The sequence below is a fragment of the Mycobacterium rhizamassiliense genome, assembly GCF_900157375.1.
GTDB classification, from domain to species: Bacteria; Actinomycetota; Actinomycetes; order Mycobacteriales; family Mycobacteriaceae; genus Mycobacterium; species Mycobacterium rhizamassiliense.
This window is the reverse complement of sequence record NZ_LT721901.1, coordinates 2,799,353-3,260,725: the sequence shown is the minus strand read 5'-3', so window position 1 is coordinate 3,260,725 and position 461,373 is coordinate 2,799,353. Positions and strand designations below refer to the sequence as shown.

The following is a 461,373-nucleotide window of genomic DNA, read 5'->3' as shown; positions in this document are numbered from 1 at the left end:
TCGCGGTACACGTACAGCTCCAGAATGCTGGCATTGCGCCCGCCGAACTCCGGCGGGTTGCCGGGCAGCAGCCAGCCGTGGTCGAACAGCAGGCGCTGCCAGTCCCGCGCCCATTGCGGTAGGTGTGACGTCGACCGCGACCGGTGCGCGGCGGTCGCCTCGTCCGGCAGATGTTCATCGAGGAAAGCGATGAAATCCGCTCGGAATGCCTCGACTTCGGCGCCGAAAGTAAGCTCCATCGCCCATCATTTAACGGCCCACGGCGATGAGTATCAAGCACTTGACATTCAGGCGTCGAGCAAGAGAACCTACTTGGGCACCCCGCCTTGCAAAGGAGCAAAGCCCTGCGCGGACAAAAGATCCTGATCACCGGGGCGAGTGGGAAGATCGCCTTTCCCATCGCCCGGAAGCTCGCGGCCGACAACGAAGTGTGGGGCGCCGCGCGCTTGCGCGACCCCGCCGACCGCGACAAGCTGACCGCCGCCGGCATCACTCCGATCGCGTTCGACGTGAGCACGGACGACTTTTCGCGGCTGCCCGACGACTTCACCTACGTCTTTCACGCGGCCGTCGACCCCGGCGCGCGGGATTGGGCCCACTGCCTGCACACTAACGCCCAGCGTTCGGGCGATCTGCTGTACCACTGCCGCGCGGCCAAGGGATTCGTGTTCTGCTCGACGGGTTCGATCTACGCCTACCAGGGTCAGCGCCCGCTGACCGAGGACGACCCGCCCGGGGTTCCGTTGCGGCCCAACTATTCCTTCTCCAAGGTGGCCGCCGAGGCGGTGTGCACCTGGGTCGCCAAGGCGCACCGGATTCCGTTGACCATCATCAGGATCTGCTCCACGTACGGCCCCGAGGGTGGCGCCCCGGCCGACCGCCTGGACATGATGTTGGCGCACAAGCCGATTCGGCTGCACCCCGATACACCAAACAACTACAACCCGATCTACGAGGACGACTACGTCGAATTGGGCATCCGGGCAATGGAAGTCGCGGACACCCCGCCGGTCGTGGTCAACTGGGCAGGCAGCGAGACCGTCAGCGTCGAGGACTACTGCGCATACCTGGGCGAGCTGGCCGGCGTGACGCCGATCTTCGAATACTCACCCGACGCGCACACCCCGCTGTGGCCCGACGTCACTCACATGCACGAAATACTCGGACGCACAAAGGTTTCCTGGCGCGAGGGGTTCCAACGAATGGTCGCCAGCCGTCACCCCGAGATCACGCTGCCGTCGACGACTCCGGCGGTGAGGTGACGATGGAGTTTCCCGGAACACCGTCCGACCGGGTCCCCGAGGTGCTGGCCGCCGGGCGCGGCGACATCACCACCGCGTTCGTCTCGATGGCGACCCGGCATCCGCACGGCACCGACGCGGAGTATCTACGTTGGCACACCCTGGACCATCGGCCCGAGCAGCACCGGCTGTCGTCGGTTCGCGCCTCGCTGCGCCTGGTGTCCACGCCGCAGTGCCGCGCCGCCCGGGCCGTCACCGGAAACCGTTTCGACGCAGTCGATCACGTGATGACATACTTCTTCGCCGACCTCGGCGGCCTCGACGCGTTCAACGAGCTGTCCACTGCGCTGGGCGACGCAGGACGCAAGCTGGCGCTGCTGCCACACGTCGAGCGTGGCGTCTACGGGCTGCAGACCAAGGCCGCCGCGGCGCGGGTCAAGGTCGGCGCCGACGTCCTGCCGTGGCGGCCAATCCTGGGCGCCTACTTGATGATTGAGCAGGGCACCGCCGCGCCGGCGGACCTGTCGGCGGTCGACGGCGTGGCCGGGGTCTGGTCGTTCGAGTCGCTGCGCGTCGACGAGCGGCTGGCCGCCGCCCCGCCGGGCCAGCTGTTCACGTACTGCTTCCTCGACGACGACCCGGTGGCCGTGGCCACGCGCCTGCGCGCCGCCCTCGAGCGGCGGTGGCAAAGTGTCGATGTCACACCGCTTTTCGCCGCGCCCTTTCATCCGGTGATCCCCTACGAGTGGGACCGCTATGTGCCGTAAGACGGGACCGCTGTGCGGGTAGGGCTGATGGTCGGCACCGACAGGGATTGCCCGCCGGCTGAACGTTTGGGTCGCCTGCTGTCCACAGCCCAGTCAGCCGAAGACCACGGCTTCGCGTCGTTCTGGTTTCCGCAGGTTCCCGGATACCTCGACGCCATGTCGGTGCTCGCCCTGATCGGCCAGCGCACCAAGCACATTGAGCTGGGGACGGCGATCGTGCCGATCCAGACGCGTCACCCCATCGCGATGGCGCAGCAGGCGCTGACCACCGGCGCCGCCTGCGCGGGCCGGTTTACGCTCGGCCTCGGCCCGTCGCATCACTGGATCATCGAAGACCAGCTCGGCCTGTCCTACGACCGTCCGGCCCACCAGGTGCGCGACTATCTGCAGGTGTTGGGCCCGGCGCTGCGCGCGCCGGGCCCGGTCGAGGTGGAAAACGACACGTACCGGGTGCGCAGCCCACTGGACGTCACCGACACCGGGCCGCCGCAGGTGCTGCTGGCCGCCCTGGGGCCGGCGATGCTGCGGCTGGCCGGCGAGCACACGCAAGGGACCATCCTGTGGATGGCCGACGAACGCGCCGTCGCCGAACACGTCGTTCCGCGGATCACCGCGGCCGCGCAGGCGGCGGGGCGGGGGTCCCCGCGCGTGGTCGCCGGCGTTCCCGTCGCCCTGTGCGCCGCCGGCGAGGTCGACCGGGCGCGCGCCCACGCCAATCAGGTGCTGGGCCACGCCGAGCTGTCACCGAACTACCTGAAGCTCCTCGAACGCGGCGACGCCACCGACGTCGGCGACACCATGGCCGCCGGGGACGAGGCCGCGATCCTGGCCAGGCTGGGCCGTTACCGCGACGCCGGCGTCACCGACCTCGCCGCGCGCGTCATCGCGCTCGGCGACAGCGCGGCCGCGCGCAGCGAATCACGCTGCCGCACCGAGGAATTCCTCGCGACGGTGGGTTTCGGCGCGGCCGGTTAGGCGATCGGCAGGACCACCGTGGTCATGATCTTGTCGGCCAGGGTCTGCCGCTTGGCGTCCCACAGCGGGAACAGGAAGCCGATATAGCAGATGAGCGCGTCGACGATGTGGGCGAGTTGGCGCACGATCGACAGCCCGAAACCGATGGGCTGCCCGGTGTTCTCGCTGACCACCTTGATCTTCATCACCGACTTGCCCAGGCTCGATCCGGTCGTGCCCTGGCGGAAACCGAAGTTCCAGATCCCGTAGACGAGTATCGCCAGCCACGCCAACCCCTGCGCGAACAGGCCGATGACGGAGTCCTGCGAGTAGCAGTACTGGCTGACGTCGTACTGGCTGATGTTGGCCACGCACGACGACTGCTGGGTGACCAGCGCGATCACCCACGCGATGGTGTAGACGATCGCGAGCGGGACGTTGTCGATCAGGGCAGCCAGCACCCGGGTGAGCCACGGCGTGTAGGACTCCGTCGGCAGCGCGCGGACGGCCGGTCCGGGCGGCGGTGGCGCGTACCCGCCCGACGGCGGGGGCGGCGGCGGATAACCTCCGCCCGGCGGCGGGGGCGGTGGCGGCTCGTAACCGCCGGAGGGCGGCTCCTGCCCGCCGGAAAATCCGGGGTCAGATGGCGGGTAAGACCCACCAGGCGGCGGTTGATCGGTCATGGGACAACCTTCCACGGCGAGTTAGCTGGGGTAGCCGCATAACAGTACCTGAGGGCCCCGGCCACCCGGCATGGGTCCTTGCCGAACTTTCAGCGCCGCCGCGGCGGGTCGGAGAGGAATCCCAGCAGGTCATACCGGGTAATGACGCCGACGGGTTTACCCTGCTCGACGACCATCAGCGCGTCCCAATCCCGCAGTTCCTTCCCGGCAGCGCTGACCAATTCGCCGGCGCCGATCATTCGCAGCGGCGGACTCATGTGCTCGGAGACGGCGTCGGCCAGCTTGGCCCGGCCCTCGAACACCGCCGAGAGCAGTTCGCGTTCGGAGACACTGCCTGCGACCTCGCCGGCCATCACCGGCGGCTCGGCGCCGACGACCGGCATCTGGGACACCCCGTATTCGCGCAGGATGCCGATCGCGTCGCGCACAGTCTCGGACGGGTGCGTGTGCACCAGATCGGGTAGCGCGCCGGACTTTCCGCGCAACACGTCGCCGACGGTCTGTTGTTCCGTCGAGCCGTCGAGGCGACTGCGGAAGAAGCCGTAGGACGACATCCACGCGTCGTTGAAGATCTTCGACAGGTAGCCGCGGCCGCCGTCCGGCAGCAGCACCACGACCAGCGCGTCGGGGCCGGCCTCCTCAGCCACCTTCGACGCGGCGACCACCGCCATGCCGCACGAGCCGCCGACCAGCATCGCCTCTTCCCGGGCCAGCCGCCTGGTCATGTCGAACGAGTCGGAGTCGGACACCGCGATGATCTGGTCGGGCACCGAAGGGTCGTAGGCGGCCGGCCAGAAGTCCTCGCCGACGCCCTCGACCAGGTAGGGCCGCCCGGTGCCGCCCGAATACACCGAGCCCTCGGGGTCGGCGCCGATGACGCGCACCGCGCCGCCGGACACCTCCTTGAGGTAGCGGCCCGCCCCGGTGATCGTCCCGCCGGTGCCGATACCTGCGACGAAGTGGGTGATCTTTCCGTCGGTGTCGGCCCAGATCTCCGGGCCGGTGGTCTCGTAGTGGCTGGCCGGGCCCTGCGGGTTCGCGTACTGGTCTGGCTTCCAGGCGCCGTCGATCTCGGTGACCAACCGGTCCGAGACGGTGTAGTAGCTGTTCGGGTGCTCGGGCGGGACGGCCGTCGGGCACACCACCACCTCGGCGCCGTAGGCGAGCAGCACGTTGCGCTTGTCCTCGCCGACCTTGTCGGGGCAGACGAAGACGCACTTGTAGCCGCGCTGCTGGGCGACCAGGGCCAGCCCGACGCCGGTGTTGCCCGAGGTGGGTTCGACGATGGTGCCGCCCGGCTTCAGCAACCCCTTGGCTTCGGCGTCGTCGATCATGTTCACCGCGATGCGGTCCTTGGAGCTGCCGCCCGGGTTGAGGTATTCGACCTTTGCCGCCACCGTGCCGGCGCCGGCGGGAATGACGGAGTTCAACCGGACCAGCGGCGTGCCGCCGATCAGCTCGCTGATGTGCTGCGCGATTCGCATGCGTTCATCGTCTCAGGCGATATCGCGCCGCGCACATCCACTCCGCGGGTGGGGCCGTCAGCCGGTGGCTTCGCGGATGTAATCGCCGATCTGGCGCAGCGAGCGTTGCGCCTCCGGCACCAGCGGCGCCGCCAGCTGGAAGTCGTGCATCTGGCCGGGCCAGACGCGCACCTCGGCCGGAACCCCAACGGCCGCAAGCCTGCTGGCCGCCAATTGCGCGTCGTGCAGCAGCACTTCGGACCCGGACACATGAATCAGGGTGCGCGGGAGTCCGGGCGTGATGTGGTCCAGGGGCTCGTATATTTCTTCCGGTTTGCCGTCCACGATGTTCTTCTCGGCGGCGCTGGCGACCAGCTTGACGAGCGCGTCGAACGCATTGGCCGGGAACATCGCGTCGGTCTTGATGTTGGGGTGGGCCTGCTTGTGTTCCTTGGCGAGCTGCAGCAGCGGCGAGATAGCCACCAGCGCCGCCGGCTCCTCACCCTCGCGCTGCAGCCGCTGCGCGAGGGCCAGCGCCAGGTAGCCGCCCGCGGAGTCGCCGCCCAGCACGATCTGGTCGGCCGGGAAGCCGCGGTGCCGCGCCCACTGGTAGGCGTCGTAACAGTCGTCGAGCGCCATGCCGACCGAATGTTTGGGCAGCAGACGGTAATTCACCACCAGCACCGGCGAATCGGCGAAGTTCGAGATGGCCTCGACGATGCGGCCATGCGAGTTCGCCCCGCAGGTGAGGAACGCTCCGCCGTGGAAGTAGACGACGATCCGCCGGGTGCCGTCGGCCGGCAGCACGCCGGGCGCGCGCACCAGCTGCGCCGAAGCATGGGGCAGTTCGACGGTGTCGCGAACGGTGGCCGAGACCGGAAGCAGCGCCTTAGCCGCGAAATCGAGGACGCCCCAAGGCCACGGGAGCGTGGGGGCGTTGCTGCCGACGGCCAGAATCGGCCGGATGGTCACCCGCGCCGCCAGGCTGGCGACCCGGGCGGCGACACTGGGCCCGGATTCGAGTACCTCGACCGGGGCGCCGTCGCTGCTGGCGTACTTGCGGGTTTGTGCCTTGCGTGCCTTGAGGACATCGCGCGGCCGAATGGCCTCTCTGGGTGAGCCGGAAACCCTACTTGGTGCGCTCATGCTCGCCACTTTCTACGTCGTTGTAGTGCGATACAGCATGTGGAGTCAGCTGAGCGTCAGTCGATTCCCCTCGCCGAGTGGTTCAGCCCCTCCCGTAAACTTAGCTTCGCAGCCATTTCTGTGTGCAACGTTTGAAGAGTCTGATTTGATACCACATTTGATTCACAACGTGACCACATTGTTTGCCGGCAACCCGCACAAATGCGGCCGCGGTTCTAGACTGGGCGCGTGACCATGCGGTTGCCGCGTCGTTCGACCATCGCCCTGGCCACAGCGGGTGCACTCGCCTCTACGGGTACGGCCTATTTGGGGGCGCGCAATCTGCTTGTCGGCCAGGCTACTCACGCGCGCACTGTCATCCCCAAGGCGTGGGATGTCCCGCCCCGCGCCGACGGCGTCTACACGCCCGGCGGCGGACCCGTGGAGCGATGGCAGCGCGGCATGTCGGCGGACCTGCACCTGATGATCTTCGGGGACTCGACCGCAACCGGTTACGGCTGCATGAGCGCCGAAGAGGTGCCGGGTGTACTGGTCGCCCGTGGGCTCGCCGCTCAGACGGGCAAACGAATTCGATTGAGCACCAAGGCGATTGTGGGCGCTACCTCGAAAGGTGTTTCGGGCCAAGTCGATGCGATGTTCGTGGCCGGAGCGCCGCCGGACCTCGCCGTGATGATGATCGGCGCCAACGACATCACCGCGCTGAACGGGATCACTCCGTCGGCGCGGCGGCTGGGCAGGACGGTGACGAAGTTGCGCAACCGCGGCGCGGTGGTGGTCGTCGGCACCTGCCCGGATCTGGGCGTCATCTCCGCGATCCCGCAGCCGCTGCGCTCGCTGGCGCACGCCCGGACCGCGCGGCTGGCCCGCGCGCAGGCCGCCGCAGTGCGTTCGGCCGGCGGTACCCCGGTGCCGCTGGCGAACCTGCTGGCGCCCCAGTTCCGGGCGACGCCGGAGCTGATGTTCTCCGCCGACGGCTTCCACCCCTCGCCGACCGCCTACGCGCTGGCCGCGGCGCAGCTGCTGGTGGCGTTGTGCGACGCGTTGGGCCAGGAGGTACACAGCCCGGTGCTCAACGTGGCCGCGCGGTCGGGTGAGCCCGAGTTCGGTCCCGCCAACACGCGATTGAGCGCCATGGCCCGGCTGTGGCGGCGCCCCGCCTCCAGTTCGGCCGCCCCGTCGTCGTACCAGGAAACGGGCAGCGACTAGATTCATCTCTGCTGGTTTGCCACCCGTTCGTGGGCGAGCCGGTATCCGTTGGAAGGGATCGAAGGGAACCGTCATGCCCGAAGCCGTCATCGTCTCCGCCGCGCGCTCACCGATCGGACGCGCCATGAAGGGATCGCTGGTCAGCATGCGCCCCGACGATCTGACCGTCCAGATCGTGCGCGCCGCGCTCGACAAAGTGCCCGCCCTGAACCCGCACCAGATCGACGACCTGATCCTGGGCTGCGGCCAGCCTGCCGGTGAGTCCGGATACAACCTGGCCCGCGTCGTCGCCGTCGAGCTCGGCTACGACTTCCTGCCCGGTACCACCGTCAACCGGTACTGCTCGTCGTCGTTGCAGACCAGCCGGATGGCGTTCCACGCGATCAAGGCGGGCGAGGGCGACGCGTTCATCTCCGCGGGTGTGGAGACCGTGTCCCGGTTCGTCAAGGGCAGCGCAGACTCGTGGCCGGAGACCAAGAACGAAGTGTTCGGCGACGCGCAGGAGCGCTCGGCCGCGGCGGCCGAGGGCGCCGACGAATGGCACGACCCGCGCGCCGACGGCAACATCCCCGACATCTACATCGCCATGGGCCAGACCGCGGAGAACGTCGCGCTGCTGACCGGCGTCAGCCGCGAGGACCAGGACCACTGGGGCGTGCGCAGCCAGAACCGCGCCGAGGAAGCGATCAAGAGCGGCTTCTTCGAGCGCGAGATCATCCCGGTCACCCTGCCCGACGGGACGACGGTCAGCACCGACGACGGGCCGCGGCCGGGCACCACCTACGAGAAGATCAGCCAGCTCAAGCCGGTATTCCGGCCCAACGGCACCGTGACCGCCGGCAACGCCTGCCCGCTGAACGACGGCGCCGCCGCGCTGGTGATCACCAGCGACACCAAGGCCAAGGAGCTGGGCCTGACCCCGCTGGCCCGCATCGTGTCCACCGGCGTGAGCGGCCTGTCGCCCGAGATCATGGGCCTTGGCCCCATCGAGGCGACCAAGAAGGCGCTGCAGCGAGCCGGCCTGTCGGTCAGCGACATCGACCTGTTCGAGATCAACGAGGCCTTCGCCGTGCAGGTGCTGGGCTCGGCCCGCGAGCTCGGGATCGACGAGGACAAGCTGAACGTGTCCGGCGGCGCGATCGCGCTGGGCCACCCGTTCGGCATGACGGGCGCGCGCATTGCCACCACGCTGCTCAACAACCTGCAGACCCACGACAAGACGTTCGGTCTGGAGACCATGTGTGTTGGCGGCGGCCAGGGCATGGCGATGGTGATCGAGCGGCTCAGCTAGGCCTTAGCTAGGCCTTCGCGGTCCGGCGTGCGCCCAGGGCGGCGACACGCCGGTCGGGCCCGCCGCCCCCGCACACCCAAACACCCTCAGCGCACAAAGAAGCCGGCACGCCTCATCGACGTGCCGGCTTCTCCCGTAGAGCAGCTAATCGTTCTGCAGATAACTGAGCAGACGCAGGATTTCGAGGTACAGCCAGACCAGCGTGACGGTCAGGCCGAGTGCGATGCCCCACGCCGCCTTCTCGGGCGCGCCCGCGCGGATCATCTGGTCGGCCGCGTCGAAGTCGATCAGGAAGCTGAACGCCGCGATGCCAATCATCACCAGCGAGAACAGGATCGCGATCGGGCCGCCGCTGCGCAGGCCCAGACCGGCGCCGCCGCCCACACCGAACATCGCCAGCAGGAAGTTGCCAAGCAACAGGGCCAGGGCGCCGAACATCGCGCCGACCACCCAGCGGGTGAACTTTGGCGTAACTCTGATCGCGCCGGTCTTGTAGACCACGAGCATGCCGAAGAAGACGCCGAGGGTACCCAGGACCGCCTGCAAGATCAGCATGCCGGCACTGACGTGCGACACCGTGAAGTTGGCGAAGACGAACGAGACGGCGCCGAGGAACAGGCCCTCGAGCACCGCGTAGCTGAGCACGATCGCCGGGCTGTCCTGCTTGCGCCCGAAGGTGGCCACCAGGACCAGCCCGAGGCCGCCCAGCGCGCCGATCAGGGTCAGCGGCATCGCCAGCGCCAGGTTGGCCGACACCAGGAAGTAAGAAACGACCGCCGTGGCCGTCAGCACGGCCAGCGTGATGCCGGTCTTCGTGACGACGTCGTCGATGGTCAGCGGCCTCGAGGCCCTGGCCTCCTGGTACGGCGCCGCGTAGGGGTCGGCCTGGTAGTAACCCTGCTGACCGGCACCCATGCCAGTGCCGAATTGCGCGTATCCGCCGCTCTGCTTGGGCAGCGAACGAAATACCGGGTTGCTTGTTTCCCGCACCGTCGGATCCTCTCCTAAGACTGTGGTTCGAGCTGTGCGAACACCTGCTCAACGAGCGGTCGTCGTCCCGGGTTCCCAGTGGAGCTGGGTTTTATTAGGTGTTTCCGGGCTCCGATGCTGTCGTCGGCTTAAAGATAATCCTTACCCGCCAAAAACGCTGCTGTTGGCACGCTCTAGATTGCTGGTCAAGGCCCGGGCGGCCGTTATTGCCACGCCTCGGGCACCAATTCCGGCGATGGGAGGCTCGGGCGTGACCGACGGTGTGGCTGAGGAAACCGACGAGGTCTTGTCCCGGGTCGACAACGGTGTCGGCTTGATCACGCTCAACCGCCCCAAGGCGATCAACTCGCTGAACCAGACCATGGTGGACGCGCTGGCGCCGCTGCTCGACCGCTGGGCGACCGACGATTCCGTGCGCGCGGTGGTGCTGACCGGTGCCGGCGAGCGCGGGTTGTGCGCCGGCGGCGACGTGGTTTCGATCTATCACAGCGCGCGCAAGGACGGCATCGAGGCGCGACGCTTCTGGCGCGACGAGTATCTGCTCAACGCCCAGATCGCCGAATTCGCCAAGCCGTATGTGGCGTTGATGGACGGCATCGTGATGGGTGGCGGCGTCGGTGTCAGCGCGCACGCGAACACCCGCGTGGTGACCGACCGCTCCAAGATCGCGATGCCCGAGGTCGGCATCGGCTTCATCCCCGATGTCGGCGGGATGTTTCTGCTGTCCAGGGCGCCGGGCGGCCTGGGTCTGCACGCCGCGCTGACCGGCGCACCGTTCTCCGGAACCGACGCCATCGCCATGGGGTTCGCCGACCACTATGTGCCACACGGCGATCTCGAGGCGTTCACCCGGACCGTCGTCGCCGACGGCGTCCAGGACGCGCTCGCCAAGCACGCCATCGAGCCACCACCCAGTGCCCTTGCCGCACAACGTGATTGGATCGACGAATGCTACGCGGGTGAAACCGTCGAGGACATCGTCGCACGGTTGCGCGCGCACGACGCGGGCCCGGCGAACGACGCCGCCGACCTGATCGCCACCCGATCCCCGATCTCGCTTTCGGTGACCTTGGCGGCGGTGCGCCGCGCCGGCAAATTGGAAACAGTGAAAGACGTTCTGGTTCAAGACTATCGGGTGTCTTCGGCGTCGCTTCGGTCACACGACCTGGTGGAGGGCATCCGGGCGCAGCTGATCGACAAGGATCGCAATCCGAAGTGGTCACCGGCAACGCTTGCCGAGGTGACGGCGGCTGACATCGAGGCGTACTTCGCGCCGGTCGACGACGACTTGAGTTTCTAGAAAGGCGATGTGCAATGACGGAAACAAGCTACGAAACCATCCTGGTCGAACGCGACGAGCGGGTAGCCATCATCACCCTGAACCGGCCGCAGGCGCTCAACGCGCTCAACAGCCAGGTGATGCACGAAGTAACCACCGCCGCAACCGAATTCGACAATGACCCGGGTGTGGGCGCCATCATCATCACCGGTTCGGCCAAGGCGTTCGCCGCGGGCGCCGACATCAAGGAGATGGCCGACCTGAGTTTCGCCGACGCGTTCAGCGCCGACTTCTTCGCCCCGTGGGCCAAGCTGGCCGCCGTCCGGACGCCGACGATCGCCGCGGTGGCCGGGCATGCACTGGGCGGCGGGTGTGAGCTCGCGATGATGTGCGACCTGCTGATCGCCGCCGACACCGCCAAATTCGGCCAGCCGGAGATCAAGCTCGGCGTGCTGCCCGGCATGGGCGGTTCGCAGCGCCTGACCCGCGCCATCGGCAAGGCCAAGGCGATGGACCTGATCCTGACCGGTCGCACCATCGGCGCCGAGGAAGCCGAACGCAGCGGCCTGGTTTCGCGGGTGGTGCCGGCCGACGACCTGCTGACCGAGGCCAAGGCCGTCGCGACCACCATTTCGCAGATGTCGCTGTCGGCCGCCCGGATGGCCAAAGAAGCCGTCAACCGCGCCTTCGAGTCCACCCTGACCGAGGGGCTGCTCTACGAACGCCGGCTGTTCCATTCGACTTTCGCGACCGACGACCAGTCCGAGGGAATGACGGCCTTCATCGAAAAACGCGCTCCCAACTTCACCCATCGGTAAGCTGCTGCGATGAGCGAAACGGGCTCTGCGACAACCACCGATGCCCAGCCCGACGCCAGCGCCCAAGGTACCGCAGTAGCTCCGGGGGCTGTCCGAAAGCCTTGGTGGGTAAGGCATTATACGTTCACCGGCACCTCGGTCGGCCTGATCTTCATCTGGTTTTCCCTAACGCCGTCGCTGCTGCCCCGCGGCCCGCTGTTCCAGGGGCTGGTCAGCGGGTTCTCCGGCGCCATCGGCTATGGGCTGGGCGTCTTTTCGGTCTGGCTGGTGCGCTACATGCGTGAATCGAAGTCCAGCCCGCCGGCGCCGCGCTGGGCGTGGAAGGTGCTGATCCCAGTCGCCGTGGTCGGCCAGGTGCTGATGGCGATCTGGTTTCACGTGTGGCAGGACGATGTGCGCGACCTGATGGGCGTGGCGCACCTGCAGTGGTATGACTACCCGCTGTCCGCAGTCCTGTCGCTCGTGGCGCTGTTCACCGTCGTCGAAATCGGCCAGTTCATTCGCTGGCTGGTCAAATTCCTGGTGGGCGAACTCGATCGGATCGCTACCTTCCGCCTCTCGGTGACCATCGTGGTGGTCGCGCTGGTGGCGCTGACGATCACCCTGCTCAACGGTGTGGTGATCAAGTACACGATGCGGACCCTGAACAACACGTTCGCCTCGGCCAACAACGAGATGAGCCCGGACACCGCAGCGCCAAAAAGCGCACTGCGATCGGGCGGCCCCGAATCGCTGGTGTCGTGGGAGTCGCTGGGCCACCAGGGCCGCATCTTCGTCAGCGGCGGCCCCCACCTCGACCAGCTGAGCGCTTTCAACGGCGCCCCGGCCGTCGAACCGATCCGCGCCTACGCCGGGCTGGATTCCGCCGACGGCATCACCGCGACCGCCGAGCTGGCGGCGCGCGAACTGCAACGCGAAGGCGGCCTGCAGCGCCAGGTCGTCGCGGTCGCAACGACCACCGGGACCGGCTGGATCAACGAGGCCGAAGCCTCGGCGCTGGAGTACATGTACAACGGCAACACCGCGATCGTGAGCATGCAGTACTCGTTCTTGCCGAGCTGGTTGTCCTTCCTGGTGGACAAGGAGAATGCGCGGCACGCCGGGCAGGCCCTGTTCGAGGCGGTGGATCGACTGATCCGGCAGCTGCCCGAGGAGCAACGGCCCAAGCTCGTCGTGTTCGGTGAGAGCCTCGGATCCTTCGGGGGCGAGGCGCCGTTCATGAGCCTCAACAACGTGCTGGCCCGCACCGACGGCGCGTTGTTCAGCGGACCGACGTTCAACAACACCATCTGGACGGACCTGACGGCGACACGCGACTCCGGTTCGCCGCAGTGGCTACCGATCTACCACGACGGCCGCAACGTCCGATTCGTCGCTCGCCCAAGCAATTTGGATCGCCCCAAGGACCCGTGGGGACATCCGCGGGTGGTGTATTTGCAGCACGCGTCCGACCCGATCGCGTGGTGGACGCCGGATCTGCTGTTCAGCAAGCCGGATTGGCTGCGCGAAAGGCGGGGCTACGACGTGCTGCCGCAAACCCGTTGGATTCCGGTCGTGACGTTCCTGCAGGTCTCGGCCGACATGGCGGTCGCGGTGGACGTGCCAGACGGGCACGGCCACCGCTATGTCGCCGACGTCGCCGACGGCTGGGCCGCGGTGCTGTCACCGCCGGGGTGGACGCCGGAGAAGACCGAGAAGCTGCGGCCGATGCTGCATTCCAACGAGTGACTAGAGCCAGCGTCGTACGGCGCCGCCGGCGTTGGCCAGCGCCGCTGGGGCGGGCGGCTCACCGCGCAGCTCGTCGAGCACGCCCGCGCCGGCCAGCGCGTGGTAGCCGCCGATGACGTCGGTGGCGCGGTGCAGGCCGATGTCGAGCAGGGCCGCCGCCGCCAGGCTGGACGTGTAGCCCTCCGAACACAGGATCACCCAATGGACGTCGTCGCCGACGGCCTCGGGCAGCCGGGCGTCGCTGGTGGGGTCGCAACGCCATTCCAGGACGTTGCGTTCGATGATCAGGGCGCCCGGCACCTCGCCTTCGCGAAACCGCTGGGCCTGCGGCCGGATGTCGACCAGCACCGCGCCGCGGCGCAGCGCGTCGGGCACCTGGGCGGCAGGCAGGCGCCGTAACCGGCGCCGAGCCGATCTCAAAACCACGTCGATGCGGCTGCTCATCACGTCCCCTCCGGTTGATCGGTCAGCTCGGTGCGCTGGCGGCGCAGCGTGTTGCGCTCGGTGATGTCGTAGTACGACATGGCCGACAGCGGCGGCGAGTAGGCGTGCACGCTCAGGGTCGGCGTCACCGGCCCGTTGAGGGAGATCACCGGCCCCGGCGACGGGCGCGGCGCCCACACCACGTCGTGCACCCAGCCCAGCGGAAACCCGGCCTGATCGCCGGCATCCAGCCGGCGCCGGCGCAATCCCCGGCCGTCCCAGCGGAATTCGTTGAGCGACCCGGACAACACGGTCAGCGCGCCCAGCGATCCCCCGTGGTCGTGCAGCTCGGTCGCGTGGCCCCGGACCCAGCTGATCAGCCAGATATCCAGCTCGTCGTCGCCGTGGACGCGGGTGAACCAGCGCTGCGACCGCGGGACGCCGTCCTCGGGCAGCAGGTGGTCGCAGCGTCCGGACAGGACGTCGTCAGCGGCCTGATCGGTGGCATGCAGCAGGTCGGAAACCCGCAGGCGCGTGGGACCGGCGGCTGGCGAAGCCAGGCCTCGTGGACGCGGCGCAACGGAACTAACGGCAGGCAAAGACATTGGTGAGAGCTCCAGGGAAAACGGGATGGGCAAGCGGCGGCGTTAAGGCCGACAACACTCACAAAATCCGAAGCGCTCGATCACGGCCGCCAGTGTATGCATAAATTGACTCTGTGCGTCGCTGCTGTCGTACGTCCCCGCGGTGGGCCGCGGTCGTCGTGGCGGCCGGGTTGGCCGGTCCGCTCGGGCTCGTCGCGTGCGCGCACGGCGCCCCCAGCGCCACGGCCCCCTCGTCGTCGGCGCGCCCGTCGGCCAGTGCGCGCATCCCGAGCGCGGCGCCCCCCGGCGCGGTCGGGATCTCCCCCGCCGGCGTCACGACCAGGGTCGACGTCCCGGCGGAGTCGACCGAAGAGCAGTACTACCAGGCCTGTCACGCCGCAAAGGTGTGGATGGAAGCCCAGCCCAAAGCCGGTGGTCAGTCGCTGCTGGAGCCCTATCTGGCGATGGTTCAGGCCGCGCCGTCCGGCACCCCGGGCAGCTGGAATGCCCGGTGGGCGGAGCTGACGCCGGCCCGGCAGGCGGCCGTGATCACCGCCGCGGTCGCCGCCGCCGGCGACGAATGCGGCTAGCCGATTCGACCCCATGCGCAATTACGATCACGCGTGAAAAAACCCCCTCCCGGCCCGGCGCCGGCGCGCTGCGCAACGCAAAATGGACGGGTGCCCGGGGAAGTCACACGTCCATCAGCACCGCCGCGGGTGGCGGTGGCGCTGGGCAGCGGCGGCGCCCGGGGCTACGCCCACATCGGGGTGATCGAGGCGCTGACCGCGCGCGGCTACGAGATCGTGGGGGTCACCGGCTCTTCGATGGGTGCGATCGTCGGCGGGCTGCATGCGGCCGGGCACCTCGACGAGTTCGCCGACTGGGCGAAGTCGCTGACCCAGCGCACCATCCTGCGGCTGCTCGACCCGTCGATCAGCGCGGCCGGCGTGCTGCGGGCCGGCAAGATCCTGGACGCCGTGCGCGACATCCTGGGCCCGGTCGCCATCGAAGACCTGCCGATCCCCTACACCGCGGTCGCCACCGACCTGCTGGCCGGAAAGTCGGTGTGGTTTCAGCGCGGCCCCCTCGACGAGGCGATTCGGGCCTCCATCGCGATCCCCGGCGTCATCGCCCCGTACGAGGTCGACGGCCGGCTGCTTGCCGACGGCGGCATCCTGGATCCGCTGCCGATGGCCCCGCTCGCGGCGGTCAATGCCGACCTGACGATCGCCGTGGCCGTCAGCGGCAGCGAGGTGATCGACAAGCGCGAGCCGGAGCCGGGCGCGACGGCCGAGTGGCTGAACCGCATGGTGCGCAGCACTTCCGCGCTGCTCGACACCAGCGCTGTCCGCTCGCTGCTCGACCGGCCGACCGCGCGGGCCGTGTTGAGCCGACTCGGGACGGCGGACGAATCGGACGAGGAACTGCCCGGCAGCGAGGAGCACGAACTCGATGCGGCGCTTGAAGTTCCGAAGCTGGGCAGCTTCGAGGTGGTCTACCGCGCGTTCGACATCGCCCAGTCCGCGCTGACCCGCCACACGCTGTCGGCGTATCCGGCCGACCTGCTGATCGAGGTGCCGCGCTCGACGTGCCGAAGCCTGGATTTCCACCGCGCGGCAGAGATGATCGAGGTCGGCCGCGCGCTGGCCGAGCAGGCGCTGGATTCCCACGAACGGGCGACGGAGCAACCCGAACCACCCGCGGCCCAGGGCTAGCCTCCCGCCACGAGACACCTTGTGGCAAAAGGGAACTCGCGGTCTGATCAGACGCCCAGGAACCGCGCGATCGCCGGCGCTTCGCGGCGGCCCTGTTCGCGCCCGGCCAGCGCCGAGGGGATGCGGCAGCGCGGATCCAGCAGGTTGGGCCCGAACGCCTCCAACGAGTCGGCGTCGGCGAACACGGCGAGCGTCGCTCCGGGGAACGCCGCGAGCTCCGCGACCGGCCCGTCGCCGAACGGCCAGGGCGCGTCGGGCGCCGAGGGCACCAGGACCACGGCCGCATCGCAATCGCGCGCGACCCCCACGTTGACCGGGCTCGCGATCCCGCCGTCCATGTAGCGCCTGCCGTCGATCGTCACCGGCGGCCACGCGCCGGGCACCGCGCAGCTGGCCGCCACCGCGTCGACGAGCTCGACGCCCGAATCCCGGTCGAACACCACCAATTCGCCGGTGGCGGTGTCGATTGCGGTGATGCGCAGGGTGCGCCGCGGCCAATCGTGCGCCGGCAAGCGCTGCGCGATGACCCCGCGGCGCACCGGCTCGGCGACGGTCGCGGTGGTCAGCGCCACGGCGCCGATGCGCTGCATCTGCTGACGCGTCTTGTCCAGCGACGGCTCGTAGGGCCCGCCCAGCGCCGTCAGGAAGAGTTCGGTGATGGTCTCGAAGTCGACGCCGGAATCGATCTCCCCCGATGCCTCGCCGACCTGCCGGTCGAATAGTGCCTCTAGCGTGTCGCCGCTGCCGATCTGCGCCGAGACCGCCGAGCCGGCCGACGTGCCGACCAGGACGTCGGATTCCAGCAGCAGCCGCGCCGCCGCCGGTGACTCGTCGGCGATACCCCGCAGAACGCCGGTCTCCCAAGCGATCCCGGCTATCCCCCCGCCGGCCAGCACCAGCGCGCGTTTGGTCGTCATGTCACAACTTTCGGGTGTTCGGCAGCGCGTGCTGCGCGTCTTCGACCGGCACGCTGAGGTCTTCCCGGCGCAGCAGATGCCGCGGTGGGTCCGGCAGAATCAGCGTCCGGGTGATCTGCAGGCCGGCGTCGACATGCACCAGCTCGCCCGGGTGCAACAGCCGCCAGCGCGGGTCGTCGTCCATCGGTTCGGTGGCCAGCACCACCGACGGTCGCGCGCACAGCGAGTCGGACTGCGCGTGAATTCGCTTGGTACGCAAGTCGAACTCCGGCTCAGTTGCCGCCGTCTCGTCGGACCGGTCCAGCAGGCAAAGCTGATGGGTTTCCGGGTAGCGCAGCGCCCAGATGTCGGTGGCCGTGCTCAGCAACACGTTGACCGCATAGATCGGGATGTTGTCCGCCAGCCATCTCATGGCGTCGGCCAGGCCGGCCGGGATGTCTCCGCCGTGTGCGCGAATGGACGCGGTGATCAAGGCGAACATCCGCTCGGAGTCGGTGTCGCCCTGCACCAGGTGGTCGGTGCCTACCTCGCGCAGCCGTTCGTCCAGGACATCGAGGCCCTCGAGCACGCCGTTGTGCGCGAAGATCCTGCCATCCTGCTGGAACGGGTGGGTGTTGCGGACGTCCAGCGAGCCGGTGGTCGCGTAGCGGACATGGGCGATGAACGTCGTGCCGGTCAGCTGGTGCGACTCGGTGGCGAACGTCGCGTCCTGCCATGCGGCGATCGGCTCCTTGTACAGGTGCGGTTCGCCGTCCGCGCCGAAGACGCCCAAGCCGGTGCCGTCGGGGTTCTTTCTGCTCTGTTCGGACAGGCTGTCGGGGGCGTCCAACAGCCAAAACGTTGCGACGCACGCGTGCTTGCCCGCGTGCAGCCCGAAGAGTCGACACATGGTCAGACGGTACCGAAGCCCGCGCGGCGCCTCTCAGTCGCGCGCCTCGACGACCTCGTAGCCGTCCTCGGCGTAACGCGACCGGATGGTCTTCTTGTCGTACTTGCCCACGCTGGTGCGCGGAATTTCGTCGGCGAACGCCCACCGTTCGGGCAACCACCATCGAACGACCTTGTCCGCGAGGAACTTTCGCAGCTCGGCGGCGCTGGCCGATGCGCCATCGTTGAGCACCACGACGGCCAGCGGCCGTTCCTGCCAGCGCTCGTCGGGAACCGCGACGACCGCGGCCTCGAGCACGTCGGGGTGACCGATCAGGCAGGTCTCCAGTTCGACCGACGAGATCCACTCCCCGCCGGACTTGATCACGTCCTTGGCGCGGTCGGTGAGGGTGACGAAACCCTCCTCGTCGACGCGGCCGACGTCGCCGGTGCGCAGCCAGCCGGAGTCAAACTTGGATTCGTCGTGCCCGCGGTAATAGGAGGCGGTGATCCACGGCCCGCGGACCTCCACCTCGCCCACGGCCTGCCCGTCGTTGGGCAGCACCGCGCCGTCGTCGGCGACGATGCGCATCTCCACGCCGCAGATCGGTCGGCCCTGCGTCCCGCGGATGGCCCAGTGCCGATCTTCCGAGGTGCCGACCGACGGCCAGGCCAGGGTGGCCAGCGGCGACGTCTCGGTCATGCCCCACAGCTGCCGGATCTGGACGCCGTACTTGTCCTCGAAGGTGCGCATCATCGACACCGGGACGGCCGAGCCGCCGCAGCCGACCAGGCGCAGCGACGAGATGTCGTGGTCGGGGTCCTTTTCGAGGAGATGCATCACGTCGTTCCAGATGGTCGGCACCGCGCCGGCCACCGTGGGCCGCTGCGTCTCGATCATGTCGACGATGGCCGGGGGGTTCATGTTGCAATCGGGCAGCACCAGGTCGGCTCCCGCCATCACCGCCGCGTACGGCAGGCCCCAGGCGTTGGCGTGAAACATCGGCACGATCGCAAACACCCGGTCGCTGGATCCCACCCCGATGCCGTTGGTGCTGCACGTGGCCATGGTGTGTAGGTAGCTCGAACGATGGCTGTAGACAACACCTTTGGGGTTCCCGGTGGTGCCGCTGGTGTAGCACATCGCGGCCGCCGACCTCTCGTCGATGTCCGGCCAGTCGAATTCGGTGGACTCGCCATCGATCAACTCCGCGTAGCGCAGCACCGTCTTGCCCGACTCCTCCAGCGCGGCGGTGTCGCCCTCGCCGACCGCGATCACGGTGTGCACCGTTTCGAGGTGCGGCAGTACCGGCGCAAGGAGCTTGGCCAGTGACATGTCCACCAGCACCACCCGGTCCTCGGCCTCGTTGGCGACGAAGGCGATCTGCTCGGGGAACAGCCGGATGTTGAGGGTGTGCAGGACCGCGCCCATCGAGGGCGCCGCCAGGTAGACCGCCAGGTGTTCGGCGTTGTTCCACATGAACGTCGCGACGCGCTCGTCGCCGGTAATACCGAGGCGGCGCAACGCGTTTGCGAGCTGCGCAGCCTGCTGACCCAATTCCCGGTAGGTGGTGTGCCGGTAGCCGTCGCTGGTGGCGGTCGTGACCGTGCGGGCGCCGTGGACGCCGCAGCCATGCCGCAGGATCGCGGTGATGGTCAATGGGAAGTCCGACATCGTGCTGTCCATCGATCTACCGCCCTGGTCTCTGCGCCGCTGCCGCCTGATGCCGGTCGGCGAAATGCTATCGCCGTGGGCGCTCCTGGGGAACGGGTTCCCCGGACAGCGCGCGTCGTATTCCGAGGTTAGTCGGCGAGACTAGGTGAGCGCGGGCTCGTAAGCCATGAGCTCGGGCATCACCCACGCCGCGGGTACGTCGTCGCAGGGCAGGGCGTCCTCGACGGACAGCTGCCCGGCCCACGAGACCGGCGCCACGGTGACGGCGCCGGAGTAGTCGGCGACGTAGAGGCGCTTGCCATCCGGGCTTTCGACAACGCACGACGGCTGGGCGGGAGCCCGCAGGGTGCCGACGATGTCGTGGGTCAGTGTGCACAGCACGGTGACGCGGTCGTCGCTGACCAGGTACGCCCGGTCGCCGTCGGCGCTCAGCGTCAGTCCGGTCAGGATGCCGCTGAGTTCGCCGAGCTTGCGGGTGCTGCTGATCTTGTGCCTGCGGGTGTCGACGACGTCGACCACCACGCCCACGTCGGGATCGCAGCTGGCCACGTAGGCCAGCGCGCCGTCGGGGCTGAGCGCGATGCCGCGCACGGGCAGGCCGATGTCCACCGAACCGACGACGCGCGAGGACGTCTGCGCGCGGTCGCGCGGCCGGGTGGCCGGCTGCTGGCGCCACCGGGGGCGCGCCGGTTCGTCGGGCGGCGCGTCGGTGCCGATGACGACGAGCCGGCCGCCGGCCGATCCGTTGACGCCGACGTAGACGCTGTCGCCGCCGGGGCCGACGCAGACGCAGTCGGCCGTGGTTCCCGGCTCCCGCACGCCGAGCTCGATCGTCTCGATTTCGCCGGTCTCGGTGTCCAGGACGGCCACGTCGGCGACGTTGGCCCCGTTGCGGCTGGCGTAGACGCGCCGGCCGCGCGCGGCGACCGCCAGGTCGCTGACGGACAAGGCGAGCGAATGCGTCGCGACCACGCTGTGGGTGGCCGTGTCGAGCACCGCGATGGAGTCGTAGGCGGGCGACACGGTGCTGACGTAGGCCCGGTCGGTTCCCGGGCCTGCGCCGGCGAGGGCGAACGGCTCGTCGAGCCCGTCGATGGTTTCGATCACGCGGCAACGGTCGGTGTCGATGACGGACACGCTGTTGCCGCCGTAGTTGGACACGATCAGCCGGCTGCCGTCGCCGTTGGTGGCGAGGCCGCTGATCGGGCCGTTGCCGACGGGGATCTCGACGGAGAGGGGCTCGATCGCCGCAGCGTCGAGCTCTAATGCTTCGGTGGCGGCCTCCCGGCCCTTGATGTCGCTCATGGTGGCACCGCCTTTGCTGTTGTGGTCCGGCTGTCCGGGTCCAGGTCAAACGTCGCTGCGCGACCAGTGGTCCTCGGCTACGCGGATTCCAGCACGTAATGCTGTCCTGTCGGTCAATTCTATCCATCGGGTTTTCCGCCGCCGCCGCTAAATAAACCCCTGTTATCCATGTCACGCAATCGGCCTAAACGGGCCGCGCATTCCATTTATCGGATTATTAGTATTCGCGCTCTCAGGCAAACTAGATATATGGCGTTAGCAGTATGTTATATAGCTGCAGCTAACCCATGTGCGCCACATATATATTGGCTTTCGATAAGAAATTCTCAGCATATTAGAGCAAAAGGAGGTAAACGTCACATTTCGCAGGTCACCGTGTCGCCGGAGGAATTTTCTTCGCAGTGAAGTCCCGCAAACGGGTTAGCTGAAGTGCGTATCCGGCCGCGGCAGGGCGACGCCGTCGACGGCGATGTCCAGCTTCTCGTTGTAGAACGCCACCAGGCCGGCGATCTGACCGACGGCCGGCACCGGGAAGTGGTAGGTCCACGCCAGGTCGGGATGTACCGAGTCGCCGGCCCGCACCGACCAGTAGCCCGTCGTCGTGCCCTTGTAGGGGCACGACGTCTGCGTGGCGCTGGGTTCCAGGTGCTCGAAGACGATATCGGCCGGATCGATGTAATACCTTGTGGGCAAACCGGTTTCGAACAACAGGACCGGGGATGCGGTGTCGGCCAGCACGACGCCGTCCAGCTCGACGCGGACGTGGCGATGCGAGCGCAGCGCGTCGACTCGCGTGTACGGGCTGCGCGGGTGGACGTAGATCGGTTCGTCCTCCTCGAACCACCGCAACGCAGCCCACTCGAATCGCACCATGCCGGCGACCGGGCTGTCGGTGCCGGCGTCGAACACCCGCGCCGCGGACGGGTGCGTCTGGCCGCCGCCGACCAGTGAGTGCAACTGCGACGCGCCGAATTGCACCTTCTGCGGGTGGTCTTCGTCGCGCAGAAACTCCGCCCGGACATCGGCCAATGGCACGTAATAGGCTGGGTAATAAGGCATTTCCCACACATAGCGGGCCGCGGTGGTGTCGAACACCAGCTCGGAGCCGAGGTAGCCGCGGACGCGCCGGGGTGCGGGCTCCACCCGGCCGCGCTCGGTGGCGGTCTGCGGGTAATCAGGTTCGGCGGACATCGCGGACCTACTGATCCCGTGAGGCCAGGCCGGCCGGGGCGTGCGAAATCGCTTTGTGGATGGCGTCGGCCAGCGCCAGCGCGCTTTCCTCGGTGAGTTCCAGCGCCACCCGCGCCGATGGCCCCAGCTCCGGATTGATCACGTCGATGTTCACCGTGTGGGTGTACGGCGCGTGCACCGCGTGGTCGATGTACACCGTCGCGCGGTTGGCGCCGAACCACCCCGTCGGCCCCTTGCCGCTGCCGTCTATCTCGACGTGTTCGGTCAGATATGTGCACATGCGGCCGCGCCTAGCCTTTCAGGTACGTGGCGAAGAACTCGTCGATGTGGCGCCATCCGTCGACGGCGGCCTCCGGCCGGTACGCCGGCCGGTCGACGGAGAAGAACGCGTGGCCCGCGCCCTCGTAGGAGTGGAACTCGTGGTGCTTGCCCAGCTTGTCCAGCTCGGCGTCCAGCGTCGCCACCGCGGGCGGCGCGGGGAACTTGTCGTCGGCTCCGAACAGGCCCAGCAGCGGGCAGCTCAGGTTCGACGCGAGGCCCAGGATCGGCTTCATCGCCTTGGGCATGCCCTCGGGCGGGTCCTCGACGATAAAGGCGCCGTAGCAGTCCACCGCGGCGTCGAACGGCAGCGAGCACGCCGCCAGGTATGCGTGCCGCCCGCCCGAACAGTGCCCGATGACGCCGAACTTGCCGTTGGCCCCCGGCAGATTGCCCAGGTGCGCCACCACGCCGGCCACGTCGCCGACCAACCGCTCGTCCGGCACCCCGCCCGCCGCGCGCGCCGCCGCAGCGGCGTCGTCGGGCGCAGCACCCGGCGCCTCGCGCGAGTAGAGATTCGGGGCGATGACGTGATAGCCGCTGACCGCGAGCCGCCGCACGAATTCCTTGGTCTCCCGGTCGTAGCCCGGCATGTGATGGATCCAGACGATGCTGCCGCGCGATCCGTCGGCGAGCGGCGTCGCGAGGTAGGCCTCGATCTCGTCGCCGCCGTGGCCGATGACGCTGATCGTCTCTGCGCGAATGGCATCTGGGCTGAACGCGTTCATCGCGATGCTCCTTGGTTGGTGGGTGCGCCCGACGCCACCAACGTATCCAACTCAGGAATCGCCGAGGTGAACGCTAGCCCCGGCGGTCGCGCACCTTGTAGGTCGAGGGCCACGATTTCCGGGACTCGTCTCCGGTCAACGGGGTCCCCATCCCGCCGACCTTGACGTTGTAGGCCTCCTTGCCCGGGCCCACCTCGCGGTTGGCATGCTCTTGGGCGAGGTAGTACAGCTCGTCGATGGTCGCCTCGTCGTAGGCCACGAACGACGTCTCCCTGGCGACGTCGTCGATGCCGACCAGCATCCGATCCGGCAACCAGCGGGACGCCAGCGCCGCCAGACCCAACAGCGAGAACGGGATCACCCAGTAACAGACGAACGACAGCGGGGTCTTGGTGTCCAGGATGGTGGCATCCCCCTGCACGATCGGCGGGATCGCCGACGACACCGTCATGCCGGCGAATGCCGCGACCCATACCCAGGTCAAAACCGTGGTGATGCGTGCGAACAACTCGGTCTTGACGATGTCGGGAGGCTGCTCGGCCGCGGCGAACTCCCGCACGAACGGCTTACCGATCAGCAGGCCGATCAACGCCACCAGGAAGATGCCCGCGTTGCTCAGCGGCTGGATCCACCGCTGCATGAACGAGTCGCTGAGCGTGAACGTCAGGACCGCCAGCACCACGAACGTTGCGACAGCTCCGATTTCCAGCGTGCGTCCCGGCTTCCCCAACACCCTGCTGACCACGAATGCGGCGATCGCGATCACGAGCGCGACCAGAACGGCGGCGGCGAACGGGACGTTTCCGACCAGGACCCAGTAGACGATCCACGGCGCGAAGCCAAACAGCATGCCCATGCTGCGTCATCCTATGAGTGACGGTTCACGCCGCGGCGGCCGGGCAAAGCCATTAGATTGCGTCTGTAGTGAACGACGATCCGCGCAATGACGTTGTCTCCCGGCAATACGATCGCTGGCAATACCCGCCGCCGATCGCCGATCTGGAGGCCTACTCCAAGAACAACTGGGAGTGGTTCGACCCGTTTCGCGCGCACCGGGTGCTGTGGCCGGACCTGGACTACCGGCCAAATCTCGACATCCTGATCGCGGGTTGCGGCGCCAACCAGGCGGCGGTCTTCGCCTTCACCAATCGCGACGCCAAGGTCGTCGCCGTCGACGTCAGCCAATCGGCACTGGATCATCAGCGGTACCTGAAGGGCAGGCACAGCCTGGACAACCTGGAGCTGCACCAGCTGCCCATCGAGGAATTGTCCACGCTGCAAAGAGATTTCGACCTGATCGTGTCCACCGGCGTGCTGCACCACATGGCCGATCCCCAAACCGGCATGCGCGCGCTCGCGGGCTGCCTGCGACCCGACGGCGCCATCGGGGTCATGCTGTACGCCAAGTACGGCCGGACCGGCGTCGAGCTGCTCGAGTCGGTCTTTCGCGACCTCGGCCTGGGCCAGGACGATGCGTCGGTGCAGCTGGTCAAGGACACCATCGCGGTGCTGCCCGCCGATCATCCCGTGCACAGCTACCTGAAGGTGGCCCGCGATCTGCAGACCGACGGCGCGCTGGTCGACACGTTTCTGCACGGACGCGCGCGCACCTACACGGTGCCGGGGTGCCTCGACCTGGTCGCCGCCGCGGGGCTCGCGTTCCAGGGCTGGTTCAACAAGGCGCCCTACTACCCGCACGACTTCCGGGAACCGGCCAGCGGATTGCAGGCCGAGCTGGCGGCTCTGCCGGACGGCGTCGAGCTGTGGTCGGTGATGGAGCGCCTGCAGACGCTCAACGCGACACATTTCTTCATGGCCTGCCACCCCGAACGCCCGAAAGAGCGCTACACGATCGACTTCTCGTCGACGCGGTCCCTCGACTACGTCCCACTGGCGCGCACCGCGTGTGCGCTGTCTGGCGCCGAGCTCGTCGGACCCGCCGCCCGGATCACGCTGCCGCCGGAGCAGCTGGCGTTCGCGCAACTCGTCGACGGCCACCGCAGCATCCGCGAAATCGCCGCCCTGACCGCCCAGCGCGACGACGGGCAGCCCGCCGACACCGCCGCGGCAGAGGGCTTCGCCCGCAAGCTGTTTCAGCGCCTGTGGCGGCTGGACTTCCTGTCGATGGCCATCGACGGCGGCAGAATGCCTGCGTAAGTGATTGCGGCGCAAGCTGTTTCGTGTTGTCATCGCGGTACCGCGACGCCCCCGTGCGGGCCGGGCTTGCATCTGGCGAATTTTGCCGTCGCGACATAACGTCGAGACGTCGTTAGGATTCGAAGCTTGCACGACGGTAATTCACAACAAGGAGTCAGCCAATGAAGAACGCGACACGGTTGGCCGGTCCGATCGCTGCCGTGGTGGCCGGCTTCGTTGTCGTCGCCACCGCTGCACCGGCCGGTGCCGATCCCGCGGACGACCAGTACTTGCAAACGCTGCAGCAGCGGGGGCTGAGCTGGGCACCCGGCCAGGACGGAACGATGATCAACGTCGGGCATGCGGTGTGCGCCGACTTCGACGCCGGCGACACGATGGCGCAAACCGTCGGTGATGTGAAGAAATCGCTCGGGGTGAGCAATAACGGCGCCGGCAGCATCGTGGGCGCGGCGATTGCCGCCTACTGCCCGCAAAACCGGTCCAAGATGTCGGGCTGAGGCCCGCCGGCTCACGTAACCCCCGGTCAAATTCCGGTGCCCCCAGTCGGACTCGAACCGACACTGGGCGGATTTTAAGTCCGCTGCCTCTGCCAATTGGGCTATGGGGGCCTCGGCGGCGAATCTAGCGCGCCTAGCTCGGGCCTGCGACACCGCATCCGCCCGAAATCGGGCAAATTCCGAAGGTGCGGACCACCTACGGTTCACGTAGGATGCCGCGCTCCGCGCGTGTCCTCCCCGAATCGTCGCAAGCGGCAGGTGACACTGCTATGACCTGCGACGGGACCTTGTTAAGACTGCCAGCGCCAGCGTTAAGAAGCCGTAAACGGCTGTCACCTTGGCCATTTGCATCGGGAATGTGGCTGTGGGGGCAATTAGCGTTACGCGCACACAGGGGCTCGTACGCCAACACACAGGGTCGACCCAGCAAAGGATCGGCAAGTTCCGAACAGCACGAGGAGCAATCAATGGCACCATCATTCACCCTAGGGGCCGGAGTACTGCAGGCCGCCGTCACGGCGCTCAGCAACGCTGACGCTGAGTTGTCCACGGTGATCGCCGGGGTCGCCGGACCGACCACCACGGTCGTCGCGCCCGGAGCCGACACGGTGTCGATACCGCAAGCCGCGGCGGTCACGGCCTGGGCCACCACGCTTCAGACGGCCCTCACCAACGGTCAGTCCTATGCGACCCAGTTCATCACCAACCTGAGCACCGCGAGCGACACCTACAACTTCGCGGAGGCCACCAACGCGGCCAGCGCCGTGGCGAACGCGGCCAACGCCCCGGCGGCCAGCGCGGGCGACGGCAGCATCCTCACCTCCATCGCCCAGCTCTTCGGCGGCCCCTCCGGCAGCCTCAACGGCGAACCGTTCAGCCTGTCGGGCAACCTCGCCAACTACATGAACATCGGTGGCGGCAACTGGGCGTCGGCCATGTCCGACCTGCTCGGCATGGCCGGCGGCGGTCTGCTCCCGGCCGGTTCGGACACCATCGGCGACGCCGGCGTCGCGGCAGCACTGGCCAGCGACACCACGCCCGTCGGGGCGGGCATGGGCGGCTTCGGTGGGATGCCGATGGGAGCCATGGGCGGCGGCACCCTGGTCGGCAACCTCTCCGCGCCGCCGAGCTGGGGCGGGGCGGTCACGCCGGTGACCGGCACCGTCACCTCACCGCTTCGGACGGTGGGCTGGACCGCACCCGCGCCGGCCGCGTCGGGGTCGTTCATACCCGGCATGCCCGGAATGGTCACGGGCGGCGCCGGGCGCAGTGCCGCCGGATTCGGCGCACCGCGCTACGGCGTGAAGCCGATCGTCATGCCCAAGCCGGCGACCGTCTAGCCGAGCACCTGTAACGAACCAGCCGAATTCGATCATCTAGAAGGAATGGGACACAGATGAGTTTCACAGCCGTAATCCCCGAGGTCATCGCGGCGCAGATTGTGGCAGGCGACCAAGGAGCGACACTGGCTGCCGCCTCGACCGCGTTGACCACCCTGGCCGCCCAACTGGGCGACACCGCGGCCATTTGGACATCCACATTCGCGGGCCTGGTCAATGACACCGGCTGGCAGGGCGCTGGCGCGGCAGCGGCCCTGGCCGCGGCCAACCAGTACATCAACTGGCTGACCACCACCCAAACGGAGGTCGAGGCGGCGCAGGCCGCGGTCGCGGCGTCGCTGATGGCCTACGAGGCGGCGAGGTCAGGAGTGGTGGACCTCGCGACGGTCACGGCGAATCGCACCGCCTACTACGCCGCGCTCGGGGGATTGCCTTTCACCGCCGCCACCGTGGCGACGCTGGAGACCGCGTATGCGGGGTTCGAGACCACAGACATCGCGGTGATGAACGCCTACCAAGGGGCGGACGCGGCGGCCCTCCCCGGACTCACCGCGCCGCCCATGGACGTGACGGGGGCCATCCTCCCCATCTCGACGGCCGCCGACACCGGCGCCGCCGCGAACGCCGTGAACGCCGCGGCAGCTCCGGCGCTCAACGCTGGGGACATCATCACCGCGGCCGACGGCTTGATCGGAACGCCGTTCTTCTTCAACGGCATCAACGGTGGCGTCAACACCGCGGCTTGGTTCGTCGGTAACACCATCCCGACTGCCGTTTCACTCGGGCACACGCTCGCCGGTGCCACGGTGCCGGCGGCCGCGGTGGGCGACGTGACCTCCGCCGACGGGGCAGGCGTGGTCGAGGGAACGGTGGTGAACTCGGTACGGCCGATGGCCGGCGTGGGCAGCTGGGCCGGCATGGGGGCGTCGGCCGGCGTCGGTCAGGCCACCACGGTCGGCAAGCTATCGGTGCCGGCCACCTGGGCGGGAGCCGCCCAGACCGAAGCGTCGTTGGCGTCGTCCGTCGCGCCGCTGGAGGGCTCGGGCTGGACCGCCGCCGTCGACGAGGCCGCACCGGGCGTCGGCGCACCCGGCATGCCGGGGATGGTGGGCGCCGGCGCGAAGGGCGCCGGGGCCTACGCCGGGCCGCGCTACGGCTTCAAGCCCATCGTCATGCCCAAGCAGGTGGTGATCTGATCGGAGAAGGGGGCACATGTCACTCGGATGAGGTTTGCCGTTAACCGCTGAGCCGCAATCTGTTCCGCGAGCGGCAACCGCCACGCTGATACCAACTGAAAGACTTCGGAACTACTGAAGCTTGGAACACAAGGAGAAAACAAATGGCAACACGTTTTATGACCGACCCGCACGCGATGCGGTCGATGGCAGGTCGCTTCGAGATGCACGCGCAGACGGTGTCGGACGAGGCCCGCAAGATGTGGTCATCGTCGATGAACATCGCCGGTGCCGGCTGGAGCGGCCAGGCCCAGGCGACGTCCTACGACACCATGGGTCAGATGAATCAGGCCTTCACCAACATCGTCAACATGCTCCACGGAGTGCGCGACGGTCTGATCCGCGACGCGAACAACTACGAGACGCAAGAGCAGGCCTCGCAGCAGGCCCTCAGCCACTAGTCCCGAGAGACCCCACTACTTCTTCTATAGGAGGACCTAGACCATGAGCATCAATTACCAGTTCGGAGACGTCGACGCCCACGGCGCTTTGATCCGCGCCCAGGCCGCCTCGCTGGAGGCCGAGCACCAGGCCATCGTTCGTGATGTGCTTGCTGCCGGCGACTTCTGGGGCGGCGCCGGTTCGGTGGCTTGCCAGGAGTTCATCACCCAGTTGGGTCGCAACTTCCAGGTGATCTACGAGCAGGCCAACTCCCACGGCCAGAAGGTGCAAAGCGCCGGCAACAACATGGCGAGCACCGACAGTGCCGTCGGGTCCAGCTGGGCCTGACGCAACGCTCTCCTCCGGGGCCGCACACCGATGGGTGTGCGGCCCCGTTGTTTGCGGCGGCAAGCCCGTCGGCGCCCGTGCATCCGCACCGCGGCGGGTAAACCGTTCCGTGACAGGTGCTTTGAATGCGCCGCGCGCATTTCGCCGAGCACACACATTTGAGAACCCTATGAACTCAGTGACAGCTGTATGTGCCCTCTGCGAGGATGTAGGAAAATGACAGCAATGGGATACGCAGGCAGCGAGCGGCCGCGCCAGGCAATTCTGGGGCAGCTGCCCCGCATTAACCGCGCCGACGGCTCGCCCATTCGGGTTTTGCTGGTCGACGACGAGCCGGCGCTGACCAACCTGGTGAAGATGGCGCTGCACTACGAGGGCTGGGTCGTCGAGGTCGCCCACAACGGGCGCGAGGCGATCGCCAAGTTCGACAGGGCCGCACCGGACGTGCTGGTACTCGACATCATGCTGCCCGACGTCGACGGGCTGCGCATTCTGCACCGCGTCCGCGAATCCGAGACGTATACGCCCACGCTGTTCCTCACCGCCCGCGATTCGGTCATGGACCGCGTCACCGGGCTGACCGCGGGCGCCGACGACTACATGACGAAACCGTTCAGCCTGGAAGAACTGGTCGCCAGGCTGCGGGGATTGTTGCGCCGCTCCAGCCAGCTGACCCCGCCCGCGGCCGAGGCGCTCAAGGTCGGCGATCTGCGGGTCGACACGGCCAGCCGCGAGGTCAGCCGCGACGGTGAGCAGATATCGCTGTCCGCGACGGAGTTCGAACTGCTTCGCTTCCTGATGCGCAATCCCCGTCGCGCGCTGAGCCGCACCGAGATCCTGGACCGCGTGTGGAACTACGACTTCGCCGGGCGCACCAGCATCGTCGATCTGTACATCTCGTACCTGAGGAAGAAGATCGACTCGGGCCGGGAGCCGATGATCCACACCGTCCGCGGTATTGGGTACATGCTGCGGCCACCGGAATGACCGGCGAGCGCAACACCCCGCGGGGCTTCCCCCGGTCGTTGCGCGGTCAGCTGCTCTTGGGTGTATTGGCCGTTGTCACAGTGGTTTTGGTGACGGTCGGCATCGTCTCGGTGTTCAGCCTGCGCGGCTACGTCAACACGATGAACGACGCCGAGGTCGCCAAATCGATGCACGCGTTCAGCAACGCCTACGCCAGATACCGCAGCGCCGAAAACAATTCGGGGCATCCGGGCAATCCGCCGGTGTCGCAGGCGTTGCTGGGCTTCACCGAACAAACGCCGGGCAACATCATCGCCGTCCTGCACGACGGTGTCGTCATCGGCTCGGCCGTCTTCTCTGAGGACGAACCGCGGGCCGCGCCGCCCGACGTCGTTCGCGCCATCCAGGCGCAAACCTGGAACGACGGCCCGGCGCACAGCGAAAGGCTGGGCAGCCTCGGCTCTTACCGCGTCGACTGCCTCATCGACGGCCGCGAGACCCTGGTCGTCGGGGTGCCACTGAACCTCGCCGACCGCATCATCGCGCGCAAGAACCTCACCACCACAGCGCTTGTCGCGGCCGCTCTGGTGGTGACGGCGGGCCTCACCGTTTGGGTGGTCGGGTACGCCCTTCGTCCGCTGCGCCGCGTGGCCGCCACCGCCGCGGCGGTCGCGGCGATGCCACTCGCCGGTGACGAGCACCGGATCGGGGTGCGGGTGCGGCCGCCGGACACCGATCAGAACAACGAGGTCGGCATCGTCGGTCACACGCTGAATCGGTTGCTGGACAACGTCGATAGCGCGCTGGCCCATCGCGTCGACTCCGACCTGCGCATGCGGCAATTCCTCACCGATGCCAGCCACGAGCTGCGGACCCCGCTGGCGGCGATCCAGGGATACGCCGAACTCACCCGGCAGGACAGTTCGGCGCTGCCCCCGACCACCGAGTACGCGCTGGCGCGCATCGAGTCCGAAGCCCGGCGGATGGCCCTGCTCGTCGACGAGCTGTTGTTGCTGTCGCGCCTGGGCGAAGGAGAAGACCTGCAGAACGACGACGTCGACCTGGGCAACCTGGTGATCAACGCGGTGAACGACGCCGCGGTCGCCGCGCCGACCCACCAATGGCTCAAAGACCTTCCCGATGAACCTGTTTGGGTCCGCGGTGATCATGACCGGCTGCATCAGCTGGTCAGCAATCTGCTCAGCAACGCACGGCTGCACACGCCGCCCGGCATCACGGTGACCACGACGATCACCTGCCACACCAGCGGACCGAACGCGCCCTATGCGGAATTGACCGTCGCCGACGACGGGCCCGGCATCGACGAAGACCTGCTCCCCCGCCTCTTCGAGCGGTTCGTCCGCGCGGATGCCTCGCGCATGAACAGTTCGGGAATCGGGCTTGGCCTGGCCATCGTGAGTTCGATCGTCAAGGCCCATCACGGGTCGGTCAGCGCCGAATCCGCCCCCGGCCGAACGGTCTTCCGGGTGCGGCTGCCACTCCTCGACGCATAGCGCCCACCGGGGTCCGTGAGACGTACGGGGCGCACGGTGCCGGCAAACCTCAGGAATGCCGCAAAACTGGCGCTCAACCCGTAAAGGAAATGTTAAGAGCGAAGGCACCCCGTTGCGACCGAGCCTAGGCTCATCGATGGCCTCTTTGCCGAGGTCAAAGTTCGTGTTGCCGAGAACAAGCAGGCAGCAAAGGGCCATCGAACGAAAGACGACTATGTCCGTGCTGATTTACCTCGTGCTGACCGCGGCGGTGTTCGCGGCGCTCGGCCTGACGTTGAAGGCGGGATCGTGAGCATCGCTAACATCGTCGGTCTCGTGCTGTCCGTCCTCATCGCATTCCTGCTCGGGGCTGCCCTGATGTTTCCGGAGCGGTTCTAGTGAGCGGGACCGCGGCGGGCTTGGTCTTCCTGGCGCTGCTTGTTGTCGCCATCGCGGCCGTGCACGTGCCGCTGGGCGACTACATGTATCGCGTGTACACCGACCGAAAGCATTCGCGCACAGAGAAATTGATTTACCGCCTGATCGGAGCGAACCCGGACTCGGAGCAGACGTGGAAAACGTATGCCCGTAGCGTGCTGGCCTTTTCGGGGGTCAGCGTCGTGTTCCTGTTCGTCCTGCAGCTCGTCCAGGACAAACTGCCGCTGCACCTGAACGATCCGGGCACCAAGATGACGCCCGCGCTGGCGTGGAACACCGCGATCAGCTTCGTTACAAACACCAACTGGCAGGCCTACTCCGGCGAATCGACGATGGGTCATCTGGTGCAGATGGCCGGCCTGGCCGTGCAGAACTTCGTCTCCGCCGCAGTGGGCATGGCCGTCGCGGTCGCGCTTGTCCGGGGGTTCGCCCGCTACCGCACCAACGAGCTGGGCAACTTCTGGGTGGACCTGACGCGCGGCACGCTGCGCATCCTGCTGCCGATCTCGGTGCTGGGCGCCATCGCCCTCGTCGCGGGCGGGGTGATCCAGAACTTCCACCTCGACGACCAGGTGGTGACCACGCTGGCCGGCGGCCAGCAGACGCTCCCCGGCGGCCCGGTCGCCAGCCAAGAGGCGATCAAGTTGTTGGGCACCAACGGCGGTGGGTTCTACAACGCCAACTCGGCACACCCGTTCGAGAACGCGACGGCGTGGACCAACTGGATCGAGGTCTTCCTGATCCTCGTTATCGGCTTCTCGCTGCCGCGCACGTTCGGCCGCATGGTGAACAGCAAAAAGCAGGGCTACGCGATCGCTGCGGTCGTCAGCGTGCTGGCCGTCCTGTCCGTCGGCTTCATGATGCTGTTCCAGTTGCAGCACCACGGCACCGTCCCCACCGCGGTGGGCGCCTCGTACGAGGGCGTCGAGCAACGCTTCGGGGTCGCCGACTCCGCGGTCTTTGCCGACGCGACCACGCTAACCTCAACCGGCGCAGTCGATTCCACGCACGACTCCTACACCAGCCTGGGCGGCATGATGACGATGTTCAACATGCAGCTCGGCGAGGTCGCGCCCGGCGGCACCGGTTCTGGCCTCTACGGCATCCTGATCCTCGCCGTCATCACCGTGTTCGTCGCCGGCCTGATGGTCGGCCGGACGCCGGAATACCTTGGCAAGAAGATCAATCCGCGCGAGATGAAGCTGGCGTCGGCCTACTTCCTGGTCACCCCGCTGATCGTGTTGCTGGGCACCGCGATCGCCATGGCACTGCCCGGTGAGCGGGCCGGCATGGCCAACACCGGGGCGCACGGGCTCTCCGAGGTGCTCTACGCGTTCACCTCGGCGGCCAACAACAACGGATCGGCATTCGCGGGCCTGTCGGCCAACACGGTCTGGTGGAATACCGCCCTGGGCCTGGCCATGGTCTTCGGCCGGTTCCTGCCGATGATCCTGGTTCTCGCGCTGGCCGGCTCGCTGGCACGTCAGGGCATGACGCCCGAATCGAGTGGCACGCTGCCCACCCACAAGCCTCAGTTCGTGGGCTTGGTAGTGGGAGTGACGGTCATCCTCGTTGCCCTCACCTTCCTGCCCGCGCTGGCGCTCGGGCCGCTCGCCGAAGGGATCCACTGAAACTGTGACCACCGCACTAGATTCCGGCACACGCCGGCGTAACGCCCAGTCACCCGGGCAGAAGATGCAAGGCGGCTTGCTCGATCCCGCCCTGTTGCTGAAGTCGCTGCCCGACGCGCTGCGCAAGCTCGACCCGCGCACCCTGTGGCGAAACCCCGTGATGTTCATCGTCGAGATCGGCGCCGTCTGGTCAACGATCCTGGCTTTCGGCGACGAGAGCTGGTTCAGCTGGCTCACCGTGTTCTGGCTATGGCTGACAGTGCTTTTCGCCAACCTCGCCGAGGCCGTCGCCGAAGGGCGGGGCAAGGCGCAGGCCGACACCCTGCGTAAGTCCAAGGCCGACACCATCGCCCACCGGCTGAAGGATTGGTCGCCCGGCCGCACGGGCGACATCCCCGAAGACATCGCGGCGCCGCTGTTGCAGCAGGGCGACATCGTGGTGGTCACCGCGGGGCAGGTCATCCCGGGCGACGGCGACGTCGTGGAAGGCATTGCCTCGGTTGACGAATCAGCCATCACCGGGGAATCGGCACCGGTGATCCGGGAGTCCGGTGGCGACCGCTCGGCGGTCACGGGTGGGACGACCGTCCTGTCCGATCGCATCGTGGTCAAGATCACCCAGAAGCCCGGTGAAAGCTTCGTGGACCGGATGATCGCGCTCGTCGAGGGCGCGAACCGGCAGAAGACACCGAACGAGATCGCGCTCAATATCCTGCTGGCCGCGCTGACCATCATCTTCGTTTTCGCGGTGGCCACGCTGCAGCCGCTCGCCATCTACTCCAAGGTCAACAACCCCGGCGTGCCCGATACCGCGGCGCTGAACAGTAACGGCATCAGCGGCATCGTGCTGGTGGCATTGCTGGTGTGCTTGATCCCCACCACAATTGGCGCGCTGCTGTCGGCCATCGGCATCGCGGGCATGGACCGGCTGGTGCAGCGAAACGTGCTGGCCATGTCCGGCCGCGCGGTCGAGGCGGCCGGCGACGTCAACACGCTGCTGCTGGACAAGACCGGAACGATCACCCTGGGCAATCGCCAGGCGTCGGAATTCATTCCGGTGTCCGGGGTGACCAACGCGGACCTGGCCGACGCCGCGCAGCTGTCCAGCCTCGCCGACGAGACACCCGAGGGCCGTTCCATCGTCGTGTACGCCAAGGACGCCTACGGGCTGCGCGCCCGTACCCCCGGCGAGCTGGCCAGCGCCACCTGGGTGGAATTCACCGCGACAACGCGCATGTCGGGCGTCGACGTCGACGGGCGGCAACTGCGCAAGGGCGCGGCCAACTCGGTGGCGGAGTGGATCCGTAGCCACGGCGGCAGCGTTCCCGTCGAACTCGGCGAGATCGTCGACGGCATCTCGGCGGCCGGCGGAACCCCGCTGGTGGTCGGCCAGGTCATCGGAGGCAAAGCCGAAGTGCTCGGCGTCATCCACCTCAAGGACGTGGTGAAGCAGGGCATGCGCGAACGCTTCGACGCGATGCGCGCGATGGGCATCCGGACCGTGATGATCACCGGCGATAACCCGTTGACCGCCAAGGCGATCGCGGACGAGGCCGGGGTCGACGACTTCCTGGCCGAGGCCACGCCCGAAGACAAGATGATGCTCATCAAGAAGGAGCAGCAGGGCGGCCGGCTGGTGGCGATGACCGGTGACGGCACCAACGACGCCCCCGCGCTGGCACAGGCCGACGTCGGGGTGGCGATGAACACCGGCACCTCGGCGGCCAAAGAGGCCGGCAACATGGTCGACCTGGACTCCGACCCCACCAAGCTCATCGAGATCGTGGAGATCGGCAAGCAGCTGTTGATCACCCGAGGCGCGTTGACCACGTTCTCCATCGCCAACGACATCGCCAAGTATTTCGCGATCATCCCGGCGATGTTCGTGGCCATCTTCCCGGGCCTGGACCTGATCAACGTGATGCGGCTGCACAGCCCGCAATCGGCGATCCTGTCGGCGGTCATCTTCAACGCGATCGTCATCGTCGCGCTGATTCCGTTGGCGCTGAGGGGTGTTCGCTATACGCCCAGCCGCGCGTCCAAGCTGCTGAGCCGCAACCTCTACATCTATGGCCTGGGCGGTATCGTCGCCCCGTTCATCGGGATCAAGCTCATCGACCTGCTCGTTCAACTGCTCCCCGGGATGGCCTGAGATGAACTTCACCAACACGCTCCGTCAGCATTGGGCCGCGCTGCGCGCGCTCCTCGTCTTCACCGTGATCCTGGGTTTCGGCTATCCACTGCTCATTTGGCTGCTGGCGCAGCTGCCCGGGCTGCACGACAGGGCCGAGGGCTCGATCCTCACCGCCGGTGGCAAGCCGATCGGCAGCCGGATCATCGGCCAGTCGTTCACCGACGACAAGGGCAACCCGCTGCCGAAGTATTTCCAGAGCCGCCCGTCGGCGGCGGGCAGCAACGGGTATGACCCGACGTCCAGCGGCGGCAGCAACCTCGGGCCGGAGAGCACCGTCGACACGCCCGGCGATCCGGCGCAACTGGCGGCCGGCAAGTCCGCTTCGGACGCCGGCTTCAAGCCCAGCCTGCTCACCCAGGTCTGCTCGCGCAGTGTGGCCACCGGCCAACTCGAGGGTGTCGATGGATCACGCCCGTACTGCACCGGCGGCGGCGTCGGCGCGGTGCTGTCGGTGATCGGCCCGCGGGACGCCCGCGGCTACGTCGTGCGCCCTGCCCAGGTGGTCAGCGTCAACGAGCCGTGCGCGACCACGAAGCAACCGTTCCTGGACTTCTACGAGGGCGTGCGCGTCGAATGCGCGAAGTTCAACGAGGACTACTCCACCGGCCAGATCGTGCCCGTCCGCGGCGCCGCGCCGGGCAACCCGCAGGTTCCCGCCGACGCGGTCACCGCCAGCGGCAGCGGGTTGGACCCGGACATCTCACCGGCGTATGCCGACATCCAGGTCGCGCGGGTGGCCAAGGCCCGGCACGTCAGCCCGGACCAAATTCGTGCCGTGCTCGCGAATTACCGCAGCGGCCGGGATCTCGGGTTCTTCGGCGAGCCGACCGTCAACGTCTTGCAACTCAATTTGGACCTCGACCGTCGATACCCGGTCACGGGCTAGTGCCGCAGGGGGATGATGGTTGACGTGAGCGACGTCAGCCTTGGCGACCACCATCCCAAGCGCGGAGAGCTACGCATCTATCTCGGTGCGGCGCCGGGCGTCGGTAAGACGTACGCGATGCTCGGCGAGGCGCACCGGCGCCTGGAACGCGGCACCGACATCGTCGCCGCGGTGGTGGAGACACATGGCCGCCTGAAGACCGCGGAGATGATCGAGGGCGTCGAGGTCATCGGACCCCGTTACATCGACTACCGCGGCAGCACCTTTCCCGAACTCGACGTGCCCGCCGTGCTGGCACGCCACCCGCAGGTGGTCCTGGTCGACGAACTCGCCCACACCAATACGCCGGGAAGCAAGAACGAAAAGCGCTGGCAAGACGTCGAGGAGCTGCTCGACGCGGGGATCACGGTGATCTCCACGGTCAACATCCAGCACCTGGAAAGCCTCAACGACGTCGTCGCGCAGATTACCGGCATCGAACAGAAGGAGACGATTCCGGATTCGATCGTGCGCGAAGCCGCCCAGGTCGAGCTCATCGATATCACGCCGGAAGCGTTGCGTCGCAGGTTATCCCATGGCAATGTCTATGCGTCGGAGAAGATCGACGCTGCGCTGTCCAACTACTTCCGTCGCGGAAACCTCACCGCACTAAGGGAATTGGCGCTGCTGTGGCTGGCCGACCAGGTGGACACCGCGCTCGCCAAATACCGCGCGGAAAACAAGATCACCGACATGTGGGAGGCGCGCGAACGCGTCGTGGTGGCGATCACCGGCGGCCCCGAGTCGGAGACGTTGGTGCGGCGGGCCTCCCGGATCGCCTCGAAGTCCAGCGCCGAGCTGATGGTGGTGCACGTGATTCGCGGTGACGGGCTGGCCGGTCTGTCGGAGGCCCGGATGGTCAAGATCCGCGAACTGGCCGGCAGCCTGGACGCTTCCGTGCACACCGTGGTCGGTGATGAGGTACCCACGGCGCTATTGGATTTCGCCCGCGAGATGAATGCCACCCAGCTGGTCATCGGCACCTCCCGCCGGTCGCGCTGGGCGCGGATCTTCTCCGAGGGCATCGGCACCAACATCGTGCAGCGCTCCGGGAAGATCGACGTGCACATCGTCACTCATGAGGAATCCAAACGTAGCATCCAACTCGCGTCGCTCGCGCCGCGCGACCGGCGCATCGCGTCCTGGCTGGCGGCCTTCATCGTGCCGTCGGTCATTTGCGCCATCACGGTCATGTCGCTGGATCCCTATCTGGACACCGGTGGTGAGAGCGCCCTGTTCTTCGTCGGGGTGCTGTTGGTAGGCCTACTGGGTGGCGTTGCGCCGGCAGCACTTTCGGCCGTGCTGTCCGGGCTGCTGCTGAACTACTTCTTGATCGCCCCGCGGCACAGCTTCACCATCGCCGAACCCAACAGCGCCATCACCGAATTGGTGCTGCTGCTGATCGCGGTCGCGGTCGCGGTGCTGGTGGACTTCGCGGCCAACCGCACCCGCGAAGCCCGGCTGGCCTCCCAGGAGGCCGAGCTGCTGACACTGTTCGCGGGCTCGGTGCTAGGCGGCGCGGACCTCGAGACGCTGCTCGAACGGGTGCGCGAGACCTACGCGCAGCGGGCGGTGAGCATGCTGCGCGAGCCCGCCGGCGACGAGCGGGGAAACGCCAAGAAAGCCTACATCGTTGCCTGCGTGGGCAAAGATCCTTGTGTGGCTGTTGATTCCGCCGACACCGCCATCGAGGTCGGTGACGACGAGTTCTGGATGCTGCTGGCCGGCAAGAAGCTCTCCGCGCGCGATCGCCGCGTACTGACCGCCGTGGCCAAACAGGCGGCCGGCCTGATCCGGCAGAGCGAGCTGGCCGCGGAGGCCAGCAAGGCCGAGGCGATCGTGCAGGCCGACGAGCTGCGCCGCTCCCTGCTCTCGGCGGTCAGCCACGACCTGCGCACCCCGCTGGCCGCCGCCAAGGTCGCGGTGTCCAGCCTGCGCGCCGAGGACGTCGCCTTTTCGCCCCAAGACACCGCCGAGTTGCTGGCCACCATCGAGGAGTCCATCGACCAGCTCACCGCGCTGGTCGGAAACCTGCTCGACTCTTCGCGTTTGGCGGCGGGCGCGGTGCGGCCGGACCTGCGCCGGGTGTACCTCGAGGAGACCGTGCAGCGCGCGCTGGTGAGCATCGGCAAGGGTGCCACCGGTTTCTACCGATCGGCGATCGACCGCGTCAAGGTCGATGTCGGCGACGCCGTGGCGATGGCCGACGCGGGGCTCCTCGAACGGGTGCTCGCCAACCTGATCGACAACGCGCTGCGGTACGCGCCCAATTGCGTGGTGCGGGTCAACGCGGGACGGGTGGGCGATCGCGTACTGATCAACGTGATCGACGAGGGCCCCGGGATTCCGCACGGTGCCGAGGACGAGATCTTCGAGGCCTTCCAGCGGCTGGGCGATCACGACAACACCACCGGGGTCGGCCTGGGGATGTCGGTGGCACGCGGCTTCGTCGAGGCGATGGGCGGCACGATCGCCGCCGGCGACACCCCGGGCGGTGGGTTGACGGTGGTGGTGGATCTGGTTGCGCCACAACAGGTTGGTGCGCAATGACCCGCGCCGGCGACGATGCAGAGCGCAGCGATGAGGAGGAGCGGCGCCAATGACCCGGGTGCTGGTGATCGACGACGAGCCGCACATCCTGCGGGCGCTGCGAATCAACCTGTCGGTGCGCGGCTACGAGGTCGTCACGGCGTCGACTGGGGCCGGCGCGCTGCGGGCCGCGGCCGAGCACAAGCCCGACGTGGTGGTCCTCGACCTCGGCCTGCCGGACATCTCCGGCATTGAGGTCCTGGGCGGGTTGCGCGGCTGGCTCTCGGCCCCGGTGATCGTGCTGTCGGCGCGCTCGGACTCGGCGGACAAGGTCGAGGCGCTGGACGCCGGTGCCGACGACTATGTGACGAAACCCTTTGGTATGGACGAGTTCCTGGCCCGGCTGCGCGCCGCGGTGCGCCGCAATGCGGCCGCTTCGGAAACCGATCAGCCGGTGATCGAGACCGACGCGTTCACCGTCGACCTGGCCGCCAAGAAGGTGACCAAGGACGGCGCCGAGGTGCACCTGACGCCGACCGAGTGGGGCATGCTGGAGGTGCTGGTTCGCAATCGCGGCAAGCTGGTCGGCCGCGAGGAACTGCTCAAAGAGGTGTGGGGCCCCGCGTATGCCACCGAAACGCATTACCTGCGTGTGTATTTGGCGCAGCTGCGGCGCAAACTCGAGGATGACCCGTCGCATCCCAAACACCTGCTGACCGAATCGGGCATGGGCTACCGCTTCGAGGCCTAACGTTTTGCCGCCGAACGTCGAGTTGTTGGGCTAGACGAGGCCTTAACAGCACAACAAGTCGACGCTCGCCGGCTCAGCCGGCGATGGAGAACACGATGCCATCCAGGATGTCGTGCTCGCTGACCGTCAGCTCGTCGATACCAGCGCGAGTTCGCAGCTCGCGCGCCAACTCCTCGACCACGATCGCGCCGCCGCCGATCACGTCGACGCGGCCCTCGTGCATCGGCGGCAGCGCGGCGCGCTCGGCGCGCGTCATGCCGATCAGCCCCTCGCAGACCGCCAACAGATCGCCGCCCGATACCCGCGAAAGATGAATGGCCGCAGCGTCATACGCGGTCATTTTGTGTGCCAGCGCGGACAGCGTGGTCATCGTCCCGGCCAACCCGACCCACGTCCGGGCCTTTTCCACCGGCACTACGGCCAGCGCGGCGTCGAGTCGCTCGCGCACCACCTCCCGGGCCGCCGCCACCTCCGCCGCGGTCGGCGGATCCGAATGCAGGCAGCGCTCGGTCAGCCGCACACAGCCGATGTCAGCCGAGTAACTCGCCTCTACGCTCTGACCGCCGAGCACGATCTCGGTCGACCCACCGCCGAGGTCCACGACGACGAAAGGACCGCTCTCGCTATCCAATTCGCCGACCGCCCCATCGAAGGACAGCGCGGCCTCCTCGGCGCCGGTGATCACCTCGGCGACCGCGCCCGGCACCACGGCGCCCAGCACGTCGGCCGTCATCGCGAAGAAGTCATCGCGATTGGCGACGTCACGGGCGGCCGACGTCGCCACCATCCGCACCCGCTCGACGTCGTGCTCCTTCAGCAGGACGGCGTAGTCGGACAGCGCGGCCCGCGTCCGGGCGATCGCCTCGGGCGCGAACTCACCCGTCGCGTCGACGCCCTGACCCAGCCGCACGATCCGCATCTCGCGGTGCACATCGCGCAGCCGCCCGCCCTGCGCATCGGCGATCAGCAATCGAATCGAGTTGGTACCGCAGTCAATTGCGGCCAGCCGGCTCACCAGCGCCCCGCTTCCACGAACGGGGCCATCGCAGGCTCGGCGGCCAGCAGCGCCAGCGCCTCGTCGCCGAACGGATTCACCCCCGGGCCCTTGGCCAGCGAATGCGCGATCAGCACGTGCAGGCACTTGACCCGGTCCGGCATGCCGCCGCCGGAGAACGTCGTCCCCAACGGTTCGATCGCGTCCCGCTCGGCCAGGTACGACTCGTGCGCCCGCCTATAGGCGGCCGCCAATTCGGCGTCATGCCGCAGCCGTTCGGTCATCTCGCGCATCAATCCCGTCGTCTCCAGCCTGCTCGCGGCGGCGGTCAAAGTCGGATGTGTGAGGTAGTACAACGTCGGAAACGGTGTGCCGTCAGGCAGTTTCGGCGCCGTCTTCACCACACCGGGTTCCCCGTTGGGACACCGGTACGCGATCTCGAGCACGCCGCGCGGCTCCCGACCCAGCTGGCGTGCCACCGCTTCGGCGTCGGCACTATCAACCACCGGGAGACGTGGGGTTCGGCGCGGGCGGCGGTGCCTGGTCGGCGGCGGCGGGTTCCGGGGGCGCCGGCGGCAGGTGCGGCGCGTCGGCGATGGTGTGCCACAGCGAGGTGTACCACGGGTTGTTGTTGGTCGGCTTCGCCGTCTCACCGCCGGGCTGCGGCGACCCGGGCGCACCGGGCGGAAGCTGAACCTGGAACGGGATGTCGCCGGGCTTGACGAAACCGAGCCGCTCGCGGGCCTGCGCCGCGATATACGCCGGGTCGCCGAGCTTGACCTTCTTCTGCTCGAGGTCGGCGATCTGGCGGCGCAACGCGGCTTCGGAGGCGTTCAGTTGCGACATCTCGGTGCGCTGCGCGAAGTAGGTACGCACCGGGCCGGCGATGGTCAGCGTCAGCACACAGATCACCGCGGCCAGCACCGCCGCGCGCCGCGCGGTGAAGCCCAGCCGCTGGTCGGCCCGCTGCTCGACGGACTCGGCGATCTGCCGCTTGATGGGCTCGACGACATGTTCGGCCACCGACCGCGTCGTGCTGCGGCCGCCATTCGCCGCGGTCTGCACGGGTCGCGAGCTTTTCGCGGGGCGGCCACGCCGACCGGAATCGCCGCCCTTCCCCGGACGCGATGCCGGGGAGCGGCGCTTCGGGTCCGGCTTGTTGGGCAAGCTATTTGGCCTCCGGCGCATAACGCGGGAACGCGAGGTCACCCGCGTAGCGCGCGGCGTCGCCGAGCGCCTCTTCGATCCGCAACAGCTGGTTGTACTTCGCGACGCGCTCGCTGCGGGCGGGGGCGCCGGTCTTGATCTGCCCACTGCCGACCGCGACCGCCAGGTCGGCGATCGTGGTGTCCTCGGTCTCGCCGCTGCGGTGGCTCATCATCGTGCGGTATCCGCTGTGGTGGGCCAGCGCGACGGCGTCGAGTGTCTCGGTGAGCGTGCCGATTTGGTTCACCTTGACCAGCAGGGCGTTGCCCGCGCCGCGCTCGATGCCGTCTTCCAGGCGCTCCGGGTTGGTGACGAAGAGGTCGTCGCCGACGATCTGGACGCGGTCACCGATGGCCGTCGTCAGTGCCACCCAGCCGTCCCAGTCGTCCTCGGAAAGCGGATCCTCGATGGAAACCAGCGGGTAGCTGTCGAGCAGGCCCGCGTAGAAAGCGGACATCTGCTCGGCGCTACGGGTCTCCTTTTCGAAGCTGTAACCCTTTCCGTCGGTGAAGAATTCGGTCGCGGCCACGTCGAGCGCCAGGGCCACATCGGTACCCGTCTTGAGGCCGGTCGCGTCGATCGCCGACAGGATGAGGTCGAGCGCCGCCTTGGTGCCCGCGACATCGGGAGCGAAACCGCCCTCGTCGCCCAGGCCGGTCGACAGGCCCTGCTTCTTCAGCACCGACTTCAGCGAGTGGTAGACCTCGGTACCCCAGCGCAGCGCTTCCTTGAAGCTCGGCGCGCCGATCGGAGCCACCATGAACTCCTGGACGTCCACCCCGGTGTCGGCGTGGGCGCCGCCGTTGAGGATGTTCATCATCGGCACCGGCAGGATGTGCGCGTTGGGGCCGCCGAGATAGCGGAACAGCGGCAGCTCGGCGGAATCGGCGGCGGCCTTGGCGACCGCCAGTGACACGCCCAGGATCGCGTTGGCGCCGAGCCGGGACTTGTCCGGCGTGCCGTCCAGATCCACCAGCGCCTGGTCGACCAGCCGCTGGTCGTCGGCGTTGAGTCCGATCACGGCGGGGCCGATCTCGTCGAGCACCGCCTCCACGGCCTTCTGCACGCCCTTGCCGCCGTAGCGCTCGCCGCCGTCGCGAAGCTCGACGGCCTCATGCTCCCCGGTCGACGCGCCGGACGGCACGGCCGCGCGGGCAAACGTCCCGTCACTGAGGGCGATCTCGACCTCGACGGTCGGGTTGCCGCGGGAATCGAGTATCTCGCGGGCCCCGACCTGCTCGATAATCGGCACTAGGTTCTCTCCTTGACTCGTAGCGGATGCCAATTCATCCTGCTACAGCGGACGCCCAGCCGCATAGGCGGTCGCCCAGTCGCGGACCGCCCGCGCATAGACACCGGAGTTGTTGTAGGCGCGCAGCGCGGTGATCCACCCGCGGGGCGTCCCGAGATCCTTTCCGCGCCAGCACAAGTAACCCGCCGCCGCGAGCGCGGCGTCGTCGATGTTGTCGGGGCTGACGTGGCCGTCGTTGTGGGCGTCGACCCCGTACAGCCGCCAGGTCTCGGGAATGAACTGCATCGGTCCCATCGCACGCGTGACGACGGGGTCACCGTCCGGGTCGTCCTGGGCGGTGTCGACGATGCGCAGGTTGCCGCTGGTGCCGTCCAGGCGAACGCCGCGGATGGGCGGGCTCACATCCCCATTGGGCGCCAGGGTCGCGCCGCGGTAGGTGCCGTGGTGGCTCTCGACCTGGCCGATGCCCGCCAGCGTGGTCCACGCGATATGGCACTTCGGGTTCTCGACCTCGGCGACCCGGGCGGCGTAGGCGTAGGCCTCGAGCGCGATGACCGGGATCTCCAAGACCGCGGAGCGCTGCAGCGCCCAGTCCCGCAACTGATCCGCGGGCCGCCCGCTGGCGTGGGTGTTGACCGCAGGCACCGGATCTCCCGCGGGTGGCGGAACCCCATCGGGGATGAACAGGCTGAGTTGCCAGGTGCAGCTGGAGGCCATGAGCATCGCGGTCGCGCCGATCACGGCGGCCGCGCGCAACCAGCGCCTCGGCGACACCACGCTTCCCTTCAGATCCCCAATACCGACTGTCACCATGTCCATCGTCCCATGACTGTCTGGAGTCCTCGGCCCCTTCCGAGCGCGAGCGAACGTTTCGCGGCACAGATTGAATTCATCGTCGATTAGCTAACCGCGACCATGGCTAGCAAAGCCAGAACCACGCCGAAACTCCGATTCACAATCTTCACCGCCCCACATCGCCGCCCGTGGGCGACGGCACGAGCAAATATCAACGCGATCGCTACCCGGCGGCCTCGGGCTCGTCGTCAGCGTCCCGGGCGGCCCCTTCCGCATCCCCGTCAACGTCTCCGTCGGCGTCCTCGTCCGCGTCGTCCTCGGACTCGTCGCCAATGTCCTCGGACTCGTCGTCGGCCAGTTCCAGCGGCGGCTGCTCGGACGGCCAGTGCTCGCGCCACTCGTCCTCGGTAATTACGCCCAGCGGAACCACATCGAATTCCTCCGGCACGCCGTACCCGCGGCGGCCGGCGGCGATCGACTTCTCGACACCGCGGACCGCGTCGACGAACTCGAGGGCCGCGGTGCGCAACGCGCTTTCGGCGTCGACATCAGGCGACATCGAGATCGAGGTGATGTCGGCCGGGATCAGGTCCGCGGGCAGACCGGCCTTGGCGACGCGCTCAACCACCTTCTGCGCCAAGGCCAACGCCGGTTGTCCGGTGTGCACGTCGTCCATCACCGAGTTCCGCGACTTCTCCGCGGCCTTGCGTTCTTCCCACTGCGCCAACTGGTCCTCGAGCGAAATCGATTGCCCGGCAAGCACTCCCGGCACCCGATTGCCGAGCTTGCGCATCAGCGTGTTCGCGACGTCGTCGATGCCGAACGCGGATTGCGGCGCGTCTTCGGCGATGCGGGCGTGAAACAGCACCTGCAGCAACACATCACCGAGCTCTTCGCACAGCGCCTCGGCGTTGCCGCTGCGCACCGCGTCCAGCAGTTCGTAGGTCTCCTCGAGCAGGAACCTGCGCAGCGAGTCGTGGGTCTGTTCGCTCTCCCACGGCCCGGCGGTACGCAGCTTGTCCATCATCGCGACGGCGTCGACCAGCCGTTCGCCGCGCGGTGTCTCCGGCGCCGAGATCAGCCGGGCCCCGGCGGCCAACCGCGCGGTGACCGCGGGATGGTCGGGGTCCGACGACAGCAGCACCGGGGCCGCGGGGGACTCGGGGTCGCCGGTGTCCACCGGGCGGGCCAGCGGCAACGACCAGGGCACCGCGACGGGCATTTCCTCGGTGTACTGGACTTCGCCGACGAGGTGTTCGATGGCCTGCAGTGGCACCAGCGACGGGCGGCGGGGGTCGAACAATATGACGATCATCGCGCCCGTTGCTCCTCCCTCATCGCTGCAGGTGACGAACTCGTTATACCAATTTCTTGCTGTGGTTTCCTCAGGAGTGCCGTCACCAGGTTGGCCACCATCTGCAGCAGCTCGACGTCGCGCAGCCGCGGCGCCCCCACACCACCGGCCCGGGGAATGGGAACCTGCACCGTAGACGTGGTGGCGCGGTAGTTCGCTGCCGGGTACATCCGCTTGAGCCGCACCTGGGCGGAGTCCAGCAACGCGATCGGCGAGAGCCGCACCGTCGCCGCCGACGGGGCCGAGACCTCGGTGATCCCGGCGCCGCGGCACAGCAGTCGCAACCGCGCGACCGCCACCAGCCGCAGAGCGGGTTCGGGCAGCGCGCCGTAGCGGTCGTTGAGCTCCTCGATGACGGCATCGACGGCGGCGTCGTCGGCCGCGGCCGCCAGCCTCCGGTAGGCCTCGAGCCGGAGCCGGTCGCTGGCGATGTAATCCGGCGGCAGGTGCGCGTCCACCGGCAGGTCGATGCGCACGTCCTTGGGCTCTTCGGGGGTAGTGACCGTCTGGCCGTCGGCGGCGGCGCGGTAGGCCTCGACGGCCTCGCCCACCAACCGGACGTAGAGGTCGAAGCCGACGCCGGCGACGTGTCCGGACTGCTCGACGCCCAGCACGTTGCCGGCCCCGCGAATCTCGAGGTCCTTCATCGCCACGGCCATGCCCGCACCCAGCTCGTTGTTCTGGGCGATGGTCGCCAGCCGGTCGTACGCCGTCTCGGTCAGCGGCAACTCCGGTGGATAGAGGAAGTAGGCGTAGCCCCGCTCGCGGCTGCGGCCGACCCGGCCCCGCAGCTGGTGCAGCTGGGAGAGCCCGAAGGTGTCGGCGCGCTCCACGACGAGCGTGTTCGCGTTGGAGATGTCCAGCCCGGTCTCGATGATGGTCGTGCACACCAGGATGTCGTGCTCCCGGTTCCAGAACCCCTCCACGGTGCGTTCCAGCAGCTCCTCGGGCATCTGCCCGTGCGCGACGACCACCCGCGCCTCGGGCACCAGCTCGCGCAGCCGGGCGGCGGCCCGGTCGATGGAGCTGACCCGGTTGTGCACGTAGAAGGCCTGCCCGTCGCGCAGCAGCTCGCGGCGCAGCGCGGCGGCGATCTGCTTTTCCTCTTGGGGTCCGACATACGTCAGCACCGGATAGCGCTCTTCGGGCGGCGTCAGGATCGTCGACATCTCGCGGATCCCGGCCAGGCTCATCTCCAGCGTGCGCGGGATGGGCGTCGCGCTCATGGTCAGCACGTCGACGTGGGTGCGCAGCGACTTGATGTGCTCCTTGTGCTCGACGCCGAACCGCTGCTCCTCGTCGACGACGACCAGGCCCAGGTCCTTCCAGCGCACCCCGGTCTGCAGCAGCCGGTGCGTGCCGATCACGACGTCGACCGACCCGTCGGCCAGGCCCTCGACCACGGCGCGCGACTCGGTGGGATCGGTGAACCTGGACAGGCCTTTGACGGTCACCGGGAAGCCGGTCATCCGGTCGGCGAAGGTCTGCAGGTGCTGGTCGGCCAACAGCGTGGTGGGCACCAGCACCGCGACCTGCTTGCCATCCTGGACCGCCTTGAACGCCGCCCGCACCGCGATCTCGGTCTTGCCGTAGCCGACGTCGCCGCAGATCACCCGGTCCATCGGGATCGGCTTTTCCATGTCCGACTTGACCTCGGTGATGGCGGTCAGCTGATCGACGGTCTCGGTGTAGCCGAACGCGTCCTCCATCTCGGCCTGCCACGGGGTGTCGGGCGCGAAGGCGTGGCCGGGGCTGGCCTGCCGCTTGGCGTACAGCGAGACCAGCTCGCCGGCGATCTCGCGGACCGCGCGGCGGGCCTTGGTCTTGGTGTTGGTCCAGTCGCTGCCGCCCAGCTTGCTCAGCGCCGGGGCCTGCCCGCCTACATACCTGGACAGCTGATCCAGGGAATCCATTGGGACATAAAGCTTGTCGGCCCCGCCGCCGCGCTTGCTCGACGAATACTCCAGCACCAGATACTCACGCCGGGCGCCGCCGACGGTCCGTTCCGTCATCTCCACGAAGCGCCCGATGCCGTGCTGATCGTGCACCACCAGGTCGCCGGCGGTCAGCGCCAGCGGGTCGACGGTGTTGCGCCGCTTGGCCGCCAGCCGCTTGCCCTCCGGGGACGTCGCCCGGTTGCCAGTCAGGTCGGTCTCGGTGATGACGACCAGGTTGGCGGGGTCGCCCGGCACGATCAGGCCGTCGTGCAGCGGGCCCTTGAGCACCCCGACCACACCGGCCTTGGGGGCCTCGCCGGATTCCAGCATCGCGGCCGGGGTGTCGGATTCGGCCAGGCGCTCCACCACGCGGTGCGCGGTCCCGGTCCCGGGTGTGACGACCGCGGCGTGCCCGCCGGTGGAGACGTGGGCGCGCAGCATCGCGAAGATGCCGTCGATGTCGTGCTGGTGCCCGCGGGCCGACGGCGCCACGCGCACGTCCAGCTCGACGGCCGACTCGTCGGACAGCTGGCTCAGCGTCCACCACGGGTGGCCGGACTGGGCGGCCGCGGCCTGCACGTCGTCCAGCTCGGCGAAGCCCGACCCGCTCAGCTGCTCGACGTCGACCGGCGCGTCGGCGCCCATCGCGGCGACCGACCACGACGCCTCCAGGAATTCGCGCCCGGTCTTGATCAGGTCGGCGGCCCGGGTGCGGACCTTCTCCGGGTCGCACAGCAGCACCGGCGTGCCGTCGGCCAACTGATCGGTCAGCAGCGCGTGGTCGTCGGGCCGCAGCACCGGGAGCAGCGCCTCCATCCCGTCGACGGGGATACCCTCGGCCAGCTTGGCCAGCATGTCGGAGATGGTGCCGGTGATCGCGGCCTCGCCGGCGGGATGCCGCGCGGCCAACTCGGCGGCGCGCGCCCGCACGTCCTCGGTGAGCAGCAGCTCGCGGCAGGCCACCGCGATCAGCGCGTCGACCTCGATCTCGGGGATGGAACGTTGGTCGGCGACGGAGAACATCCGCATCTCGCTGACCTCGTCGCCCCAGAACTCGACGCGCACCGGGTGCTCGGCGGTCGGGGCAAAGACGTCGAGAATGCCGCCGCGCACGGCGAATTCGCCGCGGCGGCCGACCATGTCGACGCGGGTGTAGGCCAGCTCGACCAGCCGGGTGATCACGCCCTCGAATTCGACCTCGGCGCCGACGGTCAGCGTCACCGGTTCCAGCCGGCCCAGCTCGGGCATCATCGGCTGCAGCAGCGAGCGCGCGGCGGTGACCACCACCCCCAGCGGCGGGCCGAGCCGGGCGTCGTCGGGATGGGCCAGCCGGCGCAACACCATCAAACGGGTGCCGACGGTGTCGACGCCCGGCGAGAGCCGTTCGTGGGGCAGCGTCTCCCAGGACGGGAAGACCGCCACCGCGTCGCCGAACACCCCGCGCAGCTCGGCGCCGAGGTCGTCAGCCTCCCGGCCGGTGGCGGTGACGACGAGCAGCGGGCCCTGCCGCGCCAGCGTGCTGGCGACGAACAACCGCGAGCTGGCCGGGCCGACCAGGTGCAGGTCGGCCGGCCGTGCGGCCGCGGTGTCGGCGAGTCGTTGGAAGGTCGGCGCCGTCAGCGCCAAGTCGACGAGCCCCGCGATCGGGGTATCTGCAAGAGCTGGCCCCGGTGCGGTCATGATGCGTCCATTCTAGGTGCGCCGAACGCCGTCAATATTGTCCCGGGGCCCGTCAAAGTGTCGTAAGGATCACGTCCTCCGGCCCAGGCCGGGCGCACGGTGAAGTCATGACATTGCTTGACATGCTCCCCTCCATGGGTCGGGTGGCGCCCGGCCGGCTGGATCCCGCGATCTGGCCTGTCACTGCACATTCCGACGAGGAGGGGCGGCTGTGCGTGGGCGGCGTGCCCCTGACGGACATCGCCGACGAGTTCCATACGCCGACCTATGTGATCGACGAGACCGACTTCCGGCAGCGCGTCCGGCGCTACCGCAGGGCGCTGCGCGGGGTCGAAGTGGTCTACGCCGGCAAGTCACTGCTGACGACGGCGGTCGCGCGCTGGGCCGCCGAGGAAGGGCTGGGCATCGACGTCTGCTCGTCCGGTGAGCTGGCCGTCGCGATGGCCGGCGGCGTGCGGCCGTCGCGCATCGTCATGCACGGCAACGCGAAGTCGCCCGAGGAGTTGCGCGAGGCCGTGCGGGTCGGCGTGGGCCGCATCGTGCTGGACTCGTGCATCGAGATCGCCTACCTGGCCGGCGTGGCCCGACAACGTCAGCCGGTGCTGATCCGGGTGACGCCCGACATCGACATCCACGGACACCGCGCGATCACCACCGGCATCAGCGACCAGAAGTTCGGCCTCACGCTGCATGGCGACCGGGCCGACGTCGCGGCCCAGCGGGTGCTGGCGCATCCGATCCTGGACCTGGTCGGGCTGCACTGCCACATCGGCTCGCAGGTCACCGACCCCGCCCTGTACGGCGAGGCCATCCACCGGATGATCGCCGCCATGGCCGACATCCGCGCCCGGCACGGCGTCATCCTCACCGAGCTGAACATCGGCGGCGGCCACGCGATCCCCTACATTCCCGGGGGCCGCGAGCTGGACCTCGACGAACTGGCCCGCGTCATCGAGGATGCGCTCGACGAGGCCTGCGCGGCCGAACACTTCCCCCGGCCGACCCTCGTCGTCGAGCCGGGCCGCGCCATCAGCGGCCGGGCCGGTGTGACGCTGTACCGCGTCTGCTCGATCAAGACGCAGCCGGGCGGCCGCACCTTCGTCGCGGTCGACGGCGGCATGAGCGACAACCCGCGGGTGTCGCTGTACGGCGCGCAGTACACCGTCGCGCTGGCGAACCGACACCCGATGGGCCTCAAGCAGCGCGTCACGATCGCCGGCCGGCATTGCGAGGCGGGCGACGAGATCGCCCGCGACGTCGAGCTTCCCGCCGACCTGCACCCGGGCGACCTACTGGCCGTCGCGACCACCGGCGCCTACCACCACAGCATGGCGTCGAACTACAACATGGTCTGCCGCCCGCCGGTGGTGGCGGTCAAGGGTGGCCGGGCCCGCGAGCTGGTCCGCCGCGAAACGATCGCCGACCTGCTGGCGCGCGACCGGGGCTGAATTGCGGCGAGTTACCCGTCCTGCAGCCGCGGGTCGGCTTCCAGATGGGTCAGGCCGTTCCACATCAGGTTGACCAGGTGCGCGGCGACTACTTCTTTCTTCGGCTCCCGGGTGTCCAGCCACCACTGCGCGGTCATCGACACCGAGCCGACCAGCGCCTGCGCGTACAGCGGCGCCAGGTCCGGATCCAAGCCGCGGCGGGCGAAGTCGCCGGCCAGGATCGAGGCCACCTGGTTGACGGCGTCGTTGAGCAGGCTGGAATAGGTGCCCGAGCTGATCGAGGCGGGCGAGTCGCGGATCATGATCCGGAAGCCGTCGGTGCGCTCCTCGACGTAGGTGAGCAGCGCCAGGGCGACGCGCTCGACCCGCACCCGGGACCGGTTGTTGGTCAGCGACGAGGTGATGCCGTCCAGCAGGGCCGACATCTCGCGGTCGACGACCACGGCGTACAGGCCTTCCTTGCCGCCGAAGTGCTCGTAGACGACGGGCTTGGAGACGTTGGCGCGCTGCGCGATCTCCTCGATGGAGGTGCCGTCGTAGCCGCGCTCGGCGAACAGCGAGCGCGCGATGCCGATCAGTTGGTGTCGACGCTCGCTGCCGGTCATCCGCGCGCGGGGCGCGGCGACCTCTTTCTTCGGGGCTGCCACGTCCCTCAGCGTATCGGTTTGAGCAGGTGAAGGTGCCCGACATTCCCGCCGACCGCCGACGGCGCTGGGTACCGTCTAAAGTCTTGTTGGCGCGGTCGGTGGTCAGCCCGCAACCCGCCGCGGTAGGCAGTCCGTCGTGGTGTAATCGGCAGCACTTCTGATTTTGGTTCAGACAGTTCAGGTTCGAGTCCTGGCGACGGAGCTTCGAGTTTTTGCCACCACCACACGTGAAATGACACTCTTGACGGGCGTATCGGGCCTGCTGCCTCCGGCCTAGCGTGGGACAAAGCAAGAGGAGAGTTGATGGCGTCTCGTGGTGACACGGTGGTCCTGGTCTTAGCGGCCGGGCCCGGCACCCGGATGCGGTCCGACACCCCGAAGGTCCTGCACAGCATCGCCGGCCGCAGCATGCTGGCCCACTCGCTGCATGCCGTCAACAAGGTCGCCCCGCAGCAGCTGATCGTCGTGCTCGGCCACGCCCACGAGCGGATCACGCCGGTCGTCGCCGAACTCGCCGATGCGCTGGGCCGCCCGATCGAGGTGGCGCTGCAGGACCAACCGCGCGGCACCGGCCACGCGACGCTGTGCGGCCTGGGCGCGCTGCCGCGGGACTACGCCGGGGTCGTCGTCGTCACCTCGGGTGACACCCCGCTGCTGGACTCCGACATCCTGGCCGAACTGATCGCCACCCACACCGCCGCATCTGCGGCCGCGACGGTGCTGACCACCACACTCGACGATCCGTCCGGCTACGGCCGCATCCTGCGGTCGGCGGACGACGACGTGCTGGCGATCGTCGAGCACGCCGACGCGACACCGGATGAGCGCGACATCCGCGAGGTCAACGCGGGCGTGTACGCGTTCGACGTCGCCGCGCTGCGCTCGGCGCTGGGACGGCTGGGTTCCGACAACGCCCAGCAGGAGCTCTACCTCACCGACGTTGTCGGCATCCTGCGCGGCGACGGCCAGGCCGTGCACGCCCGCCACGTCGACGACAGCGCGCTGGTGGCCGGGGTGAACAACCGCGTGCAGCTGGCCCAGGTGGGCACCGAGCTCAACCGGCGCATTGTGGCCGCCCACCAGATGGCCGGGGTCACGGTCATCGATCCAGCCAGCACCTGGATCGACGTCGAGGTGACGATCGGCCGCGACACCGTCATCCACCCGGGCACTCAGCTGCTGGGCCGCACCCAGATCGGCGGCAACTGTGTCGTCGGCCCGGACAGCACGCTGAGCGACGTCGTCGTCGGCGACGGCGCATCGGTGGTCCGCACGCACGGCGAGGGTTCCTCCATCGGCGCCGGCGCCACGGTCGGCCCGTACACGTTCCTGCGGCCCGGAACCGAGCTGGGCGCCGACGGCAAAATCGGCACGTTCGTGGAAGTGAAGAACTCCACGATCGGCGCCGGCACCAAGGTGCCGCACCTCACCTACGTCGGCGACGCCGACATCGGCGAGCACAGCAACATCGGGGCGTCCAGCGTGTTCGTCAACTACGACGGAGTCACCAAGCGCCGCACCACGATCGGCTCGCACGTCCGCACCGGGTCGGACACCATGTTCGTGGCGCCGGTGACGGTCGGCGACGGGGCCTACACGGGCGCCGGCACGGTGCTGCGCGACGACGTCCCGCCCGGGGCGCTGGCCGTTTCCGCGGGACCGCAACGCAACATCGAGGACTGGGTGCAGCGCAAGCGGCCGGGCACCGCGGCGGCCCAAGCTGCCGAGAAGGCCGCCGCCCGGGCCGCTGACGAGGCTTCCCAGCAGGCCCCGACGACGCAATCCGAATAGACACCGTGGGTTCGCTCGCTGGAAACCCGGCGATATTTCCGTACCATTCGCTACGTACGATGGGGCTTCCATTTTGATCCTGAACGGCGAGGGCAGCACGTTGAGCCACGACTGGTCCGATAATCGAAAAAACTTGATGCTGTTCTCTGGGCGGGCGCATCCCGAACTAGCCGAACAGGTAGCCAAAGAGCTCGATGTGCACGTCACCGCGCAGACGGCGCGGGAATTCGCCAACGGCGAGATCTTCGTCCGGTTCCACGAATCGGTGCGCGGCTGCGACGCCTTCGTCCTGCAGTCGGCCCCGTGGCCGGTAAACCGCTGGCTGATGGAACAGCTGATCATGATCGACGCGCTCAAGCGAGGCAGCGCCAAGCGGATCACCGCCGTCATGCCCTTCTATCCGTACGCCCGCCAGGACAAGAAGCACCGCGGTCGCGAGCCCATCTCGGCCCGCCTGGTTGCCGACCTGCTGAAGACCGCGGGGGCCGACCGGATCGTGACGGTCGACCTGCACACCGACCAGATCCAGGGCTTCTTCGACGGCCCGGTGGACCACATGCGCGGCCAGACCCTGCTGACCACCTACATCAAGGACAACTACCCGGACGGCAACATGGTCGTGGTCTCCCCCGACTCCGGGCGCGTGCGCATCGCCGAGAAGTGGGCCGACTCGTTGGGCGGCGTACCGCTGGCCTTCATCCACAAGACCCGTGACCCGAAGGTGCCCAACCAGGTGGTGTCCAACCGCGTCGTCGGCGAGGTCGAGGGCCGCACCTGTGTGCTGATCGACGACATGATCGACACCGGTGGCACCATCGCCGGTGCGGTGAACCTGCTGCGCCAAGACGGTGCCCGGGAGGTGATCGTCGCGGCGACCCACGGCGTGTTGTCCGACCCGGCCGCCGAGCGGCTGGCCGCGTGCGGCGCCAGCGAGGTCATCGTCACCAACACGCTGCCCATCGGCGAGGAGAAACGATTCCCCCAGCTGACGGTGTTGTCGATCGCGCCGCTGCTGGCCAGCACCATTCGCGCCGTGTTCGAAAATGGCTCCGTCACCGGGCTATTCGACGGAGACGCCTAGATGGCTGACGAGAATGTCATCTACCACAACCCCAAGTGCAGTACCTCTCGCAAGACGCTGGACTTGTTGCGGGAGAACGGCTTAGAGCCCACCGTCGTTCAGTACCTGAAGACCCCGCCGTCGCGCGACGAGCTGGTCAACATGATCCGCGACGCGGGCATCGACGTCGCTACCGCGGTGCGCAAGCGCGAACCGCTGTACGCCGAACTGGGGCTTGCGGATGCGACGGATGGGCAGCTGCTGGACGCCATGGCCGAGCATCCGATCCTGATCGAGCGCCCGTTCGTCATCACACCGAAGGGCACCCGGCTGGCCCGGCCGATCGACGCGGTCCGCGAGATTCTGTGAAACCCGTCGCGACCGCCGTCGCGACGGCCGCGCTGCTGGCGTCGGTGGTCGCCTGCGGTCCCAAAGGTCCTGACTACACGTCGGTTTGGACGACGAGCTCGACGGCCACCCCGACCACCACGGTCGAGAAACCCGTCCCCCTGTCGCAGTATCTGAACAGCATCGGCGTGACCGGCAAGCAGGTGGCGCCGGACTCCCTGCCGGATTTGACGGTGTCGATACCGACCCCGCCGGGCTGGGAGCGGTTCACCGATCCGCACATCGCGCCGCAGACTGTGTTGCTGGCCAAGAACAAGAAGTATCCGACCGCGCGGCTCGTGGTGTTCGCGCTGAACGGAGATTTCGACCCGGCGCAGGTCATCAAGCACGGCAACGACGATGCGCAATTGTTCGACAATTTCAAGCAATTGGACGCATCGATGGCGCCCTACAACGGGTTTCCCTCGTCGATGATCCAGGGCAGCTACAACAACGAGGACGGCACGCGGTTACACAGCTTGAACCGGATCGTGCTGCCGACCGGGTCGCCGCCGGGCAAGCAGCGCTACTTCGTTCAGCTCACGATCACCAGCCTGGCCGACCAGGCCGCCGCGCAGGCCGGCGGCATCGACATGATCATCCACGGATTCGTCGTCGCCGCAAAGTAATTCGGCGAGCGCGGCGAGCGCCAAATAGCGGGTGAATTGCGCAAGTCCAGCCGGTGGTCTTGACTGTTGGGGCCGACTGCAACGCTGAAAGCGGGGGTGGAATGTGGCGGGCGTATTTCGCATGCAGCTCGAAGCGACCGCAAACACGGCGCAATTCCTATCCGGGCAGGCGGACGACCTGGCCAAGGAGCTGGCCGACATCGCGCGTTCCTGGGGCGACTTGTCCTCGAAATGGACCGGTAAAGCCCGCTCCGCCTACGAGCCTGCCTGGGAGTAGTGGCACAGCGATGCCCAGACTGTGGTGGCGATCCTCGAGGAGCATTCCGCTCTGCTCGTCAAGTCGGTGAGTCTGCTCGCCGAGAACGAGACCCATGCGGCGACGGTACTCCGATCCCTCGATCAGGCGGATCACCTGTGACAAGCCGCTATTCCATCGATATCGACGAGTTGATCGCGTTCGCGGACCGGTTGAAGCAGTTCAATCATCGCGCCGAGGAATTGACGGCGGCCGTCGACTCGGAGATTTCCCGACTCCACACCACCTGGGCAGGGGAGGCTACCCAAAATCTGTGGCAGCGACAGCGCCCGAACCCGCGCCGCGTCGAGCTCAATCGCCAACGGTATGCCGTCGAGACGCTCGCAGATCTCGCGCACTAGCTCGGTGTTGTCTTCGCCCACAACGAAATTCGGTCGAGCGCGCCGGGCGCGGTCGGCGAACAACTCGATCGCCTGATCCGCGAGCGGCAATGACGGCACCCGCCAGCTCAGCTCGCCCGGCACACCCAGGGGCTCTCGGCTGGTCGCCAGAATCGTCAAATGCGGGCAGGCGGCGAGCAACTCGACGACAAGCGATCCGCACACATCGAGCAGATGCTCGCAGTTGTCCAGCACCAGCAACATCGTCTTCTCGCCGAAGAACCGCACCAGCAGTTCCATCGTGGAACGGCCCGGCTGATCCGGCAGACCGAGCGTGCGCGCCACCGTCACCGGCATGACATCCGGGATGGTGATCGGAGCCAAGTCGACATACCAAACGCCATCACCGAACTCACCGAGGACTTGGGCGGTGAGTTCGACGGCCAACCGCGTCTTGCCCGCGCCGCCGGCCCCGGTCAACGTCACCAACCGGTTGTCCGCCACCAGACTTTGCAACTCGGCCATTTCGGCTTGGCGCCCAACGAAACTCGTCAGCTGCGCGGGAAGGTTGTGCGACACAACGACGGTGCGGACCCGAAGGGGCGGAAACTCGTTGCACACGTCGGGATGGCACAACTGCACCACCCGCTCCGGGCGCGGCAGGTCACGCAGCGGGTAGCTGCCCAGGTCGGCCAGCCACGCCCCGTCCGGCAGCCGATCGGCAACCAGCGATTCGGTGACTCCCGACAGCAGCGTCTGCCCGCCGTGGCCGAGGTCGCGCAGCCGCGCCGTCCGGTTGATCGTCGGGCCCGCGTAGTTGGCGTCGTCACGCAACTGGACCTCACCGGTGTGCAGCCCGAGGCGCAGCTTGATCGGCGCCAGTGGCGCCCGCTGCAGCGCCAGCGCGCACGCCACCGCGTCGGACGCGCGGGCGAAGGCGGCCACGAAGCTGTCGCCCTCGCCCTGCTCGACCGGGCGCACCCCGCCGAAGGCCGGAACCGCCTGGTCCACGGCGCGGTTCAACTCCGCGAGTGCGATCGTCATCTTCTCGGGCTGGGTCTCCCACAGCCGCGTCGAGCCCTCGACATCGGCCAGCAGCAATGTCACTGTTCCGGTCGGCAGCAAATCGCCCACACCCAAATCGCTCCAGGTTAACGGTGGAATCTCCGCGTGTTGGCTCATGTTAGTCAGCATCGCGGCGCGCGTGAAGCAAAACATCGGCGATATGGCGCAGATCCGCGTTGGCGGGCGCGCGAGGTTGCCGCAGCCAACGCGCAGACCCGCAGGTTCATTAGTGTTGTCAGCCATGACTGACTGGACCGCCGCAGACCTGCCGTCGTTCGCCGGGCGCACCGTGATCATCACCGGCGCGAACAGCGGGCTGGGCGCGATCACGGCCCGCGAGCTGGCGAGCAACGGCGCCACGATCATCATGGCCGTCCGCAACACGCAGAAGGGCCACGCCGCCGCCCGGGACATGCGCGGCCAGGTCGAGGTGCGCGAGCTCGACCTGCAGAACCTGTCGTCGGTCCGGGAATTCGCCGACGGCGTCGATAAGGCAGACGTCCTGATCAACAACGCCGGCGTGATGGCCGTGCCGTACGCGGAGACGATCGACGGCTTCGAGAGCCAGATCGGCACCAACCACCTCGGCCATTTCGCGCTGACCAACCTGCTGCTGCCCAAGCTCACCGACCGCGTCGTGGCGGTTTCGTCGATGGCGCACCTGCCCGGGCGCATCAGCCTCGACGACCTCAACTGGAAGAAGCGGCGCTACCGGCCGTGGCTCGCCTACGCCCAGTCCAAGCTGGCCAACCTGCTGTTCACCAGCGAGTTGCAACGCCGCCTCGCCGCGGCCGGCTCGCCGCTGCGCGCGGTCGCGGCCCACCCCGGCTACTCGCACACCAACCTGCAGGGCGCGACCGGGCGCCAGCTCAGCGACACCCTGATGTCAGCGGCCACCAGCGTGTTCGCCACCAACGCCGACTTTGGCGCCCGCCAGACGCTGTACGCGGCGTCCCAGGACATCCCGGGCAACACCTTCATCGGGCCGCGGTTCGGCAGCCTCGGCCGCACGCAGGCGGTGGGCCGCAGCCCGGCGGCCAAGGACGCGCCGACCGGCGCCGCGCTCTGGCAGCTGTCCGAGCAGCTCACCAAGACCCAATTCCCGTTCTGAGCTGCGCGAACGTGAAGCTGGTTTCACATTCGGCATCGAACGTGAACCTGGCTTCACGCTCGACGCAGGCCCGCGCGAATTTCCACTCCAAGGCGCCGATGCGCTAACCTGACCGGGCGTCACGGCGAGGGTGGCAGGCGAATCAGCCAGCACCGTTATCGACGGAGACCGACATACTGTCGCGATCCTGGCCGTGCCAAGAACTAGGTACCGAGCACACAGGAGCGATACAGATGGCCAAGTCGGCAGTCAATCAACTCAAGGCCGGGGTGCGAACCGAGACCGGTAAAGGCGCGTCCCGTCGTGCCCGCCGCGACGGCAAGGTTCCCGCCGTCCTCTACGGCCACGGCGCCGACCCCCAGCACCTGGAATTGCCGGCCCACGACTACGCGGCCGTGCTGCGGAACTCCGGCACCAACGCCGTGCTGACCCTGGACATCGACGGCAAGGAGCAGCTGGCACTGACCAAGGCGCTCGACATCCACCCGATCCGCCGCAGCATCCAGCACGCCGACCTGGTGATCGTGCGCCGCGGCGAGAAGGTCGTCGTCGAGGTCAACGTCATCGTCGACGGCCAGGCCGGCCCCGACACCCTGGTCACCCAGGACACCAACACGATCGAGATCGAGGCCGAGGCCATGTCGATCCCCGAGCACCTCACCGTGTCGGTCGAGGGCGCCGAGCCGGGCACCCAGTTCACCGCCGGACAGATCGAGCTGCCCAAGGGCGTCAACCTGATCTCCGACCCCGAGTTGCTGGTGGTCAACGTCGTCAACGCCCCGACCGCCGAGGACCTCGAGGAAGAGGGCGCCGGCGAAGAGGGCGAGACGGCCGAAGGGGAAGCGACCGACGAAGAGGGCGGCGAGGCCGAAGGCGAAGCCGCTGCCGACGAGTCCGAGTAGGCGGCTCGCGACGTGGCCGAACCGCTACTGGTGGTCGGCCTGGGCAACCCCGGAGACAACTACGCCCGCACCCGGCACAACGTCGGGTTCATGGTGGCCGATCTGCTTGCCGGCAGGCTGGGTTCAAAGTTCAAGGCGCACAAGCGTTCCGGCGCCGAGATCGCCAGCGGCCGGCTGGCCGGGCGTTCGGTGGTGTTGGCCAAGCCGCGCTGCTACATGAACGAGTCCGGCCGCCAGGTCGGGCCGCTGGCCAAGTTCTACTCCGTCGCCCCCGCCGACGTCATCGTCATCCATGACGATCTGGATCTCGAGTTCGGCCGCGTCCGGCTCAAGATCGGCGGCGGCGAGGGCGGGCACAACGGGCTGCGCTCGGTGGCATCCGCGTTGAGCACCAAGGACTTTCAGCGGGTGCGCATCGGGATCGGGCGCCCGCCCGGCCGCAAGGACCCCGCCGCGTTCGTGCTGGAGAACTTCACCGCCGCCGAGCGCGCCGAGATCCCCACCGTCTGCGAGCAGGCCGCCGACGCCACCGAGCTGATGATAGAACTGGGCCTAGAACCCGCCCAGAACGTCGTCCACACCTGGTAGGCGCTTGCGGTACGCCGACGGGGTTTCGCCGCAGAACTGGGTGAACGCGCGAGTGAACGCGCTCAGGCTGTCGAAGCCGACCGCCGTGGCGGCCTGGTGTACCGCTTGCCCCGGGGCGGCCAGCAGGGCCATCGCGCGCAGCATGCGTGCATGCAAAAGGTAAGTGCGCCAAGACATCCCAATCGCCTCGTCGAACTGGCGCCGCAGCGTGCGCTCCGAGACCGCAACGGCGCGACTGACGTCCGCGGCGGTCGCCGTCGCCAGGTTCGCCTTGGTGTAGGCCATCGCGGCGGCGACGATCGGATTGGTCGACGTCGGCAGGCTCAGCGGCGCCTCGTGATCCAGCGCCTCGAAAACCAGGTGCCCGAGCGTCTGGAAGAAGCCGTCGGAGACCGGGTCGCTTTCGGCCCGGCCGATCGGCCAGCGCAGCGCATAGATCATCATCTGGCGAATCAACGGCGACACGGCCAGGATGCGCGCTCGGCTGTCGACCTCGGGCAGCAGCGCGGGATCGAACATCACCGCGACGCTGCGGACGTCGGGTGTCATCGTCGCCTGGTGTTCCAGCCCGACCGGCATCCAGGCCGCCTGTTGTGGCGGCAGCAGGTAGTGGGCGGCGGCGGTCTCGACCTCGACCACCCCGCCGATCGCGTACTGAATCTGGTGCAGATCGTGCGAATGCCAGCCGGTGACCAGCCGATCCCCCTCGTAGAGGTAGCTGCCGGCCAGGGCGCGCCCGCCGCGGCGCAGCTCGACCTGGCTGACGTTCGCCGGGTTGGCCGATCGAGATAAAACTTTGGCCGAAGATGCGGAGACGGTCACGAGTGTCCAGGGTACAAGTTGAGGCATGGACATCGACGACCTGATCCTGGTGAGCATCGACGACCACGTCGTGGAGCCGCCGGACATGTTCCTGCGCCACGTGCCCGCCAAGTACAAGGAGGAGGCACCCATCGTCGTCACCGACGACAAGGGCGTGGACCAGTGGATGTACCAGGGCCGGCCGCAGGGCGTCAGCGGACTCAACGCGGTGGTGTCGTGGCCGGCCGAGGAGTGGGGCCGCGACCCCGCCGGCTTCGCGGAGATGCGGCCCGGCGTCTACGACATCCACGAGCGCGTCCGCGACATGAACCGCAACGGCATCCTCGCGTCGATGTGCTTCCCGACGTTCACCGGCTTTTCGGCCCGTCACCTCAACATGACGCGCGAGGACGTCACCCTGGTGATGGTGTCGGCCTACAACGACTGGCACATCGACGAGTGGGCCGGCACCTACCCGGACCGCTTCATCCCGATCGCGATCCTGCCGACCTGGACCCCCGAGGGGATGTGCGCCGAGATCCGCCGCGTGGCCGCCAAGGGCTGCCGGGCGGTCACCATGCCGGAACTGCCGCACCTGGAAGGGCTGCCGAGCTACCACGACGAGGACTACTGGGGCCCGGTGTTCCGCACGCTGTCCGAGGAGAACGTGGTGATGTGCCTGCACATCGGCACCGGCTTCGGGGCGATCAGCATGGCGCCCAACGCGCCGATCGACAACATGATCATCCTGGCCACCCAGATCTCGGCGATGTGTGCGCAGGACCTGCTGTGGGGCCCGGCGATGCGCAACTACCCCGACCTGAAGTTCGCCTTCTCCGAGGGCGGCATCGGCTGGATCCCGTTCTACCTCGATCGCAGCGACCGGCACTACACCAACCAGAAGTGGCTGCGGCGGGACTTTGGCTCTCAACTGCCGTCCGACGTGTTCCGCGAGCACTCGCTGGCCTGCTACGTCACCGACAAGACCTCGCTGAAGCTGCGCCACGAGATCGGCATCGACATCATCGCCTGGGAATGCGACTACCCGCACTCGGACTGCTTCTGGCCCGACGCCCCCGAGCAGGTGCTGGCCGAGCTGAACGCCGCCGGCGCCGACGACACCGACATCAACAAGATCACCTGGGCCAACGCCTGCAACTTCTTCACCTGGGACCCGTTCGCCCGCACGCCGCGCGAGCAGGCCAACGTTAAAGCGTTGCGCGCCAAGGGCAGCGACGTCGACGTGTCGATCCGCCCCCGCAAGGAATGGGCGCGGCTCTACGAGCAGAAGCAGCTCGCCGGGGCCTGAACGGCTACGTAACCAGGGTGACGGAGTTCGCCCGGCGCAGCTTGCCCGACGGCGTCTTCGGGATGGTCCCGGGGCCGAGCACCACGACGTTGCGCGGCCGCACGTCGACCTCGCTGACGACCTCGTGCGCCACCTGGTGCTCGATGCGGCGCACCTCGGCGGGGTCTTCGAAGGCGTTCGACTCGACGGCCACGGCGAAGGTCTCCCGCGAGTGCCCGGCGTCGAGCCGGACGGCGACGGCGCAGCCCGGGCGCACGCCCTTGACGCGGCCGGCGGCCCGCTCGATGTCGGTCGGGTAGATGTTGCGGCCGGCCATGATGATGACGTCTTTGACCCGGCCGCAGACCACGATGTGGCCCTCCTCGGTGAGGTAGCCGAGGTCTCCGGTGTCGTACCAGCCGTGCTCGTCCTGGGCCGGCAGGAAGCCGCCCATCGTGAGGTAGCCGGGGGTCAGCGATTCGCCGCGCAGCTCGATGACACCGACGGCGCGCGGCGGCAGCACGCTGCCGTCGTCGTCGATGATGCGGGCCTCGAGGTCCTTGAGCAGCGGGCCCAGCGTGGCCAGCCGGCGGGTGTTGCCCTTGGCGGCCGGCACGGCGCGGCGCAGCGCGGCCAGCAGGTCGGCGTCCACCTCGTCGACGACCAGACCGGCGTTGCACTCCGAAAACGACACGGCCAGTGTGGTTTCCGCCATGCCGTAGGCCGGCAGGATCGCCGAGGACTGCAGGCCGAACGGCTTGCCCGCGTCGAGCAGGTCCTCGACGTCGGCGGGCTCGACGGGCTCGGCGCCCGACAGCGCGAAGCGCAGCGTCGACAGGTCGAAGTCGCCCGGCTTGGCCTGGCGGCGCAGCCGCTTGGCCAGCAACGCGTAGGCGAAGTTGGGCGCCGCGGTCATGGTGCCCTTGTACTTGTCGATCAGCTTGGCCCACAGCAGGGTGTCGCGCAGGAAGTCCATCGGCGTGACCTTGACCAGCTCGGCGCCGAAGTACATCGGGATGGTCAGGAAGCCGACCATGCCCATGTCGTGGAAGCAGGGCAGCCAGCTGACCATGACGTCTTTGTTGATGTCGTACTCGGCGCCGATGAACATCGCCTCGGCGTTGGAGTGGATGTTGCGGTGGGTGATCTGCACGGCCTTGGGCGACCCGGTCGAGCCGGACGTCAGCTGCATCAGCGCCAGGTCGTCCTCGCCGACCTCGATGGGGTCGATCGGATCCGCGGCCAGCAGGTCGGCGACGGTGAGGACCTTGATGTTCTTTTCCTCGAGCACCGGGATGGCCACCAGGAAGGGCTCGGACACGATGACGGCCTTGGCCTCGATCATGCCGATGACGGTCATGGTGTCCTCGGCCCACACGGCCAGGTCGGTACGCGGCGTGGGCTGGTGCAGCATGGTCAGGCTGGCGCCGCGCATCCACAGGCCCTGCGCCGTCGGGGCGATCTCGACGGGGAAGCCGGCCAGCACGCCGACCGCGTCGCCAAGGCCGATGCCGGCGGCGGCCAGGCCGCCCGCAATGCGGCGCGCGCGCTCGTGGACCTCGCCCCAGGTGTGGCGGACGGGTTCGTGGGGTTCACCTGTCACCATGCCCGTCGTCGCGGTGCGGGCGTTATGGAACATCTTGTCGGTAAACCTGCTCACCAAACCCTCCTCGGTTCCGGTGGTTGCCCCAAGGCTAGAAATCTCATGTTCCGCCTGCCGGGCGACAGTGTGTAGCAGGCGCGCGAGCACAGTTGGGCAGCGATTAGGTCTCGAAAGGAAGATTGCTGGGCGACGCGGCCCCCAGGGACTAGCCGTCCGCCGGGGCGCCTGGCGGACGACGTATCCACGTGCTGCTGCTCAACACCGATAGTCACCGCGAAGTATCTTAAGCTCCTCTTAAGTAACCACCAAACTCCCGCGCGTGTTGAGTCCGACGTCACACCCCGTTCAAGCCCTGATCATCGGGAGTCATGGGGGTCGGCACCACGCGGGCTCCGGGCACCGGCCCGCTGGCGACCCGCACCGTGCGACAGACCCCCGCCTCGGACAGTCGGGTGCCCACATCGGCCGCCGACACCGCCGACGTGCACAGAAACGCGCACGTCGGGCCCGAGCCCGACACGATGCCCGCCAGGGCGCCCGCCTCCACGCCGGCGCCCAGGGTGCGCCGCAGCGCGGGATCCAGGCTCAGCGCGGCCGCCTCCAATTCGTTGCCCAGCAGCGGCGCCAGCTGCTGCGGATCGCCCGCGGCCAGGGCGGCCAGCACGGGCCCGGGTTCCTCCAGCCGGGGCGGGTCCGCGTCCTCCCGGAGCCGGTCCAGCTCGGCAAACACGGCCGGAGTCAGCAGCCCGCTGTCGGCGAACGCCAATACCCAATGAAAGGTGTTGCGGGACAAGACGGTTGCCAGCTCCTCGCCGCGGCCGGTGCCCAGCGCGGTGCCGCCGTGCAAGGCGAACGGCACGTCGCTGCCCAACTGCTCGGCCAGCGCGCGCACATCGCGGCGGGGCAGGCTGAGTTCCCACAGCGAGTTCATCGCCACCAACACCGCGGCCGCATCGGCGCTGCCGCCCGCCATTCCGCCGGCCACCGGGATCGACTTGTCGATCAGGATCGACACGTCCGGCGCCCGGCCCACGTGCTCGGCCAGCAGCTCGGCGGCCTTCCAGGCGAGGTTGCGCTCGTCGGTGGGCAGCGTCTCGGCGCCCTCGCCTACCAGCTCGAGCGACAGCACGTCGGCGTTGCGCACGGTCACCTCGTCGAGCAGCGAAACGGCGTGGAACACCGTCGTCAGCTCGTGATAGCCGTCCTCGCGCCGGTCACCGACTTCTAGGTGAAGGTTGACTTTCCCGGGCACCCGAACGGTGACTGCCCCGGTGGGCACCCACTGCGTAGCGGTGCTGCCGTCAGACATCAGCCAACCACCGCCACCGCAGCAGACTATCGCTGCGGCGCGCCCAAGACACGCACCGCCGCCGAGCTCAGGTCGCCGGGGCCGCGGCGGCGCTGGGCCCCGGGTCGGCCGGCGCGGCGCCGCCGACCTGCTCCTGGGACCGCTGCAACAGGCGCACGAAATCGTCGATCGACAACGTCTCACCGCGGCGGGCCGGATCGATGCTGGCGGCCAGCAGCCGGCTCGCCGACTCGTTGCCCGAACCCGCCCACTGCAGGAAGGCATTGCGAGAAGTCTTGCGGCGCTGGGCAAATGCGATGTCGATGAGCGCGAACACCTGCCGCCGGAAATCCGCGTCGGCGGGCCAGGGCGACGTCGCGTACCGGTCGATGCGGACCAGGCCGGAGTAGACGCGCGGAATCGGCCAGAACACCGTCGGGGACACCGTGCCGCAGCGGCGCACCCGCCCGAAGAAACGCACCTTGACGCTGGGCACGCCGTACTCCTTGCCGCCGGGCTCGGCGGCCAGTCGCTCGGCGACCTCGGCCTGCACCATCACCGTCACGGTCTGGATGGACGGAAATTCCGCGAGCAGGTGCAGCAGCGCCGGGACGGCGACGTTGTAGGGCAGGTTGGCCACCACCGCCGTGGGCGCTTGGGCAGGTTCAGAGGCCACCTCGTCGCGGCGCAGCGTCAAGACGTCGTGCTGGCACACCGTGAGCCGCTGGACGGCGCTGTGGGAATGCTCGGTGACGGTCTGCGGCAGGCGGGCGGCCAGCACCGGGTCGATTTCGACGGCGGTGACGGTGGCGCCGCGGTCGAGCAGCGCCAGCGTCAACGACCCCAGACCGGGACCAACCTCAAGGACGTGATCGCCGCGGCCGACTCCGGAGGCGGCAACCACCCGTCGCACCGTGTTCGCGTCGTGAACGAAATTCTGGCCGAGCGATTTCCGGGGCCGTAAATCAAGTTCTTTGGCCAGCCGCCTGATCTCGGTGCGCCCGAGCAGCTGGATGGTCAGCGCGCCCCAGCTCTTCCGCTGCACACCGGCCACGCTCCCCAACCCTGACGCTCCCGCGTCACCTCCGCAACGGTGATCTGCTCCTCACGGCTGGCGAGGTCGGCACGCGAGGCGAACCGCAGGCCGCCGTTGCGCTCCCAGGTGCCCTGGTCGAACTGCACGCCGCCGTAGTAGCCGTTGCCGGTGTTGATCGCCCAGTTGCCGCCGGCCTCACAGCCCGCGATGGAGTCCCAGATGGAACCGTCGCTCACGGCAGGCACCTCGGTGCCGGGCTTGGTGCCCACCCGGACCAAGGATTCGCGGGCCGGCGCGATCACGACGTTGGCGACGGGCAGGCGGCCCGTCTCGACACCGTTGACCAGGGCGACCGCGTAGGTCACGTCCTGGGTGCCCGGGCTACCCGCGTCCTCGACGACCTGGCGGCTCATGTTCATGTCCGGGTCCTCGACCCGGCGGGAGTTCGGCGGCAGCGGCACCCGCTGGGTGACCCGCTCGATGCGGTTGCGCGTCACCTGGACCTGCATGCCGTCGGTGATCGGCGTGGTCGCGGCGGGCTGCACGGTGTCGCTTTCCTGCAGCGGCACGCCCGCGGCGCTCAGCAGCCCCGCGACGTTGGGAGCAGGCAGGTGCACCATCCGGATGGTGCCACCGTCATTGATCTGGACGGTCTTGGCGCTGACGACCGGCAAGGCCATGCCCGCCAGCGGGACGCGGCTGCCGCGCGAGGCGGCGGCGGGGGCGGTGTCGGTCATCGCGAGCTGGGCCAGCGCCTCGTCCACGGTCGACGCGGTCGTCCACACCTGCTTGGTGTCCTGGCCGTCGAGCGAGATCTGCAGCGGCCGGCTGCGGCGCAGCACGATCTTGTCGGTGTCGCGGACCTGCACGTCGCCCGCGGGGTACAGGTCGTCACGGCCGTCGACGACGTAGCCGTTCTCCTGGACGATGTCGATCACGCGGGATTTCATCGTGGTCACGCGCATCGCGATGCCGTCGACGGTCAGCGTGACGGTCTTGGATACCGAGACGGCGAAGCCGCCGGCAAAAGCGAGAACCAAAAGCAGCCCACAAGCTACGAGCCGCAACATAGGTGACGGGGTCTGATGAAGCCTATTCAGTACAGTCAACGCGCGCATATCCCGAGCTCAGCAACCACTTAACGACCTACCCAGCAAGTTTCGACAACAGTTCAATAAACCAACGATTCGATCACAAGACGGTAACGAACCGGTCAAGCGTGGGCAACTCTGCCACGAAGGTGTCGTGCAAATCACCCGTCCGTGGCGGCCAGTCCGTAGACCCGCTGGGCGTTCTGCGTAGTGATCCGCGCCAGCTCCGCTGCCGGGCGATCGACCAGTTCAGCGATCGCCCGCACAGTATATGGAAGGCAATATGGCTCGTTAGGCGCGCCACGATAAGGATGCGGTGTCAAAAAGGGCGCGTCGGTCTCCACCAGCAGCTGCTCGGCCGGGATCAGCGACACGGCCTCGCGCAGCTCGCGGGCGTTCCGGAAGCTCACCGTCCCGGACAGACTGATGATCCAGCCGGCGTCGACGCACGCGCGGGCCATGGCGCTATCCGACGAGAAGCAGTGGAAGATCACGGTGTCCGGGGCTCCCTCGGCGCGCAGGACGTCGAGCACCTCGGCGTCGGCCTCCCGGTTGTGGATCATCAGCGGCTTGCCGATCCGCTTGGCCAGGTCGATGTGCCACGCGAAGGCCTCCCGCTGCACATCGGGCGCGGCGCAGCCGTCCAGCTTGCCGGGCCAGTACATGTCCATCCCGGTCTCGCCGACGGCCACGACGCGGGGATGGGCGGCCAGCCGCTCGATCTCGGCCCGGGCCGCGTCGTCGAGGGCGTCCGTGCGGGTCGGGTGCAGCGCCACCGCGGCGTACACGCGCGGGTCCCAGTCGGCGGCTTGAGTCACCCAGCGCGCCGAGTCCAGATCGTCGGCGATGGTGACGACCGCGCCCACCCCGACGGCCGCGGCGCGGTCCACGATGGCCGTCACTCCGTCGGCGTCGTGGGCACCGCACGCGTCGAGGTGGGTGTGCGCGTCGATCAGGGGCGCCAAGGATTCCGGAGCGGGCGGGGCTTCTCGTTTACCAGGTCGGCTGGAGCTCACGCGCACACAATAGGGTGAATCCCGATGAGGCCCTATTACGTCACCACTGCGATCGCGTATCCAAACGGTGCGCCGCACGTGGGTCACGCCTACGAATACGTCGCCACCGACGCGATCGCCCGCTTCAAGCGGCTCGACGGCTTCGACGTGCGCTTCCTGACCGGAACCGACGAGCACGGCCAGAAGGTCGCCGAGACCGCGGCCGCCGCCGGGGTGCCGACCGCCGAGCTGGCCCGGCGCAATTCCGATGTGTTCCAACGCATGCAGGAAGCCCTCAACATCTCGTTCGACCGTTTCATCCGCACCACCGACCCCGACCACCACGAGGCGTCCAAGGAGATCTGGCGGCGCATGGAGGCGGCCGGGGACATCTATCTGGCGACCTATTCCGGGTGGTACTCGGTGCGCGACGAGCGGTACTTCACCGACTCGGAGACCGAGGTGGTCGACGGCACCCGCATCGCCACCGAAACGGGCGCGCCGGTGACCTGGAGCGAGAAGGAGCAGACCTACTTCTTCCGGCTCTCGGCGTACGCCGACAAGCTGCTGGCCCACTACGAGGCCAATCCCGGCTTCATCGGACCCGACGTGCGCCGCAACGAGGTGGTCAGCTTCGTCTCCGGCGGGCTCACCGATTTCTCGATCTCGCGCACCACGTTCGACTGGGGCGTGCAGGTGCCCGGGCATCCCGACCACGTCATGTACGTCTGGGTCGACGCGCTGACGAACTACCTCACCGGCGCCGGGTTCCCCGACACCGACTCGGACTTGTTCCGCCGTTACTGGCCCGCCGATCTGCACATGATCGGCAAGGACATCATCCGGTTCCACGCGGTGTACTGGCCGGCGTTTCTGATGTCGGCCGGAATCGAGCTTCCGCGAAGGGTTTTCGCGCACGGGTTCCTGCACAACCGCGGCGAGAAGATGAGCAAGTCGGTGGGCAACACCATCGACCCGGTGGCGCTGGCCGACTCGTTCGGCGTGGACCAGCTGCGCTACTTCCTGCTGCGCGAGGTGCCGTTCGGCCAGGACGGCAGCTACAGCGAAGAGGCCATCATCAACCGGATCAACACCGATCTGGCCAACGAGTTGGGGAACCTGGCGCAGCGGTCGCTGTCGATGATCGCCAAGAACCTCGACGGGGTGGTGCCCGAACCCGGCGAGTTCACGGCCGACGATGCCGGGCTACTCAAGACCGCCGACGGGTTGTTGGAGCGGGTGCGCGCGAGCTTCGACGAGCAGGCGATGCACCTGGCGCTGGAAGCGATCTGGCTGATGCTGGGCGAGGCCAACCGGTATTTCTCGGCGCAGCAGCCGTGGGTGTTGCGCAAGAGCGAATCCGAGGCGGACCAGGTGCGGTTCCGCACCGTCCTCTACGTCACCTGCGAGGCCGTCCGCATTGCGGCCCTGCTGGTTACGCCCGTAATGCCCGATTCGGCAGGCAAGCTGCTCGACCTGCTCGGCCAGACCGACGAGCAGCGGGATTTCGGCGCCATCGGCGCCCGGCTGTCCCCCGGGACGCCGCTGCCGCCGCCGGCCGGGGTGTTCCCGCGCTACCAGCCGACCACCGAATCCGAGTGAGGGGAAGCGAAGTGACCGATGGTCACTCATCGCCACCGAGAATATGTGTCCGGCATAGCCTCTGGCATAGGACATAATCGGCTCGTGGAACGACGACGCACTCGGCAACAGACCCAGTCGCCCATGACGACCTTGAAACAGCTCCCGGCACTGGTGGTGCTGGAGCGCATTCCGGTTCCCGTGTTGGCAATCGGGCATGACGGCAGCGTCCTGTTCACCAACACCGCGTTCGCCGAAATGGTGGGCTACGAGCAGGACGAGGTCCTGGCGCTGCGATTCGAAGAGCTTTTCCATCATCAGACGGAGGTCTCGGATTCGCTGCTCTCGGTCGTCCAGGCCCTGGCGAACGAGGTCGTCGAGCTAGCGCACAAGGATGGTTCGGTGGTGCGCGCGCTGATGAGCAAGTCGGCCGGCATGCGCGCCGACGACCGGTTCGCGCTCGCGGCCTTCCAGGATCTGACCGAAGACCTCTGGGAAGAAGAGCGGTAGCCCGCCCGGCCCCAGGGGCCGCGGCGCGACGCTAGCTCTTGCGCCGTATCCGCAACAGGCGCCGGCTGCGGAACAGGATCACTCCCCCGCCGAGCACGGCCACGCCGAGCCAGGCGGCACCGAACCACCAGAGCCAGCCGTTGTCCGAGTGGGTCCCCGCCGCCGCGGCCTGGGCGGCACCGATTACCGGCGCGTGCTCGACGGTCACCGGGTCTTGTCCCGGCGCGGCCACCACGGCGACGCCCTTGAGCCGCTGCCAGTGCTTATTGTCGCTGTTGAGCCACCGCAGCAGCTCGTCGAGCTGAATGGACGCCCCGTTGGATGTCGCGACGAGCAGTGAGCGGTTGCGCGTGAAAACCGTTTGGAGAGAGGCGAAATGCATCGCCGGATCCAGGGTGATCCTGGTGGGCTTACCGCCGGACGAGAAGGCGTTGACCGTGATGGGCCCGCTGGACCCGGCGGACACCGGGAGCACGACCTCGCCGTGGTTCCAGCCATCCGGCGAGATCACGACCGCCGGGTTCGACGAGTCGATCGCCTGCTGCACGGTCGTGACCGTCGTCTCGATCGGTATCGGGCTGATCCGCTGCAGGCCCACCATGATCTGGGCGGCGCGCCACGTGTCACCGAAGGAATGTGGCTCGATGCCGACCTGAACGCGGGGCATCAGCGCTTGCGGCATCGATTGCATGCCGTCGGGCACCGGCGGCGCGGCGGGACCGCTCTGAATCGTGGTGTCGCCGTTGATCTTCAGGGTCAGCATCTGGTTGCCGTTGCCCGCGGTGTAGAAGTCGCCGCAGTGTCCGATGTTGGCCGCGACGTCGAGCAACACGTCCACATTGGTGTAGCGCTGCAGCAGCCGATCGGGGACGTCCACCCAGCGATCGATGGTGCCCCCGCCGTCGGTCGGCCAGTGATCGATGGTCTCCTCGCCGACCAAAACCTCAACCTGCCCACCGACGTTGGGTGGTGTCGGGGTGTAGGACCCCTGCAGATGCACCCGCACCGAGTGGATGGATCGACCAAACCTGGTCTGGTCCAAGCCGATCGAGACCCGCGGCTGCAACGACGTGGCGTTGGCGAACGGCTGCCCTAGGTCACGTATCGTGGTGGAGTTGCCGGGAAAGTGCACGATCGGCTTCAGCGCCTCCGCCGAAGCCTTGGGCGCCAGCGCCAACTGCGACAGGTCGCTGAACAACACGGCGATGTCGGTTTCGTCGGCGCGGTTGAGCGGCCCCGAGATCAACAGCCACGGCGCGTTGGGAGAGCCCTGCAGGATGAGCCCGCTGTCCGGCCCCTCCTTGACGACGATCTGCCGTTCCAGCGGTCCCGGCCCCGTCGGCGGCCCCGACTGCCCCTCGGGCAGCGGGTTCACCGTGATCTCGGGAACCTGCCTGCCGTAGTGCTCGGCCGCGGAGGTGGCCAGTTGGATCGCCGTATCGGACTCGGCCGTCGACGGCGAGGGCGGCACGAAGATGGTCAGCTTGTGCAGGACCGGCGGCAGGAAGTGGGCCACCGTGGTCGGCGCCTGTTCCGCCCCGGTGTAGGTGATCGTCCCGTTGAGTAGGCGCAACGGGCTCCACGGGTACAAGCACTGGTTCTCTTGCGGCGCCAGATAGGTACGCAGCGTCACGGTCAGCCAGTTGTCGTGCACCTCGGCCCCGGCTAGCGGGATCACGATCGGCGTCTGATCGGTGGCGGGCAGGTTCAGCCGCGCCAGCGAGCGCTGGTCCTGCGTCACCGTCATCGTTCCGGACCGCAGGTTGATCGGCAGCTCGACCGTCGCGTTGAACGTGCTCGGCACCAATCCGTGCAGGACCGGCACCGTCAGCTGCTGCGAGCTCGTCACGCCCCAGAACTCCAGCATGGGCGCGGACCCGACGTCGGCCAGCGACAGCGTCGTCGAGTCGGCCGAGGTACCGGAGTCGGACGGCGCGCCCCACGACGGCGGCGCGCTCAGGGTCAGAAACCCGATCACGCCCGCCAGCGCTATAACCCTGCTCACATACCTCCGGTACATCACGGGAACAGTATGCATTCTTTCGGTACGCGATCGGAAATGACGTCCGGACGCGCCTGACACGGCGGCCTACTCGCCGTCGGGCGCGGCATCGGTCCCGGTGCGCGCGGCGTCGGGACGGGCATGGCGGAGCACTTCGCGGGCAAGGAATTGCCGCAGATAGGACAGCGATCCCTCCGACGCGATGCCGGGCAGCAGCAACTCCCAGAGCTGACTCAGGCGCGTGGTGAGGTCGATGGGCGGATCCTGGTTCACGTCGCGCCTGGATATCGCGTTGGCCAGCAATCGCGCCCCGAACATGGTGCCGACGACCGACCTGCTGACCGCCTCGGGGTCGAGATCCTCGCGGAGGTCCCCTTCGGCGATCGCCCGTTGGGCCTCGGCGGTCATCTCCACCACCCAGTTCGTGTAGAAGAGCGAGGACGAATCGTTGAAGCCGCCCAGGGCGGCGGCGAGCTGCTCGGCCGCGGCGGCCACCCTGTCCGTGCTGAGGACGTTGAGCACCGCAAACGTGCCGTGGATCATGTTCTCGAAGCCGGGCGATCCCGGCCCGCACGCGTGGCGGAACGCCACCAGCAGGGTCTCCGCACCCTCGTCGATAATCGCCGAGGCCAGCGGCTCCTTCGCGTCGAAGTGGTGGTACAGGGCGCCCTTCGTCATGCCCGTGCGCTCGACGATGGCGTTCCAGCCGGCGGCCGCGTAGCCGACCTCGCCGAAGACGTCGATCGCGGCGTCGAGGATCTTTCGCCGGGTTACCTCGGATCGAACCTGGCGAGCCATCGTCCTTGCACCTCCCCGGTTGATGTCGGTCCGCTCAGATTTCCGGCCTTCGACGTCATCAATACTTACTGGTCAGGACGTCGAGCCTAACAATAGGCGCGCCGGAGTCCCGTGCATTTCCGCTTCAATCTTCCCTGCCGGGTCAATCGGGCGCCGGGGTCGCCGACGCCGCGCTGATCGCCCGCGCGGTGCGCCGGGTGATGAATTGCTTGAAGTAATCGGCCCGGTCCGGCTGCAGAATTCCGGTCAGCAGCAAAACCCAGCTCTTCTCCAGATCGCGCAGGAACCGCTCCGGGCTGTTGAGATCGCTGGTCTGCCGCAGACCCATGTACACCGACACGACGAGGCGCCCGACATCCTGCGGGGAGCAGTCTTCGGCCAGGTCACCCTCGGCAATCGCATCCTCGACGGCGGAGGCCAGGACATCGATCCAGCTGCCCAACAGCTTCTCGTGCAGGGCCTCGACACGCCCGACCGCTTCGACCAGGTGCATTCCCGCTCGGGTCAGGTCCTCCTCGAGGTCCATGACGGCGACCACGAACGCCGAATCGATCAGGGTTTCCAGGCCGGAGAGCTTTCGCGCTATCAGCTCGTCGAACGCGGCGTTACTCATCAATATGTGTTCGTCGATGATCGCCATCGCGAGCGCGTGCTTGGAACGGAAGTGGAAATACATCGCGCCCTTGGTGAGCTCGGCCTGGGCGAGGATGTCGTCGAGACCGACATCGTGGTAGGCGCGCTGAGCAAACTGCTGGGCCGCAGCGAGCAGGATTTGCCTGCGCGTGGTATCCGCTCGTCCGCCGGTCGGAGGATTTTTCATCGGGTTTGAAAGGCTCTTTTGCCTAGCGTCGGGTAATCGCGACGCAGCGTCGCAATCTCTGAGTTCACCGTGGTCACAGCCAGCGGGAGGTGCCCACGGGCGCAAGACCTCGGCTGACAGGTCGGGCGCAACAGTGCATCTACTGAGACTACTGCGTCATCGGGCCTCAGGCGTGTAACAGGTGTCAATCGAATTCATCTCCCCAGGTAGACCCCGGTTATCGGGGCAGCTGGCGGGCCCCGCGTCCGCCGGAAATAGAAATATACTTTCTGTAAGGCGTATCACTTCACTCCATACGAAAAGTATGTATGATAGCCGAATGCAAGAACAGGGGTATCGTGCGACTGACGCCAGCGCACGGGCGGGGGTCTGACACTCATGGACTTCGGTGCGCTGTGTCCGGAAATCAACTCCACCAGGATGTATGCGGGCCCCGGCCCGGGATCGTTGATGGGCGCCGCGGTGGCCTGGGGCAACCTCGCCGCCGAACTGCAGAGCGTCGCCGCCTCGTACCGCTCCGTGATCTCCGGCCTGGTGGCCGGACGGTGGATGGGCCCCACGTCGCTGACGATGGCCACCGCCTTCGGTCCCTATGCGGCGTGGATGACCGGGCTCGCCGGGCGGGCCGCGGAGACCGCAGGCCAGGCCCAGCTCGCCGTTGAGATCTATGAAGCCGCCTACATCGCGACCGTGCCGCCGCCGGCGGTTTTCGCCAACCGGACGCTGCTCGCGAACCTGATCGCCACCAACTTCCTCGGCCAGAACTCCGTCGCGATCGCGGCTTGCGAGGCCGCATACGCCGAGATGTGGGCGCAGGACGCCGCGGCGATGTACGCCTACGCCGCGGGGTCGGCCGAGGCCACGCAGATGACCGGCTACACCGACGCGCCGCAGGTCGCCAACCCGAACGGGGCGGCGCAGCAGGCAGACGTGGTCGGGCGCTCCACCGGCATCTCGGGGATCCAGAAGGCGGCGCTGCAGAACGTGACGCAGCAGGTTCCCGGCACTCTGCAAAACATGGCGACCGGCGGCACCAACGCCGGTGCGAACACCGCGGCCACCACGACCGACTCGGCCACGTCGAGCCTGATGAGCAGCTTGGCGTCCAGCGTGCCCAGCTCCATTCCTAGCTACCTGATGGCGGCCGGGACCCCGTTGTACGGGATGTCCTCCATCCTCGGCATGGCCCAGACGGGCCAGGGCTTGATGAGCGCGGCGGCCAACGCGGCCAACGGGGCCGCCTCGGCAGCGGGATCCGCCGCGTCGGGTGCGGCGGCCGGCGCCGGCTCGCTCGGACGGATCGGGGCCGGCATCTTCGGCAGCCTCGGCAGCGCGGCCTCGCTGGGCCCGATCTCGGTTCCGGCAGGCTGGACCAGCATCATCCCGGCCGCGAGCACGGCCGCCAGTGCATTGCCGCACGCCGCCACGCTCGCCAGCGCGACGATGCCGCCGAGCATGATGGGCGGCCTGCCGATGACCGGCTCGACGACGCGCCCCCTGTCCACACCCCGCTACGGGATCGTCCCCACCATCATGTCCCGCCCGCTCGCCGCCGGATACGTGTAGGCCAGCGCATGACCGGAACACGGCGGGCTCCCCGAATCCAGCTGCCCCACGTTTCTCACCTGCTACACACGGCGCAGTCGGTGGGCGGCCTCCTCCTGATCTCCGCTGCCGGCATGTGGCCCAGCCCGGCCGGCACCTGCGCCGCGGTTGACAGCCCCCGTTCTGGAAGGAGCGGCAAGTGAGGTACACGGCCACCAAGATCGCGGGGGTAACGATCATCGAGCTCGAGCCGGAACGCGATCACCGCGGCTTCGTCTCGCGCTCGTTCTCCGCCCGCGACTTCGCGGACCATGGGCTGATTTTCGATGTCACGCAGACGAACAACATCTTCAGCTACACCCGCGGCACGGTTCGCGGTCTGCACCGTCAGATCCCCCCGTACGCCGAGGCCAGGCTGGTGCGCTGCACCCGCGGCGCCATCGCCTCCGTCACGGTGGACGTCCGCCCCGAATCGCAGACGTTCGGCGAACACCTGATGATCGAGTTGAATCCCGACAACAACCGGACGCTGTTCCTTCCGCCGTACGTCGCACACGGATTCCAAACCCTGGCCGACGAAACCGAAGTCAGCTACCAGATCAGCGGTGAGCATATGCCGGCTTTCGAGCAGGGATACCGCTGGAACGACCCAGAATTCGGGATCGTGTGGCCGCTGCCGGTGACCGTCATGTCCGAGGAGGACGCCGGCCTGCCTTCGCAGCCACACGAGCTGAAGGCGATCGAGAGCGCCGCGTCATGGTGACCGGCGTCGCGACATTGCGGATCGAGCGAGTCAATGGCCGGCCATGACTCAACAGATGCAGCACCGCGTCGCGACGCGGATAGTCCTCGGCCGCAACATGATCAGCTTGGCTACGGGTTACTACGCGAGGGGATCGGCCAATGAGCGCACCGACATGTACCGCGCCGCCCGGAATACCCTCGCGGACTAACCGGCGACCGAACCAGCAGAAGCAGGCCAACGTGATCCTGTTCCCGCACGAAGAAGGCAACGGTTCGCCGGTAGCGGTACCGGTGCCCACGCCCGCCGGCGCGGTGCGGCGCTGGCAGTACCAGTACTCGCAGCAGCTGCGCCTCAGCGACTCGCTGATCGTCGTCGCGTCGGTGCTGCTGGCCCAGTACGTTCGATTCGGCGAAATCGCGAACACGTCCGGCTACTCGGACGCGGTGATGACGCTGTTCTCCTGCCTCTTCGCCGCGCTGTGGCTGTCGTCGTTGGCCGTATTCCAAACGCGCTCAACGCGAATCATCGGATCGGGCATCGACGAGTACCGCCGCATCGGCAGCGCGACGTTCTGGACCTTCGGGATCATCGCGATGGGAACGTTGCTCGCCAAGATCGACCTGGCCCGCGGTTACCTGGCGATCGCCCTTCCCGCCGGCACACTGGGATTGATCGTGAGCCGCCACCTGTGGCGTCAGCACATCGCCCGCAAGCGGGTCCACGGTGGTTGCCAGACAAGGGTTTTGGCGATCGGGGACCGCGAGTCGGTCTCTCACCTCGCGCACGAGATGGCCCGCGCCCCGATGGCCGGCTGCGTCGTGGTCGGTGTCTGCATCCCCGGCTACGGACCGCCCCGCGGCAACGTCATCACGATCGGCGGACGCGAGGTACCGGTTCTCGGTGACGAGACATATGTGGCCGCCGGGCTCGGGAGCTGCGGTGCGGACACCGTGGCCGTGGCGCAGACGGATCACTTTGGGATGCACGGACTTCGAGAGCTGATGTGGCAGCTCGAGAAGACCGACGTCGACCTGGTGGTGTCGCCCGGCGTGATGGACATGACGCAGGCGCGACTGGCGCTGCGGCTGACCGCCGGACTGCCCCTGCTGCACGTCGAGAAGCCGCAATACGAAGGGACGAAGCGCTTCCAGAAGCAGATCTTCGATTTCTGCTTCTCGCTGGCGGCCCTGATCGCGACGTCGCCGCTGCTGATTTCGTCCGCCCTGGCCATCAAGCTGACCAGCCGGGGCCCGGTCTTCTACCCGTCCGAGCGCATCGGCATCGATGGCAAGCCCTTCAAGATGTTCAAGTTCCGGACAATGACCAACGGCGCGGACACCCAGGTCGAAAACCTGTTGACGTTGAACGAGTCCGTCGGCGGCATGCTGTTCAAGATGCGCGACGACCCCCGCATCACGCGCGTCGGCAAGATCCTGCGCCGCTTCAGCATCGACGAACTGCCGCAATTCCTCAACGTGGTCAAGGGCGATATGAGCGTCGTCGGACCGCGGCCGCCGTTGCAGCGCGAGGTCGACAACTACGAAGTGGACGTCAGGCGGCGGCTATTGGTGAAGCCCGGTGTCAGCGGCCTGTGGCAGGTAAGCGGTCGCTCGGACCTGTCCTGGGACGAGTCGGTCCGGTTGGACCTGTCCTACGTCGACAACTGGTCGATGTCGGGTGATCTCGTGATCGTCGCCAAGACGGTGAAGGCGGTTTTGACGAGCCACGGCGCATACTAGGTCCGTGACTGAGCCGACGGCACCTGGTGCGGTCGTCCCATCGGTGCCGCTGTCGCGGCTGGCGCACGCGTTCTCGATCCAGTTGATCTGCCGGGCCGTCGGCATGCTTGCCTCGGTCGTTTCGGTCGCGATGAGCGCCCGCTATCTGGGCCCGGGACCCTACGGCCAGCTCACCATGGCGGTCGCATTCGTGGGGATGTGGAACAGCTTCGCCGATCTCGGGGTCGCCACCGTGATCGTGCGGCGCGTGACCTCCGGCCACGGCGACCTGGAGCGCTTGGTGCGGGTCAACAGCGGTATGGCCCTGATCTACTGCGTCCCGCTCGCGGCGCTGGCCGCCGGGTCCGGGTTGCTCGTCTATCGCGACTTCGACGTGCGAGTGATGCTCGTGGTGCTGTCCGGGGGCCTGCTCTTGCAGACCATGACGACACGCTTTGAGCCGGTGTTTCTGGCCACCGTCCGCTTCTCCGCGGTGGCGATCTCCGACGTCACCGCCCGGGCGGCCACCCTGGGCATGGTCGCCTACCTGGTCTCCGCGCACGCGAACGTCATCTGGTTCGCGGTGGCACAGCTCATCCCGCCGGCCGTGCAGTTGCTGATCCAGGGCGCCGCGGCGATGCGGCACATCTCGGTGCGGCCGGTCTTCGCCCTGCGCGAGGCCGCGGACCTGTTGCGGGAAACCTTGCCGCTCATCGGTTTTCTGGTCGTCGGGATCCTCTACACCCGTGCCGACGGCGTGATCCTGTCCTTGCTCAGCACGCACTCCGAGGTCGGCGTGTACGGCCTGGCGCTGACGATCGCGTTCAACACCATCGTGGTGTCGCTGGTGTTCCTCAAGTCGACGCTGTCGACGGGCACCGAACTCTACGCGCGTGACGTCGCCGCCTTCGCCAACTTCCTGCGCCGCAGTGTGGAACTCATGTATTTCGTGGCCGTCCCGGTCGCGGTCGTCGGGGTACTGCTGGCCGGCCCGCTGATCGCGCTCTTCGGGGACCAGGCGTTCGTCGCACGCGGGACGCCGACCCTGGCGCTGCTGTTCGTTGCGGCGGCGCTGCGTTTCGTCGGCGGCACGCTGGGCCAGGGCCTGGTTGCCAGCCATCACCAAAACGTCTTGCTCTGGTTGACGTTCGCCACCCTCGTGGTCAACGTCGCGCTCAACGTGGGCCTGGACGGCCGACTGGGCGCCGTCGGCCCCGGCATTGCGTTGGTATGCACGGAATTTTTCAACATGCTGTTCAGTAGCTGGTGGCTGCAGCGCAGGTGCGGTTACCGTACGCCGGTGGTGTTCTTACTGCGGGTGCTGATACCGACGGCCGCGAGTGTCGCGGTGACACTGCTGCTCTCGGGCCAGCACGTGGTCTTGACTCTGCTGGCCGCCGTCGCCGCTTACCTGGCCACCAGCGCGGCGTTCGGCCCGCTCACCTGGTCCTCGCTGGCGTCGTTGCGCGGGAAGCAGCTGGCGTGATCGGCAACGCCGCATGAATTCTCCTCGGGTGCTTTGGCTTTCGCCCTGGACGCGGCCGGCGGTGCGGGTGCAGTCCGAAGCGCTGATCCGGCACGGGGCGGACGTGCTGCTGATCACCTCCGACCGGCACCCGGAGTCGGACGCCGCCCGCGACTACGAATTGGTGCTCGAGCCAAGGTTTCTCACCGCCGCGACCTGGCCCCCGACGCTCAAGGGCTGGGGCCGCGTCCGCAAGTTCCGGCCCGACGTCGTGATCGCCGAACAGGTCCGCGATCCGCGCTGGATCGCGCTCGCCGGGCGGACGCCACGCATCCAGGTGATCCACGACGACCGCCCGCACGACCCCGGCGAGGCGCTGCCGTCCTACGAGCTTGCGGTGCTCGACCGGTGGGGCGCACGCTCGGCGGCCACGATCGCCTATTGCGACTATGTCGCCAACGCGGTCGCGACACGGCGCGACGTGGCAGGCACGCCAACGTATGTCGTCCCGCTGGCCAGCGACCTGGACCTGAATCGCGTCCCCCCGTTCGTGGGCGCCGCAGGGCGCCACGACTTCGTCATGTTCGGCCGGCTCAACCCCTACAAGAACGTCGACGTGGTGCTGGCGGCCTGGCGGCAACACGTCGACGGCGGCGGCTGGCGCGGCGACAAGCTCATCCTGATCGGCGACGGCGCGCTCGACGCCGACAGCCTCCCGGCGCACACGCAGTGGCGCCGGGGCGGCTACCGCTACTCCGACGTCGTCAGCACCCTGGCGGCCGCCAAGGGCTCGATCGCCCACTACCGGCGTGCGACGCAAAGCGGCGTGCAGGTGCTGTCCATGCATCTGGGCGTCATGCCGATCGTGTCGACAGAAGGCGGCCCGCCCGAGTACCAACCGCCGGAGTGCCCACCGATCGGCGTCGACGACGTCGCCGGGCTGGCCGCCGCCTTCGACGTGCTGGCCGACCCGGCCACCGCCGAACGGCACGGAGCCAGCGCGGCGCGCCATTACCAACTCCATTGCGCCGTCGACATTGTCGCGGAGCGCTTCCTGGACGTGATCACCGACGTGCTGGCGGTGCGGCGTTGACGGCCACGCTTGACGGAAAAGGATTGGGATAGAGGCATGGGCAGGTACCTGGTCACCGGTGGTTGCGGTTTCATCGGCTCAGCGGTCGTCAACTCGCTGCTGGAGCGCGGTGAGGACGTCGTCATTTTCGACGATCTTTCCCTCGGCAAAGACCGGTGGCAGAACGCGACCCGCAGGCCGATACTGTTGCAGCGCAGCATCCTGGACACCGATGCCTGCGATCAGACCTTCCGGGAAGTCAAGCCGCAGACCGTTATTCACCTGGCGGCCCAGCACTTCGTCCCGTGGTGCCAGGAGCACATCTACGAGGCGTACGACCTGAACGTCAACGGCACGCTCAACATGCTGGAGTGTTCGCGCCGGTACGGGGTACAGGACTTCTTCTTGGCATCCACCGGTGACGTCTATCCCCCGAACTTCGTGCCCCACAAGGAAGTCGACCCGACCGGGCCCGTGTACGTCTACGGCCACACCAAGTTCCTGGCCGAGCAGATGTGCATGCGCTACTACGAATCCCAGGAATGCTTTCGCACCTTGCTGATCGGGCGGTTGTTCAACGCCGCGGGGCCGCGCGAAACCAATCCACACCTGCTCGCGGAGGTCACCCGCCAGATCACGCAGGAGGGCAAGCGCGAAGTGGAGGTCGGAAACCTTTGGCCGCTGCGCGATTACGTGGACGTCGACTCGATGGGCTCCGTCATCCTCGACGCCGTCTCGAAGGTGGAAGGGCTGGAGATACTCAATATCGGATCCGGCAAGGCTGTCGAGGTTCGCGAAGCCCTGGACATCCTCACCTCGGTGCTGCCGTTCGAGGTTGAATTCAGGTCGGTGCCCGAACGCCAACGCCCCAACGACCGGCCGTTCCTGTGCCCGGACACCCAACGGCTGCGCCGCACGGTCGGCCGCGCGGCCGACACGTTCAACCAGGACACTGCCCGCAAGATCTTCGCCGAGTACCCCGACATCAAGCTCTGAGACTGTGGTGCAACCGGATTCGGCGCGGCCGCTGCGAGTCGCCCTGGTGAGCGACTACCCCGTCGACGAGGACACGGGCCCCGAGAACGGGGTGCAGTCGGTGACCCACAGCCTGGCGCACGCGTTGGCGGCCCGCCCCGACATCGAGTGTCACGTCGTCGCCGCGATGAACCACGCGACGACGACCTATCGCCAGGTCGGCGCCCTGCACGTGCACTACGTCAAGCGGCTCAACCTGCCGCGCCTTCTCACCCTGCGCCTCAACGACGTGCCGAGGCTGGTCTCGGTGATTCGTTCGATCAACCCCGACATCGTGCATGGACAGGGCCAGGATCGCCACGCCCTCGGCGCGCTGGGCAGTGGGTTTCCAACGGTCATCACCCCGCACGGTGTGATCTTCATCGAAGGCCTTCTGCTGCAGAAGAATCGATGGGACATGATCGGGGCGGTGAAGAAGCGCGGTGTCATCAACATGGAGCGAGAGGTGTTTCGGCGCTCGCGGGACATGATCATCATCTCGCGCTACCTGCCGCAGACCTACGGGCCGATGCTGACCGCGCGCACCCACTTCATCGAAAACCCGATCAATGACGAGTACTTCAGCATTCCGCGCGCACCCGAGCCCGGCCGTATCCTCTTCGTCGGGACCATCGTGCCGCGCAAGAGCGTGCACGAGCTGGTCCGTGCGATCGCCCACGTCGTCGACGAGCGCACCGGCGGCACCTCGGCGGCGTGGCGGACGAACCTCAGGTTCAGGATCGCCGGCCCCATCCTGGACCACGGCAGCGAGCTCGAAATCCGCAGGGCGGTAGACGAATGCGGCCTTCAGGGACGGGTCGAGATCCTCGGGCCCGTCAGCCACGAGCAGTTGCTGGACGAGTACGCGCGCGCCCAGGTCCTGCTCATGGGTTCGCGCGAAGAGACCACACCCCAGGTGATCGCGCAGGCCATGGCGTGCGGGCTCCCGGTCATCGCCTCACGTGTCGGCGGAATTCCGGACATGGTCTCCGACGGCCGCACGGCGCTGCTGTTCGAATACGGCGATGTGGCCGCGTGCGCCGCGCACATCCGCCGGATGCTGGACGATGATGCGTTCCGGTCCGGAATCGAGCACGCCGTGCGCAGTGAGGCGCAACAGCGGTTCGAGCCGAAATCAGTTGCCGAGCAGACGCTCTCGGTGTACCACGAGGCTATCGGGCGACAGACCTGAAATGCTCGATCGTCTGCGCGACGCCGTGTTCGAAGGACACCAACGGGCGCCAGTCGAGGCTTGACTCGGCGAGGGCGATATTCGGCTTGCGCTTCCTCGGGTCGTCCTCCGGCAGCTCCTTGAAGACGATGGGAGACGGCGAGCCGGTCATCTCCTTGATGACGCGCGCGGTCTCCAGCACGCTCAATTCGGTGCAGCCGCCCAGGTTGACCGGCCCGGTGAACGAGGGATCGCTCTTCGCCATCCGCACCAGTCCATCGATCAAATCATCGACGTAGCAGTAGGTTCGGGTTTGGCTGCCATCCCCGAAGACCGTGATCGGCTCGCCCCGCAGCGCCTGAACGATGAACTGGGAGATGATGCGCCCGTCTTCGGGATCCATCCGGGGCCCGTACGTGTTGAAGATGCGAACGACCTTGATTCGCGCCCCGAAGCTGCGCGCGTATTCGAGCATCAGCGTCTCGGCGACCCGTTTGCCCTCGTCGTAGCAGGCCCGCGGGCCAAAGCAGTTGACGTTGCCCCAATAGCTTTCGTCCTGGGGATGGATATCGGGATCGCCGTAGATTTCGCTGGTGGACGCCTGCAGGATGACGGCGTCCTTCTGCAGCGCCAGCTCGAGGAGATGCCGCGTGCCCAGGTAGTTGGTGTCGAGGGTGAACACCGGATCGCGTTGGAAGGCGAAAGGCGAACCGGGACAGGCCATGTTGAAGATGACGTCTATCGGGCCGGGAACCGCGGCCGCGTCGACCGGCAGCGTGACGTCGTGGTCAAAGAAGCCGAAGCCCGGATCACCGACGAGGTGGGTCAGGTTTTCGCGCCGGCCGGTGTAGAAGTTGTCGAGCCCGATCACCTTGACGTGATCGCGACGAAGACGATCGCACAGGTGGGACCCGAGAAAGCCGGCGGCACCGGCGACGAGGGCTCTCAATTATGTATTCTCCTCATTATCGGCCCATGCCGAAATACTGAAAACCCTCAGCCTTCAGGCGCTTTGGATCATAGATGTTGCGGCCGTCGAAGACGGCGTGGCCGCGCATGACCGACTTGACGCGCTGCCACGACGGCCGGTGAAACTGCTTCCATTCCGTGACGAGAACGAGCGCGTCGGCGCCCTCGACGGCCTCGTACATACTGCCGGCGTAGTCGATCGAATCCCCCAGCGCCTCTTTGGCTCGCACGCTCGCTTCGGGATCGTAGGCCTGCACCGTCGCCCCGAGCTCGATCAGCCTGCGCACGATCACCAGGGAGGCGGCCTCGCGCATATCGTCGGTCTGCGGCTTGAAGCTCAGACCCCACAGGCCGATCCGCAGGCCGGTCAGTTCGGTCGCGGGCTGCCCATCCCCGAAATAGTTGAGGATCTTGGCCACCAGCGTGGCCTTCTGCTCGGTGTTGACGTGGTCGACGGCGCGCAGCAGGCGCATGTCGGAACCCAGGTTGGCGGCGGTATGTATCAGGGCCTGAACGTCTTTCGGCAGGCACGAGCCGCCGTATCCCACGCCGGGGAATAGAAATTCGTAGCCGATGCGCCGGTCCGCCCCGATGGCTTCCCGCACGGCCCGGATATCCGCCCCGGCCTTCTCGCACAGGTTGGAGATCTCGTTGATGAACGAAATCTTGGTCGCCAGGAAGCAATTGGCGGCGTACTTGGCCATCTCGGCGCTGCGGATGTCCATCACGATCAGGGGGTGGAAGGTGCGCAGGTACGGCTCGTAGAGTTCACGCATGATCTCGATGGCCCGCTTGGAATCGCTGCCGAGTATCACGCGGTCGGGCTTCATGAAGTCGGTGACCGCCGTGCCCTCCTTGAGGAATTCGGGGTTGGACACGACGTCGAACTCGTGCTCGGTCTTGTCGTGGATGATCGCGCGCACCTCGTCGGCGGTGCCGACGGGGACGGTCGACTTGTCGACGACGACCTTGTAGCGGTCCAGATGCGTCCCGATGTCGCCGGCCGCCGCACGGACGTAGGACAGGTCGGCCTCGCCGCTATCGCTCATGGGTGTGGCGACGGCGATGAAGATCACGTCGCCATGCTCGATCGCGCGCCGCCGGTCGGTGGTGAAGTCGATGGACCCGGTCTCCCGATTTCTGGCGATCAGCTCCGCCAGCCCCGGCTCGTAGATCGGCACCCCGCCGGCAAGCAGCTCGTCCACCTTCGCCTGGTCGATGTCGACGCAGACGACGTCGTTGCCGCTGTCCGCCAGGCAGGCGCCCGTGACGAGGCCGACGTAGCCGCATCCGATCACCGAAATCTTCACGACGAGCCCTTCGCTTTGCAACGGTCGCCCCATAGTCCCGCAAGCGGCGCGTCCGTAGCCACTATTTGTTGCCGGTTCGTCGTCGATGCCGGGGAGTTTCTGGCGCTGTACATGTCTATGCCCTCACGCGCTCGGCGAATTGGGCGGTTTGCCGGCGGCGCGGGCCTGCGCAAGGTGCTCGGCAAGCCGCACGCCCAGCGCGATCCCGAGCAGCGTCGGGTTGGCCTGACTCGACGTGGGCAGCACCGAGGTGCTCGCGACGTACAGCCCGCGCACCCCGTGCACCTGGAGATTCGGGTCCACCACGCCGTCGTCCGGCGTCACGGACATCCGGGTGGTGCCGGCCTGATGGAAGCCGGCATAGCCGTTCATGAACGTGTGCACCAGGGCCTCGACGTCGTCGGACAGCCACTCCACGTATCCGACGCCGTGGCGGCGCAGGTGTTCGTCGATCAGAACGGTGCCCTTGCGCACGGATTCGTAGTCGGCATCGGAGAAGTGCATGTGGGTGCGGATCTTTCGCATGCCGAGGGCGTCTCGCTCGTCGGTCAGCTCGACGCGGCTGTCCCAGTGGGGCAGGTGCTCGCCGTGGTAGTGCAGCACATACCGATTGCCCGTCCCCTTCACGAAAAAGCCCGGCGCCTTGCGGCCCCTGCGCAGGAACCGGGCGTAGGAGAACCGGACCGCGAATGCGATGGAGGGCAATAAATCTCGGACGATGTTGCGCAGATGCGCGAGGACGCGCGGCGGGCCCGCGGTCTTGGTGTGCGCCTCGCGGATCGCGGCCGCGAGCAGGAATCGCCCCAGCGGCGAGATCAACGTCAGGTACACGCCCGACAGGATTCCGCTGCCATGTGCGGGATCGCTGATCGGCGGATTCACCATCCACACAGCCGCATTCGGCAGCCCGAGTTCGCGCTGCAGCTGCGGGCTGAACGTGAAGCGGCGGCGGATGTAGACGCCTTCGCGATCCCGCTCGTGTTCGTAGATGACGTCGTCGGCGGTGAAGTGCACCCGCGCGACCCGGCCCTCGACGTGGGACATGTACCAGCGCCCGAGGTGGCCGCCCGCGTTTCCCAGCCCGGCCGGATGATGGCGATCCGACGCGAGCAGCAGCCGGGTCGCCTCCAAACCGCCGGTCGCCACAACGTAATCCGCCGCGACGACTCGCCCCTGTCTGCCGTCGAGCGTCTTCACCACGAGATGGTCGACGGCATCACCGGTTTCGGTGGTCACCACCTCGGTGCAGGTGAGGCCGGTCCACACCGTCAGGCGGGGGGTGTTGCGCAACGCGCTGCGGTACTCGCGCCCGAAACGCGTTGGCAGGGACCAGCGTTCCAGATCGGTGGTGCGCACGTCTTCGTCGGGCAGGCCGGTGACCATGTCTTTGGCCGCGACTTCCGGGATGTCGCGCGCGTTGAATGCCGCCTGGCCGCACCCCGCCCAGTCGCAGGCCCGCTGTAGGTAGGGCTCGACGTCGTCGAACCCGATCGGCCAAGTCGACTCGGCAGTGATGGGCCGGTCCTCGAAATCGATGGCATCGAATTTCACGCACCGTCCGCCCCACAGCGCCGAGGTTCCCCCCACCTGCCGGCGGACCATCAGCTCACTGCGCGAGTGGAAGTAGTCGTCCTGCCGCGAGTCGAACGTCGCCAGCTCCTGCGCCCCGCGATCCGTTCGCTCCAAACCACTTTCGATCAGGGCCACCTCGACGCCCGCGTCCGCGAGCTCGAGCGCAGTCGCGATGCCGATCGGGCCGGCGCCGACGACCACGACATCGGTCCGGATCGCCAGGTCGGGGGCGAACTGCGCGGGACCACGAATCACGCGGCCGAACCCCGGCGATACTGCTCGACGAGAACGAGGAACCGCGCCAGCACCTCGGCGTCCGGCGGCGACGAGCAAGCGCTTGCCGCGTCGGCCACCCGCCGCGGATCGGTGCTGCTGTAAAGGATTCCGCGGCAACCCGTCGCGGCGGCGGACGACGCGAGGATCAGCCGCGACAGCACGCCGGCGGAAAGCGGTTCGGCCCCAAGCGTTTCGCGCCAGTGCCCGGCCAGCCGCGCGTCGGCGCGCAGCGCGGCGGACAGCGTCGTGTACGACCGGTTGAAAACCCCGAACACGAGATCGGCGGGGCGCAGCGGGGGGTCGAGCAGATCGCCGCGGACCTGACTGACGCCCCGCGGCGCGAATGCGGCGGCGAAATCCGTCTCGAGCCCCTCGTCCTGGGAAACACCCCAGGCGCGGATCTTGCCCTGCTGGCGCGCCCGCTCGAAGAACTCGCCGAGTTCCTCGCCCGCGATGGTGTCCAAAGGCCTTGGCCCGTGGACGAACAGGATGTCGACATAGTCGACGCCCAGCGCGGCGAGGCTCTGGTCCAGGCTGCGTGCCGCTGCGGCGGCGTCGTACACCCGGGGGGTCTGGTCCGGCTCCTGCTGCCGCTTGACGGCACGCCGAAGGGCCGGCGCCTTGCGCAGCACCGCGCGCGCCGGGGCCTGGAAACGGCCGAGCCGCCGAGCCGCGCCGCCGACGTCGATGCCGAACTTGGTGCCCACGGTCACCGAGTCGCGATTCACCGTGCGCAGAAACGCCCCGAGCTCGGCCTCCGCCATCCCCAGGCCGTACATCCGCGCGGTGTCGAAATGCGTGATGCCGTTATCGACCGCGCTGCCGAGCAGGGCCATCCGCTCCTTGCGGAACGGCGACTGCATCAAACCACCGCATCCGAAACCGACCGCGCTGATCTTCAGCGCCGGTCCCTGGAGCTCAATCCGCTCCAACACCGAGGCTCTCGTAGATCCGGCGCAGCTGCGCGCCGATGACTTCCGGGCTCCGGGTCGCCGCGATGTGCTCCTGCCCCTTGCGGCCGTCCCGTTCGGCCAGCTCCGGGTCGCGCAGATAACGTCCGATCGCGGCCGCCAATGCGGGCGCATCGCCAACGGGGACAAGCATTTTCGGGTCGGGCACGATGCCAGGGGTGCCGGAGACCGGTGTCGAGACGGCCGGCCGCGCGCCGGCGAGCGCCTCGGTCACGATCAGCGGCATCGCCTCGGCGCGGGAGGGCAGCACGACCACCCGGGCCGTGCGGATCAATTCGGGAATCGCCTCCGGGTGCACCGCGGGCTCCACCGAGAAGCGCTCCAGCTGCGGCGGGGTGTAGTCGTCGATGGGGCCGACGACGCGGCACTCCCCTTCGATGCCCTCGTCGAGCAGCAGCTGCCAGGCCTCGACGAGCGTGTCGACTCCCTTGCGCAGTCCGATGGTTCCGGCGAACAGCGCCACGGGCGGCGTCGTGCTGGCGCCGGGAGCATCCCAGTCGATCGGCGACGGGTTCACCGAGAGAGTGGTTTTCACCCGCGGCGCCACCGCCGCCACGGCCGCCTGCGCGTCCTCCGAGAAGACGATGGCGTGGTCGGCGCAGCGCAACGTGGCGCCGATGTAGTTGCGGTGCCGCGCGACGTCGCCGACGAAGTCGGAGCCCTGCAAGGTGAGGACGATGCGGAAGCCCCGGGCCCTCGCCAAGCGGATCAACGCCCCCTCCCGCAGCCACGCCCCGCCGTCGGCGACGTGGAAGTGCACGATGGTCCCTCGTGGTGCCCGCGCCAGCTCGGCACCCGCCCGCGCGGTCAGCACGAAGTTCTTGGCGTGGTGGCGGCCTTCCCAGGTGGACAGGACGCGGATGTCGTCGGCGCCCATCTTGTGGTCGCGGATGACGCGAATCACGGTCTGCGTACCACCGAAGCTGTACATGCCGGGACCGACGTGGATGACAGAGATCATCGGTGGCTCTCCCCTTGCGAATTTGCCACGGCGTCAACGTACACCGGTCGGCTTCTGGAACGTTGCATTATCAATGTGAACCGGACATGCCCGCCAGCGCCGGCTCGGGGTCGGCCTCCGTCTGGACCGCCTCCGGGGCCTTGTCGCGCAGGCCAGCGAAGCCCATCGCCGCTCCCAGGGCCAGCCCGAGGGCCAGCGCGTCGGATGGCATTTCCGGCAGCGGCCACACCGCGGAGATCGCGAGCAGGCCGCCGCTGACGGCCGCGCTGATCTTTGCCGGCGCCGAGCCGCGGCGCAGCGCGCGGATCACCGGCACGATCGCGAACGCGACGAAGGCCGCCATGCCCACCGACCCGCCCTTGGCCACCCACCACAGATAGAAGTTGTGGGAGTAGGCGGGGTAGAACGTCACGGCGAACTCGTCGGTGCCGTTCGGCTCTTGATACTTGAAACCAAGGCCGTGGCCGAACACCGGCGCCTGCGCGATCGCGTTGTTCAACAGCGCGTCTTCTCGCAGCCTTTCCAGCGTCGACTCGTCCACGGCGAGGGCGCTGGACGAAACCCCGCCGAGCACCCGCTGGTTGAACGCGCTGAATTGGTCGCCCAGCCACGCCCCGGCCTCGGAGTTCTTCAGCAGGAACAGCGAACCGGGAATGGTCACCGCGAGGAACACCCCGCTGATGATGCCGACGACGGCGGTCCGGCGCAGCGTCTTCCAACTCATGCTGGCCAGCAACGCGATGCCGCCGGCCACGGCCATGGAAATCAGCGTGTTACGGGAGAAGGACAGCATCGAGATGATCAGCGCCGGCGGGCCCAGCGCGAAAAACATTGTGGGGTTGTACAACCCGATGACCGCGGCGGCGACCAGCGCGCTCAGCACGGCGGTGGCCGGTGTCTGGGTGAGCAGGATGATGCGCAGGGCCTGGCCGGCGCCGGTGACCCCGGTCAGGCTTTCCGCGCGGCCGGCCAGCCGGATGGCGTGCAGCGAGCTCACGATCGCCATCCCCGCCGAGAACCACAGGATCACGATCGTCACGCGGATCGTCCATTGGAGGTGATTGCCGTAGACGAGCACCAAGCCGAGGATGAACCCGACGGCCATCTCGAGCAGCGTGATCGATTCGCGCAGGATCACCAAAGCTTCGCTGCCGGTTTCGAATCCGGCGACGGTGGAGATCGCCACCACGAAGGCGAACATGGTGGGCAACAGATAGTCGACGAACCGGAGGCGGACTTTCGGCAGCAGGAAAAAGATCGCCAGGATCGCCGCCACGAAATACGCGTAGATGACCGCCGGACCGATGACCTTGCCGACGTGCAAGCCCTGCGGCAGCGCCGCGAACGCGCCGATCAGCGCGACCGCCACGATGCCCTCGGGTTTGACCCAGTAGACGACAATGCAGAACATCGCCGCGATCAGCAGGGTTCCCTCGGTGGTCAGACGCACCGAGAGCACGCCGTACGCGAAGCAGACGAGCATGAACGCCAGTAGCAGAGCCCCATTCACCGCCAAGCGATAGCGACCCGGCAGGTAGGGGATCACGCCGGCCCGCTCACCTTTGCCCGGTAGGCCTTCGCCGCTGCCCGGTTGTGAATGGCGGGGCGGGCCTCGGTCAGGATCGTTCCGACGATCTCGGCGCCGGCCGCGCGCAGCGTGGTCAACGCGTCGCTGAGCTCGTCGACAGTCGTACGCCCGGCCCGCACCACCAACAACGTGGCCTGCACGGCGCCGGCCAACAGGGCGGCGTCCGCGGTGGCCAGCACCGGTGGGCCGTCGATGATGATGCGGGCGAACCGGGACGACAGGCCCACCAGGACGTTGTCGATGACTTCCGGCGGGAACACGCTGACGGACGATGTCTCGCGGCGGGCGGACCGGGACGCGAGGATGAACAACCGAGAGATCGGTGACGGCTTGACGACCTCGGCGGCGCGCTGGGGGTAGGCCAGCGCGCTGGCCAGTCCCTCGCCCGATTCGACGTTGAGCAGGCCGGCGATGGAGGGCCGGCGGGTGTCGCCCTCGATGACGAGGACGTCTTCGCCAAGTTCGGCGAATGCGCGCCCCAGGTTCAGCACGGTCGTCGTGGTTCCCTCGCCGCCGAACGGCGCCACCAGCAGCACCCGGCGGCCGTCGGGTCCCATCGCCCTGCGCAGCCGGGCGCGCAGGTCGCGGACCGCGTCGTCGAAGATGACGTCGGTGCCGAACCGCGCGACGCTGCCGCGCTTTCCGGGCAATTCACCCAGGGTCGGCAGGCCCGAAAGCCTTTCCAGCTTCTCGCGGTTTCGCACCGTGCGGTCGGTGGTCTCGCGGACCAGCGCCACCGTGACGGCAAGCAGCAGACCGGAGACCAGTCCCATCGCCATGTTGCGCACCGGCGCCGGACTGTATGCATGCTCGGGCACCCGCGGCGGCTCGATCACCCGGGCCCGGGCGGTCGGCACCGGCTTGCCGTTGAACTGTTGTATGCCAGGCACTTCCGCGGGTTGGCCCGGCGTCGGCGGGGGTGCCGTCTCGGTCTCCGTCGGTGGCGCGCCGGGCGTCGTCGTCGTGGGCGGTGCGCCCGGTCGCGTGTTCATCGCAAGGGTTGGGACGATCGCGGCGAACTGATCGGCCATCGCGCCTGCCAGCGCCGCGGCGCGTCGCGGATCGGTGTCTTTGACCGTGATGGTGAACAGCATCGACTTCGCGGTGTACTTCACCTGGGTGTTGGCCACCAGGTCGTCGACCTTGATCGGGACCTGGAGCTGGCTGATCGCCTTCTCCGCCACGGTGCGCCCGCCGGCGATCTGGGCGTAGGACGACAGCCGCTCCTCGGCGGTCAGCGTGCCGTTGTACAACTCGGTCAGGTCGGTAGCGCCGGAAAACGAGATCAGGACGGTGGTTGACGCCTGGTAGTGCTTGGTCTGGATCGCGGTAATCGCCGCAGCACCGATCGTGCACATCAGCAGCGCGGTCATCGCCAGCTTCCAGTTCGCGAGCAGAATCCGGACAAAGGTACGGAAATCCATCGCCTTACCAACCCTCCTGAAGCCTACGGCCGCAAATAGCATTCATATAGTCTCATATAAGCCCGCTGCGCAAACTCCATGCACATTATGCAGCATCCCCAAGCAGCGTCATGCACGCTTGCATGCACGTCAATAGTGCCGCTCACCGGCGTAATCGGGGCTCTGCCACGCCCCGCGGGTCGCGCTCAGGGCGTAGGAGACAGCAGCACATCGCGCGAGACGTCGAGCGTCGCGATCGGATAACCCCCGGAGCCGTCGCGGCCGTCGCGCGCCAGGTGCATGGGTGGGTAGTCCACCACGTGCGATGCACCCGCCTTGTGCTGCTGCCACTCGACCGCGGCCTGCAGCGTGTAGTGGCCCGGGGCCAGCCCGGTCATGTCGACGGAGACCGATTCGCTGGCCGACACCGGCACCGCCTGGTCCCGCGACGAGCTGGGGTCGTTGTGAACCAGGGCCTTGAGATTGATCGTGGCCGGCATCGTCTTGACGGTCGCCCCGGAGAAGTCCACCAACTTATAGATGGGAACCCATTTCTCGGTCGCCGCCGCCGAGCCGTAGTTGGTCCAGACCGCGGTGATGGTGGCCGCCTTGTCCTTCACCGATTGCGAGCCCTGCCGCGCCTCGACCGAATACCGGTAGCCCGCAGCGACATTGGACTGTGCCCAGATCTGGTAGAGCGCCGGGTCCATCGGGCTGGGCGAATTCGTGTCCTCGAAGTCGCAGTTCGACGTCATCGACACGTGGTATTTGACGACGTCGTGCAGGCCCTTTTCGTAGTAGGCCTTCCGGTCGGCCCCCTTGGGCAGCATGCACCATTCGGTGAGCACCGGCGCGGTGGCCAGCCGGTCCTTCAGCTGCCCGACAACCGGATCCTTCGAAAGCAGGTAGTGCGAGCCATCCAGCTCGGCCCAGCCCGGCATCGGCGCGATCACGCCGATGCAGTCCGAGCGGATGCCCACCGGCGCGGCCGTCTTCTTGGTCGTCTCGTCGGACAGCATCTGGCGCACGATCTCCGGGTTCAGCGTCGTCGTGATCAGCTGCGTGCGGGGGAAGGCGCCCACGTTCGCCGCGACCAGCTGGCGGATGGAATCGATGGTGATGCTCTGGTCGCGAAACTGGCTGTAGTAGCCCAGTTTCGCCATGCTTTCGTCGGGCGACGGCCCCGGCGCGTTCAGCGTGTCACGCAAATACGCGATGTGGTTTTCGCTGAAGTCTCCGTAGCCGGAGAACTCGAAGATGCTGAGCCGCTCGTCGCCGTCGTAGCGGCGGCCCAGCGCGGCGAGCAACTGCCCGAAGGTGTTGAGGTAATTCGGGTCGTTCCAGTTCGGCACGACCTGGGTCACCCCGGGCGTCCACCAATAGCGTTCCGGCCCGGTCAAACTGGTGGTCATCGGCCGCACCCAGTCGGGCACCCCGATGTTCGTGTTGTTCGGAAAGACGGTGTCACAACAGGAGCTGTAGGTGGTGACGCGCAGGGTCATCCGCATGTGCCGCGCCGACAGCTTGGCCAGCGCGTCGTCGATCATGCTGAAGTCGAACTTGTGGTCGTCGGGCGTATCGGGCGGCAGCGTGCTGGGGTCGACGGGTTGCAGCTGCCGCCACGAGAGACGCAGGCTGGCGTCATACGACCCGGGCCACGGCGGATACCGATTCTGCGCGGGATTGACTTGCGGGAACAGCGGAAGCAACAGGTCCTCGTACTGGCCGCGCAAGGGGTTGGGCACCTCCTGCAGCGTCAGCGGGATGGCCGGGCTGACGATCGCGATCAGGGGTTCGGCGTTGGGGTGCGCAACGCAGCCCGTGACGAAGAACGTCGTGCACGCGACGACGGCCAGTATTTTCTTCTTAATTTTTTTTCATCCTGATTTCTCGTTAGACCGCACCCGCCGACAATGTCGGGCGGTCGGCAAGGAACGGCAACGGCATCCAGCGCGCGGCCAGCAGCGCCTCCATCGCATTGCCCGGTACGGGCTTGGACAACAAGAAGCCCTGCGCACGGTGGCACCCGTGCTGCATCAAAGTCTGTGCGGCAGCCGGGGTTTCGACGCCCTCGGCGACCAGCTGCAAACCGAACGCCTCGGCCAGGCCGATGATCGCCCGCACGATCGCCAGATCCCCGGCGTTGGTGCCGAGGTCGCGAACGAACCCCGCGTCGATCTTCAGGATGTCCACCGGAAGCGACTTCAGGTGCGACAACACCGCATAGCCACTACCGAAGTCGTCGATGGCGATTTGCACACCGACCTCTTTGAGCTCGTGCAAAGTATTTCGGGTGGTTTCGATGTCGTGCACCACGGCCCGCTCGGTGATCTCCAGGCATATCGACGCGCCGTCGAGGCCGAACTCCTCGATGGTGTCGGCGACGCTGCGCACAAAGCCGCGAGTGATCAGCTGGACCGGCGAGACGTTGATCCGCAGCACGGCGCTCTGCCCGACGCCGTTGGCCCGCCACCGGCTGAACTCCGCGCAGGCGCTGCGCATCACCCACTGACCCAGCTCGCCGGCCAGGTTGGTCGATTCGGCGATCCCGATGAACGAATCGGGCAGCAGCAGCCCCCATATCGGGTGGCGCCAGCGCACCAGCGCCTCGGCGGCGACGATGGCGCCCGTCCACAGATCGACCTCGGGCAGGTAATGCAGCAACAGCGCTTCGCTGTCGATGTCGCCCTGCAGGTGCAATTCGATGTCATTGCGGAACGCGCTCTTGAGCGACATGTCGTCGGTGGACACCGCGACCTGGTTGCCGCCCCCGCGCTTGGCCGTCAGGACCGCCTCGTCGGCCCGCCGCAACAGGTCGGTGCTGTTGTCGCGGCCCGGGGTGCCGGTGGCCAGGCCGATGCTGACGCTTCGGGTGATCATGTGCCCGCCGATGGCCAGCCGCTCGCGCAGCATCGCCCCGAGTCGGCGGGCGAACGCCTCGGCGGTGGCCGCCGACATGGATTGGTCCGGGACGACGACGAACTCGTCACCGCCGAGGCGCGCGATCATGCTCTGGCCGGCGCACGCCCGGATGCGCTGCGCGAAGACCCGGATGAACCAGTCGCCGGCGGTGTGGCCGAGGTAGTCGTTGATCGGCTTGAGCCGGTCCAGGTCGAGATACAGCACCGCCACCGGCCCCGGGCTGGACGGGGCGAGCCGTTCGGACAGGTGCGCGATCAGCGCCCTGCGGTTGTACAGGCCGGTCAGGTCGTCGTGCTCGGCCAGGTAGCGCAGCTTCTCTTCGGCCGCGATCCGCGCCTGCAGCTGCGCGAACAGCGCGGCGACGGCCTCGAGTGTGTTGATCTCTTCCTGCTTCCAGCGGCGCGCGCCGAACTTGACGAAGCCCAGGACGCCGATGGTGGCGCCCCGCGAGACCAGCGGTGCGGCGGCCACCGACGACGCGCCGTCCTGCCTACCCGCGCTCATTCGGCGCCACAGCGAGCGGCTGGGCAGCTCCGCCCCGACCACCACCGGCTTCCTACTCTGCTCGCATTGGGTAAGCACCGGGTCGGCACTGGTGAAGTGGATGACGGCTTGCGGGTCCGGATCGGGCACGTTGGTGCGGCGCGGCCACTCGGCGACCAGCACCCAGGCCCGGATGTCGTTGTCATGGTGCCGCAGGAAGCTGGCGTCCACATCGAACTGCTCGACGAGCTGCGCCAGGACCGCTTCGCTCACCTGGGTCGCGGTGGCGGCGGTGGCCTCCATCAGCTGGGTCGCGACGGAGGTGACCACCAAGTCCAGGCTGCGTCGCATGGCATCCTCCGGTGTGGGCACGTGTCCATCTGGGCGATCAGCGCTGGCCCGCGGGGACGGTTTCACAGCGACGCCTTTCGAGCACGCGCCGATGCGCACCGAAAAGCCCCGTTGTTTACGTGTTATTCGAAGAGTGTATTCGGACCCGGGCAGGTCAGGGGTCACTTCTCGGGATAAAGCCTCGGTAGGATCGCGCGGTTTACGTCACTGGCTGTTCGCCTAGGCCGTGCTGTCGCGCGGGATGTCAAGCGTGGCAATCGGGTACAGGCCCGACGTGTCGCGGCCGTCGCGGGCCAGCGCCATCGGCAGGTAGGTCACGACGTGCGAGGCATTCGGCTTGTGTTGCTGCCAGTCCACGAAAGCGCGCAGCGTGTAGTGCCCGGGCGCCAATCCGGACAGATCGACGTGCGCCGTCTCGGTGCACGACGCGGCGACCGGCTCGTCGCGCGACGAGCTGGAGTCGTCGTGGCTCAGCGTGTTGAGCTTGCACGTCGCCGGGAAGGTACGGATCGCCGTCCCGGCGTAGTCCACCAGCTTGTAGCCGGGGACCCAGTTCTCGGTCGCGGCGGCCGAGCCGTAGTTGGTCCACACCACCGAGATGGACGCCACCTTGCCCTGGATCGACTGCGACCCCGGCTGCGCGTCGACCGAATACCGGTAACCCGCGGTCGCGTTGACTTGGGCCCACCGGGCATACGCGCCACGGTCCATCGCCGAGGTGGAATCCCGACCCGGGAAGTTCGCGCTCGACGTCATCGCGACGTGGTACCGGATGACGTCGTGCAGGCCCCTGTCGTAGTAGGAGCGTGCGTCGGTTCCGTCGGGGGCGTTGCACCATTCGCTGATTACCAGCGCCGAGGTGAACCGCTGCTTGAGCGCGTTGACGACCGCATCGTTGGTGCGCACGTATTGGGAGTCGTTGGACTCGGCCCACGACGGCAAGGGCGACTGGGCGCCAAGACAATCCGTGCGGATGCCGACGGGCGCGGACAGTTTCTTCGTGACGTCGTCGGCGAGCAACTCGCGCACGATCTCCGGATTCTGCGGCGTCACCACCAACTGCGTGTGGGGAAACGCAGTCACGTTCGCCGCCACCAGCTGCCGGACGGCGGCCGGGCCCGGCACGCCCACCTTGTCACGCAGAGACGCGACCGGGTTCTTGCTGAAGTCCCCGTAGCCGGAGAATTCGAAGACGCTCAGTCGCTCGTCGCCGTCATAGCGACGGCCCAGCGCGGCCAGCAGCTGCCCGAACGCGTCCAGATATTTGGGGTCGTTCCAATTCGGCACCACCTGCGTGACGCCGTTGCCGTTCGACGGCCCGGGGTAGGCGGTGGACGCGGGGCGCGCCCAATCGGGAATGGCGATGTTCGTGTTGTTCGAGTAGCTGGTGTCGCAGCAGGAGTTGTAGGAGTACACCCGGAGCATGAGCCGCATATTCCGGCTGGATAGCTTCGTCAGCGCGTCGTCGATCGCGCTGAAGTCGAACTTGCGGTCGTCGGGGGCGTCGCCGGGCAGCGTGCCCGGATCGACGGGCTGCAGCTGCCGCCACGAAACAGCGAAACTCGCGTCGTAGGAAGCGGGCCAGGCCGGATACGACTGCTGCGCGGGATTGCCTTGCGGGAAAAGCGGAATCAACAGACCTTCATACTGGCCGCGCAGCGGGTTGGATATCTCCTGAGCGGTCACCGGCAGCGCCGGGCTGACCATGGCGCTCAGCGGACCTGGGTCATTGTGCTTTGCGCAGGCGCTGAGGGACAGCGCCGTGCATGCGGCGGTCACCAGCGCGAACTGCTTGCATGTTCCGACCATCGAGACCAACCTAGATCCCGGCCGGCAAGAACGTTTTGCGGGCTGGCCGCACACCACGAATTCCGCCGCGCATCGATTACGCTGATGGCTCCACAAATCACGCAGAGGACCACCAAATGCCTGTCGCGGGATCGGTCAAACGCTGGCTCGCGCCTGCGGTGAAGATCGTTGCGCCCCGCCGGTTCTGGCAGCGTAAATATCGCATCCTCGAAGAGCTCGGACGATCGCGACCGGACCTGCAGCTGGCGGTGTCGATGTGCGATCCGGACCGGGTTTCGGTGGACATCGGGGCCGACGTCGGCCAGTTCACGATCGCGATGCTGGCGGCGTCGCGTTCGGTGATCGCGTTCGAACCGCGGCCTGCCCAGGCCCGCGAGTTGGCGGAGATGTTCGGCGCGGTCGGTGCCGCGGTGCGGCTCGAGGCGGTGGCGCTGTCGGACAAGCCGGGCGTGACGACCATGCGGGTGGTGGAGTCCGAGCCGGGCCGCAGCACCATCGACACCGACAACGCCCTGAGCGACGTCGGTGGCGGCGGGGTGCAGAGCATCGACGTGCCGGTCAAGCGTCTCGACGATCTGCATCTGGACGACATCGGCCTGATCAAGATCGACGTGGAGGGCCACGAGGTGGCGGTGCTGCGCGGTGCGGTGGACACCATCACCCGCAACCAACCAGCGATCCTGGTGGAAGCCGAGGAACGCCATCACGCCAACGCCGTCGGCGAGGTCACCGCGCTGCTGACCGAGCTCGGCTACTCGGGCTACTTCGACCTCGACGACGCCCGCCTGCCGATCGAGGAATTCGACCCGGCCCAGCACCAGGATCCGGAGAACGCGGGCCGGCCCGAGGACGACTGGGTGGCCCGCGGCGTCTACGTCAACAACTTCGCCTTTTTACCCAAGGGCGGTTGAGCCGCACGGCGGTGCACAGTGAACCAGCTCACATTTCGGTGCCGCCTGTCACGCTTCGGCGGCCTGCGGTGTCTCCAGGGCACGAGTCCCGTGAGAAGAGGAGACAGCAATGAACGCCCAACCCGCCCAGAGAACACACGTCGTCGTCATCGGCGGCGGCTACGCCGGAACCCTGGCTGCCAATCGCCTGCGCCAGCGGCCGGACGTCGACATCACTTTGGTGAATTCACGTCCGGTGTTCGTCGAGCGAATCCGCTTGCACCAGTTGGTCGCCGAAAGCGGTGCCGCGACGGCCGATTACGACACGCTGCTGGGCGACGGAATCCAGTTGGTCGTCGACACCGTCGCAAGCATCGAGACCGCCGACCGTCGGGTGCTGTTGGCCTCGGGCGCGGCTCTCGACTACGACTACCTGATCTACGCCGTGGGCAGCGCGGGCGCGGTGCCCTCGGCGCCGGGTGCCGCCGAATTCGCGCATTCGATCTCCGACCTGGAAAGCGCGCAGAAGCTGCGCTACGCGCTCGCCGACCTGCCGCTGGCCGCACCGGTCACGGTGGTCGGCGCCGGGTTGACGGGCATCGAGACGGCTTCCGAACTCGCCGAACAGGGCCGCCCGGTGACCCTGCTGTGCGGCGGCACGCTGGGGACCTCGCTGAGCAAAAGGGGCCGGCGTTCCGTGGCCAAGCAGCTGCGCCAGCTCGGCGTCAACATCCTCGAGTCCGCAGCGGCGAGCGAGGTCCGCTGGGACAGCGTGGTGCTCGGCGACGGCGCGGTGTTGCCCAGCGCCGCGACGGTGTGGACGGCCGGGTTCACCGTGCCGGATCTGGCCGCCCGCAGCGGGTTGCGCACCGACGAGCTGGGCCGGTTGCTCACCGACGAGACGCTGACGAGCATCGACGACGACCGCATCGTCGCCGCCGGTGACGCCGCCGCGCCGTCCGGCCAGCCGCTGCGGATGAGCTGCCAGGCCGCCGAGCCGTTGGGCGCCCAGGCCGCCGAGACCGTGCTGGCCCGCATCGCCGGCGGCGCCCCCGCGGCGCTCAACCAGGCGTTCGTCGGGCAATGCATCAGCCTCGGCCGCACCCACGGCACCGTGCAGTTCGCGCGCACCGATGACACCCCGGTGAACCTGGCCCTCGGCGGCCGCACCACCGCCGCCATCAAGGAAGCGATCTGCAAGGGCACGCTGTCGGTCATCCGGCGCGAGGCCGCCAAGCCGGGTTCGTACTTCTGGCTCAAGGGCGGCAACCGTCCGGCGAAGCTGGCGGCCGACCGGCAGGCCGCACTGCGATGAAAGGCGAGCACGCCGAGAGGTTCACGCTGCTGCGGCCCTTGCTGTTCACGATCGCCTACGAAATTCTCGGCTCGGCAACCGAAGCCGACGACGTGTTGCAGGACAGCTATCTGCGATGGGCCGGCGTGGACCTCTCGGCGGTGCGCGACACCAAGTCCTATCTGGCCCAGCTGGTCACCCGCCAGTCGCTCAACGCGCTGCGGGCCGGCGCCCGGCGCCGCGAGGAGTACGTGGGTCCGTGGCTGCCCGAGCCGCTGCTGCTCGACGATCAGGATCCGTCAACGGATGTCGTTCTGGCGGAATCGGTTTCGATGGCCATGCTGGTGTTGCTGGAGACCCTGAGCCCCGACGAGCGCGCGGTGTTCGTGCTGCGCGAGGTGTTCGGTTTCGACTACGCCGAGATCGCCGAGGCGGTGGGCAAACCGGCGCCGACGGTGCGCCAGGTGGCACACCGGGCCCGCGAACACGTGCGGGCGCGGCGCAAGCGGTTCGACACGGTCGACCCGCAGCGCAACGCGGAGATCACCGCGCAGTTCCTGGCGACCGCGGCCAGCGGTGACGTGGACGCGCTGATGGCGATGCTCGCACCCGACGCCGCCTGGATGGCCGACGGCGGCGGCAAGGTCTCCGCGGCGCGGCGGCCGGTCGTCGGCGCCGAGAAGGTGGCCAGGGCCATCACCGGGCTGCTGCGCAAGGCCGGAACCGAGATGCGCGTCGAGATGGTGAACTGCAACAGCGCGCCGGCGGTGTTGCTCTACCTCGAGGCGGAGCTCGCGATGGTGGTCACGCTCGAGATCGCCGGCGACAAGATCACCAACTTCTACGTGATGCGCAACCCGGACAAGCTGGCGGCGCTGGCGACCGCCCGCGACATCAGCCGCGGCTAGTTCTGTCAAGCTAGGGCGGTGCGAATCGAGCCGCTCGGCCACCTTGGCGAGGCACCCCGCGTGCTGCGCGCCGTGGGTGATGCCGCAGGCCGGCTCGACCTGCCGCCGCCGGCCGCGCTGACCGGCGAGTGGTTCGACGCCCTCGCGGTGATCGCCCCGAGCGTGGCGGCCGAGCCGGTGGCGGTGACCGACGCGTTCGCGGTCGAGCTGGGCGCGCCAGGCAGCGAGTGCGGCGCGGTGGGCGGCGGCTGGGTCGGCTACCTGTCCTACCCGGACGCCGGCGCCGACGGGCGGGGCCACCGCATCCCCGAGGCCGCGGGTGGCTGGACCGACTGCGTGCTGCGCCGCGACCGCGAGGGGCAGTGGTGGTACGAGAGCCTGACCGGCGCGCCGATGCCCGAGTGGTTGTCCGCCGCGCTGGCTGCGGCGCCGGCGCCGACGCGCGGCTGCCGGGTCGACTGGGACGCCGCCGACCGGGACGCACACCGCGACGGCGTGCTGGCCTGCCTGGACGCGATCGGCGCCGGTGAGGTCTACCAGGCCTGCGTGTGCACGCAGTTCGCCGGGACGGTCGCCGGGGATCCGCTGGACTTCTTCATCGACGGCGTCGCGCGGACCTCTCCGGCCCGGGCGGCCTACGTCGCCGGTGCGTGGGGTGCGGTGGCGTCGCTGTCGCCGGAACTGTTCCTACGGCGTCGCGGCGAGGTCGTGACGTCGAGCCCGATCAAGGGCACCCTGCCGCTGGACGCCTGGCCGTCGGCGCTGCGCGCCTCGCCAAAAGAGGTGGCCGAGAACATCATGATCGTCGACCTGGTCCGCAACGACCTGGGCCGGGTGGCGGTGACCGGCACGGTCACCGTGCCCGAGCTGTTGGTGGTGCGCCGCGCCCCGGGGGTGTGGCATCTGGTGTCGACGGTCTCGGCGCAGGTGCCCGTCGAGCTGCCGACGTCGGCGCTGCTGGACGCGGCCTTCCCGCCGGCATCGGTCACAGGCACACCCAAACACCGTGCCCGCCAACTGATTTCGCAGTGGGAGCAGAAACGTCGCGGAATCTACTGCGGCACAGTCGGTTTCGCGTCACCGGTGGCCGGATGCGAGCTGAATGTCGCGATCCGCACGGTGGAGTTCGACGCGCTGGGCCGCGCCGTGCTGGGCGTCGGCGGCGGGATCACCGCCGACTCCAACCCCGACGCGGAATGGGCGGAATGCCTGCACAAGGCCGCCCCGGTGGTCGGGCTGCCCTACCCCACCAGCGCGGCGTCGGTCGGTTAAAGCCGGCTAGCCGTCGCGCCGCGACTGCAGCACCGCGTCGTAGAGCTGGCGCGACCGCACGCCCGGATGCGCTGCGGCGACCTCGCCGCAGGCGTCCTTGACGCGACTCCCCTCGGCGACCAGGCCCTCGACCAGCGCGACCAGCGACGGCAGGTCGGTGCGCGGAGTCGCGCCGCCCAGCACGACGGTGATCTCGCCGAGCACGCCGTCTTCCGCCCAGGCCGCCAGCTCGCCGAGCGATCCGCGCAGCACCTCCTCGTGCACCTTGGTCAGCTCCCGGCAGACGACCGCGGGGCGCTCGCCGCCGAGCTCATCCACGGCGTCGCGCAGGCACGCCGCCAACCGGCGCGGCGACTCGAAGAAGACGCAGGTGCGTCGCTCGTCGGCCAGCGTCGCCAGCCAGGTCCGGCGGGCCGCGCCCTTGCGCGGCGCGAACCCCTCGAAGCAGAACTTCTCCGACGGCAGCCCCGAGACGGCCAGCGCGGTCGTCACCGCCGACGGCCCGGGCAGGCACGTCACCGGGACGCCGGCCGCCACGCACGCCGCGACCATCCGGTAGCCGGGGTCGCTGATCAGCGGCATCCCGGCGTCGCTGACCACCAGCACCGTCGCCCCCGCCTTGATCTCGTCGACCAGCGCGGGCACCCGGGCGGCCTCGACCTGGTCGAACATGCTGACCACGCGGCCCGAGATCACGACGTCCAGCGCGGCGGCGAGCGTGCGGACCCGCCGGGTGTCCTCGGCCGCCACCACGTCGGCGTCGCGCAGCGCGTTGATCAGCCGCGGCGAGGCGTCCGACGGCTGGCCCAACGGGGTCGCACCGAGCAACAGGCGGCCATCGGTCATCTGCGCCGCTCCTCTCCCCCGCAAGCGGGAGGTACCCCCACATCGCAAGCCCGCTCTGCATCGTCGCCGACGCGGGTCATGGCGGACAGCCTACGATCGACACCGATGTCTGCCCCGCCCAGCGAAGCCTCCGTCGCCCTGGACAACGGCGCCGAGCGTGTCGTGCCCGTCGTCAGCCCCGGTCCGCTGCTGCCGATCGCGGACTTCGGGCCCACCGATCAGCTGCGCGGCTGGGTGGTCACCGGCATCATCACGCTGCTCGCGACGATCACCCGGTTCCTCAACGTGGGCTCGCCGACCGACGCCGGCACCCCCATCTTCGACGAGAAGCATTACGCGCCGCAGGCCTGGCAGGTGCTGAACAACCATGGCGTGGAAGACAACCCCGGGTTCGGTTTGGTGGTGCACCCGCCGGTCGGCAAGCAGCTGATCGCGCTCGGCGAGGCGCTCCTCGGTTACAACGGCGTGGGTTGGCGGTTCACCGGCGCGCTGCTCGGCGTGGTCATGGTGGTGCTGGTGATGCGGATCGTGCGCCGCATCAGCCGCTCGACGTTGGTCGGTGCCATCGCCGGGGTGCTGCTCATCTGCGACGGCGTCAGCTTTGTCGCCGCGCGCACCGCACTGCTCGACGGGTTGCTGACGTTCTTCGTGGTCGCGGCGTTCGGCGCGCTGATCGTCGACCGCGACCAGGTCCGCGAGCGAATGCACATCGCGCTGTTGCAGGGCCGCAGCGCCGAGACGGTGTGGGGTCCGCGGCTGGGTGTGCGCTGGTGGCGGTTCGGGGCGGGCGTGCTGCTCGGATTGGCTTGTGGGACAAAGTGGTCCGGCCTTTACTTCGTGGTGTTCTTCGGCCTGATGTCGCTGGCGTTCGACGTGGCAGCGCGCCGCCAGTACCAGGTGCCGCGGCCCTGGGTCGGCACCTGGCGGCGCGACCTGATCCCCACCGGTTACGCGCTGGGCATCATCCCCATCGCGGTGTACCTGGCCAGCTACGCGCCGTGGTTCGCCTCCGAGACCGCGATCGACCGCCACGAGGTCGGCCTGACAATCGGCCCGCAGAGCGACTTCCCGTTCCCTGACGCCCTGCGGTCGCTGTGGCACTACAGCGCCAAGGCGCTGCAATTCCACGCGGGCCTGACGAATGCGGCCGGCAACTATCACCCGTGGGAATCCAAGCCGTGGAGCTGGCCGATGTCGTTGCGGCCGGTGCTCTACGCCATCGATCAGCAGAACGTCGGTGGGTGCGGCGCGCAATCGTGCGTGAAGGCCGAGATGCTCGTCGGGACGCCGGCGATGTGGTGGCTGGCGGTGCCGGTTCTGGTCTACGCGCTTTGGCGATCGGTCGTCCGGCGGGACTGGCGCTACGCCGTCGCGCTCGTCGGCTACTGCGCGGGGTGGCTGCCCTGGTTCGCCGACATCGACCGGCAGATGTACTTCTTCTACGCGGCGACGATGGCGCCGTTCCTGGTGATGGCCATCGCGCTGATCTGTGGCGACATCTTGTATCGCCCGGGCCAGAGCCGGGAGCGCCGCACGCTCGGGCTCATCCTGGTTAGTTCCTATGTGGCGTTAGTGGTGACCAACTTCGCCTGGCTGTTCCCGGTGCTCACCGGTCTGCCGATTTCGCAGCAGACCTGGAACATGGAGATCTGGCTACCCAGCTGGCGGTAGTTTGCCGCTTTCCCAGAACTAAAGCGCGTCGCGGGCCACGGGACACGACATGCACCGCGGGCCGCCGCGACCGGTCCCCAACTCCGAGCCCGCGATGGTCAGCACCTCGATGCCCGCTTCCTGCAGGCGGGTGTTGGTCTGCACGTTGCGCTCGTAGGCGACGACGACCCCGGGCGCCAACGCCAGCGTGTTGTTGCCGTCGTCCCACTGCTCGCGCTCGGCGACGACGGGATCTAACCCCGTATCGATGTGGCGCAGCTTGTCGATGTCCATCGCCTTGGCGGCGGCTTCCAAAAACGGGGCCTCGTCGCCGATCGACACGCCGTCGTGCGCGCGCTGAATGGTGAAGGCCGTGAGCTTTTCGACGATGTTGGCGTACATCACCACCGTGTCGACGTCGACCATCGTGCACACCGTGTCCAGGTGCATCTGCGCGCGGCGCTGGGCGATCGGCACGGCTAGCACCGTGTGCGCGAGCTCGTCGTCAAAAAGGCTGCGCGCCAAGGCTTCCGCGCCGGCCGGGGTGGTCCGCTCGCCCACGCCGACGGCGACCACGCCCGGCGCGAGCAGCAGCACGTCGCCGCCCTCGACGGGGGCGGTGCGCGATTCGTAGGCGCGCCGCACCCCGGTGAACCGCGGGTGGTGCGCGTAGATCAGGTCGGTCAGCGACGCCTCGCGGATCCGGGCCCGCAACGCCAGCGACGGGATCACCACCCGCGGCCCGATCCAGATCGACGAGTCGCGGGTGAACACCAGGTTCGGCAGCGGGTCGATGACGAAGTCCGCGCCGTGGTGCATCCGAATCACCAGCGACACGTCGGTCCGGGTGTCGGGCGGCAGCTCGTTGAACGTCATGCCGGCCATCAGGATGTGCGCCAGCTTCGCCGGGTCCAGACCCCGTAGATAGGTCGAGAGCTCCTGCGCCAGCGGCACGCCGAGCCGGCGCGCGTCGACGGCGGCGGCGACGCCCTGCATGCGAGCGGCCCCGCTGTGGTTGAGCGCCTCGGTCAGCAGGTCCGACAGCAGCAGCACTTCCACCCCGCGCGAACGGAGCAACTCGGCGAACTGGTCGTGCTCTTCCTGCGCACGGGCGACCCAGGGCAGCCCGTCGAACAACAGCTGGTCGTTGTTGCGCGGATTGAGACGCCGCAGTTCGGCACCCGGCCGGTGCAGGATCGCGACCCGAAGCGCGCCTACCTCGGAATTCGTGCCCAATTCGATAACACCCACCGTTAAACCGTAACCGCGTCGATCCGGACCGTCGCGCCGTGGCGGACCCGCGCTGGTGGCCCGGCGAGTCCCGATTCCTCGAACAGATGTGCGATAGACTGCGCGCCGTGGGGACCTCGGTACAGGGCTCGCTGTTCGAACACACCGAGCGCAGACAGCTCAGCAACGGCGCGTTCATCGAGATCCGCGCCGGCTGGCTGGCCGGCGACCCCACGATCGAGGAGGACCTGCTCGACGCGCTGCTGACGACAGTGCCGTGGCGCAACGAGCGCCGCCAGATGTACGACCGGGTGGTCGACGTGCCGCGGCTGGTGAGCTTCCACGACCTCTCGGTGCAAGAGCCACCCCACCCCGCGCTGGGCCGGCTGCGGCGGCGGCTCAACGACATCTACGCCGGCGAGCTCGGAGAGCCCTTCACCACCGTGGGGTTGTGCTGTTACCGCGACGGCTCCGACAGCGTCGCCTGGCACGGCGACACCATCGGCCGCAGCAGCTCGGAGGACACCATGGTGGCGATCGTCAGCCTGGGCGCCACCCGCACGTTCGCGATGCGCCCGCGCGACCCGAATCTCAGGGGCCCGTCGTTGCGGCTACCGCAGTCGCACGGCGATCTGCTGGTGATGGGCGGCTCGTGTCAGCGCACCTGGGAACACGCGGTCCCGAAGACGGCGTACCGCAAGGGCCCGCGCGTCAGCATCCAGTTCCGGCCGCGCGACGTGCGCTAGGCATCGGCTCAACCGCGGATCGCGGCGACCGCCTTGACCAGGAGGTCGCGGGCGCGATCGGTGTCGACCTTGGCGGGCGGTTGATTAGGAACGACAAGCGGATTGGCGATGACGATCACCTGATAGTCGCCGAATTGGGCCGAGTAGTCGTAGAGCTGGCCGGTGAGGGGGCCGCCGGCCGCCGCGGCCTGCAACACGCGGTGCACGCCCAGCGTCTGGGCGCCGTCGATGTGCGGGACCTCGACCACCTCGAAGGCACCCCGTATCCCGCCCCCAGAGAACCCCACCTTCGTGCAGCCCTTCCCCGGGTCGTTTACCGGCAGCGGTTGGGAGGTCTCCATCGCGATGACGACGTAGCGAACGCCGTTGCCCTCCGCGGACACCGCGGTCATATTGCCCTTCAGATTCGGTGGGTTGTCCGGCCCCGCCGCCACTTTCGCGCAGTTGGGCGGATCGAAGCTGAGCCCGTCGGGCAGCTTGCGGGAGGCCAGCAGCTTGGGATCGATCGCGCGTTCACCGATGTCGGCGACCTTGTAGTCGGGGCCGAAGCTCGATTTCACTCCGACGAGCTTGGTGATGTCGGCGTTCGTCGAGGGCGCTTGGGTGCCCGAGGAACAACCGGCGAGCACGCACACCGATGCGATCGCAAACGCCAGCCTTGACACCGGGGCTAATCTACCCAACCCGGGCGCTCATCCGCGCAACGTGGACACCGTTTTGACGAGTAGATCCGCGGCGAATTGCGGCGGCAACGCCGGCAGCGCCGACCCCGGGTCGGTGGTCAGCGTCGTGAACGCGTAGTAGTTGCCCAGATAGGCGACGAATGTATAGGTGCGCGAATCTATTTCGGCACCGGACTCGACCGATGACTTGATGTCGCTGACCATCCCGACGGTGTCGGCGCCGTCGATGCGCGGTGGATCGGTCAGGTGAACCCCGATCGTGGTCCGTGCGGCGGTCATGCTCCACTGGCCGCACGCGGCGACGACGTTGGCGTCGAGATCCACCGGGCCGGGCAACGAGACCACGATCGCGTCGACGACGCCACCCGGGCCCGATGCGGACACGCCCTGCGCGGTCTGATCGCGATCGCTGCCCGGGTCGGCCAGGACGGCGCATTGCTGCGGCTTGGCCGTCGCGTCGGCGTCGCGACTCCAAATCGCCCGGGGCGACACGCCACTCGGGATGCCGGTGATGCTTTCATAACCGGGCGGCATGTCCCGGACGACACGCCTGATGTTGGCCGGGTTGACGACGGTGCCGTGCGCCGACGTCGTCGGGTGCGCCGACGGTCGGGGTGCCTGCGCGTGGCCGCACGCCGTGGCCACTACCGCGAGCGCCGCGCCAATCCAGAACGGCCGCATGCCCTTTGATATCACGGGATGCCGGTATCAGCCGAGCGCCTCGACGACCTGGCGGGCGACGCGTTTGATCTCGTCGGCCAGGTCGCGCTTGATGCCCAGGTCGCGTCCGTGCGGCACGTCGATCACCGTCGTGATGACCCCGACGTCTTCGCGCTGCCATGTCGCGCCGTAGTGGTCCATGATGGCGCGCATCGGGACATTGTCGGAAAGCATTCGCGCGGTGAACTTTTCGATGCCGTTGGCCTTGGCGGCAATCGACAGTGCGCCGAACATGAAGGCACCCACTCCCCGGCCCTGATAGGCGTCGGCGACGGTGAACGCGATCTCGGCGATCGTCGGGTCGGTCTCGTCCCGGACGAAGCGGGCGTCGGCCACCGGGTCGCTGCCGTCGGTGATCACCCAGACGAAGTGATCGACATAGTCGACCTCGGACAGGTAATGCATCAGCGCGGGGCTGGGCAGCCGCGCCGTCATGAACCGCCGATACAGCGTCTCGCTGGAGAACTGGATGTGGCCGTGCACCGCGCGCTCGTCGTCACCGGGCAGCACGGGGCGCAACAGCAGCAGCGTGCCGTCGCGCACTCGCACCGGGATCGGCGTGACGAACGCGGCCAGCCGCTGGCGCACGGTGCGCACCAGGCGCGGCATGACGCCGGGAACGTGCACCAGCAGCGTGAAGGCGTCGTTGTCGCCCGTCCACCCGGTGAGCGGCTCGGAGGTGGTGACCGTCGCGATCCGCGGGATGTCGCGCAGCAGGGCGATCTCCCCGATGATCTCGCCGCTGGTCGCGTGCCCGATGGACACGACGCCGTCCGCGTCGGCATGTCTGATCTCGGCGGTGCCCGACGAGATCAGCAGGAACGACACCGCGCGTTCGCCCTGCTGCATCAGCACCTGGCCGGGGGCGGCGCGCAGCGGCTGGATGCGGGCCGCCAACGGCAGCAAGTCCTCGATGGGGCATCCCTTGAAGATGTCCATCGCGGCGAGTTCTTCCGCCCGCCCGGCGATCAACTCGGCCAACCCGCCGCCCTGTTTTCTCGTCCCATCCGCGACGGGCACCCGGCCCATCTCGCGGTCCGATCCGGTTCAGGTTATGGCGTTTGGCGACGACGCAGCAACAATGTCGGAGGTTCGGTGGAAATTTCGGCGGCAATCCGGTGAGAATCCAAGGCATGCGACCAACCAGGATCCGGGTGGGCGATCTCTGGTTCGACGCGGTGACCGAGGACGAGGTCGTCGAGGGCGTGCGCAAGGCCTGGGCGGCCGGGCAGGGCGGATCGATCATCCCGGTGAACATCGATGTGGCCCGCGCGGCGACCCGCGACACCGAGCTGGCCGACCTGATCACCCGGGGTTCGTTGGTCGTCGCCGACGGGATGCCCCTGGTGTGGGCGGCGCGGCTCAAGGGCGAGACGCTGCCCCAGCGCGTGGCCGGCTCGTCGCTGATCCTGCCGCTGAGCGCAGCGGCCGCCGCCGACGGCAAGTCGGTCTACATCCTCGGCGGCGCCGAAGGCATCCCGGACAGCGCCGCGCAGGCGCTCGGCGCGCGATGCGCCGCCCTGCGCATCGCCGGCACCCTGTCGCCGGAGTTCGGCTTCGACAGCACGCCCGACGGGACGCGGCGGGCGGTGTCGGCCGTCGTCGCCGCCGCACCCGATCTGGTCTTCGTCGGCCTGGGCTTCCCGCGGCAGGAACGGCTGATCGAACTGCTGCGCCGGGAGCTGCCCGACGCCTGGTGCCTGGCCTGCGGCGGCGGCATCGCGATGACCGCGGGCGTGGTCCGGCGGGCGCCCGGTGTGATGCAGCGGCTGGGACTCGAGTGGGTGCACCGGCTGCTGCTCGAGCCGCGGCGACTGGCCCGACGCTATTTGCGCGACGACCTCCCGTTCGCGCTGGCGTTGGTGATTCGCTCAGTCGCGCAACGGTTTACCCGACGCTAGGAACGATCAGCCGCACCGCGGCGGCGAGGTCGTCGACCACCACGTCGGCGCCGGCGGCCGCGGGCGCCGCACCGGTACGCAGCAGGATGGTCGCCGCGCCGGCCGCCCGGCCCGCCAGCACGTCGGACTCGCTGTCGCCGATCATGACCGACTCGGACAGATCCAGGCCGTGCTCCTGCGCTGCGCGGAACAACATGCCGGCCAACGGTTTTCGGCAGTCACAGCTGTCGACCGCGTGCGGGCAGTGGTAGGCCGCGTCGAGGTGGGCGCCTTCATCGGCCAGCAGTTCGTCCAACCGCTGCTGAACGGCGGCGAAGCGCGCCGGATCGGCCGACGGCGTCGACAACCAGCGTTGGTTGGTCACCAGGATCGTGCGCACGCCGGCCGCGTTGAGGGCGGCCACCGCTTTGGCCGCGCCGGGCAGCATCACCAAATCCTGTGGCGCTCGGATATATTCGCCCTCAGCGGCTTTGACATTGATCGTCCCGTCCCGGTCCAGGAAGACGGTGCGGACGTTGCGCAGGTCCATGCTACGGGCGGGCAAACAGCGCGGCCTCGACCATTTCGCAGATGGTGTGGCCCAGGTGCAGGCACGCCTCTTGGATCCGTCCGGTGTCGGCGCTTGGCACCCGGATGCAGATCTGGGCCACCTCGGCGACCTTGCCGCCGCGGGCGCCGGTGAGCGTCACGGTCGTCATCCCGGCCTGGCCCGCGGCCTCCAGCGCGCGAACGACATTGGGCGAATTGCCCGAGGTGGTCAGCCCGACCACGACGTCGCCCGGGCGGCCCGCGGCCAGCACCTGGCGGGCGAACACCTCGTCGTAGGAGTAGTCGTTGCCGATCGCCGTGATCGCCGCGGTGGCGTCGGGCAGGCTGATCGCGGCCAGCCCCGGGCGGTCAAAGGCGAAGCGCCCCATCAGCTCTGCGGCCAGATGCCCCGCGTCCTGCGCCGAACCGCCATTGCCGAAGAAGATCACCTTCCCGTCGGCGCGCAGGGCGGTGATCATCGCCCGTGCCACCTCGACGGTCTGCGCGGCGAATTCCCCCGACTGCATCTGCTGCTTGACGGCGATGGTGTCCGCCAGCCGGGCCTGGACAGTCTCCACGCTCGGCTCGATGACGTCCGACGTGCTCATGCCTGCCATGTGGTCAATCCCTTGCTCTCAAAAGCGAATTCGGTGATCGAGGCGCCGGCGCCCTCCAGCGCTTCGATCAGGCGGTGCTTCTTGGTGAAGTCGCAGAACAGCAGGATGTAGCCGCCGCCCCCGGCGCCGGTGATCTTGCCGCCGAGTGCGCCGTTGCGCTGGGCGAGTTCGTAGAGCTCGTCGATGCGCTCGTTGGTGATGTAAGGCGACATGCGCTTCTTCTGGATCCACGCCTCGCCCAGCAGGGCACCGAAATCGTTCAGCTTGCCCGTCAGCAGCGCGGCCTTCATCGCCACCGCCAGTTCCTTCTGCGCGCGCAGCCCGGCCAGCGTGTCGTCGGCACCTATTGTCGCGCGGCGTGTTTGGTCCTCGATCACGCGCGCGGAGTCCCGGGTGATGCCCGTGTAGCAGAGCAGCAGGCTGAGCTCGAGCTCGAAGGCGATCTGGTCGCGCACGCGCAGCGGGTTGACGATCACCCGGTCGGTGAACTCGATGAAGTTGAAGCCGCCGAACGTCGCCGCGTACATGTCCTGCATGCCGCCGGCGATGCCGAGGTCCTCACGCTCGATGGTGCAGGCCAGCTGCGCGGTCTCGTACTCCCCCATCGGCGCCCGGTAGTGCTCGGCGAGCAGGCCGGTGAGCGCGACCATCATCGTCGACGACGAGCCCAGCCCCGACCCGGGCGGCGCGCTCGAACGCAGCACCAGGTCGTAGCCGTCGGTGCCGTCCCGGCCGAACCGCCGAACGGCGGCCTTGATCAGGTCGAGGCTGCCGTCGTAGAGGATCTCGCTGTCGAGGGTCATCTCGTGGGTGGTCTTGAAGTCCACCGACTCGATGCTCACCCTGCGATCGGTTCGCGGGGTGAGGGATCCGTAGGCGTAGCGGTCGATGGTCGCCGACAGGACACAACCGCCCTCGAGCTCCGGGAAGGGTGGTACGTCGGTGCCGCCCCCGGCGAACGAGATCCGCAGCGGCGCACGCGCGCGGATACGTGGCCTGGCCATGAGCGCCAACACTAACAGGCTCACCAGCAGTTTTGGCGGCTTTTACGCCCACTGCCGCGGTCAGGCGTACTGGTTCGCCGGGGCGGGAACGGGCGTGACGGTGACGGCCCGCAGCGTCGGTATCGGCGGCGTGTGGGGGCGCGGCTCGGCGGGAATCACGATGCCCTCCACCCGCAGCCAGGTGTTGTCGGTGAACTTGAAGGCGCCGTGGCCGGCGTTATCGCGCAGGTGGATGCGGGCCAGCTGGGCGTCGGCCGCGCAGCAGATGATGACGATGCGCCCGAGATCGATGCCGTCGGCCTCGTTGAGGACGAAGCCGGTGACGGTGATCAGCCGGTTGTTCAGCGATCCGGCGCTGTCGTTGGCCGCGCGCATCAGCACCTCGGGCAGCGACAACTCCGGCGCCCGGCCTGCGGGGATCGGTGGAAATGCCTCGCGCAGAGCGTCATTGGACACATTACTCACCGAGCCGGTGGCGGCCTGGGGCCGCAGCGCCGGCGGCGTGACGAAGATCAGCACGACGATGGGCACCACCAGCAACCACACGACGCCGCCGCGGTGGCCGTGCCCGTCGTCGTGGTGTTCGTCTTTTCGTCGCGGCCCGCCGCGGCGGATGTCGGCGACGATCGACGCCAGCGCGAGGCCGATCAGCAGCACGGCCGTCAGCGCCAGCCACGGCAGCAGTGACGGCTTGACGTAGCGGGTGAACGCGCCGGTGATCGAGATCAGCCCGACGCTCAGCCCGGTCAGCAGCAGCAGCGTGTTCTCGGTTTCGCGACTCACCGCGGGCCACCCAGCAGCAGCACACCGACGCCGGTCGCCGCCGCGACGGCGACGACGAACGTCGCCGGGGCGAACCGGGCGGCGAACCCCCGACCGAACATCCCGGACTGCATCGCCAGCAGCTTCACGTCGACGGCCGGGCCGACGACCATGAACACCAGCCGCGGGACGAGCGGGACCATGGTGAGGCTGGAGGCCACAAACGCGTCGGCCTCCGAGCACACCGCCAACACCACGGCGAGCGTCGCCATCACGAGGACGCCGACGACCAGGTGCGCACCGACGTGTTCGAAGACCTTTGGCGGCACCAGGACGTGCAGGGCGGCGGCGGCGGCCGCGCCGACCACCAAATACGCTGCGGCTTGCAGGAAGTCGTGACGGGCCACCTCGCAGAAGACCGTCAGCTTCGACCCGTTCCCCGGGCTGTGCGACTCGTGCGGGGGCAGCCGGCGGGTGATCCATTCGGCGCGGCCCCACCGCGACCACAACCAGCCCATCACCACCGCGGTCAGCAGCGACGCGCCAACGCGGGCGATCACCATCTTCGGCTGGCCGGGGAACGCAACGGCCGTCGCGACCACCACGACCGGATTGATCGCGGGTGCGGCCAGCATGAACGTCAGCGCGGCCGCGCCCATCGCGCCGCCGTCCCCGAACAGCCGCCGCGCCACGGGCACCGAGCCGCACTCGCAGCCGGGCAGCGCGGCACCCGCGAGGCCCGCGGCCAGCACCGCCGCCGGGGCGCGGCGCGGCAGCCAGCGCACCAACCGCTCGGGCGGGACGAACACCGCGATCAGCCCGCTGACCACCACGCCAAGACCGAGAAAGGGCAGCGCCTGAACGAACACGCCGCAGAACACCGTGCCGGCGGTGGCCAACGTGTCGTTGCGGGTCACCACGGTACGCAGCCATGTCCCGGCCAGGGCGAAGGCCACCAGGCCGACGACCAGGATCTCCATCGATCCGACGCGCAGCCCGCGCGCGGCGGCCCCGTCGTTTGCAGTCACCCGGCCATTGTGCCCGCCGCGGCGGGCCTTACTTGCGGACCGCGCTGGACAGCTCGGTGAGTCGTTGCGTCTCGTCGGCGGAGAGCGCGACGTTCATCGCTCCCGCGGCCTCGGCGGCGTGATGGGGTTTGGAGGCGCCCGGGATGGCGATGACGGTGTCGCCGTAGTTGGTGATCAGCCACGCCAGCGCCACCTGACTGAGCGTCGCCTGGTGGGCGCCGGCGATCTCGCGCATGGCGTCGATCAGTGGCGTGGTGCGGTCGAGGTTCTTGTCGGTGATCCCGTGCACCGTACGGCGCAGCCGGGGTACCGCCTTGGCCAGGTCGCGGTTGTCGTGGAACTTGCCGGTCAACATCCCGCTGCGCAGCGGCGAGTAGGCGATCAGGCTGATGCCCAGGCCCTGGGCGGTCTCCAGGATGCCGTTGAATTCGACGCTGCGGTTCAGCAGGTTGATCTGAATCTGGTTGGAAGCCAACGGGATTCCGTGCTCGCCTAGCAAGGCATGGGCGGCGGACAACTGCTTCGCCGTGAAATTGCTGACGCCGACCGAACGAATCTTGCCGGCCTGCACCAGCTGCGCCATCGCCTCGACCTGCTTGCGCACCGGCGAGAGACCGCCGAAGCCGAAGTGAATCTGGTGCAGGTCAATGGGAAACGGGTTCAGCGCGGCGATCCGGTCGCCGATAGTGCGGCCGACGCTGGAGGCCGTCCGCCCGACCGGACGCCATTTGGTCGCCACGGTCGCCCCGCCGGGCGCGACGCCCGCGTGGATCAGTCCGGCGGCCAGGGCCCGTTCCGACTCCCCGCGCCCGTACAGCTCGGCGGTGTCGAACAGCGTGATGCCGCCGTCCAGCGCGGTCTTGACGATGACGTCGGCCTCCTGCTGCGGCATCGGCGAAAAGAATCCGGCCAGGATTCCCGCCGCAGAGAACTGCATGCAGCCCAGCCCAATGGGCGAAACGTGGATGCCGGTGCGCCCGAGCTCACGAGTAGTCATCAAGGGATGACACTACAACGCCGGGCTAACTTGTCGGCCGAGGCTCGGACGTTGCCCGCATTATTGCTATTGCCATACATGCGGCGGCGGTCATAATTTCAATGCGCTTGAATACCGACTGGGATCAAAGAGGCTCCTCATGTCGAAAACTGAGTCAGCAAAAGCGAATTTTCGGCGGCTAACACTAACGGTGGCGACCATTTTCGTTGTCGTGGTCGGCACGCGAATAGCGACGCAGGCATGTCCACCACCGGGTTCTCAGGCCGTTATCGCGAGGTACCTCTTCGGCGACAGGTCCAACATTTCAGCCGTCGTCGATCGTGTTCGGGCCGGGCTATCCACGGACCTCTGGTTCATCCTCGGTTACGGCTTGGTGTTGGGCGGATTCGCCCTGATCTTCTTGCTGTGGGCTATTTCCGCGTTTGGCCGGCAGTCGGCTAAATACGTCGCGGCGGCGGTTGGCATCGCCGTTCTCGCGGACGTCGTCACGTATGCACTTCTCAATTGTGCATTGTCTCAACGGCATCCGACGGAGTTGACCATGACAGCCGCTGCGACCGCTTGGATCGTCAAGTGGTGCGCACTGCTGCCGGCCGCCGGCGGTGTCTTCGCAACGGTAGGGATTTGCTTGCGGGCATTCGCGGCGCGATGGCGATGGCTACGGGCCCGCGTCCCCGCACTGGCGTGGCCGGGGCGGGTGCTCCGGCGGGGCATCGGCGCGCTGGTGGCCCGATTCAGATCCTGCGCCCCAGAAAAGATCGGAACCGACTGCCCGGACCCGACCAGCGCCACGTGGTGGAAAGATGTACTGAAACCGGTGCCGCATGCGACCGCTCCGGCACAGCCCGCAACTGCCAACGATCGACAGGCTTCGCGTGGACCCGAAAGCGACGACGAATTGAGCTGGGCCAAGGCATTTAACGTGCCCGGTGCTATGGACGTCAGAGACGACCGAGCAGGCGACGGGGTCCAAGCCATCTGCTTGTCGGGCGGCGGCGTGCGCTCAGCCTGCATCGCGATGGGGGTGCTGCAGGAGTTTTCGAAGGCAAAACCGATCAACCTGTCGACAAAAATCCGAGAGCGGTTCGGCGACCGCAAGGAAGATGCCAAGCTCATTGACGCCGTGGACTACGTGATATCCGTATCCGGTGGCGGTTACACCGCCGGGGCGCGCCTGCTCGCCACACAGGACCGTGAGAACCCCTTGCTGTCCGAACGTTTCGAGGAGGGCTCACCCGAGTTCGATCATTTCCGGAGGAATTCAAGCTATATCGCGGATTCGCCCGGAGAGTTACTCCTAGCGTTGATCGTCGTCCTGAAGAACTTAATTGCCTCGATGGCCATCCTCTTCACACTGCCCGCAGTGTTGGGTTCGGTGCTCGGATACCTGCTGTCGCGCCCCTTCTTCTCCTTCGCGGAGATCGTCCCTGTACCGAATCCGAAAGTCGACATCGCGTTCATACGCACGCACCCCCAGTATCTCCTGTGTCTGACAGCGCATTCCGCGTCGTGGTGGGCCGTCGGTGTCTTCGCCTTCTGCGCCGTGTTCTTCACCAGCGCGGCAATGCTTGTCGAGCTTGTGTCATGGAGGAGATGCAGCGAGCGTTTCAAACTTTGGTTGCAGAGCCTCGCGCAAGGCAGCGTGGTGTTCATGCTGCTGGTACTGGCGGTTGTCGTTGGCTTGCCCGCCCTGATGCGTCTTTGCTCGAAACTGGGGGAGCACACCCCCGGCCACCAAGGCGGTGCCGCAGTAGCAGTCTCGGGGTTGGTTGGCCTGAACTACGTGGCGGCGATTGCCGCGATGGTCTGGAAAGACCGCCAGGCCTTGGCGAAAGAGGCGTCAAAGCTTTCGTCGCTGAAGCGGCTGCTCCCCCCAGGTGTCGTCGCCTTGATCCTGGTGATGCTGACCTTCGCGGTCCTGCTGGTCGCGTGGCTGATCACACTGGGCTGCTTCGCCGCGAACGTTTTCCGGCACGCCACCCTCGATGGAGTAGAGAACACCGTGCGCACGATGCCGATCTCCTCGTGGTGGCTGCCGGTACTACTGCTGGTGACACTGGCGTGGATCAGCTCGGTCGATGTCGCGTCGCTCAGCTTGAATCCGTTTTACCGCTACCGATTAGGCGAGACATTCGCCGTGCTACGCGTCGGAAAGGCTGGCCACCGACGCGCTAAGGCCTACCACCGCAACAAATACACGTGGTTCAGCGAAGTCGGTTACGTCCACGCAGGTGGCCCCCAGTTCGTTTTTGCGGCAGCCGCGACCATCACCGGAAGAGACAAGCCCGCCCCGGGACTGAACGCGGTGTCCTATGTGCTGAGCCACGATTACATCGGCGGCCCCGACCTGGGATGGATGAACACCTCCGAGCTATTTTGCCAATCGCCGCCGAGACTTAAGCGAGATCTGACGGTCTTGACCGCCGTGGCCGTCAGCGGCGCCGCGTTCGCGTCGGCAATGGGCCGCTACCAGAAGGGCTTCGAAAAGCTGCTCGCCATTTCGGGCGCACGCCTGGGTACTTGGCTGCCCAATCCAAAGTTCGTCACCAACCTCGCGGCTGCCGAAAAGGACGGGTGCTTCGACCCGAAGGACAACACACGGCCCTGGCCGAGATCGCTGCCCTACGTTCGCGGCGCCGGCTACTACTACCGCGAGCTCTTCGGACTTAACTACAGCGACGCGCGGCTGGTGCAGGTCACCGACGGCGGCCACTACGAAAACCTCGGATTGGTCGAGGCACTGCGCCGTCGCAGCCGGTTGATCTTCTGCGTCGACGGCGGGGGCGACACCCCGCCATTGGCGAGCGGACTGGGCGACGCCCTGCGGTTAGCCGAATACGAACTGGGCGTTACGATTACGTTCGACCGGTTCACCAGATACCCGTTGAGCGACCTCACGCCGGGCTCCGGCAAGCCGTTCGAGAAAGACGACGCTTTCTACAGCCTGAACAGCCGGCTTGCTAAGAGGACGGTTGCGGTCGGCCGCATAACCTATCCGGAGGCCTCAGGCCTGGCGGACGATGCGGAGCGGCGCGGGTTGCTGATCTTCGTTAAAGCGGTGCTGACGCGGGAGTGCCCCCAGTGGCTGCTGACCTACGCGGCGTCGAACGAGATCTTTCCTCACGACCCCACGTCCGACCAATGGTTCAACGAGGGCCAGTTCGCGGCGTACACCGAGCTAGGGCGCATCATGGGAGTGCAGGCCGTGGAGTGTGCCAACAACGTTAGGGCAAGGTGAGGAGACCGAGACCGTCTCTCCCAGAATGCTTTTAGAGACCGTGACGCACCAGGCCCGCGTCAGCGCAAATTGGTGGGGTTGAGGTCTTCGGGCATCTGCTGGCCCGCGTCCTCGTAGGCCTTTTGGATCGCCGCCATTGCCGGTGCGCCGTAATCCTTCTTCTTCGACACGACCATGTCGTAGCTGGCTCGCAGCGTTTCCAGATGCCCGCGGAATTCGGGGATCACGTAGCGGCCCATCAATTCATAGCTGCGCAGCGTGGTCTCGCGGTCGGCCCAATCGCCGGCCAGCACCAGGAATCCGCCGAAGCCACCGGTGGCCTTCTGCAGCCGGTGCAGCGCCTCGATCATGTCGTCGGGCGTACCGACGATCGCCGCGTCTTCCTCGATCTCCTGCTCCAGGGTGTAGTCGTTCTTCAGCCCCGCGACACGCTTGAAGTAGCCGACGCGCTCGGCTTCGCGACCTTCTCGCACCTCGGCGATCGCCTGCTCGCGGGTGTTGGCGAGGTGCGCGCGAATCACCAGCCGCCATTCCTCGCGGCGAAGTTGCTTGCCGCTTTCGGCGGCGGCCTTCTCCCCCAGCGCCCAGTGCGCGGCCAAATCCTTTTTGCCGCCGATCAGCCCGGCGCCCAGTGACAGGACGCCGACGCCGTGGGTGCCCGCCGCCGTGATGCCCGACGGCGACGTGCTCGACGCGACGGCGATCGGCATCGAGCCGTTGACCGGAAGCATTTGCAGCCGAGCCTCATTCAGGGTGAACCAGTCGCTGTCATGGGTCACGACCTCACCGTTGAGCAGCCGCATGATTACGCCCAGCGCCTCGTTCATGCGCGGCCGCTGCGACGAGGGGTCGATGCCCATCATGGTGGCATCGGAGATCAGCGCCCCGGGGCCCACACCGAGCATCGCGCGACCGTTGGTGAGGTAGTCGAGCTGCACGAACCGGTCGGCCACCATCATCGGGTGGTGATACGGCAGGCTGACCACACCGGAGCCCAGCTTGATGCGCTGGGTCCGCTGCCCCGCCGCCGCCAGAAACATCGCGGGGTCGGCGATGTTCTCCCAGGCCGCCGAATGATGCTCACCGACCCAGGCCTCGTCAAATCCCCACCGGTCACACCACGCGATCAGTTCCAGGTCGCGCTCGTAGCTGGTCAGCGGACTTTCCCGGACCGGGTGATACGGGGCCATGAACGTTCCGAACGACAGCCTCACGGCGACCTCCTCAAAAATCTACATCTACGTTCACGTTCATAGCATGTTCGCGCCCATTGCACTAGACCGCCGCGGACGAAAGACAACGCACCGAAGCGTTGATCACCGAGTAACTGGATGACTATTCGCGCTGCGCCCGACTGACCGGCGCCACCGCGCTTGCTCAAACTCTGTGGAGCTAAGGGGAATCGAACCCCTGACCTTCTCGATGCGAACGAGACGCGCTACCAACTGCGCTATAGCCCCTGATCGCTAGCAGGCTACCAGTTCCGGCGACAGACGATTACGCGCTACTGGCCGACGGCCCGCGGCAGCTCCCTGGACCAGCCGTAGTTCTGCTGCGGGATCGCGTACTCGAGGTGCTCGAACATCGGGTCCTCGTCGTCGATCTCGAGCACCACCGCGCCCGGGCGCCGCAGCCGCGACGGCACCACGTCGTACTCGCGGTCGCGCGCGTTCTCCACGCCGAGCCGCGCACGAGCCATCCGCTGCGTCCGGCGGCGGCGAACCTTTTCCTCGATCCGGGTCTGCCGGCGCAGGTAGCCGAGATAGAGCAGGGTGACGGCGGTGGCACCGCCGCACACCCACCAGGCGGTCGGGGTGATCTCGAATGCTGTTGTCGCGGTGCCGACAAGAATCACGGCCATCACCATCAGCACGCGCCTGCGGGCGGCGTATTTCTTTGCACTGATGGCGGCGGCGTGCGTCGGGTCGAATCGCCGTCGCCGGGATCGGGCCGCGACGAACGCGTTCGTGTTGGCGTCGTCCTCGTCCTCGGGCTCCAGACCGGACGAGTCCTCGATGTACTCGTAGCGGTCGGCAAGGTGGGCCAAATCGGCCAGCTCGTCGTCGTGCTCGTCTTCGTCCTCGTCTTCGTCGGCCTCGTCGGCCTCTTCACCGATGGCCTCGGGCACCACGGCTTCACCGATGGCCTCGGGCACCACGGCGCTGACGCCGGCCGGCAGGGCCGCCGAATCCTCGACGACGTCCACGTCCAGGTAGTCGGGCTCGGTCTCCTCGGCGACGGCAAAACGCATCACGACTGGGCGCGCCGGCTGTTCTTCGGTGTCCCGGTCTTCGTCTGCCTCGGCGTGGATCTGATCGGTGTCGTCGTCCAGCTCGTCGTCGGCCGAGTCCTCCTCCGGCGTCCAGTCCGGATCGCTGCGGTGGCCCGACGCGGGACCGCTGCGCTTGAGCAAGCGCGCACCCGCGCCGCCGTTGAGCACCCGGCTGGCCAACGCGACATCGCTGGTCCGTCGCACCGCGTCGCGCTTGCTGATCAGCATCGGCACCAGCACGAACAGCCAGAGCACCACTAACGAGATCCACAACAATGACTGCGGGATGCTTGGCATGATGACCTGCTCCTTCTGGTCGAGATCCCCGCGAGGTCTATCGATGGCCTGCGCGGCGGGAACCTGTGACCAGCGCAATTACACACCTGTAATTTGCCTCAATCAAGCATCACACGCCACATATGTCACGTTAGCCACATATTTATTTCGATTTGCCTACACCGGCGGGTTGTAGCAGGGAGTTTGCGGTCAGACCCAGGTGGCGTGGCCGGTGCGTACCAGCGTCGACGCCACCGATCCGTAGACCTCTTCGGCGGTGATGGCCACCAATAGGTGGTCGCGCCAGGCCCGGTCGACCTCGAGGTAACGGCGCAGCAGGCCCTCCTCGCGGAAGCCGACCTTCGCCAACACCCGCCGGCTGGCCGCGTTCTCCGGGCGCACGGTGGCCTCAACCCGGTGCAACCGGACCGCCCCGAAGCAATGGTCGAGCCCCAGCGCCAGGGCGCCGGTCGCCACCCCACCGCCGGTCGCCGAGCTGGCGACCCAGTAGCCGATCCACGCCGACCGCAACGCCCCGTGGGTGACGTTGCCGATGGTCAGCTGGCCGCAGAAGTGGCCGTCGAGCTCGATCACATAGGGCAGCATGCGGCCGCTGCGGGCCTCGGCGCGCAGCCCGGAGCACAGCGCCGGCCAGGCCGCGGGCGAGTGCCGCATCGTCCAGTCGCCCTCGGAACTGGGTTCCCACGGCTCGAGGTGTGCGCGGTCGGCCAACCGAGTCCGGCTCCACCGCGCCCCGTCGCGCATCCGCACCGCCCGCAGCCGGACCACGCCCGCCGCGACCCGCAGCGGCCCAACCGACATCGGCCAACCCGGATGCCGGGAATTGGAGCGCAGGAAGTTCACCGGGGTGCGCAACGGTGTCGTTCAGCCGCGCTGGGCCAGGAAGGCGACGTCGACGATCTCACCCGTTCGAATCTGCTCCGCCCCACTGGGAACCACAACCAGGCAGTTCGCCTCGGCGAGCGTCGCCAGCAGGTGCGACGACGCGCCGGGCGCTCCGCCGAGCGCCTGCACCAAATACTCACCGCTGTCCTGGTCGCGCATCAGCTGGCCGCGCAGGTAGCCCTTACGGCCGACGACCGACGTGATCGGAGAGAGCGTGCGGGCCTGCACGATGCGACGCAGCGGCTGACGCTTGCCCAGCGACAGCCGGATCAGCGGGCGGACCATCACCTCGAAGACCACCAACGCGCTGACCGGGTTGGCCGGCAGCAGGAAGGTCGGGACGCCGTCGCGCCCCAGCTGCCCGAATCCTTGGACGGACCCGGGGTGCATGCCCACCCGCACGACCTCCATCTCGCCCAGCTCGGACAGCACGCCGCGGACCGCCTCGGCGGCCGCGCCACCGACGCCGCCGGCGATCACCACGACCTCGGCGCGATTGATCTGGCCCTGGACGATTTCGCCGAACTCCTGCGGGTTACTGGGGACGATGCCGATGCGGTTGACCTCCGCGCCGGCGTCGCGGGCTGCCGCGGCCAGTGCGTAGGAGTTGACGTCGTAGACCTGCCCGTTGCCCGGGGTACGCGAAATGTCAACCAGCTCACCGCCGATGGCCATGATCGACACCCGCGGCCGCGGATGCACCAGCACCCGTTCCCGGCCGACCGCGGCAAGCAGCCCGACCTGGGCGGCGCCGATGATGGTCCCGGACCGCACGGCGACGTCGCCCGGCTGGACGTCGTCCCCGGCGCGACGGACGTACGCGCCCGACGGCGCGCCGCGCAGGATCCGCACCTTCGACGTTCCGCCGTCGGTCCACTTCAGCGGCAGCACCGCATCGGCCAGCGTCGGCAGCGGGGCCCCGGTCTGCACGCGCGCGGCCTGCCGCGGCTGCAGCCGGCTGGGGGTGCGCGTACCGGCTTCGATGATGCCCATCACCGGCAGGACCAACCCGTCGCTGGCGTCCTCGTCGATGATCGGTTCGCCGGCTTCGTCGTAGACGGGCTCGCCGCTCGCCTCGCCGACACCCAGCACGTCGACGCTGCGGACCGCGTAGCCGTCGATCGCGGCCTGGTCGAAACCGGGCAGCGGCCGTTCGGTCACGACCTCCTCGGCGCACATCAACCCCTGTGCCTCGGCAATGGCCACCCGCATCGGCCGCGGGGCCACCGCGGCGGCCGTTATCCGGGCCTGCTGCTCCTCAACCGAACGCACAACCGCGCCTTCCTGCCCTCGAACACTCGTGGGTCGGGCGCACTGAGCTCGACCGTCCACTTGTCACGGGACCGTCGTCGCCCGATTTGTGCGGTGCCCGGCTACTGCTCGGTCAGGCCCAATCGCGCCACCAACCATCGCCGCAAATCCGGGCCATAGTCGTCACGATCCAATGCAAAGTCAACCGCAGCCTTGAGGTAGCCGCCGGGATTTCCCAAGTCGTGTCGAGATCCGTGATGCACGACGACATGCACCGGGTGGCCCTCTTTGATCAGCAGCGCGATCGCGTCGGTCAGCTGAACTTCCCCGCCGGCCCCACGGTCGATGCGGCGCAGCGCGTCGAAGACGCACCGGTCCAGCACATAGCGGCCCGCCGCGGCGTACATCGACGGGGCGTCCTCGGCCTTCGGCTTTTCGACCATGCCCTTGACCTTCAGCACGTCCGGGTGGCCGCCGTCGATCGCGTCGACGTCGAAAACGCCGTAGGCACTGATCTCTTCGGGCGCTACCTCGATGGCGCACAACACCGTGCCGCCGTACTGGGCGCGCACCTTCGCCATCGCCTCGAGCACGCCGGTCGGCAGCACCAGGTCGTCGGGCAGCAGCACCATGACGGCGTCCTCGTCCGGCGCCAGCGTGGGCTCCACGCAGCTGATGGCGTGGCCCAGCCCCAGCGGCTCGGCCTGCACCACCGACTCGACCTTGATGAGGGCCGGCGCGCGGCGCACCTTCGCAAGCATCGCCATCTTGCCGCGGGCTTCCAGCGTGCCCTCCAGCACCAGGTCCTCGACGAAGTGGGCGACGACGCCGTCCTTGCCTTCGGAGGTGATGATCACCAGGCGCTCGGCGCCAGCCGCGGCCGCCTCGGCGGCGACGAGCTCGATGCCGGGGGTGTCGACGACGGGCAGCAGCTCCTTGGGCACCGTCTTGGTCGCCGGGAGGAAACGCGTGCCCAGACCGGCCGCGGGCACGATCGCCGTGTAGGGGATCAGTACGTCTTCAGGTCGTGACATCGTTCACACCATAACGCTCATCCGGGATACCGACCGTGCATGGCAGTCGGAATACCCGTGCTGTCATCGTTGACGCATGGCAACCGCGACCAAGGCCGCGTTGCGCGCACAGCTGCTGGCCGCGCGTGCCGGTGTTGCCGACGCCGATCGGGCGGCCGAGGCCCGCATGCTCATCGACCACCTCCAGCAGGCGGTGAGCAGCGGCAGCACGGTGTGCGCCTACGTGCCGGTGGGCACCGAACCCGGGTCGATCGAGCTGCTCGATGTGTTGCTGCGGCGGGCCGGCCGGGTGCTGCTGCCGGTGGCACGCACGACATCTGACGACACCCCGATGCGGCTGCGGTGGGGCCAGTACCGGCCGGGCGAGCTCGTTAGCGGTCGATGGGGACTGCTCGAGCCGCCCGAACCCTGGCTGTCGGAGTCGACGCTGGCCGAGGCCGACCTCGTCGTGGTGCCTGCGCTGGCGGTCGACCGCCGCGGCGTGCGGCTGGGCCGGGGTCGCGGCTTCTACGACCGCTCGCTGGACGGGCGGAACCCGTCGGCACGGCTGGTCGCGGTGGTCCGCGACGAGGAGTTCTTCGACGAGTTACCGGCGGACCCGCACGATGTGCCGATGACGCACGCGGTCACGCCGCGGCGTGGGATGATCGCCGTGCCGCCCAGCGCGGGGGAATGAGAGCACTTCTCTGATCGTTTTGGCACTCGGGCACGGTAGAGTGCTAACAAGGCTTATTTCACGGAGGTTTTTCGTGCCGACCTACAGCTACGCGTGCACTGAGTGCGACAACCGCTTCGACGTGGTGCAGTCGTTCACCGACGACACCCTGACCACGTGCGAGAAGTGCTCGGGCCGGCTGCGCAAGCTCTTCAACTCCGTCGGCGTCGTGTTCAAGGGCAGCGGCTTCTACCGCACCGACAGCCGCGAGTCCGGCAAGAAGTCGAGCTCGTCCAACGGCTCGTCGAGCAAGGACTCCGGTTCCAGCGAGAAGTCGAGCAGCAGCGAGAGCTCCAGCTCCAGCGACAAGTCCGCGTCGAGCGAGAAGTCGAGCAGCAGCTCCACCGCGTCGGCAGCCTCCACCCCCAGCTAGCCGGTTATCCACACCCCACTGATTGACCGCCATCGTCCGCGGCTGTCGGCGCCTACGGTTGCGCCGTGGGGGAACCATCGCTGAATCCAACGACATTCAGCCGGGTGGCGGCGCTGCTGCGGCCGGACTGGACCCGTACCGTGCTGGCCCGCCGCGTGGCCGCGGGCGCGCTTGTCCTGCTGGCCGCCGTCGCCGCGCTGCGCTCGAACCCCGACGGTGACCGCGCCGACGTCGTGGTGGCCACCCGCGACTTAGCCCCCGGCGCCGCCCTCTCCCCCGACGATGTCCACCTCGAAAGACGCTTGGCGACAACGCTTCCCGACGGTTCCGCGGCCGACTTGGCCACGGTGGTCGGTTCGACGCTGGCCGGCCCGGCGCGCCGCGGCGAGGTACTCACCGACGTCCGGCTGCTGAACAGCCGCCTGGCCGAGGCAGCGGTCGGATCCAACGCCGGGCCGGGCGCGCGCATCGTGCCGCTGCATCTGGCGGACGGCGCGCTGGTCGACCTCGTCCGTGTCGGCGACGTCGTCGACGTGCTGGCCGCGCCGGCCGCCGAGACCGAACCCGGCAAGCAACCCGTCAGCAAGGTGGTGGCGACCGACGCGGTAGTGGTCCTCGTGTCGGCCAAGCAGAAAGTCCAGGCCGCCGACGGTGACCGCGTAGTGTTGGTTGCGCTGCCGGCTCGCGTGGCGAACACGGTGGCAGGCTCGGTGTTGGGCCAGCGGGTGACCCTTACCCTGCACTGAGTTCCTGGCCGCGGTTTTCAGACGGGGGATGCAGCAAACTCTCGCCAGCCCAGAAAGGACATCCGGATGCTCAAGGGGTTCAAAGAGTTTCTCTCCCGCGGCAACATCGTCGATCTGTCCGTCGCGGTGGTCATCGGTACCGCATTCACGGCATTGGTCACCAAGTTCACCGACAGCATCATCACGCCGTTGATCAATCGGATCGGCGTCAACCAGAAGTCCGACGTCGGCATCCTGAAGATCGGCATCGGGGGCGGCCAGACGATCGACCTGAACGTTGTCGTGTCGGCCGCGATCAACTTCATCCTCGTCGCCGCGGTGGTCTACTTCCTGGTCGTGCTGCCCTACAACAGGCTGCGCAAGCAGGGCGAGGTCGAGCAGGCCGACGACGCCCAAATCGTCTTGCTCACCGAGATCCGGGACCTGCTGGCGCAAACCGACGGCGACTCCCCGGGCCGACACGGCGCGGCGGGCACCACACCCCCGCCGGAACACGGACCGCGCGCGGACGCCGAGTCGTAACGACCCGGGCCGAATCAGATCTCGAGGCTGGACAACTGCCCGATGATATGGGCCGCAAGCGGATTCAGCGTCGCCATCCCGTCGCGCACCGCGTAGCGGGAACCGGCAAGGTTGACCACCAGCGTGCTGCCGGACACGCCCGCCAGACCGCGCGACAACCCGGCGTCGATGATTCCCGCGGACAGCCCGGAGGCGCGGATGGCCTCGGCGATCCCGAGGATCTCGCGGTCCAGGATGTCGACGGTCGCCTCGGGCGTGACGTCGCGCGGCGTGACTCCCGTCCCGCCGACCGACACCACCAGGTCCACGCCACCGATCACCGCGGTGTTCAGAGCATTGCGGATCTCGACCTCATCGGCCAAGACCGCGATCACACCGTCGACGACGAAACCCGCCTCGGTCAGCAGCTCGGTGACCAACGGGCCACTGTGGTCCTCGTCCCCGTGCGCGGTGCGATCGTCGACCACCACGACTAGAGCTCGGCCGACAACTAGTTCCGCACCCGTTTCCATGGGTGCAACCGTATATCCGAGTTCCGACAGCGGCTCATCGACTCTCATCACTGATCCGCCTTACCCAGGGTGACCTGCACGGTGCGGCTGCTGCCGCCGCCCGGATCGACAAACGTCAACGACACCTTGTCGCCGGGCGCCTTGGACCGCACGGCCGCCACCAAAGCGTCGGCGCTGTTGATCGGGCGGTCGTCGACCTTGGTCACGACCACGTTCTTGGGCACGCCGGCGGTTGCGGCCGCGCCGCCCTGAATGACGTCGACGACCTTGGCGCCCGGGGTCGCCTTGTCACTGGTCACCTGGACTCCCAGCGAGGCGTGCGACGCCTTGCCGCTGCTGATCAACTCGTCGGCGATGCGCTTGGCCTGGTCGACCGGGATCGCGAAGCCCAACCCGATCGAACCGCTTTGGGCGTCCGGCGAATCCGCACCCAACGTGGCGATCGCGGAGTTAATGCCCACCAGTTGCCCGTTCATGTTGACCAACGCGCCACCGGAGTTGCCCGGGTTGATCGCCGCGTCGGTCTGGATCGCGTCCAGCACCGTGTTCTGGTTGCCCGACTCGCCGGTGGTGGACACCGGCCGGTTCAGCGCGCTGATGATGCCCGTAGTCACGGTGCCCGACAGGCCCAGCGGCGACCCGATCGCCACCACCGGCTGCCCGACCTTCAGGTCGGACGAGGAGCCCAAGGAGATGGGTGTGAGCCCGCTGACGCCCTGCACGCGAATCACCGCGATGTCGCTGGTGGGGTCCGCGCCGACGACGGTGAAGGGTGCGGTGCGGCCGTCGGAGAACGTCACGGTCGTCTTGGGTGCCGGTCCGCCGGGGCCGCCGGGTCCGCCGGGTCCGCCGGGTGGAGGCGGGGCGCTGGGCGCACCGGGCGGCGGAGCCTTCTGCGGAGCGGCCGCGGCGACGACGTGGTTGTTGGTCAGGATCAGGCCGTCGGCCGACAGGACGACGCCGGAGCCCTCTTCGGACGCGCGGCCGATGTCGGTCTCCAGCATGACCACGCTGGGCACCACCTTGGACGCGACCTGCTCGACGCTGCCCGGGGGCATGTTGGCCGCCGGGACGCTGGGGGCGGCCCCGATCACCCGGCCGCCGTTGGCGCCGGCGGCGTGCGTACCCAGCTCGACAACCGTCGCCGCCGCGCCGCCGATACCGGCGGACACCACCGCGATCGCGATCGCGCCCGCGGTCAATAGCCCTGCGCGCGAACGCTTTTCACGCACGGGCGGTGGGTACATGCCGGGGATCGGACCGGTGCCGGTACCGCCGGGGATCGGACCCGGGCCGGGGCCACCGGGGATCGGACCCGGGCCGGTGCCGCCGCCTATCGGGCCGGTACCGCCGAACGGCTCGAAGGGCCGCCGGTACTGATTCGTCGGCGTCGACTGCGTCGGCTGCTGGGACGGCGGGTAGCGCCAGTCGTATGGCTGGTTGTACGGCTGGTGCCCCTGGGAGTAGGCGGGCGGCGCAGGCTGGTTAGGCGCATTGCGGTATCCCGGCTGCTGCGGCGGTGGCGAATACCTCGGGTCATTCGTCATGTCGCTAAGTCGCTCTTCCTCTACTTCGGTACTTCAACGTGGTGTCGGCTCGACTTGGCTCGAGTTCCAACAGTAACTGCAACTACCTTGCGCGCGCGGACTGAGAGTCCACTGAGATAACGTTCGCCGTATCCCGAGAGTTCGCCCCGGCGTCGCGTGCCGGTACGGCTCCCGTTCTGGCTTCGCCGTTGTCTTCCCCATCCGCCGCGTAGGCCGCGGCCGGGATCAGCCGGCCGGGAAGCAACACGTAGATCGATGTTCCCGGGGGCTGGCCCCCGGAAACGGTGTCCTCGACGCGCAGCAGTCCGCCGTGCTTGAGCACCACCTGCTTGACGATCGCCAGCCCCAGGCCCGAACCGGGCAGGGCCCGCGCCCTGGTGGAGCGGTAGAAGCGCTCGAACACCAGCTGCCGCTCGTGCGGCGGAATGCCCGGTCCCTGATCGGAGACCACCAGCTCGGCATGCGACTCGTCGAGCTGACGCAGCTTGACGCCGACGCGCCCGCCCGGCGGACTCCACTTGGCCGCGTTGTCCATCAGGTTGAGGGCCGCGCGCGACAGCCCGGGCGCATCGCCGTAGACCTGCCATCCGATCGCGTCGACGTCGAAGTGAATGTCGTTGCGCCGCCGCCTGACTCGCTCCAGGGTGCGGTCGATGACCTCGGACATGTCGATCTGCTCGTGCACGATGGTGCCCGCGTCGTCGCGGCTGAGGTCCACCAGATCGCCCACCAGCGTGGACAGTTCCTCGATCTGCGCGAGCACGTCGGCACGCAGGTCCACCATCTCCTGCTCGGGCAGCCGCGGCGCGCCAGGCTCCATCGACGCCATCAACAGTTCGACGTTGGTCCGCAGCGACGTCAGCGGGGTCCGCAGCTCGTGCCCCGCGTCGGTGACCAGCCGGGCCTGCCGCTCCCGGGACTCGGCTAGCGCCCGCAGCATCAAATTGAAAGCCTCAGTGAGCCTGGCCAATTCGTCGCTACCAAACACCGGGATGGGCCGCAGGTCGTCGGTGCGTGCGACCCGCTCGGCCGCCTCGGTCAGCCGGGCGACCGGCCGCAACCCGGCCCGGGTGACCATGCCGCCGGCCACCGCGGCGACCGCGACGCCGATGCCGCCGACGAGCAGCAGCACCCAGCGCAGTTTGGTCATCACGGCCTCGGTGGGCTTCAGACTCTTGGAGATCAAAAGTGAACTGCCGTTGGGCAGGTGGATGGCCAGGATGCGCTGATCCGACACGGTGCGCCGCGACATGAACAGATCGCCGCGGATGACCGCCTTCTCGGCGGGCCCAACCGGCAGCGTCTGGCCGGGTTGCTGGGCCGTGTAGATCGAGTGGCCGGGATTCACCAGCATCGCGTTGACGTCCGAATACGCGGTGCCCTCGATGGCCTTGCCGGGGTCGGCGGCCAGCGAGCCGCTGGCGATCAGCAGCTGCGCCCGGCTCTGCAGTTGGTTGTCGATGTCGCTGTACAGCGCGGCCGAGATGACCGCGTAGACGGCGAACGCCATCAGGACGACGACCATGGCCACCATCGACATCGCCAGCAGCATCACCCGCCACCTCAGCGACAACGAGCTGGGGGCCCGCAGCGGTGCGCGCCGGCGTCGGTGGAACCGGATCATCAGGGAGGCGTCTCCCGAAGGACGTAGCCGACGCCGCGCACGGTGTGGATCAGCCGCGGCTCGCCGTCGGCCTCGGTCTTGCGCCGCAGGTATCCGACGTACACCTCGAGGGCGTTGCCCGAGGTCGGGAAGTCGAATCCCCACACCTCTTCGAGGATGCGGCTGCGCGTGAGCACCCGGCGCGGGTTGGCGATCAGCATCTCCAACAACGCAAACTCGGTGCGGGTCAAGCTGATTCGGCGTTCACCCCGGGTGACCTCGCGGGTCACCGGGTCCAGCGCCAGATCGGAGAACTTCATCGCCACCGACTCGGCGTCGTCGTCGGGCTTGGTGCGGCGCAGCAGCGCCCGCATCCGTGCCAGCAGCTCCTCGAGGGCGAACGGCTTCGGCAGGTAGTCGTCGGCGCCGGCGTCCAGGCCGGCGACCCGCTCGGAGACCGAATCGCGCGCCGTCAGCACCAGGATCGGTAGGTCGTCACCGGTGCTGCGGAGCTGACGGCACACCTCGAGGCCGTCCAGCCGCGGCATCATCACGTCCAGGACTAGCGCGTCGGGCCGATCGCTGGCGACCTTCTCGAGCGCCTCGACCCCGTCGTGGGCCAGCTCGACTGAATAGCCATTGAACGAAAGCGACCTGCGCAGCGACTCGCGGACCGCGCGATCGTCATCGACGACAAGTATTCGCACGGGACTAGTTTCGTCCTAGGGCCTGAGAGCGGCCTGAGAGGCACGCCGGTGGTGACGCAAAATCGTCACACCCGCCGCTGTCGGAGTCGCGGCGATTCTTGCGGGCCGGGCGTTGAGCGTCCGGGCCCTAGCGCTTGTCCAGATCGATCAGACCCAGGCGGGCCGCCTTGAGCAGCCGCCGCGGCACCTTGTGCTTCTGGCCAGCCACGTTCACGCCGACGAGCTCGGTCTTGGTGGCCTTCCACTGCGAGCGGCGGCTACGGGTATTCGAGCGCGACATCCTGCGCTTGGGTACGGCCATGGTCGGGCCTAACTCCTCGTTCTGGGGTTTCGGGTCGTGCGCCGCGCAGTGTGACCCATGCGGCCGACGGCGACGATTGCACTCAAGAATAGTCGGTGACCTGCTGGTCGCCAAAACGGGCCGTGCGGCCTGCGCGGCTATGCCAGCGGCGCCGGGGCGGGCATCCTTGACGTGACACCGGCAGTACCCGCTAACCTACCGGGTGGTTGGTTGGTCGAGTACCGGTAATTCCCGAATGGAGGGCGTTGATGGCCTCTGCAACTCGGCGTTCCGGTGCTGTCCGGATCGCGAACTGCTCGGGCTTCTATGGCGACCGGCTCTCGGCGATGCGCGAGATGCTCACCGGCGGCTCCGTGGACTACCTGACCGGCGACTACCTGGCCGAACTCACGATGCTGATCCTGGGCCGCGACAAGATGAAGCATCCGGACCGCGGCTACGCCAAGACGTTCCTGACCCAGCTGGAGGACTGCCTGGGCGAGGCCCGCGACCGCGGCGTGCGCATCGTCGCCAACGCCGGGGGCCTCAATCCCGCCGGGCTGGCCGACGCGATCCGCGCGCTGGCCGAGCGCTTGGGCGTCGACGCCACCGTCGCCCACGTGGAAGGCGACGACCTGCAGCCCCGCGCGGCCGAACTCGGGCTGGGCGCGCCGCTGACGGCCAACGCCTACCTGGGCGCCTGGGGCATCGTCGACTGCCTGGCCGACGGGGCCGACGTCGTCGTCACCGGCCGGGTTACCGACGCGTCGGTGATCGTCGGGGCCGCGGCCGCGCACTTCGGCTGGGGCCGCGCCGACTACAACGAGCTCGCCGGCGCGGTGGTGGCCGGCCACGTCATCGAATGCGGCGTGCAGGCCACCGGCGGCAACTACTCGTTCTTCACCGAGGTGCCCGACCTGTCCTACGCCGGCTTCCCGCTGGCCGAGGTCAGCGCCGACGGCTCGTCGGTGATCACCAAGCACCCGGGCACCGGCGGGCTGGTCAGCGTCGACACCGTCACCGCGCAGCTGCTCTACGAGATCACCGGCGCGCGCTACGCCAACCCGGACGTGACGGCCCGGATGGACACCGTCGAGCTGTCGGCGGACGGCCCGGACCGCGTGCGCATCGGCGGAGTGCGCGGCGAGCCGCCGCCACCCACGCTGAAGGTGTCGCTGAACAGCATCGGCGGCTTCCGCAACGCGATGACGTTCGTGCTCACCGGCCTCGACATCGAGGCCAAGGCCGAGCTGGTGCGACGGCAACTCGAGGCCGGGCTCACCGCCAAGCCCGCCGAACTGGAGTGGACGCTGGCGCGAACCGACCACGCCGACGCCGACACCGAGGAAGCCGCCAGCGCGCTGCTGCGCTGCGTGGTCCGCGACCCCGATCCCGGCAACGTGGGACGCCAGTTCTCCTCGGCGGCGGTCGAATTGGCGCTCGCCAGCTATCCGGGCTTCCACGTCACCGCGCCGCCGGCCGACGGCCAGGTCTACGGCGTGTTCACCGCCGGCTTCGTCGACGCCACCGTGGTGCCGCACGTCGCGGTGCACGCCGACGGCACCCGCGTCGATATCGCTTGCGCCACCGACACTTTGGAGCTCGCACCGGCCGCCGCCCCGCCGCTGCCCGAACCGTTGCCGGACGGCCCGACCCGGCGTGTGCCGCTGGGCCGCATCGCCGGCGCCCGCAGCGGCGACAAGGGCGGCTCGGCCAACATCGGCGTGTGGGTCCGCACCGACGACCAATGGCGTTGGCTGGCCAACACTTTGACCGTCGAGCTACTCAAGGAGCTGCTGCCGGAGGCGGCCGAGCTCGAGGTCACCCGCCACGTGCTGCCCAACCTGCGCGCGGTGAACTTCGTCATCGACGGCATCCTCGGCCAGGGCGTCGCCTACCAGGCGCGGTTCGATCCCCAGGCCAAGGGGCTGGGCGAATGGCTGCGCAGCCGTCACGTCGACATCCCGGAAAGCCTGTTATGAGCATCTGGACCATACCCGAGCGCGATCAGCTGCGAAAGACGGTGCGCACGTTCACCGAACGCGAGATCATGCCCCACGTCGACGAGTGGGAACGCAGCGGCGACCTGCCGCGCGACCTGCACCGGCGCGCCGGGGCGGCGGGGCTGTTGGGCGCGGGCCTGCCCGAAGCCGTCGGCGGTGGTGGCGGCGACGGGGCCGACGCGGTGGTCATCTGCGAAGAGTTTCATCAGGCCGGCGGGCCCGGCGGCGTCTTCGCGTCGCTGTTCACCTGCGGCATCGCGGTGCCGCACATGATCGGCTCGGGCGATCAGCGGCTGATCGAGGAGTTCGTCCGGCCGACGCTGGCCGGAGACAAGATCGGGTCGCTGGCCATCACCGAACCCGGCGGCGGTTCGGACGTCGGGCATCTGAAGACCAACGCGGTCCGCTGCTCTGGTCCAGAAGGCGACCACTACGTGATCAACGGCGCCAAGACCTACATCACGTCCGGGGTGCGCGCCGACTACGTCGTGACCGCGGCGCGCACGGGCGGCCCTGGCGCGGCGGGGGTTTCGCTGATCGTGGTCGAGAAGGGCACGCCGGGCTTCGAGGTCAGCCGCAAGCTGGACAAGATGGGCTGGCGATCCTCCGACACCGCCGAGCTGTCCTACACCGACGTGCGGGTGCCGGCGGCGAACCTGATCGGCGTCGAGAACAGCGGCTTCCTGCAGATCGCCCAGGCGTTCGTATCAGAACGCATCGGCCTTGCCGCGCAAGCCTATTCGAGCGCGCAGCGCTGCCTGGACATCACCGCGCAGTGGTGTCGCGACCGCGAGACATTCGGCCGCCCGCTGATATCCCGCCAGTCGGTGCAGAACACGTTGGCCGAGATGGCCCGCCGCATCGACGTGGCCCGCGTCTACTCCCGCCACGTGGTCGAGCAGCAGCTCGCCGGCGAGGCCAACCTGATCGCGCAGGTGTGTTTCGCCAAGAACACCGCGGTCGAGGCGGGCGAATGGGTTGCCAATCAAGCGGTTCAGCTGTTCGGCGGCATGGGCTACATGTCCGAATCCGAAGTCGAACGCCAGTACCGGGACATGAGGATCCTGGGCATCGGCGGCGGAACCACCGAAATCCTCACCGCACTGGCCGCCAAGACTCTGGGGTATCAATCATGACCGTCTTGAAGTCCACTCTCGACCCGCAGGCCCCCACCTATCTGGACGCTTCGTCGGCGACGACGACGAAGCTCGGCGAGATCGACGCCGAACTCGCCAACGCGCTGGCGGGCGGCGGCACCAAATACGTTGAGCGGCATCATGCCCGGGGCAAGCTCACCGCGCGCGAACGCATCGAGCTGCTGGTCGACGAGGACTCCCCGTTCCTGGAGCTGAGCCCGCTCGCGGCCTGGGGCACCGCCTTCACGGTGGGTGCCAGCACCGTCACCGGCATCGGTGTGGTCGAGGGCGTCGAATGCCTAATCGTGGCCAACGACCCGACGGTCAAGGGCGGCACCAGCAACCCGTGGACGCTGAAGAAGATCCTGCGGGCCAACCAGATCGCTTTCGAGAACCGGCTTCCGGTGATCTCACTGGTGGAATCCGGCGGCGCCGACCTGCCCACCCAGAAGGAGATCTTCGTCCCCGGCGGGCGGATGTTCCGCGACCTCACCCGCCTTTCGGCGGCGGGCATCCCGACCATCGCGCTGGTGTTCGGCAATTCCACCGCGGGCGGCGCCTACATCCCGGGCATGTCCGACCACGTGGTGATGATCAAGGAACGCTCCAAGGTGTTCCTGGCCGGTCCCCCGCTGGTGAAGATGGCCACCGGCGAGGAGTCCGACGACGAGTCGTTGGGCGGGGCCGAAATGCACGCCCGCATCTCGGGTTTGGGCGACTACTTCGCCGCCGACGAGCTCGACGCGATCCGCATCGGACGTCGCATCGTGGCCCGGCTGAACTGGACCAAGCGGGGACCGGCACCCGGACCGGTCGTCGAGCCGGCCTTCGATCAGACCGAACTGATCGGCATCGTGCCTGCGGACCTGCGGATCCCGTTCGACCCGCGCGAGGTGATCGCGCGCATCGTCGACGGCTCCGAATTCGACGAGTTCAAGCCGATGTACGGCTCGTCGCTGGTGACCGGCTGGGCCCGGCTGCACGGCTATCCGGTGGGCATCTTGGCCAACCATCGCGGCGTGCTGTTCAGCGAGGAGTCGCAGAAGGCCACCCAGTTTATCCAGCTGGCCAACCGCTACGACACGCCATTGTTGTTCCTGCACAACACCACCGGATACATGGTGGGCAGGGACTACGAAGAGGGCGGCATGATCAAGCACGGATCGATGATGATCAACGCCGTCTCGAACTCGACCGTTCCGCACGTCTCGCTGCTGATCGGCGCGTCGTACGGCGCCGGCCACTACGGCATGTGCGGGCGCGCCTACGACCCGCGGTTCTTGTTCGCGTGGCCCAGCGCGAAATCCGCCGTGATGGGCGGCGCGCAGCTGGCCGGTGTGCTGTCCATCGTCAGCCGCGCGGCCGCCGAGGCCCGCGGCCAGCAGGTCGACGAGGACGCCGACGCCGCGATGCGGGCCGCAGTCGAGGGGCAGATCGAAGCCGAGTCGCTGCCGTTGGTGCTGTCCGGGATGCTCTACGACGACGGGGTGATCGATCCGCGCGACACCCGCGCGGTGTTAGGAATGTGTCTGTCCGCCATTGCAAATGGCCCGATCAAGGGGACGTCGAACTTCGGCGTCTTCCGGATGTGAGCCCCATGGTCACTCGAGTGCTGGTCGCCAACCGCGGCGAGATCGCCCGGCGGGTGTTCGCCACCTGCCGGCGGCTGGGCCTGGGCACCGTCGCCGTCTACACCGATCCGGACGCGAGCGCGCCGCACGTCGCCGAGGCCGACGCCCGGGTTCGCCTGCCGAACACCAACGACTACCTGAACGCCGAGGCCATCGTCGCCGCCGCGCGGGCCGCGGGCGCCGACGCGGTGCATCCCGGCTACGGGTTCCTTTCGGAGAACGCGGATTTCGCCGCCGCCGTGCAGGAGGCCGGCCTGGTCTGGGTGGGACCGCCGATCGACGCGGTGCGCGCGATGGGCTCCAAGATCGAATCCAAGAAGCTGATGTCGTCGGCCGGAGTGCCGGTGCTCGAGGAGCTCGACCCCGAGACGGTGACCCAGGCCCAGCTGCCGGTGCTGGTGAAGGCCTCCGCGGGCGGCGGCGGTCGCGGGATGCGGGTGGTGCACGAATTGTCCACCCTGCCAGACGAAGTGGCCGCGGCGCGCCGCGAGGCACAGTCCGCGTTCGGCGATCCGACCGTGTTCTGCGAGCGCTACCTGCCGACCGGGCACCACATCGAGGTGCAGGTGATGGCCGACTCGCACGGCACCGTGTGGGCGGTCGGCGAACGGGAATGCTCGATCCAGCGTCGCCACCAAAAGATCATCGAAGAGGCACCGGCCCCGCTGGTCGAGCGGACACCGGGCATGCGGGCCAAGCTGTTCGACGCGGCCCGGCTGGCCACCGGTGCCATCGGCTACACCGGCGCGGGCACGGTGGAGTTCCTCGCCGACGACGACGGTGAGTTCTACTTCCTGGAAATGAACACCCGGCTGCAGGTCGAGCACCCAGTCACCGAGGAGACCACCGGGCTCGACCTCGTCGAGCTGCAGCTCGCGGTCGCCGACGGCGGTCGCCTCGACACCGAACCTCCTGCCGCCCAAGGGCATTCGATCGAGGCACGGCTCTACGCCGAGGACCCGGCCCGGGGGTGGCAGCCGCAGGCCGGCACGGTGCAGCACGTCGACGTGCCGGGGGTGCGTACGCAGTTCGAGACGTTGGGGCAGCGGACCGGGATCCGGCTCGATTCCGGCATCGTCGACGGATCGGTGGTGTCGATCCATTACGACCCGATGCTGGCCAAGGTCATCTCCTACGCGCCGACGCGGCGGCAATCGGCGTTGGTGCTGGCCGACGCGCTGGCCCGCACCCGGCTACACGGCCTGCGCACCAACCGCGAGCTGCTGGTGAACGTGCTGCGGCACCCGGCCTTCCTCGACGGCGCTACCGACACCGCCTTTTTCGACACGCATGACCTGACGGTCCTGTCGGCGCCGCTGGCCGATGCGACGACGGTTCGATGGTCGGCCATAGCGGCCGCGCTCGCCGACGCCGAGCGCAACCGCGCGACAGCGAAGGTGCTGGCCGCCGCGCCGAGTGGCTGGCGGAATCTCACGTCGGGCTACCAGGTGAAGACCTACCTGGACGACGAAGGCACCGAACACCGCATCGAATACCATTTCACCAGAACGGGTTTAGCGTTCGCCGGCGATGAGACGGCGCAGCTGGTCAGCTCGACACCCGACCGGGTGCTGCTGGCCGACGGCAACGGGGTGGCGACCGCATTCTCGGTCGCCCGCTACGGCACCGACGTCTACGTCGATTCGCCCCGCGGCCCCGTGCACCTGACCGCCGTGCCCCGCTTCCCCGAGCCGGGCTCGGCCGTCGAGAAGGGTTCGCTCGTCGCGCCCATGCCGGGCAACGTGATCCGGCTCGGCGCCGAGGTGGGCGACACGGTGACCGCGGGCCAGCCGCTGATCTGGCTGGAGGCGATGAAGATGGAGCACACCATCACCGCCCCGGCCGACGGTGTGCTCGCCGAGCTCAACGTCAGTACCGGACAACAAGTCGAAGTCGGCGCCGTCTTGGCGCGGGTGGACGCGCCCGAAAATGAAGGAGATTCGTAAATGACCGACACCAGCTTCATCGAGAGCGAAGAGCGCCAGGCCCTGCGTAAGTCGGTGTCCGCGTGGGCCGCCAAATTCGGCAGCGAGTACTACCTGGAAAAGGCGCGCGCACACGAGCACACCGACGAATTATGGTCGGAGGCAGGCAAGCTCGGCTTCCTGGGCGTCAACCTGCCCGAGGAGTACGGTGGCGGCGGCGCCGGCATGTACGAGCTGTCTCTGGTGATGGAGGAGATGGCCGCCGCGGGCAGCGCGCTGCTGCTGATGGTGGTGTCGCCCGCCATCAACGGGACGATCATCAGCAAGTTCGGCACCGACGAGCAGAAGAAGCGCTGGATTCCCAGCATCGCCGACGGCACCCTGACGATGGCATTCGCGATCACCGAGCCCGACGCCGGATCCAACTCACACAAGATCACCACCACCGCACGCCGCGACGGCAGCGACTGGATCCTCAAGGGCCAGAAGGTTTACATCTCCGGCATCGATCAGGCCCAGGCGGTACTGATGGTGGCCCGCAGCCAAGAGGCCAAGACGGGCAAGCTGCGTCCGGCCCTGTTCGTGGTGCCCACCGATGCGCCCGGATTCACCTATACGCCAATCGAGATGGAGCTGATCAGTCCCGAACGCCAGTTCCAGGTGTTCCTCGACGATGTCCGGCTGCCGGCCGATGCGCTGGTCGGCTCCGAGGACGCCGCGATCGCGCAGCTTTTCGCCGGCCTGAACCCCGAGCGGATCATGGGGGCAGCCAGCTCGGTGGGCATGGGCCGGTTCGCGCTGGAGAAGGCTGCCGACTACGTCAAGACCCGCCAGGTGTGGGGCACGCCGATCGGCGCGCACCAGGGGCTGTCTCATCCGTTGGCGCAGTGCCACATTGAGGTCCAGCTCGCCAAGCTGATGATGCAGAAGGCGGCCACGCTCTACGACACCGGCGACGACGCGGGCGCGGCCGAGGCGGCCAACATGGCGAAATACGCTGCGGCCGAGGCGGCTACCCGCTCGGTCGACCAGGCCGTGCAGTCGATGGGCGGCAACGGGCTGACCAAGGAGTACGGCGTCGCCGCCATGCTCACCTCGGCCCGGCTCGGGCGGATCGCGCCCGTCAGCCGCGAGATGGTGCTGAACTTCGTCGCGCAGACATCCCTGGGCCTGCCCCGGTCCTACTGATGGAAGAACGTTTAGTCGACTACGCGGGGCCGGCCGACACCGGCGGACCGGCCGCCCGGCTGACGCTGAACTCCCCGCATAACCGCAACGCGCTGTCGACGGCTCTGGTCACGCAGCTGCATCAGGGGCTGCGGGACTCCGCCGCGGACCCCGCGGTGCGGGTGGTGGTGCTCGGCCACACCGGCGGCACCTTCTGCGCCGGCGCCGACCTGAGCGAGGCCAGCGGCGGCGACCCCCGTGGCGATCGCGAGCGCGGCGCGGCCGGGCGAAGCGGGTCGCCACCATCGCCGTACGACGCGGCCGCCGCCCGGGCCCGCGAAATGGCCGCGCTGATGCGTGCCATCGTCGAATCGCCGCTGCCGGTGATCGGCGCCATCGACGGACACGTGCGCGCCGGCGGGTTCGGCTTGGTGGGCGCCTGCGACATCGTGGTCGCCGGCCCGCGCAGTACCTTCGCGCTGACCGAGGCCCGCATCGGCGTCGCGCCCGCGATCATCTCGCTGACGCTGCTGCCGAAGATGTCGGCGCGGGCCGCGGCCCGCTACTACGTGACCGGCGAGACGTTCGACGCGGCCGAGGCCGCGGCGATCGGACTGATCACGTTCGCCGCCGACGACGTGGACGCGGCGGTGGCGGAAGTGGTCGCCGCTGTGGGCAAGGGTTCGCCGCAGGGGCTCGCCGCGTCGAAGGCGCTGACGACCGCCGCCGTCCTCGAGGGGTTCGACCGCGACACCGACCGGCTCGCCGACGAGTCGGCCCGGCTGTTCGTCTCCGACGAGGCCCGCGAGGGCATGCTGGCGTTCTTGCAGAAACGCCCACCCAGCTGGGCGAATTCGCCAGACGTCTAACAAATCGGCGGGCGCGGGCGGTTCGGAGGTTGCAGTTTAGCCAACCCTCTTGCAGCAAAGCCGCCACGTCGTACGCTCGTGGGTGATGAGCAACTCGGCGCACAACGATGCGAAGGCAACACGCGGCGATTCGGCGCGTGCGGCCGACACCGATCGCATACAGATTGCGCAGCTGCTTGCTTACGCGGCCGAGCAGGGCCGGCTGCAGATGCAGGACTATGAAGACCGCCTGGCCAGGGCGTATGCCGCGACGACCTACGAGGAGCTGGAAGAGCTGCGCGCCGATCTGCCGGGGTCCGCGGTGAACCCGCGCCGGGGCGGCAAGCCCAATCCGGCGCCGTCCACGCTGCTGCTGGCGCTGATGAGCGGGTTCGAGCGGCGCGGCCGGTGGAACGTCCCGAAGAAGCTGACCACGTTCACCTTCTGGGGCAGCGGCGTGTTGGATCTGCGCTACGCCGACTTCACCTCGACCGAGGTCGACATCCACGCCGTGTCGATCATGAGCGCGCAGAACATCGTGCTGCCGCCCGAAGTCAACGTCGAGATCCGCGGCCGCGGCGTGATGGGCGGCTTCGACCGCACTATCATGGGCGACGGCACACCCGGGGCACCGACAGTTAAGATCCGCGGCTTCTCGCTGTGGGGCGGTGTCGGCATCAAGCGCAAGCCCCGCAGGCCGCGTCCATAGCGCCGAACGAGCTGGTCACGCCTCTGGGTGAGTGGCTGACACCCCGCTTTTCATGCCATACTCGCGACAGGGTGGCGGATCAAGGAAAGCAAAGGCAGCTATGGCCGAGGAATTGCGCGTCAATCCCGACGCGCTGAGCCACGTGGGGAATGAGCTCGCCAATCACGGTGAGACACTGCTGGCGCTACAACAGTCGTGCCACGGCGCGGCCGAGGGTGCACAGTCCGGGTGGGTCGGCTCGTCGGCGGGTGCGTTGTCGGGGTTGCTCGACAGGTGGGCGACGGTCAGCAGCACCCACATGGGGCGCTTCGGTGAGCATTCGTGCGGCATGCACTTCGCCGCGGCCGAGTTCAGCGAGACGGAACGCCGTAACACCACGGCAGTGGCCAAGGTAGGTGAAGCCGCCAACGCTGCGACTCAGCTATGACGTTGACTCTGGCTGACATCGAGCATTGGGATTCTGCGGCGATTCGGGCGGTCTTCGACGCCGCGATCAAACGCGCGCACGGAACGCGCACCGCGTCGGCGTCGCTGAGCGAGACGATGCGACTGCTCGACTTCGGCGGGGACGCCGCCGAGGCGGCGAACGCGTCGACCCATAAGACCACCCAGATCCTGGACACGCACGCCGACGCCTGCGACGCCGTCGCGAGGGCCGCCGAAAAATCGGCAGACGAGGTCGCCGCGATTCGTCAACGGCTGCAAGCGATCAAGGACGATGCCCGCGAGCATCGTCTGGTTCTCAACGAGGCCACCGGGGTTGCCCTGCCGCCACCGGATTTGGCGTCCTATTCGCAGGCCGATCAACGGGCCATCCTGGACGCCGCGGTTCGGGTGAACGCAAACATCAGGCAGCTCTTGGCCGATGCCGAAGTCGCCGACGAAGATCTGGCGGCGGCGATTCGCGGCGCCGACGGCGACCTGTCCCCGGATCAGGTCAACACCCAGCTCGGCCACCAGCCCCCGAAGATGCCGAAGGTGCCGCCGCCGGGCACCGATCCCGACGAGGTCAAGAAGTGGTGGCATTCGCTGACCCCTGGACAACAGGATCGGGTCAAGGAATGGTTCCCCAATTCGGTGCGCAACCTCGACGGCGTCCCGGTCAAGGTCCGCGACGAACTGAACAGGCCGGTGTTGCAAAGCGAGTTGTACCGGCTTCAGCAGGGGTGGCAGGACCGAAACGGGGTGTGGCACACCGACCCCGAGAAGCTGGCCGATCTGCAGGCGCTGCAGGACACCCTGAACAAGCACCCTGGCACCAGCCTGATCCTGCTGGACACCACCAGCAATCAGCGAAAGGTATTGGCGGCGGTCGGAATTGGTGACGTCGACAACGCCGAACGGGTCGGCGTCACGACGGGCGGCTTGAACACCCGCGTCAGCTCCAGCGTCGACGCGATGGTGCGTGAGGGAGAAACGCAGCGCGCCAAGGCGAGCGACTTGCGCCAGCGGGCCGGCATCGCGAATCCCGATGCGGTGGCCTCGGTTGCGTGGCTCGGCTACGACGCACCCGACAACCCGATCGACGTCGCGATGGACCGGCTGGCCCAGAAGGGCGCGGGCCCACTGAACAACTTCTACAAGGGACTGGCCGCGACGACGAATGTCTCCGATCAGCACATCACCGCCTTCGGCCATTCGTACGGGTCGCTGGTCACCAGCCTCGCGCTCCAGCAGGGAGCGCCCGTGAGCGACGTCGTGCTGTACGGCTCCCCCGGCACCGAGCTCGGCAACATCTCGCAGCTGCACGTCGCGCCCGGGCACGCCTTCTACGAGATTGGTATCAATGATGGTGTGTCAGACATCATCCCGAAGTTCGGTGCCTTCGGTCCGCCGCCGCAGGACGTGCCCGGCTTCACCGAGTTGTCAACGCAGACCGGTGTCGCCCCGGGCGGCGCGGTGGGTGATGGCCAGGTGCACGAACGCGCCTACGGGCACTCCGAATACGCCCGCGACGGCAGCAACGGCCAACTCCGAATGAGCGGCTACAACCTGGCCGCGGTGCTGGCCGGGCTCCCCGACGAAACGGTCAAACCCCTACCGGTGCCGCCGTTGATCCCCCCGGATCAACGGCCGATCGTGATTCCGGGGCCATAGGCTATGCGGCACAGAATATTTCGATGCCACGCGGCCGTCGTCGCCGTGGTCATCGCGACGGCATTGGCGGGATGCGTCAAGCCGACGACCTTGGACCCGCACGCCAACCCCGGGCGCGGCGAGTTGGATCGGCTGCAAAACATCGTCAACGGCCGGCCCGACCTGGAGACGGTCGAGCATCAAATGACCGACCTGGACGCCAGCGTTCGGGCCGCGATCGCCAAATACTCGCCGGCAACGGTGTTTTCGAGCGTCCCGGCCAGCAATGCCACGAACGGCTGCAACGACCCGTTCGACCGTTCCATCGGCCGCCAGGAATTGAGCGACCGCTTCGCCGGCCGCCCGGCGCCCTCCCCCGATGGGTGGCTGCAGATCACCACCGAGTTGGCGCCGGTGTTCTCGGCGGCGGGCTTCCACCCGAACAACATGGTGGTCGGGCAGCCGCCGCGGCCGCTGAGCGCGGAGAACGACTCCCAAATCCGCGACGACGGGGCCTTGATCAACCTGGTGACCGGCCCGATCATCACCTACGACTACAACACCGGCTGCCACCTGCCGGCCGCCTGGCGCACCGCGCCGCCGCCCTTGGACATGCGGCCCTCGAATGACGCCGACGTGCACTACCCGTACCTGTACGGACCGCCGGGCGGCCGAAGCGCGGACGCCCACTAGAGGCGTCAGTGCAAGATCGCGTCGGCGATGACGTAGACGAATCCGAGGCACAGCAGCCCGACAAGCGGCCAGCCGGCCACCACCTTGCCCCGCGACGAATTGCGCAGCATCACAACCAAAGTCAGCAGCAGGACCGCGCCGACGCCCACCCACACGAACACCATCGCCGGCCACACGTGGTAGCTCGAGTCGCAGGCCGCGTCATGGCAACCGTCGGTGGACATGGCGAAGAAGAAGGACAGATAGACTTCCAGCGCTCCGACGACGACGAGCGCCGCGTACACCAGGTAGCCGAGGGTGTTCCATGCCGCCGTGGCCCTCGATGTCGCTGCCATGGCAACCCCCGAATCAGCGGCGGCGCCGCGATCGCAGGTAGTCGCCCACCACCGCCGCGCCCAGCCCGTCGAGATCGGGCACCACAACCCGACCCTCGACGCGGCGCGCGACCTGATCGATGAACCGGGCCAGGCCCGCGTCGCTGCCCAGCCGGAAGATGGTGATCTGCGCCCCCAACCGCGCCATGTCGTCGAACCCGCGCACGGTGTGCGCGATGGTCCGCGGGTGCGGCGGGTAGTCGAAGAACACCTGCGAGCCGTCGCCGTCGAAGTCCTCCAGGTGCGCGGTCGGCTCGCCGTCGGTGACCACCAGGACCACGGGCTGTGCGTTGGGATGCCGGCGCAGGTGGCGCCCGGCCAGCGCCAAGGCGTGGTGCAGGTTGGTGCCCTGCTCGTAGACGCCCTCCAGCCCCGTCAGCTCGGCGGCCGTCACGGTCCGCGCGTAGCGGCCAAAGGCGATGATTTGCAAGGCATCCGCCCGGAATCGGGTGCACACCAGGTGGTTGAGCGCGAGCGCCGTCTGCTTCATCGGCAGCCAGCGGTTCTCCATCACCATCGAGAACGAGGTGTCCACCAACAGCGCGACGGCGGCCTGGGTGCGTGTCTCGGTCTCGGACACCTCGACGTCGTCGACAGCGATCTTCAACCGCGCCTCATGGCCGTCCAGCGTCGCGGTGCCCGCCTGGCGCAGCACCGCGTTGGTCAGCGTCCGGGGGATGTTCCACGGCTCGGTGTCACCGAACTGCCAAGGCCGCGTCGCGCCGGTCAGCTCGCCGGCGGCCCCGGCGCGCCGCAGCTCACGGTCGCCGCGCCGGCTGGACAGCTGTTGTGCCACATCGCGTAACGCGGTCTCGCCGAGCCGGCGCATGGCCTTCGGCGACAGCCGCCACTGGCCGTCGGAGCCGCGGTCCAGGAAGCCCTGGTTGACCAGCGCCCGCTCCAGTTCGGCCAGCGTCCGCGCGTCGACGGCGGCCTCGTCGCCGAGCTGGCGGGCCAGGGCGTCGAGATCGACGTCGTCCATGGTCGCGCCCGGATAGCTTTGCGAGAGTTGGTCGGCCAGCTGTTCGAGCTCGGCGATGTCGGACAGCGCCTGGGCGCCCTCGCCCATGCCCAACGGGTTGTCGCCGGAGAACTGCTCGGATCCCATCCAGTCTTCGCCGGGCCGGGCGGCCTGCAGGTTGGCGTCGAGCCGGCTCAACGCGTTCATCAGCGACGGAGACCCAAATGCCTGCTGCGCCAAGGCGTCCAGCTCGGCGCGCTGGTCGGGGCTCAGGCTGTTGCGGAAGCGCTGCGCGGCGGCGGCCCGCTGGGCCAGCGAGTCCATCAGCTCGTCGATGTTGCGCGGGTTCTCCGGGAAGAATTCGCCGTGTTTGGCCATGAAATCTTCGAAGTCCTGCTGGCTGTCCTCGCCGCGGTTGTGCTTGTCCAGCAAGTCGTTGAGGTCGTCGAGCATCTCGTTGACGCGCTGGCGATCCTCGTCGGTGGCGCCCTGCAGCGCCTCCTTCATGCCGGCGAAACGCTGATCCAGCATCTCACGGCCCAGCAGATCCTTGATCTGGTCGTACTTTTCGCGGGCCTCCGAACTTCGCCAGTTGTATTCGGAAAGCTCCTGCACGGCCTTGGCCGGTGACGGCGGCAGCGCATCGAGCTGCAGTTCGCCGAAGCGGGCGTCGTCGTCGAGCGCGCGGGCGAGCTCCTTGCGCTCGGCCAGCACTGCCTCGTCGAGCAGCTTCTTGATCTCCTGCAGGGTGCCGTCCAAGTTGTTGCGCCGCAACAGCTCCCGCCGCTTCCGATTCGCCTCCGACGCCAACCGGTCGGCGCCCGGCATGTTCTTGGTGCCTCGTCGCAGCAGCTCGGACAGCGCGCGGCGCGGCGACGTGCCGCCCATGACGTCCTGCCCGATCTGTTCGAGCGCCTCACGCAGGTCCACCGGCGGGGCCAGCGGGTCGGGCCCGCCGGTGTACGCCGAGTACCGCGAGGAGTGCCCGTGCGAAAAAGGCTTAGCCATAGGTGGTTTGGCCCTCCCCGGATACCTTGTCGACGCGCTTGGCCAGATACAGCGCCTCCAGCGCGAGCTCCAGCGCCGCGGCGCGTTCGCCCTCGGATTCGGCGCCGAGCTTGGCGGCGATCTGCTCCACGACCGGCAGGTTGGGCACCGCGGCGAGCACGTCCTTGGCCGACACCCGCTCCCCCGTCGTCACCGCCGAGCCGCCCTCGACGGCGGCGACCAACGAACCGACGTCGAGGCCGCCGAGCACCCGGGAGGCCGTGTCGGCAGTCGCGCGGCGCAGCAGGTGCTCGAGCACGGCCTGCTCGCGGCCTTCCTCGCCGGACTCAAATTCCAGCTTGCCGCGCAACACGTCAATCACGGTGCTCAGGTCCACAATTCGGGCCACCGGATCGGTCTCACCCAGCACCGCGCCGCGATGCCGGGCGGAGGCTGCCACGGTCTCGGCGGCCGCGATCGCGAACCGCGCCGAGACGCCGGAGCGCTGGTCGACGGAGTTGGACTCGCGCAGGTACCGCGCGAACCGGGCAATCACCTGCGTCAGGTAGTCGGGCACCTGTGCGGTCAGGTGCGCCTCCTGGAGGATGACGCCGACCTCGGCCTCCAGCTCGAGCGGGTAGTGGGTGCGGATCTCGGCGCCAAAGCGGTCCTTGAGCGGGGTGATGATGCGGCCCCGGTTGGTGTAGTCCTCGGGGTTGGCGCTGGCGACCACCAGCACGTCCAGCGGCAGGCGCAGCGTGTAGCCGCGGACCTGGATGTCGCGCTCCTCCATCACGTTGAGCATCGACACCTGGATGCGCTCGGCGAGGTCGGGCAGTTCGTTGACGGCGACGACGCCGCGGTGGGCCCGCGGGATGAGGCCGTAGGCGATGGTCTCGGGGTCGCCGAGGCTGCGGCCCTCGGCGACCTTGATCGGGTCGATGTCGCCGACCAGGTCCGCGACGCTGGTGTCGGGGGTGGCCAGCTTCTCGGTGTAGCGCTCGCTGCGGTGCCGCCACTCGATCGGCAGGTCGTCGCCGTGGGTGGCCGCCCGCCGGATCGACTCCGGCGTGATCGGCGAGTAGGGGTGCTCACCCAGCTCGGCGCCCGCGATCACCGGCGTCCACTCGTCGAGCAGACCGGTCAGCGCGCGCAGCAGTCGGGTTTTGCCCTGGCCGCGCTCACCGAGCAGGACGAAGTCGTGACCCGCGATCAGCGCGCGCTCCAACTGCGGCAGCACGGTGTCTTCGAAACCCAGGATGCCCGGCCACACTTCGTCACCCTCGGCCAGCGCAGTCAGCAGATTTTCGCGGATTTCCTGCTTGACTCCCCGTTCGCGGTGACCGGCGGCTCGGAGTTCGCCGACGGTGCGGGGCAGGTTGTTCGGAGTTGTCACCTCTCCAAGCTACGCGTAGCGCCGAAACCTCACGCGCTAACGGTCAGTGCGCGAAGTGACGGGCTCCGGTCAGGTAGAGGGTGATGCCGGCGTGGGCCGCCGCGGCCGTCACCTCGTCGTCGCGCACCGAGCCGCCGGGGTGCACGATCGCGCGCACCCCGGACGCGGTCAGCGTCTCGAGCCCGTCGGGGAACGGGAAGAACGCATCGGAGGCCGCGACCGCGCCGGTCACCCGGTCGCCACCGCGCGCGACGGCCAGCCGCGCGGCATCGACCCGGTTGACCTGACCCATGCCGACGCCGATCGTCGCGCCGTCACCCGCGATGACGATGGCGTTCGACTTGACCGCGCGGCAGGTGCGCCACGCAAAGACCAGGTCGCTCAACGTCGCCGGGTCGGCCGGTGACCCGGTCGCCAGCGTCCAGTTCGCCGGGTTGTCGCCGTGCGCGTCGAGTTGGTCGCGCTGCTGGATCAGCAACCCGCCGCTGACCGGTCGCAGCTCGTTGCCGCCGGCCATCGGTTCGGAGGCCACCAGCACGCGGACGTTCTTCTTGCGCGTCAGCACCTCGAGGGCCTCCGGCGCGTAGGCCGGCGCCACGATCACCTCGGTAAAGATCGTGCTGACGAATTCCGCCATCTCCAGGCTGACTTCGGTGTTGGTCGCGATCACACCGCCGAACGCGCTGAGCGGGTCGCACTCGTGCGCCTTGCGGTGCGCGTCCGCGACCGATGTCGACGAGATCGCGATGCCGCAGGGGTTGGCGTGCTTGATGATCGCCACGCAGATCTGTTCATGGTCGAACGCCGCCCGCCACGCCGCGTCCGCGTCGGTGAAGTTGTTGTAGGACATCTCTTTTCCGTGCAGCTGCTCGGCCTGCGCCAGGCCGGGCCAGGCGGCCGGGTCGGTGTAGAGGGCGGCCTGCTGGTGTGGGTTCTCGCCGTAGCGCAGCGTCGCCGAGCGCCGCCAGCTGCGGCCGAACCACTGCGGGAACGCCGTGGGTGGATGCTCGGGCGCCAGCGTCGACTCCATCCAGCCCGCCACCGCGATGTCGTAGTCGGCGGTGTGCTGAAAGGCCAGTGCCGCCAGCTTCTTGCGCTCGGCGAGGGTGAATCCGCCACCGCGCACCGCGGCGAGCACCCCATCGTAGCCGAGCGGGTCGGTGACCACCGCGACGCTGGGATGGTTTTTCGCCGCGGCGCGCACCATCGACGGGCCGCCGATGTCGATCTGCTCGACGCATTCGTCGATACTCGCGCCGGATTCGACGGTCTCGCTGAATGGATACAGGTTGACGACGACCAGCTCGAAGGCCGCGATGCCGAGCTCTTCGAGCGCGGCGGCGTGCTCCGGCTTGCGCAGATCCGCCAGCAGCCCGGCATGCACCCGCGGGTGCAGCGTCTTGACCCGGCCGTCGAGCACCTCGGGGAAACCGGTCAGATCCTCCACCGGTGTCACCGAAATCCCTTTGCCCGCAATGGTCTTCGCGGTCGATCCGGTCGACACGATTTCGACACCCGCCGCGCTCAGCCCCTCGGCGAGCTCGATGAGACCGGTCTTGTCGTAGACGCTGATCAGCGCGCGCCGAATCGCCCTTCGTGACTCGTCGCTCATCCTATGGTCGCCTTTCGTCCGGTCCAGGTCACGCCGCGGGTCGCGATCGCGGCTACCACGTCCACCAACAGCCGCCGTTCCACGACCTTGATGCGTTCGTGCAGTGTCTCTTCGTTGTCGCCGTCGAACACCGCGATGGGCTCCTGCGCCAATATCGGCCCGGTGTCCATCCCGGCGTCCACCAGGTGCACCGTACAGCCGGTGACCCGCACACCATAAGCCAGCGCCTCCGGAACGGCGTGCGACCCCGCGAACGCAGGCAGCAGCGCCGGATGGGTGTTCAGCGTGCGTCCGCAGAACCGTGAAAGGAATTGCGGTCCAAGTATTTTCATGAACCCCGCGGAGACGATCAGGTCGGGCGAGTGGGCCACGGTGGCGTCGGTGATGGCGGCGTCCCAGGCCTCGCGGCTGGGGTGATCGCGCAGCCGGACGGTGAACGTGGGCAGCGACGCCGCCGCGGCGACCTCGCTGGCCTGGCAGTCACGATCGGCGCCGACGGCGACCACGCGGGCCGGATAGTCGCCGACCGCGGCGGCCAGCAGTGAGTTCAGTAGCGATCCGGTGCCAGATGCCAGCACCACCAGCCGCGCCGGTGCACTCGGGGGCACGCGCAGCGGTTCGACCACATCGCGAGCCTACTAACGCCGCCGCCCGCCGGATGACAAGGCTGGCCGCTAGTCGCCGGGTTCGCGCTCGCCCGGGCCGGGCTCGGGTTCGTCGGGCTCCGAAGGGGCCGCGGCGGGCTCCTCCTCGACCCCGAGCACCGCATCATCCTCGGCGGACTCGGCCGACTCGGCCGGCTCGACGTCCTCGGCCACGTCGTCGGGCCCGGTCAGGTCGTCCGCCAAATCCGCGGGCTCACCGAGCGGCTCGGACTCGGTGAAAAGCTCCGGCTCGGTGAAGAAGTCGGCGGGCTCCTCGGCCGACGCGGCGGGTGCGGGCTTCGGCCGGGGGCGCCTGCGCCGGCGGCTGACCCCGCCGGTCATCGCCACCGTGAGCCAGCCGACGACGGCGAACCAGAAGAAGCTGCCGATCAGCAACGCGCCCTGGTCCACCCCGACGTGGCCGAAGTTGCCGAGCCGGCCGCTGGCGCCGTAGCCGAGCAGCGACATGGCCAGCGCACCGACGACCGACGCGGCCAGCAGCTTGCCCATCGCCGGCACCAGCGGCAGCGGATGGCGAGCGCATTGCTGCCCGAGCGCCACACCCGACGAGGCGCCGACGATGAGCAGCGCGACCCAGACCGGGCCCAGCGGCGGGGCCGGGACCGCGGCCAGGATGGGCAGCGACGGGATGTCCCCGCCGAAGACGGTGAACGAGCTGAACGTCGCGAAGCCCACGTGCGCGCTGGACCCGACCGCGACCGCGGAGGTACCGACGATGACGTTCGGCGCGTACAGCATGGACAGCACCGACAGGCTGAACTGACCGAAGATCGAATCGGTGATCCCGTAGAGGTCTTGCATCGTCGCCCAGTGCACGACCAGCGATGCGGCGGTGACCATGCCGGAGAGCCCGACCAGCGCCAGCACGCCCGCGGCCGCGGCGCGCAGGGAATCGCCGAGCCAATTGGGCAAGGGCGACGCCGCCAGCGCGCGCCGGCCCACCCGCGACCACACCCCGATCGCGGCCCCCAGCGCATGCACCACCAGGACGCTGGCGAACGCGCGCAGCGCGCTGGGCGTCTCCAGCTCGGTGATCACCGTCGACGCGTCGTGAATGACGGCCAGCGCGATCGCGGTCAGCAGCAGCGGGCCGCCGAGCGCGGAAGCGATGACCCAACGGACCACCAGCCATGACGAGTACACCGACGTTGCCCGCGCCGTGCTGCGCGCGGTCGCCCACACCATCAGCAGCATCGGCAGCAGCGGCAGCACGCCCAGTTCGTGGCCGCCGATCGAGATCGGCACGCTGTGGATGCCGAGCCAGATGCTGGCGATCGCGCCCAGCGCGCCGGTCATTTCGCTGTTGGCGATCAACAGCTGCAGCAAGGTGACCGCGGCGATGATGACCAGTGCCACCACGGCGGGTCCGAACGCAACCCGAACAAGGTCTCGCGCCTGGCGGGCGCCCGCGGCGCGGTTGTCCTCCACCCGTGTCACTCTTGGCGCACCTGCCCGACTAGGCGCGGGAGGCCACGGTTAGGACGGTGCCGACCCAGGCGGCGTGTGCTGCTGCTCTCCGGTTTGGTAACTGGCGGTAGCCGAGCCACCCTCGGATCCGCTGCCTTCGACGGACGGCGGCGGGCTGAAGCTCGGGAAGCCGGTGGGCGGGGTGGACGGGCCCTGCTGGCCCCCCGACTGCGGGCCGGGCTGGGCACCGAAGCCGCCCGTGGTCGGGATCGCGCTTTGCGTCGGGCCCTGGTTCGGGTAGCCGCCGTACTGCGACCCGTACCCGGACGACTGCGGGTTGTGCGACTGCGGTCCGCCGTGCTGCTGCTGCTGCGGGCCGGGCTGACCGTAGTAGCCGGGCTGCCCGCCGTACTGCTGGCCGTATTGGCCGTACTGGCCGTACTGCGCGTAGGGGTCGTACTTGGGCCGCGGGGCAGGCGCGGTGATGACGCCCGCCTCCAGCAGGACCACGACGACGGCGGCGACCGCCTGCAGCACGCTGGCCGCGACCAGGGGCCAGATCGCCCAGCCCAGCGCGAACCCGGCGGGCATGTTGATGGTCTCCGAGATCGCCAGCAGCGCACCCAGGACGGCGATGGCCGCGACCACGCCGGAGTGGTTCTTCGCCTTGGGCAGCAATCCCAGCCCGGCGAGCAGCGCGGCCAGCACCGCGACCAGGACCGCGGTACCGGCGTCGCCGGCACGCCCGCCGGAGGCCGCACCGAGGTCGGCGCCGAGGGTGAACGTCGGGCCGAAGTTCAGCAGGTACACCGCCAACCCGAGCGCCGCCACCGCGATGTTCAGATAGAACGGGAGCTTGCTCGGGCCGTCGTCGGTCTTGGCGAACGACGGTGTGGCGCCTGGGTAGGAGCCGCCGGGCTGCGATGGCGGATATCCGGGACTACCGGGCGAGTAGGTCATGACTCCTCCTGTTGGTTCCAGCGCCTTCAAGAGCTCATCGGGCGCCACGTCACTGCTGCGGTTGCCACGCTGGGCTCACGGGCGCACGTTCATCGACGCCCAGATTTGCCCGCGCTTGCGTACGACGCGATCGCTCAACCACGCTAGCGCACGTTCGACTACCCGTGCCGGAGCGACCGGCGGCTGCGCCGACCTGCACCGCACAGCGGCTTCGGCGCCAGATGCGGGCACCGGCTTGCTCAGCGTAGGTAGAACACGTTCTAATTCTGTCCATGGATTACGGGCTCGTGCTTTTCACCAGTGACCGAGGCATCTCGCCGGCGGCGGCCGCCAAGCTCGCCGACGACCACGGCTTCACGACGTTCTACGTGCCGGAACACACGCATATCCCGGTGAAGCGCGAGGCGGCTCACCCGACGACGGGTGACGAATCGCTGCCGGACGACCGCTACATGCGGACACTAGACCCATGGGTGAGTTTGGGCGCCGCGTGCGCCGTCACCTCGCGGGTGCGGTTGTCCACCGCCGTGGCGCTGCCGGTTGAGCACGACCCGATCACGCTGGCGAAAAGCATCGCCACGTTGGACCACCTCTCCGGTGGCCGGGTCAGCCTGGGCGTCGGGTTCGGCTGGAACACCGACGAACTCGCCGACCACGGCGTGCCAGCCGGCCGCCGCCGCACCTGCCTGCGCGAGTACCTCGAGGCGATGCGCGCACTGTGGACGCAAGAGGAAGCCGAGTACGACGGCGAGTTCGTCAAGTTCGGCCCCAGCTGGGCCTATCCCAAGCCGGTGCAGCCGCACATCCCGGTGCTGGTGGGCGCCGCGGGTAACGAGAAGAACTTCAAGTGGATCGCCCGCAGCGCCGACGGCTGGATCACCACGCCGCGCGACTTCAACATCGACGAACCGGTGAAGCTGCTGCAGGACACCTGGGCGGCCGCCGGCCGCGACGGAGCCCCGCAGATCGTGGCGCTGGACTTCAAGCCGGTCCCCGAGAAGCTGGCGCACTGGTCCGAGCTCGGAGTCACCGAGGTGCTGTTCGGTTTGCCGGACAAGCCCGAGGACGAGGTCGCCTCGTACGTGGAGAGGCTGGCCGGCAAGCTCGCCGCGATGGTCTAGGGGTCTACCCCAGCGATGCGCGGTTGCCGTTGTCGGTCGACCACACGAAGATCTCCGCGCCGAGCGGATCGCCGTCGGACATCAATGCGACCAGATCGTCGTCGTCGGTGGTGGCCATGAATCGCGCGTTGTCCGCGGCGAGCCGGCCGACGATGATGCCGGTGCGGGTCGGCCAGTCGTAGCGCACGGAGTACGTCTCGATAGTCGCCGCACCGTCGGGCGTCTTCGTGACGTCGACCTTCGGCAGCGCGTCGATCTCCTTTTTCAGCGCCGCGCAATTATCGGTGCGCCAGTCGACCGGCGTGGTCGAGTAGATGCCGATCGAGTACTTGCTCATGATGCCGCCGTTGGCCCCGACGAGGCCGAATTGCCCTGGCCTGTCCCGCATCTGGGCGACCGTCTCGGCGATACCATGCAGCGAGTAGCTGTTCCCGGGGCCGCCGAAATACGGCAATCCACCGGTCAGGGTCAGGCCGCGCGGGTCGTCGCCGTCGAGGCCCAGCGCCTCGCAGATGACGAACACCGGGAAGGGGAAGCAGCTGTACAGGTCGAAGGTGGCGATGTCGTCGATGCCAATTCCGGCCACCCGCAACGATTCTCGGGCCGCATGTACCGCCGCCGGGCTGGCGCCGAGGTCGACGCGATCGAGCATCGCCTGCTCGACCATGTCCGAGTGGCCGTGCACATAGACCCACTTGTCTTGGGCCACACCGAGACGCGTCGCGGCCTCCACCGACATCAGCACCGACGCCGCGCCCTGGTTGACCTGATCGCGGGCGACGAGCAGCCGCGGATAGGGGTCGCAGATCATCCGGTTGTCGTCGGTGATGGTGATGATCTCATCGACCGATCGTTCCACCGGCGATGACGAAAACGGGTTCTTGGCAGCGACTTTGGACATCGGTGCGAACAGTTCGGCCATCTCGCGCCGGTAGTCGGCTACGCCGCGGCCCAGGCGGGCGCGCCGGGCGTTCTCCATCAGCCCGTACTGCACCGGCGCCCCGGTCAGGCCGTGCTGAATCGTGTAATCGTCGATGTAGCTGAAGATCTGGTGTCCGCGGTCTTCCAGCTGACCCTCGACGTGTTCGGTGAAGTCGGGCTTGTCGTCGCGGTTGGCGAAGTAGCGGGCCGTCGACCCCGGCTCCGAGCCCATGATCAGGACGACGTCGGCCTCACCCGCCGCGATCGCGTTGCCCGCCTCGGTGACGAGCTTCTGCGGACTCTGGCCGCCAACCGGTTCGAGCACCACGCGGGCCGGGTCGCCGCCGAGCCGGTTCATCACCGAACGCGGGTAGTTGTTCGACTTGCCAAGGGTCGCCGGCATCGGACCGGAGATCTCGAACTGCCGCAGCCCGAAGACGGTGTCGACGGCCTTCGCGACGCCCTTGGCCCCGGTGTCCGCGAGGGCCACCTCGGCGGCCGCCGTTGCGAGGTCGACCGCCGACATGCCCCGATAGTCCGGGTCGTCGATGCGCTCGGTGAACTGGCCGACACCGACGAGCACCGGAGTACGCGGATCGACCGGCATTACAAACCTCCTGGGAACTGTTAGTTCGACAGGCTAACCGATGACTGGACGCAAAACGAAACTGCGGCCAGATCGCCGATTAGTGGAATCGCGACCCGACCGCAGTCTCGGAAAAACTAGAGGCTTTGCAGGATCTCCCTGGCCAGCGCGGCGGTCTCCGACGGCGTCTTGCCGACCTTGACGCCCGCGGCCTCGAGGGCCTCTTTCTTGGCGGCCGCGGTACCCGACGAGCCGGACACGATGGCGCCCGCGTGGCCCATCGTCTTACCTTCCGGCGCAGTGAATCCCGCGACGTAGCCGACGACCGGCTTGGACACGTTGGCCTTGATGTAGTCGGCCGCACGCTCCTCGGCATCACCGCCGATCTCGCCGATCATCACGATGACCTTGGTCTCGGGGTCCTTCTCGAACGCCTCGATGGCGTCGATGTGGGTGGTGCCGATCACCGGGTCACCACCGATGCCGATCGAGGTGGAGAAGCCGAAATCGCGCAGCTCGTACATCATTTGGTAGGTCAGGGTGCCGGACTTGGAGACCAGGCCGACGGGACCGGAGCCGCTGATGTTGGCGGGCGTGATGCCGGCCAGCGCCACACCCGGGGTGATGATGCCCGGGCAGTTCGGCCCGATGATGCGCGTCCTCTGCCCTTTGTCGACGTTGTAGGCCCACGCATATGCGCTGTCCTGCACCGGAATTCCCTCGGTGATGACCACCAGCAGCGGGATCTCGGCGTCGATGGCCTCGATGATCGCGTCCTTGGCGAATTTCGGCGGCACGAAGACGACCGACACGTTGGCGCCGGTCTCCTTCATCCCTTCGGCGACGGAGCCGAACACCGGGAGTTCGACGTCCTTGCCGACCGAATCCACATGCGAGACGGTGGTTCCCGCCTTTTTGGCGTTCACCCCGCCGACCACCGGGGTGCCGGCCTTCAGCATCAATGCGGTGTGCTTGGTGCCCTCACCGCCGGTGATGCCCTGGACGATGACCTTGGAGTCCTTGTTCAGGAAAATCGACATTGATTGGCTCCCTTACTTATTCGCCAGCTCGGCGGCTTTGTCGGCACCGGCGTCCATGGTCTCGGCCACGATCACCAGCGGGTGGTTGGCGTCGGCGAGGATCTTGCGTCCCTCGTCGACGTTGTTGCCGTCGAGGCGAACCACCAGCGGCTTGTTGGCCTCGTCGCCGAGCATGTTCAGGGCGGTCACGATTCCGTTGGCGACGGCGTCGCACGAGGTGATACCGCCGAACACATTCACGAACACGCTCTTGACCTGCTTGTCGTTCAGGATCACGTCCAGGCCCGCGGCCATCACCTCGGCCGACGCGCCACCGCCGATGTCGAGGAAGTTGGCCGGCTTGACGCCGCCGTGCTTCTCCCCGGCGTAGGCGACGACATCGAGGGTGGACATCACCAGGCCCGCGCCGTTGCCGATGATGCCGACGGCGCCGTCCAGCTTGACGTAGTTGAGGTCGTGCTCCTTGGCCTTGAGCTCCAACGGGTCGGTGGCGTCGCGGTCCTCGAACTCGACGTGGCCGGGCTGACGGAAGTCGGCGTTGGCGTCCAGGGAGACCTTGCCGTCCAGCGCCAGGATCTGGTCGTCGGGCGTGCGCACCAACGGGTTGACCTCGACCAGGGTGGCGTCCTCGGCGACGAAGAGCTCCCAGAGCTTGGAGATGGTGTTGGCCGCGGCATCGAGCACCTCGGCGGGCAGGTGGCCCTGCTCGGCGATGGAGCGCGCGGTGGCCAGGTCGACGCCCTTGACGGCATCCACCGGGACCTTGGCCAGCCGCTCGGGCTTGGTCGCGGCGACCTCTTCGATCTCCATGCCGCCCTCGACCGAGCACATCGCCAGGTAGGTGCGGTTGGCGCGGTCAAGCAGGAAGGAGATGTAGTACTCCTCGGCGATGTCGCTGGCCTCGGCGACCAACAGCTTCTTGACGACGTGGCCCTTGATGTCCAGGCCGAGAATGTTCTTCGCGTGTTCGTAGGCGTCCTCGGGGGTGGCCGCGTACTTCACACCGCCGGCCTTGCCGCGCCCGCCGACCTTCACCTGCGCCTTGACCATCACCGGCGCGCCCACCTCGGTGGCGATTTCCTTGGCGCCCTCGGCGGTGTCGGTCACCCGGCCCGGCGTGGTGGGCACGTTGTGCTTTACGAACAGTTCTTTGGCTTGGTATTCGAAAAGGTCCATGAACTCACTTGTCTTCGTCGGCTTGCAAGTAGGCCTATCGGCAGGCGGCACCGGATCCGGCAACACGCACGGACGAACTTTATCCACACATTGATTCGGCGCCACCCTCGCATCCCGTTGATGTGGCAGACTTCACGGCGGCGCCGGAGGCGGCGGCACGTGATCCAGTTCACAAAAACGTTGGGATCGGGGCCGCGAGGTTGCCAGCCCTGTCCGTTAACCGTTAACGTCCTAGGGTCCAGATAACGGTATGGTCACGATACGAGGACATTTTAGGTTGTCGCAGCATCGACTTGGTCGTTCGCCTGTCCTGGCAGGGGCACAACGCGCATTGCGCGACCGCCGGGTAGCCATGCACCCCAATGAAGTCACCGAAATTCTGCCGCTCGACGGGTTCGACCTCGACGAGTTGGATTTCTCCGACGACGGCATCGACGACGAACTCGACTTCAGCAACGACTCCAACTTCGACAACGCCGCGCAGGTGCTGCTGGCGCCCGAGCTCGACGACCTGAACCAGATCGACGACCTGACCCCGCTTCGCCTCGCTGCTCCCGCGACCCACACCGACGTGCTGGCCCGGGTGCCCGTCCTGTTCGACGCCGACCCGCCTTCCGGTGGCCACCAGGTCACCGACGTCATCGGTGTGCCCCGCCGCGGCGGACAGCACCGCAAGCAACCCACCAGCGCCGCCAAGGGCCGCGTGTTGATCTCGGCGATGGCCGCCGGTGCGGCCGCGGCGGCGGCGCACACCGCGACCAGCCAGGCCGAGACGACGCAGACCGCCACGGTGCTGACCGCCAGCGCGTCGTCGCTCACCGGCACCGCGGGCAGTGACACCACGCGCGGGGCCCAGGTGATCGCCGTGCAGCCCGCGGCCAACGTCGCCGTGCACAACGAGGAACTGGCCAAGGGCGTGGCCTTCGCCAACGACCGCGCCCAGCGCGAGGCGCGGCTGCAGCAGCCGCTCTACGTCATGCCCACACACGGCATCTTCACGTCGAACTTCGGTTACCGCTGGGGCGTGCTGCACGCGGGCATCGACCTGGCCAACTCGATCGGCACGCCGATCGTTGCCGTCTCCGACGGTGTCGTTATCGACGCCGGACCCACCGCCGGCTATGGAATGTGGGTCAAGCTGCGGCACGCCGACGGCACGGTCACGCTCTACGGCCACATCAACACCGCGCTGGTCAGCGTCGGCCAACGGGTGATGGCGGGCGATCAGATCGCGACCATGGGCAACCGCGGGAACTCCACCGGCCCGCACCTGCACTTCGAGGTGCTGCAGGGCGGCACCGAGCGCATCGACCCCGTGCCGTGGCTGGCCAAACGAGGACTTAACGTCGGCAATTACGCTGGTTGAGGTGACCGCGCCGAACGACCCCCGACCTGCTGAACCGCCCTCCGAATCACGGACACGGATCATCCGCCGTGCGCCGACTGGACCAATCCCCACCATCCCGACGTCGCCGACCACGCAGATCCCGCGTCAGGTGCCGTCCGGGGAGCCCACCCGATCGGCGCCCCCCATCCGGCTGCCCGCACCCGCCGATGAGCCCACCTCGACGACGGCCGTGGCGGCCTGCGCGGTCAGCATCGTCAGCGGGTGGGCCACGTCGGTGGTCGCGACCGACCTGATCGCCGGCTGGTGGCGGACCGACCGCCTGTTCTGCATCGCGGTCGCGTTCCTCGCCATCGTGTTCGCGTCCACCACCATCTCCGGCGTGATCATGCTGCTGCAGCACCGGCCGCTGGGGCGCCAGCTCATCGCGGCGGGGGCGGTGGTCGCGGTGCTCACCTACGGCGGCGTGTTCATCGCAGGCGCCCACGTCGCGTGGATCGTGTACACGCTGTGGGTGCTGCCGGTCGCGAGTGTGGTGCTGGCGTTCTACCCACAGCTCAAAGAGTTCGCCGAACAGCGGATCGGCAGCCGTCGGCGTTAGAGCTTGCTGAGCGGGGCGTGGTTGTGCATCAGCTTGACCCGCCCGGAGCTGCCGAAGTCGATCAGTGACATCGCCGATTCGCCGACGCCGGAGACTTCTTCGACCCGGCCCAGCCCGTACTTGTCGTGCGTCACGCGGTCGCCGGGCTGCAACACCAGCAGCGGACGCTTGCCCGCGGCCGAGCGGGTCGGCGCGGTGCGCGGCGTGCCGAACCGGCCGGCACCGCTCACCGGCGCGCTGAACGACGGCGCCGGTGCGGTGCGGCGCCACTCGATGAGCTCCTGCGGAATCTCTTGCAGGAAGCGCGATTCCGGGTTGAGCATGGGCTGCCCCCAGGACGACCGCACGATGGCCCGGCTCAGGTAGAGCCGCTGGCGGGCCCTCGTGATGCCGACATAGGCCAGCCGCCGCTCCTCGGAGAGCTCGGTCGGATCGTCGAGCGCCCGCATGTGCGGGAACATCCCGTCCTCCCACCCGGTGACGAACACCACCGGGAATTCCAGCCCCTTGGCGGTGTGCAACGTCATCAGCGTGACCACGCCGGCGGTGGTGTCGGGAATTTCGTCGGTGTCGGCGACCAGCGAAACCCGTTCCAAAAAGGCCGCCAGCACACCGGTTTCCGGCACGTCCTCGTCGTCGAGACCGTCGTCTGCCTCCTCGCCCAGCGCGGCGGCGTTGGCCTGGTCGATGCTGAATTCGTGTGCGACGCTGACGAGTTCGTTGAGGTTGTCCAGCCGGGCCAGCTCCTGCGGATCGGTGGAGGATTCCAGCTCGGCACGGTATCCGGTGCGCTCGAGCACCGCCTCGACCAGGTCGCCGAGGTCGTCGTCGAGGTGGCCCCGCAGCTCGTCGAGCAGCTGGACAAAGCCCGAAATCGCCTTCTCCGCACGGGTGTTCAGCATCGGCACCTTGCCCTCGGCGGCGGCAACGAGGGCGTCGGCGAAACCGGCGCCGGTGTTCTCGGCGTGCACCGCCACGCAGGCCTCGGCCCGGTCGCCGATTCCCCGGCGCGGGGTGTTCAGGATGCGCCGCATGCTGACCGCATCGCCGGGGTTGTCCAGCACCCGCAGGTAGGCGACGATGTCGCGGATCTCCTTGCGCTCGTAAAAGCGCACTCCCCCAACGACTTTGTACGGAATGCCGGCGCGGATGAAGACCTCTTCCAGCGACCGCGACGAGTTGTTGGTGCGGTAGAACACCGCCACGTCGTTGTAGGTGATCTCGCCCTGCTCAGCGAGCGCGTCGACTTCCTGGGCGACGAACCGCGCCTCGTCGTGCTCGTTGTCGGCGACGTACCCCACGATCAGCTCGCCCTCGCCGGCGTCGGTCCACAGCCGCTTCTCGCGGCGCCCAGAGTTGCGCGCGATCACCGAGTTGGCCGCCGACAGGATGTTCTGCGTCGAGCGGTAATTCTGTTCCAGCAGAATCGTTGTCGCGTCCGGGTAGTCGCGCTCGAAGTCCTCGATGTTGCGGATGGTGGCGCCGCGGAAGGCATAGATCGACTGATCGGCATCGCCGACCACGCACAGCTCGGCCGGCGGCACCTCGTCGGATATCTCGTCGGAGCCCGGCTGATTCGGCGATCCCAGCTTCGCCTCTCCTCCGCCGGCCCCCGGGCCAGCTCCGGTGAGCCTCGCTGAACCGCCGCGCCCCACCAGTTCGCGGACCAGCACGTACTGGGCGTGGTTGGTGTCCTGGTACTCGTCGACCAACACGTGCCGGAACCGCCGCCGGTAGTACTGCGCGATCTGCGGGAAGGTCTGCAGCACCGCCACGGTTTCCCCGATGAGGTCGTCGAAGTCCAGCGCGTTGGCTGTGCGGAGCCGCCGCTGGTATTCGGCGTAGACGGTCGCCACGGTGCGGGCCAGGTCGTCGGATTCGTCGGACAGATTGGACAGGGCCTGGTCGGGGTCGATCAATTCGTTCTTCAGGTTGGAGATCGCGTTGGCCAGCAGCCGCGGCGAATACCGCTTGATGTCGAGGCCCATGTCGCGGCCGATCATCTGCAGCAGGCGTCGCGAATCGTCGGCGTCATAGATGGAGAAATTGGAATTGAGGCCTTTGATCAACGACGCCTGGTTGCGCAGAATGCGCACGCAGGTGGAGTGAAACGTCGACACCCACATCGCGCGGGCGCGATTGCCGACCAGCCGCACCACCCGTTCGCGCATTTCGGCGGCGGCCTTGTTGGTGAAGGTGATGGCCAGCACCTGCCCCACCCCGACACCACGCGCGGCGATCAGGTAGGCGATGCGCCGGGTCAACACCGCGGTCTTGCCCGAGCCGGCGCCGGCCACGATCAGCAGCGGCGGGCCCTCGTGCACCACCGCCTGGCGCTGTTGCGGGTTGAGTCCGTCGAGCAGCTCATCTGCGTCGGACGCGGGCTTGGCATCGGTTGCGTGCACACTCATGTCCGTCCAAATTTACCGCCGTCCACCGACGAGGGGTGGCCAGGCCGCGCCGCGGCCTTTTCAAGCGCGCGCCCGCGGAGGAATATTGAAAGGTGAGGTCAGCCCGCCCGCGTAGCGATTTTGCACCGATACGGCCATTAATGGCACACTCGATCGGTGCTCAGCCTGCAGCCCCGTCGGCAGTTCCGCGACCAACAGTGGTCCCGGGAATGGATAAGCCGATTCTTCTATGGGTATCCCCTAGCGGTGCCCGTGGTCTAGCTGCTCTCGCAGAGCCCCGTGGTCCGCTTCCGGATTCGGGGCTCGTCTCTTTTTGTGAGGCTCGATAACGGATGAGACCAGAACCCCCACATGATGAGAACGCGGAGTTTGCGGAAATGAACACCGAAATGATCGACACCGAACAGCCGACGAACATCGACGACCTGCGCCAGGAAATCGATCGGTTGGACGCCGAGATTCTTGCTGCGGTAAAGCGGCGTGCCGAGGTGTCCCAGGCGATCGGCAAAGCCCGAATGGCCACCGGCGGTACCCGGCTGGTGCACAGCCGGGAGATGCAGGTCATCGAGCGCTACAGCGAGCTCGGCCCGGAGGGCAAGGACCTGGCCATGCTGCTTTTGCGATTGGGCAGGGGCCGGCTCGGCCATTGATCGCTCACCGGTTTGCGCCGGCGAATGATGCGCCGGCGCCCGGATTTCGGCCGCACGCCAGCGGTGGCTCGTTCCCGTCGGACCGCATTAGGGTCGAACTATGACCCGCGTCGGCGACGATGCAGAGCGAAGCGATGAGGAGGAGCGGCGCCAATGCCCTCAGTGCAAACCATTACCGACATCACCGCCACCCCGGCGTGGGACGCCCTGCGCAAGCAGCACGAGAAGATCGGTGACGTCCACCTTCGCCAGTTCTTCGACGACGATCCGGATCGCGGGCGCGAGCTGACCCTCGAGGTCGGCGACCTCTACATCGACTACAGCAAGCACCGCGTCACGCGCGAGACGCTGCGCCTGCTGGTCGACCTGGCGCGGGCGGCCCACCTCGAGGAGCGCCGCGACCAGATGTTCTCCGGCGTACACATCAACACCTCGGAGGATCGCGCGGTGCTGCACACCGCGCTGCGCCTGCCCCGGGACGCCGAGCTGACCGTCGACGGCCAAAACGTGGTCGCCGACGTGCACCAGGTGCTGGACGCGATGGGCGACTTCACCGACCGGCTGCGCAACGGCGAATGGACCGGGGCCACCGGCGAACGGATCAAGACCGTCGTCAACATCGGCATCGGCGGTTCGGACCTGGGACCGGTGATGGTCTATCAGGCCCTGCGCCACTACGCCGACGCGGGCATCTCGGCGCGCTTCGTCTCCAACGTCGACCCCGCCGACCTGGTCGCCACGCTGGCCGACTTAGAGCCTGCCACAACGCTTTTCATCGTCGCCTCCAAGACGTTCTCCACGCTGGAGACGCTGACCAACGCGACCGCGGCGCGCCGCTGGCTCACCGAAGCGCTCGGCGACGCCGCGGTGTCCAAGCACTTCGTCGCGGTATCCACCAACAAGCGCCTGGTCGACGAATTCGGCATCAACACCGACAACATGTTCGGGTTCTGGGACTGGGTCGGCGGGCGCTACTCCGTCGACTCCGCGATCGGCCTGTCGGTGATGGCCGTCATCGGCCGGGAGGCCTTCGCCGACTTCCTGTCCGGATTCCACATCGTCGACGAACACTTCAAGACCGCCCCGCTGGAGTCCAACGCGCCGGCGCTGCTCGGCCTGATCGGACTGTGGTACTCCACCTTCCTCAACGCCCAATCCCGCGTCGTACTCCCGTATTCCAACGACCTGGCCCGCTTCGCGGCGTATCTGCAGCAGCTGACGATGGAGTCCAACGGCAAGTCCACGCGCGCCGACGGCACCCCGGTCACCACCGACACCGGTGAAATCTACTGGGGCGAGCCGGGAACCAACGGCCAGCACGCGTTCTACCAACTGATCCATCAGGGCACCCGGCTGATCCCGGCCGACTTCATCGGCTTCAGCCAGCCCACCGACGACCTGCCCACCGCCGACGGCACCGGCAGCATGCACGACTTGCTGATGAGCAACTTCTTCGCCCAGACCCAGGTGCTGGCGTTCGGCAAGACCGCCGAGGAGATCGCCGCCGAAGGCACCCCGGCCGACGTGGTGCCGCACAAGGTGATGCCGGGCAACCGCCCGTCGACGTCGATCCTGGCCAACCGGCTGACCCCGTCGGTGGTCGGCCAGCTGATCGCGCTCTACGAGCACCAGGTCTTTACCGAGGGCGTCATCTGGGGCATCGACTCGTTCGACCAGTGGGGTGTGGAGCTGGGCAAGACGCAGGCCAAGGCGCTGCTGCCGGTGATCACCGGCGACGCCTCGCCGCCGTCGCAGTCGGACAGCTCCACCGACGCGCTGGTCCGCCGCTACCGCACCGGGCGCGGCCGGGTCAGCTGACTTCGGCCCCACTTCGCAGGCCGGAGCCGAGCTGGCGGACGAAGGTGCGCAGCCGTTCCTGCGTCGCGGTCTGTGGATCGGACAGGTGCAGCTGCAGTAGCTCGCGGCCGGCGGCGTGCAGGATCCGCGCCGTGTATTCCGGCTCGTGCAGCCCCGGGTCGTGGCGCAGCAGTTCACGGACGAAGAACTGGAGCACGACGGCCTGGGAGGCGGCCAGCCGGGCGTACAACTCGGGCGGGGCACCCTGCGGCGGAAACAGGAACAGGCGCCAGGTCGCGGGGTGGGCGTCGACGGCGGCCAGCACGCCGTCGAACGCGACGACAAGGGTCTGGTCCCCGGCGACCGCATCCAACCCGGAGATCGCCTCGGCGAACTGCGCGCCGGCGCGCGCGGCCTCCCGGTCGATCAGCGCGACGAACAGGCCCGCCGGGTCGCCGAAGAGCTGATAGATCAGGGACCGATTGATGCCGGCTTGCCGCGCGATGCGGTTCGGTGTGGCCGCGTGAAAGCCCTCGACGTCGACGATCGCGTGCGTGACGTCGAGGATCTGCTCACGCCGGCCCTCGGCGGTCATGCGCCGCCTCGTGCTGTCCACGGTGGTCACCCTTGACAGCATAACTAACAGCTTGTGAGTATTACTCACGAAGTGTTAGTTAGCCGGAGGTTGTGATGGTCACGTACTACCCCGAACTCGCAAAGCGCGTGCGTAGCCAGCGCGATTTGCAGCCCGACCTGTATGGCGACTTCGACTTCGACCGGCAACCGGATCGCCTGGCCACCGAGCCCGACGTCGAGACCGCGCTGCCCTCGTGGGCCGGCGACCGCGCGCCGATCCTGGCGGACGACCGCGTGATGGAGCTGATCAGCACCGCCACCCTGCTCGGCGACATCGTCGCGGATCCCTATGCGGCCCTGATGAATTCGTACAGCCTCACGCAGCTGATCGACATGCTCAAGACGGCCTGCCGCGAGGGCGTCGAGGCGGTGCCCGACGCGCCGCCCGAGCTCGTGGCGTTCATCGCCGCCATGGAGGCCACGCCGCAGTGGCTCGACTTCGACCTGGTGCGCGAAGGCGCTCGCCAAGAACGCATTCCGGCCGCGCTGCTGGCGCCCTTCATCACGCGGGGCGCCTTCATCGCGACCTTCACCAACAGCTACGCCGCGCTCCCGATGGCGCTGACCGGCGCGCTGTCGGGCAAGCGGGCGGCCCGCCGCGTCAACGAGACGGCCAGCTTCTTCGCCGTCACCACGCTGCCCGGCGCCCTGGACCGCTACGGACCCGGATTCGAGGCGGCCGCCATGGTCCGGTTGATGCACTCGATGGTGCGCTACAACGCCCTGAAGAGATCTGTAAAAGGGGGCCGTAAATGGGACACAGCCATCTACGGCATGCCGGTGCCGCAGGTCGATCAGATGCCCGCCGGGATGATCGGCCAATACCTGTTGGCGCTCAAGGCCAAGCAGGAGGGCCGGAAGGAGTTCACCGCCGAGGAACGCGCCGTCGTCGAATTCGCCAGGTATCGCTGCTTTCTGCTTGGCCTGCCCGAAGAACTGCTGCCCGCCGAGCCCGCCGGCATCATCCACGTCATGCACGCTCGCTCGGGGCTGCTGCGGCACGGATTCGACAGCATCTGCCAAGAACTGGTCCGCGGCACGATGTCGGCCTACCTGCGTCCCGGCACCTCACTGTTCGACCGTTGCGCCGAGGCGGTCGAGAAGAGTTTCAGCAAGTTCACGTTCGTGCGCACGTTCTGCGGCGGCAACAACGACGTCGCCGAGGCCATGGGCGTGACGATGGGGCCAACGGATCTCGTCCGCATCGCGCTGACGGCGCCGTTCATTCTCGGACGTTTCAGCGTCGTGAGCCGGGCCAGCCGCATCCCGGTGCTTCGCGACGTCACCGACGCCTACGTCATCGGGCTGCTCAAGCTCCGGCTGGCGACCTACGGCAAGCCCGAATTCACTACGGATTCAACGCATTACACGCCGGTCGCACACTAGGAGCCTCAGGCGAACGGCTTGGTCAGCGGCGGCGGCAGCACCCGCATCAGCTGCACCAGCGGCGCCCACGGCCACCGCGGGACCACGGCCCGGCCGGGCTCGCGCTCGATGGCGCCGACGAGCGCCTTGACGCCAGTCTCGTTGTCCACCATCAGCATTGTGCTCGCCGACTTCGCGGTCATCTCCGACTCGATGTAGCCGGGCTCGATCACCGTGACCCTGATCGGGCCCTTGGCGTACTCGGCGCGCAGCGACTCGCCCAGCGATGTCAGCCCCGCCTTGCTGGCGCAGTAGGCGGCCTTGACGCCCGGGACGCCGGTGTTGCCGAGCACCGACGAGATCAACACCAGGTGCCCGGAGCCGCTCTTGTTGAACATCTCGAGGGCGGTTTCGATCTGCACCAGCGCGGCCACCAGATTGGTCTCGATGGTCTTCTTGTTCGCCCACAGCTTGCCGGAGCCCAGCTTGGCGCCTTTGCCGATGCCGGCGTTGACGATCACGCGGTCGATGCCGCCGAGTTCGTCGCTGAGCTCGGCAAACACCTTCGGCACCTGGTCGTGGTCGTTGACGTCGAGCGCGGCGATCGCGACCTTTACATTCGGATGCCGTTGTGCCAGTTCGGCTTTCAGCTCGTCGAGCCGGTCGGTCCGCCGGGCGCACAGCGCCAGGTCGCGGCCCTTGGCGGCGAAGGAACGCGCCATTCCGGCCCCCAGGCCTGAACTGGCGCCGGTGATGAGGATCTTCTGGCGAGTCACCCGGGCAGCATATCGACAGGTGTCAAGTCTCGTCCGGTCGGCCGGGAGGTTCGCCGAACGTCGAGTTGATGGGCGATTTTGGGCTGTTTCACCACAACAGGTCGACGCTCGGGCACTCGGCTACTTGAGCAGCCGGGACATCCGCCGGTCGGCGAGTATTTTGCCGCCGGTCTGGCACGTCGGGCAGTACTGGAAGGACTTGTCCGCGAACGACACCTCGCGCACGGTGTCCCCGCACACCGGGCAGGGCAGGCCGGTACGGGCGTGCACCCGCAGCCCCGAACGCTTCTCGCCTTTGAGCGTGGCCGCGCCCTGGCCGACGGACCGGTTCACCGCGTCGGTCAACACCGACATCATCGCCCCGTGCAGCGTGGTGAGCTGCTCGCTGGTCAGCTTCCCGGCCGTGGCGAACGGCGAGATCCTGGCGACGTGCAGGATCTCGTCGCTGTAGGCGTTGCCGATGCCCGCGATCACCTTCTGATCGGTGATGACGGTCTTGATCCGGCCGCTGTTGCCAGCCAGGACGCCGGCCAGGTCGTCGACGGACAGATCGAGCGCGTCCGGGCCGAGGGCGGCGATGCCGGGCACCTTCTCCGGGTCGTCGACCAGCCACACCGCGAGCCGTTTCTGGGTGCCGGCCTCGGTGAGGTCGAACCCCGGCGCGCTGCCGGGGGTGCCCAAATGCACGCGCAACGCGATCGGCCCCTTGCCGGGCCGCAGCGGCGCCGGGGCCAGGTTGTCCGACCAGCGCAGCCAGCCGGCGCGCGACAGGTGGGCGATCAGCAGCAAGTCACCGGCCTGCAGCCCCAGGTACTTGCCCCACCGGTTGGCCGCCGTCACGGTCAGGCCGTCCAGGGCGCTGGTCGGCGGGTCGAACGTCTTGAGCACCGACAGCGCGCCGACGTCGACGCGGCCGATCGTCGATCCGACGGCGTGCCGCCGCAGGTGATCGACCAGCGCTTCGATCTCGGGAAGTTCGGGCACGTGTCTAGTTTGCCGACGAGCTCAGACAGCCCGCAATAAATAGGTATCCATGATCCAGCCGTGCCGGGCACGGGCCTCCGCCCGCAGCGCCACGATGCGCTGTCCCACCTCGCCCACGGTGCCCGCCACCAGCAGTTCGTCGCCGGTCCCCAGATAGGCGCCCCACCAGATCCGGGTGTCGGCGCCGCAGGCCGCAAACGTGCAGTCGGCGTCGAGCATCACCACCGCCGCGCCGGAGAGGCCGCGGGACCGCAGCTGTCTGCCCGTGGTGATGAGCACCGGCTCGCCGACGTCGTTGAGCGGGATGCGGTGTCGCGCCGTCAGCGCCTGGATCGCCGTGATGCCGGGGATGACGTCGAAAGTGAAGTCGACCTGGGCGGCCACCGCGTCCAGGATGCGCAGCGTGCTGTCGTAGAGCGACGGATCGCCCCAGGCCAGAAAGGCCCCCACGCCGTCGGGCCCCAGCTCGGTGGCGATGGCCGTCGCCCAGATACGGGTGCGCGCGGCGTGCCACTCGGAAACGGCGTCGCGGTAATCGCCGCCGGACGACCGCTTCGGGTCGGGCAGTTCGACGAATCGGTAGCCGGGCTCCCGGATGAACCGCGTGCAGATCTCCCGTCGCAGCGCCACCAGGTCGCTCTTCTGTTCTCCCTTGTCCATCGCGAAGAACACCTGAGTGTCGTTGAGCGCCTCGACGGCCTGAACCGTCACGTAGCCGGGGTCGCCCGCGCCGATGCCGATGACGTGAATGTGCCGACCCACCGCTGCCTCCTGCTCGTCGTTGCCTATCAGATTGCCGAATCGTGGACCCGAACATCTAGTCGGAACCACAAGTACCCAGTACCATGGGTACCGTCTGATGCACCCAACGGAGGGACGCCAGGGATGACGCGCGCCGAGACGATGCAGAGCGAAGCGATGGGGAGGAGCGGCGCTGCGCCCTCCGCGGTGAGGCCCGGTGGGCCGAGTCGGGAAGAGTTCTCCGATCGGCTGCTCAAGGGCTCGGTGAAGAAGTCGTACGAGCCGATCGTCGACATCGACTGGGACGCGCCGCTGGACCCGGACAAGTTCTACCTGCCACCGCGGCTGGTCTCGCTCTACGGCACCCCGATATGGGACGAGATGACCCGCGAGCAACAAATCGAGCTGTCGCGCCAGGAACTGGTCAACACCCTGTCGGCCGGGATCTGGTTCGAGAACATACTCAACCAGTCGCTGTTGCGCACCATCCTGCACGAGGACCCGACCAGCTCGTCGACGCATTACAAGCTGACCGAACTGGGCGACGAGACCCGGCACATGGTGATGTTCGGCAAGGCCATCGAGCGCATCGGCGCCAAGCCGATACAGCCGCGGCGGTTGCACCGCTACATCATCAACGCGCTTCCCCTTGCGTTCCAACGCGGTTCGATGCTGTGGGTGGCGGCCCTGATCGGCGAAGAGATCTTCGATTCCCTGCAGCGCCAGATGATGGACGACGCAGAGCTGCAGCCAATCATCCAGCGGCTCATGCGAATTCACGTCACCGAAGAGGCCCGCCACATCCAGTTCGCGCGCGACGGCGCCCGCAAGCGGGTCGTCGAAATGCCGCGCGTCAACCGTTGGTTCATGGCCAACATCAACGGCATCGGCGGCTACTTCTTCCGCTACCTGTTCAGCAACCCGGTGCCCTATGCGCGCACGGGCCTGGATCCGAAACGGGCGCGTGCGACCGCGCGCGGCAGCGCGCACCGGTACGAGATGCAGAAGGCCGGTTTCGCCCCACTGGCGGCGTTTTTGACCGAGGTCGGCCTGCTGGGACCGATCGCTCGGCGCGGCTGGAAGCGCTCCAAGTTTCTGTGACAGACACATCGATCGCGGCCGTCCGCGACGTCGTCGTCATCGGCAGCGCGGGGCGGGCCGCATCTGAGGGGTTGCGGGCGGCCGGAATTCGCGACGTGCTGACGCTCGACGACGCCGCGCGGGCGGTGTTCGACGACGGCGATCACACCTGGGACCTGCGCACCACCGCCGGAGAGACGCTGCGCGCCCGCGTCGTCGTCGGCGCTTCCCTTTTCGCGCCGTGGCTACCGGAGTTCGCCGGGCGCAACGCTTTCCAAGGCGTGGCTTTCCACGCGGCGCACTGGAACCCCGATTTCGACCCGGCCGGCAAGCACATCGCCGTCATCGGCAGCGACTCGACCGCGGGCCATCAGCTCGGGCGGCTCACCGCATCGGCAGCCTCGGTCACCGTCTTCGCCCACGCGCCGCGCCGGCTGGTCTCCGAACTGCTTTTGCCGACGGCCCGCGTCAGGCGCTGGCTGGCCCGCCACACCCCGCGCAAGCAGTCCGGTCGCGCCCCCGCACTCGTCGGATCGGCGATCACCGGGCTCACGGAGTCGGGCATCCGCACCGCCGACGGTGCCCACCACCGCTCCGACGCCATCGTCTACGGCACCGGATTCACCGTCAGCGATCAAGCGCCCGAACTGGTCGGCCCGGCGGGGGTGACCCTGCGGCGGGCCTGGAGCGACGGCTTCGAGCCCTTCCTGGGAGTCGCCCTGCACGGCCTCCCCAACTTCTTCTGCCTCACCGGGCCCGACGCCGGCACGCAGGCGCGCTACGTCGCCGGCTGCCTGGCGCTGATGGCCAACAACGGCGCCACCCGCATCGAGGTACGGCGCAGCAGCTACCAGGTGTTCAACGAGCGCGCCCACCTCGCGCCCGCCCCGTCGTTCGCGGTGCGATCGGCCTTCGACTTGTCGTCCGCCGCCACCCGGGGCACTCAGACCTACGACGGCGAGGCGACGCTGACCATCGCAGGCACGTCCCACCCGGTGCGCGTCCGGCTCAGCGGCCGCCTGGACCCGATCGACGGCCATTACCACTGGCAGGGAACGGTTTTTAGCTCGCCCGCGCAGCCCCTGCCGGACCAGGTGCTCAAGCAGGCGCGCACGGCCACGCTCACGGTCGGCGAGCGGACGGCGCCCGCGCGCATCACCGAACAAACGCCGTGGGGCACGCACTCGGTCGCCGGGGTCGGTGCCCCGCCCTACACAATGAGCGGACTCTGACCGGACGGTATGTGTCGGCACTGATTTCTGCGACACGCGTGACACCCGTTAAATGGGGTAGTCTCGCTAGGCTGATTTCAATCAATACTGGAAGTGGCCAGACGCGCGAAAGAGGTTGATCGCATGCTGGTGCACACGACACGAAGATGAGAGCAGCATGGTCGGGGTGGCAGCGGTAGCGCAGGCGCAACGTCGAAGCGGGTACCGTTCGCGCCCTCGACGGCCCCTAATCGACGGCGCGACGGCGCACCGTACGATTCCTTGCCGGATCGTGACCTACCGCTGCCTTTCGACCACGTTAGGATTCGGATGCCCCAACACGGCACCGAAAACGCACGCGCCCGTCCCCCCGCGGGTCAACTGTCGCGAGCAGCGAGGATAGATGCCAGAACGGAAAGGACCGCCTGCGGTGAGTGCGCTAGCTGAGTCTCCGGGCTCGCTAGCCGTCGAGACCCGGACCGACCAGTCGGTCGCGATCCTGACCGTCGCGGGTGTGCTCGACGCCAGCAATTCCGCGGCATTGCGCGACAGCATCAAAAAGGCCGCCCTCGACCAGCCGTCAGCCGTCATCATCGACGTCACCGGCCTGCGGGTGCCCGCGGAGTCGGCGTTGTCCGCCTTCATCAGCGCGTACCTTCAGCTCGACAGCCAGACCACCGCACCGATCGTGCTGGTCTGCGGCCAGCGGGCCACCCGCGACGCCCTCACCCAGGCCGAGGTCACCCGCTTCATGCCGGTGTATGCCACCCAGAAGAGCGCAACGAAGGCGCTCGAAAAGCTCACCCGTCGCACCATCTATCGTGCCGACGCCCAGCTGCCCGCGAACCTGACCAGCCTGCGCGAGTCGCGCCGCCTGGTCCGCGAGTGGCTCACCGAGTGGGGCCGCCCCACCTTCATCCCGGTCGCCCTGGTGGTCGTCAACGTGTTCGTGGAGAACGTCCTGGAACACACCGGCAGCATCCCGGCGATGCGGATCGAGACCGACGGCGCCTCCGCGACCATCGCGGTGTCCGACGAGAGCACCGCCCCGGCCCAGCGGCTGCCGTCGCCCGCGCAGGGCATCGACGTCTCGGGCCTGGCGATCGTCGACGCGCTGTCGCGCGCGTGGGGCAGCACGCCCACCTCGTCGGGCAAGACGGTGTGGGCCGTCATCGGCCCCGAGAACCAGCTCTAGCCGCCTCCGTACGCGAGCCCTCCTCCCACTCTGCGGGACCCCGCCGCGAGCCAAACTAGAACACGTTCTAATCTCGGGTAACGGTCCTCCCAAGGAAGGCAGATGACGTGCGGTTCACCTACGCAGAGGCAATGACGGACTTTCATAACTACATCCCGCTGGCCAAGGCGGCCGAGGCCGCCGGCTACCACGCGATGACGATCGCCGACAGCATCGCCTACCCCTTCGAATCCGACTCCAAGTACCCGTACACCCCGGACGGCAACCGCGAGTTCCTGGACGGCAAGGAATTCATCGAAACCTTCGTGCTAACAGGGGCATTGGGCGCGGTGACGACGAAGCTGCACTTCAACTTCTTCGTCCTCAAACTGCCCATCCGGCCGCCGGCCCTGGTGGCCAAGCAGATCGGTTCGCTGGCCGCGCTGACCGACAACCGGATCGGCTTCGGCGTCGGCACCAGCCCGTGGCCCGAGGACTACGAGCTGCTGGGTGTCCCGTTCGCCAGGCGCGGCAAGCGGATGGACGAATGCATCGAGATCATCCAGGGCCTCACCAGCGGCGACTACTTCGAATTCCACGGCGAGTTCTACGACATCCCCAAGACCAAGATGACGCCGGCGCCCACCAAGCCGATCCCCATCCTCATCGGCGGCCACGCGGACGCGGCGCTGAAGCGGGCCGCGCGGCTGGACGGCTGGATGCACGGCGGCGGCGACCCGGAGGAACTCGACGGGCTGATCGCCAAGCTGCAGCGGTACCGCGAGGAAGCGGGCAAGACCGGCCCGTTCGAGATCCACGTCATCTCGGTTGACGCGTATACCGCCGACGGCATCAAGCGGCTCGAGGACAAGGGCGTCACCGACGTCATCGTCGGCTTCCGCATTCCCTACATCATGGGCAAGGACACCGAGGCGCTGGACGCCAAGATCCGCAACCTGGAGATGTTCGCCGAAAACGTGATCGCGAAAATCTAGTGGCGGGCGCAAGCGAGGCGAAACCGGGCGGAGCGGGCCGCCGCCATCGGGCTGTGCGTCACAGCGGATCCCATTGGGGCGCACGCTTTTCCATATGCGCCTTCGCGGCCTCGGTCGGGTTGTTGGTGAATCCGCTCAGGATCTGAGTGCGGTTCTCGATCTCGATGGCGTGCCGCAGACTGGGCGCGTCCAGCGCCGCGTTGAGGCCAATCTTGGTCTGCCACACCCCATATGCGTTGTTCGCGGCGATCTCGCGGGCCTTGCGCAGCGCGGCCGGCAGCAGGTCGTCGGCCGGCACCACCTCGTGCACGAGCTGGATGCGGTAGGCCTCGTCGGCGTCGATCATGCGACCGGTCAGCATCAGTTCGCGCGCGACGCCGGCGCCGACGATCTTGGGCAGCAGGTAGCTGGTGCCCATGTCCATCGACGAGAACCCGGCCTTGATGAACGCCGACCCGAACCGGGCGCTCTCCGAAGCGATCCGGATGTCGCTGACCAATGTGAACGCCAGTCCCCCGCCGACGGCGACGCCGTTTACCGCCGCGATCACCGGGATGTCCAGCTCGTAGATCCGGGTGAACAGGTTGGCCAGCCGCACCTGGGAGTCGTAGTTGACCTTGAATGCCGGGGTCGACGGATTCGCGGGCTTGGTCCAGGCTTCGCCGGTGCCGCTCAGGTCGGCGCCGGCGCAGAATCCGCGCCCGGCCCCGGTCAGGATCGCGACGCGGAATCCGCCGCCGCCGAGAACGTCCAGGGCGTCGTCCACCCCGTCGATCAGTGCACCGTCGATGGCGTTCAGGCGCTGCGGCCGGTTCAGCGTGATACGGGCGATATTTTCTTCGAGGGTTTCCAGTTCTACTGCAGGCATAGACCAAACCGTATGCGACGTGGGTTTTTACCGAAGAGGCATACCGTGGTTTCGAGCCGAGACGAAGGAGAGACGATGGCGCGAACCGAGGACGACACGTGGGATGCCGCCAGCAGTGTGGGAGCCACCGCCACCATGGTCGCCGCGGCGCGGGCGGCTGCGACCAGACGACCGCAGCCGGTGATCGACGACCCGTTCGCCGAACCGCTGGTGCGCGCGGTCGGCATTGACGTGTTCAACCGGTTGGCCGCCGGCGAGCTCGACTTCGACGCCGAGGACGGTGGGGTGGGCTTCCCGCGGATGACCGACACGTTCGCCGCCCGGGCCCGCTTCTACGACGACTACTTCGCGCAAGTCACCGAGGCCGGCGTCCGGCAAATCGTCATCGTCGCGGCCGGGCTGGACAGCCGCGCCTACCGGCTGTCCTGGCCGGCGGGCACGACGGTGTACGAGATCGACCAGCCCGAGGTGATCGAGTTCAAGACCTCGACGCTGTCGAAGATCGGTGCCGCGCCCACCGTCGAGCACCGCACGGTCGGCATCGACCTCCGGGAGGACTGGCCGGCCGCGCTGCGGGCCGCCGGTTTCGACGCCGCCGCGCCCACTGCGTGGCTGGCCGAGGGCGTGTTGATCGGCTGGCTGCCGCCGGAGGCCGAGGTTCGGTTGATGGACGACGTGATCGCGCTCAGCGCGCCCGGCAGCCGGTTCGCCGCCGACTATGGGTCGGTCGCCGGAAACTCGCCGCAGGCGACCGAACAGTCCCAGCGGCTGGCCGACACCTGGCGACGGCACGGGCTGGAGTTGGACGTCGCCAATTTGGCATACCCGGGCGAGCACACCGACGTCGCCGCTCTGCTGCAGGGCCGCGGCTGGGATGTGATCAGGTTCAAGCTCGCGGACCTCTTCCAGGCCGCCGGCCTGCCGGAATTGCCCAAGTCCGCACACGAACAGGTCCCGGCCGACACCATCGGCTTCGTCACCGCGGCGCTGAAATAGCCACCGGCTAGCCGCGTTTGGCCAACCAGTCGGCCTGCATCACCAGCAGCGCCATCGCCTCCAATTGCGGTGTGTCCGGCTCGAGTTCGCGATACTTCTGATAGACGTTGACGACCACCCGCTCGGCGTCCAGCCAGCCGGCGTACTCGCCGAGGTCGATAGTGTCGGCGGCCTCGGCCCAGGACAGGCCCTTGCGGTGGGCGGCCTCGGTCTGCTCGGCGACGTGCGCGAGATAGCCACGCACAGCGCGGATTCCGTCCGGGTCGGTAACCGGGCCGTGGCCGGGCACCACGATCGGCGCGTCCAGCGCGATCATCGCGTCGCAGGCCGCCACCCAGTTGGCGATCGGGCCCGCCCACACGATCGGCGTGCAGCCGATGAAGAGTAGGTCGCCGCCGAACAACACCCCGGCGTCGGGCACGTGCACGACGGAGTCCGCTGCGGTGTGGGCCGGGCCGAGGTTCAGCAGGTCGACGCGGCGCCCACCGACGTCGATGGTGAGGTCGCGCTCGAACGTCAGGTCGGCGTTGCGCACCTCGATGCCGCTGAAGTCGAAGTGCCCGAACCGTTCTCGCGTGTACGGGGTCGCGACCGGGCCGAGGTTGCCGGTCTGCACCATGGCGAGCAGCTCGGGCGGCATGCCGTGCGCGATCTCCTCGGCGGTGTCCGTGGCGGCGATGATCCGCACCGAGGCATCGAGTAGCTGGTTGCCGTGGGTGTGGTCGCCGTTGGAGTGGGTGATCAGCGCGTCGGTGATGGGCGCGCGGTCCGTGATCGGCTTCATCGCGGCGAGCATTTCGCGCGTCAGCGCCAGGTCGAACAGTGTGTCGACGAGCAGCGAGGCGCCGTCCCCGGACACCAGCCCGGCGTTGCTCCAGCCGTAGCCGCCGTCCGGCAGCGTCCACGCCCACACTTTGTCGGCGACGTCGTGCAGCCCGCGGGTGTAGGGCAGCCGGGCCGGGGCGCGGTTGACGCGCACCGGCGGGGCGCTGGCGCGGACGGTCTGGCGCGTCTCCCCCAGCCCCTGCACGCGCAGCGTCACGACGTCCCCGGCGCGCAGCCAGCCGGGGAAGGATTCCAGATCGGTCATGCTGAGGTGCTCGATGAGCGTGCAGGTGGGCACCGTGCCCGAGCCGAACACGTCGCCGGGGCGCAGCGTCACGCCACGCGAGGCGTAGGAGATGACTTCGCCGAAGCTCCAGTCCATCTGATCGGTTGAGCCCGAACCGATCTCGGAGTCGTTGACCAGAGCGCTCACCTGCAGGCTCAGCTTGCCGTCGCGGCGGTGTGGCTCCAGCTCGTCGGGCGTGACCAGGTAGGGCCCCAGGGTGACGCCGCTGTCCTTACCCTTGGCCTGCCCGATCGCCAGCTGACCCTCCAGCTGCTGCAGGTCGCGCGCGGACCAGTCGTTGAAGATCATGTAGCCGATGATGGCGCGCTCGGCCTCGTCGACCGTCAGGTCCTTGCCGCTGGCTCCGATGACCGCGGCGACCTCCAATTCGAAGTCCTGCCAAGCGCTTCCAGGCGCGATGGGCGCGTCGTCATACGGCCCGAGAACCGTTGCGGGGCAGGCGAAATAGAAGGCCGGGATGCGGTACCAAGTGTCGGCGAGTTCGCGCCCGGCGCCCAGCGCCGCCTGACAGTTGCGCATGTGCTCCAAGAAGCACAGCGAGTCTCGGATCGACGGCGGGTTCGGGATGGGCGCCATCAGCTTCACGTCACCCAGGCGCACGACGGCCGACGCGGAGCGCAGCGCGCCCTCGCCGGCCTCGCGCAGGCCGTCGGCGCCGCGGCCGACCAGGTCCAGCAGCGTCACCCCCGGCGTCAGAGCGTGGATCTCGTCGCCGGAGAGCACGCCGGTGCGCGGTCCGTCGGCGTCGCGGTAGGTCACCCATTTCATTCGCGTACCACCTCACTTGGTTTCTTGTCCGGCCGCAGCCCGCGCCAACTCGATTGGCGCAGGCGATGATCCGGGGTCCATTCGCTGTAGCGCACCTCGCCGACGAGAATTGGTTCGACGTAGGTGACCCCACGCGCTTCACTTCTTGGCAGTGCAGGGTCGAACGGGGATTGGTCGGTGTGCAACGGTGCCAGCGTCTTCTTGAGGTCGGCCAGGACGCGTTCGGTGAAACCAGTGCCCACTTTTCCGGCGAACCGCAGTCCGCCGTCACCGGGAATGCCCATGAGCAGTGAGCCGATGCCGCTGGTGCGTCCGCCTGCACCGGCCTTCCAGCCACCGATCACGACTTCCTGCGTTTTCCAATGCTTGTCCTTGAGCCACGACGCCGACCGCCGCCCGGGCTGATAGGTGGAGTCGCGCCGCTTGGCGACCACCCCCTCCCAGCCGCGCTGGCCGGAGTGGTCGAGCGCTTGCGCACCATCGCCGGGCAGCAGATCCGGTACGGTCAGATTGCCGGCAGTTCCAAGGGTTTCGAGCAGCTTGCGCCGGTCGTGGTATTTGGCCCGCAACAGCGAACGGCCGTCCAGGTAGAGCAGGTCGAATGCCCAGTACTCGACGCGGGTGGCGCGGCTGCGGTTCTGCATCTCGTTGAAGCTGGGCACCCCGGACGCGTTGAGCGCGACGACCTCACCGTCGATTACCACGTGGTGATCGGTGAGATCATCTGCGATGGAGCACAATTGGGGGTACTCGCCGGTGACGTCGCGGCCGCTGCGCGAGCGCAGCCGCACGGTCCCGTGATCGGCATCGACCAGCAGCCGGTAGCCGTCCCACTTTCCTTCGAAGGCCCACTGGCCTGCCTTCAGCGCGCTCACCGAACCCTCCGAGGCGAGCATGGGGGCAAGCTCGTCGAACTCGAAGGTCTGCTGGTCCTTCATCCGGTGCGCCAGCCACTGGTTGCCGTTGGTTTGAATCAGGGCGTAGCGTCCGGAGATTCGGTTGCCGCGCAGGTTCACGATGACTTCGCCTTTTTCGCCCGAGTCATTGAATTTCTCGGCATCGTAGGTGCCGGCATCCCAGATGACGACCTTGCCTGCGCCGTATTCGCCCTTGGGGATGCTGCCCTCGAAACCGCCGTATTCCAGCGGATGATCCTCGGTGTGCACGGCGAGATGGTTCACCGACGTGATCTCCGGCAGGTTCTTCGGCACCGCCCAGGACACCAGCACGCCGTCGCGCTCCAGCCGGAAGTCGTAGTGCAGCCGTCGCGCGTGGTGCTCCTGGATGACGAACGTATTGCCTTGACCGGCATTGGGTTTCGCCTTGGGCACCGGTTCGGGGGTCTTCGACGCGTCGCGCATGCTGCGGTATTTGATCAGCCGGTCCGGGCCCGAGACTTGATCATCCAAGACATCCAGCGGCTCCAGCAGGTCGCCGTCGCGCGCCACCCGGGCCAACACCTCGTCATAGCGCAGCTGGCGCAGCCCCGGGTCGTCGAGTTCCTCCCAAGTGCGCGGCGCCGCGACAGTGGGATGTTCGCGGCCACGCAGCGAATACGGTGCGATCGTGGTCTTCGCGCCGCTGTTCTGGCTCCAGTCCAGGAAGATCTTGCCGGCCCGCAAGCTCTTGGTCATGGTCGACGTAACCAGCTTGGGCATGGCCTTTTCCAATTGCTGGGCAACGCGTTTGGCCAACACCGAGGCGCCCCGGCTGCTCACCGGCTTATCCAGCGGAGTGTAAAGATGCAGACCTTTGCTGCCGCTGGTGAGCGGGAAGGTGGTCAGGCCGATGTCGGCGATCAGGTCACGCACGGCGCGGGCCACCTTGGCCAGTTGCGCCATCGTCACGCCCTCGCCCGGGTCCAGGTCGAACACCAATCGTGTTGCGGGACCGGGCTTGAGCTCTTCGGATTTGCTCCGCGTCCACTCGGCAACGAACCGCCACTGCGGCACGTGCACCTCCAGCGCCGCCTGCTGCGCGATCCAGGCCAGGCCGTCGGCGCTGTCGATGATCGGATACGTCGTCGTCCCCGACCGGTGAACCACGCTGGCGCGCGACAGCCAGTCCGGCGCGGAAGAGGCCAGCTGCTTTTCGAAAAAAGAAGGCTGCTCAACGCCATTCGGCCAACGCTTACGGGTGGCGGCGCGCCCGGCGATGTGCGGAACCATCACCTCGGCGATCTCGGTGTAGTAGCCGAAGATGTCGGATTTCGTGGTGCCGGTCACAGGGTAGAGCACCTTTTCGGGGTTTGTCAGCTTCACCCGCGGCGCCACTCTGTCAACCTACCTATGGCCTTCGACACTGCAAACGGCCCTGACCACCGATTAATCGTTCTTACTGGCAGCTTATTTTGTGACAAGAGCCACGGAGGGCGTTAGACCCCCGCCAGGCGGGGCACAGGCACACAATGTTTGACCTAATCCCACCCCTATGGCGTCCAAAAAGCGGCGTCCCACTGAGCGACGCGACGCTGGGACTGCATTCAGAACGAGTTGACGTGCCTACTTACGACAGGTCCGCACTGCAGCGGGGTGTCGTTCACATCGGTGCCGGCAACTTCCACCGCGCGCATCAGGCCGTCTACTTCGACGACCTGGCCCGCTCGGGTATTTCAGATCGTTGGGGGGTGACCGGCATCAGCCTCAACTCCTCCAACTGCAAAGACCTCTTGTCGGCACAGGACGGGCTGTACACGGTGGTGCAGCGCGGCCACGATCGCCAGACCGCCCGCGTGGTCGGCTCGATCGGCTCCGTTCACTACGCACCCAACGATGGCGCCGCCGTCCGCGCTGCCCTGGCCGACCCCCAAACCCGCATCGTCAGCCTGACCATCACCAACAACGGGTACTTTCTGAACCCCGTCACCGACGAGTTCGACGCCGACCACCCCGACGTGCGCGCCGACCTGGTCGCGACCGACGGCTACGCGACCGCGTGGGGATATCTGGCCGAAGCCCTCGACTACCGTCGCCGCGCCGGTATCGCCCCGTTCACCGTCCTCTGCTGCGACAACATTCCCGGCGACACGCACCCGGCGCGGATCGCGCTGGTGTCCTTCGCCGCCTTGAAGGACCCCGCGCTTGCCCGCTGGATCGACACCTATGTCGCGTTCCCGTCGACCATGGTCGACCGCATCACCCCGCAGACCTCCGAGTCGGAGTGCAAATTCGTCGAGCAGACCTTCGGTGTGGCCGACAAGTACCCGGTGGTGACCGAGCCGTATCGCCAGTGGGTGATCGAGGATTCCTTCTGTAATTCGCGTCCCCCGCTCGACCTGGTCGGTGCCGAATTCGTCGCCGATGTCCGCGACCACAAGCTGATCAAGACCCGTCTGCTCAACGGGACGCACATCGCGCTCGGGTGTTTGGCCACGCTGGCCGGGTATCAGCGCACCGACGAGGCGATGCGGGACCGCGTCCTCGTCGATTACGTCGAGAAGCTGCTGCGTGACGAGATTCAGCCGCTGCTGCCCCCGGTCCCCGGGATGAACACACCCAACTACCGGGCCACCCTGCTGACTCGACTCGGCAATCCCCGGATGAGCGACCAGCTGTCGCGGCTGGCTCGACGGGGAACGAGCAAGATCGCGCAGTTTGTGATGCCGTCCCTGGAAGAGGCGATCGCTGCGGGACGGCCGCACACGCTGCTGATGCTGGCCGTCGCCGGGTGGGCCCGGTACATGCGCGGCCACGACCTCGACGGGCGCAAAATCAGCCTGGAGGACTCGCAGGCGATCCCGGTGGTTAAGTTGGCCAACATGGCCAGTAGCAACCCCGATCCGCTGTTGGGCCACGAGATGTTCGCACAGGTACGCGCAGTGCCCGGCTTCGCCGAGCGCCTGGCCGAGATGATCGCCGACATCGACGAGCGCGGCGTGGTGCCCACGCTGCGTGATGCGATGCGCAACGGCGAGCGGGAGTTGGTGTCGCGATGAACGCCGGACTGACCTTTGTGCGCGACTTCGACCCGGCGCCCCTCACCACGTTGCTCTGCGACGCCGACGACAACCTGTTCGGCTCGGAGCGCCCGGCGTTCGAGGCATCGACGGACGTGACGAACCGCCTGCTGGTCCGGTTCGGGGTGACGGCCCCGCTGAGCTCCGAGGAGCTGCGCAAGCGGGCCGTCGGGAAGAACTTCCGCACCACCGCCCTCGACCTGGCCGTGCAGTGCGAGGTGCCACTCGATCGGTCGCTGACCCAGGGCCGGCCCGCAGCGGTGGTCGCCTCGGCCGACGACGTGGCGAGCGGCAAAGCGTTGACAGCCGACGAGCTCGAGCGGTGGGTGCTCGAGGAGCGCGAACGCGTCACCGCGCACCTGGCCGCCACCCTGGCGCCCGATCCGGAGGTGCTGGAACCGTTGCGGAACCTCGCGGCGCGCTACGCGCTCGCGGCCGTCAGCTCCAGCGCCACCCAGCGCCTGCGGGGCTGCTTCACCGCCACCGGCCTCGACTCGCTGCTGTCCGAGGCGGTCACCTTCAGCGCGGAGGATTCGCTGCCGGTGCCGACCAGCAAGCCCGACCCGGCGGTGTATCTGCATGCCGGCCGGGTGCTCGGCGTCGAAGCCGAACAAGGGCTGGCCATCGAGGATTCCGTGGCCGGCGTGACTTCCGCGGTCGCGGCCGGCTACGCCACCGTCGGTAACCTGATGTTCGTGCTACCTGACGAACGGGATGGCCGCCGCGCGGAATTGATCGAGGCGGGCGCGGTCGCGATCACCGATTCGTGGCGAGCACTCGCCGATGTCCTGCTGTCGGCCGTGCCGGCCGGAGGTACCCGAACGCGATAACGATCCGGGCTGTGACCCGGGGAGGAGGTGGCCAATGGTGCCCCACGCGATCAACCTGAACAACGCGTCGCTTTCGCAGCTGCCGATCGACGCCCCCAAGTACGACCGAGGCAGCGTCAACGTCGGCATCGCGCATATCGGAGCCGGCCACTTCCACCGGGCGCACCAGGCCGCGTACGTCAACCTGCTGCTGCAGCAGGGGCTGGCGCAGGACTGGGGCATTTGCGGTGTCGGGGTGATGCCCGCGGACTGGACCATGCGCGACGTCCTGGATGGTCAGGACGGGCTGTACACGCTCATCCTGGAAAACCCCGACGGCACCCGGGATGCGCAGGTGATCGGCTCGATCATCGACTACCGTTACGCGCCCGACGATCCCGAGTCGGCGCTGGAGATGCTCGCCGCGCCGTCCACCCGGATCATTTCGCTGACCATCACCGAGGGCGGTTACCGCGACCCGGAGGGGCCCGCGTTCGGGCTGATCGTCGATGCGCTGGGCAGGCGGCGCGATCGCGGCATCGCCGCGCCGACGATCGTGTCGTGCGACAACATCGAGAGCAACGGTGAGGTCGCCAGGCGCACGGTGCTCGCAAGCGCCGAACGCGTCGATCCCGGGTTGGCCGAGTGGGTGTCCGAGCACGCCCGGTTCCCGAGCTCGATGGTCGATCGCATCACTCCGGCAACGACTTTGGAGATGGCCGCGGAAGTGCGGCGCGACTTCGGCGTCAACGACCGGTGGCCGGTGGTGGCCGAGCCCTTCGCCGCCTGGGTCATCGAAGACGACTTCGCCGACGGGCGGCCCCCGTTCGAGCAGGCGGGCGTTCTGGTGGTCGACGATGTCCGGCCGTACGAGCTGATGAAGCTGCGGATGCTCAACGCGGGACACCAATGCTTGTGCTACTTCGCCCATCTGTGCGGCTTCGAGTTCGTCCACGACGCGGCGCAGGATCCGTTGTTCGCCAAGTACTTGCTGTCCTACTTCGAGACCGAGGCCATCCCGACGCTGCCGCCGGTGCCCGGGATCGACCTGCACGAGTACGGCCGCACGCTGGTCGAGCGGTTCGCGAACCCGGCCGTGCGCGACACTGTCGCACGGATCTGCGCCTACTCGTCGGACCGCATCCCGAAATGGTTGTTCCCGGTCATCTGCGACAACCTGGCCAGCGACGGGCCGGTGCAGCTGGCGGCCGCAGCGGTGGCCAGCTGGGCCCGCTACGCCGAGGGCGTCGACGAGTGGGGCGAGCCGTACGAGGTGCTGGATCAGCTGGCGGACTCGCTCATTCCGATCGCCCGGTCGCACCACGAGAACGCATGCGCGTTCATCGAGGTAACCGCGGTGTTCGGCGATCTGGCCCACCAACCGCGCTTCGTCGAGGCGTACCGCTGGGCGCTGGATTCGTTGCACAGCAAGGGAGCTCGGGCGACACTGGCGGCGTTGGTCCAATGACCCGCGGGCTGGTGATCGGCGAGTCGCTCATCGACATCGTCGAGGGAGACGAACACGTCGGCGGCAGCCCGCTCAACGTCGCCGTCGGACTGGGCAGGCTCGGCCGCGAGATCGACTTCCTCACCCACATCGGCGACGACCCGTACGGCCGGCGCATCGCCGACTACGTGAATGCCGCTGGGGTGCAGCTGGTTTCGGAAAGTCGAACCGCACAGCGCACGGCGACCGCGCGGTCGACACTCGCCGAGGACGGGTCGGCCGACTACGTGTTCGATCTGGACTGGCAGCTGTCCGGGACGCCGCCGGTTCCGCCGCCGCTTTTCGTCCACGCCGGATCGATTGCCGCCGTGCAGGATCCGGGCTGCCTGGCCGTCGCGGCCCTGATCGACACCTATCGCGTCTCGGCCACCGTCAGCTTCGACCCCAACGTGCGGCCGTCGCTGATCGCCGACCGCGACCTGGCCGTCGCACGCATCGAACATCTCGTCGAGCGCAGCGACATCGTCAAGGTCAGCGAGGAAGACCTGCGCTGGATCGCTCCCGAACACTCACCGGAGCGCACGGCGCAAACCTGGCTGGCGCTGGGCCCGGCCGTCGTCGCGGTGACGATGGGCGAACACGGCGCGCAGGCGTTCTGCGCAGCGGGTGAGGCGCAGGTGGCCGCCAGGCCGGTCCGCGTGGTCGACACCGTCGGTGCCGGCGACGCATTCATGGCCGGTCTGATCGACGCGCTGTGGGAGATGAACCTGCTCGGCGGCGACCGGCGGCCCGCCCTCGCCCGCATCGGAGCCGACGAGCTGACCGACGCCCTGGTCTCGGCGAGCGCGGCATCGGCGCTGACGGTGGCACGGGCCGGCGCCGACCTGCCCGACCGCGCCGCATTGCGGACCCAATCCTCCTCTGCCCCCGGCAGTTTCATGTAGCGCGACGACTAGCCGACCGACCATCGAGGCGGCCGCCACGCCGGAAAGTCGAGCGTACCCATTCCCCGCTCCGCGGCAACGCTAAATTGGCTCTGGGCGGTCGGCGGTCAGCGGCGCTGCCCGCAGGCATCCACCAGGAGATATGGGCTAGTTCCGTGGCAAAACAGCCAGACCAGTTCGACTGGATCAGTGCCTACCTGGACGGTCACGGCCTTCTGAAACCGTGGCGCCGGATCACGGCGGTCTTCATCGCGGCATTCGCGATGCAACCACTCATCATGCTGTTCAGCTCGGCCGGGCCCGCGCACCCGGTGACTCGAACGGTGACCATCGTCGCGTCCACCTTCGGGGCCATCGGCGCGGGCCTGCGGATGAAGCGCTGGCCGACGCGGCGGGTGTCCGGCATTTGGACGCTCATCAGCATCGTGGCCATCGCCGCGGCGCTCTTCACGCTGTCGAACCCCTACGTGGCGTTGATGGGTTGCGTGACCTTTGCACTGCTCGGCGGTTACGTCGCCTATTTCCACTCCGTCAGCTACGTGCTGGTCAACTTCGCAGTGGCCGCAACGTGCGTGGTGGTCCTGTCGTATCGCGTCCTCGAGGCCACCGGCGACGTCGCACTGGTGGCCGGTTCCCTGATCGTCGTGGTGGGACTCAACATCGGCATGCCCTGGGGCATGCAGTCGCTGGTGCACACGCTGCGCAGCGATCTGCGCAGCTCCGATGTCGACCCACTGACCGGTCTGCACAACCGGCGCTCCTTCTACAACTCGGCGTACGAACTGATCAGGGTTCATCGCGGCACGCCGGGCACGTATCTGGCGATCGCGGTCATCGATCTCGACGACTTCAAGCGGCTGAACGACACGCACGGCCACGCCGCGGGCGATCAGGCGTTGGTCGCCGTCGCCGCGGCGCTTCAGGAGAGCTGTCGCGCCACGGCCGTGATCGGCCGGTCGGGCGGCGAGGAATTCGTCGTCGCCGACGTCGAGACCACGCCGAACCCCGCCGCGACGGCCGAACGGCTGTGCAATGCCATAGCCGTGATGCCCTTTCAGATCACCGCGAGTATCGGCACCTCCAGCGCCCTGCTCAGCACCGGCCGTGCCGCCCCCGTCATGCAACTTATCGACGATCTGATCAGGAACTCCGACGCCGCCATGTATCAGGCGAAACGCGCCGGCGGAAATCAAGTTCGGCACCACGCGCGCGCGGTCCCCCCGCCCGCGTGACGGCATTGACTGTCAACGAGTTTCGCCGCTGCTTATCGGCCGTCGACCCGACAGTCCCAGGTCGTAGCCCTGCCGAGCTGTTTTTGGTACCCGAGGTGCGGGCATACTGATCCCATGCGCTCCATCTGGAAGGGTTCGATCGCATTCGGGCTCGTCAACGTCCCGGTCAAGGTGTACAGCGCCACCGAAGACCACGACATCAAGTTCCATCAGGTGCACGCCAAGGACAACGGCCGCATCCGGTACCAGCGCGTGTGCGAAGTGGACGGCGAGACCGTCGAATACCGGGACATCGCCCGCGCCTTCGAATCCGACGACGGCCAGATGGTGGTGATCACCGACGACGACATCGCCACCCTGCCCGAAGAACGCTCCCGCGAAATCGAGGTGCTCGAGTTCGTCCCCGCCAGCGAGGTCGATCCGATGCTATTCGACCGCAGCTACTTCCTGGAACCGGATTCCAAGTCGTCGAAATCCTATGTGCTGCTGGCGAAGACGCTCGCCGAGACCGACCGGATGGCGATCGTCCATTTCACCCTGCGCAACAAGACGCGGTTGGCGGCGTTGCGCGTCAAGGACTTTGGCAAGCGCGACGTGATGGTGATTCACACCCTGTTGTGGCCCGACGAGATTCGCGACCCCGACTTTCCGGTGCTGGATAAGAAGGTCGAGATCAAGCCCGCCGAGCTCAAGATGGCCGGCCAGGTGGTCGAGTCGATGGCCGAGGAGTTCAACCCGGACCGCTATCACGACGACTACCAGGAGCAGCTGCACGAGCTGGTGCAAGCCAAACTCGAAGGCGGCGAAGCGTTTACGGTCGAGGAGAAGCCCAAGGAGCTCGACGAGACCGAAGACGTGTCCGATCTGCTCGCCAAGCTGGAGGCCAGCGTGAAGGCGCGCTCCGGCTCAGGTTCAGGCGACAAGGCGCCGGCGAAGAAGGCCGCCGGGACGAAATCCGCCGAGAAGAAGGCGCCTGCCAAGAAAACCCCGGCGAAGAAGACTTCCGCTGGGTCCGGAGCCAAAAAGACCGCGGCGAAGAAGGCTCCGGCGAAGAAGGCGTCGAAGTCCTAGGGGTCTACGCCCGCAGGTAGCGACGTGTTCTGGTCGGCCGGTTGATCAGCAGCCTGATTGCCCCGACGGTCAGATAGATCGCGGCCACCATGATGATCAGCGTCAGCGCCGCGCCCCACACCCGCTGGAAACCGGCCTGCTGGGGGTTGGTGAGCTCGGTGTAGATCAGCAGCGGCAGCGAGGCCATGTTGCCGTGCAGCATGTCGAGGTTGATGGACCGGGTGTAGCCGACCAGCACCAGCACCGGCGCCGTTTCGCCGATGACGCGGGCCACCGACAGCAGCACACCGGCGGCGATGCCCGGCGCCGCCATCGGCATGACGATGCGCATGATGGTCTTCCATTTGGATACGCCCAACGCGTAACTGGCTTCCCGCAGTTCGTCGGGCACCAGCCTGAGCATCTCTTCGGCAGAGCGCACCACCACCGGCAGCATCAGCAGGACCAACGCCAACGACACCGCGAACCCGCACTGCTGGAATCCGAGGGTGGCGATCCACAGGCTGAAAACGAACAGCGCCGCGACGATCGAGGGCACCCCGGCGAGCACGTCGACCATGAAGGTGGTCACCCGCGCCAGCCGGCCGGAGCCGTACTCGGCGAGGTAGACGGCGGTCATCAGACCCAGCGGCACGGCCAGCATCGCGGCGACGCCCGCCTGTGCCAGCGTCCCGTACAACGCGTGGTAGACCCCGCCGGCGAACTCCTCGGGCAGCACGCCGCGCAGCGAGTGCGTCCACCAGCCCGACCGGGTCACGCCGTACCAGCCTCTGGAGATCACCACCGACAGCACCCACACCAGCGGTACCAGCGCGACGAGGAACGCCGAGAAGAAGAAGACGGTCGCGACGTTGTTCTTGATCCGCCGCCGGATCGCGACGGGCGCGAATACCGCTGCCTTGACCGGCTTTTCCAACGTGTCGAAGGTCATCCGTTGACCTTCCCGCCGGCCACCGCGCGAGCGACCACGTTGACGATGAACGTCAACACGAACAGCGCAAGCCCCGCAGAGATGTAGGCGCCGGTGGGCAGCGCCTCGCTGAATTCGGATGCGGCGGAAGCGATCTTGGAGGCGAAGGTGTAGCCGCCGTCGAACAGCGACCAATTCCCGGGATGGGCGGAGGCGCGCAGGATGATGAGCACCGCCACGGTTTCGCCCAGGGCGCGGCCCAATCCCAGCATCGATGCCGCGATGACTCCGCTGCGCCCGAACGGCAGCACGGTCATGCGCACCACTTCCCACTTGGTGGCGCCCAGCGCGAGCGCCGCCTCGATCTGCATGCGGGGGGTCTGCCGAAAAACTTCGCGCGACACCGAGGTGACGATCGGCAAGATCATCACCGAGAGCACCACGGCGGCGGTGAAGATCGTGCCCCCGCCGACCAGGGAAACGTTGCCCGCCTTGAACAGAAACAACCACTCCAGGTTGCGATTCAGGAATTCCGCGATCGGCTTCAGCGTGGGCGCCAGCACGAAAATGCCCCACAACCCGAAGACGATCGACGGCACCGCGGCCAACAGGTCGACCATGGCGCCGAACGGACGCGACAGCCGCGTGGGTGCGTATTGCGTCAGGAACACCGCGATCCCGATCGCGATCGGGACGGCCAACACCAATGCCGACAACGAACTCAGCACCGTGACCATGAACAGGTCACGAATGCCGAACGCCAGGCGCAGCGGATTCGTGGTGTCGAACTGAGAACTGGTGAAGAAGTTCGCCGTGTTCGCGCCCAGGGACGGGATGGCGCGGACCAACAGGAACACCGCGATCAGCACCACCGCGATCACCACAGTCGAACCGGCGGTCGACGCGATGGCGTGAAAGATCCGGTCGGCCCGCCCCAGGGCGCGGGTGTTCGCCACTTTGAGGGTCGGGACTCGTCCAGCCTGATCCACCGGTGGGGCCGCTGAACTTCGAGTCATGACTTCCTCGGCTTAGCTGATGGCGTTGACCGCAGCCGACAACCTCGACTTGAACGAGTCTGGGATAGGAATATATCCGTTGTCCGCCAAACCATTCTGACCGGCGCCGATGGCGCTCTGCAGGAAGGCCTTCACGGCCATACCGACCTGGGCGTCGGGGTATTTCGAGCACACCACCTCATACGTTGCCAGCACGATCGGATACGAACCGGCCTGCGCGGGCTTGTAGAACGAGATGGTGTCGAGCACCAGGTCATTACCCTGCCCCTTGATCGCGGCCCCCGCGATCGTCTTGCCGACCGAGTCGCTGCTGATCGCCACCGCATCCGGCCCCGCCGACGTGACGACTTTGGCCATGTTCAGGTGTTGCGCCTGGGCGAAGGACCATTCGTTGTAGGTGATCGAGCCGTCGGTCGCCTTGACGGCCGCCGACGTGCCGTCGTTGCCCTTCGCGCCCTCGCCGACACCGCCCTTGAAGGTCTTGCCGGCGCCCTTACCCCATGCGTTGTTGGAGGCGGCGTCGAGATACTTCTGGAAGTTGTCCGTGGTGCCGGACTCGTCGCTGCGGAACACGACGTGCACCGGCTGGCTGGGCAACGTCGTTCCGGGGTTCAGCGCCTGGATCGCGGGATCGTTCCACGTGGTGATGGCGCCGTTGAAGATTTTCGCGAGCGTGGGACCGTCCAGGTTCAGCGAGCTCACCGTGTTGATGTTGTAGGTGACCGCGATGGGACCGAACACCGTCGGCAGGTTCCATGCGGGGGCGCCGCCGCAGCGCTGCTGCGCGGCCGTGGCCTCATCTTGGCTCAGCGGCGAATCGGAGCCGCCGAAATCCGTTTGGTTGCCGGTGAATTCGCGAATCCCCGCGCCCGATCCGTTGGGCGTGTAGTTCAGCGTCTGATCCGGGCAGGCCTGTTCGAACGCCTTGACGAAGCGCGTCATCGCGTTCGCCTGCGCCGTCGACCCGCTGGCCTTCAGCGTCTTTTTCCCGCCGCAGGCAACCTTGCCCGAGGGCGCACCCGTCGTGGCACTTCCGCCGCTGGCGTTGTTGTCGCTACCGCATCCCGAAATCAGGAATGCCCCGGCAGCCACCACGCCGACCACGCCACTAAACCGGTTGAGTCTCATTCACTTCCTCACGTCGAAGATTGACCGCTGCAGCCCGTTGCCGCGGTCCGCCACCAACCGTCTTATCCGCGGTCGCAAAGCGGCAGTAAGAATGGGTTAACGTTCGGCAAATTTGTCTCGACTGTCGTCGTCGGACTAGGTGGCGCGCCCCCTCTCGCAGTCACCCCGGGCCGAATCTGGAATATACCCACTGAGGGTCGATCCATTTTGGCCGCAGCCCCGCTGGATATCGGGGCTTGCCACAGCGGGCCTGTGTGCGAAACTAGAACCTGTTTCAGAAATGCCGCGAACCGAGACGGCGAGGCTGCTACCGTTTCGGCCGACAGCTCAATGAAGAGAGGCCGTAATGATCCTTGACAGGTTCCGTCTGGACGACAAAGTCGCCGTTATCACCGGTGCAGGCCGCGGCCTGGGCGCAGCGATAGCGGTCGCTTTCGCCGAAGCGGGCGCCGACGTCGTCATCGCCTCGCGCACCGAATCTCAACTAGAGGCCGTCGCAGAACAGGTCCGCGCCGCGGGTCGCAAGGCACACATCGTGACCGCCGACCTGGCCCACCCCGAGGCCACCGCTCAGCTGGCCGGTGCGGCCGTCGAGGCGTTCGGGAAGCTCGACATCGTCGTCAACAACGTCGGCGGCACCATGCCCAACACGCTGCTGACCACCTCGACCAAGGACCTCAAGGACGCTTTCACCTTCAACGTCGCCACCGCTCACGCGCTCACCATCGCGTCGGTGCCGCTGATGCTGGAGCACTCCGGCGGCGGCAGCATCATCAACATCACCTCGACCATGGGCCGGCTGGCCGGGCGCGGCTTCGCCGCCTACGCCACCGCCAAAGCCGCGCTGGCGCACTACACCCGGTCGGCCGCACTGGACCTGTGCCCGCGGATCCGGGTGAACGCCATCGCGCCCGGCTCGATCCTGACCTCGGCACTGGACGTGGTGGCCTCCAACGACGAATTGCGTGAGCCGATGGAGAAGGTGACACCCATGCGCCGCCTCGGCGACCCGGTCGATATCGCCGCTGCCGCAGTGTATTTGGCGTCACCGGCCGGAAACTTCCTGACCGGCAAGACGCTCGAGGTGGACGGCGGCCTGACGTTCCCCAATCTCGACATCCCCGTCCCGGACCTGTGATCGCCGACCGCTAAGGAGCCCGCTATGCCCATCCCCGTCGTCCAACTGGGCACCGGCAATGTCGGTATCCACGCGCTGAGGGCGCTCATCACCAACCCCGAATTCGAGCTCCGCGGCGTCTGGGTGTCGTCCGACGCCAAGGCCGGCAAGGACGCGGCAGATCTTGCCGGCCTTGCGGATTCGACTGGAGTGCTCGCCAGCACCGACCTGGATGCCGTGCTCGCCACCGGCCCCAAGTGCGCGGTGTACAACGCACTGGCCGACAACCGGCTGCCCGAGGCGCTCGAAGACTACCGGCGCGTCCTGGCCGCCGGGATCAACATCGTCGGCAGCGGCCCGGTGTTCCTGCAGTACCCGTGGCAGGTCATCCCCGAAGAACTGATCAAGCCACTGGAAGATGCTGCGCGCGAAGGCAATTCGAGCCTGTACGTCAACGGCATCGACCCCGGATTCGCCAATGACCTGCTGCCGCTGGCCCTTGCGGGCACGTGCCAGAGCATCCAGCAGATCCGGTGCATGGAGATCGTCGACTACGCCACCTATGACAGCGCCGCGGTCATGTTCGACGTGATGGGCTTCGGCAAGCCGATGGACGACCTCCCGATGCTGCTGCAGCCCGGTGTGCTGAGCCTGGCGTGGGGCTCAGTGATCCGGCAGATGGCTGCGGGCCTGGGCATCACGCTCGACGAGGTCACCCAGAGCTACGTGCGCGAACCGGCGCCCGAGGACTTCGACATCGCGTCGGGGCACATCGCCAAGGGCACGGCCGCCGCGCTGCGGTTCGAGGTGTTCGGCATGGTCGACGGCAAGCCCGCCGTGGTCCTCGAACACGTCACCCGGCTGCGCCCGGACCTGCAGCCCGAGTGGCCGCAGCCCGCGCAGGAGGGCGGCTCGTATCGCATCGAGATCACCGGCGAACCCTCGTACGCCGTCGACGTCTGCCTGGGCAGCCCCAACGGCGATCACAACCACGCCGGGCTGGTCGCCACCGCGATGCGGGTCGTCAACGCGATCCCGGCGGTGGTGGCCGCCGCACCCGGCATCGTGACAACCCTCGACCTGCCGCTGGTGCCCGGCAAGGGGTTGTACCTGCCGGCGTGACGCCCCACCCGGCATGAAACGCGCCCCTTCGGCGTTGCCTAGTGCAGTCGCGCGGAAGGGGAAAGCGATGTCGAAACGACGGGTCCTGGTCAGCGGGGCGTCCAAGGGTATCGGCCGGGCGGTCGTCGACCGCCTTGCCGCCGAGGGCCACGAGCCAATTGGGTTGGCGCGCACGGCACCGGCGGACTTCCCCGGGCAATTCCACGAGGTGGACCTGGGTGACCGGGCGGCGACTGCGGCGATCCTCGACGCGATCGTCGCCGGGGGCCGCGTCGATGCGGTGGTCAACAACGTCGGCCTGGCGCGATTCGGTCACATCGGGTCGATCGACCTCGACGACCTGTCCCTCGCCTACGACATGAACGTGCGCACCGCGGTCCAGGTGGTGCAGGCGGTGCTGCCCGGCATGGTCGAGGCCGGATGGGGCCGCATCGTCAACGTCACGAGCCTGACGACGCTCGGTGTCGCCGAACGGACCCCGTATGCCGCGTCGAAGGCCGCGTTGGAAACCTGCACCCGCATCTGGGCCGGCGAGCTCGCGTCGACGGGCATCACCGTCAACGCGGTGGCGCCCGGCCCGATCGAGACCGAGATGTATCGCGGCCTGAGCCCGGTCGGATCGGACCGCGAGGCGCGGGTGCTCGACCGGCTGCCCATGCACCGGGTCGGCACCCCCGCCGAGATCGCGCATGTGATCTGCATGCTGCTGCACGAGGACGCCGGATACATGACGGGCCAGATCGTGCGCGTCGACGGGGGCGGCAGCATCGGCGTCGCCTAGCCGCAAACGCTGTGCCGGTTGTGCGCTGGTCCGGGGGCCAACGCTACGGTTGGTGTCGATTGACTTCACTGTTTTCATCGGTAATTCGGATTGAGGATCGACACGTTGGCGCAGGACACCGCGGCCTCACTCAAGACGAGCTGGTATCTGCTCGGGCCGGCGTTCGTGGCGGCGATCGCCTACGTCGATCCCGGCAATGTCGCGGCGAACGTCAGCGCCGGCGCGCAGTACGGCTACCTGCTGCTGTGGGTCATCGTCGTCGCCAACGTGCTGGCGGGCCTGGTCCAATATCTTTCGGCCAAGCTCGGATTGGTGACCGGACGCTCCCTGCCGTCGGCCATCGGCAAGCAGATGAATCGCCCACTGCGGCTGGCCTTTTGGGTGCAGGCCGAATTGGTCGCCATCGCAACCGATGCCGCCGAGGTGGTCGGCGGCGCCATCGCGCTGCACATCCTGTTCGGGCTGCCGCTGCTAGTCGGCGGCATCATCACCGGCGTGGTTTCGCTGCTGCTCCTAACGCTGCAGGACCGGCGCGGTCAGATCATCTTCGAGCGCGTCATCACCGGCTTGCTCGCCGTCATCGCAGTCGGATTCGCGGCGAGCTTCTTCGTCGCAACGCCGCCGCCCGATGCCGTGCTCGGCGGCCTGGTGCCGCGGTTCCACGGCGCCGAGACCGTGCTGCTGGCGGCCGCGATCCTGGGCGCCACAGTGATGCCGCACGCGGTGTACATGCATTCCGGTCTGGTCCTCGACCGGCACGGCCATCCCGAGGAGGGACAGCGGAGGCGCCTCCTGCTGCGGGTCACCCGGGTGGACGTCGTGCTGGCGATGGCCGTGGCCGGAACGGTGAACGCCGCGATGCTTCTGATCGCCGCAATCAACCTGCAAGACCGCGACGTGTCCGCATCGATCGAGGGCGCCTACACCGCCATCCACTCCACACTCGGAACGACGATTGCGGTGCTGTTCGCGATCGGGTTGCTCGCGTCGGGCCTCGCGTCGTCGTCGGTGGGCGCCTACGCCGGCGCGATGATCATGCAGGGGCTGCTGCATCGGCGGGTCCCGATGGTGGTGCGCCGCCTGGTCACGCTGTGCCCTGCGCTGGCGATTCTGGCGCTGGGCTTCGACCCCACCCGCGCGCTGGTGCTCTCGCAGGTCGTGCTGTCGTTCGGAATTCCGTTCGCGGTGCTTCCGCTGGTGATGCTCACCAGCAACCGCAAGCTGATGGGCAAGGACACCAACCACCCGGTGACGACGGTCCTCGGGTGGGCGGTGGCGCTACTGGTGAGCGTGCTGAATGTGGTGCTGATCTACCTGACCGTGAAAGGGATGTAGCCGACGCCGCGGCGGTCCTCCGCTTGCCTCGATATCGGAATCGCATAGTCTGACTAAATGTTTGTTCGCCGGAGAGTAGGCCGCTGAATGCGGGCCCGCCGGCACCCCTACTTCGCCTACGGGTCCAACCTGTGCGTCAACCAAATGGCGCAGCGCTGCCCCGACGCCGTTGATCCCCGGCCAGCGGTCCTGTCCGATCACGATTGGCTGATCAACGAGCGCGGCGTCGCGACCGTCGAGCCTCTCGCCGGCAACGAGGTGCACGGGGTCGTCTGGCAGCTTTCGGATCACGACCTGGCCGTCCTGGACAGCGCCGAGGGTGTGCCGGTGCGCTACCGGCGTGACCGGCTGACCGTGCGTACCGACGACGGACCCGAACCGGCCTGGGTGTACATCGACCATCGGGTGACTCCCGGTCCGCCCCGGCCCGACTACCTGCCCAAGATCGTCAACGGGGCCATCCACCACGGGCTGCCGCAACGCTGGGTCGAGTACCTGCGCCGCTGGGATCCCGCGAACTGGCCCCGGCCGGTCTCGGCAAGAAAGGCGTCAACGCCCGCGCCACAGTCGCTTTCGGAGTTACTCGCCGAACCGGGCGTGGTCGAGACGAGCCGGCTGCGGTCGCGCTTCGGGTTTCTCGCCATCCACGGTGGCGGCCTGGAACAGATGACCGACGTGATCGCCGAGCGTGCCGCGGAGGCCGCCGACGCGTCGGTGTACACGGTGCGCCATCCAGACCGCTACCCGCATCATCTGTCGTCGATGATGTTCAATCCCAACGAATCCGAGCGGCTCGCCGAGTTTCTCGACCATGTCGACGTGGCGGTCTCGCTGCACGGCTATGGCCGCATCGGGCGCGGCACCCAGCTGCTGGCCGGCGGGTGCAACCGCGTCCTCGCCGACCACCTGGCCAGCCATATCGACGTCAGCGGCTATCAGGTCATCACCGATCTCGCCGACATTCCTCGCGAGTTGCGGGGGCTACATCCGGACAACCCGGTCAACCGGGTCCGTCATGGGGGGACACAGTTAGAACTGTCAGTTCGCGTCAGGGGCCTTAGCCCGCGCAGCCCGTTCCCGGGCGCTGACGGTTTGTCGCCGGTCACCACCGCCCTGGTTCAGGGCTTGGCGGCGGCGGCTCTTTCCTGGTAAGTGTTCTTGAGATTATTGAATGGAGGACGTTGGTGGCCAAGGATTTTCGTTTTGGGATGAGCATGCGCTGGATCAAGTCGCGCGAGGCATTCGTCGAAAAGGTGAAGCAGGCTGAAGATCACGGGTTCGAGATTCTCTGCGTACCAGATCATCTCGGTGCGGCATCCCCGATCGCCGCGCTGACTGCCGCGGCCATGGTCACCACCAAACTCAAGCTGAGCATGTACGTGCTCAACGCCGCGTTCTACAAGCCGGCCCTGCTCAGCCGGGACCTCGGCGATGTGGACAAGCTCAGTGACGGCCGACTCGAGGTCGGCCTCGGAACCGGTTACGTCAAGGAGGAATTCGAGGCGGCCGAGCTGCCCTACCCCAGCGCCGGCGCCCGGGTCGACAACCTCCTGCACATGACCAAGTATTTGGCGGAGCACCACCCGAAGATGCCCATCCTCATCGCGGGCAACGGTGACCGGGTGCTGACCATCGCCGCTCAAAACGCCCACATCATCGGGCTGACCGGTTCGAGGGTGAAGGAAGACGCGGACGACCCGCTGACCGAGCGCGTCGAGTTCGTCCGCAAGGCGGCCGGCGATCGGTTCGACTCGCTGGAGCTCAACCTGGCGATCACGGCGATGCCCCGCGAAGGCGAGACCATGCCCGACCTGAAGATGACCCGCGCGTACGCGCCGGACCAGTCCGACGAGGAGTTGCTGGAGCAGACCTCGGTGCTAAGCGGGACGCCGAGCCAGATGGCAGACAGGCTGCGGTTTTACCGCGAGAAGTACGGCGTCACGTCCGTCACCGTGCAGGACAACCACATCGCCAACTTCTCGAAGGTGATCGCCGAGCTGAACTGACCGCCGGACGGCCTTGACCTGAGCCTGGGGCTTTTCCCGTAAGCTCAGCGCGTCCGCCCTCGTAGCTCAGGGGATAGAGCACGGCTCTCCTAAAGCCGGTGTCGCAGGTTCGAATCCTGCCGGGGGCACCCATGTTTTAGCAGGTAGACGAGGTTCTCCGGGTGTTCGCTTACTAACCTTGACTTCTCCTGGTCGGTGCTCGGTCGGTGACTGTGTGGCATCAGATGACTCACGCTGGCCGGCGATGGTCAATTGCGCGGCGACGTTAAGTCGCGAAGCGATGTCGTCCAAATCTGTCGGAAACAGACCCGCGTAGTGGTTTAGCGTCGTCGCCGCTGATTCGTGACCGAGGAGGCGCGCGACAGCGACGACTGACGCACCTTCCTGGATGGCCAGCGACGCGGCGGTGTCGCGCAAGTTATGCGGAGTGATTTTTAGTCGCAGCGCCGCGACCGCGGAATCGAAAACGTCACGTCGCCAGTTGCGGTTGCGCAGAGGCGTGCCTGTAACGGAAGGAAAGACCAATCCATCGGGCTTGCACTGGGTTTTGTAGTCCGCGAGCTCTTCCGACACGATTGCGGGGATCGGAACGGTGCGCGCTTGATGGTTCTTGACCGGCGACAACTCGCCTCGGGGCGCCTCCTCGGAATACGCCCGCGAGACACGCAGCACCCTGCTTTGCAGGTCAACATCGGACCATCGCAGAGCCGCTAGCTCCCCCCACCGCAGCCCGCAGTAACCGGCGACCAGCACTAGCAGCCGATCTCTGGCTGCGTCGAAATGTCCTGCAAGCCGCCAGAGTTGGGTATGTGTCAGCGGTCGCGGCTCGTTGCCCTGCACCTTCGACAACCGGATGCCCGCGGCCGGATTGCGTTGTATCACGCCGTCTCGGACGGCGTAATCAAACACCCGCCGCAGAACGCCGAGTGAGTGACGGGCGGTCGCAACTGATTGCGTTCGTGACAATTCAGCAGCCCAGGCCTGCACCTCAGACGGCCTCACCGACATGAGTGGCCGACGTCCGAAGGTCTCGGCGATCTGCTTCGCGACCACACCACGGATCTTGCGCTCGGTGGCAGGTTGTCGAGCTGGCTGCGCATTTAGCCAGATCTCACACCACTCTCTGACTGACCTATCACCCGCTGCAGGGTCAGACCAGACGCCCGAACGCAGGCTATCCACCTGGCGCCGTTCCCACTCTTGCGCGTCACGTTTTCGCGGAAACGTCCGCGATGCCACATAGCGGCCCCGGTAATAGACACGCGCCCGATAGACCCACGTACCCCCGGGACCTTCACGTCGCTCAATCACCCTGCCCGCCAACGTGATTCGCGTCGAGAGTTGAGCCACTCATCGACCTCGCCAGGATCCCACCGCAGCGCGGTGCCAACGCGGATCGCGGGTGGACCATCGCCACGCAGGCGCCACGCACGTATACAACCCACGCTCACCGTCAGCCGCTCCGCCAACTCCTGGATCGTCAGGAGCTCGCCGGGCGAATGTTTACCATCTAGCAGCAGCTTCGAACGTCCCGAAACCCTGGCCACCTTTTCTGGTATCTGTGACGCAGCCATCGTGCTTCCTTTGCGGCGGTGGTGTCTACTTAGCTGGGATCATCGGACACCACCTGGGCGTTTCGCTACCACTAATGCCAAGTTTGCCGTAAATCGGCCTAGTTCGTCATGGTCGGACCATCGCGGTCAGCACCGGGAAGCTAAAGCTGCTGTTGGCGCCCGGCAGGGCGATAACGATGGCCAGTGCCTACTAACCTCCCTTGCCGGTGGGCCGCCGTCGCAACCTCCGGGCTTTGGGGCCACCGGCGTCAGAGTAATAGGTACCGGGCGCAACTGCCCCGCCGGGCGGTAGGTAGCCAGCGGCCGAGTTCCGCAGCTGCCATATCAGGGCAGGGCATAGCAAGTTGACCGCGTATGAGACAAGGTAATTAGCCGCGAACTCGTCGCTGGGGGTGACGTCACTCTTGACGTCACCCATGACTTGCCCGTAGGCCTCGCCCCGACCGACCTTGTCGCAGATCCCGTGGCCATAAGTAAGTGCATCGTTGTTTGGGAAGCCGTAATGGCGCCGCACCACCACGTCGTAGACATATTCGACCTCAGGCGCCGGGGCGGCATGCGCCCGCGGTGGCGGCGTCAGCACGAGCAAGCCGAAGGCAGCTGCGCCGACGATCAAAGTGACCGGCGAGGCACGGCCCTTCGTGGCTGGGGGCTCGAATGACCGAGCCACGTCGCCGCACTCCGACCGCCGAAAAGTATGAGTCGGTCGACCTGCTGATATGACCGTGCTTCGCACGGCTATCGACATAGATCCAGACGTTAAACTATATAACGGATAAGGTCTCGGCCAGTCGCCAGAAGTCCAGCCAGATCACTGACCGGCCGGTCTGTCTGGGATTCTCACGACGAGATGGGCCAACGGATAGAGCGCCGACAGCTGTGCCTTCGTCAGATCCTCCGGAACGTCTCGCCCGGCATCCTGGGCCAGCGTGTGCAGATAATTTAAGTTGACTCACTGTGCTGGCGCTCCAGATGTGACGAACGAAGTGTGGCGCGAATGACCTTGCCTGCGCTGTTCAGTGGCAGCTCGGCGACCGCATACCAATAGTGCGGAATCTTGAAGCCGGCGAGCGTGACCCGAGCGAAGGAACCGAGCTCCTCGGGCCGTGGCGGATGAGCCGGGTCTGTCGGAACAACGAACGCGGCCAAGGTTTCTCCGAGTCGCGTATCCGGCACGCCCACAACGCCCACCGCAGCGACCGCGGGGTGGGCACTGAGCACATTCTCGACTTCCAACGGATAGACGTTCTCCCCGCCGCGAACCACCATATCGTGCCGACGACCGCAAAGACGGAGATAACCGTCGGCATCCAGCACACCCAGATCACCGGTGTGCAGCCACCCGTCGGCGGCCTGAGCGGACAGGTGCTCCGCGGCGGCGAGCACTTCGCCGATTCCCGCCCGGTCCGGCTTGTCGATCTGCAGACGAAGACCGCTCACCGGCCGACCGACGGTGCATAGAACGTCGGGGTTCTTGACCGCGGCCAATCGATGGTCGTTCGGACCTAAACTGGTGATCGGGCTGCCCTCGGTTTGTCCGTAGAGGCTGACCACCGCGACGTCGGGCAGGACGTCGAGAACGCGTTGCAACGTCTCGACGGTGCAGATGCAGATGCAGATGCAGATGCAGATGCAGATGCAGATGCAGATAGACGTTAGATCCGGACGAACACATTCTTGGTTCGCAGGAACTCGAAGAGTCCTTCCCGGCCGCCTTCGCGGCCGTACCCACTCTGGTTGTAGCCGCCGAACGGCGCCCCCGGGGGGAGCCCGGATGTCCCGTTGACCGATATCGTTCCAGCCTGCAGTAGCGGTGCAATCCGGTGGACGCGGGCGACGTCGCGCGTCTGTACGAAAGCGCCCAGGCCATAAGGGGTTGCGTTGGCGATTTCGACGGCTTGGTCCTCGGTGTCAAACGGCGTGATGGCCAGCACCGGGCCGAACACTTCCTCTTGCGCGACAGAGCTATGGGGATCGACGTCTATGAGCAGGGTCGGTTCGATGTAGTAGCCACCGGCAATGTCGGGGGCAAGCTCATCCGACGGTGCGGCGTGTCCCCCGCTGATCAGCCGAGCGGCGGTGCCGGTTTGTGCGCGTTGAATTGCTGTGAGCACTCGCGCGAAGGCCGCCTCGTTCACCACGGGGCCCAGGGTCGTTTCGGATGCGAACGGGTCGCCCAGGCGCAGACCGGTTATCGCTTTCGCGGTTGCGGTGACCACCTCGTCGTAAACAGATCGGTGCACCAACATGCGGGTTGCCAGGACGCAGCCCTGCCCAGCCATCGTGAAACAGGAGTGCACGGACAGCGCAGCGGCCGCATCGAGGTCGGCGTCGGGGAAAACGAGGTTGGCCGACTTGCCGCCGAGTTCGAGGACGACGGGTTTCACGGTGTGCCTGGCGGCGTCGAGGATCTTCTTGGCGGTGGCGATTCCGCCGGTGAATGAGATCTTTCCAACGTCGGGATGCCGGACCAAGGCTTCGCCGGCCTCAGCACCTCCGGGCAACACGTGCAGCACCCCCGGTGGCACACCGGCTTCCAGGGCAAGTTCGGCGAACCGTGCCACGGTATAGGGCGCGATATCAGGTGTTTTCAACACCACGCAGTTGCCCGCCGCCAGGGCGGGGGCGACCTTCATGCCCACCGACACCATCGGCCCGTTCCAGGTCAGAATGATTCCGACGACACCGTAGGGTTCGGCGAGAGTGTAGTCGAAGCCGGCGTTGAACGCTGGGGTCAGTGGAATGGTGGCGCCCTCGATTTTGTCTGACCAGCCGGCGTAATACCCGAACCAGGCGGCGCACATGTAAGACAACGACGTCGAGGTGCTTAGCGGATGGCCCAATTCGGCGGTAGCGCGTCTGCCGAGCTCCGGCAGATCTGCCTCCACCAACTCCTCGATGCGCTGCAGGATGCGCCGGCGTTTGTCCGCAGACAATGCCCGCCACGCCGGATACGCTCCTTTGGCTGCGGCAACGGCGGCCTCGACTTCCTCGGGGCCGCACAACGCGATAGTGCCGTTGACCCGTCCGGTCGCGGGATCGATGTGATCGACCTCGCCGAGGGACGTCTGGTCAAGCCACGCCCCGTCGATGAGGGGCCGGGCGATGCCGAGTTGGCGCTGCTTGGCCCGCGGGTCATCGATGACCGTGCTCATGGCTGATCCTGCTTCGCCGTGAACCAACCGGTGACCGCCGCGCTCATCGCCACTGGGTCATGGAGGTTCCGCTGAGAAGATCGTGCCAGGTGGCGGTCTTGAGGCTGTTCGAGTTCGCTGAGAGCGATGGACACGGCGGGTCTCCTTTGATCCGTTGATAGGTTGGGTGCGGTCGAGGTCACACGCAAAGGTCGTGTCCCATCGCCGCCAGCATCCGGTGGGCGACGGTCAGCAAATGGTCACCGGCGTTGGCGTTTTCTGCGAGGTCTCGGGCGATGGCGACGTCTTTGCCGAGCAAGCCCGCGATGGTGCGCACGCGAGCCGACGGTGGCCGAAGGCCCCCGAGTAGCCCGGCGTACATCTGCACCGCGAAGCTGCGTCCGCTGGCGTGCTGCAGGATGCTCATCAGGGCGGTCGCATCCACGCCCAACTCGGCCGCGAGCTCGGCAGTCTCATGTGCTAGACCCAGCGTTGCCGTAAACAGTAGGTTGTTGAGGAGTTTGGCCAGCTGGCCAGAGCCTAGGGCTCCGACGTGCACGACAGGGTCGCCGAAAGCGGACAGCACAGGCGCGACCGCCGTGTAAATTTCGTGATCTCCGCCCACCATCACGAGCAGCCGCCGAGCACGGGCTGCTTCGCCGCCGCCGCTGACCGGCGCGTCCAGCACGTGGGCGCGGCGTTCGCTGAAGCGGTCGCCCAGTTGCCGGCAGGTGGTCGGGTGCACGGTGCTGTGGATCAGCACCGTCGTTCCCGGGGTGATCCCGGCCAACAATCCGTTCGGGCGCAGCGCCACCTCGACCACATCGTCGTCGTTGAGCACACAGATGCCGACCACATCGGCCAATTCAGCGAGTTCGGCGGGGTTGGATGCGACGCGCGCGGTGTCGGCGAACGGCTCAAGGGCCTCGGGCCGGCGGGCCCACAGCACGGTGTCATGACCAGCATCGATGAGCGCCTGGGCCATCGGCGCCCCCTGGCTCCCGAGGCCGATGAATCCGACGATCGGCTTGGCTGCGGTCATGGGGTGGCCAACGCGGCGATCTGGGCGCTCAGGAAGGCGTCGATGTCGTCGGCACGCTTGCGCACGATGTCGGGAACTTCGCGGCGGGTGGTGAGGAAAAAAGTGTCGTCCTTGATGGCGTCGACGACGAGACGCCCCACCTCGGTGGCCTCAATGAGCGCCAGGGCGGGCGCCTTGCTCGCCACGCAGGGAAGGCGGTCGTAGCCGAAGGGCCACAACGCCGACGTCGACGCGGTGTTGATGATGTGCGCTCGGCCCTGGGCCAGCAGTCCAAGCAGGAAAGTCCGCAGACTCCGAGCGATCGACAGCACACTAGTGTCAAACGCCTTCGCCCATGCCGACAGCGGCAGATCCTCGGGCACGCTGATAGCGATGACACCGGATGGATGTGTCATCGGATGGTGACGCCGGCGTCGACTTTGAACTGCAGGCCGGTGACGTATCGTGCTTCGTCGGACACCAGGTACAGCACCGCATTACTAACATCAATGGCCTCGATCAGCGGTACGGGGAGCGCATTCCCGAAAATAGGACCGAGGTCCGATCGGTCTTCGAGGATTAGCTTGTGCATGGTTGGTGGCGCCATCCCGGTCAACACCCCCGTCGGATGGACGGTGTTGACTCGGATGCTTTGAGCGGCAAGCTCGTTCGCTAGAGCGACGCTCATGCCGACGATGCCTTGCTTGGCCGCTGTGTAAGGGATGTGCAGCGGGCTGCCTTTGATTCCGGCCGCTGAGCTGATGTTGATCAAGCTGCCACCGCCTTGCTCAAGCAGGTGCGGTATTGCTGCCGCGCACGTATTCCATGCCCCAATGAGGTTGACGTCGGTCACTAATCGCCACTGCTCTGCCGTCGTGGTGTCCCACGTGCCAGCGGTCAGCACGCCGGCATTGGCCACGGCGGCATCCAACCCCCCCAGCTGGCCCGCGGCTGCATTGACGGCTGATGCCAAGGCCTCGGCGTCGCGAACGTCGACGACCGCGGTGATCGCCTTGCCGCCACGCTCGGCGACCAGGTCGGCGGTTTCTTGAAGCTCGTCCTCGGTAGCCAGTTCGTATTCCAGCCCGGGCGGCGTTGCGCAGATGTCGAAGAGGATGACGTCGGCGCCTTCTTCGGCCAACCGTAGGGCGTGGCTGCGGCCCATGCCGCGCGCAGCCCCGGTGATTAATACCCGCTTTCCGGCCACCCGGCCGGTTGACGTCTTTCTCATGGGTCAAAGCTTGTTGCAGAAGCCGGCATCGACTGGGAAGGTGACGCCGGTGACGTACTTGGCCTCATCGGACGCCAGAAAGGCGATGGCTGCACTGACGTCCTCGGGTTCTATCATGTCGATGGGCATTGGATTCTGCAGATGTACACCACCCTCTGGGTAGTGCTCTAGGAATTCGGTCATGGCTGGATTGACCGCCATCATGGTCCGCACGGCGGTCGGGTGCACGGTGTTGACCCGAATGCTGTGGGGCGCCAGCACATTTGCCAGTGTGCGCATCAGTCCGACGATTCCGTGCTTCGCCGCAGCGTATCCGAGTCCTCCGCCCTGCAGGCCGCCGAAGCCTTTTAATCCCGCGGTCGAGCTAGTGAACACGATCGACCCACCTCGTTGGCCAGCGATGAGATGCGGTATCGCCGCCGAAGCGGTGTGGTAAGACCCGTCAAGGATTACCCCGGTCGCGGCGCGCCATTGGTCGAGTTCCTCCTCGAGGGTCAGCTCGCGGAAGGCGACCGGCGCAATGCCGGCGTTCGCGCACACGATGTCGAGCCGACCGAAGTGCGCTACGCCGGCGTCCACTGCAGCCTTGACCTGGTGGAAATCGCGGACATCGGCCACGCTGGCGACGATCTTGGCGCCCTCACGCTCGACAAGTTCGACGGTTTCGTCGAGTTCATCGCGGGATGCCATCGGATAGTGGTTGGCCGGGATGTCGGCGCAGATGTCGATCCCGATGATGTTGGCGCCGTCCCGGGCCAGACGCACCGCGTGACTGCGGCCCTGGCCGCGGGCCACCCCGGTGATGAATGCGACGCGCCCCTCGAATCGTGCTGACATTTGCATCTCCTTATGTCGGCTACCGCCGACTCTTCGATGTCTACTCTGCGATTCAGTGACGCGGGTGCTCGTCGATAACGATTCACCTCTCAAACCTTCGACTGGATGTTAAGTTATAGGACTTAATCCGTCTAGTATGAGATTCTGGTCAAATGTCCACGTCGGTGTCCACACCGGTAGGCGCGTCGGCCAAGCAGCGGTTGGTGCTCACCGCGGAGCGACTCTTCGCCCAGCACGGTCTCGACGGTGTTCCACTCCGGCTCATTGGCACCACGGCAGGAATGGCGAACAAGTCCGCCGTGCAGTACCACTTCGGATCGAAAGATGCACTTGTCGAAGCGATCCTGGCGAACCGACTCGAACACCTGACCCGCCGAAGACAGTTGCTCGGGGCGCGGATGTCCGCGGACGACCTGCGAAGCGTGGTGGAGGCGCATCAGCTCCCACTCATCGAACTAGCTGAAGACGAAACCTGCTACTACTTGCCCTTCCTCGAACAACTGTTGCGCTACGACTACCGAAGCAGCCCGCTATCCACCCTGCCAGCTCCCCACCGCGAATCACATCAGGCGTACATCGACCACGTCGGCGCCCTGATCGACCACGTGCCGCAGCCGCTGCGCGACGACCGCATTCATCGGGTGTCGGCGATGTGCGTGCACGCCTGCGCCGACCGCCACCGTGCGCGCGTGTTTGGGACGACCGTGTCGACTTACGCCGTCCATGTCAGCGCACTGCTGGACGGGATGGTTGCGTTTCTTACAGCGGTTCCCTCGGCCGAGACACTGACCGCGCTCCAAGGATCCACGTCCGACCGTCCGCGAATGCGGGCCCTGCCCTGAACGGATGATCATCGGTCCCGAGCGCGACATCGTGGCCGACTGTCCCAGCTGAGCGAACGGGGGAAAGGATGTTCATCGCGGCAACGGAGCGAGCGGCTACGGCGATCACCGATCTCGACTTTTACCGCTGGTGGGAGGGCAGCGATCAAGCCGGTCGCGGTGCGGACGACGCCCCCCAGTCCAGGCGAAGTGTTCGACGGGAGGATCAGTCAACGAGACCAACACTTCCGGAGTCGGACTCGGGCTAGCTGCCGGCCGGCCAGGCCAGGTCACCCGTAGGCGAGGAATTGCTCCGCGGCCGTGCGCATACGAAATGCAACGACGTCGTCGGCGACGCTGATAGGCAAGGCGGCGGGCACTCGAACCGCCTCAAGCACCAGCGTCTCCTTCGCCGAAGGCGTGGACCCGATCGGAGAACCTGGCATCACGCGAGCATCGCCGCCTCGTTAGCTGTCTGTGCCGGTATTCTTCGCCGCCGCCACCAGGAGGTGATCGAGGCGTCGCGCCACGATCCAACCGAGATATACCGCGATGTGCATGACGACCTCTTGCAGCTCGTCGAACGTGAGATCGCCGCTGCGCAAGGCGGACTCGAGCTGATCGGTCATCTCCGCATCGATCCCGAGGGCGGCGCTGCAGGAGATTGCGACTAGTCGTCGGTCGCGCGGGGTGAGGTACTCATCGCGGCTCCAGATCTCGCCGTAGAGGTAGTCGAGGTCGCCCACGGCTTGAAATGAGGTGCGTGGCGGTGCAGGCGCGGCTCCGTGCACGGCCGCGTATGCCGCCTCACCTCGGGCTCGGCGGACGCCGTCGGCAACCGGATCGGCCCACGGGACGAACCTCGCGAAGGTCAGCGTCTCGCCGTCCTCCTCGGCGATTTTGGCGAAGGCAGCCATGATGTAGGTGAGCATCGACGAGCCCTTGGGCCAACCCGCCTGGGTGCCGAAGAAGAGCAGGAACTCGTCGATCTCCTCCTTGGTCACCTCGTTGCTCTTGAGGGCGGCGTAACAGTGGGTCTCCATGGGCACGGGTGCGTCGGCCATGCCGACGCACGCAAGGGTGATCCAGCGACGATCGCGAGGCGTGAGTACGCCGCGGCGCCACATCTCGGCGAAGACGAACCCGATCACTCCGCCATCAATGTAGGCGCTGACCGGGGCAGGGGCCGGCGCGCACATGATGTGCTCGTACTCCGCACGGGCGACCCGTTGACGGTCGTCGCGATCGGTCCATTCGCTCAAGCCGACTCCGTCCGGGGATATGGAAGCTGTGCTTGCACGGCCGTCTGGGACGACAACCTAACGGGGTTGTGTGAGTAAGTCAAAAAGCTTACGAACCAGTCGCATACCTTAATACGAGCTGTGCGGAGTGAATCTCGACGCGGGGTTCTCACCTGCTGTTGTTGTGGGGGGCGGCCAATCGGGATCCGTCGCGTTTCGACGATCCCAATGAGTTCCGGCTAGACCGTCGCAATGGCAAGGGTCACATCACTTTTGGCAAGGGAACACACTTCTGCATCGGGGCGGCCCTCGCTCGGCTGGAGGCCCAAATCGTGCTCAGGCAGCTTCTTGAACGCACCTCGAAGATCGAGGCCGCTCATACTTGGCGGTGGCCGCCGAGCCTCCTGGTGCGGCGCCTCGAACGCCTAGAACTTGCCTACGAATGACACCTAATGCGCCGCGCGCCGGGTAAGACACTAGCGCCCGCAGCCCACCACGCGGTGCTGGGCAAGAGACATCGACTTCCAGCGCCTCGCCGAAGGCGACTAGAGCCGCCCTGCCAGCTGCAGGTCGGGGTGCACCCAGCTGGGCGAGCGCCGCTCCTTGAAAGCCCGATATCCTTCGGCAGCCTCGGGCGCCCGTAGGCTGGAACGCATTCCGATGCGGTCATTCAGACCCAGATAGTTGTCCAAGCTCGCCTTCACGACACCGCGGGCGGTGGGCGCCGTGCGGCAGCACTGCCCCAGCACGTCGCGCGCAGAGTCCATGAGTTCATCGTGTGGGACCACGCGGGCGACCAGGCCCCAATCAACGGCCTCCTCGGCGGACAGGACACGACCGGTCAGCATGAGGTCCCGCGTGCGGACCGGCCCGATGATGCGGGCCAGCATCTGGCTGTAATAGGTGTCTGCGATACCTCGGAACAGTTCGGGCACCCGGAATGTCGCGCGGTCGCTCACCATCGCCATGTCGTTACACATCGCGATCATCAGGCCACCGCCCTGGCACAGTCCGTTGACCGCTGAGACCACGGGCTTGGCCGAGGTTCGTAACGTGTCGAACGGCAGCACAGCGTCCATCGACAACGTTGATCCGAAGTCCATCCAGTGGTCCACTCCGCCGCCGCCGAGATCACCGCCCGGCGCGAAGACATCGCCAGTACCCGTGATGATCAGACCGGCCAGGTCGTTATCGGAGTTGACCCGGTTCACCGCGTATCCGATGCCGAAATACATCGCGGCCGTCATGGCATTTCGGGCTTGCGGGCGGTCCAAAGTGCAGATCGCAAGAGGTCCCTCGCGGGTGAACCTGAGAAACGGCGTGCCGAGCCAGTCGCCGTCCGGAGGGCGTGGACCGACCGTATTGGACTGGGTGGCTTCAGACATGAATTCTCCTTACCCGTCGCCAGAGGCTCAGGTACACCTCGGCTGGCCACCTGCCTGAGACGGTGAAATCGGCGATGTGGTGGTGAACATTAGCGACCCCAGCATCGATGCGAGCGAGTGCACCGGCAACGATTTCGTATACGTAATCTCCGCTGCCTGGCGCCGAGCGGCGCCCTGGTCGAAGATGATGATGTCGGGCAACGCTAGCAGCAGATTCTTCTGAAGAGAAGATCATGATCATAAAATGCAACTAATGTATCTTCGTGCGGACAGACATCATCTGCGACCATCAATGTCTTCGTGGGCGCTTCGCCGCCAGGCGAGATCGCCGTCACCGACACACTCCCGATCCTCGATCGCGCCATGTTCTGCCTGACGAGCGGATACAAGGTCCAACGCGGACTAACCGCGGATCAGCCTGCGCGTAGCCAGATTTACCGCCAGTGAAAGACGGGGGTACGCACCGGTTGCACGAACGAAAGGGCATCATGCAACAAGATGATCAACGGCCAACACACAACACCCGATTGTCTGCAAAAGACCTCAGCATGTTGAACATCGCCGCCGCCGCAGCACTACACCGAACTGCCGAGCTGCGCAGCGAAATCAAACAAGCCCTAGCCAACGGCCTCACCACCGACGAGGTCCGCGACATCCTCAACGAGGTAGCCATACACGCCGACTCAAGCGTCGCCGATTGCGTCCGCATCGCGGAACAAGCCCTCACCGATCCGCAACAGTAACCGCGCCGAAAGATGACCGCCTTGGCGGTGACGATTCAGGCAGAGGACCACTATGACGTCTCAGTGATGGCTGCTGACGGAGCACGGCCGGCATCGCACCGGCTACCCAAAGGCCATGCCGGCATTAGAGAACTCCACAAGGTGATCGCCGACTATGCAGCGCGGGGATGCTTGTATAGCGAAGCTGCATACGCACGCAATTTCGTGGTGTTGCCATCATCCATGTCGGTGCGAGGTGCTGCCGCTGCTGCACGACGGGTCCAAACCTTCGACGACATTCAGCAGACGACCCAAGCGCGAGGTGGCGACGCCACCGTCGAACGCGCCCTGCTCCGCAGTAAGGATATGCATCGCGGGGTACGCGGTCGACCGAGGGATGGAGCGCCTCATCGTCGTGGTCACCTCGGTGCAAGAGTCGTTGCTATGACGGTTTGGCAATTCGATGTCCGTCCAGCAGGCCGGTCAATCCGCTCGGTCGGTGGGGTCCGATGGCGACCTGCTCGACGACGCCGACGCCGCGGCGATCGCCCATCGTTGCGATTACCAGGTTTTGGAGGTGAATTGAGGCGAAGTCGGTGGGATCGAAGTCGTCCAGCTTGATTGACTCGCGCCCGGTCTCGAGCGGGCCGTGGATGGTTCCGTGACCCCAGTGTGGGTGCCAATAGCCGATTCCGCGCATCCGGAAAGTGAACTTCTTTTCGACTTCGATCAAGACTTCGCCCTCGTCGGGGTCATCGAACCACAGTCGCGCGCGTTTGATTTCTCGACGACCGGGCTCCCAGTCGAGTTCGTAACGGATGTCATGACATTCGCGCACGCCGGCGGTGCTCCACGGGGCTGCGCCGTCGGGGATGGGATCGATGACCAACGCGGTTTCGAGCCACCGTCTGCCGTCTTCGTGCTCGTGAACGGCCAGATGAGTGAAGCGGTCACCGAAATGTATTGGGGCCCAAAGCCAGAACACCTGGAGCGGCATGGGTTGTCGGATGACCTGCACCTGCTCGCCAATGGGGCGCACGCCCCACGAGCGATCGCGTGTGCCCGAGACCTCGACGGGGTCGATCTGCAGCTCGTGGCCGTCGACGGTGACTGTGCCTTGCCAGCTACCCCACTGGGTCAGACGAGTGTGGTCGGTGAGCAAGATTCCCTCGGGCGTGCGTCGCTGCTGGCGGGGTTCCTCGACGGCGACAGTCGTCGCGCGGAAAAGCAGGTCGCACGTGATGCCGTGCTCATTGGGTTCGACTACGTAGCGAATGGTGCGCATCGGGTCGACCACGTCGATGCGGATCGGACCGATGGTGGTGGATCGGTCGGTCGGCATCGCGCCGGAGGCGAAGATCGAGTGCTCCACTCCGTCGCGCACGATGCTGAATGCGGCGTCGATCACGCCGCGCACCGGGTAATGACCCATTGCCGCACCGAAGTAGAACGCTCCGTCGCGCTGATGGCCGTTGAACCAGTACCGGTCGTAGTGGTTGATATCGCCCGTGGCGGGGTGGGCGATTGGATCGGCCGAGGGGTGGATTGGGAAGTCGTCGAATGGGCTTAGCACGGTTCCTCCAGGTGGTTAGAGTTTGGCGGCTGCGCCGCCGTCGACGTCGAGGACTGCGGCGGTAATGAAAGCTGCTTCGTCGGAAGCCAAGAACGCCACGGCAGCTGCGACGTCCTCAGCGCGGCCATGACGTTTGAGTAACTGAATGTTCTGATAATGCGACCAGAAGAGGCCATCCTCGCCGAGGAAACCTTGCCACTTGTCGGTCAGGATGCGCCCTGGACGCACCACGTTGACTCGCAGCCCATGCTCGCCGCCACGGCCTGCGAGATGCTTTGCGAGTCCCTCGATCCCGGCCTTGCTCGCCTGGTAGGCGGCGGAGGGCTGAAAGCCGCCCATCCGTTCCATCTCGTGCGCGCCGACACCCATCCACGCCGAAAGCGACGAGATGACGACGATGTTTCCCTTTGTCGACACCAGATGCGGCCACGCTGCCCGACATGTGAGCATCGCGCCATGCAGGTTGATATCGATCAGCTCGCGCCATTGCTGGACGGGTTCGTCGGGCCAGGGTCCGATGTTGGCACCGCCCGCATTCGCCACGACCACGTCGAGCCGACCATAGCGGTCCACTGCCGCATCGATGACGCCGGATATCGACGCCTCGTCGGTGATATCCGCAGCAACAAACGTCGCTCCATGTGGCAATGGGGATTCCGGCGGATGACGTGCACAGGTGACGACCGAAGCCCCTTCGCTGACAAGGCGTTCGACGATACCTCGCCCGATTCCTGTGGTTCGCCCGGTCACGACCGCAACCCGGCCCCGGTAGCGCTCAATCACCAGAGGCCCACCAGAATCTCGCGTTCGCACCAGGACCTCATGCGCTCCCAATCCCGAATGCCGTCATACCAGAGACATCGCATCTAGGTCGCTGATCGCCGTCGATGACCGCTCGGCCATGACGGCGAACATCCGGTCGCCCCGCGCGGTGGGCTGAGCGACGAACGCGCCCAACACCGTGATGAGTGGGCCTTGAAACAGCCCGTACCGGTAGTCCTCCCAACATTGTTCGATGCTGTAGCCGTCGACTCCGAGCGCGACGAGGCGCCGATGGTAGGCCTGGACGATCCCCTTCTCGCCGGCGCGCCGGCGCGCGGTCGACAGACCAGTGGAAACAAGGAAGGCAACATCGCGCAGTGGCGACCCGACGGTGACGACCTGCCAATCGACGGCGATCACCGGTCGGGGGGCATCGGGTTCGGCGAAGAGCAGATTGTCCAGGCGGTAGTCGCTGTGCAGCATGGCGAACGGCTCGGGTCGCCCAGTTGCCCAGTCCACGAATCGATCAGCGAAGCGGCGCAGTGTCACGGCGGTGTCCGGGGTGACCTCGTAGCGGTCCAGAAACTGGGCGGTGGCGTCCACGAGGAATGCGGCAGCTACTTCCGGGTACGCTGCGAGATCTGGTATGAGCCAGTCGAGTTCACGAAGCGACGGGTCATTCCAGGTCGGCGCGTGCAATCCAGCGACGTTGACTGCGGCCGCACGAGCTTGATCGAGAGAGCAACCGGCGATTTGGTCGCCGGCCTCGGCGGGTGCAAGGTCCTCTAACACGAGGGTGAATCCGTCGCCGCACTCGTTCATCGCGGCGAAATAGCACCGTGGGATGTCGAGGTGCACCCGATCAGCGACCGTGCGGTAAAACGTAGTCTCGCATCGGTAGCCGAGTTGGCCGGCGGCGCGACTTGCCGCATCGGTGGCCGGCAGCTCCACGATCAGCCGGTCCGGTCCATCGCCGGTGCCGTAGCCAATGGATAGCCGATAACACGAACCCATTTGTCCGTTGCCGACCGGCACGGTGGATACGCGACACACGGTGGCGGCGATGCCGTTCTGCGCAAGGACAGCTGCCATCCACTCCGGAGTGACGTCGTCCACTGACTCCAGGGCGGTGGCGTCCATCAGCCGCGCAATCCGGCCGGTGCGGGCTGGCGCCCGCGGACAAGTCGGCCGGGCCTGGCGTCGGTGGGCACGTCGTGCTCGGCGATCACCTGGCCCGAAACAATGGTCGCAACGTAGCCGTTGGCGCTCTGGTCCAGTCTGCGTCCTCCCGCGGGTAGGTCGTGGGTGATCACTGGCTTGTGCAATCGCAGCGCGGCGTGGTCGATGACGTTGAGGTCGGCCTTGTAGCCAACCTCGATCCGACCACGGTCGAGCAGTCCGGCTACCTTGGCCGGTGTCGAGGTCAGTTCCCGGACTGCCTCGGCGACCGACAGTCGACCCGTGTCCCGGTCGCGCGCCCAATGCGTCAGCAGGTAGGTCGGATAGCTTGAGTCGCAAATCATTCCGTAATGGGCGCCACCGTCGCCCAAACCCAGCACCACGTCATCACGGCGTATCAGGTTGCCGACGGTGTCCAGGGAGTTGTCGGTGAAGTTAGCCATGGCGCCCAGCAGCATGGCGTGGCCATCATCATCGAGCAGACGGTCGTAGGCCTCCTCCAACGGTGAGACACCCCGGGTTCGCGCTCTGGCCAATATGCTCTCGGTGCGGTCGGGCTCGTAGATGGCGCGGTCATCGATCGGAAAGATCCACTCCCACGCCTGTCCCAGGTGAAACAACGGATTGGATGTGGCGTCGGTGGGACGGTCGGCCAGGATCTTCGCGCGCACATCGGGTTTGCGCATCTGCGCGACGCGTTCGGTTAGCGGAAGATCAGCGATCTGGCCATAGGTGGGACACAACGTGAACGGATTTATCGTTAACTCCAGACCCAGCATCAACCCGATAGGCCGGGGGAAGACCTGCGCGGTGACGTCCCCTCCGGCATCATTGGCTTTCTCCACCATCGTAATTGCTTTCTCCCACAGGGGATCACCAGCATTGCCAACGAGAAGCGTGAACGTCACCGGCAGGCCGACGACATTGGCGGCATCGAACACCGTCTGCAGTACCGATTCGTAGCCGGCGGCAGGGATGTCCGGTACGAACTGAATCAATCCCCCACCGCCGTCGGCTATCCCCCGCGCGATCTCGAGAATCTCGTTGTCCCCGGCGTCGTAGCTCGGGATTTGCTGCCCGCCGTCGGTGCGGTGGGTAGCCAATCGCGACGAGGCGAAGCCCAACGCTCCGGCCCGCACCGCCTCGGCAGCCAGCTTGCGCATCTCGGCCAGGTCGTGAACCGTCGCCGGTTCGCGGTCGGCGCCGCGCTGCCCCATTACGTAGACCCGCAATGGCGAATGTGGCAGCAACGCCGCGACATCAATGTCACGCCGACCCGCCTCGATCCGGTCCAGGAATTGGGGAAACGTCTCCCAGTCCCACGCCAAACCCTCGACCATGACCACGCCAGGAATGTCTTCGACACCGGCCATGACGTCGACAAGCACGTCATGATCGGCCAGCCGGCAAGGCGCGAATCCCACACCGCAGTTACCGATTACCGCTGTGGTCACACCGTGCGACGACGACGGGTTGAGCCGATCCGACCAGATCGCCTGACCGTCGTAGTGGGTGTGTAGGTCGATGAATCCCGGTGTGACCAACAGGCCTGCCGCGTCGATCTCATGCCTGCCCGCACCATCGATCGACCCCACCGCCACGATGACGCCGCCACGTACCGCGACGTCGCCCCGATAGGGCGCTCCCCCCCAGCCGTCGACGATTGTGCCATCGCGGATCACGAGGTCATAGGTCATCGGTCAACCTCCCTATTGTTGTTGTCCAGCACCCGATTTCGAATCTGCAATGTCTATCGGGGCACCGATTCCATGGTGCGCAGGAGGCCGAGTAGTGCGGCGGCGGCGGCGCTGGTGGCCACCTCACGGCCAGCTGCGGCGGCCGCCTCGACGGCCTCGACCACCAGCTCGACATTGGTGGGGGTGCGGTCGCCGGCGTAGAACTCCAGCCCTACGTGCAGGTGGCCACCGGCGTCGAGTGCAGCGCGGCACAGTTCGCTGCGAACGAGGTCGTCACCGACTGCCGAAGCCGCCCAGGGCAGACCCGTGCCGTCGAGAAGCTCGACATACGCCGCGAGAGCCGTAGGGCTTGGCGGCAACCCGAATGCCGTTCCGCTGAGACCCCGCTCGGAGCTGAAGTACAGCTTGATGAACGAGCCGGGCGGAAGTTGTCCGCTGCGGTGGTATGCCAAGACCGTGCGCAGGAAGCCTGGTTCGTAGATGGCTAGGCTCGGGCCCAGCTGATGGGTGTGGCACAGCTCCAGCTGATGGGCGACATCGTCGAAACTGTTGCTGTACACGAACGAACCGACGGGCAGGCCGTCCACCGGGACTCCCATGTTGACCGACCCCGGGTCGCTGACTCCCATCCGCAGTAGTCCGGACTCCGCCAAGGGCGGAATATGGTCGTACCAGTGAGCTGGTGGCCCGAGGTTAATTGTCGGGTACCACAACGCATCTGGCCGCTCGGCCAGCACCCGTCGCCAGATACTGAGATACACCTCGGCCGCCTCGTCGCCGGAGAGGTTGTAGTTCGATATGTGCTGGTGAACGATCGCGGCCCCAGCCTCGAAGCAGGCCAGCGCATCTGAAACGATCTCGTCTTCGGTCACCGGCACGTTCGGATTCACAGTTTTCGACGTCGCGCCGTTGATCGCGGCCTCGATGATGACTGGTTCGCTCACTGCTGCTCCTGTGCCGGAGTGTGAAAGTTGCTGGGACGGTGCGAAAGTGGTTGCCTGTCAAGGCTCGCCTATTTCATGGTCGGGATGCTGAACTCGGCGCCGTCCTTAATACCCGACGGCCACCGCTGGGTGACAGTCTTGACCTTCGTGTAGAACTGGATCGACGCGGGCCCGTGTTGATTGAGATCGCCGAAGCCGGACCGCTTCCAACCGCCAAAGGTGTGGTAGGCCACCGGAACCGGGATCGGCACGTTGACACCGACCATGCCGACTTGGACCCGGGAGGTGAAGTCGCGTGCGGTGTCGCCGTCCCGGGTGAAGATCGCCACGCCGTTGCCGTACTCGTGCTCGGAGGGCAGCGCGAGCGCCTCTTCGTAGTCGTTTGCCCGGACGATGCAGAGGACAGGACCGAAGATTTCGTCACGGTAGATCGACATGTCGGTGGTGACGTGGTCGAACAGCGTGGGTCCGATGAAGTAGCCGCCCTCCAGGCCGACTTCACCGAAAGTCAAGTCGTCACTGGCGCGTTCGCGTCCATCGACGACGGCCTCGGCGCCTGCCTCGATACCCTGGGCGATGTAGTCCTTTACCCGCGCTAGTGCCGCCGACGTGATCAGTGGCCCGTAATCGGCCTTCGGATCGAGGCTGTGGCCAACGCGCAGATTGTTGATCCGTTCAACGAGCCTGGCGCGCAACCGATCCGCGGTCTGCTCGCCGACCGGGACTGCGACACTAATGGCCATGCACCGCTCGCCCGCGCTGCCGTAACCGGCGCCGATGAGCGCATCGACAGCCTGGTCCAGGTCGGCGTCAGGCATCACGATCATGTGATTCTTGGCTCCGCCGAAGCACTGTGCGCGTTTACCGTTGGCGGCAGCGGTCGAGTAGATGTACTTTGCGATGTCGGAACTGCCGACGAATCCGACGGCTTGAATGCGCGGGTGGTTCACGATGGCGTCGACGGCCTCCTTGTCGCCATGCACCACCTGGAAGACGCCCTTGGGCAGTCCCGCTTCGAGGAACAGCTCTGCCAGCCTGACCGGAACAGACGGGTCCCGTTCGCTGGGCTTGAGGACGAATGCGTTGCCACACGCCAGCGCTGGGCCCACCTTCCACAGTGGGATCATCGCCGGAAAGTTGAAGGGCGTGATGCCCGCGACGACGCCTAGTGGCTGGCGCAGTGAATAGACGTCGATGCCGGTCCCCGCGCCTTCGGTGTGCTCGCCCTTAAGCAAGTGCGGGATACCGATGGCGAACTCGATGACCTCGATGCCGCGTTGGATGTCACCGCGCGAATCGGCGACCGTCTTGCCGTGTTCCAACGAGAGCAGTTCGGCGAGGCCGTCCGTTTCCTTGTTGACCAGGTCGACAAATCGCATCATCACGCGCGCCCGACGCTGCGGATTGAAGGCGGCCCATTCCCTCTGCGCTTCGATCGCTATGACCACGGCCTCATCGACCTCTGCGGCCGAAGCCATGGGTACCTGCGCCTGCACCTGACCGGTGCTTGGATTCAGCACGTCGGCCGTGCGAGCGGACCGGCCTGTCGTGCGCCGGCCATCGATGAAGTGCGGGATCAGCGTCGTCTGCGCAGTCATTCAGTCTGTCCTGGCCTCTTGTTTTCGAGCTTGCGGCGTCGTGACGATCTTCGGCGTGTGCGAAAGCTAGATCACAACAGAAGTAGAATATCTAATGCTCTCCACGCTAGTCGTCGGATGCGCTGTACGAAAGTGATGGTCTACTAATGGAAGCATCTGATGAGCCACGGTTGCCGCGCCGGACTTCTAGGCGTAAAACAGCAATTCGTCTTGGAGCCAGCTATGCGGCTGGGCTGACCTCCGCGCACATCCTCGCCGCTGGCGCCGTCTCGTTGATGATCGTCTCGCTAACCCGAAACACCGGAGGGGACCCAGGCATCCTGTCCAATAAAAGGAACCTGATCGCTTTGTGCGGCCTGGTCGCAATCTCGGCAACCGTCGGTGGTGCGGCCGGTGTCTGGTACATGGTTCCGTCCTTCCGTTGGTTCGCCGATGGAGCCGAACCAACGCCCGCTCAACAGCACGCGGCGATGCGCATAGCTGCCCGCCAGACCGTTGTCCAGTTCGGTATCTGGGCCGCCAGCGGGGCAGTATTTGTTCTGGTCAACTTCCGCGCGGGCGGCGCCGTCGCCTCGGTAATCGGCGCCGCCATTCTGTTCGGGGGCGCCGCCACCGCCTGCATGGGCTACCTGATAACTCAACGCGTCCTGCGGCCCATCCTTGCGGCATCGATGAAGACCGCAACCCCGTCCGGCGAGATGCCCGGCGTGCTTGCACGAGTGATGATTACGTGGGGCCTCTTCAGCGCGTTGCCCATCGCGGGAATCGCCCTGATCGTGCTTTCACGCTCCAACGGCTGGTTCGTGCAGAAGTCAGCGCCAATCGAAACACCGATTCTGGTGCTCGCTGCGGCGTCGCTCGCCTTGGGATCCCGGGCGATGATCTTGGTGGCTCGGTCGATCTCGGACCCGGTTCGGGAAGTTGTCATCGCGATGACCGAGGTGGAACACGGCCAGAACGGGGTGCTCGTCGAGGTGTATGAGCCCTCAGAGATCGGGCGACTGCAGGTCGGATTCAACCGGATGGTGGCAGGTCTGGAGGAGCGGGAACAACTGCGGGACCTCTTCGGCCGCCACGTGGGCGCCGACGTGGCTCGCCAGGCACTTCAACAGGACGGGTCCTTGTCGGGTGACGTTCGAGACGTCGCCGTACTCTTCGTCGATCTGGTGGGGTCGACAGCGATTGCCGCCGCCCGTCCGCCTGAGGAAGTCGCGGAGATTCTGAACGACTTCTTCCGCATCGTGGTCGCGGCCGTGCACGACCGGCACGGCCTGATCAATAAGTTCGAAGGCGACGCGGTTCTGGCCGTGTTCGGAGCTCCCATCGAGATTGATGAACCGGCTTCGGCGGCACTCGCGACGGCACGCGGGCTCGGGACAGAACTGAGGCAGCTACCCCTGGTGGACTTCGGTATCGGAGTAACCGCCGGTGTGGTGTTCGCAGGCAATATCGGCGCAGAGAACCGCTACGAATACACGGTAATTGGAGATGCCGTCAACGAGGCTGCGCGTTTGGCTGATCGCGCCAAGCAATGGGATTCCAGAGTTTTGGCGTCCGGCAGTGCACTCGCTCGCGCCCAGGCGGTGGAACGGGAGCACTGGGCGACGCGGGGATCGGCGTCGCTTCGAGGCCGATCGGCAATGACCGAAGTGGCCGAGCCGCTGTTCGACTGTTGATGGGTGAATCTCACCGCGGTGTGGCGCAGACATGGAGCTGTGCGTGCCGGCGGACCAACAGGCTGTCCACCCATTGCGGGGCGCGATCCGGCTCGAGTGCGAATTCGCGGGTCTGCTCGAGGATTGCGCCGAGCACCGCACGGGCTTCGATGCGTGCGAGAGCGGCCCCGACGCAGAAGTGAATGCCGTGCCCGAAAGCAAGATGGCGTTTAGGCGAATCGCGCGTCAGGTCGATTCGGTCCGGGTCGTCGAACTGTGCGCGATCTCGGTTCCCAGCCGCGAAGAGCAGCAAGACCGTGGAACCCGACGCGATGTCCGCGCCTCCCAGCGTGGTGTCGTGCGGGACACTGCGCATCATTTGCCGAAACGGCGACTCGAGCCGCAGCGCCTCCTCCACGAAAACATCGAGTTCCTGCGGCTTTTCGCGCAGCCGCTGTTGTAATCGGGGATCTTCGGCGAGCATCCGGACCGCATTGCCCAGCAGGCTGGTCGTGGACTCCCCGCCGGCGCTTAGCAGGGTGTGCAGGATGATGGTGGCCTCGCCAATTTGCAGGGTGCCGGCATCCAGCGCCCGCCGAACGGCCAGCAGGATTCCTTCTTCTTCGCCCTCTGTGGTGCCCGCGATCTGGTCGGCGATCCAGGCTTCGATGGTCTCGGTGCGGGCCACGAGAGTATTGAGCTCATCCATCGACATCGTGCCGCCCACCATCGTGGTGGAGTCGAACGCCGCTTCCAGAAGCTGCATCGGGTCGATGTCGCGAAAGCCGATCAGCCTGGCCACCACCGTGATCGGCACCACGTTGCCGATCGTCGCCATGAAGTCGAAGCTGCCGTTATCCAGGGCCTGCTTGACTGCGGCCGCTGACAACGCGCGAATGTCGTCCTCCAGGGTGCGCATCCGCCGTGCGACCAATTCCGGGAAGACTGCGCGCCGATGCGTGGTGTGCACGGGCGGGTCCGCGGTGGCCAGCGTCGGCATGGCCGCCTGACCGAAATCGAGGCGGGCCGGCAGCCCATCCTGGTCGCGGTAGAGCAGACAACGCATGGTCGAGGAGAAGTCCTCGGGCCGCGCCACCGCCTCCGACAACAGTGCGAAGGTACTGATTGCGACGACGTCCGTGCCGGGCACCACCCAAACCGGCGCCTGCTCCCGCAGCGTCCCATAGAAGTCGTAGGGGTTCTGCAGGACCGCTGGGTCCAGCAGCATCGAGGCCGTCAACATCGTCGTCTGTTCGCGTTCAACGGCAATTTCCTTGGGGCACTAGGACACCCACGCTAGTTCGACCCGTTGCCATCCGTTGAGCAGTGCCGTCGGATTGCGTTGCAGCGGAGCATCGGTCAGCTTGAGGCGGTCCAGGTGAGGCAGTAGCCCGCCGATCGCGGCCCGCACTTCCTGACCGGCCAGGTGAGCACCCAAGCAAAAGTGGATGCCATGTCCGAAGGCCAGGTTTTTGCCGGGGGCCCGGTTGATCAGGAATCGGTCGGGCTCATCGAAGCGGCGCGGATCGCGGTTTGCGGCGGCCATGTGCAGCGCGACGATGGCTCCCTTCGGGATCGTCGTATCGGCAACCACGGTGTCTTCGGTCGCCTCACGAAACGCGAACTGGATCGGCGTTGTCAGTCGGTTCGCCTCATCGACCGCGTTGGGCAACAGCGACGGATCGTCGAGCAATAATGTGAGCTGGTCGGGGTTAGCCAGCAGTTCGACCACGGCGTTGCCGATGAGGTTCGTCGTCGTCTCGTTGCCGGCGACCATGATGGTGATCGCCACCATCAATGTTTCGACAGTGGTCAGTGATTCGTTGTCGATCGCCGCGACCATCGCACTGACCAAATCATTCCTCGGTTCAACACGCCGTGCCTCGATCAACGGAACGAAGTAGGTACTGAACTCCTTGATGTTGCGCAGCATCACCTCGCTGCGTTCGGCGGGATTGCTTAACTCGCCGTTGGCATGCGCGGCGAAAACGTCCGACCAGCGTTTGGCGTGGCCGTACTCGCTTCGGTCGATACCGAGGATGTGACAGATCATCTCAACGGGCAGCGGAACAGCCAGCCGCTCGACAAGATCGAAGCTGGGAAGCTCGCTAATACCGCTCAGGCAGCGGTCGACGATCTCAGTGATCGCGTCGGCCATCTCCTTGATTCGCGGGGGTGTGAAACCCCTGCTCACAATTCTGCGCATCCGGGTGTGTTGTGGCGGGTCAGCGGCGGCGATGGTTTTGGCGGACGCCATCTCGTTCATATCGACGGGGATTCCGGCGGTCAGGGCGATAAGCCGCTCGATGACCTCGGGTTTCATCTCGGCATCCGCCGGAGTATCTCCCTCGTAGGGGTTCGGACGCGACGAGAACACCGCAGGATTCGACTGCACGGCCTTCACGTCATCAAATCGCGATATCACCCAGATGTTCGAAGCGCTCCGGTAGACGGGAAACCGCTCTCGCAGCTCCGCGTACACCGCTGGCAACTGCTCAGTGGGACCGGGCTTGAACGGCTCGAACTCCAACACACTTCCGTCGGCCGACAATGTCTCTCCTGTTCATTTGGCGACTGCCCGTGGGCCATCTCGCACGTCGGATGGCAGCTCACGCCGATACAGACATGTTCGTTATAGTAGGACGGTATTTGCGTATGAAGCAATGGTCGCTAGAGTTCGACAGCACCTAACGTCATCAACTGGCCGGCCAGCTGGGAGTGCCGACGTATCGATGAGGAGATGAGATGGTGTTCGCTGCACGCGTTGCAGAGGTGGTGATCGCCTCTCCCGACGACACCGATCGATTCCGCCCCGCCATTGGTCAGGCTCTGAATTGGTGGAACGCTGCGAGTGGGCAGCGACACGAGATCGTGCTCATGCCCTCAGGTGGACAACACCGCACCGCTGGGGCTGAGCGGCTCAATCCTTCCGCGGAATCTGCCCAGATCGTGGACCGGAGCGACGTGTTCATCGCCGTCTTCGACCCGGCGCGGCGCGATGTCGTTCAAGTGATGGGCGACGTCGATCGCGCACAACGCGCCGGAAAGTTGGTACTCGCCTGGCTCCTCGCCGAGTCGCCTCCCTCCCCTGACCTCAGTGCAGACGACCAAGCCTGGGTTGGCGACGTGACGCAGCGGCTGAGCAAGGCGGGGGTCATTCCCCGCTACCTTGGTCAGGGCGATGCTCACTTCGAAAGCCGGCTACAGACAGCCATTACCGCCGATCTGACACACCGCAACCTCGGCAAGCTGGCCACCGAGTTCGAAAGGGCCTCCCCTGCGCGCCGATTGAGGATTTACCGAACGCCCGTCGCATTGCTCGGGCCGCAGATCTGGGCCGTGACAGTGGTGAATCACAGCGCCTCCTTGGTCGTCGGATTGCAGGTCTCGGTAGGCGCGGTCGATTCCGAAGGACGCGCTCGACCCGGCGGTGCCAAACGCTCGCGGCAAGCGATCGCCGAGGTCGTCGCCAAGCTCGGGGTTGGTCGGTGGCCGGACGAGCATCATCCGCTGAGCGACCCACGTGGGGCGGTACCCGCTCGGCAGCCGATCTTCCTAGGCAGCCGGATGGACCTGCTCGCAGCCCACAACATCCTGGACTTCCCGCGCTGGCTACGGCCGGACCAACACGCGTCCGCGCTGTATTCGTTGGAACCTGACGCGTCTCCCAACGTGCGGATCAGATTCGAAGACGAGGCGGGCGACGTGTGGTCCAGAGTGAACGACACTGAACCCGAGAGGGTTTCGTCAAAGCCGTCGAGTTCCGCCGAGCCGCGCCACGCCGGCGTCACCGGCGAATAGAGCGACGGGAAGGCCACGTCGTGTCCTCAGATGCCTTTCTGCCCAACAACATCCCGCCCTACGAGGTGGTCGGTGATTGGGCAGATCTGTCCGCCGTACCAGGTGCCACGTCCTGTTGGGTGCACAACGCTGTCGTCGCCACCGACGGGGGGGAGATCATCGGTTTCCACGCTGGGCAACTCGTCGCATTCGACACCGCGGGCCGCCTGCTGCGCGTGGTCGATACAGGCCTCACCGAAGGTCACGGCATCACTCTCGTGCGCGAAGGCGACGACGAATTCATCTGGGTCAGCGATCCGGGGTTCGTATTCAGCTGCGGCGCCGACGACGGCGACCCCGACTGGGCCGCGATGTTCGGCAGGGGGGTCCACTGCCGGACCCGGGCACCCCGAGTGGTGAAGATGAGCCTGGACGGAACGATCCACTCGGAGTTGCCTGTCCCGCAACAGGATCCGGCCATCCGGGCCGGCCCCATGGGACCATACTGTCCGTGCGGCTGCGCCGTGGACGAGGAGCGGTTCGGGGGATCGGGCGACGTCTGGGTGGCGGACGGTTACGGGTCGGGAGTCGTGCACCGGTTCGACAAGCAGGGAAACCATCGGTCGACACTGACCGGCGAGGAGGTCGGTCAACGACTCGCGTGCCCACACGCAATTTTCGTCGATCGCCGCAAAACGGTTCCGGAGCTTTACATTGCCGACCGGGTCAATACCCGCGTTCTCGTCTACGACCTCGATGGCCGCTATCTGCGGACCTTCGGTCAGCAGATCCTCAACAGCCCCAGCGATTTTGCTCAGTGGGGCGACCTGCTGGCCGTCGCCGAGCTCTATGGGCGAGTGGCCGTACTCGATCCCGGGGACAATCTGCTCGGGTACATCGGCGACGACCCTACCGCGGAGCCTGGGTGGCCGACCCGGCCCGGATGGCCCAATGCGCTCGCCGGCGATGGGCGTACGGAGGTACCCCACCTGCCTCGTAGCGATCGCTTCAATTCCCCGCACTCTGTCACAACCGACACCGTCGGAAACCTCTATGTGTCCGAATGGTTGCTGGGCGGGCGATACACGAAGCTCAGCGTCGAGCGCCGAGTGTTCGGCTCGAGCTAAATCCGTTCGACGACCAACGCCGACCCCATCCCTCCCCCGGCGCACATCGCCACCACCCCGATGCGCGAACCACGCCGAGCGAGTTCATGAACGCTCGAGACCACCATCCGGGCGCCCGTCGCTGCGATGGGGTGACCAAGACTGATACCGCTACCGTTCACGTTCACGATTGACTCGTCCAGTCCGAGATCACGCGTGCACGCCACGGCCATCGTTGCGAACGCTTCGTTGATCTCGAAGAGGTCGACGTCGTCCAGCGTGAGACCACTGCGCTTGAGCGCCAACGGGATTGCGGACACCGGCGCCATTCCGGTGTGCTCGATCTCCACACCGACAGATGCCCAACCCAGGATCCGTGCCAGCGGTGTCAGGCCGCGACTGGTTGCGAAGTCTGAGCTGCCGATGACCAGCGCGGCGGCGGCGTCGTTGATGCCCGCAGAATTGCCAGCGGTGACAACGGCATCGGGTATTTCAGGGTGCAGGACCTTCAGCCCGGCGAGCGTTTCGGGGGTGGTGTCGCGCGGGTGCTCATCGGTGTCGAACACCACTTTGCCTTGGTTGACGGGGACGGCGACGATCTCGTCGTCGAAGTACCCCTTGGCAATGGCGTTGAGCGCTCGCTGTTGTGAGCGCGCGGACCAGGCGTCGGCCTGTTCACGGGTGACATGGTGTAGCCGGGCTGTATTTTCGCCGATGGTGACAGACATGTCGAAGGCCGGAATGCCGGGGGCGTCCGGATGGCTCTGCGGCGACCATCGGGTGGGTTCCTCTGCACCGGGTGCCACCTTGGCCAGCCGTGGCATGGTGCTTGCACTTTCCGTTCCGCCAGCGACAATCACGTCTGCCATGCCGGCCATGATGGTGGCGGCCGCCAACTGCACGGCGGTCGCGCCGGAGGCGCAGTGCCGGTTGATCGCCACCCCGGGCACGTTGGTCATCCCGAGACGGACTGCGATGTTGCGGCCGATAACCCCGCCGCCCTGCAGGGACTCCGCGAGAAACAGGTCGTCGAGGTCAGCGACGGGGATCTGCGACCGTTCGACTGCGGCCCCGACGGCGATCTCGGCGAGTTGGTAGGCATCAACCGACGTCAGAGATCCCTTGCGGGCCCTACCAATTGGCGTTCTAGCGGCGGAAAGAATGAGGGCATCGGGCATTGGTTTCGCTTCCGTTGAGAGTTTGGTGTGGTAGGTCGGCGAGGAGCTCGCGCGTAAGACTTGTCTGGTGGAGGTTTGCGTCCCTCAGTCCGATGCCGGTAGTGCATTGGGTGCCTTGAGGGTGAGCTGCCGTCCGTTTGCGCTGAGCACACCCGGTCCTGCCTTGGTGCACAACACTTCTAGCCCGGTCTCTTTGTCGACATAGCGCTTACCGAGCACTGTGTCGTTCTCGGTGGTTGACGCGCCCGCAGCCCCCGCCGCCAGGTCCGCTGTCATCGGTTGACCACCGCACGACAGCTCGACCGGGGCGGCGGGAGGTCGTACGACGATGATCTCGGTGCTACTTACCTTGCCGCGCAGTCGCTTTCCCGGTGAGAGGTCGGTCATCGATACCTTTCGTGGCGCGCGCGGATCTTCAGGCCCAGAAGTTGTACAGGGCGCGGGCGTTCAGCTCGACGATCTTGCGTGCTTCGTCGTCGGGCACGTCGACCAGGTGCTCGGCGAGCAGCTTGCGGGTGTGCGGCCAGTTGGAATCCGAATGCGGGTAGTCGCTTTCGAACATGATGTTGTCCACGCCGATGCGGTGGCGCTGTTCGATGCCCGACTGATCGGAGATGAAGCACCCGTAGATGTGCTCCCGGAATAGCTCGGAGGGAAGTTTGTCGGCGTTGATGTTGCACCAGTACTTGTGTCGGCCCCAGGAGTAGTCGATGCGCTCGAGCAGATACGGCATCCATCCGATGCCGCCCTCAGAAAGGGCAACCTTCAGGTTAGGGAACTTGTAGAAGACATCCGACATCAGCAGATCAACCGTGGCCATCATCGAATTCAGGCCGAACAGCGCGATCCCGATGAACAGGTCGCCGTCGCTGGCCAGTCCCTGCGGCATGCCGCCGGAGCCGAAGTGCATCGACAGCGGAAGGCTGGCCTCCTCGCAGATGCGGAAGATCGGATCCCAGTGGTCGGTGTGATAGGAAGGCAGACCGATCCTGTGAGGCGCCTCGACGAAAGAGATGGACTTGGCGCCCTTGGCGGCAGTCCGCTCTATCTCGGCCACAGATGCCTCAACGTCCCAGAACGGCACCATCATCAGCGGGATCTGACGCTCGGGTGCGTAGCCACACCACTCCTCGAGGATGAAATCGTTGTAGGCGCTGATGCATAGCTTGGCGAACTCTTTGTCGCTGGCCGTATGGAAAGTGCTCCCAGCGAAGCCACCGAAGTTGGGGAAGCACAGCTGGGCCCATACGCCCTCGATGTCCATGTCCTTGATGCGGTCGGCGATCTCATGACAGCCCGGCAGCATGTCGTCATAGCTGCGGGGGTCCATCCCGAAGTCGCGGGGGTGTTTGCCCGCCACGGCGTTGAGCGCGAAGTTGCCGGCCCGCTTGCCCTCGTAGAGCCACGTGTCGTTGCCGTCGGGCAGCTTGACGATGCGCGGAGCCACGTCGGCGTACTTGGCGGGAACGCGGTCCAGCCACACTCGGGGGTGCTCGATGACGTGGTCGTCGACGGAGATGATCTTGGCATCGTCGGGCAGCATAGGGACTCCTCATGGCACAGCCGGGCAAACCGCTCTCACGTCAGCCGTAGACTGACTTCCCTCAGAGTAGAACGATAAGTTCAAATTCTGCAATGTTCGTGTGCACTAGCGTGCCGCAGCGAGCACTGCGATCACTCCGCAAGTAGCCGCAATGCCTGCTTAGGGCAAGCGATCACTGCTTCAGCAACGGCCGACTCCATCTCCGGGGGCGGTTCTGGAAGCAGGATGTCGACGACGTCGTCATCGATCAGCTCGAACACATCGGGGGCGGCTGCCACGCATAACCCGTTGGCTTCACAGAGGTCGGGGTCGACGGTCACCTTCATGCATCGAGTAGACCATCACATTCTTTTGGTGACAACATAGGTCTCTCTTATTGAATAGCTTAAGTTGCTTCTGTGGCACACTTCCGTCTGTTAAGGGATTCGTTGGGCGGCTGGGCCGGTAGTGATCCACCGATGAGAGGACCCGGATAACTGTGGACAACGTTCTGGTGATCACCGGGGGTGCGGGCGGGATGGGGCTGGCCTGCGCCCGCGCGCTGGCAGATCGTGGGCGTCTGCTGCTCGTGGACGTGCGCGAGGATCTACTCGATCAGGCACGCAAGGCCCTGAGCGGACATGGGGCAGACGTCGAGACGCTGCGCTGCGACGTGGCCTCACCCGCTGATGTCGCGGCGGTCGCCGATCGGGTGCGCGCGCTTGGCCGTCTGCGCTGCCTCGTGCACACCGCGGGTGTCTCACCGGAAATGACCGACGCGGAAACAGTGCTCGACGTGGACTTGGCCGGATCGGTGCGCATCACCGATGCCATGCTCCCTTTGGTTAACCCGGGCAGCTCCGCGATCCTGATCGGATCGATCGCCGGCTACAGCGAAGTCCCCGCCAACGTCGAACCGTTGCTGGACGATCCGCTGGCCGACGGGTTCCTCGCTGCCATCGAACAGGCCCTGGGCAAAGCGCTCGACAGTGCCACGGCGTACGTCCTGGCCAAACGCGGTGTGACCCGGCTAGCCGAACGCCTGGCCACGCCGTGGGGCAAGAGGGGCGGACGTACCGTCGCGATCTCGCCCGGCCTGATCGATACGCCGATGGGCCGGCTGGAACTGGATCGTCAGGAGATCATCCCGGTGATGATCGAGGTGACCCCAGTCAAGCGCCCGGACCGCCCGCTGCCGGGGCGCCCCGAGAACATCGCGGCCGCGGTGGCCTTCCTGGAGTCCGATGACGCGGCATTTATCTCCGGCTGTGACATTCGCGTCGACGGCGGACTCGTCGGCGCGGGCAAGCACCTCATGGGTGTCCGTTGATGGCCGAGACCGGTCCCGCATGGATCGACCCGGAGATCGGCGAAAGTCTGCGCGGATTTCCCGATTTCGACTTCTCGCTCGACAAACTTCCGGCCATGCGCAGCGGATCGATGTTCGAGCCGCAGTCCGCACCCGACATCGAGCGCTTCGAGCTGACCACCGATGACGTCGCACTGTCGGTGCTACGACCTGTCGAATCCGCGGCCGAGCCGCCCGTGCTGTTCTGGATGCACGGCGGCGGGATGGTGATCGGCAACCGGCACATGGACGATGCCCGCCTGATCGAGTGGTGCCGCTGGTTGGGCTGCGTGTGCGTCAGCGTCGAATACCGGCTGGCGCCCGAATCGCCTTACCCCGCGCCGCTGGACGACTGCGAGGCCGGGCTGCGCTTCGTCGTCGAGCACGCCGATGAGCTAGAAATCAACCCACAGCAAGTCGGTATCGCCGGACGCAGTGCCGGCGGGGCACTGGCGGCGAGCCTGGCCATGCGGTGGCGCGATAATGCGAACGCCCCCTTGGCATTCCAATACTTGGAGTATCCGATGCTCGATGACCGCGGCCTCACCGCCTCAAGCCGGCTCGAAGGATTGCCGGTGTGGACCCGGGAATCCAACGCGTTCGGCTGGCGCAGTTATCTCGGCGACCGGTATCGCACCGAAGACGTTCCAGGAGATGCGGCACCCGCGCGGGCGACCGAATTAAGCGGTCTGCCATCGACTTTCATCGGCGTTGGCACGGCTGACTGCCTGCGCGATGAGTCGATCAATTTCGCCGCGCGACTGTGCCGGTCGGGAGTGCCCACCGAACTGCATGTCTACGCAGGCGCTGTGCACGGCTTCGACATGTTCGCCGACACCGCTGTCGCCCGCACCGCGGCACGCGACAGTGCGGACTGGCTGGCCCGCCAGTTCGGCCGGCGAACGGTTGTCTAGGCGGTAGCCGTTTCCAGCGCCGCCGCGAGTCGCTCGTGGTGCAGATAGGGATCACCGAACAGGACTTGGTTCACCCTGGCCCGGCGGTGATAGAGATGCAGATCGTGTTCCCAGGTGAAGCCGATACCGCCGTGCACCTGGAGGGCTTCGCTGGTCACAGCTGAGATCGCCGACGACGTGTAAGCCTTGGCTACGCTGGCAGCTTCCTCGGCATCGTCCGCGTTGGCCGCCACGGCCATCGCGGCGTAGTAGGTGGCGGCCTTCGAGGCTTGCAACCACATCCGCATCGTTGCGCACTTGTGTTTGACGGCCTGGAAGCTGCCGATGGCACGCCCGAACTGGACCCGCAGCTTTGCGTACTGGACGGTCATCTCCAGCACAGCCTCGCCGACGCCGATGTTATCGGCGCTGACAAGCACAGCGCCGCAACGGTTCTGGTGTGCCAGCGCCGCTTCCGCAGCTTCGCCGGCGTGCAGCAACGCCGATCGCGCCACCACCACATCGTCGAGGGAAACCTCGTCGAGGCGCCTGGTGATATCGAGGGTCCGAAGGCGGCGCACAGCCAACCCGGCGGCCCGCCGGTCGACGAGGAACTGCGCCAGGCGGCCCCCCAGGTGCGCAGTGACCACAATCCAGCCGGCGCGATCGGCATCTTGCACGGCGGTCTTGATGCCCTGCAGTCGGAATCCGTCGGCGTGCTCGGTCGCCACTGTGCACACACCGTCGGCGTCCCACGGCTGGCGCGACTCCGCGAAGGCCCACCCAGCGACAGCCTGGCCGCCGGCCAGCAGCGGCAGAATCTCCGAGCACTGGTCGTCCCGTCCCGATTGTGAGATCGCCACTGCTGCAAGGGTATTGCCGATGAGCGGGCCCGGCTGCACCGTCCGGCCGTGTTCTTCGGCGACCAGGGCGACATCCACCAGATCGCGCCCCAGACCGTCGTACTCCTCGGCGACGAGCAATCCGGCCCACCCCAGTTCCGCGCCCCGCTGCCACACGCGCTCGTCGTAGCCTTGCTCATCGGAATCGGCGAGTCCGCGCACGCGACTGATCGGCGAATCGCGTGCCAGCAACTTACGGCTGGTCTCGACGAGCATCCGTTGTTCGTCGCTCATGGTGAAATCCACGACTTACCTCCGAAGACGTCAGGAACCGCGCGGTTCTTTGGGCAATCCGAGCGACCGCTCGGCGATCATGTTGCGCAAGACTTCGTTGGCGCCACCGGCGATGGTCAGCGCCCGCGAATACAGGAAGGCGTCCTGCCACCAACCGCCGGCGATCGCCTCGGGGTCGTCTTCGGTGAGCAGCGCATCGGTGCCTTGGAGTCCGACTCCGAAGTCGGTGAGCGCGAGATTGCACTCGCTGTAGAGCACCTTGGCCAACGGAGCGTCGCCGGGATCGGCCTCGCCACTCAACGCGCGCGACAGGTTGTATTGGCCCAGCCGAACGTTGACCCGCGCGGCGGCGTAGAGCCGGCCGATGTCTTGGCGGACCGCATCGTTGTCCAGCGCAGGGCGCGATCCGCGCCGCAGCGATCGCGCCATCGTTACCGCGTCGCGCACCGTGCGCAGCATGACGATGCCCGCGGTGCCCACACTGGAGCGCTCCTCGACGAGGCTGGTGGTGGCGACCTTCCAGCCTTCGTCGACTTCGCCGAGCACGTTGTCTTTCGGTATCCGGACGCCATCGAAGAAGACTTCGTTGAAGTCACTGGTGCCGGTGATCTCGCGGAGCGGCCGCACGTCGACGCCCGGACTGGTCATGTCCAGGATGAACGCGGTGATGCCGGCATGCTTGGGTACATCGGGGTTGGTTCGGGCCAACAGGTAGCCCAGTTGCGCGTGTTGGCCGTTGGTGGTCCACACCTTTTGGCCGTCGACGACGAAGTCATCGCCGTCGCGACGCGCGCGGGTGGACAGGCTGGCCAGGTCGCTGCCCGCGCTGGGCTCGCTGAACAGCTGGCACCAGATGTCCTCGCCGCTCCGGATCCGGGGCAGGTAGCGGTTCTGCTGGTCGTGGCGCCCGCAGTGGATGAGGGCCGCGGCGGCCAGCAGGCCGGCGCCGATTGGCGTGGGCACCCGCGCCCGCGCCATCTCCTCACCGACGACGGTCGCGCGGAGCGCGTCTTTGGTGCCGGCACCGCCCCATTCGGCGGGCCAGTCAGCGCCCACGTATCCGGCCTCGAACAGCCGCGCGGTCCATGTCCGCAGGGCGGGAATGTCCTCGGCTTCGGGTGCGCGGGTCCCGGCTCTGCCCTTGGTGCGCACCGCTGGGCGGTGTTTCTCCAGGAAATCTCTGACCTCGCCGCGGAACTGATCGAGCTCCGGATCCTGTTCCAGCTTCATATGTCCGTCCTCCGCATCAGTGCCCCCGCCGCAGCAGCAGTGCTCCCCCGGGGGTACCGCCGCCGGTGGTGACGACCGCAACCTGGGCGTCGGCGACCTGGCGCTCGGCCGCCTCGCCGCGCACCTGCGCGATCGCCTCGGCCAGGAAGCCGAATCCGTGGGTCCGTCCAGCCGACAGCTGACCACCATGGGTATTCAGCGGTAACTTCCCGTCCAGCGCGATCGTCGTTCCGCCATCAAGGAAATCCGCGGCCTCTCCGACGCCGCAGAACCCGAGCGCCTCCAGCCACGACACGGCGTTGAAGGTGAATCCGTCGTAGAGCTCGGCGACGTCGACATCGTCGGGCCGGAGGCTGGTTCTGCTCCAGAGGTGCGCGGCGGGTCCAAAAACCTGCGGTTCGTGAGTGAGAGTGTCCTGGTCCCAAGAGATCCGGTCGAGCACTTGGGTGCCCACCGCCTCAACCAGCACCGGAGGTTTCGGCCGGTCGGCTGCCGTGTCAATCGATGACACGATCACCGCGATTGCCCCGTCGCACGGCACGTCGCAGTCGTAGAGGCCGAACGGCGAGCTGATCATCCGCGCCGACAGATAGTCGTCCAGGGTGAGGGGGTCACGGTAGATCGCGGCCGGATTGCGCGACGCGTTCGCGCGCGCCGTCAGGGCGATCGGCGCCAGGGTCGAGGCGCGGTCGCCACCGTAGCGCCAGAAGTAATGCGAGGCGTTGACGCCGATCCAGTTCGCAGCCGACATGGCGCCGAACGGCGCGCGCCACTCGAACATGCCCGACGCCCGACCCACTCCGCCCGCGGACTTCGTCCGTCTGGCCAGGGCGGTGTGCGTCGATTCCCACACGGTCCGAAAGCACAACACGTGCCGACACAGCCCGGCCGCGACGGCCAGCATGGCGGACACGACGCTGCCGCTGGGTCCGGGAACTTCGGCCCCACCGCTGATCCAGGTGGGTCGAATGCGCAACGCCTCCTCGACTGCGGTGACCCCGCCTTCCGACATCCCCCCGATAAGTCCGCCCGGATAGGTGGCCAGGCCGTCGATGTCGTCCAGCGTCAGGCCCGCGTCCGCCACGGCGCGCAGGCACGCCGTGACGGTCAGTGACAGCGGATCGACCATGAGGCGACGCCCGATCGTCGAGCTGCCGACCCCGGTGAGCGCCACCGTGTCTTCGAACTTGCGAGAGGACAACATAGGCCGCACATCGCGAACCAGATCACGCGGCCCCGGAACCGGCCCGGCCCCGGCGGCCTCGGAATCCGGTTCGAATAGTGGAATCCATATATCGTCGTGCTGCTCGAACACCACCTTGACCTGCAGACCAATCGCGACGTGCCCGGATTCGCAGCCGACGATGTTCGTGGTGAGCCGGGCCGAGGGGTCTTCGGCGATGGCGACAACCGCGACCGCGTAAGGCGGCGGGAAGCGTGGCAGCCACTGCTGATGATTCACTGTGAAACCGGCGACCGTCGCACGTCCCGATACCGGCGTCATCGCCACCTCGCAGGAACGGCAATGCGGACAGATCGGCTGCGGCGGGTGGTGGTAGCGGCTGCACGCCTGGCATTGAGCGATCCGCAGACGCCCGTCGGCTCCGCTCGTCCAGAACGCTTCGCTGCCGATGCTCACTTGGGGCAAGGGCCGCACAACCGGCTCGGCGGGGCCGGGCACTGTCATCACACCTCCGGTCACGCCGACGAATAACCAACACGAACCGTAGCAGATTGCGAATACGGCGTGGGCCGTATTAGTAGAGGGGGACTCTACTTACGTGTACTGTGATGACCTCGTAGGAGGACAATCAGTCGTCGCAGCAGACAGGGGTTCGCGTGAAGGTCAAGGACAGCGCCGCGGTGGTCGTCGGGGGCGCCTCGGGCATGGGGCGGGCGACCGCGGAACGGCTGGTAGAGCAGGGTGCACGAGTCGCCGTGCTGGACCTGCCGACGTCGGACGGAGCCACCGTGGCCAAGGAACTGGGCGCGTCGTTTCACCCTTGCAACGTGACTGACAGCGACGGCGTGGAGACCACGCTGGCGACTGCCATCGAAGACCTGGGAGCCTTGCATATCGCGGTCAACACGGCCGGGGGCGGGGTATCGGCGCGCACGCTGTCTAAGAGCGGGCCTCACTCCTTGGACGCCTTCCGGTCCGTGATCGAGCTCAACCTGATCGCCACCTTCAACCTGAACCGGTTACAGGCTTGGCACATGAGCCGCAACGAACCCGACGACGAGGAACGCGGCGTCATCGTCAACACTTCCTCGATTGCGGCGTTCGAAGGGCAGATCGGCCAGGTCGCTTATAGCGCCGCGAAGGCTGCGATCGCCGGCATGACGTTGACCATGGCGCGTGATCTCGGCAGCCTCGGCATCCGAGTCACCGCCGTCGCGCCGAGCCTGTTCGCGACCGGGATTACGTCGCGAATTCCGGAGAAAATGGCTGGCGAGCTGACCCGCGACGCGGCTTTCCCCCGTCGGATGGGCCGGCCCGATGAGTACGCCGCCCTGGCGCTGTCCATCGTCGAGAACCAGATGCTCAACGGATCGACCATCCGACTCGACGCCGGCCAACGGTTCGCGCCGAAGTAGCAGGCGACGATCGTGGATCTTGGGTTCGCCGATGCCACCGCGGTGATCGCGGGGGGCACTCGTGGCATCGGGCTGGCGACCGCAGTGTGCCTGGCCGAACAGGGCGCGCGGATCGGCGTCATCGGCAGAGACGACGCCCGGATGAAGGAGACCGCCATGACATTGGCGGACGCCGGCAGTCCGGACGTGCTGACGTTGACCGCGGATCTGAGTTCGGCCTCCGACGTCGACACCGTCTTTGCCACGGTTGGCGTGCGCTGGGGTGCGCTCAACGTGCTGGTCAATGCCGCCGGTCCGACGGGCGCCGGTCGCTTTGAGGACCTGGGCGACGCGCAGTGGACAGCGGCATTCGACCAGGGGGTGTTGTCCGCGGTGCGGTGTGTGCGTGCGGCCTTGCCGCTGCTGCGAGCCGCGGAATGGGCCCGGGTGGTGAACGTGACGGCGATGTCGGTGCAGCACCAGTCGGCGGGGTTGGTGAGCTACACCGCGGCCAAGAGCGCGCTACTCAGCGTGACCAAGAATCTCGCCCGCAGTCTCGCCGGCGATGCCATCTTGGTCAACGCCGTCGCCCCCGGTCCGATCCTCACCGATTGGGCGCGACCGGTGCTCGCCTCCGCCGGGATCGCGACGAATGACCCCGTGGGTGCCTTCGGACTGCTGGGGCGCGGTCACGGCATGTCAGTGGACCTCGGTCGGCTCGGGCTGCCTCACGAGGTTGCCGCGGTCATCGCGTTCTGCGCCTCACCAGACAACACCTTTATGACCGGCGCCCACCTCAACGTCGACGGTGGCAGCGACTTCCTCTGAGCCCCTTGCCTTCTCGTCACCGCCGTGGGCGGCTACGCGGAAACCCCAGGCGGTTCTCCACGATGAGGCTGCGCAGCACCTCGCTGGACCCGCCGTAGATCGTCGACGCAACGGCACTCCGATAGTGCGCGTCCAGGGCGCCGTCCACCGCGCTCTGCGGATCGGTCCAGTCGATCATGCCCGCGGCCCCCGCGATGTCGATTGCCGCGGCCGATGCGCGCACATAACTTTCCGGCCCGAACAACGCCGAGACCGGACCCGGCTTGTCGCCCTCCGCGTCGAGGAAGGCCACCCGCAGGTCCAGCAGCTCAGCCACCTCGGCTTCCATCGCCATCCGGGCCAGGCGTTCGCGGACCAAGATGTCGTCGATCAGCTCGGCGCCGTCGGGTCCGCGGTGCGTGCGGGCGAACTCCAGTGCATCGTCGGCGACCCACCCCGTCCGCGACCCAGGGGCAACATTCTGTTCGGCCTCGAGCGCAGCCCGCATCACCGCGAAGCCCTCGTGTGCCTCACCGACTCGGTTCGCATCGGCCACCCGCACATCGTTGTAGAACACGATATTGGTCCGCTCGTGCCCCATGGTGTGCACCGCCTGGATCTCGATACCGGGCGTATCCAGCGGCACAAGCAGCATCGTCAGGCCGCGCGGTCCCACCGATCCGGGCTGGGAACGGGTGAGCAGGAAGCAATAGTCGGCAAGATGGGCGAACGTCGTGAAGATCTTCTGCCCGTTGACAATCCACTCGTCGCCCTCGAGCTGAGAACGGGTCGCGCAGGCGAACACATCTGAGCCACCCGCGGGCTCCGTGTACCCCAGACAAATCAGGACCTCACCGGCGGCGACTCCTGGCAGGACCCGGGCTTTGAGTTCCGCCGAGCCGGCGGCACGGATCGCGTTGGCCGGCAGCATCGTCGTACCGGGGCCGGCGGTCGGCACCCCCCCTTTGCGCAATGCGTTCCACAGTGCGGCCGCCTCGAACGGATCCAGTCCGGCGCCGCCCTCGTCGACCGGCCACCCCGACGCGATCCAGCCACGCTCCCCCAACTTCCGGGTGAGCGCGCGATCAACGCCGTCGCCGGTCCGGCGCTCGTGCTCGATCACGTCGCGGGTCACATGCTCGGCCGCGAATTCCTCTGCCTCGCAGCGAATTCGGGCCCAGTTCTCAGGTTCGCTGAAGTCCATCGCGTCACCGACCTCTGGTTGGCACAGGACCGAACCGCCGGTCGGCGACAGTGAGCAGCTCGCGTCGCGGGTCGACGAACGCCGCAACCCATGCCTTGGCCCTGCGGTAGTACAGCTGGATGTCGTACTCCTCCATGAACCCGTATCCCCCGTGGACGTGCAGACTGTGCGTCGTCGCGTGATAGGCCGTTTCGGCGGCGAACACGAACGCCATCGCTGCCAAGGCGCCGGCGTCGTCCTGCGCGGAATCCATTGCCCAACAGGCCTTACGGGCCAACAACTGGGCGCCATCCAGCCCGGTGACCGCGTCGGCGAACGGATGCGCGACCGCTTGGTACATTCCGATCGGCTGGCCGAATGCCTCGCGCACGACCGCGTACCGGGAACCGATCCCCACCGCCTCGGAAGCCAACCCGACCAGCGCCGCCGCGCGCAGCACACGTACCTCGTCGAGCGCGGTGTCGAAGATCGCGCGCGCCTCGCTGCCTTCGGCGAGAACCGTGGCCGCACCCGGGACGTCCCACCGGGCCAGCGATAGCCCGCCGAGGTTGCGGTGCGCGGTCCTGGACAGGCCGTCCGGCCGGTTCACATAGACCAGGGAGTCTCCGTCGAGAGCCAGCACGGCATCAGCGATTGCCCCGTCGACTAACCACTGCTGCGTGGCCGAGCCGGGCCGGGTGGCCAGTGACACGATGACCGATCCGCTCAGCACCGGCCCCAGCAATTCCTTCTCACGCAGGCGACCCAGAACTCGCGCCGCGGCCGCGGTCTCGGCGACCGGGATGGGGGCGAGGCGTCGGCCGGCTTCCTCGGCCACCAATGCCAGTTCGAGGAGGCCGCCGTCCCCGCCCCCACAGTCTGAGGGCACTCCGATACCGAGCGCACCGACATCGGCATAGTGCCGCCAGAGCAGCAGGTCGAAACCTGAGGGCTCTGCGCTACGCACCCGCTGTGGCGTGGCCTGTTTCCCGAACAAGGCCGCGAACGCATCGCGGACAGCGCGATGCTCCCGCGTCAGCGATAGATCCACCTAATTCCTCCTCGCAATCGCAATGCCCTCGACATCGGCAACACGCGAGCGCCGCCACAGAAGGCACGTTACCCGCAAACGGATGGATGCACGACGAAAAAGTAAACGCATATCCTCTTTTAACGCACTCGATGCTAGAGTCAGTCGCACATCTAATTGTCGCACTGTTGAGCAGCCGCCATTCTGCAATGCAGGTATGGCGAGGCACGAGGAGGATTTCAATGACGTCGCGATTGGGCTATCTGGTCTTCGATGGTGATAACCACATGTACGAGACACGCGATGCGCTCACCAAGTTCCTGCCGCCGGAATACCACGGCGCGATCAGGTACGTCGAAGTCGACGGACGCACCAAGATCGCGACCCTAGGACAGATCAGCGAGTACATCCCCAACCCGACTTTCGACAAGGTCGCCGCACCGGGAGCCCAGGAGGACTACTTCCACAACGGCAACCCCGAAGGCAAATCGCACCGCGAGATTCTGGGCAAAGCGATCGAGGCAACCCCCGCGATGCGTGAACCGGCGCCCCGGCTGGAGCTGCTCGACGAACAGGGCATCGACAAGTCGATGATGTACCCGACGCTGGCAAGCCTGGTGGAAGAACGTTTCCGTGAGCACCCCGAGGCGACGCACACGATCATTCACGCTCTGAACCAGTGGTTGCACGAGACCTGGCAATTCGACTACAAGGGCCGCATCTTCACCACGCCGATCATCACCTTGCCGATCGTGGAGAAGGCCATCGACGAACTGAACTGGGTGGTCGAGCGCGGTGCACGCGCCATCCTCATCCGGCCGGCGCCGGTACCCGGGCTGCACGGCCCGCGGTCATTCGCGTTGCCCGAATTCGACCCCTTCTGGAAGCGGGTCGTCGAGACCGGCGTGCTGGTCATCATGCACGCCTCCGACAGCGGGTATTCCCGATACGCCAACGACTGGGAGGGTTCCGGCGAGTTCCGGCCGTTCCAGCCGTCGCCGTTCCGCTCCTACTACAGCCTGGCCCGCAACCCGGCCGAGGATGCGGTCGCGGCGCTGGCCTGCCACGGACTGCTGACACGGTTTCCCGAGCTTCGGATCGGCATGGTGGAGAACGGGACTACCTGGCTGCCCCGGCTGCTGGAGAACCTCAGGGACACCCGCAAGAAGATGCCGCAGCTCTACAGCGAAGATCCCGTGGAGGCCATCCATCGCTGCATCTACTTCAATCCCTTCTGGGAGGAGAACGTGGCCGAACTCGCGAAGCTGGTGCCGATCGATCACCTGTTCTTCGGCTCGGACTACCCGCATCCAGAGGGCTTGGCCGATCCGCTCAGCTACCCCGACCGTCACCCGGAGCTGAGCGACGCCGAGGTCGCCATGGTGATGGGCGGCACCCTGTCGAACATGATGCGGGTAGACGCCTGAGATGTCGACTGACCACGGTGCGGGATCGGCCACCAAGCCACGCGAGGACGGCTCCGCTATGGAGTTCAATCCGTACTCCGACAGCTTCTTCGACGACCCCTATGAGACCTACCGTTGGATGCGCGACGAGGCGCCGGTGTACTACAGCGAGCGCTGGGATTTCTACGCGCTGACCCGTCACGAGGATGTCGTTGCCGCCCACCGCGATTGGGAGACGTTCAGCAGCTCCTACGGTGTCACTCTGGACGCACTGTCGATGCGACACCAGTTCGACACCAACATGCTGATCATCATGGATCCGCCCGAACATGAACGGCTGCGCAAGCTGGTACGCCAGGTGTTCACCAAGGCGGCTATCGCCAACCTGGAGCCACTGGTGACCGACGTCGTCACCTCCTACGTCCACGCCCTAAGTGGCAGAGATGATTTCGACATTGTGGCCGACTTCGCGGCGCTGTTCCCGGTCGAAATCATCTCCTCGATGCTCGGCGTCCCCCCTGGAGAGCGCCAGCAGATCCGGCTGTGGACCGACGGATTCCTGCACCGCGAGGAGAACAACCCCTTCGCCACTGAGAGCGGCGTGGCGGACTCGTTTGCGATGAACGATTACTTCCTGGCCCTGTCCAAGGAGAAGCGGCGCCAGCCCGACGACCTGATCATCAGCAGGTTGGTGACCGCGACCTACGAGGACGAGACCGGGGTGACGCACCGGCTCACCGACGAGGACATCGCCACGTTCGCGGTGCTGATAGCGGCGGCGGGCAGTGAAACGGTTACCAAGCTAATTGGCAACGGCACCATGGCTTTTCACCACAATCCCGATCAATGGGAATTGGTGCTCGCCGATCCCGGACTGATCCCCGGCGCGATCGAGGAGATGCTGCGCCTCAACCCGCCTTCGCAGTATCAGGGCCGGTTCGCCACCCGAGAGGTCGTGCTAGAAGGGGGCACCATCCCGGCTGGATCGCCCACCCTGCTGGTCACCGGCGCCGCGACGCGTGACCCGCGGGCCTACGATCGGCCCGACGCGTTCGACATCAAACGGGGAGGCTCTACCACCCTCGCTTTCGGATACGGCGCCCACAGCTGCCTGGGCTCCTGGCTGGCGCGACTCGAGACACGAGTCGCCTTGCACGCGATCCGCGAGCAGTGGCCGCGGTTCACGGTGGACACCGACGGTTTGCGGCGAGTGACGATGTCCAATGTGGCCGGCTATTCGCACATCCCGGTGCACGTCGGCTGATGGCCGCGGCGCAGACCGCGGCGGATGCATTCCCCGGGCTGCCGGGCAGCGTCCCCGAGCTGCTGGCACTGCGGCGCACCGAGCCTGACGGCGAGTTCCTGGTCACCGACTCCGAGCGGCTGAGTTTCGCCGAGGCCGACGCGCAGTCCAGGACACTGGCGGATGCGCTGTTAGCGTCGGGCGTGGGCAAGGGGACCCGCGTCGGCATCTTGTTCCCCAACTGCGCCCAGTGGCTCATCGCGTGGCTGGCCGCCGCACGCATCGGCGCGCTTACCGTCCCGTTGTCGACCTTCGCCCCGGGCGTCGAACTCGCCAGACTGCTGCGCCACACCGACACCCAGGTGCTCTTGATGGGCCCCTCGATTGCAGGCCACGATCTGGTCACCCGAGTCGCCGATGCGCTACCGGGCTTGGCCGACGGCAACGCGGCGATCGCCCTCGAAGCTGTCCCCTACTTCCGGCGGGTGCATGTCTGGCCCGACTGCGACCGGGAGTGGACAACGCCGTGGCCGGGCAGCACTGGCCCCGTCGCGCCGCTGACCGGTCCGGCCGAACAGGAGGTCGGACCTGCCGACGAGCTCGTGCTGGTGACGACGTCTGGGACCACGGCGCTACCGAAATCTGTGGCACACACCCATGGCAGCCTGGTGCGTCACGCGGCCATCCTGGCCCGCCACCGCGGCGTCACCTCCGTCGATCGCATCTACTCCCCCATGCCATTTTTCTGGGTTGGCGGACTGACCATGGTTGTCCTGCAGGCACTCTCGACGGGAGCCGCGATCCTGGCCCAAGATGTTTTTGAACCCGGTGCCACACTGGCGCTGCTCGAAAGGGAGCGGGCCACCTTCATCTCGTGCTGGGCGCAGGCCAGTCAGGCCATGGCCGATCACCCCGACTTCGCCAAGCGCGACCTGTCCAGCGTCCGGGGCGGCACCATGCTGCAGGCGCTGCCGCCCGAACAGCGGCCCAGCGAACCCGAGCTGACCCCTAACCTGCTCGGCATGACCGAGACCGGCGGCCCGCACACCATGGTCGAGGTGCCCGACACCCCGCTGCCGCAGACACGGCGCGGCTCCTTCGGGATCCCGTTGCCCGGGCTGGTGCAGCACCGGATCGTGGACACCGCAGGCGTTCAGCTGCCGCCCGGGCAGGAGGGGCAGATCCAGGTCCGCGGCCAGATCCTGATGAGCGGGATCTACAAGCAGGAACGCCACGAGGTGTTCACCGACGACGGTTGGTATGACAGCGGGGACCGTGGATGGTTCGACGACGCCGGGCATCTGCACTTCACCGGTCGCGCCAGTACCCTGATCAAAACCGCGGGGTCCAATGTCTCACCGGCAGAGGTCGAATCGGTCCTGGACGCCATGCCCGGCGTGCTGCACAGCTTCGTCGTCGCCCTGCCCCATCCAGTTCGCGGCGAGGTCGTCGGAGCCGCCGTCGTGCCCACGCACAGCGCCCAGTTATCCACCGACGCCGTCGCCGCGCATGCCCGCGCCAACCTCTCGGGGTTCAAGGTGCCGACGGTGATCGCGATCCTCGCCGAGAGCGAGCTACCGATGTTGCCCACCGGCAAACTCGACCGCCAGGGCCTTGTCGGGCTGTTGGGTGGTGGGTCAGTTTGAAAGTCAGTTTCGCGCGCGAACACCCGCGGTGGCTCCGGCGGATTCTGCCAACCGGCCAGCAAACGACTGGAGGGCAGTTACCCATCGATAGCTGGGTCTGTATGGGCATACGTTCCATCTATGTCGCTGCGGCGGTCGGCGTGGCCATCGCCGTCTTGCTCGTCGCCCTGGTCGTGCTGACGGCGGCGTCGTCTGCTCACGCTGACACTGGCATCAATGGTTACGTTCAATGCCTAGGGGGCGACGCGAAGCCCCCGCCGCCGGGGGTAAGTGCTGAAGATTGGTTTCCCAGCATTCATGTCATCGCAACGGATCTCAATTCTGGCGTGCCCCCGGACCAAGTAGCTCTGAGGTTAGTGAATATGGGAGTCAAGCCGAACGATGCCGTTGCCCGAGTCCAGTGTTTTATAGCCAACCAACCGCAAGGAGAAGGGCATTGACGCGGTCAAGAAAGCCGCTATCGACGCCAAGATCGACGACCTGACAGACCGCCCTTCAAACCGCCCTTGCGGCCTATGGCCACAGCTGCCGGACTTTACCGTTTGCGGGCAGGCATGTGCGCACCGTGGCGCAGTGCGCTTTCGCCCTCACTAGCCTGTCGGCATGGGCGTCGCCGACATGCCCGGCTGGCATCGATCGACCGAGCCCGTCAGCCTGCCAACGACAGCTGGCGGGCACTCACCACCCGCAACGCCACCCGGCTAGTGAGTCCTCGCCGCTAGGTCCGGCGGCGTCGACCCTGGCTGGGCCCCAACGGATTCGGGTCAGCCGCGGCGCCGTCTTGCCGCGTTAAATCTTGCGGTTCTCGGACTTGATCATCCAAGCGAGCTTCTCCAGCGAGTCGACGATCTCGTGGAGCAGATCGCTCGTGCTGAGGTCGTCGGCGTCGACGGCGTCATGCACGTTATGGATGGTGTCGACCGTGTGGTCTCCCGGGTAAATCGGGAAGGCGCGAGCGCGGCACGCCGGCCATCCCTACGCAGGCATCAGCCGGCGGCCAGTCCCGGCAGCAGAATGGCAACCAATCCGTCGGCGTGAGCCCGAATCCAGTTGGGGCTGTTGGGATCCCGCCCGGTGAGAAGGCGGACTTCGGGCGCATTGACGTAGGGCAACGATGCCGCGCCAATGAGCACGTAGTACAGGATTTCGTTGTCGATAGGTGCAGCAATGCCAGCCTTGCGAAGTACCTGCCAGGCCGGTCGGATCCCGTCGAAGAAAGGCTTTACGTGCGTTTCGGTCATCCACTTCAACCGGTCGGTCTCCGCGGTGCCCTCATGCACCATGATCTGGTTGAGCTCCGGGTGCTCGGCGGCAAATGCCACGAATCGACGTATCCCTTCGGCGAACGCCGCAGCCAGCGCCGACACGTCGACGCCGGTGAGCGCCGCGGGTAGGACGCCGTCGAATGCCTCCCGCAGCAGCCCGAAGAGGTGATCCACCGCGGCCATCCACAGCGCGGTTTTCGACTCGAAGTGGTAGTTGATCTGCGGCTGATGCGCCTGCACGCGCAGCGCGATGGCACGTGTCGACGCTCCGTCGAAGCCCTTGGCTCCGAACTCGACCAGTGCCGACTCCAGCAAGTCCCGCCGGATGTCGGTCCTGGCCCGACGCAGGCGCACCTTGGTCGGCATTGGGGTCTTGCGTTCCATGGTTCGAAGTGTATACCGTTATTATCAATCGATAATAACGGTATGGAAGGTTAATTCGATGAGCACTGCCCCTGAGACCACGAACCAGTACCGAGTTGGCACATCGGCACGTCTGTTGCCGCTATCGAAAGATCCGTTCCAGGCGCCGACGGATCGCGACATGTTGCCCTCGGAGCGGCGGCTATTCGTTCAGACCCACCGGACCTGTGTATTCGGTTACGGCCGGCGATCGGACGGCCCGGCGATGTCGATCGTCTACTACGTACCAGACGACAACGGCGACCTGCTGGTGGCGACCATGGCCGAGCGAGCCAAGGCCAAAGCAGTGGCCCGAAACGGCAAAGTCAGCCTCTGTGTACTCGACGAGACCTGGCCGTTCGCCTACCTCCAGGTCTACTGCGAGGCCGTGATCGACGACGACGAGGAAACCCTCGTCGACGTGATGATGGCAGTGGCTGAACGCATGTCGGGTGACCCAGTGCCAGCGGAGATGCGCCCCGCGGTCAAAGCTGTCGCAGAGCAGGAAGGCCGGGTGCTGGTGCGCTGCCGGCCCTACGCGACGTTCGTGACGCCGCCGCGACACTTGCACAGCAACAACCAGCAGGAACTGACCCACTGGGTCTCGGCGTCAATGCCCTGGGACGCTCCCGACCCGGTGACCAATTCCTAACCCGATGACCATTCAAGACGACCAGGCCGGCCAAGACTGCACACGCCCGGAGTTCAGCGGGCCAACGACGCTGAGCGCGGCGGGGCATCGACTGATTGCCACGTATCGGCGAACAGGAGCGGACGTACCGTTCGGCGACCCTGTGCCTTGGCACGGTGGCGAGATGGAGGGCTGGTTTTGGCGGCTCACCGATTCTGCGTCCGGTCGCGTCGTTGTGGCGCTGTGCAGCGTGAACCAGCATCCAGACGGAGACTGGGCCACCGTCGCGGTCGGCTTGCACCCGGGTGGAATCCTGCGGACCGCCGTTCTGGACGGGGCGCGTGCCGCGCAGTCACGATTCGCGTTGAGCGCCGGGACTACCCCACTTAACGCGGTTACTGCAGACGTCGATCGGCTCCGTATCGACCTTGATGACACCCGCCTCGAGCTGAGATTCGCCAATTCGTACGCGTGGCCGAAGGCCTTCGCTGGCGGTGGGCTCATCTCATCGATCCCGTGGCTCAACCAGTATTGGCATCCCTACCGCCTCGGCGGCACAGCTACCGGGACCGTCGAATGCGGCGGCGAACACTGGTCGTTTGACGCCGCCACACTCTATGCGGAGAAGAACTGGGGCCCGGGCTTCCCTGAACGCTGGTGGTGGGGCCAGGCACACGATTTCGGTGGCGCCGACGTGTCGGTGGCGTTCACCGGGGGCCTTGTGCAACTCGGGCCGATCCGCCGAGATGCCGGATTGGTGGTCGTGCGGCTCGGTGACCGCGTGATCCGCATCGCGCCACCGGCCCAGGTGCGCTCGCAAGTCGGCTCCGGCCGCTGGACCGTACGAGCCAAGTCGCTGCGGTACCAGATCGATCTCGACGGCGACGGCACAGGGCTCGAACCGCACGACCTTCCCGTGCCACTCCCCGCCGAGCGACGCAACGTCGGCGCTGCCGTCGAACACCTGGCTGGCCGCCTTCATTGTGTCGTGCGCGAGTTCGGCCGAGTGGTGTTCGAGGGCACCTCCGAACTGGCAGGGCTGGAAGTGGGGAGCTTGCCAGACCGTTCGTGAGTGAGTCCTGGCTGGGCGCGGCGCCGCTACGAGTCCGCCGAGCGGTCGCGGCTGGTCGGGTGCTGAGTTGGTCCCACCCAGTCCGGGCGTCGACAGCATCGCCAGCGCGCAGGCTCACTTTCCGCGGCCCGCGGCCTTCATCCGTTTCAGGTTGGCCATCACGACGGTCTTCCCCTCGGTCGCGGCCAACGCCCGGGTGTGTCCGAGATGATGCATGTCGAAGCATGACGCGATCGCGGTCGAGAAGCCCATGGTGTCCAGGGTGTGGTTGACCGCACGCTTGGCCATCCGCAGCGCCCAGGGATCGGTTTGCGCGACGCGGTGTGCGAGATCCATTGTGGCCGAACGCAAGTCGTCCAGCGGTACGACGTGGTTGACCATCCCGCAGCGCAGTGCCTCCTCGGCGCTCACCGAACTGGCGGTGAACAGCATCTCCTTGGCCTTGCGGGGCCCGAGTTCCCAAGTGTGAGCGTGGTATTCGACGCCCATGATGCCCATCAGTCCGACCGGGTCGGAGAACTGCGCGTTGTCCGCGGCGACGATGAGGTCGCACGGCCAGCACAGCATCAACCCGGCCGCGATGCACTTGCCCTGCACCGCGGCGATGGACGGCTTGGGGATGTCGCGCCAGCGCTTCGCGTACTCGAGGTAGCCGCGGGTCTCCCAGTCGTAGTAGGTGTCAGCTAGCAGCTTGCCGTCGGAGCGTTGCGGACTAAGGCTGCGCCCGTCGGCCGACGGATCGGTGCCCGACATGTCGTGCCCGGCGGAGAAGTGCTTACCGGTGGTCTGCAGAACGATGACCCGGACCTCGGGGTCTTCGTCGGCGCGCCGCCAGGCGTCATCGAGATCTTTGAGGATGCCCGGGGTTTGGGCGTTGGCGGCGTCGGGGCGGTCCAGGGTGATGACCGCGACCCGGTCGTCGACGTCGTAACGGACGAAGTGTTGAGCTGTCATGGCTGCATTCCTTTCGGTGGGGTCCTAATGACGCTTTCCTGCGCGAAGGACGCCACGTGTGATCCGGTCTGGGTGTACACGTCTCCGGTGGCGAAGCCGCGTCCACGGGCCAATCGCACGCCGTGGATCTGCACCCGCAGCCACTGCGCGACGTCGAACGGCTGGTGAAACCACACCGAATGCGTCACGACGCCGGTCTGGACGCTGACATGGGCGTCGCGCTGGCTGACCCCGGGCACCGCTTTGAGCAGGGTGCCGATCAGCGGCCAGTCCGAGATGTAGGCGATGACGGGTTGGGCAAGCGTGGTATCGGTGAAGTCGGGGCAGCGCATCCAGAACCCGAACTCCGCGGCCGCGGCATCCTCGACATCCAGACCGTCGCCGATCAAGCGGGCTTCGCCCGGGATCACTGCGAAGTCAATGGGTTTGGCGTCCATCGGATCACCGGCCGCGGCGGCGCTGTACTGATAGTCGTATCCGTCGTCGGCGCGGTCGACGAGGATTGACGCGGTCGCGATCACCCGGCGGGCGGACTCCTGGCCCTGCCACGCGACAGCGCGCCGATACCCCAGCGAGCGCCCGTCGTGGGTTTGTTCCAGGTCCAGGTACAGCGGGTCAGTGGCGCGTCCGGCGCGAGGGAACGCGATTTGCAGTGACTTCACCGCTTTGGCCGATCCCGGCGGTGCGGCGGCTGCGATGAGCTGAGCCATGATTTGTCCGCCGAAGATCCGCTCGACGCTCGGGTCCGGGACGGGCAGCACCGTGCGGCCCTCGGTGTCGTCACTCAGGGTGAGCATGGCGCGAAATTGATCGAGGTTCATCCCAGCCTCTCTGCGGTGTTCGCCGTTGCGACCAGCTCGAACTTCTTGACCTTGCCCGACGGTGTCATCGGCAAAGCGTCCACGAAATGCCATGCGACGGGGGTCTTTTGGCGTGCCAGTCCGGTGGCGTGCAGGTGACGGGACAGGTCGTCGACGGATGCTTGGCCCGGCTGGTCGAACACGATGAACGCCACCGGCACCTCACCGAATCTGGCGTCGGGTCCGGGTACTACGGCCGCGTGACGCACTGCGGGGTGCGTGAGGAGCAGGTCTTCGATGTCGCGGGCAGAGAACTTCTCGCCGCCGCGGTTGATCACGTCCTTGACCCGCCCGGTGATGGTGACGTAGCCGGCACCATCGACGAGGCCGACATCCCCAGTGGAGAACCAGCCCGCGTCGTCGAGGGCAGCCCGGTTGGCCGCAGGGTCGAGGTAGCCCAGCATCTGCTCGGGTCCGCGCACCAACAGCTCGCCTGCGCAGCCCGCGGCCAGCGGCTCGCCATCCGTCCCGACGACCCGGACCTGCACCCCAGGGGCGATGGCGCCATCGGTCTCCGCGCGCAGGTCGAATGGATAAGCGCGGTTCATCACCGTCACTGTCGGAAGCTCGGTCATCCCGTAGACTCGCGCGGCCGGAATTCCCTGCTCTTCGCTGCGTTCCATGACCGCGCGCGGCACCGCCGCCCCGCCGCAGGCGAACATCCGCAACGGCAGGTGCACGCGGGCGGCGCGCGCGGCTTCGGTCAATTCCTGCAGGAATACCGTCGCCCCGGCCGAATAGGTCACCCGGTGACGCACGATGTCGGCGACTGCCACATCGGCTTCCCATCGGTCGGCCAGCACCGCGGAGGCGCCAACCTGCAGCGGGATGGTCATCGCGTTGAGCACGCCGGTGATGTGCTGCAACGGGGCGGCCATGTAGGCGACGTCCTCCCAGGACAGGCCCCACGCATCGGCCAGCTGGCGGGTTTCGGCGAGCAAGGTGCGCGACGAGTGCACTGCGGCCTTGGCACCCGACGTGGTCCCGGAAGTGAAGAGGATCAGGCAGGGATCATCGGCCCCGACGGCGGCGGATTCTTGGCGCCGACCGTGCGAGACGACCACGTCGAACGGCGACCAGCCCGGCCGGGTTCCGCGCAGCAGGACGCGGGCAGCGTCGCCGAGACCGGCCCCGGCGAGCAGGTCGTCGAACGCTTCGGCGTGGGCGAAGCCGCGAAACGTCTCGGCGGTTACCACCGCGGCCGGCCGTACCTGCTGGATGACCTGGCGCAGCTCGTGTTCCCGGTAGAACGGGGCGATCGGGCAGCTCACCGCGCCGGCATGCCAGACCGCCAGGCCCAGCACGTGGGCTTCCCACCAGTTCGGGGTCTGCCAGCAGACCACGTCACCGGGGCCGATACCGGCTCCGGCCAGCCACGCGGCGGCGCGTTCGACTACCTCGAGCAGCTCCTGATAGGTCAGCTGATGGCCGCCTTCGATGACGGCCGGCTGCGAACCCCACTGACGGGCAGCGCGGACGACCGACGCAGACATCGTCTGGTCGCTGATGTAGCCGAAGCGTCGGTATTCCGCGAGGCGGTCCGGGGCGACCGGCGGCGCGACGATATCGGTCGCCGTCAGTCGAGTTCGGTTCATCCTCATCCGCCCATGCTCATCCCGCCGTCGACGGTCAGGACCGCCCCGGTGACATAGGAGGCGAGGTCGTCGAGCAGGAACGCGACAGCGTGCGCCAGCTCCTCGGGACGACCCCAGCGCCCGACCGGGATCATCGACGTCACCGCATCCCGGTCGGTGTACACCAGCTCGGCCGACATGTCGGTGTCGAAGCTGCCGGGGATCACGCAGTTCACGGTGATGCCCTTGCGCGCGACGGCGCGAGCGCAGGATCTGGTGAGGCCGACGATGCCGCCCTTGGCGGCGCCGTACGCGACCTGCACCGGACTGCCCAGCAGCGCCGTGACCGAGCCGATGTTGACCACCCGCCCGAAATGCTGCTGGGTCATGTGCGCCAGAGCAGCCTGGCTGAGGAAGAACGCCGACGACAGGTTCACCGCGACCTGTCGGTTCCAGTCCTCGGGGCTGACCTCGCTGAGCCGTTGCTCGTTGACCATCCCGGCGTTGTTGACCAGATAATCCAGCCGCCCATGCTGCTCGAGAACCTCGGCGACCAGGCTCTGACAGGAAGCCGGCTCGCCGACATCCGCCTGATGCAGGGTGACGGTGGCCCCACACCGCGCAGCGTCGTCGTGCACCGCGTGCGCGGCGGCGGCATCGCGGGCGTACGCGGCGGCCACCGTGACACCGGAGTGCGCTAGCCGGTCGGTGATGGCACGACCTATACCCCGGGTTCCGCCCGTCACCAATGCGACACGGCCCATTACGGGGTCCTCGCGTTCTTGGCTGCCACTCGTGCGCTCAGCCGCTCCAGCAGGACGCGATGCTCCTCGGTGTCAAAACACTCGCTTTCCGCGCGGGCACAGTGCGGCAGGATCGCGGCGACCCGATCTATATGCGAGTTCAGCAGCTGGCGCGCCTGCCGGACGGCCTGCGGCGGGAGCGCGCTGAGGCGCTCAGCCAGCTGCAGCGCCTCCTCCAACACGTCGGATGCGGGAACCGTGCGGTTCGCCAGCCCCAGGCGGTGGGCTTCGATGCCGCTGACCCGGTCTCCCAGGAGTAGATGTTCCTTGGCGGCGGACAGGCTGGTCAGCAGCGGCCAGAGCACCAACCCGCCGGCGCCGTCGAGCAGTCCCAGCGAGACCCGCGGGTCGCTGAGGAAAGTGTCTTCGGCCATCACGACCAGGTCGCACAGCAGCGCTACCGTGACGCCGGCCCCGACCGCGGCGCCATTGACGGCGGCGACGGTCGGAAACGGCAAGCGCGTCATGACCCAGAACAGCTCCTGGTGGGCGGCGAGCACGGTCTCGCGCATACGGCGGTCCTCGCGCATCGCGCGGATGGTCTCGAAGTCCCCGCCGGCGCTGAACGCGGCGCCCTGGCCGGTCAGCACCATCGCGTGCACATCAGGGTCGTCACGCAGCGCAACGACCGCCGCAAGCAGGGCATCGGTGATCTCGCCGTCCATGGCGTTGGCCTTCTCGGGCCGTGCCAAGGTCACGCGCGCCACCGACCCGAGACGGTCGACGACGACGGCCGGATGCGCATCCGTGCGGGACGGATCGCCGCCGCTCACAGATCTACCAGCCGGGGGATCGTCCCGGCCGAAATCAAATGGGCGCCGATCACCGTGGGCAGTTCGCGGGCCGAACCCAGCACCGAATCCAGCACCAGCGCGCGGGCCAAGAAGCGGTGGAAGGGATGCTCGGCGGTGAAGCCGATGCCGGCTAGCACCTGCTGACACTGGGTGGCGGCGATTCGCGCCGCACGCCCCGCCAACGATTTCGCCAGCAAACCCGCCAAAACGGCATCGTCGGCGTCCCAGGCCAGTGCGAGGGCCGCGACGGCGCCCTCGCGAGCGACGTGTGCGTCGGCCAGCCGAGTGCGAACCGCTTGAAAGGAGCCGATGGGCCGGCCGAATTGCACGCGGCTGCAGGCATGGTCGACCGCAAGGTCGATCATCTGCCCGACTGCCCCGACGATCTGGTATCCCAGTGCGAGCCGGCCTGCCGTCGCCACCGCATCCCAGGCCGCAACGGCCTGCTTGCCGGCCAGGATCACGTCGGGCAGCACGTCGAGGCCGGTGACTTCCATCATCGCCAATGCCGGATCAAGACCATCGATCCGCCGCGTCGAGATACCCGAGGACTCCTGCAGGTCAATCCAGACCAGCTCACCGCGGATCGCGACCGGTGCCAGATACCTTGGGGCCGGGCGCGCCCCGATGACCAGGCCGCGCACCGCCAGCGGCTCGCCGTCGGTCGCGCCGACCAGGTCGGCATCGATGCCGGGCAGCACGACATTGCAATCTGTTGTCGACATCGGCAGGTATTCGCCCAGTGGCTGCAGCAGCACATCCTGCAGCGACGTCGACATCGATCCGGCTCGCCCGAGCGCGGTGAACAGCGCCGACACCGCATCGCGGGGCGCCTCGGCGAGCAGGTCGGCGAACCCAAACGCATCGAGCGCCTGTGCAAGCTCGGTCCCGTCGAGCTCCTCGGCCAGTCCGCGCAGCGTCGTCGCCATCAGCGTCCGCTCCGCGGCGTCGATGGTGTGGGCTTCAGTCACGCGCTTCTCGGCAATCCAAGCAGCCGCGACGCCACGATGTCTTTCTGAATTTCACTGGTGCCCCCGTAGATGGTGGCCGCACGCGAGTACGCCCACTCGCGGCGCCACGCCCGGCTGCGCGCGGTGTCACTGGTTTCTATTTCGCCTCCCAGCAGATCGCGCGCCACGTCGAACACGGCCTGGTCGGCGGCGGCAATCATGATCTTGTCCACCGAGGCCTCAGCACCGGGCAGATCACCGGCAGCGATGCGGTCCTGGGTGCTCTTCGAGGTGGCGCGGAAGGCCCACAGCAGTTGACAGGCCTCGCCGAGTGCCGACGCGGACGCGCCGTCGTGTGCGGTGTCAAGGAGCAGACCGAGATGGTAGGCGAGCCAGGCGCCGCGCTGCCAGAAGATCGGGCCGCGTTCGCACGACAAGATGAACTGTGCGACCCGCCAGCCGGCGTCGAGCTCTCCGAGCAGGCGCTCCGCGGGAACCTCGACGCCGATGAACGACGTCGAGCAGAATTCGTCGACGCCGGCCATCGTTTCCAGTGGGCTCGCGGTCACCCCCGGTGTGTCCATGTCCACCAGAAAGGCGCTGATGCCGCGCGACCCGGCGTCGCCGGTGCGGGCCAGCACGATACACCGGGTGGCATGGTGAGCCCAGCTGGTCCACAATTTCTCGCCGTTGATCACCCAGCCGTCACTGCGGGGGCGCGCGGTAGTCCGCATCGATCCCAGGTCGCTGCCCGCCTCGGGCTCGGAGAAGCCCTGGCACCAGAATTCCTCGCCGCGCAATAGCAGCGGAAAGATCTCCTCGACCAGTTCGGGTCGACCGAACTCGGCCACCGCGGGCCCGAGCACCTCATGCATCGACCAGGACGTGGTGTGCACCAGCGCTCGGCTAGTGAGCTCCTCGCCGAGGACGGCGCGCAGGATAGGCGAGCCGCCTAGGCCACCGATCCGCGTCGGCCATCCCCAGCGCATCCAGCCGGCGTCGAACAGCAGCCGCTGAACTCGTCGTTGGTGGTTCAGCTGGGCCTCGACACTTTGGTCCTCGAGCCCAGGGACCAACGACTCGCCAACCTGGTCGATCCAGCCCCGAACTCCGGCGCGAAAATCGCGCACCTCCACAATAACCCCCCGTTCTCAGGACTCGATGAACCCAGAGGCGACATAGGCCTGACGGATCGGCGGCTTGAGGTCGTCGGGGAACGCAGTCTGCGGCGGCCGGGCGGGATGGTCGCCGATGGGGAGGCCGAGCAACGAGGCGCCGAATTTGAACCCGGCTCCCCAGTGCGTGAACATTCCGGGGCGGGCGGGATGGGACTGATAGCGGCGGCTCGCCTCGCGCATCGCGGTCAAACCGGTGTCGGCCGCGAATGTGTCGGCGCGCTCAAAATCGCGTTGCACCAGCAGCGCTCGCCATTCGCTGAACAGCAGCGCGCCCGGCTTCTCGTAGAGATAGAGCGCCGAACCGAGCGCTCCCGGGTGGGGTATCCCTAGCCGTATCCCGGCCTCGTCGGCCGCTTCCCATAGCACCATTTCCGGGGCCTGCTGATGGATCGCGAGGCTGTGCTGCGCGTCGAGCAGCCCGTTTTTCAGCCCGCACAATGCGGGAATCTCACGGTAGAGCTCGACGCATTCCTCGGGAGTCAATATCAGCCCGGTCGAGTGAGAGTTGAAGAAGCCCAGCGGCATGTCGGTGCGATCGGCGACATAGCGCAGGTATTCCAGCACTCCGGGCTTGCCCGAGCACTCGAAATAGGGCGTCAGGATGTAGCAGATGTCGGCGCCCAGCTCTTGGGCGTTCAGCGTGAGCTCGACGGCCTGCTTGGCGGTATCGGTGCTCGACATCACCTGCACCAGCGCGCCGGGTTTGACTCGTCGAGCCTCCTCGATCGCGACCCGGACTACTTCTTTGAGTTCGTCGGTGGTCAGTGACCAGAATTCGGCGATACCCCCGGTCAGCCAGATACCGTCCTGGTCCAGGTCGACCAGGCAGTGCCGCACCAACGCGCGCAGTGCCCCGTAGTCGATTTCGTCGCCGTCGAGACCGCAGAATGGCGTGTAGAGCGAACTGCAATTGCCCCACAGGTGTTCCGACGCCCAGTCCTTCGCCTCTTTGCCGGTGACACCTGTGACCACAACCGACTCCTTCTGCACTTTTGCCCGACGCGAGTTTCTCGGGCCAGGTGATGACTACCACGTACGCGTCATGGTAGAACCATATGTGCATTGCGTGCAAGGAACAAGTGCACAGTAGATGCACCATGATCCGCGTATTTCGATACGGCCGCAGACGGCAAGCATGAGGAGTTTGATGTCGCAGAGCATGGAGGGCCGGGTCGCCGTGATCGCCGGCTCATCGAGGGGCGTCGGCCGAGCCACTGCGATCCGCCTCGCGCAGGAGGGCGCGAAGGTAGTGCTGTTGGCCCGCCGCAAACTACTGCTCGACGAGGTCGTGGAGGTCGCCGGGCCAAACGCCATCCCGATCGTCACCGATGTCACGAGCAGCCACGATGTTCACGCCGCCTTCGATCAGATCGCGGCGCAGTTCGGCCGCATCGACGTCCTGATCAACTCCGCAGGTGCCAGCCGGATTCGGCTGATCGAAGAAGCCAGCGACGAGGACATCGCCGTCACGGTCAACACCAACCTGATAGCTCCCATCTACACCACGCGCGCAGCCATCCCGCTGCTGCGCGCGGCCGGCGGCGGCGACGTCATGAACATCTCGTCGGAGATCACCCTCGACGACATGCCGATGATGACCCTTTATGCCGCCACCAAGCGTGGCCTCAACGCTTTTACCGGAGCAATGAGCAAGGAGCTGCGACGAGAGGGCATCCGGGTGACCCTGGTCATCCTCGGCGCGGTTGGAGATACCGGCATCGACGAGAACTTCGGCCCGGGCGACATCGAAAGGGCCTGGCCGTTGTGGGAAGCCGACGGCTACCTGACCCGAATGAGTGGCACCCACTTTCTCACCTCGGCCGCCGTCGCTGACGTGCTGCACGACGTCATCACCCGGCCCCGTGAAGTGATGATGGACGTGATCCACGTCCGCCCGGCGAGCAGCTGACCACCGCCACCGCGACGGGCCAATCCCGGACCGGAAACTGAAGCAGCACAAGGAGACAAAGTGATTCGACCGATGGACGGCGTCCGAGTGCTGGAGGTGGCACAGTTCACCTTCGTCCCGTCCGCGGGTGCGGTCCTAGCCGACTGGGGCGCGGACGTCATCAAGGTCGAACACGCCGAAACCGGCGACGCCCAGCGCGGCCTGAGCTCCGTGATGGGCATGGCGGTCGGCAGTGGTTCCTTTGCCCCGTTGATGGAACACCCCAATCGGGGCAAGCGCAGCATCGGCCTGGCGCTGGAGCAGCCCGGGGCGCTGCAGGTCCTGCACGAACTAATCCGCACCAGCGATGTGTTCCTGACGAACTTCCTGCCCGCCGCGCGACGGCGGCTGGGCATCGAACTCGATGATGTCCGCAAGATCAACCCGGACATCATCTACGTCCGCGGGTCCGGTTTCGGTGCCGCCGGCCCCGACAGCGAGAAAGGCGGCTACGACAGCACCGCCTTCTGGGCTCAGGCCGGTGGCGCGGTAGGGGCCACGCCGGCGGAGTTCGATGGCCTGCCCAAGATGCCTGCCGGCGCCTACGGTGACTCGCTCGGCGGCATGACCATCGCCGGAGGCATCGCGGCGGCGCTCCTAGCGCGCGAACGCACCGGCGAAACGTCGGTGGTCGACGTCTCCCTGCTCGGCGTGGGTGCCTGGGCCAGCGCTCTCTCCGTCGGTTTGGCGCTTCTCGAGGGCGGCCCACCGGCGCCGCGCGCGCCCGGTAACACGGCGCCGACGAACCCGCTGGTGGGCAACTACCGAACCGCCGACAACCGTTGGCTCGTCCTGGCGATGCTCCAGCCCGGGCGCTATTGGCCTGAGTTCTGTCGGCACATCGACCGCGAGGACCTCATCGATGATGAGCGATTCGCTAGCGCCGAGGCACTCATGGGCAATACGCCGGCTGCGGCCGAGATCGTGCAGGAGGTCCTCGGCGCGCGGACCCTCGCCGAATGGGTCACCCGGTTCGCCGGTATGGAGGGCCAATGGGCCATCGCGCAGGATCCGTGGGAAGTGGGCCAGGACGCGGCGTTGCGGGCCAACGGAATGATCGCCGAAGTACTCGACATCGACGGCACCCCCCGGGAACTGGTCGCCAACCCGGTCCAGTTCGATGAGAAGCCGATACAGATCACGCGGGCGCCCCAATTCGCCGAGCACACGGACGACATCCTGCGCGCGCTCGGCAAAACCGACGACGAACTGATCGACCTCAAGGTCAGCGGCGCGGTGACCTGAGGAGAGCCGCTTCGGGTGTCAGGTCGCGGTGCGCAGGATGGCCGCCGAGCAGAAGGCCCAGAGGTCATCGACACTGGTCGACCGCCCACCGGACAACACCGCGGAGTGCGACGTCGCCAGCAGTAGTTCCTGCAGCAGCGCGGCCTGGGTGGCTAGCGGGACGTCATCCCGGAGCAGGCCTGCCTCGGCAACCGCTTCGAGCAACTCGACGATGAACGAGTGCAGGGGTTCCAGGGCGTGAGCGAGGTCATTGGGGCGGGATTCGGCGAGCCGCAGGTGCAGCACACTGAGGCCGCGCGCCAGTCGGGCCGGCATCGCGGTGATTTCGGACAGTGCCTCCATCAGCGTCCGCAGCCGCAGCACGGGATCCGTGATGCCCTCACACCGCTCCCGCATCATCGGCATCGCCGTAGTCCGCAGGATCGTCTCGTACACCGCCAACAGCAGGCTGTCTTTGCCGTCGAAGAAGGTGTAGAACGTCCGCTGCGACATGTTCGATTTGTCGACGACGTCCTGGATGGTGAAGTCGCTTTCGTCGCGCTCCCCGAGGAGTTCTATCGCCGCCGAGACGAAGCGGTCGCTTCGGGCCTGGGCACGCGCGCGGGCGTTGCGCAGTGACCGGTCGACACTGTCCCTTTGCCAGCCCGGTACATGCGGCTCCGCGGGCTGATGATTTTTCTTCGCCTTCAGCTCAGTTGACCGCGCCATGACGCTCCGCTCTCTCAAGGTCGACTTCGGCCAGGAAGTCACCGATGACTCCCCTGACCGTATCCGGGCACTTCTGGTGGGCCGAATGCGCCGCGCCAGCGATCTCGACAAACCGCGCCCGTGGATTGACTTGCGCGAACCGCCGACCCTGTTGCTGACGAGTCGATTCGTCCCGCTCGCCTGCCATCAACAGAATCGGGCACGCGACGCTGGCCAGCGTGTCCTCGGTCAATTCGGGCCAAGCCACGCTGTCCTCGTGCATCGCCGTGACCAGGTCACGCCAGTGCTCTGGCCCATGGGTGGCCTCGTGCAGGCGTCGCAGCGCGAAGGGCCAACTCCGGTACAGATGCTCCAGCCGCGGAGCGCGGTAGTCGATGGGGCGCCCCGTCCCGGGAGAAATGAGGACCAAAGATCGCGCTGTTCCCGGATTGTCTAGCTCCAGCGTCAGCGCAATCTCCGCGCCGTAGGAGAAACCCACCACATGCGGGCGACCCAAATCGAGGTACTCGATGAGATAGCGCAGGTCCGCGCGGACCACGTCCCCCGTCGTCGCCGTCGGCCGGAATTCCGATCGGCCATGGCCGCGCAGATCGGGCAGGATGCATCGATAGTCCGGCCCGAGGGCGGCGGCCAGGCCAGCCCATTCGAACTCGCCGGTGGCCGTCGCGCCATGGACGAACAAAATCGGCTGTGCTCCGTCGCCGACCACCGCATAGGCCAACGTCAACCCATCGTGTTGATAGGTGAAGGCACGAGGCGTGCCCGGTCGGTCCGTCATGCATGCTCCCCAGCAACGTGGTTCTCGTCCTCGGACAGAGCACAGGTCCGTTCGAAGACAGACGACCGCGATTCAGCCCTCATTTATCCCCTTACGCCCTCGGCTGACGTCTACCAAATTCTTGCCTTGCGCCCATTATGTTCTACTAGCACGAACCGCTTAGGTGCTGTCTGACGAGGTTAACATGCTAAAGCAGAGCCAGCCTGCCTATCGCGGCCGGTGACAATCGTTGCAACTCAACTCCAGGCAATCGATTTGAGTTCGGTGAACTCTTCGATTCCGTGATGGCTCCACTCCCTGCCGATGCCGCTCTGCTTGAATCCGCCGAACACACCGGTGATGCCCACACCGTTGGGCTGATCGGCCGACCAGCCGGGGCCGGAACTGCCCAGGGCCTCGACGTTGACGGTGGGCGACCCCACCGTCTGCACCGAGACGTTTCCGGCTCGGATCTGCCGGGCGACGTTGAAGCCGCGCGCGGTATTACCGGCGATGACGCCGCCACCGAGTCCGTAAATCGAATCGTTGGCGATACGAATCGCTTCGTCTTCGGTCTTGTAGGTGATCACGGTGAGGACCGGACCGAAGATTTCCTCCCGAGCGATCCGCATGTCGTTGCGGGCGTTGATGAATAGCGTCGGCTCGTAAAAGAACCCTTTGGCTAGGTGCTCGGGACGCTTGCCCCCAAAGGCCAGCTCGGCTCCCTCGTCGAGACCGGATTGCACGTATTGCTCCACTCGGACTCGCTGCCGCTCTCGGATCAACGGGCCGATAAGCGTGTCGGGCTCACGGGGGTCGCCGACCTTGAGAGACGATGCCGACTTCCTCGCACCGTCGACGTACGCGTCGAGCAGGTGCTCAGGTAGCAACATTCTGGTGTGGATGGCGCAGCCCTGCCCGGCGTGAATCATCGAGGTGATGATGCCCATGTTGGCGACGTGATCCTCAGGGACGTCGTCCAAGACGATCGACGCGCTTTTGCCGCCGAGCTCGAGCTGGAGGCGTTTGACCGTGGGCGCCGCGGCCGCCATGATGGCCCGCCCGGTCGCGGTGGAGCCGGTGAACGTCACCATGTCGATCAGCGGGTGAGTGGTCATCTCCTCGCCGACTTCTGGACCGCCGGCGATCACGTTCAGCACGCCGGGTGGAAGGTCGGCATCCTGAGCTGCTTTGGCGATCTCGAAAGCATCCAGTGGCGTCCACTGGTGTGGCTTGAGCACGACGGTGCAGCCGGCCGCCAAAGCCGGCAGGACCTTCACGATGTTGAGAAAGAACGGGAAATTGAACGGGGTAATCGCGGCCACCACTCCGACCGGCTCCCGGACGACGGCATGCCCGGCCATCCCGGTCGGGCCCCCGGCCGGCGGCGACACCTCCGTCCAGCGCACCGCGAACTCCATGGCCTCGGCGATCCAATCGGCGATGTCGATGGTGCCGCGGACCTGAATGATGTCAGCGAGGAAGCCGACCGACCCAGACTCGGCCATCACCAACTTCTTGAGGAAATCGTGGCGCTCGTCGAGGATCGCGGCGAACCGGCGTAGCACGGCGGCGCGTTCTCGAGGCGACGTCCGTGGCCAGGGCCCGTCATCGAAGGCCCGTCGCGCCGCCACGATGGCGGCATGGGTGGCCTTGAGGCCAGCATCGGGAACCGAGCCGATGACCTCCTCGGTGGCCGGGTCGATGACCTCGATGACCCCGACTGTGTCGTCGGCCGTCCAGGCGCCGTCGATGAGCAAGTTGTCGTAATCCCACCGGTCACTCACCGCGTACTACCTCCCACTCGCAAGACTTCGACGCACACTGCAGCGCGAACGCCGGCTTACTGCAACAGACATAATCGTGTCAGAGGACGCTAGCAGGCTATCCCAATTAGGAGAACATTATGTTTCTCAATTAGCACCTGATATATCTTCTGTAAGGCAGACAACATTTTCCAAGATGCCGGAGGAACGATGGAAGACGTACTGGGATATGCGGGACGCCATGTAGTGGTTACCGGCGCCGCATCAGGCATGGGCGCCGCGACAGCAACAATCCTGACCAAGCTCGGAGCACGGGTCACTGCGCTCGACGTGCGGCCCACCGACCTTCCGGTCGACCGGGTCGTCGAGGTGGACCTGCGGGATCGCGCCTCCATCGAGCGGGCAGCCGAATCCATTAAGGGACCGGTGGATGGCTATTTCGGCTGCGCGGGCCTGCCTGGACCGCCGTTCTCCGGCCTCGACGTGTTGCTGGTCAACTTCGTGGGTGCTCGGCATCTGGTGAACCTGGTCCTGCCCAAGATTCCGGCAGGCGGGGCGGTCGCCGTGGTCGCCTCCAATGCCGCTATGGGATGGCAACTGGAGCTCGAGCAGCTGACGGAACTGGTGTCCACCGACGGATTCGATGAAGGCAAGCGGTGGTGCGAAGCCAATGACGCGATGGGGGCCGTCGGGGCGTACCCGTTTTCAAAAAAGGCGATCAACGCCTGGGTCGGATCCCGGGCCGCCACGCTGATCACCGATGGCATCCGGCTCAACTGCATCAACCCCGGCCCGACAGACACAGCGATGCTGCCCCACTTCGTGGAATTCGCGGGGCAGAACATCATCGACGCCTTCGTCGGCCCGATCCGGCGGCGCTCAACCGCCGAGGAACAAGCGTGGCCGCTGATCTTCCTCAACAGCCCCCGATCGAGCTACATCAACGGCGAAGCACTGGTCACAGATGGCGGATTCTTCGGCGCCGTGCAATCCGGCCAGCTCGATCTCACCAAGATGTTCGCTGCCCCGGACACCACCGGCGCGCCTGAGCCACTCCGATGACCGCATCCACACGCAGTTGCCGCCGCGGTACCTGAACGACCCCGACGTCCGGGCCAGGCTGGGCGCCCTGCGCGTGACGCCATCGAGGCCCTCGAAGAGCCCGGCGTCATCGCGGAGGGTCTCAGTTCGCTCGCGGATGACCTGGTCAAACGCGGCCAATGCGCGCCGCTCGGACAGGCGATCTCGGACGCCATCGGGATCGATGGCCGCACCCGCGTGATGAAGTACCAGCCGCTATATTCGCGGGTAACAGACACTCCCGACGGCGTCGCGCTGAACTTCGCCCAACTCGAAATAAAAGCCGCTCCCGACCATGAGGACGCATTGCAATTTCTGTCGAAAAGCACTGAGCCGTTTCGGGTTTGCGAGCTACCGGGGCTGTCCGCGGAGCAGCAGACGGAACTGGCCAGATCGCTGATCATGGCTGGATTCCTTGTTCGGCTGCCCGTCGGGCCCGGCTCAGAGCCAGACACATAAGACCCGTCGAGCTACTCAAACTCTGTGGTGTTCAAGGGATTTGAACTCCGGCGCCTTCCCGGTACCCCGGGGGTTGGTATGCCAAAAGTCTGCCTCAGTAATAGGTACCGGGCGCGGCTGCTCCGCCCGGCGGTTGGTAGCCAGCGGCTGAATTCCGCAGCTGCCATATCAGCTCGGGGCACAGCAAGTTGACCGCATAGGAGACCAGATAATTGGCCGCGAACTCATCGTTGGGGGTCACGTCGCTCTTCACGTCACCCATAACCTGCGCGTACGCTTCGCCCCGGCCGACCTTGTCGCAGATCCCGTGGCCGTAGGCAAGCGCGTCGTTGTTCGGAAAGCCGTAATGCCGCCGCACCACCACGTCGTAGACATACTCGACCTCGGGCGCCGGTACCGCACGCGCCGGCGGTGCCAGTGTCAGCGGGACCCCGCTCACGGCAGTTGCGGCGACAATCACAGCGACGAGCGACCGACGAAAAGTGGTCCTCTGTCGACCTGCTGATCCGACCGGGCTTCGCGCGGCTATCGGCATACACCGAGACGTTAAACTATATAACGGATAAGATCTACCGGTTTCACCGTCGCCGGGACGACGTGTACACCGGAGGACGCGAGCGATGAGTTACCGATGAACTGCACGCCTGGGTGCGTGCGCACATAACTCACGCTGATCCGGTGTGCTGACGCTTCAGGTGTGTTGCACGAAGGGTGGCACGATCGAGCTTGCCTGCGCTGTTGACCGGCAGCTCGGCGACCGTGTACCAGTAACGCGGGATCTTGAAGCCAGCCAGCGTGACGCGGGCGAAGGAACGTAGTTCCTCGGGCCGCGGCGGACGAGTCGAATCCGCGGGCACGACAAACGCGGCCAAGGTTTCTCCGAGTCGTGGATCCGGCACACCCACCACGCCGACCGCGGCGACCGCGGGGTGGGCACCGAGCACATTCTCGACTTCCACCGGATAGATGTTCTCCCCGCCGCGAACCACCATGTCGTGCCGACGACCGCAAAGACGGAGATAACCGTCGGCATCCAGCACACCCAGATCGCCGGTGCGCAACCATCCGTCGGCGCCTTGGACGGAAAGGTGCGTCGCGGAGGCGAACACTTCGCCGATTCCAGCCCGGTCCGGCTCGTCGATGTGCAGACGAAGGCCGCTCACCGGCCGGCCCACACTGGACAGAACGTCGGGATCTTTGGCCGCAGCCAGCCGATGATCATCTGGGCTCAGGCTGGTGATCGGGCTGCCCTCGGTTTGGCCGTAGAGGCTGACCATCGCGACGTCGGGCAGCACGTCAAGAACGCGTCGCAACGTGTCGACGCTGATCGGCGAGGCGCCATAGATCAACGTCTTGAGCGGAACTGCGTCGAGAAGTCCCTCGCTGAGCAACATCTCGATCATGGTCGGCACGAGCAGGCAGTGGGTGGCGTGAAGTTGCTTCAGGTTGCGCCACCAATCGAAGGAGAATCTCGTGGTACAGATAACTGCCGCCCCGGCCGTAAGCGCCACCAGGATGTTGCCCAGACCACCGATGTGATGTAGCGGCGAACCGGTTGCATAACGGTCGTCGGGGCCAATGCCGATCAGGCGACGTAAAAGCGCGGCGCGCGCGTCAAGCACTCCCTCGCTCAGCGAAACTCGCTTGGGAACTCCGGTGGTTCCCGCGGTGTGCAGGTAGATCGCCGTGGGACCGGGTTCCGGATGCAGCGGACGCCTCGACACCGGCAAGAAAGGTATTGTCACCGCACGGATTTCGACCGCGTCGGCAACGTGTCGAGCCGTCTCGGCGAACGCGGCCTCGGCGAGTAACACCGACGAGCCGCTTCGACGCACCGTCTCGGCCAGTTCTGCGGAAGTATGCCGCGGCCCAAGCGGAGCCAGCGGTCTGTCGACGGCGGCACCGCCGAATAGCAGTGCAAGCGCGTCGGCATTAGTGGTGAGCAACGCGGGGATCGGCTGACCTGAGTGGACTTCGAGGTCGACGAGCAGGTCCGCGGCCGCGACGGCCTTTCCGATCAGTTCACGACCGCTAACGGAGCCGGCGTCGCCTATGACAGCTGCACGTTCACTGCGCTCGTGGACTGCGGAGATCCGCTCGAGCCATGTCATCCCAGCGGTTGAACCGCACTAGGGCGAGCAGCTATCAACGTCTCTCCTCGTCGGTTTTGTCAAAGCGATAAATAGTTTACTGTTTGTGTGAATTGATGCGAAGGAGGGCACGGTAACGTGCGGATCATCGTCACAGGCGGGAATAGTGGCGTCGGGAAAGCCACCGCGCACGCCATGGCCGCTGCCGGCCACGAAGTGATCATCGCGTGCCGGACCCCGGCAAAGGCGTACGAAGCCGCGGCGTCGATGCCCGGCGAAGTCGAGGTACGTGAGCTGGATCTAGCCGACCTCACCAGCGTGCGCAAGTTCACCGACACCGTCGACTACGTCGACGTGCTGGTGAACAACGCCGGCGTGTTGGGCTTGCCGCTGACCCGCACGGCCGACGGCTTCGAGGCTCACATGGGCACCAACCACCTTGGCCACTTCGCGTTGACATGTCTACTCGGCGACCGGATCCGCGACCGTGTCGTGGCGGTGGCCAGCACCAACTACAACACCGCCCGCATGCAGTTCGATGACCTCAACTACCACCGGCGCCGCTACAACCCATGGTCGGCTTACGGGGAGTCCAAGCTGGCCAACCTGCTGTTCGTTCGGGAGTTGGTCGCCCGCGGAAAGACCGCCTACGCCTCCGATCCCGGCATGACCGACACCGGCATCACTCGCAACGGTTCGGGTGTACTGCAGTGGGCGGGCCGTGTGCTCTCGCCGCGTATCGCGCAGAGCCCGGCCGACGGTGCTCGCTCGACTATTCAGGCGATCACCACGACCTTGCCCAACGGCACCTACATCGCGCCGCGCGGCCTGATGCACCAGTGGGGCCGACCGAAGCCGACCAAACTCAAAGACAAGGCCCGCGATGCCGAAAGCGCGCGACGGCTGTGGGATACCTCGGTGGAGTTGACCGGTTGCGAGTGGCAGGACAGAGGTCCGTGACCGTCGAGCGGCTGCTGCCGACACCGGAAGCACGCGAGTTGGTTTCCCTCGCGGCCGACGTCGCCGACAAGGTGCTCGATCCGATCGTCGACGAGCATGAGAAGAACGAGACGTATCCCGAAGGTGTTTTCGCGACTCTGGGTGAGACCGGGCTGCTGACGCTGCCGCACCCGCAGGAATGGGGCGGCGGCGGGCAACCATACGAGGTGTACCTACAGGTTCTCGAGGAATTGGCGGCTCGGTGGGCGGCAGTCGCCGTAGCCGTCAGCGTTCACGTCCTGTCCTGCCATCCAATGATCGCGTTCGGCACCGCCGAGCAACAACAGCAGTGGCTGCCAAGCATGCTGAGCGGTCACACGATCGGTGCCTACAGCCTGTCCGAGCCACAGGCCGGCTCCGACGCCGCCGCACTGAACTGTAAGGCCGCCGCGATCGACGGCGGTTACCGCATCAACGGCGCCAAGGCCTGGATCACCCATGGCGGCATCGCAGATTTCTACAGCCTATTCGCCCGCACCGGTGAAGGTGGACAAGGTATTTCGTGTTTTCTAGTCGATAAGAACACAGACGGACTCACGTTCGGCAAACCCGAGGAGAAGATGGGCTTGCATGCCATCCCGACCACCACGGCGCACTACGACGATGCGTTTGTGCCTGCCCAACGCCGTATCGGCGTCGAAGGCCAAGGACTCCAGATCGCCTTCAGCGCATTGGATTCCGGGCGCCTGGGCATCGCGGCGGTGGCCGTCGGGCTGGCGCAGGCAGCGCTCGACGAGGCGGTGTCCTACGCTCAACAGCGGACGACGTTCGGCCGCAAGATCATCGATCATCAAGGCCTGGCGTTCCTGCTGGCCGATATGGCCGCCGCGGTCGACTCTGCGCGCGCCACATACCTGGACGCGGCACGCCGCCGCGACGCCGGACTCCCCTATTCGCGCAACGCTTCAGTGGCAAAGCTGATTGCCACCGACGCCGCAATGAAGGTCACCACCGATGCCGTCCAGGTTTTCGGCGGCTATGGCTACACCAGGGATTACCGTGTCGAGCGCTACATGCGCGAAGCCAAGATCACCCAGATCTTCGAAGGCACCAACCAGATTCAGCGGCTGGTCATCGGTCGATCGTTGGTCGGATCATGACTTATCGACGCCCCCAGTTGCGATTGGCGCCCAGCCCTACCGCCGAGTCGCGTGCGTTCTGGACCGGTGGTCGCAACGGCGAGTTGCTGATCACCCGCTGCCATGGCTGCGGCCACTTCTTCCACCCGCCAGGGCCGGCGTGTTGGCGTTGCCGAAGCACGGACGTTGCACCGGAGCCCGTCTCGGGGCGCGCGACCGTCGCGGCCTATACGGTCAACCGCCAGAACTGGATTCCGGGTTTTGATTCGCCCTACATTGTCGCAATGGTCGAGCTTGCCGAGGAACCCGACACAAGGCTGATGTCCAACGTGGTCGGCGTCGCCCCGAACGCGATCAGCATCGGGATGGCCGTCGAGGTCTTCTTCGAAGACTGGACCGCGATGTCGGGCGAGGAAGACAGCCGCGTGTGGCTTCCGCTGTTTCGTCCGGTCAAACCGACGTAGCGGTGCGAAACCGACTCGGGGCCAGGGCTTCGGTGCTAGTGTGACAGTCAACTGTCACACTAGAGTCTCAATGATGAGGATTGCGATGACCGGCCAAGCCCTGCACGTCACGCTTCAGTCCGCCGACGACATCACGCCCGACGTTTTGACGTCGCTGATACGTCGACACGATCCCGCCGCGACGGTTACCGGCGTCACGATTGGGCACACCTGGCAGGGCACCACGTCGCACCTGCACCTCGACGTGAAATACGCAGACCCAGATACCCGACTTCCGGAGCGGCTCTTCATCAAGACGCAATTGGGCACGGTGCACGACCTGCCGGAGGCGTTCGACGAATCGTTGTCCGAAGGCGGTGGCGGAACCGTGTTGTATGACGACGAGACAAGGTTCTACCGCGACCTGCGTCCGGACCTGAACGTCGAGACCATGACGACCTTCTTCGCCGACCACCTCGATGGCCCGTCGCAGTTTCTGATCCTCGGAGAGGACATCACCCTGCGCGGCGCGCAGGTCCCCGACGCGGTGACAGGCCTTACCGTCGAGCAGGCCGACGCGCTGCTCACAACGTTGAGCCAACTGCACGCTCCGTTCTGGGGCAGCCGACGGCTGGTCGCCGGCGGCGACCTGTCCTGGCTACAGGATCCCGTCACCGGTGGATTTGCACACTTTTTGCGCGACAACGGGTTTGCGATAATCCGCGCGCTGATGGAGGCCCCGTACAAGAAGGCGCTCCTGGATACAGCGGGCACCGACATGGACGGGATGGAGTCGGCGTTCTGGAGACTCCAGGAGCGGGTGGCCCGCGACCCGATCACGGTGCTGCACGGCGATCCGCATCCGCGCAATACATATGTGCTGCCCGATGGCCGGATGGGTGTCCTTGACTGGCAACTGATTCGGCGCGGCTCGTGGTCACACGACGTCGGTTACGCGTTGATCGCCGCACTGTCCCCGGAGCTTCGGCGGGCCCACGAGCGTGAGCTGCTGGACAACTACCGAGGGCGGCTGCTCGACGCCGGTGTCACTGCGCTACCCGACCGCGAGGCGATGTGGACTGCGTATCGCGAGAGCCCGGCTTGGGGCTTCTGCATGTGGGCGATCGCGCCCGACCAGATGTACTCGGTCGAGGTCGTCGGCGCGGTGCTCGGCCGCTTCGCCGAGGCCTATTCCGACCTGGGCACCGGTACGCTGTTGCGCTGACTGCAGTCAGGTCATGTTCATGCCGGCATCGAGCATCAGCGTCGTGCCCGTGTAATATCGCCCACTGTCCGAGACCAGGAACAACACCGTCTCCGAGACGTCGGACGGCTCGATCACCGTTACCGGTAGGGCGTTGGTCATCGCCTTGGCGAGATGCTCGTTCTGGGCGATCACCTCGAACAGCGCCGGATTCTCCACGATCATCGAGGTGTTGACACCGGTCGGTGCGATCGCCATGACACGGATGTTCTTGGCCGCCATACGCTGTGCGTAGGCCCGTACCAGTCCAGTGACGCCGATTTTGGCCGCGGCGTACGCGTCCGCGCCGCCGCTGCCGTCAGTCAGTGCCTTCAGACCAGCCATCGAGCTGGTGGCGACAATGGCACCGCCGCGATCGGACTTCATCATGTGGGCGCTAGCGATCTGCAGGGTGTTCCACACACCGGTGAGTAGCACGCCGATGCCGAGCTCCCACGCCGCCTCGGGATCGGGCTCGTCAACCCGGTTCAGTACGATCCCCGCGTTCGCCACCACCGTATCTATGTAGCCGAATTCTGCGACGCCATCGTCGAAGGCAGCCTGTAGTGCTTTGCGGTCGCGGACGTCAGCCTGACGGGCGATCATCCGCTGACCGGTCTTCTCCACCAAGTTGACGGTCTCGTCAAGGTCTTCCGGCGTGGCCATCGCATACAGCACGCCGTCGAGTTGGCGGCAGATGTCGACACCAACAATATCCGCACCTTCCTCGGCTAACCGGACAGCGTGTGACCGCCCCTGGCCCTTGCCAGCTCCGGTGATGAAGGCGACGCGACCGTCCATTCTGCCCATTTGCTGCTCCCAGCCTTTACTTGATGACGAATTCGGGTATGCGATAACCGCTTTCGCCGAGGTCGACGATGCGCATCCGCACCGGCTGCCCGATCCGGACATCGGCGGGATCGGCATCGATGACCGAGTTGATCCGCAATCCCGGCTGCTCGGCCAGTTCGACGAGCCCGACGACATAGGGGGGCACGCGGCCGGGTACGAGGGCCTGGCGGATCACGATGTAGCTGAAGATCGTGCCGTTGCCGCTGACTTCCTCGAAGTGCACGGGCCCACCGGTGTACCGGCTGCGTTCCAACGGCGGGTGGATCCACTTCCCGGTATCGTCGCAGCGGCACAACATCAACTTGCCATTCTTCAGGCCCTGCCAGTACGGCGCAGAGTCAGGGTCGGGCACCGGAATTGGTGCCGCCAGTACAGGATTCGTCATGGGTGCTCCCTGCTGTAGACGTTGGCCCCGCCGAACGGGCCCGCACCAGCGGTCACGAGCGCGAGTTCGGCATTATCAACCTGACGGACACCAGCCGCGTGCCGAAGTTGCAGCGCTGCCTCGTAATGGTGGTTGAGGCCATGGATATAGCCCTCGGACAGCAGACCACCGTGCGGGTTGACTACCACGTCGCCGCCATAGGTGGCGCGCCCGGTCGAAAAGAACTTGCCGACTTCCCCCTTCTCGCAGAAGCCGAAGCCCTCCATGGTGGCCATCACCGTGTAGGTGAAGCAGTCGTACACGCAGGCCAGGTCCATGTCGGCGGGAGTCAGACCCGTCTTCTGCCAGATCTTCGGACCTGCCGTGCGAGAGAACATCTCGGTGGGATCGTCCCACTCGCTCCAGCCGGCTCCACCCTGTGAGTTCGATGATCCGACGAGCCACATCGGGGGCTGCTTGGTGTTTCTGGCGATGTCCTCGCCGACGATCAGCACCGCTACCGCGCCGTCGACCTCGGATGTGCAATCCAATACCCGGAACGGCTCGTTGATCCAACGCGACGCCAGATATTCGTCCATGGAAAGCGGTTCGCGCCGCAGCGCATGTTCGTTGGGTCCGGCGTGCGTGCGCTGGGTGATGGCGATCTGCCCCAGATCTTCTGAGGTCGATCCGTATTCGTGCTGATGACGTCTAGCCCACATGGCGATCCACTGAGGGGGCACGAGAAAGCCCGATACCGTATCGAATTGATCGTGGTGCGGCACCTGCATCGGTCCGTCGACGTGGCCGAAGCGGTGCCCGGAGCGGCCGTTGAGCGAGCGGTACACCAGCACCGCCTTGCACAAGCCCGCCTCGATCACGGCTGCGGCCGTGGCAATCTGGTCGGCAACGAGGTTGCCGCCGCCGTACATGGCGTTGGCCCAAGCTAATTCGTCGATCCCTAGCGCCCACCCGACGTAGATGGGCTGCTCGGAGTCGTTGACCATGTACGTGCAGATTCCATCGACGTCGGCGGCCGTCAGACCGGCGTCGGCGATGGCGTCCCGGCAGGCAGCGACGGCCATTCCGCGGGTCGTGCGGCCGGAGTTGCGGGAATATTCGGTACGGCCGATCCCGACGACGGCACATGTCATATGACGCTCCGATCTATTTAGGCGCCGGATCGCGCGGCAGGCCCAGGATGCGCTCGGCGATCAGGTTTCTGACGATTTCCGACGTGCCGCCCGCAATCGTCAGACATCGGCTGAACAGATAGTCGTGTACGACGTCGGGTTCCTCACCCACCAGGATGGCCCGGTCGGCAATACGCAGTGCCAACTCTGCCACCCGCTGGGCGTGCTCGGCCCCGAACAGCTTGGCGATGTTGCCTTCGATTCCGGGTCCGACGTCAAAGACCGCCCTCGCCGCCTGCCGCAGGTTCAGCGTGGCCAAGGTATACGACTCGATGAGCAGCGCACCGACGTCACGTGCCGAGCCGGTGTCGTCGGGCCGGTGCCGAGCCAACAGATCGATCAAAGCGTCGGCGGTCATGGTGACAGAGCCACCGCCGATCGACACCCGCTCGTTGCCGAAGGCTGCCATCGCCACGCTCCACCCGTCGTTCACACCGCCGACCACGTCGCGATCGGGCACGAAGACGTCGTCGAAGAACACCTCGTTGAACAGCGTCTCGCCGGTGATCTCGGTGAGTGGACGAATCCGTACCGCCGGGTCGGCGAGGTCAATGATCATCGCCGTAATGCCCTTGTGCTTGCGCACATTCGGATCAGTGCGCACGGTGGCCAGCCCACGCTGGCAGTTCACCGCGTCACTGGTCCACACCTTCTGACCGCTGACCACCCAGCCGTCGTCGACTCGTTTCGCTTTGGTGGCAACAGCCGCCGCATCCGAGCCGGCGCCGGGCTCACTGAACAGCTGGCACCACCGCAGTTCACCCTCGAGGCTCGGCCAGATCAATCGGTCGAGTTGTTCGGTGCTTCCGTGTTGCAGCAGCGTCGGCACCACCCATTCGCCGAGTCCGAGGCTGGGTTTGTCCAACCCGTCCAGGGCGTCCTCGATGATCAACTGCTCGACGCTGTCCGCAGCCCGTCCGTATGGCGCGGGCCAGTGTGGTTGCAGATAACCGCTTCGCGCCCAGAGCCTTTGGTGGTCGTCGGCGTCGGCCGCCTCAAGTTCAGAGCGGAAATCCAGTGCGGCCTGGCGATACTGCTCGGCACCCTCGGGCAGGTCTACCGACTGGCGCCGGCGAACGCCGGCGCGCTGCAGCGCGATCACATTGTCCCGCAATGCATCCTGGTCGCCAGCGAAGGCCTGCAATACCGTCGCCCGCCTGATGTAGAGGTGGGCGTCGTGCTCCCAGGTATAGCCGATGCCGCCATGCACTTGCACGTTCTGCAGCGCCACCCGTTGATAAGCGGTCAGCGCATGTCCGGCAGCCATCGTCGCGGCCAGATCGGCCTCCGCGCCATCAGCGCGCGCGGCGTCCCAGGTGGCCGCGACTGCCAGTTCGGTATCGAGAAGCATGTTCGCGCAGTGATGTTTGACGGCCTGAAACGAGCCGATAGGCCTGCCGAATTGTTCGCGACCTGCGGCGTAGGCCGTCGCCATCTCGGTACACGCGCCCAGCCCGCCAACAGCTTCAGCGGCGGCCAGCAGCCGAAGGATGCGCCTCGCTATCCCGGCGGCGCCCGGGAAGATCTCGGCAGCCGGCGCGGCACTGAGGTTGACCACAACCACCGGGGCTAGCAGCTGATCCACCGAGTCGACGGTTCGGATGCTGATGCCGTCACCGGCCTCCACCAGGACAAGATCGTCGCCGGTCGGGAGCAGAAACAGATCTGCGCCTGCCTCGGCCAGTGCCGGCACAGCTGCGGCCGAGACTCTCGAATCACGAACGACGGCAACGCTATTGGTACCGATTCCGGCGACGACGTCACCGGATACCAGCCGCGGCAACCACAGCTCACGCTGGTCGTCGGACCCTGCCTCGGCGATCACGGCGGATACCGCGACCGTGGGCAGGAATGGCCCACCTAACGCGGCCCGACCGAGCTGCTCCAGCACGATTGTCAGTTCAGGCAGTCCGTAGCCTTGGCCGTCGAAACGCTCGTCGACGTGCAGGCCAAGCCACCCGGTGGAGACCATCTCTTTCCAGAGACCATCGTCGGACCACCACCGACCGCTCTTTTCGCGGTCGAGCAGGATCTGGCGGGCACCCGCGGTGCCGGCACGCCCGGCGACCATCGCACCCGCCACTTCGGCGAGCGCGCGATGATCTTCGGTTATCGCCAATGGCATTGACAGCTCTCCGTTCTGCTCACCAGGGCGTGCCGAACCGCTCGCGATAAGTCACCGACGTCGCCGGGCGCCGGCGGGGTGGTGAGAGCTTGCGCGCGGGCAACCCTAGGTACACCGCCGCCATCGGGATCAGGTTCTGCGGCAGCTGCAGCAATTCGCGCACGCGATCGACACCGAAGGTGGTCAGGCCGGTCGTCAGACATGAGCCATAGCCGAGGTCGGCAGCGGCGAGCAGCATGTTCTGCACGGCCGGGTAGATGGAAGACGGCGCGTGAATCTCGGGCACCCGATCGGTATCGGCGCACACCACCACCACGACCGGAGCAGCGGCGAATCCGCCTTTGTTGAAGCCGAATTCAAGGTCGGCTACCAATACCTTGTCTTCGACGCTTTGCTTGACGAAGTCGCCGCCACCTGCGTTCCATGTCTCCGTCCACCAGGCTGCGAGCAGGGCGCGGTGGCTATCGTCGCGGACCACGATGAAAGTCCACGGCTGGGTGTTCTCTGCGCTCGGCGCGTGCACCGCGGCCGCCAGTATCTGCTCGACGTCAGAGTCGGGTACCTTGCCGTCTGGATCGAAGCGCCGACACGCGCGCTGCGCGTGGATGCCGGCGAGCAACTCGCCCACTAGCGCTCCGCCAGGACGCGTTCGCCGCGCGGGGCCCATCCGGTGAGAGACACCGTGGTCAGATCAAGCCACTCCCCCAATGACAGCGTTCCTGCCATGACGCGTTTTAGGAACTCCGCCATCACGATGTCGGGCTCGTTGTCCAGCTCGTAGATCACCATGTAACGGTGAGTTGGCGGCGGCAGCTGAGCGGGCAGGTCCTGGTCTTCGGGGACCTTCAGTTCGGTGATGTCGTAACGCTGTGCCGTAACGACTCCCGGAACGTCGAGAACCTCGGGCACGTGCTGAGTGTCGTACCACTTATTGAACGCGTCGTCTTCGCCCTCGATCGGATTGGTGAGCGCAATGAACAGGTTCGGAGCCACGCAACACGCCTTTCGCAACAGCCAGGGGTTGCAGTCACACTATGACAGTCAACTGCCATAGTCAACGCCGGGCATGCGCCTTGACGTATGTCAGTAGACTGCCATAATGAGGCGTCGTGACCGACGTGCCGTCGGATCCTCCTGTCGGCGCTCCGCCACCGGGCCATGAAATCGGAAGGCGCCAGATGAGATTCGCCGTGTACCTGCCCAACTGCATGCACGTCGCAGCGATCACGCAACCGTGGGAACACCAGCTCACCGGTTCCGACATTGCGCGAGTTGCCCGACGCGCCGAACAGCTGGGCTATTCGATGGTGTTCCTGCCCGAGCACTTCCTCACCCCCGCGAGTCATCTCGAGTTGTCCGGAGACCACTACTTCGACGCCACCACCGCCCAGGCCTTCGTCGCGGGCGCCACCTCGACGATCACCATCGGGTCGATGGTCACGATCCTGCCGTTGCACAACCCGATCGTCGCCGCGAAGCAGATCGCAACGCTCGATTGGTTCAGTGGCGGTCGCGCCCAGACCACCGTCGGTGTCGGCTGGCTCAAGGAGGAGTACGACGCGATCGGTGTCCCCTTCACCAAGCGTGGCCGCATGGCGGACGAGTATCTCGAGGCGATGTTCGAGTTGTGGCACAGCGATTCGCCACGCTTCGACGGAGACTTCGTCAAGTTCGACGACATCGCGTTCGGGCCCAAGCCGATCTCCAAACCCCACCCGCCGATATGGATGGGTGGCGACGCCGACGCGGTGCTGCGCAGAGCGGCCCGGTTCGGCCACGGCTGGGCGCCATGGCTGACCAAGCCCGACGAGCTGCCTGCCAAGATGGACTACCTACGCTCGCAGCCCGGGTTCGACGACCGGCCGTTCTCCCTGTTCTACAGCCTGGCGATGCTGTCCATCGGCCAGGAGCACGCCATCGTCGACGACCCGAATGCGCATTTCGGTCAGAGCGCCCAGCAGGTCATCGACAACTGCAACATGCTGGCCGAGCGCGGCGTTACGGACACCTGGGTCAACCCGCCGGCACTGGACGGCTTCAATGCCTACCTCGACCATATGCAATGGGTGGCTGAGGAAATCATCCCGAAGGTCGGATGAGTCTTCCCGCGAAAACCGTCAGATTTACTGACTCCGCGACGACGGCTTGATGTTCAGCGGTACCGATTGCAGAGACATCGTCCCGGTCGGCCAGGGCATCTGTGGCGACTTGTCTTGAGCCAGAGTGTATTCGGGTATGCGGGAGTGCCATTCCTCGAGGATCAGACGGAGTTCGAGACGCGCCAGGTGCGAACCCAGACACCGGTGCGGTCCACGCCCGAACGCGAAGTGCACGACCTTGCTATCGAGATGAATCTCGTCGGCGTCCTGGTACCGCCGCGGATCACGGTCGGCGCTGCCATAACTGAGCATGACCGTGGTGTCCTTCGGCACGATCCTGCCCGCCACTTCGACCTCCTCGGTGGTGACACGCGGCGCGAACGGGACAGGTCCGTCGACGCGCAAAATATCCTCGATGAATGCCGGGATGAGCGCGAAGTCGTTGGCGACACGGTGGCGCATCTCGGTGTCGGCCGCCAGCCTGGCCAGGGAGAACCCCACCGCAGAGGTGACGGTATCCAGCCCGGCCAGCACGAACATGAAGCACAGGCCAAGGATCTCGTTGTCCGACATGCCGCCCTCGTCGGTGTCTTGTATCAGCTGGGTGAGCATGTCGCTGCCGGTCGAATCGGCGCGCCGCTCGGCGATGTGCTCGGTCAAATAGGTGAACAATTCCAGCGCGTGAGCCATCACCTCTGGGGTCGCCTCGGCGCTACTCGGATCGGTGAATTGCAGAATCGCGTCCTTCCACCGCACCAGCCGGTCGCGGTCCGCCATGGGCAACCCGAACAGCGTCAGAAACACCTGGGAGGGAAAAGGTGTAGCGAGATCGGTAACCACGTCGCACTCGCCGCGCGCGACGATGGCGTCGATCAATTCTCCTGCCTGCCTGCGCAATTCGGGCTCACGCTCGGCCATCTTCTTAGGGCTGAAGAACGGATCAAGCATTCGGCGGAACCGAGTGTGATCCGGCGGGTCGATCGCAATCGGTACCAGCGGGACGGGGCTTCCTAAGCGGTCGAAAGCTCTTGCCGACGAAAAGATCTCAGGTCGTTTGGCCGCGAACTCGACGGCCTCGGCGCTGGTCAGCACGATCTCCTCGCCAGAACTCACCGCCTCGCCCGCCTCCCGCAGTTCGCGCCAGGCGCGCGTGCGGTCCGCCGTGAAGGGCAGATCGTTGATATTCAGCGTTCCGGTTACGCCCAGCTCGGTCATTGAGACGGAAACTCCCTCTACCCGCGCCGACCGGCGCTCGGGTATCACTGTGACAGTTGACTGTCATACATTGGAAGTATCGTCGGTAGCACGACAAGTGTCAACGATGTACCGGCACCCCTAGTCGTTGTACTGTCAGGACACCCAGACGTAGGAGGAGGTTGGCGGATGGCCCGGGGCGATCGATCACCGCGGGACGCGCATGCGGACCGGATCCGCAATGCTCTGCTGAATGCTGCCCTAAATCTGTTCAGCACCAACGGGTACGACGAGACCACCACAGACCAGATCGCCGAAAGCGTGGGCGTTTCGCCGAGGACCTTCTTCCGGTACTTCCCGACCAAGGAGTCAGTGCTTTTCTTCGGCGAGTACGACTTCATCGACGCCGTGAGCGGCGTGTACCTCGCTCAACCGGAGAAGATGTCAGATTTCGAGGCGCTGGCCAATTCGTTTGCTGTGCTTGCGCCCGGCCTCAAGCGCATCCGCAAAAGGATCGCGCAGTACCACGACGCCGTCGCGTCGTCGCTCGTCCTGCTGGGCCGCGAACGCCGAAACCACGAGGCCAACGCAGAGACCGTCGCCAAGGTGATCGCCGAAAGACGCCGATTGCCCGCCCCCGACAGCGAATGCCGACTGTTGGCAGCGGTCGGCATGCTGCTCGTCGAGCGCGCCCTCAATCATTGGTTGTCGACGCCGGGCCGGTCGCTCGACGACCTGATCCGTCAGGAGTTCGCCGCCCTGCCCGCGGTCCTGAAGTAGCGCGACCTAGCGATCGTTGAAGCGGGTGCCATCGGGGCAGCGCCGTGGTGTGCCTGGTCCGCAGTACTGCGTGCGCAAGTAGCTCGGATAAGTCTGGGTCGGCCCGGCATAGAAGCCGGCGAGGTTCACCGGCAGGTCGTACACCCCGATCGCCACCACGTGTAGAAAGCCGGTGACGGCCAGCACTCTTAACAGCCCTCTGACCCGTGGGCCGGCCCACCGCAGAGTCTCCACACCAGCCTCCACCCGGATCCTGCCGTCGTGGTTGCGGAAAAACATCAGTGCACCGCTTGAACTCAGCACCAGCGACCACAGGATGGGGCCGTACAGCGGGATCTGGACAGTCTGACCCGCCCAGAGCGTGACGCCGGGAATCGACGCAGGATAGCCGAGCAGGCCGTGGCGCACCGCAAAGATCTCGAGCGGAAACTCGATGACGTATACCGCGAGCCAACCGACGCAGAAGGTGCGGACGGGTCCCAGCGTCGGCCAACGTCGGCGGGCACGACCCATGGCCCCGCGGGCGATCGAGCCCATGGCCAACGGCATCCAGATGTAGATCATTCCGATCATCAGCGCTGGTTCGGCCATCAGTCGACCGTCGGGGCTTAACCAGCCGGGGATGTTCTGCGTCCAGTTGCCGAAGTTGACCAGGCCGGCGTTGTAGAACAGCGTTGGCTGAAACCAGTTGATCAGCGGGTCATGCCACCACGCGATCGCCGATCCGATCACGATGGCCGCTTCGACGCAGAGTTGACGCTCGCGAACGCTCTTACGGACTATGCAGCCAATCGCGACCAATGCCAGTATCGGGCAGGCGATTTGGAAGGCGGTCATCGCCCACCGGGTGGCTCCGGGGATCGGGTCGGGACCCGGATTCACCGGTGTCGCATTGCCCGACGCGATCCACGAGATGTAGACGAAGGCAGCGATGACGACGAACACCGCGCCGAGGCTCGACCAGAACAGCACCGGCCGAATGGTCTTGATCCGCCCGGTCTCGATTGTCGACGGCTCTGTATGCCGAGGCGACTTCAGATCCGTCACTGCACAGCTCCCTTGACACGACCTAACCAAAGATGGCAGTTAACTGTCATAGTGTCAACGTCCGGCGGTGTCACTGTAGATTCGCGTGACAAACGACATGTAGTGAACTAGGTTACACAAGTACTTGGATCCCTCTCCATCACTTGCTCGTTGAGAGGCAACGATGCTTTTCGCCACGTCACAATTGGCACCACCAGCGACCCTCAACCCGTCCGGTGTCTGGTTCTTCAACTGGGTGATACCGATCGCCGGCAGCATCTTCATCGTTCTCGCGGTAGCCGATGTGATTCGGCGGCGGCGCCTGACCTGGGGATTCCTTTTCCTGTTCAACAGCCTTGCGGTGTACTGGATGGAGACCATCGGCGACTGGGGCCAGATGTTGTTCTACAGTCCGGCGTTTGCGCAACACCATCTGCTCGAGTGGCTGCCGCTCAAGACTCCCAACGATCCTCTGTTCATGCCGTTCGCCTACGCGGTGTACTGGGGAGTACACGCGCTTCTGGTGTTGTGGCTGAGTCAATGGGTGTCCGCGCGGTTTGGCTGGACCATGCTCAAATCCATGCTGGTGCTTGCAATTCCGGTCAACTACGTGTGGGATTTCGCCGTCGAGGGCACCGCCACGGCAATGGGTTGGTGGACCTACGATCCCGGCATTGGTCCCGCTCTCGAGTGGGGCAACGGCGGTCGCATCACTTTGCTGTGGACCATTGGCATCATGTGCGTGTGGCCCAACCTGATCGCCTATTGGGCCGGCAAGCCGCCGATTCGCGGTCTCAATCACTTCGAGCGGTTCTGCCGATTGGATCGGTTCACAGTTCCCAAGACTTCGTTGCATTCGTCGCTCGGCAGCGAAAGTTGGGGCGGGATAGCCGTTGCGACCAAGCGGGTGCCGTTGACCAAGCAGCAGGAATTCGACGACTACCTCAACTATGAGGTCGCGATTCCGCGATGGCGATTCGAGCTCATGCGACTGGGCGCCTGGTTCATCGTCTTCCAGATCACCTTCTTCGGTTTTCTGGTCATCCCGCTCGTGGTGTTGCGCACGGCGACCGGCGCCGACAGCCCCTACATTCCGTGATCCGATGGGAGCCCTTGTGCCAACTGACCGCATGAAGGACATGTCCGCTGAATTCTTTCTTCCTCCGCAGACCAATGCCGCGCTCCAGCGAGAAACCATCTGGCTTGTCGCGGTAAGCGTGGCCTTCATCGTGATCCTCGGCGTCATCGTGGCACTGACCCAAGGCATCGTCATCACGGTGTGATGCGCTAGTCGGCGGGGCGACGAGTTTCGCCGTGGCACCCGGACTCATCTAACATAAGTGTCACTTCTAACGAAGGGGTGATGGACGTGACTGCAGAGCGGCTGGTTGTCTGCGCAAGCCACAGCCCGGGCAAGGAACGCGACGTCGAACATGCCTTCGGCCGCCGGTTTCGCTCGGCACTGACGTCAGCGGCCGAGCGCGCACGACACTTCGACCCGGACGTGGTGATCGTGTTCGGCGGTGACCATCGCCGCGCATTTCGCCACGTAGTACCCGCATTCGGGGTCGCATTGTCCGCGTCGATCCTGGCCGAGGGCGGCCATCCGGCCGGCGACCTGGACGTCCCGCCGGCGCTGGCACGCCGACTGTGCGAACACCTGCTATCGGCCGGCTTCGACGTCGCCGCGTGTCGGGACATCGGACTGGATCACGCGTTCGCTCAACCCATTCGGGACCTGCTCGGGGAGCTGGCCGTCAAGCCGGTCATCCCGGTGCCGGTGAACTGCGCCACGGCTCCGCTTCCGACTGGGCATCGGGTGGCCGAATTCGGCGCGGAGGTGGGCCGATTCCTTGACGGCATCGCCGAGCGGGTGCTCGTGATCGGTACCGGAGGGTTGTCACATTCCCCGCCGAGTCTGGAAGTCGACACTTATGACCTCAGCGATGAGGATCGGGCGCGGATCATCGCCGAGGGTATGGCCGAAGCGCGGACCAAGATCCGTCCCGACTGGGACGCCGAAGTGTTGGACGCGATGTCGAATTGGGATGTCGCTGAACTGATTCGACTCGTCGACAATGCCCACGCGCGCGCGGGCGCGGGCGCCAACGAGGTCAGGACCTGGCTGGCCGCAGGCGCCGCCGGTGGTGGGCGGCCGGTAACCCCGCTGGTCTATGAGCCTGTGCCGGAATGGATCACCGGAATGGCCGTCGCCGCCTCAGCGTGATCACGTCAGTCCGCCCAAGCCCCACGTCGGCCAGTTCGGCGAATCTGACATTGTTGTCATCAGCTCGAGGAGTGGGCCCACATTGACCGACGCGCCACTGTCCGGCATCACCGTCGTGAGCCTCGAGCAGGCAGTCGCGGCCCCATATGCGACCCGGCAGCTCGCCGACCTCGGCGCGCGGGTGATCAAGGTCGAGCGCCCGCAGGGGGGTGACTTCGCCAGAGGTTACGACCGTGCCGTGCACGGCGAGTCCAGCTACTTCGTCTGGCTCAACCGCGGCAAGGAATCGTTGACCGTGGACTTCAAGCAGCCCGAGGGCAGGCGCATCGTCCACCGCCTGCTGGAAGGCGCCGACGTGCTGGTACAAAATCTGGGGCCGGGCGCTGCGGCCCGGATGGGATTAGATGCTGAGTCGGTGGCCCGCGCACACCCGCGGACCGTCACGGCGACGATCAGCGGGTACGGCCAGGACGGCCCCTGGAGCGACCGCAAGGCCTACGACCTGCTGGTGCAAGCCGAGGCCGGGCTGTTGTCGGTGACTGGCTCGCCAGCCGAGGTGGCGCGCACGGGTGTATCGATCGCCGATATCGCCGCGGGCATGTTCACCTTCTCCGGAATCCTCACGGCGCTCTACGCCCGCGCGACGACCGGTGTTGTCCGGCCGGTATCAGTGTCGTTGTTCGACGCGTTGGTCGAATGGATGTCCCAGCCGCTCTACTACGGCCGGTACGGGGGAACGGCGCCGCCACGCACGGGTGCGCGGCATCCGACGATCGCCCCGTACGGCCCGTTCACCGCAGGCGACGGCGGAACCGTGTTGCTCGCCGTGCAGAACCCCGCCGAATGGCACCGGCTCTGCGAGACCGTATTGGACAGAAGGGATCTCGTCGCCGATCCACGGTTCGCCACGAACCCGGATCGGGTCGCGCACCGCGACGAGTTGGAGGCGATCATCGCGTCCACGGTGGCACGGCTGCGCGCCGAGGAACTCGAGGAGCGCCTGCACAGCGCCGGTGTGGCACACGCGCGCATGAATAGTGTCGACCAGCTGTGGCTACACCCGGTACTCGTCGGCCGCGACCGGTGGCACGAGATTCAGACGCCCGGCGGTCCAGCCGCCGCGCTGCCGCCGCCCGCCAGCCTGGCCGGCGTCGATCCAGTTATCGGCGATGTGCCCGCGTTGGGCGAACACAACCGAAAGATCCTGCGCGAGTTGGGATATTCAGCAGAAGCCACCGACGAACTCATCGCCGCCGGCATCACCACCGCATAGCGCATGACCCCAACTACTTTGCGCGCCCGAAGAAGCCGCGGTTGATGCAGTTCATCAACACGTCGATCAGATCGTCGTCGTCAATCGGGTCGGGCAGATCGAGAGCGGCCTGCGGCACCCGGGTGACGAGCGCGCGCAGTATCAGTGCCGAGACCACCGGATCGAACGGGTACCGATCCGGTCCGCGGATCAGCATCCTGGCCGCGCCGATGTCCATCTGCACCTGACCGTTCTCCCCGATGCTCACGATCGTGGGATCGTCGGTGGCGCCCTCGGCCCACGCCTCGATGCAACCCGAATACTTGTCGTAAAACTCGACGTAGGTGCCCAGCCAGTGCCGCAATGTCGACTTCTTGGCCACCGGATCGACGTCAGCGATCCGGTCGGCGAATGCCATTCCGGCGCTATAGATTTCGGCTGCAACGGCGGCGAGCAGGTCCTGTTTGTCGCTGAAGTACTTGTAGAACGTGCCGCGCGCAACGTCGGCTGCCTCGACGATGTCGTCGACGCTGGTGCTGCGATAGCCCCGGGCACGGAATTGGGCGGCGCCGGCATCGGCTAAAGCATTCACGGTGATGACGGCGCGCTTGCTGAGACTCGCGGTGCGCTCGCTGACGGAAAGCCCTTCGACGCCCGGCGCCGGAGGCACGTCGACGGCGTCGATGTCGCCCGCCGGATCAGCGCTGGCGTGTAAAGCCAACGACCGCAACACCGATGGCGAGGTGTCGGGGAACAACGCCAGCTGAAGGAATACCGACAACGTGTCGACCGCTTCCTTGGCGCTGCGGTCGTAGGCGCGATCGGTGTGGACAAACAGATTGATGCGGTGCACCAGCGCGGTCATGATCATGGCGGCGACTTCCGGGTCCATGCCCTGAAGGCCCGAGGCAGCGAGTCGCGCGGCAACGCGGTGGTTATAACCGCGCACGAACCGGGTGATTTCGGGGCGCACCTTGGTGTCCGACGACGCGATCGCCGTCCACTGCACGAACATCGTGGAGTACTTGTCGAATACCCAGCTCCACTCGCCCAGCCACCAGTTCAGATTGTCGAAGCCCACCTCGTCAGGTCCAAGCGGGCCGATGCGCCGCGCCACCCGGAACAACGCACTGCCGCATTCGTTGAGCAGCTCGAGGAAGATCTCGTCCTTGCCCTTGAAGTACTGATAGAGAGTGGCCCGGGAGACCCCGGCCGCTTTCGCTATCGCGTCGACCGACGTGTCGAAGTACCCGACCCGGCCGAACAGCTCCAACGAGACCTCGGCGATCCGGCTCCGGGTGGTGGCACCGCGAGCGCCCACGGCGGGGCTGGAGGGGCCGTAGCTGGCCCGGCGGACGATCGAGGCTTCGGACATGGTGTTTCCAGCCTATGGCCGATCCGGGCCACCCGCGTCGCGCCGAGCGGCGTTTCGCGGGTTGAGGAACTCCGCGGTGCCGGTGATCGCGACGCCGCCCGTCTGCCGGGTGGCGGTCAACTCGACGCGCACCCGTTCGGCGTCGGGCTCCGTCGATACCGCAGTCACGACGCCAGAGCAGGTCAGCACGTCGCCCGGCCAGACCTGTTCGCGAAAGCGGACACCGAAACGGCGCACGCTGCCCGCGCCCAGCCAATCCGTGGCGAACCCGGCCAGCAACGCCGCGGAGAACATGCCCTGCGCGAACACCGACGGGTAGCCGGCGGACTGCGCGAGCTGATCGTCGTAATGCATCGGGTTGAGGTCGCCGGACGCGCCGGCGTAGCGGACGAACATCTGCCGGGTGAGCGGGCCGAACTCACGGGCCGGTGCCTGGGTACCCACCCTCAAGGCGGTGGCCGCCGCCAGCTGTGCCCCACCCCCGTTGCCAGAGCTCATCGCGGGGCCGTCTCGATGAAGGTGGCCTTGGCCTCGGCGACGAGCGCTCCCCCAGCGTCGCGGTACTCGGTGACCACGGTGGCGAAACGCATTGTGCCTCCACGTTTGCCCGGTTTCGAGTACCGGCCGACTACCCGCTCCTGTGCGGTCAGGACGTCCCCTGCGGCGGGCAGGTCGCCGTGGAAGATGTACTCCTGTTCGCCGTGCAGCAGGCGCTTGCGATCGAAACCCACGTCGACTCGGACGCCGGCGGGCGCCCAGCGGCCTGCGGTGGTCAAAAACGTCGGCGGCATGATCGCGTCCGGACCACGGTATGAGGGGTCGTCGCACAACATGGCCTCGGCGAACTCGGCGATCTTGCCGCGCTCCACGACCAGCTCCCATGGCCGTCCGGCAGTATCGTCGGCGCCCCCGGCAGGCGATGCAGTCATAGTGACCAATACTGTCAGAAAATCAGCAGAACCGAAACTGAAATATCGCGTCATTACCAATGAGCTGCTTGTCCAAAGATGACATTGCTGCCAGAATCGGTGCCCATGATCGAGTTGGCGGCGAGCTACGCTGCAGGCAAGTGGGTGTCGGGCGCGCACACCGGAACACTGCATGTGACGTCCCCGACCACCGGCGAGCTACTCGGCACGGTCGGTGTCGCCGGCCGTGCGGAAGTGGACTCCGCGGTCGCCGCAGCCCGCGGCGCACAGCAGCCCTGGGGGCGGGCCTCCGCTGCCGATCGCGGCGCCGCGCTGGGGCGACTCGCCGACGCGCTGAGCAGCCGCAAGGGCGAACTGGCGGACCTGACGACCGCGGAGATCGGCTCGCCGCGATCCTGGAGCACGTTCGGTCAGGTCATCACCGCGGTCGGCGTGCTGCGCGCCTACGCGGCGATCACCCCGGACTACCCGTTCTCCGCCATCCGTCCATCGATGACGGGCGGCACCGTCGAGGTGCGTCAGCTTCCCGTCGGCGTGGTCGGCGCCATCGTCCCGTGGAACACGCCGCTGTTCATCGCCGCGTTGAAGCTCGGTCCCGCGTTGGCCGCGGGGTGCACGGTGGTGCTCAAGCCAGCGCCCGACGCCCCGCTCGAATTCGGCGTGCTGATGGAGGCGATCGAGGAGGCTGGTCTGCCCGACGGAGTCGTCAACGTCGTCAACGGTGGCGCCGAAACCGGCGAGCTGCTGACCGAACATCCGGGTGTCGACAAGGTCAGCTTCACCGGCTCGACTGCCGTCGGCGCCAGGATCGCGGCGTCGTGCGGCTCCCGAATCCGCCGCTGCAGCACCGAACTGGGCGGCAAGTCGCCGGCCATCGTGCTGCCCGACGCGCCGCTCGAGACAACGGTGCGCGGTTTGGTCGCCGGCGTGATGGGCAACAACGGCCAGCTGTGCGCCGCGCTGACGCGAATCTTGTTGCCGCGCAGCCGCTACGACGAATTTGCGGCAGCACTGACTGCCGCAGTCGCCGGGCTGATCGTCGGGGATCCCGCCGACCGGGCCACCAATGTTGGTCCGCTGATCAACGAGGCCGCGCGCGAGAGGGTCGAGGGGTTCCTGCGGCGCGCGCGGCAGGACGGCGCCACCGTGCTGGTCGGTGGCGAGCGGCCCGACCGCCCAGGGTGGTTCGTCTCGCCCACGCTTGTTGCTGCGACCAACGACATGGAAATCGCCCGCGAGGAGGTTTTCGGACCGGTCGCGGTCGTGATCCCCTACGACGACACCGGCCCCGACGACGCCGCTGAGGCGGTGGCCATCGCCAACGACTCCCGCTACGGGCTGGTCGGCGCGGTGTGGTCTGCCGACGCGGAACGGGCGGCGGCCGTGGCGGCCCAACTGCTGGTAGGTTCGGTGGCCGTCAACTCGACCGCCGTGCTCGACTTCGCCAGCCCGTTCGGCGGATTCAAGCAGTCCGGCATCGGACGCGAGGGGGGCCCCGAGGGCATCGCCGGGTTCGTCGAACATCACGCCATCATTCGTTGAGCCGGAAGGGATTCCAGTGCAGACCCACGCAGCGGTCCTGTTCGAACGCAACACTCCCTGGTCCATCGAGTCCATCGAGCTCGACGCGCCGAAGGCGACCGAGGTGTTGGTCGAACTGCACGCCTCGGGCATGTGCCACTCCGACGACCACCTCGTCACCGGCGACATGCCGATCCGACTGCCCTGCATCGGTGGCCACGAGGGTGCGGGTGTGGTCAAGTCCGTCGGCGAGCACGTGTCGTGGCTGTCGCCGGGCGACCACGTGGTGTTCAGCTTCATCCCGTCGTGCGGCCGGTGCCCCTCCTGCTCGACGGGCCATCAGAGCCTGTGCGACCTTGGCGCAAAGATCTACTCGGGCATGCAGATTCACGACGGCACCGCTCGCCATCATCTCGGCGACGACGACCTCGCACTGGCCTGCGGCGTCGGCTCATTCGCGCACCACACCGTGGTGCACGAGGCGAGTTGCGTGAAGATCCCGGAGCACTATCGCCTCGACCTGGCCTGTCTTCTCGGCTGCGGGTTCATTACCGGTTGGGGATCGTCGGTCTATGCCGCCGACGTCCGCCCGGGCGACACGGTCGCCATCGCCGGGGTCGGTGGCATCGGAGCCGCGGCGGTACAGGGCGCTCGGCTCGCGGGAGCCCGCACGATCACCGTCATAGATCCGTCCGAGTACAAGCGGGCCGAAGCGGTGAAGATGGGAGCCACTCACACCGCGGCGGACTGGAACGAGGCGAAAGACGTTGTCGCCGAGGCAACCTGGAACCGCGGGGTGGACAAGTTCATCTGCGCGATGGGAGTCGGTGACGGCCAACTGGTCGGCCGGGCGTTGGCCATGACGGCCAAGCGTGGCCGGCTGGTGGTCACTAACATCCACCCGATGCGGGAGCGGGAGATCCGGGCCAATCTGATGGACCTCACCCTGACGGAGAAGCAGATCGTCGGAACTCTCTACGGCTCGGGCAATCCCCGTGCCGACATCCCGAAGATCCTCGAGCTGTACAGCGCCGGGCAGGTGGACCTCGAATCCATGGTCACTCGCACCTACCCCTTGGAGAAGGTCAATGACGGTTACGCCGACATGCACGCCGGCGCCAATATCCGTGGCGTCCTGATCTATCCGCCCGCCGAGGCCTCGATCGGCTGATCGTCCAGCCACGCGCGCACCGGCTCCCAGCCGCCGCCTTCGGACGAGCGGTGCGCGGCATCGATGACCGCGAGCGACAGCAGCCCGTCCTCAAAGGTGGCCGCGTCGCTGGGGCCACCGTCGAACGCGGGCAGCCAATCCTGCAGCATCAGCGCCATCGCCCTGCTGGCGTGACCGGCCAGTCCCCCGGGCAACCGCTCGGGGTGCGCGGGCTCGCGTTCATCCACCGTCAGGGGACTCAATCCCGCATCGGTGGCAGTACCGAGACTGTATGCCGCGGAACGCAAGTCGCCGTCGCCGATGATGGTCCCATCGGAGCCGAACAATTCGAGGCGGTAGTGATCGGCGTGGGCGCCCATCACCGAGAGGCTCAGAATGACCGTCAGCCCGGACTCCATGCGCATCAGCAGTGCCGCGGTGTCGTCGGCGGTCACGGGCAGGGTCCCGCCGTCGGGCAGTTCGCGGACGGGGTCGCTGGTGCGAACCTCCGCGCACACCGACACGGGGCGGCCCAGCAGGCTGCACAGGAAGTCCAGGTCGTGCACCAGCATGCCGGCCAGATAACCGCCGCCCTGCTCGCGGTCGTACATCCAATGGGCCTGAAGCGGATGACTCGGATGCCAGTAGGACGCGCTGCGACTGACCCGCGCGAGGTACTGCGAGCCGAGGAAGCCCGAGCGCACCCGGTCCGCGACGGCCAACCAGTCCGGGTTCCACCGGTTTTCGAAACAGCAGGCGGTCGGCAGCTTGGAATCGGCCGCGGCACGGACCATGTGGCGGGCCGCTTCGAGGTCACCGGCCAGCGGCTTCTCGCACAACACGGGCTTACCTGCCGCGAGTGCGGCGATCGTCATCTCGCGGTGCAGCACGGTGGGAGTCGCGACCGAGATGACGTCGAGGTCGTCGCGAGTCACGAAGGATTGCCAGTCGGTGGAGGTCTGTTCGATCCCCAGCCTCGCCGCCACGCGTTCCAGCCGCGCGGGTGTGCGCGCACACAGCGCGACCGGCTCGAAGCCCTTGGCCGCCCGGAAACCGGGTACCTGCACGTGCGCGCCCCACCCGACGCCGATGATGCCGACCCGTAACGTCATGCGCTCTCCTTCGACGACCTTCCGGTTGCAGTGACACTAATGTTAGATAACTCGTGGCAGCGGTCAAGAAATATTGCGCCATTGCGCCACTTATCCAGTATCCCGGCATTGCCTATAAGTGACATGAGTGCCAGAATCGGGTGCTGTGAGCGCGATCGACACCGACGAGCAGCAGTTCGCACCGCTGATCGATCTGCGGTGGTGGCAGGAGCGTCCGGCGGACCGGAGCGAGCTCTACCGGCGCCTTCGCGAGGCCGACGGTCCAGTCTTCGTTCGGACCAACCGACCCGACTCGCCGCGGCCCCGCGGGTTCTGGGCGGTCGGCGCCCACCGCGACGTTGTCGACATCAGCCGGCGCCCCAGCGACTTCAGTTCCGGGCAGGGCACGCAGATTTTCGACCAGACCGCCGAGATGCGCGAATACCGGGGCTCCATCATCGACATGGACGATCCCGAACACATGCGGCTGCGCAAGATCGTCTCGCGCGGCTTCACCCCCCGCATGCTCTCCGAGCTCCGTGGCCTGGCCGAAGAGACCACTGCCGAGATCCTCGAGGAGATGCCCCGTTCGGGTGACTGCGACTTCGTCTCGTCGTTCGCGACGCTGCTGCCGCTGCGCATCATCGACAACATGCTTGGCGTCCCACGCGAACACGAACAGTTCATCCTGCGCGCGACCAATATCGTGCTCGGCGCTTCGGACCCCGAGTACGTACCCGACCAGACCGTCGCCGGCATCGGGGCCGCCGTCACCGAGATCAGCGAGCAGCTCATCGAGCTGCTCAAGCAAATTGCCGAGGACCGCATCGCCCATCCCCGCGACGACGTGATCAGCAAGCTGGTCAACTCCGACGAAGAAAACCTCACCCCCCAGGAGCTGGCCAAGTTCTTCATCCTGCTGATTGGCGCGGGCAACGAGACTACCCGCAATGCGCTGACTCACGGCCTGCTCACTCTCAGCGCGCACCCCGAGCAGCGCGACCGCCTGCTGGCGAACTACGACGAGATGGCGCCCACCGCGGTCGAGGAAATCTTGCGGTATGCCAGCCCGGTGATCCACATGCGCCGCACCGTGACCCGCGACGGCGTGACGTTGACCGACGCCCATGGCGGGGTCACCCACACCTTCAACGCCGGTGACAAGGTCGTGGTTTGGTATCCCGCCGCCAACCGCGACCCGGCAGTATTCGACCAGCCGGAGCGCTTCGATATCGCGCGAAAACCCAACAACCACATCGCTTTCGGTGGCCCGGGACCGCACTATTGCCTGGGTGCGCACCTGGCCCGGTTGGAGCTGAACGTGGCGTTTCAGATGCTCTACGAGCGCTACCCCGACATCACCGCGGTTGGCGAACCGGTCATGCTGAGGTCGAACTTCGTCAACGGCATCAAGCACCTGAAAGCCACGTACACACCATGAACACGCAGGCAGCAATTTTGTCCGACATCGCGGACGGCGTCATGACGATCACTTTGAACCGGCCCGAGGCCGCCAACGCGGTACGTCCCGATGATCGCGATGCCCTGATCGCGTTACTGGCCGCCGCCGACGCCGACGAGAAGGTACGCGTGGTGGTGCTGCGGGCCAACGGTAAGCACTTCTGCTCCGGCGCCGACGTGGGATCGCTGGCCGAACGGCGCGAGAAGGGCGAGAAGCGGGTGCTGGAGCCGACGCGGCGCATCATGAACGGCGCCCAGAAGCTGGTGGCCAGCGTGCTGGACTGCAACAAGCCGGTGATCTCCGCGGTGCACGGTGCGGCGACGGGCCTGGGGGCCCACGTCGTATACGCCTCGGATCTGGTGATCGCGACCGAAACTGCCTACTTCGCAGAGTCTTTCGTCACGCGTGGGCTGGTTGTCGACGGTGGCGGCTGCTATCTGCTGCCCCGCCGCATCGGTATGCAGAAGGCCAAGGAGATGGCGTTCTTCGGCGAAAAGCTCTCAGCCAGTGAGGCATTCACGCTAGGGCTGGTGAACCGGGTGGTCAGCGCCGCCGACTTCGACGCCACGATCGCCGATTTCGCCGGCCGGCTGGCGGGAGCGCCGACCTCCGCGATCGCATTCACCAAGCGGCTGCTCAACGACTCCCCCGACACCGACCGGTCCGGTGCATTCGTCGCGGAAGCGATGGCGCAGGAGATCCAGTCGTATTCGCACGACTCCACCGAGGGCGTGCAGGCGTTCGTGGAGAAACGACCGACCGAGTTCACCGGGTGGTGAGGGTGGCTCGCGCTGACATTCCCACCATCGACGCGGCAAGCGCTCCCTACTGGGAGGCCGCCAGGCAGGGTCAATTGCTGATCGCCGAATGCGCGGCGTGCGGCAGGGTGCACCACTACCCGCGGCCGTTCTGCCCGTTCTGCTGGAGCGAGGACGTGCGCCCGGTTCAGGCGAGTGGGACTGGGACGTTGTACACGTATTCGACTGTCTACGTGAATGATCTGGCACCATTCAAGGAGCGAGTGCCGTATGTCGCCGCGATCGTCGAACTGGCCGAAGGTCCGCGGCTGATGACGACGATCGAAGGTGCGGACCCTGACGGCCTTCGGGTCGGGATGCCGGTCACCGCGGTCTTTCGACCGGTGGACGATGCCGATCCCGACAGCCCCTATCTGACGGTCTTCACACCAAGCGAGGAGAGCCCATGACCGGACTACTCGACGGCAAAGTCGCCCTGGTGACCGGGGCGGGGCATGGCATCGGCCGCGGCCACGCGCTCGAACTGGCCAAGCACGGCGCCACCGTGATCATCAACGACCTCGGCACCAGCCTGTCGGGCGAGGGCACCGGAAAGGTCGCCGACGAAGTGGTGACGATCATCGAAAGCCGCGGCGGCACTGCGGTTTCGGACTTCAGCGACGTCGGCGACGAGGAGCAGGTCGACCTCGCCGTCGAGCGTGCCTACTCGCAGCTGGGCAGGCTGGACATCGTCGTCAACAACGCGGGAATCGTTCGCGACAAGGCGATCTGGAACATGACCGCCGACGACTTCGACCTGGTGATGCGGGTGCACGTCCGCGGTAGCTGGCTCACCAGCCGCTCGGTCGCCCGCAAGTGGCGCGCGGAATCGAAGGAATCCGGGCGAAAGGTCTACGGCCGCATCATCAACACCACCTCCGGTGCCGGACTGCACGGCCACTTCGGTCAGACCAACTACAGTGCCGCCAAGGCCGCGATCGTCGGTCTGACCCAGACCCTGAGCCTGGAGTTGGCGTCGATCGGCGCCACCGTGAATGCGATCAGCCCGGGTGGGCGCACCCGGATGTCGGCGTCCATGCCCGGCGCGCAGGCGCCGATCGAGCCCGACGAACGCGCCGAGGACGAGTTCGACCCCAAGGACCCGTCACTAGGTTCGCCGGTGGTGGCCTGGTTGGCCAGCCCCGAGGCCGGCCACGTCAGCGGTCAGGTGATCCGCGCGATGGGCGAGCATCTCCAGCTACTCAAGGGCTGGCATCCCGTCGCGTCTGTCTCGAATGGCGAAAAGCGCTGGGATGCAAATCAACTCGGCGCCATCATGGCCACTGACGTGTTCGGCACCCGCAACACCGGGCTGCGACTCGGAGGATGACCAGCACAGCGGACGTCGAAGAGGTCGAGCGGGAGTTTCGGCGGTATTTCATGACCGGGCCGGTGCTCGAGGACTGGCACGCCTGGGCACACCTATTCACCCAGGACGCGACCTACTTCGACCACTTCTACGGAACGTTCACCGGCCCAGCGGAGATCGCCAAGTTCCTCGAGGGCACGATGGGTGCCGCACCACAGGTGTACAGCCCACTCGTCTGGTACGTCGTCGACGGCATGCGGGTGGCATACAAGGTGTTCAATCGCGCCGACAATCCGCGGCCCGGTGGCCCGCCGATCGACTTCCCCTCGTATCAATTCATCGAGTACGCCGGGGGCGGTCAGTGGCGTTCCGAGGAGGACGTCTGGCTGCTGCCCGAGATGAAGGGCTTCGCCGCTCGTTACGCGGCCGCCGAGGCCGCGCACCCGCAGACGCTCGAGCAGAAGCTCCGTCGCGATGATTGGGGTTCGTGGGTGGACTGGGCGCGTCCGCAACCCGGGCACAACGCGGCCCCGTCATGGCTCGGCAAGGCCGGCTTCACGCCATTCTGCGGTGTTGCGGACATCGACTTCGGGGTGCGGTCACACTGACGTCGTGAGGTGTCGCTACGACTCGGTGGCCCAGGCTGGCGATCGCCCGGCTAGAACTGCGCCATCCCCTGGTCGACCGACAAACGGGTGGCGGTGACATAGCGCGACTCGTCGGAGGCCAGCCAACACACCGCAGCCGCAACATCTTCCGGCTCGCAGGCCCACTGCGGCAGGAATGGGGTGCCCATCCCGTTGAGCGTGGGGTTGGTCTCGATCGCGGCGAACAGCGCGGCGATCATCTCCCCGCCGCCCATCGGAGTGTTGACCGGACCGGGATGCACGCTGTTGACCCTGATGTCGTGCTTGCCCAGCTCTGCGGCGAAGGCCCGGGCCATCCCTGTGACGGCATGCTTGCTCGCGGTGTAGTGCACCATGTACGGCTGCACCTTGACACCGGCGTAGGAGCTGATCAGGATGATCGACCCGCCGCGGCCTCCGTCGATGATCCGCTGCGCGCCGGCCATCACCGTGTTCCACGTGCCAGTCACGTTGACGTCGATGATGTCGCGAAACGACTCGGGCGTGATCTCGTTCCACGGCGCCGGGACACATATTCCGGCGTTGGCCACGATGACGTCCAGTCGCCCGTAGGCCTCGACGCCCTCGTCGACGGCCGTCCGCAGCGCGTCCAGATCGCGGATGTCCGCGGCAGTAGCCATGATTCGGCCACCTTTCGCCTTCACCATGGCCACGGTCTCGGCGAGGTCGTCCGGGGTGGCGGAAGGGTAGCGCACCGAGTCGGGTAACGGGCCCGCCAGGTCGACGGCGATGATGTCGGCCCCTTCTTCGGCCATCCGCACCGCGTGTGCACGGCCCTGTCCCCTGGCGGCGCCGGTAATGAAGGCCACCTTCCCAGCGAGCCGACCCGTCATCGGTCTGACCCTGCGGTCGCCGAGTCGACGTCCAGGGCCAGCGGCCCCTCGCGCACTGCGGTGCCCAACAGTCCCAGCTCCACACCCGCCTCGGCCGCCGCCTCACGGCACGCCGCGACGTCCTTCCGCAGGAACGGCCCCGCCAGTACTTCGAACCGTTCCATCCCGCCGATGCGGTGAGCCTGGTCCGCCGCGTGGCTCCTCGCGCTGCACACCTGGAGCGTGGACAACAACACGTCCGGCTCGATGCCCAACTGAGTGCCCAGTTGCGTTGCCGCAGCCAAGAGTTGAGCGTTCGCCGCGAACAACAGATTGTTGATCAGCTTGAGCGCCAACGCGCTGCCCAGTGCGCCGGTCGCCACCACCGGGTCCGCATAAGCGGCCAAGATCGGCGTCACCGAGGCGACGGCATCACCCGGCCCGCCGATCAGCACGGTCAGCGTGCCCGCATCGATGTTCTCGACGGTGCCGCTGACCGGCGCATCGAGGATGATCGGTGCCGAAGGAGCACTATCCCGCAACGCCTCGAGGGTGGACAGCGTGCCCGTCGTATGAGAAACGAACACCGCGCCGTCCTTCGCGTTGGCGATGAAACCGTCTGGGCCGAGACCGGTTTCGCGCAACTGCGCATCGGAGAACAGGCACGAGATCAGGACGTCACTGCCGCGCGCCAGGTCGGCGACCGAACCGGCCAGCGCCGCGCCCTTCGCCGCCAGTCGGCGGCGGACCTCCTCGCGACGGGCACACACCAGTACGTCGTGGCCCGCGCCGAGCAACCGATCGATCATCGGTTCGCCGAGTTGTCCGGCACCGAGGAATCCCACGGCGCTGGTCAATGCGGCCTCCTCAGCTCCACGTCAAATTCAGCGAATCCACGCCGAACACCTGACCGCCGTGCTCGATCGGCTGTCCGGAGACCTCGTAGTCCGGGATGCGCTTGTGCCACTCCTCCAGCACCACCGCCAGCTCCTGCCGGGCGAGGTGCGAACCGAGGCACCGGTGCGGGCCGCCGCCGAAGGAAAGATGACGCGTCACGCCGCGGTCGAGGTCGACGGTACGGGCGTTCGGATAGGCTCCTTGGTCGCGCCCGGCGAACGCCAGCGAGAACGACGCCATGTCGCCCGCCTTGACCGGACAGCCGTGGAACTCCATGTCCTGGGTCGCCTTTCGCGCGGTCTGCACGATCGGATACACCCGAAGCAGTTCCTCCACCGCCCTCGGAATGAGCTCGGGTTCGGCGACGATCCGGGCACGGTCGGCCGGATGGGTGGCCAGATGCAGCATCGCGTAGGACAGCTGGTTGGAGACCGTGTCGAGCCCGGCCATGAACAACAGCAGCAGGCAGTTGAGGAGTTCCAGGTCGTTGATCGGTTCGCCGTCCAGCGTCCAGTCGATGGCCTTGCTGACGATGTCGTCGGCGCCCGGGTCACGGTTCTCGCGTCGCTGTTGAATCAGGCCCGAGAAGTAGCCCATCACGTGCGTCATGCCCTCGAGCCGGGCCGCGTTGACGTCGTCGCCTACGCCACTCTGATGCAGGATCATGTCCTCCCAGGCCAGGAACTGCTCGAGATCCTCGACGGGCATGCCCATAATCGTCAGGAAGACCGTCGACGGGAACACCCGGGAGATCCGCGCCACGAAGTCGCACCCGCCCTCGCCGACAACCTGGTCGATGAGTTCCGCGGCCAGCTTCTGCTGCGCCTCCCGCAGGCCCTTGACCCGGCCTGGTGAGAAGTACTCTGCGAGCACCTGGCGCCATTTCGCATGGTCGGGCGGGTCGATCATGATCGGGATCCACTTGTAGGGCGGCTCCGGTTCGGTCGGCACGATGACGCTGCTCGACCAGAGTTCAGGGTGCTGGAGTCCGTCCAGGATCACCGAGTTCTCGGTGAACACCCAGTAATCCATGCCGGCTTCGGTGTTGCGGAACACCGGCCCGGCTTCGTCCTGGCACTCATCGAGCAGATGGAAGTGTGTCAGAGCAGGCGAGTCAGGGGTGTTCATATCGACGCTCTTTACGGGACATGTTGCCGTTGGCTGGTTCTGGATCATGACGTCCTTCCGTACGGCCGAGAACAAGCGCGAATTACGAGCACGCGCGGCTCGCGTACTACGACAGTCCACTGTCAACCTCGCGCGAATTGCCACGACGGATCAATGGAGACCCGTCGAACTAGGTTAACTATGTAGGGATGCGAACGCAATACTCCTCAACATCCGCCGGGACTGTCAACGGACGGCGAAGCCGGCGTCGAGTGGCCAGGCGGTGCCGGTGATGAAGTTCGCCTCGTCGGACACCAGGAACGCCACCGCGTTCGCGATATCCTCCGGCATCAGGACCTGGATGGGCAGCGCGTTCTGCATTGCGGCCAGCGACGGATCATTGGCCTCGAACATCGCCGCCATCGCGTCGTTCATCACCATTCCGGTGGCAACCCCGGTCGGGTGAATCGTGTTGACGCGAATCGAATACTGCGCCAAGTTATTCGCCCAGGTCTGCATCAGAGCGACCAGACCGCGCTTGGCCGCGCCGTACGCTTGCCCGCCTGCGCGATCGGTATTCGGAGCCTTAAGTCCAGCGCTCGACGACGTCAGCACGATCGATCCGCCGCGGCCTCCGTCGATAAGGGACGGGACTGCGGCCTCCACCGTGTTCCACACGCCGATGAGGTTGACGTCGATGATGTCACGAAAGGTCTGCCGCCGGTCGCCGCCAGGGCCCAGTCGAATGACGCCGGCGTTCGCGATCACGATGTCGAGGCGCCCGAACTCGGCGAGCCCGTCGGCAACCACCTGCTCGACGGCGTCGGCGTCGCGCACGTCGGCCCGGCGGGCGACGATGCGTCTACCCTCCTTCTCGACGAGCTTGGCCGTCTCGTCGAGGTCCTCCGGGCTGGCGTTGGGGTAGTCGATGGAGTCGATGTCGCGGCAGATGTCGAGCGCGACGATGTCGGCGCCGTCCGCCGCGAGCCGGACCGCATGCGCGCGACCCTGGCCTCGGGCCGCTCCGGTGATGAAGGCGACTTTGCCGTTCAAATTACCCATGGCATTTGCTCCTCAGTATCTATCAGTCACGCTGCCGGTGTGAATCCTTGCTTGCCGCAAGCCTTCCTGCGGGTCATCGACCTCGACGTCCCAGTCACCGCACGAGCACGTACAGCGGAAGTGACCATTGACGGGCAGGATCGCCTGACCGTCACAGGATCCGCCGGTGTTGGCGATGCTGGTGAGGAACTCGAGGGGCTTCTCATGCAGAGCGCTGTCGTCGGACACGGCGTTACTCCTCGCCCCGAGGGCCGACGTGAAAGACAGGCAGCAGCCAGCCGTCGGCGATCGGTGAGAAGTCAACGTGGACAGGCATTCCTATCGTGACGTCGGCGGGTGCGATGTCGACGATGTTGGAGACCAGTCGCGCGCCGGGTGCGTCGGGCAGGTCGAGGACCGCCGGCACCAACACCAGATCGGGCATGCCGGGGAAACCATGCACGACGGCGAAGCTGTAAACGACGGCATCGCCGCTGAGGTCGATCCAATTTACTTGTTTCGATTGGCAATTGGGGCAGAACGGTGTGGGGGGCAGCCGGAAGGACCGGCAGTCGCCGCACTGCGGTGCCACCAGACGCCGCTCCTTCGCGGCGATCCAGAACGGCTCGGTGTCCTTGTTCATCGCAATCCGCACATGCTCGCCGGGGATCGTCGTGGCGAGGGTGGCGGCGGCGGTGCTCACGCGGCGCGTCCCAGGACCAGGCCGCTCACGGGCAGGCTCGCCGGGCCGCCGGTGACCAGGGCGAGTTCGGCGTCGGCGACCTGGTTGATAGCGGTGCCGCGCATCTGCTCGACTCCCTCCATGATGTGGGTCATCCCGATGATGTAGGCCTCGGAGAGTTGGCCGCCGTGGGTGTTGACCGGAATCGAGCCGCCGTCGTACCGGATCGCTCCACTTTCGACGAACGCGCCGCCCTCCCCCTTGCCGCAGAACCCGTAGTCCTCGAGCTGCATGAGCACCATCGGGCTGAAATGGTCGTAGAGCAGCGCGACGTCGATGTCGGCGGCGCCGATACCGGCCTGCTCGTAGAGCCGCTTGGAGATGGGCGCATTGCCCGACGAGGCGAAGTATTCGTCAGGCATCCCCATCCAGGCAAAAGCCCTGCCCCACTCTCGGACGCCACCGTGGGCGGCGGCGACCACCGGCACCGCTGGCTGCCTCAGATCCTTTGCACGATTCATGCTGGTGGTGATCACGGCCACCGCCCCGTCGGTCTCCTGACAGAAGTCGTAGAGGCACAAGGGTTCTGCGATCATCCGAGCGTTGAAATAGTCCTCGAGCGTCAGGGGTTCGGGGTGCATCGCCTTCGGTCGATTCGCCGCGTTGGCCCGTGTCGAGAGGGCTATCTCGGCGAATGCCTCGCGGCGGGTGCCGTACAGGTGCATGTGCCGACGAGCCATGACCGACATCAACTGGCCGGGCCCGAACAGCCCGGACGGCTGCAGGAAGGAGTTGATCGGATCGGGTTCGATCGCCGAAAACACTGAGCCGAGGCGCTGTTTGGATTGTTGAAGCGCCATCACCGTCACGACCACCGAGGCATCGCCGGCAACGATGGCGGCCCGTGCCAGCCCGATTGCGCCCGCCGAGCCGCCGCCGCCAGAGGTCAGTGCGGCGGTAAAGCGAACTTCCGGAATCCCAAGCGTTTCCACGAAGTCGGCGGTGTCCATCTTCTCGGTGTAGCCCGCGCTGGCGCCCGAGTGGTAAGCGAAGCCGTCGACGTCGGTCACGGGAAGGCCCGCATCCTCGCACGCCGCCAGGATGGCCTCGCCGGCCAACTCGGTGATCGACTTCGGCAATGACCCACCGCGTTTGTAATAGGGTGTGGCCCCGACACCCACGATCGCGACGTCGCGCAGCCCGGACGAAGTAGTCACGCGCTCAGAACTTTTCGGCCGGGATGGGCGGCACATCCGGGAACAGTTCGTAGAACGTGCCCTGGGTGATGCGCAGCCGGGTCTCGTCGCTCACCCCGTCGAACAGCCCCTTCAGGGTGTCCTGGGTGTGGCCGAAGGTACCTTCCATGTGGGGGTAGTCGCTGCCGAACATCACGTTCTTGTAGCCCATGTGCTCGTAGGCGGCGACCGCGGTCTCGTCGTGCTGGAAAGACGCATACACCTGGGTGTAGAGGATCTCCTTGGGACTACGAGTCAGCTTGGGCCGCACCGCCATATGGTGTTGACGGTAGCCCTCGACCATCCGGTCGCCGAGGAACGGCACCCAGGTCGCGCCGCCTTCGGAGATCAGCACCCGAAGGTCGGGGTGGCGGTCCAGCGCGCCGGAGGCGACCATCTTCATCGCCGCCCGCTGTCCCGAGAACGTGGTCTCGGCGTAATTCATCACCGCGCCACCCGGCCCGCGGTACACCATCCCCGCCCCGCCACTGGCGCCACCGACGGTCATGTCGACCGGGTCGGTGCCGATGTGGAACGCGATCACCATGCCGGCTTCCTCGGCCGCCGCCCAGAACGGTTCCCACTCCTTGCGATGCCAGTCTGGGGCACTGGGGTGCGGTGTCGTCGGCAAGAACACCGCCTTGAAGCCTTTGTCTGCGGCCCAATGTAATTCCTCGACGGCGTCCCCGACGATCAGTGTCGACACCTGGGCAGTTACCACATAGCGCGGCGACACCGCGCAGATCTCCTCGAGCGCCCACTCGTTGCTGGCACGCATGCATGCCTTGAGTAGTTCAGGAGTGCGAAAGGTCGAGCCCCACATGCCCAGCGACGGGAAGATCACCTCGCCCCAGACGCCCTCTTTGTCCAAGTCCCCCAGCCGTGCCTTCGCGTCGCGGATGCCTTGCGGCTTCATGCTCTCCTCGATGAAGGCCTCCATCGCCGAGGACGGCAGCTTGCGCCGGAAGGTCTGTCCGTCGACCGAGACGGTCTCGTACTCCCTGTCGGGATCCTTCTCGGCGTGCGGCGTCAGGTCGGCGAGCGCCTTGGGCAAGCGGGACTGCCACAGGTCGTCGGGTTCCAGGAAGTGGGAGTCTCCCGAATTCGTCCAGATCATGCACATTGGCCCTCCATGGATCCGTCGCTGTTTCGAATGATGCCAGCTGCTCCCATGCAAGTCCAGTATTTATAATAACTAGCCATTATTATTTGGTTCGGGTTGTGACGCCGGTAAGACTGAGGCGAACTAGAGGAGGCCCATGCCGGAGCTGGGAACCGAGTCGGCCGCGGGCGAGCGGAGGCGCAACGCGTCGGGCGAATCGACCCGGGTGATGTTGATGGAAGTCGCCGAGCGGCTCTTCGCCACGCGCGGCATCGAGGCGGTGACGCTGCGGGAGATCCAGCAGGCCGCCGGACAGTCCAACACCTCGGTGATCCGCTATCACTTCGGCTCCCGCGACGGTCTGATTCGCGCGCTGATCGCTTATCGCCAAGCGTCACTCGGGACTGATCGCCAGGAGATGCTCGCGAGCATGCGCGAGGAAGGTAAGGAGGCCGATCCCCGCGCGGTCGTGTGGCTGCTGGTGCGGCCACTGGCCAACAGCATCGCCGCGGGCGAAATGTTCGCGCCCTTCCTGGCCCGGCTGGCCGAGGATCCGCGGGCCCGCAGCGAGTACTGGCCCGATCACGTCGACGACGATTGGACGCAGGAGAAGCTGGAGGAACTGGTCGACGCCGCGCTACAGGACCTGCCCGAGCGGATCCGGCGTGGCCGGACATTTCAGCTCTACATCAGCCTGGTCAACGTGCTGGCCGCCGCCGCCCGCGCCGGGCATGGCCTCAGCGAAGCGCAGCTGCACAATTACGTGGACACCTGGGTCGGAATGCTAACGGCCCCGGTGTCGTATGAAACCCGCGCGCTGATCGCCGAAGACGACGTCTGAGCCGTCAGCTGCCGCCGACGATCTCGCCGGCTTTCAGGCCCGCGATCGCAGCATCGTCCAGCCCGATTTCGCGCAGCACCGCATCGGTGTGCTGCCCGACGGTGCATCCCGCATCGGCCCGCGTCCGTGATCGCGAGAACCGGCACAGCGGCGCGAGCCGACGATGCTCCTCGAAGATCGGGCTGTGGGCGTCCACGGCATAGCCTGCCTCGTAGTACAGGTCGCCCTGCAGCACCAACTCGGAATTGGCCTCCACCACCTCGACGCACCCGACGTCTTGGGCGCACAATTCGCGCTCCCACTCCAGTTTGGTCTTGGTCACGAAAACCGTTGTCAGTGCGGCGATTAACTCCTCGTCATAGCGCGCGCGAGATTCGGCGTCGGCAAAGCGCTCGTCGGCGTGCAGGTCGACGTAGGGCGACATCGCCTTCGCCAGTGCCGGCCATTCGCGTGGCAATGGTGCAGCGAGAAAGACATAACCGTCGGCCGCACGGTACATCCGGTACAAGGCACTCATGCCGAAAAACTGTTCGTCGGCGGGCATCTCGGCGGGACGGGACGCATAGCTCGCGTTGTAGGCGATCATCGCCTGCTGCACAGTGGCGAGCATGGTCGTGACCACGTTCGTCAGCGTCTTGCCGCGGCGCTTGGCGTACAACGCGACCAGCAGCGCCGAACCGACGCCGTGTGCCGCGATGCCGTCGGACTGCACGGCGGGGACGGCTCCGCCCGCGTGGAGTCTGACCGCCCGGCGGTGCAGGTCGTCCAGGTCGGTGGGCGGCTCGCCCGTGTCGTGGCTGTCGACCTGCGCCAGGCCGGACGCCGCACCGACCGACGGTGCGTAGGCCGCACGATGGGCGAACGGCCCGTCGACCCCGTAGCCGGAGGTCGTCACGAACGCCAGGTCCGGGTTGACCGCCCGCAGCGAGGCCTCGTCGATCTTCGCTCGTTCCGCCGCTTTGCCGCGGAAGCATTGCAGCACGACGTCGGACAGCTTGGCCAGCTCGTACACCAGCTCGAGGCCCTCGGGCGTGGTGAAGTCGATCGCCACACTTTCCTTGCCCTGCAACACTTTTGCGCCGCCCGCCTCGGGGAACGCGACCAGGTTGCGGATGTTGTCGCCCTGCAGCGGCTCGACCTTGATCACGCGGGCGCCCAAGTCGGCCAGCAGGGTCGCGCCGTACGGTCCGGCGAACATGCTGCCGAACTCCAGCACCGTCACACCTTTCAGCGGCGGGTCGTCGTGGTCTCCCCGTGGTGCGGGCAGGGCGGCGCCGCCCACTTGGTCGAAGGCGACCGAGCCGTTGTGCTCGCCGACTCGGGGGGCAGGCCGAAGCTCGGTCAGCGGTTTGCCGTCGGCATGAATGAGGGTCGACGGTTGTCGCACGGGTCCGAGGTCGGGGTCGATGACGGTGGTGGCACGCCCTTCGTGAACGGTCTGCGGGTGGTTCAGCGAGTCCTCGGGGCTCCGGAACAGTTCACCGCTCAGGTCAAGGTTCTCCGCCATGGCCTGCTGCCATTCGGCGAGCGTGCGGGCGCCGACCCGTTCGATCATCATGTCCCACCACTCGGTGCGAAGTTCGGGCGTCGGCAGCATCGGAAAGCCCTGCCACTTCGGGTCGGCGAGCTCCCCCAGCAGGTCGAGTTCGGTGAGCCAGGCGCCGATCAACTTCGGCGACACCTGCGCGAACTGCAGCCATCGCCCCTCCTTGGTGGCACACACCAGCAGCGCGTAGATGAGATAGGCCTGGGGCCGGCCCTGATCGTCGTATGCAGCGTCCATCGGTTCGAAGGCGCCCGGATACCGTTGGAGCACCATCTCGTAGAACCAGTTGTAGGGATCCATCGAACCCATGCCGGTCACCAAATTGGTCTCGACGGTTTGGCCGCGCCCACTGGTCTCGCGCTCGAGGAGCGCGGCCAGCACACCCTGAACGGCGGCATGGGCGGCGCCCCACGAGGCATAGGTGAACGTGGTAAACGCCGGGCCCGGACGCGGGGCGAGTCCGCGCTTCTCGTGCATGACGCCGGTCTTCGCCATCACCAGGGCCTCCCAGCCCTTGTAGTCGCGAAACGGCCCAGTCGAACCCCAGCCGGTGACGTTGGCGACGACCAACCCCGGATGCCGCGTCGAGAGCGACTCGGGACTTAGGCCGAGGCGCTCGGCGGTGCTCGGCCGCAGCGTGTTCACCATGACGTCGGCGCGCCGCAGCAGTGCCCGCAACCGGTCGAGGTCTGCGTCGTGGTGCAGGTCCAACGTCACGCTGCGCTTGCCACGCAGCAGGGCGGGCCAGCCCGCGAGGCCGCGCAACGGACTGCCGTCGCGCGGCTCGACCATGATCACCTCGGCACCGCAGTCGGCGAGAAACTGCGTAGCCTGCGCGCCGGGCAGCGTCGTCGACAGGTCGACCACCACCAGGCCGGCCAGTGGGCCGTCCGACGCGACTTCCGACATGTTCGCTCCCTAGCGCCTGCGGGCGGATCTCAATAAGACGTGAAGTGACGCACGCCACGTCAGCATCTCAGCGATCATTATTAATGTCAATGCATTAGTCTTGCGGAATGACGGAGACTCAAGACGCGGAGCCACGGGGCGGGTTCCCGCCGATGCGGACCTGGCAGGAGCCGACGGTACGCAGCCCGGGTGGGGGCGCCGAATACGGCGACATGATCGCCGCGCTGCGCGATTTCCTCGACGATGTGGCTGCGGCCGCGCCGGACGCGGCGACCACCGTTACCCTGACGAACGACTTGCATAGGTGGGCCGAGCGGCTGGCCCAATCCGTAGTCCCCGAGCGCCGACAGATCTTCGCTCGCCGCCTGGATCTGCCAGGCCGCGGACAAACCATGTCCCCCAACTTTATTCCGATTGCGGGCGACCGTGAGAAGGTGGCGGGCACGGTAACGTTCGGCCGGTATTTTCTGGGCGGCGGTGGAGCTGTCCACGGCGGAGCTATCCCGCTGTTATTCGATGAAGTGCTTGGCCGCCTGGCCAGTAGCGGCGGCCGTGCGCCTGCGCGAACCGCGTATCTACACACCGACTTCCGGTCCATCACTCCCGTCGGCGTGGAACTCGCGGTGCGGGCGTGGTTCGTCAGCGAGCAAGGGCGCAAACGGACTCTCCGTGCTCAACTCACGCACGGGGACACGCTATGCGCCGAAGCCGAGGGCCTGTTCATCGAGCTGCGCCCAGATCAACCATGAGTCTGCTCAGCCTGACGATCGTCGACGTTGAATGTCTTCGTCGTGCAATGTGATCAGTTCACGCAGGGCAAGCCTGTCCGGCTTGAGCATGGGTGTCAGTGGCAGCTCGTCGACAATGAGGAGCTCGTCGGGCGCCTTGTAATCGGCCAACTCGTCCACCACATGAGTGCGCAACTCGGCCAGCGTGGGGGGCCTCGCGGCGTCAGCCGGCACGACGCACGCGACGCCGATCTCTCCGATCACTGGGGCCGAGCGCCCAACTACGGCAGCTTGTTTCACGCCCGCGTGACCGGCGAGTGCGCGCTCCACCTCGCCGGGATGCACGTTATAGCCGCCCCGGATGTACATGTCGCCGCTGCGCCCAACGAGGGTGAGATTGCCGTCGGCGCCGAGCGCGCCGACATCGCCGGTACGCAGCCAACCGTCGCGCAGCACTTCTGCGGTGAGTGTCGGGTTGCGCCAGTAGCCACGCATCACACACGGGCCGCTCACCTCGACGACGCCGTCGGATCCGATCCGTAGGTCCATGCCGGCGGCCGGCCGTCCCACCGTACGGAACTGAATCTCGGGGGCGTCGCTTGGTTCGGTGCCGCTGATAGTCGGGCACTCGGTCATCGCGTACCGCACGACCAGCGGAACCCCGATGCCCTCTCCGACCCGACGCACCAGTTCGGGGGGCGCCGGCGCGGTGGCGACGACGCCGATCCGCAAGTGCGGCAACGCGTGCGGGCTCACGCCTTCGATGTCGAGCAGCTTGGCCCACTGGGTCGGCACGGCGCCGGCGACGGTGACCCGCTCGTCGCGCAGGATGTCGAACATGCCCTGGGCCGACCACGGCGTCGGCGGCACCACCAGCGTGCTGCCCCACACCAACTGATCCCAGAGCTTGAACATATACCCGGCGTGCGAAAACGGCGTCGACGTGAGGCGCCGGTCATACGCCTCGCTCATCACCCCTGATGCGGCCGCGCCCGCGGCCAGCCGGTCGGCATCGAAGGCCGCGCCCTTCGGCGTCCCCGTCGTGCCACTGGTGAAGATCAACGCAACCAGATCCCGGCGGTTCAGCTCCACGCAAGGTGGCGCCGAGCGCGACGTGTCGCTACACAGCGCATCCCGCGACAGCAGCCGATGCCCGGTGTCGGGCAGCGCACCGAGCTCCTCGTCAGCCACGACCAACGCTGGATCGGCCTGCTGCACAATCGATTCGATCTCTCTGCGTCCCAGCCGTGGATTGAGCCCGGTGGTGATCGCGCCGATCATTGCCGCGGCGGCGTAACACGTCGCGTAGTCGATGCCCGATGGCAGCCACAGCACGACTACGTCGCCCTTGCCGACCCCGAGGTCGGCGAATTGCGCTGCCACGCCACGCGCCCGGCCGACCCACTCCGCGAAGGTGATTCGGGCTCCGGGTTCGACGTAGGCCTCGCGGTCCCCGTGGACGGCGGCGGCCGCCTCCACCATCGCCCGGGTGTTGGCCACGTCGGAGCTCAGTGGTGCGCGGGCCACCTACGGCTCCTCGGCGCCGAGAATCATTGTGCCGCTTGAACAGAACCACCCGCCGGTGCCGCTGACGCAGGCGATCCGGGCGTCGGGCACCTGCCGCGGCCCGCATTCGCCGCGCAGCTGACGGGCCGCCTCGACCAGGAGGAACAATCCCCGCTGACCCGGGTGGCACGCGGACAGGCCGCCGCCGTCGGTGTTGGTGGGGAGTTCGCCACCGAGGCGCAACGAGCCTTTCTCGACGAAGCCGCCGCCCTCCCCTTTGGGGCAGAAGCCGAGATCTTCGATAGTGAGCAGCAGCATGTAGGTGAATGCGTCGTAGATTTCGGCGACGTCGACGTCGGACGGGGAGACCCCGGCACGGGCGAACGCCAGTGGCCCGCTGACGGCGGCCGGGCCGACGGTGAGGTCGTCCCACTGGGAGGTCAGCATGTGCGAGGTGGTCTCGCCCGAGCCGAGCACCCATACCGGCTTACTCCGCAGATCCTTCGCGCGTTCCGCGCTGACAAGGACGGCCGCCGCCCCGCCATCGCTGCGAATGCAGCAGTGCAGCTTGGTGAACGGGTCGGCGATCATCGGTCCGCCGAGGACGTCGTCGATGGTGATCGGTTCGCGGTAGTAGGCCTCGGGATTGTCGGCCGCGTTGAACCGCGCGGACACGGCGACCTCGGCCAGCTGCTCGATCGTGGTGCCGTAGGTGAACATGTGCCGCCGCGCGGCCATGGCGTACTTGGAAATCAGGGTGTGGCCGTAGGGCGCCTCCCACTGCAGTGGCCCGCGCGCACCCCAGTTGATGTTGGCCCCCCGCAACCCCTTTCGAAGATCCGACCGGGCGGTGGATCCGTAGGTCAGCAGCACCACGTCGGCGTGCCCGGCGGTGATCGCGTCGGCCGCATGGGCTGCCATCACCTCCCACGACGCTCCGCCGACCGCGGTGGAGTCCATCCAGCGGGGCCGCAGCCCCAGATACTCGCCGACATCGACCGGGGGCAGGGTGCCCTGACCGGTAGAGGCCAACCCATCGACGTCATCGGGCCTCAGGCCGGCGTCAGCCAGGGCGCGGCGGCTGGCCTGGGCGATCAGCTCGTAGGGACCCTTGTAATCGACCCGGCCGACGTCGGACAGGGCGACCCCCGCGATGACTACCGCGCCGCTCACTGGGCACGGTCCTGGGCCAGTAGTTCGGTCAGCACATCGGTGGGCTCACCGAACAAGTGCCGAAACACGTGTGCGCGCTTCAGATACAAGTGCATGTCGTTGTCGAATGTGTAGCCCATCCCGCCGAATACGTGGATGCCCGCGGAGGCATTGTCGACGGCCGCCGAGCCGGCCACCGTGACGGCCGACAGCACCTGCAGCAGCGCATCGGCGCGTCCACCCGCCACCGCGATCGCGGCGAAGAATGTCTGCGCCTGAGCGGCCTCGGCAGCGATCTCCATGTTGACGCAGGCATGCTTGATCGCTTGGTGCACGCCGATCGGTCTGCCGAACTGCTCACGAGTCTTGGCGTGTTCGGTCGCCGACGCTGCCGCGGCCGCGGCCAAGCCGGTGAGATAGCCCGCAGCGAGCACCATGGCGCGCCCCCAGATCCATTCGTCCTCTGCGGGCAACCAGTGCATCGGCTCGACGGATTTGACTGTGGCAGAAGATATTCGAGTACCCGGGTCGGCCGCGACCACGGGCGCCAGCGGACCGAAGGAATCGATGTCGACCAGCGCGGCGCCGCTGCGGGCCACCAGCAGGGCGTGCGAGGCACCCGCCGATTCGAACAAATCGAAAGTGCCCTTAATGGGGCGCACGTCGCCGTCGCCACGCAGTACCGCGAGGGCCACCGACGCCGTGCCGGAGCCGATCCGCTGCGCCAGCGCGTCGTCGCCGCAACGGGCGGCCACCCGGGCACCCAACGTGCAGGCCAGGAACGGCCCCGGTGCGAGGCGCTTGCCGAGTTCGACGAACAGCAGTGCCTCGTCGTCCAAGGGCCGGCCCGATCCGCCGGACTCCTCGTCAAGTCCGAGCGTGAGCAGACCCAACTCGGCGCATTCCCGCCACAGCGACTCGGGAATCGGCGCCTCCGCATGGCGGCTGGCGCGGATCCGTTCGACGGGCATCCGATCGGCAAGGAAATCTCCTGCTGCCGTGATGATTTCGAGTTGCTCAGCTCCGGGCAGCAGATCCACCGTCGTCTCCTCTCATCGCGGCAGCCCCAGCACGCGCTCGCCGACGATGTTGCGCTGAATCTCCGACGTTCCGCCACCAATGGCTTGGGAGAAGCTGTAGTAGTAATAACCGACCCAGCCGTCGACGTCCCAGCGCGACGAATACCGGACCGAGGCGGGACCGACAACGTCCATCGCCAATTTGCCGATCTCCTTGGCCAATTCGGCGTACATCAACTTGACGATCGAACCCCGCGGACCGGGCATCTCGGTCTTCATGGCCTCGCAGATATTGGTGTAGGTGAGCGCCCGCAGCGACGCCACTGAGGCGCGGGCCCGGGCCAGTCGTCGCGCGATCTCGTCGTCGGCGATGGCAGGCCTGCGACCGTCCGGGCCGACGTGGTCGCGCGCGTAATCGATCAGGTCCTCGATGATCTTGGCCAACCGGACCTGGTTGGCGGTAAACGCGGTCCCACGCTCAAAAGACAAGGTGGCCATCGCGACCGACCAGCCCTCGCCCACCTCGCCGACCACATTACTTAGCGGAATGCGCACATCGTCGTAGAACACTTCGCAAAATTCCGAGCCGCCCTCGATGGTCTCGATCGGGCGGACGTCGATGCCCGGCGTGCTCATGTCACAGATCACCCAAGTGATGCCCGTGTGCTTGCTGCCGGTGTTGTCGGTGCGCACCAGCAGCTCCTGATAGTCGGCGACAGTGGCGAAGCTGGTCCACAGCTTCTGCCCCGACACCACCAGGTGCTCGCCATCGATCACCGCCTTGGTGCGCAACGCCGCCAGGTCCGATCCGGCGTCGGGCTCGGAGAAGCCCTGACACCAAATCACCTCGCCGCCAAGAATTTTCGGTAAGTGGAACGACTTCTGCTCGTCGGTGGCCCTGGTGATCAGGGTCGGCCCGGCGTGCGAGTTACCGACGAAGCACGCATCGATGCCGGGGAACCCCCGAGCGGCGTACTCCTCGTACCAGATCAACTGCTGAAGCAGCGTCAGCCCCTTGCCGCCGTATTCGGTGGGCCAGGCGATGCCGGCCCAGCCGCCTTTGGCCTGAGTGCGTTGCCAGGCCAAGTCGTATTCACGGATACCCGCGTCGTCGCGCGGGCGCGGTTCGGCCGGTTTGTTCTCGTCGAGCCACGTGCGGACCTGGTCGCGGAACTCGAGCTGGTCAGCCGTGAAGTCGAGGTCCATGATCCGGAATTCTAGGTGACACGATAGTCAGAAACAATGCGACGGTCATGGGCTGCGATACCTTGCGGCCAGTTCTTCGGCACCACGGGCCAGCAGTGCCACGTCCGCTCCTACGAGCACGAAGCTCGCGCCGGCCGTCATGTAGCGGCGTGCCAGCGATTCGCTGAACGCGTTGACCCCGGCGCGCTTGCCGTGTTCGCCGATGGTTGCCAACGCAGTTTCTATGGTGCTCACGACGTCTGGATGCTCCGGCTGGCCGAGCTTGCCCATCGAGGCCGCCAGGTCGGCCGGACCGATGAAGACGGCGTCAACGCCGTCGACGTCGGCGATCTCGCCGAGTTGCGCCAGGCCGGCCACACTCTCCACTTGGACCGTCAACGACACCGTTGCATCGGCGGTGACGAGATAGTCAGAAATGCGGTTCCATCGCGATGCCCGGGCCAACGCGCTGCCCACCCCGCGAATCCCCTCGGGCGGGTACCGCGTGGCGGCAACCGCCGCGACTGCCTCACCGGGGCCATCGATCATCGGAACGATGATGTTCTGCGCGCCGATGTCGAGCAGTTGCTTGATGAACACCGGGTCGGCAGACGGCGGACGCACCAGCACATCGACGTCCGGGTAGCCGGCAAGCACCTGCAGCTGTTCGAGCGTGGTGCGCAGATCGTTGGGCGCATGCTCCTGATCCAGCAGCAGCCAGTCGATTCCGGATCCCGCGCAGATTTCGGTGACGTAGCCACTGCCCGAGGCCACCCACATGCCGATCCGCGAGTCGCCGTCGCCGATCCGCTGCGTCCACCGGTTCGTCACGACGCCTCCGAATCGAACGTCACCGACACCGTGCCCAGTGGTCCATAGTCGGCGACAAAGCTGTCCCCCGGTTCGGCGAACACCGGCTTGGTGAACGATCCAGACAGGATCACCTCGCCGCGATTCAGTGAAACACCGTGCGGAGCAATCCGATTGGCTAGCCAGGCCACGCCGTTGCCGGGATGGTTGAGCACCGCCGCGGCCACCCCGGACTCCTCGATGGTGCCGTTGCGCAGCAACAGGGCCGCCACCCAGCGCAGGTCGACGTCCAATGGGCGGAAGACCCGCCCGCCCAGAACCAGACCGGCGTCCGCGGCGTTGTCGGCGATGGTGTCGACGATGGTGCGCAGATGGCCCGTCTCGGGATCCGACATCTGCACCCTGGCGTCGAGGATCTCGAGCGCCGGAGTGACGAACTCGGTCGCCCGCAGCACGTCGAATAACGTGACGCCCGGGCCGGATAGCTGCTCGCCCAGCACGAACGCCAACTCGACCTCGACGCGCGGACGGATGTAGCGGCCCACCGGGATGCGTCCGCCGTCCTCGATGAACATGTCGTCGAACAGCGCGCCGTAATCCGGTTCGTCGATCGACACCGACCGCTGCATCACCTTCGAGGTCAGGCCGATCTTGCGGCCCTTCACTTCTCGCCCGTCGGCCACCTTCAGCGCGACGAGTGCCCGCTGCACCGCGTACGCATCCTCGATGGTCATGTCGGGATAATCCAACGACAACTGTCGGATCGGCGTGCGGGTCTGCTCGGCCTCGTACAGCCGCCGAGCGATCTCCGCGACCTCGTCGTCGGCGGGTCTGCTCATCTCGAGAGGAACTCGATCGCCGCGGCGTTGAACGCCTCGGGATCCTCGAAATGCGGCCAGTGCCGCACCGAGGGCATCTCGAACACCTCTGAGTTCGGGATCAGATCCGCGAGGGTGCGCGCGGTGTCCTGGTAAACGCCGTGGTCCTTGCCCGAGGCCACGATCATCACCGGCGCCTCGATGCCGCGCCACTTGTCGTCCGGAATCAAGTTGCGGTGGCGGACCTTTTCGTCCTGCAGGATCAGCAGCCGGTCGATGGTGTCGCGGGTGTCCTCGCGCCGATAGACGGCCTGGCGCAAACCGATGAGATCGGGCAGGCGATTGGCCTCGTCGGCGATCAGGTGGGCGAACACGCCGTGCAGCGACTCCCAGGTCGGCTCGTTGACCGCCTTGGTTCGTTCCGCCCGAATGCGCGCCATGTTCGACGCCGAAGCCTCCCGCCCGGCCGGCGACATCAGGATCACCCTGTCCACCCGGTCGGAATGGCCGACGGAGATCGCGGACGCGACGAACGCACCCAGCGACATGGCGATGAAGTTGGCCGACGCCATGCCGAAGTGGTCCATCACCCCCAGCACGTGTTCGACGTAGACCGCGATCTCATAGTCGTAGTCCGGCTTGTCGGAGAACCCGTTGCCGACCATGTCGATCGCGACGCAATGGAAGTGCTGCGAGAGTGCGGCGAGGTTGGGCGCAAACGTCTCCCAATGCCCGCCGGTGCCGTGCAGCAGGATGGCGTGCGGCTTATCCGGCCCGCCCGCCTCGGCATAACGGGTACGGACGGACACACCATTGACTCCGATGTCGACGAACCCTTGCCGGAACTCGAGCTCCTTGAGATACATCCAGATGCTGCGGTAGTTCTCCGTGTCGACCCGGCTCACGTCGGCCGCCGCGGCCGGTGCTTGTAATTGGCTCATCTCGCCTTCCCGCATCTGGAGTATCTGACACAGCTGTCATCTAGTGCTGACGTCGCTCCGCGCGTTCCCCATCGTCGCACAAACTCTATGTTCCCATGTGAATAACGGCTCACACCACTTGGCCTGCGCGCAATACGCCAGGGCGTCGTTCCGTCTTCGTCCATTGATTCTGACACTTGTATGCGGTAATACTGGGCAGGTGAACACTCCGGCCGGACGCCGCGTCCTCGCCGACCTGGTCAACGAGTTCGCGGCCGTGCGGTTGTCGTTGGACGTCAACGGCAACGGCCCCCGCCTGCTCGTCGAGGACCTCGAGGGCGGCGAGCAGGTCTTCTTGTGTCCCTTGGAGTTGGCCAGCTTCACCTTGGCCACCGCCGAAGATCGCGAAGAGTGGGTAAGGGTGGGCAATTATCGCGGCGAACGCCGGCCAACGGAGCGGCCGTGAGCATCGCCGACGCCGACCTGGTCGGCCTGGGCATGACCGCGATGTCGCTGCGTCCGGGCGCCACGCCGCTGGAGCTGGCCGTCAAGGCGAGTGCCGCCGCGCTGGCCGACGCCGGACTCGGGCGCGCTGATGTCGACGGGATCCTGGTCGGCTCGTCGCAGGGCGTCCGGCCGGACCGGCTGGGGGTTGGATTCGCCGCCGCGGCCGGCTTTTCGGACCTGCGCCTGCTGGAGCACGTCGAGATCAAGGGCGCCACGACTATCGCCATGATCCAGCGCGCGCGCCACGCGATCCTTTCCGGTGAGGCGTCGACCGTACTGTGCGTATTCGCCGACGCACCCCTGGTGGCCGGCCGCGGCGCAGGGTCGACTTACGCACACAGCGGCGGCAATGTCGGGGTGCGCGGGCTGGAGCGGGCGTCGGGGCTGCTTGGCTCGGTGCCGACGTATGCACTGCTGACCCAGCGCTGGCTGCACGTCACCGGCACCAGTGCCGACGCGCTGCGGGCGGTGGCCACCACCGCGAGGGGATGGGCGCGCGGCAATCCTGACGCGGTCAACCGAGAGCAGCTCGATGATGCCGACTACGACGCTTCCCCGATGATCGCCGAGCCGCTTCGGCTGCTCGACTGCGCCCGGCCGGTGAACGGCGCGGTCGCCGTCGTACTGACCGGGCGGCCCTCGGTCGGCGGCACCCGATTGCGGATTCGCGGCACTGGGCGTGCACATCCGGTGCGGCGCCGTCGCGCGGGAGCCGAGTCGTGGTTCGGCGGCGGTGGGCGCGCGGTGCAGGACGCGCTCGAACAGGCCGGCATGGTCCGATCCGACCTGCACGTCGCCGAGCTGTATGACCCGTTCTCGATCGTCACCCTGGCGCTGCTCGACGAATACCGGCTCACCGGTGACGTTCCGGCGGGCGCATTCGTGCGCGACGGCCACACCGGGCCGGGCGGCACGCTGCCGACCAACACCGGCGGTGGCCAGCTGTCCGGTTTCTACCTGCAGGGCATGACACCGTTGGCGGAGGCCATGATTCAACTGCGCGGCACCGGCGGGCAACGTCAGGTTCCCGGTGCCACGGTGGCGCTGGTTGGCGGCATCGGGGGCCGGCTGGACCACCATGCCGCGTTGGTGCTGGAGCGCGCCGCATGACCGCCACCGCGGTCGAGGACTGGCTGCTGGACAGCGCGCTGGCACCCGCCGCCGATGACGATGTGCTGGCGCCGCTGTACGGAGCGGCCTCACGCAACGAACTCGTGATGCCGTTCTGCGCGGCGTGCGCCCTGCCACTCGAGCTCGACCAAGAAGTCTGCGACAGCTGCGGGACCGCCGAACGCGCTTGGAGCACAGTCGCTCCGCGCGGAACGGTACACGCTGCGACGCTCATGCACCGGCGCGAGCCCGGCCTGGTGCGCGGCGTCATGCCCTACCCCATCGTCGACGTCGAGCTGACGAGCGGTCACCGGATGGTGATGACAACCGTGCAACCCGCCGGCACCGCACCGCCCATCGGCGCAGCGGTGCGCATCGGTTTCCGCCACCTCGGCGACGTCGCCATCCCGGCCATCGACATCCTGGAGGACCAGTGACAACCCTTGAATCCGCCTCTGCCGTAGATGATTTCGACGTCGGCAGCGTCATACGAAGTGACCGCGTGCACGGAACCGTGTACACGTCCGCCGAGATCTTCCGCCGCGAAATGGACACTATCTTCAAGACCGGATGGGTGTACGTCGCCCACGAGAGCGAGGTCAGCGAGCCGGGCGACTACCTCACCCGGATGATCGGGCATGACCCGGTCGTCGTGGCGCGCGGCAAGGACGGCGTGATTCGGGTGGTGCTCAACCGCTGCACCCACCGGGCCAACAAGCTGTGCAACGCCGAGAAGGGCAACGCCAACTCGTTCCGGTGCCCGTATCACGGCTGGACGTTTAGCAATACCGGTGCGCTGCAAGGTGTTCCGATGCGCGAGGGTTACGGCGATGCGTTCAATCAGGTGCGTTCGGAGCTGGGCCTTGCCCAGGCGCCCCGGGTGGACAGCTACGGCGGATTCGTCTTCGCGTCGCTGGCGCCCGAGGGCATCTCGTTGTCCGAGCATCTTGGCAGGGCAACGCGCGCCATCGATCGTCTGCTGAACCTGTCCCCCACCCGCGAGATCGACTTGCGGGCCAATTGGATGAAGCACTTGCACCATGCCAACTGGAAAATGGTGGTGGAGAACAACGTCGACGGCTACCACGCGCTGTTCACGCATGCCTCGGTGTACGACGCGATCAAGCCCGCCAAGGTGTCGCACGTCCCGACTAAGGTCGACGTGCTGGTCCGCGATCTCGGCAACGGCCATTCGGAGATCGACTACAGCGACGAATACCGGAAGCTCGACGAGGAATTCGTCTGGTACGGCCGTATCCCGCGGGCCAAGCTCGCCGACTATGTCGACGCCCTCGAGGGCGCGTACGGTTCCGTGCAGGCGCACGACGCACTGGTGGTGGGTCCACCACACACGTTGATCTGGCCCAACCTTTTCCTGGCCGAGATGAACGTGATGTTCGTCGAGCCGCAGGCGCCCGACCGCACCGTCGCCTACACCACCGCGGTTCTGATACCCGGCCAGGATGCGCTGAACGAGCGCACGTTGCGCCGTTCCGAGGGGGCGATGGGTCCGGCGGGATTCTTGATCGCCGACGACGGCGAGATCGGCATGCGCAACCAGGCCGGCCTCGCCGCCGAGCTGCCCGAGTGGCTGATGCTGGCCCGCGGCATAGAAAGCGATGTCGACGATACGACCGGAATCATCAACCGGGACAAGAGTGCCGAGACCCCCCAGCGCGGGTTCTACGCACACTGGGCCTCGGTCGTCGGCGGAGCGGCGGGCGCATGACCGTCAATTCCGAAACCCAGGCACGTCCCGTTCTGCGTCCGCTGCCAGACCCCGAGATCCTGTCGTTTCTGTATCTGGAGGCCCGCCTGGCCGACGAGGGCCGCTACTCGGAGTGGGAGGCGCTGTGGGCCGATGACGACGACACGGTTGAGTATCGCGTCCCGATGCACCCCGACGACGACCCGCGCACCACGCTGGCCTACATCAACGACAACCGGCGGCGGATCAAGAGCCGGGTGGCGCAGCTCAACACCGGCAACCGGCACTCCCAGACGCCACCGTCGGTGATGCGGCGGGTGATCTCCAACAGCGAGGTGGTGGACGCGGGTGCCGACAACGTCACGGTCGAATCCAACTTCGCATTGTTTGAATACCGTGTGCGTCAACGCTTCTGGTCCGGTCGGGTTATCCACACGATTCGCTTGTCCCCGGAAGGCCCGCGGCTGATTCGTAAGATCGTGCACCTGATCGACGCAAGCGGCCCGGTCGAGACACTCGCTTTCCTGATTTGAACGGACTTCTCATCTGATGCTCATCGGTGACATCGCAACCAACAACGCCCGCCGTTTCCCCGAGAAGCGTGCGCTGGTCGACGCCGACCGGGCGCTCACCTGGTCGCAGGTCGACGAGCGGGCCCGTCGACTCGCCAGCTTCCTGATCGGCCGGGGGCTGGCACCGGGCGATCGAGTGATGGTGATCGCCCGCAATTGCCTTGAATGGCCCGAGATCTCGTTCGGCCTGGCCAAGGCTGGGCTGATCACGGTACCGGTGAACATCCGGCTGGCTCCCGACGAGGTCGCCCACGTATGCGACGACTCCGGTGCGCGCGCGGTGATCATCCACGCGGACCACTTGGACAGGTTCCTGGGCGAATTGACGGAGCTGGGAATGATATTGGGCGTGGGTGCCCGCTCAGCGCTCGACACGAGCGAATTGGTCACCGACTACGAGACGGCGCTGGCGCAAGCGCAGCCCGGCGGCGGGCACCGCGACGTCACGCCGGATGACGTGGCGTTCATCCTGTACACCAGCGGCACGACCGGTCGAGCCAAGGGCGTGATGCACACCCACCGTGCCCTGCTCTACCAGGCGGCGGACACGAACCTTGTGACCGAGGCCAACCGCTCGGACGTCATGCTTGCCACCACCCCGTTCTTCACGGCGGGCGGCATGGTCCGCACGGTGTCATGGCTTTATCTCGGTCAGACCATGGTGATCCATCAGAGATTCGACCCGCAGGCCGTGATCGACGAGATCGAACGCAGTGCCATCACGTTCACGACGTTCATCCCGACGATGCTGCACCGCACGCTGGCGATCCTCGAGGACGGCCCGCCGCGGGACATGTCGAGCCTGCGGCGCATCTCCTACGGTTCAGCCCCCGTGCCGCCGGGCCTCGCGCGTAAAGCGATGGACCTGCTCGGTTGTGACCTGCAACAGCGCTACGGCCTGACCGAATGCGGCGGACAGGCCACGATTCTCACCCCGCAGGATCATCGCGACATCGTTGCCGGCAAAACCTCGATCTCAACCTCATGCGGGCAGGAAACCCCGATGTGTGTGATCCGCGTCATCGACGTCGACGGCAGAGACGCCCAGCCCGGCGACGTCGGCGAAATCGTGATCACCAGCCCCGCCAATGCGATTGGCTACTGGAACCGGCCCGAACAGACCGCCGAGACGTTTCGTCCCGATGGGTTGCGCTCCGGCGACTTGGGCTTCCTTGACGAGGAGGGCTACCTCCACATCACTGGGCGCAAAACCGATCTCATCATCTCCGGTGGGTTCAACGTCTACCCGGCGGAGATCGAGCGGGTGCTCGCTTCGCACCGCGGCGTGGACATGGTGGCGGTGGTCGGGGTTCCCGACCCGGAGTGGGGTGAGACGCCGGTCGCCGCTGTGATTCCCAAATCCCACGTCGCCGACCAGGACGCCCTGGCCGCCGAACTCGCCGCGTTGTGCCGCGCGGAATTGGCGGGTTACAAGCAGCCGCGCCGGTTCGTGTTCTGGCGCGAGTTCCCGCTCGGCCCCGCGGGCAAGATCCTCAAACGCGAGATCGCTAACCAGGTGAACCACGTAAGCGGGTCGGGTGAGAAGATGCCGGTATCCACCGGATCGACCGAGGAGCGACCGTGATCGAGCAGACCGACCTGGCCACCATCGAATTCCAGGTGACCGACCATGTCGCGACCGTGGCGCTCAACCGTCCCGACAAGCTGAACAGCTTCACCGAACAGATGGCCGCCGATCTGACCACGGCATGGGCCCGCGTACGCGACGACGAGGACATCCGCGTCGCGGTGCTGTGCGCCAACGGCGAGCGCGCGTTCTGCACCGGAATCGACGTCACCGAGGGCACCTGGTGGACCCACAAGCCCATCTTCAACCAGGAGGACCCGGGCGAACTACTGGGACCCAAGGCGCACAAAGTGTGGAAGCCGGTGATCGCGGCACTGCATGGCATCGTGGCCGGCGGCGCCATGTACTTCGTCAACGAGTGCGACTTCTCGATCTGCAGTGAGACAGCCACGTTCTTCGATCCGCACGCCAATGCGGGCATCGTCTCGGCACTGGAGCCGATGGGCATGCTGGCCCTCGGTGTGCCCTACGGCGAGGTGATGCGCTGGGCGTTGCTCGGCAGCGAGGAGCGGATATCGGCGCAGACCGCTCTACGCATCGGGCTCGTGACTGAGGTGGTCCCGGACGACCAACTACGGGCCCGCGCCTTCGAATTGGCCTCCGAAATCGCCGCGCGCAGACCTAATGGTGTTCAGGGCACCGTTCGCGCGATGTGGGAGGCCCGCGATCTGACCCCCAGTGTTGCTGCCCGACACGGAAAGTTCTTCACCGACCTCGGCAATGCCGGAGCCAGCCCGGACTCGTTGAACAACAAGAAGAAGCCGCGAACTCGATGAGGACGCATGACTGACACCGCGACCGAGACGTTGGTCCAGTTCGATCTCTTGATCGGGGGCGAATCATCGCCCGCCGCATCGGGATTGACGTACGACAGTGTTGACCCCTTCACCGGCAGGCCCTGGGCACGCGTGCCCGACGGCGGGGCCGTCGACGTGGACCGCGCCGTAGCGGCCGCCCGTGCTGCGCTGAATGGACCGTGGGGTGCGCTCACTGCGACCGCCCGCGGCAAGCTGCTGGGGCGACTCGGTGAGATCATCGCGCGCGAGGCCGAGCAACTGGCCCAACTCGAGGTGCGCGACGGCGGCAAGCTGGTTCGCGAAATGGTCGGCCAGATGCGGTCGCTGCCCGACTACTACTTCTACTACGGCGGGCTGGCAGACAAGCTGCAGGGCGACGTCATACCGGTGGATAAGCCCAACTACCTCGTCTACACCCGGCATGAACCGGTCGGCGTGGTCGGCGCGATCACGCCCTGGAACTCGCCGCTGCTGCTGCTGACCTGGAAATTGGCCGCCGGACTGGCCGCGGGTTGCACGTTCGTCGTCAAGCCAAGCGATCACACCCCGACATCGACGCTGGCGTTCGCAAAGCTGTTCGCCGAGGCCGGTTTTCCGCCGGGCGTCATCAACGTCGTCACCGGCTGGGGCCCCGAGACGGGTGCCGCGCTCGCGTCGCACCCGGGTGTCGACAAGATCGCGTTCACCGGATCGACGAACACTGGCATTCAGGTCGGCAAGGCCGCGATCGACAACATGACCCGGTTCTCCCTCGAACTCGGCGGCAAGTCGGCGCAGGTGGTGTTCGCCGATGCCGACCTCGACGCCGCGGCCAACGGGGTAATCGCCGGCGTGTTCGCCGCTACCGGCCAGACGTGTCTGGCGGGCTCGCGCCTTCTCGTGGACCGCAGCGTCGCCGACACACTGGTGGACAAGATCGTCGCGCGGGCGGCGACCATCAAACTGGGTGACCCGAAGGACCCGGCGACCGAGATGGGTCCGGTATCCAACCAGCCCCAGTACGAGAAGGTGCTGTCGCACTTCGCTTCTGCCCGCGAGCAGGGCGCAACGGTCGCCTACGGCGGCGAGCCGGCCACCGACCTCGGCGGCTTCTTCGTCAAGCCCACGGTGCTGACCGGTGTCGACCCGTCGATGCGGGCCGTCGCCGAGGAGATCTTCGGACCGGTGCTGGCGGTGATGACCTTCGCCGACGAGGACGAGGCCGTCGCCGCCGCCAATAGCACCGAGTTCGGATTGGCCGCGGCGGTGTGGACCAAGGACGTCTACCGGGCGCACCGGGTAGCGGCCAAGCTGCGCGCGGGTACGGTCTGGATCAATGCGTATCGCGTTGTCGCGCCACATGTTCCATTCGGCGGCATTGGCTACAGCGGCATCGGGCGAGAAAACGGCATCGACGCCATCAAGGACTTCACCGAGACGAAAGCGGTGTGGGTGGAACTGTCCGGGGACACCCGCGACCCGTTCACGCTCGGCTGATCTGCAGCCAATCGACAAGGGGTATACACATGACGCTAGACCTCACGGCCGCCGACAAGGTGCTGGCCGGACTGCGACCATTTCCGGTGGCAGTCACCACGATTGACGGCGGAGTCGCCAACGGGCTGATGTCGCTGTCGGCCGGCTCGGCCAGCATTGTGCCGGAACTGCCGCGCGCAACCGTCAGCCTGACCAAGTACAACAAGACGCACGACATGCTGGTGAACTCCGGCATCTTCGTGATGCACATGCTGTCGGCCGGCCCGGACGAGATCGACAAGTCGATGGAGATCCTGATGACACTCGGTGGCAGTTCGGGGCGGGACGGCGACAAGATCTCCATGCTGCGCACCAAGCCGGGCGTCACGGGTGCGCCGATCCTGCTCGATGCACATAGCTACGTCGAGTGCCGCATCACCGGGTCGCTGGACAATGACGAGAACACCATCTTCGTCGGCGACGTCGTCGCCGCGGAGGTGTTCAGCTCCGCGCAGCGGCTGCGGATCGGTGAGGCGTGGGGCAAACTGCCGCACGAGTGGATCGAGCGATACGAGGCGAATCACGAGCCGCAGCTGCAGAGTGCACGCGACCTGCGGGCGGCCGCTGCGGCGCGGGTCTGATGTCCGAAGGGCCTTCCGGCGCATGGCAGCTGCCAGGAGAACTGGTGATGCTGCGCGACACCGTGCGGCGCTTCATGGATGCCCACGTGCATCCCCTTGAGGAGAAGCTGGACCACGACACGGTCGGGCTACCCCGCGAGCAGCTCATCGAGCTGCAGGCCAAAGCCAGGGCACTCGGGCTATGGGCGCTGCAGACGCCCGCCGCGCACGGCGGTGCCGGGCTGAGTGTCCTCGGTCAGGTGGTGGTTGCCGAGGAAGCCGCGAAATGCCGTATGGGAGCCTTCTTTCCGGCACTCGGCGCCTTCGGCGGTAACCCGCCCAACATCATGTTCAAGGCGTCGGCGGAGCAGTTCGACCGATACGCCAAGCCCATCGTCGACGGCACCATGTCCAAGGCGTACACCGCGATCACCGAGGCTTCCGGTGGGTCGGATCCGGCGCGGGCGATCCAACTCAAGGCGGTGCGCGACGGCGACGGCTACCTGCTCAACGGCTCGAAGATGTGGATCTCGCATGCGCCCGATGCCGACTGGGGCGTGATCTACGCCCGCACCGGCGAGGGGCGCCAGGGTATCTCGGCCTTCATTCTTGAGAAGAACACCCCCGGAGTCACGTTCAGCCGCATCCCCGTGATGGCGTCTTTTGCGCCGTACGAGTTGCACTTCGGCAACGTGCGGATACCCGCGGGCCGGCTGATCGGTGCTGAGGGACAGGGCTTTTCGCTGGCAAGCGAATTCCTGGTGCATGGCCGCATCGTGTACGCCGCCGGCCCGATCGGGATCGCGCAGAGCGCACTCGACATGACCTGCCAATGGGCGAGGGACCGGGTTGTGTTCGGCGGCAAGCTCGCTGACAAGCAGGGCATCCAGTGGATGCTGGTGGACAGTGAGGTGGACCTGCGCGCCGCGCGGCTGCTGATGTACCAGGCCGCCTGGAACGCCGACCTGGGACGCGACGTCCGGGTGGATGCGTCGGTGGCCAAGATGTTCGGAACCGAGGCCGCCTACCGGGTTCTCGACCGGTGCATCCAAGTTCACGGCGCGCTGGGAATCTCCACCGAGCTGCCGCTGGAGCGATGGTTTCGCGACCTGCGGGTCAAGCGGCTCGGCGAAGGGGCCACCGAGGTCCAGCGCGAAGTCATTGCGCGATCACTGGTGAGATAGTCGCGGCGACAAGAGGAGCAACGTGCGCTACAACCTGATGTTCCCGATGCGGGCCGTCAAACACTGGGACCGGTGGTGCGAGGGCGCAGGCATCGGCGACGTCGCACGACTGGTCGAAGAGGCCGGCTTCGATGCCTTCTCGATGTCCGAACACCCGTATCCCGACCGGGAGTGGTTGGCCCGCGGCGGCCACCACGCCTTCGATCCGTTCGTGTCACTGAGCTTCGCCGCGGCCGCCACCACCCGCATCCGGTTGATGACCTACCTCTTGGTGTCCGGTTATCGCAACCCGTATCTGACAGCGAAAGCGGCCGCGAGCTTCGATGTGCTCTCGGGTGGTCGGTTCACATTAGGCACGGGCGCCGGCTACCTCAAGGCCGAATTCCAAGCGTTGGGCGCCGAGTTCGAGCGGCGTGGCGCGCTGTTCGACGAGGCGATCGCCGCGTGGAAGGCAGCCTGGGCGGGCGTCGACCACGACGGGCCGGAGTTCGGGGCCAGGGGTCATGTTGCGCTGCCGCCGCCGCTGACGACGGGCGGTCCGCCGATCTGGATCGGAGGCAACAGCGCCGCCGCGCAGCGCCGCGTCATCAAGGTCGCCGACGGCTGGATGCCGATGGCCGCGTCGGGCGAGATGGCCGTGATCACCCGCGCCCGGCCACTCGAAGACATTGCCACACTTGGCGAGTGGATCTCGAGGGTGAACAAGCAACGGGCGGACGCGGGCCGCGACGCTGCTGACGTCGCCTTCGTCCCGTTCGAAGCAGACCTGCTCGCCAGTGCCGACTGCGACGAGTTTTGTGCCGCGGTGCGGCGGCGCCTGGACACCTATGCCGAGGCGGGCGTCACGTGGATCACCATCGAGCCGGCCAGCAGGAGCTTCTCCGACTTCCGCACCGACATCGACATGCTGAGCTCCCAGTTGGTCGACCGATGAACGGCTCCGCCGCGACGCTGCCCGACCTCGTGCTCGTCCATGGCGGCGAGCACGCCGGAGACTGCTGGGATCTCGTCGTCGCCGAATTGCGCCGTCAGGAACCGGAATTGCGTACCCTCGCCGTGGATCTGCCGGGCCGCGGGCGCACGCCAGGAGACCTCGCGACGGCCACCATCGGCGAGTGGGTGGACTCCGTCGTCGCCGACATCGAGGAAGCGGATCTTGGTGACATCGTAATCGTGGGCCACTCGATGGCCGGTGTGACGGTGCCCGGCGTCGTCACCAAACTCGGCTCAGCCCGAGTACGCGAGATGGTTCTCGTCAGCGCGTTCGTCCCCCGTCAGGGTCAGGCGATCGTCGACACCTTGGGCGGTCCCCTGGCGGCCTTCGCGCGGTTCGCCGCCCGAGGCGGCAGACCGTTCAAGGTTCCAACCATCGCCGCGCAGTACGCGTTCTGCAACGGCATGACGAAGCAACGGCGCCGACTGGCGATATCGAGGTTGTACACCGAATCGGCGGCCGTTCCCGCGGAGCCCGCGGACCGCAGCGGATTTCCCGACGATGTGCCGCGCACCTGGGTACTGACCACCCGAGACCGAGCCCTGTCGCAAAAGTCCCAACGCGCGAGTATCACCGCCCTCGGCGGCGTGCACGAGGTGATTCCCGTTGACACCTGCCACGACGTCATGTTCAGCCACCCGGAACTGTTGGCGCGAATACTCCTTGAGCGCTGCCGACTGCGAGGGAGCATCCGATGACAGATTCACCGGGGAAGTCGGCCCGCCCTGCGCCGACCAGCTTCTTCGTCACCGACGGGAACGCTTACGTACCAACCCGTTTGGCGAGGGGCCCGTGGGGTCCGTCAGTCAGCGGTAACTACGTCGGGGGGTTGCTGGCGCGCGCGGTCGAACAAGGAGTCGACGACGTCGACCTTCAGCCTGCCCGGCTGACGGTGGATCTGCTGCGGCCGGTGGCGCTGCAACCCGTGCAGATGCACTCTTCGGTGGTGCGCGAGGGTCGGCGACTTCGCGTGGTCGACGCGGTCATGACGCAGAACGACGTGGTGGTCGCTCGCGCCAGTGCGTTGTTCCTGCGCCGCAGCGAGCATGCCGAGGACACGGTGTGGACGTCGCCGGTCACCATGCCCGCACTACCGGCGGAGCCCGATGTGTTGGCTGACGATGTCCCGTTGGTGTTGCACTCGTTCGGCCGGGACCCGGTCGCTGGCAGCCCGGGCGTCGGGGTCACCGAGTGGCGACACCATGGGCAGAAGTTCGTCTGGCTGCGGGAGACCAAGCTGCTCGTCGACGACGAGCCCCTGTCGTCGTTTACTCGCGCCATCATGGCCGGCGACGTCACCAGCTCGTTAACCCATTGGGGCACTGAAGGATTACAGTTCATCAACGCCGACTACACGATCACGCTAAGTCGCTTGCCGCAAGGCGTCTACATAGGATTGGCGTCGATGACGCACTACAGCCACGCTGGGGTCGCCACCGGCGTGGCGACGCTATTCGACGAAAAGGGACCCATCGGCAGCGGTATGGCAACGGCATTGGCGAACCCGGGATTCACGCCACCACCGTCGATAGTGTCGGGCTGATCGGCGGTCGGCGATCAACCCAATATGCTGTCCGGATGCAGCAACCCGCGGCGAAGGTTCGTGTCAAGCGCGGCACGGCGCAGCAGCATCTGCTCGATTCTGCGCAGCAACTCTTCGCCGAACGGGGTTACCGGGGCACCACGACCAAGGACATCGCGCAGAACGCCGGCGTGTCAGAGAATCTGATCTTTCGATACTTCACCTCGAAGTCGGAGTTGATGCTCGCGTCGGTGGTCAATCCGTTGTTCGCCACACTTCAACGTTTCGCCGACGATTGGCGCCGCAACGACACCTTGCGGGCTCAGCCGCACCAGGAGATCGTCCACCGTTTCGTTGCTGAGGTGGTGGACTTGATCGACAGCCATCATGGCTTGGCTCGTGCGATCCTCAACGTCCTCGTCGAGCGTCCGCCCGATTTCGACACCGCCACCATCGGCCGGCAATTCGCGGAAGTCCTGCAGGGCATGGGCCCCGAGATGGGCGAGTTCCTCAGCCGTCGTGAGCTGACGTCGACGAATCCGGGCCTAGTGCTGCGAATGGGCATCATCTCGGCGATCACCAATGTCGTGCTGCTGCCGGAGTCCTACGGCGTGGGCGAGCAACCACCAAGCAAGGCCGTGATCGTCGACGAATTGACCAATTTCGTCGTCTACGGGCTTCAGCCGGTACCGCCGAAAACCTAGGGCCTAGGGGCTATCCCCTGGCACCCACCGAGATAGTTAAGTGGTCGCTTGACATTGCTGTGAGCGGCGTCATACGCTTCGAATCGCTTGGGGACTCATCGAAGAGGAGCGGCCATGTACTGGGGCGTCGTCGTATTCGAGACACTGTGCTGGCTGGTGTTCTTCTCCATGCTCGGCACGTTTACGTACCTGAGTTACAAGCGTGGACGCATCCTCCCCGGTCTATGGTTCGTACTCGGAATCTTCGCGATGTCGTGGATCGAGGCGCCGTTCGACAACGCCATGTACGCGCAGTTTCACCCCGACTTTCACCGGCTGCCGGCAATCGGGCCGATCGGCATGACCCAGGGACAACTGCCGGTCATCGCACCACCGGGCTACATCATGTACTTCCTGCTGCCTGCACTCATCGCGGTTGGAATCGCCAAACTGATCATCAAGCGTTTCGACACCAATCGAGTGAACACTTTCGTGTCCTGCGGACTGGCCGTTGGGATCACCTGGGATTTGTCGATCGAAGGCCTTCAGGCGCAGTACTTGCATCTCTGGACGTTCTCCCGGGTGATACCCGGTCTCGCGATCAGCAACGGCATGGGCCTGCTCCCGGCCTACATCCCATTGGCAATGGCCACGTTCATCGTCTTCGCCGCCGTCGTCGTTGGAAACACCACGCCAGCCGGCGACTCGCTCGTTGACGTCTGGGCGAAGTCGAAGACGCCATCACCAGGCGTCCGCCTGGGCCTGCAGGCCACCGCCTACGTCGTGCTGTGCAACGTCGTGTACGCCGCCAGCTACCTGCCACACGCCATCACCAAGTACGTCGGAATGTTGACCCAAACCGGAGTCCTGGTCCCCTACCCGAGCAAGATCGCCGTGCAGCCGGAATCCGGCGCCCCGCAGTCCAACGGCGCTCTCGGCGCAATCATCATGTGGGGCTTACTGATTGGTTGCGTTGCGCTCACGTCGTGGTGGGCAAAGCGCACTGACCGCTTCCTGATCGCTCCCTCGTTGGTGTCCGCGAGCTCACTGACCGACCGCGCGCCGTCCCTGGCGACGTAATGGAGATCGGCGTCTACGGGGTCCACTTCCCGCCCTTTGAACTCGCAACCGGCGCGGCTGTCGGGGCCGAGGCGGCAGGCATGGACTTCATCATTTACGGTGACCAACTCTGCTTCACTCATCCCAGTTCACTATGGACACCCGACATCACCGATGTCGCCACACTGCTGCCCACCTTCAATGCGTTCATGGACACCGGGCCAATCATCGCGGCGGCAGCCGCTCAGACCAGCACCATCAAGTTCCACTACGGAGTGATCGACGCAGTCCGACGTCCGCCGTCGGTCATCGCCCAGAGCTTGCTGACACTGGACCACGCCACCAAGGGCCGGGTTCGCCTGCTCTTGGCCAATGGCGAGAACAAACAGATGAAGCCTTACGGGATCGCACGGAAGGGCGCAAACGAAAAGCTGTCGGATTCCCTTCGCATGGTGCAGAAGTTCCTTCGCACAACCGATCCCGTCAGCGATGAAGGAATCGTATGGAAGCATAAAGACGCAATCGTCGCGGTTCATCCGTATGGCGACACCCCTCCGCCGGTCTACGTGGCAGGCGGCGGACCAGAGGTACTCGAGTTGATCGGCGAGTACGCCGACGGCTGGTTCACCTACATTCCCGGCGCCAGCGAGGACACCCCCGAACGGTTCGCCGAGGACGTCGCCACGGTCCGCGAGCACGCCGAGCGCGCTGGCCGGGACCCTGGGAGCATTAAGATTTCGGTCACGATGATCACTGTGCTCGACGAGGACGAAGCAAATCTCGCCGAGTTACGGGAACATCCGTTCGTCCTCTGGAACACCATGCTGGCGACGCCGACCAGCGCCACCTACACACGGTGGGGTCTCACCCATCCCTACGGTGAGAACTGGATGTTCTCCCGAGATTGCATCCCGCCGTGGATCTCTCGCGAAGAGGCCCTCGACGTATGCGCGAGAACCCCGCGTGAGGCGATCGACAAAGTGCAGTTCGTCGGGACCTCAGCACAGGTGCTGGAGCGTCTTGCGCCCTACCTGGATCTCGGTGTGATCGATGAGCTGTCGTTGGTCAACTACGCCGAGTTGTGCGGTGTGAAGTACATGGCATCGGCGGGCGAGGCCATTGTCGCGCTGCTGTCCAAGGTAAAGGGGATCGAACCCGCCACGGGTCCGGGTGTCACGACCCTCGTCACCGAAGGATTGTCCACCTAGTCGACGGACCGGGCACACGCCCACCGGTGACTCAATGACGACTGAACGACGAGGCGAAAGAGACCAGGTGACCTATCGGGTAGCCCATGGCGGAACAGGTTTGACGGGCCGGGAAGCGTTGCGCGGCATCATCAACGACCCGGCTCTCGATCTGATCGCCGTGCTGGTGACGACACCGGCGAAGGTCGGCGTCGACGCTGGATCGTTGTGCGGACTCCCCGACATCGGCCTGCTCGCCACCGACGACGTCGACGCGATCATCGCCGCCAAACCGGACTGCTTCTGCTACTGCGGAACCGCCGTGCGTCGCGAAGAGCAGGCCATCGAGGACATGGCACGACTTCTTCGGGTGGGGATTAACGTTGTCACCATCTCCACTATCCCGATGATCTACTCCCCCGCGGCACCGCAGAGTTGGCATGACACCATCGAAAGCGCTTGTCGGGAAGGCCAATCCAGCTTCTACGCCACCGGCAGCGAACCCGGCGTCGCCAGCCTGAACATTCCGACCGCGCTACTGGCAGGCGCTGGTCAGGTCGACAGCTACCGGATGGATGAGTATGCACTGGGCCTCGACGAGACTTACCCGATCTGGGAGGTGCTGCACGAATCCATGGGCTTCGGGAAGCCGGACGGCCATATGCCCGCGCGCATCGCCTCGGGCAAGGTGAACCACGATTGGGAGACCGTGGTGCGCTACATCGCCGAAATCCTGGGCTACCAGCTGGACGACATCGATCTCGATTGGGAGACGCTCAAGGCCCCCACCGATCTCGACACCAATGTCGGCGTGCTTGCTGCCGGGACGATCTGCGCCCACCGGTGGCGGCTCGCCGGCAAAGTCCAAGGCAAGGCGGTGGTCTCGGTGCAATACTTCGCGACCGTGTCCAGCACGCCGTGGCCGGACGCCTGGCCGCGTCCGGTTGCGAAGGCGGCCAGCGCTGTCGTATATCGAGTGGCCGGTCGCCCCAACATGCGCATGCAGCTGTGCTTCGATGCCCAGGACGGGGAGAAGAACCTCAACTCCGCGATCGCGCTCACGGGAATGGCTGCGGTGAACGCGATTCCGCATCTCATCGCAGCCGAGCCCGGTATCCGTGACCCGATCGCAGGCCGAGACGTCGTGACCAGACAGGCCGTCGGCGCGCGCGCAACCAGCGGGACCCCAGCATGAAGCGCTACCGGGTCGCCCACTACGGCACCGGCCACACCGGCACACTGGTCCTGCGTCAGCTCCTGGCGCGACCTGACATCGAATTGGTCGGCCACCTGGTGCACAGCCCAGAGAAAATCGGGAAGGACGCCGGAGAGATCGTCGGCGTCGGCCCGGTCGGCGTGCGTGCCACCGGCAGCTTCGACGAGTTCTGCGCACTCGATGTGGACTGCGTGACCTACATGGCCACCGAATTCGGCCGCGAGGTCGACGACGTCATCGACGAGATGTGCCGGCTGCTCGAGTCCGGCAAGAACGTCGTCACCACCACATTCATCCGGTTGGTCTATCCGAAGTCGCTGCCCCCGGACATGCTCGTCAAGCTCGAGAAGGCTTGCGCTGCAGGGCAATCTGCCTTGATGGGAACTGGAATCGCGCCAGGGTTCACCACGGATGCGTTGCCGGTGTACCTCGGCTCGCTGTGCGAGGCTCCGCGCACCGTTCGGGTAGCCGAACGCGTGCTACAGGGCACCTATTCAGACCCGTTGTCGTTCATGGCACTCGGTTTCGGCACCGTGCCGCAGGGCCCGACCACCGACCTGCCCGCTGACGTCTGGACAGTGCACTTCGAGGGCGCTCTGCAGATGCTGGCCGACGGCTACGGCTGGGAATTGGAGTCCATCAACGCGTATCAGGACCTTGCGTTGGCCGACAAAGACTACGAGTTCGAGGCGGGCGCCATTCCGCAAGGCACGGTCGCGGCGGTGCGGTTGCGGTTCGACGGCATCGTGGACGGTGAGCCGCGGCTGCGAATGTCGTGGGTCTACACCATGCCTGACGAGCCGGGCGACGCCTGGTCACCCGCGCGACCCACGGGATCGAAGGGACGCCGTTTCACCCATGTCGACATCGACGGCACCCCTAGCGTCTCGGTGCAGCTCGAGTTGGACGGCGGGGAGCTTCCTGGCGGCGACGCAACGGCGACCCGGGCGCTCAACGCGATCAAAGCGGTGTGCAACGCCACGCCGACCGTCCACAGTGCATTGGACCTCGTGGTCACCCCGCAGGGTGTGCAAACCAACAAGCAAGGAGACTCGTTGTGACCGGCCGCGACATCAACGGCGGTATTCCGGCGGGATCACCGTCGGTGAAAGTTGGTATCTGTCTTGACTTCCCGATCGTGGATGTCAAGCAGTCCTTCCTCGACGCGTGCCGGTTGGCGTTCGACGAGGCTCTGGACAATGGCATCCTGGACCGGCCCGCCCGGCTGATCATCCGCGATGTCGAAGGGCTGCCCCGCGGCGACGCGTACGACGTAGTTAAAGCCTGGCAGGAACTCGTCGACGAGGGCAGCGTCGGCATCATCGGCCCGATGATCAGCGATAATTCCCTTGCGGTCAAAGAACATATGGCATCGGGCCCACGCAAGGTTTCGACGATCACCTGGAGTGGCACCGACCGCCAGTACGACGAGTACATGTTCGGATTCGGCAACGGATCGCTGCCCGAGGAGGGCTACCTGATTGCCGAGGCGATCGCCGACCGTGGTCTCAAAACCGTGGCAGTCGTCTTCGAGCGTGCGGCACCGGGCTATGAGTACGCCGAGTTCTTTACCGACGCCTGTCGGCGCGAGGGCCTAGAGATCGTCCACAGCGAGGGCGTCGGCCAGACCGATCGCGACCTGACCAAGACGGTCGCGCGGCTGCAAGCCAGGAACCCGGATGCGGTGGCGTACTTCGGCTTCGGCTTACCCGGCATCGAGATGAACTCGGCGTTCATCGCGGCGGATTACAGCCCGCCGCGTTACATGTGCACCGCCTTCATCAACTGTTACGTGGTGCCACAGTGGATGAAGGGCCTGCAGGGCTGGATCGGCGTCGACCAGTACGACGAGGAAAACCGGGTCGGACAAGCCATGCAGGAGCGCTTCGAGAAGCGGTGGGGATACCGTCAGGAGAACTGCATCCCGACGTTGGCGTTCGACTGTGCCGACGCCATGGCACGCGGGATCGGATTCGCCCAGACGCTGACTCCGCTCGGCGTGATGAAGGGCCTCGAAAAAGTCAAGGCCGTCCCGTCTGCCACCGGTGGGCCGGGAACCCGAATCTCGCTGGGCCAGTACAACCGGCGCGCCTGGCACGGCGTCAACTACCTGGTGCTGCGTGAGATCAACGAAGACGCCAGCGCCACCCGCCTCGTCGCACGATTCCGCAGCTGACAGAAAGCGAGACCTGAACATGGGCAATGGACTTGATGGAAAAGTCGCCTTCATCACGGGTGCGGCACGCGGCCAGGGCCGCTCGCATTCAGTCCGATTCGCCGAGGAAGGTGCTGACATCATCGCCGTCGACCTGTGCGAGCAGATCGACAGCGTCACCTATCCGATGGCCACCCGCGAGGACCTCGACGAGACCATCAATCTGGTGGAGAAGACTGGGCGCCGAATCGTCGCTGAGCAGGCCGATGTCCGCGACTTCGACCGACTCAAAGCGGTTGTTGCACAGGGAGTGGCCGAATTTGGTCGGCTGGACTTCGTCCTGGCCAATGCGGGAATCATGCCGATCCTCGGCGACCAGTCACATGAAATGTCTGCCTACCTCGATGCCGTGAACGTCATGCTGAACGGCGTGTACTTCGCCATCGAAGCCGCGCTGCCTGCGTTGTTGGACAACGCCGAGGGCGGGGCCATCGTCATCACCAGCTCATCGGCCGGGCTCAAGGCCGGCGGCGCCCGATTTAGCACCATGAGTCACGGTACCGCCGGGTATGCCGCGGCCAAACACGGTGTCGTCGGCTTGATGCGCTACTACGCGAACAGCCTCGCGGAGAAGAACATTCGGGTGAACTCCGTACATCCGACCGGGGTGATGACTCCGATGGTCGTCAACGAACAGTTCATGCAATACGCGGTGGAGCACCCCGAATTCGGCGAGACCATGCAGAATCTGTTGCCGAATGTTCCCGTCATCGAACCCAGCGACATCACCGAAGCCATGGTCTATCTGTGCGGCATCTCCGGCCGCTACATCACCGGTATCACGCACTCGGTGGACGCGGGTCTCACCGTCAAGTGACTGCTACGTGGTGACCGACGCCTTCCACTCCAACGGAAGGCTATGGGCGGTACGAATTCCGGGCACGAAGTTGACCTCCTCGCCCTCGGGGATGCTGAAAGGCCCCAGGGTTGCGAAGATCTCTTCGAGTGCGATCGACAGTTCCTGGCGTGCGAGATGCGAACCCAGGCAACGATGGACGCCGCCGCCGAAGGCGAAGTGGCGGGTGTTGTTGCGGTCGACGTCGAGCGTTTCCGGGTTGTCAAATTCGCGGTCGTCGTTATTGGCGGCGGCGAGCATCAGCATCACCAGGTCGCCCTTCGCGATCGGGACGTCATGGATGACCATGTCCTCGGTGGCGTAGCGCAACACCAGTGACACCGGTGTCTCGATCCGCAGCAATTCCTCGACGATCTGACGCATCTTCTCCGGCTCGCTGCGCGCCGCCGCTTGTAGTTCTGGGTCCTTGGCCAGTCGGGTGAGAACGCAGTCCAGGGTGGCCGTGACGGTGTCCAGTCCGGCGGCCATCTGCAGAAAGAGGATGTCGAGCATCTCGTTGCGGGTCAACGGGTCTCCATCGACCTCGGCTTGCACCAGCCGCGTCGCGAGATCGTCGGCGGGATCCTCGATGCGACGGTCGAGCAGCTTGTCGAAGTACGCGTACAGCTCGTTCGCCGTTTTCTTCCACAGTTCCCGCAGCACGTTCAAGTCGTCACTGCCCGCGACGTCCTCGCCGTGAACCAGGGCATCCTTCCAGACCAGGAACCTGTCTAGGTCCTTGACGGGGAAGCCCACCACATTCAGGAAAACGCGGCACGGGAACGGAACCGTGAACGCCGCGTGGAAATCCGTCCGGCCGTCCTGGACGACTTCGGCCAGCAGTTCCTTCGCGATCGCCCGGGTCTCGTCAGCCATCGCCCGCACCGCGCGCGGTGAGAACAACGGATCGAGCAGCTTGCGGTACTTGGCGTGGTTGGGCGGATCGATGTCCAACGGAATGCACGGCCGTTGCTGGCCCATCTCGTTGGCGCCGTTGGCCTCGAACAACTCGGGCGAGCTCAGCGCCTTTCGGATGTCCGCGTAACGCGAGAGCACGACAACGGTGCCGCTGCGCGAGCGACTGAACGGAGCCGCGATGGCCGGGGCGTGATCACGCAAACCTGCGTAGACCGGCCACGGATTATTGGCCAGAGCCGGATCGGTCATCATGCTCGATAGGTCGAGTTCCACGCCTAAAACCTCCCGCGCTGAGGGCCCTGACGTCAGCCACACTAAGCGCGACGACAACGCATAGTCAAGTGCTCACTTGACTTTCTCGGAGGCCGGTTCGTACTGTGAATGCAGTCACCATCCCCGCAGCGATCGCGTGACCGAAGGAGTGCTTGCGATGCCTTTACAGCCGCACATGAAGTTGTTGTCGGTCGACGATCACCTGATCGAGCACCCCAAGGTATGGACCGACCGACTGCCGTCGAAGCACGTCGAGCAAGGCCCGCGAATCGTCGAGATCCCCCGCGGAGACGGCTTGGCGCCGATGCAGTCCTGGCTCTACGAAGACCGTCCGTACCCATACATCGGGCTCAACGCCGTCGCCGGCAAAAGGCCCGAGGAGTACGGCCTGGAACCGGTCCGCTACGACGACATGATCCCGGGCTGCTACGACCCCAAGGCCCGCATCGCCGACATGGACATCGATGGCGTCGAGGCAATGCTGTGCTTCCCATCGTTCCCGCGGTTCTGCGGCACCATCTTTCTCGAGGGTGATGACAAGGAGCTTGCGCGTCTGAGTGTGCAAGCGTGGAACGACTTCTCACTCGACGAGTGGTGCGCCACCGACCCGGCACGCTTCATCCCGATGGCGATGGTGCCGCTGTGGGATCCGGCGCTGATGGTCGCCGAGATCGAACGGGTCGCCGAGAAGGGCTGCCGGGCAATTGGCTTGCCGGACAACCCGATCAACCTGGGCCTGCCGAGCTATCACACCGACCACTGGGATCCGGTGTTCTCGGCGATGGAGGAGACCAACCTGACGGCGGTGATGCACTTTGGTTCGGGCGGCTTCCCCCCGCAGATCGCGCCGGAAGCGCCGTTCGCAGTAATGATCACCCTGATGGGGACCACATCGATGGCTGCGTGCACCGACCTGCTGTTCTCCCCGGTGTTTCACCGTCACCCGAACTTGAAGGTGGCGTTCTCCGAGGGCGGCGTCGGCTGGATGCCGTATCTCGTCGAGCGGGCCGACTACGTGTGGCGCAAGCACAAGTACTACCAGAACATTCACCCGACGATCGCACCCTCGGAGTTGTTCAAGCGCAACATCTCTGGCTGCTTCATCGAAGACGAGGCCGGCGTGAAGAACCGCTACGACATCGGCATCGGCAACATCACCTGGGAGTGCGACTACCCGCACTCGGACTCGTTCTGGCCCAAGAGTCGCGCCCGCGCCGAAGAGGTCTTCGCCGACGTGCCCGACGACGAGGTCGCCCAGATGGTCGAACACAACACCCGACGTTGGTACAACTTCCCCGAGGCCGGGTTCAAGGCGCACAACGCCGACGAGGGGAACGCGTGGCGGCCTAACGATGGCAAGGGCCCCGAGGCCGCCTACGCGGGAATGGGCGCGCACGGTGGGATCGATGACGTCCAGAAGTCCCTGGGCGACCTCTTCACCTCGAAATAGGAGCCGGCGATTTCGTTGTCTTGTTTCTCATTCGATCGTTGCGGCGCGGCGCCGCATGATCGCTGTGGCACTGATACGTCGATGGACTTCCAGGAGCGACGTGACTAAAGACGGGGTGACGGACGGAGCCGACGCGCATGCCATCGTGCAGCTCCCCCAGTCCGACTGGACCGACCAAGATCTCCTCACCAAGCATGAGGCCCGCCAGCGCCTCGTCGAGGAGATCGCTCGCACCCGCAGCCGGCTCGCGCAAATACAAGCCGAGACCGACCATCCCGCCCGCAACGACGCCATGACCACCCGGCTGACCCGTCGACTCAAGGCCATGGCGTCGATCCACGACGAATACGGCGCGTCGAAAGGCAACACATGACCTCGGTGAAGACTCTCGAACGAGACCCGCACCGCCGGAGCCTGAAACAGTTCGGAAAACTGACCCCGCTGGCGTGGGCAGCGATCGCCGTCGGCGTCGTCGCCGTCGTCTTTGCCGCGCTGAATTCGAGTCGCGGCGTCGAGGGCACCCGGATAGGCCGCCCCGAGGGATCGTTCGTCCCGGCGCGTAGCGAGCTCCTCGGTATCTCCAATTGGTACATCTATTTCGAGATCGGCTCGCTCGTTATGTTCTTCGCGGTCTGGGGAACGGCGATTGTCCGATCTCGCCGCAGGGGTAAGCCCACACCCACGCTGCTGATGATAGCGGTCACCACCAGTCTGACCTGGCTAGACCCCATCATGAACTGGGCGCCATACGCCGCCTATGACCCTCGGATGTTCCACTTCAATGTCGACTGGTTCTGGATCAATCTCGCGCCGACTGTCGAGCCGTGGGCAGTCATCATCGGCTACGGCTACTTCTTCCTCCTCCCGGCCTGGTTCACGCTCGCGGTCTACCGCAGGATCGCCGCCAGGGCTCCATTGGGGTCCTGGTTGGTTCGCCGACCCAAGCTCGCCGTGCTCGCCTTAGCAGTACCGATCTGCATCGTGTGGGACGGCGTCATGGAGGCGATCTTTGTCCAGATGGGTTTCTACACCTACACCCAGGTCATTCCCTGGGGCTCGATCTTCAATGGGACACCCCACCAGTTCCCGCTGATCTGGGAGGCCGCGCTGTTCGGCATCATGCTGTCGGTTGCCGCGCCACTGATGTGGGTCGACGACACCGGACGCACCTGGTCGGAGACAGTCGCGCGGCGCACCAGGATGTTCGCCAACCGCCCGTACGTCGGCGCGTTCGTGATCGCGTGGGCGGTGATGAGCGTCGTCTATGTCGGCTACGGGCTCTCGTTCGGCCTCGTTCGGGCCACCGGCATCGCCACCTCGACCGCTCAACACTGGCGCTATCCCGAGACCAAAGTGTTTGATCCGCAAGGGTATTACCAGCGCAACGGCGAGAAAGGCTCGTTCATGATCGGCACCTGGGCGGGCTGGGAAATCAAACGGTGAAAGGGGTCACACGGCATTGGCGAACCCGGGATTCACGCCACCACCGTCGATCGTGTCGGGCTGACCAACGCTCAAGTGATGGCGCCCTCGATCTTCAGTTCGATCAAGTCGTGGTCGTTCATGCCGAGTTCCCGCAGCACCTCATCGGTGTGCTCAGCGAACAGTGGCGCACGCGTCAGGTGGGCGGCGGCTTCGTCGAACTTCACCGGGTTCGCCACCAGCCGTTGCTCATTTCCCTGAGCGTCCCGAAGGTCGGCGATGCGACCGTTGGCGATCAACGACTCGTCGTGGGCGACCTCCCAGGCGTCCTGCACCGGAGACCACTGGCCCCGTAGCAGACTCAGCAGCCGCGTGCAATCGCCGAAGGTCCGCGATGCGATGGCGTCGGCGAGCAACGCGGTGGCCTCGTCCGCGTGTGCCGCCAACGACTCGAGCGAGGCGAATCGCTCGTCCGCGGCGGCTGCCTCGAGTCCGAAGAGTCGGCAGACGGATGCCCAGTGCCGAGTGGGCTGAAGCATCGAAAGCTGAATGAAGCGGCCGTCCGAGCACCGGTACGCTCCGGTGAGTGGGTTGCCAGGCGCCTGCGTCCGCTGGTCGATCTTCGGCAGCGGACAACCGTAGAGCATGGCGAGGTTGACGCTAGACTGGTTGGCCCACGCCCCGACCGCCAGCAGCGACACGTCGATGACGGAAGTCTGCCCAGTCGTCTGCCTGCCGTAGAGAGCGGCGGCCACCGCACCCGCGATGGTGATGCCGCCTATGTTGTCGCCGAACGCGCCCGCCGGCATCCCCGTCGGCACCTCGGATTCCGTCGGCGTGACCCCGTCGGCGTTGCCGGCCCGCGCCCAGAACGCCGTCGCGTCGTGTGCGCCCGTCTCGCGATCGGGCCCTTCGCCCCCGAAGCCGCTGCCCGCGATGTAGACGATCGACGGATTGATACGCCGTACCTCATCCAGATCGATGCGTAGTTTGGCCCGCGCCTGGGGCAAGAAGTTGGTCAGGAAGACGTCGCTGCGCCGCACGAGTTCCTCAAACACCGGCCGAGTCTGCTTCAACGCCAAGGACAGTCCGACGCTGCGCTTGCCGCGGTTGGGGGCCTCGATCGTGGGCGAGAACGAGACTCCTGGCGTGGTGGCAGAGCGACCGGCGACGGTGACGAGTCCCCGCTGCGCATCTCCTGTGACCGGGTTCTCGATCTTGATGACGTCGGCGCCCCAGTCGGCCAGCACGGCACCAGCCGAGGGCACGAAGGTGAATTGCGCGACTTCGAGCACACGCACACCGGTCATCGGTTTCTGCATCCGCTCACCTCTGTCCTGGTGGCCGCGCTGACATGGCGCCCTTGCGCTGCAGAGTCCCTCCGATGCCGATACCAGAGCGGCTCAATGCCAACATAGGTTACTAGGTAAGCAATGTCGAGGTCTCCTAGCAACATGTAATCTTCCGCTGGCAACTTGCTCGACAAAGGCACTGACATGAAAGTGACCGTCTTCGGCGCGACCGGACAGATCGGTCGGCTGGTCGTCGGCGACCTGCTGGCCGACGACCACGACGTGACCGCGTACGTCCGCAATCCCGGCAAGCTGGGCCACAGCGATCCACACCTGGTGACTGTCACCGGTGAGCTGTCCGACGAGGCGCGGATCCGGCAGGCGGTCCGCGGCTCGGATGCGGTGATCAGTGCGCTCGGTCCCCTGCTGCGACGCGGTTCCACGGGCACTCCGGTGACCGACGGCACACGGAACATCGTCGGCGCCATGCAGACCGAACACGTCGAACGCTACTTCGGGCTGGCGACTCCGTCAGTGCCCGATGCGCGCGACAGCCCCACCCTGAAAGCCAAGGTCCTGCCGGTCGTTGCCGGACTGCTGTTTCCCAAAGCGCTGAACGAATTGGTGGGCATGACAACGGCGGTCACCCAGTCCGATCTCGACTGGACCATCGCGCGGATCACCCGACCCACCAGCGGGAGGCCGAAAGGTACTGTGCGCGCTGGCTTTCTCGGCCGCGACAAGTTGGGATCCGTGATGTCGCGAGCCGACATCGCCGCCTTCCTCGTCGCCCAACTGACCGACGAAACGTTCTCGCGAGCGGCGCCAGCGATTGGCAACTGACCAGCCGAGGAAGCCGCGCACCGATGACCAGTTTCACCGGACCTGCCACGCGAGAACTCCCGTCCGCGGGATGTGGGAACTATGACCAGTACACTGTCACGTTTGCTCTCGCGAGCACCCCCGCTGCGCATCAAGCATTGCTCCGGAAAAATGCTGGGCACGCAGTTCGGCCTTGCGTACCTTGCCCAGCGACGTACGGGGCAGGGCATCGACGACGACCAGCCGTTCGGGCACCTTCTGCTTCGCCAGGCCGGCGGCGGCGAAGTGACCTCGTAGCGCTTCGATGTCAAGTCGCTCATCGGGTTTGAGCACCACCACGGCCGCCACGATCTCCCCGAACCGGGCGTCGGGCGCCGCGACCACCGCACACTCGGACACCGCGGGATGCGCGGACAGCACGTCCTCGACCTGAGCCGAGGAAATCGTCTCGCCGCCCCGGATGATGACGTCCTTGATTCGGTCCGTGATGATCAGCCGGCCGTCGGCGTCCAGGCGGCCCAGATCCCCGGTACGGAACCACCCGTCGTCGCTGAAGGCCTCGTCGTCGAGCTGCGCGTCGCGGTAGCCAACGAATTGCTCCGGACCGCGCACCACCACCTCACCATCGGTGTCCGTGGGCGCCTCGGAACCATCAGCAGCAAGGATGCGCACCACCGAACCTGGCATCGGCCTACCGTCCGTGCGCAGCCGGGCCCACCGCGGCTCGTCGGTGTGCGCCCCGCTAACAGTCGGGTGCTCTGTCGCGCCGTAGGAGCGGAACGTCGCGATTCCGGCGGCGGCGGCTCGCTCACCGAGTTCCTCGGTCACGGGCGCCGCACCGACGAGAAACTCCCGCAACGTAGCGAGTTCACCGTTGGTACAACCGAGTTCGAGGATGCCCTGCAGATGAGTCGGGACACCAGCAGTCGAGGTGACCCCGAAGTCGCGAATGACCTCGACCGCGCGTCGAGGATCCCATTTCTCCAAGAACACCGTCCGCGACCCTGTCATCAAGGCGCGCAACATACTTCCCACTCCCGCGATGTGCCCGGGTGGAAAGCTGACTAGCGACACGTCATCGGGTTCAGCGGCGATCAGCGCGGGCATCGTCGCCTGTTCGGCGAGCACGGTGTTGTGGGTGTGCTGGACACCTTTTGGGGCCGAGGTGGTGCCCGACGTATACATCAGCAGGCACACGTCGTCGGACCTGACGTCGGGCCGCGCATACCCGTCGGACCAGACGTCCGACCACACCAACCAACCCGATTCAGGCTCGGCGTCCACCACCACGACGTGGCGTAACACTGGAGTCAATGCTTTTGCAATGGATTTTGTGGCAGTGATCAATACCGAAGCCCCCGACTGCGTGACGATGAAACCGACCTCACCCTGCCCATAGATGTGCACGATTGGCACCAACACCGCGCCACTCAACAGCACGGCCTGGTACGCGACCGCACATTCCACCCGGTTGGTCAGCTGCACCGCCACCGCGTCCCCCGGGCGGACGCCGAGGCGCTGAAGACCGGCCGCGAATGTTAACGCCGCGTCGTGGATATCGGCGACCGTCACGCTGAGCACCGAGACCGCCGAAGCGAAGTCGACCGGGGTCGAACCGCGATCGCGCGCACCCGCCTCGAACGCGTCGATGCACGTCCGTGACGAGAACCACCCCTCCCGGTACCAAACGCTGCGCAACGCGGCGTAGTCGAAGGACATCGGGGCTAGCTACTCGGCCCGCCCGCGGATCGCCTCGGCGAGTTTGCCGGGCGCATCGATCATGACGAAGGTTGAGCAGTCGGGGATTTCGGTCAATGTGGCATGCGGGAATGCATCGCGTAGGCGACGAGCATGGCCAAGGGGGAACAGCTGATCCTCGGTGCCCCAGGCCAGGACGACGGGTCGGTCGAATGCCTCGATCGCCGGCGCGGCACGCAATGTCAGGGCCGGATCCAATGACGCGGTCACTGTCACGGCGTCGCGACGGGCGGCTGCGCTGGTGGCGAAGGCTCCGAAGATCTCCCGCTGCCGCTCCGGGGCCGGAGGGTGCTTGGATACGGCCTTGAGGAAGAAGGCCTGCCCCGGTCCGGTCGCCAGCAGGCGCACAACTACTCCACCTAATGTGGAGCTAAGTCGGCACAGCTTGACGATCTGAACGAACGAGCCGGGCGGAAAGTGTTCGTAACTATCGCAATTGGTGAGTACCAGCCGGGCGATCCGGGATGTATCCAGAGTTGGGTCACCCAGCGACGCCAGCACCAGGCCGCCACCGGTGTCGTTGGCCACCACGGTGACATCGGTCAGATCGAGGGCTTCCATGAAGTGAACGATGCGCCGAGCGGCCGCCTCGGCGCCCAGGTCGGCGCCATCGGTGGGTGTGCTGTGCGCGCCCAGCGGCCAGGTTGGCGCGATGCACCGAAACCCAGCACCGAGTTCGGTCACGACGTCGTTCCACAGGGCGCCGGTCACGTAGACACCGTGCACGAACAGGACGGTTGGTCCTTGCCCCGTTTCGGTGTATTCGATGTCCAGGCCGTCTACTCGTACCGTCGAGGTTGTCACTTCGCCTCTCCTTTGTTCAATGCGCGAATAATCAGTGCCCGCGAAATTCCGGGTCGCGCCGCTCACGGAAGGCGCGCACACCTTCGCGGAAGTCCGCGGTGTCGATCAACGCTAACTGCCCCTTGGCCTCGACGGCCTGAACCGCTTCGAGTTCGCCGAGGGTTGCTGCGGCCAGCGCACGCTTTGTCCAGCCGAACGCCAACGTCGGACCGCCGGAGATCGACCGCAGCACGTCGGCCAGCACAGATTGATAATCGTCCTTGCCAGCGAGGTGCGAGACCATCCCCCACTCGAACGCGGTTGCCGCGGAGACTCGTTCAGCGGTCATCACCATGCGCGCCGTGCGCACCCGGCCGATCAGCCCCGGCAGCAGCGCTGACGCACCACCGTCCGGCATCAGTCCTACCCGGGCGAAGGCCAATTGAAAGTACGCCGGTGACGCGGCCACCACCAGATCGCAGGAAAGCGCCAGCGCGCAGCCGAATCCGACCGCCCCACCCTGTACGCCTGCAACGACCGGTTTGGGTAGCGAGATGATCGCCCGGACCAGTCCGTTGGCGGCATCGGCCGCGCCGACGGTGTCGCCGCCGGTGAGGTCGCCGCCGGAACAGAACCCCCGCCCGGCGCCAGTGAGCAGTACCGCGCGGACTGACTTGTCCGCCGCGGCGCCGCGGATGTGGGCCCAAGCCTCGTCGAGCATGGGGGTGTCGACGGCGTTCAGTTTCTCCGGCCGGTCCAGCCGGATCCGCAGCACCGCGCCGTCGTGCTCGACCGAGACGCCGTTCACCACAACGGGATCATAAGCCGAGGTCGCGTCCGATGATGTCCTTCATGATCTCGGTGGTGCCACCGAAGATCGTCATGATGCGGTTGTCCATATAGTCGCGCGCAACCCGGTATTCCGTCATGTAGCCATAGCCACCGTGCAGCTGAACGCAACCATCGATCACCTTCTTAGCGGTCTCGGTGCACCACCACTTGGCTTTCGACGCCTCGACCGCAGTCAGTTCCCCGTCCACGACCGCCTGAAGGCACCTGTCGATGTACTGCTCGCCGATCTCGAGTTCGGTGTCCATCTCGGCCAACAGGAATCGGTTGTGCTGGAAGCTACCGATCGACTGGCCAAAAGCCTTGCGGTCCTTGGCATATTGTAACGTCTGCCGCCAGGTCTCGCGGGCACCCGCGATGGCCGAGACAGCGATGGACAACCGTTCCGACGGGAGGTTGTGCATCAGGTGATAGAAGCCGCGTCCCTCTTTGCCCAGGAGGTTCGCCGACGGCACCCGCACGTTCTCGAAGGCCAATTCGGCGGTGTCCTGGTAGTGCAATCCCATCTTGTCGAGCTTGCGGCCGCGGCTGAACCCCTCCATGCCCGCCTCGACGACGAGCAACGTGAACCCCTTGTGCCCGGCCTCGGGGTCGGTGCGACAGACCACCACCACCAGGTCGCCATTGATACCCGAGGAGATAAACGTCTTGGCGCCGTTGATGATCCAGTCGTCGCCATCACGGATGGCCGAGGTACGGATACCGGCCAGGTCGCTGCCCGCGCCGGGCTCGGTCATCGCGACGGCGACGATCAGTTCGCCGCTGATGATGCCCGGCAGCCAGCGATCCTTCTGCTCGTCGTTGGCCAACGACGAAAAGTAGGGCCCCACAACATCATTCTGCAGGCTCAGCGACGGCGCCGGCCCTCCGTAGCGGGCGATCTCCTCGTCGATGACCGCGTTGAACCGGAAGTCGTCGACGCCGCCACCGCCGTATTGCTCCGGCATGTTGAACCCGATGAGGCCATATTTGCCTGCGGCGACGAACGCCGAGCGATCGACGAGGCGGTCACTCTCCCACCGCTCGGCGTTGGGTATCAGCTCACGATCGATGAACTGCCGGACGGTCTCGCGGAACGCCTCGTGCTCCGGCTCCATGACGAGTCTCTTCATGTTTTGGTCTCACTCTCCATACAGTCGTCGCATCTCTTCACCGACCTTGCCAGACACCCGCGAAACAACCTGCGCACCACGCCTTCTGAGGTCGACATCCGGGATCGGCAGCACCACGGCGCCGGTCGTCTTCGACGGCAGCAATACCTTCGCGGTCCCCCGCGTGGTGGTTTCGTCACGCTGGCTGGTGGCAAAGACGTCCAGTGACACTGGGTCGTCGGCCCCGTCGCCCTTCGTGGTGACCGTGCCGCTGCAGCGGTGCACGTCTCCGTGGTAGTTGAAGCCACGCAGCTGCAGGTCCATCTCGGCCAGCCAGCCGTCGTCACCGATCCAGTTCGTCAGCAGGTGGCTCACCCACGCGGCACGCATCTGGCCGTAGTCGTACGGTGCTGGAATGCCCAGTGCCTGAGCACGTCCGGCATCCCAGTGCAGTCTTTGCACGACGTCGGGGACACCATGCTCATCCGGCTGGTAGAAAGCGGGCATCCGCTTGCGCAACTGGTGGGCGAACTTCAGCGGCCCCACGCCGTAGCCACCCCAGCCCCACCCCATGTGCATGGAGATGATGTCGACGACGGTCAGCGGGCCTTTGATGATTCCCGGAAGCTCGTCGCCGGCCGAGATGTCCTCCCACCACTGCGGATCAGCGCCTCGCCGCCGTTCCGCCTCGTACTCCTCCTCGACCTGGGCGAACTCTTCGGGAGTCCAGTGCTTGCGCGCAATGTCCTTGAGCTTCCCCGACTTCTTCGAGCCCTGACGCTCAGCGTTGATGTAGGACTCGTCGCGGGTCGCGATGGGGTTGCCGTCGATGTCGACGTACAGGTAGCGGTAGGTTTCCTTCACCGAACGCCCACCGGAGAATTCGCTCTCCTTCACCTGGACGTCCAGCGTGTAGTTCTCCGCCAGCACCGGCCGACCCGCGTAGATCGGGCGATACCACGTCCACTTCACCCCCGAGTAGTACTTGCCGGTCCCGCGAAACAGCCCGCGAAACAGCTTCTTTCGCTCCGGATCGGTGAACTTCGGAGTCTGGTCCAGGCCGGTCGTGATCGGGAAGGTCGGCGACGCGATCTGTCCGTGCCAGCGCGTCGACGGTCCGTACGTCGGATCGTGGAACAGCGGGTTGTCGTCACCGCAGCCGAACGCGAAGTGCGTGATGGCGTCGCCAGACGGCAGCTTGTGCCATGCTTCGTCGCGCTGATGAACCGGGATTCCGATTTGTAACGTGGCACGTTCGATGTCCTCGTCGGTAATGCGGCCCTCTTCGGCAGCCGCGTCGGCGCCTTGCTTCTCGGTGGTGGTCATCGATCCTCCTAGAACTTCAGCATGGCGCCGGCGTCGACCTTGAACTGCAGGCCCGTCACATACCGGGACTCGTCCGAGGCCAGGAAGCAGACCGCATTCGAGATGTCCGAAGCTTCGACGTAGGGGATGGGCATCGCCTGCATGGCGGGGAACGCCAGCAGGGCGTCGTCGCGGGCCGGCTCCTCGAGGTCCGGTCGGAACTGCCGGTACATCGGCGCACTGTTGAGCATGGACGTGTTCACGTTCGTGGGGTGAACGACGTTGGCGCGGATAGATTTTGGCGCCAGCTGCGCGGCGAGCTGCAAGGTGTAGGAATCCACCAGCTGCTTGGCGTAGCTGTAGCCCGCGCCGCCCGGCCCCTCGGGGCCTCCCGCCCCAGGTGGCTGTGCGGCCGCGATGAGGCCGGCAACCGACCCGGTGGTGATGATCGACGCGCCGGATGTCAGGTATGGCAGCGCGGCGTGGACGGTGTTCACGACACCGACGAAGTCGACGTCGAAGGCATCGGCGAAGGCCTGAACCGGCAGATTGGCACCCAACGGACAGATGCGGGCATTGGCGACCACCACGTCGAGTTTGCCGAATTCGGCTACCGCGTTGGCGAGTTCGCGGCTCACCGCCGCCCGGTCCCGGACGTCGACCTCGGCGGTGTAGGCCTTGCGGCCCGTCTTCTCGACCTCCAGACCGGCTTCTTCGAGATCACGCGATGTCGCCAGCGCGTACTCGTTGGTCTCGATGTCGTGACAGATGTCGAAGAGGATGACGTCAGCACCCTCCTCGGCCAGCTTGACGGCGTGGCTGCGGCCCTGACCGCGGGCGCCGCCAGTGATCAGAACAACTTTGTCCTCTACTCGACCCATGATTTCTCTTTCTAATCAGGTTGGCGTTGCTAGAGTTTCAGCCGGGACTTCAAGGTCCTCGAGCATTGCGATCAGACGGCGGCGGTCGACCTTGAGCGCAGCCCCGCGGGGAAGCGCATCGACGACGAAGATGCGGGCCGGCACCTCGTAGGGCGTCAGCGTGGTCCGGCAATGTTCCCGGAGTGCCTCGCCATCGGTGGCCGCCCCGGGCATCAATTCGACTGCGGCAACGGGAATCTGGCCCAACCGCTGATCCGGCATGGGTGCGACGGCGGCATCTGCCACCGCCGGGTGCGCACGCAGCGCGCGGACGACGGTCTCCGGGGACACCTTGAAGCCGCCGCGCACGATCACATCGTCCGCGCGGCCGTCGATGTAGAGGAAACCATCGGCGTCGAGATGTGCCAGGTCACTGGTTGTGACCCAGCCTCCGGCTCGGCCGGCCTGCAGCGTGGCGACTTGCAGCCTGCCTCTCTCATTGACGCCGAGGACCGCGCCGTCCTCGCCGACGATCTGCAATCGCACGCCGGGAAAGGCACGTCCGACACTGCCCTTCTTGTCGCCCCACCGCGCGTGAAAGTCGCTCACCGTCCACCCGGCCACGGCGCCGGAGAACTCGGTCGCGCCGTAGACGACGAGGATCGGAATGCCGTACCGCTCGAAGAACGCATCGACCAACGCGGGGTCGACGGGGCTGGTACCCGCATTGATCGCACGGATGCTCGCCAAATCCTCTCGCGGGATATCGGAGTCGAGCACCGATCGCATCGCCGCCGGGGGCAGTCCGGCCACCGCGGGCCGGTACTGCTTCACCGCGCGGTGCCAGCCCTGCAGCGTGAATCGATCGAGCATCGCGATCGGACGGCTCGCGACCAGCGACTGCAACAACGACCACAGCCCGCCGATGTGCACGATCGGCAACGTCACCAGGCCGACCGTTCCGGTCAGCGGCGGCTTGGTTCTGACGTCCGGACGATCGTTGTGCCGCAACGCCGAAGCCAGGGAAGCCTCGAGCTGCGTGCGGGTCAGCGGGATGCGCTTCGGGGCACCCGTCGTGCCCGACGTCAGCATCTCGATGGCTACCGCGGGATCGCCGCTCACCGCTTCCGTCGTGCCCCGTACCTGCAGATCGAGTTCGCCATCGTCGAGCCTCCAGCCGGTCGCCCCGAGATCGGCGACGGCGCGGTTGAATACCTCGTCGGACCACAACGCGGCCGGCGCAAGGACGAAGGGAGCGGCGGACGCCGCGAGGTCGTCGCTCAGCCGGTCCGGCGGCTGCAGCGGGCTGATGGTCACCAACGTGCGTCCGCCCCGGAAGATCGCGATGAGCGCCGCGACAGACTCCAAGCGATTGGAGAGCACGACGGCGACTCGGCCACCGGTCTGACACCCGGCCACGGTCAGTTCCCGGTCGATCCGTTCGGTGAGTGACCGAACGGAACCCCAAGACGTCCAGTGTCCGTCGCGCTCCAGCATGCGGTCGCCGTCGTTAGCGCCCCAGAGCCGTCCCAGCGCATCGTGAATGCTCGTCATCGTGACTTTCCGGATCGACTTCCGCGGCGGATGGCCGTTCTCCTGAAACTAGTGGACATGGTTTACTAGGTCAACTTTGTGAAAGGCGTTTGCGATGGACTTCGGCTTGACGGACGAACAGGATCAACTCGCCGCGGCGGAGCGGGCGTGGCTCACCAAAAACGACCCCATCGCCAGGGTCCGCGCGACGCTGGACTCGGCCGCGGTGACCGTCGATCCCGCGGCGGTCGCGCGTGCGGCGCAATCGGGCCTGCTGCAGCTGCTGACGCACGAAATGGGCGGCACCCATGTGGATCTCGCCGTCGTCACCGAGGAGCACGGATACGCGATGAGCTCGCTTCCGGTGGCGGATCTGAACATCGCGGCGTGGCTGCTCGACCACGTCGACTCGCCCGCCGAAGACGGCGAACTGACCGGATTGGCGCTTGGTCCCGACGCCAGCCTTGATGGCGATGCGCTGCGGCTGGCGGGCGTCACCCGTCCGGTGCCGATGGCCGCCGATATGGACTCCATCGCGGTCGCAGGCCAAGCGGACGACCGCGAGTACCTGGCGGTGCTCGATGCCCCGACGCTGTCGCGGATTTCGACGCTCGACCTGAGCCGGTCGTGGGCACGAGTGGTCCTCGACGCGACGGTCGCCGACTGGACGCGGTTGCCCGCTGGCACGCTGGCCCTGCTGCGCGACGCTTTGGCGGTGCACCGGGCATTCGACGCGTTGGGCGCGGCGGCCCGACTGCTCGACATGACGGTGTCGTACGCCAAGCAGCGGGAGCAGTTCGGCGCGCCGATCGGCTCGTTTCAGGCCGTCAAGCATCACTGCGCCGACATGGCCGTCGCGGTGGAGGCCGGCCGGGCCACGCTGTGGGCCGCGGCGCTCGCGCTGGACACCGCTTCGACCGCCGCCCGGTCCCGGGCCGCGTCCGCCGCGGCGGCGTACGCGAAGTCCGCTGCCGCCAAGGTGGCCGGAACAGCGCTGCAGGTGCACGGTGGCATCGGCTTCACCTGGGATCACGATCTGCACCTGTTCCTGCGCCGGATCAAGGTCGACGAGGCCTTCAACGGGAGCGTCGCCGAGCACCGCGCGGCGCTTCTCACGGTCTGACATTCAACGCCGATCCCGCGGCAGCGCCAGGCCCCGCTCGGCGATCAGGTTGCGCATGATCTCCGAACTACCACCGGCAATCGTGTAGGCCCTGGCGTACAGCCACTCGTCCTGCCAGCGGCCGCCATCGAGGACGTCCGGATCGCCCTCCACCAGAACGCCTGCCTCGCCGCCGAGTTCGACTGCGAAGCGCGCCATCTCCAGGTTCAGCTCGCTGAACATCAGCTTGGCCATCGCGCCGTCGTGCATGCGCTCGGTGCCACGCAGCCAACGAGTGAGGTTGGCGTACGTCAACGCCGACAGCGCCTCCACCTCGGCGCTGAACTCACCGATCCGGTCACGGACCCGGTCGTTGTCGATCGCGGGGCGACCGTCGACGGTAAGCCGCGAGGCGAGTTGCACCAGTGCGTCAATGGCCAGCCTCAACTTGACGACCGCGGCGCCCACGCTGGTGCGTTCATGCCCCAACGTGGCGTTTGCGATCGCCCAGCCCTGCCCTGGTTGTCCGATCATCGCCTCGGCCGGCACCCCGACGGAATCGAAGAAGACCTCGTTGAAGTCCGAGGTGCCGGTCAGCTCGCGCAGCGGGCGCACCGTGATTCCCGGGCTGGACATGTCGAGGATGAACGCACTGATGCCCTTGTGCTTGGGGGCGTCGGAATCGGTGCGCGCCAACAGATATCCGTAGTCGGCCCAGTGTCCGTCGGTGGTCCACACCTTCTGCCCGTTGACGGTGTAGGTATCACCGTCGAGCACAGCGCGGGTGCGCAGCGACGCCAGGTCGCTTCCTGCACCGGGCTCGCTGAACAATTGGCACCACAGCTGTCGACCCGCACGGATCTCGGGAAGATGCCTGCGGCGCTGGTCATCGGTGCCGTAGTGGATCAGCGCATGCGATGCCAGCGCGTTGCCGCTCGGCACGCCCGGCACCGCGGCCCGGGCCAACTCCTCGCCCACCACGATGGCGTGTTCAGCGGAACGGTCGTCACGGCCGCCGAACTCCACGGGCCAGTCGGCGCCGACATAGCCGGCTTCGAACAGGCACGCCGTCCAATCCTGAAGCGCCTTGAGTTCGGCTTCGTTCTCGGCGCTGCGCACGCCCGCGCGCGGAGGTATGGGCGGTGCATGCTCCGCAATGAAAGCCCGCACCTCGGCGCGAAAGGCCTCCAGTTCGGGACTCATTCCGTATTCCACGTTTCGTCTTTCTGTTCGGTACGAAAGTCGCAGTGACTCAGCGCCGTTCGGAGTGCCGTTCTCGATACGGCGCCAACAATTCGCCGGCCGCCCGGTCCCGCAGGGCGTCGGCGCGGCCGACCAACACGGAGTTGGACTGGGCGCGACGCAGCAGCAAGTGGATCGGGTGCTCCCAGGTGAAGCCGATGCCGCCGTGGATCTGCAACGCACCCTCGGTGGCGGTGACACCGGCATCGAGTGCGGCCGCGGCGGCCAAATCCGCTAGGTAGCCTGACTTCTCGAGGTCGGCCTCGGCGGCCTCGAGGACCTGGCTGCGGGCACCCTCGAGCGCGACCAGCATGTCGGCGCACCGGTGCGACACGGCCTGGAAGCTCCCGATGGGGCGGCCGAACTGATGCCGCTCGCGTGCCCAGTCGGCGGCCATCGCCAAAGCGCGCGAGCCCACACCGATCGAGTCCGCAGCCACGGCCAGGGCCGCCCGGCGGCGCGCCACGTCCAACACCCGAGGCACATCGGTTCCGTCAGCGAGCACCTCACCCGCCGCCCCGCTGAAGCTCACCGCACCGATCGTGCCCGTGAGGTCGAGTGGCTGATGGGCCGCTACCTCCACGCCGTCGGCGGACGCGTCGACGGCCACCAACACTTCACCGGCCCCGGCTGCGACGCGCGCCAATACCACCAGCACCTCGGCGTGTGGTGCTCCCGCCACGATCGGGACCCGGCCGCAGAGTCCGGCTCCGTCCCACTCGGGCAGCCCAGGGCCGCTGGTCACCCAGCCGCTGTCATTGACGGGCACAGCGAACGCCGCCGTTGCGCCGCCCGTGATTCGCTGGACCAAAGCCTTTGCGCCGCAATGCAACGCGACGTCGAGCGCGATCGCCGTCGGGACGAGGGGTGCCGGAGCCAAGGCCTTGGCGGCCTCTTCGACGGCGGCGTACAGCAAGCGTGGTCGGGCTCCGGCGCCGCCCAGGGCTTCGTCGACGGCAAGACCCGGTAGGCCGAATTCGACGAGCGCCGACCACACTTCGGGCTCGGCCGCATCGACGGGACGCTTGCGGTCGAGCAATGCCGATACGTCCACCTTGGCCTGCAGTGTCGCCGCCAGTACCCCGCGCAGCTCGCGTTCGTCTTCCTCGGGCACGGCCAGCGGGGTGCCGGGCGTGACAGCGGCCGCCCGGGTGACCTCGCCACGGTGCGACGGCAGCCCGAGCACACTCTCGGCGATGGTATTGCGTTGGATCTCCGCGGTTCCCGCGCCGATCGTGGTCGCCCGGCTCATCAGATAGCCAAACGTCCAGCGCCCGTTGTCCACGGCGTCGGGTGCGCGGCTGCCCAGCGCCGCATGGGGACCGGCCGCGCGCAGGGCAAGTGCATGCATGTGCTGCTCGAACTCCGACTTCACCAATCGGTTAACCGACGCCACACCGCCGGGATCCTCGCCGCGCAACACGGCGGCCAGCGCGCGGGCGCTGTTGGCGGCGATGGTGCGGACGCCGGATTCCAGCCGAGCGACGTCCTGGCGGACCAGTGGGTCGTCGCCGAGCCCTTGCGCCACGACGAGATCGATCACCCGGTCGGCCGTGCGACGGTACTTGAATTCGTCGGCCAGAAAAGCGGTGGCCCGCTCGTGGCCCAGCGACGTGCGCATGATCGACCACCCCGCGCCCTCATCGCCGACCACATTCTCGACGGGCACCGCGACATCGTCGAGGAAGACCTCGGCGAAGTGCGCCGCGCCGCTGATGTCGCGCAGTGGACGCACGGTGATCCCGGGGCTTTTCATCGGGATCAGCAGGTAGGTAATGCCGTCGGATGGCTTCGCACCGGAGCTCGTCCGAACCAGCGCGAACATCCAGTCGGCGCGGTCGGCCATCGTGGTCCACACCTTCTGGCCCGTCACCCGGTACACGTCGCCGTCGCGGACCGCGCGGGTGGACAATGACGACAGGTCGCTGCCTGCCCCCGGTTCGGAAAACCCTTGACACCAGAACTCATCCGCGCGCAGCAGCGGGGTGAGGAAACGATCCTTCTGCTCCCGGGTGCCGTGCGCGATGAGCGTCGGGGCGAGGATGAACGACAACGGACACGGATGCGGGGGCGCCCCTGCTTCCGTGGTCATCCGGTAGTAGTCCAGCTGATCGGCCAGCGACAGGTTGAGTCCACCGACTTCGCGGGGCCACCCGGGCGCCGCCAACCGGTGGTCGACAAGCTGGGCATGCCACGCACGGGCCACCTCGATGCGGTCGGACTTCTCGCCCGACCGAGCGACGTCGGCCTGCTGACGTCGATAGTCGGCGAGTAGCAACTCGAGCCGAGGACGCCAATCAGGTGTTTGCATGACACTCCACAAAGTCAACTTGGTTAACTATGTAAGCAGTGTGTCGGTGATTGCTCCCGATTGGCAAGCTTGCCATCAGCCTTCTTCGAGAATCAGGGCGATTTCGGGGCACGCGGCCACGCCGTCCCGGGTGAGCTGCTCGTCTTCCGGCCGCACCTCACGCTCCTCGAGGATGGAGTAGCCGGAGTCGTCGATCGGGAACAACTCCGGGTCGACGGCGTAGCACTGGGCATGGCCCACGCACTTCGACTGCTCGAGCCGAATTTTCATGCGACCTCCTCCGCTCGACCGTCCGGGCGCACGGTCTTTACAAGCTGTCAGCATAAGACTAAAGCTTTAACTATTTTGAAAGGCTTCACGACCACACCATTTCTGACACCGATGTCGGTCCATGGAGCTGGAATATATGACCACTTTGGTGCATATTGGTGACAATCCATCTCGCTTGGTTTGCCCGATTCTGACGTTAGTGTCCGGTAAAGGAACTGCATGACATTCGCCCTCAACGATGAAGAGAGCATGCTGGTCGATACGGTGCGGACCTTCATCGACCGCGACGTCAAGCCCACCGTCCGCGAAGTCGAGCATGCAAACGCGTACCCGGAAGCGTGGATCGAGCAGATGAAGCGGATCGGGATTTTCGGTCTTGCCGTGCCTGAGGAATACGGCGGCTCGCCGGTGTCGATGCCCTGCTACGTCGCGGTGACCGAGGAACTGGCCCGCGGCTGGATGAGCCTGGCGGGCGCGATGGGCGGGCACACCGTGGTCGCGAAGCTGATTTCGTTGTACGGCAACGACGAACAGCGACAGAAGTATCTACCGCGGATGGCGAGCGGGGAGATGCGGGCCACGATGGCGCTCACCGAACCAGGCGGCGGTTCGGACCTGCAGGCGATGACAACCACCGCACGAGCCGAGGGCAACCAGCTGGTAATCAACGGTGCGAAGACCTGGATCAGCAACGCCCGCAGGTCCGGCCTCATCGCGCTGCTGTGCAAGACCGATCCTCAAGCCGTGCCCCGCCATACGGGCATTTCGATCGTCTTGGTCGAACACGGTCAGGGCCTTACAGTCTCGCGGGACCTCCCCAAGCTGGGCTACAAAGGCGTGGAGAGTTGCGAGCTGTCATTCGACGACTGCCGCGTGCCTGCGTCGGCGGTCCTCGGCGGCGAGCCGGGCCGAGGATTCGCGCAGATGATGAAAGGCCTTGAGACGGGCCGCATTCAGGTCGCATCGCGGGCGCTGGGTGTGGCGAGCGCAGCGCTCGAAGACGCGCTGAAATACGCGCAGGAGCGCGAGAGCTTCGGCCAGCCGATCTGGAAGCACCAATCAGTGGGCAATTACCTGGCCGACATGGCCACCAAACTGACTGCGGCACGCCAACTCACCCGCTACGCCGCGCAGATGTACGACAGCGGCGAACGCTGCGACATGGAGGCCGGGATGGCCAAGCTGTTCGCGTCCGAGGCGGCCATGGAAATCGCCCTCAACGCCGTCCGAATTCACGGCGGCTACGGCTACTCCACCGAATACGACGTCGAGCGCTACTTCCGCGACGCCCCGCTCATGATCGTCGGCGAAGGGACCAACGAGATACAGCGCAACGTCATTGCCGCGCAGCTGGTCTCGCGCGGAAAGCTCTAAACGCCGGCGAGTTGCCGATCGCCCGCGGTCACCCGCGGGAAGTTGAGCATCCGGCGAGCGTTCTCCTCGACGATCAGCCCGCACTCGTCATCGGGCACGTCTGCAAGGACCTCGGCGGCCCGCTTGCGCGAGTTCGGCCAGTTCGAATCGCTGTGCGGGAAGTCGATCTCGAGCATGATCCGGTCGATGCCGATGCTGTGCCGGTTCTTCAGGCCGTGCTCGTCGTCGATGAAGCAGCCCCAGAAGTGCTTGCGGAACAGCTCCGACGGACGGGTGTCGAAATCGATCTTCTGGTAGTAGCGGTGCCGCTCCCACACGTAGTCCGTTCGCTCGAGGATGTAAGGCACCCAACCGATGCCGCCCTCAGCGAGCGAGATCTGCAGATCCGGGAACTGCTGCAGCTTGCCGGAGAACAGCAGGTCGACCGTGGACCACATCAGGTTCGTAGAGAACAGTGCCGTCGCGACCGCGAAGGGGGCGTCGGGCACCGCCATCTGACCCGGGACCGGCTTGATCGTGGAGAACGAGAAACCCGGCACGAAGGAGCCGGACCCGAAGTGCAGCGACACCGGCATCTTGGTGTCCGAGCAGACCCGCCACAAGCCGTCCCAGTGGTCGGAGTGGAACGACGGCAGACCCAGCGGCACCGGGCTGTCCGGGAACGAGATCGTGCGCGCACCCTTGGCGGCGACGCGCTCCGCCTCGGCTACACACGCGTCGATATCCCATGTCGGCAGGATCGCCAGCGGGATGTAGCGCTCGGGCGCCACCGCGCACCACTCGTCGATGTAGAAGTCGTTCCACGCCTTGACGCACAGCAGCGCCAGGTCTTTGTCGTCGGCCCGCTGGAACGTGCCACCGCCGAATCCGGGGAACGACGGGAAGCACAACGCCGACTGCACACCATCGAGGTCCATGTCGGCGACCCGGGCGACCGGGTCGTAGCAGCCCGGAATCATGTCTTCGTAGCGGACGGGATCCATGCCCCACTCCTCCGGCGGTTTGCCGGCGACCGCGTTCAGGCCGATGGTCGGGAAGACCTGCCCGTCGTAGTGCCACAGATGCATGCCGTTTTCGTCAACGATGCGCGGGCCCTGTTCGAGGTACTTCTGCGGCAACCGGTCCTGCCACACCCGTGGGTGCTCGACCAAATGGTCGTCAACGGACACGATCTGGTGGTCATCCTGAAGCGGCATGATGCTCCTTCGCATCTGGCGATCTGTCGCACTTTTCTGACGTGCCGTCTTGTTTTCTGACGGTTCGTCTCACAGACTATATGACGTACGCCACATTCGTCCAGCAGTTGAGAGGCGCGACATGGAATCCACGGACCGACCCGCCGACGACGCAGGCCGGGACAAGGTCGACGAAGACGACCACGACCTGTTGACCTTCGGGGAAGCGGGTGAACGGCTTCGCATCGAGATCGCCGCGGCCGCGCGGGAGGTGCAACGCCTAAGGCAATCCGGGCCGGGCGAGGAGCTCGAAAAAGCCCAGGGCCGCCTCGATGCGCTACGGTCGGCGGCTGTCCGCAACAGCGCGCAGCCCATCAACGACGCCAACTTCGAGAAGTTCTTCGGCTATCCCGGCAAGGCCAAGCGCAACCTGCCCGGAGCCCCGGCGACCCGATGACGACGGAGTCGGCGCGGGATACTTCTCCCATGGCCCGCACTCCCGACAAGTTGCGGCGCTCCGGCTATGCCCCCGCCGCCAATGCCGGCGTGGGGCGCCGCGGCCTGCATACGCGCGACCGCATACTTGGGTGCGCCGCGAAGATGTTCCTGGCCAACGGATTTCACGCTACCTCGCTTGATGCCATCGCCAAGGCGGCCCGCGCCTCCCGTGCCACCGTCTATCAATACTTCGCGGGCAAGGAGGAGATCTTCCGCGAATTGAGTGCATTTGCCGAGCGCGATGTGCTCGGCCACAGCGAACACCTCAGCGGACTCGGCCCGACGGTCGACGGAATGAACGCGCTGCACCGCTGGCTCGTCGAATGGGCGGACATCTACGACGCCCACGCCGCGGTGTTCGCCGAGTTTCCCGGCATCGGCACGGCCACCGGGTTGGCCGTCATCGATGCCAGCTCGGCCGCCAACCAGTTCCATCAGACGGTCACCGATCGGCTGCGGCGGATGCGCCTGCGCGATCTCGACGCTGAGGATGCGGCCGCAGCACTCGGGCGGATCCCCCACATGGTTCACCTCTACCGGTACCGGGCCATGTTCCCGTTGCCCACTCGCGCGACCTTGACATCGTCGTTGACCGTTGCGCTGCAGCTGATGCTGTTTCCCGAGACCCCGACTGACGTGCTGCAGGCGGTAACACCGCAGTTCACAAATGGGCGCGCGCGAACCCCGCCCGACACCACGGACAGTGCCGCGGCAACACCACCGGCGGCCACCGAGACATCGGGCTCACCGATCCCGCAGGACGTGCTGTCGGTCAGCTCGGCGTTGTTCGCCGAGCGCGGCTACTACGCCGTCGGCATGGAGGACATCGCGGCCGCCGCCGATATCAGCCGCGCGACCTTGTACCGGTACTTCAGCACCAAGGACAAGATCTTGGCCGAACTGACCCGCCGCGCGGTCGCCGAGATCGAGGAGCACGCCGCCACCCTGCCCGCGATGGCCCCGGATTCGCTGACCGAGTGGATGCTCGGCTACGTCCAATTTCATCGCACCTACCGCGGCGTGATCCGGGCGTGGTTCGACGGCACGGTCGCAGAACTGCTCTCCGACGCCGATGTCGACCACGGCATCGGCGCGATTTTCCACGCGGTTGCTGCGCTCCTGTCCACTGTCGACCTGCCGGCCGGCGTCGACGCGGATGTGGCGGGCGCGGTGTTTGTGGCGGTCCTGGGCCGGATGTCCGAGCCGACCGGGGCAAGCGGCCCGGACAGCGACGAGAGGGCCGCTGAGTTGATGGTCAAGTTGTTGCGCCGTTCGCTGCTGCGTACGACGTGAGCATGGGAACTCAGCCGGCAGTCGCCTGCAGGTCGGCGCGCAGTCGCTTCTTGTCCACCTTGCCGCTGGCCAGCACGGGCAGATCGGTGACCAGCACCAGTCGACGGGGCACCTTGTAGCGCGCGAGCCGTTGCCGGACGCCCTCTTGCACCGTCTCGAGCGTCGGCGAGGCACCGCTGCGCGCCACCACAACGGCGCAGACCGCCTCGCCCCATCTGTCATCGGGCACCCCGACGACAGCGCAGGCGGCCACTCCGTCAACCGCGCTGACCGCATCCTCGACCTCAGGCGAATAAATGTTCTCCCCGCCGCTGATGATCACGTCCTTCTTGCGGTCCATCAGATAGAGCAGCCCGCGCCCGTCCAGTCGACCCATGTCGCCGGTGCGACACCACCCGTCCCGCAGCGTCGCCTGCGTAGCCGCCTCGTCCTCCCAGTAGCCGCGGAACATCGAGTCGGACTGCACGACGATCTCACCGGCCTGCCCGATGGGCAGGACGCCGCCGTCCGCATCGACCACACGTACCCGTGTGTCGGGAAAAGGGAAGCCAACCGAGCTCAGCCGCTCGGCGGCGTTGGGTTCGTCGAGGGCGTGCAGTTCGCGGGGCAGTCCAGAGACAATGACTTCCGTCTGCCCGTAAAGGTTGAGGAAACCCGCGTCCGGCAGCACGGTTAGCGCCCGCCGCAGGATGGCCGTGGTCATCGGCGCGGCCGAATAGACCACGGTGCGAACCGATTCCACCACCACGCGATCACTCGCCTCATCGAGCAGTGCCCTGAGCATGACGGGCGCCAGGTGCAGCACTGTGATCCGCTCGCTGGCGATCAGCCGCACAGCATCGGCCGGGTCGAACTGTTGCTGTAGCACCACGGTCCCGCCGCGAGCATGCAGTCCGCCGACGATCGCGAGCGCACCGACATGGAAGACCGGCATGTTGATCAGCCCGCGATCAGCGCTGCCGCAACGCATCTCGTTGTTCATCGTGAACACGACGCGGCGCATTTCCCGCTGCCCGAGGATGCAGCATTTGGACGCGCCGGTCGTGCCGCTGGTGAACAGCAGGTACGCGATGTCGTCGGGACGGGCGACAAACTCGGGCTCGCCGCTAGGGTCAGTTCCAAGGCCGGCTTCGAGGAATTGCTCGTAGTCGGTGATCCCCGGCGGGGTGTCTCCCCCGATGGCCACCAGCATCGGCCCCGACGGCATGGCCGCTACGAGATCGGCCATCACCGGTAGGAACTCGTCGGCGCAGAACACGATCGACGGGGCGACGCGGTGTAGCGCATCGTCCATCTCCGTTGGCGAGAGCCGGAAGTTGATGGTGGCCATGATGATTCCGCTGAGTTGGGTGGCAGCGTTCAGCTCGCCGAACTCGATGCTGTTGCGGCTCAACACCGCGATGCGGTCCTGTCGTTTCACCCCGGCCGCGGCCATCGCCGACACCAGTCGGACTGCCCGGTCGCGTAGCTGTGCGTGGGTGATGGTGCGGTGGCCGTGCCGGTAGGCGACGACGTCGGGAAAGCGGACCGCGTTGTCGGTCACGATGTCACCGAGCGTCATGTCACCGCCTTCGGCCATCGTCATGAGTTACCGGCTACTCAACAGCATCGATCCGGCCACCGGTCCGCCGCCCACACCGACGGCCACCACTTCGGGGGTGCGGGGCGCCTGCCGATCGCCGCCCTCGCCCCACAACTGCACACATGCCTCGTGCAGGAAGCCCATGCCGTGCAGTCGGCCGCCGGAGAGTTGACCGCCGCTGGTGTTGATCGGCAGCGCACCGTCCAGAGCGATACGCGAACCGTCGTCAACGAATTCGCCGACCTTGCCGTGCTCGCAGAAGCCCATCGCTTCCAGCCACATCACGGTCAGGAAGGAGAAGCCGTCATAGAGCTGGGCCATATCGACGTCGGCGGGAGTCAGCGTGGTGTGCTCCCAGAGCGTGGCGGCCGAATCGTGGGCGGCCATCGTGGTGATGTCGCTGCGCTGATCCCAGGTCGCCCGCTCGAACATCCCGGGCCCGACGGACTCCACCGTAAGTGGTTGCCGCGGTAGGCCGTTGGCGGCGTCACGGCGGGACACGATCACGGCGGTGGCGCCGTCGCAGGGCACATCGCAGTCATAGAGGCACAGCGGCTCGGAGATCATCCGCGCGCCGAGGTAGTCGTCCATCGTCATCGGTTCGCGATAGACCGCGTCTGGATTGAGTCCGGCGTTGGTGCGTGCGTTGATCGCGATGCGGCCGAGGTGCTCGCGGGTCAGGCCGAAGTCGTGCATGTAGCGCTGGGCGGGCATCGCCAGCCAGTTCGCCGCGGACAATGCGCCAAAGGGCGCCGTCCACTCCAGGTGCGGGGGCAGCGCGCCGCCGCCGAAGAGGACCGAGGCCCGACCGCCGCCGGCCTGTTGCGCGGCGGTGGATTCCCATACCGACCGGTAGACCACGACGTGGTTGGCCAGCCCAAGACTGACCGCCATGCACGCCTCGATCACCGGGCCGATCTGCCCCGCGGTCTCCATCGCCGAGATGTACCAGCGGGAACGCAGTCCGAGTGCGTTGCGGACCTCCTGGACGGTCGCTCCGGAGAATCCGGCGTCCGGCACACCCGGTCCGGGGTAACTCGCGATCCCGTCGACATCATCGACGCTCAGCCCGGCGTCCTCGATCGCCCGCTGCACCGCCTCGAGTGTGAGGTCAAGCCCGGTCCGCCCGAGCCTGCGGCCGACCTGCGACTTGCCCGCTCCCGTCAGCACAGCCTTGCCGTCGAACGGACCACCGGTCACCAGACGAACCGCGCGATCAGCTCGGCGACCGCAGCGGGTTTGTCGACGCCGTCGATTTCCACGGTGTGACGCACGGTCAGGTTCACCGTGTCGTCGGCGACCTTGGCGGCGTCGGCGAGCTCGGACCGGACCCGGATGCGGCTGCCCGCGGTGACCGCGGACAGGAACCGCACCTTGTTCAAGCCGTAATTGATGCCCATCTTGGCATTCTCGACGCGGTAATTATCCTTGCTGACACCGGGGATGAGTGAGAGCGTGAGGAACCCGTGCGCGATCGTTGCGCCGTAAGGGCTTTCGGCCTTGGCCTTCTCGACGTCGACGTGGATCCACTGATGATCCATCGTCACGTCGGCGAACGCGTCGATCCGGCCCTGGTCGATGTCTACCCACCGGCTGACCCCGAGTTCCTGGCCGATCGTCGCCACCGCGTCGTCCGCGGACTTGATCACTTTCACCGGCTGCTCCCGTCGTCTGCCACTGGGCATATCGCTATCTATTTAACGGTATAGACTGACCACACTCGCCGGGCAACCAGCCCGCTACGACGATCAGGGAGACAGATGGCCAAGACCACCTCGCGCGCAGCCATCGTGGCCGCTGCCCGCACGCCGATCGGAACGGCTCGCAAGGGCACGTTGGCCAATATGCCCGCGATCGAGCTCGCCAAGCCCGTCGTACGGGCCGTCGTGGATCGCTCTGGCCTTGACGCGGCGGAGTTCGACGACCTGGTGCTGGCCGAGAGCATGCAGGGCGGCGGCGACAGCGCCCGCTACGTCGCGGTGGCCCTTGGCCTGCTCGACGTTCCCGGGCTCGCCGTGAACCGCCAGTGCGCATCGAGCCTCTCGGCCATCGCCGTGGGCGCCGGTCAGATCGCGTCCGGGATGAGCCGCGCCATCCTGGCCGGAGGTATGGAGTCGCTGTCGACCGGCCCAATCATGCAGAAGCGCAAGCTCTTCACCACGGGCAAGTCGCCCGAGGACTACGAGCAGTGGTTCCCGGAGTCGCATCCGCCGACCGCGGAAGCGCCGGCCATGGACATGTCCATCACCGTCGCTCACAACTGCAACGTGCAGTACGGGATCACCCGCGAAGATCAGGACGAGTGGGCGTTACGCAGCCATCAGCGCGCGGTGAAGGCTATCGATGCCGGCTCATTCGTTGAAGAGATCGTGCCGATCCAGGTGCCGCAGCCCGACGGCAGCACGATCACATTCGCCGAGGACGAGCATCCACGGCGCGGCAGTTCGATGGAGTCGCTTGCCGGGCTGAAAGTGCTGCACCCCGAGATCGAAGGCTTCACCGTGACGGCAGGAAACTCCTCCGGCATCAACGATGCCGCGGCGGTCGTGGCCCTGGCCAGCCCCGACACCCAGCAAGACGTGCTGGCAAGCGTGCTGTCCTGGACGCAGGTCGGACTGGACCCGACGCGGACCGGCAGTGGGCCGATCAAGGCCATCCCCAAGGCGCTCGAGTTGGCGGGCCGCAAGCTCAAGGACGTCGCGCTGTTCGAGATCAACGAGGCATTCGCCGCTCAGGCAGTCGCGTGTGCCCGCGAGCTCGGGCTCGATGAGGAGATCGTCAACGTCTACGGCTCGGGCATCAGCCTGGGCCACCCGATCGCCGCGACCGGCGCCCGCATGGTCACCTCGGCGATCTATGAATTGCGCAGGCGCGGCGGAGGTATCGGCGTGCTGTCCATGTGCGCCGGCGGCGGTATGGGCGCCGCAATGGTCATCGAGGTGGCCTGAGATGACCACACTGATCACCGAGGGACTGTTCCGGGTCGACGGCGAGCGTGCGGTGCTGTTCGCGTCGCGCAGGCGTTCGTCGGGTGCGGTGAAGTTCCCCGCCGAGCGGCCCGAGCTTTTCGACGGCGACCCCGATATCCAGGACGACATCGAGGCGATCGAATTATCTACCACGGGAAAGCTTTACACCTATACGACGCAAGAGTTCCCGCCGCCGTTACCGTACAAGGGCAATCGGGATCCCAAGGTGTTCCGGCCGTACGTGGTGGGCTTCGTCGAGTTGGCCGAGGGGGTGCTGGTCGAGACGCTGATCGTCGACGCGACCGCGGCCGAACTGCGGATCGGCCAGCCCTTGGTGTCGACCACCACCACGCTGGAGACCGCCGACGGTCAGTCGCTGGTGACCTTCGCGTTCCGGCCGGCCGAGGAGAGCTAGAGTCCATCCGGTGACGGACCTGGGCTCCCCGCCCTTCGGGCTTCATCCGCTGCACGGCGTGCACGAGCCGACGACCGGTACTCCGCCGCGACGGCCGCGGTCCGCGCGCCGGACCACGTCGATCGACATGACCCGCGAAGAGGGTTCGCTGGACCCGGTGTATCTGACTGGGCGGGCGCGCGATCTGTGGACGGCGGCCGATGGAACGGCGACCGAGCTCGGCGCCGCGACACTCTCGGCCACCATCGAGCTGATCGCCCGAGTGGTCCGCCACGTCGAGGTGACGCCACCGGTCGCGGCGATGTCCGGGCTGGCGGGCGCACCCGCGATGAGCGGGTTTCGCGCCGCGGCCGACAAGGCGGCTCGCGAGCTGCGGCGGGCCCGCGACCTGCGCTACACGCTGCTCGACGACGTTCCCGTCGCCACGCTGATATCGGGCCATGCGCTGTCGGCATCCAACATGCTCGGCGATGTCGCGAAGTCGGGGTACCTGCCGGTCGCGGATCAGTGTGCGGGTTTTGCGACCGGCGGGCTGCTGCTGAATTCGTTCGAGGCGGGCGATCCCGTGATCGTCACCGGCCCGGCGGCTCCCGACCTCGATCACGGTGACGATCCAGTGGACCCCTGTGCCTGGCACCAGCTGGCGGCATTGCCGCGCCACGCGATGCGTCGCAGACGGCGCATCGATGTCTACAAGGAAAGCGACGGGCGAGCCGGCATCGATGCGATGTTCCGCGATACGTACGTGCGAACCGATGGGGTGGAGACGATCATCCACGAGTACACCCTGGACGCCGTCGTGGACACCGAGACCGGCGTCATCGTCGATTCGCGGGCCACACCGCGAGTGCTGCCCTGGCAGGAATGCCCGGGGGCCGTGGCCAGCGCAGCGCGAATCACCGGAATGACATTGCAGGAACTGCACTTTCGAGTGCGCCGGGAATTGTCCGGCACCAGTACCTGCACCCACCTCAACGATCTGCTGCGCAGCGTCGCCGATGCCGAGGCGCTGATCGACCGGGTGCGCTAACGCAGCATCTGGACAGTCATGCGTTGGCGAACGAGAACGTCAGCGTGCGGCTCACGGTCAGCGTGGCCGCCTCATCCGGCGCGGGTGGCCAGGTCACCTTTCCCTGCAAGATCACCCCGCGAATGTCCCGATAGGCGGTGAAGGTGTCGGCCACGACGCAGGCCCGGACTTCAGCGCGTTGCGTGGCGTCGCCATTCAGCCCGTCAACGGCGACATCGATTGTGGCGGTATCGAAGTCGACCACCCGCACCGGCAGGGCCAGCAGCTGGCCGTCGGCGTCAACGACACAGATCGCGCCGGTCGGACCCTGCCCCAAGAACTTGGCCAGTTCGTCCTCGGCCATCGCAACCGGGCCGCCGCTGCGCGGACTAGGCACGTCGATCGGGGAGAACGGCGGCGCGGACCTCGGTGAGCGTCAGATCGATGAAGCACCGCTTGCCGCTGAGAAGGCGGTCGCGGACCTTCGTCACGACTGACTCCGGCACGCGTTGATCCGGTGAACTTTCGCCGATGAGATCGTCGACCTCGGCCGCGGTCGGTTGGTAGACATGCGCGACGCCACGAGCGGAGACCCAACCCGCGTCGTCGCCGATCAAGCATGCGACCTCGGGAGCCGAGCGCAGGTGTTGGACCTTGGCGCTCTTGGCGTAGGTGGCGAAGTAGAGGCGGCGGATGGCGGCGCGATAGCCGACCGAACGCATGGCGTAGCCGATCGGACGTCGGGCGCCGTCACGGCAGAAGAGAAACACCCGATGGTTGGCACGAATGAGCTCGACCACGTCCGGCGCGTCGAGCGACAGCGGGTTCACGACGCGAGGGGCGTTGCCATCGCGACGATCATCTCGGCGACCACCGCGATCATTTCGTCGCGGTCGACGGCCACCGTCTGCCGGTGGACGGTGTGCCAGGCTCGGTCCAGCAGCCCCATCACCGCGACGCCGATGACCTCCGGTGAATGCACGCCGTTTCCGGCGATCGCCTGGCCAAGCTTCCACGACGCGCGAGACACCATGCGGTTGCGCGAGTTTCGAAAGTCGTCGTCGTCGGGTGCCGAGTGTGCCGACGCGAGGACGAACGCACCATGGTGATCCATGTAGTCGAAGTAGTGACCGACCCAGGCCCGGATGTCGGCCGGACCGAACGCCGCGTCGGCCTCGGCCCATTCCCCGATGACAGCGAGGGCTTCGCGGTAGGCGTTCTTGCCGAGGACGTTGAAGATTTCGCGTTTGTCCTTGAAGTAGGTATAGAAGCCGGCCCGCGAGATGCCGCACGCCTCGGTGATCGCGTTGATCGGCGTACCCGCGTAGCCACGTTCCAGAAAGAGACGGCGACTGGCGTTGAGGATCGCCGAGCGGGTCCGCTCACCGCGGGTGGCATCCAATTCCCGTTCGGCGGCCGAAGCCGAGGTCACCGTCATGCGGCGACCTTATATGACACTGTCGTCAACTGCAATCAATACAGTTCATAGATCAGAGGATGCCTGGAACTGTGCAGACTTGACACAAGTGTCAAGTTACGCGAAGCTCGTAGGCAGGCCAAAGTCGAGCAGCGAGAGGCACCACGATGACGCAGTTCACCGACGCACCGATCTTCGATGCCGATCAGCACATGTACGAGACCCCCGATGCGCTGACGAGGTACCTGCCCAAGCAGTTCCAGCCCAAGGTGCAGTTCGTCCAGATCGGCAGGCACACCCGCATCGCGATCCTGAACAAGATCACCGATTACATGCCGAACCCGACGTTCGACCGGGTCGCCGCCCCCGGCGCGCACGAGAAGTTTTACTCCGGGCAAAACCCCGAGGGTCTGTCGATGCGGGAGATGTCCGGCCGTGGCATCGACACCCCGCCGGGCGCGCGTAACCCCGAGGACCGGATCGCCGAACTAGACCGCCAGGGCGTCGACTCGTGCCTGAACTATCCGACGCTGGCCAACCTCGTCGAGCATTCGGCCGCCGAGGATCCCGACCTGACGGTGGCGATCATCCACGCCCTCAACCAGTGGATGCTCGAGCATTGGGGCTTCAGTCATGCCAGCCGCATCTACTCCACGCCGGTGCTCAACCTCGGCATCGTCGACGAAGCCCGGCGCGAGCTCGCCTACATCCTGGACAACGGCGCCAAGGTCGCGCTCATCAAGCCGGCGCCGGTGAACGGCTACAAGGGCTGGCGCTCCCCCGCCCTGCCCGAGTTCGATCCGTTCTGGCGCGACGTCGAGGACGCGGGGCTGCCAATTGTGTTGCACGCCAGCCAACCTCCCTTGCAGGAGTACATCGACAAGTGGGAGCCGCCGTCGACCAGCAGCGCGTTCGAGATGTCGGCATTCAAATGGACCGCGCTGGGTCACCGGGAGATCGCCGACATGTTGACCAGCCTGATCTGCCACGGCACCCTGACCCGATTCCCGAAGCTGCGGATCGCCAGCGTGGAGAACGGCAGCGCATGGATCAAGCCGCTCTTCGACGACCTGCAGTCGACGTACAACAAGATGCCGCAGAACTTCCCCGAGCATCCCCACGAGGTGTTCCGCCGCAACGTCTGGGTGAGCCCGTTCTGGGAGGGCTCGGTCGCCGACGTGGTGCAGACCGTCGGATGGGACAAGGTGATGTTCGGTTCGGACTGGCCACATCCCGAAGGCCTGGCCGAGCCCAAGCGGTATTGGCAGTACGCCGAGGGCATGGACACCCGTCGCACCTACGACTTCATGGGAGACAACGCCCGTCGATTCATGGGCCTGCCGATCGCCAACCCCGACCCGGCGGCCGTCAAGCCGCCCGCGCTCGCCCACGCCTGAGGCGCCGCCAGCGGTGGTACCGCTCATTTAGTAAGCACTGCTAACTTTTCGTGTAGGCTCGGAATAACCCCATTCGCCGAGACCCACGAAAGGGATCCCGATGGCCAGAACTGACAATGACACGTGGGGCATCAACGAGAGCGTCGGCGCTACCGCGCTGGGGGTTGCCGGTGGGCGGGCGAAAGAGACCGACAGCGCCGATCCGCTGATCAGCGATCCCTACGCAAAGCTGTTCCTCGAGGCAGCCGGCGACGGCATCTGGCAGGTTTATCTGGACGATGAACTGCCGGCCGAATTGGTCGGTGCCGATCCACAATTCGAGGACCGGATGCAGGCGATGCTGGGCTACACGGCTTGCCGGACAAAGTTTTTCGACGAGTACTTTCTCGCGGCGGCCGGCGACGGCATCCGGCAGATCGTGATCCTGGCGGCCGGTCTGGACTCGCGCGCCTGGCGACTCGCGTGGCCTGACGGGTGTGTGGTCTACGAAATCGACCAGCCCAAGGTGCTGGAATTCAAGACCGGCACGCTGGAGTCTCATGCCGTCGACCCGATCGCTTCCCACGTCAGCGTCGGCATCGATCTGCGTCTGGACTGGCCAAAGGCGCTGGCGCAGGCAGGGCTTGACGCATCGGCGCCGACGGCGTGGTCAGCGGAGGGATTGCTGCCGTATCTGACAGCGGACGCCCAGGACCTGTTGTTCGACCGAATCCAGTCGCTCAGCGCTCCCGGGAGCCGGGTCGCTGTCGAAGCTTTCACCAACGAGTTCTTCAGCGCGGAAAGTTTCGCACGCCGCGAGGAGCAGACGGAACGCTACCGGCAGGCCGCAATCAGGCTGGGCGGCAAAGACATCACCGAATCGGGCAACCTGCTCTATGAGGAAGAACGAACGGAGGTCGTCGATTGGCTGCAGGCGCACGGCTGGACTGTCAATGCCGCGACGAGCGCAGAGGACCTGATGGCCGCCAGCAACCGAGCCGTCCCGGTAGGCCTCGATGCCGCGGTCCCCGAAAGCGTGTTCGTCGAAGGCCGGCTGCGCTGACCCCACCGCCCACTCCCCACTCGCTGTCAGTCGCTGGCGGGTAGCGGCTTGGCTTCCTTGAGCGCCAGCGGCGTCGCGCCAACGCTGAGCGACCCGGCGCCGGCCTTGGTGACCAGTACCTCGGCGTCGCCGTCGTCGACGTAGCGCTTGCCCATCGTGCTGCCGTCGGCGAAGGCCGGGTCGGGCGTGACGTCGGCGGGCCGCTGCGCATCCAGTGGCAGCATCGGCCGGCCTCCGCAACGCAGATCGTCCAGGCTCTCAGCGGCCTTGACGACGATCACCTGGGTGTCACACACCTGGCTCTGCAGGCGCGTGCCGTTCTTGATCATGTTGCCTCTCCTTACTTTTCGACGACCACGTCGCGGAGACTTTCGACGATCTCACGGCGAAGCAGCTTTCCCGTTGCATTGGTCGGTAGCTCGTCGCGAAAGACGACCTGGTCGGGGGTACGTGATCCTCGCAGGAACTTGCGGACGTGCTCCCGCAGTTCGTCGGGATCCGGATCGACGCCCGCAGCAGGTACGACCACGGCGACGATGGCCTGCCCCCATTGGGCATCCTCGACACCGACCACCGCGACTTCGCGTACATGAGGATGCTCGACGAGCACGTCTTCGAGCTCGGCGGGCGCAATGTTCTCACCACCCCGAATGATGGTGTCGTCGGAACGACCGGTGATGAAGAGATAGCCAGCCTCGTCGAGGGTGGCGATGTCCCTGGTAGGAAACCAGCCCTCATCATCGAGCACCGAGCCGATGCCGGTGTACTTGCCGGAAACCTGTTCGCCGCGAACGAAGAGTTCACCCGGTTCACCCGGGCCGAGCACGGCGCCGTTCTCGTCACGGATCTGCACCTCGATGCCGGGCACCGGCTGTCCGACCGAACCGAGCCGCTTGGCGAGCAACTCGTCTGGGTTGCCGTGCGCATCGCGGTGGTCGTCGGGGGTGAGTACCGCGACCGTCGAACTCGTTTCGGTAAGACCGTAGGCATTGACGAATCCGACGTGCGGCATCAAGTCAAGTGCCTTGCGCACCAACGGAAGTGCGACCTTCGATCCACCGTAGGCCAGATTGCGCAGCGTCGGCAGCTCGACGGGCTCCCGTTCGAGCGCGGTGACGATGCGGTCCATCATGGTAGGAACCACGGTCGCGGTCGTCACCTTCTCCTCGGCGACGAGGCGCACCCATTCGCGAGCGTCGAAGTTGGCCAGGTACACCATCTTCCGGCCCGCATACAAGTTCGACATCGCAGCGTTGACCCCGGCGATGTGATACGGCGGCACGCAGATCAAGGCCGCATCCGTGTCATCGGCCGAACCGAACTCGACGGTGCCGGTGATGTAGCTGGTGAGGTTGCCGTGGGTCAGCTCGACCGCCTTCGGCTTGGAGGTGGTGCCCGACGTGAACAGCACGATCGCGATGTCGTCGGGATCGGCGAACTCTGCTACGGCGTCGGTGGTGCGTGCCGCGGCCAAGAAGTCCTCGGAGGACATCACGCGCATGCCGGCATCGCCGACCAGTTCGCGGTAACGGTCGTCGACGATCACCAGCGGATGAGGCAGCCGTTCGATCAACTCCCGGACACCCTCGGCGCTCAATCGGTAGTTGATCGGGGTGTACGGAACCGCTGCGCGAGCCGCGGCGAAGATCAGCTGCGGCTGCAGGAGCCCGCCCGACCCGACGTAGGCGACGTGTTCGACCCCGGCGGCGGCAATCACACCCGCTCCCCCGTCGGCCAACGCACTGAGCTCGCCGGTGGTCAACCGATCGGCGCCGTCGACCAGCGCCAGCCGGTCGGGGTCACCCGAAACCGCCATCTCCAACAACAACGAAATGCTCAACGCCTCGGCCTTCATTCACGACTACGCAGATTCTAGGACCCTTTTTAGAATTCGCTATATAGTTATAGGCTTAGTGGCGTCCACGTCAACGCGCACGCTCCCCCGGGGGGCTCCACGTTGCCGCCTGCCGGAAGGAACACGATGAGCAGCACGCCCGACATCGCCATCATCGGCGTTGGACTTCACCCGTTCGGTCGATACGAGGACCGGTCGGCGCTGGAGATGGGCGCCGTAGCGATCAGCAGGGCACTGCGCGATGCCTGGGTGCAGTGGTCGGACGTGGGCAGCCTGTATGCGGGCAGCCTCGAGGTGGCCAATCCCGAGGCGGTGACGGGATTGGCCGGGATGACCGGTCTCCCGGCGAGGGCCACGTTGAGCGGCTGCGCGACCGGTAACTCGCTGTTGACCCTCGCCGCGCGAGACGTCCAACTCGGCGAAGCCGACATTGCGGTCGGCGTCGGGCTGGACAAGCATCCGCGCGGCGCCTTCGGCGCCGACCCCTCGGTTTCGGGGTTGCCGCAATGGTATGGCGATCAGGGCATGTTCCTGACCACGCATTACTTCGGCACCAAGATCATGCGCTACATGCACGATCACGGCATCACCGAGGAGACGCTGGCCCTGGTGGCGGCCAAGAACCTCGAGAATGGGGCGCTGGCGCCGCACGCGTGGCGCCGCAAGCCGATAAGCGTCGACTCGATCCTGAGCTCCCCGATCGTGAATGCCCCACTGCGCCAATACATGTACTGCAATCCGAACGAGGGCGCTGCCGCCGTGGTGGTGTGCCGGGCCGATAAAGCCAAGCAGTACACCGACACTCCGATCTACTTGCGCTCGACTGCGTTGCGCAGCCGCCGCGAGGGCGCCTACGAGCTTCTTCGTACCTCGATCGAGCTGCCCATCGTGCCCGGCACCACCGCGGAGGCCGCCCGCGCCGCCTATGAGTTGGCGGGGATAGGCCCCGAGGACGTCGACGTCGCGCAGCTGCAGGACACCGACTCCGGGTCCGAGATCATCCACATGGCCGAGACGGGGCTCTGCAAGGACGGCGAACAGGAGGCGCTGCTCGCCGACGGCGCCACCAAGATCGGCGGCCGGTTGCCTATCAACACCGACGGTGGCCTGCTGGCCAACGGCGAACCGGTCGGCGCATCCGGGCTTCGTCAGGTCTACGAGCTCGTCCACCAACTGCGCGGCACCGCGGGTGACCGTCAGGTGCCTGGCGATCCGCGGGTCGGGCTGGCCCAGCTGTACGGGGCACCCGGAACCGCGGCCGTCGCCATCCTGTCCAAGTAGCAGCCAACCGAAGGGAGTACCGCCGATGACCGACACCCAGGCGGAATCGCGCCCACGCGCCGAGGTCGACCTCGACCACCACTCGGCCGAATTCCGCGACGACCCCTACAGCCGGTTCCGCGATATGCGCGAATCAGGCTGTCCGGTAGCACATTCCGAGCACTACGATGGTTTCTGGGCGTTGGTCGACTACGCATCGGTCTTCGAAGCGGCCCGCGACGATGACTTGTTCAACTCCTATCCGTCGGTAGGTGTGCCGGCCAGTGAGCTGCCGTTGCCGATCCTGCCGATCGAATCGGACCCGCCAGAGACCCAGGAGTTGCGTGAGGTCACCCTCAAGCGCTTTTCGCCGGGTTCGGCGGAAAGGTTCCGTGCGGCCGCCGTCGAGATGACCAACGAGGCGATCGACGCCTTCATCGAGCGCGGCAAGTGCGATCTCGTCGGTGAGCTGACGACGCCGTTGCCGGCGCGTTTGATCCTGCGGCTGTTGAACTTCGACGAGTCGCGGTTCATGGACTGGGTCGGCTGGGTGCACACCACCGTGCACGACCGTGCCCACGACCCGGAAAAGGCCGGGATCGCGGGGATGGAGATGTTCGGCGAAATCGTCAAGCACATGGAGCAGCGCCGCGCCGAGGGCCTCGGCGATGACCTGTTCAGTGACATCCTGCGCGGAACACTGAACGGCGAACCGCTCGACGATGGCCAGATCACCATGTACACGGTGCTGATGATGCTCGGTGGCATGGACACCACCAGTGGCTTCACCGGCAATGTGCTGTTGCGGCTGTGCAAGGACGCCGAGCTGCGCGCCAAGTTCAAGGCTGATCCGAGTCTGGTGAAGAAATCCACCGATGAGCTGCTGCGCCTGTACACCCCGACCCTCGGCCTGGCGCGCACCGTCTCGCGCGACGCCGAATTCCACGGCCAGCAGCTGTGCCAGGGCGACCGGGCGATCCTGATGTGGGCGGCGGCCAACCGCGACCCCGCGATGTTCGAGAACCCCGACGAACTCGACCTCGACCGCCCGAATGCCAAGAAGCACATGGCTTTCGGCGTGGGTATGCACCGCTGCCTGGGCTCGCACTACGCCAAGTTGATGTTCGACGTGATGGTCACTCAGGTGCTCACTCGGCTACCCGACTTCGAGTTGGCCGGGGAGCCAAGCCTGTTCGAGGACGCGGGCGAGGTGTACGCCGTGCGCAAGCTGCCGGTCAGTTTCACGCCCGGCCCGCGGGTGGGCTGACGGCCGGTCGGGACGGGAGAACACGGTGACGGTTGGCACCATCGCCGGGCTGCTGGACGAGTGCGCCGCCGGCCGGCCGGATCGTCCGCTGCTGCGCGACGTTTCGGGCGAGACACTCACCGTGTCGCAGGTAGCCGGGCTGGCATCGGCCGCCGCGGGATGGTTGCCCGATGTCGGCGTGCGTCCCGGTATGACGGTCGCCTGTCAGCTGCCCTCCCACGTCAACGCGGCGGTGGTGATGCTCGCGCTGGCCCGCATGCCCGTGGTGCAGGCGCCGGTGTTGCACCTCTACCGGCGCCGCGAGGTATGCGCGGCAGTCGACGTCGCACGGGCGGACATCCTGCTGGTCGACGAGTCGACGGCTGCCAATGCTGCGCCGGGGATACCGACGGTCACGGTGCCTCCCGACTTCGTCCACCGGCTGCGGACCTCGCCGGCCGCAGGTGCCGAGTACCAAGCACCCCTCTCGCCGGCGGAGCCGCGCTGGGTGTACTTCACGTCGGGCACCACGGGCCGCCCGAAAGCCGTCCGCCACTCCGACGCCACATTGCTCAGCGCGGCCAGGGGCTTCACCGCTCATCTCGGTGTCGGCACCCATCCGCGCGAGGTCGGCACGATCGCCTTTCCCATCGCACACATCGGCGGCATGGTCTATCTCGCCACCGCCCTGTTCGGCGACTTTCCGGTGGTGCTCATCCCCAAGGTTTCCGCCGACGACCTGCCCCGGGTGCTCGCCGAACACCAGGTGACGGTGACCGGAGCGAGCACCGCGTTCTACCAGATGCTCCTGGCCGCCCAAATGGCCGCGCCGACAAACGAATTACTGATGCCGTCGCTGCGGATGCTGATCGGCGGGGGTGCCGCGTGTCCGCCCGAGGTGCACAGGCAGGTGCGTGAACACCTACGTGTACCCGTCGTGCATGCCTACGGAATGACAGAGGCGCCGATGATCTGCGTCAGCGAGATCACCGACACCGACGAGCAACTGGCCAACAGCGCGGGCCGGCCGATCCCGGGATCGCAGGTGCGCATCGCGGCGAACGGCGAGATCGAGCTGCGCGGCGACAACCTGACTCCGGGATACCTGCAGCACGAGCAGTGGGCCGAGGCTCTCAGCGCGGACGGCTGGTTTCGCAGCGGCGACCGGGGCCACCTTCGACCGGACGGGCGCATCGTGGTCACGGGCCGCACGAAGGATCTGATCATTCGCAAGGGCGAGAACGTCGCCCCCGACGAGATCGAGAACGAACTGCTGGCCCACCCCCTGGTCGACGAGATCGCCGTCCTCGGCCAGCCCGACGAACTGCGCGGTGAGCTGGTATGCGCGGTCGTGCGTCGTTCACCACGCCATCGCGACGTCACCCTCGATGAGCTCTGCACGTTCCTCGACCAACGCGGGCTGATGAAGCAGAAGTGGCCCGAGCGACTCGTCCTCGTCGACGAGTTCCCGCTGACCGGGCTCGGCAAGGTCGCCAAGTCCGAGCTCGCCCGGCAGATCGCAGGAGGAACCCGATGACGGCGTTGTCCGCTGACGAACGTCAGGAACTCGCGCAATCCGTGCGCTCCGCCTGTGAGCGACTGGCATCCGAGGACCGAGTACGCGCCGTCGCCTACGGCGAGGACGGCGATGGCGGCGCAGACGGACATTCCGGCTTCGACACGGTGCTGTGGGACGTGCTGTGCAACCAGGTCGGGGTGGCGGCCATCGCGCTGCCCGAGCACCTCGGCGGTGCCGGTTACGGCGCGTCCGCGCTGGGTGTGGTCGCCCACGAACTCGGCCGCGCGCTGGCCCCGGTGCCGTTCGTCAGTTCCACGGTGCTGGCCACCGGCCTGCTGCTCGACCTGACCGAGCAAGACCCCGATGCCGACAAGCGGCTCACGGGTCTGATCGAAGGTCGCCGCACCGCGGCCGCAGCGCTCACCGGCGACGGCGGGTTGTGGCGTCCGTCCGCGGTGACGCTGCGCGCCGCTCGATCCGCGGACGGGTGGACCATCGACGGCGCGGTGCGCCACGTTCTGGGCGGCGCCGCCGCCGACGACCTCGTCGTCGTCGCCATTGCGGAGGACGGCGAACCGGCGGTGTTCCTGCTTGATCCGGCGGTCGACGGCGTCGTCGCCGAGGCTGAACGCGTGCTCGATGGCACCCGACCGATGGCCACCATCACGCTGAGCGCAGCACCGGCCCTGCGGCTGTCTGGCGACGGCCCCCTCGGCGACGTCGTCGACCGCAACGTCGACATTGCCCTGGCGGTGCTGTCGGCCGAACAGGTGGGCGCGTGCGAACGGGTGCTCGAGATCGCCACCGATTACGCCCGCACCCGCGAACAGTTCGGTCGGCAGATCGGCAGCTTCCAGGCCATCAAGCACAAGTGCGCCGACATGCTGGTCGATCTCGAGTGGGCACGGTCGGCCTCGCAGGCGGCCCTGGATGCCCTGGACGGTTCGGATGCTGCGGCCGCCGGCGAAGCGGACTGGCGCGCGAGCATGGCCAAGGCGGTGTGCTCGGAGGCGCTGCGCAACGCGGCGAAAGCGAATGTCCAGATTCACGGCGGCATTGGCTTCACCTGGGAGGATTCCGCGCACCTGTACTTCCGGCGCGCCCGGACCGACGAGGTGGTGTTCGGCAGCCCGGCTCAGCACTGGGATCGGCTGTCTGCGCTGGACCCGTCGACTCAGCTGTCGGCTTCGCCAGAAGTGACGAAAGACCGCAACGACGTCGACGCCCTACGCGCGGAGATCCGCTCGTTTCTGGACAGCGCGCCGAGGCCGGCCGGTCTGCGGAACTACGGGCCCACACCCACTGCGGATGACGTCGGGCCGGGCCGGATCTGGCACCGCTACCTCGCCGACCACGGCTACGCCTGCCTGCACTGGCCGCGTGAGTTCGGTGGTGCCGCAGCGACGGTGGCCTACCAGGCTGTGTTCGCCGAGGAGTGCGCACGCGCCGACGTGCCCCGTCAGCTGAACATCACCGGTGCCGACCTGGTCGGTCCGGTGCTGATTAAGTTCGGCAGCCAGGAGCAGAAGGACCGCTACCTGGAGCCGATCCGGTTGGGCGACGACGTCTGGTGTCAGTTGTTCTCCGAACCCGGCGCCGGATCAGACCTCGCCGGCGTTCGCACCCGAGCCGAGCGCACCACGACCGGTTGGCGGATCGATGGCCAGAAGGTGTGGAGTTCGGCGGCCGCCTCGGCCCGATTCGGCCTGCTGCTCGCCCGCACGGGTCCAGAAAAGCACCGTGACTTGTCGATGTTCGTTGTGCCCATGGACATCTCGGGGGTCACGGTCCGCCCGTTGACGCAGATGGACGGTGAGAGCAAGTTCAACGAAGTCTTCTTCGACGGCGCTGAACTCGGCGACGACGCCCTGATCGGTGACGTCGGTCAGGGCTGGACCGTGGCGATGGTGACGCTGGGGCGTGAGCGCCTGACATTGGGTTCGCAGGCGGTCTCGATGTTCCGCCTACACGAACGCATGGTCGACGCTGCCCGTGACCGCGACCTGCTCGACCCGATGCTGTCGAGGTCGATGACCCGGCTGTGGGCCCGGATGTGGCTGCTGCGCTACACCTGGCAGCGCGCCATCGACTCCGGCGACCTCACGTCGCCGGCCTTCTCGGTGCTCAAGCTGATGACGTCGGAAACCGATCAGGACCTGGGTGACATGGCCACCGAGGTGCTCGGTACCGATGCGTGCATCGACCCCGCGGAGGACGGCCTGGTGCACCACATGCTGGTCGGGCGGGCGCAGACGATCCTGGGGGGCACCAGCGAGATTCAGCGCAACATCCTCGGTGAGCGGGTGCTCGGGCTCTCCAAAGAACCGCGATGACAGCGAGTTTGACCCCTTTGACCAGGACCGGATTCACCGCCGCGCTGCGCGCTGCGCTGCGCCCCGGAGCGACGGTTGCCCTCGGCGACGGAGTGGGCTCGCTGCGCTGCCTCGACGACGGCGGGTCGGTCGGCGCGGCGCTCAGCGCCGCCGCCAGCGAGGTCGGCTCGGTGCGCCTGGTGCTGGGTTGGCTGCCCGCCCCGATCGACGGCCTCGACGCAGACGCGTTCGCCGAAGTGGTTGCGTTGATGCCCGGTTGGGGCGTGCGCGACGTATTGCACAGCTCGAAGGCGCGTTTCCTGCCGACGCGGCTGGGCGCGATTCCCGCGCTGCTTGCTGATGTGCTGCGGCCCGACGTGCTGCTCACCCGGCTGGCACGTCGAGATGGCTTGCTGCAGTTCGGCACCGAGGTGTCCTGGCAGCGCGAGTTAATCGGCGGCGGCACAAGGACTCTCGCTGTCACCGATACCTCGATGCCCGCGGCGGATGCCGGGCCTGCGCTCGACCCGTCGAGTGTCGAGGTCATCGGCACCGTCGCGACCGGACCGCTGCAAGTACCGCAGCGCGACCCCGAGCCGATTCACGATGCGCTCGCCGATGCGGTGTTGCGGTTGCTCCCCGAAGACGCCCGGATCCAGTACGGGCCGGGACAGCTCGGCACCGCACTGCTGCGCCGGGCACAGGTCCCGTTGCGCATCGACACCGGGCTACTTACCGACGCCGTCGTCGACCTCGACCGACGCGGGCTGCTGGCGGGTACCCCGTCGGCGACATATCTGCTGGGCAGCGACTCGCTCTACGACTGGGCCGACGGGCGCCCCATCCTGCACGGGCTCGACCACACCCACGACCTCACCCGGCTGTCACGCGGCGCACCGCTGGTCGCGGTCAACACCGCCATCGAGATCGACCGATACGGGCAGATCAACGTCGAAGGCATGGGCGACAAGGTAATCGGTGGCATCGGCGGGCACCCTGACTACTGCGCCGCCGCGAGGATGAGCCGCGGCGGACTGTCGATCATCGCCGTTCCGACTCAGGTGAACGGGCGCTCACCCCTGGTCGAGCGGCTCAGCCGGCCCGCCTCCACACCCGCCCACGACGTGGACGTCATCGTCACCGAGTCCGGACACGTCGACCTGCGCGCAGCGGACTGGTCGCAGCGCCGCGCGCTCATCGCCGAATTGTTCACGAAATGAAGGAGATAACGCGCAATGCCTGAAGGTCCCTTGACCGGCAAGGTCGTCCTGGTCACCGGAGGCGGACGCGGTATCGGCCGCGGCCACTGCCTCGAGTTGGCCAAGCAGGGCGCGGCCGTCGTTGTGAACGATCCGGGCGTCGGCCGGGATGGCTCCGCCGGTGAAGGTGCAGGCCCTGCGGCCGACGTGGTAGCCGAAATCGAAGCGTCCGGCGGAAAGGCTGTCGCGCACACGGGTTCGGTGTCGGCCTGGGCCGACGTCGCCGACATGGTATCGACGGCCGTCGACACCTTCGGCTCCCTCACCGGTGTGGTGAACAATGCAGGCATCCTGCGTGATTCGATGGTGGCCGCCTCCAGCGAGGCCGACTGGGACGCCGTCATCGCGGTGCATCTCAAAGGCACCTTCGCCGTCACCCGGCATGCCTGCGAGTACTGGCGGGCACAGTCCAAGGCGGGCAACCCGATCGATGCCCACATCGTCAACACGGTTTCCGGCGCGGGCTTGTGGGGCAATGTCGGGCAGAGTGCCTACGGCGCAGCCAAGGCCGCGATCGCGAACTTGACCATCGTCACCGCCATGGAGGCACGACGTTACGGTGTTGCGGTCAACGCGATCTCCCCGCTGGCGATGTCACGGATGACCGCCGACGTGTTCGGCGCCCGCGCCGACGATCCCGCGCTGGATCCCGCCCGCAGCTCGGCCGTGGTGGCCTGGCTGCAGTCCGCGCAGTCATCCTGGCTGACCGGCCAGATCCTACGCATCAACGGCGACAAGCTCAGCCGCATCCAGGGCTTCACCGAAATGCCGCGCGTCTACCGCGCCAAAGACGGGGCCTCCCTGGCATTTTCGGAGATCGGTCAGGCGGTCAGCTGGCTCTACGGCACCTCTCCCCGTGGGCTGGCCGGGCCGCTGCCGACGGCCTGAATTCGTTACTAGGGCGCGCCACCGTCGGCGTAGATGGTCTGTCCGGTGACGAACGCGCAGATATCCGACAGCAAGAAGGTGATCAGCGCGCCGATCTCGTCCGGCTGGCCGGGGCGACCAAGCGCCGCGTCGAACCCGAAGTCCTCCACCAGCGCCCGCTCGAGGGCCTCGTCGTAGGGATAGCCCTTGCTTTCGGCAACGTATCCGCGAATGGCGTGCAGCGCATCGGATTCCACGGCGCCGGGGGCAACGCTGTTCGCCCGGATGCCCGATTTGCCGTGGGTGCGTGCGATGCCGCGGGTGAACGTCGCAACGGCCGCCTTGAGGCTGGCGTAGGGCAGACGCGGCTCGTGTGGCGAGCGTGCCGAGTACGCGGCGGTGGTCACGATCGCGCCCCCGTTGACCGCGAGGTGTGGCAGCGCGGCTTGCACACTGCGGGTGGTCGCCAACAAGACGTCGTGAAACGCGGTGTCCCAGGCGTCATCGTCGGAGTCGATGGGCATCATCCCGGCGGTGCCCATGGTGATGGCGATGCCGTCGAGTCGGCCGAGTATCCGCACCGCTTCGTCGACGGCGGCCACCGCCGCACCGGGCCGACTCACGTCGAAAGCCAGGCTGTGCGCCGAGGCCGCGCCAGCGGCGACGAGTTCTTCCGTGGCGTTCTTGCCCCGGCCGGCGTCACGCCCGACCACCACGACCGACGCACCCTCGCGCGCCAGCGCCCGTGCTGCCGCCAGTCCCATCCCGGCCGTGCCGCCGACCACGACATAACCCTTGCCGCGTACGCCCAGATCCAACGCTCAACCCCTTGCCACGGCCGGACTGAAATGCCTCAGCGGCCTCTCGACGAATTCGAACACCACCCCGTCGGGCGAGCGCAGGAACGAGACGTACAGCCCCTCGATCTTCGTGCCCGGCAACGGGCACCAGACCGGATCACCCATCACCTCAACGGAATTCGGAACCAAAGACATTGCGGCCTCAGTGTTTTCCACCCGCAGCGCACACCGGTACAACCCCTGACGATTTCCGCCCCACGGCACCGGATCCGCATGACGGGTGTCGGGATGCGCCACAACGGTGAGGGTGAACTGATGCGCGTCCTCGGCGAGTGCATAGCGCGACACCGCGCACTTGACGGGAGTGGGCGACCCGCCGGGCGCGAGTTGGTCGGCGGCCACCTCGACCTGTGCCGGCGCCTGCACCTGGGCGAAACCGATCGCGGTAAGGAACTCTCCGGTGGCCACCGCGTCGATGGCGGCGACGCGGATTCCGGCGAACACTGCCCCCGGCTTGTCGCTCGGTGCTTCGGCGAGCTCGATGACCACGCCGTCCGGATCAAGCGCGAGAACCGACTTGGAGCCCGAGATCAGGCCGTCGACCGGCCCGCCCACGGTGATGCCGGCCGCACGCAACGATGCGACGGTCGCATCGAGATCGGCCACGGTCAGCAGCGTCGACCGGATGCCGGGACGAGTCGGGTCGCTGTTCGGATCAGCTTTCAGCGCGGGCTGGTGAAACTCGATGGCCTCCAAAGCGCAGCCGGCGCGCCCGCCCCGCGAGTCGTAGAGAAACGCTGTGGCACAAAATGTTTCACCGCCAAGGCCCAGGATGGTGCCGTCCGTGGCGACCTTGGGATCGCTGCGCATTCGGGCCGCGAGCCCGAGCTGCGCCGCGTACAGACCCTCAGTGGCGTCCAGCGATTCGCAGTTGAGGTTGACGTGCAGGAAGCGCCGCGCAAGGTCCTCCGAACCCACTACAGCACAACCGAATTGATCTTGAACTCGATGATCTCTTCCTCACTGAAACCCAGCTCGGCCAGCAGCGCGTCGGTGTGCTCACCGTGCTCCGGCGCCCGCTCCAAATCCAGCGGGGTTTCATCGAACTGCACGGGACTGGCCGCCAGGGCGAACTCGATCCCGCTGGTGTTCGTCGCCCGCGGCAGGTACCCGTTCTCGATTGCCTGAGGATCGCTGTGCACCTCGTGGGCGGTGTGCATCACATCCCAGACGCCTTCGAATCCGGCGAAGGCCTGCTCCCAGTGGGCAAGACCCTCGGACTCGAATGTCTTGCGCAGCTCGGCAATGCAGTCGGCCCGGTTACCGAACCTCACGGCCGCGTTGGCATAGCGGGCATCGTCGATCAAGTCGGTGCGGCCGAGCCGGGTGCAGAAGTCCGACCAGAATCGGTCGGCCTGCAGCAGCACAAAGGCGACGAACCTGCCGTCCTTGGTCTTGTACATACTGGCGACCGGGTTGGGCATCTCCTCGAGGTTGAACTTCGGGATGTCTTGTCCGGTGATGCCCGCGCCGACGATGTCGGGTCCGAGCTGCCAGATCGCGGCGTTGAGCAGCGACACGTCGACGACCGACGGCTCCCCGGTCCGCTCTCGCTTGAGCAGGGCACCGGCGATACCCGCGGCTATGGACAGTCCGCCGTAGACGTCACCGAATGCCGGCCGTTGAATCGCCGGGTACGAGCCGTCGCCCAGCGAGTAGGCATCTCCGATTCCGCCGCGTGCCCAGTAGGCTGCCAGGTCGAAACCGCCCTGGGCGGCTAGCTCACCTTTGGTGCCGTATCCGTGGCCGCGGGCATAGATGATCTTCGGGTTCCGGGCCCGGATCTGGTCGACGTCGATGCCCATCCGCTCGCGGGAGTCGGGCAGCAGGTTGGTCAGGAAAACGTCTGCGGTCTCGACGATCTTCAGCAGGAGCTCGAGGCCGTCCGGCGTGCGGGTGTCGATGGCGACACTGCGCTTACCCCGGTTCGGTTGCTCGACGAAATGGTTTACCCCACCGGCACCCGACACGACGCCCGAGCTGATCAGCCCCCGCTGCGGGTCACCAGTCTCGGGATGCTCGATCTTAATGACGTCGGCGCCCCAGTCGGCGAGCACGGCGCCGGCCGCCGGAACGAATGTCCAGGCCGCGATCTCGACCACGCGGATGCCGCTGAGGATGTCGCTCACAGGGGGTATCCGATCGTCTTGGTTTGTAGATGCTGCTCGAAGCCCTCGATGCCGTTCTGCCTGCCGATACCGCTCATCTTGTAGCCCCCGAACGGGGCGTCGGCACCGTAGTACATGCCGCTGTTGATCATCAACGAGCCTGTTCGGATGCGGCGGGCGACGGCCATGGCCCGCTCGTCGGAGCCATGGATTCCGCCGGCCAGACCGTAGGTGGAGTTGTTGGCCAGCTCGACGGCGCCGTCGTCACCGCCGTCGTACGGGGTGATGGACAGCACCGGCCCGAAGATCTCCTCCTGGAAGATCGTGTGGTCGGGCGCGACGTCAGCGATGACGGTCGGCGCCACGAAGAATCCGCGGTCCAGCCCCTCCGGCACGCCGCCGCCGGCGGTGACGCGGCCGCCGTCGCGCTTGGCGATCTCGATGTAGTTCAGCACCCGGGCCTGTTGCTTGGCCGACACCAGCGGACCGCAGAAGGTGTTGGGGTCGGACGGGTCACCGACGGCGAGGGCGCCGAATGTCGCCGAGGCGACCTCGACGGCCTGGTCGTAGTGCGCCCGGGGCACCAGCATCCGCGTGGCCAGCGCGCAGCCCTGCCCGGAGTGCATCAGCGCGCCGAGACAGCCGAGCAACGCCGTGTCCAAGTCGGCATCGTCGAGCACCAGGTACGCCGACTTACCGCCGAGCTCGAGCATGTTGCGCTTCATGGTGTCGGCCGAGAGCCGCTGGATGAGCTTGCCGACCGCGGTCGATCCGGTGAACGACACCATGTCAATGCGCGGGTCGGTGGCGAGCACCTGGGCGATGTCGTTATCCGATGCCGGAACGATGTTGACGACGCCGGCTGGGATGTCGGTCTTCTCGGCGATGATCCGGCCCCATCGCAGCGCGCTCCACGGCGTCTCGATGGCCGGCTTGAGCACCATCGTGTTCCCGGTGGCCAGGATCTGGCCCACCTTGTTGCTGATGATCTCGAACGGGAAGTTCCACGGCGTGATGGCGCCGACGACACCCATCGGTTCCTTGACCACGACGCGGTTGTACGGCACGCCCATCTTGGCGTCCTGATCGAGCATCCGCTCCCAGGTGAACTCCGAGATGTGTTGCGCCGGCCAGCGGATCGCATCGGCCAGCGGCCATTCCAGCTGCGCGATGTAGGTCATCCCCACCGTCGCGCCGACCTCGGCGATCAGCTCGGCGCGGATGTCTTCCTTGTCCTCCTGCAGCGCCTCGTGCAACTGCATCAGGCAGCGTTGACGGAACTCGTGGTTGGTCGACCAGTCGGTGGTGTCGAAGGCGCGCCGTGCGGCGGCGATGGCCTCCTCCATGTCCGCGGCGCTGGCGTCGGTGGCGAACCCGAGCAATTCCTCGTTGGCCGGGTTGAGGTTGTCGACGGTCCTGCCGGTCGACGAGTCCCGCAGCCGCCCATCGATGAACAGCCTGGTCTCGGGATTGAATTGGACAGTTGCAGCGGCGACCGGTGAAGCCGTCATTGGCACTCCCTCACGCAGAATTATCGGCGTGGGCTAGTGTACCTTGTTATAGATAACTGTTTAGCGGATTAAGCCGCGGCTGGCGAGATCGCGAGAACCAACGGAAGGGCAGCCAGTTGTCCGCCCCTGTAGACAGCGCCCGGCAACGCGGTCGCCACCCCGAACACGTATCCAGCATCGCGGCGTACCGCGAGGACTTCCGGAGCTACCTGCGCGACCTGGACGCTGCCGACGAGTGGCGCGCGGCCGCGTTCACCAGCGCCGAGGACGGGCTTGCGCACGACGCCACGGTGATGGCCAGGCTGAACGCCGACGGCTGGAACCGATACGGCTGGCCGGAGGCCGCAGGTGGATTGGGTGGCAACGAGATTCACCGTGCGGTGTATTACGAGGAACTCGGCCACGCGATGCTGCCCATTCCCGCCCAACACTGGACGCTGGAGACGCTCGGCCCCGCTCTGCTGAAGTTCGCCCCCGGTCTGGCCGCGGCATATCTGCCGGGTTACCTCAGCGGCGCCGAGTGGTGGGGTCAGAGTTTCTCCGAACCCGAGTCGGGCAGCGACCTGGCCAGCCTGCGCACCCGCGCGGTCGACGACGGGGCCGGGGGATTTGTCATCAACGGCCAGAAGATCTGGACCAGCCAGGGGCCCACCGCCACGCGCCTGTTGGCGCTGGTCCGTACCGGAACACCCGAGAGCCGGCATCGCGGGCTGACGATGATCATGGTCGACGCCGACGCACCGGGCGTCACCATTCGCCCGATCGCGCTGGCCAGCGGACGCCGCGAGCTGGCCGAGGTGTTCTTCGACGACGTCCGCGTCGACCGTGAGCGCGTGGTCGGCGACGTCGACGGCGGCTGGGCCGTGGCGATGCATCTCATGCAGTTCGAACGAGGCATGTACGGCTATGCGGTGCTCAACAAGGTGCTCACCGAATTGGGTCGACTGCGTGAGCACATGGTGACCAGCGGCTCCACCGATGCGCAGCGTCAGCGCTTCGCCCGGGTGTACGTCGACGTGTCGGCCGCCCAGGCGCACACCGCTACCACCGTGCGTCGCCTGGCCGCAGGCGAGGCGGTCGGCGCCGATAGCAGCATCGACAAACTGTTGTTCGGCCGCGCCGAGAAGGAAGTCAACGACCTCATCCTGGAAATCGAGCGGGAGCACATGATCGCCGGCACGGGCCGCGGCGGCGCGGAACTGGACACCGCGCGGGCGGAGTGGTGGTACTCGCGGGCTGCCACGGTAATGGGCGGCACCGCCGAAGTGCAGCGGGGCATCATCGCCGATCACCTCCTCGGGCTGCCCAAGGAGAAACGATGACGAGGAACGGGCACGGGGCCGACGAGTCGTGGCAGATGGTGGAGGAGGCGGTGTTCCGCCTCTTCGAGGAACTGGCGGGCAAGCACGCCGGTGATCACGTGGCGATCGGTGGGCGGCTGAAAGAGTTGGGCTGGTCGGAGATCGAGGCCGAGTACCCCGTCGAGGCGTACGAATTGTTGTTCCGCGCCCAAGGCAGATCACTGGCCCTGACGGACTGCCTGGACCGAGTCATGTTGGCCGAACTGGCCGGAGTGCTCGACGGTCCCGCAGACCACGTCATGCTGCCGGATCTGGCAGCGGGTTGCGTGCCGGGTTCCGACGCCGGCCGAGCATCGGGCATCGTGCTCGGGCCGCTCGAGGGTCGAATCGTGGTGCCGGTATCCGGACCGACGGGCACTGTGGCCGTAGGCGTGGTCGACGCATCGCGGCTCGACGGCTGGCGCCTGGACACCTTCGACGCGTCGACGTACTGGACCCGGGTGAGCGGATCGGTGGACGCCACCCTGATCGCGGCATCCACCGAATGGAACCAGGCGATCACCGCAGCCCGTCGGGCGCTGGCCACCGAACTGGTGGAACTGGCCGAGCGGGCGCTGCGCATCGCGGTCGAGCACGTCAGCGTGCGCGTCCAGTTCGGCGCACAGATCGGGTCATTCCAATCGCCGCGGCACGCGCTGGCCGACGCGTCGGCGGTGCTGGCAGGAGCGCGGGCGCTGCTGGACGAGTCATGGCGCAACGGCGGCGAGCTGTCGGCGCTCGGCGCCAAGGCCGCCGCGGGCCGGGCGCACCGCGCCGTCAGCGACGTCGCACTGCAGGTGTGCGGCGCGATCGGGCTGACCGCCGAGCATGACCTGCACCGCTACGTCACTCGAGGATTCCAGGTCGACGCGCTCTGCGGGTCACACGATCAGCTCGAGGCGCTCCTCGCCGAGCGCCTCTTCGAAGACCACACCCCCGGCCGCGCCCTGCCCGCCGTCGTGTCGTGGGCCGAGTAAAGGAAGTACATGCGCCGCAACATCTTCGACGAGGTCCACGGCGAGTTCCGGGCGACCGCCAGAAGCTTCTTCGAGCGCGAATGCGTGCCCAACGTGGAGAAGTGGGAACGCGACGGCAAGGTGAGCCGCGAGGCTTGGCTGGCCGCTGGCGAACACGGATTGATCGGCTGGGAGTTCGACGAAAAGTACGGCGGCCTCGGCGTCAAGGACTTCCGGTTCAACCAGATCATCTCCGAGGAGATGTTCCTGACCGGCTCGGTCGGCATCGGCCTCGGCGTGCAGAACGACATCCTGGTGCCCTACCTCAACGATCTGACGACCGACGAGCAGAAGGAGCGCTGGCTGCCCAAGTTCGTCGCCGGCGAGTACATCGGCTCCGTCGCGATGTCCGAACCCGCGGCCGGGTCCGATCTGGCCGGCATCAAGACCACCGCCCAAGACGAGGGTGACCACTGGGTAGTCAACGGCCAGAAGACGTTCATCAGCAATGGGCTGCTGTCCAAGCTCGTACTGACCGCGGTCAAGACCGACCCGTCTGCCCGGCACAAGGGCATCAGCCTGCTGATGATCGAAGACGGCATGGAGGGTTTCACCCGCGGCCGCAAGCTCGACAAGATCGGCCAATACTCCGCCGACACCGCCGAACTGTTCTTCGAGGACGTGCACGTGCCCAAGGAGAACCTGGTGGGAGAGCTCAACCGCGGCTTCTACCACCTAGTCTCCAACCTGCCCAGCGAGCGGGTGGGTGTGGCCTGCTACGCACTACCCGCTGCGCGCCGTGCGCTCGACCTGACCAAGGCCTACGCGCTGGAACGCACCGCATTCGGGCAGCCCATCGGAACGTTCCAAGTCAACAGGCACTTCTTGGCCGAGATGCAGACCAAGCTCGACGCCGCACAGACCTATCTCGATCAATGCGTGCTGTCGGTCAACGACGGCACTCTGAGTGATCAGGACGCCGCCGGGTTGAAATGGTGGACCTCCGAAGTGCAATGGGAGATCATCGACCGCTGCCTGCAGCTGCACGGTGGATACGGCTATATCAACGAGTACGAAGTCGCCAGGCTCTGGCGCGATTCGCGGGTGCAGCGGCTCTACGCCGGCACCACGGAGATCATGAAGGACCTCATGGGACGGGCGATGGGGTACTAAGGGTGGCGTTGCTAACTGGCAGGCCGCGAATCACGTGCTCAGGTAGGGGATTCGACTAATCTTCCAAATAGTCAGTTGTTTGATGGATTTACAGTAGCCGCGGAGGTCGTAATGGAGGTCACCAGTCTTCGGGAACCGAAGATGGCCGATCGAGTGGCCACAGTGCTGCGGCGGATGTTCATCCGCGGCGAGATCACCGAAGGCACCATGTTGCCGCCGGAATCGGAACTGATGGAGCGTTTCGGCGTATCCCGGCCGACACTGCGGGAAGCCTTCCGCGTGCTCGAGTCCGAGTCGCTGATTCAGGTCCAGCGGGGGGTGCGCGGCGGGGCCCGTGTCACCCGCCCCCGGCGCGAGACACTCGCGCGCTACGCCGGCTTGATCCTCGAATACGAAGGCGTCAAGGTAAAGGACGTCTACGACGCCCGGGTGACCCTAGAGGTCCCGATGGTCGAGCAGTTGGCCAAGGACCGCAATCCCAAGGTGATCGCCGAACTCGAGCAGATCGTCGAGCGCGAATCGCAGCTGAATCCCGGCAGCGAAGCCGTCGATCAGCTCACCGACTTCCACGCCGCGATCGCGCGGTTGTCCGGCAACAGCACCCTGCAAATCGTCAGCGACATGCTGCATCACATCATCGAGAAGGCCAACCGGTCGCTGCAGCCCACCAAGGGTACGCGCGCCGAACAGGCGGTACGCCGCTCGGCGAAGACCCACCGCATGGTGCTGGACATGATCAAGGACGGCGACGCCGAGAAGGCCGGCGAGCTCTGGAAGCGCCACCTGCAGAAGGCAGAGGAGTTCGTTCTCACCGGCGCCGAATTGTCCACTGTCGTAGACCTTCTCGAATGACGGGTGTCGACGAGCAGGTAAACGAGCACGATCTCGAAACACCCGACTCGATACAGGTCCGTTTCGGTATCGAGTATGTCGAGTCGCACCCGCCCAAGGCCTTGGCCGTGTTGTCGATGCAGATGCACCGATTCCGCAATCCGTATACCGGCGCTCCCACCGTGGGGCCCTTGGCGATCCTCGTCGACGCCGCCGCCGGGATCGTCAACCACTACCGCAGGCTGCCTGGCCAGTGGACGGTATCCAGTGAGCTGTCGATGGACTTGAGTCCTGACATCGGCGAACTCGACGGTCCCGTCCTGGCCAGCGCACATTCGCCCGGTCCGCTGGGTGCGACGTCGCTGGGGGTCTGCACGCTGACCTACCGCGGAACCGTGATCGGCAACGGCACAGTACGGTCGTTCTTCATCCCCGCCGGCGATGTCGTTCCCCAGTATCGACCGGAGACCCTGCAACGGTCGCCACAGACCGCGCTGTCAGACCTCATGGCCGTCACCGTCGCATCCGACAACGCCGACTGCGTGGTGCTGACGCAGGGTGTCGACCAGAATCTCAACAACGACATCGACATCGTGCACGGTGGGGTGGCGGCGGCCGGACTAGAGCTCGCGGCTTCAGCCGCAATCAACCATGACCGTTCCGGCGGTCTGCTGCAGACCGGGTCTTTGCGGGTGAACTTCTTGCGCCCCTTCTTCGCCGGCGACGAATCCCGCTATGAGGGAACGCAATTGCGAGTGGGCCGTCAGAGTGCCGTCGGCGATGCGCAGGCCATCGGCGACGACGGCAAGGTGGCGATCACCGCGCGGGTCACCGCCTACCGCTGAGGTCGATTGCGCTCACGCGACGACGACTCGGACCTGCGCGACGTTGGCGATCCGGCACGAGCTCGCGGCTGTGTCGCCGTCTCGGTGCGAGTGGACCCGGCCGGTCACGAAATACTCGCCCGGCCGATCAAACGCGTGCTTGGTGGAAAGGCTGACGGACGTCGCCGACCCGTCGATGCCATCGTGGCCGAACGGGAAGAGGCCGGTGCCGTCGAAGTCCCAGTCGGCGGACACGATCGTGCCGGCGCCCGGAGGTACCGTCGCCGAGAGCTCCAGCTCAACCGCCTCTCCCACCGCCGCCTCTGCCCGGTCGCTGCCGTTGACGGTGACCGCGATGACCGCTTGGATGCCGCGACGCTGCGCGGCGTCCGGAGACAGGATCACCTTGTTCTCGACGTAGTCGAAGGCGGTGTCGACGGGCTCGATGCCGTCCTCCACCCACGCGATCAGATCGGCGAGCGACTGCTCGATGTACGGCAGGTAGTCAATCAGCCAGGTGTTGCTGGCCCGGTTGGGCGGCGAGGGCACCATCATCGAGGGGGTGTGCTCGGCGTTCTCGACCCAGCGCAGCCGGAACCGCTCCTTGGCGCCCTCCTGCCCCTGCGCCCGCAGCACGGCCTCGCGGTAGATGATCCCCTGCGACGGCCACAGCGACGAGTCCTTGGTGTGGTGCACCCAGATGAGCTTGCCGCGATAGAGCCCCGAGTACCCGACGCCCATGAGGGCCGACTGCCGCGGCACCGGGTGTTGCGGGAACAGGGGTCGATCATCGATGCGCAAGGAGTCGAACTGTGGCTCGCTCATCAGGTGGTGCCGTGCGAAGTAGTGGAAGGCCAGGAAGTCACGGTTGTCTACCTGTACCTCGTCGCCGGGCAGCACGTCGCTGAACCGGAGCAGGTTGGCCTCGCCCGCAGCGTCGCAGTACAGGACGTCGTCGGCGTGGGCCCCGCAGTAGAGCCGCCGCCCCGCCGCAGCGCCCGTGAGCACGGTGACGCTCGTGCCGAGCCGGTAACCCGTCTCCCCGAGGCCCTCCAGCTCGACCACCATGGGCAGCGAGGGATCTGCCCCGAGGCTGGAGAACACCATGATCAGCAGCCGGAAGTTCTGGTGCCGGGGCTCGAGGAAGCGCGGATCCGCCAGGACGTCGGCGCCCGTGAGCACCTTGGTCACGGTCGCTCGTGTGTTCAGGATGTCGCGCTCGACGAGGCCCGGCTGGTCGAAGCCGACGTAGCCGGGCTTGGTCCAGAAATCGTCGAAGTAGCTGGGGTCCTGCTCGAGCAGCGACGCGGCCATCGAGGTCCAGAGCCACATCTGACCGAGGGGCTTGCCGATCATGTACTCGTCGCCGCGCGGGAATCCCTGCCGGTACAGGCTGGCCAGCTCCTCGCGCTGGTGGGTGGTCAGCCCGACGAAGGGATCGCCATGCCCGCCGGGCGCCATGGCGTCGGCGATCTCATCCGTCTTCTCGCCGAGCAGGCGCTGGCAGTTGAACATCGTGGCGAACGACATCACCTGTGCGCCCTCGATCTTCTCGGTGTTGCCGTGCTCCACGATCGGTCCCCCGCCCATGAACGGCAGCGCGCCGTCCCATGCGTCGGGCGCGTTCTCGAGGCACAGCGGCGACCGCCGTCCTCCGCCCGAACCGCCCCAGACATAGGCGTGGTGCGGCTCCTCGCCGTAGACCTGCGCGCCGACGAACTTGGCCAGTCGGGCTGTCTCGGCGCTGGCGCGGTGCCCGTAGAGCGTCGGGTCGTCGCCCCCTCGGGGGTCGAGGTCGTCACCGATGTGGCCCTGGTTGGACTCCACCATGCAGCCGCCGAGGCGGGCGCACATCCGCAGCCCGCCAAGGAAGTTTGCCATGAGGTCGTTGCCGAAGGCGTTCTCGTGGCCGCCGTGAGCGCCCTCGAGCGGCTGGAGGATCCGCCCGCGGTACTGCCCATTGGTGGGGAACCAGAACGCCCAGCGAGTAGCGGTGTCCGCGAACCCACCGTGGACGTAGCGGTGCGCGATCGGTTCCGATCGCTCTTCGTCGACGTCCACGTACGGCGTTCCGAAGAACCCGTCCGTCGACACGTAACCCGCAACCTCAATCGTGCCGTTCCCGACCTTCGAACGCTGACCAGTCTCGGCCATTGATGTCTCCCCACAGTCGTGTCGCCCGCGACGTCGTTGCCCGCTGAACGCGAAACATTGCGGGTGTCTGCCAACTTTTGCACTCTCTGCCATGCTCTGTCTAGAGTCGTGCAGTGATGACTAAGCCCGCCGCTTCGGCCGCGCCCATCGGGGAAGGTGTCTGGGATCGTCGCCGTCGCCTCGTCGCGGGCGAGATCGAGCAGGTCGCGCTTCGGCTGTTCGCTGAACAGGGCTACGACAACGTCACGACCGACGACATCGCCCGGGCATGCAACATCTCCGCACGGACGTTCTTCCGCTACTTCGCCGCGAAACGCGATGTGCTCCTTGCCGTCCCGCGCCGCAGCCTCATCGTCCTGTGCGACGCGGTGGACCAGCGCCCCGCAAACGAGAACCTCCTCACCTCCTGGCGAGCGGCCGCCATCGGTGTTCTCGGTGGCGACGAGGTCGATCTCGCCCTGATCGAGCAGCTCAAGGTGCTAGTCCGAGACAGTCCCGATCTCGTCGACACGATGAACGGCGACGCCGAGCTCACCGAGCGGTTCGTGCGGACCAACGCCGAGCGGCTCGGCGTTGATTCTGCGACGGACCTGCGTCCGATCATCGTGGCAGGGGCCGTGCGCAACGCGCTCATCGCGGCATTGGACCAGTGGTCCTCCGGCCGGGCCGACGACCTCGAGCGGTCCTTCGAGGAGGCCTTCGACATCCTCGCTCGCCTCGACACGATCGGTGGCCGACGCACCGCCAAGACCTCGCGTTCGCGCACCCGGCGCACGTAGCCGATCCGACTTTCCGATGCGGGGAGTAACGTCGTTGCGCCGCAGGGGCTTTGACGAGTCGGCTACTTCTTAGAGCGCGCGCGGAAGGCCGCGACCCGCTCCTTGAACTCAGGCGTCGAGAATGACGTCAACTCCTCGGCTAGCGCATACTCCAGCACCCCGTGAGCGGCCCGGCTCAGATGCATGTTGAGCGCCACCTTCGACGACCGCAGTGCCTGCGGCGGCAGGGCGGCCAGTCGCTCGCCCAGCGCCAGCGCTTCGTCCAGCACCGCGTGGTCGGCGACGACCTTGGTGACCAGGTTGAGCTTCTCCGCGATCGGCGCGGTGATCCGATCTCCAAGCAGGACATATTCTTTGGCCTTCATCATGCCGATGAGCAATGGCAGCATCGCGGCGCCGCCGTCGCCCGCGGTCAACCCGACCGCGACGTGTGGGTCGGCCAGATAACTGCTCTCCCCCATCACCAGCAGGTCGGACAACAGGGCGATCGAACAACCCAAGCCCACCGCCGGGCCGTTGACCGCGGCTACCAGCGGCTTGGGGAAGTCGATCACCTCGAGGAAGACCGTCCGTGCCTCCTGGATCTGAAACGCGCGGGCCACCTCGTCCTCGATCAAGCGGCCGAACATCACCATGTCACCGCCTGCCGAGAATGCCTTGCCCACCCCGGTGGTCACCACCGCACGCACGTCGTCATCGGCGGACAGCACCCGCCAGATGGTCGCGAAGGCGTGGTGCACCTCCTCGGTGACGGCGTTGAGCGCCTCGGGACGATTGATGCTCACGATGTGGACATTGCCGCGCTTCTCGACCAGCAGCCACGGGGCGAACTCCTCGTAGCCGGACAAGGTGGCGATCTCAGAAGTCGTCATGTGATGTCCCATCAGTTCTTTTCGTTGGAGAGGATAGTGACCGCGGAGACCGCGGTCGGCCCGCCGATGTTGTGGGCCAACGCGACTCGCGCACCGTCGACCTGATTCTCGGCCTCGCCGCGAAGTTGGTTGAATAATTCGTAGCACTGCGCGACGCCGGTTGCTCCCGGCGGATGCCCCTTGGCCTTCAGGCCCCCGCTCGGGTTGATGGGCATCGATCCTCCGACGTAATGCTCGCGGCTCTCGACTAGCTTGTAGGCCTCGAACCTCTCGACGAAGCCGAGGTCCTCGTAACTGATCAGCTCGACACCCGTGAAACAGTCGTGGACTTCGGCGACGTCGACGTCGCGCGGTGTCAAACCCGCCATCCTCATCGCGGCCTTGGCAGCGCGCACGGTCGGGGGGAACGTCGTCATGTCCGCCTTGTGTTGGTGCATCACCCGGTCCATCCCCAGACCCACACCACGCACCCAGACCGGCCGATCGGTGAACCGGTCCACGACCTCCTCGGCGGCCAGGATGACCGCGGCGGCACCGTCGCTCTGCGGGGTGCAGTCGTAAAGCCCGAACGGGTCGACCACCATCGGGGCGGCCAGCGCCTGCTCGACGGTGATCTCGTAGCGCAGTTGGGCTTTCGGGTTCTTCAGCGCGTGGAAATGGTTCTTCACGGCCACCATCGCCATGTGCTCTTTGGTCGCCGGCGACTCGTGCAGATATCGCATCACGTGTAGCGCGAAGTTCGCGGGTGCGACCAGACCCAGCGGGTAGTCCCAGGCGTTGTCCCGGGTCATCGCCGCCCAGTCCCAGAACGTCGTGCTCGACGACGTCTCGCGGACCTTGTCGGCCCCGACCACGAGCACCACGTCGTAGAGACCGGACGCGATGGCCAGTGTTCCGTTGCGGATCGCGTCATTACCTGTGGCACAGGCATTTTCGACGCGCGTTACTGGAATATCCGTCAGGTCGAGGGTGTCGGCCAAGATGCCGGACGGGAACCCGTCGGTGGTCGATAGCTCGCCGAACCACGCGGCCTCGATCTCAGACTTCTCGATGCCCTTGTCCACCTTGGCGACCGCTTCGGCGTAGGCCATCGGAATCAGATCCTTGACACCAAGCTCGAAGTGTTCGGCGAAGGGCGTCATCCCCGCGCCGACGATGGCGACGTTTCTCATGCAACGGCTCCTTCCAGCGTCCGTCCGGGCCAGAATGCGTAACCGTAGTCGGGAATTCCGGCGCGCATGGCGATCTTTCGCAGCACCACCGCACCCGATTGACCGATTGCCGCTTCGCCCGCCGGCACGCCGGTGATCTTCAGCAGCACCCGGACTGGGCTGCCGTCGAGTTGCACCACGGCCAGCGAATACGGACTGGGCAGGTCGGGCACCGGAATCCGCACCGTGGTGTGGGTGTAGACCGTGCCCGTTCGTGGCAGCGGCTCGAGCCGGTACTCGGTCGCCAACTGTCCCGCGTTGTTGACCCGCAGCCGCGGCGGAAACTGCGGGGCGGAGTCGATGCCCGGGCTCTCGTCGAAAACCGCTGCCTCCCAGCGTATCTTCGGCTCAAATGCTCGCGCGTACGCCGGCATCGAGATCGGAATCCCCACGCCCTCGGCAACGCGGAACTTCGGCAGCTCTCGGGGCGAGAACTCGTCGCGGGAGATCCGGAGCGTCGTGGACCCGAACGCGAGGTCGGCCGCGCTGATGCTGGACTGCTCGACCGCGAGCAACAAGCCTTGCGTGCCCGCCTCAATCGCATCGGCCAGCAGCAGGATGATCGCCGCTGCGGAGACAGTGGGGTCGCCCACGGCGTGCGATGTTTCGAAGTCGCTTGCGACCTGAGCGAGCGGCGCGCCTGCTACCGCGGCCAGCGCCAGTTTTCCGGTCAGGCCCAGTCGGGTCAGGGTGGAGCGCACCCCCACCTCGCGTTGCAGCCGGGGGTCGACGTAGGCATGGCGAGCGCCGTCCTCACCCCGGGCCGTCAGCGGCAGACTTCGCGTCTGGCGTGCCGCCGGGGTCAGCGTGGCGCCGCCGTCACCCGTCAGCACCGCGCCGGCCCCCGCCGCGAGATCGTTGTCGTCGGCGGCGACCACCAAGGTGCCGTCGCCGGCGCTGCCGATTTGGTCCAACACCGCGGGCGCACCGCCGAGCACCTCGGCCACGGGGGTGTCGGCCGGCAGGGACAACGCGGCCAACAGCACCGCGCCGTTGCCGCCCTCCAGCAGCGGAAAGTCACGTGACACCAGCACCACGCGTTCCGCCGTGGCGTCGGGATCGGCAGCGCGTCCCGCGGCGACGGCCATGGTCAGCGCGTCCTCGTCTGGTCCCTTGACCCGCCGGTCGCGCACCGTCCAGGGCGGCAGATAGGTGCCGATCGAAAAGACCCGAGTCATAGATCCCCGCTTTTGTGGATGAGCGCGCGTTACATCGCGTAACTAACTAGCTATATAGTTATAGCATTCGACCTCACAGCCTAGCGACGGACGGAAGGGTCAACGAACCGTGGGCAATCCCCATCCTCGCAGTCTGAAGGATCGCGTCGCGCTGGTAACCGGTGCCAGCCGCGGCATCGGCGCCGCCATCGCCGAACGGATCGCCGAAGACGGTGCCGCCGTGGCATTGCTGGCCAAAACTGAGATGCCGAATCCCAAGATCGCGGGCACCCTTGCCGAGACCGCAGACGCCGTGCAACGCGCGGGCGGCCGGGCGCTGCCGTTGGCGTGCGATGTGCGCGACGCGGTCGCGGTCGCATCGGCCGTCGAGGCCGTAGCCGACGCGTTCGGCGGCATCGACATCGTCGTCAATAACGCCGGGGCCCTGGATCTACGGCCGACCGCGCAACTCCCGCCCAAGAACCTGCGCCGGCTGCTGGAGGTCAATGTCGAAGGGCCGTTCGCGGTTGTGCAGGCCGCACTTCCGTACTTGCGCCGGTCGGGCAACGCACACGTGGTCAATATCGCTCCCCCGCTGAACATGGACCCCAGATGGGTTGGTGCCCATGTCGGGCACACCGTGGGCAAGTACGCCCAGAGCCTGCTTACCTTGGGATGGGCCGAGGAGTTCGCCTCGGTGCCGATCGCGGTGAATTCGCTGTGGCCGGCCACCACGATCGCCAGTACGGGAATGATTGTCGCAATGGGCGAGGAAGCGGTGCGGGCGCAGGCTCGCAGCCCGCAGATAATGGCCGAGGCGGTGCACGCGCTGGTCACCCGTCCCGCCGCGGCGTGCAGCGGCCACTTCTACACCGACGAGCAGATCCTTCGCGAGGAGGGCCGCGCCGACCTTTCGGAGTACTTACTGGCCGCGAGCGAGCAGGACCTGACGCCCAACTTCTACCTCCCGTCGGCCCCGGTGCCCACGGTTTAGGAAGCGACTGTGGTGAATTCGTTCGACGCATTGAGCGCCCGTGAGCCCGAGTTGGTCAAGCTGCGCTCCGCCGTGCGGGACTTCTTAGTGTCCGACCGCGCTGAATTCGGGTGGCAGCCCGGCGTCGACTCGTGGCTGGCCGGGTGGGACGAGGAGTTCTCAGCGCGGCTTGGCGCCGCCGGATTCGTCGGCCTGACCATCCCGCAGCGCTACGGCGGCCACGGGCTGGGACATTTGCACCGCTACGTGGTGACCGAGGAGCTGATCGCGGCGGGCGCGCCCGTGGCCGCGCACTGGACCGCCGATCGCCAGGTCGCACCAGGCCTGCTGACCTACGGCAATCAGGAGCAGCGCGAACGTCTGTTGCCCAAAATCGTTGCGGGCCAGCTCTATTCATCGATCGGCATGAGCGAGCACGGCGCCGGGTCCGACCTTGCCGCTGTGCAAACCAAGGCCGTCCGCGCCGACGGCGGCTGGCTACTCTCCGGCAGCAAGGTGTGGACCAGCGGGGCCCACCTTGCACACCAGGTCGTCGTGCTAGCCCGCACCAGCCCGCCGGATCCAGAACACCGCCACGCCGGATTCAGCCAATTCCTGGTGCCTTGCGATGCCGAGGGCGTCCGCATCGAGCCCATCATCTTGATGTCGGGTGCACACCACTTCAACGAGGTGCTGTTCGACCAGGTCTTCGTTCCCGATGCCGACGTGCTCGGCGAAGTCGGCAACGGCTGGCACCAGGTCACCTCCGAGTTGTCGTTCGAACGCAGCGGGCCCGAACGGATCCTGTCCACCGGTCCCCTACTGTTCGCCGCCATCCGCGCACTCAGTCGCGGGCCGGAGCCCGACGACCGCACCGCCGCCGACATCGGCGACCTGATGGCGCGGCTGATCTCGCTGCGGCAGCTGTCGTTGTCGGTGGCCCGCACCCTCACCGACGGCGGCGACGCGGCGAATCAGGCCGCGCTGGTAAAGGACCTCGGCACCCGTTTCGAAGCCGAATCCGTCGGGTTGATCGCAGATCTGCTCGAGGCGGTAACGCCGGATTCCGAATTGACGCCAATGCTGAGGACCGCGTGGCTGCACAAGCCCATGTTCACCCTGCGCGGCGGCACCAACGAGGTGCTCCGCGGCGTGATCGCCCGCGGAATGGGGCTGCGATGAGCGCTCTGGCCGGCGGGGTATTCGCCGTAACCGACTCTCAGGACGACGACACACAGCTGCGCCAACTGATTGACGACCTTGGGCAGCGCTCCTACGACGCCGGTCTGGGCCATCGCGGCATCCCCGACCAGTTCGACGCCGAGCTCTGGCGCAACCTCGAGGAAACAGGGCTGGCCAGGCTGACGAGCACACCGGATATGGGGGCCGGCCCGCACGAGTTGGCCATTGCGCTCTACGGCGTGGCCCGCCACGCCGGTGCGGTGCCGTTGGCCGAAACCGACGCCCTTGCCGGCTGGCTGGGCCAGCAGGTCGGGATCGAGCTACCCGGCGGCCCGCTGACCGTTGCGGTCGCCGACGCCGAAATCGAGGGCGACCGGGTCACCGGCACCGCGGCCGCGGTGCCATGGGCGCGAGCGTGCGCCGCCGCGCTGCTGGCCGTCACCACACCCGCCGGACTCCGGATCGGTGTCATCGACGTGATCGGAGGTGAGCTGCGGGAAGGTCACAACCTGGCAGGCGAACCCCGCGATTCGCTCGTGTTCGACGTGCCGGCCGACCAGTTGCATGACGCCGACCCAGCACTCGGCGCCGAGCTGGCTCGGCGCGGCGCATGGTCACGCTGTGTGCAGACCGTCGGGGTGTTGGACGCCGCCGCAGCGCTGTCGGTTGAGCACACCCGGCAGCGCGTCCAGTTCGGCCGTCCGCTCAGCGCCTTCCAGTCCGTGCAGCAGTCACTGGCCGGCATGGCCGGGGAAATCGAAAGGGCCCGTGCCGCCGCGGAATTGGCCGTCGCAGCCGCTGCCGAGCACGGCTTCGACTCCCCTCACACCGACTACGCCGTCACCGTCGCGAAGGTCGCGGTCGGCCGCGCTGTCGGCCCCGTCACCAGCGTCGCCCATCAGCTGCACGGCGCGATCGGTGTGACCAGTGAGCACCCGCTGTGGCTGTTCACCCTGCGCGCTCAGAGCTGGACCGGGGATTACGGCACGACCGCGAACTACGCGCGGCGACTCGGCCGGCTCGTTCTGGCTGCGGAGGATTCGTGGAACCTGGTGACGGGCGATCTGACTCAATTGGAAATCAACGGTAGGTAAGGAGAACTGGTGACGGTGCAGCAATTCGAGGGCGCGTCGGCGATTGTCAGCGGCGGCGCGGGCGGTCTGGGCGAGGCCACGGTCCGTCGGCTTCATGCCGAGGGTCTTGGTGTGGTGATCGCCGATCTCGCCGTCGACAAGGGCAAGGCTCTGGCCGACGAGCTGGGCGGTCGGGCGCTGTTCGTCAGTACCGACGTGACGAGCGACGACAGCGTGCAGGGTGCCATCGAGCAGGCCAACCAGCTCGGTCGGTTGCGCTACGCGGTCGTTGCGCACGGCGGGTTCGGGGTCGCCCAGCGGATCGTGCAGCGCGATGGCAGCCCCGCCGACATGGCCGGCTTCACCAAGACCATCAACCTGTATCTGAACGGCACCTACAATCTGACCCGGCTGGTAGCGGCGTCGGTAGCCGCCGCCGAACCCCGCGAGGACGGCGAACGGGGTGCCATCGTCATGACCGCCTCGGTCGCGGGCTATGAGGGCCAGATCGGGCAGACCGCCTATGCCGCAGCGAAAGCCGGCGTCATCGGGCTCACCATCGCCGCGGCCCGCGACCTGAGTTCGGTGGGCATCCGGGTCAACACCATCGCACCGGGAACGATGAAGACGCCGATCATGGAGTCGGTCGGTGAGGAGGCAATCGCCAAGTTCGCCGCGAACATCCCCTTCCCGAAACGACTGGGCACTCCTGCCGAGTACGCCGACGCCGTGACGTTCCTGCTGTCCAATGGCTACGTCAACGGCGAGGTGATGCGCCTCGACGGCGCGCAGCGCTTCACTCCGAAGTAACCGGCGCGGGCGGACGGGCCGGCCTCGCGTCAGGCGTAGCGACGCGCTACAACCGGCCCTCCACCCGAAGTTTCGGGTGCACCCAGTCCGGCGAGTTCTTCTGCTTGAACGCCCGGAAGCCTTCGGCCGCCTCGGGACCGAAGAGACTGGTCGTCATGCCGATCCGGTCGTACAGCCCGAGGTAATTGTCCAGGCTCGCCTTGACCAACCCGCGCGCTCCGGGAGCGGTCCGGCAGCACTGCGCGAGCAATTCCTTGGCGACGCTCAACAGGTCGCCATGCGGGACCACCCTGCTCACCATGCCCCAGTCGAGCGCCTCCTCGGCGTTCAGCGTCCGTCCGGTGAACATCAGGTCCTTGGTCCGGACCGGTCCGATCAGCCGGGCCAGCACCTGGCTGTAGTACGTGTCGGCGATGCCACGGAACAATTCCGGGACCCGGAAGACGGCCCGATCGCTCACCACGGCGAGGTCGCTGCACATCGCGATCTGCAGCCCACCACCCTGACAGAGGCCATTGACCGCGGACACGACCGGCTTGGCCGACTGCCGCAGCGTGTCGAACGGCGTGACGTCGGTGCCCAGGATGGAAGCGAAGTCCATCCAGTTGTCCGCTGCTTTCTGACCCATGTCACCTCCCGGCGCAAAAACGTCACCGGTGCCGGTGATGAGCAGGCCCGCGAGGTCGGGATCCGCATTGACGCGACTCACCGCGTAACGGATACCGAAGTACATCGCAGGCGTCATCGCATTCCGCGCCTCGGGGCGGTCCAAGGTGCAAATCGCAAACGCACCTTCACGTTCGAACCTCAGGTAGGGGCTCCCCAACCAATCACCGTCGGGTGGGCGCGGACCGCCATTGGGGCTGTCGGTCATGTGAGATCCCTTCCAAGGCTCGGAGTGTGCCGTCGTCCACCAAATTAGCCAAATAGTTGTATGATTCCAATTCCCCGGCGTAACGTGGCGCACATCACTGCGTCGCGCCCTCACCGTCGCGCAGAGCGCGGCCGATAGCGAGCTACTGGAGGCTTAAAGACATGGGTTCACTGGACGGCAGGGTTGTCTTCATCACCGGAGCCGCTCGCGGGCAAGGCCGTTCGCATGCGGTGATGTGCGCCGAGCAAGGTGCCGACATCGTCGGCATCGACATCTGCGAGAACCTCGACATCGTGCCCTATGCACTTGGCACCGAAGACGATCTCGAGGAGACGGCCCGCCTGGTGGAGAAAACCGGCAGGAAGATGCTCACCCGCAAGGCCGACGTCCGCGATAAAGCCGCGCTGCAGGAGGCGTTCGACGCGGGCGTCGCTGAGTTCGGCCACGTCGACACGGTGCTCGCCAATGCCGGGGTCGTGCTGACGAACGCCGATGAGCGCGACGCGTCAGAGGCGCTGAGGCTGGGGCTCGACATCATGCTCATCGGGGTGTGGAACGCCTTCCAGGTGGCGATCCCCCACATGAAAGAACGTGGCGAGGGCGGCAATCTGATCGCGACGAGTTCGATGATCGCCCTGCTGGACCTCACCGACGGCCGCGGCGGCAGCGACGCCTACCTGATGTCCAAGGTCGCCATCGTCGGCCTGGTCCGCGCGTACGCGGCCATGCTTGCCCCCGACCGTATTCGCGTCAATGCGGTGGCGCCGACGAATTGCGCCACCCCGATGATCACTGACAACCCGGCGCTGTTCAAGGTGATCGAGGACAACCCCCGCATGGTCAATGCGGTCCAGACCGCACTGCCGGACTTGCCGCTGATCGAGCCGCGCGACGTCAGCAACACGATCCTGTTCTTGATCAGCGACGCGGGCCGTTCGTTCACCGGAAGCATGCTGAAGGTGGACGCCGGGATGGACGTGCGGCGAGGCTAGTCGGCGTAGCGGATGCATTACGGAATCGACGGCCGATCAGCGCTGATCGTCGGCGGCAGTAAGGGAATCGGTTTCGAAGCCGCGAAATTGCTTGCCGCAGAGGGTGCCCGGGTGGCAATACTGGCCCGCACCAAGTCCGATATTGACGCCGCCGTCGAAACGATCCGTAACGAGGGTGGCATCGCGATCGGCGTCACCGCCGATGTCAGCAACGCCGAACAGCTCCAGAACGCGGTGCGAGAAGTGACGGCCGCGCATGGGCCGCCTCTCATCGTCATCGGTCAATCCAAGTACCAAAAGCCCGGGGACTTCGCAGACATCAGCGACGTGAACATCTACCGCGAGTCCTTCGACATGCACACCACGAGCCAAATCCTGCTCCTGCACGCGGTGCTGCCCGCGATGAAGGAAGCGGGTTGGGGCCGCTTCGTCCACATCGGTTCAGCCACAGCGAAGGAGCCCACGGGCAGCATCCATCACGTGGTGGCCAATACCAGCCGTCCGTCAACGATCGGATTGCTCAAGACCGTCTCCGACGAGTACGCCCGATACGGCATTACCGTCAATACCGTCGCGCCCGGCTGGATCGAGACCGAGAACGCGCTCGCCTATCTGGATCAGCACGTCGGGGCCAGCACCGAGCAGGAACGACGCGACTTTATGCTCACCGGGGCCCGCGTCCCCGCGGCGCGGATGGGCAGACCGCGCGAAATCGCCTCGCTCATCACCTATCTGTGCTCCGAACCCGCCGGCTACATCACCGGCAACTGGATCGAAGTCGACGGAGGTCTGCACCGATCGGCGTTCTAACCTTTAGGAGAACATGTGGAAACCCTTGGCGCACCTGAACTCTCGTTCGCCAGCCTGCCGATGGCGGCGGACCGTGGGGTGGGGTGGAAGACCGTACGCGACGCCGGGCGGGTGGTGTTCATCGACGGCTGGTTCTACCTATCGCACCGCGAGGACGTGCTTGCCGCGCTGCGCAATCCGGAGTTGTTTCGTCGAAGAAGGCCTTCGACGTACTGGGCGCCCCATTGCCGCTGGTGCCCATCTCGACCGATCCGCCGGAGCACACCCGGTTCCGCAAGATCCTGCAGCCTTTCTTCAGCCCACACACCTTGAACGAGATGCTGCCGTCGCTTCAGAAGCAGGCGATCGAGATCGTCGACGAGATCGCCAAGAAGGGCGAGTGCGAAGTCGTCGCCGAGCTCGCGATTCCCTACCCGTCACAGGTGTTCCTGACGTTGTTCGGACTGCCGTTGGAAGATCGCGACCGGCTCATCGCATGGAAGGACTCGGTCATCGCGCTGGCGGATTCACCGACACTCGAAGGCGCTGACCTAACTGTACTGACCACGGACGTTGGTGACGGCGTGGCGTGGTGACATGACGAAGACCTCCGAGTGAAGTGCGAGCTGTCTAGGAAAGCACTCACTACCGGAGGTCTTCGTGTCCCACCGTAATGCCCCATTGTCAGAAACGGGTCGGCTGCGGCTTGCTCGTTGTGTTGTCGAGGACGGTTGGCCGCTGCGCCGGGCCGCCGAACGTTTCCAGGTCGCGGTAACCACCGCGGCGCGCTGGGCAGGCCGTTATCGCGCACTTGGGGAGGCCGGCATGGCCGACCGCAGCTCTCGGCCCCATCGCAGCCCGAATCGCACACCCACTCGTAGGGAGCGGCGCATTATCAAGGTCCGCGTTACGCGGCGATGGGGGCCTGCGCGAATCGGCTACTTGCTTGGCCTTCATCCCTCGACCGTGCACCGCGTGCTGGCCCGCTACGGGTTGGCCAAACTGCGTTGGCTAGATCGCCCCACCGGCCGTGTCGTTCGCCGCATCGAGGCAACCCAATGCGGCGAAATGGTCCATGTCGATGTCAAAAAGCTCGGCAAGATCCCCGCTGGCGGCGGGTGGCGGATGCTGGGCAAAGCCGTCGGCAAGCGCAACAAACAGGCCGACAAAAGCGGCGGCATCACAACCCAATACCGCAATCCGCGGCGCGGCTATCACTTTCTGCACACCGCCATCGACGGGTACTCCCGGCTGGTCTACAGCGAACTGCTGACCGACGAGCGCAAAGAAACAGCTGCCGCGTTTTGGATCCGCGCGCAATCGTGGTTCAGCGAACGCGGCATAACAGTACGAAAAGTATTGACCGACAACGGCTCCTGCTATCGATCACACGCATTCAGCGATGCGCTGGGCACCGTTGAACATCGCCGGACCCGCCCGTATCGACCCCAGACGAACGGCAAAGTGGAGAGATTTCACCGCACACTGGCCGACGAGTGGGCCTACGCCCGGCTCTACCGCACCGATGCCGAACGCTGTGAGCAATTCACCACCTGGCTACACATCTACAATCATCACCGCGGCCACACGGCACTCAAAGGTCAACCACCCGCTAGCCGCGTACCTAACCTCTCAGGTCAGTACACCTAACCCCCGCAATGGAATTGCTCGCCTACGTCTCCCAGGCGATCAACGAACGAAGGGCCAACCCTGGGCCGGACATCCTGTCCCAGGTGCTCACCGGCGAGGACCCCCTCGACGATACCGAGGCGATGGGGCTGAGCTTCCTGTTCGTGCTCGCCGGGCTGGACACGGTTACGGCGGCGATGAGCACGGCGCTGCTGGAACTCGCCCGCAACCCGGAACTGCGCGCCACCCTGCGTGAGGATCCCGGGCAGATCGATGTCTTCGTCGAGGAGATCGTCCGGTTGGAGCCGCCCGCGCCCATGCTGCCGCGGGTCACCACCGCAGAGGTCACCATCGGGGACATCACCCTGCCCGCGGACACCCAGGTGCGGCTGTGCGTCGGCGCCATCAACCGTGACGACAGCGATGAGATCTCGACCAACGACGTGGTGATGGACGGGAAGGTGCATCGGCACTGGGGCTTCGGTGGCGGACCGCACCGCTGCCTCGGTTCGCACCTGGCCCGCATGGAGCTGAAGCTGATCCTCGACGAGTGGCTCAAGCGCATCCCGGAGTTCTCCCTCGAAGCCGGTTACGAACCGCACATCATCTTCCCCGCGCAGACATTCGCGCTGGAGCGCGTACCGCTGAAGCTCGGGTAGTCGACTAACCCGTCGACGAGTACTTGGCGACAAGCTGCTGTTTGTACAGCTTACCGGCGTCAGTGCGGGGTAGCTGCGCCTCGAAGGAGATCGACCGCGGACATTTATAGTGCGCCAACCGATTTCGCAGCCATTCTAAGAGCTCCGCGGCGAAACCGTCGTTGGCGTCGGCCGGATCGACTGTCTGCACAACGCCTTTGACCGCCTGACCCATCTCGTCATCCGGAATGCCGAATACTGCCGCGTCGAGCACCTTGGGATGGGTGATTAGCAGATCCTCTGCCTCTTGCGGGTAGATGTTCACCCCGCCCGAAATGATCATGTGGTGACGGCGGTCAGTGAGATAGAGATAGCCGTCGGCATCGAGGTACCCGATGTCGCCGACGGTCACCCAGCCGTGCGCGTCGTGTGCCGCCGCCGTCTTCGCGTCGTCCTTGAGGTACTGAAACGAATGTCCGCCCTCGTAATAGATCTCACCCGGTGTGCCGGGCGGTAGCTCCTGGCCGTTCTCGTCCAGGATGTGCGGGATACCGACCAGCGGGCGGCCAACCGAGCCCGGGTGGTCCAGCCAGTCCTCTGCGCGGATGAACGACGCTCCCGCCGCCTCCGACGATGCGTAATACTCGTCGATGATCGGCCCCCACCACTGAATCATCTGTTTCTTGATGTCCACCGGGCACGGCGCGGCCGCATGTACCACCCTCCGCAAGCTGGAAACGTCGTACGACTTGCGCACCGCCTCGGGCAGTTTGAGCATCCGCACGAACATCGCCGGGACGAATTGGCCGTGCGTGATGCCGTAGCGCTGGATGCATTCGAGCGCGTCTTCCGGGTCGAACTTCTCCATGACGACCGTGGTGGCGCCCAGCGACTGCACAACCATCGACCAGAACGACGGCGCGGTGTGATACAGCGGTGCCGGGCTCAGATACACCGACTCGCTGGTGATTCCGACGGCGTTCATCAATGGCATGAGGATGTTGGGCGCTTCGCTCGGCGGTAAGTGCGGAAGCTCGCGGCGAATTCCCTTGGGTCGGCCGGTTGTTCCCGACGAGTACTGCAGCAGATCGCCTTCGCGTTCCTCGGCGATCGGCGTCCCGGGTTGATCGGCAACACATTCCGGGTAGCGATCCCATCCGTCCAGATCGTCGTCGGCGATCAATAGCAGCTCGGGTAGGCCGCCGGGCAGATGCTCGGCGAGGCCTTCGCAGACGCCGCGTGTGGCGCGGGATCCGATCAGCGCCTTGGCTGAACTGTTGTCGACGATGTAGGCCGCCTCGGCGGCAGTCAGGTGAGTGTTGATCAACGCGTAGTACAGACCGCTTCGCCTCGCCGCCCACATCACAGCATGGACGTGTTCATTGTTCTCGAGTATTGCCGCGACGGTATCGCCCTCGCAAAGTCCAGCGGCGTGCCAGAAGTGCGCCAGACGGTTGGCACGTATCTCCAGCTCGGCGAAGTCGATCACCGTGCCGGCCCGAGCAAGGACAAGGGCAGGTTTACCGGATGCGGTGTGATCGCGGATCTCCATGGTGCCAGCTTAGGGACTGTCGATGCAAAAGAGTCGAATCTCCATATTCTGTAAGGGATCTACCGAATATTTCGTCACAAGTGTCAAAAAATAGCCTAGGCTTGGAGGATGGCTCCGACACCATGGGACCCCGAGACCACGGCCGTTATCTGTGTGGAATGCCAGAACGGCGTACTGGGCCCCGAGTCCATATTGCCCGCGTTGGCCGCCGACACCTCCGAACTCGTATCCAGCGTGCACCGACTTCTCGATTCCGCCCGCCAGTTCGGCGCGCGGGTGGTGCATGCGACCTACGAAGGTAGCCTCGGCGGCCGGCCAACTGGGACGGCGCGCCTATGGCGGGCGCTGGATCCGGCAACCGCCCAGTGGACGCCCGGAAGCACGCCCACCACAGTGCTTCCCGAGCTGCTGGCGCCCACCGATCTGGTGCTACCGCGCCATCACGGTCTATTCCCCACGCTCGATTCCGAATTACTGCCCGTGCTCAAGGGCTTGGGCGTGCGCACCATCGTCCTTGCTGGCGTTTCGCTGAACCTGGCGATCACCCACACTGCCGGACATGTCACACAGGCCGGTTTCGACCTCGTCGTCCCACGCGACGCCGTCGGTGGAACCCCCAAGGACTATGCAGAACAGGTGCTGGACAACACTATTGCCGTGCTGGGTCGGCTGACCAAGATCGATAAGCTGATCGAGGAATGGACATCGGTCAGGTCTGACCGTTGACCGTTCGCCACAGCATCTCGGTGGCCGCTATGAGCACCGCTTGGCGCGTCGTCGACGGGACCTCGTTGTGGCGAACCATCAGCCACGAGCGTTCGAGCATCGCCATAATCACGAGGCCGGTAGCCACAGGGTCGAGGTCGGGCGGTGTCGGCGCTATCTTTGCGATGCCCTCACCGAGCGCGGCGGCGGTTCGACGGTGCGAGCGGGCGACTGCGGCGCGGAATTTGCGATCGGGAGGCATGTCCTCGGTGGAGCGGATGACGAACGCACCGTTGCGGTCGAGGTAGTCGAAGTAGTCGGCAACCCAGGCCTCGACGTCCTCCCGGCTGGGCGGGCTCCCCTGCTCCATGAAACCCTCGACAACCGAAAGCGCTTCGCGGTAGGTATCGGTACCGAGCTCGATGAAGAGCTCGGTCTTGTCGGAGAAGTAATAGTAGAAGTTCGCCCGGGTGACAGGTGCGAGGTCGGTGATGTCCCTGATGGTGACGCCCGAAAAACCCTTGCGCGCGAACGCCGTCCGCGCGGCGTCGAGGATTGACTCTCGGGTGCGGTCGGACTTGCGTGTTGGCCGCCGGGGCGAGCCCTCAGGCGCCATGCGTAACCGGTTCGGCTGTGGCCTGCGGTTCGGGATAGAACCCGCTCGCCCACCGGCGCAGCGCGCGAAAGCCCGCCCCCTCCGAGGTCGCGAGGCCCGGCCGTTCGAGATACTCCTGGTGCTCCCAGATCCGGATGTCGTCGGGCAGGGCGACTTTCGCCGCGGCCAGCCGAGCCTCGAAATCACCAGGGCCCTCTGCGTTTTCCTCGCTGATCCAATACCCGGCGAAGATGTCGGACCTGGTGTCGTCGACTGGTGTCGCGCAGATCGAGATGACCCGGATTCCGTCGCGGACGTGTTCGCCGTTGTAGCTGAGACCGATGCCTGACCAATAGATCTCGATCGTGTTCATCGTGTCGCCGTCGCGGTCCAGGCCGTCGCTCCACCTCCGGCCGAAGCCGACCTTGGCCGACCAGGTCGAGCTGTCGGTGCTTTCACGCAGTACCACGGGACTGATCGGGGTGCGATGGACGAATTGGAAGTGGTGGGGATCGACGGCGTTCTCGGCGATCACCTGGGGATGCACCTTTACCCGCTCGTGCCGTGTCCGGCAATCGGCGCCAAACGGGTGGAACCGCCGCGAGCGGACATGATCGCCGAGCACCGCGAAGGCGTCGGGCGCCACCCATAGCGGCTCCCGGCCGGCGCTGTCATGCCAGATCAAGATCGAGTCGTTGAGCTCCGCGACCGGATAGGAACGTACCCGGCGGGCCTTGTTGGGCCGATCCTGGTACGGGATGTGGACATTGCGTCCGGCGCCGTTCCACACCCAGCCGTGAAACGGGCACTGGATCCCTTCTTCGACGACGCACCCACCGTGGGCCAGGCTCGCGCCAAGATGCTGGCAGTGTGCGTCCAGCACCTTCACCACCCCGTCCAGCTGCCGGAAGGCGACCAGATCCCGGCCTAAGTAGTGCATCGGGACCACCTCGGCGACGGCGATGTCAGCACTCCAGGCCACCTGAAACCAACCGGTGGGCAGCATGCTCGGCAGGGTTTGCATTATCCGAACGCCCTTTCCACGCGCAATACCTAAAACAGCCGTATTTCGAGGCTACTCATTTTTGACACTTTTGTCTAAAAGAGCGTGCCGGCCGGCGAATTCCCCCACAGCGACCAATCAGGACGTACAATCACTTGTCTTACTAAGTTAATGATGTTCTGTAGACGGATGTGAGGACGCATGGACTGGGGTCTGCCGTGGCCAGGGCCTGCGCTGGCAGCGCAGGCGGAGACTGCCGGGGCGCAGGCGTTTTGCGCTGGCGAGTTCGCCGACCTCAACGCGTACATCACCGCGACCGAGATGGCCCTCGGGACCTCGCGGGCGTACATCGGTCCGGGAATCGCATATGCATTCGCCCGGTCCCCGTTCGTGCATGCCGCGGCCGTCCGACATCTCTCCACACTCGCGCCGGGCAGGATCTTTCTGGGACTTGGGTCGGGGACCTCGCGAATGAACAAGGACTGGTTCGGCGTCGACGCCACCCACCCCGCACCCCGGATGGCCGAATTAATCGAGGCGATCAGGGCTTTCCTGAACGCCGAGAACGGCGAACGCGTTCGATACGAGGGCCGGTTCTACACGATCGACGCCGACATCCGCGCACCCGTGCTCGGCCGGTTGGACGTGCCCATCTTGATCGGCGCCTTCAACAAGATCATGTTGCGGACGGCAGGTCGCACTGCCGACGGCGTGCTGGGGCATGGTCTGTTCACCGATCGCTGGTGGACCGAACTCGTAGAGCCCGAACTGGCCCGCGGCGCCGAATCAAGCGGACGTGACGCGGCCGAGCTACGCCGCTGGGGCTGGCTGATCACCGCGATCGACAACGACGACCCGGCCCGGGCTATCCGGGACGCGCGGCTGCAGATCGCCTTCTACTTCACCGTGAAGACCTACGACTCACTCGTCGAACTGCACGGCTGGACAGACGAGGTCGCCCGGATCCGATCGGCCTTCCGCAGCGGCCATCCGGAATCGATCGCCGACCACGTCACCGACGATATGCTGTGGTCGATCGCGATCTGCGGCGACGACACACAGGCACGCGAAATGCTGGCGACTCGCAAACGACTGCCCGACAGGACATTTGCATCACCGCCGAGCTTCCTGGTCGGACGCCGACGACGCGCCGGCTATGGTGCGGCAGCGACGCGCGTCCTTTCGCAACTACATTGACGCCAGCCACGGATGCACCAGATGGGCGCCTTAGATGGTGTACTGAGTACTACATGTCGAGTTCAGGAGGTCGCGATGCCAAAGCGGGAACCGCTCGCGCCGATGGCCACGTCACAGAATAACGGCGCGGTGCGGTCGCCGAAGACGGCCGAGATCGTGGCGGACACGTTGCGGCGGATGATCGTCGAGGGACAGCTCAAGGACGGCGACTTCCTTCCCTACGAAGCCGAACTCATGGATCACTTTCAGGTCAGCCGGCCGTCACTGCGAGAAGCGGTGCGAGTCTTGGAGTCCGACCGCCTCGTGGAGGTGCGGCGCGGCTCTCGCACCGGCGCCCGGGTTCGCGTCCCGGGCCCCGAGATCGTCGCGCGGCCGGCAGGCTTCCTGCTCGAGATGGCGGGAACGACGCTCGCGGACGTGATGACGGCACGGATGGGTATTGAACCGTATGCGGCCCGACTGCTCTCAGAGGATGGCACCGCCGCGGCCCACCGCGAGTTACGCGAACTCATCGAGGAGATCCCCGCTGCATGGGAGACCGGCAAATTGGCCGCAGCCTCGACCGCATTGCACCGCCGACTAGTCGAACTGTCGGGCAACGCGACGCTGACCGTGATCGTCGGCATGCTGCACGAGATCTTCGAAAAGCACATGACCGCAGCATTTCTCAGCGTTCAGAACGTCGTGCCCAAGGCTCAGTACACCAAGCTGATGCGGTCGTACACCCGACTCGCCGACTTGGTGGCCGCTCGGGACGGCGCTGAGGCCGAGGCGCATTGGCGGCGACACATGGAGAACGCCAGCGCTGAACTGCTCAAGGGCTACGAGAAGACGAAGGTCCGAGACATCATGCATTGAGTGGGCACCGTGCCCACCCTCATTTGAAGGACATCTGATGCGTAAACCGCTCACCGGAGTTCGCGTGCTAGAGGTCGCCCAGTTCACCTTTGTTCCATCGGCAGGCGCTGTGCTCGCCGACTGGGGCGCCGACGTGGTGAAGATCGAGCATCCTGTCACCGGCGATGCCCAGCGCGGCTTGGTCAAAGTGTTGGGCGCCGCGGCAACTGTACCCGGATCGTCGTTCGCGCCGATCATGGAAGCACCCAACCGCGGAAAGCGCAGTGTGGGCCTGGCCCTGGACAATTCCGAGGCGCGTCCCCTGCTCGACGAACTGATTCGGCGAAGCGACGTATTCCTGACAAATTACCTGCCGTCGTCACGCAAGAAGCTCTCCATCGACGTCGACGACGTCCGCCGAGTGAACCCCGACATCATCTATGTCGTCGGCAACGGCTTCGGTTCCAATGGGCCAGACCGCGACGCAGGCGCCTACGACGCGACAGCCTTCTGGGCCCGCGGCGGCAGCGCGGACGGCCTCACTTCACCGGACGTGCCGCAAACCCCGTTCATGCCCGCCGGAGCGTACGGAGACAACATCGGCGGGATCACCATTGCCGGAGGTGTGGCCGCGGCACTTTACGGCAGACAGACCACGGGGGAACCGTCGGTGCTCGACGTGTCGCTCCTCGCGGTGGGCGCCTGGGCAACGCAATTCAGCGTGAACATGGCGATGCTGATGGGCGGCCCGCTGCCGAAGGTAGAACGGCGAACCCAGGCGCCGGGCAATCCGCTAACCGGTGCCTATCGGACTTCGGACGGAAGGTTCGTCCAGTTGTCGATGTTGCAGCCGACGCGATACTGGCCGGAGTTCTGCCGACTAATGGGTCTGCCCGATCTCGCCGAAGATCCCCGGTTCACCTCGATCGAGGCGATGTCCGAGCACTGCGAAACTGCTCAACACATCGTCGGGGACACGATCGGCAACTTGACCTTCGCCGAGTGCCAAGCCTTATTGCGCAAGGGCAGGGGGCAATGGGCCCCGGTACAGGACGCCTGGGAAATAGCCAATGACGAAGCACTGGCCGCCAACGGTCGTATCGCCGAAATCGTTGATGCCGAAGGTCATCCGCAGAAACTGGTGGCCAATCCGGTGAAGTTCGACGACGACCCGGCAAGCCTGCCCAGAGCGCCGCAGTTCGCCGAGCACACCGACAGCGTGCTGCGCGAATTAGGCATCGATGACGATCGCCTCATCGAACTCAAGATTGCCGGGGCGATCACATGAGCGCGGCGCTGGTCGCACGGTCGATGCCCCACTCAGGCCATGTGCCGAGATGTCCAAGTCTGCCATCCCAGCCTCAGATCGGGTCGAATGATGAGATCAGCCACCGGTTGCCGACCTTGTCCATAGTCACGCGGACGGTGGATGCGGTGTCGGTGGGCGCATCGTTGCCAACGGTTACAGTCTGGTCGACGTACACCAGAGCAACCGCGTGGTTTGGTGTCGCCGACACTGAGGCGGCAGCGGGAACGGTGGCGATCGCCGAGATGTGGTCCTTCTTGGCGCCGGGTACCACCACGTCGCGGACCAGGTCTGCGTAGGAGTCCCTGAACTTACCGGTCAGCCGGTCGCGGGCGGCCCCGAGTTCCTTTTCGACAATGTCGGGCTGGTAGGACAGTATCGCAACTGTAGATTCTTTGGCCGCCGCGACCGACTCGATGCCGGCGGCCCCGGAGCTGCGGACCCACGTGTCTTGCCACTTGAGGTAGCCGGCGCCCACCGCGACCAGCAACGCCAGTATCGGCAGCACCCCGAACACCAACGCCCGGGACCATACAATCCTGCGCTTACGTATCTGGGGCTCAACGTCTTTCGCGTCGCCGGCTTCAGTGTCCTCGGCCTCGGCGGACGCCTCCTCTGCCTCAGCAACGTCTGTTGTTCCGTTCGTGTCGTGTGCGTCACCGGTCGCCTCGAGTTCGTTCGGTGCGCTTTCCGCCTGTTCGGTCGTCTCCCCGACGGCGATGGCTTCTTCTTGCTCAGTGGCGGAATCGATGTCAACCGGCACAGCGGTGGTGCCCTTTCTGGCTCGTAGACTTAGTACTCGGTGCTTGCCGACCTGGAAGTTACTCATAGCACGAATGCGACGTTGGAGACTTTCGCGACGTTTCCGAGCTTTTGCACGGTGATTCGCATTCGCCAATGTCGCAGATCTTGTTCTGCTGCACCAAGATTCGACGTCTTTACCGACACAGCAACCAGCACTTGGGCTTCGTTGGCCGACTGCGACTCCACGCCCGCCTCGATGATTGTTCCTACCGACTTCGACTGCGCCTTCTTGACGACGTCGACGAAGGGTTTAGATCGGTTGGAGAAGTCGTCGTAGAAAGTGCCTGTCGCCGAGTCCAGAATGCGCTGTATGTCGGCGTCGGCGTGCTGCCAGTCGATCGTCGTCAAGTTCAGCGCCCCTTGCCTTGCGACCTGAATCAGGAGCTCGCGCTGTTGATGGGCCTGGTGTGACTGATACATCCGAAACCCGAACCAACCGCCCAGAGCGCCCAAGGAGACTAGTGTGACCGCCCCCCACACCGCCGCCAGCCGCACCGGCGACATCCGCTTCTTCAGCGGCGCAGCGTCTTTCGAGGCATCGTCAACTTCGTCATCGACCGCCGCATCGTCATCATCGGCTTCGCCGACCAGGCCTTGCGCGGCCGGCTCTGAATCTGGGGCCGCGTCGGCCTCCTGCCTTTTCGAGGTGGCCAGGTTGGGCAAATCCGGCGAACCCTGGTCGGTGTCACCGGACGATGCGGGGGTTGTTTCCGTCCGTCCCATATCGCTCAATTCCTCTTGGGAGGCAGCAGCATACTCTGCCATGTTTGCTCCTTCGTAGCTCCGTGGGCCAGGTCGGCTTGGCTGTACATACGCCCGTCTGGTCCCACGTACATACCGGTTGCCGGGTCGTATTGGACGGCGGCGATCGGGGGTGGTGCAGGACCCGGCGGCGACGGTGGTGCGGACTGCCCGGGCGGCTCATCTCCTGGTCTGAGCTGCGGCACATTCTGGCCGCTGTACGTCGCGTTCGGATCCCCCTTCCAGGCAAAGCCGTCGTTCAGGGGGACGTAGGTCTCGTCGCTTTCGCACATCTTGACGGTCGGCGCGCGCTTGCCGGGGCGAGTCTCACACGGCAGATTGCGCGCCCCGCGAACGTTGATCATCGAGTCTTGCGGTATCCGGCAGTAAAGGTCGCCTTTAGGCGGGTCTGGGTAGTCCTCGAAGCTGGCGGCCCGCTGCTGCTGGACAGGCAGGAATCCAGTGACGCAGGGCGGCGGCCAGTTGAGGTTCAGGTTGAAGCTGAGGTAGCCGCCCAAGTAAGGCTGTTTGGTATTCCTATTGGGCACGCCGGTCGCTTGGACGTCGGCGGCCCCCTGCGGCAGCTCCACCAAGATGGCTTCCAGGTTGTCGCGGTAGGTCACTCCCACCTGCCCAACACTGACCAGATTGGCCAGCACGATCGGCAACGTGGGGTTCAACCGGTCGAACAGTTGGCGGGCCTCGGCGGCCGCTGGGCCGCCCGTGTGAAGCAAGCCCGCGACCGCGGAGTCGTTGTCTCGAAGCTGCGAGGTGATAGCCGCCAGGTGGGCGGCCCACGCCTGCACCGCATCCGATGACTGGGACTGGCTGTCCAAGACGGGCTTGGACTCGTCGATCAAGGTAACGAGCGCGTCCAGGTTCTTGCGAGCGTCGATCGCCAGATTGGTCGTCCCTTTGACCAGCCGGGACAGTTCGGGGCCGAGCCCACCGACAGCGACATAGGATTCGTCGACCACCGTTTTGAGGTTGTCGCGCGGGATCGCGGTCAACCCACGATTGGTCGCCTGCAGCAGCGAGTTCAGGTTGGGCGGGACATAGGTGCGGTCCACAGGGATCACGTCGCCGTTTCGCAGCGCCGGCCCGTCCCCCGCGCGCGGTAGCAGTTCGACATATTGCTCGCCGACCGCGGACACGCTGTGTACCTGGGCGCTGAGGTCGGCGGGGATGTGGACATCCGAATCCATCTGCAGCACCGCCTCGGCGCCACTACTGGTTAAGCGCACGTCCCGTACCCGACCCACCTCGACTCCTCGGTAGGTGACGTTGCCCCCTGGGTACAGTCCGCCGGCCTCGGGCAACTGCACCGTGACCGTGTAGCGGTCGACCCCGAAGAACGCGGTCGGCACATGCATGTAGTTGAAGAACATGACGGTGCCCGCGACCACGCTGACAACCGCGAACACCACCAGCTGGATCTTGATTCGCCTAGTGAGCATGATGTCAGCGCCCCTGATCGAAGTGATACGGGACAACCAGGGGGTTGCCGGGGTTGTACGGACCGCCCGCGGTGCATGGGCTGGGCATCTGGCCGATGGTGCGGCCCCACTGCAGCTCAAGCTCGGTCAGATTGCACTCGAACCGGGTACCGGTGAAGAACGATGCGTCCAGCCGGCTCAGCGTCAGGTCGATGACCGCCGTCAGGTTCGCATAGTCGCCGCGCATCCATTTGCTGAGTGTGCTCGTGGGGAACGGGAAGGTTCCGTAGAAATCCAGCGCGCGGGTCAGCGCCGGCCCGGCATCCGCCAGCGACTGCAGCACCGGGCCCAGGTCCTTGAGCTCTTTGACCAGACTTTCCTTGGTCTTGTTGACCGAGTCAGCGGCAAGGGCGCCGAATCTGCTCAGGTCATCGAGAGCGTCGGCCAGCGCGTTTCGCTCGTCTTTCAACACGGTCAAGGCGTTCGGGATGGTCTTCAACGCCTTGTCGATCACCGGTTTCTGGTCAGCGAATTGACCAACCAGGTTGTTGAGGCTTTCCGTTGCGGCGATGATGTCGCCTTTTTGGTCGTCGAGGTAGCCGACGAACTTGTCGAGCTGCCCGAGCAGGCTTCTCAGGTCTGCCTCGCGGCCGGTGAAGGCGGTGCTCAAAGACTTGGTGATGTCCTGGATCTGCCCCAGGCCGCCGCCGTTGAGCACCAGCGAAACCGCGGCCAGCGTCCGTTCGGTAGACGGATAGGTGTCGGACGACAACAGCGGGATCAGCGATCCGTTTTTGAGCTTGCCTTCGGGCGGGGCCCCGGTGGGGGGCGCCAGTTCGACATGCACCGAACCCAGCAGGCTGGTCTGCCCGACCGTGGCGGTCGCGTTGGCCGGCAGGTCGACGCCACCGCTGATCGTCATGGTGACCAGTGCGTGCCAACCCTGAAGCTCGATGTTGCTCACCGTGCCGACGGTGACGTCATTGACCCGAACTCGAGAATTCCGTTCCAGATTTTGCACATCGGGCATCTGCGCTTGGATCGTGTACGAACCGTGGCCACCCCCGCTGGTTCCCGGCAAAGGAAACGAGTTCGCGCCGCGGAACCCGCAACCTGACAGCGCCGTCGCAGCAAGCACCCCTACCAGCCCCATGGCTGCGCGAGACCAGCGCCGTGATCGACTCACTGTACACCTCCGGGAGGCACCATCAGCCCGCGCAGGCCGTCGGCCGGATTGGTCGACACAGGTGCGACGGCCTGCGCGGGCTGATGGTGCCTCCCGGAGGTGCTGCCGGCTGTGGGGGAACATAGTCGGGCCGCAGCCAGTCCTCGCTGTAGGTAATTTCGTTGGGACGAGCCGTGGTTCCGACGAAGAGATTCTCGCCCAGCGGCGGGAAGTTGTACTGACGGTTCTTGAAGATCGGTGCCAGATATTGCACGCAGAGTTTCGCTGACTCTTTGGCGCCGCGACGCGACGCCGCCTGAATCGCGGCGCACAGGAACTGGATTGGGTTGGCGAATTGGTTCACCCCCAACGCTCCGGTCAGCGCGCCTTGCGCGGGTTGGTAGATGTTGAGGAAGTTCTGGAAGGCTGTCGGGGCGACATGCAGAATTTGTTTGACATCGTCGAGGCTTGCGTTCACCGCCTGTGACACCGAAGCCAGCTTGTCGGAGGTGGTACCCAGCGTCTCTCGGTTATCGGCCACGAAGTTTCGGACATCGTCGGCCACGTCGTCGAGGTCGCGAACCGCGTTTCCGACCTCGTTGGGGTCATTGGCCAACAGGTTGGTCACCGCGGCCAGATTCTGGTTCAGTTGTCGCAACACATCGCCGCTGTCACGCAGCGCTGAGACCAGGATCGACAGGTTCTTCAAGGTGCTGAACAGGTCGCTGCTGTGGTCACCGATCGCCGAAATCGCCTGTGACAGCTTGATGAGGGTGTCTCGGATATCCGGGCCCTGACCGCGCAAGTTGTCGGCGGCGGTGTTGATGAATGCCCCCAGGGTGCTGGTGCCGCCCGGCTTGGTGGGCTGCAGCGTCTGCGTCAGCTTCTCGAGCTGCTGGCGCAAGTCGTCGTATTCCACCGGAACCGCGGTACGTTCCTGCGGGATCACCGCCCCGGCCGCCATCACCGCCCCGCCCGTGTAGGCGGGTGTCAACTGGATGGATCGCGGCGTCACGAGCGACGGTGACAGGATCACGGCTTTGGCCTCGGCGGGCACCCGGTATTTGGCGTCGTACCAGAAGGTGATCTTGACGCGGCTGGGCTGGGGTTCGATCTTGTCGACCTTGCCGACGCGCACACCGAGAATGACAACGTCGTCGCCGTTGTAGAGGCCGGTGCTATCCGCGAAGTATCCGGTGACGGTGGTACGTCCGCTGCCGCCGGCCGTCCGCGCCACCGTGGCGATGCCGCCCATCAGCAGCACCACGAGCGCGAAGGCCAAGCCGATCTTGGCGTTACGTGTGTTCATTGTCCGCCGCCTTCACCGGGCAGGTCTGGGGGCGCGATGGCGGGCGCCGGCGGCCCTGGCGGCGGCCCGCCAGGTGGCGGTGCGGGTGGTGGCTCCCGATACGGGTAGCAGCCCGGACCAGGCAAGGCCACACCCGGCGCACCGCACGGATGGTCGCCGGGGTTACCGGTGATGGCGTCCGGGATGTTCATGCGCGGTTCCCCGCCCTGGCCGGTCCGCGGGAACGGTATCGGTAGCGGCGGCGTCGCCGGCTGGCCGACCTCCGGATCGGCGCGCTGCGTGGGCAGTAGCACATTCGGATCCAGGCCAAGGTCGGAGAAAGCCGCATCGATGAACGGCTGCACGAACTGACCGGGCAGCAGGTTGGCGACATAGGCTTCGTAGAACGGCCCGGATGAGACCGTTTCACCCAGCCGCAACGAGAAGCTGTTCAGCCCCGTGAGCGCCTTCTGGACGCGTTCTTTGCGGTTGTCGACGATGGTTAACACCTCGTTGAGCTTGTCCAGCGTCGGCTTGAGGGTATTGCGGTTTTCGGCGATAAAGCCCTTCACCTGCTGGGCGACCGCGGAGAGATTGTTGGAGATCTGGTCCAACGCGCTGCTTTGGCTTTTCAGTTGCACCAACAGCGCGTTGGTCTTGGCGACCAGGTTGACGATCTCGTCGCTGCGCTCGCTCAACACCGTCGTCGCTTTATTAGCGTTACCCAACAGGTCTCGCAGCTGGGTGTCGCGTTCGTCTAGTGACTTCGAGAACCGAGCCAACCCCTGCACCGCGGCCTTGAGGTCGGGCGGAGTATCCGAAAACGTGTCGGCCAGCACCGCCAGCGAGTTGGACAATTGATCGGTCTTCAACCCGCTGATGGTGGTGGTGAGATCTCCCAGCGCGTCGGGCAATTGATAGGCCGGCCTGGTCCGGTCGAGGGGTATCGGGCCAGTCAGCTGCCCGTCTCCCCGCGGGGTGACGGCAAGGAGCTTTGTGCCGAGCACGGTCTTCAATTTGATTGCTGCCTCGGTGCGGTCACCGAGGTGCACGCCGCCGTCGACGTGGAACTTAACCAGCACCCGCGGTCCGTCGAGCTCGACACTCGAGACTTGACCGACCCGGAAACCCGACACCTGAACGGCGCTGCCGGCTACCAGGCCGCCGGCCTCGGCGAAATATGCCGAGTAGGTCCTGCCGGTCTGGAAGAACGGCAGTTTGTCGTAGTTCAGCGCTAGCAACATGACAGTAAAGGTGATGCCGAGGCCGATGGCGCCGATGGTGAGCGGGTTGCGTTCGGAAAAGGTTCTCATCGCGGCGTGCACCTCCCGGTGGCCTGGCCGGCGACCTTGATATACACCGGTTGGCCGCCTTTGCCATTGACCTTCAGAATGGCGTCGCACAGATAGAAGCTGAACCAGTCGCCGGTTAGGCCCTGTCTGTTGAGGATCTTGAACGCGTCAGGCCAGGCGTTGAGGTAGTTGTCGAAGAATTCACGATCGGCCAGCACGGTGCCGGCGGTCCGGTCCGTCTCCCCCACAACCTTTTTCAGCGGCGGGCGGGCCTGCGCCAGCAGGTCGGCGATCGACCCGGCCGCGGCGTTGGCGTATGCCACCCCGTTGCTGATGTCCTGCTTACGGGCTTCGAGGCCTGTCACGAGTTCGGATAGTGAGTCGACAGCCTTGGCGAACTGCTTGCTCTGGCCGCTGAGTGAACCGAGCAGAGAATTCAGATTCGAGATGACCTGGCCGATCAGTTGATCCCGATCGGCCAGAGTGTTGGTCAGGGCCGCGGCTTGGGTGAGAAACGAGCCGATCGTGCCGCCCTGACCCTGAAAAGCCGCGATCAGTTGGCCGGTCAGTTTGTTCACCTGGTCGGGGTCCAACGCGCGGAACAAGGGCCGGAATCCGCCGATCAGCGCATCGAGGTCGAGCGCCGGCTCGGTGCGGTTCAGCGGAATGGTCCCGCCCGGATACAGTCTCTTTATTGCCCCGGCACCCTCTTCGAGTGCCATGTATCTGCCCCCGATGAGGTCGGCGAAGCGGATGGCGGCCCTAGCGCCTTCCGTCAGCACTACCGAGTCGGCAGCGGTGAACTCGACGAGCACCGTGGAATCCGGCTGGATGGAGATGTTCTTGACCTTGCCAACCTCGACACCAGCGATGCGGACGAAGTTTCCGCCCTCCAGCCCGGACACATTCGCGAACACGGCCTTGTAGGTCTTCTCCGGTTGGAAGCGGAGCTGGCCGAAGACGGCGACCAACGCGAACGCGCCCAACAAGCACACGACCAAGTAGATGGCAAGACGCCACGTGGCGCCTACCAAATTCTCTCGCATATCTGCCTTCCTCTATGGCTTCTGCTACCTGTCGCCGTCCGCCGTCAAGGCGCGGGCGCAGCCGGTGGTGGCGGTCCGCACGGCTGGTTGAGGACTCCGCACGTTGCTTGAATCCCGGGCGGCACTAACGGCACGAACGGTTCGGAGCCCGCCGGCGCAGGGCCGGGTTCTCGTGGCCTGCCCGGCGGAGGCGCCGGCGGCAGGCCGGGATACAGCGGTGTTCCGTCCGGAGCGTAGAGCTGCGCACCGTAGGGCGGTGCTCCTGGATACTGGATGGGGCCCGGCGCCGGGTCCGACGGATGGCGGATGCTGGGCGGTTGAGGGGTCCCCCGGGTGACGGGGAAGTAGTTGGTATAGCCGGGGAAGCCGATGCCGGGGTTGGGTCGCACATCCATTCCGGTGCCCCACCCGGAATCGGTGACCAGGTAGCGCTGCGGCCAGTTCTTGGCCACGTCGGGCAAAGATCCGCATCCCGGCTGGCCGCCGGGGCCGCCCTTCATGTCATTGACCGGCAGGTTTTGCGGGTACCGGTATGCGTCCTTGCCTAGCAGCAACCCGACGTCCAAGATCTCGGAGTATCCGTTCGTGCCGCCGGAAGAAGCTACGGCGCCGAAATCGAGGGCGTTTTTCCCGCCGACCAGCGTGCAGGTCAGTTCCGGGTTGTACTTCATCAACAGGCGCGTGGTGGACTCCAGCAAGTTGATGCCGTGCACGAGGTTGTCCCTATTCGGGCCGATCAGGTTGACACCGCCGCGGGAAAGGCCGCTGACGTTGAGCAACAATGAGTCGAGTTGTTTTGCGCTATCGGTGACGGTGACGCTCGTCGTGCTGGCGGCGTCCAGCACCCTCACGATGTTGGCTGCGGCCGCGCTGTAGGTATCGCTGAACCCTTGGAGGGCGCGGTAGTCGGCACGGATCGTCTCGCTGCGCGGATTGATAGCCAGCAGGACCTGGTTGAGGTCGGTGGTGGCCTCGCCGATCGCTTCGCCATTGCCGCGAAATCCGTCGGCCAGCGCGGTGAGCACCGCATTCAGTTTGGGGACGTCGACCTGATTGAGCAGCGCAACGAGGTTCTGGAACACCGTGTTCACTTCGACGCTCACATTGCGCGACTTCACTACCGCTCCCGCCGCCAGCCGTTGTGAGGTTGGGTGGGCAGGGGTAAGCAGGTCCACGTATTTGGCCCCGAAGGCCGTTGGCGCGGTGATCTCGGCGGTGACGTTGGCGGGGATGTAATTGAGCTGCTCTGGGTACAGCTCCAGCTGCAGTTTCACCGGATCGCCCGACTGGATTGACGCGACCCTGCCAACCTGGACGCCGCGCAACTTGACTTTGGCTCCGGGTTCCATGACCAGCCCCGCCCGGTCAGATGTCAGCGTCACCCGGGCATAGGGCCTGAAGTCCCTGTTGAACGCGCCCACCGTCAGCACGATCAGCGCGCAGATGGAGGCCAGAAGAATGAAGGTCCAGATCGCCGGGTGCAGACCGGCCTCGCGCCGTTTGCTCTTCATCGCCGCTACCCGGATAGGTGGAAGTCGCCGGACACACCGTAGGCAGCCAGTGCCACCGCCAACGTCACCGCGACCGCCACGATCAGTGACGTGCGCACGGCACGACCGACCGCTTCACCAACGCCGGCCGGACCGCCCGAGGCGTTGAAGCCGTAGTACGTGTGCACCAGCATGATCGTTACGGCGGAGGCGATGACTTGCAGCAACGACCAGATGAGATCGGTGGGCTGCAGGTAAGTATTGAAATAGTGGTCATACACGCCGGGCGGTTGGTCGTAGACAAAAATGACAAGGCCTCGCGTAGCCATAAACCCGGCCAGCGCAGCCACGCACCACAGCGGAACCACGACGATGACGCCCGCCACTATCCGGGTCGAGACCAGGTAGGTGATCGTTTGGACACCCATCACCTCGAGCGCGTCGATCTCCTCGTTGATCCGCATGGCGCCCAGTTGCGCGGTGGCGCCGGCGCCGATTGTGGCCGCCAAGCCGATATCGGCGATCAGTGGCGAGCTGATACGCGTGTTGATGTAGGCGGAGGCGAAACCGCTCAACGCCTGCACCCCGACATCGGATAGCGATCGGTACAGCTGGATGCCGACGAGTCCGCCGGTTGACATCGTCAAGGTGGCGACGATGACCACGGTGCCGCCGATGATGGCCAGCGCCCCGACGCCCAGACTCATGTTGGCGATCAGGCGGAGCGTCTCCGCCTTGTAGCGGACGCAGGCCTCCCACAGGAAGCCAAGGGCTTTGACGTAGAACGCGGTCTGGCTCCCGAGCCGGTTCCATCCGTCGACAAAACCGCGGACTCGATTCGTCAGCTGCGGCAGCCGGTGCGCCGCCGGGATGGCGGTCACATCGTCGCCTGCGCGGTAATCGCGGTCAGCACCACGTTGATCACGAACAACGCCATGAACGTGTACACCACGGTCTCGTTCACCGCGTTGCCGACGCCTTGCGGACCGCCACCCACGGTGATGCCCTTGTAGCAAGCAATGAGGCCGGCGATGAGACCGAACAGCATCGCCTTGGCGAACGCGACGATCACGTCGGTCAGCCCGACGAGCAGCGTGAGGCTGGCTGTATACGAGCCGGGATTGATGTGCTGAAAGTAGACGGAGAACAAATATTCGGTTATCAAGCCAACGATGGTGATGATGGCGTTCAATACCAACCCGTTGAGTCCCAGCGCCAGCACTCTGGGCACCAGAAGCCGTTGCACCGGGTTGATTCCCATCACTCGCATGGCGTCGACTTCTTCACGGATGGTGCGAGCGCCCAGGTCGGCACACATTGCGGTCGCGCCGGTACCGGCGACTACCAACACCGCCGTTATCGGGCCGAGGTAAACCACGGCGGCTAACGCAGAGCCGGTTCCCGAGGCGTCGGCGGCGCCGATTTCGACGAGCAGGACGTTAATGATGAAAACGGCGAGCGCGTTGAACGGGATCGCCAAGAAGACTGCCGGGGCGGCCGACACCCGAGCCACGAACCACGCCTGATGGATGAACTCACGCCAGGCAAAGGGCGGACGGACCATCTGCGTCGCAATGTCGAGCGACAGCGCGAAGAAGCTACCAACCTCGCGCAGCGGCTTGGTAGCGGAAGCCGCCCACGGGGGAGTACCCGTGAACGCCTCGACCCACGCCGGCGCGGCGCTGGCAGCCGGAATAGGCTCTGTGTCCGTCTCCACTACTAGTGCACCCGTTGGTGTCTAAACTCAGCCCGCATTAAAACGATGAATCCTCCCCGGCAACGGAAAGACAACCCGCTGCCTTCCAATGTGTGGCCCACAGCACAGCGGGACGCTACACCATGACATTGTCACAGGGCAACAAGGAATCGCCTACTCCTAACAACGCAACCCAGTGGATGTCTGTGTAACTATCCTGATTTGCTGTGCGGTCCGACAATTTTGGCTTGGATGTCGCAATCCCTTCGCCCCGAGCGACCTCGCGGCGATCGGCCGCGGACATCGGCAGAGAGCGCTGTCCACCCCGGTACCGTGCAGATATCGCCTGGTATCGTCCTGCCAGCTAGGCAGAAACCTTCGGGGTGTCGCTACTTTCAGGATCCGTTTCAGGGCGACTGAACTGCCGCTAACATATTTGCTGGAAGGTTGGTCTCATTTCAATTATTTAACTGGGATTAGGGTCGGCATTGAATTAGAACCATTGTTAGCCGATTATCTCCGACCGACGTCGTGTCAGGTTAGTCACCGACAGGTAATAAGTATGTTTCGTGAAGGTGTTTGTGCAACTAAGGCTTGTCTTTGTTGCACACCGCAACAAATTAAGAAATCCAGAGATCCAACGTAAATCAGACCGAATGAGTGGTGGTGTATGCCTTATAGTGCCATCCCGACGTCCCGGTCCCGGGCGGCGCGGGGTGTACGACTGGGCAGCCACTGGGTCGCAGTCCAACACGGACCTAGCAGCCGTTGGATCGCGTCGAAGCCCCGACGAAGCGGTGAACAGCGGTTATGCGCGGCGACAAGTCCGAGAACCTGACATCGGTCGGTGCCGCCGCAAACGCCAAAACTCATTACCTAGCGCTCTGGACAACTGCCGACCACGCCCCCATTTGGCCGGGCGGTTAATCGCCGCTCGCGGCGAGGCAGGCGGCCCGTCTTTATTGCGCCGAGGGTCGACGGTGATTCCGTGAACAGGAAAGACGCCAATCGTAGTTGGCTTAGTAAATTATCTATCTATATATCGGATTAGATCATTATCTTTTTTTGATGCATTGCCGAGGAATCTCAAGGGATCCGCCGGGTACTGAACCGCGGTGAGTCACACGCGCTGCTCGATGATTGCTACCTGGTTAACTGGCGGATATAACGTCGTTGGTATGCACGCGGCACGATCGTGTCAGAGCTGACGAACGACGGAGCGGCAGCGCCTTCAACAAGCGTCACCTCGGTGGCGCGGCGGTCGAGTCTAGGAGCCGCACCGTCCGCCACGGACAACGACTACCGAGCAGCAGTTGGTCTTGTCGTTATCACGCCAACTGCATGCCGCGAAGACCGTAGTGTGCTGTTGTGGACCCTCACGCCAGAGTAAGTCGTGCGAAATCGGGGGCCGCCGACTCGCCTGCGGATGAGGGCGAGGCGCGCGAACGTTTGTTGACCGCGGCCGATGCTTGCTACGCCGAGAAGGGGCCGGTGCGTACTCGCATGGGCGATATCGCCCGGCGCGCGGGTGTGCACCGGTCGACGGTGTACTACCACTTCCCGAACAAGGACGCCCTGCTGGCGGCCTCCTTTGTGCGAGTGCTCGGCGCCACGCTGCAAGCCGTTGAGCAATGCTGGCAGACTGACGAACCTTTCCTGGCTCAGCTCGTCGCAGCTTGCCTGCGGGGGATCGACATCGCCCGCGGCTCACCGATACTGCGATCACTAGTCGAAGACCACCAAGCCCTTGGTGCTGCCTATCACGCCGCCGAAGGCTCCGAGTTGTGGAGAGCCAAACTCGCTGACGCGCTCGTGCGGCGCCTCGAGGCTGCTGCCGCCGCCGGCGAGATTCGCCGCGATCTTCGCGCCGACACCCTCGCGCGCTGGGTTGTCCGCATTAGCTTCAGCCTTATTGCTGAACCCGCCACGCCTGAAGACGCTGGTGACGAGGGCGTGCTGCGCAATCTGCTCGTCGCGTCGCTAAAGCCTCGCAGATAGCCAAGCCGGCTACGTCGACTCGCGACCCTGGTGGCTGGTCGGTCAGCGCCGGCCAAAACCCCTGCTGTCCTTAGCCGCCAGGATGGCGGGCTATCCGGTTGCATTACCTCGCCGAAAGGCCTTACTTCACAGCATGATTCACATATCTCGAGCGCGGTCGCGTGCGAGCGGTGGACGCGACTCGATTGCGGTCCGATAGATCAATTCGCAAAACCATCGCGATATCCAGCGATCACAGCACAAAAGTTGGGTACCGTTGTTTCGATCGAGCCAACAGCTCGCAGAGTGATCTGCTGCCGACGGGTCTGGGCGGTGCCTACATTGCTCTCATCGCGGGCTCGGCACAGGTGGCGAAACGAAGCGAGGTGCGCTCGTGCACAAGCGGTTCAGCAACGCGTCCGCAGCTGTCGTCGTAGCGGCGAGTATCAGCGCATGCTCGTCGTCACCAGGCGCAACAGCACCTCAGCCGGGAACACTGCCCGCCGGAACCGCGCAGGTGATGATCAACGATCAGGCGCTTCCGATGACCCATGCGGTGACATGCATGCCGGTTGGACCGCTAACAATGATCACTACCGGTGACACCGCGGCAGGTACGAACGCGGTTGTCTCCAACCAAAATTCGCTCACTGCCAAGTCAGTCAATATCACCGATCTGGGCGGATTCACCGGCAGTTACACGCACGGCCTCGACGGCAAAGCCGACGTCACCATGAATGGTTACACGTATACCATCCGTGGGAACGCCGAAGGCTTCGACATCAACAACCCCAGCATGAGGGCCGCCGGCACATTCACGATAAAAGTCGCGTGCTAGGACACTAAGCTAACTCCTCAGATCCGGGCGCCAACGACGGCCGACCCCTGCTCTATTCCGGAGGGTGGGCCGGCGGCGGGTACACGCCCCTCAGGATCCAGGGCAGCCAGTTGAAGCCGAACTCGAGTTCGTCGCTGGCGTCATAGTCAGGGCTGGGGTCGAGCGGAATGTTCTGGCCCTCGGTGCTCGCCGGTGTTGCCCCCCCAACCCCTTGGGGCTGCCCGTAAACCGCCACCACAACGGTGCGATCCGGACTGTTTTCCGACCACACCCCCATTTGGCTGTGGGCGCAGTTGGACATGATGTTGAAATAGGCTGGGTCGTGGTACCACCGGTTGATCAAATCGTTCCCGCTGATTGCGATTGACTGATTGATCGCCACCGTTTCGGCCACCGGGCCATGGAAGCCGGCCGCATTGGCACGGTCTTGTGGCGTGGACCCGTCTGAGCCGATATCACCGTCTAGCGCGCGGCTGTTCAGCACATCCTCCGTGTGCCGCTGCGCAGCACGTTGCAGCTGCGGACTGATCCTAACGTCGTTGGTGCAGCCTGCTTGATGCTGCACGGTGAAGACGTTGGCGACGACACCGTCATTGAGTCGCTTATTGTTCGGGATAAGCGTGTTGTTGTCGCCATCCGCATGCGCGACGGGAATTCCCAGGAGGACAGCGGCGGCAACCACCGAGGCAGGCACGGGCAGTGGCCGATAGTGCATGTCCAAACTCCTCCTTGTTAGCCGCGAGGTGGCAGTACGGGTCGGCGGACTTCGTGCGAGCAAAGCACAGCCTTGGCGGGGACCGCGTAATCGGATTTGGCATCGCCGAAACGGCGGTCGCGCGCCGTCTCTACAGCCGATATCATTGCGGCGCAAGACGACCCCAGCATGGACGTAGGCTACCCACGGCGCAGCGGCGACGTCTAGTGATTTATTAAAATAGTTAGATGTTATTTTAGCGGCGCCCGGGTCGCCGCCCCGACATCACGATCGCCGCCATCGCTACCTGCCAAGCCGCGATTGACCCAATTGCTTTGGTAGTCAAGCCGTCGGCAGCGGAGTTTCGACCGCGGACTGGCAGGTCGCGATCGGTGTCGGCGGGACGGTTGAAGTAGTCCAGCCCCACTCTCGGCCAGCGGGGTGGCAAACCTCACATCAAAAACATACAACTATATATCTAATTCACGCGTAGCATCCAGGAGCAGCTGGACCTGCGTGTCACGGTCCCTACGTTAGAGCGAGGTTGAGCACCGTGAGTGACGTCGTGTCTATTGGCACTTACCTTCCGCCCTGGACGACTGGTGTGGGTAACCATCCTCGTCGGGTCAAGGGACCCGACGAGGATGCACTGACCATGGCTGTCGCCGCCGGTCGCGCCGCCGATCCGGCGGCCTCTGCGCAACGCGTCGTTCTCGTCTCGCGTGACTTTCCCCTGCTGGAGGGTGGCAACGGTGCTGTGCTGCTCGCCGGTCTTTCGTTGTCCGCCGACATTCCGGTGACCGAGGTTCTCGGAGGGGCGCCGGGGGTGCTCGACCAGATCACGTCTGCCCCCGCCGGCACGCTCGTCATCTCCGCCGATGACACCGATGCCGTCGCCTCCGCCGCCGCGGTGCTGACCGGAGTCGATGGTTCGGGTGCGGCGTTGACAACGGTCGCTCGACAGACCCGCAGCCTGCCGACGATGGCGCGTGGGCAGGACGGGGAGCGGCACGTGTATGCCGATCCGCGGTTGCAGCGTGAGGTTGGGGTGAAGTCGACGCTGGCCCGGCTGGGACTCGACGGGACACAGTCCGTCGCCGCGGTCGCAGGAGTCGCGGCAGGACAACTCGGGGGTGGTTTCGATACGGGCGCCGCGGCCGAAGACGCGACGGTCTCGGCGGCCGCACTGATCCGCGTCCTGGCCGCGGCCATCGAGAAGGGCACAGCGGGTTTGGTGCTGGCTATCGAGCAGTCCAGCGTGACCGCCGCGCAACTGGAGTTGAGCGCGCGATTGCCGACGATCACCCGCGATGAGGTGACGGGTCGCGATCTGCCTAGCTTTCGGACGGCCGAGGGCATCGGCATCCCGATTTCGCTGGCCGCTTATGCGCGTGCGTTCGATCCCAAGCTGCGTTGGGAGGCTGCGGTATTCGAGGAGCGGCCCGGTATCGACTCCGCACCGCAGTTCCCGCCTCGCGCTCGGGTCGATGACAACGGTGTGCTGGCCACCGATTATCGGCTCGAGCCGTTGCCGCGCACCGGCACCGTTTACACCCACACCACGGTGCGGATCCCGGTACCCGATCTGCCCGGCCCGTATTCGCTGGCGGTTGTCCAGCTCGACGGCAGCCCGGTCCGAGTGCTGCTCAAGGTGACTGGGGTTCCGGCCGGAGAAGCCACCATCGGCCAGGCCGGTACGGTGGTGCTCCGCCGGATCGCCACCCGCGCCGGAATTCCGGACTACGGCTACGCATTCTGGCCCGGTCGCGATTCACGAGGAGTACTGGCATGAGAAACGTCGCGATCGTCGGGGCCGGAATGACTGCGTTCGGCGAGCACTTCGACCTGGGGATCAAAGATCTGATCCCGATGGCATACGCCGAGTGCGTCGCCAACGTCGACAAGGGCATCAGCAAGTCCGAGGTGCAGGCGGTCTGGTTCGGGGAGTTGACCACAACAGATGGTTCCCCTGCGGCCATTCTGGCCGACACCCTCGACCTCACCGGTATCCCGGTGACTAGAGTCGAAAATGCCTGCGCCACCGGCAATGACGCCATCCGCAACGGCGTGCTGGCGATCGCCTCGGGTGCCTACGACGTGGTGCTGGTGGTGGGTGCGGACAAGGTCCGCGAGACCGCGACGAACGCGACGTTCTGGGAGTGGGCCGGGCTGACGCGCGACACCGCGTGGGACTACCCATTAGGGTTGGTCGCCCCGGCCAACTTCGCATTGCATGTCACCCGGTACCTGCACGAGTCGCCGGCCACCAAGGAGCACATGGCGATGGTGGCGGTGAAGAACCACTTCCATGCCCTGAACAATCCGAAAGCCCAACTGCGCTTTGAGATCACCGTCGAGCAGGCATTGGTCGCGCCGATCATTGCCGACCCGTTCGGGCTCTATGACTGCACGCCGCAGAGTGACGGTGCCGCCGCGGTGATTCTGGCTGCCGAGGACGTCGTCGACCGTTACACCGACAGCCCGGTGTGGGTGCGCGGCGTCGGGTTGGGTATGGACCGGGTGATGCATCAGCACAAGTCGGACATGACAACGTTTCCACCGACGGTGCGCGCCGCCAAGGCCGCGATGAGCATGGCAGGGCTGACACCGCGCGATGTCGATGTCGCCGAGGTGCATGACTGCTTCACCGGGGTCGAGCTGATCAGCTACGAAGACCTGGGTTTCGCCAGCCGGTTCGAGGCCTACAAACTGGTCGAGGGCCGGGAACATTACGTCGGCGGGTCGATCCCGATCAACCCCAGCGGCGGGTTGAAGGCCAAGGGTCACCCGCCGGGCGCCACGGGTGTGGCGCAGTGCTACGAACTGTTCAACCAGTTGCGCGGCGAAGCCGAAAACCAGGTCGACGGAGCACGAGTGGGGTTGGCGCACAATATCGGCGGGCCGACCGCGGTGTCTGCGGTGACCATCCTGTCCAGCGACAAGAGTTGACAGCGCGGATTCGACGATGAAGGTCGGCGTGTACTTCGACATGCGCAACCCGCCCGCGTGGCGCCAGGACTGGAGTCGGCTCTACGGGTTCACGTTGGAGATGTGCCAAGAGGCCGACCACCTCGGCATCGACTCGGTGTGGACCAGTGAGCATCACTTGTTCGAGGACGGCTACCTCACACAGCCGTTGACGATGTTGGCGGCGATGGGCGCGGTCACCCGGAAGGTTCGGCTCGGCACCGCCGTTCTGCTTGCGCCGTTGCGCTCGGCGATTCAGATCGCCGAGGAGGCGACCATCGTTGACGTGATCTCCGGCGGACGGCTCGACCTCGGTCTCGGTGCGGGGTATCGCCATCCGGAGTACGAACTGTTCAGGGCGGACATCTCCCGGCGTTACACTACGACTGACCGCCGGGTCACAGAGTTGCGTGAGATCTTCTCTGATGACCGGCATGTGCCTGCGCCGGTCCACGGTCACATCCCGATCTATCTCGGCTACCAGGGACCGAAAGGGGCCAGACGAGCCGGGAAACTCGGTGCCGGTCTGCTAAGCGCGAACGGCGCTCTGTGGACTCACTACCGAGAGGGACTCGCCGCGGGTGGTCACGATGCGTCGGTGGGTCGCATGAAGGGCTCCTTCTCGGGTTGGGTAACCGAGGACCCCGAGGCCGACTGGCCCGTGGTGAAGGAACACCTGCGGTATCAGCTCGACTCCTACCGGCGGTACATGGTCGAGGACACCGACATGCCCCTCCCCCGTCCGGTCGACCCCGACCGCATCCGCAGCGAATCGGACTTGGGCAGGGTGCTCGGGGCGTTCGTCCACAACACCCCCGAGGTCGTCGCCGAGTCGGTGCAAACTTATGTCGACGACGCACCTGTCGAGGAGATCTTCCTGTGGTCATCCATCGCAGGAATGCCAGAGCAGTTGGTGGCGGATCACATCCGACTGATCGCCACCAAACTCAAACCGCTTCTCGCTCGATAGGCACCACAGCGAGGAGACCGACCGTGCGCCAGAACCCGCCGGCGACCACGAGCCAGCCACCGATCGCCGAGCACTCCTGCGACGAACCCACTGCGACCCGCACAGCAAAGTTGCTCGCGGCAGATGCCTCGCCAGCGGCGCTGCTGCGACAGGTTCGACCCCGTCGACGATGCCGGCTGGCGCAGAATGATCTGCCACGCCCAGGTGCCCACCATCGCGGATATCACCAAGAAGAAGCCCGCCGATCGGGTCGGCTGTGATGGTCGCTCGCTACCTGTCGGCCAGAAGTGGTTCCCGACCGAATTTCACGTTCGGTCCGCGATCGCGAGTCCGGCGTGAGCAGGACGATCAAGTCTGAACCCCCGGTCGCGAGACGGCGCCCGCTCCTCGGCGCGGGGGTCCGGGTGCCGATCGCTGCCGATGGTGTCTGGCTCTGCTCCGTGCGTCGATGCGGAGCCCGCTCAGAACACGTACCGTGCGATCAGGTCGGCGACTGCGGCTGGCTTGTCAGATCCGTCGATCTCGATGGTGTGGCGCACGGTCAGGTTCACGACGTTGTCGGCCACTTTGGCGGCGTCGATCAGTTCGGAGCGAATGCGGATCCGACTGCCCGCAGTGACCGCGGCAATGAAACGGACCTTGTTCAGCCCATAGTTGACACCCATCTTCGCGTTCTGAACGACGTAGTTGTCCTTGCTCAACTTCGGGATCAACGACAGGAGCAGGAAGCCATGCGCGACCGTGGCGCCGTAAGGACTGTCCGATGCTGCGCGGTCCGCATCGACGTGTATCCACTGGTGATCTTCGGTGACGTCGGCGAAGGTGTCGATGCGCGCCTGATCAATCTCCTTCCAGCTGCTCACTCCGAGTTCGTGGCCCACCAGTCGCATCGCATCGTCGATGGACGCGATCACCTTCATGGGTGCATCTTCTCTCTCCTCTACGCGACGCGCGCTCTCGCGTGCCGATGGTCCGGTATGGTCGGGCCCCGCTTCGAGGCTCCCGAATCTGCTAGCGCGCGAACAGTTCAGTGATCAGCGTGCGTCGCTGCGCCCAGTCCGCTAAACGCACGTCGGCGCAACCCTTGTCGGTCACGATGATGTCGACGTCGAAAGCCGGGGTCGACGCTGGCCGGCTCAACTGATCCACCAACGGTGACTGCCCGTTGAAGGTGGACGGGACGGCGATGATGGACAGACCGCCGCGGCTCAGTCGGCCTGCCCGGCAGTAGTCGGGGTGCCCGCCGATGCCGCCGACGACCTTGTCGCCCACCCCTTCGACATTGACCTGCCCAGCGGGGTCGATTTCGATCGCGGTGTTGACCGTGACAAGGGGCTCGCCGTGGCTGAGGCGGGTCAGGTCGTGGGTGTGCGCGACGCCCCGCAGGATGGGGCGGCCGTCGGCCCAGTCGTAGAGGACGTCGCTGCCTAGCAGATAGGTGGCCGAGGGTTGACCGACAAGCAGGCCGCGGCGGTCGAGATCGACCACGGCGTCGGTGAGCAGGCCGGTGTCTAGGCGCAGCGGAACTCGTGCGCGATGGAGCAGCGCGGTGCCCAGCTGGCCCGGCCCATACTGCAGCCGGGCTCCCGCGGACACGAATCTGAGCACCTCATCGGCGAGCGCGTCGTGCACCGGTTCGGGCTCCTTCTGCAGGAACTGAAAGGGGCCATCGCAACTGCGTCCGATGATGCGCACCTGATCGGGATTCAGCGGTGACTCGGCGCTGGCGGCCGGGGCGGTGCTGTCGATGACCGCCAACACCGGGATGCCCGCGTCGATGAGCTCTCGCTGCCAGGACACCTCGGTGCTAAACAGGAGCTGGTCGCCGCGCTGCACCAGCCGGGTGATCAACACGTCGGGCCGCAACGGCCCGAGCAGCAGCGCCGGCTGAGCGGCGAGGCTGGTGGGCAGGAATCGTGCTGACGGGCTGCGCAGCACGGCTCGCACACCCCAACCCGGCATCAACGCCACCACCTCGGCGAATACATCCGACTCGAGGCCGTCCAAGGGCGCGGTCAGCCAACTGAGCACCAACCGTATCCCGCCGATATCGCGTGCCACTGCGCTTAGCGCCGCACCGAAAGCGGTGCCGTCGCCCACTGTGCGCAGCTGACCGACCCCATCGCCGACGGCAACCGTGAAACCAGCACCAGCCGCCCGTGAGCTTGCTGCTTCATTCAGCTCCGTGCGCAGTGCCGCGGCGAAGTCGCCGCGGCCATGGGTCAGCGTCACCGTGGCGCCGTCCGACATGCGAGAGTCTGCCCGCCGATGGTGGTCATGGAAGGTCTCGTCGTATTTGTGTGCGGGGCATAGGTCGCGTCAGGCCACCTCGATCACCATGGCTGCACCCATTCCACCGCCGGCGCACATCGACAGGACGCCGATGCCGCCGCCGCGGCGGCGCAACTCATAGATCGCCGAGGTGACCATGCGGGCCCCGGTCGCGGCGATCGGGTGGCCCAGACTGATGCCCGAGCCGTAGACGTTGACGATGTCTTCATCTAGACCCAGTTCGCGGGCGCATGCCACGGCTTGGGCGGCGAACGCCTCGTTGATCTCGAACAGTGCCACGTCCTCGATCTTTCGCCCGGCCAGCTCCAGCGCCTTGGGGATCGCCGTGATCGGCGCGCTCCCGGTGCGGTTGGGCGCCACCCCGACCGCGCTCCAGGACAGCACGCTGGCCAGGACATCGTTGCGCGTCGTCGGCGCAGCCAGTGCCACGACGGCGGCCGCGTCGTTGATGCCTGAGGAGTTGCCGGCCGTCACGGTGAAGCCCTCGATCTCGGGGTGTAGCACCTTTAGGGCAGCCAGCGTCTCCAGGGTGCTGCCGCGACGGGGGTGCTCGTCCTGGGCGAAGGTCGTGGTGCTGCCGTCGGCCTGCGGGACCTCGATCGGGACGATCTCCTCGACGAAGGCCCGTGCGTCGATGGCCGCGATGGCCCGCTGGTGGGAGCGCAGCGCCCACTGGTCTTGTGCTTCCCGCGAGATTCCGAACTGGACCGCGCAGTTCTGGGCCACCGTGATCGACATGTCCATTGCCGGCGCGTCCGGGGTCGGTGGGTGGGAAAAGGAGAACCACGGGTCGACCCAGTCGTCGGCGTCTCTGCCGGCGGTGAACGGCTTGCGCTTGCGCGACATCGGTGCGGTCGAGGCTGATTCAGCTCCGCCGGCCAGGATCGCCCGGCTCATTCCCGCGGCGATCTGCCCGGCGGCGACCGCGATCGCGGTGAGGCTCGATGCGCACTGACGGTTGAGCGCGAGCCCCGGCAGCTCGGTCAATCCGAGATCGACCGCGACGTAACGGGCGATGTCACCGCCGCCCTGCATGACCTCGGCCAGGATCAGGTCCTCGAAGTCGGCGGCGTCCACACCGGACCGATCGATGGCCGCGGCCACGACCGGCTTGGCGAGATCCTTGGACTCAACGTTGGCCAGCGTGCCCCTGCGGGCGGTGCCGATCGCGGTGCGCGCGGCAGCGATGATCGCTGCGCGGCTGGTGGTTACGGCCATTTTCGGACTCCCATGGTTGTGTGTGGGTCAGGTTGACAAGATGGTGACCGCGGCGGTGCCGGGGGCGCCGTAAAGCTGCGCATATCCGACCCGCGGCGCGTGCACCTGGCGCGCGCCCGCACGCCCGCGCAACTGGGTGACCAGTTCGAATATTTGGCGCAACCCCGACGCGCCAACGGGTTCGCCGTTGGCCAGCAGGCCGCCGTCGGTGTTGACGGGCAGGCGGCCAGTGATCTCGGTCTCGCCCGCCGCGATCAGCTTCTCCTGATCACCGTCAGCGCAAAAGCCGTTCTCGGCCAGATGGATGACCTCGGAGCCGGCGTCGGTGTCCTGCAGCTGGATCACGTCCACGTCCTCGGGACCGATCCCGGCTTCCTCGAAGGCAGCCCGGGCCGCGAAGACCGTGGGACTGGGCGCCGGTGTGAGTGAGATGGACGGGCTCAGAACTTCCAGCGCGCCCGCACGCCGGGAGAACAGCTGGGAAGCCCGCAGGTAAATGGGGTGCTTGGTGTACTTGTGGGCTTGGTCAGCCCGGCACAGCACTGCGGCCGCCGCACCCTCGTCGGGTCCGCAGTACATGTACTGGCGCAGTGGATAATTCAAGATGGGCGATGCCAGGATCTCCTGTTCACCGATAGGTGTGCGCCGCCAGGCCGTGGGGTTGGCCGCGCCGTTGCGGAAGGCTTTGGCCGCAACCCGTGCCAGGGTTTCGTGGCTGATCCCGTAGTCGTGCATGTAGCGGTTGATCTTCATTCCGAAGAAGTGGGTGGTCAAGAACAGTCCCGCTTGGCCGTACCAATCCGGTAGCCCGGATACCGAGGGGTGGTCGGAGAACGCTCCGCGGGGATGTTTGTCGAGGCCGATCGCGATCGTCAGGTCGTGGTCTCCGACGCGGATTGCGTTGGCTGCCATGGCCAGTGACGTGCCCCCGGTGGCGCATCCGGTGAACACTGCACGCGCGGGTATGCCGGTCATGCCGAGCAGCGCGGTGATGGCCTCAGGGTTCTTGACCTCCATGCTGCCGGCGTAGAGCGCCTGAATGTCCGTCCACGCCACACCGGCATCGACGAGTGCGTCATAGACGGCCTCTTCGCCCATCTCCAGGGCAGACTTGCCGGGGTAGCGGCCGAACGGGTGTAGGCCCACCCCGACGATTGCGACGTCACTTGCGGCCATCGGTGTCCCCTTCCGCTGCGTCGTCGCCGTCGGCGGGCGCGAACGCGAAGATCATCGTTTGATCGCCGTCGGCGTTCTTGCCCAACGGCACGATTCGAAGCTCCATCGGCTGACCGATTCTCAGCTTCTCGGGGTCGCTCTCGGTGAGCCGGGCTTCCACCCGCAACGCTCCGGGAAGCTCCACATAGCCGATCGCGAACGGCGTGAAAGTCGTCGCGTCGTCATCACCGGCATACGGCGGCGCCGGAGGCCGGAATTGCTGGGTGGTGAACGTCCATAGCGTGCCGCGCCGCGGTAGCTCCACCGGCTCGAGCGTTTCGCGTCGGGTGCCGATAATGCGGTGTGAGCGATAGGGGAAGACGATCTGTCCGTCGGAGGATCGCCCGCCGATCAGAGCGGGATCCTCTGATGGCCAGGTGAACAATCCTTCAGCCAGCGGAACCTGTTGGTTCACAGTGAATATCCTCTCGGTGCAGTTCGGGAAGCAAGCTCGATGTTGTGATCGGCATGAACGTCAGGCTGGGTGGCTGTGTGCGGTTGAACGTTCCACGGCATCGGAGGCGCGGTGTGCGTTCCCACCCGCCACGGCGGGTGAAGGGCGTCGTCGGGTCGGATAGGCCGGTCATGTCAGGACTCTCCACGCGGGCATCACCGCGACGGTGCTGGTGTGAAGAATGACAGGGGGCGTTCGACGAATTCAAACAACACCCCGTCCGGCGAGTGCAGGAAGGCGACGTAGAGTCCGTCGATCTTGGTGCCTGGCAGCGGACACCACACCGGATCACCTTGCACGGCAATCCAATCCGGAAGCAGAGCCAGTGCGCGTGCGACGTTCTCCACCCGCAGCGCGCAGCGGTAGAGTCCTTGGCTGTTGCCGCCGTCGGCCCTCGGATGCCGGGCAGTGTCTGGATGCTCGACCACGGTAAGGGTGAACTGTGCGCCGTCCTCCGGCAGGGCCAGCCGTGCCGCCACACAGTCCACGGTCTCCGCAGTGCCGCCGGGGGCGAGCTGTTCGCCTGAGACGGGGACCCGCTTGGGTCCGTCGATGACGGCGAAGCCGATCTCGGTGAGGAAGGCGACGGTCGCCGTGGCGTCGATGGCTGCGATGCGGATGCCGCCGAACAGCGCACCCTGGTGGGGGTCGGCGTCCGGCGGCGTCTGGGTGAGCTCGATCACCGCACCGTCGGGATCCAGGGCGAGCACCGACTTGCTGCCCGAGATGAGACCGTCGATGGGGTCGGAGACCCGTACTCCGGCGGCGCGCAGGTCCGTGGTGATAGCGGCGAGATCGGTGACGGTCAGCAGCGTGGAGCGGATGCCGGGTCGCACCGGATCGGTGTTGGTGTCGCGCTGCAGCGGTGGGGTGCTCCACTCGATGGCTTCTAAGGCGCAGCTGCGGCGGCCCCCGCGATCGTCGTAGAGGAACGCGGTCTCGGTGTAGGTCTGGCCGTCCAGGCCCATGATGCTGCCGTCGCCGGGCACCTGGGGATCGGTCCGCATCCGTGTGGTCAGTCCGAGTACGCCGCCGTAGAGTTTCTCGGTGGACTGCACCGAGGCGCAGTTGAGGTTGACGTGTAGGAATCGGCGCGCGAGACCCTCGGAGATCGGCATTGCTACAGCACCACCGAGTTGATCTTGAATTCGATGATCTCGTCCTCGCTGAATCCCAGCTCGGCCAGCACGGCGTCGGTGTGCTCACCGTGTGCAGGCGCGCGCGTGAGGTCCAGTGGTATCTCGTTGAACTGGGCGGGGCTTGCCGCCAGCGCGAACTCGTTGGACTTGGCGTCGGTGACCCGCGGCAGGTACCCGTTGGCGATCACCTGCGGATCGCTGTGCACCTCGTGGGCGGTGCGCATGACGTCCCACACGCCGTCGAACCCGGCGAACGCCTTCTCCCAGTGCGCAAGGCTCTCCGACGCGAAGCTGGCCCGCAGTTCGGCGATGCACTGCTTGCGGTTGCCGAACCGCACCGTGGCATTGGCGAAGCGTTCGTCGTCGATCAGGTCGGTGCGGCCCAGCCGGGTGCAGAAGTCCGACCAGAATCGGTCGGCCTGTAGCAGCACGAAGGCGATGAACCGGTTGTCGCCGGTCTTGTAGATGCCCGCCACCGGGTTGGGCATCTCGTCGAGGTTGAACTTTGGGATGTCCTGACCGGTGACGCCTGATCCGACGATGTCGGGGCCCAACTGCCAGATTGCGGCGTTGAGCAGGGAGACGTCGACGACCGATGGCTCACCGGTGCGTTCGCGTTTCACCAGGGCTGCGGCAATGCCGGCCGCGAGCGCCAGTCCACCGTAGGAGTCACCGAAGCCCGGTCGCTGAATCGGAGGATAGGAGCCGGTGCCGTCGGAGTACGCATCGCCGATGCCGCCGCGCGCCCAGTACGCCGCCAGGTCGAAACCGCCCTGGGCGGACAGTTCGCCCTTGGTGCCGTAGCCGTGGCCGCGCGCGTAGATGATCTTCGGGTTGCGGGCGCGGATCTGGTCGACGTCGATGCCCATCCGCTGTCGGGAGTCGGGCAGCAGGTTGGTGATGAAGACGTCGGCGGTTTCGAGCAGCGTCATCAGCAGCTCGAGGCCTTCGGGGGTGGAGGTGTCCAACCCGACGCTGCGCTTGCCGCGGTTGGGCTGCTCGACGAAGTGGTTCACTTCCCCCGCGCCGGTGACGATCCCCGAACTGATCAGCCCGCGCTGCGGGTCGCCCGTCTCAGGATGCTCGACCTTGATGACGTCGGCACCCCAGTCGGCAAGCACCGCGCCGGCCGCGGGGACGAACGTCCACGCGGCCAGCTCGACCACGCGGATCCCGCTCAACACGTCAGTCATGCGTCCATCGGTTCATCTGTTGAGTGCTGGCGGCCGGCGTCAGTCGAGTAGTAATGCGATCAGCCTGTGGATGTGGCATGGACGCCCCCATCACTCGCGGTTCGCGCGCTCGGCGAAGCTCCGGTCAGCACAGTCACCCGGGCATCGTAACCCGCTTGTTGACGTTTTTGTCAACTGACGAGTCGTGATGGGCGTATGCCTTTTACGCGCCGGGTATATAGCCACTTCAGCGATGCTAAAGCGAGATCTTGACAATATTGTCAACCAGTGCTGAGCTGGGTCCGACGCCGTTCATCTCCACGATCAGCCATGGCGCCAGGCTGTGTGAGCCGCGGTCCGATCCATTCAGGGGGCCCTCCCCGGCGCGGAGGGATCGCCGTGCCGTCCAGGTGGACTTCGTTCGTGTTGTCCTGCTGTGCGGTGCGCGATCGCCATCATCCTCCTTGCTCCGCATCGCCCTGGCGTCCTTCGGCAACACGCGGCCCGTGGTTTTCGTCCTTGGTGGTGACCCTGGGCGAACGGCACCAGGACGTCGACGCGCGGCGCGTCTTCGATGAAGGCCACCATGAGAACTGTGCGACGGGCTTTACGAACGCCGGCGAGGTCACTCCCGTGCCAAGATCGGCTACGGGGCGCACTCCATCGTGGCGGTCTCATCGCTCAGATCGCTTGCTGCTGAACGTGATTCTGTCTCGCTCGCCCCTTTGTGGGGCTGAGGAACGACCCCCCGAAAGCAGCGTGACCGAGTGTGGTTCGGCGGATCTGCGGAGGTGCGTGGTTGCCGTTCCGCCGGGTTCGGCGATGCGACCAGAATCGCCTGCATGCGCCAGCCGAGGCCTGAATTGGACTTTGGCAATACACTGTCATAGTTAGCGCTGTAGCCTCGGCGCGGCCGCGGGTGTCAACGATGGGCCGATGCCATGGTTGTCGCTGTCGGGACATCGGAGACAGTCGAGGAGGTGGCGGATGGCACGGGGCGATCGTTCACCGCGTGACGAGCATGCTGATCGGACGCGGAATGCGCTGCTGGAGGCGGCCCTGAACTTGTTCAGCGCCAACGGTTACGACGAGACCACCACCGATCAGATCGCCGAGGGCGCGGGCGTTTCCCCGCGGACCTTCTACCGGTACTTCCCCGGCAAGGAGTCGGTGCTGTTCTTCGGTGAGTACGACTTCATCGACGCCGTCAGCGGGGTCTACCTCGCGCAGCCCGAGGAGCTATCCGACTTCGAGGCGCTGGCAAGCTCGTTTGCGTTGCTTGCGCCGGGGCTCAAGCGCATTCGCACGCGCATCGCGCAGTACCACGAAGCGGTCGCGTCATCGCTCGTGCTGCTGGGCCGGGAGCGTAGCAATCACGAGGCCAACGCGACGACAGTGGCGAAGGTGATCGCCGAACGGCGACATCTGCCGACACCCGATGACGAGTGCCGACTGCTGGCGGCCGTCGGGATGCTGTTGGTCGAACGTGCCCTCAATCAATGGTTGTCGACACCGGGCCGCGCTCTCGACGATCTGATCCGCCAGGAGTTCGCGGCGCTGCCCGCGGTACTGAAGTAACGGCCCCGCTACCCCCGACGGTCGTCGAAGCATGTGCCGTCGGGGCCACGCCCGCCGGTTGTCCGGCCCTGAACTCGACCTTTCAGAACGACCCGCGGTCTGTTGCGCAAAGCTGAAGTTTGGCACCGCTCTGCCGGATCCTTGACTACACATGCAGCCGGGATTGACTGCACCCGGCACGATACACATCGCATCACGTAATGCTCGGGCGGCTTCCAGCGGACGTGTGACCTGTGGCGGCGCGGGCCCGTGACTGATCCGGCTGGCGGCCACTCATGCCTCGGCGAAGCGGGTTGTTGCGGCACGCCTGGGTCAAGCAGTGCGCCCGTAGGGTCCCGTAGCTGGTGCCCGGTGCCTATCAGCCCAGCATCGGGAACCGGCGCTCGTCGGCCAGCCTGTCAAGAGCCTGTTGCATGACGTGGCGGACGTGGGCGTCGACCTGGTCGATGTCGGGATCCGCGCCGAACTGGGCGAGGATGTCGATCGGCTCTAGGACCTGGGTGACGACCTTCGTGGGCAGTGGCACATTGACCGGCAACATGATGCTCAGTCCGAAGGGGGAAGCCGAACGAGATGGGCAGGTTCTTCAGCCGCAGCTTATCGAGCCCGAGCAGTTTTGCCAGCCCTTCGCCGCGGGACAGGCAGAGCTGGTTTTCCTGCCCGCCGATGGATACCGCGGGGACGATGGGCACTTCGACGTTTAGCGCGGCTTTACGTAACCGGTTCGACCATTGAAGTCGATGATGTTCGCTGACCGGGTGGATCGGTAGACGTCGTAGTCGCCGCCGGGGAACACCACGACCACCCCGCCCGAACGCAGCGCCGCACCGGCGTTGTCGCGATTGGCGCGGATGAAGCCCGTCTTGGACAAGATGTCGCCGGCCGGGCCGGTCACGAGGATGTCGTGACTGAGTGTGTAAACGGGCCGGTCGTAGCCGAACCTGTCGTAGAAACCGGTCGCGAACACCGGCATGTCCAGCGCGAACAACCCACCCGAGTGGTTGGACACCACTAGCGCCCCACCGGATGGAAAGGAATCCAGACCGCGCACCCGGGAACGGTGATACCCCTTGACGATCGGACGAATCCAGCCCAGCACCCGCTCGGTCAGCTGAGGATCCCACTTGGTGACCTCCGAGGACCCAGTGTCGCTCGAACTCACTTTCCCCCTTCGGTTTTCATGGATCATCGTCGCGGGTGGCGCCGGCGTACTACTTCGGGGTGAAGCGCTGCGCGCCGTCGAGCCGCAAGACCTCGCCGTTGACGTAACCGTTGATCAGCAGAAACGTGGCCGCATCGGCGAATTCCGCGGGGGATCCGAGCCGCTTCGGGAATGGCACGTTCGCAGTGAACTTGGCGATGGCCTCTTCGCCGACCGATTCCATGATCGGAGTCTTCATCGTTCCCGGCGCGATGGTGTTGACCCGGATGCCCACCGAACTCAGATCCCTGGCGGCCGCGATGGTCAACCCGATGACTCCGGCCTTGGCCGCAGCATAGGCGGTCTGCCCGATCTGGCCCTCGTAGCCCGCGATCGATGCGGTCAGCACCAGCGCGCCCCGTTCACCACTTTCCCGGGGTTCGGCCGCGGCGATCGAGGCGGCTACCAACCGGGCCACGTTATAGGTGCCGTTGAGGTAGAGGTCGATCGTCTTCGTGAAGCCACTGAAGTCGGCGGGGCTCCCATCACGCTGTACGATCCGTTGGGCGACACCGAAACCGCCGTGCGCGACGACCGCGTAGCGCAGCTGGCCGAGCTGGTTGGCCTGCTCGACGGCGCCCAGGATGCTGTCCTCGCTCGTCACGTCAGTGCTCACGAACGCGGCCCGGCTGCCCAACTCGTCAGCCAACGCCTTGCCCTTGTCGGTGGCGAGATCGGCAATCACCACACCCAGCCCGTCGGCGTGCAGCCGGCGAACCGTCGCCTCGCCCAGACCGCCGGCGCCGCCGCTGACGATCGCCGAGGCACCTTCGAATTGCTGCACCATCACCATTACCTACTCCTTGGCTCCGGACGGACTAACTAGCCGTCGAGGTAGTCGTTGTATTCGTCGCGGACTGACTCCATCGCGTTGAGGCGACGGGCCAGCAGGATGATCTCTGCGTCGATCTGGGCAGGATCGCCCGAGCTAGCCTTCACTTCGTTGAGCCGAGCCCGGGTGCGACCGATCTCCCCGACGAGGCGCTCGCGGGCCTCGTCCTTGGTCAGGAGATCCTGGTCGGTCCAGTCCGACCGAGGAAGCTGCTCAACCCGCTCCACGTCGTCGCCGGCGGAGGTCACGCCGCCCGCGGAAAGTTGTAGAACTCCCGGGCATTGAGCTCGACGATCTTGTGGGCTTCGTCGTCGGGCACGTCCTTGAGGGCCTGCGCGGCCCGGGCGCGGCTCTGCGGCCAGAACGAATCCGAGTGTGGGTAGTCGCATTCCCAGGTGATCTGGTCGACGCCGATGTGGTGGCGGATCTCCATGCCGAAATCGTCCTCGATGAAGCAGCCGTGGAAGTGCTTCTTCCATAGGTAGCTCGGCGGATGGTCCTGGTTGACGTTGTTGTAGAAGCGGTGTTTGCGCCACACGCTGTCGGCGCGCTCCAAGATGTAGGGAATCCACCCGACGCCGCCCTCACTCAAGCCGATCTTCAGCTGGGGATGCCGGTAGAGCGTGTGGCTGAACAACCAGTCGGTCAGTGCGGTCATCGACATGGTGCCCATCAGCGTGACGAACACGGCGAACGGTGCGTCCGGAGCAATCGGCGGTGGGAAGCCACCGGAACCGAAGTGCTGAGCCAGCACCAGGCCGGTGTCCTCCATCGCCGAGAGCAGCGGGTCCCAGTGATCGGAATGCACTGACGGCAATCCCAGCTTGTCGGGCAGGTCGGGGAAGGTAACGCACTTGGCGCCCTTGGCCGCGACGCGGTGGATTTCCTTGACGCTGGCCTCGACGTCCCAGAACGGCAGCATCGCAACCGCGACGAACCGGTCGGGTGCGGTGGCGGCCCACTCGTCGAGGTGGAAGTCGTTCCACGCTGCCGAGCACAGCCGTGCTAACTCTTTGTCCTCGCCCTCGTGGAACACCGCGCCCGCGAACCGCGGGAATGACGGGAAACAGGTCATCGCTTGCACGCCGTCGATGTCCATGTCGGCGACCCGGGCCTTGGGGTCATAGCAACCGGGGATCATGTCGTCGTAGCGCACCGGTTCGATGCCGTACTCCTCGGGTTTCTTGCCCGCGACCGCGTTAAGCCCGATGTAGGGGTAGATCCGGCCCTCGTACTCCCAGACCTGACACATCGCGCCGGTGTCGGGGCGCTCCCACTCGATGATCTTGGGACCCGCCTCCAAGTATTTGGTGGGCAGTCGATCACTCCACACCTTCGGGTGCTCAATCAGGTGATCGTCGACGGAGATCAATTCCATCCAGGGCTGCAGCGGCACGGGTGCCTCCTTTGTCGGGGTGTCTAGAACACAGGGGAATGCATTCAGTTTTTTCTTGCGGGTCTATTTGTTGGCGGCGAGTACGTCAGGTTTCGGATAGAAGCCGCGCGCCCAGTGGCGCAGCCGCTGAAAGCCCGCGGCCTCGGTCGGCGCCAGCCCGGGTTTGTCCAGGTACTGCTGGTGATCCCAGATCATGATGTCGTCGGGCAGCGCCATTTTGGCCACGCGGAGCCGTTCGTCGTAGTTCTCCCCCTCAGAGATCCAGTACGTCGCGAAGATGTCGGACGTGGTGTCATCGACGGGCGTCGTGCAGATCGCGATGACCCGCACGCCGTCGGCGGTCTGCTCCCCGTTGAAGCTGACCCCGATTCCCGACCAGCGGATCTCGATGGTGTTGTGGGTGTCGCCGGGCCGGTCGACGCCGTCGGCCCATCGTCGCCCGAACCCGACCTTGGCGTGCCAGGCCGCTTCGGTGACGTCCTCGGTGAGCACGACGGGGCTGATCGGGGTGCGGTGGACGAACTGGAAGTGGTGCGGGTCGACTCCGTTCTCCGCGACGATCTGCGGGTGCACGTGGACGCCCGGAAACAAGGCGCGTTCGCCATCACCCACGGTTCGGTATCGCCGACTGCTGATGTGCGTTCCCAGGGCCTCGAACGCCTCGGGTACCTGCCAGAGCGGATCACGGCGTGCCACGTCGTGCCAGAGGTAGATGCACTCGTTGATTTCGGCCACCGGCCACGCCCGCACGCGGCGACCCCGGTTGGGCCGCTGCTCATAGGGGATGCGGACGTTGCGGCCGTTCCCGTCCCAGACCCAGCCGTGGAACGGGCACTGGATGCCGTCCTCGACTACACAGCCGCCGAAGGACAGGTTGGCCCCGAGGTGCTGACAGTGCGCATCGAGGATGTGAATGACGCCGTCCAGGTCACGGAAGGCGACCAGATTAGTCCCGAAATAGCGCTGTGGCTTCACCGCGCCGACCCCGAGGTCAGAACTCCAGCCGACCTGGAACCATCCGGTCGGCTGCATGGTGGGCAATTCGCTCACGGAGAATCTCCGGTCGTGTCGAAATCAGCTGGGCGGGAAGACAATCGGAACGGCATCCAACCCCATGGTGGCGTGTGGCCACGGCACGGCCGGCTGGGCGCCCTCGGCGAGCGCGTAGTCGGCGATGCGGTTGTGCCATTCCTCGAGAATCAGGCGCAGCTCGAGGCGGGCCAGGTGAGACCCCAAGCAACGGTGCGGGCCCCGTCCGAACGCGAAATGGGGTGGCCGCTTGTCAAGGTGCACGGTGTCGGGATCTGAATATTGCTCGGGGTCGCGGTTCGCGCAGCCCAGACTGATCAGGATGTCGGTGTCCTTGGCCACCGGACGGCCCGCCACTTCGAGGTCCTCGGTGGCTACGCGCGGCGCGAACGGCACCGGGCTGTCGACCCGCAGCTGCTCTTCGATGAAGTACGGGATCAGGGAGTAGTCGGCGGTAAGTGTGTGTCGCAGTTCCGCGTCGGCGGCCAGCCGCGCAAAGCAGAAACCCAGAGCGGACGTGACGGTGTCGAGGCCGGCAAGGACGAACAGGAAGCACAGGCCGATGATCTCGGGGTCGGTCAGGCCGCCTTCGTCGTCGAGTGCGGTGAGCTGGGAGAGCAGGTCGTCACCCGCGGGGTTGGCGCGACGCGCCGCGATGTGCTCGCTGAGGTAGGTGTAGAGCTCGAGGGCAAGCGTTAAAACCTCTGGTGTCGGCTCGCCGCTGGCGGGGTCGGTGAACTCCAGGATCGAGTCCTTCCATTGCAGCAGCCGGTCGCGGTCTTCCAAGGGCAACCCGAACAGTGTGAGGAAGACCTGAGACGGGAACGGGACGGCGACGTCGGCGAGGAACTCGCACTCCCCCCGTTCCTTGATGGCGTCGATCAGCTCGCCTGCCTGCCTGCGGAGCTCGGGTTCGCGTTCGGCCATCCTTCGGGGACTGAAGAACGGGTCCAACAGCCGCCGGAATCGGGTGTGATCGGGTGGGTCGATGGCGATCGGGACCATCGGGACGGGACTGCCGAGGCGGTCGAACGCTCGGGCTGAGGAGAAGAGTTCGGGTCGTTTCGCCACGAAATCGACGGCCGCAGCGCTGGTCAGCACCACCTGCTGGCGACCTTGCACGACGTCGCCGTGCTGGCGGAGCTGCTGCCAGGCCAGTGTTCTGTCCTGGGTGAACGGTAGATCGTCGACGTCGAAATTGGCGTCGGCGCTGATGTTGGTCATGCTGGCGGGTTCCCGTCGTTCGCGAGCCGGATGGTGAATTCGGGGATGCGGTAACCACTGTCTCCGAGGTCGACGATGCGGGCCTGCACTGGTTGGCCGATCCGGACGTCGGCAGGGTCGGCGTCGATGACTGCGTTGATGCGCAGGCCGGGCTGTTCGTCGAGTTCGATGAGGCCCACGACGTAGGGCGGGATGCGGCCCGGCACCAGCGCTTGGCGTATCACGATGTAGCTGAAGATGGTGCCCCGGCCGCTGACTTCTTCGAAGTGCACTGGGCCGCCGGTGTATCGGCTGCGTTCCAGCGGGGGGTGAATCCACTTGCCGGTGTCGTCGCAGCGGCACAGCATCAGCTTGCCGTGCTTCAGGGCTTCCCAGTACGGGGCCGTATCCGGGTCGGGTACCGGAATCGGCGGCAGGAGCATGGGATTGGTGGCCGGTGGCGATGTCGCGGATGGTGATGTCATGGCTTCTCCCTGCTATAGACGTTGGCGCCGCCGAACGGGCCGCCGCCGGCGGTGACGAGAGCGAGTTGGGCGTTGTCGACCTGGCGCACACCGGCCGCGTGGCGCAGCTGCAGTGCGGCTTCGTAGTGGTGGTTGAGGCCGTGGATGTAGCCCTCGGACAACAGGCCCCCGTGCGGGTTGACTACCACGTCACCGCCGTAGGTCGCGCGGCCGGTAGAGAAGAACTTGCCCACCTCGCCCTTCTCGCAAAAGCCGAAGCCCTCCATGGTGGCCATCACGGTGTAGGTGAAGCAGTCGTACATGCAGGCCAGATCCATATCCGCCGGCGTCAGGCCGGTTTTCGCCCAGATCTTCGGACCGGCCGTGCGCGAGTACATCTCGGTGGGATCGCTCCACTCGGTCCACCCTGCGCCACCCTGCGAGTTAGACGACCCGACCAACCACATCGGGGGCTGTTTGCTATTACGGGCGATGTCCTCACCGGTGATCAGGATGGCCACCGCGCCGTCGACCTCCGAGGTGCAGTCCAGCACCCGAAACGGTTCGTTGATCCAGCGTGCCGCCAGATAGCCGTCCATGGTCAGAGGTTCGCGGCGCAGTGCGTGCTCGTTGGGCCCGGCATGCTTGCGCTGGGTGATCGCGATCTGCCCCAGATCCTCTGCGGTGGAACCGTATTCGTGTTGGTGCCGGCGCGCCCACATGGCAAACCACTGCGGTGGCACCATGAACCCCGACGCGGTATCGAACTGGTCGTGGTGCGGCACCTGCATCGGCCCCTCGATGTGCCCGAAGCGGTGTCCGGAGCGGCCGTTGAGCGAGCGGTACACCAACACCGCCTGGCAGATGCCTGCCTCGATGACCGCTGCGGCGGTGGCGATCTGGTCGGCCACCAGGTTCCCACCGCCGTACATGGCGTTGGCCCAGGCCAATTCGTCGATGCCGAGTGCCCATCCGACGAAGATCGGCTGTTCGGAGTCGTTGGCCATGAAGGTGCAGATCCCGTCGATGTCGGCAGGTGTCAGCCCGGCGTCGTCGATGGCGTCGCGGCACGCGGCGACGGCCATGCCGCGGGTGGTGCGGCCGGAGTTCTTCGAGTAGGTGGTGCGGCCGATTCCGATGACGGCACAGGTCATTTCATTTCTCCAGTCATCGTGCTACTTGGTGGCCGGTGCGGGGTCCCTGGGCAGGCCCAGGATTCGTTCGGCGATCAGATTCCTAAGGACTTCGGCGGTGCCGCCAGCGATGGTCAGACAGCGGCTGAACAGGTAGTCGTGCACCACCGTTCCGGCGGCTTTCCGGCCCAGCGGGTCGTCGCCGACGGTCTCTCTGCCGTTGTCGGGTCCGGTGAGCAGGGCGGGCCCGGCGATGCGCAGCGCCAGTTCGGCGACGCGCTGGGCGTGCTCGGCGCCGAACAGCTTGGCGATGTTGCCTTCGATACCGGGTCCGGATTCGAAGACCGCGCGGGCAGCTTGACGTAAGTTCACGGTCGCCAGGGCGTAGGCCTCGATGAGCAGCGCCCCGACCTCGCCGACCAGCCGGTGATCGTTGCCGCGGTGACGAGCCAGCAGATCGAGCAGGTCCTCGGCGACCATGGTCACCGAACCGCCACCGATGGAGACGCGCTCGTTGCCCAGGGCCGCCATGGCCACCCGCCAGCCGTTGTTGACTTCACCCACCACGTCGTCGTCGGCGACGAACACCTCGTCGAAGAACACCTCGTTGAACAGGGCTTCGCCAGTGATCTCCCGCAACGGCCGGATCTGTACACCGGGTGCGGACATGTCGATGATCATCGCCGTAATGCCCTTGTGCTTGGGCACATTCGTGTCGGTGCGCACCGTGGCCAACCCGAGCTGGCAGTTCACCGCATCGCTGGTCCACACCTTCTGCCCGGTGAGGATCCAGCCGCCGTCGGTGCGGACAGCTTTGGTGGAGACCGCGGCCGCATCCGAGCCGGCACCCGGTTCACTGAACAGCTGGCACCACCGCAGCTCACCCTCAAGGCTGGGCCACATGAACCGGTCGATCTGTTCGGGGCTGCCGTGCTGCAGCACCGTGGGCACCATCCACTCGCCGAGACCCAGGCTGGGGCGCTCGACGCCGTCGAGCTCCTGCTCGATGATCAGCTGCTCGACGGATCCGGCGGCGCGGCCGTACGGTTTCGGCCAGTGCGGCACCAGATATCCGGTGCGGGCCCACAGCTTCTGCTGCTCGGCGGGTTCCGTCTGGCCGAGCTGTGCGCGGAAGTCGCGCACAGCTTGGCGGTACTGTTCGGCTTCCGGTGGTAGGTCCAACGCCGCGCCTTGGCGTGCACCACCGATCTGCAGGGCCGCCACGTCATCGTGGAGCGCGTCCTCGCCGCCGGCGAACGCCAGCAAGACCGTTGCGCGCCGGACGTAGAGGTGGGCGTCGTGTTCCCAGGTATAGCCGATGCCGCCATGGATCTGAATGTTCTTCAGCGCCACCCGTTGGTAGGCGGGCAACACGTGCCCGGCCGCCATCGTCACGGCCAGCTCGGCTTCCGACGCCGTGGCGCGGGCCGCATCCCAGGTGGCGGCCACGGCGAGCTCGGTGTCCACCAACATGTTGGCGCAGTGATGTTTGATGGACTGGAAGGACCCGATCGGACGGCCGAACTGTTCACGGGTGGCCGCATAGACGCTGGCCATCTCGGTGCACGCGGTGAGACCGCCAGTGGCCTCGGCCGCGGCCAGCAGGCGCACCGTCCGGGCGGCGGCGCGGGCCGCCCCAGGGAAGCTGTCCGCCACCGGCGCCGACGCCAGGTTGACCACGGTGATCGGACGCATCACCTGATCGACGGAGTCGCTGCGTGTTGTGCTCACCGCGTCGCCCGCCTCGACGAGCACCAGATCGTCCCCGATCGGGACAAGGAAAAGATCGGCGTGCTGCTCCCCCAGCGTGGCGACTGCGTCGGCAACGGCCGCCGATCCGCGCAGGGTGGCGTCACTCGTGGAGCCGATCGCGGCTACGACGTCGCCTGACACCAGCCGCGGAAGCCAGCGTTGCCGTTGCTCCTCGGTGCCGACCTCGGCGATGACCGCCGAGACGGCCACCGTCGGCAGGAACGGCCCGGCGATCGCGGCGCGACCGAGTTGCTCGACAACGATGGCCAACTCGGGCAGTCCGAAGCCCTGACCACCGTAGCGTTCGTCGATGTGCAAACCGAGCCAGCCCGTGGAGACGACCTCCTTCCACAGGCCGTCGTTCTGCCACCAGCGCCCGCTCTCGTCCGGATCGAGCAGGATGCGGCGGGCAGCTGCGGTTCCGCCACGACCGCCGACCAGCGATTTGGCGACGTCGGCGAGCGCGCCGTGGTCTTCGGTTAACGCCAAGGGCATGGTGCAACCTCACTCGTTAGGACGAACAGGGGGACGTCGTCGGCGCGGGTCCGAGCGGATGTCGCCCTCACGCCCGTTGCGCTGAACGCGGCCGCGCCTTTCATGTCGCTACCCGGCGTTCGCCGCGCGGGGTCCACCCGGTCAGCGACACGGTGCTCAGGTCCAAGGTCTCACCCAGCGTCAACGTGCCCGCCATGACCCGCTTGAGGAACTCCGCCATCACCGCGTCGGGCTCGCGGTCGAGTTCGTAGACCACCAAGTAGCGGTGCGTCGGGGGCGGCAGCTGTGCGGGGAGGTCCTCGTCGTCGGGCACCTTGATCTCGGACAGGTCATAACGCTGTGCGGCGACGACACCGGGAACGTCGAGAACCTCGGGTACGTGCGTGGAGTCGTACCACGCATTGAATGCGGCGTCTTGACCCTCGATGGGGTTGCTCAAGACAAGGAACAGGCTCTCCGCCACGGACACGCCTTTCGGGCCAAGGATTTCGACGACTGGTGCGCAAGCGAGAATATGGCAGGCAACTGTCATAGTCAATGCTCAGTGGTTGGCTGGTGCCCGATCGATACCGGCTCGCGCCACGTTCGTCGCGCGGATCGCGATTCGCGCGGGCATGCGATACGCGCCTGGATGCCCGGACACGGGTGGCGCGCCTATCCGCGCGCCACCCAGGGTTGATTGCATTGACGCGCTGAATATCTCTGTATACAAGTCTTATTCGGATATCTGGACCGTTTAGGCGGGGCTGCTCATGGCGCCTCCTTCCGCCACAGCACGTCCGCGATGTCCTTGTCCGGCACCCGCCGCACTGCGCGATGACCCTCGGTGCCGCCGCCGGCACGGGTTCTAGGCCGGTGTGATGCGTGTATCACCGCTCAAGGTTGAGGGGTATGACAGTCTACTGCCATACTGCTTGAGTGGCACAGGGCGTGACGGTGGTCGGGGGAACCGTCGGGGCTGCTGTCACCCGTACCGGCACGAGGCTCGGGGAAAGGTGCAGGAATGGTGCGCGGCGAACGCTCGCCCCGCGGCGATCACGCCCATCGGGTGCATACCACGCTGGTCGACGTCGCGCTCGACCTCTTCAGCGCGCACGGATACGACGCAACAACCACCGACGAGATCGCGAAGGCGGCCGGCGTGTCCACTCGGACGTTCTTCCGCTACTTCCCCACCAAGCAGTCCATTCTGTTCTTCGGAGCGTACGACTTCATCCAAGGGTTCCGGGCGGTTTACCTCGCCCAGCCGAAGTCGGTCTCCGACATCGATGCCATGACCGAGGCGTTTGCGTCGCTGGCACTTGGCCTAGGACGGATCCGCCGCCGCGTCTCGCTCTACCAAAAAGCGGTCGCCAACTCTCTGGTCCTGCGCGGTCAGGAACGCCATGACCAGGATGCCAAAGCCCAGATCGTGGCGATGGCGGTCGCAGAGCGCCGCGGCCTGCCTACCCCCGATGCCGCGGCGGAGGTACTCGCCAGGGTCGGGTTGCTGCTGCTCGACCGTGCGATCAAGCGCTGGCTATCAGTCCCCGACCACACGGTCGACGACCTCGTCCGGCATGAGTTCGCGGCACTGTCGGCGGCCCTTCGGTAGTCCGTCATAACGTCGCAACAGCTGACAGGTAACTGCCATATTTGTAGCACTGGGCCGCGCAAGGATCCGGATTGATGCACGCCGTGGGTGCACGATGCTCACCCGTGCACGCGGTCACGGGGTGACCTACTGAACCGTATCCTGAACTAGGTAAACTACCTTGGGTCGAAGATCCCAGTGGGGTCGTCGAGGGATCGTGCTCGGCATTGCCAAGCTCGCCGGGGCGCCCGCGTGATTTGGCCGGTGCCTCCCAAAAGCAACTGTCTTGACCTATGGCATACGACTGTCATACTGTCTGATCCGGCAGTGCGGGCTGCAGCAGATGTCCACGAGTTCGTCAAGGTGTCTGGCAGCGCACTGATGCCCGCCCCGGGTAAAGCTTTCGTGCGGACGTCATGCCCGGCGGGGCCAGATCACGCGGCACAACGGCAAAGAGAGTTGAGATATGGGTGCATTAGACGGTCGAGTCGCCTTCATCACCGGCGCCGCGCGGGGGCAAGGACGTGCCCACGCGGTGCGGTTGGCCGCCGACGGCGCCGACATCATCGCGTTGGACATCTGTGCTGATATCGCGTCGATGGACTATCCCAACGCCACTCGGTCCGATTTGGACGAGACGGTCAAGCTGGTCGAGGGTTCGGGCCGGCGCATCGTGGCGCGTCAGGCCGATGTCCGCGACGGCGACGCCGTGGATGCGGTCCTGGCCGATGGCCTCGCTGAATTCGGGCGGCTGGACATCGTGATCGCCAACGCCGGCATCATCCGGCTCGGCGGTGGCGGCGACGACCGCCAGGTGTTCCGTGACATCGTCGACGTCAACCTGATCGGGGTGTGGAACACCGTGCATGCCGCGATCCCGACCGTGATCGAGGGCGGGCGCGGCGGGTCGATCGTCATCACCAGCTCCAGTGCCGGCCTCAAAGCCACCGGCACCGACCGGACCGGCGGCCAGGCCTACTCGGCTGCCAAGCGCGGCCTCGTCGGACTGATGCAGGTATGGGCCAACGACCTGGGGAAACATTCCATCCGCGTGAACACCATCCACCCCACCGGGGTGGCCACCGGCATGGTCATGAACGAGGCGATGGGCAAACTACTCGAGTCCGGGGACGTCGCGATGGAGGCGATGCAGAACGTGTTGCCGATCCCAGTGCTCATGCCGGAAGACGTGGCGAATGCGGTGGCCTTCCTCGTCTCGGATGAAGCCAAGTTCATCACCGGAACGGCCTGGCCCCTCGATGCCGGCTTTGCTGTGCGCTGAGTGCTGCGGCTGCTTCACTGACACGGTGCGACTGTTATCGGCGCCGCCTCGTGACTGACATGTATGGTCTGATCACCACCTTTGTCCGCGCAAGGCTGCTGACGGTGCTGCGCCCGGACAAGTACGTCCGGATCCTCTCCGTGATCCGGCGAGAGGGAATGTCGGCGACGACTGGCTTCGCGATCGCCGCGGTGCGATGCCCGCAGCGGCCGGGTCTGATCGACGAACTGGGCGCATTGACCTGGAGACAACTCGACCAGCGCTGCGACGCGTTCGCCGCCGCCGTGCAGGCACAAGGCGGCGGTCCACCCAAGACGATCGGCATCATGGCCCGCAATCATCGTGGCTTTGTCGAGGCTTTGGTCGCCGCCAACCGGGTCGGCGCGAACGTGCTGCTGTGCAACACGTCGTTCGCCGGGCCGGCCCTGGCCGAGGTGGTCAACCGCGAACGCGTCGACACCGTGGTCTACGACGAGGAGTTCACCCCGACGGTGGACCGGGCGTTGGCTGAGCGGCCCGATGCCCGACGCATCATCGCCTGGACTGATGATCCCGACAGCCACCAGGTGACGGTCGAGAAGATGATTGCCGCCCATCGCGGGCAGCGGCCCTGGCCACCGATGCGCACCGGCAAGCTGATTCTGCTGACCTCCGGGACGACGGGAACCCCCAAGGGCGCAAGACATTCCGGTGGCGGCCTCCGCGACGTCGAGGCGATCCTGAACCGGACGCCGTGGCGGGCTGAGGAGACGAACGTCGTGGCGGCGCCGATGTTCCACGCGTGGGGTTTCGGGCAGTTGGTGCTCTCGGCGATGATGGCGTGCACCGTGGTCACGCGACGCAAGTTCGATCCAGAAGTCACGCTGGACCTCATCGACCGGTACCGCGCCACCGGGCTGGCCGTGGTTCCGGTGATGTTCGACCGGATCATGGAGCTGCCAGACGATGTCCGCACCCGCTACAGTGGCCGGTCCCTGCGGTTCGCCGCCACGTCCGGTTCGCGGATGCGGCCGGATGTGGTGATCGCCTTCATGGACCAGTTCGGCGATGTCATCTACAACAACTACAACGCCACCGAAGCCGGCATGATCGCCACCGCCACCCCGGCGGATCTGCGCGCAGCACCTGACACCGCCGGTAGACCTGCCGAGGGCACCGAAATCCGGATCCTGGACTCCGATTTCACCGAACTGGCGCCCGGTGAGGTGGGCGGCATCTACGTCCGCAACTCCACACAGTTCGACGGCTACACCTCGGGGGCGACCAAGGACTTCCATCAAGGATTCATGTCCTCCGGGGACGTCGGCTACCTCGACGAGGCAGGCCTGTTGTTCGTCGTGGGGCGCGACGACGAGATGATCGTCTCCGGAGGAGAGAACGTCTATCCGATCGAGGTGGAGCGAGTGCTGGCGACGCACCCCGCCGTTGACGAGGTCTCGGTCATCGGTGTTGATGACGAGCGTTACGGGCAGCATTTGGTCGCATTCGTGGTGTTGGCCGAATCCGCTACGGCCAGCTCGGATGTGCTCAAGCAGCACGTCCGTGACGCGCTGGCGAATTATAAGGTGCCGCGTGAGATCACCGTCCTGGCGGAGCTGCCGCGCAGTAGCACCGGCAAGATTCTGCGCGCCGAACTACAGGCGCGCGTGTCCACCGCCGACAGCGGGTGACCCCTGCGCTGCAGCGGGGCACTCGCCCCAGCCGTCGCCCCCATCGAACACAACGAAACGTGTGGTACCGACCCAGCGACACCGGATCAAACGTTGCCCCAACGACGTGACCGGCAAGCCTAGTTGAGCAGCTGTAACCGCGACGTTCTCGCCGCAGTTCTACATCGGCCGAACACCTATCGTGGCGCCCGCCGTACAACCGCCCGAAGAATCAACACACCGAGCCGTGAAGATACAGGCGCCGACGACCCATCCCGCAGATCGGGTACTCGCACTGGGTGCACGTCGCTGCTACATGGCGGTGTATCCGGCGTCGACGGGCAGGCATACCCCGGTGATGTAGCGGGCGTGGTCGCTGGCCAGCCACACCACGGCATTGGTGACGTCCTGGGCCTCGACGAACGGGACCGGTAGCAGGTTGGTGGCCAGCTTCGATGCCGACGGATGCTCGGTAAACACCTGCGCCATGTGCTCGTTGACCACCATGGGGGTGAAGACCCCGGTCGGGTGCACGGTGTTGACCCGAATGCTGTGCTCAGCGTAGGACGTGGCCGCCACCCGCATCAGGCCGACAACTCCATGTTTGGACGCGGCGTAGGCGAAGGCTGCCGCGCTGCCGTCGCCACCTCGGCCCACCAGTCCCTGCGTCGAACTGGTTAGGATGATTGAGCCGCCGCGTCCCTTCCGAATCATCGAGGGCACCGAGGCCACGAGGGTGTTCCAGACTCCGAACAGGTTCGTCTCCACGATGTCGCGGTAGAGCCCCTGGTCGGCGGGATCGGTCTTGCCCGTGGCCACCACGCCGGCATTGGCGACCACGATGTCGATGTCGCCGAGTTCGCCGGCTCCGGAGTCAACAGCCGCTCGCAGGTCGGCCAGCTGGCGTACGTCGACCACCGATGTGTGGATGCGCCGGCCCAGATCGCGGACGAGTTGCGCGGTGTGCTCGAGATCGTCGCGGCTGGCCAATGGATAGGGGATGGAATCCATGTCTTCGGCGCGGTCGACCGCGATGATGTCGGCGCCCTGCTCGGCCATCGATACCGCATGACTGCGGCCTTGTCCTCGTGCGGCGCCGGTGATCAGTGCGATCTTGGTGTCGAGCAGTCCCATCTGTGCCCCTGTCTTCGTGTTCCAGCGACGCGGCGGCGACGCACGGTCCGTGTTCGAGTGCGGTCACGGTTCGGTGAGTGTGGTGCGCAGGTGTACCGTGCGCCGACCTTTCCCACGCGCCCCGAGGTAGACGGCGCAAGCGGGATTCTATATGACAGTGAGGTGTCAGTAGTGTGTGCTCGCAGGAACATGGGGTCGCGTGGGTTTCCGACCAGATCAAGCTGGCCGAACTGTCCGAGCACACCGTGGTAGCAGTTCGTAGTCCTGTTGCCATACAACGCTATCGGCTGAGCACGGCGATAATAGCGGCGCTCGGCAGCAGGCTGAAACACATACATCCACACCGCGAAACCGCTCGCACGTAACGAGGCTTTGGCACTGCGTCGTCAGTTTTGAACGAGCCAGGCTCCGACAGTCAGGAGGTGGGGCGCCTCCGACGGACCGCGAGACCGGCGCAGAGACACGCACTGATCGCCGCGCGGGACACCTCGCGTGGCGCTCTAATCGGCGGACGGTCCTACGAGTGGGCGACAGTCTCGCGAATGCGCTTCTTGTCGATCTTCCCGCTGGGCAGGGTGGGCAGGTTGTCGACGATGGCCAGGCGGCGCGGCACTTTGTACCGGGCGAGCGTGTCGCGCAGGAACTCCTGGACGCGATCCAGGGTCAGTTGTGCGCCGGGGCGCAGCACGACGACCGCGGTGACGGCTTCACCCCACCGGGGATCCGGCGTTCCGACCACCGCGCAGTCCACGACCTCGTGGAGGCCGCGCAGCGCGTGCTCGACCTCTGGGGAGTACACGTTTTCCCCGCCGCTGATGATGACGTCCTTCTTCCGGTCGACCAGATACAGCAGCCCATGCTCGTCGATGCGCCCGACGTCGCCGGTGTGACACCAGCCGTCGTCCAACGTGGCCAACGTGGCGGGCTGATCGTTCCAGTAGCCGCGGAACAGTGAGTCCGACTGGACGAGGATCTCGCCCGGCTGCCCGGTGGGGACGTCGAGTCCGTCGTCGTCGACGATGCGTATCGACACACCGGGAAAGGGGAATCCGACCGATCCCAGCCGGTGTGTCGCCTTGGGGGTGTCGAGCGAATGCAGTTCCCGTGGCAGTCCGGACACGATGGCCTCGGTTTGCCCGTAGAGGTTGAGGAACCCGGCGTTGGGCATGGTCGCCAGCGCTTGACGCAGGGTGGGCGGCGAGATCGGCGCGGCGGAATAGACGACGGTGTGCACAGCGTCGAGGGCCTCGCGGGCGCCGGGTTCGTCCAGCAGCGCCTGGAGCATCACCGGTGCCAGATGCAGCAGGGTGACGCGTTCGTTCGTGACCAACCGGAGGGCTTCTGCGGTGTCGAAGTGTCGTTGCAGGACCGCGGTGCCGCCGCGGGCGTGCAGGGCGCTGATGATGGCCAAGGCGCCGAAGTGGAACATCGGCATGTTGATCAGTCCGCGGTCGTCGGAGCCGGTGCGCATCTCGACGTTGGCCGCGAAGGCGATCCGCCGCAGTTCGCGATGTCCGAGCATGCAGCACTTCGAGGGACCCGTGGTGCCGCTGGTGAACAACAGGCAGCCGATGTCGTCGGGTCGGGCGGCAAACGGCAGCTCATCGTCAACGCCCCGGGCGATGAAGGCATCGAATCGCAGCATTCCCGGCGGAGGGGAAATGCCGAGGCAGACCAACTGCCGGACCCCGCTCAGCTGGGGCGCGAGCTCGCTGACGGTGGAGGCGAATTCGTCGTCGCAGAACACGATGGACGGCGTGACCCTGCGCAGGGCGTCGAGGACTTCGAGCGGGGAGAGCCGAAAGTTGATCGTTGCCATCATGATTCCGCTGAGCTGGGTGGCCGCGAACAACTGGCCGTATTCGATGCTGTTTCGGCCGAGCACGGCGATGCGGTCTTGGCGGCGCAGTCCGCTCTGGGCCATCGCCGACGCCAGCTTCACGCCGCGGTCGCGCAACTGGAGATGGCTGATGAACCGGGATCCGAGGCGGTAGGCGGCGACGTCGGGGAAGCGTTCGGCGTTGTCGATGACGATGTCGCCCATGGTCATTCCCACATCACCGCCGGGGCGCGAGAGGGGGGCCGATACCCGTCGCGGCGGGGTGGTCGTGCCAATGGGCGGGGCCGCCGGGGCGGTGTCGATCCGGTGTGCACGCGGCGTCTTCTCGTCACGTTGCGTTGTTTGAGTTGCGGGTGAGGGCTCGGTGAGGACGGCCATGATCATGGAGGCGACGGTCGTGACCATGTCGTCGTCCTCCACCGGCAGGCCTTCCGGTCGCACGAAGTACCACGCGCGGTCCAGCAGGGCCAACACCGCCAGCCCCAGCGTTTCCGTTGACGGAGTCGGCGCAGATTGGCGCGTCTGCAACGCGAGCCCCAGCGGGGCGGCCACGTGCATCTCCATCCGACGCGCGCCCTCCCGGAATGCATCGCTGCTGGAGGACCAACTGCTCGACGACAGGACGAACGCACCGTGAACGTCCATGTAGGCGAAGTAGGCGCCCACCCATGACTTCACCTCGTCCAGCGTCGGATGAGCGCCGAGCGTCTCCCATCCCCTGACCACGCTCTGGGCGTCGTGGTAGGCGTCCTGACCCAGTGCGGCGAACACCTCGGCCTTGTCCTTGAAATAGGTGTAGAAGCCGGCGCGGGAAATCCCGCACTTATCGGTGATGTCGTTGATGCGGGTACCGGCGTAGCCGCGACTCAGGAACAGGCTTCGGGCCGCCTCCAGGATCGCGTGCCGAGTCTGCAGCGCGCGAGGACTCAATGAGGTGTCGTTGTGCTGTAGGTCCACAGTCCCGTCGCGGTTTCGTGAGGCCGTCGTATCGTCGCATGATGGTACTCCACGACGGCCTCTGACCCGATCAGGCCGATCCCCAAGGTCGCCCCCTTGGCGCAATATCGGTGCAGTTCAAGCGGTGTTTATCGAACTTGGCGTTTCTGTCAAAAGTACTTGGCGTTCGTGTCAAATGCCGCTAGGGTCGTGCTCGACGGACTGCGCTCGGGTGCCACCGGCGCCGTGTCACCGGCCACCTCGGGCACGACGCTGCAGACGCCCCGTGCCCCTCGACACCAGGAGACCATCATGGCGGACCACGCCGCCGACACGAGCCGCGCTGACGCGGTGGCGACTCTGCTGCGTCACTTCTCGGCAGGTGACTTTGACGCCGCGATGACGCTGTTGTCCGAGGAGATCGAGGTGCGGTTGCCGTTCCAGGATGAACGCACCGGCTTCTGGTCCCACGTCGGCGGCAAGCGCGGTGTTCGGCAACTCTTCGCGGGGGTGGCCAAGCTGTTCAATCCGCACCCGCTGCACCTCGACGAGGTGTTTTCCGCCACGGACGGCAGGACTGTCGTGGCCCGGTATCACGGTGATTTCGTGGCCCGCGACACCGGAAAGCCCTATCAGAACACCTACATCGCGGTGTTCGAGTTCGACGGCGGCCTGATCAGGTCGTGGACGGAATTTCACAACCCGATGGTGCTGGCCGAGGCGTTACGCCCCTAGGTCGGCGCTCACACTGCGCGCGCCTCGCGAGGCAGTCCGAGGATGCGCTCGGCGATGATGTTGCGTTGAATCTCCGACGTGCCCGCGTAGATGGTGCCGGCCATCGCGTTGCACAGATGCACCGACAACCACGAGCTGGAATCGTTCGGCGCGCCGGCGTCGTCGGCGCGGAACCAGCGCATGGGCATGTCACCATCCCACGCCAGGGCGTCCCTGCCGAGGATGTCGATGGCCAACCGGGTCGTGCTCTGGTGATACTCGCTCCAGTAAAGCTTGGCGACGGACGCCTCGGGCCCCAGCGACCCGTCGCGCATGTAGGCCGCCAGGATCTTGTCGCCCAGCGCTTTCATCACCGCGACGCCGAGATAGGCGCGTCCGAGCCGCTCACGGGTAACCGATTGCCGGTCAGCGCCACGTTCCTTCGCCAGGGCGAAGACGCGCTCGAGTTCATGGGCGAACAGGATCGGGTTGACCGCCGCTTCCTCGCCGCGTTCGTGGCTCAGCAGCGAATTGGCCACCGCCCAGCCGTTGTTGACCTCCCCGACGACTAGGTCGGCCTCGGTGCGGGCGTCGCTGAGAAACACTTCGCAGAAGTCTTTGGTGTCGTTGAGCATCGTGATCGGCCGGACCTCGACACCGGGCTGGTCCATCGGCATCAGCAGCATGCTGATGCCCTTGGACTTCGGCGCGTCCGCGTCGGTGCGGGCCAGCAGGAACATCCAGTTGGCGTTCGTCGCGTTCGAGGTCCAGATCTTCTGGCCATCGATGCGCCACTGGTCGCCCTCGCGTCGGGCACGGGTCCGCAGACCGGCCAGGTCTGAGCCGGCCTCGGGCTCGGAGTAGCCCTGACACCAGATGTCCTCGCCGCTGATGATGTGGGGCAGGAACCGCAGCTTCTGCTCGTGGGTTCCCCAGGCCGCCAACGTGTTCCCGAGCAGCTTCATCGACAGCGTGTCACCCGGGCTGCCGACCGGCACCCTGGCGCGGGAGAACTCTTCGACCACCACCAGGTGGTCCAGTTTGGACAGACCCCGCCCGCCGTAGGCCACCGGCCACGTCACGCCGAGCATTCCGGCTTGGGCGCACAGGCGGCGCCACCGGTCGACGAACTCACGGCGCTGCGGCCCGGGCAGTGCGCCGGCGCCGGCCCAGTCGGCGGGAAGGTTGGCTTGAAGAAACGCCCTGACATCGTCACGGAACCCGGGTGTCTCGGTGGGTCCTGTCGCGGTCACCGGTACACACCCGGGCGGTTGCCGATAATCATATAGACAATACTAATGTATTGGATAGCGGACTAATATGATGCTTTGACTGTGAGGAGGGCCGATGCCCTTGCTGACCGACGACGACCGGATGGAGTTCCGGGTCTGGGTCCGCGACGGCCTGCAGCAGCACGCGCCGTTGGCGCTGACCCGGGAACTGGCCGAATCGGGTCGCCGCGACGACCCGAACCTCTGCGGGCGCCTCGCGGAGTTGGGGATGTTCGGACTGGCGACGCCCGAGGAGTACGGCGGCGGTGACGTCGGCGCGGCAGGGTTGGCCATTTTCCTGATGGAGACCGGCCGGTGTCTGCTGCCCGCCCCGTATCTGTCGACCGCCGTGCTGGCGCCGATGGCGATTCGCTGGGCCGGCGCCGAGGAACACTTCGCCGATCTGCTCAAGGGCATCGTTCAGGGGCAGGCGCGGGTGGCGCTGGCGCTGAGCCCGTTGGACGGCGCCGCGCCCCGCGCCACACGCGACGGACACACCTGGCGGCTGACCGGAGCAGAACCGGCCGTGTTGGAAGCCGATGTGGCGGATTGGCTGATCGTGGCCGCCGAAACGGATACTGGGCCTGGGGTGTTCGTGGTCGACCGGCACGACGCCGGGGTGCGCATCGAGACGCTTCGCTCGATCGATGTGACCCGGCCGGTGGCCGCCGTCACCTTCGGAGCGGCACCGGCGGTTGCGCTGGGTGATCTCGACGGCGCCGCGGCGTTGCGAGCCCGGCTGCAGGACCTCATCCGCTTGGCGATAGCCGCCGATGCGGTCGGGGGGGCTCAACGGCTGCTGGACATGTCGGTCGAGTACGCCAAGACGCGGGTTCAGTTCGGCCGGCCGATCGGCTCCTTTCAGGCGATCAAGCACCGCTGCGCCGATCTGTTCGTGGCGGTGCAGGCCGCCACCGCCGCGGTGGAGGCCGCGTTCGACCACCTCGATCAGCCACAGCAGGCGATCCCGGTGTCGGCGGCCGTCGCCGCGGTCTGCGCGCACGAGGCAAACTGGCAGGCGGTCCGGACCGCGATGCAAATCCATGGTGGGCTCGCCTTGACGTGGGAGCACGAGGTGCAGCTCTATTTGAAACGCGCGACCGCCTCGCAACATCTGTTGGGCAATCCCGACCGGGAGCTGGTCCGGCTCACCAATCTGGTCCTCGCCGAGGGCTACGACGTGGTGCAAGAGATCATCGGATGAGCCCACGCCCGACGACCGTCAACCTCGACGTGTGCGCCGGCGGGTCAGCCGAGCATCTCCACCACCGTTTTGGCCAACGGGCGGGCGGTGTAGTGGTGCTCGATCTCGTCGAGGTGCTTGTTCCACAGTTCGATCGCGGCGTCGGTGTCGTGGCGTTTGATCAGCGTCACGAAGTAGGCGTGCGTGCGATGCACTTCGCCGTATTCGACGCCCAGCTCACCGGGCGCCAGCGCCTCGACGTACCGGTTCCGTGCCGGCAGCAAGAGGTAGTAGAGGACTTCGACGGTGGTGCGGACCGTCTCGTTGCCGGCGAGTTCGGCGACCAGCAGGTGAAAGTCGATGTCGTGGCGGGCGTACTCGGCCGGGTTCGCGATGTGCGGTGTCGCCTCGGCGATCGCCTGGCTGAGCCGGGATACGTTCTGGCGGCGTTTGTCTCGCGCGACCGCCTCGCCCAAGGGCCGTTCCAGCGCGCTACGAGCACGGTAGACATCGGCCATCGTGGTGCCGCGATATTGAAGCAGATATCCCAGATGCCGCGCTGCCATGACGCCGTCGGGGGGTTTGACGCGCGCGCCACCCAAGGCGCCGCGCCGCACGACGATCAACGCCTCGGACTCCAGGATGCGGAACGCTTCGCGCAGAGTGGGGCGGCTGACGTCGAACTGCTCCATCAACACGGCTTCGGCCGGCAGCAGCGCGTCGGCGGGAAGTTCACCGGTGATGATCTGTCCGCGCAGACTGGCGGCGACCAACTCGGCGGCCTTGGGAACCCGGACGGCGCCAAAGGACGCTGCCGTCATCGCTTCACCCTCCCGTGCCGTGCCCTAGGTGTCGACATTGCGGCACTGGCGAGCGGTACCGCTGATCGTGTAGAACATCTTAATCCTCCAACTCATTTATGGGATGGCAGCGCCCGATGCACGTTCCCACCGCCACGCCCCAGGCACCATGCGTCCAATGACTTCACCGGCGCCGCGACCTCGGTACCACACACCAATTCAACGAAGGATGGATCGTGCGAAAGATAGAAGGCCCAGACGAATTGCGCTCACTGGTCGGCCAGGAGATCGGTGTCAGCGGCTGGAAGGCAGTTGATCAGGACCGCATCAACCTGTTCGCCGACGCCACCGACGACCATCAGTGGATCCACGTCGACCCCAAAAAGGCCGCCGAGGGGCCCTTCGGGACGCCGATCGCCCATGGATACCTCACCTTGGCGCTGCTTCCTCCGCTGATGAACGACGTCTTCGAAGTGGCCAACAAGCGCATGGGGGTCAACTACGGTCTCAACAAGGTGCGCTTCCCCGCTCCCCTGCCGGTCGATTCCCGGGTGCGTGTTCGGCTCGGTGTCGCCGCCGTGGACGACGTGCCGGACGGCGTCCAGGTGGTGTGGCTGGCCACGGTGGAGCGCGAGGGCGGCGACAAACCGGTCTGCGTCGCCGAATCCATCACCCGCCTCTACTTCTGACTTGGCAGCGACATTCGCGAACGGGAAGGGATTGTGCTGAACAACAGTGCTGGTGACCGCTCAGCGCCGCGGCCGAGGGTGCGGCAGTGACGTGTCCGCGGACGCATTGATGTGCGCCGGGCACAATTCCGAGGCCGCCGACAGCGCGGAAGAGCTTGCAGCCGTGCTACATCGCCGGGTCCGTGCCTACGGGTCAGCGCCCGTCATCGAGTTCGGCGGCAAGTGGTTGCGCGGCGACGATCTCACCGGCTACGTCGACGGCGTCGACTCGCTCATCGGCGCGGCCGGCGTCAGCGAGCGCGACGAAATCGGACTGGTGGTACGGAATCGACCGCAACACGCCGCCGCCATCGTCGGCCTGTTGGCGCGGCGGCGATCGTTTTCCCAGATCTACGCGTTCCAGTCCCCGGCCGCCATCGCGGCGGACATCGAGGCGCTGCGGCCCGGGGTCGTCATCGCCGACCGCGACGACTGGACGGCGCCGGTGATCGCGGCCGCGGCGCGGGTCGGTTCGATCGGCATCACCCTCCAATCGGCAGCCCCACACGTGGCGCTACTGCCCGAACTGTCCACCCGTGGCGAGGGCCGATACGCCCAAGTGCCCGATCAGCCGGCGATCGGCGTCCTGACCAGCGGCACCACCGGCCCCCCGAAGCGCATCAACCTACCCACCCCGGTGTTGCAGCGCGCGGTGCTCAGCGCAATGACGCTGTCGCCTGGAAATGCCGACGCTGCACCGGAACTCGTGTTCTGGCCGTTCGCCGGGATCGGCGGGATCGCACAGCTCGTCGGCGCCATACACAGCGGCAAGCGGCTCGTCCTGCTGGAGAAGTTTCAGGTCGATGACTGGGTCAGCGCGATCAAGCGGTACCAGATGCCCCACGTCGGTGTGCAGCCCGCCGTGGTGCGGATGGTGCTCGAGGCGAAAGTGCCACGCGGCGACCTGGCGTCGTTGAAGTTTCTGTTCGGTGGGTCTGGCCCGTTGGAGCCGAAGACCCGCCAGTCGTTCGAGAACACGTACGGCGTTCCGGTCCTGTGGGCCTACGGGGCCACCGAATTCGCAGGCACCGTGGTGGCGTGGACACCGGCGCTGTACGAAGAATTCGGCCACACGAAACCGTCGGCATCGGGCCGGCCCACCGCCGGCACCGAGGTTCGCGTCGTCGATGTGTCCACCGGCGCGCAGCTGCCCGACGGCCAGCAGGGCCTCCTCGAGGCCAGAGTTACGTTGGTCAGCCCGGACTGGATCCGGACCACCGACCTCGCCTCCATCGACGCCGACGGCTTTGTCACGGTGCACGGCCGCGCCGACGGCGCGATCAACCGCGGTGGTTTCAAGGTTCTGCCCGAGACCGTCGTCAACGCACTCTTGTGCCACCCCGCCGTGCGAGACGCGGCCGTCGTCGCGGTGCCCGATCCGCGTCTGGGCGAGATTCCCTTTGCCGCCGCCGAACTCCACGCCGCCGCTGCGGCCCCCGGCGTCGAGGAGCTGAAAACCCATCTGCGGCAACGGCTTCCCGCACACCACATCCCGGTGGACATCCGGATCGTCGAGCGGCTGCCACGCACCCCGTCGCTGAAGGTGAGCCTGCGCGACGTCAAAGCCATGTACCGCCCCGACTCCGGCACCCCGTCGCAGTCAGCGTCACACGCACCTACAGGAGGAAACACATGACCAGTACCGCACGACTGGCCGGTCGCGTCGCCGTCGTGACCGGCGCCGGCCAGGGACTCGGCCGGGCGATCGCCATCCGCTACGCCACCGAAGGCGCACGAGTCGCCGTCGTCGACATCAACGCCGACACCGCGCAGGCCGTGGCCGAGGAGATCACCGCCGCAGGCGGCACGGCGGCTGCGATCACGTGTGACGTGTCCCAGCGCGCGGCGGTCAACGACGCGGCAGCACGAGCCGCCGCCGACCTGGGCCCCATCAACGTGCTGGTGAGCAACGCGGGCCTGACCCGCCCGGCGATGCTGTGGAAGATGACCGACGAGCAATGGTCAACAGTCCTCGACATCCACCTCAACGGAGCCTTCTACTGGCTACAGGCAGTGGTGCCGGGAATGCAAGAAGCCAAGAAGGGCTCCATCATCTTCACAACCTCCTCAGCCGGGCTCAACGGCACCATCGGACAAATCAACTACTCGTCGGCCAAGGCGGCGCTGCTGGGCATGACGCGGTCGGCCGCCCGCGAACTCGCCAGCTACAACATCGTCGTCAACGCCGTCGCCCCCGCCGCCGCCACCCCGATGACCGAAGGGCTGCGCAACAACGACAAGCTCAATGACAACTACCTGCAACGCATTCCGTTGAAGCGGTGGGCCGAACCCGAGGAGATCGCCGGAACCTACGTCTTCCTAGCCTCCGACGACGCCACCTACATGACCGGACAGGTCCTGGCGATCGACGGCGGACTGGTGATGGTCCGGTGATAACCCGATGAGACTCGAAGCCACCGAACTCAGCACCGACGAACAACGGTTACGCGACGACGTCCGAGCCTTCCTGGCCGACCGGCTCCCGCCGGGCAACTATGACGTCGGCCTAGGTTTCGCCGCCCCCAGCGATCCCGCCTTCTCCCGCGACCTGGGTGCGCGGGGCTGGCTCGGCATGGCCCTGCCGAAGGAGTACGGCGGCGGCGGACGCACCGCCGTGGAACGGCTCATCGTCGTCGAGGAACTACTGGCAGTCGGAGCGCCGGTGGGATGGCACTGGGTCGCCGACCGCCAATCCGGTCCCAATATCGCCGCGAACGGCACCGACGAGCAAAAACAGTACTTCCTGCCCCGCATCGCCAGCGGCCAGTTGTCCTTCGCGATCGGCATGAGCGAACCCGACGCCGGCTCGGACCTGGCCGCCGTGCGAACCCGAGCGATCAAGGTCGACGGCGGGTGGCTGCTCAACGGAACCAAGATCTGGACCTCCGGTGCCGCCGAGGCGACCCACCTGTTGGGACTGTTCCGCACCTCGCAGGACCGCTACCGCGGATTGACCCAGTTCATCGTGGACCGCGACGCCGACGGGCTGACGCCGTCGAAGATCACCTTCATCGACGGCACCCGCCATTTCTGCGAAGTCGCGTTTGACGACGTCTTCGTCCCGGAATCCAGGCGCCTGGGCGAGGTGGGTGCCGGCTGGGGGCAAAACACCGCCGAACTCGTCCTCGAGCGCGGCGGGGTCGACCGCTGGATGTCGGTGATGCCGGTCCTGGACCACTGGGCCGGCACACTGCACGGCGCCGCACCCGGTTGGGCGCGGACCGAACTCGGATCCGTCGCAGCGCGTTGCTGGGCGTTCCACGGCCTGTCCCTGTCGATCGCGCGGGCGGTCGACCGTGGCGAATCGCCAACGGTCGAGGCGGCGCTGGCCAAGGAAATGGCCACCCGATTCGAACAGGAGTGCATCGAGATCGTGCTCAGACATTTCGGCCGGACACCCGAACTGACCTCACCGGACCCGTATGAATCCCTGCTCGCCAGGGCAGTGCTGACCGGCCCGTCGTTCACCATCCGCGGCGGCACCACCGAGATCATGCGCAACATCATCTCCAAGGCGCTGATCACTTCATGACCGCACCCCAAGCTGACCCCGAGCTCGTCGGGCTGGTCAGGGACTACTTCTCCCAGACCTTCACCGCCGACGTCATCGGCGCGGTGGAACGCGACGGCATGACCACCCCCTTATGGCTGTCGGCAGCCGAACTCGGTTTACCGCTCGTCGGGATCTCCGCGGGGCTTGGCGGGTCGGGCGGTTCGTTGTCGGATCTGCTCGCGGTCGTGAAAGGCGCGGGCCGCTACGCGGTGCCCCTGCCGCTGGCCGAGACCAGCCTGGCCGCCTGGCTGCTGGCCCGCGCCGGAGCGAAGATACCGGCCACCCCGATGACCGTGGTACCTGACTCCAGCGCCTTGTCCCTCGACGGTGACCGATTGACGGGCACCGCTACACACGTGCCCTGGGTGCGGGGCGCCAGCCACGTGGTGGCGGTCCTACCCGCCGGGGTGGTGGTGGCCGACGTCGACCACCTGCAAGTGACCGCGGGGTCGGACCTCGCGGGGATGCCCCGAGACGCCATCACGGCGAACGGAAGTGATGTGGACGTCTACCCCGCCGATGTCGGTGCCGATGACGTGCTGCTGCGCGGCGCGCTGCTGCGGTCCGCACAGATAGCCGGCGCCATCACCGGAGCGTTCGAACTGACCACGACCTACGTCGGGCAGCGTGAGCAGTTCGGCCGCCCGATCGGCAAGTTTCAGTCCGTGCAGGCCCATATCGTCGAACTCGCGCAGGCGTCAGCCTTGACCGCGCTTTCGGTCGACCGCGCGGGTGCCGCCGCACTGCACGGCGCGGCCTCCTTCGAGATCGTCGTCACCAAATCGGTGGCCAACCGCAACGCCGGGCTGGCGGCACGGGCCGCGCACCAGGCCCACGGCGCCATCGGCATGACGCAGGAATACGCCCTGCAACTGCTGACCCGACGCCTGCACACCTGGCGCGGCGACTTCGGTGACGAGGCATCCATGAACGTGCGCCTCGGCACGGCAATGGCCCTCGTCGGCGGCATCAACGCGGCCGTCACGGCCGTCGGCTCAACGATCGGAGTATGAAGTGGCACAGAACATCTCGGTGAGCACCGCCGACCACGTCAGCATCATCGAAATCACCCGCCCCCCGGCGAACTACTTCGACCGCCAGCTCATCGGCGAGATCGTGGATGCCGCCGCCGACGTGCACGCCCACGGGACGCGCGCCATCGTGCTGTGTTCGCAAGGCAAGCACTTCTGCGCCGGCGCCAACTTCGCTCAGGGCGAGATGGACGAGGACCGGGCGCGGTCCTCGGAACTGCTGTACCGCGAGGCGGTTCGGCTGTTCGACGTAGCGGTGCCGATCATCGCCGCGGTCCAGGGGTCCGCCGTCGGGGGCGGTCTTGGTTTGGCGTGCGCGGCCGACTTCCGGGTTGCCGCGCCGTCGAGCCGATTCCACGCCAACTTCTCGATGCTGGGGTTCCATCACGGCTTCGGGCTGAGCGTGACCCTGCCCGGCATCGTCGGACAGCAAAAAGCCACGGACCTGCTCTACACCAGCCGGCGCATCGACGGTCAACGGGCCTTCGACATCGGGCTGGTCGATCGGCTCGTACCGGACGGGGACGTCCGGGACGAGGCGCTGCGCTGGGCGGTCGAGATCGCTGCGGCCGCACCGCTAGCGGTGCAATCGATCCGGCAGACCCTACGTGCACCCCTGGTAAGCCAGGTCCGGGCGGTGCTGGACCGTGAGCTGGCCGAACAACGGACGCTGTGGGCCACCGAGGACAGCAAGATCGGGATCGCCGCCAACCTGGCCCGCGAGAAGGCGGTGTTCACCGGGCAATAGCGCCGGCGCCGGACCGCAATCTGTAAAGGGTTCTGCTGCTTTCACCTTTCAAGGTCGGCCTCAGAATAGATCCAGAGTTCCTAAGTCGTCCATTGCTGTACTAATACGCCGGATAAACTCGAGGGTAACATCTGCCGGTTGCATATCTGGCATACCTGCTGTCGGTCGATACGTTATGGTCCACCAGGTCAATGATGACAGGAGCTGCTTCCGGTAATGCTTCCACGCATCATCGAAATTTACTCCACCAACTCCCTCCGCAGATAATTCTTCAACGTAATAGCGCACAAGGTCTTCCTCCCACGCCCTGCGATTTTCAACCGTCAGCGCTGTCGATAAGGTGTAAGCAAGATCACGCCCCCAATGGCCGACACCGCAGCATTGCCAGTCGGCCAAACCCATTCGATCACCTGGCATTACATACCAGTTTTTGAGGTGCACATCATTATGCGTAAAGGTTTTGGGTAGACTCTTATTTTCTGCTATTGACTCGAGAGTGGCTGGCCATATTTCTTCGAATCTTCCATACAGAGAAGGCGGGATCACTTCCTGTGCATCTAGAAAACCCTGGTTGGAGCCTTCTCTCAAACCAAAATCGAGTGTCGTTTGGAAAAAGTCAAACCAGGTAGGCAACGCGGAGAGTTCCTTATGGGCTTCATTTCCCTCATGAAAACGTGCGTGCATTTTTGCCAGCAAGAGAATCTGGCTCTCGGCACGCGCTCTGCTGATATGGGTCTCATGAGTGCAGAACGATTCAACCTCGTCACTGATGTCGCCAAGAATAAGAATCGAATTGAACGTCTCCGTGTCGAGGTTGCCGTAGTAGCAGTTCGGTGCCTCAATATCGAGCTGCGGACGTAATCTATCGTAAAAATAGATTTCTGAAGAACCGGATCCCGTGTGACCAAACCCGAGTCGGATGGCCAGGTCGTGCGAGGCCTTACAAAAAAGGCGGTTAGGCAGACCCGCACTATTGCCTGCTCGATTGTACTCGACACCAATTTTCCTGCGATTTGAAGTCCCATTATCCACGTCGCCAAGCGTGAGCGAAACCACCTTCGCTCCCGGTGCATCATGACAAAGGACTTCCGTCAGCCACTCTGGCGTAATCACCTCATATGAGGAGGGAATATCGGAGGCTTCCACCGGGATGATTGGCCGCTCTTGCTCTTTGCGATAAGCTGCTGCCACCTTTGCGCCCATATTTGGCATTATGTGCACCTCTCAATATTTGGCCGCTTATCTGTTACGACAAGACGTCGCCCCGGGCGTTAGCGGCCCGCGGTTCAGATGCCAAAGGCATGGAGAACTCGCTCGTGGTAGACCGCGGGGCCGCCGAAGCACAGCTGGGATGATTTGGCCCGCCGAAAGTACAAGTGCGCGGGGTGTTCCCAGGTGAATCCGATACCGCCGTGCACCTGAATGTTCTCCGAGGCCACGAACATCAGTGCCTCCGAGCACACCGAATGCGCGACCGCGGCAGCAATTCCCAACGGCGGTGCGTCCGGAGCACCATCGGCGGCGTCGGCCGCCTCGAGTGCGGCAGCGTCGGCCAGTGAGACCCTCACCAGCATCTCGGCGCACTTGTGTTTGACGGCCTGAAAGCTGCCGATCGGGCGGCCAAACTGCGTACGTTCCCGCGCATAGTCGGTGGCTGCCTCCAGGCAGGCGCGGGCGGCGCCGCACTGCTCGGCGGCCAAGGCGGTCATCGCCCGATCGAGCACGCGTTCGACCACCGTCCCGGCGGCTCCGGGTTCGCCCACCAGTACCGCCGGGGTGTGGTCGAACGCGAGCGTCGCCTGGTGGCGTGTCATGTCCAGCGTGGTCATTGGCGCTCTGGTCAAACCTGCCGCCTCGGCGCCGACGGCGAACAGGCTCGGCCCGGCCTCGGTGGCGGCCACCACCAGGATCACATCGGCGGTCGCACCGTCTACGACGAAATCCTTGCGGCCGCTGAGCGTCCACTGGTTCTCGGCGAGGACGGCCCGGGTGTCGAGCGCGTCGGTCCGCCAGAGCCCATCGCTTTCGGCCACCGCGACGGTCGCGGTGATCTCCCCCGCGGCGATCCGCGTCAGGTACGTCGCGCACACGCTGGCGTCCCCGGCGGCGAGCAACGCCGAACTCGCCAGCACCACCGTCGAGAAGAACGGGGATGGTAGAAGAGCCCGCCCCATTTCCTCCAACACCACCCGCAGCTCGCGGAAACCGTACCCGTCGCCGCCATACTCGACCGGCAGGGCCATCGACTGCACGCCGAGCTGGCTGGTCAGCAGCGACCACACCAGTGGATCCCAGCCACGAGCGGACTCCATTGCGGACCGCAACTGTTGCTCGGTGGACTTGGCGGCCAGGAAATCGCGGATGCTGCAGCGCAACTCGGCGAGGTCGTCCTGGCTGATGGTGTCGGTCATCGAGGATTGTCCTTGCCTGGCGCCGGTTCCTTGGGCAGGCCCAGCACCCTCTCGCCGAGGATGTTCTTCATGATTTCCTCAGTGCCACCAAGGATCCGCAGTGCCGGCACCGACAACAGCAGCTCCGACCACGCGTAGGTGCCCCACTCGCCGGTGTCCGCGCTCAGTTTCGGTCCGAGCACCTCAGCGGCGAAATGCGCTGCCCGCGTGAGATTCTGAGCGAACATCAGCTTGGAGACCGAACCCTCGGGGCCGGGATCCTGGCCGGACTGAAGCCGCCGCAACGCCTGGTGGTTGAGATACTGGCTCGCGGTCAGATCGGCGAGCAGCTTGGCGAGTTCGCGTCGCAGCGCGCCGTCGTCGAGACGGCCGTTGACTTCCATCAATTTGGTCAGAAAGGGCTGCGAGAGGGCGCGGATCACCGAGTCGGAGCCCTCACCACCCACGGTGGCGCGTTCGTTCATCAGTGTGGTCAGCGCGACGCGCCACCCGCCGTGCACCGTGCCGAGGCGGTGATCGTCGGGGACCCGCACATCGGTGAGGAATACCTCGTTGAAGTCTGCGCCGCCGGTCATCTGCCGAAGGGGCCGTACCTCGACGCCGGGTGCGGACATGTCCACCAGAAACGCGGTGATCCCTTTGTGTTTCGGGGCATCATTATCGGTGCGGCACAGCGCCATCCCGATCTGCGCGTGCTGGGCGATCGATGTCCAGACCTTCTGCCCGTTGAGGACCCAGTCGTTACCGTCGGCGATCGCTTTGGTCTGGACGCTGGCCAGATCCGATCCTGCGGCGGGTTCGCTGAACAGTTGACACGCGATGACATCGCCGGAATACATGGCCGGCAGGTAGCGGGCCTTGATGTGGTCGCGGGCGTGCGCGAGGATCGTCGGCCCGATCATGCCCAGACCGATGACCGCGAGCACACCGGTGTCGGGGACGTCGTACTGGGCTTCGATGCTGTCGTAGACCAGGTCATGGACCGCGGTCAACCCGCAGCCGCCGTACTCTCGGGGACCGGTGATCCAGCCGAATCCGGCGTCATAACGTCGACGCTGCCACGCGCGGGCCGCCGCCACGTTGGCGCGGTCGATCTCCGGCGGATCGCTGCTGAAATACGCGATCCGATCAGGTCCGGAACCCCATTCAGCGGTCGCGGCCTCAGCCGGGCGGCGTGCGGCCGTGGTCTGCAGGAACCGTCGCGCCGCGTCGGCGAACGATTCCAGGTCTGCGGGCGCTGCGGCGCTCGGCGACGTCGCCTCAGTCGCTTTTCCGGTCGTTGGTGCGCTCAAAACAACTCGAACGCCGAATCGGTTTCCTCGCCGTCGAGCACCGCACTACCGATCACCTCGGTCAGCGCCTGGTGTCCCCCGAACAGCGTGTCCAGCGCCGCGGCCCGCTCCACGTATCGGTGGAGGTCACTTTCCCCGGTCAGGCCGATCGCACCGAACACTTGAACAGCGTGGCGCATCAGGACAGCCTGGGCGTGGCCGGCGCGCATCTTGGCGATGATTGCCGCCCACGGGTCGCCGTCGCTGCCCGCCACCGCGTAGGCGTTATCCAGCACCGACCGGGCACCGGCCATGGCGACGTAGGCTTCGGCCAGCCGGTGGCGAACCGCTTGAAACGAGCCGATCGACCTGCCGAACTGGACCCTTGCCGTCGCATGCGCGAGCACCAATTCCAGCGCGGCCTCACACACTCCGAGGATCTCGGCCGCAAGCGCACGCCGTCCGGCCGCCATTGCACGATCCCACGTCGTGCCCGCCGGGACCGCGTCGACACCTGCCGGGAATGACCCGGTCACGGTCCGCCAGTCCAAGTCGTGGTCAAATCCCCGGATCGGATCCTGCGATACCGTCAACTCGTTAGTCCTCACCAGCAGAAACGCGACCGCTCCCCCGTCGACTGTCGCCGGGATCACCACGTCCTCAACATCGCCGAGCGGCCCCAGCACCAGCCCGCGCAGCAGCTGGTCGCGGCGCAGACTGAGCGGCCCGTCCACCGGATGCGGGTAGATGACGGCCCGCTGCCGGCCACCGGACACCGCGGCGGGCAACTCGGCCAGCACCACGTCGTCGAGCGCCCGCGAGTTGGCCAGTGCCCGACCATGTTCGGTGAACAGCGCCATGACTGCGGCGCCAGCGTCCTCGGCGAGCACCTCGGCCCACCCCAGATCAGCCAGCAGCGGCGCCAGATCCTGTCCGGCGCTGCGCTTGCCGAACATCTCCCGCAGCGATCCGGCGATCTCGGCGCGCGTCGCCGCGTCGAGACCCGTTCCCGCTTGGGCGTTCACGCGCTGGTCTCCTTCGGAAGACAGAGCACCCGGTCGGCGATGATGCCGCGCTGCACCTCAGCGGAGCCACCCATGATTGTCGAGGCCCTGCTGTACCACCAGTCGTCACGCCAATGCGCGGCCACAGGTCCGTCGCCGAACAGGAACTCGGTCGGCAACAAATCGCGCGCCAAGTCGTGCAGCCCTATCTCCGCCGTCGCCAACAGGATCTTGTCCACGCTGGCCTCCGGACCCACTGCCTCACCGGCGGCGAGCCGGCGCACCGTCTGCGCGCTGCGCGCCTTGAGGGTGACGATATCGGTGTAACACTCCCCGAGCCGGCGCACACCGCCGTCGGGCAGTTCGGCCAGCAGCTCCCGCAGCTCCCGCAGCTTGCGCGAGGCCACCGTCGCGCTCAACCAGGCGTACATCGCCCGCTCGAACTGCAACAAGAACATCGCGACCTGCCAGCCCTGCCCCTCGGCGCCGACCAGCCGGGACGCCGGCACCACGACATCGTCGAAGAACACTTCCGACAACTCGTTCTGGCCGCTGGCCAACGCGATCGGACCGATCTGAACTCCGGGGGTATCGGTGTCGATCATGATCATCGTCAGGCCGCGGTGGCGACTCTCCAGCGTGCCGGTCCGCAGCAGGCAGATCAGGCGACGGGCCGTGGCGCCGTGGCTGGTCCAGATCTTCTGGCCGGACACGACGTAGGTGTCGCGGTCGCGGCGCGCCCGGCAGCGCAGACCGGCGAGGTCACTGCCGGCGTCGGGCTCGGAGAACGACTGCGACCACCACTCCTCGCCGGCCAGGTAGGCGGGCAGGAACTCGGCCGCCAGGGCGGGGGCGTAATGCAGCACTGCCGGTCCCAGCGTCTCCAGCAGCATCTGTTGCTCGGGCACGTCGACCCCGGCGGCGCTCAGTTCGTCGTAGAGCACGGCGCGGTGACGCTCATCGCCTCCGAAACCGCCGGCCGCCTGCGGCCACCCGTACCTGCTCCAGCCGCTGGCGAAGAGCTGGGCCATCAGCGCCGCGTGCTCGGCCATGTGTGCTTCGGTCGAGGGATAGTGAGTGCCGCACCAGCGCTGCAATGCTGGCTCGCTGGAGATGTAGCTGCGCACCGCCTGCCGGTAGGCCCACAGGTCGTCCGTGAAGATCTGCTGCTCGGTGACGACTGGCGTACCGGTCATCATGACGGCGACTTTGCTTGCGCTGACCTGGCTTTCGCGCGCTCCAGGAAACTGGTGACCAATGCCTGATGTTCCACGGTTTCGAACGAATCGAACTCCTCGGACAGCGCGTACTCCAGCACACCCGCCACCGCGCGTTTGATATGCATGTTCAATGCCCGCTTGGTGCTCTGCACCGCTTGGGGCGGCAACCCGGCGATCCGCTGCGCCACCGCCAGCGCCTGCTCCAGAAGCTCCGCATCGGGCACCACCCGGTTGGCCAGGCCGAGCGCCACAGCCTGCTCGGCGGGTATCCGCTCGCTGGTCAACAGATACTCCTTGGCGCGCAGCATACTCATCAGCAACGGCCACGTCGGTGCACCGCCATCGGCGGCGGTCAGACCGACACTGACGTGCGGGTCGGAAATGTAGGCGCTCTCGGCGATGAGCACGATGTCGCTGAGCACCGCCAGATTGCAGCCCAAGCCGACTGCGGGACCATTGACTGCGGCCACCACCGGCAGCGGAAAATCGACCATCTCGGTCAGCAGACGCCGGGCGCCATCGATCTCACGACGACGCCGCGGCCGGTCGTTCCACAACTCCACGAAATGCTCGAAATCACCGCCGGCACTGAATGCGCGACCCGCCCCGGTCAGCACGACCGCGCGGGCATCGGCGTCCTGGGCAAGATGGGCCCACACCGACTGCAAGGCGCCGTGTAGCGCCTCATTGGTGGCGTTCAGCGCCTCCGGCCGGTTCAGGGTGACGACACGCACCGCACCGCGCGCCTCGATCAGCAACTCGGGCTGGAAAGGATTCTGCATTGACTCCCCATAACTCGCACTTCGCGCAACCCGGCAAAGCACCTGGCGGCACCTCTCTCCGCATGGTAGTCGATCAGTTGACGATTTTGTCAAGGGACGGTGAGACCTCGGATAACATACCGCATATGGCCTGAATACTGCCAGCTCAGTGCCCTAGTTAGACTACTTGACGGTTTTGTCAAACGGCTCTACTCTCAGCCCAACAACGACAACGCGAGGTGGAAACAAGCGTGGACCGGTTCGCCAATGCCCCAATCTTCGACGCCGATCAGCACATGTACGAGACACCGGATGCGCTGACCAAGTACCTCCCCGAACGGTTCCGCAAAGCGGTGCAGTTCGTCCAGATCGGACGGCACACCCGGATCTGCATCCTGGACAAGGTGACCGACTTCATCCCGAACCCCACTTTCGATCGGGTCGCCGCACCCGGCGCGCACGAGAAGTTCTACGCCGGACAGAACCCCGAGGGACTGAGCCTGCGGGAGATGACCGGAAAACCGATCGACTCGATCCCGGCCTTCCGCAACCCGGCCGCCCGGATCGAAATAATGAACACCCACGGCGTAGACGAAGCGCTGGTCTACCCGACGCTGGCCAACCTCGTCGAACACTCGGCCGCCGAGGACCCCGAACTGGTCGTCGCGATCATCCACGCCCTCAACCAGTGGATGCTCGAAACCTGGGGCTACACCTACGAAAACAGGCTGTACATGACCCCGGTGATCACCGCAGCCCTCGTCGACGACGCGCGTCGCGAGCTGGAATACGTGCTGGACAACGGGGCCAAAGCGGTGCTGATGAAACCGGCACCGGTGAAGGGCTACCGAGGTTGGCGCTCGCCGGCTCTTCCCGAGTTCGATCCATTCTGGAGCGACGTCGAGCAGGCCGGCATACCCGTGGTGTTGCACGCCAGCCAACCCCCACTGGACAGCTACGTCACCCGGTGGGAACCTGCTGGTTCGGGCAGCTTCTTCGAAATGGGCGCCTTCCGCTGGATGGTGCTGGGCCACCGCGAAATCTCCGACATGCTGGTCAGTCTCATCTGCCATGGCACCTTGACCCGCTTCCCGAAACTACGGATCGCCAGCGTCGAGAACGGCAGCGCATGGATCCGCCAGCTGTTCGAGGACTTCGAGAGCATGTACGCCAAGATGCCCCAGGCCTTCGAAGAACACC

General features: G+C 66.5%; 422 protein-coding genes, 4 tRNA genes and 12 pseudogenes (2 of these 438 only partly in view). 206 read left to right on the top strand and 232 right to left on the bottom strand.

From position 1 onward, the window contains the following. Nucleotides 1-239: the 5' portion of an acyl-CoA dehydrogenase family protein gene (locus MRAB57_RS15980; protein ID WP_077088217.1), read on the bottom strand. 937 nt of this gene lie to the left of the window's left edge; the window shows 239 of its 1,176 coding nt (coding positions 1-239); it begins with the start codon at nt 237-239; its stop codon lies beyond the left edge, outside the window. 87 nt (nt 240-326) lie between these two features. Here MRAB57_RS15980 and MRAB57_RS15975 point away from each other — a divergent pair, with 87 nt between their 5' ends. The 3 genes from MRAB57_RS15975 to MRAB57_RS15965 are packed head-to-tail and all read left to right on the top strand — an operon-like array spanning nt 327 to nt 2,983. After that, nucleotides 327-1,262, top strand: coding sequence for an NAD-dependent epimerase/dehydratase family protein (locus tag MRAB57_RS15975; protein ID WP_077088216.1), 936 nt, complete (start codon nt 327-329; stop codon nt 1,260-1,262). A gap of 2 nt (nt 1,263-1,264) precedes the next feature. Beyond that, the gene (locus MRAB57_RS15970; RefSeq protein ID WP_077088215.1) at nt 1,265-2,008 is read left to right on the top strand and encodes a hypothetical protein; all 744 of its coding nucleotides are present in this window, start codon (nt 1,265-1,267) and stop codon (nt 2,006-2,008) included. A 12-nt stretch (nt 2,009-2,020) separates the two neighbouring features. After that, nucleotides 2,021-2,983 carry a TIGR03564 family F420-dependent LLM class oxidoreductase gene (locus MRAB57_RS15965; protein ID WP_077088214.1) on the top strand — a complete coding sequence of 321 codons (963 nt, stop codon included), beginning with the start codon at nt 2,021-2,023 and terminating at the stop codon, nt 2,981-2,983. Here the strand turns inward: MRAB57_RS15965 and MRAB57_RS15960 are convergent. From MRAB57_RS15960 to MRAB57_RS15950, 3 genes are all read right to left on the bottom strand, one after another. Continuing rightward, nucleotides 2,980-3,645: an RDD family protein gene (locus tag MRAB57_RS15960; protein ID WP_077088213.1), complete on the bottom strand. Its 666-nt coding sequence runs from the start codon at nt 3,643-3,645 to the stop codon at nt 2,980-2,982. The genes MRAB57_RS15965 and MRAB57_RS15960 overlap by 4 nt on opposite strands. An 89-nt stretch (nt 3,646-3,734) precedes the next feature. Further along, nucleotides 3,735-5,129 (bottom strand): cystathionine beta-synthase, encoded by a 1,395-nt coding sequence (locus MRAB57_RS15955; protein ID WP_077088212.1) that lies wholly within the window; start codon nt 5,127-5,129, stop codon nt 3,735-3,737. Nucleotides 5,130-5,186: 57 nt separating this feature from the next. Continuing rightward, nucleotides 5,187-6,254 (bottom strand): alpha/beta hydrolase, encoded by a 1,068-nt coding sequence (locus MRAB57_RS15950; protein ID WP_077088211.1) that lies wholly within the window; start codon nt 6,252-6,254, stop codon nt 5,187-5,189. A 228-nt stretch (nt 6,255-6,482) separates the two neighbouring features. Here MRAB57_RS15950 and MRAB57_RS15945 point away from each other — a divergent pair, with 228 nt between their 5' ends. Both MRAB57_RS15945 and MRAB57_RS15940 read left to right on the top strand, forming a co-directional pair. After that, nucleotides 6,483-7,460 (top strand): SGNH/GDSL hydrolase family protein, encoded by a 978-nt coding sequence (locus tag MRAB57_RS15945; protein WP_077088210.1) that lies wholly within the window; start codon nt 6,483-6,485, stop codon nt 7,458-7,460. A gap of 73 nt (nt 7,461-7,533) precedes the next feature. Further along, entirely contained in the window at nt 7,534-8,751 is a 1,218-nt protein-coding gene (locus MRAB57_RS15940; RefSeq protein ID WP_077088209.1) for an acetyl-CoA C-acetyltransferase, read from the top strand. 144 nt (nt 8,752-8,895) lie between these two features. Here MRAB57_RS15940 and MRAB57_RS15935 read toward each other — a convergent pair whose 3' ends face one another. Beyond that, a complete protein-coding gene (locus MRAB57_RS15935; protein WP_077088208.1) occupies nt 8,896-9,741 on the bottom strand; it encodes a Bax inhibitor-1/YccA family protein in 846 nt (281 codons plus the stop codon). Between the two features lie 262 nt (nt 9,742-10,003). On the opposite strand from MRAB57_RS15935, the gene MRAB57_RS15930 reads away from it, so the two are divergent. The 3 genes from MRAB57_RS15930 to MRAB57_RS15920 are packed head-to-tail and all read left to right on the top strand — an operon-like array spanning nt 10,004 to nt 13,566. Next, nucleotides 10,004-11,041, top strand: coding sequence for an enoyl-CoA hydratase/isomerase family protein (locus MRAB57_RS15930; RefSeq protein WP_108638093.1), 1,038 nt, complete (start codon nt 10,004-10,006; stop codon nt 11,039-11,041). A gap of 14 nt (nt 11,042-11,055) precedes the next feature. Continuing rightward, on the top strand, nt 11,056-11,838 hold the full coding sequence (locus tag MRAB57_RS15925; RefSeq protein ID WP_077088207.1) for an enoyl-CoA hydratase: 783 nt from the start codon (nt 11,056-11,058) through the stop codon (nt 11,836-11,838). A 9-nt stretch (nt 11,839-11,847) separates the two neighbouring features. Then, a complete protein-coding gene (locus MRAB57_RS15920; protein ID WP_077088206.1) occupies nt 11,848-13,566 on the top strand; it encodes an alpha/beta hydrolase in 1,719 nt (572 codons plus the stop codon). On the opposite strand, the gene MRAB57_RS15915 is transcribed toward MRAB57_RS15920, so the two are convergent. Then, nucleotides 13,567-14,010 (bottom strand): rhodanese-like domain-containing protein, encoded by a 444-nt coding sequence (locus MRAB57_RS15915; RefSeq protein WP_077088205.1) that lies wholly within the window; start codon nt 14,008-14,010, stop codon nt 13,567-13,569. It lies immediately after the preceding gene. Next, the gene (locus MRAB57_RS15910; protein ID WP_077088204.1) at nt 14,010-14,594 is read right to left on the bottom strand and encodes a cupin domain-containing protein; all 585 of its coding nucleotides are present in this window, start codon (nt 14,592-14,594) and stop codon (nt 14,010-14,012) included. Before MRAB57_RS15910 ends, MRAB57_RS15915 begins: the two co-directional genes overlap by 1 nt. A 113-nt stretch (nt 14,595-14,707) precedes the next feature. Between MRAB57_RS15910 and MRAB57_RS15905 the strand changes: the two genes are divergently transcribed. Both MRAB57_RS15905 and MRAB57_RS15900 read left to right on the top strand, forming a co-directional pair. Next, a complete protein-coding gene (locus tag MRAB57_RS15905; protein WP_077088203.1) occupies nt 14,708-15,163 on the top strand; it encodes a lipoprotein LpqV in 456 nt (151 codons plus the stop codon). Nucleotides 15,164-15,253: 90 nt separating this feature from the next. Further along, complete coding sequence (locus tag MRAB57_RS15900; RefSeq protein WP_245835937.1) at nt 15,254-16,291, top strand: patatin-like phospholipase family protein; 1,038 nt, start codon at nt 15,254-15,256, stop codon at nt 16,289-16,291. A 47-nt stretch (nt 16,292-16,338) separates the two neighbouring features. Here MRAB57_RS15900 and MRAB57_RS15895 read toward each other — a convergent pair whose 3' ends face one another. The 8 genes from MRAB57_RS15895 to MRAB57_RS15860 all read right to left on the bottom strand — a co-directional run bounded on the left by MRAB57_RS15895 (nt 16,339) and on the right by MRAB57_RS15860 (nt 24,148). Beyond that, complete coding sequence (locus MRAB57_RS15895) at nt 16,339-17,208, bottom strand: patatin-like phospholipase family protein (RefSeq protein ID WP_077088201.1); 870 nt, start codon at nt 17,206-17,208, stop codon at nt 16,339-16,341. A gap of 1 nt (nt 17,209) precedes the next feature. After that, on the bottom strand, nt 17,210-18,097 hold the full coding sequence (locus MRAB57_RS15890) for a class II glutamine amidotransferase (RefSeq protein WP_077088200.1): 888 nt from the start codon (nt 18,095-18,097) through the stop codon (nt 17,210-17,212). Nucleotides 18,098-18,130: 33 nt separating this feature from the next. Continuing rightward, complete coding sequence (locus MRAB57_RS15885) at nt 18,131-19,762, bottom strand: long-chain fatty acid--CoA ligase (protein ID WP_077088199.1); 1,632 nt, start codon at nt 19,760-19,762, stop codon at nt 18,131-18,133. A 129-nt stretch (nt 19,763-19,891) separates the two neighbouring features. After that, a complete protein-coding gene (locus tag MRAB57_RS15880) occupies nt 19,892-21,055 on the bottom strand; it encodes a YncE family protein (RefSeq protein ID WP_077088198.1) in 1,164 nt (387 codons plus the stop codon). 420 nt (nt 21,056-21,475) lie between these two features. Further along, nucleotides 21,476-22,246, bottom strand: a complete 771-nt coding sequence (locus MRAB57_RS15875; protein WP_077088197.1) for a DUF427 domain-containing protein — start codon at nt 22,244-22,246, stop codon at nt 21,476-21,478. Between the two features lie 7 nt (nt 22,247-22,253). Next, complete coding sequence (locus MRAB57_RS15870; RefSeq protein ID WP_077088196.1) at nt 22,254-22,526, bottom strand: DUF6295 family protein; 273 nt, start codon at nt 22,524-22,526, stop codon at nt 22,254-22,256. A gap of 10 nt (nt 22,527-22,536) precedes the next feature. Continuing rightward, nucleotides 22,537-23,292 (bottom strand): dienelactone hydrolase family protein, encoded by a 756-nt coding sequence (locus MRAB57_RS15865; protein WP_077088195.1) that lies wholly within the window; start codon nt 23,290-23,292, stop codon nt 22,537-22,539. A gap of 73 nt (nt 23,293-23,365) precedes the next feature. Further along, on the bottom strand, nt 23,366-24,148 hold the full coding sequence (locus MRAB57_RS15860; protein WP_077088194.1) for a hypothetical protein: 783 nt from the start codon (nt 24,146-24,148) through the stop codon (nt 23,366-23,368). A 68-nt stretch (nt 24,149-24,216) separates the two neighbouring features. On the opposite strand from MRAB57_RS15860, the gene MRAB57_RS15855 reads away from it, so the two are divergent. Both MRAB57_RS15855 and MRAB57_RS15850 read left to right on the top strand, forming a co-directional pair. Further along, on the top strand, nt 24,217-25,449 hold the full coding sequence (locus tag MRAB57_RS15855; RefSeq protein ID WP_077088193.1) for a class I SAM-dependent methyltransferase: 1,233 nt from the start codon (nt 24,217-24,219) through the stop codon (nt 25,447-25,449). Nucleotides 25,450-25,610: 161 nt separating this feature from the next. Further along, nucleotides 25,611-25,946 (top strand): DUF732 domain-containing protein, encoded by a 336-nt coding sequence (locus tag MRAB57_RS15850; protein WP_077088192.1) that lies wholly within the window; start codon nt 25,611-25,613, stop codon nt 25,944-25,946. Between the two features lie 37 nt (nt 25,947-25,983). Here MRAB57_RS15850 and MRAB57_RS15845 read toward each other — a convergent pair. Further along, nucleotides 25,984-26,057: transfer RNA gene (locus tag MRAB57_RS15845), tRNA-Leu, on the bottom strand. A gap of 356 nt (nt 26,058-26,413) precedes the next feature. Between MRAB57_RS15845 and MRAB57_RS15840 the strand changes: the two genes are divergently transcribed. From MRAB57_RS15840 to MRAB57_RS15785, 12 genes are all read left to right on the top strand, one after another. Next, nucleotides 26,414-27,286: a PE/PPE C-terminal domain-containing protein gene (locus MRAB57_RS15840; RefSeq protein WP_077088191.1), complete on the top strand. Its 873-nt coding sequence runs from the start codon at nt 26,414-26,416 to the stop codon at nt 27,284-27,286. A 56-nt stretch (nt 27,287-27,342) separates the two neighbouring features. After that, nucleotides 27,343-28,482, top strand: coding sequence for a PPE family protein, SVP subgroup (locus MRAB57_RS15835; RefSeq protein WP_077088190.1), 1,140 nt, complete (start codon nt 27,343-27,345; stop codon nt 28,480-28,482). Between the two features lie 143 nt (nt 28,483-28,625). Then, a complete protein-coding gene (locus MRAB57_RS15830; RefSeq protein ID WP_077088189.1) occupies nt 28,626-28,922 on the top strand; it encodes a WXG100 family type VII secretion target in 297 nt (98 codons plus the stop codon). A gap of 43 nt (nt 28,923-28,965) precedes the next feature. Continuing rightward, nucleotides 28,966-29,250, top strand: a complete 285-nt coding sequence (locus tag MRAB57_RS15825) for a WXG100 family type VII secretion target (RefSeq protein WP_020824001.1) — start codon at nt 28,966-28,968, stop codon at nt 29,248-29,250. A gap of 216 nt (nt 29,251-29,466) precedes the next feature. Next, nucleotides 29,467-30,237: a response regulator transcription factor gene (locus tag MRAB57_RS15820; RefSeq protein ID WP_077088188.1), complete on the top strand. Its 771-nt coding sequence runs from the start codon at nt 29,467-29,469 to the stop codon at nt 30,235-30,237. Then, nucleotides 30,234-31,730: a sensor histidine kinase gene (locus tag MRAB57_RS15815; RefSeq protein WP_077088187.1), complete on the top strand. Its 1,497-nt coding sequence runs from the start codon at nt 30,234-30,236 to the stop codon at nt 31,728-31,730. Before MRAB57_RS15820 ends, MRAB57_RS15815 begins: the two co-directional genes overlap by 4 nt. Nucleotides 31,731-32,018: 288 nt before the next feature. Further along, complete coding sequence (locus MRAB57_RS15810) at nt 32,019-32,108, top strand: K+-transporting ATPase subunit F (RefSeq protein ID WP_108637949.1); 90 nt, start codon at nt 32,019-32,021, stop codon at nt 32,106-32,108. After that, nucleotides 32,108-33,778: a potassium-transporting ATPase subunit KdpA gene (gene kdpA / locus MRAB57_RS15805; protein ID WP_077088185.1), complete on the top strand. Its 1,671-nt coding sequence runs from the start codon at nt 32,108-32,110 to the stop codon at nt 33,776-33,778. The genes MRAB57_RS15810 and kdpA overlap by 1 nt, the downstream gene beginning before the upstream one ends. A gap of 64 nt (nt 33,779-33,842) precedes the next feature. Beyond that, a complete protein-coding gene (kdpB, locus tag MRAB57_RS15800; RefSeq protein ID WP_083743434.1) occupies nt 33,843-35,930 on the top strand; it encodes a potassium-transporting ATPase subunit KdpB in 2,088 nt (695 codons plus the stop codon). A 1-nt stretch (nt 35,931) separates the two neighbouring features. Continuing rightward, nucleotides 35,932-36,858: a potassium-transporting ATPase subunit C gene (locus MRAB57_RS15795; RefSeq protein ID WP_077088183.1), complete on the top strand. Its 927-nt coding sequence runs from the start codon at nt 35,932-35,934 to the stop codon at nt 36,856-36,858. A 12-nt stretch (nt 36,859-36,870) separates the two neighbouring features. Beyond that, nucleotides 36,871-39,447 carry a sensor histidine kinase gene (locus MRAB57_RS15790; protein ID WP_077088182.1) on the top strand — a complete coding sequence of 859 codons (2,577 nt, stop codon included), beginning with the start codon at nt 36,871-36,873 and terminating at the stop codon, nt 39,445-39,447. Between the two features lie 49 nt (nt 39,448-39,496). Then, complete coding sequence (locus tag MRAB57_RS15785) at nt 39,497-40,177, top strand: response regulator (protein ID WP_077088181.1); 681 nt, start codon at nt 39,497-39,499, stop codon at nt 40,175-40,177. A 73-nt stretch (nt 40,178-40,250) separates the two neighbouring features. Here MRAB57_RS15785 and MRAB57_RS15780 read toward each other — a convergent pair whose 3' ends face one another. The 7 genes from MRAB57_RS15780 to mfd form a co-directional block, all read right to left on the bottom strand. After that, nucleotides 40,251-41,195 carry a Ppx/GppA phosphatase family protein gene (locus tag MRAB57_RS15780; RefSeq protein WP_173814030.1) on the bottom strand — a complete coding sequence of 315 codons (945 nt, stop codon included), beginning with the start codon at nt 41,193-41,195 and terminating at the stop codon, nt 40,251-40,253. Next, nucleotides 41,189-41,677 (bottom strand): DUF501 domain-containing protein, encoded by a 489-nt coding sequence (locus MRAB57_RS15775; RefSeq protein WP_077088179.1) that lies wholly within the window; start codon nt 41,675-41,677, stop codon nt 41,189-41,191. Before MRAB57_RS15775 ends, MRAB57_RS15780 begins: the two co-directional genes overlap by 7 nt. Further along, complete coding sequence (locus tag MRAB57_RS15770; protein ID WP_077088178.1) at nt 41,670-42,338, bottom strand: FtsB family cell division protein; 669 nt, start codon at nt 42,336-42,338, stop codon at nt 41,670-41,672. The genes MRAB57_RS15775 and MRAB57_RS15770 overlap by 8 nt, the downstream gene beginning before the upstream one ends. Nucleotide 42,339: 1 nt before the next feature. Beyond that, nucleotides 42,340-43,629, bottom strand: coding sequence for a phosphopyruvate hydratase (gene eno / locus MRAB57_RS15765; RefSeq protein ID WP_077088177.1), 1,290 nt, complete (start codon nt 43,627-43,629; stop codon nt 42,340-42,342). A gap of 42 nt (nt 43,630-43,671) precedes the next feature. Then, nucleotides 43,672-44,403, bottom strand: a complete 732-nt coding sequence (locus MRAB57_RS15760; protein WP_077090620.1) for a lytic transglycosylase domain-containing protein — start codon at nt 44,401-44,403, stop codon at nt 43,672-43,674. 244 nt (nt 44,404-44,647) lie between these two features. Next, the gene (locus MRAB57_RS15755) at nt 44,648-45,739 is read right to left on the bottom strand and encodes a nucleoside triphosphate pyrophosphohydrolase (RefSeq protein WP_077088176.1); all 1,092 of its coding nucleotides are present in this window, start codon (nt 45,737-45,739) and stop codon (nt 44,648-44,650) included. Continuing rightward, nucleotides 45,736-49,395 (bottom strand): transcription-repair coupling factor, encoded by a 3,660-nt coding sequence (gene mfd / locus MRAB57_RS15750; protein ID WP_077088175.1) that lies wholly within the window; start codon nt 49,393-49,395, stop codon nt 45,736-45,738. Before mfd ends, MRAB57_RS15755 begins: the two co-directional genes overlap by 4 nt. A 107-nt stretch (nt 49,396-49,502) precedes the next feature. On the opposite strand from mfd, the gene lysA reads away from it, so the two are divergent. Continuing rightward, nucleotides 49,503-50,843, top strand: coding sequence for a diaminopimelate decarboxylase (gene lysA, locus MRAB57_RS15745; protein WP_077088174.1), 1,341 nt, complete (start codon nt 49,503-49,505; stop codon nt 50,841-50,843). Between the two features lie 11 nt (nt 50,844-50,854). Here the strand turns inward: lysA and MRAB57_RS15740 are convergent, their stop codons facing one another. Next, nucleotides 50,855-51,448 (bottom strand): TetR/AcrR family transcriptional regulator, encoded by a 594-nt coding sequence (locus MRAB57_RS15740; RefSeq protein WP_157900681.1) that lies wholly within the window; start codon nt 51,446-51,448, stop codon nt 50,855-50,857. Between the two features lie 172 nt (nt 51,449-51,620). On the opposite strand from MRAB57_RS15740, the gene MRAB57_RS15735 reads away from it, so the two are divergent. The 6 genes from MRAB57_RS15735 to MRAB57_RS15710 all read left to right on the top strand — a co-directional run bounded on the left by MRAB57_RS15735 (nt 51,621) and on the right by MRAB57_RS15710 (nt 55,634). Continuing rightward, nucleotides 51,621-51,692: transfer RNA gene (locus MRAB57_RS15735), tRNA-Gln, on the top strand. A gap of 101 nt (nt 51,693-51,793) precedes the next feature. Continuing rightward, nucleotides 51,794-53,281 (top strand): bifunctional UDP-N-acetylglucosamine diphosphorylase/glucosamine-1-phosphate N-acetyltransferase GlmU, encoded by a 1,488-nt coding sequence (glmU, locus tag MRAB57_RS15730; RefSeq protein ID WP_077088172.1) that lies wholly within the window; start codon nt 51,794-51,796, stop codon nt 53,279-53,281. Between the two features lie 100 nt (nt 53,282-53,381). Next, nucleotides 53,382-54,362 carry a ribose-phosphate diphosphokinase gene (locus MRAB57_RS15725; protein WP_077090619.1) on the top strand — a complete coding sequence of 327 codons (981 nt, stop codon included), beginning with the start codon at nt 53,382-53,384 and terminating at the stop codon, nt 54,360-54,362. Continuing rightward, on the top strand, nt 54,363-54,710 hold the full coding sequence (gene arsC, locus MRAB57_RS15720) for an arsenate reductase (glutaredoxin) (RefSeq protein ID WP_077088171.1): 348 nt from the start codon (nt 54,363-54,365) through the stop codon (nt 54,708-54,710). Next, entirely contained in the window at nt 54,707-55,357 is a 651-nt protein-coding gene (locus tag MRAB57_RS15715; RefSeq protein WP_077088170.1) for an LpqN/LpqT family lipoprotein, read from the top strand. Before arsC ends, MRAB57_RS15715 begins: the two co-directional genes overlap by 4 nt. A gap of 121 nt (nt 55,358-55,478) precedes the next feature. Then, nucleotides 55,479-55,634 (top strand): WXG100 family type VII secretion target, encoded by a 156-nt coding sequence (locus tag MRAB57_RS15710; RefSeq protein WP_157900617.1) that lies wholly within the window; start codon nt 55,479-55,481, stop codon nt 55,632-55,634. A 221-nt stretch (nt 55,635-55,855) separates the two neighbouring features. Here the strand turns inward: MRAB57_RS15710 and MRAB57_RS15705 are convergent. After that, nucleotides 55,856-57,187 (bottom strand): annotated as a pseudogene (locus MRAB57_RS15705) (ATP-binding protein); the annotation flags it as partial. 112 nt (nt 57,188-57,299) lie between these two features. On the opposite strand from MRAB57_RS15705, the gene MRAB57_RS15700 reads away from it, so the two are divergent. The 3 genes from MRAB57_RS15700 (at nt 57,300) to pth (ending at nt 59,659) form a co-directional block, all read left to right on the top strand. Beyond that, a complete protein-coding gene (locus MRAB57_RS15700; RefSeq protein WP_077088169.1) occupies nt 57,300-58,169 on the top strand; it encodes an oxidoreductase in 870 nt (289 codons plus the stop codon). A 233-nt stretch (nt 58,170-58,402) separates the two neighbouring features. After that, entirely contained in the window at nt 58,403-59,071 is a 669-nt protein-coding gene (locus MRAB57_RS15695) for a 50S ribosomal protein L25/general stress protein Ctc (protein WP_077088168.1), read from the top strand. Between the two features lie 12 nt (nt 59,072-59,083). Then, on the top strand, nt 59,084-59,659 hold the full coding sequence (gene pth, locus MRAB57_RS15690; RefSeq protein ID WP_077088167.1) for an aminoacyl-tRNA hydrolase: 576 nt from the start codon (nt 59,084-59,086) through the stop codon (nt 59,657-59,659). Here pth and MRAB57_RS15685 read toward each other — a convergent pair. Beyond that, nucleotides 59,624-60,481 carry an AraC family transcriptional regulator gene (locus MRAB57_RS15685; protein WP_077088166.1) on the bottom strand — a complete coding sequence of 286 codons (858 nt, stop codon included), beginning with the start codon at nt 60,479-60,481 and terminating at the stop codon, nt 59,624-59,626. The two genes, pth and MRAB57_RS15685, sit on opposite strands and share 36 nt — an antisense overlap. 25 nt (nt 60,482-60,506) lie before the next feature. Between MRAB57_RS15685 and MRAB57_RS15680 the strand changes: the two genes are divergently transcribed. Further along, the gene (locus MRAB57_RS15680; protein ID WP_077088164.1) at nt 60,507-61,769 is read left to right on the top strand and encodes an amidohydrolase family protein; all 1,263 of its coding nucleotides are present in this window, start codon (nt 60,507-60,509) and stop codon (nt 61,767-61,769) included. 4 nt (nt 61,770-61,773) lie between these two features. Here MRAB57_RS15680 and MRAB57_RS15675 read toward each other — a convergent pair whose 3' ends face one another. The 5 genes from MRAB57_RS15675 to MRAB57_RS15655 form a co-directional block, all read right to left on the bottom strand. Beyond that, nucleotides 61,774-63,408: a fatty acyl-AMP ligase gene (locus tag MRAB57_RS15675; RefSeq protein WP_077090618.1), complete on the bottom strand. Its 1,635-nt coding sequence runs from the start codon at nt 63,406-63,408 to the stop codon at nt 61,774-61,776. Nucleotides 63,409-63,685: 277 nt separating this feature from the next. Next, nucleotides 63,686-64,660: a 4-(cytidine 5'-diphospho)-2-C-methyl-D-erythritol kinase gene (locus MRAB57_RS15670; protein WP_077088163.1), complete on the bottom strand. Its 975-nt coding sequence runs from the start codon at nt 64,658-64,660 to the stop codon at nt 63,686-63,688. Nucleotides 64,661-64,727: 67 nt separating this feature from the next. Beyond that, nucleotides 64,728-65,693 (bottom strand): 16S rRNA (adenine(1518)-N(6)/adenine(1519)-N(6))-dimethyltransferase RsmA, encoded by a 966-nt coding sequence (gene rsmA, locus MRAB57_RS15665; protein ID WP_077088162.1) that lies wholly within the window; start codon nt 65,691-65,693, stop codon nt 64,728-64,730. Continuing rightward, the gene (locus tag MRAB57_RS15660) at nt 65,657-66,784 is read right to left on the bottom strand and encodes a resuscitation-promoting factor (protein ID WP_216823745.1); all 1,128 of its coding nucleotides are present in this window, start codon (nt 66,782-66,784) and stop codon (nt 65,657-65,659) included. Before MRAB57_RS15660 ends, rsmA begins: the two co-directional genes overlap by 37 nt. Before the next feature lie 143 nt (nt 66,785-66,927). After that, complete coding sequence (locus MRAB57_RS15655) at nt 66,928-67,788, bottom strand: TatD family hydrolase (RefSeq protein ID WP_077088160.1); 861 nt, start codon at nt 67,786-67,788, stop codon at nt 66,928-66,930. An 18-nt stretch (nt 67,789-67,806) separates the two neighbouring features. Between MRAB57_RS15655 and metG the strand changes: the two genes are divergently transcribed. Beyond that, entirely contained in the window at nt 67,807-69,363 is a 1,557-nt protein-coding gene (metG, locus tag MRAB57_RS15650) for a methionine--tRNA ligase (RefSeq protein WP_077088159.1), read from the top strand. 123 nt (nt 69,364-69,486) lie between these two features. Further along, complete coding sequence (locus tag MRAB57_RS15645) at nt 69,487-69,852, top strand: PAS domain S-box protein (RefSeq protein WP_077088158.1); 366 nt, start codon at nt 69,487-69,489, stop codon at nt 69,850-69,852. Nucleotides 69,853-69,883: 31 nt separating this feature from the next. Here the strand turns inward: MRAB57_RS15645 and MRAB57_RS15640 are convergent, their stop codons facing one another. From MRAB57_RS15640 to MRAB57_RS15630, 3 genes are all read right to left on the bottom strand, one after another. Beyond that, entirely contained in the window at nt 69,884-71,890 is a 2,007-nt protein-coding gene (locus MRAB57_RS15640) for a hypothetical protein (protein WP_077088157.1), read from the bottom strand. Nucleotides 71,891-71,941: 51 nt separating this feature from the next. Further along, complete coding sequence (locus MRAB57_RS15635) at nt 71,942-72,652, bottom strand: TetR/AcrR family transcriptional regulator (protein ID WP_077088156.1); 711 nt, start codon at nt 72,650-72,652, stop codon at nt 71,942-71,944. Nucleotides 72,653-72,794: 142 nt separating this feature from the next. Continuing rightward, complete coding sequence (locus tag MRAB57_RS15630) at nt 72,795-73,472, bottom strand: TetR/AcrR family transcriptional regulator (RefSeq protein WP_077088154.1); 678 nt, start codon at nt 73,470-73,472, stop codon at nt 72,795-72,797. Between the two features lie 378 nt (nt 73,473-73,850). Between MRAB57_RS15630 and MRAB57_RS15625 the strand changes: the two genes are divergently transcribed. The 7 genes from MRAB57_RS15625 (at nt 73,851) to MRAB57_RS15595 (ending at nt 82,223) form a co-directional block, all read left to right on the top strand. Beyond that, on the top strand, nt 73,851-75,038 hold the full coding sequence (locus MRAB57_RS15625) for a PPE family protein (RefSeq protein WP_077088153.1): 1,188 nt from the start codon (nt 73,851-73,853) through the stop codon (nt 75,036-75,038). A gap of 178 nt (nt 75,039-75,216) precedes the next feature. Further along, the gene (locus MRAB57_RS15620; protein ID WP_077088152.1) at nt 75,217-75,780 is read left to right on the top strand and encodes a dTDP-4-dehydrorhamnose 3,5-epimerase family protein; all 564 of its coding nucleotides are present in this window, start codon (nt 75,217-75,219) and stop codon (nt 75,778-75,780) included. 140 nt (nt 75,781-75,920) lie between these two features. Beyond that, complete coding sequence (locus tag MRAB57_RS15615) at nt 75,921-77,501, top strand: sugar transferase (protein WP_083743432.1); 1,581 nt, start codon at nt 75,921-75,923, stop codon at nt 77,499-77,501. 4 nt (nt 77,502-77,505) lie between these two features. Next, complete coding sequence (locus MRAB57_RS15610) at nt 77,506-78,966, top strand: oligosaccharide flippase family protein (protein ID WP_077088150.1); 1,461 nt, start codon at nt 77,506-77,508, stop codon at nt 78,964-78,966. A gap of 28 nt (nt 78,967-78,994) precedes the next feature. Next, the gene (locus MRAB57_RS15605; protein WP_173813940.1) at nt 78,995-80,038 is read left to right on the top strand and encodes a glycosyltransferase; all 1,044 of its coding nucleotides are present in this window, start codon (nt 78,995-78,997) and stop codon (nt 80,036-80,038) included. A gap of 36 nt (nt 80,039-80,074) precedes the next feature. Continuing rightward, nucleotides 80,075-81,013: an NAD-dependent epimerase/dehydratase family protein gene (locus MRAB57_RS15600; protein WP_077088148.1), complete on the top strand. Its 939-nt coding sequence runs from the start codon at nt 80,075-80,077 to the stop codon at nt 81,011-81,013. Between the two features lie 4 nt (nt 81,014-81,017). After that, nucleotides 81,018-82,223: a glycosyltransferase family 4 protein gene (locus tag MRAB57_RS15595; RefSeq protein ID WP_077088147.1), complete on the top strand. Its 1,206-nt coding sequence runs from the start codon at nt 81,018-81,020 to the stop codon at nt 82,221-82,223. On the opposite strand, the gene MRAB57_RS15590 is transcribed toward MRAB57_RS15595, so the two are convergent. The 10 genes from MRAB57_RS15590 to MRAB57_RS15545 all read right to left on the bottom strand — a co-directional run bounded on the left by MRAB57_RS15590 (nt 82,204) and on the right by MRAB57_RS15545 (nt 96,817). Next, nucleotides 82,204-83,151, bottom strand: a complete 948-nt coding sequence (locus tag MRAB57_RS15590; protein ID WP_077088146.1) for a UDP-glucuronic acid decarboxylase family protein — start codon at nt 83,149-83,151, stop codon at nt 82,204-82,206. The two genes, MRAB57_RS15595 and MRAB57_RS15590, sit on opposite strands and share 20 nt — an antisense overlap. A 16-nt stretch (nt 83,152-83,167) precedes the next feature. Then, a complete protein-coding gene (locus MRAB57_RS15585) occupies nt 83,168-84,481 on the bottom strand; it encodes a UDP-glucose dehydrogenase family protein (RefSeq protein ID WP_077088145.1) in 1,314 nt (437 codons plus the stop codon). A gap of 123 nt (nt 84,482-84,604) precedes the next feature. Next, a complete protein-coding gene (locus tag MRAB57_RS15580; RefSeq protein WP_077088144.1) occupies nt 84,605-86,308 on the bottom strand; it encodes a GMC oxidoreductase in 1,704 nt (567 codons plus the stop codon). Further along, complete coding sequence (locus MRAB57_RS15575; RefSeq protein ID WP_077090617.1) at nt 86,305-87,231, bottom strand: aldo/keto reductase; 927 nt, start codon at nt 87,229-87,231, stop codon at nt 86,305-86,307. The genes MRAB57_RS15580 and MRAB57_RS15575 overlap by 4 nt, the downstream gene beginning before the upstream one ends. Before the next feature lie 16 nt (nt 87,232-87,247). Then, on the bottom strand, nt 87,248-88,261 hold the full coding sequence (locus tag MRAB57_RS15570) for a glycosyltransferase family 4 protein (RefSeq protein WP_077088143.1): 1,014 nt from the start codon (nt 88,259-88,261) through the stop codon (nt 87,248-87,250). A gap of 70 nt (nt 88,262-88,331) precedes the next feature. Then, entirely contained in the window at nt 88,332-89,807 is a 1,476-nt protein-coding gene (locus MRAB57_RS15565; RefSeq protein WP_077088142.1) for an O-antigen ligase family protein, read from the bottom strand. Further along, entirely contained in the window at nt 89,804-91,273 is a 1,470-nt protein-coding gene (locus MRAB57_RS15560) for a tyrosine-protein kinase domain-containing protein (RefSeq protein WP_077088141.1), read from the bottom strand. The genes MRAB57_RS15565 and MRAB57_RS15560 overlap by 4 nt, the downstream gene beginning before the upstream one ends. Before the next feature lie 185 nt (nt 91,274-91,458). Beyond that, the gene (locus tag MRAB57_RS15555; protein WP_425436813.1) at nt 91,459-93,123 is read right to left on the bottom strand and encodes a hypothetical protein; all 1,665 of its coding nucleotides are present in this window, start codon (nt 93,121-93,123) and stop codon (nt 91,459-91,461) included. Between the two features lie 22 nt (nt 93,124-93,145). Then, complete coding sequence (locus MRAB57_RS15550; RefSeq protein ID WP_077088139.1) at nt 93,146-95,008, bottom strand: putative bifunctional diguanylate cyclase/phosphodiesterase; 1,863 nt, start codon at nt 95,006-95,008, stop codon at nt 93,146-93,148. Nucleotides 95,009-95,227: 219 nt separating this feature from the next. Then, nucleotides 95,228-96,817 carry a hypothetical protein gene (locus MRAB57_RS15545; protein ID WP_077088138.1) on the bottom strand — a complete coding sequence of 530 codons (1,590 nt, stop codon included), beginning with the start codon at nt 96,815-96,817 and terminating at the stop codon, nt 95,228-95,230. A gap of 116 nt (nt 96,818-96,933) precedes the next feature. On the opposite strand from MRAB57_RS15545, the gene MRAB57_RS15540 reads away from it, so the two are divergent. The 4 genes from MRAB57_RS15540 (at nt 96,934) to MRAB57_RS15525 (ending at nt 101,181) form a co-directional block, all read left to right on the top strand. Continuing rightward, a complete protein-coding gene (locus MRAB57_RS15540; RefSeq protein WP_077088137.1) occupies nt 96,934-97,728 on the top strand; it encodes an FkbM family methyltransferase in 795 nt (264 codons plus the stop codon). Nucleotides 97,729-97,837: 109 nt separating this feature from the next. Beyond that, on the top strand, nt 97,838-99,022 hold the full coding sequence (locus tag MRAB57_RS15535; protein WP_077088136.1) for an NAD(P)/FAD-dependent oxidoreductase: 1,185 nt from the start codon (nt 97,838-97,840) through the stop codon (nt 99,020-99,022). Continuing rightward, nucleotides 99,019-99,909 (top strand): RNA polymerase sigma-70 factor, encoded by an 891-nt coding sequence (locus tag MRAB57_RS15530; RefSeq protein WP_077088135.1) that lies wholly within the window; start codon nt 99,019-99,021, stop codon nt 99,907-99,909. The genes MRAB57_RS15535 and MRAB57_RS15530 overlap by 4 nt, the downstream gene beginning before the upstream one ends. Nucleotides 99,910-99,927: 18 nt before the next feature. Then, nucleotides 99,928-101,181: an aminodeoxychorismate synthase component I gene (locus MRAB57_RS15525; RefSeq protein ID WP_077088134.1), complete on the top strand. Its 1,254-nt coding sequence runs from the start codon at nt 99,928-99,930 to the stop codon at nt 101,179-101,181. Nucleotides 101,182-101,187: 6 nt separating this feature from the next. Here the strand turns inward: MRAB57_RS15525 and rsmI are convergent, their stop codons facing one another. Next, nucleotides 101,188-102,027 (bottom strand): 16S rRNA (cytidine(1402)-2'-O)-methyltransferase, encoded by an 840-nt coding sequence (rsmI, locus tag MRAB57_RS15520; RefSeq protein WP_077088133.1) that lies wholly within the window; start codon nt 102,025-102,027, stop codon nt 101,188-101,190. Nucleotides 102,028-102,132: 105 nt separating this feature from the next. Here rsmI and MRAB57_RS15515 point away from each other — a divergent pair, with 105 nt between their 5' ends. Next, nucleotides 102,133-103,698: a dolichyl-phosphate-mannose--protein mannosyltransferase gene (locus MRAB57_RS15515; RefSeq protein ID WP_077088132.1), complete on the top strand. Its 1,566-nt coding sequence runs from the start codon at nt 102,133-102,135 to the stop codon at nt 103,696-103,698. A gap of 18 nt (nt 103,699-103,716) precedes the next feature. Here MRAB57_RS15515 and arcA read toward each other — a convergent pair whose 3' ends face one another. Beyond that, entirely contained in the window at nt 103,717-104,928 is a 1,212-nt protein-coding gene (arcA, locus tag MRAB57_RS15510) for an arginine deiminase (protein ID WP_077088131.1), read from the bottom strand. 107 nt (nt 104,929-105,035) lie between these two features. Between arcA and MRAB57_RS15505 the strand changes: the two genes are divergently transcribed. Next, nucleotides 105,036-105,653 carry an alpha-ketoglutarate-dependent dioxygenase AlkB gene (locus MRAB57_RS15505; RefSeq protein ID WP_216823744.1) on the top strand — a complete coding sequence of 206 codons (618 nt, stop codon included), beginning with the start codon at nt 105,036-105,038 and terminating at the stop codon, nt 105,651-105,653. 8 nt (nt 105,654-105,661) lie between these two features. Here the strand turns inward: MRAB57_RS15505 and MRAB57_RS15500 are convergent, their stop codons facing one another. From MRAB57_RS15500 to MRAB57_RS15490, 3 genes are read right to left on the bottom strand one after another with little or no spacing between them, the layout of a single operon-like run. After that, nucleotides 105,662-106,318 carry a DUF5642 family protein gene (locus tag MRAB57_RS15500; RefSeq protein WP_077088130.1) on the bottom strand — a complete coding sequence of 219 codons (657 nt, stop codon included), beginning with the start codon at nt 106,316-106,318 and terminating at the stop codon, nt 105,662-105,664. 27 nt (nt 106,319-106,345) lie between these two features. Next, nucleotides 106,346-107,017 carry a DUF5642 family protein gene (locus MRAB57_RS15495; protein ID WP_077088129.1) on the bottom strand — a complete coding sequence of 224 codons (672 nt, stop codon included), beginning with the start codon at nt 107,015-107,017 and terminating at the stop codon, nt 106,346-106,348. 27 nt (nt 107,018-107,044) lie between these two features. Continuing rightward, on the bottom strand, nt 107,045-107,995 hold the full coding sequence (locus MRAB57_RS15490; protein WP_108638091.1) for a GNAT family N-acetyltransferase: 951 nt from the start codon (nt 107,993-107,995) through the stop codon (nt 107,045-107,047). A 194-nt stretch (nt 107,996-108,189) separates the two neighbouring features. Here MRAB57_RS15490 and MRAB57_RS15485 point away from each other — a divergent pair, with 194 nt between their 5' ends. Next, the gene (locus MRAB57_RS15485; RefSeq protein ID WP_077088128.1) at nt 108,190-108,957 is read left to right on the top strand and encodes a WecB/TagA/CpsF family glycosyltransferase; all 768 of its coding nucleotides are present in this window, start codon (nt 108,190-108,192) and stop codon (nt 108,955-108,957) included. Here the strand turns inward: MRAB57_RS15485 and MRAB57_RS15480 are convergent. From MRAB57_RS15480 to MRAB57_RS15455, 6 genes are all read right to left on the bottom strand, one after another. Further along, complete coding sequence (locus tag MRAB57_RS15480) at nt 108,944-109,486, bottom strand: D-glycero-alpha-D-manno-heptose-1,7-bisphosphate 7-phosphatase (RefSeq protein ID WP_077088127.1); 543 nt, start codon at nt 109,484-109,486, stop codon at nt 108,944-108,946. The genes MRAB57_RS15485 and MRAB57_RS15480 overlap by 14 nt on opposite strands. Nucleotide 109,487: 1 nt before the next feature. Continuing rightward, the gene (locus tag MRAB57_RS15475; RefSeq protein WP_173813938.1) at nt 109,488-110,102 is read right to left on the bottom strand and encodes a D-sedoheptulose-7-phosphate isomerase; all 615 of its coding nucleotides are present in this window, start codon (nt 110,100-110,102) and stop codon (nt 109,488-109,490) included. Further along, a complete protein-coding gene (locus tag MRAB57_RS15470) occupies nt 110,090-111,106 on the bottom strand; it encodes a GHMP family kinase ATP-binding protein (protein ID WP_077088125.1) in 1,017 nt (338 codons plus the stop codon). Before MRAB57_RS15470 ends, MRAB57_RS15475 begins: the two co-directional genes overlap by 13 nt. A gap of 60 nt (nt 111,107-111,166) precedes the next feature. After that, entirely contained in the window at nt 111,167-111,889 is a 723-nt protein-coding gene (locus tag MRAB57_RS15465; protein WP_077088124.1) for a TIGR03943 family putative permease subunit, read from the bottom strand. Beyond that, nucleotides 111,886-112,848, bottom strand: a complete 963-nt coding sequence (locus MRAB57_RS15460; protein ID WP_077090614.1) for a permease — start codon at nt 112,846-112,848, stop codon at nt 111,886-111,888. The genes MRAB57_RS15465 and MRAB57_RS15460 overlap by 4 nt, the downstream gene beginning before the upstream one ends. A 76-nt stretch (nt 112,849-112,924) precedes the next feature. Further along, nucleotides 112,925-113,893 carry an aldo/keto reductase gene (locus MRAB57_RS15455; protein WP_077088123.1) on the bottom strand — a complete coding sequence of 323 codons (969 nt, stop codon included), beginning with the start codon at nt 113,891-113,893 and terminating at the stop codon, nt 112,925-112,927. Nucleotides 113,894-114,032: 139 nt separating this feature from the next. Here MRAB57_RS15455 and MRAB57_RS15450 point away from each other — a divergent pair, with 139 nt between their 5' ends. Next, the gene (locus MRAB57_RS15450; protein WP_157900615.1) at nt 114,033-117,131 is read left to right on the top strand and encodes a hypothetical protein; all 3,099 of its coding nucleotides are present in this window, start codon (nt 114,033-114,035) and stop codon (nt 117,129-117,131) included. A gap of 59 nt (nt 117,132-117,190) precedes the next feature. On the opposite strand, the gene MRAB57_RS15445 is transcribed toward MRAB57_RS15450, so the two are convergent. The 6 genes from MRAB57_RS15445 to MRAB57_RS15420 form a co-directional block, all read right to left on the bottom strand. Continuing rightward, nucleotides 117,191-118,345, bottom strand: coding sequence for an LLM class flavin-dependent oxidoreductase (locus MRAB57_RS15445; protein WP_108637948.1), 1,155 nt, complete (start codon nt 118,343-118,345; stop codon nt 117,191-117,193). Between the two features lie 173 nt (nt 118,346-118,518). Next, a tRNA-Ala gene (locus MRAB57_RS15440) sits at nt 118,519-118,591 on the bottom strand. A gap of 44 nt (nt 118,592-118,635) precedes the next feature. Then, complete coding sequence (gene sepX, locus MRAB57_RS15435; RefSeq protein WP_077090612.1) at nt 118,636-119,700, bottom strand: divisome protein SepX/GlpR; 1,065 nt, start codon at nt 119,698-119,700, stop codon at nt 118,636-118,638. A 189-nt stretch (nt 119,701-119,889) separates the two neighbouring features. Next, nucleotides 119,890-120,543 (bottom strand): GNAT family N-acetyltransferase, encoded by a 654-nt coding sequence (locus MRAB57_RS15430; protein ID WP_216823772.1) that lies wholly within the window; start codon nt 120,541-120,543, stop codon nt 119,890-119,892. A 21-nt stretch (nt 120,544-120,564) separates the two neighbouring features. Further along, nucleotides 120,565-121,857: a molybdotransferase-like divisome protein Glp gene (glp, locus tag MRAB57_RS15425; RefSeq protein ID WP_077088121.1), complete on the bottom strand. Its 1,293-nt coding sequence runs from the start codon at nt 121,855-121,857 to the stop codon at nt 120,565-120,567. Nucleotides 121,858-121,958: 101 nt separating this feature from the next. After that, on the bottom strand, nt 121,959-122,870 hold the full coding sequence (locus MRAB57_RS15420) for a UTP--glucose-1-phosphate uridylyltransferase (RefSeq protein WP_077088120.1): 912 nt from the start codon (nt 122,868-122,870) through the stop codon (nt 121,959-121,961). A gap of 76 nt (nt 122,871-122,946) precedes the next feature. Between MRAB57_RS15420 and MRAB57_RS15415 the strand changes: the two genes are divergently transcribed. From MRAB57_RS15415 to mscL, 4 genes are all read left to right on the top strand, one after another. Continuing rightward, nucleotides 122,947-123,546: a 5-formyltetrahydrofolate cyclo-ligase gene (locus MRAB57_RS15415; protein ID WP_077088119.1), complete on the top strand. Its 600-nt coding sequence runs from the start codon at nt 122,947-122,949 to the stop codon at nt 123,544-123,546. A 73-nt stretch (nt 123,547-123,619) separates the two neighbouring features. Next, complete coding sequence (locus MRAB57_RS15410) at nt 123,620-123,958, top strand: FmdB family zinc ribbon protein (RefSeq protein ID WP_077088118.1); 339 nt, start codon at nt 123,620-123,622, stop codon at nt 123,956-123,958. A gap of 65 nt (nt 123,959-124,023) precedes the next feature. Further along, a complete protein-coding gene (locus MRAB57_RS15405; RefSeq protein WP_077088117.1) occupies nt 124,024-124,704 on the top strand; it encodes an SAF domain-containing protein in 681 nt (226 codons plus the stop codon). 66 nt (nt 124,705-124,770) lie between these two features. Then, the gene (gene mscL, locus MRAB57_RS15400; protein WP_077088116.1) at nt 124,771-125,226 is read left to right on the top strand and encodes a large-conductance mechanosensitive channel protein MscL; all 456 of its coding nucleotides are present in this window, start codon (nt 124,771-124,773) and stop codon (nt 125,224-125,226) included. Nucleotides 125,227-125,240: 14 nt separating this feature from the next. On the opposite strand, the gene MRAB57_RS15395 is transcribed toward mscL, so the two are convergent. From MRAB57_RS15395 to rpmF, 5 genes are all read right to left on the bottom strand, one after another. Further along, a complete protein-coding gene (locus tag MRAB57_RS15395) occupies nt 125,241-125,786 on the bottom strand; it encodes a MogA/MoaB family molybdenum cofactor biosynthesis protein (protein WP_077088115.1) in 546 nt (181 codons plus the stop codon). After that, on the bottom strand, nt 125,786-127,285 hold the full coding sequence (locus tag MRAB57_RS15390; protein WP_077088114.1) for a trypsin-like peptidase domain-containing protein: 1,500 nt from the start codon (nt 127,283-127,285) through the stop codon (nt 125,786-125,788). The genes MRAB57_RS15395 and MRAB57_RS15390 overlap by 1 nt, the downstream gene beginning before the upstream one ends. An 82-nt stretch (nt 127,286-127,367) precedes the next feature. After that, nucleotides 127,368-128,909, bottom strand: a complete 1,542-nt coding sequence (locus tag MRAB57_RS15380; RefSeq protein ID WP_077088113.1) for a HAMP domain-containing sensor histidine kinase — start codon at nt 128,907-128,909, stop codon at nt 127,368-127,370. Beyond that, a complete protein-coding gene (gene mprA / locus MRAB57_RS15375; protein WP_077088112.1) occupies nt 128,909-129,595 on the bottom strand; it encodes a two-component system response regulator MprA in 687 nt (228 codons plus the stop codon). Before mprA ends, MRAB57_RS15380 begins: the two co-directional genes overlap by 1 nt. Before the next feature lie 127 nt (nt 129,596-129,722). Then, nucleotides 129,723-129,896 (bottom strand): 50S ribosomal protein L32, encoded by a 174-nt coding sequence (rpmF, locus tag MRAB57_RS15370; RefSeq protein WP_077088111.1) that lies wholly within the window; start codon nt 129,894-129,896, stop codon nt 129,723-129,725. 248 nt (nt 129,897-130,144) lie between these two features. On the opposite strand from rpmF, the gene MRAB57_RS15365 reads away from it, so the two are divergent. From MRAB57_RS15365 to MRAB57_RS15315, 10 genes are all read left to right on the top strand, one after another. After that, nucleotides 130,145-131,857 (top strand): acyclic terpene utilization AtuA family protein, encoded by a 1,713-nt coding sequence (locus MRAB57_RS15365; protein ID WP_077088110.1) that lies wholly within the window; start codon nt 130,145-130,147, stop codon nt 131,855-131,857. Then, entirely contained in the window at nt 131,854-133,014 is a 1,161-nt protein-coding gene (locus MRAB57_RS15360; protein ID WP_077088109.1) for an acyl-CoA dehydrogenase family protein, read from the top strand. Before MRAB57_RS15365 ends, MRAB57_RS15360 begins: the two co-directional genes overlap by 4 nt. Continuing rightward, on the top strand, nt 133,011-134,606 hold the full coding sequence (locus tag MRAB57_RS15355; protein WP_077088108.1) for an acyl-CoA carboxylase subunit beta: 1,596 nt from the start codon (nt 133,011-133,013) through the stop codon (nt 134,604-134,606). Before MRAB57_RS15360 ends, MRAB57_RS15355 begins: the two co-directional genes overlap by 4 nt. Before the next feature lie 5 nt (nt 134,607-134,611). After that, nucleotides 134,612-136,591 carry an acetyl/propionyl/methylcrotonyl-CoA carboxylase subunit alpha gene (locus MRAB57_RS15350; RefSeq protein WP_077088107.1) on the top strand — a complete coding sequence of 660 codons (1,980 nt, stop codon included), beginning with the start codon at nt 134,612-134,614 and terminating at the stop codon, nt 136,589-136,591. Continuing rightward, nucleotides 136,592-137,758: an acyl-CoA dehydrogenase family protein gene (locus tag MRAB57_RS15345; protein ID WP_077088106.1), complete on the top strand. Its 1,167-nt coding sequence runs from the start codon at nt 136,592-136,594 to the stop codon at nt 137,756-137,758. Then, nucleotides 137,758-138,606, top strand: a complete 849-nt coding sequence (locus MRAB57_RS15340; RefSeq protein ID WP_077088105.1) for an enoyl-CoA hydratase family protein — start codon at nt 137,758-137,760, stop codon at nt 138,604-138,606. The genes MRAB57_RS15345 and MRAB57_RS15340 overlap by 1 nt, the downstream gene beginning before the upstream one ends. A gap of 85 nt (nt 138,607-138,691) precedes the next feature. Then, the gene (locus tag MRAB57_RS15335; protein ID WP_077088104.1) at nt 138,692-139,294 is read left to right on the top strand and encodes a DUF1707 SHOCT-like domain-containing protein; all 603 of its coding nucleotides are present in this window, start codon (nt 138,692-138,694) and stop codon (nt 139,292-139,294) included. Nucleotides 139,295-139,394: 100 nt separating this feature from the next. Next, entirely contained in the window at nt 139,395-139,721 is a 327-nt protein-coding gene (locus tag MRAB57_RS15330; protein WP_245835935.1) for a WXG100 family type VII secretion target, read from the top strand. Continuing rightward, nucleotides 139,718-141,391, top strand: coding sequence for an alpha/beta hydrolase (locus MRAB57_RS28950; RefSeq protein ID WP_077088103.1), 1,674 nt, complete (start codon nt 139,718-139,720; stop codon nt 141,389-141,391). Before MRAB57_RS15330 ends, MRAB57_RS28950 begins: the two co-directional genes overlap by 4 nt. A 45-nt stretch (nt 141,392-141,436) precedes the next feature. Next, the gene (locus tag MRAB57_RS15315) at nt 141,437-142,063 is read left to right on the top strand and encodes an LppA family lipoprotein (protein ID WP_245835934.1); all 627 of its coding nucleotides are present in this window, start codon (nt 141,437-141,439) and stop codon (nt 142,061-142,063) included. A 5-nt stretch (nt 142,064-142,068) separates the two neighbouring features. On the opposite strand, the gene MRAB57_RS15310 is transcribed toward MRAB57_RS15315, so the two are convergent. Genes MRAB57_RS15310 through MRAB57_RS15280 form a run of 7 tightly spaced genes read right to left on the bottom strand, consistent with a single transcriptional unit; the run spans nt 142,069 to nt 150,425 of the window. After that, complete coding sequence (locus MRAB57_RS15310; RefSeq protein WP_077088101.1) at nt 142,069-142,398, bottom strand: hypothetical protein; 330 nt, start codon at nt 142,396-142,398, stop codon at nt 142,069-142,071. Nucleotides 142,399-142,411: 13 nt separating this feature from the next. Beyond that, complete coding sequence (locus MRAB57_RS15305; protein ID WP_077088100.1) at nt 142,412-144,406, bottom strand: vWA domain-containing protein; 1,995 nt, start codon at nt 144,404-144,406, stop codon at nt 142,412-142,414. Beyond that, nucleotides 144,399-145,781 (bottom strand): sigma 54-interacting transcriptional regulator, encoded by a 1,383-nt coding sequence (locus MRAB57_RS15300; protein WP_077088099.1) that lies wholly within the window; start codon nt 145,779-145,781, stop codon nt 144,399-144,401. The genes MRAB57_RS15305 and MRAB57_RS15300 overlap by 8 nt, the downstream gene beginning before the upstream one ends. Before the next feature lie 43 nt (nt 145,782-145,824). Next, nucleotides 145,825-147,393: a bifunctional phosphoribosylaminoimidazolecarboxamide formyltransferase/IMP cyclohydrolase gene (gene purH / locus MRAB57_RS15295; RefSeq protein WP_077088098.1), complete on the bottom strand. Its 1,569-nt coding sequence runs from the start codon at nt 147,391-147,393 to the stop codon at nt 145,825-145,827. Then, on the bottom strand, nt 147,390-148,019 hold the full coding sequence (gene purN, locus MRAB57_RS15290; RefSeq protein ID WP_077088097.1) for a phosphoribosylglycinamide formyltransferase: 630 nt from the start codon (nt 148,017-148,019) through the stop codon (nt 147,390-147,392). The genes purH and purN overlap by 4 nt, the downstream gene beginning before the upstream one ends. A 48-nt stretch (nt 148,020-148,067) precedes the next feature. Further along, on the bottom strand, nt 148,068-149,486 hold the full coding sequence (locus MRAB57_RS15285; protein WP_077088096.1) for a cell division protein PerM: 1,419 nt from the start codon (nt 149,484-149,486) through the stop codon (nt 148,068-148,070). 48 nt (nt 149,487-149,534) lie between these two features. After that, nucleotides 149,535-150,425, bottom strand: coding sequence for a DUF5336 domain-containing protein (locus MRAB57_RS15280; protein ID WP_077088095.1), 891 nt, complete (start codon nt 150,423-150,425; stop codon nt 149,535-149,537). Nucleotides 150,426-150,697: 272 nt separating this feature from the next. Between MRAB57_RS15280 and MRAB57_RS15275 the strand changes: the two genes are divergently transcribed. After that, nucleotides 150,698-151,546 (top strand): LLM class F420-dependent oxidoreductase, encoded by an 849-nt coding sequence (locus MRAB57_RS15275; RefSeq protein WP_077088094.1) that lies wholly within the window; start codon nt 150,698-150,700, stop codon nt 151,544-151,546. 4 nt (nt 151,547-151,550) lie between these two features. Here the strand turns inward: MRAB57_RS15275 and MRAB57_RS15270 are convergent, their stop codons facing one another. From MRAB57_RS15270 to sucC, 3 genes are all read right to left on the bottom strand, one after another. Continuing rightward, a complete protein-coding gene (locus tag MRAB57_RS15270; RefSeq protein WP_077088093.1) occupies nt 151,551-153,074 on the bottom strand; it encodes an acetyl-CoA acetyltransferase in 1,524 nt (507 codons plus the stop codon). Between the two features lie 116 nt (nt 153,075-153,190). Beyond that, entirely contained in the window at nt 153,191-154,093 is a 903-nt protein-coding gene (sucD, locus tag MRAB57_RS15265) for a succinate--CoA ligase subunit alpha (RefSeq protein ID WP_077088092.1), read from the bottom strand. 12 nt (nt 154,094-154,105) lie between these two features. After that, entirely contained in the window at nt 154,106-155,269 is a 1,164-nt protein-coding gene (gene sucC / locus MRAB57_RS15260) for an ADP-forming succinate--CoA ligase subunit beta (RefSeq protein WP_077088091.1), read from the bottom strand. A 352-nt stretch (nt 155,270-155,621) separates the two neighbouring features. Between sucC and MRAB57_RS15255 the strand changes: the two genes are divergently transcribed. Further along, nucleotides 155,622-156,635 carry a M23 family metallopeptidase gene (locus tag MRAB57_RS15255; RefSeq protein WP_245835933.1) on the top strand — a complete coding sequence of 338 codons (1,014 nt, stop codon included), beginning with the start codon at nt 155,622-155,624 and terminating at the stop codon, nt 156,633-156,635. Between the two features lies 1 nt (nt 156,636). Beyond that, nucleotides 156,637-157,215, top strand: a complete 579-nt coding sequence (locus MRAB57_RS15250) for a hypothetical protein (RefSeq protein WP_108637947.1) — start codon at nt 156,637-156,639, stop codon at nt 157,213-157,215. Here MRAB57_RS15250 and pcrA read toward each other — a convergent pair. Further along, complete coding sequence (gene pcrA, locus MRAB57_RS15245) at nt 157,212-159,626, bottom strand: DNA helicase PcrA (RefSeq protein WP_077088088.1); 2,415 nt, start codon at nt 159,624-159,626, stop codon at nt 157,212-157,214. The two genes, MRAB57_RS15250 and pcrA, sit on opposite strands and share 4 nt — an antisense overlap. A 332-nt stretch (nt 159,627-159,958) precedes the next feature. Here pcrA and MRAB57_RS15240 point away from each other — a divergent pair, with 332 nt between their 5' ends. Together MRAB57_RS15240 and pgi are read left to right on the top strand one after the other, a co-directional pair. Further along, the gene (locus MRAB57_RS15240; protein WP_077088087.1) at nt 159,959-160,276 is read left to right on the top strand and encodes a chorismate mutase; all 318 of its coding nucleotides are present in this window, start codon (nt 159,959-159,961) and stop codon (nt 160,274-160,276) included. A 153-nt stretch (nt 160,277-160,429) separates the two neighbouring features. Further along, entirely contained in the window at nt 160,430-162,094 is a 1,665-nt protein-coding gene (gene pgi, locus MRAB57_RS15235; RefSeq protein ID WP_077088086.1) for a glucose-6-phosphate isomerase, read from the top strand. Here the strand turns inward: pgi and MRAB57_RS15230 are convergent. Continuing rightward, on the bottom strand, nt 162,087-162,668 hold the full coding sequence (locus MRAB57_RS15230; protein ID WP_077090609.1) for a TetR/AcrR family transcriptional regulator: 582 nt from the start codon (nt 162,666-162,668) through the stop codon (nt 162,087-162,089). The genes pgi and MRAB57_RS15230 overlap by 8 nt on opposite strands. Before the next feature lie 95 nt (nt 162,669-162,763). On the opposite strand from MRAB57_RS15230, the gene MRAB57_RS15225 reads away from it, so the two are divergent. Then, the gene (locus tag MRAB57_RS15225) at nt 162,764-164,095 is read left to right on the top strand and encodes an oxygenase MpaB family protein (RefSeq protein WP_077088085.1); all 1,332 of its coding nucleotides are present in this window, start codon (nt 162,764-162,766) and stop codon (nt 164,093-164,095) included. Between the two features lie 5 nt (nt 164,096-164,100). On the opposite strand, the gene MRAB57_RS15220 is transcribed toward MRAB57_RS15225, so the two are convergent. The 4 genes and pseudogenes from MRAB57_RS15220 to cobF form a co-directional block, all read right to left on the bottom strand. Continuing rightward, complete coding sequence (locus tag MRAB57_RS15220; RefSeq protein WP_077088084.1) at nt 164,101-164,850, bottom strand: SDR family oxidoreductase; 750 nt, start codon at nt 164,848-164,850, stop codon at nt 164,101-164,103. A gap of 120 nt (nt 164,851-164,970) precedes the next feature. Continuing rightward, nucleotides 164,971-165,438 (bottom strand): zinc finger domain-containing protein, encoded by a 468-nt coding sequence (locus tag MRAB57_RS29210; RefSeq protein WP_245836096.1) that lies wholly within the window; start codon nt 165,436-165,438, stop codon nt 164,971-164,973. 150 nt (nt 165,439-165,588) lie between these two features. Beyond that, a pseudogene (locus tag MRAB57_RS29205) lies at nt 165,589-165,834 on the bottom strand (DNA-formamidopyrimidine glycosylase family protein); the annotation flags it as partial. Between the two features lie 21 nt (nt 165,835-165,855). Further along, a complete protein-coding gene (gene cobF, locus MRAB57_RS15210) occupies nt 165,856-166,596 on the bottom strand; it encodes a precorrin-6A synthase (deacetylating) (RefSeq protein ID WP_077088082.1) in 741 nt (246 codons plus the stop codon). A gap of 123 nt (nt 166,597-166,719) precedes the next feature. Between cobF and MRAB57_RS15205 the strand changes: the two genes are divergently transcribed. The 4 genes from MRAB57_RS15205 (at nt 166,720) to MRAB57_RS15190 (ending at nt 171,035) form a co-directional block, all read left to right on the top strand. Continuing rightward, on the top strand, nt 166,720-167,676 hold the full coding sequence (locus MRAB57_RS15205) for an AurF N-oxygenase family protein (protein ID WP_077088081.1): 957 nt from the start codon (nt 166,720-166,722) through the stop codon (nt 167,674-167,676). Between the two features lie 179 nt (nt 167,677-167,855). Further along, a complete protein-coding gene (locus tag MRAB57_RS15200) occupies nt 167,856-168,887 on the top strand; it encodes a DUF4873 domain-containing protein (RefSeq protein WP_425436812.1) in 1,032 nt (343 codons plus the stop codon). A 382-nt stretch (nt 168,888-169,269) separates the two neighbouring features. Next, a complete protein-coding gene (locus MRAB57_RS15195) occupies nt 169,270-170,061 on the top strand; it encodes an STAS domain-containing protein (protein ID WP_108637945.1) in 792 nt (263 codons plus the stop codon). A 107-nt stretch (nt 170,062-170,168) separates the two neighbouring features. Next, nucleotides 170,169-171,035, top strand: coding sequence for an LLM class flavin-dependent oxidoreductase (locus MRAB57_RS15190; protein ID WP_077088079.1), 867 nt, complete (start codon nt 170,169-170,171; stop codon nt 171,033-171,035). A 58-nt stretch (nt 171,036-171,093) separates the two neighbouring features. Here the strand turns inward: MRAB57_RS15190 and MRAB57_RS15185 are convergent, their stop codons facing one another. Continuing rightward, the gene (locus MRAB57_RS15185; protein ID WP_077088078.1) at nt 171,094-171,903 is read right to left on the bottom strand and encodes an enoyl-CoA hydratase/isomerase family protein; all 810 of its coding nucleotides are present in this window, start codon (nt 171,901-171,903) and stop codon (nt 171,094-171,096) included. 75 nt (nt 171,904-171,978) lie between these two features. Here MRAB57_RS15185 and MRAB57_RS15180 point away from each other — a divergent pair, with 75 nt between their 5' ends. Beyond that, entirely contained in the window at nt 171,979-172,899 is a 921-nt protein-coding gene (locus MRAB57_RS15180) for an SAM-dependent methyltransferase (RefSeq protein ID WP_077088077.1), read from the top strand. A gap of 7 nt (nt 172,900-172,906) precedes the next feature. Here the strand turns inward: MRAB57_RS15180 and MRAB57_RS15175 are convergent, their stop codons facing one another. Then, a complete protein-coding gene (locus tag MRAB57_RS15175; RefSeq protein WP_077088076.1) occupies nt 172,907-174,799 on the bottom strand; it encodes a fumarylacetoacetate hydrolase family protein in 1,893 nt (630 codons plus the stop codon). Beyond that, nucleotides 174,796-177,072, bottom strand: a complete 2,277-nt coding sequence (locus MRAB57_RS15170) for an ATP-dependent DNA ligase (RefSeq protein WP_173813937.1) — start codon at nt 177,070-177,072, stop codon at nt 174,796-174,798. Before MRAB57_RS15170 ends, MRAB57_RS15175 begins: the two co-directional genes overlap by 4 nt. Before the next feature lie 134 nt (nt 177,073-177,206). Here MRAB57_RS15170 and MRAB57_RS15165 point away from each other — a divergent pair, with 134 nt between their 5' ends. The 6 genes from MRAB57_RS15165 (at nt 177,207) to ku (ending at nt 184,257) form a co-directional block, all read left to right on the top strand. Continuing rightward, nucleotides 177,207-178,733: a mannitol dehydrogenase family protein gene (locus tag MRAB57_RS15165; RefSeq protein WP_077088074.1), complete on the top strand. Its 1,527-nt coding sequence runs from the start codon at nt 177,207-177,209 to the stop codon at nt 178,731-178,733. Beyond that, nucleotides 178,730-179,584, top strand: coding sequence for an HAD family hydrolase (locus MRAB57_RS15160; protein ID WP_077088073.1), 855 nt, complete (start codon nt 178,730-178,732; stop codon nt 179,582-179,584). Before MRAB57_RS15165 ends, MRAB57_RS15160 begins: the two co-directional genes overlap by 4 nt. A 34-nt stretch (nt 179,585-179,618) precedes the next feature. Further along, nucleotides 179,619-181,031 carry a mannitol dehydrogenase family protein gene (locus MRAB57_RS15155; protein ID WP_077088072.1) on the top strand — a complete coding sequence of 471 codons (1,413 nt, stop codon included), beginning with the start codon at nt 179,619-179,621 and terminating at the stop codon, nt 181,029-181,031. Next, entirely contained in the window at nt 181,028-181,954 is a 927-nt protein-coding gene (locus tag MRAB57_RS15150) for a carbohydrate kinase family protein (protein ID WP_077088071.1), read from the top strand. The genes MRAB57_RS15155 and MRAB57_RS15150 overlap by 4 nt, the downstream gene beginning before the upstream one ends. 155 nt (nt 181,955-182,109) lie before the next feature. Further along, nucleotides 182,110-183,186, top strand: a complete 1,077-nt coding sequence (locus MRAB57_RS15145; protein WP_245835931.1) for a GGDEF domain-containing protein — start codon at nt 182,110-182,112, stop codon at nt 183,184-183,186. Nucleotides 183,187-183,300: 114 nt separating this feature from the next. Continuing rightward, nucleotides 183,301-184,257 carry a non-homologous end joining protein Ku gene (ku, locus tag MRAB57_RS15140; RefSeq protein ID WP_077088070.1) on the top strand — a complete coding sequence of 319 codons (957 nt, stop codon included), beginning with the start codon at nt 183,301-183,303 and terminating at the stop codon, nt 184,255-184,257. A 4-nt stretch (nt 184,258-184,261) separates the two neighbouring features. On the opposite strand, the gene pstA is transcribed toward ku, so the two are convergent. The 3 genes from pstA to pstS are packed head-to-tail and all read right to left on the bottom strand — an operon-like array spanning nt 184,262 to nt 187,311. Further along, on the bottom strand, nt 184,262-185,188 hold the full coding sequence (gene pstA, locus MRAB57_RS15135; RefSeq protein ID WP_077088069.1) for a phosphate ABC transporter permease PstA: 927 nt from the start codon (nt 185,186-185,188) through the stop codon (nt 184,262-184,264). After that, nucleotides 185,185-186,183: a phosphate ABC transporter permease subunit PstC gene (pstC, locus tag MRAB57_RS15130; RefSeq protein WP_083743427.1), complete on the bottom strand. Its 999-nt coding sequence runs from the start codon at nt 186,181-186,183 to the stop codon at nt 185,185-185,187. Before pstC ends, pstA begins: the two co-directional genes overlap by 4 nt. 12 nt (nt 186,184-186,195) lie before the next feature. Continuing rightward, the gene (pstS, locus tag MRAB57_RS15125) at nt 186,196-187,311 is read right to left on the bottom strand and encodes a phosphate ABC transporter substrate-binding protein PstS (protein WP_077088067.1); all 1,116 of its coding nucleotides are present in this window, start codon (nt 187,309-187,311) and stop codon (nt 186,196-186,198) included. 346 nt (nt 187,312-187,657) lie between these two features. Between pstS and MRAB57_RS15120 the strand changes: the two genes are divergently transcribed. From MRAB57_RS15120 to MRAB57_RS15090, 7 genes are all read left to right on the top strand, one after another. Beyond that, nucleotides 187,658-188,449 carry an SDR family oxidoreductase gene (locus MRAB57_RS15120; RefSeq protein ID WP_077088066.1) on the top strand — a complete coding sequence of 264 codons (792 nt, stop codon included), beginning with the start codon at nt 187,658-187,660 and terminating at the stop codon, nt 188,447-188,449. A gap of 24 nt (nt 188,450-188,473) precedes the next feature. Continuing rightward, nucleotides 188,474-189,550 carry an NAD(P)H-dependent amine dehydrogenase family protein gene (locus MRAB57_RS15115; RefSeq protein ID WP_077088065.1) on the top strand — a complete coding sequence of 359 codons (1,077 nt, stop codon included), beginning with the start codon at nt 188,474-188,476 and terminating at the stop codon, nt 189,548-189,550. A 67-nt stretch (nt 189,551-189,617) separates the two neighbouring features. Next, a complete protein-coding gene (locus tag MRAB57_RS15110) occupies nt 189,618-190,331 on the top strand; it encodes an SDR family oxidoreductase (protein WP_077088064.1) in 714 nt (237 codons plus the stop codon). Between the two features lie 90 nt (nt 190,332-190,421). Further along, nucleotides 190,422-191,666 (top strand): Nramp family divalent metal transporter, encoded by a 1,245-nt coding sequence (locus MRAB57_RS15105; RefSeq protein WP_425436747.1) that lies wholly within the window; start codon nt 190,422-190,424, stop codon nt 191,664-191,666. Nucleotides 191,667-191,753: 87 nt separating this feature from the next. Next, nucleotides 191,754-192,818 carry a poly-gamma-glutamate hydrolase family protein gene (locus MRAB57_RS15100; protein WP_077088063.1) on the top strand — a complete coding sequence of 355 codons (1,065 nt, stop codon included), beginning with the start codon at nt 191,754-191,756 and terminating at the stop codon, nt 192,816-192,818. A gap of 56 nt (nt 192,819-192,874) precedes the next feature. After that, nucleotides 192,875-193,672, top strand: a complete 798-nt coding sequence (locus MRAB57_RS15095; RefSeq protein ID WP_083743426.1) for an LLM class F420-dependent oxidoreductase — start codon at nt 192,875-192,877, stop codon at nt 193,670-193,672. 55 nt (nt 193,673-193,727) lie between these two features. Then, nucleotides 193,728-193,800, top strand: a tRNA-Arg gene (locus MRAB57_RS15090). A 193-nt stretch (nt 193,801-193,993) separates the two neighbouring features. Here MRAB57_RS15090 and MRAB57_RS29200 read toward each other — a convergent pair. The 9 genes and pseudogenes from MRAB57_RS29200 to MRAB57_RS15040 form a co-directional block, all read right to left on the bottom strand. Further along, a pseudogene (locus tag MRAB57_RS29200) lies at nt 193,994-194,854 on the bottom strand (tyrosine-type recombinase/integrase); the annotation flags it as partial. A 125-nt stretch (nt 194,855-194,979) separates the two neighbouring features. Next, entirely contained in the window at nt 194,980-195,246 is a 267-nt protein-coding gene (locus MRAB57_RS29640; RefSeq protein WP_083743425.1) for a helix-turn-helix transcriptional regulator, read from the bottom strand. Nucleotides 195,247-195,547: 301 nt separating this feature from the next. Beyond that, a pseudogene (locus MRAB57_RS29635) lies at nt 195,548-195,862 on the bottom strand (DUF732 domain-containing protein); the annotation flags it as partial. Between the two features lie 326 nt (nt 195,863-196,188). Beyond that, on the bottom strand, nt 196,189-196,734 hold the full coding sequence (locus tag MRAB57_RS15065) for a class I adenylate-forming enzyme family protein (protein WP_342743343.1): 546 nt from the start codon (nt 196,732-196,734) through the stop codon (nt 196,189-196,191). 167 nt (nt 196,735-196,901) lie between these two features. Continuing rightward, on the bottom strand, nt 196,902-198,401 hold the full coding sequence (locus tag MRAB57_RS15060; protein WP_083743424.1) for an aldehyde dehydrogenase family protein: 1,500 nt from the start codon (nt 198,399-198,401) through the stop codon (nt 196,902-196,904). 178 nt (nt 198,402-198,579) lie between these two features. Then, the gene (locus tag MRAB57_RS15055) at nt 198,580-199,422 is read right to left on the bottom strand and encodes an NAD(P)-dependent oxidoreductase (protein ID WP_077079694.1); all 843 of its coding nucleotides are present in this window, start codon (nt 199,420-199,422) and stop codon (nt 198,580-198,582) included. Beyond that, the gene (locus tag MRAB57_RS15050; protein ID WP_077079693.1) at nt 199,419-199,817 is read right to left on the bottom strand and encodes an SDR family oxidoreductase; all 399 of its coding nucleotides are present in this window, start codon (nt 199,815-199,817) and stop codon (nt 199,419-199,421) included. The genes MRAB57_RS15055 and MRAB57_RS15050 overlap by 4 nt, the downstream gene beginning before the upstream one ends. Further along, complete coding sequence (locus MRAB57_RS15045) at nt 199,814-200,632, bottom strand: mycofactocin-coupled SDR family oxidoreductase (protein WP_077079692.1); 819 nt, start codon at nt 200,630-200,632, stop codon at nt 199,814-199,816. Before MRAB57_RS15045 ends, MRAB57_RS15050 begins: the two co-directional genes overlap by 4 nt. Before the next feature lie 3 nt (nt 200,633-200,635). Beyond that, nucleotides 200,636-201,469: a mycofactocin-coupled SDR family oxidoreductase gene (locus tag MRAB57_RS15040; RefSeq protein ID WP_077082062.1), complete on the bottom strand. Its 834-nt coding sequence runs from the start codon at nt 201,467-201,469 to the stop codon at nt 200,636-200,638. Nucleotides 201,470-201,621: 152 nt separating this feature from the next. Between MRAB57_RS15040 and MRAB57_RS15035 the strand changes: the two genes are divergently transcribed. Then, nucleotides 201,622-202,311, top strand: coding sequence for a TetR/AcrR family transcriptional regulator (locus tag MRAB57_RS15035; protein WP_077079691.1), 690 nt, complete (start codon nt 201,622-201,624; stop codon nt 202,309-202,311). 269 nt (nt 202,312-202,580) lie between these two features. On the opposite strand, the gene MRAB57_RS28605 is transcribed toward MRAB57_RS15035, so the two are convergent. After that, nucleotides 202,581-202,736: a hypothetical protein gene (locus tag MRAB57_RS28605; protein WP_157900614.1), complete on the bottom strand. Its 156-nt coding sequence runs from the start codon at nt 202,734-202,736 to the stop codon at nt 202,581-202,583. Between the two features lie 21 nt (nt 202,737-202,757). Then, nucleotides 202,758-203,552: a carboxymuconolactone decarboxylase family protein gene (locus tag MRAB57_RS15030; protein ID WP_077079690.1), complete on the bottom strand. Its 795-nt coding sequence runs from the start codon at nt 203,550-203,552 to the stop codon at nt 202,758-202,760. Nucleotides 203,553-203,695: 143 nt separating this feature from the next. Here MRAB57_RS15030 and MRAB57_RS15025 point away from each other — a divergent pair. Continuing rightward, a pseudogene (locus MRAB57_RS15025) lies at nt 203,696-203,977 on the top strand (cytochrome P450); the annotation flags it as partial. Between the two features lie 99 nt (nt 203,978-204,076). On the opposite strand, the gene MRAB57_RS15020 reads toward MRAB57_RS15025, so the two are convergent. Next, entirely contained in the window at nt 204,077-204,916 is an 840-nt protein-coding gene (locus MRAB57_RS15020) for an enoyl-CoA hydratase/isomerase family protein (protein WP_077079689.1), read from the bottom strand. Between the two features lie 488 nt (nt 204,917-205,404). On the opposite strand from MRAB57_RS15020, the gene MRAB57_RS15015 reads away from it, so the two are divergent. Further along, nucleotides 205,405-205,659 (top strand): carboxymuconolactone decarboxylase family protein, encoded by a 255-nt coding sequence (locus MRAB57_RS15015; RefSeq protein WP_131829134.1) that lies wholly within the window; start codon nt 205,405-205,407, stop codon nt 205,657-205,659. Between the two features lie 421 nt (nt 205,660-206,080). On the opposite strand, the gene MRAB57_RS15010 is transcribed toward MRAB57_RS15015, so the two are convergent. The 6 genes from MRAB57_RS15010 to MRAB57_RS14985 all read right to left on the bottom strand — a co-directional run bounded on the left by MRAB57_RS15010 (nt 206,081) and on the right by MRAB57_RS14985 (nt 213,391). Further along, nucleotides 206,081-207,211, bottom strand: a complete 1,131-nt coding sequence (locus MRAB57_RS15010) for an Rv3169 family protein (RefSeq protein ID WP_077079687.1) — start codon at nt 207,209-207,211, stop codon at nt 206,081-206,083. A gap of 15 nt (nt 207,212-207,226) precedes the next feature. Next, nucleotides 207,227-207,994 carry an SDR family NAD(P)-dependent oxidoreductase gene (locus tag MRAB57_RS15005; protein ID WP_157900613.1) on the bottom strand — a complete coding sequence of 256 codons (768 nt, stop codon included), beginning with the start codon at nt 207,992-207,994 and terminating at the stop codon, nt 207,227-207,229. A gap of 63 nt (nt 207,995-208,057) precedes the next feature. Further along, nucleotides 208,058-209,113, bottom strand: a complete 1,056-nt coding sequence (locus MRAB57_RS15000) for a phosphotransferase (RefSeq protein WP_077079686.1) — start codon at nt 209,111-209,113, stop codon at nt 208,058-208,060. Then, on the bottom strand, nt 209,113-210,849 hold the full coding sequence (locus MRAB57_RS14995) for an N-acyl-D-amino-acid deacylase family protein (protein ID WP_077079685.1): 1,737 nt from the start codon (nt 210,847-210,849) through the stop codon (nt 209,113-209,115). Before MRAB57_RS14995 ends, MRAB57_RS15000 begins: the two co-directional genes overlap by 1 nt. 53 nt (nt 210,850-210,902) lie before the next feature. Further along, nucleotides 210,903-211,793 (bottom strand): beta-keto acid cleavage family enzyme, encoded by an 891-nt coding sequence (locus tag MRAB57_RS14990; RefSeq protein WP_077088061.1) that lies wholly within the window; start codon nt 211,791-211,793, stop codon nt 210,903-210,905. A 68-nt stretch (nt 211,794-211,861) separates the two neighbouring features. Then, a complete protein-coding gene (locus tag MRAB57_RS14985; protein ID WP_077079683.1) occupies nt 211,862-213,391 on the bottom strand; it encodes a CoA-acylating methylmalonate-semialdehyde dehydrogenase in 1,530 nt (509 codons plus the stop codon). Nucleotides 213,392-213,666: 275 nt separating this feature from the next. On the opposite strand from MRAB57_RS14985, the gene MRAB57_RS14980 reads away from it, so the two are divergent. Further along, the gene (locus MRAB57_RS14980; protein ID WP_216823771.1) at nt 213,667-215,067 is read left to right on the top strand and encodes an adenylate/guanylate cyclase domain-containing protein; all 1,401 of its coding nucleotides are present in this window, start codon (nt 213,667-213,669) and stop codon (nt 215,065-215,067) included. 10 nt (nt 215,068-215,077) lie between these two features. On the opposite strand, the gene MRAB57_RS14975 is transcribed toward MRAB57_RS14980, so the two are convergent. Then, a complete protein-coding gene (locus tag MRAB57_RS14975) occupies nt 215,078-216,289 on the bottom strand; it encodes a cytochrome P450 (RefSeq protein ID WP_077079682.1) in 1,212 nt (403 codons plus the stop codon). A gap of 39 nt (nt 216,290-216,328) precedes the next feature. Beyond that, nucleotides 216,329-217,204: a cytochrome P450 gene (locus MRAB57_RS14970; RefSeq protein ID WP_245835927.1), complete on the bottom strand. Its 876-nt coding sequence runs from the start codon at nt 217,202-217,204 to the stop codon at nt 216,329-216,331. A 587-nt stretch (nt 217,205-217,791) separates the two neighbouring features. Between MRAB57_RS14970 and MRAB57_RS14965 the strand changes: the two genes are divergently transcribed. Beyond that, entirely contained in the window at nt 217,792-218,847 is a 1,056-nt protein-coding gene (locus tag MRAB57_RS14965; RefSeq protein WP_245830331.1) for a hypothetical protein, read from the top strand. Between the two features lie 20 nt (nt 218,848-218,867). Then, a complete protein-coding gene (locus MRAB57_RS14960) occupies nt 218,868-219,953 on the top strand; it encodes an NHL repeat-containing protein (RefSeq protein ID WP_245830330.1) in 1,086 nt (361 codons plus the stop codon). Here the strand turns inward: MRAB57_RS14960 and MRAB57_RS14955 are convergent. The 4 genes from MRAB57_RS14955 to MRAB57_RS14940 form a co-directional block, all read right to left on the bottom strand. Beyond that, nucleotides 219,950-221,110, bottom strand: coding sequence for a thiolase family protein (locus tag MRAB57_RS14955; RefSeq protein WP_077088060.1), 1,161 nt, complete (start codon nt 221,108-221,110; stop codon nt 219,950-219,952). The two genes, MRAB57_RS14960 and MRAB57_RS14955, sit on opposite strands and share 4 nt — an antisense overlap. 84 nt (nt 221,111-221,194) lie before the next feature. Then, a complete protein-coding gene (locus MRAB57_RS14950) occupies nt 221,195-221,497 on the bottom strand; it encodes a hypothetical protein (protein ID WP_077079679.1) in 303 nt (100 codons plus the stop codon). 28 nt (nt 221,498-221,525) lie between these two features. Continuing rightward, a complete protein-coding gene (locus tag MRAB57_RS14945) occupies nt 221,526-222,653 on the bottom strand; it encodes an amidohydrolase family protein (protein ID WP_077079678.1) in 1,128 nt (375 codons plus the stop codon). A gap of 131 nt (nt 222,654-222,784) precedes the next feature. Further along, nucleotides 222,785-222,979 carry a ferredoxin gene (locus MRAB57_RS14940; RefSeq protein ID WP_077088059.1) on the bottom strand — a complete coding sequence of 65 codons (195 nt, stop codon included), beginning with the start codon at nt 222,977-222,979 and terminating at the stop codon, nt 222,785-222,787. Between the two features lie 152 nt (nt 222,980-223,131). Between MRAB57_RS14940 and MRAB57_RS14935 the strand changes: the two genes are divergently transcribed. Together MRAB57_RS14935 and MRAB57_RS14930 are read left to right on the top strand one after the other, a co-directional pair. After that, nucleotides 223,132-223,962, top strand: coding sequence for an SDR family oxidoreductase (locus tag MRAB57_RS14935; protein ID WP_077079676.1), 831 nt, complete (start codon nt 223,132-223,134; stop codon nt 223,960-223,962). Further along, a complete protein-coding gene (locus MRAB57_RS14930; RefSeq protein WP_077088058.1) occupies nt 223,962-224,894 on the top strand; it encodes an alpha/beta hydrolase in 933 nt (310 codons plus the stop codon). Before MRAB57_RS14935 ends, MRAB57_RS14930 begins: the two co-directional genes overlap by 1 nt. Here MRAB57_RS14930 and MRAB57_RS14925 read toward each other — a convergent pair. From MRAB57_RS14925 to MRAB57_RS14915, 3 genes are read right to left on the bottom strand one after another with little or no spacing between them, the layout of a single operon-like run. Beyond that, nucleotides 224,891-226,009 (bottom strand): acyl-CoA dehydrogenase family protein, encoded by a 1,119-nt coding sequence (locus MRAB57_RS14925; RefSeq protein WP_281254374.1) that lies wholly within the window; start codon nt 226,007-226,009, stop codon nt 224,891-224,893. The genes MRAB57_RS14930 and MRAB57_RS14925 overlap by 4 nt on opposite strands. A gap of 30 nt (nt 226,010-226,039) precedes the next feature. Then, the gene (locus MRAB57_RS14920; RefSeq protein ID WP_077088056.1) at nt 226,040-227,239 is read right to left on the bottom strand and encodes an acyl-CoA dehydrogenase family protein; all 1,200 of its coding nucleotides are present in this window, start codon (nt 227,237-227,239) and stop codon (nt 226,040-226,042) included. Nucleotides 227,240-227,255: 16 nt separating this feature from the next. Further along, the gene (locus tag MRAB57_RS14915; protein ID WP_108637944.1) at nt 227,256-228,926 is read right to left on the bottom strand and encodes a thiolase C-terminal domain-containing protein; all 1,671 of its coding nucleotides are present in this window, start codon (nt 228,924-228,926) and stop codon (nt 227,256-227,258) included. 152 nt (nt 228,927-229,078) lie between these two features. On the opposite strand from MRAB57_RS14915, the gene MRAB57_RS14910 reads away from it, so the two are divergent. Continuing rightward, the gene (locus MRAB57_RS14910; protein ID WP_077079672.1) at nt 229,079-229,837 is read left to right on the top strand and encodes an SDR family NAD(P)-dependent oxidoreductase; all 759 of its coding nucleotides are present in this window, start codon (nt 229,079-229,081) and stop codon (nt 229,835-229,837) included. 12 nt (nt 229,838-229,849) lie between these two features. Beyond that, nucleotides 229,850-230,644 carry an SDR family NAD(P)-dependent oxidoreductase gene (locus MRAB57_RS14905; protein WP_077079671.1) on the top strand — a complete coding sequence of 265 codons (795 nt, stop codon included), beginning with the start codon at nt 229,850-229,852 and terminating at the stop codon, nt 230,642-230,644. Nucleotides 230,645-230,660: 16 nt separating this feature from the next. Here MRAB57_RS14905 and MRAB57_RS14900 read toward each other — a convergent pair whose 3' ends face one another. Both MRAB57_RS14900 and MRAB57_RS14895 read right to left on the bottom strand, forming a co-directional pair. Beyond that, nucleotides 230,661-231,827: an acyl-CoA dehydrogenase family protein gene (locus tag MRAB57_RS14900; RefSeq protein WP_077088055.1), complete on the bottom strand. Its 1,167-nt coding sequence runs from the start codon at nt 231,825-231,827 to the stop codon at nt 230,661-230,663. Nucleotides 231,828-231,831: 4 nt separating this feature from the next. Next, a complete protein-coding gene (locus MRAB57_RS14895) occupies nt 231,832-232,857 on the bottom strand; it encodes an acyl-CoA dehydrogenase family protein (protein WP_077088054.1) in 1,026 nt (341 codons plus the stop codon). A 221-nt stretch (nt 232,858-233,078) separates the two neighbouring features. Between MRAB57_RS14895 and MRAB57_RS14890 the strand changes: the two genes are divergently transcribed. The 4 genes from MRAB57_RS14890 to MRAB57_RS29530 all read left to right on the top strand — a co-directional run bounded on the left by MRAB57_RS14890 (nt 233,079) and on the right by MRAB57_RS29530 (nt 237,571). Next, nucleotides 233,079-234,263 (top strand): amidohydrolase family protein, encoded by a 1,185-nt coding sequence (locus MRAB57_RS14890; RefSeq protein ID WP_077088053.1) that lies wholly within the window; start codon nt 233,079-233,081, stop codon nt 234,261-234,263. 1 nt (nt 234,264) lies between these two features. Continuing rightward, entirely contained in the window at nt 234,265-235,506 is a 1,242-nt protein-coding gene (locus MRAB57_RS14885) for a cytochrome P450 (RefSeq protein WP_077079667.1), read from the top strand. After that, nucleotides 235,506-237,131 (top strand): class I adenylate-forming enzyme family protein, encoded by a 1,626-nt coding sequence (locus MRAB57_RS14880; RefSeq protein WP_077088052.1) that lies wholly within the window; start codon nt 235,506-235,508, stop codon nt 237,129-237,131. Before MRAB57_RS14885 ends, MRAB57_RS14880 begins: the two co-directional genes overlap by 1 nt. A gap of 107 nt (nt 237,132-237,238) precedes the next feature. After that, a complete protein-coding gene (locus tag MRAB57_RS29530) occupies nt 237,239-237,571 on the top strand; it encodes a hypothetical protein (protein WP_077082056.1) in 333 nt (110 codons plus the stop codon). Between the two features lie 349 nt (nt 237,572-237,920). Here the strand turns inward: MRAB57_RS29530 and MRAB57_RS14870 are convergent. Together MRAB57_RS14870 and MRAB57_RS14865 are read right to left on the bottom strand one after the other, a co-directional pair. Then, nucleotides 237,921-238,055: pseudogene (locus MRAB57_RS14870) on the bottom strand (DNA starvation/stationary phase protection protein); the annotation flags it as partial. A gap of 62 nt (nt 238,056-238,117) precedes the next feature. Next, the gene (locus tag MRAB57_RS14865; RefSeq protein ID WP_077079665.1) at nt 238,118-238,780 is read right to left on the bottom strand and encodes a TetR/AcrR family transcriptional regulator; all 663 of its coding nucleotides are present in this window, start codon (nt 238,778-238,780) and stop codon (nt 238,118-238,120) included. A 58-nt stretch (nt 238,781-238,838) separates the two neighbouring features. On the opposite strand from MRAB57_RS14865, the gene MRAB57_RS14860 reads away from it, so the two are divergent. Both MRAB57_RS14860 and MRAB57_RS14855 read left to right on the top strand, forming a co-directional pair. Beyond that, on the top strand, nt 238,839-239,450 hold the full coding sequence (locus tag MRAB57_RS14860; protein WP_083743421.1) for a pyridoxamine 5'-phosphate oxidase family protein: 612 nt from the start codon (nt 238,839-238,841) through the stop codon (nt 239,448-239,450). Nucleotides 239,451-239,793: 343 nt separating this feature from the next. After that, nucleotides 239,794-240,501 (top strand): tocopherol cyclase family protein, encoded by a 708-nt coding sequence (locus MRAB57_RS14855; RefSeq protein WP_245835925.1) that lies wholly within the window; start codon nt 239,794-239,796, stop codon nt 240,499-240,501. Nucleotides 240,502-240,615: 114 nt separating this feature from the next. Here the strand turns inward: MRAB57_RS14855 and MRAB57_RS14850 are convergent, their stop codons facing one another. From MRAB57_RS14850 to MRAB57_RS14815, 8 genes are read right to left on the bottom strand one after another with little or no spacing between them, the layout of a single operon-like run. Beyond that, entirely contained in the window at nt 240,616-241,455 is an 840-nt protein-coding gene (locus MRAB57_RS14850) for an enoyl-CoA hydratase (RefSeq protein ID WP_077088051.1), read from the bottom strand. After that, nucleotides 241,452-242,252, bottom strand: coding sequence for an acyl-CoA thioesterase (locus MRAB57_RS14845; RefSeq protein WP_173813936.1), 801 nt, complete (start codon nt 242,250-242,252; stop codon nt 241,452-241,454). Before MRAB57_RS14845 ends, MRAB57_RS14850 begins: the two co-directional genes overlap by 4 nt. Nucleotides 242,253-242,272: 20 nt before the next feature. Then, the gene (locus MRAB57_RS14840; protein ID WP_245835924.1) at nt 242,273-243,916 is read right to left on the bottom strand and encodes an AMP-binding protein; all 1,644 of its coding nucleotides are present in this window, start codon (nt 243,914-243,916) and stop codon (nt 242,273-242,275) included. After that, a complete protein-coding gene (locus tag MRAB57_RS14835) occupies nt 243,913-244,653 on the bottom strand; it encodes an SDR family NAD(P)-dependent oxidoreductase (RefSeq protein ID WP_077088048.1) in 741 nt (246 codons plus the stop codon). Before MRAB57_RS14835 ends, MRAB57_RS14840 begins: the two co-directional genes overlap by 4 nt. Further along, nucleotides 244,653-245,465, bottom strand: a complete 813-nt coding sequence (locus MRAB57_RS14830; RefSeq protein ID WP_077088047.1) for an enoyl-CoA hydratase/isomerase family protein — start codon at nt 245,463-245,465, stop codon at nt 244,653-244,655. Before MRAB57_RS14830 ends, MRAB57_RS14835 begins: the two co-directional genes overlap by 1 nt. Then, entirely contained in the window at nt 245,462-246,457 is a 996-nt protein-coding gene (locus MRAB57_RS14825) for an acyl-CoA dehydrogenase family protein (RefSeq protein ID WP_245835923.1), read from the bottom strand. Before MRAB57_RS14825 ends, MRAB57_RS14830 begins: the two co-directional genes overlap by 4 nt. Next, nucleotides 246,454-247,572 (bottom strand): acyl-CoA dehydrogenase family protein, encoded by a 1,119-nt coding sequence (locus MRAB57_RS14820; protein WP_077088046.1) that lies wholly within the window; start codon nt 247,570-247,572, stop codon nt 246,454-246,456. Before MRAB57_RS14820 ends, MRAB57_RS14825 begins: the two co-directional genes overlap by 4 nt. Before the next feature lie 15 nt (nt 247,573-247,587). Continuing rightward, nucleotides 247,588-248,586, bottom strand: a complete 999-nt coding sequence (locus tag MRAB57_RS14815) for a dihydrodipicolinate synthase family protein (RefSeq protein ID WP_245835922.1) — start codon at nt 248,584-248,586, stop codon at nt 247,588-247,590. Nucleotides 248,587-248,761: 175 nt separating this feature from the next. Between MRAB57_RS14815 and MRAB57_RS14810 the strand changes: the two genes are divergently transcribed. Continuing rightward, nucleotides 248,762-249,523, top strand: a complete 762-nt coding sequence (locus MRAB57_RS14810) for an SDR family oxidoreductase (protein ID WP_077079657.1) — start codon at nt 248,762-248,764, stop codon at nt 249,521-249,523. A 72-nt stretch (nt 249,524-249,595) separates the two neighbouring features. Continuing rightward, on the top strand, nt 249,596-250,807 hold the full coding sequence (locus tag MRAB57_RS14805; RefSeq protein ID WP_083743418.1) for a CaiB/BaiF CoA transferase family protein: 1,212 nt from the start codon (nt 249,596-249,598) through the stop codon (nt 250,805-250,807). Between the two features lie 18 nt (nt 250,808-250,825). Here the strand turns inward: MRAB57_RS14805 and MRAB57_RS14800 are convergent, their stop codons facing one another. The 3 genes from MRAB57_RS14800 to MRAB57_RS14790 form a co-directional block, all read right to left on the bottom strand. Beyond that, complete coding sequence (locus MRAB57_RS14800) at nt 250,826-251,515, bottom strand: TetR/AcrR family transcriptional regulator (protein ID WP_077079655.1); 690 nt, start codon at nt 251,513-251,515, stop codon at nt 250,826-250,828. After that, complete coding sequence (locus MRAB57_RS14795; RefSeq protein ID WP_245835921.1) at nt 251,499-252,236, bottom strand: alpha/beta fold hydrolase; 738 nt, start codon at nt 252,234-252,236, stop codon at nt 251,499-251,501. The genes MRAB57_RS14800 and MRAB57_RS14795 overlap by 17 nt, the downstream gene beginning before the upstream one ends. A gap of 293 nt (nt 252,237-252,529) precedes the next feature. After that, entirely contained in the window at nt 252,530-254,059 is a 1,530-nt protein-coding gene (locus tag MRAB57_RS14790; protein WP_077088042.1) for an aldehyde dehydrogenase family protein, read from the bottom strand. A gap of 189 nt (nt 254,060-254,248) precedes the next feature. On the opposite strand from MRAB57_RS14790, the gene MRAB57_RS14785 reads away from it, so the two are divergent. Continuing rightward, on the top strand, nt 254,249-255,100 hold the full coding sequence (locus MRAB57_RS14785; RefSeq protein WP_077088041.1) for an SDR family oxidoreductase: 852 nt from the start codon (nt 254,249-254,251) through the stop codon (nt 255,098-255,100). A 571-nt stretch (nt 255,101-255,671) separates the two neighbouring features. Here the strand turns inward: MRAB57_RS14785 and MRAB57_RS14775 are convergent. Then, on the bottom strand, nt 255,672-256,016 hold the full coding sequence (locus tag MRAB57_RS14775) for a DUF732 domain-containing protein (RefSeq protein ID WP_245835920.1): 345 nt from the start codon (nt 256,014-256,016) through the stop codon (nt 255,672-255,674). A gap of 226 nt (nt 256,017-256,242) precedes the next feature. Next, nucleotides 256,243-257,688, bottom strand: coding sequence for a class I adenylate-forming enzyme family protein (locus MRAB57_RS14770; protein WP_077079649.1), 1,446 nt, complete (start codon nt 257,686-257,688; stop codon nt 256,243-256,245). A gap of 117 nt (nt 257,689-257,805) precedes the next feature. Here MRAB57_RS14770 and MRAB57_RS14765 point away from each other — a divergent pair, with 117 nt between their 5' ends. The 4 genes from MRAB57_RS14765 to MRAB57_RS14750 all read left to right on the top strand — a co-directional run bounded on the left by MRAB57_RS14765 (nt 257,806) and on the right by MRAB57_RS14750 (nt 261,413). After that, nucleotides 257,806-258,627, top strand: coding sequence for an SDR family NAD(P)-dependent oxidoreductase (locus MRAB57_RS14765; protein WP_077079648.1), 822 nt, complete (start codon nt 257,806-257,808; stop codon nt 258,625-258,627). After that, the gene (locus tag MRAB57_RS14760) at nt 258,624-259,766 is read left to right on the top strand and encodes an acyl-CoA dehydrogenase family protein (RefSeq protein WP_077088040.1); all 1,143 of its coding nucleotides are present in this window, start codon (nt 258,624-258,626) and stop codon (nt 259,764-259,766) included. Before MRAB57_RS14765 ends, MRAB57_RS14760 begins: the two co-directional genes overlap by 4 nt. Next, nucleotides 259,763-260,209 (top strand): Zn-ribbon domain-containing OB-fold protein, encoded by a 447-nt coding sequence (locus tag MRAB57_RS14755; RefSeq protein WP_077088039.1) that lies wholly within the window; start codon nt 259,763-259,765, stop codon nt 260,207-260,209. Before MRAB57_RS14760 ends, MRAB57_RS14755 begins: the two co-directional genes overlap by 4 nt. A gap of 85 nt (nt 260,210-260,294) precedes the next feature. Continuing rightward, on the top strand, nt 260,295-261,413 hold the full coding sequence (locus MRAB57_RS14750) for a phosphotransferase (protein ID WP_077088038.1): 1,119 nt from the start codon (nt 260,295-260,297) through the stop codon (nt 261,411-261,413). A 6-nt stretch (nt 261,414-261,419) separates the two neighbouring features. Here MRAB57_RS14750 and MRAB57_RS14745 read toward each other — a convergent pair whose 3' ends face one another. Genes MRAB57_RS14745 through MRAB57_RS14720 form a run of 6 tightly spaced genes read right to left on the bottom strand, consistent with a single transcriptional unit; the run spans nt 261,420 to nt 266,958 of the window. Then, on the bottom strand, nt 261,420-262,241 hold the full coding sequence (locus tag MRAB57_RS14745; protein WP_077079644.1) for a mycofactocin-coupled SDR family oxidoreductase: 822 nt from the start codon (nt 262,239-262,241) through the stop codon (nt 261,420-261,422). A gap of 16 nt (nt 262,242-262,257) precedes the next feature. Then, complete coding sequence (locus MRAB57_RS14740) at nt 262,258-262,668, bottom strand: Zn-ribbon domain-containing OB-fold protein (RefSeq protein WP_077088037.1); 411 nt, start codon at nt 262,666-262,668, stop codon at nt 262,258-262,260. After that, nucleotides 262,665-263,801 carry a thiolase C-terminal domain-containing protein gene (locus MRAB57_RS14735; RefSeq protein WP_077088036.1) on the bottom strand — a complete coding sequence of 379 codons (1,137 nt, stop codon included), beginning with the start codon at nt 263,799-263,801 and terminating at the stop codon, nt 262,665-262,667. Before MRAB57_RS14735 ends, MRAB57_RS14740 begins: the two co-directional genes overlap by 4 nt. 13 nt (nt 263,802-263,814) lie before the next feature. Then, the gene (locus tag MRAB57_RS14730; protein ID WP_077088035.1) at nt 263,815-265,965 is read right to left on the bottom strand and encodes an acyl-CoA dehydrogenase family protein; all 2,151 of its coding nucleotides are present in this window, start codon (nt 265,963-265,965) and stop codon (nt 263,815-263,817) included. Between the two features lie 19 nt (nt 265,966-265,984). Further along, on the bottom strand, nt 265,985-266,593 hold the full coding sequence (locus MRAB57_RS14725; RefSeq protein WP_077088034.1) for a nitroreductase family protein: 609 nt from the start codon (nt 266,591-266,593) through the stop codon (nt 265,985-265,987). Further along, nucleotides 266,593-266,958 carry a DUF4286 family protein gene (locus MRAB57_RS14720; protein ID WP_077079639.1) on the bottom strand — a complete coding sequence of 122 codons (366 nt, stop codon included), beginning with the start codon at nt 266,956-266,958 and terminating at the stop codon, nt 266,593-266,595. Before MRAB57_RS14720 ends, MRAB57_RS14725 begins: the two co-directional genes overlap by 1 nt. Nucleotides 266,959-267,143: 185 nt before the next feature. Between MRAB57_RS14720 and MRAB57_RS14715 the strand changes: the two genes are divergently transcribed. Then, on the top strand, nt 267,144-268,064 hold the full coding sequence (locus tag MRAB57_RS14715) for a TIGR03619 family F420-dependent LLM class oxidoreductase (protein ID WP_077088033.1): 921 nt from the start codon (nt 267,144-267,146) through the stop codon (nt 268,062-268,064). A 24-nt stretch (nt 268,065-268,088) separates the two neighbouring features. On the opposite strand, the gene MRAB57_RS14710 is transcribed toward MRAB57_RS14715, so the two are convergent. Then, entirely contained in the window at nt 268,089-269,279 is a 1,191-nt protein-coding gene (locus MRAB57_RS14710; protein WP_077088032.1) for a cytochrome P450, read from the bottom strand. Nucleotides 269,280-269,447: 168 nt separating this feature from the next. Here MRAB57_RS14710 and MRAB57_RS14705 point away from each other — a divergent pair, with 168 nt between their 5' ends. Next, entirely contained in the window at nt 269,448-270,038 is a 591-nt protein-coding gene (locus MRAB57_RS14705) for a TetR family transcriptional regulator (protein ID WP_077079636.1), read from the top strand. Between the two features lie 6 nt (nt 270,039-270,044). On the opposite strand, the gene MRAB57_RS14700 is transcribed toward MRAB57_RS14705, so the two are convergent. Beyond that, a complete protein-coding gene (locus MRAB57_RS14700; protein ID WP_157900612.1) occupies nt 270,045-271,085 on the bottom strand; it encodes a spirocyclase AveC family protein in 1,041 nt (346 codons plus the stop codon). 163 nt (nt 271,086-271,248) lie between these two features. On the opposite strand from MRAB57_RS14700, the gene MRAB57_RS14695 reads away from it, so the two are divergent. The 4 genes from MRAB57_RS14695 (at nt 271,249) to MRAB57_RS14685 (ending at nt 274,564) form a co-directional block, all read left to right on the top strand. Beyond that, nucleotides 271,249-272,163, top strand: coding sequence for a spirocyclase AveC family protein (locus tag MRAB57_RS14695; protein ID WP_157900611.1), 915 nt, complete (start codon nt 271,249-271,251; stop codon nt 272,161-272,163). Between the two features lie 31 nt (nt 272,164-272,194). Then, the gene (locus MRAB57_RS28600) at nt 272,195-272,347 is read left to right on the top strand and encodes a DUF7156 family protein (protein ID WP_425436811.1); all 153 of its coding nucleotides are present in this window, start codon (nt 272,195-272,197) and stop codon (nt 272,345-272,347) included. Between the two features lie 80 nt (nt 272,348-272,427). Further along, on the top strand, nt 272,428-273,291 hold the full coding sequence (locus tag MRAB57_RS14690) for a 3-carboxyethylcatechol 2,3-dioxygenase (RefSeq protein WP_083743416.1): 864 nt from the start codon (nt 272,428-272,430) through the stop codon (nt 273,289-273,291). 82 nt (nt 273,292-273,373) lie between these two features. Next, nucleotides 273,374-274,564 carry a CaiB/BaiF CoA transferase family protein gene (locus MRAB57_RS14685; protein WP_108637636.1) on the top strand — a complete coding sequence of 397 codons (1,191 nt, stop codon included), beginning with the start codon at nt 273,374-273,376 and terminating at the stop codon, nt 274,562-274,564. A gap of 13 nt (nt 274,565-274,577) precedes the next feature. Here the strand turns inward: MRAB57_RS14685 and MRAB57_RS14680 are convergent, their stop codons facing one another. The 3 genes from MRAB57_RS14680 to MRAB57_RS14670 are packed head-to-tail and all read right to left on the bottom strand — an operon-like array spanning nt 274,578 to nt 276,847. Beyond that, on the bottom strand, nt 274,578-275,918 hold the full coding sequence (locus MRAB57_RS14680) for a TetR/AcrR family transcriptional regulator (RefSeq protein WP_077079635.1): 1,341 nt from the start codon (nt 275,916-275,918) through the stop codon (nt 274,578-274,580). A gap of 12 nt (nt 275,919-275,930) precedes the next feature. After that, nucleotides 275,931-276,416 carry a MaoC/PaaZ C-terminal domain-containing protein gene (locus MRAB57_RS14675; RefSeq protein ID WP_077079634.1) on the bottom strand — a complete coding sequence of 162 codons (486 nt, stop codon included), beginning with the start codon at nt 276,414-276,416 and terminating at the stop codon, nt 275,931-275,933. Continuing rightward, the gene (locus MRAB57_RS14670) at nt 276,413-276,847 is read right to left on the bottom strand and encodes an FAS1-like dehydratase domain-containing protein (protein ID WP_108637635.1); all 435 of its coding nucleotides are present in this window, start codon (nt 276,845-276,847) and stop codon (nt 276,413-276,415) included. Before MRAB57_RS14670 ends, MRAB57_RS14675 begins: the two co-directional genes overlap by 4 nt. 78 nt (nt 276,848-276,925) lie before the next feature. On the opposite strand from MRAB57_RS14670, the gene MRAB57_RS14665 reads away from it, so the two are divergent. Together MRAB57_RS14665 and MRAB57_RS14660 are read left to right on the top strand one after the other, a co-directional pair. Beyond that, nucleotides 276,926-278,389 (top strand): aldehyde dehydrogenase, encoded by a 1,464-nt coding sequence (locus tag MRAB57_RS14665; protein WP_083743415.1) that lies wholly within the window; start codon nt 276,926-276,928, stop codon nt 278,387-278,389. A gap of 16 nt (nt 278,390-278,405) precedes the next feature. Beyond that, nucleotides 278,406-279,539, top strand: a complete 1,134-nt coding sequence (locus MRAB57_RS14660) for an NDMA-dependent alcohol dehydrogenase (protein WP_077079633.1) — start codon at nt 278,406-278,408, stop codon at nt 279,537-279,539. Here MRAB57_RS14660 and MRAB57_RS14655 read toward each other — a convergent pair. Continuing rightward, the gene (locus MRAB57_RS14655; RefSeq protein WP_077079632.1) at nt 279,509-280,630 is read right to left on the bottom strand and encodes a Gfo/Idh/MocA family protein; all 1,122 of its coding nucleotides are present in this window, start codon (nt 280,628-280,630) and stop codon (nt 279,509-279,511) included. The genes MRAB57_RS14660 and MRAB57_RS14655 overlap by 31 nt on opposite strands. A 145-nt stretch (nt 280,631-280,775) precedes the next feature. Between MRAB57_RS14655 and MRAB57_RS14650 the strand changes: the two genes are divergently transcribed. The 5 genes from MRAB57_RS14650 to MRAB57_RS14630 are packed head-to-tail and all read left to right on the top strand — an operon-like array spanning nt 280,776 to nt 284,785. After that, the gene (locus MRAB57_RS14650) at nt 280,776-282,050 is read left to right on the top strand and encodes a cytochrome P450 (protein ID WP_077079631.1); all 1,275 of its coding nucleotides are present in this window, start codon (nt 280,776-280,778) and stop codon (nt 282,048-282,050) included. Beyond that, nucleotides 282,047-282,850, top strand: a complete 804-nt coding sequence (locus MRAB57_RS14645) for an enoyl-CoA hydratase/isomerase family protein (RefSeq protein ID WP_077088031.1) — start codon at nt 282,047-282,049, stop codon at nt 282,848-282,850. Before MRAB57_RS14650 ends, MRAB57_RS14645 begins: the two co-directional genes overlap by 4 nt. Beyond that, nucleotides 282,844-283,278 carry a Zn-ribbon domain-containing OB-fold protein gene (locus MRAB57_RS14640; protein WP_077079629.1) on the top strand — a complete coding sequence of 145 codons (435 nt, stop codon included), beginning with the start codon at nt 282,844-282,846 and terminating at the stop codon, nt 283,276-283,278. The genes MRAB57_RS14645 and MRAB57_RS14640 overlap by 7 nt, the downstream gene beginning before the upstream one ends. Further along, on the top strand, nt 283,275-284,198 hold the full coding sequence (locus tag MRAB57_RS14635) for an SDR family NAD(P)-dependent oxidoreductase (protein ID WP_077079628.1): 924 nt from the start codon (nt 283,275-283,277) through the stop codon (nt 284,196-284,198). Before MRAB57_RS14640 ends, MRAB57_RS14635 begins: the two co-directional genes overlap by 4 nt. After that, the gene (locus MRAB57_RS14630) at nt 284,195-284,785 is read left to right on the top strand and encodes a nuclear transport factor 2 family protein (protein ID WP_077088030.1); all 591 of its coding nucleotides are present in this window, start codon (nt 284,195-284,197) and stop codon (nt 284,783-284,785) included. Before MRAB57_RS14635 ends, MRAB57_RS14630 begins: the two co-directional genes overlap by 4 nt. Before the next feature lie 50 nt (nt 284,786-284,835). On the opposite strand, the gene MRAB57_RS14625 is transcribed toward MRAB57_RS14630, so the two are convergent. The 8 genes from MRAB57_RS14625 to MRAB57_RS14590 all read right to left on the bottom strand — a co-directional run bounded on the left by MRAB57_RS14625 (nt 284,836) and on the right by MRAB57_RS14590 (nt 291,721). Further along, nucleotides 284,836-285,657 (bottom strand): mycofactocin-coupled SDR family oxidoreductase, encoded by an 822-nt coding sequence (locus MRAB57_RS14625; RefSeq protein WP_077079626.1) that lies wholly within the window; start codon nt 285,655-285,657, stop codon nt 284,836-284,838. Next, a complete protein-coding gene (locus MRAB57_RS14620; RefSeq protein WP_077079625.1) occupies nt 285,654-286,493 on the bottom strand; it encodes an NAD(P)-dependent oxidoreductase in 840 nt (279 codons plus the stop codon). The genes MRAB57_RS14625 and MRAB57_RS14620 overlap by 4 nt, the downstream gene beginning before the upstream one ends. Nucleotides 286,494-286,503: 10 nt before the next feature. Beyond that, complete coding sequence (locus MRAB57_RS14615; RefSeq protein WP_077079624.1) at nt 286,504-287,661, bottom strand: cytochrome P450; 1,158 nt, start codon at nt 287,659-287,661, stop codon at nt 286,504-286,506. A gap of 225 nt (nt 287,662-287,886) precedes the next feature. Beyond that, on the bottom strand, nt 287,887-288,702 hold the full coding sequence (locus MRAB57_RS14610) for a mycofactocin-coupled SDR family oxidoreductase (protein WP_077079623.1): 816 nt from the start codon (nt 288,700-288,702) through the stop codon (nt 287,887-287,889). Nucleotides 288,703-288,714: 12 nt separating this feature from the next. Beyond that, nucleotides 288,715-288,930: a hypothetical protein gene (locus tag MRAB57_RS14605; RefSeq protein WP_077079622.1), complete on the bottom strand. Its 216-nt coding sequence runs from the start codon at nt 288,928-288,930 to the stop codon at nt 288,715-288,717. Between the two features lie 4 nt (nt 288,931-288,934). Beyond that, complete coding sequence (locus MRAB57_RS14600; RefSeq protein ID WP_077079621.1) at nt 288,935-289,384, bottom strand: Zn-ribbon domain-containing OB-fold protein; 450 nt, start codon at nt 289,382-289,384, stop codon at nt 288,935-288,937. Then, nucleotides 289,381-290,580 (bottom strand): thiolase C-terminal domain-containing protein, encoded by a 1,200-nt coding sequence (locus MRAB57_RS14595; protein WP_077079620.1) that lies wholly within the window; start codon nt 290,578-290,580, stop codon nt 289,381-289,383. The genes MRAB57_RS14600 and MRAB57_RS14595 overlap by 4 nt, the downstream gene beginning before the upstream one ends. A gap of 4 nt (nt 290,581-290,584) precedes the next feature. After that, on the bottom strand, nt 290,585-291,721 hold the full coding sequence (locus tag MRAB57_RS14590; RefSeq protein WP_077088029.1) for an amidohydrolase family protein: 1,137 nt from the start codon (nt 291,719-291,721) through the stop codon (nt 290,585-290,587). A gap of 136 nt (nt 291,722-291,857) precedes the next feature. Between MRAB57_RS14590 and MRAB57_RS14585 the strand changes: the two genes are divergently transcribed. Further along, a complete protein-coding gene (locus tag MRAB57_RS14585) occupies nt 291,858-292,541 on the top strand; it encodes a TetR/AcrR family transcriptional regulator (protein WP_077079618.1) in 684 nt (227 codons plus the stop codon). 4 nt (nt 292,542-292,545) lie between these two features. Here the strand turns inward: MRAB57_RS14585 and MRAB57_RS14580 are convergent, their stop codons facing one another. Further along, nucleotides 292,546-294,996, bottom strand: a complete 2,451-nt coding sequence (locus MRAB57_RS14580) for a CaiB/BaiF CoA-transferase family protein (RefSeq protein WP_077088028.1) — start codon at nt 294,994-294,996, stop codon at nt 292,546-292,548. A 152-nt stretch (nt 294,997-295,148) separates the two neighbouring features. Between MRAB57_RS14580 and MRAB57_RS14575 the strand changes: the two genes are divergently transcribed. Continuing rightward, entirely contained in the window at nt 295,149-295,745 is a 597-nt protein-coding gene (locus MRAB57_RS14575; protein WP_077090601.1) for a hotdog domain-containing protein, read from the top strand. A 6-nt stretch (nt 295,746-295,751) separates the two neighbouring features. On the opposite strand, the gene MRAB57_RS14570 is transcribed toward MRAB57_RS14575, so the two are convergent. The 7 genes from MRAB57_RS14570 to MRAB57_RS14540 are packed head-to-tail and all read right to left on the bottom strand — an operon-like array spanning nt 295,752 to nt 303,155. Then, nucleotides 295,752-297,251 carry a class I adenylate-forming enzyme family protein gene (locus MRAB57_RS14570; RefSeq protein WP_173813934.1) on the bottom strand — a complete coding sequence of 500 codons (1,500 nt, stop codon included), beginning with the start codon at nt 297,249-297,251 and terminating at the stop codon, nt 295,752-295,754. Further along, entirely contained in the window at nt 297,252-298,403 is a 1,152-nt protein-coding gene (locus MRAB57_RS14565) for an acetyl-CoA acetyltransferase (protein WP_077088027.1), read from the bottom strand. It lies immediately after the preceding gene. After that, nucleotides 298,400-299,422 carry an acyl-CoA dehydrogenase family protein gene (locus tag MRAB57_RS14560; protein ID WP_077088026.1) on the bottom strand — a complete coding sequence of 341 codons (1,023 nt, stop codon included), beginning with the start codon at nt 299,420-299,422 and terminating at the stop codon, nt 298,400-298,402. Before MRAB57_RS14560 ends, MRAB57_RS14565 begins: the two co-directional genes overlap by 4 nt. A 12-nt stretch (nt 299,423-299,434) precedes the next feature. Next, on the bottom strand, nt 299,435-300,607 hold the full coding sequence (locus MRAB57_RS14555; RefSeq protein WP_077079614.1) for an acyl-CoA dehydrogenase family protein: 1,173 nt from the start codon (nt 300,605-300,607) through the stop codon (nt 299,435-299,437). A 45-nt stretch (nt 300,608-300,652) separates the two neighbouring features. Beyond that, nucleotides 300,653-301,417, bottom strand: a complete 765-nt coding sequence (locus MRAB57_RS14550; protein ID WP_281253327.1) for an aldolase/citrate lyase family protein — start codon at nt 301,415-301,417, stop codon at nt 300,653-300,655. Beyond that, nucleotides 301,414-302,235 carry a 2-oxo-hept-4-ene-1,7-dioate hydratase gene (gene hpaH / locus MRAB57_RS14545; RefSeq protein ID WP_077088025.1) on the bottom strand — a complete coding sequence of 274 codons (822 nt, stop codon included), beginning with the start codon at nt 302,233-302,235 and terminating at the stop codon, nt 301,414-301,416. The genes MRAB57_RS14550 and hpaH overlap by 4 nt, the downstream gene beginning before the upstream one ends. After that, nucleotides 302,232-303,155 (bottom strand): alpha/beta fold hydrolase, encoded by a 924-nt coding sequence (locus tag MRAB57_RS14540; RefSeq protein ID WP_077082043.1) that lies wholly within the window; start codon nt 303,153-303,155, stop codon nt 302,232-302,234. The genes hpaH and MRAB57_RS14540 overlap by 4 nt, the downstream gene beginning before the upstream one ends. 199 nt (nt 303,156-303,354) lie before the next feature. Between MRAB57_RS14540 and MRAB57_RS14535 the strand changes: the two genes are divergently transcribed. The 20 genes from MRAB57_RS14535 (at nt 303,355) to MRAB57_RS14440 (ending at nt 322,368) form a co-directional block, all read left to right on the top strand. Further along, on the top strand, nt 303,355-303,600 hold the full coding sequence (locus MRAB57_RS14535) for a hypothetical protein (protein ID WP_077079612.1): 246 nt from the start codon (nt 303,355-303,357) through the stop codon (nt 303,598-303,600). A 32-nt stretch (nt 303,601-303,632) separates the two neighbouring features. Further along, on the top strand, nt 303,633-304,751 hold the full coding sequence (locus tag MRAB57_RS14530) for a thiolase family protein (protein ID WP_077082042.1): 1,119 nt from the start codon (nt 303,633-303,635) through the stop codon (nt 304,749-304,751). Continuing rightward, a complete protein-coding gene (locus tag MRAB57_RS14525) occupies nt 304,748-305,188 on the top strand; it encodes a Zn-ribbon domain-containing OB-fold protein (protein WP_077088024.1) in 441 nt (146 codons plus the stop codon). The genes MRAB57_RS14530 and MRAB57_RS14525 overlap by 4 nt, the downstream gene beginning before the upstream one ends. After that, nucleotides 305,185-306,480, top strand: coding sequence for an aromatic ring-hydroxylating oxygenase subunit alpha (locus tag MRAB57_RS14520; RefSeq protein WP_173813933.1), 1,296 nt, complete (start codon nt 305,185-305,187; stop codon nt 306,478-306,480). The genes MRAB57_RS14525 and MRAB57_RS14520 overlap by 4 nt, the downstream gene beginning before the upstream one ends. Then, complete coding sequence (locus MRAB57_RS14515) at nt 306,477-306,992, top strand: aromatic-ring-hydroxylating dioxygenase subunit beta (RefSeq protein ID WP_077079610.1); 516 nt, start codon at nt 306,477-306,479, stop codon at nt 306,990-306,992. Before MRAB57_RS14520 ends, MRAB57_RS14515 begins: the two co-directional genes overlap by 4 nt. A 16-nt stretch (nt 306,993-307,008) precedes the next feature. Beyond that, nucleotides 307,009-308,616 carry a class I adenylate-forming enzyme family protein gene (locus MRAB57_RS14510; protein WP_108637634.1) on the top strand — a complete coding sequence of 536 codons (1,608 nt, stop codon included), beginning with the start codon at nt 307,009-307,011 and terminating at the stop codon, nt 308,614-308,616. Then, nucleotides 308,613-309,395: an enoyl-CoA hydratase/isomerase family protein gene (locus tag MRAB57_RS14505; RefSeq protein WP_077079608.1), complete on the top strand. Its 783-nt coding sequence runs from the start codon at nt 308,613-308,615 to the stop codon at nt 309,393-309,395. Before MRAB57_RS14510 ends, MRAB57_RS14505 begins: the two co-directional genes overlap by 4 nt. Before the next feature lie 6 nt (nt 309,396-309,401). Then, nucleotides 309,402-310,892 carry an aldehyde dehydrogenase gene (locus MRAB57_RS14500; RefSeq protein WP_077079607.1) on the top strand — a complete coding sequence of 497 codons (1,491 nt, stop codon included), beginning with the start codon at nt 309,402-309,404 and terminating at the stop codon, nt 310,890-310,892. 29 nt (nt 310,893-310,921) lie between these two features. Beyond that, nucleotides 310,922-311,512 carry a flavin reductase family protein gene (locus tag MRAB57_RS14495; protein WP_077079606.1) on the top strand — a complete coding sequence of 197 codons (591 nt, stop codon included), beginning with the start codon at nt 310,922-310,924 and terminating at the stop codon, nt 311,510-311,512. Beyond that, a complete protein-coding gene (locus MRAB57_RS14490) occupies nt 311,512-312,675 on the top strand; it encodes an acyl-CoA dehydrogenase family protein (RefSeq protein WP_077088022.1) in 1,164 nt (387 codons plus the stop codon). Before MRAB57_RS14495 ends, MRAB57_RS14490 begins: the two co-directional genes overlap by 1 nt. 37 nt (nt 312,676-312,712) lie before the next feature. Further along, nucleotides 312,713-313,609, top strand: a complete 897-nt coding sequence (locus MRAB57_RS14485; protein ID WP_173814026.1) for a TIGR03619 family F420-dependent LLM class oxidoreductase — start codon at nt 312,713-312,715, stop codon at nt 313,607-313,609. Beyond that, nucleotides 313,606-314,367: an alpha/beta fold hydrolase gene (locus MRAB57_RS14480; protein ID WP_077088020.1), complete on the top strand. Its 762-nt coding sequence runs from the start codon at nt 313,606-313,608 to the stop codon at nt 314,365-314,367. Before MRAB57_RS14485 ends, MRAB57_RS14480 begins: the two co-directional genes overlap by 4 nt. Beyond that, a complete protein-coding gene (locus MRAB57_RS14475) occupies nt 314,364-315,212 on the top strand; it encodes a thioesterase family protein (RefSeq protein ID WP_077088019.1) in 849 nt (282 codons plus the stop codon). Before MRAB57_RS14480 ends, MRAB57_RS14475 begins: the two co-directional genes overlap by 4 nt. 35 nt (nt 315,213-315,247) lie before the next feature. Further along, nucleotides 315,248-315,895 carry a TetR/AcrR family transcriptional regulator gene (locus tag MRAB57_RS14470; protein WP_077088018.1) on the top strand — a complete coding sequence of 216 codons (648 nt, stop codon included), beginning with the start codon at nt 315,248-315,250 and terminating at the stop codon, nt 315,893-315,895. Between the two features lie 114 nt (nt 315,896-316,009). After that, nucleotides 316,010-316,954, top strand: coding sequence for a spirocyclase AveC family protein (locus MRAB57_RS14465; RefSeq protein WP_077088017.1), 945 nt, complete (start codon nt 316,010-316,012; stop codon nt 316,952-316,954). Further along, on the top strand, nt 316,954-318,141 hold the full coding sequence (locus MRAB57_RS14460; protein ID WP_077088016.1) for an LLM class flavin-dependent oxidoreductase: 1,188 nt from the start codon (nt 316,954-316,956) through the stop codon (nt 318,139-318,141). Before MRAB57_RS14465 ends, MRAB57_RS14460 begins: the two co-directional genes overlap by 1 nt. A 67-nt stretch (nt 318,142-318,208) precedes the next feature. Then, complete coding sequence (locus MRAB57_RS14455; RefSeq protein WP_245835918.1) at nt 318,209-319,315, top strand: dihydrodipicolinate reductase; 1,107 nt, start codon at nt 318,209-318,211, stop codon at nt 319,313-319,315. Continuing rightward, nucleotides 319,312-320,397, top strand: coding sequence for an NAD(P)H-dependent amine dehydrogenase family protein (locus MRAB57_RS14450; RefSeq protein ID WP_077088015.1), 1,086 nt, complete (start codon nt 319,312-319,314; stop codon nt 320,395-320,397). The genes MRAB57_RS14455 and MRAB57_RS14450 overlap by 4 nt, the downstream gene beginning before the upstream one ends. Beyond that, complete coding sequence (locus MRAB57_RS14445) at nt 320,394-321,512, top strand: ABC transporter substrate-binding protein (protein WP_157900609.1); 1,119 nt, start codon at nt 320,394-320,396, stop codon at nt 321,510-321,512. The genes MRAB57_RS14450 and MRAB57_RS14445 overlap by 4 nt, the downstream gene beginning before the upstream one ends. 19 nt (nt 321,513-321,531) lie before the next feature. Next, nucleotides 321,532-322,368 carry a mycofactocin-coupled SDR family oxidoreductase gene (locus tag MRAB57_RS14440; RefSeq protein WP_077088014.1) on the top strand — a complete coding sequence of 279 codons (837 nt, stop codon included), beginning with the start codon at nt 321,532-321,534 and terminating at the stop codon, nt 322,366-322,368. Between the two features lie 3 nt (nt 322,369-322,371). On the opposite strand, the gene MRAB57_RS14435 is transcribed toward MRAB57_RS14440, so the two are convergent. Then, the gene (locus MRAB57_RS14435) at nt 322,372-323,577 is read right to left on the bottom strand and encodes a cytochrome P450 (RefSeq protein ID WP_157900608.1); all 1,206 of its coding nucleotides are present in this window, start codon (nt 323,575-323,577) and stop codon (nt 322,372-322,374) included. Nucleotides 323,578-323,734: 157 nt separating this feature from the next. Here MRAB57_RS14435 and MRAB57_RS14430 point away from each other — a divergent pair, with 157 nt between their 5' ends. From MRAB57_RS14430 to MRAB57_RS14420, 3 genes are all read left to right on the top strand, one after another. Beyond that, nucleotides 323,735-325,027 (top strand): amidohydrolase family protein, encoded by a 1,293-nt coding sequence (locus tag MRAB57_RS14430; RefSeq protein ID WP_077090598.1) that lies wholly within the window; start codon nt 323,735-323,737, stop codon nt 325,025-325,027. Between the two features lie 100 nt (nt 325,028-325,127). Then, entirely contained in the window at nt 325,128-325,400 is a 273-nt protein-coding gene (locus MRAB57_RS14425; RefSeq protein WP_083743413.1) for a hypothetical protein, read from the top strand. Beyond that, entirely contained in the window at nt 325,397-326,470 is a 1,074-nt protein-coding gene (locus MRAB57_RS14420; protein ID WP_077088011.1) for a spirocyclase AveC family protein, read from the top strand. The genes MRAB57_RS14425 and MRAB57_RS14420 overlap by 4 nt, the downstream gene beginning before the upstream one ends. A gap of 71 nt (nt 326,471-326,541) precedes the next feature. Here MRAB57_RS14420 and MRAB57_RS14415 read toward each other — a convergent pair whose 3' ends face one another. Then, entirely contained in the window at nt 326,542-327,771 is a 1,230-nt protein-coding gene (locus MRAB57_RS14415; RefSeq protein WP_077088010.1) for a CaiB/BaiF CoA transferase family protein, read from the bottom strand. A gap of 174 nt (nt 327,772-327,945) precedes the next feature. Between MRAB57_RS14415 and MRAB57_RS14410 the strand changes: the two genes are divergently transcribed. After that, entirely contained in the window at nt 327,946-328,584 is a 639-nt protein-coding gene (locus MRAB57_RS14410) for an NAD(P)-dependent oxidoreductase (RefSeq protein WP_077088009.1), read from the top strand. Nucleotides 328,585-328,680: 96 nt separating this feature from the next. Here MRAB57_RS14410 and MRAB57_RS14405 read toward each other — a convergent pair whose 3' ends face one another. The 7 genes from MRAB57_RS14405 to MRAB57_RS14375 all read right to left on the bottom strand — a co-directional run bounded on the left by MRAB57_RS14405 (nt 328,681) and on the right by MRAB57_RS14375 (nt 336,763). Further along, entirely contained in the window at nt 328,681-330,282 is a 1,602-nt protein-coding gene (locus tag MRAB57_RS14405) for a class I adenylate-forming enzyme family protein (RefSeq protein WP_077088008.1), read from the bottom strand. A gap of 9 nt (nt 330,283-330,291) precedes the next feature. Then, nucleotides 330,292-331,095 carry an alpha/beta fold hydrolase gene (locus MRAB57_RS14400; RefSeq protein WP_083743620.1) on the bottom strand — a complete coding sequence of 268 codons (804 nt, stop codon included), beginning with the start codon at nt 331,093-331,095 and terminating at the stop codon, nt 330,292-330,294. A gap of 61 nt (nt 331,096-331,156) precedes the next feature. Beyond that, the gene (locus MRAB57_RS14395) at nt 331,157-331,912 is read right to left on the bottom strand and encodes an enoyl-CoA hydratase-related protein (protein WP_077090597.1); all 756 of its coding nucleotides are present in this window, start codon (nt 331,910-331,912) and stop codon (nt 331,157-331,159) included. Nucleotides 331,913-331,922: 10 nt separating this feature from the next. Further along, nucleotides 331,923-333,065 (bottom strand): acyl-CoA dehydrogenase family protein, encoded by a 1,143-nt coding sequence (locus MRAB57_RS14390; RefSeq protein WP_077088006.1) that lies wholly within the window; start codon nt 333,063-333,065, stop codon nt 331,923-331,925. Nucleotides 333,066-333,074: 9 nt separating this feature from the next. Then, nucleotides 333,075-334,370, bottom strand: coding sequence for an FAS1-like dehydratase domain-containing protein (locus MRAB57_RS14385; RefSeq protein ID WP_077088005.1), 1,296 nt, complete (start codon nt 334,368-334,370; stop codon nt 333,075-333,077). 8 nt (nt 334,371-334,378) lie between these two features. After that, nucleotides 334,379-335,230, bottom strand: a complete 852-nt coding sequence (locus tag MRAB57_RS14380; RefSeq protein ID WP_077088004.1) for a mycofactocin-coupled SDR family oxidoreductase — start codon at nt 335,228-335,230, stop codon at nt 334,379-334,381. Nucleotides 335,231-335,245: 15 nt separating this feature from the next. Beyond that, nucleotides 335,246-336,763 carry a class I adenylate-forming enzyme family protein gene (locus MRAB57_RS14375; protein WP_077088003.1) on the bottom strand — a complete coding sequence of 506 codons (1,518 nt, stop codon included), beginning with the start codon at nt 336,761-336,763 and terminating at the stop codon, nt 335,246-335,248. 94 nt (nt 336,764-336,857) lie between these two features. Here MRAB57_RS14375 and MRAB57_RS14370 point away from each other — a divergent pair, with 94 nt between their 5' ends. Beyond that, complete coding sequence (locus tag MRAB57_RS14370; protein ID WP_077088002.1) at nt 336,858-337,865, top strand: acyl-CoA dehydrogenase family protein; 1,008 nt, start codon at nt 336,858-336,860, stop codon at nt 337,863-337,865. A 3-nt stretch (nt 337,866-337,868) separates the two neighbouring features. Here MRAB57_RS14370 and MRAB57_RS14365 read toward each other — a convergent pair whose 3' ends face one another. From MRAB57_RS14365 to MRAB57_RS14355, 3 genes are all read right to left on the bottom strand, one after another. After that, complete coding sequence (locus tag MRAB57_RS14365; protein ID WP_077088001.1) at nt 337,869-339,059, bottom strand: acyl-CoA dehydrogenase family protein; 1,191 nt, start codon at nt 339,057-339,059, stop codon at nt 337,869-337,871. A gap of 37 nt (nt 339,060-339,096) precedes the next feature. Then, nucleotides 339,097-341,397: an acyl-CoA dehydrogenase family protein gene (locus tag MRAB57_RS14360; protein WP_077088000.1), complete on the bottom strand. Its 2,301-nt coding sequence runs from the start codon at nt 341,395-341,397 to the stop codon at nt 339,097-339,099. A gap of 75 nt (nt 341,398-341,472) precedes the next feature. Then, nucleotides 341,473-341,667 carry a ferredoxin gene (locus MRAB57_RS14355; RefSeq protein ID WP_077087999.1) on the bottom strand — a complete coding sequence of 65 codons (195 nt, stop codon included), beginning with the start codon at nt 341,665-341,667 and terminating at the stop codon, nt 341,473-341,475. Between the two features lie 219 nt (nt 341,668-341,886). On the opposite strand from MRAB57_RS14355, the gene MRAB57_RS14350 reads away from it, so the two are divergent. After that, nucleotides 341,887-343,041, top strand: coding sequence for an acyl-CoA dehydrogenase family protein (locus MRAB57_RS14350; RefSeq protein ID WP_077087998.1), 1,155 nt, complete (start codon nt 341,887-341,889; stop codon nt 343,039-343,041). On the opposite strand, the gene MRAB57_RS14345 is transcribed toward MRAB57_RS14350, so the two are convergent. Continuing rightward, entirely contained in the window at nt 343,038-344,237 is a 1,200-nt protein-coding gene (locus MRAB57_RS14345) for an amidohydrolase family protein (RefSeq protein WP_077087997.1), read from the bottom strand. The genes MRAB57_RS14350 and MRAB57_RS14345 overlap by 4 nt on opposite strands. A 121-nt stretch (nt 344,238-344,358) precedes the next feature. Here MRAB57_RS14345 and MRAB57_RS14340 point away from each other — a divergent pair, with 121 nt between their 5' ends. Continuing rightward, nucleotides 344,359-344,673 (top strand): acyl-CoA synthetase, encoded by a 315-nt coding sequence (locus MRAB57_RS14340; protein ID WP_077087996.1) that lies wholly within the window; start codon nt 344,359-344,361, stop codon nt 344,671-344,673. A gap of 29 nt (nt 344,674-344,702) precedes the next feature. Continuing rightward, nucleotides 344,703-346,007 carry a TetR/AcrR family transcriptional regulator gene (locus tag MRAB57_RS14335; protein WP_077087995.1) on the top strand — a complete coding sequence of 435 codons (1,305 nt, stop codon included), beginning with the start codon at nt 344,703-344,705 and terminating at the stop codon, nt 346,005-346,007. Nucleotides 346,008-346,017: 10 nt separating this feature from the next. On the opposite strand, the gene MRAB57_RS14330 is transcribed toward MRAB57_RS14335, so the two are convergent. From MRAB57_RS14330 to MRAB57_RS14320, 3 genes are read right to left on the bottom strand one after another with little or no spacing between them, the layout of a single operon-like run. Further along, a complete protein-coding gene (locus MRAB57_RS14330; protein WP_077087994.1) occupies nt 346,018-347,592 on the bottom strand; it encodes a class I adenylate-forming enzyme family protein in 1,575 nt (524 codons plus the stop codon). A 3-nt stretch (nt 347,593-347,595) separates the two neighbouring features. Further along, on the bottom strand, nt 347,596-348,789 hold the full coding sequence (locus MRAB57_RS14325) for a thiolase family protein (RefSeq protein WP_077087993.1): 1,194 nt from the start codon (nt 348,787-348,789) through the stop codon (nt 347,596-347,598). Then, nucleotides 348,786-349,244: a MaoC family dehydratase gene (locus MRAB57_RS14320; protein WP_077087992.1), complete on the bottom strand. Its 459-nt coding sequence runs from the start codon at nt 349,242-349,244 to the stop codon at nt 348,786-348,788. Before MRAB57_RS14320 ends, MRAB57_RS14325 begins: the two co-directional genes overlap by 4 nt. Before the next feature lie 105 nt (nt 349,245-349,349). On the opposite strand from MRAB57_RS14320, the gene MRAB57_RS14315 reads away from it, so the two are divergent. From MRAB57_RS14315 to MRAB57_RS14305, 3 genes are read left to right on the top strand one after another with little or no spacing between them, the layout of a single operon-like run. Next, the gene (locus MRAB57_RS14315) at nt 349,350-350,537 is read left to right on the top strand and encodes a thiolase family protein (RefSeq protein ID WP_077087991.1); all 1,188 of its coding nucleotides are present in this window, start codon (nt 349,350-349,352) and stop codon (nt 350,535-350,537) included. 1 nt (nt 350,538) lies between these two features. Then, entirely contained in the window at nt 350,539-350,973 is a 435-nt protein-coding gene (locus MRAB57_RS14310; protein ID WP_077087990.1) for a Zn-ribbon domain-containing OB-fold protein, read from the top strand. Nucleotides 350,974-350,983: 10 nt separating this feature from the next. Further along, the gene (locus tag MRAB57_RS14305; protein WP_083743412.1) at nt 350,984-352,003 is read left to right on the top strand and encodes a DUF2889 domain-containing protein; all 1,020 of its coding nucleotides are present in this window, start codon (nt 350,984-350,986) and stop codon (nt 352,001-352,003) included. A gap of 16 nt (nt 352,004-352,019) precedes the next feature. Here MRAB57_RS14305 and MRAB57_RS14300 read toward each other — a convergent pair whose 3' ends face one another. Genes MRAB57_RS14300 through MRAB57_RS14290 form a run of 3 tightly spaced genes read right to left on the bottom strand, consistent with a single transcriptional unit; the run spans nt 352,020 to nt 353,420 of the window. Next, nucleotides 352,020-352,346 carry a hypothetical protein gene (locus MRAB57_RS14300; protein ID WP_077087989.1) on the bottom strand — a complete coding sequence of 109 codons (327 nt, stop codon included), beginning with the start codon at nt 352,344-352,346 and terminating at the stop codon, nt 352,020-352,022. Between the two features lie 25 nt (nt 352,347-352,371). Beyond that, on the bottom strand, nt 352,372-352,812 hold the full coding sequence (locus MRAB57_RS14295) for a pyridoxamine 5'-phosphate oxidase family protein (protein ID WP_077087988.1): 441 nt from the start codon (nt 352,810-352,812) through the stop codon (nt 352,372-352,374). After that, nucleotides 352,809-353,420: a TetR/AcrR family transcriptional regulator gene (locus MRAB57_RS14290; protein ID WP_077087987.1), complete on the bottom strand. Its 612-nt coding sequence runs from the start codon at nt 353,418-353,420 to the stop codon at nt 352,809-352,811. The genes MRAB57_RS14295 and MRAB57_RS14290 overlap by 4 nt, the downstream gene beginning before the upstream one ends. Nucleotides 353,421-353,566: 146 nt before the next feature. Between MRAB57_RS14290 and MRAB57_RS14285 the strand changes: the two genes are divergently transcribed. Together MRAB57_RS14285 and MRAB57_RS14280 are read left to right on the top strand one after the other, a co-directional pair. Continuing rightward, on the top strand, nt 353,567-354,796 hold the full coding sequence (locus tag MRAB57_RS14285; protein WP_077087986.1) for an amidohydrolase family protein: 1,230 nt from the start codon (nt 353,567-353,569) through the stop codon (nt 354,794-354,796). A 100-nt stretch (nt 354,797-354,896) separates the two neighbouring features. Further along, nucleotides 354,897-355,838, top strand: a complete 942-nt coding sequence (locus MRAB57_RS14280; protein ID WP_077087985.1) for a class I SAM-dependent methyltransferase — start codon at nt 354,897-354,899, stop codon at nt 355,836-355,838. 26 nt (nt 355,839-355,864) lie between these two features. On the opposite strand, the gene MRAB57_RS14275 is transcribed toward MRAB57_RS14280, so the two are convergent. Together MRAB57_RS14275 and MRAB57_RS14270 are read right to left on the bottom strand one after the other, a co-directional pair. Next, nucleotides 355,865-356,167 (bottom strand): hypothetical protein, encoded by a 303-nt coding sequence (locus MRAB57_RS14275; RefSeq protein WP_077087984.1) that lies wholly within the window; start codon nt 356,165-356,167, stop codon nt 355,865-355,867. Nucleotides 356,168-356,178: 11 nt separating this feature from the next. Beyond that, nucleotides 356,179-357,678: a class I adenylate-forming enzyme family protein gene (locus tag MRAB57_RS14270; RefSeq protein ID WP_077090595.1), complete on the bottom strand. Its 1,500-nt coding sequence runs from the start codon at nt 357,676-357,678 to the stop codon at nt 356,179-356,181. A 141-nt stretch (nt 357,679-357,819) separates the two neighbouring features. On the opposite strand from MRAB57_RS14270, the gene MRAB57_RS14265 reads away from it, so the two are divergent. The 7 genes and pseudogenes from MRAB57_RS14265 (at nt 357,820) to MRAB57_RS14240 (ending at nt 366,177) form a co-directional block, all read left to right on the top strand. After that, a complete protein-coding gene (locus MRAB57_RS14265; RefSeq protein ID WP_077087983.1) occupies nt 357,820-358,974 on the top strand; it encodes a thiolase family protein in 1,155 nt (384 codons plus the stop codon). A 25-nt stretch (nt 358,975-358,999) separates the two neighbouring features. Further along, nucleotides 359,000-360,220: a cytochrome P450 gene (locus MRAB57_RS14260; RefSeq protein WP_077087982.1), complete on the top strand. Its 1,221-nt coding sequence runs from the start codon at nt 359,000-359,002 to the stop codon at nt 360,218-360,220. Nucleotides 360,221-360,245: 25 nt separating this feature from the next. Continuing rightward, complete coding sequence (locus tag MRAB57_RS14255; RefSeq protein WP_077079568.1) at nt 360,246-361,736, top strand: class I adenylate-forming enzyme family protein; 1,491 nt, start codon at nt 360,246-360,248, stop codon at nt 361,734-361,736. Next, nucleotides 361,733-362,851 (top strand): annotated as a pseudogene (locus MRAB57_RS29525) (acyl-CoA dehydrogenase family protein); the annotation flags it as partial. The gene MRAB57_RS14255 and the pseudogene MRAB57_RS29525, both read left to right, overlap by 4 nt. 63 nt (nt 362,852-362,914) lie before the next feature. Next, nucleotides 362,915-364,051: an acyl-CoA dehydrogenase family protein gene (locus MRAB57_RS29520; RefSeq protein ID WP_425436810.1), complete on the top strand. Its 1,137-nt coding sequence runs from the start codon at nt 362,915-362,917 to the stop codon at nt 364,049-364,051. Beyond that, on the top strand, nt 364,048-365,250 hold the full coding sequence (locus MRAB57_RS14245) for an acetyl-CoA hydrolase/transferase C-terminal domain-containing protein (protein WP_077087980.1): 1,203 nt from the start codon (nt 364,048-364,050) through the stop codon (nt 365,248-365,250). Before MRAB57_RS29520 ends, MRAB57_RS14245 begins: the two co-directional genes overlap by 4 nt. A 15-nt stretch (nt 365,251-365,265) precedes the next feature. Beyond that, the gene (locus MRAB57_RS14240; RefSeq protein WP_077087979.1) at nt 365,266-366,177 is read left to right on the top strand and encodes an SDR family NAD(P)-dependent oxidoreductase; all 912 of its coding nucleotides are present in this window, start codon (nt 365,266-365,268) and stop codon (nt 366,175-366,177) included. Between the two features lie 8 nt (nt 366,178-366,185). Here the strand turns inward: MRAB57_RS14240 and MRAB57_RS14235 are convergent, their stop codons facing one another. The 4 genes from MRAB57_RS14235 to MRAB57_RS14220 are packed head-to-tail and all read right to left on the bottom strand — an operon-like array spanning nt 366,186 to nt 370,635. Beyond that, a complete protein-coding gene (locus MRAB57_RS14235) occupies nt 366,186-366,974 on the bottom strand; it encodes an SDR family NAD(P)-dependent oxidoreductase (protein ID WP_077087978.1) in 789 nt (262 codons plus the stop codon). 3 nt (nt 366,975-366,977) lie between these two features. After that, nucleotides 366,978-367,934: a VOC family protein gene (locus tag MRAB57_RS14230; protein WP_077087977.1), complete on the bottom strand. Its 957-nt coding sequence runs from the start codon at nt 367,932-367,934 to the stop codon at nt 366,978-366,980. Continuing rightward, nucleotides 367,934-369,145, bottom strand: a complete 1,212-nt coding sequence (locus tag MRAB57_RS14225) for a CaiB/BaiF CoA transferase family protein (protein WP_077087976.1) — start codon at nt 369,143-369,145, stop codon at nt 367,934-367,936. Before MRAB57_RS14225 ends, MRAB57_RS14230 begins: the two co-directional genes overlap by 1 nt. Continuing rightward, nucleotides 369,142-370,635 (bottom strand): aldehyde dehydrogenase family protein, encoded by a 1,494-nt coding sequence (locus MRAB57_RS14220; protein ID WP_077087975.1) that lies wholly within the window; start codon nt 370,633-370,635, stop codon nt 369,142-369,144. Before MRAB57_RS14220 ends, MRAB57_RS14225 begins: the two co-directional genes overlap by 4 nt. 116 nt (nt 370,636-370,751) lie before the next feature. Between MRAB57_RS14220 and MRAB57_RS14215 the strand changes: the two genes are divergently transcribed. The 5 genes from MRAB57_RS14215 (at nt 370,752) to MRAB57_RS14195 (ending at nt 375,780) form a co-directional block, all read left to right on the top strand. After that, a complete protein-coding gene (locus MRAB57_RS14215) occupies nt 370,752-371,957 on the top strand; it encodes an acyl-CoA dehydrogenase family protein (RefSeq protein WP_077087974.1) in 1,206 nt (401 codons plus the stop codon). Then, entirely contained in the window at nt 371,954-372,952 is a 999-nt protein-coding gene (locus MRAB57_RS14210; RefSeq protein WP_077087973.1) for an acyl-CoA dehydrogenase family protein, read from the top strand. Before MRAB57_RS14215 ends, MRAB57_RS14210 begins: the two co-directional genes overlap by 4 nt. A 9-nt stretch (nt 372,953-372,961) precedes the next feature. Further along, nucleotides 372,962-374,104 carry an acyl-CoA dehydrogenase family protein gene (locus tag MRAB57_RS14205; protein ID WP_077087972.1) on the top strand — a complete coding sequence of 381 codons (1,143 nt, stop codon included), beginning with the start codon at nt 372,962-372,964 and terminating at the stop codon, nt 374,102-374,104. A gap of 111 nt (nt 374,105-374,215) precedes the next feature. After that, entirely contained in the window at nt 374,216-374,956 is a 741-nt protein-coding gene (locus tag MRAB57_RS14200) for a FadR/GntR family transcriptional regulator (protein WP_077079557.1), read from the top strand. Then, complete coding sequence (locus MRAB57_RS14195) at nt 374,953-375,780, top strand: PaaI family thioesterase (protein WP_077087971.1); 828 nt, start codon at nt 374,953-374,955, stop codon at nt 375,778-375,780. Before MRAB57_RS14200 ends, MRAB57_RS14195 begins: the two co-directional genes overlap by 4 nt. Before the next feature lie 12 nt (nt 375,781-375,792). Here MRAB57_RS14195 and MRAB57_RS14190 read toward each other — a convergent pair whose 3' ends face one another. Then, nucleotides 375,793-377,913 (bottom strand): tannase/feruloyl esterase family alpha/beta hydrolase, encoded by a 2,121-nt coding sequence (locus MRAB57_RS14190; RefSeq protein ID WP_077087970.1) that lies wholly within the window; start codon nt 377,911-377,913, stop codon nt 375,793-375,795. A 116-nt stretch (nt 377,914-378,029) separates the two neighbouring features. On the opposite strand from MRAB57_RS14190, the gene MRAB57_RS14185 reads away from it, so the two are divergent. Then, a complete protein-coding gene (locus MRAB57_RS14185; RefSeq protein WP_077087969.1) occupies nt 378,030-378,692 on the top strand; it encodes a TetR family transcriptional regulator in 663 nt (220 codons plus the stop codon). A 62-nt stretch (nt 378,693-378,754) separates the two neighbouring features. Here MRAB57_RS14185 and MRAB57_RS14180 read toward each other — a convergent pair whose 3' ends face one another. The 3 genes from MRAB57_RS14180 to MRAB57_RS14170 are packed head-to-tail and all read right to left on the bottom strand — an operon-like array spanning nt 378,755 to nt 381,953. Next, on the bottom strand, nt 378,755-379,564 hold the full coding sequence (locus tag MRAB57_RS14180) for an enoyl-CoA hydratase/isomerase family protein (protein ID WP_077087968.1): 810 nt from the start codon (nt 379,562-379,564) through the stop codon (nt 378,755-378,757). 11 nt (nt 379,565-379,575) lie between these two features. Next, complete coding sequence (locus MRAB57_RS14175; protein WP_077087967.1) at nt 379,576-380,736, bottom strand: thiolase C-terminal domain-containing protein; 1,161 nt, start codon at nt 380,734-380,736, stop codon at nt 379,576-379,578. After that, complete coding sequence (locus tag MRAB57_RS14170) at nt 380,733-381,953, bottom strand: Zn-ribbon domain-containing OB-fold protein (RefSeq protein WP_077087966.1); 1,221 nt, start codon at nt 381,951-381,953, stop codon at nt 380,733-380,735. Before MRAB57_RS14170 ends, MRAB57_RS14175 begins: the two co-directional genes overlap by 4 nt. A gap of 109 nt (nt 381,954-382,062) precedes the next feature. On the opposite strand from MRAB57_RS14170, the gene MRAB57_RS14165 reads away from it, so the two are divergent. From MRAB57_RS14165 to MRAB57_RS14150, 4 genes are read left to right on the top strand one after another with little or no spacing between them, the layout of a single operon-like run. Further along, nucleotides 382,063-382,926 carry an SDR family oxidoreductase gene (locus MRAB57_RS14165; RefSeq protein ID WP_108637632.1) on the top strand — a complete coding sequence of 288 codons (864 nt, stop codon included), beginning with the start codon at nt 382,063-382,065 and terminating at the stop codon, nt 382,924-382,926. A 9-nt stretch (nt 382,927-382,935) separates the two neighbouring features. Beyond that, complete coding sequence (locus MRAB57_RS14160) at nt 382,936-384,087, top strand: acyl-CoA dehydrogenase family protein (protein WP_083743411.1); 1,152 nt, start codon at nt 382,936-382,938, stop codon at nt 384,085-384,087. Continuing rightward, nucleotides 384,084-385,181: an acyl-CoA dehydrogenase family protein gene (locus MRAB57_RS14155; RefSeq protein ID WP_077079550.1), complete on the top strand. Its 1,098-nt coding sequence runs from the start codon at nt 384,084-384,086 to the stop codon at nt 385,179-385,181. The genes MRAB57_RS14160 and MRAB57_RS14155 overlap by 4 nt, the downstream gene beginning before the upstream one ends. 9 nt (nt 385,182-385,190) lie before the next feature. Then, complete coding sequence (locus tag MRAB57_RS14150) at nt 385,191-385,970, top strand: SDR family oxidoreductase (RefSeq protein ID WP_077079549.1); 780 nt, start codon at nt 385,191-385,193, stop codon at nt 385,968-385,970. A 46-nt stretch (nt 385,971-386,016) separates the two neighbouring features. Here MRAB57_RS14150 and MRAB57_RS14145 read toward each other — a convergent pair whose 3' ends face one another. Continuing rightward, nucleotides 386,017-386,844: an enoyl-CoA hydratase/isomerase family protein gene (locus MRAB57_RS14145; protein ID WP_077079548.1), complete on the bottom strand. Its 828-nt coding sequence runs from the start codon at nt 386,842-386,844 to the stop codon at nt 386,017-386,019. A 161-nt stretch (nt 386,845-387,005) separates the two neighbouring features. On the opposite strand from MRAB57_RS14145, the gene MRAB57_RS14140 reads away from it, so the two are divergent. From MRAB57_RS14140 to MRAB57_RS14120, 5 genes and pseudogenes are all read left to right on the top strand, one after another. Next, nucleotides 387,006-387,836, top strand: a complete 831-nt coding sequence (locus MRAB57_RS14140) for a mycofactocin-coupled SDR family oxidoreductase (protein ID WP_077079547.1) — start codon at nt 387,006-387,008, stop codon at nt 387,834-387,836. A gap of 12 nt (nt 387,837-387,848) precedes the next feature. Further along, the gene (locus MRAB57_RS14135; RefSeq protein WP_077079546.1) at nt 387,849-388,646 is read left to right on the top strand and encodes an SDR family oxidoreductase; all 798 of its coding nucleotides are present in this window, start codon (nt 387,849-387,851) and stop codon (nt 388,644-388,646) included. Nucleotides 388,647-388,706: 60 nt separating this feature from the next. Beyond that, nucleotides 388,707-389,182, top strand: a pseudogene (locus tag MRAB57_RS14130) (cytochrome P450 family protein); the annotation flags it as partial. Between the two features lie 103 nt (nt 389,183-389,285). Next, nucleotides 389,286-390,275: an IS481 family transposase gene (locus MRAB57_RS14125; RefSeq protein ID WP_077087684.1), complete on the top strand. Its 990-nt coding sequence runs from the start codon at nt 389,286-389,288 to the stop codon at nt 390,273-390,275. 5 nt (nt 390,276-390,280) lie between these two features. Further along, nucleotides 390,281-390,913 (top strand): annotated as a pseudogene (locus tag MRAB57_RS14120) (cytochrome P450); the annotation flags it as partial. Nucleotides 390,914-390,917: 4 nt separating this feature from the next. On the opposite strand, the gene fadD4 reads toward MRAB57_RS14120, so the two are convergent. Further along, a complete protein-coding gene (fadD4, locus tag MRAB57_RS14115; RefSeq protein WP_077087965.1) occupies nt 390,918-392,444 on the bottom strand; it encodes a fatty-acid--CoA ligase FadD4 in 1,527 nt (508 codons plus the stop codon). 108 nt (nt 392,445-392,552) lie between these two features. On the opposite strand from fadD4, the gene MRAB57_RS14110 reads away from it, so the two are divergent. Further along, complete coding sequence (locus tag MRAB57_RS14110) at nt 392,553-393,170, top strand: isochorismatase family protein (protein WP_077087964.1); 618 nt, start codon at nt 392,553-392,555, stop codon at nt 393,168-393,170. Here MRAB57_RS14110 and MRAB57_RS14105 read toward each other — a convergent pair. Together MRAB57_RS14105 and MRAB57_RS14100 are read right to left on the bottom strand one after the other, a co-directional pair. Then, entirely contained in the window at nt 393,154-393,765 is a 612-nt protein-coding gene (locus MRAB57_RS14105; protein WP_077087963.1) for a TetR/AcrR family transcriptional regulator, read from the bottom strand. The genes MRAB57_RS14110 and MRAB57_RS14105 overlap by 17 nt on opposite strands. Then, the gene (locus MRAB57_RS14100) at nt 393,755-394,768 is read right to left on the bottom strand and encodes a Rieske 2Fe-2S domain-containing protein (RefSeq protein ID WP_077087962.1); all 1,014 of its coding nucleotides are present in this window, start codon (nt 394,766-394,768) and stop codon (nt 393,755-393,757) included. Before MRAB57_RS14100 ends, MRAB57_RS14105 begins: the two co-directional genes overlap by 11 nt. A gap of 180 nt (nt 394,769-394,948) precedes the next feature. Here MRAB57_RS14100 and MRAB57_RS14095 point away from each other — a divergent pair, with 180 nt between their 5' ends. The 3 genes from MRAB57_RS14095 to MRAB57_RS14085 all read left to right on the top strand — a co-directional run bounded on the left by MRAB57_RS14095 (nt 394,949) and on the right by MRAB57_RS14085 (nt 398,069). Continuing rightward, nucleotides 394,949-395,944 (top strand): LLM class flavin-dependent oxidoreductase, encoded by a 996-nt coding sequence (locus MRAB57_RS14095; RefSeq protein WP_077087961.1) that lies wholly within the window; start codon nt 394,949-394,951, stop codon nt 395,942-395,944. Nucleotides 395,945-396,019: 75 nt separating this feature from the next. After that, nucleotides 396,020-396,802, top strand: a complete 783-nt coding sequence (locus MRAB57_RS14090) for a FadR/GntR family transcriptional regulator (protein ID WP_077087960.1) — start codon at nt 396,020-396,022, stop codon at nt 396,800-396,802. 37 nt (nt 396,803-396,839) lie between these two features. After that, entirely contained in the window at nt 396,840-398,069 is a 1,230-nt protein-coding gene (locus tag MRAB57_RS14085; RefSeq protein ID WP_077087959.1) for a CaiB/BaiF CoA transferase family protein, read from the top strand. Nucleotides 398,070-398,142: 73 nt separating this feature from the next. Here the strand turns inward: MRAB57_RS14085 and MRAB57_RS14080 are convergent, their stop codons facing one another. From MRAB57_RS14080 to MRAB57_RS14035, 10 genes and pseudogenes are all read right to left on the bottom strand, one after another. Further along, a complete protein-coding gene (locus MRAB57_RS14080; RefSeq protein ID WP_077087958.1) occupies nt 398,143-398,850 on the bottom strand; it encodes a hypothetical protein in 708 nt (235 codons plus the stop codon). A gap of 62 nt (nt 398,851-398,912) precedes the next feature. Further along, nucleotides 398,913-399,656 (bottom strand): Mce protein, encoded by a 744-nt coding sequence (locus MRAB57_RS14075; protein ID WP_077087957.1) that lies wholly within the window; start codon nt 399,654-399,656, stop codon nt 398,913-398,915. Continuing rightward, nucleotides 399,620-401,089 carry an MCE family protein gene (locus tag MRAB57_RS14070; protein WP_425436745.1) on the bottom strand — a complete coding sequence of 490 codons (1,470 nt, stop codon included), beginning with the start codon at nt 401,087-401,089 and terminating at the stop codon, nt 399,620-399,622. The genes MRAB57_RS14075 and MRAB57_RS14070 overlap by 37 nt, the downstream gene beginning before the upstream one ends. A gap of 4 nt (nt 401,090-401,093) precedes the next feature. After that, the gene (locus MRAB57_RS14065) at nt 401,094-402,221 is read right to left on the bottom strand and encodes a virulence factor Mce family protein (protein WP_077087956.1); all 1,128 of its coding nucleotides are present in this window, start codon (nt 402,219-402,221) and stop codon (nt 401,094-401,096) included. Nucleotides 402,222-402,250: 29 nt separating this feature from the next. Then, nucleotides 402,251-403,542: pseudogene (locus MRAB57_RS14060) on the bottom strand (virulence factor Mce family protein). Beyond that, nucleotides 403,539-404,834 (bottom strand): MCE family protein, encoded by a 1,296-nt coding sequence (locus MRAB57_RS14055; protein ID WP_077090592.1) that lies wholly within the window; start codon nt 404,832-404,834, stop codon nt 403,539-403,541. The pseudogene MRAB57_RS14060 and the gene MRAB57_RS14055 overlap by 4 nt, the downstream one beginning before the upstream one ends. Beyond that, the gene (locus tag MRAB57_RS14050) at nt 404,831-405,859 is read right to left on the bottom strand and encodes an MCE family protein (protein WP_077087955.1); all 1,029 of its coding nucleotides are present in this window, start codon (nt 405,857-405,859) and stop codon (nt 404,831-404,833) included. The genes MRAB57_RS14055 and MRAB57_RS14050 overlap by 4 nt, the downstream gene beginning before the upstream one ends. A gap of 44 nt (nt 405,860-405,903) precedes the next feature. Further along, complete coding sequence (locus MRAB57_RS14045) at nt 405,904-407,370, bottom strand: MCE family protein (RefSeq protein ID WP_077087954.1); 1,467 nt, start codon at nt 407,368-407,370, stop codon at nt 405,904-405,906. Between the two features lie 5 nt (nt 407,371-407,375). Further along, nucleotides 407,376-408,230 (bottom strand): ABC transporter permease, encoded by an 855-nt coding sequence (locus MRAB57_RS14040; RefSeq protein ID WP_077087953.1) that lies wholly within the window; start codon nt 408,228-408,230, stop codon nt 407,376-407,378. Further along, nucleotides 408,227-408,964 carry an MlaE family ABC transporter permease gene (locus MRAB57_RS14035; RefSeq protein WP_077090591.1) on the bottom strand — a complete coding sequence of 246 codons (738 nt, stop codon included), beginning with the start codon at nt 408,962-408,964 and terminating at the stop codon, nt 408,227-408,229. Before MRAB57_RS14035 ends, MRAB57_RS14040 begins: the two co-directional genes overlap by 4 nt. Before the next feature lie 1,449 nt (nt 408,965-410,413). Between MRAB57_RS14035 and MRAB57_RS14030 the strand changes: the two genes are divergently transcribed. Both MRAB57_RS14030 and MRAB57_RS14025 read left to right on the top strand, forming a co-directional pair. Then, nucleotides 410,414-411,043 (top strand): TetR/AcrR family transcriptional regulator, encoded by a 630-nt coding sequence (locus tag MRAB57_RS14030; protein ID WP_077079531.1) that lies wholly within the window; start codon nt 410,414-410,416, stop codon nt 411,041-411,043. Between the two features lie 373 nt (nt 411,044-411,416). After that, entirely contained in the window at nt 411,417-411,860 is a 444-nt protein-coding gene (locus MRAB57_RS14025; protein WP_077079530.1) for a lipoprotein LpqH, read from the top strand. A 52-nt stretch (nt 411,861-411,912) separates the two neighbouring features. Here the strand turns inward: MRAB57_RS14025 and MRAB57_RS14020 are convergent, their stop codons facing one another. Further along, entirely contained in the window at nt 411,913-412,575 is a 663-nt protein-coding gene (locus tag MRAB57_RS14020) for a CAP domain-containing protein (RefSeq protein ID WP_077079529.1), read from the bottom strand. Nucleotides 412,576-413,107: 532 nt separating this feature from the next. Here MRAB57_RS14020 and MRAB57_RS14015 point away from each other — a divergent pair. The 4 genes from MRAB57_RS14015 (at nt 413,108) to MRAB57_RS28595 (ending at nt 416,830) form a co-directional block, all read left to right on the top strand. Further along, entirely contained in the window at nt 413,108-414,346 is a 1,239-nt protein-coding gene (locus MRAB57_RS14015; RefSeq protein ID WP_077087952.1) for a Zn-ribbon domain-containing OB-fold protein, read from the top strand. Then, nucleotides 414,343-415,503: a thiolase C-terminal domain-containing protein gene (locus MRAB57_RS14010; protein ID WP_077079527.1), complete on the top strand. Its 1,161-nt coding sequence runs from the start codon at nt 414,343-414,345 to the stop codon at nt 415,501-415,503. Before MRAB57_RS14015 ends, MRAB57_RS14010 begins: the two co-directional genes overlap by 4 nt. 16 nt (nt 415,504-415,519) lie before the next feature. Continuing rightward, nucleotides 415,520-416,491: an LLM class flavin-dependent oxidoreductase gene (locus tag MRAB57_RS14005; protein ID WP_077079526.1), complete on the top strand. Its 972-nt coding sequence runs from the start codon at nt 415,520-415,522 to the stop codon at nt 416,489-416,491. Nucleotides 416,492-416,614: 123 nt separating this feature from the next. After that, entirely contained in the window at nt 416,615-416,830 is a 216-nt protein-coding gene (locus MRAB57_RS28595) for a hypothetical protein (RefSeq protein ID WP_131829132.1), read from the top strand. Nucleotides 416,831-416,952: 122 nt separating this feature from the next. On the opposite strand, the gene MRAB57_RS14000 is transcribed toward MRAB57_RS28595, so the two are convergent. The 7 genes from MRAB57_RS14000 to MRAB57_RS13970 all read right to left on the bottom strand — a co-directional run bounded on the left by MRAB57_RS14000 (nt 416,953) and on the right by MRAB57_RS13970 (nt 424,002). Then, entirely contained in the window at nt 416,953-417,411 is a 459-nt protein-coding gene (locus MRAB57_RS14000) for a MaoC family dehydratase (RefSeq protein WP_077079525.1), read from the bottom strand. Nucleotides 417,412-417,502: 91 nt separating this feature from the next. Next, on the bottom strand, nt 417,503-418,741 hold the full coding sequence (locus MRAB57_RS13995; RefSeq protein WP_083743409.1) for an acetyl-CoA hydrolase/transferase C-terminal domain-containing protein: 1,239 nt from the start codon (nt 418,739-418,741) through the stop codon (nt 417,503-417,505). A gap of 69 nt (nt 418,742-418,810) precedes the next feature. Continuing rightward, on the bottom strand, nt 418,811-420,001 hold the full coding sequence (locus MRAB57_RS13990) for a thiolase family protein (RefSeq protein ID WP_077087951.1): 1,191 nt from the start codon (nt 419,999-420,001) through the stop codon (nt 418,811-418,813). Nucleotides 420,002-420,028: 27 nt separating this feature from the next. Continuing rightward, nucleotides 420,029-421,177, bottom strand: a complete 1,149-nt coding sequence (locus tag MRAB57_RS13985) for a thiolase family protein (protein ID WP_077079523.1) — start codon at nt 421,175-421,177, stop codon at nt 420,029-420,031. Continuing rightward, complete coding sequence (locus tag MRAB57_RS13980; RefSeq protein ID WP_077079522.1) at nt 421,164-421,631, bottom strand: Zn-ribbon domain-containing OB-fold protein; 468 nt, start codon at nt 421,629-421,631, stop codon at nt 421,164-421,166. Before MRAB57_RS13980 ends, MRAB57_RS13985 begins: the two co-directional genes overlap by 14 nt. Nucleotides 421,632-421,825: 194 nt before the next feature. Beyond that, nucleotides 421,826-422,788: a VOC family protein gene (locus tag MRAB57_RS13975; protein ID WP_077087950.1), complete on the bottom strand. Its 963-nt coding sequence runs from the start codon at nt 422,786-422,788 to the stop codon at nt 421,826-421,828. Between the two features lie 2 nt (nt 422,789-422,790). After that, the gene (locus MRAB57_RS13970) at nt 422,791-424,002 is read right to left on the bottom strand and encodes a CaiB/BaiF CoA transferase family protein (RefSeq protein ID WP_077087949.1); all 1,212 of its coding nucleotides are present in this window, start codon (nt 424,000-424,002) and stop codon (nt 422,791-422,793) included. A gap of 966 nt (nt 424,003-424,968) precedes the next feature. Between MRAB57_RS13970 and MRAB57_RS13965 the strand changes: the two genes are divergently transcribed. Beyond that, a complete protein-coding gene (locus MRAB57_RS13965) occupies nt 424,969-425,559 on the top strand; it encodes a TetR family transcriptional regulator (RefSeq protein WP_077079519.1) in 591 nt (196 codons plus the stop codon). A gap of 358 nt (nt 425,560-425,917) precedes the next feature. On the opposite strand, the pseudogene MRAB57_RS13960 reads toward MRAB57_RS13965, so the two are convergent. The 10 genes and pseudogenes from MRAB57_RS13960 to MRAB57_RS13915 form a co-directional block, all read right to left on the bottom strand. Continuing rightward, nucleotides 425,918-426,748, bottom strand: a pseudogene (locus tag MRAB57_RS13960) (1-acyl-sn-glycerol-3-phosphate acyltransferase). Nucleotides 426,749-426,770: 22 nt separating this feature from the next. Further along, a complete protein-coding gene (locus tag MRAB57_RS13955; RefSeq protein ID WP_425436538.1) occupies nt 426,771-427,547 on the bottom strand; it encodes an SDR family oxidoreductase in 777 nt (258 codons plus the stop codon). 35 nt (nt 427,548-427,582) lie between these two features. Next, nucleotides 427,583-427,840: a hypothetical protein gene (locus MRAB57_RS13950; protein ID WP_083743408.1), complete on the bottom strand. Its 258-nt coding sequence runs from the start codon at nt 427,838-427,840 to the stop codon at nt 427,583-427,585. Next, complete coding sequence (locus MRAB57_RS13945; RefSeq protein ID WP_216823742.1) at nt 427,837-428,988, bottom strand: amidohydrolase family protein; 1,152 nt, start codon at nt 428,986-428,988, stop codon at nt 427,837-427,839. The genes MRAB57_RS13950 and MRAB57_RS13945 overlap by 4 nt, the downstream gene beginning before the upstream one ends. A gap of 63 nt (nt 428,989-429,051) precedes the next feature. Further along, a complete protein-coding gene (locus MRAB57_RS13940) occupies nt 429,052-430,038 on the bottom strand; it encodes a Rieske 2Fe-2S domain-containing protein (protein WP_245830321.1) in 987 nt (328 codons plus the stop codon). Nucleotides 430,039-430,062: 24 nt separating this feature from the next. After that, nucleotides 430,063-431,241, bottom strand: coding sequence for a cytochrome P450 (locus MRAB57_RS13935; RefSeq protein ID WP_077079518.1), 1,179 nt, complete (start codon nt 431,239-431,241; stop codon nt 430,063-430,065). Beyond that, nucleotides 431,238-431,705: a Zn-ribbon domain-containing OB-fold protein gene (locus tag MRAB57_RS13930; protein WP_077079517.1), complete on the bottom strand. Its 468-nt coding sequence runs from the start codon at nt 431,703-431,705 to the stop codon at nt 431,238-431,240. Before MRAB57_RS13930 ends, MRAB57_RS13935 begins: the two co-directional genes overlap by 4 nt. Continuing rightward, nucleotides 431,702-432,838, bottom strand: coding sequence for a thiolase C-terminal domain-containing protein (locus MRAB57_RS13925; protein WP_077079516.1), 1,137 nt, complete (start codon nt 432,836-432,838; stop codon nt 431,702-431,704). The genes MRAB57_RS13930 and MRAB57_RS13925 overlap by 4 nt, the downstream gene beginning before the upstream one ends. Nucleotides 432,839-432,859: 21 nt before the next feature. Then, complete coding sequence (locus MRAB57_RS13920; RefSeq protein WP_077079515.1) at nt 432,860-435,064, bottom strand: acyl-CoA dehydrogenase family protein; 2,205 nt, start codon at nt 435,062-435,064, stop codon at nt 432,860-432,862. A 100-nt stretch (nt 435,065-435,164) separates the two neighbouring features. Continuing rightward, nucleotides 435,165-435,527 carry a DUF4286 family protein gene (locus MRAB57_RS13915; RefSeq protein ID WP_077082021.1) on the bottom strand — a complete coding sequence of 121 codons (363 nt, stop codon included), beginning with the start codon at nt 435,525-435,527 and terminating at the stop codon, nt 435,165-435,167. 540 nt (nt 435,528-436,067) lie between these two features. Between MRAB57_RS13915 and MRAB57_RS13910 the strand changes: the two genes are divergently transcribed. From MRAB57_RS13910 to fadD12, 3 genes are all read left to right on the top strand, one after another. Further along, nucleotides 436,068-436,658: a TetR family transcriptional regulator gene (locus MRAB57_RS13910; RefSeq protein ID WP_077079514.1), complete on the top strand. Its 591-nt coding sequence runs from the start codon at nt 436,068-436,070 to the stop codon at nt 436,656-436,658. 445 nt (nt 436,659-437,103) lie between these two features. Continuing rightward, nucleotides 437,104-437,919: a mycofactocin-coupled SDR family oxidoreductase gene (locus MRAB57_RS13905; protein ID WP_077079513.1), complete on the top strand. Its 816-nt coding sequence runs from the start codon at nt 437,104-437,106 to the stop codon at nt 437,917-437,919. Nucleotides 437,920-437,978: 59 nt separating this feature from the next. Continuing rightward, nucleotides 437,979-439,589 carry an acyl-CoA ligase FadD12 gene (gene fadD12 / locus MRAB57_RS13900; RefSeq protein WP_077087948.1) on the top strand — a complete coding sequence of 537 codons (1,611 nt, stop codon included), beginning with the start codon at nt 437,979-437,981 and terminating at the stop codon, nt 439,587-439,589. A gap of 291 nt (nt 439,590-439,880) precedes the next feature. Here the strand turns inward: fadD12 and MRAB57_RS13895 are convergent, their stop codons facing one another. From MRAB57_RS13895 to MRAB57_RS29630, 3 genes and pseudogenes are all read right to left on the bottom strand, one after another. After that, nucleotides 439,881-440,702, bottom strand: a complete 822-nt coding sequence (locus MRAB57_RS13895; RefSeq protein WP_077079511.1) for a mycofactocin-coupled SDR family oxidoreductase — start codon at nt 440,700-440,702, stop codon at nt 439,881-439,883. A gap of 517 nt (nt 440,703-441,219) precedes the next feature. Continuing rightward, nucleotides 441,220-442,752: a class I adenylate-forming enzyme family protein gene (locus MRAB57_RS28590; RefSeq protein ID WP_077082020.1), complete on the bottom strand. Its 1,533-nt coding sequence runs from the start codon at nt 442,750-442,752 to the stop codon at nt 441,220-441,222. Between the two features lie 558 nt (nt 442,753-443,310). Then, a pseudogene (locus MRAB57_RS29630) lies at nt 443,311-443,499 on the bottom strand (TetR/AcrR family transcriptional regulator); the annotation flags it as partial. 168 nt (nt 443,500-443,667) lie between these two features. Between MRAB57_RS29630 and MRAB57_RS13885 the strand changes: the two are divergent. Beyond that, nucleotides 443,668-444,213, top strand: a complete 546-nt coding sequence (locus MRAB57_RS13885) for a nuclear transport factor 2 family protein (protein WP_131829130.1) — start codon at nt 443,668-443,670, stop codon at nt 444,211-444,213. Nucleotides 444,214-444,221: 8 nt separating this feature from the next. Here MRAB57_RS13885 and MRAB57_RS13880 read toward each other — a convergent pair whose 3' ends face one another. Then, on the bottom strand, nt 444,222-445,445 hold the full coding sequence (locus tag MRAB57_RS13880; protein WP_077087947.1) for an acyl-CoA dehydrogenase family protein: 1,224 nt from the start codon (nt 445,443-445,445) through the stop codon (nt 444,222-444,224). 94 nt (nt 445,446-445,539) lie between these two features. On the opposite strand from MRAB57_RS13880, the gene MRAB57_RS13875 reads away from it, so the two are divergent. Further along, nucleotides 445,540-446,667, top strand: coding sequence for an acyl-CoA dehydrogenase family protein (locus MRAB57_RS13875; protein ID WP_077079508.1), 1,128 nt, complete (start codon nt 445,540-445,542; stop codon nt 446,665-446,667). Nucleotides 446,668-446,711: 44 nt separating this feature from the next. On the opposite strand, the gene MRAB57_RS13870 is transcribed toward MRAB57_RS13875, so the two are convergent. Further along, the gene (locus tag MRAB57_RS13870; RefSeq protein ID WP_077079507.1) at nt 446,712-447,467 is read right to left on the bottom strand and encodes a FadR/GntR family transcriptional regulator; all 756 of its coding nucleotides are present in this window, start codon (nt 447,465-447,467) and stop codon (nt 446,712-446,714) included. A gap of 215 nt (nt 447,468-447,682) precedes the next feature. Here MRAB57_RS13870 and MRAB57_RS13865 point away from each other — a divergent pair, with 215 nt between their 5' ends. The 6 genes from MRAB57_RS13865 to MRAB57_RS13840 all read left to right on the top strand — a co-directional run bounded on the left by MRAB57_RS13865 (nt 447,683) and on the right by MRAB57_RS13840 (nt 453,506). Beyond that, entirely contained in the window at nt 447,683-448,135 is a 453-nt protein-coding gene (locus MRAB57_RS13865) for a MaoC family dehydratase (protein ID WP_077079506.1), read from the top strand. A 91-nt stretch (nt 448,136-448,226) separates the two neighbouring features. Further along, a complete protein-coding gene (locus tag MRAB57_RS13860; RefSeq protein WP_245835916.1) occupies nt 448,227-449,810 on the top strand; it encodes a class I adenylate-forming enzyme family protein in 1,584 nt (527 codons plus the stop codon). Beyond that, on the top strand, nt 449,807-450,568 hold the full coding sequence (locus MRAB57_RS13855) for an SDR family NAD(P)-dependent oxidoreductase (RefSeq protein WP_077079505.1): 762 nt from the start codon (nt 449,807-449,809) through the stop codon (nt 450,566-450,568). The genes MRAB57_RS13860 and MRAB57_RS13855 overlap by 4 nt, the downstream gene beginning before the upstream one ends. A gap of 7 nt (nt 450,569-450,575) precedes the next feature. Continuing rightward, nucleotides 450,576-451,706, top strand: coding sequence for an acyl-CoA dehydrogenase family protein (locus MRAB57_RS13850; protein ID WP_077079504.1), 1,131 nt, complete (start codon nt 450,576-450,578; stop codon nt 451,704-451,706). Beyond that, nucleotides 451,703-452,740 carry an acyl-CoA dehydrogenase family protein gene (locus tag MRAB57_RS13845; RefSeq protein WP_077079503.1) on the top strand — a complete coding sequence of 346 codons (1,038 nt, stop codon included), beginning with the start codon at nt 451,703-451,705 and terminating at the stop codon, nt 452,738-452,740. The genes MRAB57_RS13850 and MRAB57_RS13845 overlap by 4 nt, the downstream gene beginning before the upstream one ends. A 1-nt stretch (nt 452,741) precedes the next feature. Beyond that, nucleotides 452,742-453,506: an enoyl-CoA hydratase/isomerase family protein gene (locus tag MRAB57_RS13840; protein WP_077079502.1), complete on the top strand. Its 765-nt coding sequence runs from the start codon at nt 452,742-452,744 to the stop codon at nt 453,504-453,506. A gap of 60 nt (nt 453,507-453,566) precedes the next feature. On the opposite strand, the gene MRAB57_RS13835 is transcribed toward MRAB57_RS13840, so the two are convergent. The 6 genes from MRAB57_RS13835 to MRAB57_RS13810 form a co-directional block, all read right to left on the bottom strand. Continuing rightward, complete coding sequence (locus MRAB57_RS13835; RefSeq protein WP_157900606.1) at nt 453,567-454,709, bottom strand: aminoglycoside phosphotransferase family protein; 1,143 nt, start codon at nt 454,707-454,709, stop codon at nt 453,567-453,569. A gap of 83 nt (nt 454,710-454,792) precedes the next feature. Next, a complete protein-coding gene (locus tag MRAB57_RS13830; RefSeq protein ID WP_077079500.1) occupies nt 454,793-455,917 on the bottom strand; it encodes an acyl-CoA dehydrogenase family protein in 1,125 nt (374 codons plus the stop codon). After that, nucleotides 455,914-457,209: an acyl-CoA dehydrogenase family protein gene (locus MRAB57_RS13825; protein WP_245830319.1), complete on the bottom strand. Its 1,296-nt coding sequence runs from the start codon at nt 457,207-457,209 to the stop codon at nt 455,914-455,916. The genes MRAB57_RS13830 and MRAB57_RS13825 overlap by 4 nt, the downstream gene beginning before the upstream one ends. Further along, nucleotides 457,206-458,213: an acyl-CoA dehydrogenase family protein gene (locus MRAB57_RS13820; RefSeq protein WP_216823740.1), complete on the bottom strand. Its 1,008-nt coding sequence runs from the start codon at nt 458,211-458,213 to the stop codon at nt 457,206-457,208. Before MRAB57_RS13820 ends, MRAB57_RS13825 begins: the two co-directional genes overlap by 4 nt. Further along, complete coding sequence (locus tag MRAB57_RS13815) at nt 458,210-459,391, bottom strand: acyl-CoA dehydrogenase family protein (RefSeq protein ID WP_077079499.1); 1,182 nt, start codon at nt 459,389-459,391, stop codon at nt 458,210-458,212. The genes MRAB57_RS13820 and MRAB57_RS13815 overlap by 4 nt, the downstream gene beginning before the upstream one ends. Beyond that, entirely contained in the window at nt 459,388-460,194 is an 807-nt protein-coding gene (locus tag MRAB57_RS13810) for an enoyl-CoA hydratase/isomerase family protein (protein ID WP_077079498.1), read from the bottom strand. The genes MRAB57_RS13815 and MRAB57_RS13810 overlap by 4 nt, the downstream gene beginning before the upstream one ends. Before the next feature lie 275 nt (nt 460,195-460,469). Here MRAB57_RS13810 and MRAB57_RS13805 point away from each other — a divergent pair, with 275 nt between their 5' ends. Next, on the top strand, nt 460,470-461,373 hold the 5' portion of the coding sequence (locus MRAB57_RS13805; RefSeq protein WP_425436537.1) for an amidohydrolase family protein. It continues 266 nt past the right edge of the window; only the first 904 of its 1,170 coding nucleotides appear in the window; it begins with the start codon at nt 460,470-460,472; the stop codon falls past the right edge of the window.

Bases quoted from the DNA above. Each gene is read 5' to 3' on its own strand.
- MRAB57_RS15970 (WP_077088215.1), top strand. From the start codon at position 1,265: ATGGAGTTTCCCGGAACACCGTCCGACCGGGTCCCCGAGGTGCTGGCC.
- MRAB57_RS15960 (WP_077088213.1), bottom strand. From the start codon at position 3,645: ATGACCGATCAACCGCCGCCTGGTGGGTCTTACCCGCCATCTGACCCC.
- MRAB57_RS15955 (WP_077088212.1), bottom strand. From the start codon at position 5,129: ATGCGAATCGCGCAGCACATCAGCGAGCTGATCGGCGGCACGCCGCTG.
- MRAB57_RS15950 (WP_077088211.1), bottom strand. From the start codon at position 6,254: ATGAGCGCACCAAGTAGGGTTTCCGGCTCACCCAGAGAGGCCATTCGG.
- MRAB57_RS15940 (WP_077088209.1), top strand. From the start codon at position 7,534: ATGCCCGAAGCCGTCATCGTCTCCGCCGCGCGCTCACCGATCGGACGC.
- MRAB57_RS15925 (WP_077088207.1), top strand. From the start codon at position 11,056: ATGACGGAAACAAGCTACGAAACCATCCTGGTCGAACGCGACGAGCGG.
- MRAB57_RS15920 (WP_077088206.1), top strand. From the start codon at position 11,848: ATGAGCGAAACGGGCTCTGCGACAACCACCGATGCCCAGCCCGACGCC.
- MRAB57_RS15915 (WP_077088205.1), bottom strand. From the start codon at position 14,010: ATGAGCAGCCGCATCGACGTGGTTTTGAGATCGGCTCGGCGCCGGTTA.
- MRAB57_RS15910 (WP_077088204.1), bottom strand. From the start codon at position 14,594: ATGTCTTTGCCTGCCGTTAGTTCCGTTGCGCCGCGTCCACGAGGCCTG.
- MRAB57_RS15895 (WP_077088201.1), bottom strand. From the start codon at position 17,208: ATGACGACCAAACGCGCGCTGGTGCTGGCCGGCGGGGGGATAGCCGGG.
- MRAB57_RS15890 (WP_077088200.1), bottom strand. From the start codon at position 18,097: ATGTGTCGACTCTTCGGGCTGCACGCGGGCAAGCACGCGTGCGTCGCA.
- MRAB57_RS15885 (WP_077088199.1), bottom strand. From the start codon at position 19,762: ATGGACAGCACGATGTCGGACTTCCCATTGACCATCACCGCGATCCTG.
- MRAB57_RS15880 (WP_077088198.1), bottom strand. From the start codon at position 21,055: ATGAGCGACATCAAGGGCCGGGAGGCCGCCACCGAAGCATTAGAGCTC.
- MRAB57_RS15875 (WP_077088197.1), bottom strand. From the start codon at position 22,246: ATGTCCGCCGAACCTGATTACCCGCAGACCGCCACCGAGCGCGGCCGG.
- MRAB57_RS15870 (WP_077088196.1), bottom strand. From the start codon at position 22,526: ATGTGCACATATCTGACCGAACACGTCGAGATAGACGGCAGCGGCAAG.
- MRAB57_RS15865 (WP_077088195.1), bottom strand. From the start codon at position 23,292: ATGAACGCGTTCAGCCCAGATGCCATTCGCGCAGAGACGATCAGCGTC.
- MRAB57_RS15860 (WP_077088194.1), bottom strand. From the start codon at position 24,148: ATGGGCATGCTGTTTGGCTTCGCGCCGTGGATCGTCTACTGGGTCCTG.
- MRAB57_RS15850 (WP_077088192.1), top strand. From the start codon at position 25,611: ATGAAGAACGCGACACGGTTGGCCGGTCCGATCGCTGCCGTGGTGGCC.
- MRAB57_RS15840 (WP_077088191.1), top strand. From the start codon at position 26,414: ATGGCACCATCATTCACCCTAGGGGCCGGAGTACTGCAGGCCGCCGTC.
- MRAB57_RS15835 (WP_077088190.1), top strand. From the start codon at position 27,343: ATGAGTTTCACAGCCGTAATCCCCGAGGTCATCGCGGCGCAGATTGTG.
- MRAB57_RS15830 (WP_077088189.1), top strand. From the start codon at position 28,626: ATGGCAACACGTTTTATGACCGACCCGCACGCGATGCGGTCGATGGCA.
- MRAB57_RS15825 (WP_020824001.1), top strand. From the start codon at position 28,966: ATGAGCATCAATTACCAGTTCGGAGACGTCGACGCCCACGGCGCTTTG.
- MRAB57_RS15820 (WP_077088188.1), top strand. From the start codon at position 29,467: ATGACAGCAATGGGATACGCAGGCAGCGAGCGGCCGCGCCAGGCAATT.
- MRAB57_RS15815 (WP_077088187.1), top strand. From the start codon at position 30,234: ATGACCGGCGAGCGCAACACCCCGCGGGGCTTCCCCCGGTCGTTGCGC.
- kdpB (WP_083743434.1), top strand. From the start codon at position 33,843: ATGCAAGGCGGCTTGCTCGATCCCGCCCTGTTGCTGAAGTCGCTGCCC.
- MRAB57_RS15795 (WP_077088183.1), top strand. From the start codon at position 35,932: ATGAACTTCACCAACACGCTCCGTCAGCATTGGGCCGCGCTGCGCGCG.
- MRAB57_RS15790 (WP_077088182.1), top strand. From the start codon at position 36,871: ATGATGGTTGACGTGAGCGACGTCAGCCTTGGCGACCACCATCCCAAG.
- MRAB57_RS15785 (WP_077088181.1), top strand. From the start codon at position 39,497: ATGACCCGGGTGCTGGTGATCGACGACGAGCCGCACATCCTGCGGGCG.
- MRAB57_RS15755 (WP_077088176.1), bottom strand. From the start codon at position 45,739: ATGATCGTCATATTGTTCGACCCCCGCCGCCCGTCGCTGGTGCCACTG.
- mfd (WP_077088175.1), bottom strand. From the start codon at position 49,395: ATGACCGCACCGGGGCCAGCTCTTGCAGATACCCCGATCGCGGGGCTC.
- lysA (WP_077088174.1), top strand. From the start codon at position 49,503: ATGACATTGCTTGACATGCTCCCCTCCATGGGTCGGGTGGCGCCCGGC.
- MRAB57_RS15740 (WP_157900681.1), bottom strand. From the start codon at position 51,448: ATGACCGGCAGCGAGCGTCGACACCAACTGATCGGCATCGCGCGCTCG.
- glmU (WP_077088172.1), top strand. From the start codon at position 51,794: ATGGCGTCTCGTGGTGACACGGTGGTCCTGGTCTTAGCGGCCGGGCCC.
- arsC (WP_077088171.1), top strand. From the start codon at position 54,363: ATGGCTGACGAGAATGTCATCTACCACAACCCCAAGTGCAGTACCTCT.
- MRAB57_RS15710 (WP_157900617.1), top strand. From the start codon at position 55,479: ATGCAGCTCGAAGCGACCGCAAACACGGCGCAATTCCTATCCGGGCAG.
- MRAB57_RS15700 (WP_077088169.1), top strand. From the start codon at position 57,300: ATGACTGACTGGACCGCCGCAGACCTGCCGTCGTTCGCCGGGCGCACC.
- MRAB57_RS15695 (WP_077088168.1), top strand. From the start codon at position 58,403: ATGGCCAAGTCGGCAGTCAATCAACTCAAGGCCGGGGTGCGAACCGAG.
- MRAB57_RS15680 (WP_077088164.1), top strand. From the start codon at position 60,507: ATGGACATCGACGACCTGATCCTGGTGAGCATCGACGACCACGTCGTG.
- MRAB57_RS15670 (WP_077088163.1), bottom strand. From the start codon at position 64,660: ATGTCTGACGGCAGCACCGCTACGCAGTGGGTGCCCACCGGGGCAGTC.
- metG (WP_077088159.1), top strand. From the start codon at position 67,807: ATGAGGCCCTATTACGTCACCACTGCGATCGCGTATCCAAACGGTGCG.
- MRAB57_RS15645 (WP_077088158.1), top strand. From the start codon at position 69,487: ATGACGACCTTGAAACAGCTCCCGGCACTGGTGGTGCTGGAGCGCATT.
- MRAB57_RS15640 (WP_077088157.1), bottom strand. From the start codon at position 71,890: ATGCATACTGTTCCCGTGATGTACCGGAGGTATGTGAGCAGGGTTATA.
- MRAB57_RS15635 (WP_077088156.1), bottom strand. From the start codon at position 72,652: ATGGCTCGCCAGGTTCGATCCGAGGTAACCCGGCGAAAGATCCTCGAC.
- MRAB57_RS15630 (WP_077088154.1), bottom strand. From the start codon at position 73,472: ATGAAAAATCCTCCGACCGGCGGACGAGCGGATACCACGCGCAGGCAA.
- MRAB57_RS15625 (WP_077088153.1), top strand. From the start codon at position 73,851: ATGGACTTCGGTGCGCTGTGTCCGGAAATCAACTCCACCAGGATGTAT.
- MRAB57_RS15615 (WP_083743432.1), top strand. From the start codon at position 75,921: ATGAGCGCACCGACATGTACCGCGCCGCCCGGAATACCCTCGCGGACT.
- MRAB57_RS15600 (WP_077088148.1), top strand. From the start codon at position 80,075: ATGGGCAGGTACCTGGTCACCGGTGGTTGCGGTTTCATCGGCTCAGCG.
- MRAB57_RS15570 (WP_077088143.1), bottom strand. From the start codon at position 88,261: ATGATCTCTGTCATCCACGTCGGTCCCGGCATGTACAGCTTCGGTGGT.
- MRAB57_RS15560 (WP_077088141.1), bottom strand. From the start codon at position 91,273: ATGGATTTCCGTACCTTTGTCCGGATTCTGCTCGCGAACTGGAAGCTG.
- MRAB57_RS15550 (WP_077088139.1), bottom strand. From the start codon at position 95,008: ATGCGACGCAGCCTGGACTTGGTGGTCACCTCCGTCGCGACCCAGCTG.
- MRAB57_RS15545 (WP_077088138.1), bottom strand. From the start codon at position 96,817: ATGGTCGGAACATGCAAGCAGTTCGCGCTGGTGACCGCCGCATGCACG.
- MRAB57_RS15540 (WP_077088137.1), top strand. From the start codon at position 96,934: ATGCCTGTCGCGGGATCGGTCAAACGCTGGCTCGCGCCTGCGGTGAAG.
- MRAB57_RS15535 (WP_077088136.1), top strand. From the start codon at position 97,838: ATGAACGCCCAACCCGCCCAGAGAACACACGTCGTCGTCATCGGCGGC.
- MRAB57_RS15530 (WP_077088135.1), top strand. From the start codon at position 99,019: ATGAAAGGCGAGCACGCCGAGAGGTTCACGCTGCTGCGGCCCTTGCTG.
- rsmI (WP_077088133.1), bottom strand. From the start codon at position 102,027: ATGACCGATGGCCGCCTGTTGCTCGGTGCGACCCCGTTGGGCCAGCCG.
- MRAB57_RS15515 (WP_077088132.1), top strand. From the start codon at position 102,133: ATGTCTGCCCCGCCCAGCGAAGCCTCCGTCGCCCTGGACAACGGCGCC.
- MRAB57_RS15495 (WP_077088129.1), bottom strand. From the start codon at position 107,017: ATGCGGCCGTTCTGGATTGGCGCGGCGCTCGCGGTAGTGGCCACGGCG.
- MRAB57_RS15490 (WP_108638091.1), bottom strand. From the start codon at position 107,995: ATGGACATCTTCAAGGGATGCCCCATCGAGGACTTGCTGCCGTTGGCG.
- MRAB57_RS15485 (WP_077088128.1), top strand. From the start codon at position 108,190: ATGCGACCAACCAGGATCCGGGTGGGCGATCTCTGGTTCGACGCGGTG.
- MRAB57_RS15480 (WP_077088127.1), bottom strand. From the start codon at position 109,486: ATGGACCTGCGCAACGTCCGCACCGTCTTCCTGGACCGGGACGGGACG.
- MRAB57_RS15475 (WP_173813938.1), bottom strand. From the start codon at position 110,102: ATGGCAGGCATGAGCACGTCGGACGTCATCGAGCCGAGCGTGGAGACT.
- MRAB57_RS15470 (WP_077088125.1), bottom strand. From the start codon at position 111,106: ATGGCCAGGCCACGTATCCGCGCGCGTGCGCCGCTGCGGATCTCGTTC.
- MRAB57_RS15460 (WP_077090614.1), bottom strand. From the start codon at position 112,848: ATGGAGATCCTGGTCGTCGGCCTGGTGGCCTTCGCCCTGGCCGGGACA.
- MRAB57_RS15455 (WP_077088123.1), bottom strand. From the start codon at position 113,893: ATGACTACTCGTGAGCTCGGGCGCACCGGCATCCACGTTTCGCCCATT.
- MRAB57_RS15450 (WP_157900615.1), top strand. From the start codon at position 114,033: ATGTCGAAAACTGAGTCAGCAAAAGCGAATTTTCGGCGGCTAACACTA.
- sepX (WP_077090612.1), bottom strand. From the start codon at position 119,700: ATGCCAAGCATCCCGCAGTCATTGTTGTGGATCTCGTTAGTGGTGCTC.
- MRAB57_RS15420 (WP_077088120.1), bottom strand. From the start codon at position 122,870: ATGTCACGACCTGAAGACGTACTGATCCCCTACACGGCGATCGTGCCC.
- MRAB57_RS15415 (WP_077088119.1), top strand. From the start codon at position 122,947: ATGGCAACCGCGACCAAGGCCGCGTTGCGCGCACAGCTGCTGGCCGCG.
- mscL (WP_077088116.1), top strand. From the start codon at position 124,771: ATGCTCAAGGGGTTCAAAGAGTTTCTCTCCCGCGGCAACATCGTCGAT.
- MRAB57_RS15395 (WP_077088115.1), bottom strand. From the start codon at position 125,786: ATGAGAGTCGATGAGCCGCTGTCGGAACTCGGATATACGGTTGCACCC.
- MRAB57_RS15390 (WP_077088114.1), bottom strand. From the start codon at position 127,285: ATGACGAATGACCCGAGGTATTCGCCACCGCCGCAGCAGCCGGGATAC.
- MRAB57_RS15380 (WP_077088113.1), bottom strand. From the start codon at position 128,909: ATGATCCGGTTCCACCGACGCCGGCGCGCACCGCTGCGGGCCCCCAGC.
- rpmF (WP_077088111.1), bottom strand. From the start codon at position 129,896: ATGGCCGTACCCAAGCGCAGGATGTCGCGCTCGAATACCCGTAGCCGC.
- MRAB57_RS15365 (WP_077088110.1), top strand. From the start codon at position 130,145: ATGGCCTCTGCAACTCGGCGTTCCGGTGCTGTCCGGATCGCGAACTGC.
- MRAB57_RS15360 (WP_077088109.1), top strand. From the start codon at position 131,854: ATGAGCATCTGGACCATACCCGAGCGCGATCAGCTGCGAAAGACGGTG.
- MRAB57_RS15355 (WP_077088108.1), top strand. From the start codon at position 133,011: ATGACCGTCTTGAAGTCCACTCTCGACCCGCAGGCCCCCACCTATCTG.
- MRAB57_RS15350 (WP_077088107.1), top strand. From the start codon at position 134,612: ATGGTCACTCGAGTGCTGGTCGCCAACCGCGGCGAGATCGCCCGGCGG.
- MRAB57_RS15345 (WP_077088106.1), top strand. From the start codon at position 136,592: ATGACCGACACCAGCTTCATCGAGAGCGAAGAGCGCCAGGCCCTGCGT.
- MRAB57_RS15340 (WP_077088105.1), top strand. From the start codon at position 137,758: ATGGAAGAACGTTTAGTCGACTACGCGGGGCCGGCCGACACCGGCGGA.
- MRAB57_RS15335 (WP_077088104.1), top strand. From the start codon at position 138,692: ATGAGCAACTCGGCGCACAACGATGCGAAGGCAACACGCGGCGATTCG.
- MRAB57_RS15330 (WP_245835935.1), top strand. From the start codon at position 139,395: ATGGCCGAGGAATTGCGCGTCAATCCCGACGCGCTGAGCCACGTGGGG.
- MRAB57_RS28950 (WP_077088103.1), top strand. From the start codon at position 139,718: ATGACGTTGACTCTGGCTGACATCGAGCATTGGGATTCTGCGGCGATT.
- MRAB57_RS15310 (WP_077088101.1), bottom strand. From the start codon at position 142,398: ATGGCAGCGACATCGAGGGCCACGGCGGCATGGAACACCCTCGGCTAC.
- MRAB57_RS15305 (WP_077088100.1), bottom strand. From the start codon at position 144,406: ATGGCTAAGCCTTTTTCGCACGGGCACTCCTCGCGGTACTCGGCGTAC.
- purH (WP_077088098.1), bottom strand. From the start codon at position 147,393: ATGAGCGACGAGTCACGAAGGGCGATTCGGCGCGCGCTGATCAGCGTC.
- MRAB57_RS15280 (WP_077088095.1), bottom strand. From the start codon at position 150,425: ATGACCTACTCGCCCGGTAGTCCCGGATATCCGCCATCGCAGCCCGGC.
- MRAB57_RS15275 (WP_077088094.1), top strand. From the start codon at position 150,698: ATGGATTACGGGCTCGTGCTTTTCACCAGTGACCGAGGCATCTCGCCG.
- MRAB57_RS15270 (WP_077088093.1), bottom strand. From the start codon at position 153,074: ATGCCGGTCGATCCGCGTACTCCGGTGCTCGTCGGTGTCGGCCAGTTC.
- sucD (WP_077088092.1), bottom strand. From the start codon at position 154,093: ATGTCGATTTTCCTGAACAAGGACTCCAAGGTCATCGTCCAGGGCATC.
- sucC (WP_077088091.1), bottom strand. From the start codon at position 155,269: ATGGACCTTTTCGAATACCAAGCCAAAGAACTGTTCGTAAAGCACAAC.
- MRAB57_RS15255 (WP_245835933.1), top strand. From the start codon at position 155,622: ATGCACCCCAATGAAGTCACCGAAATTCTGCCGCTCGACGGGTTCGAC.
- pcrA (WP_077088088.1), bottom strand. From the start codon at position 159,626: ATGAGTGTGCACGCAACCGATGCCAAGCCCGCGTCCGACGCAGATGAG.
- MRAB57_RS15240 (WP_077088087.1), top strand. From the start codon at position 159,959: ATGAGACCAGAACCCCCACATGATGAGAACGCGGAGTTTGCGGAAATG.
- pgi (WP_077088086.1), top strand. From the start codon at position 160,430: ATGCCCTCAGTGCAAACCATTACCGACATCACCGCCACCCCGGCGTGG.
- MRAB57_RS15230 (WP_077090609.1), bottom strand. From the start codon at position 162,668: ATGACCGCCGAGGGCCGGCGTGAGCAGATCCTCGACGTCACGCACGCG.
- MRAB57_RS15225 (WP_077088085.1), top strand. From the start codon at position 162,764: ATGGTCACGTACTACCCCGAACTCGCAAAGCGCGTGCGTAGCCAGCGC.
- MRAB57_RS15205 (WP_077088081.1), top strand. From the start codon at position 166,720: ATGACGCGCGCCGAGACGATGCAGAGCGAAGCGATGGGGAGGAGCGGC.
- MRAB57_RS15195 (WP_108637945.1), top strand. From the start codon at position 169,270: ATGCCAGAACGGAAAGGACCGCCTGCGGTGAGTGCGCTAGCTGAGTCT.
- MRAB57_RS15185 (WP_077088078.1), bottom strand. From the start codon at position 171,903: ATGCCTGCAGTAGAACTGGAAACCCTCGAAGAAAATATCGCCCGTATC.
- MRAB57_RS15180 (WP_077088077.1), top strand. From the start codon at position 171,979: ATGGCGCGAACCGAGGACGACACGTGGGATGCCGCCAGCAGTGTGGGA.
- MRAB57_RS15175 (WP_077088076.1), bottom strand. From the start codon at position 174,799: ATGAAATGGGTGACCTACCGCGACGCCGACGGACCGCGCACCGGCGTG.
- MRAB57_RS15165 (WP_077088074.1), top strand. From the start codon at position 177,207: ATGTTTGACCTAATCCCACCCCTATGGCGTCCAAAAAGCGGCGTCCCA.
- MRAB57_RS15160 (WP_077088073.1), top strand. From the start codon at position 178,730: ATGAACGCCGGACTGACCTTTGTGCGCGACTTCGACCCGGCGCCCCTC.
- MRAB57_RS15155 (WP_077088072.1), top strand. From the start codon at position 179,619: ATGGTGCCCCACGCGATCAACCTGAACAACGCGTCGCTTTCGCAGCTG.
- MRAB57_RS15150 (WP_077088071.1), top strand. From the start codon at position 181,028: ATGACCCGCGGGCTGGTGATCGGCGAGTCGCTCATCGACATCGTCGAG.
- ku (WP_077088070.1), top strand. From the start codon at position 183,301: ATGCGCTCCATCTGGAAGGGTTCGATCGCATTCGGGCTCGTCAACGTC.
- pstA (WP_077088069.1), bottom strand. From the start codon at position 185,188: ATGACCTTCGACACGTTGGAAAAGCCGGTCAAGGCAGCGGTATTCGCG.
- pstC (WP_083743427.1), bottom strand. From the start codon at position 186,183: ATGACTCGAAGTTCAGCGGCCCCACCGGTGGATCAGGCTGGACGAGTC.
- pstS (WP_077088067.1), bottom strand. From the start codon at position 187,311: ATGAGACTCAACCGGTTTAGTGGCGTGGTCGGCGTGGTGGCTGCCGGG.
- MRAB57_RS15120 (WP_077088066.1), top strand. From the start codon at position 187,658: ATGATCCTTGACAGGTTCCGTCTGGACGACAAAGTCGCCGTTATCACC.
- MRAB57_RS15115 (WP_077088065.1), top strand. From the start codon at position 188,474: ATGCCCATCCCCGTCGTCCAACTGGGCACCGGCAATGTCGGTATCCAC.
- MRAB57_RS15110 (WP_077088064.1), top strand. From the start codon at position 189,618: ATGTCGAAACGACGGGTCCTGGTCAGCGGGGCGTCCAAGGGTATCGGC.
- MRAB57_RS15100 (WP_077088063.1), top strand. From the start codon at position 191,754: ATGCGGGCCCGCCGGCACCCCTACTTCGCCTACGGGTCCAACCTGTGC.
- MRAB57_RS15095 (WP_083743426.1), top strand. From the start codon at position 192,875: ATGAGCATGCGCTGGATCAAGTCGCGCGAGGCATTCGTCGAAAAGGTG.
- MRAB57_RS29640 (WP_083743425.1), bottom strand. From the start codon at position 195,246: ATGGCTGCGTCACAGATACCAGAAAAGGTGGCCAGGGTTTCGGGACGT.
- MRAB57_RS15060 (WP_083743424.1), bottom strand. From the start codon at position 198,401: ATGAGCACGGTCATCGATGACCCGCGGGCCAAGCAGCGCCAACTCGGC.
- MRAB57_RS15055 (WP_077079694.1), bottom strand. From the start codon at position 199,422: ATGACCGCAGCCAAGCCGATCGTCGGATTCATCGGCCTCGGGAGCCAG.
- MRAB57_RS15050 (WP_077079693.1), bottom strand. From the start codon at position 199,817: ATGACACATCCATCCGGTGTCATCGCTATCAGCGTGCCCGAGGATCTG.
- MRAB57_RS15045 (WP_077079692.1), bottom strand. From the start codon at position 200,632: ATGAGAAAGACGTCAACCGGCCGGGTGGCCGGAAAGCGGGTATTAATC.
- MRAB57_RS15040 (WP_077082062.1), bottom strand. From the start codon at position 201,469: ATGTCAGCACGATTCGAGGGGCGCGTCGCATTCATCACCGGGGTGGCC.
- MRAB57_RS15035 (WP_077079691.1), top strand. From the start codon at position 201,622: ATGTCCACGTCGGTGTCCACACCGGTAGGCGCGTCGGCCAAGCAGCGG.
- MRAB57_RS28605 (WP_157900614.1), bottom strand. From the start codon at position 202,736: ATGCCAGGTTCTCCGATCGGGTCCACGCCTTCGGCGAAGGAGACGCTG.
- MRAB57_RS15020 (WP_077079689.1), bottom strand. From the start codon at position 204,916: ATGTCTGAAGCCACCCAGTCCAATACGGTCGGTCCACGCCCTCCGGAC.
- MRAB57_RS15015 (WP_131829134.1), top strand. From the start codon at position 205,405: ATGCAACAAGATGATCAACGGCCAACACACAACACCCGATTGTCTGCA.
- MRAB57_RS15000 (WP_077079686.1), bottom strand. From the start codon at position 209,113: ATGGACGCCACCGCCCTGGAGTCAGTGGACGACGTCACTCCGGAGTGG.
- MRAB57_RS14995 (WP_077079685.1), bottom strand. From the start codon at position 210,849: ATGACCTATGACCTCGTGATCCGCGATGGCACAATCGTCGACGGCTGG.
- MRAB57_RS14985 (WP_077079683.1), bottom strand. From the start codon at position 213,391: ATGACTGCGCAGACGACGCTGATCCCGCACTTCATCGATGGCCGGCGC.
- MRAB57_RS14980 (WP_216823771.1), top strand. From the start codon at position 213,667: ATGATCGTCTCGCTAACCCGAAACACCGGAGGGGACCCAGGCATCCTG.
- MRAB57_RS14975 (WP_077079682.1), bottom strand. From the start codon at position 216,289: ATGTTGACGGCCTCGATGCTGCTGGACCCAGCGGTCCTGCAGAACCCC.
- MRAB57_RS14970 (WP_245835927.1), bottom strand. From the start codon at position 217,204: ATGGCCGACGCGATCACTGAGATCGTCGACCGCTGCCTGAGCGGTATT.
- MRAB57_RS14965 (WP_245830331.1), top strand. From the start codon at position 217,792: ATGGTGTTCGCTGCACGCGTTGCAGAGGTGGTGATCGCCTCTCCCGAC.
- MRAB57_RS14955 (WP_077088060.1), bottom strand. From the start codon at position 221,110: ATGCCCGATGCCCTCATTCTTTCCGCCGCTAGAACGCCAATTGGTAGG.
- MRAB57_RS14950 (WP_077079679.1), bottom strand. From the start codon at position 221,497: ATGACCGACCTCTCACCGGGAAAGCGACTGCGCGGCAAGGTAAGTAGC.
- MRAB57_RS14945 (WP_077079678.1), bottom strand. From the start codon at position 222,653: ATGCTGCCCGACGATGCCAAGATCATCTCCGTCGACGACCACGTCATC.
- MRAB57_RS14940 (WP_077088059.1), bottom strand. From the start codon at position 222,979: ATGAAGGTGACCGTCGACCCCGACCTCTGTGAAGCCAACGGGTTATGC.
- MRAB57_RS14930 (WP_077088058.1), top strand. From the start codon at position 223,962: ATGGCCGAGACCGGTCCCGCATGGATCGACCCGGAGATCGGCGAAAGT.
- MRAB57_RS14925 (WP_281254374.1), bottom strand. From the start codon at position 226,009: ATGAGCGACGAACAACGGATGCTCGTCGAGACCAGCCGTAAGTTGCTG.
- MRAB57_RS14920 (WP_077088056.1), bottom strand. From the start codon at position 227,239: ATGAAGCTGGAACAGGATCCGGAGCTCGATCAGTTCCGCGGCGAGGTC.
- MRAB57_RS14915 (WP_108637944.1), bottom strand. From the start codon at position 228,926: ATGACAGTGCCCGGCCCCGCCGAGCCGGTTGTGCGGCCCTTGCCCCAA.
- MRAB57_RS14900 (WP_077088055.1), bottom strand. From the start codon at position 231,827: ATGGACTTCAGCGAACCTGAGAACTGGGCCCGAATTCGCTGCGAGGCA.
- MRAB57_RS14890 (WP_077088053.1), top strand. From the start codon at position 233,079: ATGACGTCGCGATTGGGCTATCTGGTCTTCGATGGTGATAACCACATG.
- MRAB57_RS14885 (WP_077079667.1), top strand. From the start codon at position 234,265: ATGTCGACTGACCACGGTGCGGGATCGGCCACCAAGCCACGCGAGGAC.
- MRAB57_RS14880 (WP_077088052.1), top strand. From the start codon at position 235,506: ATGGCCGCGGCGCAGACCGCGGCGGATGCATTCCCCGGGCTGCCGGGC.
- MRAB57_RS14865 (WP_077079665.1), bottom strand. From the start codon at position 238,780: ATGGAACGCAAGACCCCAATGCCGACCAAGGTGCGCCTGCGTCGGGCC.
- MRAB57_RS14860 (WP_083743421.1), top strand. From the start codon at position 238,839: ATGAGCACTGCCCCTGAGACCACGAACCAGTACCGAGTTGGCACATCG.
- MRAB57_RS14850 (WP_077088051.1), bottom strand. From the start codon at position 241,455: ATGACAGCTCAACACTTCGTCCGTTACGACGTCGACGACCGGGTCGCG.
- MRAB57_RS14845 (WP_173813936.1), bottom strand. From the start codon at position 242,252: ATGCTCACCCTGAGTGACGACACCGAGGGCCGCACGGTGCTGCCCGTC.
- MRAB57_RS14840 (WP_245835924.1), bottom strand. From the start codon at position 243,916: ATGAGGATGAACCGAACTCGACTGACGGCGACCGATATCGTCGCGCCG.
- MRAB57_RS14835 (WP_077088048.1), bottom strand. From the start codon at position 244,653: ATGGGCCGTGTCGCATTGGTGACGGGCGGAACCCGGGGTATAGGTCGT.
- MRAB57_RS14810 (WP_077079657.1), top strand. From the start codon at position 248,762: ATGTCGCAGAGCATGGAGGGCCGGGTCGCCGTGATCGCCGGCTCATCG.
- MRAB57_RS14805 (WP_083743418.1), top strand. From the start codon at position 249,596: ATGGACGGCGTCCGAGTGCTGGAGGTGGCACAGTTCACCTTCGTCCCG.
- MRAB57_RS14800 (WP_077079655.1), bottom strand. From the start codon at position 251,515: ATGGCGCGGTCAACTGAGCTGAAGGCGAAGAAAAATCATCAGCCCGCG.
- MRAB57_RS14785 (WP_077088041.1), top strand. From the start codon at position 254,249: ATGGAAGACGTACTGGGATATGCGGGACGCCATGTAGTGGTTACCGGC.
- MRAB57_RS14770 (WP_077079649.1), bottom strand. From the start codon at position 257,688: ATGACATGGCTCGAGCGGATCTCCGCAGTCCACGAGCGCAGTGAACGT.
- MRAB57_RS14755 (WP_077088039.1), top strand. From the start codon at position 259,763: ATGACTTATCGACGCCCCCAGTTGCGATTGGCGCCCAGCCCTACCGCC.
- MRAB57_RS14750 (WP_077088038.1), top strand. From the start codon at position 260,295: ATGACCGGCCAAGCCCTGCACGTCACGCTTCAGTCCGCCGACGACATC.
- MRAB57_RS14745 (WP_077079644.1), bottom strand. From the start codon at position 262,241: ATGGGCAGAATGGACGGTCGCGTCGCCTTCATCACCGGAGCTGGCAAG.
- MRAB57_RS14740 (WP_077088037.1), bottom strand. From the start codon at position 262,668: ATGACGAATCCTGTACTGGCGGCACCAATTCCGGTGCCCGACCCTGAC.
- MRAB57_RS14735 (WP_077088036.1), bottom strand. From the start codon at position 263,801: ATGACATGTGCCGTCGTCGGGATCGGCCGTACCGAATATTCCCGCAAC.
- MRAB57_RS14730 (WP_077088035.1), bottom strand. From the start codon at position 265,965: ATGCCATTGGCGATAACCGAAGATCATCGCGCGCTCGCCGAAGTGGCG.
- MRAB57_RS14715 (WP_077088033.1), top strand. From the start codon at position 267,144: ATGAGATTCGCCGTGTACCTGCCCAACTGCATGCACGTCGCAGCGATC.
- MRAB57_RS14710 (WP_077088032.1), bottom strand. From the start codon at position 269,279: ATGACCGAGCTGGGCGTAACCGGAACGCTGAATATCAACGATCTGCCC.
- MRAB57_RS14705 (WP_077079636.1), top strand. From the start codon at position 269,448: ATGGCCCGGGGCGATCGATCACCGCGGGACGCGCATGCGGACCGGATC.
- MRAB57_RS14695 (WP_157900611.1), top strand. From the start codon at position 271,249: ATGCTTTTCGCCACGTCACAATTGGCACCACCAGCGACCCTCAACCCG.
- MRAB57_RS28600 (WP_425436811.1), top strand. From the start codon at position 272,195: ATGAAGGACATGTCCGCTGAATTCTTTCTTCCTCCGCAGACCAATGCC.
- MRAB57_RS14690 (WP_083743416.1), top strand. From the start codon at position 272,428: ATGGACGTGACTGCAGAGCGGCTGGTTGTCTGCGCAAGCCACAGCCCG.
- MRAB57_RS14680 (WP_077079635.1), bottom strand. From the start codon at position 275,918: ATGTCCGAAGCCTCGATCGTCCGCCGGGCCAGCTACGGCCCCTCCAGC.
- MRAB57_RS14675 (WP_077079634.1), bottom strand. From the start codon at position 276,416: ATGAGCTCTGGCAACGGGGGTGGGGCACAGCTGGCGGCGGCCACCGCC.
- MRAB57_RS14670 (WP_108637635.1), bottom strand. From the start codon at position 276,847: ATGACTGCATCGCCTGCCGGGGGCGCCGACGATACTGCCGGACGGCCA.
- MRAB57_RS14665 (WP_083743415.1), top strand. From the start codon at position 276,926: ATGACATTGCTGCCAGAATCGGTGCCCATGATCGAGTTGGCGGCGAGC.
- MRAB57_RS14655 (WP_077079632.1), bottom strand. From the start codon at position 280,630: ATGACGTTACGGGTCGGCATCATCGGCGTCGGGTGGGGCGCGCACGTG.
- MRAB57_RS14645 (WP_077088031.1), top strand. From the start codon at position 282,047: ATGAACACGCAGGCAGCAATTTTGTCCGACATCGCGGACGGCGTCATG.
- MRAB57_RS14635 (WP_077079628.1), top strand. From the start codon at position 283,275: ATGACCGGACTACTCGACGGCAAAGTCGCCCTGGTGACCGGGGCGGGG.
- MRAB57_RS14630 (WP_077088030.1), top strand. From the start codon at position 284,195: ATGACCAGCACAGCGGACGTCGAAGAGGTCGAGCGGGAGTTTCGGCGG.
- MRAB57_RS14625 (WP_077079626.1), bottom strand. From the start codon at position 285,657: ATGACGGGTCGGCTCGCTGGGAAGGTGGCCTTCATTACCGGCGCCGCC.
- MRAB57_RS14615 (WP_077079624.1), bottom strand. From the start codon at position 287,661: ATGAACACCCCTGACTCGCCTGCTCTGACACACTTCCATCTGCTCGAT.
- MRAB57_RS14610 (WP_077079623.1), bottom strand. From the start codon at position 288,702: ATGGGTAATTTGAACGGCAAAGTCGCCTTCATCACCGGAGCGGCCCGA.
- MRAB57_RS14590 (WP_077088029.1), bottom strand. From the start codon at position 291,721: ATGTGCATGATCTGGACGAATTCGGGAGACTCCCACTTCCTGGAACCC.
- MRAB57_RS14585 (WP_077079618.1), top strand. From the start codon at position 291,858: ATGCCGGAGCTGGGAACCGAGTCGGCCGCGGGCGAGCGGAGGCGCAAC.
- MRAB57_RS14580 (WP_077088028.1), bottom strand. From the start codon at position 294,996: ATGTCGGAAGTCGCGTCGGACGGCCCACTGGCCGGCCTGGTGGTGGTC.
- MRAB57_RS14575 (WP_077090601.1), top strand. From the start codon at position 295,149: ATGCGGACCTGGCAGGAGCCGACGGTACGCAGCCCGGGTGGGGGCGCC.
- MRAB57_RS14555 (WP_077079614.1), bottom strand. From the start codon at position 300,607: ATGGACCTCGACTTCACGGCTGACCAGCTCGAGTTCCGCGACCAGGTC.
- hpaH (WP_077088025.1), bottom strand. From the start codon at position 302,235: ATGAGCAGACCCGCCGACGACGAGGTCGCGGAGATCGCTCGGCGGCTG.
- MRAB57_RS14540 (WP_077082043.1), bottom strand. From the start codon at position 303,155: ATGAGCCAATTACAAGCACCGGCCGCGGCGGCCGACGTGAGCCGGGTC.
- MRAB57_RS14530 (WP_077082042.1), top strand. From the start codon at position 303,633: ATGACCGCGATGTCGCTGCGTCCGGGCGCCACGCCGCTGGAGCTGGCC.
- MRAB57_RS14525 (WP_077088024.1), top strand. From the start codon at position 304,748: ATGACCGCCACCGCGGTCGAGGACTGGCTGCTGGACAGCGCGCTGGCA.
- MRAB57_RS14515 (WP_077079610.1), top strand. From the start codon at position 306,477: ATGACCGTCAATTCCGAAACCCAGGCACGTCCCGTTCTGCGTCCGCTG.
- MRAB57_RS14510 (WP_108637634.1), top strand. From the start codon at position 307,009: ATGCTCATCGGTGACATCGCAACCAACAACGCCCGCCGTTTCCCCGAG.
- MRAB57_RS14500 (WP_077079607.1), top strand. From the start codon at position 309,402: ATGACTGACACCGCGACCGAGACGTTGGTCCAGTTCGATCTCTTGATC.
- MRAB57_RS14495 (WP_077079606.1), top strand. From the start codon at position 310,922: ATGACGCTAGACCTCACGGCCGCCGACAAGGTGCTGGCCGGACTGCGA.
- MRAB57_RS14490 (WP_077088022.1), top strand. From the start codon at position 311,512: ATGTCCGAAGGGCCTTCCGGCGCATGGCAGCTGCCAGGAGAACTGGTG.
- MRAB57_RS14485 (WP_173814026.1), top strand. From the start codon at position 312,713: ATGTTCCCGATGCGGGCCGTCAAACACTGGGACCGGTGGTGCGAGGGC.
- MRAB57_RS14480 (WP_077088020.1), top strand. From the start codon at position 313,606: ATGAACGGCTCCGCCGCGACGCTGCCCGACCTCGTGCTCGTCCATGGC.
- MRAB57_RS14475 (WP_077088019.1), top strand. From the start codon at position 314,364: ATGACAGATTCACCGGGGAAGTCGGCCCGCCCTGCGCCGACCAGCTTC.
- MRAB57_RS14470 (WP_077088018.1), top strand. From the start codon at position 315,248: ATGCAGCAACCCGCGGCGAAGGTTCGTGTCAAGCGCGGCACGGCGCAG.
- MRAB57_RS14465 (WP_077088017.1), top strand. From the start codon at position 316,010: ATGTACTGGGGCGTCGTCGTATTCGAGACACTGTGCTGGCTGGTGTTC.
- MRAB57_RS14460 (WP_077088016.1), top strand. From the start codon at position 316,954: ATGGAGATCGGCGTCTACGGGGTCCACTTCCCGCCCTTTGAACTCGCA.
- MRAB57_RS14450 (WP_077088015.1), top strand. From the start codon at position 319,312: ATGAAGCGCTACCGGGTCGCCCACTACGGCACCGGCCACACCGGCACA.
- MRAB57_RS14440 (WP_077088014.1), top strand. From the start codon at position 321,532: ATGGGCAATGGACTTGATGGAAAAGTCGCCTTCATCACGGGTGCGGCA.
- MRAB57_RS14430 (WP_077090598.1), top strand. From the start codon at position 323,735: ATGCCTTTACAGCCGCACATGAAGTTGTTGTCGGTCGACGATCACCTG.
- MRAB57_RS14420 (WP_077088011.1), top strand. From the start codon at position 325,397: ATGACCTCGGTGAAGACTCTCGAACGAGACCCGCACCGCCGGAGCCTG.
- MRAB57_RS14415 (WP_077088010.1), bottom strand. From the start codon at position 327,771: ATGCAGAAACCGATGACCGGTGTGCGTGTGCTCGAAGTCGCGCAATTC.
- MRAB57_RS14410 (WP_077088009.1), top strand. From the start codon at position 327,946: ATGAAAGTGACCGTCTTCGGCGCGACCGGACAGATCGGTCGGCTGGTC.
- MRAB57_RS14405 (WP_077088008.1), bottom strand. From the start codon at position 330,282: ATGTCCTTCGACTACGCCGCGTTGCGCAGCGTTTGGTACCGGGAGGGG.
- MRAB57_RS14390 (WP_077088006.1), bottom strand. From the start codon at position 333,065: ATGAAGAGACTCGTCATGGAGCCGGAGCACGAGGCGTTCCGCGAGACC.
- MRAB57_RS14385 (WP_077088005.1), bottom strand. From the start codon at position 334,370: ATGACCACCACCGAGAAGCAAGGCGCCGACGCGGCTGCCGAAGAGGGC.
- MRAB57_RS14380 (WP_077088004.1), bottom strand. From the start codon at position 335,230: ATGGGTCGAGTAGAGGACAAAGTTGTTCTGATCACTGGCGGCGCCCGC.
- MRAB57_RS14375 (WP_077088003.1), bottom strand. From the start codon at position 336,763: ATGACGAGCATTCACGATGCGCTGGGACGGCTCTGGGGCGCTAACGAC.
- MRAB57_RS14370 (WP_077088002.1), top strand. From the start codon at position 336,858: ATGGACTTCGGCTTGACGGACGAACAGGATCAACTCGCCGCGGCGGAG.
- MRAB57_RS14360 (WP_077088000.1), bottom strand. From the start codon at position 341,397: ATGCAAACACCTGATTGGCGTCCTCGGCTCGAGTTGCTACTCGCCGAC.
- MRAB57_RS14355 (WP_077087999.1), bottom strand. From the start codon at position 341,667: ATGAAAATTCGGCTCGAGCAGTCGAAGTGCGTGGGCCATGCCCAGTGC.
- MRAB57_RS14350 (WP_077087998.1), top strand. From the start codon at position 341,887: ATGACATTCGCCCTCAACGATGAAGAGAGCATGCTGGTCGATACGGTG.
- MRAB57_RS14345 (WP_077087997.1), bottom strand. From the start codon at position 344,237: ATGCCGCTTCAGGATGACCACCAGATCGTGTCCGTTGACGACCATTTG.
- MRAB57_RS14340 (WP_077087996.1), top strand. From the start codon at position 344,359: ATGGAATCCACGGACCGACCCGCCGACGACGCAGGCCGGGACAAGGTC.
- MRAB57_RS14335 (WP_077087995.1), top strand. From the start codon at position 344,703: ATGGCCCGCACTCCCGACAAGTTGCGGCGCTCCGGCTATGCCCCCGCC.
- MRAB57_RS14330 (WP_077087994.1), bottom strand. From the start codon at position 347,592: ATGACGATGGCCGAAGGCGGTGACATGACGCTCGGTGACATCGTGACC.
- MRAB57_RS14315 (WP_077087991.1), top strand. From the start codon at position 349,350: ATGGCCAAGACCACCTCGCGCGCAGCCATCGTGGCCGCTGCCCGCACG.
- MRAB57_RS14310 (WP_077087990.1), top strand. From the start codon at position 350,539: ATGACCACACTGATCACCGAGGGACTGTTCCGGGTCGACGGCGAGCGT.
- MRAB57_RS14300 (WP_077087989.1), bottom strand. From the start codon at position 352,346: ATGGCCGAGGACGAACTGGCCAAGTTCTTGGGGCAGGGTCCGACCGGC.
- MRAB57_RS14290 (WP_077087987.1), bottom strand. From the start codon at position 353,420: ATGACGGTGACCTCGGCTTCGGCCGCCGAACGGGAATTGGATGCCACC.
- MRAB57_RS14285 (WP_077087986.1), top strand. From the start codon at position 353,567: ATGACGCAGTTCACCGACGCACCGATCTTCGATGCCGATCAGCACATG.
- MRAB57_RS14280 (WP_077087985.1), top strand. From the start codon at position 354,897: ATGGCCAGAACTGACAATGACACGTGGGGCATCAACGAGAGCGTCGGC.
- MRAB57_RS14275 (WP_077087984.1), bottom strand. From the start codon at position 356,167: ATGATCAAGAACGGCACGCGCCTGCAGAGCCAGGTGTGTGACACCCAG.
- MRAB57_RS14265 (WP_077087983.1), top strand. From the start codon at position 357,820: ATGAGCAGCACGCCCGACATCGCCATCATCGGCGTTGGACTTCACCCG.
- MRAB57_RS14260 (WP_077087982.1), top strand. From the start codon at position 359,000: ATGACCGACACCCAGGCGGAATCGCGCCCACGCGCCGAGGTCGACCTC.
- MRAB57_RS14245 (WP_077087980.1), top strand. From the start codon at position 364,048: ATGACAGCGAGTTTGACCCCTTTGACCAGGACCGGATTCACCGCCGCG.
- MRAB57_RS14240 (WP_077087979.1), top strand. From the start codon at position 365,266: ATGCCTGAAGGTCCCTTGACCGGCAAGGTCGTCCTGGTCACCGGAGGC.
- MRAB57_RS14220 (WP_077087975.1), bottom strand. From the start codon at position 370,635: ATGACGGCTTCACCGGTCGCCGCTGCAACTGTCCAATTCAATCCCGAG.
- MRAB57_RS14210 (WP_077087973.1), top strand. From the start codon at position 371,954: ATGACGAGGAACGGGCACGGGGCCGACGAGTCGTGGCAGATGGTGGAG.
- MRAB57_RS14205 (WP_077087972.1), top strand. From the start codon at position 372,962: ATGCGCCGCAACATCTTCGACGAGGTCCACGGCGAGTTCCGGGCGACC.
- MRAB57_RS14200 (WP_077079557.1), top strand. From the start codon at position 374,216: ATGGAGGTCACCAGTCTTCGGGAACCGAAGATGGCCGATCGAGTGGCC.
- MRAB57_RS14195 (WP_077087971.1), top strand. From the start codon at position 374,953: ATGACGGGTGTCGACGAGCAGGTAAACGAGCACGATCTCGAAACACCC.
- MRAB57_RS14190 (WP_077087970.1), bottom strand. From the start codon at position 377,913: ATGGCCGAGACTGGTCAGCGTTCGAAGGTCGGGAACGGCACGATTGAG.
- MRAB57_RS14185 (WP_077087969.1), top strand. From the start codon at position 378,030: ATGACTAAGCCCGCCGCTTCGGCCGCGCCCATCGGGGAAGGTGTCTGG.
- MRAB57_RS14180 (WP_077087968.1), bottom strand. From the start codon at position 379,564: ATGACGACTTCTGAGATCGCCACCTTGTCCGGCTACGAGGAGTTCGCC.
- MRAB57_RS14175 (WP_077087967.1), bottom strand. From the start codon at position 380,736: ATGAGAAACGTCGCCATCGTCGGCGCGGGGATGACGCCCTTCGCCGAA.
- MRAB57_RS14170 (WP_077087966.1), bottom strand. From the start codon at position 381,953: ATGACTCGGGTCTTTTCGATCGGCACCTATCTGCCGCCCTGGACGGTG.
- MRAB57_RS14155 (WP_077079550.1), top strand. From the start codon at position 384,084: ATGAGCGCTCTGGCCGGCGGGGTATTCGCCGTAACCGACTCTCAGGAC.
- MRAB57_RS14145 (WP_077079548.1), bottom strand. From the start codon at position 386,844: ATGACCGACAGCCCCAATGGCGGTCCGCGCCCACCCGACGGTGATTGG.
- MRAB57_RS14140 (WP_077079547.1), top strand. From the start codon at position 387,006: ATGGGTTCACTGGACGGCAGGGTTGTCTTCATCACCGGAGCCGCTCGC.
- MRAB57_RS14135 (WP_077079546.1), top strand. From the start codon at position 387,849: ATGCATTACGGAATCGACGGCCGATCAGCGCTGATCGTCGGCGGCAGT.
- fadD4 (WP_077087965.1), bottom strand. From the start codon at position 392,444: ATGGAGATCCGCGATCACACCGCATCCGGTAAACCTGCCCTTGTCCTT.
- MRAB57_RS14110 (WP_077087964.1), top strand. From the start codon at position 392,553: ATGGCTCCGACACCATGGGACCCCGAGACCACGGCCGTTATCTGTGTG.
- MRAB57_RS14105 (WP_077087963.1), bottom strand. From the start codon at position 393,765: ATGGCGCCTGAGGGCTCGCCCCGGCGGCCAACACGCAAGTCCGACCGC.
- MRAB57_RS14100 (WP_077087962.1), bottom strand. From the start codon at position 394,768: ATGCAAACCCTGCCGAGCATGCTGCCCACCGGTTGGTTTCAGGTGGCC.
- MRAB57_RS14095 (WP_077087961.1), top strand. From the start codon at position 394,949: ATGGACTGGGGTCTGCCGTGGCCAGGGCCTGCGCTGGCAGCGCAGGCG.
- MRAB57_RS14090 (WP_077087960.1), top strand. From the start codon at position 396,020: ATGCCAAAGCGGGAACCGCTCGCGCCGATGGCCACGTCACAGAATAAC.
- MRAB57_RS14085 (WP_077087959.1), top strand. From the start codon at position 396,840: ATGCGTAAACCGCTCACCGGAGTTCGCGTGCTAGAGGTCGCCCAGTTC.
- MRAB57_RS14075 (WP_077087957.1), bottom strand. From the start codon at position 399,656: ATGGCAGAGTATGCTGCTGCCTCCCAAGAGGAATTGAGCGATATGGGA.
- MRAB57_RS14070 (WP_425436745.1), bottom strand. From the start codon at position 401,089: ATGCTCACTAGGCGAATCAAGATCCAGCTGGTGGTGTTCGCGGTTGTC.
- MRAB57_RS14065 (WP_077087956.1), bottom strand. From the start codon at position 402,221: ATGGGGCTGGTAGGGGTGCTTGCTGCGACGGCGCTGTCAGGTTGCGGG.
- MRAB57_RS14055 (WP_077090592.1), bottom strand. From the start codon at position 404,834: ATGAGAACCTTTTCCGAACGCAACCCGCTCACCATCGGCGCCATCGGC.
- MRAB57_RS14050 (WP_077087955.1), bottom strand. From the start codon at position 405,859: ATGCGAGAGAATTTGGTAGGCGCCACGTGGCGTCTTGCCATCTACTTG.
- MRAB57_RS14045 (WP_077087954.1), bottom strand. From the start codon at position 407,370: ATGAAGAGCAAACGGCGCGAGGCCGGTCTGCACCCGGCGATCTGGACC.
- MRAB57_RS14020 (WP_077079529.1), bottom strand. From the start codon at position 412,575: ATGCACTATCGGCCACTGCCCGTGCCTGCCTCGGTGGTTGCCGCCGCT.
- MRAB57_RS14010 (WP_077079527.1), top strand. From the start codon at position 414,343: ATGAGAAACGTCGCGATCGTCGGGGCCGGAATGACTGCGTTCGGCGAG.
- MRAB57_RS14005 (WP_077079526.1), top strand. From the start codon at position 415,520: ATGAAGGTCGGCGTGTACTTCGACATGCGCAACCCGCCCGCGTGGCGC.
- MRAB57_RS28595 (WP_131829132.1), top strand. From the start codon at position 416,615: ATGCCTCGCCAGCGGCGCTGCTGCGACAGGTTCGACCCCGTCGACGAT.
- MRAB57_RS14000 (WP_077079525.1), bottom strand. From the start codon at position 417,411: ATGAAGGTGATCGCGTCCATCGACGATGCGATGCGACTGGTGGGCCAC.
- MRAB57_RS13995 (WP_083743409.1), bottom strand. From the start codon at position 418,741: ATGTCGGACGGCGCCACGGTGACGCTGACCCATGGCCGCGGCGACTTC.
- MRAB57_RS13990 (WP_077087951.1), bottom strand. From the start codon at position 420,001: ATGGCCGTAACCACCAGCCGCGCAGCGATCATCGCTGCCGCGCGCACC.
- MRAB57_RS13985 (WP_077079523.1), bottom strand. From the start codon at position 421,177: ATGGCCGCAAGTGACGTCGCAATCGTCGGGGTGGGCCTACACCCGTTC.
- MRAB57_RS13975 (WP_077087950.1), bottom strand. From the start codon at position 422,788: ATGCCGATCTCCGAGGGTCTCGCGCGCCGATTCCTACACGTCAACCTC.
- MRAB57_RS13970 (WP_077087949.1), bottom strand. From the start codon at position 424,002: ATGACTGACGTGTTGAGCGGGATCCGCGTGGTCGAGCTGGCCGCGTGG.
- MRAB57_RS13965 (WP_077079519.1), top strand. From the start codon at position 424,969: ATGGCACGGGGCGATCGTTCACCGCGTGACGAGCATGCTGATCGGACG.
- MRAB57_RS13955 (WP_425436538.1), bottom strand. From the start codon at position 427,547: ATGGTGCAGCAATTCGAAGGTGCCTCGGCGATCGTCAGCGGCGGCGCC.
- MRAB57_RS13935 (WP_077079518.1), bottom strand. From the start codon at position 431,241: ATGACCAACATCAGCGCCGACGCCAATTTCGACGTCGACGATCTACCG.
- MRAB57_RS13930 (WP_077079517.1), bottom strand. From the start codon at position 431,705: ATGACATCACCATCCGCGACATCGCCACCGGCCACCAATCCCATGCTC.
- MRAB57_RS13925 (WP_077079516.1), bottom strand. From the start codon at position 432,838: ATGACCTGTGCCGTCATCGGAATCGGCCGCACCACCTACTCGAAGAAC.
- MRAB57_RS13920 (WP_077079515.1), bottom strand. From the start codon at position 435,064: ATGCCCTTGGCGTTAACCGAAGACCACGGCGCGCTCGCCGACGTCGCC.
- MRAB57_RS13910 (WP_077079514.1), top strand. From the start codon at position 436,068: ATGGTGCGCGGCGAACGCTCGCCCCGCGGCGATCACGCCCATCGGGTG.
- MRAB57_RS13905 (WP_077079513.1), top strand. From the start codon at position 437,104: ATGGGTGCATTAGACGGTCGAGTCGCCTTCATCACCGGCGCCGCGCGG.
- fadD12 (WP_077087948.1), top strand. From the start codon at position 437,979: ATGTATGGTCTGATCACCACCTTTGTCCGCGCAAGGCTGCTGACGGTG.
- MRAB57_RS13895 (WP_077079511.1), bottom strand. From the start codon at position 440,702: ATGGGACTGCTCGACACCAAGATCGCACTGATCACCGGCGCCGCACGA.
- MRAB57_RS28590 (WP_077082020.1), bottom strand. From the start codon at position 442,752: ATGACCATGGGCGACATCGTCATCGACAACGCCGAACGCTTCCCCGAC.
- MRAB57_RS13875 (WP_077079508.1), top strand. From the start codon at position 445,540: ATGCCCTTGCTGACCGACGACGACCGGATGGAGTTCCGGGTCTGGGTC.
- MRAB57_RS13870 (WP_077079507.1), bottom strand. From the start codon at position 447,467: ATGACGGCAGCGTCCTTTGGCGCCGTCCGGGTTCCCAAGGCCGCCGAG.
- MRAB57_RS13855 (WP_077079505.1), top strand. From the start codon at position 449,807: ATGACCAGTACCGCACGACTGGCCGGTCGCGTCGCCGTCGTGACCGGC.
- MRAB57_RS13850 (WP_077079504.1), top strand. From the start codon at position 450,576: ATGAGACTCGAAGCCACCGAACTCAGCACCGACGAACAACGGTTACGC.
- MRAB57_RS13845 (WP_077079503.1), top strand. From the start codon at position 451,703: ATGACCGCACCCCAAGCTGACCCCGAGCTCGTCGGGCTGGTCAGGGAC.
- MRAB57_RS13835 (WP_157900606.1), bottom strand. From the start codon at position 454,709: ATGGGCGCAAAGGTGGCAGCAGCTTATCGCAAAGAGCAAGAGCGGCCA.
- MRAB57_RS13830 (WP_077079500.1), bottom strand. From the start codon at position 455,917: ATGACCGACACCATCAGCCAGGACGACCTCGCCGAGTTGCGCTGCAGC.
- MRAB57_RS13815 (WP_077079499.1), bottom strand. From the start codon at position 459,391: ATGATGACCGGTACGCCAGTCGTCACCGAGCAGCAGATCTTCACGGAC.
- MRAB57_RS13810 (WP_077079498.1), bottom strand. From the start codon at position 460,194: ATGCAGAATCCTTTCCAGCCCGAGTTGCTGATCGAGGCGCGCGGTGCG.